The following is a 461,373-nucleotide window of genomic DNA, read 5'->3' as shown; positions in this document are numbered from 1 at the left end:
TACAGTTTGTTTACGTTTAAAATGCAATTATTACGTTTAAATGGCCGGCAATAACCGCAACAATAGATGACTCAGGCACCGCGCTTGCGGAACCCCTGAACCAAACCCAAGTCCTAGCTGAAACAAGTGCCGGTCATCATCATGATGCCGGCTTTTCTCGTCATATCAAAAAAGGGCTTGCATGAATGAAAACCATCTGTTAAAATTCGTTTCATAGCTAATGATTCTGAAAATAAAAAGGCAGGCGTCACGATTGGATAGATCCCCCCATCTTCGACAGGAAGAACACGACACACTCATCAAGCTGAAACGCATGCCGATCGAGTCCTTGAATCTTGAAGCCATTTCGGTCGCCACCAACCTTTACCGGTCAGCGCAAAAGCTCCGTGTCAAAATGGAGACCGAGATTCTTTCCTCATATCAATTGTCATGGACGGCTTTTTCGATTCTTTACGATCTATGGGTATGGGGCAGGCTTGAAACGAGAAAACTCGCTGAACTGTCAGGCATTTCAACAGCCACTGCGAGCAATGTCATTAAAACGCTTGAAAAAAAGAACTTTTGCGGAAAAAGCGCGGATCCGAGAGACCGCAGACACGTATACGCCGAGATCACCCCTGAAGGAAAAGCCGCTATTGAAGAGCTCTATCCGGCGTTCCACAAAGGGGAAACCATGCTGATCAAGGGCATGACAAAAGAGGAGCAGAATACATTGATCGAGCTCCTTCGAAAAGTGAACGACAATCTTCATAAACCATAAGCAACGACGGGAACAAGTAGCGGGCTGTCTCCCTGTTCCAGAGAGCCGGCGGCTGGTGCGAGCCGGTGCAAAGGCAGACGTGAATTACCTCCCTGAGCTTTCTTTGTGAACCTTTAAGTAGCAAAGAACGGGAAACCGTTATCTGAAATAAAGCGGAAGATGAAAGTCTTCAACCAGGGTGGTACCGCGTGCATTTGAGCCACGTCCCTTATCGGGATGAGGCTCTTTTTTTATACAAAAAAAGGAGGAGTTATCATGCAGCAACAATTTGATCAACTGACAACTGCCGAGAAGCGGGAAGTCGAAAGGCAGCTTCACTTATATATGGACGGAGCGGAGGAGGTCATTCCCCCGGAAGAACTGCGGGCAAAGCTGGCCAAATCGATTTTGACCGGCGAACCGCTGAAAATTAAGCTTGGCCTCGATCCGTCGGCACCTGATGTTCATTTGGGCCACACCGTCGTCTTGAATAAGCTGCGCCAATTTCAGGAAAATGGTCATATCGTCCAGCTCCTGATCGGGGATTTCACAGGAAAAATCGGCGATCCGACAGGAAAATCCGCCGCCAGAAAACAGCTGACGGACGAAGAAGTCCGCCGCAATGCCGAAACATACTTTCACCAGTTTGGAAAAGTGCTTGATCAGAACAAGGTCGAGCTTCACTACAACTCAAAATGGCTTAAACGATTAACCTTGGAAGACGTCATTGAACTCGCCGGCAAAATTACCGTCGCCCGTTTAATGGAACGCGATGATTTTGAAGAAAGAATTGCCATGCAAAAGCCGATTTCGCTTCATGAGTTCTTTTACCCGTTGATGCAGGGATATGATTCAGTCGTTCTGGACAGCGATATTGAACTGGGCGGAACGGATCAGCATTTTAACGTGCTCATGGGCAGACACTTTCAGGAAAAGTACGGAAAAGAAAAACAGGTCGTCATTCTTATGCCGCTGCTTGAAGGACTTGACGGCGTTGAAAAAATGTCTAAATCAAAGAACAATTACATCGGCATCGATGAAGACCCTCATGAAATGTTCGGGAAAACGATGTCGCTTCCGGACAGTTTGATGAAAAAATATATCCATCTTGCGACCGACTTGGAGGCGGAAGATAAAAAACGACTTGTCAAAGATTTGGAAACGGGGGCCGTACATCCGCGAGATGCGAAAATGCTTCTCGGGAAAACCATCGTCAACATGTATCATGGAAGCGAGGCGGCCGAAGCGGCCGAACAGCAGTTTAAAAAGGTTTTTCAGCAAAACAGCGCGCCGGACAATATAACGCCTGTACACTGGCAAGGTGACGGAACGGTACCTGTCACCGATTTATTGGTGACGCTCGGACTCCTCCCTTCCAAAAGCGAAGCCCGCCGAATGATCCAAAACGGCGGCGTTAAAATCAACGGCATCAAAGCAGAATCGATTCATGCGGATGTGGCGGTCGAACACGGTATGATGATCCAAGTCGGCAAACGGAAGTTTGTCAAATTGCAAATGCCTCAATAAACAATCAGCCTAATCATCCTTTTAAAAGGATCGTTAGGCTGTTTTTCATGAAAAGCGCAGGCGTTAGAATTTGCAACAGGACGGTATCCAATCATCTGATCGTTTCGATTCGAAGCCGAATTGCTAAGAACGTTGTATAAACAGCAAAAAGCATATCCGAACAGCCTTCCTCTCCGGCCGGCCGAATGCCTTGATTTTGATGTTGCAATTCTCCTCTCTGATTGCAAATAAGGCCGCCGGCGGCGGCCTGCCATTTTACGATTCATTTGTCTTCTCTTATGCAGCAACAGCGCCGCCATCCTTCATTCAGCAGCTCAAATGTCAGCTCGTTTGTGTTGGGGACGATCAAATCGGCCCCGCTCAGCGATGTCTCATCACCGACTCCCACGGCGAACATCCCTGCGGATTTGATCGCGGCGATCCCGGCTTCAGCGTCTTCGATTGCTGCACATTCAGACGGAGGCACACCGAGCAGCGCGGCGGCTGTCAAAAAGATTTCGGGGTCGGGCTTTCCGTGAGCAAGTCCTGCCGGATCAACGACAGCCTGAAATTCGTCCATGACCCCGAGCCGTTCCAAAATAGCGGGCGCGTTTCGGCTTGACGAAGCTAACGCGATGCTTACATTTTCCCTTTTCAATTCGGAAAATAGCCCGGCGATTCCCGGCAACAGGTCATGCGGGGTCAAGCTTTGGATCAGCTGTTGGTAGTATTGATTTTTCCGGCGCATGATCTCTTGTTTCTCCGCCTCACGATATGTTCCGGCCGCACCGCCGTGAATCAAAATCGTGTCAAGCGACCGCTCTCTGTCGATGCCTTTCAGTCGTTCATTAAAGCTCCGGTCAATCTCAATGCCGATTTGTTCGGCAGTATGTTTCCAAGCGAGATAATGATGTTCGGCCGTATCCGTGATCACGCCGTCCAAGTCAAAAATGACCGCTTTCATAATGTCGAACCCTTTGCCCGGCTGATCATCATAAAAGCTTCATAGGGTTCCATGTCGATACTGCCGCTTATATCAAGCCGCTCGCGGGCGTAATTGGATAACAGCACATCCCACTTGTCTTCAAGCAATTCCGGCGGAGCATGAAACAGCGCCTTTTCTTCTGACAAATTCACGGCAACTAACAGCTTTTCGCCCCGGTATTCGCGGATATACGCAAAGATTTGCGGATCATCCTCGAGCAGCAGCCGGTAGTCTCCGTAGACGATGACTTTATGTTGTTTGCGCAGCCCGATGAGCTTCTGATAATAATAGAAAATCGAATCTTCATCTGAGAGCGATTCTTTCACATTGATTTCTTGATAGCGGGGATTTACCGCCAGCCAAGGCTCTCCATCTGTGAAGCCCGCATGTTTTCCGTCATCCCATTGCATCGGCGTTCTCGCATGATCCCGCCCTTTTTTCGCCACGGCTTTTCGAAAGTCTTCCTCTGTCATCGTTTTATTTTCGAGGACAAGTTCGCGGTATGCGTTTTTGATTTCGAGATCATCATACATCTCGAGCGGCATCTCGCTGTTTGTCATGCCGATTTCTTCTCCCTGATAAATGAACGGGGTTCCCTTCATGCCGTGGAGGACCGTTGCAAATGCTTTGGCGCATTGTTTGCGCAGTTCGCGGTCATTGCCCCAGCGGGATATGACCCTCGGCTGATCATGATTTTCGAAATAAAGCGTGTTCCAGCCGACATTCATTAAAGCGGCCTGCCACATCGTCATCGTCTTTTTTAAAGCGATCGGATCAAACGGCTTCATCTGCCATTTCCCATTCGGCGAATGTTGTTTTGTATCGATGTCCATATGTTCAAATGTAAAAATCATGTTCAGCTCATGTCTGCTTGGATCCGTGTATTTTATCGCTTCTTCAACATCTGAGCCGTTTGCTTCGCCGACCGTCATGCAGTCGTAACGGGACAGTACTTCCCGGTTCATCTCTTGTATAAATTCGTGCAGACGGGGGCCGTTTGAATGATAGCGGCCGACGACATAAGGACGGTTGTCATCTGTTTCATAATCGGGAAAGTCGACATATTTGGAAATGGAACCGATCACATCCATCCGCCAGCCGTCCACGCCTCTGTCCATCCAAAACGTCATCAAATCGTATACTTCCCGGCGAACCGCTTCATTCTCCCAGTTTAAGTCAGGCTGCTTATTCGAAAAGTAGTGAAGATAATACTGCCCTGTCCGCTCATCGAATGTCCACGCCGGCCCTGAAAAGATCGATCCCCAATTGTTCGGTTCTGAACCGTCCGCCTTTGGATCCTTCCAAAAATAATAATCACGGTAAGGATTGTCCTTTGACTTGCGGCTTTCGGCAAACCAGGCATGTTCATCAGACGTGTGGTTCACGACAAGATCCATGATGATTTTCATTCCGCGTTTATGCACTTCATCAATCAATTGAAACATATCATCGTTCGTCCCGAACTTTTCGTATATGCTTCTGTAGTCGCTGATGTCGTAGCCGTTGTCATCCTGCGGAGAGTCAAACACAGGACACAGCCAGATAACATCGGCTCCGAGGCTTTTGATGTAATCGAGCTTTTGAATCACGCCCTGCAAATCACCGAATCCGTCTCCGTTGGAATCATAAAAACTCCGCGGGTAAATTTGATACACGACTGCCTCTTTCCACCATTGGCTCATCAGGCATCCTCCTTTCATACCGTCCGTTCAGTGCGATCTGCTCTCCATAAACTGTCATAGAAAGCGGTTCTCCTTTTACAAGGTTGAAGGCGACGCTGTTTTCCTCTACCTGCACATTGATTAGCCGGTTCCGATAATTGATGTTAAACGAATAACCGTCCCATTCCTTCGGCAAAAACGGAGCAAACGACAGCGTCTCCTCCTGGGTCCGCATGCCGGCAAATCCTTGCACGATCGCGAGCCAGCTTCCGGTCATTGATGTAATATGAAGCCCTTCCTCTGTGTCATGATTGTAATTATCCAGATCAAGCCTCGCTGTACGCTTATACAGTTCAAGCGCCTTCTTTTCCATTTTGAGTTCAGCCGCCAGCACCGCATGGACAGACGGCGAAAGGCTCGATTCATGAACGGTCATCGGTTCATAAAATTCAAAGTTGCGCCGTTTTTCTTCCTTCGTAAATCGGTGATTAAAGAAATAAATGCCTTGCAGAACATCAGCCTGCTTAATAAAACTGGAGCGGAGAATTTTGTCCCATGACCAATTCTGATAGAGCGGGCGGTCATCCGCTTCAAGCTCATCCGTTGCCTGAAGCTCTTTATCCAGGAATGTATCATGCTGAATAAAAATATTTAATTCCTCACTGTATGGATAGTACATTTTCGCAATGATATCCTTCCACTTCTCGATTTCGGCTTCCCGTATATCAAGCCGGCGGCGGTTTTCCTCCGGGAGGACAGCGAGGTTTTCGAGCGTGTACTCAAGCGTCCACGACGCAATCAAATTCGTATACCAATTGTTGTTGACATTGTTTTCATATTCATTCGGCCCTGTAACTCCGTGGATCATATATTTGTTGTTACGTTTTGAGAAGTGGACGCGGTCCGCCCAAAATCTGCTGATTTCGACGAGAACGTCTATCCCGTATTCTTTCATATAGTCCCGGTCGCCTGTATAATTGACATAATTGTAGATCGCATAACAGATTGCGCCGTTGCGGTGAATTTCTTCGAAGGTGATCTCCCATTCATTGTGGCATTCATCGCCTGTGAAGGTCACCATCGGATAAAGGGCCCCCTTCAGCCCCAGTTTGGCCGCATTCCGTTTAGCTGCCTCCAAATGATGATATCGGTATAAAAGCAGATTCTTCGTCACCTCCGGCTCGGCCGTCGCCAAATACACAGGAACGGCGTACGCCTCAGTATCCCAATAGGCGGCTCCGCCGTATTTCTCGCCGGTGAATCCTTTCGGCCCGATGTTTAAGCGCGAATCGGCTCCGTAGTATGTCGAGAAAAGCTGAAAGAGGTTGTACCGAATGCCCTGCTGAAGCTCATCATCCCCTTTAATTTCAATGTCCGCTTTTGCCCACCTTTCCATCCAATGTTCGGTATGCCTCCGCTTCGCTTCTTCATATCCCTGCTGAAGAACATCAGCCAAAAGCTCCCTGCCCTTGACTAAAAGCTCTGCTTCTTCAAAGTCCCGGGACGTTGTGACAATGATCAATTTTTTTAAAGAAGCCTTTGTTCCCGGCTTCACTTCGTAACAGAAGCGGTTTTCCGCGTACATCGCATCCGTTTGAAAATGCTCGCTGAAATATCCTTCTGTCACATTGCACATTGAAGCAGCCACCGTAAAACGCGGCGTTCCAAATGGATTCTCAATCGTTTTCGTCACGAGATGACCGCGATGAGATTCGGCGCCTTTCGCTTCTTCCTGCCAAAACTGCTCTTCGAAATTGGCATCCTCATTTGCGACATTTCCATCAAGATAAGGGACAAGTGTAATAACAGCCTCATCGGTCAGGCATTCCGCTTCATAATGGATCGCGCACAGCTGCTGGACATCAAGGCTAAGAAAGCGCTCCGACGAAATTTTGACAGCCTTTTGATTCACGCGAACGACAGCGCTTCTCCGCAAGATGCCTTCCTTCATATTGAGCTCCAATTCAAACGATTCGATGCCGTTTTGATTGAAGTCGACTTTTTCGTCATCTACATATACATCAATTCCGATGAAATTCATCGCATTGATCACTTTCCCGAAATATTCGGGATAGCCGTTTTTCCACCAGCCGACACGCGTTTTGTCCGGGAACCAAACCCCTGCGATATATGTGCCTTTGAGACTTTCGCCTGAATAGCTTTCTTCAAAATTCCCCCTGATCCCCATATAGCCGTTCGCCAGGGATGTCAGACTTTCCTGAAGCCGCTTATGTTCTTTTTCAAATTGGTTTGTTTTGATTTTCCACTGGTCGATCTCAAATAGCCGCTGATTTACCATGATTTCCTCCTGACTGAAGATTTTCGTTGTGATGGCGGGTTTTGAATATATGCCTGAAAATGAAAGAGACCATCAAAGCGCTTCCGCACGAATGGATGAGCAGCATCATGATGAAGTCAAAGCGGATCATACCGAAAGCCATTGCAGCCGCTGCCGGAAGCGCTGATCCGCACACCGCCGCTGCGGCCGCTTCCTTAAACGACCTTATCCCGGTCATGTTGGATTTTTTGGAGATCCAGATGCCTCCCGCCAAAACAGCTGTTACAAAAAGCGAGATGATGAAAACCGCCGAACAGGCCAGCATGATGATAAGCGGCTTATATTGGGCAAACCACATGGCACCGATAAAATCCCCTATATGATCGGCATCCAGATCATTCAGCCCGGCCTTTGCCGGATAGCGGACAGAAAACCCCGCTCCGCTTTGATCGCTGATGATCAGATGATCTGACTGAAAGATGAGCGCGTTTTGATAGCCGCCTTCCGCCTTTATCCGTCCGTTCTCACCGCTTGTTTTCAATTCATGCTTCAAATCGACCGCCAGCAAGGTTTTCTCTTTCTCCACACGGTACAGCTCGTCTGCGCCTGTCAATCTCCCGTTTGTCAATTGGTAGCCTTTTAATTGTTTGATGAATGCCGCGTCAGCCTTTTGAACAACGTTTGGCAGCAAATCCCCGGCGTTGAAGCGGTCCATTTTCATCAACGCAATCGTCACGGGCGCCGTTAAACAAGCTGTCAAAAACATAAACAGAAAAGAAATTTCGAGCCAGCTGAATGCATGTTTGCAGCGCATGACGCCCGCCGGTGATGCCGCTGCTTTAAGAAAGCGGACGATCAGCTTTTCGTTTCGCATGTCGTTCATCGGTTTATCCCTTCGTTCCGCCAGATGTCAAACCGGACACAAAGTTCTTTTGGAGAAAGAAAAACAAGATGCAAATCGGCAGAGCTGCAAGAATCGCTCCGGCTGCAAACAGCGCGACTTTTTGCTGCTGCGGATTGGAGATGAATGTCTGCAAACCGACGGCGATAGTCAGGCTTTCCGGCGAGCGAAGCAGAAATTTCGCCAGCAGATAGTCGCCGAACGGCCCCATAAACGCCCACAGCGCCTGGACTGCAAGCATCGGTTTCACAAGCGGCAGAACGACCGAAGCAAAGATCCGCAGGTGCCCCGCGCCGTCAATCCGCGCCGCTTCATCGATTTCTCTCGGCACTGTATCAAAGTAGCCCTTCATCAGCCATGTGTTCATCGGAATTCCGCCGCCGATATAGATGGCAGTTAAAAACCAATATTGGTCCAAAGCTCCGATCAGCATGGCCAGGACGTAAAAAGCGGTCAGCGCCGCCATCGTCGGCACCATTTGAATGATCAAAAAGAAAATGAGGCTCTTTTTTCGGCCCGCAAACCGGTAGCGGCTGTACGTATAGCCGGCAAGCGTCACAATCGTCACCTGGAACACCATGACAGACAGCGCGATTACAAGCGTATTCCCGTACCAGTTGAGATAAAGCGTCTCTTCAAACAGCCGCTTAAAGTGGTCCAATGTCCATGCGCCCGAAAAATCGAGTGTAAAAGCCGCTACATTCCCGACCCGAAATGCAGATGATGCCGTGATCAAAAGCGGATAAATAATCACGATGCTTAAAAACGTTAAAAATATATAGGTCGAAACTTTGTTCAACATCCCGGTGAACCGCGTATTTTTGAAAATCCCTCTCATCTACATGACCTCCTCATTGCCGAAGGCATTCGATTTCTTAAAAGCAATCAGGGAAACCCCGATGACAATGAAAGAAATGAGCAGTGTGACAGCAGCCGCCACGGAATACTGCGGCGACGTTCCCGTCGTCAGCTTATAGATCCAGGATATTAAGATGTCGGTTGACCCGGCTCCGGCCCCCGCACTCCCCGGACCGCCCTCATTAAATAAATAGATGATCGAGAAGTTATTGAAATTAAACGTATACTGAGTAATCATCACCGGTGCGGTCGCAAATAAAATCATCGGCAGCGTAATGTGTTTAAAGCGCTGAATAAATGTCGCGCCGTCAATCTTTGCCGCTTCATAAAGCTCTCCGGGAATCGCCTGAAGCACCCCTGTCACCATGACATAAATGTATGGAAAACCGAGCCACGTCTGAATCATAATCAAAGCCGTCTTCGTCCAGAACGGATCGGTCTTCCATGCGACAGCCGGGATATCGACGAACGGAAGCTGGTTCAAAAGCGGGATCACTTGGACGTTCATCGCGCCCGCCGAGTCATTGAAAATGTTGGCAAAGCTCATAATCGTAATAAATGCCGGAACGGCCCACGGAAGCAGGAAGATGATCCGGAACATCCGCTTGCCTTTAATAAAGTTCTGATTGACGATCAGCGCTGTCACGATGCCGAGAACAATTTGCAGCGTCGTCGCACAGATCGTCCAGATGATCGTCCAGCCCAGTACATCGGCGAATGTTTGCCGATACGAGCCAAGGAAAAAGATGTTCATGAAATTTTTAAAGCCGACCCAGTCGATGAGACTGTTAGGCGGAATATGATAAAAATCGTAGTTTGTAAACGCGATAAACAGAGTCACCAGCACCGGAAAAATAATCACAAACACCATCATGAGGTATGCCGGCAGCGTAAATAAATACGGGAACCCTTTGTCACCTGCATTTCTGATCATATCCCCGGCCGTCTCGCTGATTTTCAAACCCGCCGCTTTCATCGCGGCGGTCTTCCGGGCATCATACAGATTAAAGATGTAAAACATCAGAAAAACGAGCGTCAATATCAATTGCAGCGTGCCCTCTATCAACAGAAACAGCGAGTGATCTTCTCCCGGGACAGTCCCCAGTGTCGCGAGGCCGATCAGCGCCTGATAACCGAAAACCGCTAACTCACAAATAAACAAGCCTGTGATGACAAGAAAAAGGATCCCCTTTGAAAACTGCCGGTTTGCAATCTGGCCAGCACCGGGAATAATCGATAACAGCGCTGCCTTCCGGCTCCGTTTTGCAAGTGTTTGGTCTTTGTTCATTTTTTTCGCCCTCTATTCTTCCGGACGCTAAAACCGCCGTTTTATTTCACATACTTTTCTTTAATGTTTTCTTTGATTACGCCGACGGCATCATCCGCTGATTGCTGAGCCGATTTTTTCCCTGCTGCTGCGTCAAATATCAGGCTTTCTGCACCTGTCCACACCTCGGCCATCTCCGGAATGTTTGGAGTCGGCGTCGCCGTTTCGTATTGTGTGATGACCGCCGACGTCAGCTCGCTTTTTTGTTCCCCTGCTTTTTTTCGTGCGGCGAGGTTGGCCGGAACTTCGTTCGTATCTTCATAAAAACGGTAAGCGTTTTCGTCATTTGCGGCATATTGCAGCCACTTTTCAGCAAGCTCCGCCTCTTTCGTATATTTTGAGGCGACCCAGCCTTTTCCGCCTGCAAACGGGGCATATTCTTTTCCGTTTGGCAATGTCGGGATTTTCGCGGCGCCGTAGTTCAAACCGGCTTCTTTATAATTGGAAGCCGACCAGGGGCCTCCGATAACAGCCGCTGCTTTTCCGTCCATAAAGGTCTGCTGAATAAAATCGTCAGCGCTCGTATTGTCCTGCATGCCTTTCGGCCAATATTCACTGAACCATTTCTCGGCGTATTCCACCGCTTCCACGGCTCCCTTGTTGTTCAGACCGATGTCTCCTGAATCCGTGCCTTCAGCTCCGAATACATATCCGCCGTATCCCGCCATTAAACCGTATGACATGTAAAAGTCCGTCCACTTTGCGAGAAAAGCGGTCGATTTTCCTTTTTCCGAAGAAAAAGCGAACCTCTTGTCTTTTGTTAAATCCTCAAGCTCGTTAAAGGTTTTTGGCGGCGCTTTTAACAGGTCTTTGTTGTAATAGAGTACGAGAGTTTCAATAACAAGCGGGATTCCGTAGACTTTTCCGTCAACTGTTACTTGCTGCATTTCTTTGTCTCCGAAGCTTTTAGTATCAGACGGTTTGACTTCCAACAAATGCCCTTGCTGCCCTAAGCCGCCGATACGGTCGTATGCCCCAAGCATGACATCGGGCGCATTGCCTGCCGGGCCGTCAAGAGGAAGCGCTTCAAGCTGATCGAACATTGGCTTTTCAACAATTTTGACTGTCACATCATTCTCTTTTTCAAAACCTTCCTTTATGCTTTCAACGTAAGGTTTATAGACCTCTTCTACAGACACGGTGAGCACTTTTTTCCCGCTGCTGCCCCCCGTTTCCTTTGAACTTGAACAGGCGGCAAGACCGAACAGCAGAACTGACGCCAGCATCGCTATAAATCCTTTTTTTAAATGTTGCATCTTTTTTCCCCCTTCTATCTTAGAATCTGAGACAATTGTAATCCTCGATAGAAAGCGGTTACAATAGTTTAAATTCTGTTAACGGTAACAGAATTTAAACCGCCCCCAAAATGAAAAACCCGCCTGGCTGTATGTCGACCGCATCATCATGATGAAGCGTATCTTCCGACCACGCATCATATATTCTTTTATCGCTTGCAATCTTCAAATCCCGCAATCTGACACGACGCACTTCGCTGCCCTGGTGGAAGAAGTAGATCAGCTCTTTTCCTTCATGCGTTCGGGAAAAACTGACAAAATCGTTTTCGTCGTCAACCAGCCTCCACTCGAGCGCTCCATAAGTCAATACATCATTTTCTTGTTTTCGCAAAGCGATCAGCCGTTTCATAAATGTGAGCATCTCTTGATTCTGTTTCTCCTCTTCCCAAACCATGCACTTCCGGCACAATGGGTCATCCCCGCCGTCCAGCCCGATTTCGGTTCCGTAATAAATGCACGGCGAGCCTGTCTGAGCAAACATAAATGCCAAAAGAGAGCGCACCTTTTTCTCATCGCCTCCGCACCTTGTCAAAATCCGCTTTGTGTCATGGCTGTCCAGCAAATTAAACATCACCTCATTGACCTGCTTCATCCCGCTCATGAGATGCGAATTGATGCGGCTGGCCATTTGCGAAGCTGAAATCGATCCGTCTGCAAAATAGTCAATCATCGGTTCTGTGAACGGGTAGTTCATGACCGAATGAAATTCGTCTCCTCTAAGCCACGGATCAGCCTGATGCCAGATTTCACCCAATATAAAAATGTCGGGCTTTTCTGCCGTAACGTCTTGCCGAAACTTCTTCCAAAACGCATGATCGACTTCATTCGCCACATCCAAACGCCAGCCGTCGATATCAAATTCGCGGATCCAGTACAGCGCGATATCAAGCAAATAAGCCTGAACTTCCGGGTTGGCCGTATTGAGCTTCGGCATCTCGGGAGTAAACGCAAATGTATCGTAACCGCCTTCTTTAACAGGGAAAGAATGAACATGAAACCAGTCTTTATAACGGGACTTTTCACCGTTTTTGACGACATCCTGCCACTCTCGCGAAGCGCTGCCGATGTGGTTAAAAACAGCGTCAAGCATGATCTTCATTCCCCGCTCGTGAAGCCGGCTGACCAGCGTGCGAAAGAGTTCCTCATCGCCAAAATGCGGATCGATCGAGCAATAGTCCAATGTGTCGTATTTATGGTTGGAAGGCGCGGCAAAGATCGGCGTCAAATAGATTCCGCCTACCCCCAAGTCTTCCAAATAGTCCAGCTTGTCCATGATCCCCTGCAAATCCCCTCCGAAAAAATCGTGCGCCTCAGGATCTTTGCTTCCCCATGGCAAAGCGTTTTCCGGAGACAAATCTTCCCGCCCGCTGGCAAAGCGCTCCGGAAAAATTTGATACCAGACGGTTGATTTGACCCAGTCAGGTGCATCAAACGTGTCTGCCTCATGAACAAACGGAAATTTAAAACAGTGTTTGCCTATATCCGCCGCTTTCCCGGCAAACGGACATGCACCATTGCTTCCGTAAAAAGTGTCTCGATCATCAGCGCCTGTCAGGATAAATCCGTATTGCAGACGCCTGAATGGAGGCGCCACTTCGGCAAACCAGTAATCATGGGTGCTTGTTGCGGCAATTTTCGCCATCGCAAGCTCGTTCGCTTTCCATGTGCCGCCGGTGTATTCGTAAGGATCGCCCCAAACCAAGCGGACGTGTTCGGCATCATCCTTTTTTGTACGGATCTTGATGTGCAATGTCCGTCCATTGTAAGAATAGGCATCAGAGCTGAAAGGCTGATGATGTATCGCTGCATATTCCATCATGTTTCCCCCTTTTGGTTGTCCGGCTGTGATAAACCGGCTTTTATTCTGAAATTATCATGACGGCGGTAACAGGAACAATCATTTTCAGCTTGTTAACGGTAACAGAATGAGACACCCTACAAAGTCGATTCGCGGACAATAAGCTCCGGCTCAAAAAATTGATTGCCTTGCGGCGCTCCGTCTTCATTGATTTTTTTCAGCAGGATTCTCGCGCAAGCCTCTCCCATTTCAACAACAGGCTGTCTGACGGTTGTCAGGCGAGGCGAAGCGATCCGGTCGAGAAACACCCCGTCATAGCCGGTGACCGCGACATCTTCCGGAATTCTTTTACCAAGCGATTGCACCGCGCGGATAACCCCGAGCGCGATTCGGTCCGAAGCGCAAACAACCGCTGCAGGTGCGTCAAAGGATGCAAGCACTTCCCGCGCGCGTGCTTCACTTTTTTTTGAACTGTTTTCCATCCGGAAAATCGCTGCTTTTTTCAGACTGCCTTCCATCGCCTGAAGATAGCCTTTTTCCCTTGAGCGTTCAAAGGGCTCATCCAAATCGATCCCAAAAAAGACGACATTGCGGACGCCCAGACCAATGACGTGACGTGTTGCCATATAGGTTCCTTTTTCATTGTTAACATCAATAAAATCGTAGCCCATTTCATTTTGCCCGAATACAACGACAGGCTTTTCAAAAACCTTGATGAGCCCTTCAAAATCGGCTTTTCTCAACCCCGTCGCAATAATGCCGTCGCACTGGCCGATATTGAGAGATTTCCTTGTGACAAGCTGCAAAGCATAATGATGACGGTCCAGCTCGCGGCTGATTCCCGTTAACAGATTCATATAATAAGGTTCTGTTGTATCCATTTCTTCCAGTATGAGCAGCTTGACGACCTGTGTTCTGTTTTGAACGAGCGCTCTTGCTGCATAGTTCGGTATATAATTGAGCTCCTTCATTGCGGAATGAACAAGCTTTTTCAATTCATCCGTCACAGTCTCAGGATGATTGATCACCCGCGATACCGTCATTTTCGACACATTTGCTTTCTTTGCTACATCAGATAACGTTGCCATTTCATCCCCGCCTTACCTATGCGATTCAAACTGTCAGCAAGTCCTTCCTGAGGGCTGATGACACTTTGTTAAAATTAATTATAAAATGTAATCAAAGAAATTTATAAGACGGGCAAAATAAAAAAACGGATTTCCTTCAGGAAATCCGTCCTCTCTGCTCTTCTATCTTTGAACATAAATTGAAACCGACCCGCCGTTTACGTGAAACTCTCCCCAGCCTTCAGAATTGATGACAACCGGATCGGAACGGTTTCCGGTGATGTCATGCCATGTCTCACCGGCGTTTTGCCGGCCGACATACATTCGCTTTGCCCCGCCGGGTCCGTCTGTTATTAACGCCGCCAAACCGGAATTTGCAGCCGAGCTGTCGCCTTCCCTCGTCCAGCCGACAATGTCATGATGATCGAAATAATCATGCTGTGCTCCGTACGCATATTGTTTTCTCGCTTTTAAAATCGGTTCGATTTTGTGTTTCAGGGCAGGAATTTCGCGCTGCGAGGCTCCTTTCGTCCCGTACATATCCCCGTAGAAAACCTGCGGGTAGCCTGCTTCTCTTGTCAAAATAAAAGCGTAAGCGAGCGGCTTAAACCATGTTTGAACAGTCGACTCAAGCGATTGCCCCGGCTGTGTATCATGGTTATCGACGAACGTAACCGCTTTCAAAGGATGCTTGGAAACGACCGTTCCGTTCAGCAATTTCCTCATATCATAGCCGCCTCCCTGTGTCGATGCAGCATGGAACTGATAATGAAGCGGCACGTCAAACACTGAATGATTAAAATTTGTTTTGTTCAAATAGTTTTCCAGCGCGCCTAAGTCATTCTGCCAATATTCGGCTACCGTAAACATTTCCTTCCCTGTTTTTTCCCTGACATGATTGACCCAATCCCGCAAAAAAGAAAATTTAATGTGTTTGACGGCATCAAGGCGGAATCCGTCCAATTGCAGCTCATTGGCATACCACGTTCCCCATCTCTTTATTTCTGCCGCGACATCAGGATGATCATAATCGATGTCGGCATACATCAAGTAATCATAATTGCCATTTTCATTGGAAACTTCCCAATCCCATGCCTTTCCTTGAAACTTATAGATGCGGTTCAGCTTTCGGGACTCGTCCCAATCGGTTCCGTCAAAATGGTACCAATGCCATTTGAAATCGCTGTATGTGCTGCCGCGCCCCGGGAAATGAAAATGTGTCCACGCTTTGATTCGCTGTTCTCCTGATGTTACACGGTTGCGGTCGGCGGGATCGACTTCAACAGCCGTTACATCTTCGGTCGCATCAGCACCGCCTTTGTGGTTGATGACTACATCGCCGTAAACGTTGATGTCCCGGGAATGAAGACTGTTGATCGCAGATTGCAGTTCTCCCTTTGTGCCGTACTTTGTCCGAACCGTCCCTTTTTGATGAAACTCCCCTAAATCATACAGATCGTAAGCGCCGTAGCCCACATCGTCTTGACTCGTTCCCTTATATGCCGGGGGAATCCAGACGGCAGTAATACCGTGTTCAGCCAAATATGCCGAGTCGTTTTGTAAGCGTTTCCAATGTTGTCCGTCATTTGGCATGTACCACTCAAAATACTGCATCAGCGTCCCATTAAGATTTGCCACCGCTGCTGCAGAGTGAGGCAGCAAGAAGATGAGCGCAAATAACAGCGGCAGCAATCGGGCATAAAGACGTTTGTGCTGTTTCATGATTCTCCTCTCCCCTTTCAAAGTGAAACACATGCTATTGTATAAATATTTGGAATTTTTAACAAATATCGTTTTCCCTATATTTTCTTGCAAAAGAAAAGCGCCGATATGGCGCTTTCTTCTCATTTATTCAATATCCTCTCTGCTTCTTCACTTCTTCAAGCTGAGATACAGTTACCAATTGATAGCCTTTTGCTTTCAGCTTTTTAATAATCTCTTCAGCCGCTTCTGCGGACGTTGCATAAATATCGTGCATTAAGACGATTTTTCCGTCTCCCGCATGACTCATGACATGATTGACAATCTTTTGTTTATTTCTGTACTTCCAATCTTCCGGATCAACATCCCACAATGAGACCTTCAGATTGGAAAGCGAGCGGACGGAATCATTGATCCCGCCGTATGGAGGACGCAAGTGTGCCGGCTGGTGTCCGCTGATTTTTTCGATCATTTCTTGCGTATCGTTAATTTCCTGATACGCTTTTTCGTTTGACAGCCTTGTCAATAACGAATGGTCCCAGGAATGGTTGCCGACTTCGTTTCCTTCCTTCAGCATCCGTTTTATCGTTTCGGGATAATATTGGGCTCTGCTCCCAAGCACGAAAAAGGTCGCATGCCCTTCATGCTTCTGTAAAGCGTTCAATATTTTATTCGTTGTAGCGGGATTCGGGCCGTCATCAAATGTGAGAGCAATCACTTTTTCATCAGGATTTATTTTCGCTTGTTTCGGAAGGGGGACAGGCTCCTGTTCACGTTTTGCCTGAAGACGATTCTTTTTCATATCTTGATATTGGTCTTTTAAAATATCTTTTACCCATTCTTTTTTTATTTTTACAGACTGCTCAAGACCGGTTTGTTTTTTCTCAAAATAAAATTCGACTTCGTTTTCCAGGAGCGCGAAGCGGCTGAAATGCTCTTCCTGAGGGCTTGTCCCTTCTTTTAATAAAGCCATGTCGGCAGACGGATTCCGATTTTTCAATTCCTGATAGGCAATGCTTGAAATCCTGTTCAGAAAATCTGAATTTTCTTTGAACAGGTCTTGAAGGGACAGCAGCTTTTTCTGTTTTAAATCGGCGTTAAACGTCTTGACAGACGTTGTACCCGAAACGCCCCCGGCCTCTATGTATTGATTCAGCACCACACTGGCCGTATCCTTTGTATAATAGACAACCTTATATTTGATGTTCAGTTCAAAAGGCCCGTCTTCATCCTGAGCCTGGGCCTTTGCATTATCCTCTTTAAAACCGGCCAATTCTTGATTCACATAAGCTTTTATTTGTTCATCGATTTCTTTTATGTGAAACACCGGATAGTGGATGGCATACCGCTCTTGTTTGCTGTCGCTGACCATGGATTCGACGCCGAGGCCGGATTGTCCGCGGTCTTTTTTTGGTTGAGGGGGCTCTTGGCTGTTGCTTGACACCTTATTGTAAGAGTACCCCGCCAAACCTATTAATATCGTTAAAAAAATCAACATTTTAACCCATCGAAATGATGGTTTGCCAGACATCGCTGCTCACTCTCCTGTTTCATGACTTGCTTTCTCTGTTTCTATTACAAATATTGTTTCTAATACCGGGACTAATATAAAAGCGTCGACGGAAGCTTTATTTCCTGGTTTCCGGCCGCATACGGGGCGATATCATACTGCTGAAATATGATTGAAATTCCGCTGCTTGTATAATAGAATGCCGTCTGTTCATCCAAGCGGATATCGCTCTTTTTCAAATCAGAATAAAATTGTTCCGGATGTTCGTTAATATAGCTGAAAATATAGTTTTTTGCCTTTTCGATTTTCGCCTGATTGTTTAATACGTCAGTCAGCACGACTTGTTTGTGCTTGTCAAAGTCAAAATTGTAGGATGTAACGGTGTACATGCCGTGCGCACCGCCGGAGAACTGATAGTCATAGATTAAAAAGCTCAGTTTGCCTTCCTCGTTGTATTTGACTTTGTAGGACGTTTCATAGACGTTTTCCTCGTCCTTATCCTTCTTTTCGGCATCATTAACGATTTTTTGAAATTCTTTATAGGAGTTTTTTAAATGAAGTTTTACCGCATCGTTGGCCAGCTGGGCATCTTCTTCCTTCAAATCGCTGAATACCGGAAAAGAAAGCGAACTGATGTCTTTGTAATATTCCGTGTGAATCGCGGCTTTTCTATTTTGTGAAGCGTTTATTTGAGATGTTCCTTTATTGATGATGAATAGCAGCGATGCTGTGAGTACAAGGAATCCTAAAATAGCCATCGCTTTTTTCATAAGCATGCTCCTTTGTCAATCTTCTTTTAAACTCGTAACATATCATTTTCTTTTGTAACACAAATGTAATATTTATTTCATATTTGTAATGATACTAACTTTTAAATCCGCCGTCAACTTTTTTGGGTAAAAATTTCTTCTGACGGCAAATATAAGACACTCTCAGGAATCGAGAGTGTCGTTAACGGGATGATGAATGAGACTTGCGTCTTCACGCTTTTTTGAGGGGCTATAAATGCAGGAAAAACGCAGGCTGCGGTCTTCGTGATCAGTCTGACCGGAGTCTTCCTTTCAGCCGTATTGTTTCAGCATGTCGGATAATGTCCGCTTCATCCTTTCGATTAATTCGGAAGGCTTCTGAATAATTGCTTCCCGGCCGAATGAAATGAAATAATCCGCAAAAAAATCAATATCCTTCGGCGCGATCTCTCCTTTCAGCACGCCGGACCCGTCTTCTTTTACATGCAGCTCAAGGTGCGGCCATTTGAGTGAACCGTGCCGTTCTATTCCTTTTTTTGTCAGATTCACGGATAATTCCAATGTCTCCCTTGGCCGGGACACAGCTGAAAAACGGTTCTTTAAATTAAGACCGGTCAAATCAATCGGGGCCGTATGTTCATCAAGCTCGGCCCGCTTGATCCGGTCACACCTGAAGATGCGGTAGTCCTTTCTTAAAAAGCAGTAAGCCGGGCAATACCACTTCCCTTGATTGGCATAGATTCCGATCGGCTGAATGTTTCTCTTGCTTGCTGCGCCATTTGCTTCATATTCGATGATCAACACCTTTTGCTGAACTGCCGCCTCAAGCAGCACCTTTAAGATCGGAATGTCGTCTTTTTGCTCATAAGGCGTATAAAAAGCAACGCGATCCTGCATACTGTCAATCGCATCCCGGATGTCTCCTGTAAGGTTCAAATAAAATTTCTTTTTGATGGACTCGTACTGGGCGTCAAACGGCAGGGATATATAATGCTTCAGCGCATCGATCGCAAAGAAGATGGCGATCGCTTCGTTCTCGCTGAAGGCGATGGGAGGAAGAATCCTTTCATTTAACACCTGATATCCTCCGTGGGGGCCGGTTTCAGAATAGAGGGGCACCCCCATTTCGCTGAGCTCTTGCAAATCCCTTAAAACCGTTCTCTTGGAAACCCCGAATTCCTGCGCCAGCTCTCCGACCGTAAATCGTTTTTTCCGGTTTACCATCATGATCATTTCATTCAATCGTTTCGCTTTAGACATGAAAACCTCCAATCATTTTTTAACCATGACATAAGTTGTCACCATTATAATATACAATCTTCTTAGATCAACAAAAAAAGGAGATGTTCCCTCTATGAAAACGCAATTTACACCTTACATCCTAATGAATGGAAGAGCAAAGGAAGCGATTGATTATTATCGTCATGTACTCGATGCTGAAGTAAAGTTCAGTCAGACGATTGGCGAAGGCCCTGCAGATGAGGCGGCGAATTTTAAGGAAGACGAATTGGATTTCATCGCACACGCCGTTTTGACAATCGGCGACGCCGTCCTGATGATCGCCGACATCATTCCTGAACTGCCTTTCCAAAGCGGAAAACAATTGTCCATTTGCGTAACGGCAGCTGACGTTTCTTCGGCCAAGCGGCTGTTCGGCAAGCTGAGCGAGCGGGGCGAGGTCAAGCTTGAGCTGAAGGAGACTTATTTCAGTCCCGCCTACGGCATTGTCACCGATCCGTTCGGCGTTACCTTTCAAATTTTTGCCGCGCGTCCCGCATAAATGAACAAATGAGACATATCAAAAAAGGCCGGGTTTCATGAACCGGCCTTTTTTGCACTGGATCAGCTCTGAAGATTTTACAGGATTTTTGGCTAAAAAGCGGTATTTGACCGCACGTTTTGTCAAATTCACCTTGACAAAGGGCATTTATGGAAACGCCTCTTCTTTTTGGTATAATAAGGGTCAGCAACAGTTCGGTTCTATATAAGGGCGGTCGGCTCACCCTCCATCTCTTGGAGAGAAAGGGGGTGAGCATGTGACAGTATCAGAGGCGTTGCAACTCATGGTCTCTTTCGGCATTCTCGTCGTGGCCATTTTGTCATCTAACGACAAAAAAAAAGTAAGATCGCCCTTGATTCCCACACCAAGACGATCTTACTTTTTAATTGGGATCTAAAAATAGAGCCGACTCCTTTTTACGGAGCCTCTCTGTTGCTTCCGGGAGATGTTGCCGCATCTTCCGGTCTTTTTTCAGTTTACGCATTCATATAAAGATTATTCTGTTTCACACCTTGAATATATCACGATTTCCTTTATTTATCAATATGAATGCGTTTATATAAAACCGGAGTTACGGTCACATACGATATGAGAAGATCAATTCCTGATGACAGGAACATCCGGTCAATCGTAACTTCAAAATCGGGAAAATGCGTTTCTACATCAGAAAAGCCTCTCTTTTTTAACTCCCCGCTTAACATGTGAGGAGAGGTTGACCAATATCCCGGCTGACGTCAGCATGAACATTAACGAAGAACCTCCGTAGCTGACAAACGGAAGAGGAATTCCGGTAATGGGAAGAAGGCCGAAAACAGCGCCCATGTTAAATAACGCCTGAATCATGATCTGGAAAGTAATGCCGACTGCCAGCAGCTTTCCAAACGGATCATCGATTTGCGCAGCGATCCGAACGCCTCTGAACATGATCAACAGGTAGGCCCCGATGATCATCAACAGCCCGACACCGCCGAGTTCTTCGCTGATGACCGCCATGATAAAGTCCGTATGGGCTTCAGGAAGAAATCCCAGCTTTTGAACGCTGTTCCCTAATCCATTCCCCCATAACCCGCCCGAATCAATGGCAAGGTAGGAATTGATCAACTGGTAGCCGTCTCCGTATTCATTTTGAAAAGGATCGCTGAACGATGTCAGCCTTTTTAACCGGTACGGCGCTGTCATAGCAAAATAGGCGATGCCCGCCCCTGCCATTGTTCCGAGAAGCAGCAAGTGCCGTATTCTGAGGCCGGCGCACAACAGAACCGCTCCGCAGCTTAACAGGATCGAAACAGCGGTGCCCAAGTCGGGCTGTTTTAAAATCAAAAAAAACACAGCGGCCAAAATGATCAGCGGCGGCATGACGCCCTTTCCAAAATCGGCGATGTATCTCTGCTTTTTTGCATACACATAGGCGAAATAAATAACCATCACAAGCTTCACAGCCTCAGACGGCTGGATCATGAGCGAACCAAATTGAATCCACCTTTGGGAATTGTTTTTCTCCAGCCCGATTCCCGGCAGCAGCACGAGAATCAGCAGCAAAAAAGAAAGCTTCACCAAAAACCGGATGAGTTTGCTGTAAGCTTTGTAAGGGAAAAAGACGGCAGCCGAAAAAAAGGTCAAACCGATGAGCAGCCACTGCAGCTGCTTCATAAAAAAATAGCTGCCATCATGATACTTCATATATCCGAGGGGGTAACCGGCACTGTATACCATCAGCAAGCCAAACGAGGATAAAAACAGAACCGAAGCAATCAATACATAATCCAGTTTCTTTATATGGGAAAGAATTATTTTGCGCACCTTCATCCCCAATCATTCCCAAACATGTAATGTTTAGATCTGATATTCACACTGAAAACGAGACCTAAAGCGATCATGTTGGTCAGCAGCGCGCTGCCGCCATAGCTGATAAACGGAAGAGCGAGCCCCGTGATCGGCATTAACCCGATCGTCATCCCGATATTTTGGAACACTTGGAATACAATCAACCCCGCAACCCCCGCACATATATAAAGACCGAACAGACTGTTGGACGAGATCGCGATCCTGATGATTCTGTAGATCATCAGAAAATACAAACAGACTAATGTGACGGCACCCAAAAAACCGAATTCTTCACCAATCACGGCGAAAATAAAATCGGTATGAGCCTCCGGAATCTTCCCTCCCTGCACTTGGGTTCCGTGAGTAAAGCCGCTTCCTGACATCTGGCCCGATCCGATCCCCAATAACGCTTGCGTCAGCTGGTATCCATATGTAGAAGCATGTTCATGAGGACTGAGCCAGCCGTATATCCGGTCAAGCTGGTGAGGCTTAATTATCTTTGAAAAAATCTCAAAGTAATGATTGTGCAAATACGTCAAAAAGGCGACCAATCCCATGAATCCAAGTGACAGGGACATGATCATTCTCCCCGAAATCCCCGAGACAAGCATCAACGTGAATGCGATCGACAAAATCACCAATGCGGACCCTAAATCAGGCTGAACCAATATGAAGAAAAACGGAATCACCGTGTACATCATGATTTTCCCCGTCGGAATGATGCTCTCGGTGAAGGAGAAACTTTTATGCTGATATTGATTGAGTACCGAAGCCAACAGAAGAATCAAAATGATCTTCATAAATTCTGAAGGCTGGATTTCGATTACCCCGAAGCTGATCCATCTTTGCGAACCGTTTTTATAAGTTCCAAAAAAATGAACGAGAATCAGAAGAAAAACGGCTCCCGCAAATAAACGAAGCGCCAATCGTTCTAGCAGCTCATAGTCGATGTAGGCCGTTCCCGCCATGACGCCAAACCCGACAAGATACCAAAAAACCTGCCGTTTGGCAAAATAAAAAGGGTCCTGTGTTTCATACTGGCCGGACCCGCTGTAAACGGCCAGCAGACTGATGATAAACAAACAAAATAGAATGAGCAGCAGGCTGATGTCAATGTTGATAGGCTTTCTTTTCATCTGTAACATACTCCATCATGATTTATGTGACAGCTGGTTGAAAACGAATTGAACCGCTGCGGCATCATCAATATAGCCGATTGGAAAAATATAATCCGGTATGACATCAACAGAAACGATGAAATACAGCAAAGCGCCGCCCATCAGCAGCAATTCACGCGGCGTTCCGCGCCCTGAGGTAAATCTGCTGTACATGTCGTGCAAACGGGTCAGAAAAGGACCAATGCCGGCGACTTTCTCGACTTTGGATTCAAACTCAGCCAGAATGGTACGCTTTCCTTCCTCCGTCTGGGAATATTGTTCGTACTCATTCAATTTGTTTTTCAGTTCTTCCGTGGTAAAGGACCGATCATAGACATTTGAGGTTTGCAAAACATCTTCAATTTCGGCAACTGACGAGTGAATATCCGGACGTTCGCTTTCCCGCGCCTTCTCCATCGCATAGCCGGCCGCTGTCATCAGCTCATCAAAAGAAACGCCGAGACTTTCAGAAAACCTTTGCAAATGGTTCAAGTTTGCTTTTCTTTTGCCATTGATGATTCTTGAGATGGTCGCTTTATCGATTTGAGTGCGTTCGCTCAATTCTCTTAAAGATAATGATCTTTTTCGCAAATGCTCTTTCAGCAGCGCCCCCAGCTGATTTTTCTTTTGTTCATCCACGAGCTTTTCTCCTCTCACACTAAAAATGTATCAATCTATCAGCCAAAAGACCAAGTCGGTATCAATATATAGAATCGTTGTCAAAATGTCAACGAATAACCATAGACCTCTGTTTTATCTGGCTTATTCCACCCCATAATCGTTGACAAATAAACAAAAAAAAGAGCGAGTCAAAACTCACTCCTTCTACGATATCAATCCAAACCCGTTTTAACGCCAAACCCGACAAGCACCAGCCCCGCGGCTTTTTGAAAGATCTTCTGGAATTTCACGCTTCTCAGCCATTTTTTTGCGAAATCGATCAAATATACGAGGATGAGGAACCAAAACACAGCAAGAAAGGTAAGGATTAAAGCGAGGATGATCAACTGCTGGTTGACGCTTTCTCTTAAATTAATAAATTGAGGCATAATCGTGATATAAACCAAAACAGTTTTCGGATTGAGAACGTTGCTGAACAATCCTTGCATAAACGAATCCTTATAATGCCGGCTTGATGCGTTTTCGGTTTTGTTTTTCTCGGCTTGTATGTCCTCCAAAGAAAACATTTTTTTCGCGAAAAAGCTTTTAATGCCTAAATATATTAAATAGGCCGCCCCCAAGTATTTGATCGTATTGAACAGAATCACCGACTTCGCAATCACCACCGCTAAGCCGAGAACGGCAATCAGCGTCCAGAAAGAAAGCCCCGTCGCCAAACCGAGAACATTGCAGCGCCCGGCGTTCGGCCCGTATCGAAGCGTGTTTTTCACCACAAGCATCGTATCGGCTCCCGGTATCACCACCATCATGGCGGCAATCGATATGTATGACAGCAGGCTATCCATCAGATGTCTCCCCCCATACTGGTTTTTATATAGTGACTACTTTAGTAACCACTTATTAAAAATTGTATCAGCGGACTTGAAATAAATCAATACATCCAGCAAAATATGAGTGACAAAGGTAGCGACTCTTGTTGAAGCTGGAGGGCTTATGAAGGAAAACATATTAGACGTACTGAAAAACCTGAATTTCACCGAGTATGAGTCGAAAGCATACTTAGCGCTTTTGGAAGAATCGCCGCTGACAGGCTATGCGGTGGCAAAAAAATCGGGTGTTCCCCGGTCGAAAATATACGAAGTGCTGGAGAGCCTCGTGATCCGCGGCGATATCTTTGTCAGCTACGGCGGCACACCGCAGTACATTCCCGTTCCCGCCAATGAACTGATTAAAAACCGGCGGCTGAAAGCGGAAGAGACTTTTGAACAGGCAGAAAAATATTTCGAGAAGTTTGAACGCACTGCAAATGACCGGGAAAATATTTGGAACATCACCGGACGAAGCGAGATTATCGATAAAGTAAAGGCTTGTATATCATCAGCCGGAAAAAGGATTCTCCTCGAAATTTGGAAAGAAGATTTTCCTGAATTGGAGCCGGAACTCAAGCAGGCCGCAAAAAAAGGCGTCATCGTCACCATCATTGCGTACGGCGACATTGAAGCTGATTTCGCCAATGTCTATCTTCATGACAGCAGCACGCAAATTACAGAAGAGTACGACGGACGCTGGCTTGTATTCAGTGTCGACGATTCGGAAGTCGTGGCCGGCATTGTCTCGCACGGGAAAGACAGCCGCGCAGCCTGGACGATGCATGTAGGCTTGGTGATGCCGATTACCGAAGTGATGATTCATGATCTGTACCTGATGGAAATCATGAAGAAGCACAGAGAGGTATTGGAGGAAAGTTTCGGCGAAAACCTGATCCATTTGCGCCGAAAATTTTCGATTCATCCGGATTTCAAAAAGCATTATATGAAATAAAAGGCCCGCGCAAAGCGCGGGCCTCAGAATTGTTGACAAAATTCCAAAACTGCTCTTAGTTTTGGGATTTTGTCATCCTTTCAGCGTGATTGAAAACCATTGCAGTCTAGGAAGGCCGAGCATCGGAGCGGAGCGAATGTTGGAATTCGTGAGCACCGACGCGCAGGCCTGACAACGAATGCGAGGGTTTGTCGGCACGCTGAGGCCCGCGCAAAGAAAGCGCGGGCCTTTTCTCATTATGATCTTTCGGTTGCCTCCCAGCGGGATACTTCTTCCCTGACGAGCGGCGCCGTTTTTGTTCCAAAAAGTTCAATCGCCTTCATAACATCTTCGTGCGGCATCGAACCGACCGGAACGTGAAGCAAAAAGCGGGTGACCCCGACATTCTTGCGCAGATGAATAATTTTTTCCGCCACCGTTTCAGGATCGCCTACATAGAGCGCCCCTTCAAAGCTTCGGGCTGCATCGAAGCTCGACCGGCTGTACGGGCCCCAGCCCCGCTCTCTTGCGAGCGTATTCATAGCCTGCTGTGTGGACGGGAAAAACCGATCGGCGGCCGTCTCGGTATCCTCCGCAATAAAGCCGTGGGAATGGGAAGCGACCGTCAGCTTTGAGGCATCATGCCCTGCATGTTCCGCCGCTTTATAATAAAGATCAACAAGCGGGGCGAAATGCTGCGGACTCCCGCCGATGATGGCGAGAACCAGCGGCAGGCCGAGCAGGCCGGCGCGAACGACGGATTCCTGATTTCCGCCGCTTCCGATCCATACAGGCAGCGGATTCTGCACAGGGCGCGGGTACACGCCTGTATTCTGAATAGCCGGACGATGCTTGCCGCTCCATGTGATCCTTTCCGACTTTTGCAGCTCGAGCAGCAAATCAAGCTTTTCTTCAAAGAGCTCATTATAATCGTCTAAATCATATCCAAACAGCGGAAAGGATTCGATGAAAGACCCCCGGCCCGCCATGATTTCCGCCCTGCCGTTTGAGATCCCGTCGAGCGTCGCAAAATCCTGAAAAACACGGACGGGATCAGCCGACGACAGCACGGTGACCGCGCTCGTTAATCTGATGCGCTTCGTCTGTGCAGCCGCTGCGGCCAGGACGACGGCAGGAGAAGAAGCGGCGTAATCTTGACGATGATGCTCTCCAACTCCGAATACATCCAAGCCCACCTGGTCGGCAAGGACAATCTCCTCCACTACTTCGCGCAGCCGCTCCGCATGGCTGATGACTTTTCCGGTTTTGATATCAGGGGTCGTTTCTACAAAGGTGCTGATGCCTAATTCCATGTCGCTTTTCCTCCAGATTGTTTCCTTTAATTATTCTGTACATCCTTGATTGATGTATGCCGTATTCTTTTCACCCGGCACTCACATTGTTATATATAGAATACGGCGGGCGTTCTGATCATGCAATTGATCCGACTTATGAATCAGGATCAGCTTCTGCTCCATTTGTTTTCCAGCATGGTCTGCCGGTGATCATGCCGGTCTGTTATTGATAAATTCACAAAGAAGATACCAGCTTTGCCGGTATCTTCTATATCGATCCCCCCGCTTACACAAGTTTCTGCCCGCAGTTCGGACAGAAGTTGGCTTCACCCGTTTTCGTTCCGCAGTTTGGACAGAAGTTCGGCTTTGCCCCTGCCTGCGGCGTGCTTTGAGGCGTCTGTGTCTGCGCCTGCTGACTTTGGTTCATCTGATTCATCATTTGGTTCGCGACATTCATTCCCATCATCATGCCGGCCATATCGGATGCGGCACCGCCGCCTGCCATCTTTCCTGACGCCATGCCGTCCGTCATGGAGATCTGCTGATATCTGTTCAGATCGCCGACCATCCCTTGGGAAGCGTTCTTTGTGATCATGTCCTGGATTTCTTTCGGATAATTGAAACTCATGATGTTAAATCCTGTTATCGTCATGCCGTCGCTGACAATTTCCATATCAAGGTCTTCCTTGATCCCTTTTGCGATATCAAAGGCGTTGGCTTGAAGGTTGAACATATCTTTTCCTTCTTTTGTAATCCACTTCATCAGAAGCTGATCAAGGATAGATGTGATCCGTATTTTGATATCTTCCACAACATACTGATCTTTCACACCGGCAATTTTATCGATTAATGCGACATAATCATTCACCTTAAAATTAAATGTGCCGTTCGCTCTGATCGGCATGCCGCCCGGAAGTCCTGCAGCCGGGATATTGATGGCATTCTTCGTCCCCCATTTGACGGTAAACTCCTTCGTATTGACAAACAGGACTTCGGCGCGCATCCCGCTGTTAAAGCCAAATTTAAAACCTTTTAAAGTAGATAAAAAAGGAATGATTTCAGATTCGATATCATAGTCGCCTTCATCTTGGAATATGCCTTCGATTTTTCCATTGTTTAAAAAGACGGCATCCTGACCGGGACGAATGATCAGCCGGCTCCCCTTTTTGATTTCGCGGTTGTTCCATTTGTAGAAAATCATATCATCGCGAAATTCGTCCCACTCTACTACATTTGCAAATTGATTTTTAAAAAATACCATTTGAGCTCTTCCTTTCCCTTTCTAAAAGCTGCCCCGGCTGCCGCTGTGCGAATGTCCTCCGCTCGTCGTTCCGCCGCCTGAGCTTTTATTATTGGACGGTTTTCTTTGTTTTGTGACGGTCGTTCTGATGTACTCGTCATTCTTTCTGATCACTCCGGATGTATCACCGTTCATATATGTGTTTGCACTTACGGTCACTCTGCCGCCTGAATTGTATTTCATAATGGCGACGGCAATTCCCGCGATGACTGCTGACACAAGCAATTGAAACCATGTCTTAAAAAAGATGCTGTCCGCCCACGGTTTCTTCTCCATATCATCATACGCCGCCTTCATAAACATTTCGAATGCGGCTTCATAATGATTGTCTGATATATCAGGCGTGATTTTTTCTCTCATTTTGTCCAGTCTGGCGTCATTCAAATATTCTTCAGCCTTTTTAAAGCCGGCAAGATAGACTTCTCTATGCTCCATATCAACCGTTAACACGGCTGCATTTCCGTGCTTCTTCTGATAGCCGGGCGCTTTTTCGTCACGCTGCCGGCTTCCAAAGCCTTCATGGCATAGCGCTCAAGCTTGTCGATTTCCGCCCGGCAATCCGCCAGTTCTCTTTTTGCCCTTTGCTCGGCCGCCATGACGGACGCGGTTTCCGCCTTTACTTTGTTTAAGTCGCTGTTTAAGTTCCTGACGTACTGATCCACCATTTTTTCCGGGTCCTCTGCTTTATCAAGCAAAGCGTTAATATTGCTGGCCATAATGTCTTTGAACCTGCTTAATATACTCATATAAAAAACTCCTTCTCATAGTAAAATATACTTAGTTTAAATATACTATTTTTCCAGAGGAAAAGTTTCGGTTTTTTAATAAAAAATTGATATAATGGCAGTTTTTCGAGAAAAAATTCCAAACAAAAACAAAAATATTCAGACGCAATATCCTGATTTATATGTTGATTTATTTTTGGTTTCCGAATAAAGTAATACTATATGAAAAAACATTCGGAACAGCGTGCAAGCTGGAACGGGTGCAGGGTCGGTATCACCAGAAAATGACAACGCTTACATATTCGCATGACTCACTAAAGAAAAATCCAGCATTCAACGCATCAATCCGGCTTCTGTCAGAAAAGAATTCTGATTTGAAAGGGGAACGAATCATGCCAGGGAGAAAAAAAGGCAGTTTGAAGTCGACGATCACGGTTGCCATGTCCAACTATTTGGAGGCGGGATCAATCGTCGCAGGGGCCGGCGGGCTTTCGTTATGGGTTGAATATTTAGGGTTGGACGACGCCCGGGTCGGGCTTCTCGGCGCCTTAAGCGCAAATGGTTTCGGCGCGGCGATCGGCGCTTTTCTCGGCGGTTTTTTAGTCGACCGTTACGGGAGAAAATTCATATACAAATACGATCTATTCGTCTATATGCTTGGCGTTTTGCTGATCGCCGTGTCGTTTAATTTTCCAATGCTTTTAACCGGTTACATCGTGACGGGAATTGCGGTGGGCGCAGCGATTCCGGCTGCTTGGACTTACATTGCCGAGGAGGCGCCTGATCATGAACGTGCCGGACGCGTCGGCTGGGGACAGCTGGCATGGTCGGTCGGACCGGCGCTTACGCTGCTGTTATCGGTTGCCTTGGCGCCGCTCGGTTTGCTGGGAAGCCGGTTGATTTTTGCCCAATTATTCGTTGTCGCGGTCGTCACCTGGATTTTGCAGCAGCAGATTCACGAATCGTCCATCTGGGAGGAGCAAAAGCGAAAAGAAGCTGAAGACAAAGCAAAAGGAGTTGAAGAAAAGGCGTCGATCAAAGAGCTGTTGACCAACAAAGCGAACCTCCGCGCCATGATTCTCCTCATCGGAATTTACGCGTTTTGGAACCTTGTTGCCGGAACAATGGGATATTTCATGCCGTATATTTATGAGACGGTCGGCGGTTTAACAGCGGCGCAAGCCAACCTGCTGCAGGCATTTTTATGGATTTTGACAGTGGCGTCCACATACTTCGTCTTTATCCGTCTCGGCGATAAAGTCAATCGAAAAACGCTTTTTGGCATAGGAGCAGCCATGGCAACCGCCGCATGGGTCATCCTCACCTTCGGCACGATGAACATCACAGAGCTTTTATTATTTGTATGCCTGTGGGGCATTTCTGCGGGATTTGGAGCGCAGGCGTTTTACGGGCTGTGGGCGGCAGAGCTTTTTCATACGAAATACAGGGCGCTCGCCCAAGGCTTCATGTTCTTCATCGTCCGCATCGGCGTCGGACTCATCTCATTGGTCGTTCCTGCGATGATTACGGGATTGGGCTTTAAAACAGCCGGCGCCGTCATGATTGCGTTTCTCGTCATTCATATGATCATCGGGCTCCGTATGGCGCCGGAAACGCGCGGCAAATCGCTTGAAGCCATTCAAAGCGAACGCTACCACCAAAGCGGCTGACCTGTGGTCAGCCGTTTGTTCTAAACCTTGAGGTTCGGGGCTGTCAACAGCTTCCTCTTCTCTGAATACGGGTCGCTTTCAATCGCGATCTCTTGATCAAAAATGAGCGTTTTCCGTGAATCTTCATTATAATCAGGCCAGCTGACATGATCGGTGCTCGGCTTTCCGGAGCGGGCAAAAGACACCCAGGCAGCCTGGATCTGTTTAGCAAGCAGCTGCGCTTCTTCACCAGCCTTCATACCTGTCAGCTGTTCCAAACTGTCCATATTGCCAAATACAAACGGAATCTCTAAGCCGTGTGCCGCTTTGTTGAACGGCGGATGCTCTGAATCGGTATGCCAGTCAAACCGGTACATAAAGACAGATGCATGTCGTGATTGAGCCGAAGCGAACACAACGGAAGGATGCCAAAAGATCAGATCTGTCATCATATCAACATGGCCTTCCAATGATCTCGGATACAGAGACGCCGCGGCTTCAGCGGCCTCTTTTCCCATGTATTCTTCTAAAATCTCATTAATCTTGCTCTCAGGCAAAAGTTCCGAATCAGAGGCAAAAAACAAAGCGCCTTCATCGCGGTTTGTTCCGATTAAAAGATCGATCCCTTTTGCCGCGCCCTTCGCGACGGCGGCCTCCGGCTTCAGCGGCAAGGTTTTTTCGTCAAGTGCAGGCTGAAAGATCAATTCAAAAATATTTTCTCCCATTATAGCACGCAGCTGATCGGCAGCTTTAAGAAGTTCTTGATCAGATACATCGCAAAGACGCTCCAGGTGATGATGATCAATATCGAGAATCGTTAAGAATCTTTCTGCTGCGGCTTTCGCAAGCTTTTCAGACATTGTTGCGGAGGCCCCGCTTTCCATAATGGCCTGTTGAAAAAGCCCCTTTGCTTTCGGCATCGCCATAAGCGATGCGATGCTCATCGAGCCCGCCGATTCTCCAAATACCGTAATATGATGACGGTCTCCGCCAAAGAAAGCGATATTTTCTTTCACCCACTCGAGCGCCGCGATTTGATCCAGCAGACCAAGGTTGCTTGGGTAGGAATCATCAATTGAAGAAAGATGCAAAAAACCGAACGGACCGAGGCGATAATTGATGGTGACCACGATCACCTTTCCCTGCTTTGCGAGCTGAGTCCCGTCATAGAACGGTTCACTGCCGGCGCCGAGATAAAAAGCGCCCCCATGAATCCACACCATAACAGGCAGATCCCCATCCGCCTCTTCAGGTGCGTACACATTTAAATACAGGCAATCCTCAGATTTTTGAACCCCCTCTGATTGGGGCAATACCCCGTCGGGCTGCGGACAAACCGGACCAAATTGAAAAGCCTCCCGCTCACCTTCCCAGGCCTCCATTCGCTGCGGTTCCCGAAACCTTAACTCGCCGACGGGAGGTTTTGCGAAAGGAACGCCTTTAAAGATACGGACACCGTCTTCCGCTCTGCCTTTCAGCTTTCCGAAGCATGTTTTGACAGTCGTTTCATACATTTTATTCCACCCCTTTCACTTTTCAATGATAATGGAATCGGAACATACCGTCTAATCGGAATACTTGCATTTTGGAAAATGAAGGGTCTAGTATAGGATCAGAAGAGATGTTCAACTTATTGTTTAAAAACTTGACGGAAAAGAGGGATTTCAATGAAACTGTCGGGACACACAGTGCTGATCACAGGCGGTGCATCAGGAATCGGCTTTGCTTTTGCCGAACGATTTATGAAATCGGGAAATACGGTCATCGTCTGCGGGAGAAGGGAAAGCAAGCTGAAAGAAGCAAAAGAAAAATATCCGGAGCTGATCACGCGTGTATGCGATGTAACCGATGAAACGGAACGACTGGCATTATTTGAATGGGTCAAAGAACGTCACCCTGGCGTAAACGTACTTGTGAATAATGCGGGCATACAGCAGCGCTACCACATTTTAAAAGCAGATGTCATAGACAATTGGGCTGACTACAAAAAAGAAATCACCGTCAACATGGAGGCGCCGATCCACCTGGCCATGCTCTTTAGCCAATACTTCGCCGAAAAACCGGGGAAAACAGCGATCATCAATGTGACATCAGGCCTGGCGTTTACACCGATGGCGATCGCACCGATCTACTCATCGACAAAAGCCGCTCTCCATTCTTTTACGATGAGTTTAAGACATCAGCTTTCCGAGACCGGCGTTGAGGTCATAGAGGTCGCTCCTCCCGCGGTCAATACAGATCTGGGCGGTGTCGGACTGCATGATTCCGGAGCTCCTTTGGATGAATTTGCCGATGCGATCTTTAAAGGGCTGGAAGAAGGCCGATTAGAAATCGGTTATGCCAGATCGGAAAAAGCCTTGCGGATGTCAAGAGATGAAATCGATGAAAGCGTCAGCCAAATGTACAGTTCTTTAAAACATTCCATCGAATAAAAGGGATTTTGACATTGGATTTTCAATAGAGGTTGTTCCTTCCAGCCGGCCGGTTTATCATAAAATGAGAAGGAGTGATCCAAATGCCGATTATTCTCCAGCGCATTTATCACGAAAACCAACAGGCAGAAGGACGCCGCATTTTAATCGACCGTGTGTGGCCGCGCGGCATATCAAAAGAAAAAGCGAACCTTGACTGCTGGATGAAAGAAATCGCTCCAAGTCCTGATTTAAGAAAATGGTTCGGTCATGACCCGAAAAAATTCGAATCGTTTAAAGAAGCCTATCAAAACGAAATCAAACAACACCCTGAAAAACAGAGAAGCTTCAAGGAATTAAAAGAAATGGCTGCGGACGAAACCGTTATTCTGCTTTACGGTGCAAAGGATGAGCGCCATAACCATGCCGTCGTTCTTTATGAGATGCTGAACCGGCAAAGCCTTTGACCTTGAAACTTTTTTCAATCCTTTTCGTATGACAGATAAAGCAATATGCGAAAAGGATGGTAAACATGGAGATGAACCTGTTTTGGATCGGGCTTGGTTTAGCGGCTTTAGGCTATTTTATCGGTGACGGCTTGAAAAACTTTAAAAACCCAAAAGGGAGTTATTCAGGCTATCCCTATTTAATCAAAGAAGGCGATTTACATTATTATTTAGGCTTAAGCAAAGTAGAAACGAAAGAAATGCTGCGTAAGTATCCTGACATACCTAAAATTGAATTAAACGGAACAACCTATTATCCGTATCAGCATTTGATGGATTGGATGTTGTCCGCCGACCTTTATTAACAGTAAAGCGCAAGCTTCATTATAGAAACGTTATTTCAAGTCGAATTGGTCTTTAATCTTGTCCGGAAGCTCATCTGCTTTCATCACTGCAGGCTTTCCCGTGTATCCGTCATAGCTTCTTGGAACGCGGACAAGGGTCCCTTTTGAATAGGGTTTATCAACAAAAAATGAGACCACTTTTTTCTTCCCGTCCTTGTTGTACCCTTCAAGATTATAAACATATTGGCTATTCGGCGCTTTTTCCGCCTGATCATGAATCTGAACATAATAGTCGCTTTCAAGCTTCGCATTTTTCTGATTGCAAGCAGTAAGGAGAAAAACGGGCATGCAGCTTAATATCAAAACAAAGAAAACCATTTTTTTCATTATCATTCACTCCTTTCAAACTCATTTTAAAATATGGCACCACCCCGAATAAATCGGATCCCCTTACATACGGCTTACACTTTTGTAATATTGGCTTGGAAAAAAGCGCAGCTTCATGGCTGCGCTTTTTATCATTCAAGTATTTCAACATAGCCTTCCGATCCGTTAATCCTGATCTTCTGTCCGTCTTTAATTTCTTTCGTCGCATGCTCTACCCCCACCACCGCCGGAAGCCCGTATTCCCGCGCAATAACGGCGCCATGTGTCATGAGGCCGCCCACTTCAGTCACCAAACCTTTGATTGAGACAAACAGCGGTGTCCAGCTCGGATCTGTAAAAGGCGTGACAAGGATATCCCCCTCTTCGATATCAGCTTCTTCCAATTTCAGAATCACTCTTGCCCTACCTTCGATGACTCCCGATGAAACAGGAACGCCCGCCAATGCTCCCGCCGGAATGTGGTCTCCCAGAACTTCTCCCGTGATGACCTCGCCTTCTGAAGTCATCATTCGCGGAGGTGTTAATTTTTCATAATGCTGATATTCTGCTTTTCTTTCCTCGATCTTCTTCACATCGAGACGATTAGCGCAAACGGCCTCTCTCAATTCATCAAAAGACAGATAATAAATATCCTCCTTCGCTTGAATCAGCTTCTTTCGCTGCAAAACAGCGGCTTCTTTCATCAACGCTTCCTTATATATAAAATAGCGTTTGATCAGAGCATATTTGGGATATTCCCGATAACCGATAAAATTCCGCAAAACGCTGATCATCTTCTTTGTCTTTTTTGCCTTCTGTCTGCCTCCCTTTAGATGTTGCAGACGGCTTAACAGATCCCTCTCCTTTTGCTCCGCTTCCAATCGCCCCTGTTCAAACTTGACCGTTCGCGCACCGGGATCAAAGTTCTTGATGTTGCTCAAAATGACTGGAGCAAGAATGGAAGGACGTTCGCTCCAGCGCGTCTTGGTCATATCGATCTCACCGGTACAGCGCATGCCGTATTTCTCAAGGAATGCCCGCAATGCGCTGATAAAGGCGAGACCGCCGTCAAGCTGTTTGAGATCTTCGAAAAAGGTTTCATCATTGGCATGCGCTAAATACTTCTGAACCTCGGGGTATCCTCTGGCAGCATCGGAAACATCCAAAAGCGCCAATCCCATTTCAGATGTGACATTGTGCAATACCGATTGAGAAAGGGTATCGGCGACATTTTTTTCACCAAGCCATTTCTCCATTTTTCGATTGAGCCAGTATACCGCATATAAACCAACCATAATCACAGCCATGCTCTCTGAATCATAGAGAACTTTTTTCAAGCTTTTTTGATCCTCTTCTATCTGTGCAAATAACGTTTCACCCGATGCATTTTTCAATCGCTGTTCAGCCTCATGAATGGATGCTTCCGCTTTGGACATGAGCCGTTTGACTACACCTGTGTCGTTTTTCCGGTAAATCTTCAGCGCATTACCCGGCAGCGACCATGACAGCCCTTCAGCCCCTAATCTAAACATCCGCTTCCCTTTCGGCAGGGTTTTGACAAGCTCCTTTCTTTTCAAAAAATTCACAAGAGCGCTATGCATGAAAGGATCATTTTTCCCCGCCGTGCTGAGGACGACTTTCCGACCAGCAAAAGATGCCAAATCGTGTGATAAATCAATAAAAAGCCTTCCGCCGGCACAAGTCAGCTCATAATCCGAGATCAACCCGAAAAACGATATCCCAAGCGGATTGATCGGCTCTGTCATCATTTGCTGGTGCCCGACAGACATATAGACGCGCAGCTTGTCATCGCTCTGTTTCGGAAGAGGAAACAATGTCGTTACAGGCCGGGTCTGGACAAAGAAAAATTCGCCACCAGCCAGACACCATTCAATATCCTGCGGAAAACCGAAATGAGCTTCGATTCTCCTTCCCAGTTTTTCGAGCTGTATGATCTGTTCATCTGTTAATGTTTGCTTTTTCCGGCGTCCCGCTTCGACTTCGCGCGCCTCAGTGCCGCCGCTTTCCAAAGAATAGACTGCCGTCTTTTTCTCGGAAATCGTTTTTTGAATGATCTCGCCTTCACGAACCTTATAGTTGTCTGCCGAAACCATACCAGATACAAGCGCCTCTCCCAAAGCAAAGCTCGCATCAATCGAGGTGACCTTCCGGTTGGATGTAACGGGATCTGCCGTAAACAAAATACCGGACGCATCCGGAAACACCATCTGCTGGATGACGACCGATAATTGAACTTTACGGTGGTCAAAACCGTTTTGAATCCGGTAGATCACGGCCCGCTCTGTAAACAGTGAAGCCCAGCATTTGCTGATATGCTTCAAGATCGCCTCTATTCCTTTTATATTTAAATACGTATCTTGCTGACCGGCGAAAGAGGCATGAGGCAAATCTTCCGCCGTAGCGCTTGATCGGACGGCATATGCACCGCCGCCAGCATTTGAGTGAGCGCTTTTAACCGCTTCTTTGATCTCTTCGGCGATTTCGGCTCTTTCAATACCATTGCGGATCTGGAGGGCGAGTTCGTTAATCTCCTCTCTATTGTTCACTTTTAAAAGTGACAGCTGATCAATCAGTTCACTGACTCTGCTGTTTTCGCCAATCATCCTTTCATATGCCTTTGTGGTTACACAAAAGCCGTGAGGCACTTGAATGCCGTCCATTTTGGACAATTCGCCCAAGTTCATCCCTTTTCCCCCGACAAGCGGCAAATCGGCTCGATCGACCTCATGAAAGCCCATTACATAGTATCCCATCAGAAATCCCCCTTTTTATTCGCCTTCAATACCGAAACGAATCATATCCAAAAACCGTTTTCGTTCTTCAAGAAGACGTCTGCTCCAGGCTGGATCATAATCGTTCTCAGCCGTTACTTTCGCTAGAAACTTTTGTTCAAAATGCCCCATCATGACCATGATGAGTTCGAACGCCTCTTCACGATCGACTCCTTTCCTCAACGGAACTTTCGCAAAAAGCTGTTTTAGAATACGATTTCTAACGGCAAATTGCTCCCCATACTTTGCGGCGATTTCTTCTTTTAATTCGGAAGGCGGTGAAAAAAAGGCTTCTTTCGTGAGCTTATATACGTTTGGATAATCCGCGAAAAACTCAAGCTTAGCCAGGCTTATTTTTTCTTTCGCTTCAAAAAAATCATGATAAGACGACAGGTCATCAAGGGAAAGGCGCGACTTTACCTTTTCAATACAATAATCGAGCACAGTTAAGTACAGAATTTTTTTGCTTTTAAAGTGATGAAAAATCAGCGCCTTTGAAATGCCGGCCGCTTCCGCCAGCATTCCGGTCGAAGTCTTAGCATAGCCGTGCCTTGCAAAAACCTCCAAACAGGCATCGAGTATTTGTTCTTTTTCATAAAGCTGTAAAGGCATTGATCATCATTCCTTTTCGTTATTGACCAATCGGTTAGTATAAATTGTAGCGTTTGCTGACCATTCGGTCAATATAATAAAACAAGAATGAGGTTTTAACATATGAATTTATTGGTAAAATGAAGGTGGAGCTTACAAAATATGTCGGGGTGAAAAAGCAATGCTGGCGTTGGTGGTAAAGTTTATTTTGCTCTTTATTTTATGTTCCATTTCGTTTTCTTTATTTAAAGCATGTGTTTACACAGCGGGTAAAAAGCTGATTGACCGGACCGCGGAAGGATCGGCGCTCAACTGGACCTGCAGTGTATTCATCAAAAACGGCGTGGCCATGACGGGCGATGACTGCTTTGTCATGGCTGTTTCAGCGGCCTTGTTGGCCATTTATATATAAAAAATCTATTTGCCTCAAACTTTCAATAAACAAAAAAAGGTGATCTAAGATGTGCGGCAGGTTTACGCTCTTTTCTGAATTTGATGAGATTATTGACCGTTTCGAGATTGATCAAATGACGATTGAAGATTACAGCCCCAGTTATAACATCGCACCTTCCCAGTCTATTCTCGCCGTCATCAGCGACGGTTCCCATAACCGGCTAGGACGGCTGCGGTGGGGATTGATTCCGCCATGGTCAAAGGATGAGAAAATCGGTTATAAAATGATCAATGCGCGCGCCGAGACTTTGGCTGAGAAGCCGAGTTTTCGAAAGCCGCTGATCAGACAAAGATGCCTCATTCCGGCAGACAGTTTTTATGAGTGGAAGCGCACCGATGCCAAGACAAAGCGGCCGATGAGGATCAAGCTCAAAACAAATGGACTGTTTTCGTTTGCGGGGCTTTGGGAGAAGTGGCAGCCTGCAGGCGGCAAGCCCGTCTATACATGCACAATCATTACGACAATGCCCAACGATTTAATGAAAGATATTCATGACCGCATGCCCGTCATTCTTGATCGTCAGGCTGAAAAAGAATGGCTGAATCCGAAAAATCAAGACCTTGCGTATTTAGAAAGCCTTTTAAAACCATATGCATCAAAAGAGATGGAAGCTTATGAAGTCCCGCCTCTCGTCAATTCACCGCATCATAATTCTCCTGAGCTCATTAAAAAAGCCCCTTTGCAATGAAAAAGGGGCTTTTCAGCGAGGCGGCCGGGTCATAATGGTGAGGGCATCGCCTCCATTATTCAAAAAATTAATGTGTCAGAAGGTAAAATTCACTGCTGAAGCCGATGCCTTCCCAAAAACGCAGCGCCGATTGATTATCGATATCAACCGATACTTGAACGTGAGACACTTGATGCCGTTCAAACCAATCCATCATACGATCCGCAACAAGCTTCCCCAGCTTGTTTCTTCGATAGACCGGGGCTATGTACACTTCATCGATGTGCCCGCACAGACAATCGCTGACCAAATCTTTCTTAATAGAGGCCAGCCCGTATCCGACCGCTTCTTGCTTCTCATTCACGACGGCCAAAACCGTTCCGTATGCGGATTGAACATATTGTTTCAGCTGCTGCTGTATCATTTCTCTATCTTGATCATCCAATGAGCAATCAGCTGTTTCCACTGTATTATCATTCCACAAATTGATCAGTTCATCAACAAACTCAGGCTTCAGAGGGGCATCAAGCTGTTGAATATGTATGGTCATGGCGTTTCTCCCTTTGCAAGACTTTTCATCAACCACATTTTAAATTAGAATAATATGCAATACAAGGATTTTATTGCTAATGAAAGGTGATGGTGAAATGGACAGCCGTACAGCGGGGGAAAAAGAACCGACGCTTGTCAAAGCGTTCCATTATATCACGCTTGCCGGCATAATTCTCCTCATCATTCCATCCGGGTTAAATCCTGTTTATTTGAATGTGGGTTTCATCCTGTTTGGACTGAACATCGGTGTGCGTTCATTCGTTCTTTTGAAGAAGAATAAAAAAGGAGAATGTATCTTTACGATCGCTGCTTGTTTATTTTTGATCGGTTACAGCGCTGTCAGGCTCTATTTTTTATCACAATAAAAAAGCAGGTTTTTTCCTGCTTTTTAAACCAAATCCGCCGTTTTGAGCCCCCTAAATGTTTGCAGACTGTCAGAACGCAGACAATAAGCGGCCGTTTTTTTCTTATATTGTTTAACGACGTCTATATGATCATCGTATCTGTAAACCAACAGCTTCACAGCGTTTTTTCCTCTTTTTGTTTCGATAACAAACGGTGTCCCGGCGTTTTTCGGATTTACAAAAAGCGGCTCGTCTCCCGGGTAGATGTAATACCGCTCCATAAATACGGCTTCATTAAAGTGTTGAATAAATTGACTCTTGTCAGATCCCTCTAAACGCTCTCCGCCGAACGTCACTTGAACATTCGCTTCTTCAAGCTTCACATGAACTTGAAATTTGCCGGTCAGCCACTCTACGACACCGCTCGGAAGGCAAGTGACCAGTATTTTAAAAAGACTGAAGATCACCAAAAAGGTTACAAAAAGCCATGTCACTCGATCATCTCCTCTTGTCTTAAAGATGTGTCCTTGATTCATCCTATCATACAGGCAAAAGGATTTTATTGTACATTGTGTGAACAAGTGCAGCGCCAGCTGAACATTCGCTTTCAGTGATCCCCGCTCTGATGCTCTTCTTTCGGAATTTGGGCCGGAGCCTTCGGGACTTTTCGCAGCTGATGATTGACCACATCAGAAGAATAAAGCGTCACAACCATCGTCCCCCCGTGCTGTTTCGCCCGGATCAAGACCGGCTGGTTATATTTGTTTTGAAAGCGCAAATCAGGTCCGCCCCAGCTGACCGTCGCGTCGCGCCCCGGCGGAACATAAGGGACACGCCGGCTGTGGGAATAACGCTGGACGATTTCGAGTCCTGCCCGGTCAACCGCATTAAACAATGTCGACGAAACCTGGCAAATGCCTCCGCCAACCCCTTCAGACAATTCGCCTCTCACGATCACGGGAGCCTTCATATACCCCTTGTCCGGCGTCCTCATTCCGACAACTTTATTAAATGAAAACGTCTCATTAGGAAACACAACATGATTGTCGATCGCTTTTGCCGCAAGTGAAATGTTGTGCGTCCTGCTTTTATTCCCGGAATTAAAATACGTCACATACTGGCCGATCCGCTGTGTCCGGATATGGGAAAGCAGTTCGCTGTCCACTTTCGGGTAAACATTCAATTCAGGCACTTCTATCGTGGACGGGCCATCCCCATAAAAATACGCGTAAAACTGCTCTCTAAACCCCTCCCGTGAAAGGCTGTAGCCAACCTTGCCGGGAACGATCCTTCCCTGATCATTGATCACGGCGTTGACGGGATCCTTGTGTACTTTCCGCTCAAGCCTGTCAACGAACTCGCCGTATTTTTTATCATCAATCATCGGTGTCCCGGGAAGCGGCATTGTAAAATCTTCGCGGTTCACAACGGCCACTTTCTTCCCTTGCTGGGTGATCGTTAAGCTGTCAGAATGCCCCGCGGGCTGCGCTAATAGTAAAAGTCCAGTCATCCAAATTTTCAGCATAAGTCGATGTACCTCCCGATATTAGTATGAACAGGAGATGACATTTGATGTACTGGACATGTGATGCTTTAAAGATGATCTATATTATGGATTGGAAAAGGTTACACTAGCGGAGGGAAGCAAAATAAGTATAAAGCATGCACTAAGCCTGTTTATCTTCATTGATTCCTTTTCTTTTTAGCCTGATGAACATTACGGTGGTTGTGATCAGAGCTAGCAAAAAAATAATACCTAAGTACAGGAACCCGACCAGCTCTACGCCATTAAATTTGTACGTAAAATAACTGCCGATAAAAAAGATTGTCCCCAGCAGGGAAAATGAATTGAATCGATTTACAATTTTTTTGACCATATTTTTAAAACCCCCCATTTCTCACAAAGGATCAAATTTAGGTCTTGCGGTTTTAATGCCATTTGCTGACGCACTGACCGTTGAAAGAGATTACGGGCAATATAAGGCTCCGATATCAGATGCAGAATTAGAGTGACATTTATTAAGGCTACTCTTACCGATGTTCATAATATAAAATATATGCCCTTCTCTTTGAGAAGGGCATGCCACTTTTTGTTGATTTTCTTTTATAGTGAGATTTAAAAATAGAAGAGCCAATAAAATGATTGCAATGTTCACCAGCCAAGATTTCCAGCTAGCCGCAGGGTCCACTATTGTACCGAGCAGATGAATAATAGATGAAAATGATAAAAGCAAAAACATTAGTTTGTTGTGCGACATCAATTGTTTAACCTTTCTGTAAAAAATTCAGAATCTAATTATACTATAATCTCCAAAAAGGAAATTATTCAATAGATAAAAACGAAGTATATGTCATCGCAAGTTAAAATAAAAAGAGGCTCTTTTGAGAGCCTCTTTTCCTTGATATATCAGCGTTTTGGACGCTGGGCTTACATCATGCCGCCCATGCCGCCCATGCCGCCCATGTCAGGCATTCCTGCGCCGCCTTTGTTTTCTTCAGGCTTGTCGGCAACAACTGCTTCAGTTGTCAGGAACATAGCCGCTACAGATGCTGCGTTTTGCAGAGCTGAGCGTGTTACTTTTGTAGGGTCAACGATACCTTTGTCGATCATGTTCACCCATTCGCCTGTTGCAGCGTTGTAGCCTACACCAATAGCTTCGCCTTTCAGGCGCTCAACGATGACAGATCCTTCAAGACCCGCATTGTGCGCGATTTGACGGATTGGTTCTTCAAGAGCGCGAAGAACGATGTTGATACCAGTCAGTTCGTCGCCTTCAGCTTCAAGGGCAGCTACTTTATTGTAAACATTGACAAGAGCTGTACCACCGCCGGATACGATTCCTTCTTCTACCGCAGCGCGGGTAGAGTTCAGGGCGTCTTCGATGCGAAGCTTGCGTTCTTTCAATTCTGTTTCAGTCGCAGCGCCGACTTTGATGACAGCTACGCCGCCTGCAAGCTTAGCTAGGCGCTCTTGTAATTTTTCTTTATCGAACTCAGAAGTTGTTTCTTCAACTTGAGCGCGGATTTGGTTGACGCGTGCCGCGATTTGCTCTGTATCTCCCGCACCTTCAACGATTGTTGTGTTTTCTTTTGTTACAACAACTTTAGAAGCGCGTCCCAATTGGTTGATTTGAGTTGATTTAAGGTCAAGACCTAAATCTTCTGTGATCACTTCGGCACCTGTCAGGATAGAGATGTCTTCGAGCATCGCTTTGCGGCGGTCTCCGAATCCAGGCGCTTTAACAGCCACTGCGTTGAATGTTCCGCGAAGCTTGTTGACAACCAGTGTTGCAAGAGCTTCACCTTCAACGTCTTCAGCAATCAAAAGCAACGGCTTGCCTTGCTGAACGACTTGCTCAAGCACCGGCAGGATTTCTTGAATGTTTGTGATTTTTTTGTCTGTTACTAAGATGTACGGATTCTCAAGAACCGCTTCCATCTTATCCGAATCTGTCACCATGTAAGGAGACGCATATCCGCGGTCGAACTGCATACCTTCAACCACTTCAAGCTCTGTTGTGAATCCTTTGGATTCTTCGATCGTGATGACACCGTCGTTGCCGACGCGCTCCATCGCTTCAGCGATCAGGCTTCCGACTTCTTCGTCAGCAGCGGAGATTGAAGCAACTTGTGCGATTGATTCTTTGCCTTCGATTGGTTTGGAGATCTCTTTCAGGCTTTCAACCGCTACAGCCACAGCCTGCTCGATACCTTTGCGCACGCCTACAGGATTAGCGCCGGCAGTTACGTTTTTAAGACCTTCGCGAATCATCGCCTGAGCTAGAACTGTCGCTGTTGTTGTACCGTCACCGGCAACATCGTTTGTTTTGCTCGCAACTTCAGCAACAAGCTTTGCGCCCATGTTTTCGAACGCGTCTTCAAGCTCGATTTCTTTCGCGATGGTAACACCGTCGTTTGTGATTAATGGAGAACCGAATTTTTTCTCAAGAACGACGTTGCGTCCTTTAGGTCCCAAAGTTACCTTTACAGCATCCGCCAATGCATCTACACCGCGCAGCATTGAACGGCGGGCTTCTTCGCTAAACTTAATATCTTTTGCCATGTTATTCGAACCTCCTATATAATTGTCTCGTTTTTATTTATGACTTAGCCGATAACAGCTAAAATGTCGCTTTCACGCAAGATTAAGTAGTCAGTACCTTCATATTTCACTTCGGTACCTGCATATTTTGAGAAGATGATGCGGTCGCCTGTTTTAACTTCTAATGCAACGCGCTCTCCGCTCTCTAACACACGGCCTGAACCGGCTGCAACCACTTTACCCTCTTGTGGTTTTTCTTTTGCGGAGTCAGGAAGTACGATTCCGCTGGCAGTTTTTTCTTCAGACTCAACGAGCTCAATGACAACGCGATCACCTAATGGCTTTAACAATGAAACAACCTCCTCAATATTTTCATATGTAATTTTAGCACTCGCACTCGGTGAGTGCTAACACAATTCTTATAATAAAGAATCTCCCAGGCAATTTCAAGTGAAAAGGTCAAATTTTTTTTACGCTTACATTTCTCCGCATATCCTTATCATCCTATAATTTAAAAAGAGTGTGTTACAATAAACATAGTCTGATTTAGATTTTTAGAAAAGGAGTACATAAAGCTTGAGAAAACAATACTGGTTTATTATATTGGCATACGTTCTCATGCAATTGTCGGCCTATGTCGGCTTGCCTCTTCTCTACTTCTTGGGAGTGGGCAAAGGACAGCCAAAGGCAGAAGCCCAGCTTACATTGACAGGCGTCTGGTCTGTCATCGCGTTTACCCTCTGTCTCGTTATCGTGCTGCTGATTTTGCGGACGGTGCCGAAGACGACGCTTCGCAACCGTCCGAAAGCATCGGTTGGAGCGTCAATCGGATGGGCGGTAGCCGGCGTCTTTCTCGCTTTGTTTGCGCAGACAATTGCCGCTTCGATCGAAATGAACTTGTTCGGGGTCAACCCGGAATCCGAAAATACGCAGCGGATCATGGAAATCATCACCGCATTGCCGCTGATGGTGTTTGTCTCTTCTGTATTCGGTCCAATTCTTGAAGAAATCATTTTCAGAAAGATCATTTTCGGTGCGATCTATGAGAAAACGAATTTTTTCGTTGCCGCTCTGTTCAGTTCGGTGCTCTTCTCGGTCGTCCATTTGGATTTCAGCCATCTGCTCATTTATACGGCAATGGGATTCACATTCGCCTTTTTATATGTCAGGACCAACCGGATTATCGTGCCCATTTTCGCCCATGTCGCCATGAATACTTTCGTCGTCTTGCTGCAGACATTTCGGGAGCCTATTGAAGAATATTTGAAACACGTCGAGAAAATGCAAATGATTATTGGAGGATTTCTATGATGAGAAGCCCTAAATTCTGGGGAGCGATTTATTTGTTAACGGGTGTGCTGTTTACGTATCTGGCGGCAACCTCGCCCGGAAGCATGTGGTCTTTTTATACGATCCTGCTGATGCTTTTCGCAGCCTATAATATCAGCATTTCCTTTAAAATGTTCGCCCTGGCCGGCAGGATGAAGCGAAAAGATCAATAGCCTTTTATGTGAAGGAAAAGAGCCATTCTGAAAAAGAATGGCTCTTATTTTGTATGGTCGTGCAAAAACGCTTGATTTTCCTCTTGAATCTTTGTTTTTTGCGCCTGCCTGTAAGATATTCTTGAAATCACGATACTGATTTCATAAAGAATGAGCAATGGCACTGAGACCATCAAATGCGACAAAAGCTCAGGCGGTGTAATGAGCGCCGCAATGACGAACAACACAAAATATGCGTATTTTCTGATTTTCGCCAAAAACATCGGCGTCACGAGGCCGAGCCTTGTGATAAACATGATGACCACAGGCATCTGAAACAATAAGCCAAAAGGAAGCGTCAACTGAAGCAGAAACTGAAAATATTCGTAAATTCCGATGACCTGGTTGACATTCAGATCATCTGAGACTCTTGTCATAAAGTCCACGACAAACGGAAATAAAATAAAGTAAGAAAAGGCAATGCCGCCTAAAAAAAGAATAATCGATACCGGAATATAGCTGAGCGTCACTTTTCGTTCTTTTTCATACAGCCCCGGGCTGATGAAAGCCCACAGCTGGTATAAAACAAGCGGCGAAGTCAAGACGGCGCCGATGATGAACGCGAACTGGACGTAAACAAATAAAGGATCGGTCAGCTTGAACGCGTTAAGCGTCAGCAGCTTCGCTTCATCCGTCTGCTGCAAATAGATAATCAGCGGCTTTGCCAATAAAAAGCCTGCCGCAACAAACAAAACAAAAAAGAAAAAAGTGATCACAAGCCGTCTGCGTAGTTCTGTGATATGTTCTATCAGCGACATTTCTCTTTCCTTCATAAATGTCATCCTATCCTACTGATCTTCTTTCTTTTTATCGGAATCGTCGTCAGCCAAACCTTTTGTTGCATTTTTAAACTCCCTCAGCGTGTTTCCCGCCGCTCTTCCCAGCTCGGGAAGTTTTTTCGGGCCGAATATCAAAAGCGCCACCACGACAATTAAAATAAAGCTTCCAGGACCGATTGGCATAAAGCCTGCCCCCTTTCCTTTATTTATTTTTCGCTTTCCGTTTTACTTTTCCTGCATTGAATAATGTTTCATGAAATACACCAGTGACTGAAGTTCAACCGCCAAATCTATATGATGAATGCGAATGTGTTCCGGCACATTCAAGCGGGCCGGCGTGAAATTAAGAATGCCTTTAATGCCAAGCTCCACCAGCCTGTCTGTAATCGACTGTGCGGCTTGAGCCGGAACCGTCAAAATGGCGACGGGGATATCATCCGTCATATGCTCTTCAAGCCTATTTAGATCATAGACGGGAACGCCGCCGACCTCGGTTCCGATTTTTTCCTTATTGATGTCAAACGCCATGGCGATTTTTGTATTATTATTTTTGATAAAATTGTAATGGAGAAAGGCTGTCCCCAAATTCCCCACGCCAATGAGCGTTACGTTCGTCATTTCATCCTGATCAAGCGTCTTTCTGAAAAAGGACAGCAAATAATTGACATTGTAGCCGTATCCTTTTTTTCCGAGCGCGCCGAAGTACGAGAAGTCCCTGCGGATGGTCGCGGAATCGACTTTGACGGCATCGCTCAGCTCAGCGGAAGATACACGCTGTTTTCCGGATGCATGAAGGTTTTTTAAAAAACGATAATATAATGGCAACCGTTTCGCTGTCGCTTGCGGAATTTTTGAATGATCCATGTTCATAAACTAATCCTCCATGTCTACATCAGCTTTTTCCCTTTTATAGTCACCGTTTTTCCCGCCTGTCTTTTCAAGAAGAAAGGTCGGTCCTATCACCATTCCCTTATCCGCCGCTTTGCACATGTCATATACGGTCAGCGCACATACGGAGGCGGAAGTTAACGCTTCCATTTCCACACCTGTGCTCCCTTTGGTCTTCACTTTAGATTGAATATGAAGGATGCTCTTCTGTTCTTTCTCCTCCCAGCGAAAGGCGATGTCGATTCCTTTCAGAGCGATCGGATGGCACATCGGGATGATGGCGGATGTCTGTTTTGCAGCCATGATTCCGGCCACTTGCGCAACCGCCAATACATCGCCTTTTCCGATTTCCCGGTTTTTGATTTTTTCATGTACTGTTCGATTCATTGTCACGCTTGAAACAGCCGCAGCTGTGCGCACTGAAGCTTCCTTTTCGCTTATATCAACCATCTTGGCTCTGCCTTGTTCATTAAAATGTGTAAACTCATTCATGTTCTGAACTCTCCTTATAACGATCATACACTATTTTTTTCATTCTGTCTTTTTCTTTGGCTAAAATCTTCCAGACTTCACTTAATTGTTTGCTGACTGCGCAGTGATAGGCTACACTTAAAATAGCAGACAAGAGGTGAAAGATCATGATGATTTTACAAGTGAACCAGCTTTCAAAATCGTTTGGAGCCGATACGATTTTAACGAATATAAAACTCGAAGTCAGATCTCGGGACCGGATTGCGATCGTCGGACGCAACGGCGCCGGAAAATCGACTCTTCTAAAGATTATCGCAGGAAAACTTTCATATGAAAAGGGGGACATCATCAAGCCGAAAGATTTGACGATGGGCTACCTTGACCAGCATTCCGGCCTCGATTCCAAGCTGACGCTCAAAGAGGAATTGCTGTCGGTATTTGATTTTCTAAAAAAAATGGAAAAAGAAATGCGCGCGATCGAGGAAAAGATGGCGCAGGCCGGACCGGACATGCTTGAATCATTGATGAAGACGTATGACAGGCTTCAGCAGGAGTTCAAGGACAAAGGCGGCTACCAATATGAGGCAGAGGTCAGATCCGTCATGCACGGGCTCGGCTTTGCGGGATTTGACGACTCCGTCCGCGTTCAGGATTTAAGCGGAGGCCAAAAAACAAGACTTGCCCTCGGAAAAATGCTTTTGACAAAACCCGACCTCCTCATTTTGGACGAACCGACAAACCACTTGGATATCGACACCCTGACATGGCTCGAACAATATTTGCAAAGCTACAGCGGAGCGATTTTAATCGTTTCCCATGACAGGTACTTTCTTGACAAAGTGGTTACCCAAGTTTACGAGATTACCAGGTCCCAAAGCAAAAAATATATCGGGAACTACAGCTCTTATCTCCAATTAAAAGCCGAGCAGCTGGAAAGGGAAACAAAGCTTTACGAAAAGCAGCAGGACGAAATCGCCAAGCTGCAGGATTTCGTCGATCGGAACTTGGCAAGGGCTTCGACGACGAAACGGGCGCAGAGCAGACGAAAGCAGCTTGAACGGATGGAGATCATGGACAAACCGCTTGGAGATGAAAAGTCGGCGTCATTCCGCTTTGAAATTACAAGGCAAAGCGGAAACGATGTACTGCGAGTGGAAGACCTGACGGTAAGCTATCAGGACCAGCCCCCGCTTCTCCGTTCACTGGATTTTCGCATTACCCGCGGGGAAAGCGTTGCACTAGTCGGGCCGAACGGAATCGGCAAGTCGACCCTTTTGAAAGCATTGATCCAAAAGCTGCAGCCGGTGTCGGGAACAATCGCGACGGGCTCTCACGTCTCAATCGGATACTACGACCAGGAACAGGCTGAATTGACGTCGTCAAAACGCGTGCTTGACGAGCTTTGGGACGATTATCCGGAGATGAATGAAAAGGATATCAGGACCTGCCTCGGCAACTTCTTGTTCTCGGGAGAAGATGTATTAAAGCCTGTACATGCATTAAGCGGTGGCGAAAAAGCCAGGCTTGCCCTCGCCAAGCTGATGTTGCAAAAAGCGAACTTCCTTATTCTTGATGAGCCGACAAACCATCTCGACCTGGACAGCAAGGAAGTCTTGGAGAACGCTTTAATCGATTACCCGGGAACGATATTATTTGTGTCCCATGACCGCTATTTTATCAACCGGATTGCGACAAAAGTACTGGAGCTTTCTCGCGACAAAGCCGAAGAATATTTAGGCGACTACGATTATTACACGGAAAAAAAAGCGCAGCAGCTTGAACTGAAAGAACTAGAAAAACAGACGGAAGAGCGTCAGAAAGCCGCTTCCGAAAAACCGGGCGCAAAAAAGAGCTATGAAGAAGAAAAAGAGCTGAAAAGAAAAGAACGCCAGCGGCAGCGCAGGATTGAAGACATCGAAACAAGAATTACGGCCATTGAAGAACAAATTGAAAAGAATGAAGAGCTCCTATGCAATCCCGACGTCTTCCAAGACCACGAGAAGGTTCAGGAAATCCACTCTGAAAATGAACAGCTGAATGAGGAGCTTGAACAGCTGTTATCAGAATGGGAAACACTATCTACAAATGAATAAAGGATGAGCCGCTCCAAGCCGGAGCGGTTTTTTTGTCCACAATTGAAATCCTTTATTTAAAAGAAAGAAAGCGATTTACCCACAATATCCACAAATAACATAATATTTATACACATTACTAACAGGTAAAAAAGGTCTGTAAATTAAGGTTTTTAACATTATACACAAGACTGTGGATATGTGTTGATAACTTGTTAATAACTTTTTCCGGGTAAAAAAACCTCACAAAGCGTGAGGTTTCAATAAGACGTCAGATCTAAGCCAGGCTGACCATTCATATCATATTTTCCTCTGATTCCTTTTTCAAAAGCAACCGTACCTGCGGCGGCAATCATGGCGGCATTGTCCGTACACAGCGAGAGCGGCGGGATCAAAAGCTCGATCTCCGGACGGCTGCTGAACGTTTTTTCGAGCGCGGCTCTCAGCCCTTTGTTTGCAGCAACTCCTCCGGCAAGCAGCACCTGTTTGACGCCATAAGCTTCCGCAGCGCGTTCCGTTTTTGTCACGAGGACATCTATGACGCTTTCCTGAAAGCTGGCTGACAAATCTTCCGGAGCTATCGTTTCGCCTTTTTGTGAAGCGTTGTGAAGCGTGTTGATGACTGCAGACTTCAATCCGCTGAAGCTGAAATGATAAGAGCCTTCTTCAAGCCATGCGCGCGGCAGCGGCACATTTGCCTCGCCTTTTTGCGCAAGTTTGTCAATGTGAGGTCCACCCGGATAAGGAAGCCCCATCGTTCTCGCCACTTTGTCATAGGCTTCGCCTGCAGCATCGTCGAGCGTCTCTCCGATTACTTCAAATGAGCCGTGCTCTTTCATATATACGAGTTCGGTGTGGCCGCCTGAGACGACAAGGGCAATCGCCGGAAATTGAATGTCCTGAACAAGCCTGTTGGCATAGATGTGACCGGCAATATGATGCACGCCTACGAGCGGTATGCCCCGGGCAAAACTGAGCGCTTTCGCAGCATTCACGCCGATCAATAGAGCGCCTACAAGCCCCGGTCCTTCCGTTACTGCAATGGCATCAATGTCATCAAACGTCATGTCCGCTTGTGCAAAGGCTTCCTCAAGCACGATCGTGATCTGTTCCACGTGATGCCTTGATGCGATCTCGGGAACGACGCCCCCAAACCGTTTATGACTCTCGATTTGCGACGCTACGACATTTGAGATGATGTCCGTCCCGTTTTTGACAATCGCAGCGGCAGTCTCATCACAGCTTGTTTCGATTCCTAATACATACAGATCTTTTTTATGATTCATTTAGTCTCACCCACATTAATAATGCATCTTCCCCATTATCGGTATAATAATTTTTGCGAATTCCTCCCGGCTCAAAGCCGAGCTTTTTGTATAAGCTCTGTGCAATATGATTCGATACCCTCACCTCTAAAGAAAGCTGAACCGCCCTTTTCATCCGGCAAAGCTTCATGGCCGCCTTCAAAAGAGCTTCACCGAAGCGGCGGCCCCGGTATGCAGGTGAAACGGCAATATTGGTGATCTGGGCGTCATCCATTACGATCCAAATCCCGCAGTAGCCGACGACTTGCTCCTCAACTTCGAGAACGAGATAATGAGCATACATATTGTGAAAAAGCTCATGATGAAAAGATTCTTTTTTCCACGGAGAAGAAAAAGAGCTTTTTTCAATTTCAAAAACCTGGTCCAAATCCTTTGGATTCATATCGCGTATGACCATTTGCGTGTTCATGGCTTCACCCGTTTACTTTTGTTTTTCAAGCCAGACGGCCTCGGCTTCGGCCAGACGAATATAGTTTGGAACAATGCTGTGCACTGGCTCGTCCTCTTTAAGTTCTCCGATTAAAGCCAATTCTGAAGGTCTTGGAAGCTGCAGGGCAGGGTCTGCAATAACCGCTTGTTCATCGAGAATCCGTTCGATCATTTCCCTGTGAATCCCGGTGTCGCTTCCTATGAAAAGGACTTGCTGATCCATGGCTTTCAGCTTTTTTAGCCAATCTTCAAGCAGAATGTTCTGGTCCTCTTCCAATCCATGGAGTTTGCCGTCCCTATACTGGTACAGTCCCGTATAAACCTGACCGCGCCTAGCATCAAACAACGGACAAATCAAGCCTTGGAAAAAACGGCCGTTTGCCGCAAGCACTTCAAGGCTTGAAACGGTTTTAATCGGAATATTTAATGACCATGCAAGCGTTTTGGCAATCGTAACGCCGATCCGCACGCCTGTATATGAACCCGGACCTTTGGCAACTGCAATTTGGGTCAGGTCATTCGGCTCTAAGCCGCACTCTTTTAGGAGTTCATCGATCGCCGGCATAGCTCTGACCGAATGGTTTTTCTTTAAGTGGGATATATGCTCGGCTATCACTTTTCCGTCTTTAATTAATGCCACGCCGAGCGTTAAATTGGATGTATCAATCGCAAGTATCGTCATGTTTGCTGATCTCCTCGCAAAGATTTTCGTAGCGGCTGCCTTGAGGGGTAAAGGTCAGCTTTCGTTCATCATCGCCAAGCCGTTTAATGTTAACCTCAAGGCGTTCTTTGGGAAGTTGCTCCTCAATCAAATGCGCCCATTCCACAAGGCAGACGCCGTCTCCCTCAAAATATTCATCTAATCCGAGATCTTCCGTTTCATCTTCCATTCTGTAAACATCCATATGAAACAGCGGAAGAGAGCCGTCCCGGTATTCTTTGATGATGGTAAAAGTCGGGCTGCTGACAACCCGCTTGATTCCGAGCCCTTCGGCAAATCCTTTCGTAAAAGTCGTTTTGCCTGCTCCAAGGTCGCCTTCCAATGTGATGACATCACCGGGCAGAACATACTTTGCTGCCAGTCTGGCAATGTTTTTTGTCTCTTCAGGCTCTGTCGTTTTCCACTCTAACGTTTTCACTTTACTTGTCACCTGTCTTGTTTAAAATGGTTATATCCTTTTTTTTCGAGAAGAACGCGGTCCTGTCCATTATGATAATACACGTCCGCCTGCCCTTGTTGTGTGACGCGGCCGATTTGATAAACCGGCACATGTCGCTCAGAGCATTCCTGACTAAAACGTTCCCATTGATCACTAGAAATCGTGCCGACGAGTTCAAAATCCTCGCCGCCGAAAAGGACCCATTCTTCCCATTTTGTGTGCAATGTATGTATATCCGAATGGATTGGAATCAACTCTTTATATATGTCAATGGAAACACGGCTCGCTTCGGCAATTTCATTTAATTCGCTGGCAAGCCCGTCGCTGATATCATTAAGTGCCACATGATGATAGCGCGAACAGATCAAACCTGCCTCAATCCTCGGCATAGGCCTCTTGTGCCGCTCTATAAAATATTGAGACTGCTTCTCGTCTTTCATCTCTGCTTGGCCCAATATAAAAGCCAGACCGGCAGCAGATGAGCCAAGTTCTCCCGTCACAAAAACGACATCCCCGGGTTCGGCATGGCTTCTTAGACAAGATCTGCCCTTTTCAATCTCGCCGATTACTGTTACGGTCAAAACGAGCGGCCCGTTGGCAGATACGGTGTCACCGCCGATTAAGTCCATTTGATATAGTGTCGCCAGTTTATTCATTTCTTCATACATGGCTTCAATATCCGCCGCGCGCCAGCCGGAAGGAACAGCGATGGACACAAGATAATACTTGGGTCTGCCTCCCATCGCGGCAATATCACTAATATTCACAGCCAATGCTTTATATCCGATATCGGCAGGCGATGAATGGGATGATAAAAAATGAATACCGTCGACCATCGTATCAACCGCAACAATCTCCTGATAACCGTTCTTTGTATGATAAACAGCGGCATCGTCTCCAATACCGATTTCTATTTCCCGGTGAAAAAGCGAACGGGGCGTAATCCTTTGAATCAATTCAAATTCGTCCATAAGATCATTTGCTCCTTTGCTGTTGCAACCAATCAAAACACTATCATTAGTTTATCGAATTCTCACCAATTATCCAAGAAATAAAGAAACACGGCTAACATTGTGAGGAACGCCTAGTACCTTCCTGTATGCAAAGAAAGCTTGGCTGAAGCCAAGCTTTCAGCATAGACCTGAAAGAAGACATAAAAAAAAAACGAAAACCTCAAAGATTTCGTTTGTGTACAACATGGCGGTCCGGACGGGACTCGAACCCGCGACCTCCTGCGTGACAGGCAGGCATTCTAACCAACTGAACTACCGGACCACTTTTTATTTATTTTCTTTGTATGGAAATTATATTTGGTTGCGGGGGCAGGATTTGAACCTGCGACCTTCGGGTTATGAGCCCGACGAGCTACCGAACTGCTCCACCCCGCGATAATATAAACAGCTTGGCGGCGTCCTACTCTCACAGGGGGAAGCCCCCAACTACCATCGGCGCTGAAGAGCTTAACTTCCGTGTTCGGCATGGGAACGGGTGTGACCTCTTCGCTATCGCCACCAAACTAATTTGAGAGGTGTTCTCTCAAAACTAGATAACGGTCAGACGATTCACAAAAGTATTTAGGTTAAGTCCTCGATCGATTAGTATCTGTCAGCTCCATGTGTCGCCACACTTCCACCTCAGACCTATCAACCTGATCATCTTTCAGGGATCTTACTTCCTTGCGGAATGGGAAATCTCATCTTGAGGGGGGCTTCATGCTTAGATGCTTTCAGCACTTATCCCGTCCGCACATAGCTACCCAGCGATGCCCTTGGCAGAACAACTGGTACACCAGCGGTGCGTCCATCCCGGTCCTCTCGTACTAAGGACAGCTCCTCTCAAATTTCCTGCGCCCGCGACGGATAGGGACCGAACTGTCTCACGACGTTCTGAACCCAGCTCGCGTACCGCTTTAATGGGCGAACAGCCCAACCCTTGGGACCGACTACAGCCCCAGGATGCGATGAGCCGACATCGAGGTGCCAAACCTCCCCGTCGATGTGGACTCTTGGGGGAGATAAGCCTGTTATCCCCGGGGTAGCTTTTATCCGTTGAGCGATGGCCCTTCCATGCGGAACCACCGGATCACTAAGCCCGACTTTCGTCCCTGCTCGACTTGTAGGTCTCGCAGTCAAGCTCCCTTGTGCCTTTACACTCTGCGAATGATTTCCAACCATTCTGAGGGAACCTTTGGGCGCCTCCGTTACCTTTTAGGAGGCGACCGCCCCAGTCAAACTGCCCACCTGACACTGTCTCCCTGCCCGATAAGGGCAGCGGGTTAGAAGGTCAATACAGCCAGGGTAGTATCCCACCGATGCCTCCACCGAAGCTGGCGCTCCGGTTTCCAAGGCTCCTACCTATCCTGTACAAGCTGTACCAACATTCAATATCAGGCTGCAGTAAAGCTCCACGGGGTCTTTCCGTCCTGTCGCGGGTAACCTGCATCTTCACAGGTACTATAATTTCACCGAGTCTCTCGTTGAGACAGTGCCCAGATCGTTGCGCCTTTCGTGCGGGTCGGAACTTACCCGACAAGGAATTTCGCTACCTTAGGACCGTTATAGTTACGGCCGCCGTTTACTGGGGCTTCAATTCGCACCTTCGCTTACGCTAAGCGCTCCTCTTAACCTTCCAGCACCGGGCAGGCGTCAGCCCCTATACTTCGCCTTACGGCTTCGCAGAGACCTGTGTTTTTGCTAAACAGTCGCCTGGGCCTATTCACTGCGGCTCTCTCGGGCTTGCACCCTAACAGAGCACCCCTTCTCCCGAAGTTACGGGGTCATTTTGCCGAGTTCCTTAACGAGAGTTCTCTCGATCACCTTAGGATTCTCTCCTCGCCTACCTGTGTCGGTTTGCGGTACGGGCACCTCTCACCTCGCTAGAGGCTTTTCTTGGCAGTGTGGAATCAGGAACTTCGCTACTATATTTCGCTCGCCATCACAGCTCAGCCTTATGGGAAACGGATTTGCCTATTTCCCAGCCTAACTGCTTGGACGCGGATATCCAATACCGCGCTTACCCTATCCTCCTGCGTCCCCCCATTGCTCAAATGGTGAGGAGGTGGTACAGGAATATCAACCTGTTGTCCATCGCCTACGCCTTTCGGCCTCGGCTTAGGTCCCGACTAACCCTGAGCGGACGAGCCTTCCTCAGGAAACCTTAGGCATTCGGTGGAGGGGATTCTCACCCCTCTTTCGCTACTCATACCGGCATTCTCACTTCTAAGCGCTCCACGAGTCCTTCCGGTCTCGCTTCACAGCCCTTAGAACGCTCTCCTACCACTGTTCGTAAGAACAGTCCGCAGCTTCGGTGATACGTTTAGCCCCGGTACATTTTCGGCGCAGAGTCACTCGACCAGTGAGCTATTACGCACTCTTTAAATGGTGGCTGCTTCTAAGCCAACATCCTGGTTGTCTAAGCAACTCCACATCCTTTTCCACTTAACGTATACTTTGGGACCTTAGCTGGCGGTCTGGGCTGTTTCCCTTTCGACTACGGATCTTATCACTCGCAGTCTGACTCCCAAGGATAAGTCTTTGGCATTCGGAGTTTGACTGAATTCGGTAACCCGGTAGGGGCCCCTAGTCCAATCAGTGCTCTACCTCCAAGACTCTTACCTTGAGGCTAGCCCTAAAGCTATTTCGGAGAGAACCAGCTATCTCCAGGTTCGATTGGCATTTCACCCCTACCCACACCTCATCCCCGCACTTTTCAACGTGCGTGGGTTCGGGCCTCCATTCAGTGTTACCTGAACTTCACCCTGGACATGGGTAGATCACCTGGTTTCGGGTCTACGACCACGTACTCATGCGCCCTATTCAGACTCGCTTTCGCTGCGGCTCCGTCTTTTCAAACTTAACCTTGCACGGGATCGTAACTCGCCGGTTCATTCTACAAAAGGCACGCCATCACCCGTTAACGGGCTCTGACTACTTGTAGGCACACGGTTTCAGGATCTCTTTCACTCCCCTTCCGGGGTGCTTTTCACCTTTCCCTCACGGTACTGGTTCACTATCGGTCACTAGGGAGTATTTAGCCTTGGGAGATGGTCCTCCCGGATTCCGACGGAATTTCACGTGTTCCGCCGTACTCAGGATCCACTCAGGAGAGAACGAAGTTTTGACTACAGGGCTGTTACCTCCTATGGCGGGCCTTTCCAGACCTCTTCATCTACCTCGTTCTTTTGTAACTCCGTACAGAGTGTCCTACAACCCCAAGAGGCAAGCCTCTTGGTTTGGGCTGTTCCCGTTTCGCTCGCCGCTACTCAGGGAATCGCATTTGCTTTCTCTTCCTCCGGGTACTTAGATGTTTCAGTTCCCCGGGTCTGCCTTCTCATATCCTATGAATTCAGATATGGATACTGCTCCATTACGAGCAGTGGGTTTCCCCATTCGGAAATCTCCGGATCAAAGCTTGCTTACAGCTCCCCGAAGCATATCGGTGTTCGTCCCGTCCTTCATCGGCTCCTAGTGCCAAGGCATCCACCGTGCGCCCTTTCTAACTTAACCGTTAAAAAGAATCACTACGTGATATCTTGCATTACTAATTGAATGTGATGTCTACTGTTATCTAGTTTTCAAAGAACACGTTTTGAAGGAATGATCCTTCAAAACTAAACAAGATCTAAACGCACCTGTCTATAAGACCGCAAGGTCTTATATTCCGTATAATATCCTTAGAAAGGAGGTGATCCAGCCGCACCTTCCGATACGGCTACCTTGTTACGACTTCACCCCAATCATCTGTCCCACCTTCGGCGGCTGGCTCCAAAAGGTTACCTCACCGACTTCGGGTGTTACAAACTCTCGTGGTGTGACGGGCGGTGTGTACAAGGCCCGGGAACGTATTCACCGCGGCATGCTGATCCGCGATTACTAGCGATTCCAGCTTCACGCAGTCGAGTTGCAGACTGCGATCCGAACTGAGAACAGATTTGTGGGATTGGCTTAGCCTCGCGGCTTCGCTGCCCTTTGTTCTGCCCATTGTAGCACGTGTGTAGCCCAGGTCATAAGGGGCATGATGATTTGACGTCATCCCCACCTTCCTCCGGTTTGTCACCGGCAGTCACCTTAGAGTGCCCAACTGAATGCTGGCAACTAAGATCAAGGGTTGCGCTCGTTGCGGGACTTAACCCAACATCTCACGACACGAGCTGACGACAACCATGCACCACCTGTCACTCTGCCCCCGAAGGGGAAGCCCTATCTCTAGGGTTGTCAGAGGATGTCAAGACCTGGTAAGGTTCTTCGCGTTGCTTCGAATTAAACCACATGCTCCACCGCTTGTGCGGGCCCCCGTCAATTCCTTTGAGTTTCAGTCTTGCGACCGTACTCCCCAGGCGGAGTGCTTAATGCGTTTGCTGCAGCACTAAAGGGCGGAAACCCTCTAACACTTAGCACTCATCGTTTACGGCGTGGACTACCAGGGTATCTAATCCTGTTCGCTCCCCACGCTTTCGCGCCTCAGCGTCAGTTACAGACCAGAGAGTCGCCTTCGCCACTGGTGTTCCTCCACATCTCTACGCATTTCACCGCTACACGTGGAATTCCACTCTCCTCTTCTGCACTCAAGTTCCCCAGTTTCCAATGACCCTCCCCGGTTGAGCCGGGGGCTTTCACATCAGACTTAAGAAACCGCCTGCGCGCGCTTTACGCCCAATAATTCCGGACAACGCTTGCCACCTACGTATTACCGCGGCTGCTGGCACGTAGTTAGCCGTGGCTTTCTGGTTAGGTACCGTCAAGGTACCGCCCTATTCGAACGGTACTTGTTCTTCCCTAACAACAGAGTTTTACGATCCGAAAACCTTCATCACTCACGCGGCGTTGCTCCGTCAGACTTTCGTCCATTGCGGAAGATTCCCTACTGCTGCCTCCCGTAGGAGTCTGGGCCGTGTCTCAGTCCCAGTGTGGCCGATCACCCTCTCAGGTCGGCTACGCATCGTTGCCTTGGTGAGCCGTTACCTCACCAACTAGCTAATGCGCCGCGGGTCCATCTGTAAGTGGTAGCTAAAAGCCACCTTTTATAATTGAACCATGCGGTTCAATCAAGCATCCGGTATTAGCCCCGGTTTCCCGGAGTTATCCCAGTCTTACAGGCAGGTTACCCACGTGTTACTCACCCGTCCGCCGCTGACCTAAGGGAGCAAGCTCCCGTCGGTCCGCTCGACTTGCATGTATTAGGCACGCCGCCAGCGTTCGTCCTGAGCCAGGATCAAACTCTCCATGAAGTTTGATAATGACTACGCACAATAAATGTGCGATTTATTTAATGAATTAACAGGTACGTTTTGTCTTGTTTAGTTTTCAAAGATCATTTTAAAAATTGGAGCGGGTGATGAGAATCGAACTCACGACATCAGCTTGGAAGGCTGAGGTTTTACCACTAAACTACACCCGCGTTGCGAATATATGGCGCGCCCGAGAGGAGTCGAACCCCTAACCTTTTGATCCGTAGTCAAACGCTCTATCCAATTGAGCTACGGGCGCTTCATCAGGCGACTTAACTATAATACTATGAATATCAGTTAAAGTCAAGAAGTTTTTTTGAAGTTTTTCTGCCGAAAGGATGAAGCTTTTTTGTTTCGACTTTATCCATTATACACATTTTAAGGTTTTTGTACACCCCTTAAATGATGAATATTATATCGGCATTTCGAAGTTTTAACTTCGTTGTCTCAGCGACGAATAATAATATATCATGCTTTCAATTCATCCGTCAACACTTTTTTCGTTTTTTTATACCTCTAAAAAAATTAGGCTTACAGCCATTCATAATAGATGACGTTTACCGGACCTTTTCATCTTATGTGATGTTTTATTGAATGTTCCCCGCTTCATCAAGTTATAATACGGAACCAAAGCTGTAAATCGTTAACTTCGACATCACTCTTGCATGATCATTTAATGAAGCTTTTATTTTATGAACGGCTTTTAAGATATCCTAAAGGTGCCTCAAATAGGCTGCTTTTCCGCATCGTATACAAAAATACAGGCAGAAATCTTGTTATAGGAAGATTTCTGCCTGCAAACTTCAAAATCCTTCATCTATATTCTCCGCCGATGGGACTCCACCTGTATGTCCCTTAACAAAATTGTCATCCGCTGATTTTAGCGCTCGCGTCGCTTGGTGCTTTTTCCGATTTGTAGTTGCGGAAACTATGCTCAAGCTGTTCAAGTGTGAGACCTTTTGTTTCAGGAAGGAATTTTTTCACGAATGCAATGGAAAGAAGTCCAAGTCCGACAAAAATGTAGAATGTCGATGACAGTCCAATCGCATCAAGCAATATCGGGAACGAAAATCCGACAAAGAAATTGACGATCCACAAACAAAACACGGTGACGCCCATCCCGAGGCCGCGAACGCGAAGCGGGAATATTTCAGAAAGCATGAGCCATGTTACAGGAGAAATAGCGCCTTGCTGGAATGCAAGAAAGGTTACAGTCAGCGTAAGTACGACATACGGAAGAGCAACTGAACCTTGAAGGGCGTTTGAGAAGATGCCGATTAGCAGCAAAGCTGATGTCGTCCCTATTAAACCGGTCAACAGCATTGGTCTGCGCCCTACCTTCCCTAAAAGCCAAATCCCCACGAATGTTGCCAAAACTGAAATGACACCGTTTGCAATATTTCCGATAAGTGCAGCTTTTGTTTCAAATCCGGCATTTTTGAGTATTTCTGTACCGTAATACATGATAGAGTTTACGCCGGTAATCTGCTGAACGACAGCGATCCCGATTCCGAGAAATACGATTCGGCGCACCCATGGAACAGCCAGATCCTTATAATTCGCTTTTTTCATTTCAGATTCTTTCATGACCGCAGCTTCGATTTCAGCAACTTCCGAATGCGCCCTTTTTTCCTCGCGGATTCTTTTCAGAACGCCCAGCGCCGCTTCATTTTTCCCTTTAGAGACAAGCCAGCGCGGACTTTCGGGCATTCTCAGCATACCAAAGAACAAGAATACAGCCGGTACTGCGGCAATCGCCAGCATGTAACGCCAAACATGGGAACTATCCCCCATTGTGGTTCCGAGGATGGCATTGAAAGTAAATGCCAAGAGCTGTCCGGAGACAATCATTAATTCATTTTGAGTAACCATTCGTCCCCTTTTCTCTGAAGGAGACATTTCAGCCAAGTAAGTCGGTACCGTAACAGATGCTCCCCCTACAGCAACTCCAAGCAGGAAGCGAGAGATGACCATAATCGTCACATCAGGCGCAAGCGTACATCCGAGCGTCGAGAAAAAGAAAAGCACAGCTAGAAAAATGATGTTTTTGCGGCGCCCGATATAATCGGAGAGCCTTCCGCCGAATACCGCCCCCAACGCCGCTCCCAAGAGAAGCGAACTTGCGACCAGCCCTTCTGTAAATGCAGTCAGGTTCAGCTGATCTCCTTCAGACATATAAGGCAAGGCTCCGTTGATCACTCCGGTGTCATATCCGAATAGAAGTCCGCCGAACGTCGAGACTAAAATAATAGTACGCAAAAATGATTTCTGATTTCCCTGTTCATTCATATTGATTTCCCCCGCCTTTGTTTTAAAAAAATGATTTATTTCCAAAGGTTTTCGAAAACATCCTTAATAGGAGCTCATTTCTTTTCCTAAAAGACTCATTTCTAACTTTCGAAAGTCTCGCCAGCCACCCCCCTTAACAGAAAATTGAAAATTTTATTTTGATGGAAGCCGGAGCTTCCGCACAACCAATTACCTACCACGGCATATTTTGGTATCGCTTTCATTTGTATGCCGTTTAAATGCATTGTTAGATTATAGTTATGTTTTTGGTACATCTTTGTTAGGTCTGATATTATCATAATTTTAAAAGCGCTTTCAGTCAACATAAATTTCAGAAAATTTATCTTTTTTTATTTTATAAAGCGCTGTATTATAGGAATCCTATCCAACTCACATGATTTCATTTCTTTTTTTATTATTTATCAGTATTTTTTCACTCTTGTCATTTCATAGTGATCTTTTTGTCACTTTTTTGTGATGTGTGGAATAACAGCAACATGAATCAGCTTTCCTTTAACCACAAGGCGCCCTTCGGTTCTCACGGCTTTGTCACATGTCATCAGCGTAATTTCTTTTTGTTTCGTCTCTTGAATCACATCTGTGTCCATTTCAGAAATGAATTGTTTGGATGTCACAGTGTATATATAGTCTTTTTTAAAGTCTGTGATTTTAACGGTGTCCCCTTTTTTAATGTTGATAAGAGGACCGAATAAGAGGTTCTCCCGCTTCATATGATGTCCGGCCAGCGGGTAGTTGCCCTCGCCCATTTTCTGATCGGGACGCATTGTTGTCGCTCCGTAAAGAAGATTTTGATTGGTTGTGCCTTTCAATATCGGCAGCTTGATATTGACGCTGCTTATGGTGATCCCGCCGATGACCGCTTTCGATTCACGATCGAGACCGGCTTTTACTGTTTCCATAAAAGAAGGCGGCTGAATCGCTTCAAAATCAAATGACGCCTTTTGCGCATTGTTTTGTTCCGCCTGTTCAGCAGTCAATTCAAAACTTTTATTCTTGCTGAGATTGATGATGATGCTTTCTTTCATAAAAGGAGACAAGACGAAGAGTATACCTGATATGACAAGTACGGCAACGATCATTTTTTTATACATGTCTCACAGTCCTTTCTAACCTTAATGTCAAATGAACGAATGCCGTTTTTCAAAAAAGCACCTGACCGGTTTCATGATCAGGTGCATAAATGATTCGTTTACGCCTTTCTTTGTTTCTTTCTTGTGAAGAAAGAGAAGACTCCTCCAGACAAAATCAGCAGGATGCCGATCATGATCGGCATGATGTTGTCTGTGTCACCGGTTTTCGGAAGCGCATCACCTTTAGGATCTCCGTTCGAATTTCGGTCCGGTGTGCCTTTGTTATCTGTTTTAGGGTCTCCTGGGTTGCGATCTGGTGTACCATTGTCAACAGCCGGCGTTTTCAGCTTTTCATTGGACGCTGTGATCTCGACCGGTTTTGACTGTCCTTTTTTTATTTCAAAAGGAATCGGCGTCTCATCCAGCTTATAACCGTCAGGCGCCTTCGTTTCGACAAATTGATAGCGCCCAGGTGCCAATCCTTCCGCAATAAATTGACCGTTTTGATCTGTCGTCCAGACTGCCGGCAGCTTTTTCCCGTTGCCTGCGGCTTTAACAGGCTTTCCATCGGCATTGAGCAGCTTGAATTCCGCTCCTTTCAACACAGCTTAAATGCCGTCCACCACGGCATCAGCAAGAAAAGAGGCGGAGGCTGGATCAAGCTGACGGCAAAAAAAGAAAGCGAAAACCGCTATTATATCAAGGTTGAAGACAATGGAATCGGCATGCCGCCGGAAAAACAACATGATGTCTTTTTCTCTCATTTCACTCATAGCGTCGGTATGAAAAATATCAACCGCAGACTGAAACATTTCTGCGGGAGCGAACTGAATATCGAAAGTGGTCCTGATGGCGGGACCGCTGTCTCAATGGTCATTTCTATCAATGAATCGGCGGACGTTTCAGTATAGTCGTAACCTGAAGATATTCAGAGCGGCCTCATCAGCTTGCCGGCAAAGCCGGCGAGCTTTTTTGTGCAGTAAATCAGGTGTGTGCTTCCTCTCCTCTGTACAATTTGACCCTGTCCTTCGTGAGAACACGGCCTCTTTTTCTATACGATTCAATATGTTATAGTAGAAAACTGTTTTTACATATACCATAGGAGGTTTGTTCATCAATGGAAAATTTCAGCTATTACAATCCAACGAAATTGATCTTCGGAAAAGGCCAGCTTGAACAGTTAAGAAAAGAATTAAAGGTATACGGAAAAAATGTATTGCTTGTTTATGGAGGCGGCAGTATTAAAAAGAACGGCCTTTATGACGAAGTTACGCGCGTATTGAAAGAAGAAGGCGCTGACACGCACGAGCTTTCCGGAGTAGAACCAAATCCGCGTCTTGCTACGGTTAAAAAAGGAATCGAATTGTGCGCCCGGCATGATATCGATTTTCTCCTCGCTGTCGGCGGAGGAAGCGTCATCGACTGCACGAAAGCGATCGCTGCCGGAGCAAAATACGATAGCGACCCTTGGGATATCTTCAGCAAAAAAACGACAGCAAAAGACGCCCTGCCGTTCGGTACGATTTTAACCTTAGCTGCAACCGGATCTGAAATGAACCCCGATTCCGTCATTACAAACTGGGAAACGAATGAAAAATACGTATGGGGAAGCGATGTCACGCATCCGAAGTTCTCCATTTTAGACCCTGAAAATACGTTCAGCGTCCCGGAAAACCAAACGGTTTACGGCATCGTTGACATGATGAGCCATGTGTTTGAACAATATTTCCACAATGTCAAAAACACGCCGCTACAGGACAGAATGTGTTTTTCCGTTTTGCAGACGGTCATCGAAACGGCGCCGAAGCTGTTGGAAGACCTGCAAAACTATGAGCACCGGGAAACCATTTTATACGCAGGCACAATCGCTTTGAACGGCACGCTGCAAATGGGCTATTTCGGCGATTGGGCTTCCCATACGATGGAGCACGCGGTTTCGGCCGTTTACGACATTCCGCACGCGGGCGGCCTTGCGATCTTGTTCCCAAACTGGATGAGATATACGCTTGATACGAATGTCAGCCGCTTCAAAGCCCTTATGCTGAACATGTTTGACATTGACACAGAAGGCAAAACCGATAAAGACATCGCGCTTGAAGGAATCGATAAGCTGTCCGCGTTCTGGACAAGCCTTGGCGCTCCTTCCCGCCTTGCCGACTACGGCATCGGCGAAGAAAAGCTCGATCTGATCGCAGACATCGCCGCTAAAGAAATCGAGCACGGCGGATTCGCCAATTTCCAAAAACTAAACAAAGATGACGTACTCGCCATTCTTCGAGCTTCTCTATAACAACAAAAGGACGGAATCACTAGATTCCGTCCTTTTATGTTTACAGCTCCCGCTGACTTTCCCGTGTTAAGGCAAAAAAGGCGAAAGATCCGATCACAGCTGTGATAAACATGATTGCGCCCATTGGAACGGCCGTTGTTTCATTCATGCCAACGAGAGGCGAAACGATCGAGCCGAGCAGCAGCGGAAGCATGCCGAGCATCGCGCTTGCACTGCCCGCACGGTGTCCCTGGTTTTCCATCGCCAGCGTAAATGTGCTTGTCAACGTCATTCCGATGGTTATCATGTAGATAAAGATGGAAATGACAATCGCTGCAAGCGGCCCTTTCAAAATCGTCATCGTCAGGAGAACGGATGTCGCGATGACAGCTGTAATGACCGCGATCCGCAAGAGCTTCCTCTCATGAATGATTCCCCCAAAACGCCCGATGATAAAGCTTCCCGAAATAATGGCGAGGCCGTTAATGCCGAACAGCACGCTGAACACTTGAGGAGAAACCCCATAGATGTCCTGGTATACAAAAGGCGTTCCGGACACGTATGCAAAGCTGCCTCCGTGAATGAAACCGACAGTCAGCGCATAGCCGATGAAAGACCGATCCTTCAACAAGCTCCCCATCGTTTTGAGAGACGAACCGATCGAGCTTGGAATCCGTTTTTCAGGCGGCAATGTTTCAGTCAATTTCATCGAGATAACGAGCACCAGGAACAATCCGATCAATGCCAGAGTATAAAAAATCGTATGCCAAGTAGCGAACGGCAAAAGCAGGATGGCTCCCCCCGTCATCGGTGCGACCATTGGCGCAACCGCGGTGATCACCATTAAAAGCGAGAAAAATTTAGAAAGCTCTCTGCCTGTGAACACGTCCCGTACAATGGCGCGCGACAGCACAATTCCCGCCGAAGCGGTAAAACCCTGTAAAAAACGGGCTAGCACTAATGTCACGATATTCGGCGACAGCGCGCAAAACAGTGAAGACAGCGCAAACAGCGAAATCGAAATTAATAACGGTTTTCGCCTTCCCTTCGCATCGCTCACAGGCCCGATCACGAGCTGGCCGATGGTAAGGCCGATCAGGCAAGCCGTTAAGCTGAGCTGAACAAGCGACGCGCCGGCCCCCAGGTCCTCCGCTATTTCAGGGAAGCTCGGCAAATACATATCGATATTAAGAGGTCCAAGTATGGCAAGCATTCCGAGCAGAAAAGCCAATGCCAACCTCTCTTTTCCAACTGGATTATGAAGCATAAAAACATCAAAACCTTTCTATCAACCTAGTTAACATCTCTGTTTCTATTGTTACAGGCTGCAAAACATTTGTATATTGTACCATATTTTTTGAACAGTGAAAGGCGGTTGGCATGAAAAATAAATGTTATCCCAATTGACTTAATTGTCATACAAAAAAGGCCTCCTGAAGGAGCGCCTCTTTTAAGATGATTTCATCGCTTTGACGATAAGCGATGCCAAAGCTTCGGTCCCTTTCGGCATCAGGTGGACGCCGTCAGCGGTGAAATATTCGGGATGTTTCAGAGCTTCAGTATGCCAATCGACCAATGTCACATTTTGACGGTTGTCCGCTTGCTTCCGAAGCGATTCATTCACCTTGCTCTCCCACTGGCGGGGGACGCGCGTGTTCACGAGATAGACATCTGCGTTTGAGAAAGCATCAAGCAAAGCGTCCATCTGACTGTCCGTAAAATAGCCGTTTGTTCCCAGTTCAATCACGACGGCTTTGTCCGGATGATTAAAGGAAGCGTAGGTTGATGTCAATTGAAGCGCTTCCCTCACTTGCCTTCCAACCTTTCCGTCGATTGTGATTCCCGGAATTTTTTTACGCAGGCTGGAAGCAATGTCAAGCATGACCGAATCCCCGACAGCCAATACTTCTTTCTCGATACGATCCGGCTCTTTTTCCGCAGACTGCTCACCTTTCGTATCTGACGATTCATCCCCGCCGGCTTTCGGCTGGCTTTCAGTTTCATCCTCATTACCGCTTTCAGCTTGCGCTTTCTTATCGTCCTGCCGTTCTTCACTTTTATCAGCCGGCTGATCCGCCGAGGCGCTTGCCTCGTAGGATTTGGAATAGGCCTGATGCGGCTGTTTCTTTTCGTCGGCCAATCCCGACAGGCCTCCTGCAAAAATGAGGAGTGCGGCAAACATCAGTCCGATTGATATTTTGCTGGGAACGGAAGCGGTTTTCCATTCCGTGATCTTATCCAGAAAAACCCGGCTGACAAACGGTTTAAAACCGTCTTTTCGGATTGGCTTCTCGATAAAGCGATACGAAAGTTCCGCCAGAATAAACGTAACTGCGACTTTAATCGCAACATGCCAGTACACCGGATTTCCAATCTCTTGAACAGGCGTGCTCAGCACGATGACGGGATAGTGCCAAAGATAAATGCCGTACGACCTTTTCCCGATCCAGCGCAGCGGCTTCACGGAAAGGACAAAGCCCAGGAAGCTGCTCGGATGACTGACGCATGCAATCAAAATCGCTGCGATTATACTGATCAGAAGCATTCCGCCGTGATAAAGAAACGGGCTGAATTCATCGACAAAATAAATGCTCATCATAAGCAACGCGAAAGCGGCAAGCTCAGTTCCGTGCAACGCGTGCTTCAGGCTGCTTGGGAGCCTGTTCCCAGACAGTCTTTTCATCGGCCACACAAGGGCTAATGCACATCCGATCAACAGCTCGAAGGCGCGTGTATCTGTCCCGTAATATACGCGGCTCGGATCGCCGCCAGGGACATACAGGATGCTCATCCATACGGCTGAACAAAGCGCACACAGCACAACCGCCGCAGCCAGCCTCTCCCGCTTTTTAAATATGTAGATGCCCAACAGCAAAATGATCGGCCAAATGAAATAAAACTGTTCTTCAATCGCCAGTGACCACAAGTTTTTTAAAGGAGACGGCGATCCGAAACTATCAAAATATGAGAGGTCGTGAAAGATAAACCACCAATTGCTGACATACAAAAGAGAGGAGATCGCATCTCCCCGCACGGTATGCATCAGCTCTCTGTTAAACAAAGCGACCCATATGACGGTTGCGAAAATCATGAGCGTCGCCGCCGGAAGCAGCCGCCGTATCCGGCGCACCCAAAAATCTCTGAATGTGAGGGAAATGTCATTTCCATACGCCGGCAGGATAATCGATGTAATCAAATATCCTGATAAAACAAAAAAGATATCAACCCCAATAAAGCCTCCGTCGGCCCAGCTCATGTTGAGGTGGTAAGCGATAACCGCCAAAACGGCAAAAGCCCGAAGCCCGTCTAACCCCGGTATGTAACGGTGTTGTTGTGTCTGATCTCGCATGGTATTCCTCCAATGATATGTACGTACGGTTCTTCTGTTATGTTTCGCGCCTTTTACGGCTCCGATATTATAGACGAAGTCAGGACGGTTTTTTGTTTCAAAAAATCGTCATTTTTATCTACCCTGAATGATGCCGTCTCTCTAGTATAAGAGTTTCCAGCTGAATATGGTGTTACAAAGTTGTAAAAAGTAAGAAATCCATGATTTCAGCGAATCATGGATTTTTTGACTAGCGGATGTAGCGGTCGCCGATCAGCAGGCTCGAAATCGCTTTAGTCGGAATTTCAAACTCTACCGCGCCCATATATCCGGGTGCGACTTCATAATCGTCAAACGAAATCACCAGTTTATGATTCTCTGTAATATAAAAATTTTGGTCGGCCTTGATTCGTTTGAATGGCTCGACTTCCTCGTCATTGATCCAATATATTTTATCAGGATCATCTTTCATTTGCTGTTTCATTTGTTCTTTAATGTTTTCGCTGATGGCCGTAATATACCGGTCGTCTTTAAACAAGCTCTTCAAGGTAAGCAGGATTTCATTCTTTTTGTCAATGGTGATATAGCGCCGTTCGGTATAGCTGGACGCTTCCGTTCTTTCGACGCTTCGCCGAATCGAAATCAAATCCTTCGTATCCGTGACTGTCTCATAATCGCTGTAGATGCTGAGATGCCCTTTTTTATTCCGGGACGTCTCCTTCATGAATTCCCGGTAAAGCTGATGGCTTTCCTTTACATATTTCTCGTTAATGCCATTTTCAAGCTCCCGGTTATTTAAGCCGGACAGAGCCGGTGTTTTTACGTCAATACTCGATTCTCCATCTTTCTGTTTGATCTCGGTGAATGTGATGGCCTTAACGACCTTGCCGATGACGGGTAAGCGCGACATGGCCTGGGCTGCTCCGGGATTAATATTCACGACGGCAGCCAATAGAACAGCCGCCGCGACAAGCGTTGATGCGGGCCATACCACCAGCCTTCTCTTCTTCTTCGGTTTATGCTGAAGCGCGGTTTCGACAACCTGATCTAGTTCCTTCGGAATGGGGACGTTTTGATATGCTTTTCTCAGCTGTTCCAATTTCTTTTCCATTAAGAAAGATCCTCCTTCGTCAATTGGATGCGCATAAGCTTCAATCCTCTGTAAAGGCGCGTTTTGACCGTATTCAAGTTTTCGCCTGTGATTTCCGCAATCTCTTCCAGTTTGAGATCCTCAAAAAATCGCAGAACAATAATGGTATGGTAGGGATGCGGCAACTCGTCAAGCGCCTCATGAAGATCTGTATCCCGGTAGGTATCTTCCTTGCCCTTGCTTAAAAATTCGATCGTTTGATCATCCATAACCTTTAGTTTTTTCCGTTTGCGCAAAAAATCGATTGCCGTCCGCACCAAAATTTTGTAAAACCAGCTTTTGATCGTATCCGGATTGCGAACAGAATCGACGGAATCGAGCGCTTTTTTAATTGATTCCTGGACAATATCTAAGGCGTCTTCTTGATTTTTCACATAGCTGTACGCCAGCCGGTAAAAGTCTTCTTTCCGGTCTGTTATGCAAGCGACAAGAGACGCTCTGGCTGCTTGTTTCTTCATTGCAATAAAGAACTCCTTTTTCGAATATACGTATATACGGCTGTTACATTAGGATAGACGCGGGAGTAGGAAAAATAGTTTGCGGACTGGTCATCTTTTTTAAAAATATTTTATCATCAAGTGCCGGCAATCTGGATTTCATTTATAATGAATAGCAAATTCGAAGGGGGTGATCACATGGCAAGCATCAGAATGCCGGATCATGCAGCGTCTCATGCAAAGCCTGTTATCAGAAAAGGCGATACTTTGCATGGGGTGGACAAATAAAATCGCCTGAGAGTAAGCTTTTCTGGCAATCGGCTTTGCCCCTTATTTTGCAATCAAAGGAATAAGGAGCTGGCAAACATGGCATACGTAAAGGCTGCCGCTGTACTACCTGAAAAGCTGATATCGGAAATTCAAAAGTATGTTCAAGGGGAAACGATCTATATTCCCAAGACTGAATCCGCCTACAAAAAATGGGGTGCACGTTCAGGAGCAAGAAAGCTGATCGATGATCGCAACACTGCGATAAAAAAGGCCTTTAAAAATGGCGAAACGATTGAGCACTTAGCAGCGGAACATCATCTTTCCATCGAAACGATGAAAAAAATCGTTTACACAAAATAAACTGGAGCACTGATCCTTGTGATCGGTGCTTTTTAATATGGCGAGTTTGTTTATTAGCTATTTTCTGCATTTTCTATGCTTTCTCCGTCATGTAATGTAAAAGTGATCATGCAACGAGAGGAGAATATTGTCATGAAACACGGTGTATTGGAAGTACTCGGAGCAAAGCTCTACTACGAAGTGCGCGGCTCGGGGCCTGTCTTGCTTATGATTCACGGGGGCAATGGCGATGCAGAATCATACCCGATTACAGACCGCCTATCCGACCGTTACACGGTCGTCACATACGACCGCCGCGGGCATTCCCGCAGCAGGCTGGAAGATCCGAACGAAAAGTACCAGGTTTCCGTACACGGCGATGATGCGAGCCGGCTGCTGGCCGCTCTGACGGATGAACCGGCCTATGTATTCGGCTGCAGCTCCGGCGCGGTCATCGGCCTTGATCTTGCCATCCGCCATCCTGAACAAATTCGCATGTTGGTCGCACACGAGCCTCCGATTCCGCAATTGTTGGCCGGCAGTGACCGCACCAAAGGGTTCGAAAGCTTGGAGAACCTTGAAAAACAATACAAACGAAGCGGATTACAGGCTTTAGAAGCATTCGCGAAAGCGATGGGCATTACGTCCACAGCCCAGCCGGAGCGTCCAAAATCCCGGACGGAGCAGCTCAGGGCCAACATTGACTATTTTATCCTGTCCGAGGTGCCGGGTTTAAGAGAATATTCACCTGACATCGGCAGGCTTAAAGCTTCATCAGTTACAGTCGTACCTGCCGGCGGCATTGATTCAAAAGGCTGTCTCCCGTACAAGTATGCAGAAGCATTGGCTGGTCATTTGAAAACGAAAGTGGTCGATTTTCCAGGCAATCATGTGGGATGCGTTTTATACCCGGAGGAATTTGCCGAAAGGCTGGACATGGTTTTTAGAAGATTTAACAACAAAAATACCAAGGGATGAAACCCTCGGTATTTTTAATCAATCCGCCGTTCGCAGGAAGCGTATGGCCTGTAATCGGCATTCGATTTTCAAATCAATTGCATTCGTTCATTGATACTCTAAACAGCACCCTAAATAAACATTTCCAAAAGGCCTAGCATTTTAAGAGCTGCAAAATTTGTTCATACGCATTCATATAAAGGACAGGGTCGGGATCTGCTCCTTTTTTCTTCGGCACGTTAAAATCCGATAATACAAAATGATGTTTTGGCTGAACATCATGCTTAGCTAAACAGCTCTTGACGCAGCATAAAGGGCAGCCGTCAATCGCAATGATATCCCGCCCGGATTTTGCTGTATTGACAAGCGGTTTCACATCGCCGCCGACTCCGGCAATGCACGACATTTCGGCCGTTTTCTCCCGATCCATTTTAATGGCAATCATGTTGGCCGTTTGCGCGGCCGAGGAACACCCGGAGCACGAATACACTAAAGGCAAATCTGTTCTTTTCATCGGTTGACTCATCCCCTGTTTTTCTTTATTTTCGCCGGCAAAAAAACTATCATTTACTTTACATGAGGTGCGTGATGAAAACTGTGAGCCAGATCACTTTTTCTGTTACTCTATGAGCTGAATCAAACAGCTCAAGCAAAAACAAAACGGCTTCACGATCCTTTCCCGTATTCAATGAGAATACTCGCCTCCTTGATCCCTTCAGTCAATATATGGAGGCCTCAGGAAAAAGATCAGGGGCTTAAAAGCCCCTGTGATTTGCATGAAAAATTTGCGCTGGCTTTTTAAAGGCGAACCGAATGATCCATTCGGCCAACGCGATGCAGAGCACAATCGCTCCGAAAACGCCTATCGTGTAGCTGATGTCATATATCAGGCCGAGTCCTTTATGGCACACGAAAGTAATCAAATGAATGAACATATTGGTAAAACAGAATAGATAGCTGCGAATCATCCAATTCCGGTGCTTGCTAAACTGATTTCGCCGGGCTTTGATGACGGAAATAACCGTGGCGGCAGGCCAATACATATTCACCATGTTAAAGGCTATGCTGACGGCCTTCCCTCCGGTAGAATGCGGTGCCATATAGCCTGACGACAGCGTTACAATCATCACGCAAACGATGTAGACCCAGCCGTTAAAACGGTGGATGTTGCGGCTTTTGGTCAACAAGGCGCTGGAGAAGTTGACAGCGCCCGAAGCCATCGCTAAACAAGCGGCAACAACGTGAACATACATCACCTTCAGCCAGACCGGGAGATGAAAGGAGTCCCGCAGGTGAGATTTATGGCTGAGAAAAGCTGTTGATTGCGGATCAAGAATTAAATTTTCAAACAAGGTATACAGAACATACACCGCGATGACGATCAGCATTGTCGAAAAAACCGATTGACTGCGTTGAAATTTCCTTTTGTTCAGCTTTTGTTCCTCCTAAAACATCATGCTCTCTCAATGCCTATATTGTATCACGAAAGCGAACGAGCGCAGCAGCTTGGCATTTTAAGCCCTCAATGACAAAACCTTTCCCATTAAAAACAGGCCGGGTACGATTTCTGCGTTTTTCCGGAAAGCCGGAATAATTCTGTCATCTTTTGCGGCATACTTTTGAATGATGTCTCTGCTGAAATCGCGAGAACCGTCATCGATGACAATGGCTTCAACAATTTCAAGGGTTTGCCTCAGCACGCTGTCCAAACAGACGGATATGTATTTTGCAGCATTGTACACAGGTATGACAATACTTACGGACGGATTCATTCCCGCTTCTTAATCCGAACCAAATATGATGAATTAACAACGACCATTGTATAAAAATCTGGTTACAAAAAGAAGGATCAGTCTACTTCCACGCAAACTACCTCGAACTTGTGGGACTGACAGCGGGGGAAACGAAAGATCCGGAAAAAGTCATTCCTAAAGCGATCAACAATATCCCCGTCCGTGTTTTGCTTTTTTATATCGGTGCGCTCCTTGTGATCATGAGCATCTATCCGTGGAATGTCATCAATCCTAATGAGAGTCCGTTCGTCCAAGTCTTTGCAGCGGTCGGCATCATTGCGGCTGCAAGCATCATCAATTTTGTGGTGCTGACATCGGCAGCTTCGGCAAGCAACAGCGCGGTTTTCAGCACGAGCCGGATGATATACTCGCTTGCGAAAGAACATAATGCACCCGGCGCTATGACCAAACTGACCTCCCGCAAAGTGCCGAGCAATGCGTTGTTTTTCTCAGCGGTCGTGATTCTGATTGGCATCATGCTGAACTATATCATGCCTGAACAAGTGTTTACGCTGATTACGAGCATCTCGACGATCTGCTTCATCTTTATTTGGGGAATCACCGTCATCTGCCATTTGAAATACCGCAAAACAAGACCGGATTTAGCGAAAACAAACAAATTCAAGATGCCGCTTTACCCGTTTTCAAATTATGTGGTTCTCGGTTTTCTTGCGTTTATCCTCATTGTACTTGCACTGGCCCACGACACCCGGGTTGCCTTATTTGTCACGCCGGTTTGGTTTATCATACTGATCGCGATTTACAAGCTGAGGAAACCTAAGTCGCAGCAAGTATAGAAAAATGCGAATCGCCTGCAGAATGTTCTGCAGGCTTTTTGTATGGCTCATCATGTAAAATAAAAAAGATAACAGCTTGATCGCCTACAATTTCAATGGTCAGCCGCTTAGGCAGAAAGGGGAAAACAGATGAAAATCAATCAAATTGTAGATTTGTCGGTATCGTTAAGAGGTGATATTCCTTCTGACCCGCCGGGGTTTGTCCCTGAAATCGAATATGCGGATCATAAGCAAGGAGCCAAACAGATGGTCCTGAGCTTTCCCGGCCTTTCTTCGCAAGATCTTCCCGGGGGAGAAGGCTGGTCGCTGGAAAAAGTGAAGATGTCCACGCATGCCGGAACGCATATAGACGCTCCATACCATTACCGTTCTGTTACAGACGACGGCAAGCGGATGATGACGATTGATGAAGTGCCGCTTGACTGGTTTCATGGCCCTGGCGTTAAGCTGGATTTCAGACATTTGAAAGACGGGCATATCGTGACCCCTGAAGAAATCGAACAAGAGCTTCACCGCATCAATCATAACCTTGCGCCCGGCGATATTGTTCTTGTGAATACGTCGGCTGGCGCTAAATACGGACAAAACGATTACCTGCACAGCGGCTGCGGGATGGGGCGTGAAGCAACTCTATTTTTAACGGAACGCGGCGTGCGCCTTGTCGGAACTGACGCTTGGAGCTGGGACGCTCCATTCAGCATAACCGCCAAGCGCTTTGAACAGGAAAAAGACCCGTCGATTATTTGGGAAGGTCATTATTCAGGAAGCACCATCCCTTACTGCCAAATTGAAAAGCTCGCCAACCTCGATCAATTGCCTTCCACCGGATTTTATGTCATGGCTTTTCCGGTAAAAGTTGAAAAAGCGTCTGCCGGCTGGGCGCGCCCGGTTGCGATTCTTAGCGGTGAAAACGCATAAGAGCGTCAGCCGCTTTTCGTTTGTGGGGATGCCGGTTAGACAGATATACAAAATAAAAGCAGACATCAGCCTGCTTTTATTTTTGTTTTATATTCAGTCATAACACTTGCGTAAACAAACAATGAAATGAATACAAGAAACACGCGGCTCTAGCCATCACGTTGAAGGTTCCCGATTTTTCATTGTTTGATTTCAACATCATGAAGAACAAACCGGAAAAGAAAAATCCGATAAACCAGCCGATTGGGATCTGGACAAAAGCTAAAATAAAACCAATAATCCCTGTCGTTTGAAAAACTTGAGGTGCAAATTCGCGCAAAAGTATTCCCGCCCTTTTTCAGAAGAAATCCGCTTCCTTTTTTGTATCATATCACATCTCATCAACAAAATAAGGAAAACAAGTGAATCTTTTGCTATTCATGTATAAGCCAGGCTCAATATTTATTTTTGTTATGATCTTAAAAAAGGAGGTTTGATTCCCATGAATACCTTATGCCGCAGCAAACAAGCTCCGTTTGAATACACCTTATCTCTTATAGGAGGTAAATGGAAAATGAGAATCCTCTATGAGCTGGCATGTGAAAAAACGATGAGATACGGGGAGCTTAAACGGGCTATTCCGTTAATCACCCATAAAATGTTAAGCTCCCAGCTGAAGGAGTTGAAAGCTGACGGTCTGATTAACCGGGTGGAGATTTCTCAAAATCCCCTCAGAGTGGAGTATTCGTTATCAGACAGAGGACTGTCTTTGTACCCTCTCATAGATGAAATGTGCAGATGGGGACAAAGAGAAGGCTTGCCTTATGAGTGAAAAATACTTACAAAAAAGTGCGTACTTGTTTCCCGACGGGAGGAATTTTATACTGAATAAAAATCATTGATAAGGAGAACAGGATGACAAAACAAATTTATATCATTCATGGCTACAGAGCTTCCTCAACCAACCACTGGTTTCCTTGGCTGAAAAAACGTCTGCTTGCAGACGGAATACACGCAGACGTTTTAGACATGCCTGATCCTCACCAGCCAAGGCTTAAAGATTGGGTTGATACGCTCTCTTTAAATAAGCACACATTAAATGAACATACTTATCTGGTTGCCCACAGCCTGGGGTGCGCCGCCGTTTTGAGGTTTTTGGAACAAACGCAATTGCAGCAACCACTTGGCGGAATCCTGCTCGTTTCCGGCTTTGCCAAGTCACTGCCCGATTTAAAGATGTTAGATGAATTTACCGAGGAATCGTTTGATTTTCAAAACATCATTCAGTCAGCTAAGCATCGTGCTGTCATTGCCTCTAGAGACGATCAAATTGTGCCATTTGCATGGAGCAACGATCTGGCGCAACAAATTGACGCTAAGCTTTACGAAGTTCAACACGGGGGTCACTTTTTAGAAACTGACGGATTTACTTCTTTGCCGATTGTTTATGATGTTTTAAACTCTTATTTCTCAAAAGAAACTTGCTAAAAACAGTAAAGGATATTCGGATTTTGTGGCGGCAAAAAGCTTAGAAGCCGCCCTTCTCCAATTTCTTAATAAGTCTTGAAAAAATCAGCTCCAAAGTTCCCTATCTTGAAGTGGTCTGTCATTTAACGGGTTATATTCAAATTTTTAACCAACCAGGGTTTTATCAATGACAGAACCGTTACAGGCTGCATAGCTTTTGTGTGATCCATATCATTTCCGCTTAAGATTTTTATATCCCATCCAAGGTGTTCTAATTCTTGTTTGTTTTTTTGAAGTATACCGATAATATCAACTGTTACATTGCCGAAGTTTTCTCCATAAACAATTGTGTCTTTTTCCCCAGCAAACGCCAATCTCGGAATCTCTAATTTATGTTGAATGCTCCGATCATCAAATTCCATCAAATTTTCGTACATTGTAACAAACTGTTTTGTTTGATTCGTGCCGATTCTTACTTGTATGTTATCCCAATCAACCTTTTCTGGACTGATAAGGTTTTGTTCATCAATAACAGAAGAATGTTGTTTACTTAATGTTTGTTCGTATGTTTGATTTGTCACTACCATCATTTCTTTATATGGACCATCTATTGGCGGAAACCCACCCATGATCAAGCTTTCTAACCTGTCTGTCCGAATGGCTAATTGTAAACCAACTAAAGCCAACCAAGAGTATCCATAATAGCTAAACTTTTTAACGTTCATTTCATTAGCAATTGTGAGTAGATCTTTCACTATGCTTTCAGGTGTGAGGCTCTCTGGATTCGGCTGTTGCAGACGATGTCCTTCGTAGTCGAAATATAAAACCTGAAACTTGTCCATGAGTTCCTCGACAAAATGTTTTCCTGATTCAGGGTCTACTCCCCATAACTTTAAGTTTTCAGCTTCTTGTCCATATACAGATTCTTTAGCAACGGGAAGCATGATTGCTGGAGAGTCGGGGTTCCCGGCTAAGCCAACGTTTATCTCTGATTGATCGGTCAGTTTTATGTTTTTTTCCATTTTCACCACTCCTGAACTGTTTATACAATCATCATATAACATTCATGCAATCTTTCGGATTTCTGCTTCCCGCCCTTTATATATAGGGGATTCGTTTGAAGTATGTTATTGTAGCACTTGAAGGTTTTACTTTAAAAAGGAGCTAACAGTAAATGAAGACATACACCCCTAAACAAATGGCAAATATCTTAAAGGTTAGCACCACCACTTTGAGAAGATATGAAGAACAAGGTCTTATTCCTGTTGTCCCAAGAACGAAAAGTAATCACCGTTTCTATACACCGATACACTTCCAAGCTTTTACCACCATTAGAGCTTTATTAAAAGGATATGACATACCCATTGTTTACGAAGTTATGAGAATGAGTAAAAATGCAAAAGTTGAAGAAGCCCTTTGGCTGGTTAATGAACAGCAATTTCATATTCAAGCGGAGAAACAGAGGGTCGAAGAAATACTAACGATGATACAAAATGCCGATTTTGCTAAATATAAAAATGTTAAATTAAAAGAATATATGAATATTGGAGAGGCTGCAAAAATAGCGGGCGTGAATACTTCAGCGATCCGTCATTGGGAACATGAAGGTTTAGTCCATTCAGAAAGAAATAAAGAAAACGGCTATAGAATGTTTTCAATATCTGAACTGCGTAAAATACTGGTTATCAGCAGCTTGAGAAAAACCGTTTATTATATAGAAAATATGAAGAGTTTATTATATGAATTGGACACACAAAACTATGGCAAAATCGAACATTCCTTTCAGTTGGCTTTACAAAATTTGAATAACCAACTATTAAATCAATTGAAAGGCATCGCAGAACTGATAAAATATATACAATTTTACCAAGAAACCAATACCTGAAAATGTGATAAGCAAATAAGCCGATTCCTTAGTGCAAGGAAAATCGGCTTTGAAGAGAGCGTAACTTTTTTATCAACCTTACATTCCTTCAATAATGTCGCTAAACGAGTTATTTAATTCAATAAACTGTTTTTCTATAGGTGTAAATTTATGATTTAGTCGTGTAATGAAATATAAATCGACGTATCTATAAGGTGATGGAACTTCTAAATAATGATGGATATTGTAGCGACTTGCTATGCGCTTTGATACTAAGGAAATCCCCATACCCATCATTGCAAATTGCACTAAGGATTCCGGGTCGCCCACTTCAATGATTTCCCCCTGTTGAATGTTCAAATCTTTAAAAATATTACGTAATAATGAGAGATACAAGCACTTATCTGATAATACAAGTACGTTTTTTCCGCTTATATAATCATCAAATCTCGTATATTGATCTATACCTTGGCCTATGATAACCAATTCTTCATATCCCACTTTTTTATAACTTATTTTTTTATTGTTTAGCGATCCAATCGTATAAGCAACATCAATTTTTCCAAGAAGAACTTGATTTTCAATATATTCTGTTGAACCTGTTTTTAATGTTACCGATAAATCAGGATATGTATGATAAAGTTTATTTAACGCACTTGAGAATTGAGTTCCACCGACAGATATCATCGTGCCAATACGGAGTTTTTCATCGTGTTTTTTCATGATGTTTTCGGTTTCTTCCCAAACGAACAATATTTTCTTGTATTGATGATATAATTTTTCTCCCTCTTTCGTTAGTTTTACTCCTTTTGAATTTCTGACAAACAGTTGTTGATGATAATGAGTTTCGATTTTTTTTATTTTTGCAGTCATATTGGATTGAAGGTGATTCAGTTTAATTGCAGCAGCAGATATGCTTTTTAATTCCGCCACTGAAACAAAAGCTTTCATGTTTTCAATATCCATTCATATTTCAACTCCCATCAAAAAAAGTGATATAACCATCATAACTTAACATTTAAAATGATCTCTAATTTTAATTATACTCGGTTTAAAGAGTTTTGGAGGGATAGCTAATGAAGAACGACGTGATAAAAGTAGGGATTATAGGCGGATCTTTGAATAATCAATGGGCTAGTCAAACACATATTCCGGTATTGAAGGAAAATCCTTTTTATCAAATAACGGCGATTGGAACATCAAAAATGGAAACCGCAAAAAAAAGTGCTATGATGCTTAAGGCTTCCTCTGCTTTTACAGATTATAAGGAATTAGCGCAATCAAAAGATGTTGATTTGGTAGTCGTTAGTATAAAGGTTCCTTTCCATTATGAAGCTTCGCTTGCAGCCATAGAAGAAAATAAACATATATATTGTGAATGGCCTTTAGGCATAGATACTGTGCAGGCTGAAAAACTGGCAAAATTGGCAGATGACGCAAACATTCATCATGCGATTGGATTACAGGGAAGGCAATCTCCAGAAGTCAATTATTTAAAGCGGGCAATCAAAGAGGGGGAGATCGGCAAAGTCATCTCCTGCACGATGCAGGTAGCAACACAAGGAAAGGGAGGAATAACAGATGAAAAAAGCAGTTACCTTTTAAAAAGAGAAAATGGGGCGAACCTTCTTACAATCAACGGTGGTCACTCGCTTGATGTTCTTTGTTATATCCTGGGTGATTTTAAAGAACTATCAGCTGCAATGAACAGCCATTATACAGAAGCCGTCATACAAGAAACAGGGATAAAGATACCAAAAAACACAGCTGACCAAATTTTAATCCAGGGGACGCTCGTTAATGGCGCTTCGGCCTCTGTCCATATTCAGGGCGGAGTTTATCCAGCTTTTCAATTAGAGATTAGAGGGGAAAAAGGTGTTTTGCGTTTAACACAGCATCATTCCTCAGGACACGTACAATTTGGCAATCTCAAAGTCAAAAAGATTACGCATCCTCATGATTTGTTAAATGCTGAAGATGTTTATTCTGAAGAAGTGAAAATATCCCCAGTGAAGGATAATGGTGCAAAAGGCTATGTTGAAACTGCCTATACTATTTTGGCGGAAGATATATTTGAACATAAAAGCCAAACCCCAAACTTTCATGACGCTGTCAAACTGCACCGGTTGTTAGACGCCGTTCGGAAATCGGCAAAGATCGGCAAAAAAGTACTCTTAATAAATTGAGTAAGAACCGTATATCTTTGCCCTGGCACATGCCTGTCCAGCATTAGCAAATTGTCCGGAAACCCACATGATATAAAAAAACATACCAACAAGATTTGGTATGTTTTTTCTTAGGAAATCCCTAATTAATGAATATTAGGCTTTCTAAAATTACTGCCCTTAACTTCAGCTACGTCATATACAGTGACAAAAGCATTTTTATCAACTTCATTAATGATTTCCTTTAATTTGGTGTCTTCTAAGCGATTGATGACACATGTAATTTCTTTAAACTTTTCGTGGGAAAAACCACCGTAAGCTTCTTTATATGTAGCACTTCGGCCCAATTGATCACGAATTGTCTCCACCATCAACTCAGGTTCTGTTGTAATAATTTGAAAGGTTTTAGAACCGCTTAACCCCTCCTCGACAACATGAATGACTTTGGACGCAATGTAGTAGGCGATGACTGATAGCAATGCCCCTTGCAAGCCAAATACAGCGGAAACAAAAATAAACACAAAAAGGTTAAAGAATAGAATGAGATCGCTCGTTCCAAATGGCAATTTGCGCGATAACAGCACAGCAAGCATATCAATTCCGTCCAATGCTCCGCCATTACGCAGCGCCAGCCCCATTCCAAAACCAAGGATGATCCCTCCGACAACAGTGACTAACAAGGTGTCCCCTTCGATTATAGCCGGAGTGTGGTGCATAAAACTTGTACCTGCTGCAAGTGATGCGATTCCGATAATCGATAATAACGCAAAGCTTTTCCCGATTTGCTTATATCCCAGCCAGACAAACGGGATGTTTAAAGCCGCGATAAGTATCCCAAGCGGCAAGTCAAACAGTTGTGAACCAACAATGCTGAGTCCTGTCACTCCGCCATCAGATACATTGTTTGGAATCAGCACTGTTTCCAATCCATATGCCGCTATGATTCCTCCGATCATGACCATTATAACTTTGAAAATCATTTTCGCTTTAAATTTCTTATGTTTTTCGATTTTATTCATGCCATTCCTCATTTCAAATTTTACGTTATATTTAAATATACCATAATAAATTTTTAAGTTAAAAAGTTCAGTCATGTCATTTTGGTAAGACGGCTGCTGCAAAACCGCTCTTTGCCTTGAATTAAGGTAACCCTTTTAGACTTGGAACATTCGGTTATATTGCAAGCACCCCGTTTTAGCAACTGGTGAATAACAAATAAAGGCCCTAATGTTTATGGACATTTCCGGCCAGACAAAAGGATTGTCGGCAATCGAACGAAGTTTTTGGATTCTTCCCTCTCCAAGATGAATAAAACCTTAACTTTATTGGTTTTTTAAACCCCATTCACATAACCCTTCTAAAACCGGCAATAGTGATTCCGCTTTACCAGTGAGACTGTACTCGACCTTTGGGGGAACTTGAGGGTACTCTTTCCGTTTCACCAGACCATCCGCTTCCAATTCTTTAAGTTGTGAGCTCAATGTTTTATAAGTAATAGCCCCTATTTGTCTTTTCAGCTCATTAAAGCGCACCGGTTGATTTTCCGCGAGGAGGTAAATAATAACCATTTTCCATTTGCCGCCGATCACGGACAATGTGTAGCCAAAAGGTGTATCTTGAATATTTTTAACTTTGCCTTTATATTCAGCCATACTCATATTTACGCTCTCCTTTTGGATAGTACCTGTCATTAAAGTGCGTACTATTTTTTTGTTTGCGCTCATTTTATACTAACCTTACTTTGAAGTAAAGGAGACGATAACATGGCTAAAAAAACGATACGTCTGTTGATGCCGCAATGGCAAGGGGGAAACAATCCCAACTATTCTTTTGGAGCGGAACTGCTTGCTTGGCTGGCTCCTGAAAATGATCAGCCCCTTATTCATGTTCCGGTTCAAGCTTATGATGGGACTCCGCTTGAAAACGAAAACGGGATAAACGGGAGAAAACAACTGCTGGAACAATTGGAGGCTGCTCAGCATCTCATTCATGCTCATAAGCCGGATCGCATTGTCATGTTTGGCGGTGACTGCTTAGTCGAACAAGCACCATTTGCTTATTTAAACGAAAGATACGGCGGGGACTTGGGGTTAATTTGGATTGACGCTCACAGCGATTTAGTCAGATATGTCGGATATGATAACGGACATACATTACCGCTCGGAAATCTTTTGGGGGAAGGAGATGAGGAGTTCGCAAAACATGTGAAAATTCCTCTTAAACCTGAAAATGTCTTTATTGCGGGATTAGCAGCTCCTACAGAAGAAGAAACAAACGTGATATCAAAAGAACTTCAAAGACAGGGTATAGTTTTCACAGAACCAGACATTGAAGTGATTCAAAGACTTGGAATTAGAACTGCCGGAACTAAAGAGTTAATGACCAGTACCGAATCTATAAAAGAATGGATAAACGAAAGCAACATCAAGTATCTGGCAATACACCTTGATTTAGACGTGCTTGATCCGAAGGCGTTTCGTTCTTTATTATTCGCCAATCCTGAAGCACCTGTATATTTTTCTCCTGAGGGAACAATGCAAATGCCTCACCTGCTTTATCTTCTGAAAGAACTCTCTTCCGAAACGGATGTAGTTGGATTAGGTATAACCGAGCATTTGCCGTGGGATTCTATTCATTTGAAGAAATTGCTTAGTGAAATCCCCATTTTAAATCAATAATTTCATAAACTGGACAACAACAAAATAATGGAGTCGAAACTCTCCATATCGCCTGTAATGTTACATTCACATGTTGCTCACTAGAATCAAGAGGAAGAAATAAATACCAAGGGCTCATAAACCCTTGGTATTCTGATAGTGCGGCCGAAAGAACTCGAACTTCCGCGGGGTTATCCCCCCTTAGGTTGATTCGACCTTTTCACAATAGACAACTCTGCACAACATCAAAAAAGCAAACCATTCGGCCTGCCTTTTCATTTCCCGCTCGATCTTTAAGATGCTGCATAAATGACGGCGACCTTTAATTCCTGCATGGGGTTGAAGGTGGATTTATATTTAATTTTCAAGCCTCTTTTTCATGACTGCCGCCAATTGCTCCGCATTGGGATCTCCTTCATTTTGCAATTGATCAATGATGTTCATATAGTCTGTATCACTTCGGTTCTGACTTAATTTATATGCAGCCTGAATGTTTCCCACCCGAATCTTAAACCCGACAATCGCTTTCAGTTGATTTTCTAATAGTTGAGGAGAAAGGTTATCCCATAAAATTGGATGTTCTCGATGCTTCTCGTATTTTTCCATCATGACTGTTAATTCTTCTATTAATTCATCTCTCTCTAAAATGCTTGCTTGACCGTATATATGGACGGCTTGATAATTCCATGTTGGCACTTCTTCTTGCGCATACCAGGAAGAAGAAATGTATGAGTGCGGACCCTGAAACATAACAAGCACATCTTGACAGGTTTCAAAAGTTCTCCATTGCGGATTTCCATAAGCGACATGGCCGGTGATATAGTAATCATCACCTTTTTTATTGAACCCCAAGGGCAAATGAGTGGCAATTGGCTTCCCCTGTTCTGTCGTAACGATCGTGCCAAAAGAGTTTTTTTGAACAAAATCCAAAATTTCATTAACATTATCGACTTTAAAATATTTTGGAATATACATCGTCATCCTCCTTTTAGAAAAGTTATAGGAGTGTTTTGGTCATGATAAAGTCCGTTTGCTCTTCATCACCCATATAAAAAGAGTGGGCACCGGTTTGCACAAACCCCATTTTCTTATAAAAAGCAATCGCATTTTCGTTTTTTTCCCATACGCCCAGCCAGATTTTCTTTTTATTCAGTTCCTTTGCAATTTCCAAAGCTTTATTGAACAGATATTTGCCAAGCCCATGTTTTTGAAACTCGTTCTTGATATAAATTCTCTCAATTTCAAGTGATTCATCACCCATTTTTTCAGTTTGGGCCTCATCAGTATTGACCTTTAAATATCCAGCGGCTTCATTGTTACAATAAACAAAAAAGAATTGCGAAGCGCTGTTGGCCAGTTCTTTTTCTAATTGTTTTAAGTGAAATGCCTTTTCCAAATAGGCTTTCATATTTTCTGGAGAATTCTGATCTTTAAATGTCTCATTAAACGTTTCATAACTCATTTCTTGAAGTTTGATTAAGTCTTCAAGGGTGCACTTTTTTATCTTTACTGTCATTTCAATCTGCCGCTCCTTTATGCCGTCAATAATTTCTCTTGTTCCCTTTTTTCACGAACTCCCAGTCTTTTTCTACATTTTTTCTTACTCTTTGAAGAAGATTGAAGATGGTCTCCGCTTCCCCCTCGGAAAACCCCTCTAATGCCACACGATTCGAATGATCATTTTCTCTTTTTATAAAAGGAAATACCTCATTCCCCTTTTCCGTCGGAAAGAGTTTTTTAATTTTTTTGTTATGTTCATCATCTCTCCGTTCAATAAAGCCCTTCATTTCAAGTTTTTTTATGGCACGGGCTGCGGTTGTCCGATCTACTTTAATCATTTCAGCTAACTTCTCCTGAATGATTCCCGGGTTTTCGCATATTCGGACAAGGTACAAATATTGCCCTTTTGTCAGGTCATGTTCTTTAAATTCGATATTGCTTATAGAATCCAATGCCCGGGCAATCATTCCAATTTCACGAAGAATATCCTTCATCATAAACTCCTTTCAAACTTATTTTTTGTTGCAAATGCAATATAAATGCCGTACATTAAATATATCGAAATTTTGTTGTATTTGCAATAAAAATAAAGAGGTCGATTAAAGTGAAATATGTTTTTTATGTATTCGGAATTTTAATCTTAACCCTTGGGATTGCTTTCACGATTCAATCAGATCTTGGCGTTTCACCTTTTGACGCACTTTTGGTGGGACTGTCCATACATGCGGGGCTTACTGTGGGAAGTTGGGAAGTCATCATTGCTTTGCTATTCATAGGCTGCAATTCTTTTTTAAAAAGACAAAGACCGGAAGTTTCGGGGATGCTAACAGCGTTTATAACGGGTATCGGCATTGATATGTGGCTTTTTATGCTGCACTTTTTTGTAACACCAGAACAATGGTGGAGCAAAATGATTTGTTTTGGAATCGGCTTGGTTGTTACAGGATTAGGAACCGCGACATACTTATACACAAATTTTGCTCCGATGCCAATTGATCGATTCACATTCATCATAAAAGAATTAACGAGAACCAATATATTTGTTTCGAGAACCATCATTTACCTCGTCTTCTTGACAGCGGCCGTCATGTTAAAAGGACCGATTGGCATCGGAACTTTATTAACCGTTTGTTTAGGAGGGCTGGTCCTTCATTTGTTTATGCCGTTTGCTGGAAAAGTACTAGGCCGCTTTACAGACGCTCGTACATGACGATAAAGAATGTTTTTAATGCCAGTCCCTACTTTTTCACAGAACTTTTATTGAAAATCATCAATATGATTCCGGATGCTATTAGACTTACAATCAAGGAAGAGAGAGATAATCTAAATATATTTTTCACTCCTTTAATGAACAATGACCATAAAACATATATGGAGATTGCACTTAAAGTAAACTTCTGAACCATCTAGGTATTGCGAGCCAAACTTTCAATAAATAAGTTGAGAATTTCCCCATTTTGCGCCTCCTTGTTATTCGACCTTTTACAAAGCAGTTAAAAACAAAGAAAACGAAAGAAAATAAAAAATACCAAGGGCTCATAAACCCTTGGTATTCCGATGATGCGGCCGAGAGACTTGAACCTTCACGGGGGTATCCCCATTAGGACTTCAATAAAAGTGAAAGTATTTTGTCAGTTACAAAAGCTTGTTATTTCAGGTATTTGAAATTTGCATTTTGGGCATAAAATGGTACTGTTCAAGCAATATGAATGTCGTCTTATCGGAAACGAATGAGGGATTTATACTAAGTTAAACTCTTCGGATCGACCTTTTGGTGTACATCTCATACCAAATGAATTTGTCTTGAACTCCCGAATTGAATGCATCCGGCTTAACTTTTGCCGCCACGAGACCATGCCACCACAGGAATGAGTAATAAGGATAAAATCCCTCCAGTAAGTGATAATGTTAGATAACTTGAGCCTGCCACAATCATTCCGGACAATGCTCCGCCGGCAGCTCCTGACAACGCAATCAGAACATCCACCGTACCTTGTGTTTTCGCCCGTGTGGCCGTTTCAGTTGAATCAACAATCAGTGCAGTCCCGCTTATCAAACCAAAATTCCACCCTAGTCCAAGTAAAGAAAGAGCGATTACGATAAGAACCATAGAATCTCCCGGTGCAAATGCTGCAATTAAGCCTGCCAGAAGCAGCGTAGTTCCAGATGCAATCGCCATTGCAGTACGTCCCAACTTATCAACAAGAACACCTGTAACAAGTGAAGGGAGATACATGGCGCCTATATGAAAGCCAATAACAAGACCGACAGCACCCAAGTTATGTCCATGATGTCTCATATGAACCGGTGTCATTGTCATAATAGCGACCATTACAATTTGGGTAAGAACCATAACGGCTGCACCAACGATTACGCCTCTTTTGTTTTCTGTGTGTTCAGTTTTTGTCAAATGGCCTTTATCACTTGGCTCTTGCCTGCTCGATTCGATTGTTCTTGCTATAACTAGTGGATCTGGACGAAGCATGATGAAAAGGACAACACCTGCTAAGATATATGCCGCCGCGGCTAAAATGAAAGGGCCCGCTAGTGACGGAACACCGATAGAACGGGCGAAATCCCCCATCACATTCACTAAATTCGGACCTGCCACCGCGCCAAATGTTGTCATAACCATCGTCACACTGACAGCAGTCGCCCGCTGCTTACGATTTGCCAAGTCTGTACCTGCATAACGAGCTTGTAAATTTGTCGCTGTCCCGGCACCGTAAATAAGCAATGAAGCAAATAACAAGAAAATACTATTTATGATTGCTGCAATGATGACTCCTACTGCTCCAAGTCCGCCAATCATAAAACCGGCTGAAAGACCTGTTCGACGACCATAGCGCTGAGAAAGTCTGCCTACAAATAAGGCTGCCCCCGCTGATCCTAAAGTAAATAAAGCTGTCGGAACCCCTGCGTAAGCATCCGTTCCGAGCATTTGCTGAGCAATAAGTGCACCGACAGTAACTCCTGCCGCCAGCCCTGCACCGCCAAAAACTTGTGAAACACTTACAACGAATAATGTACGCTTGTATAACGTTTTTTGTTTTTCCGGGGAACCAATGTAGCTTTGTAATGAAGCTGATTGAACGTCTGACGGTTTTACACTTTCTTTGTGCAGCATGATCTAACCTGCCTTTCTTGATAAACCTCCAACTAGATTTGAATCATCATAACACGCGCAAAAAAACCATACAATATGGCAATTGTATGGCGAACAATATTAGGCAAGATCGTTTAACAAGCGTTTAAGGATTATTAATCCTTTTTCCAGCTCTTCGAGCGTTTCTGGTGCACATACAGAAACCCTTACCGCCCTTTCCGGCCAACTATTTCCAACTACGAAGCGTTCAGCCGCATACACTTGGACTCCATGTTCAGCAGCTAATTTTTCAAATTCAGCACCTGTAATCCCACCCGGTAACAACAGCCACCGAAAGATGCCTGTTTCAACACCTAAACAAGTATAGTCCGCAAAATATCGATTTACGATTTGGTTTCTGCGAATCGTTTGTTCACGATGCCCCTCAATTAAGACTTCAAATTGATTTGATACAATCGTGCGCGCAGCGAGTTCTGCTAATAGCGGGGAAACCGTTATATTTAAATTATAAAGCGCCCTCGAAACCGGCTCCTTAAATTGACAAGGCACTGCAACATACGCCAGTCGCAGCCCCGGTGCCAATGATTTAGATAAACTTGCGATATGGATAACCTGTTCCGGCGCGAATGATGCAAGTGCTGGAAGTGGATTCTTGCCAAGAAGATGGTACGATGCATCTTCAATAACAAACAGATTATACTTCTTTGCAATTTCTGCAATGATCTTTCGATTCTCTACAGACATAAAGGACGCTGTCGGATTATGATAATCCGGGATCAAATAAAGGCCTGCAATGTTTTCATTTTTATAAGCATATTCAAGTGACTCCGGCTTCATTTCACCGTTCTCGGATTTTATCGGTACGATTTGCACACTTAGCATTGATGCAACAGTTTTTAATCCGGGGTACGTATGATGATCAACACCAATGCGGTCTCCAGGCTTACAAAGACCCGCCAATGCGGCAGCGATCGCATTTTGTCCCCCATTTGCAAATAAAATGTTATCAACGGTTGTTTCAAAACCGCCTCTTCGGATTAGCTTTACAGCTGCATCCTTTTGCCAAAGGCTTTCGCCCGCCCGGCCATAACCAAACCATTTTTCATAATCTGTCTCTTGCAGCATGCTGCTCAAATGGAGCATGAGCGGCTCGTAAGAAGCATGATCCGGCAGTGTTGCGCCCATTTCAATGAGCTTTGGCTTTGTATCCTCAAGTAAATACGCATTCGATAATGCATCATACGATACAAATGTGCCGCTCCCAACAGTTGCACTTAACAAGCCCTTTAACTCACACACTTTAAACGCCTTTGAAATGGTACTCAAATTTAAATCCAAATAATCAGCCAGTTCCCGCTGAGGAGGAAGTTTTGTTCCAGGCAATAAAACTCCGTTTACTATATCCTGCTCCAATTGCCTTGCAAGTGCTTTGTAAATGGGCTTTTCAGTTTTATCAATCGATGGCTTCCAGCTCATCGGATAGTTTTCAAAAGAATTGATCGGCATGATACGCCATCCTTTTTTCACTCTATTATATGGTTGTAGTGTTTATAAAACAATCATCATCATATTCTGATATCGGAAAGAAATGGCGGACTAGTTAGACGACGACTTGAAGTAACGGAGTAAAACATTATGGGGCATAGGCGATTAATGGCATTTCAAATTTGTTATCATAGGTACTAAATCGAATTCAACCCCTCGATCTCCCAGATTATAACATACTTGATTTGTTGCACATTTTATTCCATCAGGTAATCTTATTATTTTTTCTAAGTCTTCAACATCCAAATTAAAAACACCTATGACTTCATTTTCCCCTGACTTTTTATTTTTTCCAAGGCATCAATTGTTTCTTCAATAGCTGAGTATGGAAACTCTTTGATGATTTAGGCTTATAATGAGCGCCATTATTTAAAAACATATGAATTTCTTTTTGAGATAGTTGTCCTACAGATGGATAGCTAACAGTCTGGGTGATATTTCTTTGTTGTGTCTGCGCTGTAGTAGAAGCTGCACTTACACTAGGAGCTAAAAACAAAGACAATATTGACATAATCTCAAAAGAATGCAAGTTTATTTATAGAAGATTAACCTAAGGAGCCAATAACAAATCATGAATAATGTTTCATTAATATATAAGGAATTTGGAGATCCGCTTCAAAAATTACAGCTATATACTGGAGAAAAGCTTCCTATTCAGCCAAATGAAATTCTTGTCAAAATGATTGCCAGTCCAATTAATCCTTCAGATTTGCTTCCAATTAGAGGAGCCTATTCTCATAGAATTAAGCTGCCAGCTGTTGCAGGATATGATGGTGTGGGAATTGTTATCGATCAGGGCAAAGATGTATCACCATCACTGATTGGAAAAAGGGTCCTCCCTATAAGAGGAGAGGGAACTTGGCAACAATATGTAACCACAAAAGCTGATTATGCAATAGAGCTGCCTCCATCAATAAGTGATCACGACGCCAGTCAACTGTATATCAATCCATTAACAGCCTGGCTAATTTGTACGGAATCATTGCGTGTTCAGCCGAATGAAATTGTGTTAATGAATGGCGGAGGTACATCTATTGCAGGGTTGTTTGCGCAAATTTCTACTATACTGGGATTCCGTTTAATTGTCATTACAAGAAACAGCCGCAAGATAGAGAAACTTCAAAAACTTGGGGCATGGAGAGTCATCGACGCTTCCAAAGGTTCTATATATGAACAGATTTCTGATGCTTGCGACATCGGTGTTGACCATGCAATTGACTCTGTGGGAGGAGAAAGCGGCGAACTGCTGGCGAGGGCGTTAAAACCTGAAGGGACGTTTGTCAGTTATGGTCTGTTGTCAGGTATACCAAACGATTGGAGAAAGCTTCACGATGTATACCATGTGTCACCGCAATTATTCGCCTTAAGACTTTGGAATGAGAGACATTCCGTTTCTGAATATCGCAATCGCTTCTCGGAGGTAATTAAGCTTGTTGAGAGCGGAAGAATGGTCATCAATGCCCCAGAAAAAATATATGATTTTGAAGATTTTTATGATGCCTTGAAGCATTATGAACAGCCGGGTTTGAATGGAAAAATACTGTTGAACTTTGCATGAAGGAGATGTAACCAAAAAGAAAGAATAGGAAGTAGTTGTATTCGAAAAGAAAAATAAATAATTGATATACATTCCGCATATTGTCAATTCAGTATGTTATACTGTAAACAACCTTTTAAGCGTTAAATCTTTTTCTATTACCTTTTACCACCTCCCTACTCGAACGTTGAGTAGGGTTTTTTATTAAGCATTATACAAAGAACATAAAAAAACAGGCCCTATATAAAGAGCCTGTTTGTATAAACGATTGAAGATTAAGCAGTTTTTTGAACGTTAGCAGCTTGAGCTCCGCGAGGACCTTGCTCAACGTCAAATGTTACTTTTTGACCTTCGTCTAATGATTTGAATCCGTCACTTTGGATTGCAGAAAAGTGTACGAATACATCGTCTCCATCTTCACGTTCGATAAATCCAAAACCTTTTTCTGCATTAAACCATTTCACTGTACCTTGTTCCATTTTTGTTGCCTCCTAGTGCGTTACCGCACATTGTATTACTATCCTTGCCCAAAGTATCATCAAGACGAAAAGTCAATCTTCATACTATCCTTTACACCGAACAAAAATAATTCTTCTTTATCATAACAGGAAACGGAAATAATTGCAAATCATATTTTTGTTTTATTCATGGCATTATTCACTAAATGTGGATATCAGTGCAGAAGCGGAGTCTCAATCATTCTGCATTGAATTTATAACAGGTCTAATAACCATCGTTAAAAAACACCGTGAATGAATCAGAGTGTCTTCAAACCTTACTTGTAATGTTTGTCCTCAAACAATCAATGCTCACGGACTAAATAAACCGATTCCCTAGGGGAGCAGGGAGAGCGTTTGGCCCGATAAAGAGCCGGGTATAATTTTCATACGCCTTTGTATCCCGGCTGGCTCTGCTAATAAAGATTTAATTGAGCTGGAAATCAACTTATCATTTATGGTGGATGACGCAGGGACTTCAAAGGCAATAAAACGTTTTCTAGATCATCATAGGAGGGGAAACATTAAAAAATGAATGAGCAAAACCTAAGGACTTTGAGAAAACTGGTTACACCTTATGAAAAGTCCGATTTACAAAAAAGTGTTTATCAAATCATTAACACATTGGTACCATTTTTCCTGTTATGGTGTTTGGCATATAAAAGCTTGTCGATTTCTTATTTCCTTACATTAGCGATTTCTTTCGTTGCGGCAGGTTTTTTAGTGAGAACCTTCATCATCTTTCATGATTGCTGCCACTATTCCTTTTTTAAGAACAGAAAGGCGAATCGAATCCTTGGAACAATCACAGGAATTCTGACTTTGCATCCTTTTGATCATTGGGGACGCGACCATTCTATCCACCATGCGACAAGCAGCAACCTGGACAAACGCGGTACAGGCGATATCTGGGTACTGACCGTTGAAGAATATAAGGAAGCCTCGACTAAGACAAAAATCATGTACCGTTTGTACAGAAATCCGTTTGTTATGTTTATGATTGGGCCGATTTACGTCTTCGGGATTACCAATCGTTTTAATCGTAAAGGGGCAAAACGCAAAGAACGGATGAATACGTATGTAACGAACCTGGGAATCGTCGCGTTGACAGCACTTTTATGCTGGGCTATCGGCTGGCAAAACTTCCTGCTGGTTCAGGCGCCAATTTTTATGATATCGGGATCTCTCGGAATTTGGATGTTTTATATTCAGCATACGTTTGAGGATTCTTATTTTGAAGAAGATGAGCATTGGGAATATGTAAAAGCAGCAGTTGAAGGAAGCTCTTTTTATAAGCTTCCAAAAGTCATCCAATGGCTAACAGGCAATATCGGTTTCCATCATGTTCATCATTTAAGCCCGAGAGTCCCAAACTATAAGCTTGAAGAAGTGCATAACAACATTAAACCATTGCAAAACGTACCGACCATTACACTGGCAACAAGTCTAAAGTCGTTAAAGTTCCGTCTATGGGATGAAGAAAGCAAAAAATTTGTTGGTTTTAGCCACTTAAAAAAAGCTTCTAAAAGCCAAGTATCAGCACGGCTAAGAACGGATTAAATAAACTCCGCATAATCGATGATAACAGGTAGTGTATCTTGAGAATAAAAGTGCAGACTCGCGCAACAGTTTTGTGCAGAGGTCAGCACTTTTTTAGTGCTAAATATACTTGCATACTCATTTGTTTCCGTATTTTCCGCATCCCAATAATACCAAAGGTGATTAAACCCTTGGTATTTTTGGGATGCGGCCGAGAGGACTTGAACCTCCACGGGTTATTCATCCACTAAACCCTCAATAAAGTGGAAGCTTATCACGATTTGTGAAAGCTTGTTTTCACTGTATATTTTTACACAAATTTCATTGTTTTTAAGAATGATAGAAGGTATTTTAGGAAAACGGGCAAGAAAATCTCTTGAACTAAGATTTGATAAGTATGTAAAACCTGCTTTAAATGATCTTCTGAAATATGAAAAATTGGCTTGGGGAACTTTAGAAGAGCAAATTGCCAGCGCGCTTAATACCGGAATAAAAAACAGTACCGCGCGTAATCTTGCCTATTTCATTACACAATGTGCAAGATGGATATTGGAGAATGAATAACGAATGAAATTGCTTAATGTTAATGAGAAATGCTATTACTTCTTTACACGAACACCTAGCACCTGACTTCAAAACAAGAGATTTAGTTCTCTTAACACATGGTTTTCCGGAAGAACAAATTTCAAAATTCGACAAGCTTTTACTTGAGTTCCTATGAAAAAATTAAACCCATCTAAAGAAGATTTCAGATAATAATTAGCCGAAATAAAAGGAATACTTCACTTTACGAAAGAAGCAACTGAGGAAATTTTAGGGTGCAAATCAGATGATAATATACGCAAAAATCATTAATCACCCATTAAAATAAAGCAGGCCTATGCCTGCTTTAAAATTTATATCCGTTCAAATTCTATGACTTTGTTTCTTTCCCTTTATCCTCTTCATCATCCGGTGTTTTCCTATCAAGGCCTAAACGATCGTTCCCCTCACTCTGAGGAATATATTGGAATTCCAACTAAAAGACCGTCGCCTCTTAGTAACTCACAATAACAATGATTATAAAATGTCTCAAGGAAACGATCAGCAGCCGCTCCCGCTGATTAAAGATGATCTGTTACCACACCGTTACGTTAGAACTTCCACTACTTTGATAACCCTCTGTCGCTAAGACTTGGTAAGACCAATTACTACCCAGATTCATTCCATGACTCTTCCATGCTTTAACATGATTGCTGAAAGTGATTTTAGCATTGCTTCCAGTTGGTCTCTTCGACTGGCGAACACTCCAGTACTGCGTGAAAGTAGTTTTTTCGCCATCAATGGAAGGTGCGTTATAACGTGTAGTTGTATATATGTCATATGTACCCCCATCACTTTTTACAGTACCTTTATACGTTCCAGTAGGTCTATAAGTACCCCATGAATCCACTACATAATATTCTATGAGAGGTGATCTCGTCCAACCATATAAAGCCAAATATCCATTGCCATTCGGCGCCCAAACTCCGGCATTATAGTTTATTGTCCTAGATGGCGAACCTGTAGTCCAACCTTTACCAACAACGAAATTTCCGGTATTAGACCAATTAACACTGTAATTCCCTCCAGGCCCATTGACAGCGTTTACTGTTCCGCCGCCATCAGTCCAATTTTGCCAGTAGTCTGGGCCAGCTGCAGAGGCGGTTGCCGAAAACAAGCTAATACTCATTAAAGCTGCCGTTACTCCAACTAAGAAATTCTTTTTAAACTTAAACATATGTTACCTCCCATAATATTTTTTCTGACTTTGACATGAGGTAGCACTCGTATATATTTAAAACATTATTAATTACTAACGCCAAAGCCTTTGATCGTCCCCTTCAATATAATATCACGAATTCATGAGTGAATATTAATAACATCTGTAAATTAATTACAAAGACCTAAAGAATTACATTATAAGTGTTCTTGTAACACCATAGCCTTATCCTCTTTTCGCAGAATCACAATTCTTGTTTCTAAATCTGATGGAGTAAATTAATCCCCATTCGAACCATTTCGTATGAAGGAGATATACATTAGAGATTGTGAAGTTACGGACACCTTTTCCCCAACAAACAAAAGGAAATGGCTGATAAATTATATGACTTACTTTAAGTTAGTGGACACTTTTGGACACAAAAACACATTTTCATTGAAGAAACAAAAAATACCAAGGGCGCTTAAACCCTTGGTATTCCTATGATGCGGCCGAGAGGACTTGAACCTCCACGGGGTTGCCCCCACTAGGCCCTCAACCTAGCGCGTCTGCCATTCCGCCACGACCGCATGATATGTTGTTTTTAAAGTGCGGGTGAAGGGACTCGAACCCCCACGCCGTAAAGACACTAGATCCTAAGTCTAGCGCGTCTGCCAATTCCGCCACACCCGCGTAAAAAAACAATGGTGAGCCATGAAGGACTCGAACCTTCGACCCTCTGATTAAAAGTCAGATGCTCTACCAACTGAGCTAATGGCTCAAATATAATGGCTGGGCTAGCTGGATTCGAACCAACGCATGACGGAGTCAAAGTCCGTTGCCTTACCGCTTGGCTATAGCCCAACATATGAGAAATGACCCGTACGGGATTCGAACCCGTGTTACCGCCGTGAAAGGGCGGTGTCTTAACCACTTGACCAACGGGCCATATGAAGTCAGCATCATATTTTCCTAATGGCGGAGAAGGAGGGATTTGAACCCTCGCGCCGCTTACGCGACCTACACCCTTAGCAGGGGCGCCTCTTCAGCCACTTGAGTACTTCTCCATTGGCTCCACAGGCAGGATTCGAACCTGCGACCGATCGGTTAACAGCCGATAGCTCTACCACTGAGCTACTGTGGAATGATCAGACTCATTTTATTATAAATATGTCGACAAAATGTGTCAAGAAGAACAATTTGTCTTTGTGGCTCGTCTTGCGACGGCTTTTATAATTTATCATAGACAAGCCTGATCAGTCAACCCTTTTTTATGATTTCTTTTATTTTCCCTCCGCATTTGCCGCAGACGTAACGGCTTGTATCCATTTTCCGCTTTCGGAGAAACGTTTGTCCGCATGCGTCGCACTTGTATGTGCGTACTTTTCTTTGCGGCTTTTTCTCTCCTGCGAGCGGCGTGCAGAATCGCGGCGCACCTACTTCCTTTAATAGCGTTCTAAAATCTTTGTCGCGGTGCTTGTAGCCTTTTCCTTCAAGATGGAGGTGGTAATGGCACAATTCATGCTTGATGATGCCTTCAAGCTCATTTTGCCCGTGCTCTGTCAGGTATTTTTTATTCAGTTCGATATTGTGGGAATTCAGCAAATACCTGCCTCCGGTCGTTTTCAGGCGACTGTTGAAATAAGCGCGGTGCCGGAACGGTTTTTTAAAGTATGTGAGCGAAAGCTGTTCTGTCAGATGCTGCAGTTGTTGTTCGTCCATTGCTTCGGTCCACCTCATTTTTAAAAACATTGAACAGGACAAATTCCGGGCGGCATAAACTAATACACAACACCCATACTCTTATGATAAGAGCCTGAGGAGGGATGAGCAATGCCGAATTGGCTCAAAAGCCAGATGCAGAGAGCTTTTTATGAAAAAGATCATTACCAGATTAAATTGCTGAATCAGTGCTGGTATTTTTACAGAAAAAAACACTGCTGATAGACAGTGTTCATCGGAGCCCGAATGGTCATTCTTCTGTTTCCTCATCATCTTCACCGGTCCTTTTATCATCTCACACAATGGCGCCCGTTACTCCCCAAATGGAGCTGACCGCCCGATTTCGGGGAGCATGGGCGAATGATTCTTCCGCGGATGGACGAGCCGTTTATTCTTTTCTTTTAAACGGAAACCAGTTGGCTGAGCCGAAGATCCGAACCATCACAGGGACGAACAGCGGCAGCATGACGAATGCGTACAGCAAGAGACCCGTCAATATTAGGGTGGCGATTTGCAGAAGCGATAAAACGCCGGACGGCAGCATCGCCGCGAAGGTTCCCGCCAAGATCACAGCAGCTGATATAATAACGGAACCCATATTTTTCATCGATTCCGTCATCGCCGTTTTAATATCCGTTCCGCGATATTCGTTAAAGCGTTCCATCAGGAAGATCGAATAGTCCACACCAAGCGCCATTAAAATCACGAATCCAAAGAAAGGCACCGCCCAGTTGAGGCCGGGATAGCCGAAAAACGCCGTGAAAATAAACTCGGTTACACCGATGGACGCAAAGTAAGTCAAGATCAACGATCCGACCAAATACACCGGCATGACAATAGAACGGAACAGCAGGACGAGGATCAGGAAGATACCGATCATCATATAGATCACCGTGTTGCTGAAATCCTGGTCTGATAGCTGCTTCAGATCGGCGTTGATACTGGAAACGCCGCCGACGCCAAACGATGCATCTTTCAAATGCGTGTCGGGAAGAGCCCGTTTTACGGACGCTTCAATGTCTTTGACATTGGCAATCGCTCCGTTTCCGTACGGATTGCCTTCCAATATCACATCGATCGTCGTGATATGCCGGTCGTCTGACATATAGGAATTAAACACCTGCTGAAATTGCTTGTTTTTCAGGACTTCTTTAGGGACAAACCAGCCGGACATTTCTTGATCTGATGCGTTTTTCAGCTGATCCAGGTAGTCGCCTGCCCCCATCAGACCGCTTGAAATTTTTTCGAGGCCGTCCACGCTTGAATTCAAACCTTTTGTTAATTGATCGAGCTGGCCGGCGAATTCTCCGACTTTTTCCTTCATCTGCTTTTGGCCTTCAGCGACATCACCTGCGCCTGATTCGAGCTTAGGCAGCGAATCGGCGAGCTGTCCCTGCCCCTTTGATGTCTCTTCAAGTCCTTTTTCGATTTGGCCGAGGCCGTTGATCAGAGCATCGATTTTGCTTGTGTATACTTTTTGCTCTTCCTGTGCTTTTGCGATAAATGCATCTGCTGCTTCAAGCTGCTTTTTCGCGTTTGCCGCCTGCTTCGTGTAAACGGCCGCTTTCTGTGATCCCTGCTTGATTGCCGATGCAAGCTCCGTGTAAGAGCCTTTGATCGCTAAATAAGAAGGATTCTCCTTCACTTCGGGAATTTCGCTTTCAAGATTTTTGAAATGTTGATTTGTCTGCTCGATCATCTTTTGCACGTCAGCCGTTATACCTTGGGCACTTTCTGCTTGTGACAATGCCGCTTTCAAGACTTTCGATATTTCTTTGTAGCTTTCGATTTGTCCATTTAATTGATCGACCTGCGCCGTCAGCTGTTTTTTCGCAGCTTGAATTTCTTTTTTCGCCCGGGCGACGCCTTCTTTGCTTTGGTCTGTACCGTCCTTCAGCTTTCTCATATTGGCTTCAACGTCGCTGATGCCGGCTTTAATCGATTCGGTTCCTTTGATCAGCTGGTTGATTCCTTTTCCGGACGCTTCGATTTGCGGCTTTTGATCTGCGATCGACTTGCTCGCCTCGGCGAGCCCGTCTTTGATCTTTTTCAGGCCTTTATTACCGCTCTCAAGCCCTTTATTCAGCTCATTCGCCTGTGTTTTGACGTACAGGTCGCTCAGCCCTTTTCCGACCGGACGGGTCGCACTGCGTACTTTGCTGACGCCGTTTGTCTGTTCAATGGCGCGGCTGATTTTTTCAATCGCGATCAGCCCGTCATTGGTATCGAGCGCATCCGATGTTTTGAGCACGACCGTGACCGGCAAAGATTCCCCGGGCCCGAACTTGTCGGAGATGGTGTTAAAAGCGCTGACGGATTCGTATTGATCTCCGATTTCGTCAAGGCTGTTGTAGGAAAGTGTTCCTTTATACATCAAGATCGGCGGAACGGCCACGGCCGCTACGATCAACAGGCTGATCAGCGGCTTACTGAAAGCGAAACGGCCGGCGGTTTCCCATAGCTTTGACTGCGGATGCCCGATATTTCCTCTGACGGGCCAAAACAGCACTTTTCCCAAAACAGCCATGAAAAACGGCACGATCGTCAAAAGCGCCAAAATCAAGACCGCAACACCAACCGCTACTGCGACCGCAGACTTGTAAAGCTGGAATTCGGCAAAGCCGATGCAAGTAAAACCGATCAAAACGGCGAATCCGCTGAATAGAACGGTTTTTCCCGCCGTTTTATACGTTGTCAGGATAGCTTCAATCTTGTCTTTCCCGCGGGCAAGCTCTTCCTTAAAACGGCTCAAAAGAAGAATGCAGTAATCCGTCCCGATTCCGAACATGATCGCCACCATGAAGATTTGCGTAAACGTGGACAGCGGAAAATCAGCGTATTCGACAAGATAGGCGACGACGGACTGGCTCACAAGGTAGGAAAGCGCAACCGCCAAAAGTGGAACAAAAGGCGCAACCGCAGAACGGAAGACGAGAATCAATACGATTAAAATAAAACCGACCGTAATATATTCGGTCTTCTTCAGGCCTTCCTGTGAGCTTGTTATAACATCATCATCGATGAGCGGCTGCCCGGTCATCTCGTAGTCAAGCTTTAAAGTTTTAAGCTTTTCATTTACTTTTGCTTTAAAATCGGCCGCACTGATTTTGTTCGCATCAAATGTGACAGGTACAAGCAGCGTCGTTCGATCCTTTGACAACAGCTGCTTTTGAATATCCTCATCCGCGTCAAAGTAAGATGTGATATCTGAGACGTGAAGGGAGGAATCCTTTTCTAAAATGGTGATCGCTTTTTTTAAAGCCGCCTCCCGATTCGGCAGGAGCTGTTTGTCCTGAAATACGACGACAACCGATTTGTCCGTATCACCGTCTTTTGACATTTGTTCGAGAAGCTTGTTCGCGTAAGAAGACGGATAGCCTTCAGGGACCGCTATCTGGCCCTTCTCCTTTGTTAATTGCCCCATATCGGGCGCCGTGATGAATAAGACGGCGGCCATTACAATCCAGAGCGCCGCAATGATCCATCTCGCCTTTATAATCGTTCTCATTGACGTTTTATTCCTCCTCTATGAGCTGTGCGGGTTTTTCATAAAAAAAAGACGGCTGATTGCTGCCGTCAACAAAACATTCGTGTTTTGCTGATCAACAAGAAAGCCGTCGTACTTTTTATATCGGCTTTCTAATACATTAGTAAATCGTTCTTTTAAAACTCCAATTTCCTATTTCACGGCCGAATCGCTTAAGGGGAAATGCACTAAATTCATCGAATCCGTTCTTTTTGTAAAACGATCGATTTAAATTCGTGTTGGTGATTAAAGCCAGGATTCCGCCTCCGTTTCTTCGTATGAAAGGGATCAGGCAGTCATTGATCATCTTGCTGCCGAAACTTTTGCCCTGATGGGAGCGGGAGACCCCCAACACCTCCAAATACCATTTCTGCTGTTTGATGGCCTTGTACGATCTTTTGGCCTCTTCCGCCACATTCACCATATTCCATACCGAGGAAAGGCCCCTTTTTATGAATAACTTTATTCCTCCGGCTGATATATAATCCATCACCCCAACGTCTGGATCATCCCGATGTTTTAAGAGGGCCGCGGTGACGATTTCACCATTCACAAGACCGATAAAGCACCCCTGCCTATTTATATATGCCTGAGTGATGACTTTATGCAGTTCATAAAAGAATTCGGGGTTTTTCTTTTCGGGTCTTACAAGCAAATCCATAAACGGATAGTTGTCAAAAGACTCATGAAACAGTTGTGCCACCTCGTCCAAATGATCAGCTGAAGCCAGACGATATTGAATCATTGAAAACCTCCTCGATAATATGAACAGCTATTGATTAATAAACACATGTTCATTATAATTTGAAGCAAAAGCGATGTTCAATCGGCAATCGTGATTGAGCTGTTCATTAATGAACAACACATAAAAATTTGTCTATAAACGGAGGGCAAAACGATGGAGGACAGAAGATCAATCAAGACGAAAAGAGCGATAAAAGAGGCTTTTTTAAAGCTGCTCCATGAGAAAGAAATCAATAAAATCACCGTTTCCGATTTATCTAGGCGCGCGGATTTAGGACGCGGAACCTTTTATCTTCATTATAAAGATATTTTTGACTTGTATGAACAAATAGAAAATGAATTGTTTGATCAGCTGGGGAGATTTTACGATGATTATTTTCCGAGCGAAGATCCGCACAATTTGCTCACCTTCATCGAAAAAACGACCGAATATATTTATCAAAACGCTGCGATTTTCACTTTATTGACGAAACCGAAAGGAAACATTTTGACAATCAATAAATTTAAAGACTTTTTCCAGAGGAAAATTTTCGAAGAATTGAGCATGATAGAGCAATCGGAAAACGAGGTTACATGCGATGAAATGGAAATATCATTTGTCGTCTCGGGAGTGGTCGGCGTTTTGGAGGAATGGATCAATGAAGGGATGGTTCAGACGCCGGCTCATGTGGCTGGCGTCATCCACCGCATTCTGTTAAAAATCGGAGTATAAAAGATCAGTCCGCCGGAGAAACAAAGCTCCGGCAAGCTGAACTATCGATCCCTCACCATTGATAAGGATACCCTTCCTTTTGCAGCATCGACATCTTCCACCCATACGGTAACGATGTCCCCGACCGACACCACGTCAAGCGGATGCTTGACGAAGGAATGGCTGAGCTTGGAAATGTGGACGAGCCCGTCCTGTTTCACGCCGATGTCGACAAATGCCCCGAAGTCAACGACGTTCCGCACTGTCCCCTGCAGTTCCATCCCTTCTTTTAAGTCCTCCAATTGAAGCACATCGGTTTTTAAGAGCGGCTTAGGGACTTCATCCCTCGGATCGCGCTCAGGCCTTGTCAGCTGGGCGCAAATGTCTTTCAGGGTGATTTCCCCGATTCCAAGCTGTTCAGCTGCTTCGGAAATATTCAGTTCGTTGATTTTGTCCTGAAGCTCTCTTGCCCCGATTTCGGCTGTTGACAGGCCGAGCTTTTTCAGAAGCTCTCTCGTCTCTTTATAGCTCTCAGGGTGGATGCCTGTGCGGTCGAGCGGTTCACCGCCGTCAGGCACCCTTAAAAAGCCGATGCATTGCTCATACGTTTTCGCGCCCAGGCGCGGAATGTCTTTCAGCTCTTTCCGGCTCGTGAATTTTCCGATTTCATCCCGCTTTTTGACGATGTTGGCCGCGACTGTTTTCGATAGTCCGGCTACATATTGCAAGAGCGCGGCTGACGCCGTATTCATGTTGACGCCGACTTGGTTGACGACGGTTTCCACCACGAAGCGGAGCGAGTCGTTTAGTTTTTTCTGGCTGACATCGTGCTGGTACTGGCCGACACCGACCGACTTGGGATCGATTTTGACGAGTTCGGCGAGCGGGTCCTGGAGTCTGCGTGCGATCGACACGGCGCTCCGTTCTTCAACCTGCAGATCCGGGAATTCTTCCCTTGCAAGCTCTGATGCCGAGTAGACGCTGGCTCCCGCTTCATTGACGATCAGATAGTACACCTTTCTGTCGATGTCCTTCAAAAGATCGGCGATAAATTGTTCCGTCTCTCTTGATGCCGTTCCGTTCCCGATGGCGATGACCTCAATTTGAAAGTCTTCGATGATGCGTTTCACTTTTTCAATGGCCGCGCTTTTTTTATTGACCGGAGGGTGCGGGTATATGACATCGATCTTGAGCATCTTACCCGTCTCATCGACAACTGCAAGCTTGCAGCCCGTGCGGAATGCCGGGTCGACGCCGAGAACGAGCTTTCCTTTCATCGGCGGCTGCAGCAGCAGCTTGCGCAGATTCTCGGCAAAAATGTGAATCGCTTGATCTTCCGCCTTTTCCGTCAATTCTTTTCTGATTTCTCTTTCGATGGACGGCTGAATGAGGCGCTTATAGCCGTCTTCGATTGCGCTTTTCAGCACATCTTCAGCACTTGTTTGCTTGTGTTGTAAAATTCGTTTTTCCAAGTACGCTTGAATGCGGTCTGCCGGCGGCTCGACCGACACTCTCAAAATCTCTTCTTTTTCGCCGCGGTTAACCGCAAGCACGCGGTGAGGAACGATTTTTTGAATCGGCTCTTCATATTCATAATACATTTCATAGATTTTCTTCTCATCCGCTTCGGCGTCTTTCGCCGCGGATTTCAGCGTTCCTCTTTTAAAAGTCTCCTGCCGGATCCACTTTCTGTATTCCGGTTCGTCTGAGATCCGTTCCGCCAGAATGTTTTTTGCTCCTTCAAGCGCTTCTTCGGCGCTCATGACTTCTTTTTCTTCATTTATGTATTTGCGTGCTTCGGCCGCTATGTCTTCGTTACGCGGGAGCGAGATGATGAAATCAGCCAAAGGTTCAAGGCCTTTGCTTTTGGCGATCGTCGCCTTTGTTTTTCGTTTTTGTTTAAATGGTCTGTACAAGTCTTCAACTTCCTGGAGCTTGTCCGCTTTTTCTATATCGAGCTTCAGCTGTCCTGTCAGTTTACCCTGTTCGTCGATCAGCCGGATGACTTCGTCTTTCCGCTGATTTAAATGCTGGATGTATCCCCAGCGTTCGGAGATTGTTTGAATTTGGACTTCATCCATGGAGCCCGTTTGTTCTTTGCGGTATCTCGCGATAAAGGGAACGGTGTTGCCGTCCTCTAACAATTGAATGACACTTTCGACATGCTTTGGCGCAAGCCCTGTTTCTTTTGCGATTTGTTTGACGATTAACGCTAAAGTATCCATTGTAGCCTCCAAAAGAATGTTGTCTTCTTAGTGTACCAAAAGAAACAGAAAAACACCTATATCAAAGGGCAGCTTCTTTAAAAAAGCTGTCCGATGATATAGGTGAGATCGTCTTTTCCCATTAGTGTGTATGATTCAAGCTGATTCGATATATCTCCAGGTGTATGGTGCTGTTTTAAATAAGTCCGGAGGGCGGGTACTTCCAATCCGTCTGAATAAATGATGAATCTTGACCCTTTTTCATACGTGTAGGTGAATGTTTTGTATGTTTGCGGTTTTCCCGACATGTATCCCGTCACAGGGAGAGGGTGGATATATTTGTCCGAAGGAGCGTACAAGATAAAGCGGATATTGCCTACAGAGCTGTAAGCAATCGTTCTTGTTCGAAAATCGGCTTTTAAAATCGCCACAGTTGCGCCGCGTTTATGTTTCAGCTCTTGATTGCACCGTTCCATCAAGCTTGCAACTTCTTCATGACCGTGCGCTTCGACAACTTCGCTGATGACCGCGGAAGATTCTTGTGCCATCGCACCGCTGCCAAGCCCGTCGGCCAGCGCGCACACCATGGTTTCGTCAGTCGCATGGAAATAAAAACTGTCTCCGCAGACGGCTTTTCCTTCTTTAGGAAGCTGATAAACAAGCGCTTGCATATGTTCATTCGACTCAGTCCAAATCATGGTTTAAGCTCCATAAACGGATCTTCAGCCAAAGCTTCCCGCAACTTTTTGACAGCTTTGCGCTGCAGCCGTGAGACGTGCATTTGCGATATGCCCAGCATGTCACCGGTTTCTTTTTGGCTTTTGTTTTGAATGTATGTCAGCTCAATGATTTGCTTTTCGCGGTCGGACAGTACGTGCAATACACTTTCAAGCATCAGCTTTTGGTTCACCTTTTCATAGCCTTCCTCCTGCGAGCCGACGATGTCGAGGATCGTCACCGTGCTGCCGTCTGCATCCGCTTCAATGCTGTGGTCGACGGAAAGCGCCTGATAGCTTTTGCCCATCTCCATCGTTTCCAGCACTTCTTCTTCTGTGACGTCAAGAAACTCGGCAATCTCATCGACTTTTGGGGACCTTTGCGTTTCATTCGTTAAATGATCCACCGCCATTTTAATTCTCGGCCCGAGCTCCTTGATCCTTCTAGGGACGTGGACGCTCCAGGTTTTATCACGGAGAAACCGTTTGATTTCTCCGATAATGGTCGGAATCGCAAACGCTTCAAACGATTTTCCCACATCGGGATCATAGCGTTTGATGGCTCCAAGCAATCCGAGCATCCCAACCTGGCATAAGTCTTCATGAAAGCTTTTTCCTTTTGAATATTTTTTGGCGAGGGTTTCCACCAGATTTTTATAAGTCTGAACAAGGGTCAGCTGAGCGTCTTCATCCTGGCTATCCTGATATTTTTTGATCAGCGTGTCGACTTCGGTTTTAGTTAGTTTCGTAGTTTTGGACGGTTGTGCCATCATCAACTCGCTCCCTGTTTAAGAACTTTGTCATCGAGACGGTTACGCCTGAGTCAATCTGGACATGCACTTCATCCATGAGCGTCTCCATTAAATATAAACCGAGCCCTCCTTCTGACAATTGATCTACTGTATGCTCAGGGGAATATGGCCCCCGCCCTTTCTGTTTATCCTGAATATCAAAACTGTCTCCCTGATCTGCGACGATGATTTCGAGGCGGTCTTCAAACACGCCGAATCTGACGGAGACCTCTCCTGTTTTGTCTGCTTTATAAGCATGCTGCACAGCGTTTGTGCACGCTTCGCTGACCGCAATTTTCAAATCTTCGATGTCATCATAAGAATACCCCATCTTGCTTGCAATCCCCGACAGGGTTAAACGAATGATTCCTACGTATTCAGGTTTGGCAGGTGACTTCATTTCAATGTAATCAGCTGCTCTCTTCATTATAATCCACCCTCTGACTTTCCAGAAATATCAATGATGTCCTTTAAGCCTGTAATATCAAACAAACGGATCAAACGCTCTGACAGATTTTCAAGCACTAAAGAACCCCCAGTTCTGTTAACCGCTTTGTAAATGCCGACAAATACCCCCAGCCCTGTACTGTCCATATATGAAACGTCTTTCAGACAAACCTTGAGATCTTTTCCTTCTTCCGCGAGCGGCATCAGCTCATCCCGCAATACCGGAGCCGTATGCACATCAATTTCGCCCGCCACTTTCACTTCTATCACATGATCATTTTTTTTCGTATCAACTGCCAAATTCACAATATCACCTCTGGTTCTCTTATGAGCTACTGGTTTATTACCCAGCGAAGAGAAACTTTAAACCTTTCTTTTGAAAACAATGAGAGTAAAATCGTCATGAAGCTGAAAATCCTGAAGCTTGAGCAGATGTTCGTATATACAGTCAACCATTTGCTGAGCCGGTTTCTCCATATGTAAAGTGATCAGGTTCTGCAAGTCAGACCGCTCCAAAAATCCGCTGTCTGTCCGGCATTCGGTTACACCATCTGAAAAAAGAACGATCATATCGCCACTATCCAGGTTTTGCTCGTACTGCTCATAGTCGTATTGTGATGAAATGCCAAGAACGAGGCCTTTTGCGTTTAAATCGTAAAATTTATTTTCCCTGCAAGAATAATAAAAGCCAGGTTCATGACCGGCAGATGAAAACGTAAATAGGTGTTTTTGAAGATGGTAATTGCCATAAAACATTGTAATAAACATGCTTGGGTCCACATTTTGTTCGACGACCCTGTTCAGGTTTTTCAGCACCTGTGAAGGAGACGTGCCCGAATCCGGCAGAGAGTCCATCGCATATTTGATCATCGACATGCATAACGCGGCCGGTATTCCTTTTCCGATCACATCTGCAATGGCGATGTTAATCGATTCCTTGTCCCGCACAAAATGATAATAATCACCGCTCATTTGCTTAGCCGGAACACTGACCGCCCCGATTTCGAGCGCTTCAACTTTCGGAATCTTCGTTTCGAGCAGCGTTTGCTGGACATTCGCGGCAATTTCGATTTCCGATTTAATTTCCTGCTGAATTCCCCTTAACGTCTGATGTTCTTGATAGGCCAAACCGTATCCAATCATCACTTCAATTAAAAAATCGAGAGAATGGAACACATGGTCCGGAAGATCCGGATATAATTCAGACAGAACTTTTCGGTGTATACTGATAATCTCTTCCGGCGGCACTTGATGTTCAATCGTTTTTCTGCTGAATTTCTGCCCCTGATAAAGGGATGTCTCTGTTAATTCAGATATATAACGGCTAAGCAGCTGTCGATAGCGCTGCTCAATCACTTCCCTGAAATCCATTCCTTCCCTCCTACCGCAGCCACTTTATGGCTTGTATATCCGTTCCATTTTCCGCGTCCGAATTCAATTCAAATTGGTCCATCAGACGCTTTACTCCCGGCAGGCCCGCTCCGAGACCGCCTGAGGTTGAAAAACCGTCTTCCATCACTTTTTTGATGTCAGCGATTCCCGGCCCCTCATCCTCCGCTACGATTTTCAACCCCTTTTTTCCTTCTTCCTGAACCTGTTCGATGCAGATTCGGCCTTTTCCGGCATACAAATAAATATTACGAGCCAGCTCTGAGATGGCTGTTGTGATTCTGGCCTGGTCCACTGTGCCGAACCCCAGTTCTTTTGCGACATTTCGCCCAAGCTGTCTGGCGGCCACTATGTCCCATTCAGTCAAAATCTTCACACAGGATTGGTCTGCCATATTTATTCCCCCAATTCCCGCTGCAATGTCTCGAGCCCCTTTTCGAGATCGAGCGCCGTCTCGATCTCGTCCAAAGAAATGCCGAGTTCAATCAATGTCACCGCAACAGCCGGCTGGATGCCAGTCAGAACGACTTTGGCGCCCATCAGTTTTGACATTGTAATGACATCGCCAAGGACTTTGGCGATGAATGAATCGATGATGTCCACTGAAGTCAGATCGATCACCACTCCGTTCGAACCGGTTTCATATATTTTGTTCAGCAGGTCCTCTTGGAATTTCAGAGCGGTTTGGTCATCGAGCTCTACTTGAATGGATACCAATAAACAGTTATACAGCTTCAAAATTGGAATGTTAGGTACCCTCAAAGATTATTCCTCCAATGAAACAATTTTTCTGTCTGTCATTTCTAATGCGGTTTTAATTCCTTTTTGCAGGGTATTTTTTGTAATAACCTGAGTTAAATCGATTCCCAAATTCACAATCGTCTGCGCGATTTCCGGGCGGATTCCGACGAGCAGGCATTTAGCTCCGACAAGTCTGACGGCTTCGGAAGCCTGCATGATGTGGTGTGCGACCATCGTATCGACGACAGGCACGCCCGTAATGTCAATGAGCACGACTTCAGACCGGTGTTTGACGACGCCGCTCAACAGGTTTTCCATAATCTTTTTGGCCCGCTCCGTATCGATCGTGCCGACAAGCGGCATCACCGTAATATTTTCAAAAACCGGGATCAGCGGCGCCGAGAGCTCCTGTAATGCGACCTTTTGCAGAGCAACGGTTTTCTCCCAGGAGATCGCATACTGATTCAAGATTTCGCTGTTGATCGGTTCGATAAATTTATCGATTTCCCAAATCAAATCATAGCACTGCTGATCTTCCGGCACATCCTTGTTCATTTCATAGTAAAGGTGCTTCCAAAAAGCTGATAATCCCGACGACAGCAGCTTCAGCGGAACGCCGAGCTGTACGGCTTTTGAAGAGAACTGGTAGATGGTGTCGATCGATTTTTCATTCCCGTCCCCGGACTCATTCATGAGGATATGAATATATTCATTGCTGATCGTCTCATACATGTGTTCAGTCAGCTTCACGTTTGTCATGTTGCTGTTTAAGTCTTTCAGAATATCCGCCAAATTCCCGGCGAGTACATTTTGGTGTTCCGAGATAAATTTTAACACCGCTTGATTCGACATGTTCATCCCCCTGACTACATCTGATAACATTTTTTGGACTAACAGTTCCATTATATCGTTTGTTATTTTTGAACACAAAAAAAGTTGCTCTTTCGCCTCGAGCAACTTTCATCAATATTAAAAATCAATGAGTGCCAAACTGATTTGTAAGGCTTCGTTGACCTTTTCCATCATTTCATCATCGAGATGGGTGATTTTGTCCGTTAATCTTTGCTTGTCAATCGTCCGAATTTGTTCGAGCAATATAACGGAGTCTCTTTCAAAACCGTAGCGTTTCGCATCAATTTCGACGTGGGTAGGTAATTTTGCTTTCTGTATTTGGGCTGTTATGGCTGCAACAATAGCAGTTGGGCTGAAGCGATTGCCGATGTTGTTTTGAATCACTAAAACCGGGCGCACCCCGCCTTGTTCTGAGCCAACAACAGGAGATAGGTCAGCAAAATAAACATCGCCGCGTTTAACAATCAAATGATTATCCTCCGCTTACTAAGCGCTCTACTGTGTTTTCAGCCTCATACTCTGCAAATTGAGCCTCAGAAGAGATGTTCAAATTGATCTTGGCCATCTCCATATAACCGCGTCTCATCGATTCCCGAATTTGTCGATTTTTGCGTTCGCGTAAATACATTTTTGTGGCTTGGTAAATCAGTTCATTTCTGCTCCCGTTATCTTGCATGACGACACCATCCAGTTCTGATACTAAAGCTTCTGGCAAGCGAATCAATATTTCAGTTGTTGCGCTGGATTCAGACAAAAACATACACCTCCACCAAACTTACGGATACAACACTCTATCCATTCCATTCATAATCATATCATTATTCTTTTCGCAAGCAAAGTTGTTTTTCCGCTAATTCATCAATTTTCAGGATTGATCAGGCAAGATCGGATTCCTTATTTCCATTATACTCCCATTTTCCAAAAACATACGGGGCACCCTTGAACTTATCATACAGGTAATTTCATAATTGATCGTCTGCAAATTTTGGGCGATTTCGTCGACTGAGATCCATTCGTCTTTTTGCTTTCCGATCAAGGTAACCTTTGTGCCGACAGGGTATTCTTCGGCAAGGGAAATCATGAACTGGTCCATGCAGATTCTCCCTGCTATTTTTTGGCGTTTTCCGTCGATCAGCACTTCCGTTCCGGCCAGGCGCCTCAGCCATCCGTCGGCATACCCGACGGGGACTGTCCCGATCCATTCGTCGCGCTGAGCTGTATATGTCGCCCCGTAGCTGACGCTCTCGCCTTTTTTAATTTTTTTCACATGGGTGAGTTCGGTATGAAGCGAAAACACTTCCCGCAGACGAAACGGCAGCTCGTCTTTTATTTCGGTTGACGGCGCCAAACCGTACATGCCGATGCCGAAGCGGACGGCATTAAATAGCTGTTCCCTGAAGCGCAGACCCGCGGCGCTGTTTGACGAATGCACCATCAAACGGTCAAGCGGGAGGGGGCTGATCAGCTCTTTAAAGCGGTCAAGCTGCATGTTGAAATAATCGGTGTCCTTTTCGTCCGCCGTGGCGAAATGAGTGAACACGCCCGTACAATTGAGCTTATCGCTCGATTCGGTCATCTCCATCATTTCTTTGATCTCTTCTTCCGTTTTGCAGCCAAGGCGGCCCATGCCCGTGTCGATCTTCAAATGATATTCAAGAGGAGCTTCGGCCTCATTCAGAAAACCGAGCACGTCTTTCAGCCAGCCGACGGAGTAGCCAGTCACGATAATGCGCTTTTCCGCGGCAATGCTTGCATATTCGGGCGGCACTGCACCGAGGACAAGAATCGGTTCTTCAATCCCCTGCGCCCTCAGCGAAAGCGCTTCATCCAGTAAAGCCACAGCAAGAATGGACGCCCCTTCTGCAAGAGCCGCCTTCGCTACCTGTGCATCCCCGTGTCCGTAGGCATTCGCTTTAACGACGGCCATCAGGTGGACATGCTCGCCGATGTGCCGCTTCATATTGCGGACGTTTTCTTTTAAAGCCGTTAAATCGATTTCGGCCCATGTCTTTCTATAGAATGGTTTTAAGCTCATCATGACACTTCCTGTTCCTTGTTTCACTCGTCCTTCCCATCATACTAAAAAGTTCGGAGAAAGGGAAATTTTGCACGGGATCATCAGCCCTGAACAAAAGAAAAATTGCTGGCACGGTATACATTTTACGGAAAAGCTGTCGAAATCATACGCTTGCGACGCAAATATAAAAAAGCCTGCTTTCCGCTTCCGGGCGGAAAACAGGCTGCCGGATACGGCACAGTCTATTTCGAAGACTGTCCCTGCATGCTTTTTGCAACCATCAGAAGTTCATCTTGAGAAAGATCTTCTGATGAGATAAAGTAATCGACTCCGTCATATGTCCATGACAACGATTTATCCGTCAGTGCGCCGACCGTGAAGCCGAGGTCAACGGGCTCTCCGTTCATGGATACGGAAGTGGATGTTTTGGCGACGCGGGCTTTTTCCTGAATCAATGTAAAGGATTTTTCACCGCCATATGTGATGACGATCCGTTTGCCGTCTTCAGTCGCCATCTCTTTCTCCTCAAGTTTTTTCACGCCCTGAGGCACATCGAGCGGCGTTTTGACAGCGAAAGAGCCTGACACGTCAGCACTTGTCGCTACGTCAATTTGAGACAGCGTCATATTTTTCTTTTCATCAAAAGAGTCTTTATCGAGCGGCTTATCGAATTCAAAGCTTGTAAACTCAACCTTTACCATCGGTTTGCGGTCGGTATCCATCACTTTAACCGATGAAGGAGCCATGGTCTTTTTATGGAAAACGATTTCCTGAGTCGGCAGCATCTGATTATGCTGATAATTCGTTTTCGTTTCAAAAATGTATTTTGAATCCTTTGCGGAAAAAGAAGCTTCCCCATCATTTTTGACATCTTTTACGAGCGATTCGAATAAGTATACTTGGCTGCTGTTATTGGGCCAGTCGCTGTGAAAGCGGAAGCTTTTATTCAGCGACGGAGTCAAAACAAACACGCCGTTTTCATTGCGCAAGATCACCTGGCTCTGGTCTTTTTTCGGGTTTTCCAAATAGACCCGGTAAAGAGAAGGTTTTTTATGCCAGATTTCCACATTGTACTCCTGCGGTTCATTTCCCGTTTCAATCGTCATTTTCGCTTTTGCCTTATAGGACGTGTATTCTTTTGCCTTCTTGTCGAGCCCCGTCACAACATCTTCTTGCGATTTTTGGCCGCAGGCAGAAAGCATAAGGATTACAAGCAGCCCCGTTAAAAGCAAAACAAAGCTTTTTCTCACCTTTTTTCAACCCCTTTTTAATCATTGATGTAAAAAGGAAGAAACCGCTTGTTCGACTTTAACGGTACGCCATAAGAACAGGGCCGGCTGTATCGGCGTGCGTACCATAAAAGCCTGCAACGACTCGTCTCCCTTATTGCACTACCCAATATATGAGCGTGTCTCAGACAATATGCAGACTAGCATGACAACCTTTCAAAATCATTTTTCTCCTCCGTACTAATCGCCGCTGCCTGTTCATAAACGTGTTACTATATATGTACGAGATCATTGTAAAGGGGCTTAAATCATAAGCATGTTTATCAGAACAGAAAATTTTCAGACGTTTATCAGGCTCTACCCGGTCACATCCGCCATACTGGCCCTGCAGCTTGCCATCTGGATTCTTTTTTTACTTCCGTTGACGGCCGTACAGATGTGGTCTGATTTATTGATTGGATTTAACTGGGGGATAGCGAATGGAGAATGGTGGAGGTTTGTGACGCCGATCTTTATTCACGCCGGGTTCAGCCACCTGCTCTTTAATTCGATGTCGATCTTTTTATTTGCTCCCGGGCTGGAACGAATGCTCGGGAAACTCAAGTTTCTCATCGTTTATATCGGGGCAGGAGTGATCGGCAATATCGGCACATATTTCATCGAACCGCTGGAGTATATGCATGTCGGCGCTTCGGGAGCGATATTCGGCCTGTTCGGCGTGTACCTGTACATCGTGCTGTTTCGAAAAGAGCTGATGGGAAGCGCCAATTCCCAAATCATCGTCACCATCCTCGCCATTTCGGTTTTGATGACGTTTGTCAACCAAAATATCAATATCATGGCGCACATCTTCGGACTGCTGGGCGGACTCGCTCTGGCTCCTCCGTTGTTAAATAAAAGAGTGAACGGCTTTTAACCGTTCACTCTTTTTTCATAAGAATACCATGCAAAAATATCGTCCGAATCTTTCTCCTCGACATCAGCCACCGAAAACTTCTCCATTAAAGCAGACGATTTTGTTGATGTATGAATCGAAACAAGCTGTCTTCTGCGCTGGAAATACGAGCGGCTGACTTCGAACACCTGCATGCGCCTGCGCTGAATGACAGCGGTTGTTCTGCCGATGAAGCGCGATGACATGATGATTTTGCTGCCGCTGATCTTCCATCCGGCATCGCGGTATGATAGATAGCCGATGATCCAGTAAAAAGGAATCAATACAGCGGACAAATAGCCCCACGGCGGAAATAGAATGGAAAGCGGAACGACGGCGAGAACCGGCCAGGATGCGCGCAGGATATAGCGGCGCAGTGCGCGTTTCGGCAAGCGGTTCAAATCGTCTTCCGGCGCATAATCCGGAATGAATTCGCCGAGGCGCTGTTTGATCATTTTTTTGCTGATAATCGGAAATAAGACGGCTGATTTATCTTCTTCCAAAACGTTTCCGCCTGCGCTGACGATCGTGACGGCTGCAAGTCCAAAAGGCTGCCTGATCAGACTCTCCTTGATTTTAATCGCTTGAATCCGCTGCAGCGGAATCGTGATTTGATGCTTTTCAATCAGCCCTCTGGAAATGACGATTTCTTTCTCTTTACGGACGACTGTAAAATTCGCGTATTTCAAAAGCATCCCGACAATGCTGAGAAGCCATGCGATGAAAAGGGCAACAAAAGCGGCCAAGGCGATGACAGCCGCTCCAGCGCTGTTCAAAAAAGCAAAACGGTCATACAGCCAATCCAAATCAAAGAAGTCGTCGACTTGAGTGAAAAAAGCGAATACCCCTGAAATAATGACGCCGATCCCGCTTGATGTTGACGCTGCGGTTAAAAGCTCCTGTCCGGTCATTTTGTACATCTTTGCCGGCTCTTCCGCAGTTTCCTCCGCCTCTTCAGCAGTCTCTGCCAGCGGATTCGGGACATCGGCTCCAGTGTCTTCCGCCGCCTTTTTCCTTTCGAAAAGCGCTTGCTGAATACGTTCGGCTTCTGCCTGGGTAATGGCGACCAAGGAAACTTCCGCTTCTGTCCCTCCGCTTGCCGTTTCGACTTGCAGCTTCACCAGTTTGAATATTTGCTGAATGAGGCCTGCGCTCGTGTTGATCGTTTGAATCCGTTCGATCGGAATATACCTTCTTTTCTTATTGATCAGGCCTTCCTCTATTCGCAATTCATCCTCTTCGATACGGTATGTAAATTTGCTCCACTTGATGATGCTCGTCACGACCAAAGCAATGAAAAACAGCACAGCCGCGGCGATCGCCAGCATTTTGACTGTGTGAGACTGATTTAAAAAAAGCACTACGCCAAATGGAATGATAAAGTTTTTAACGGTCTCAACAAGGCCTTTGATAAAGTTGAGAATGACGGCGGCGGGGTGCATGCGTCTCGGTTCAGACATCATCTTCAGTCACCCTTGCCAGCCTGGAAATGGAGTCCCTGAGCTGATCCGCCTCTTCAACATCCAGAGCGGGAATGGAATGGGTCGTCGCGGCTGTTGAAATTTGCACGGAGGCGAGATTATATTTTCTGAGGATGGGGCCCTGCGATGTATCAACATGCTGGACTCTGACCATCGGAACGATCACGCGGGTCACCACAAAGATGCCGTGCTGAATATCGATTTCGTTCTCATGGACTTCGTAGCGCCAGATTCTGTGGCGGATATTCGGAATAATCATAATGATGACAAATGAAATCACCAGCCAAACGGCTGCTGACAAAACGCCGATCCATACCGGCCACTTAAATATCACCCCTGCGGCAACCAGGCCTGCTGCAGCCAGCATTAAAACAAATGATGTGATACAAGCTGTGATTCTCCAGACTTTTACGCCATCGCGGCTGATTTGATTTTTCGGCTCGCTTCTCAAAACTCGATTCCCCCAATCTAGTTCTATTTACGGTCTTAGGCTGAAAATGTTTCGGATAAAGGCTTTAGTTTTTAAAAAAAGGCGAATCCGTAAAAAAGGATCCGCCTTTTGCTTATGAATTATATGATTTTTTTTGGCGTCTGTCATTCGAAGAACGCTTTTTATCATAGGATGAACGATTGTTCTTTCCTCTGTAGCCGCCGCCGTCTCTGCGTTTTGAGGAACGGTGGTGGTGATTTTTGTTTCGCTTCGTTCTGAGCGGAGCCTCTTCCGTCAAACGGACAGGCGTGTTGTCCGGCTCTTTGGTCATCATTTTAATGGCAGCCGCAACAACTGTCACAGAATCATGGTCTTCCAATAATTCCGCTGCAGCCGTCATATAGAAGTTCAGGTTATTTTCCTCGATGATCGTCCGGAGGCGGTCAACCGTCACCTGCTGCTGTCCTTCAATCGCCTCATCTAGAGTCGGTGCTTTCATGCGGTCCATTTTTCGTTTTGTTGTCTGCTCGATGGCGCGCAGCATGTCTTTTTCGCGCGGTGTAATGAAGGTCATCGCCATTCCTGTTTTACCTGCGCGTCCCGTTCTTCCGATGCGGTGAACATAGCTTTCAGGATCCTGCGGCACATCGAAGTTGTAGACGTGCGTTACCCCTGAAATATCAAGGCCTCGCGCCGCAACGTCTGTCGCAACGAGCACTTCAATTGCGCCTTGCTTAAATTTCCGGAGTGCCACCATCCGCTTCGCCTGAGTCAAATCGCCGTGGATTCCTTCAGCTGTATAACCGCGCAGATTAAGCGCTTCTGTCAGTTCATCGACGCGGCGCTTTGTCCGGCCGAATACAATCGCCAGTTCCGGAGACTGGATGTCAAGAAGACGTGTCAGCGTATCAAACTTTTTGCGTTCATGTACTTCGAGGTAGAACTGCTGAATGTTTGATACTGTCATTTCCTTCGCTTTCACTTTTACGTGCTCCGGGTTGGTCATGAAACGTTCTGCAATCCGTTTAATCGGAGCAGGCATTGTTGCAGAAAACAGCAATGTTTGATGCTCAGCAGGCACATTGGAAAGGATGGATTCGATATCTTCGATGAATCCCATGTTCAGCATTTCATCCGCTTCATCAAGCACAACGGTGTTCACTGTTTGAAGACGCATTGTGCGGCGGTTGATATGGTCAAGCAAACGGCCAGGTGTTCCGACGATAATATGGGGATTTTTCTTCAGCGCGCGAATCTGGCGTCCGATATCCTGTCCACCGTAAATCGGCAGCACGCGAGCGCGTTTATCCTGTCCAATTTTATATAGCTCTTCAGAAACTTGAATGGCTAATTCACGAGTAGGTGCGATAACAATGGCTTGAATGTTAGGAGACTCGGGGTTGATTTTCTCAACAAGGGGGATGCCAAATGCAGCCGTTTTTCCTGTTCCCGTTTGCGCTTGTCCGATCACATCTTTATTTGCAAGGCCGAGCGGAATCGTTTGTGCCTGAATCGGTGTTGCCTCTTCAAATCCCATACGCTTGATCGCTTTTGTGAGATCAGAACTTAATTGAAAATCTTGAAACGTTATTGTCAATGTATTCAAACTCCTTCTGCTTACTGTTTCAGTAATCGTGTTTTATCAATAAAAACTGCCCTTTGTGCAAAGGACAGGTCCATACTTATGCAAAGCCCGAATTACTTTACATGTTATATTACCATTCCGTTATACGTTTTTCAACAAGATGAAAATGAGCGGTGTGCTCTCTCGCCGGTTCGGCAGCCTTCTATGGACCTCTGGGACAACCGTCCGCGAAACGTCAAGCCCGCCTGGTGACGTCTTTTACACATTGTAACACAGGCTTGTGCGGCTTTCGACAGCATACACTCATTTTTCTCTGCCAGCATCCCCGATTATTTTTTGCAGATTGCCGTTCAATTATTTATTTTTTTATGGATTCAATCGGCGTTTTTTTGAGAAACGCCTCAACGGTTTGAAATAGGGTAACGGAGTTTTCTTCAAGGCAGACATGGTGCTTGGATTCCGGCAAGAGGCACAGCTCTTTCTCTTCGGAAGGTATGGTTTCATACAAGTAATACGCGCTTGACAGCGGCACGATTGAATCACACTCCCCCTGAACAATGAGCACAGGGATCTGGAGGTTTTTCAAAGCAGGCTTTGTCATCTTGACGAGCTTGCGAAACTGAAATGCTGAAGATACCGGGGTGCTTGTCAGCTTTTGTTTATACCTTTTGTAAAGCAGATTATCTTCAAGTTTGCCTTGCAGAGAATCTTTGATCACATTCTTCAAATCCTGGATCAGCTGTCCCGGGCTGATGTACTGGGCGGCCGCGCTCAACAGGACAAGGCGGCTGACCGGATATTTTCCGGCTAAATAGGCGGCAATCATCCCACCCATTGAAAATCCGATTAAAAATACCGTATCACACGTTTTCAACAAGCGGACGAGCTCCACTTCCGCGCAAGCGATCCATTCCTGAAAACAGACGCCTTTTAAAACCGGCATCTCCCCGTGCCCGGGCAGCGTGATCATTTCAACTTGCCAATCGGCCGTTTGTTTTAAATGAGAAGCCAGCGGTTCCAATTCATACGGTGCTCCGGTAAATCCGTGAATGCATAAACATCCTATCATGACCATTCACCCGTTTTCTTTTACTGATGATCACATAAAAAACGACTTTATGATTCAATGTTCCCTTACAAATCTTTTATAACATCCTCAAGACGCATGCCTCTGGACGCTTTGACAAGGATCAGATCCCCTGTATTCGCTTTTTCTTTCAATGTCTTTTTCAAACCGTCTTTGTTTTCCGGGTTGAAATGAAGGACGCGGTGTTCCGGAAAATGTTTAAGCGCCCCTTTTGCAATATATGCACCGAGATCTCCGTACGTAAATAAAAAGTCGATCGAGTCCGGATTGACTGCCTGCCCGATTTCTTCATGAAACACTTTTTCTCCTTCGCCGAGCTCCAGCATATCGCCGAGGACGAGCATTTTCTTACCGTATCCCTTCATCTGTTCGACAAGCTCGATCGCCGCTTTCATCGATGTCGGACTTGCATTATAGGCGTCATTAATGATCGCAACGCCGGCCGGTGTCTTCACAAGCTCAAGGCGCATACCGGTCACTTTCAGTTTAGTCAGCCCTTCTGCAATATGAGCCCTGCTGACATTCAGAAGGTCTCCGGCCGCAATCGCAGCTAAAGCGTTTTTCACATTATGCTTTCCGAGCACCGGGATGAAGAACCGGTTTTCGATTCCTCTAACGCGGAATGCCGTGCCCTCTTCCGTCTGCGTCATATCCTCAAGCTGATAGTCGAAAGCCGGATCCTCTCCAAACGTCTTTGTCTCGTAAAGCGGCTGGTTCAGCCTTTCGGCGAGCAGCGGTTCATCTCCGACATAAATGAGTGTGCCTTCTTTTGAAAGCCCATTGACAATTTCGAGCTTTGCCTCTGCAATTCCTTCTCTTGATCCGAGTTCAAGGAGGTGCGATTCGCCGATGTTTGTGATGACTGCGATATCAGGACGCGCCAGACGAGTCAGAAAATCGATTTCCCCTTTGGCGCTCATCCCCATCTCCAAAATGGCGATTTCCGTATCTTCTGGCATCGCCAGAATCGTCAGAGGCAGGCCGATGTGGTTATTATAGTTTCCTTCTGTCTTATGCACTTTATACTCGGTGCCCAACACAGCATGAATCATGTCTTTTGTCGTCGTTTTCCCATTTGAACCGGTCACGCCGACAACTTTTACGTCGAGCTGATGCCTGTATGCCTTCGCAAGCTTCTGCAGCGCTTCCAGCGTATCGTCAACTAAAATGACCGGCTTCCCTTCCGGAGGATTCGGTTCGCTCCGGTTCCATAGCACGGCTGCGACGCCTTCTTGAAAAGCCTGCTCTGCAAAAACGTGTCCATTGAACCGCTCGCCTGCAAGCGGAATAAACAGTTGGTCTTTCGCCAGTTTTCTCGAATCGGTTGAGACGCCTTTGACGAGACGCCCTTCAAAAGCTTCATTCGTCAAAACGCCTTCCGACATTTCAGCAATTTCTTTTACCGTTCTCGTTATCATGTATGTCCCTCTCTTTCTCCAGCAAGGAAAAGAGACACTACCACAAATAAGGATAGTGTCTGCAGCTGTATATAAGGGCGAACCGCCTTCCGCGCCTTTCTCCATGAAAGCTCCCCGGATTCGGTCCGCTCCGTCCCGTTAAAATGTATGTTTGATCTGCTGTTTTTCTTCATGCCGCTCGATTGCCAAAGCGACAAGCTTTTCAATCAGTTCAGCATACTCAACCCCAGATTGCTTCCAGAGAAGCGGGAACATGCTGAACGGTGTGAATCCCGGCATCGTATTGACTTCATTAATCAGAACCCTGCCTTCGTTTGTAAGGAAAAAGTCCGCTCTCACAAGGCCTGAGCCGTCAATCGCCTGAAACGCTTTGACAGCCATGCTACGCATTGTTTCGTATTCGTCCTCTGTCAGGGAAGCAGGAATAATCAAATCAGTGTCGCCGTCTTCATATTTTGCTTTATAGTCATAAAAATCTTTCTTCGGAGCGATTTCCCCCGCGACTGAGCAGACAGGTTCATCATTCCCAAGAACGCCGAGTTCTATTTCCCGTCCGATGACGCCTTCTTCAACGACAATTTTCCGGTCATATTGGAATGCAAGTTCAAAGGCTTGGTCAAGCTCTTCACGGTTTCTGCATTTGCTGATCCCGACGCTTGATCCAAGGTTAGCCGGTTTCACGAAGCACGGATAACCAAGCTCCGATTCCACTTGATCATAGCTTTCTTCTTTGGAGTGACTCCAGGTTTTTTTCACAAATGAAACGTATTTCGCCTGGTCAAGGCCTGCCTGTGCAAACAGATGCTTCATGACCACTTTATCCATGCCCGCGGAGGAAGCCAGGACTCCGTTGCCCACATATGGCACATTCAATAGTTCAAGCATGCCTTGAATGGTGCCGTCTTCCCCATTTGGTCCGTGCAAAAGCGGGAAAACAACATCAATCGAGTCTTCTTTCACATCAGCTTCGCCCGGAAACATATCGCGGTTCAGCAATGCCGGAGAAAATGTCTGGCCCGTCTGTTCAAACTGAAGCATTTTCACATTTGAAACCGGTTCTGTCAGTTGCGGCCCTCTCACCCACTCGCCTTTTTCTGTTATATAAATCGGGTGTATATCAAATTTTTCAGTATCTAATGCTTTCGTGACGGCCAGCGCGGTTTGCAGAGAAACGTTATGCTCCGCTGATTTTCCGCCGTATACCAATCCTAATCTTGTCTTCAATTCGTACTCCCCCCACTGGATTCATCTTTACTATCTTATCACTTTCCCGGGAAAATGATCTAATTATTTTAATACGGTCTAAAAACAGCATATAAAAAGCATTTGTATGTAAATCCTTTTCATTTTATATTAAAATGGCATTGAAAAGGAGAGGTTGCAATTGAAAAAAATCATAACAGAAGCACAATTTAATGAACTGATCCAATCCGATAAAGAAATCATCGTCAAATTTTACGCTGACTGGTGCCCGGACTGCACACGCATGAACATGTTCATCGGAGACATTCTTGAGGCTTATCAGGAAAATGACTGGTATGAGCTGAATAAAGACGATCTTCCTGAACTTGCCGATAAGTATCAGGTCATGGGTATTCCAAGCCTGTTGATTTTCAAAAACGGCGAAAAAACGGGTCACCTTCACAGCGCAAATGCCAAAACGCCTGAAGAAGTGAACGAGTTCCTGGCTGAACATATTAGCTAATTCGTTTTAAGTCCTGATTTTTTGTCTGAACCGCCGGACATGGGAGCACCCATGTCCTTTTTATACAAGACGGGACAGCAGCAATATTTGTTTCATAAAAGAATGAGCTTTCATTAATAATTCGACACGAGTATTTCCCGGGAAACGAAAATGTCGAAATTCCGCAAAAAGTTCTTGATTCGTTTTTTATATTCAGGTAGAATGTTTTTTGTTCCTATTTTGCAATTATTTTTTCTAGTTGTGAAGCCCTTGTCGGCTTCTTTTTTTATATGCATTTTTGGATAATAATTCATATTTTTCAATTTTGTTCAATATGATTTTAAGGATGTCTCTTTACATTCTGTGATAGTATTTAGTATAATATCCTTAATTGATAATGATTATCAATATCACTAAAGGGTTGACGAGGTGATCACATGGCCCCTCAATTAAAGAAAGCGGTGGAAATGAGAAAGAAACAACTCATTCAGCGGCTTATCCAGCTTGGCATATATAAAAAAGAAGAGCGCCACCTTTACGAATTGTCTTTAAGCGAACTTGAAAGCGAATACCAATCCAACAAGAAAGGCGGATAATCATGTCAAAACGGAAGATTAAAACCTTTCATCAGCTTGTCGAAGAATATAAGAAAGAAATCGCCAAGAACCCGAAAGAAATGGACGTCATTTATGACAAGATCGACCGCAGACACGAGAACCGCCTTTTGGCAATGTCTAAAGCAAAACAAACTTAAAAAAGAAGCCGCTCATTTTGAACGGCTTCTTTTTTACTATTCACTGAATGCAATTCCCGCAAGCTTGCCGATTGTCGCATCATCCATCGGCGGATTGTGGAGACCCGCCCGGACATCACGATAAAATCTTTGGAGCGGGTTCGTTCTCGCCAGGCTCTTCGCTCCGACGACTCTCATCGCCCTGTCTACGACAGCAATAGCCGTATTCGTTACTGTATGCTTAACCGCTCCAAGCTCACCAGTCAAAAAGACGCGGCGCTCCGGGTCATCATAAAGCTCTGCGACATGATACATAAAGTGGCGGGCTTTCATGAGTTCCAAATCGATTTCGCCGATATGGCGCTGAACAGCAGGCACTTCTTTAATCGGACCTTTCAAGCTGTTCGGCTGATAGTCTTTTGCAAATTGGACGGCATAATCTCTCGCTGCTTGCGCGATACCTAGATAAACAGCCGGTATATGAAGCAGCCAGCCGTTGACTTTATCCGTTCTTTTACTTGCCAACAGCTCGACAAGCATGGATTCGTCGAGACGGACATCGGTCAGTACCAAATCGTGGCTTCCCGTCCCCCTCATCGCCGCCATATCCCACGTTTCTTCTATCGCCAAGCCTTCCGCATCTTTATGGATCAAGAAAACGCCAATCGTTTGCTTCTCTTCAATCCAAGCGGTGACAAGAAAGTAGTCGAGAACCGGAGACATCGTTGTAAATGTTTTACGTCCGTTTACGATCCAGCCGCCATTCTTTTTGACTGCATGGGTTCCGGGGCGTCCTCCTCTTGTCGGGCTTCCCGTCTGCGCTTCACTTGCAGCTCTGTTAATCAGCGCGCCCTTTAATGCTTCATGTGAAATCGATGAAAACACATGCCGGTCCCAGCTGTTTCCTTCCGCCAGTTCTCCCATCACGCTTAAGTGCCAGCCGATGCTGAGAGCCGTCGGTCCGTCTCCTTTGGCAAGCCGTTCCTGAAACAAAAGCATATCGTAGAGCGAAATGCCTTCTCCCCCGTAATCTTTTCCGACCGTCAGCGCTGTGTAGCCTGAATCCCGCAGCTTTTGAATATGTTCTGCGGGAAATTCGGCATGTTCGTCATAGTACGCTGCTGTTTTCTCAAATTCATCCGCCAGTTTCCCGATTTTACCGAGCCATTCCTGCTGCCTTTCCGTTTTCACAAATATTGAACACACACCGGCATCCTCCTGACCAAATTCCGATAGATTTAATAAGTATTATAGTTCGTTCCCGGCTTGTTGTGCAAATGATAGCCTTGGCAAAACAAAAAAGCGCACCTTCAGCGAGGTGCGCTTTGGATTAAACGGCTTGACCGCCGCGACGGTCAACCTTCATACCGAGATAAATCAGCATGTAGGTTAAGTAGCCCATCGTGATCGTGAGGCCGCCGAAGAAGAAATCGGAAAAAAGCGGTTCTTCATATGCGGCGATTCCGGCCAGCACGACCCAGCTTCCATAAAGATACGCCATAAAGAAGCGGACGCCGTTTTTCAATTTATATAACAGAAACAAACCTGCGAGCGAAAAGAGTCCGAGCGCAAGTCTAAAATAGACAAGATGATCGAAATTAAAGGCAAAAGAAACAAATGAAAATGACAACAGCAATACAATTGGCAATGCCGTAATAACTTTTTTCATGGATGTCTCATCCCCCATTCCCTTATCCTAAAATTATAATTGAGAATAGGAAATTCACACGGTAATTACGACACATTTCACAAAAATGTCATTCCTTTTGTCACACTTTAGACAAATTATTTTATACTTTCATATCGCGTTTACAAAAGGCCCACCACGCCGCTCCGAGAAAAAACACGAGATGGAGAAAGACGATGAAGAGCGAAAACAAAGGCGTCATCCCGGCAAAAAGCGGCTTGGCCTCTCCGGCGTATTGCGTTAAATCGGTATTGGCGAACAATAAAAATTTACCAAGCGGTTTTTCCAAATACGACATAATCGTCACAAGCATTTTGGCGCCGTACAGCACGACAATCGACACCATGATGCTGAGCGCGCTGCTTTTAAACAATGCAGAGCATAAAAACGCAAAGGAAACCATCATCCATACTTCAAACCACTGCGTCCCGATCATTGTCACCGTATTGATAAAGAGCGGCTCCGCTTTTTCGTCGAGCTTCACGCCGAAAAAGAGCAGACCGAATAATAAAGAAAATCCGTAGTAAATGATAAAAAGCCAAATGCTTGCGAGCACGCTCGTCACGTATTTTGAAACAAGAATTTTTTCTCTTCTGACAGGGCGGATCAGCAAAAATTTGATCGTCTTTTTATCATATTCAAAGGATATAATTGAAGCCGCCACCACAATCGAAAGCCCCTGCAAGAGGATATTCAGGTTTGGGGTGAATGAAAAATAGCCGATAAAATGATCCTCTGTCCCGGCGCTCATCAGGATTCTTTTCGTTATGAGCGCGAGGAGAAATTGAAAGACTGCGATCAGCGCCAGCGATACAAATGTTACTTTCCGCTTCAGCAATTTAACATGCTCGTTTTGAATCAGTTTAAACATCAGCATACCTCTCTTCCGTTCCATTCGTACGCGCCATATATTCATCCTCAAGAGACTGCTTAAACGGAGCAATCGAATAGACGTCAATATGATTGGCGACAAGCTGTTGATTTAAAGCGGGAATTTGCGCTTTCGCCACCTTTACGGTAAGCAGGCCTTTTTCGGCGTGAACTTCGTATCCCTGGTCTTTCAGCCACTGAAGCGCTTTGTCATGGGGCTGTACCTCCAGCATCGCCTTTTCCTGCTTTTCATCTGCATCATTGAGGTCGACGGTTGATTTGATTTTTCCTTGTTGAAGGATGACGACCCGATCGCACAAATCTTCCACTTCCTTCAGCAAGTGGGTCGCAAACAGGATCGCCGTTCCTTCTTCTTCGGCAAGCTCACGCAAGTGTTCGCGGAAATCTTTCATTCCCGCCGGGTCCAATCCGTTCGTCGGCTCATCCAAAATCAGCAGCTTCGGCCGGTGAAGAATCGCCTGGGCAATACCGAGGCGCTGTTTCATCCCGAGCGAGTATGTTTTGACCTTGTCTTCTGCGGCATCTTCTAGCCCGACCCTGCTGATCACTTCCGCCAGTCTATCCCGACCGATTCCAGCGTGCATATTTGCGTAGTGTTTCAGATTTTCATAGCCTGTCAGATACGGATAAAATTCAGGATTTTCAACGATGGCTCCGACGGACCGGATCGCTTTTTCAAATTGGCTGTCAATCGGAAAGCCGTTTATGACAATTGATCCGCTCTTCATTTTAATTAACCCGGTGATCAATTTAATGAGGGTCGTTTTTCCTGATCCGTTCGGACCAAGCAGGCCGATGATCTCCCCTTCATCCGCCGTTAAGCGGATATCCTTCAATATCGTTTTGCCGTCTATGATTTTATCAACATTTTCTATATGTAAAACAGGCTGCTTTGTCATAGCCCCCTCCTCTTTCCCAAAAAAATAAACAGTGCCGAAAAGGCACTGTTTGATTATATCATTTTTGAGTTACACGGACACTTCACTATGAGGGGCTTCGATTTTGCCGTGTTTCTTTTCCGTCTCGGTGACGATGACAGCGCATGCTGCATCGCCTGTTGTATTGACAGCCGTACGAATCATGTCCAGAAGTCTGTCAATTCCCAATATTAGCGCAATTCCCTCAACTGGAAGGCCAACTGTTTGAAGAACCATGGCGAGCATAATCAGTCCGACACCCGGTACACCCGCTGTTCCAATGCTGGCAAGCACTGCGGTGAGAACAACCATCAACAGCTGTGTGAGTGACAGGTCATTGCCGTACACCTGAGCGATAAAGACCGTCGCTACCCCTTGCATAATCGCCGTGCCATCCATGTTGATCGTAGCTCCAAGCGGCTGAACAAAGCTTGAGATCGGCTCTGGCACTTTCAGCTTTCTTTGAGCGACATCCATCGAAACCGGAAGCGTCGCGTTGCTGCTTGACGTACTGAAGGCAACAAGCATAACCTCTGAAAAATCTTTAAAGAATGTGAGCGGGTTCCGCTTTGCCAGAAACGCAATCGCTGCGCCGTATGTGACGATGGTGTGTATGAACAGCGCCAGAATGACGACGATCATATAAAGCCCCATTGCTTTAATGGCGTCCCAGCCTTGGCTTCCGATCGCCCCGGCAATCAAGCCGAATGTACCGTACGGTGCGAACTTCATGACGAGATTGACGAGATACATCATTAAATCGTTACCTTGTTCAACCACTTTGAGAAGAGCGTCCGCTTTTTTGCCGAGCATCGTAATGCCGAGACCGACCAAAATGGAGAAAGCAATGATTTGCAGCATATTTCCTTCAGCCATTGCCTGAACCGGGTTTGTCGGAATGATATTCAAAAGCGTTTCGGCAATGCTCGGCGCCTTCTCAGCTGAATATTCCGCTGCGCTTGTATCATACGTTCCGATGGTTCCCGGTTTGATGACCAACGCTAAAATAAGTCCGATAATAATGGCAATTGCAGTTGTAACTAAAAAGAAAGAAATCGTTTTGGCACCGATTCTGCCCAGTTTCTTTGGATCTCCAAGTCCTGCCACCCCTAAAGTGAGAGAAAAGAAAACAATCGGTACAACGAGCATTTTAATTAAGTTGAGGAAGATCGTGCCGAGCGGCCCGAATAAAAATGTATTAAGCTTGCTAAATAAATCCGGCGAAGTGACGTTCAGTATAATACCGACGACTGCACCGAGTAATAGAGCGATAATAATTTTTGTTGCTAACTTCATATAACATATCTCCCCTTTCCAAAAAAAGCCCATGAGAGATCTCCCATGGGCTTTTACCATTAAAATTGGTTCCACATGACTCTCTTCACGTTGATGAGGTTAGCTGACGGGTTCGGACGAAGAGATGTCCGTCTTTCAGTTCGCACGGGAACAGAAAAATTCACCCCAAATGATCGGGTCCCCCACTCCTACTAAAGGATTAAACGTGTGGCGCTATTTCGTTATATAACAGTTATACCTGAAAATTCGAAATATGTAAACCAAATTTTCTGATTTACAAATATATGCTATTTCCGGGTGCCAGCTGTTCGGTTTTTCTCCTGATTTGTAACATCAAGTATATCAAGCAGGAAAACAAATATTGGAATACCGATAATTAAACCCCAAATTCCAATAAAATGTTCAGAAAAAATCAGCACGATAAACGTGAAGAAAATCGGCAGTTCCGTCTTGGCGGACATCAATTTCGGATTGAGGAAATAGGCCTCTATCGCATGGACGATCATGATGACCAATACTAGTGATACGATATAAGCGATTCCGCCGATGCTGTAGGCGATAATACTTAACGGAATAAGGGAGAGCACAACGCCTGCGACCGGAACCAGCCCGAGGAAAAACACCATGACGGCAAGGCCGAAAAGCTGAGGAAAACCCATAATCGCAAGGGCAATAGTCGTCAGTGTGCAATTGATGGTGGCGATAATAAACTGAGCCTCAAGCACCTTTCCGAACGTTCTCGTGAATTTTTTCCCAAAGTAAGCAATTTCCTCGTAGAAAATAGCTATTTTGCTCGTCTTAAATTTATCCATTAAGCTCAAGACCTTGTCTTTTTCGATCAATAAGAACATGCTGAGAACCAATGACATAACCACCTGCAGGCCAAACGCGCTAATATCCGTGATATATGTATAGATAAAGTTAAGACCTTTTTCCAAATAGGATGTCAAATTGATATCGCCGAACATACCGGTGATCATATCGAGAAAAGGAATGCTGTCAGGGTGAGAAGCGATGTACTTTCCTTGTTTGATCAGCTGCTGAATCTGGGTGACGATCATGGGGTAATAGACCACACCGCCGATCGAAAGCGCGATGGCAAGAGCCGCATACAAACAGGAAATAATCAGTCTCTGGCTGACTTTAATAAAGCGGTTTAAAAAACCGCGGATCACATTTTCCAGACGGTTCATCAAAAACGTAAAGATAAATGTGAGCAATATGAGATTCATCATGCTGCGGAACAGATATAAAACTCCCGCCAATACAACAAAAACTGAAAAACGCCTGACCCCAGGGTGCTGAAAAAATTTAATCAACGCTGCCATTCGGTACACTCCCACCAGTACTTTAGTCCTTAACTTTTAGCAGTCAAACTTTTATAATTACAATTTGATGCATCATCTGTAAATTATATAACAAAACAGACCGGAAATCTCTTCAGAAGATCAATAATTAATAATATTTTAATATGGGCGCTCGCGCGGCAGCGGTAGCGGTAGCATCTTCCATAAAAAGAGAGGGGCTGATGTTCAGCCCCTCTCTTCACCGCTCATTAACCGCTTCTTCTTTGGCGTCCGCCTTTTTCACCGTTTTCTTGATAGAATTCCTTGTCATGGTTACGGCTTGTCGCTTCTCCGCCTTTTTGACCGATCTCCTTGTAGAATTCTTTGTCATGGTTTTTGCTTGTGGCTTCTCCGCCCTTTTCACCGATTTCCTGGTAGAATTCTTTGTCATGATTACGGCTTGTGGCTTCCCCGCCTTTTTCGCCGATTTCCTGGTAGAATTCTTTGTCATGATTTCGGCTTGTGGCTTCCCCGCCTTTTTCGCCGATTTCCTGGTAGAATTCTTTGTCATGGTTTTTGCTTGTGGCTTCTCCGCCTTTTTGACCGATCTCTTGGTAGAATTCTTTATCATGGTTTTGGCTTGTTTTTTCTCCGCCTTTTCTGCCTGCTTCTTCCCTGCTCATTTTGTTGTTGTCATTATTGTTTGCCATTTTCGATTCCTCCTTTTGAAGTGTTATGGTTTTTACATTCCACATATCAAAAAGAGTAAACACAAATAGCACATTCACGAAAGAGTCCGGGCATCATGCAATCATCCGCTGCCTTTTACCGTCCATTCCGGTACCGGAGCCGGCGTATTGTTCTGCAGCGTATTAGATATCTCGGCAGGCTCTTCAAACAGGGTAATGTTGATGGATTCGAACGTGCCTTTCTGATTTGTTCTTTCATATATTGCATCATGATGTTCCGCCATAAAGTTCAAATAATCGCGCTTCGATTTCCAAAGCACGAGGACGACGGCTTCCGGCCCGTCTTCTGTTTCCGCCCATCCGCCCCACTGCCTGATAAATCCGCTGACGTATTGCAGCGGAGCCCATTTGGCCTGCGCCTCGCTGAATGCTTGAAGCTGCTGTTCGGCTGATTTGCACCGTATCAGCTTCAGCACATTCCCTTCCGCGAAAGTGACGGTTTCCGCATTCGTTTTTTCTATACAAAGGTTAACCGACCTTATATGAGCGCGCGTCCGGTGAATGACGCCTTTCGGAATCAGCAGGGAATCGTTCGCTTTCAGAACTTCTGTAGGACGGTCCTGAAAATCGATCAACAGCTCTCCTTCCAAAACAATAAACAGCTCATCTGAGCCGGGATGGAAATGCCATACGTATTCGCCCTCCAAAACAGCAATTCGCATACAATGGTCGTTCACTTCCGCAACGGAAAAATTGGCGTGCTTTTCTGTGACTTCCTTTGTCAATTCAAGAAGGTTCGTTTTGCGATCCATCAGCTTCACTCCTCTTTTATTTGATTTTCTCCCGAACTTATTTTACCATTTGACTTTTGAGCGTTCGCCTTTTAAAGTGTTGGATATTGGTGAAAAAACGGTATGAACCTATAGAAGAGGTGTACATCATGCAAAATCAAAACGGAAAAGCTTCAGGGCTTTTGCCGCTGTTTTTATTTGTTTGTTTATTCGTTGGATCAGGCTTGATCACAGGCGATTTTTACAGCCTGCCAATCGTGGCCGCGGCACTCGCGGCATCGGTTGTCTCACTGGCGATGAACCGCAAGGAGAAGCTCAGCCAAAAGACGGAGTGGTTTGCGAAAGGCGCCGGACACCCCGATATTATGATCATGGTGATGATCTTTATTTTGGCCGGCGCCTTTTCATCAGCCGCAAAGGCGATGGGGGCTGTCGAATCAACCGTTAATCTCGCGCTTTCGTTTGTACCGGGGCAGTTTATGGTTGCCGGTTTATTTATCATCGCTGCGTTTATCTCTATGTCGATGGGCACGTCAACCGGAACGATTGCTGCGCTCGCTCCGATTGCAGCAGGGATCAGTGCCGAAATCGGCGTTCCGGCGGCCTATTCGGTTGCTGCGGTTGTGGGGGGCGCGATGTTCGGTGATAACTTATCATTTATTTCCGATACGACCATTGCCGCTGTCCGCACACAAAAGACGAAAATGTCGGACAAGTTTAAAACGAATTTCCTGATCGTTCTGCCTGCCGCGGTTGCGACAGTCATCCTGCTGATGGTGTTTTCAGCCGGAGGGCATCCCGCCGCACAAGCCGGGACTTACAGCTGGGTGAAGGTGCTGCCGTATCTCGGTGTTCTGATATTCGCCCTTCTCGGGTTTAATGTTATGGCCGTTATTTTCGGCGGCATCGTGTTGGCCGGAGTGATCGGAATTTCCGACGGAAGCCTGACGCTTCATACGTATTTGACGGCGATCACCGAAGGCATCGGCGGGATGTCCGAACTGATCATTTTATCGCTTCTGATTGGCGGAATGGCTGAAATGATGAAGCGAAACGGCGGGATCGCATTTCTCCTTCAATTTGTATCGCGGAGAATCCGTTCAAAAAAAGGAGCGGAAGCGGGCATTGCCGGCCTTGTCAGCGCGGCAAACCTGGCGACGGCCAACAATACGATTGCCATCATTACAGCGGGGCCGCTGGCAAAAGATTTATCCGACCGGTACGGAATCGACAACAGGAAATCGGCGAGCATCCTCGATATCTTTTCCTGTGTGGTTCAAGGATTGATTCCTTACGGCGCGCAAATGCTGTCAGCTGCACAAATCGCGAAAATATCGCCTGTCAGCATTCTTCCTTATTCTTTTTATCCGATTTTGATCGGCGTCTGCGGTATATGCGCGATTATCTTCAGACTGCCTCGCTTTACGGAAAAAGCGTAACGCCATGAGAAAGGCTGCCGTTATCAGACGGCAGCCTTTTTATCACTCTGTTTCTGCGGCGTCCAGCTCCGCAAGCCTTTCCATGATCCTCCGCTTTTTATACATCATCATCCCTGTTTCGGCAACACCGTTCACCATTGAACGGTTTGAGATTGCGCCAAAGAGGATGCCTGCGACGGGCACCATTTGAAACAGCTTTTTCCATCCGAAAGAATCGCGGTATGTATAAACAACCTCCCGCCAGCCTTGAATTTGCGAAATCATATTTTCCCGGGAGCCTGACTGTAGATGGTATCGGCTGAGTTCCTGAATGATCGCTCTTTTCCCGACAATATCAGCAGCGCTGAGCTGCAGGCATTTAATAATGAACATCCGCTCCGTTTTTTCTTTAGGATCGTAGCCGTAAGACACCGCGATGTCCTGCAATGTCTTCAATGAAAGGCCGAGGATTGCGGGAATATCGACGGCAAGCGTGAACAAGCCGCCCACACCGGTTGTCGCTCCTTGGACAGCCGCGGTATTCGCCCTGTTTTTCCCGAGGTTTTCACACATTTGATCCATCACTTCCAAAGGAGCCCTTTGAATATCTTCGACCGTTTCGATCGTTTCATCCGGCAGCTTTTTTTGAAACTGGCGGATCAGATGTTTTTCGGACGTCAAATATTGGCCTCCGTTTTGAATAAATCCGCCGATTTCGTCTAGCAGCAGGCCGATTTTATCTTGAATAAATGCCGGTGTAAGCTTGTCCAGAACCTTGAACGGCAGCCGGCCGATCCTTTCCCAAAACCACGCTTTCTGCTGTTCTTTTTCCCATTTTTCAATTTTTTTCAGTTCGTTTTCCAAATCTGTTTTATCGTAGCGCACAGAAGGTTCGCCCTCTCAATCGTGTTTTTTTATAGTATACAATGATTCACTTTATGAATCCGTGTTTTTTGATCGGCAGCCGGCGGGTAAACCTTTATGTAAAAGGAGGAATGATCAAATGCCATGGTCAATGGAAGACTATCCCGCTTCATTGAAACATTTGGACAAACCGGTGAAAAAGAAAGCCATTGAAATTGCGAATGCGATGGTAGACGAAGGATACGATGAAAGCCGGGCGATTCCGATTGCGACGAGTCAGGCGAAGGAATGGGCGGATAACAGGAGCAAAAGCGAACTCAAATCCTATGCGGAGGAAGCTGATGAAACGGAACGCGGTGACAGCGGTTCGAGCAGCCGGCCGGAGCTTGCGGAAAAGTGCGAGCATGTCATTAAACACGAAAAAGGCTGGGCAGTCAAAGCCGAAGACGCCAAGCGGGCCAGCGAAGTAAAGGATACAAAAGCAGAAGCCGTCGAACGGGCGAAAGAAATCGCCGAAAACAAAGGCACTGCCGTCATCGTCCATAAAAAAGACGGCAGTGTGGAGCGGAAGATCAGGATGAATTAGCGGGGCGCTCCGTTTTTGGAGCGTCTTACTTTTTTCCCCGCCAACTCCAATACAGCATCAGCTGCTTTTTGATAGCCGCCGGCATCGCGGAGCGAGCGGCCAATATTGGCGGCGCCGTCTTTATAGGAGCGGTTTTCAAGCATCTCTTCAATCGTTTTTTGTAAAACAGCCGGAGAAAGTTCATTTTTATCCAGCTTGATCCCGGCGCCTGTCCGTTCCACCTGACCTGCGACGAAAAACTGGTCTGCACCCATCGGGATGACGATGAGCGGCGTATCAAAGTACAGGCCTTCATTTGTACTGTTCATGCCACCGTGGGTGACAAATACATCGGCTTTTTTCAACACCTCCAATTGCGGGATATACTGCCTCACGATAAAATGATCCGGTATGGTGCCGAGATCCGCGGGGTCCGTTGATTTCCCGACAGCCATAACCACCTTGCCGTCAAAGTCTTTCAGCGCTTCGATACACATATGATACAGCTCTTTTTGCTGATTAAAGATCGTGCCCATCGAGATCACGATGACGGTTTCCCCCTCCAGCTCAGCGAATGGAAAGCTGCCTGGGTCCTGCCTGCTCGTAATCGACGGCCCGACAAACAAATAGTCATTTCCAAATCGCTCAGCATGAGGCTGAAACTCCCTGGAGGTAAAGACAATCGTAATATCCCCCGGACAGGAGAACACGTCAAACGGCTTGTCGAGACTGACGTGATACCGCTCACTTAATTCGCCAAGGGATTGCTTCAATTTTTCAAAATACGGCGAGCTTTCAAGGTCGCCTTGCAGGGTAAACGTTTTTGCAAACGACTCGTCCATTGCAAATGTCGTACATAACGAAACGCTCGGCAGCTCAAGCATTTCAGCAATGATTTTCCCCGCCAAAAAGTGATGGTCATATATTACATAATCATAAGACTCGCTCCTGACTTCCCGGCAGATGAGCTGAACGATCTCATCGACTTTACCTGACATATTGTAAACCAACTCGGCAAAGTCCCTCTTTTCTTTTTCCTTCCCTGGTGATAAAGCCTCTCTGAAATCCGGGTATAAACGGACTTCCGCCCCTGTTTTTTTAATTTTTTCAGCGTATTCCTCAACTGCATAATATACGATGCTTTCTCCTCGTCTTTGCAGCTCCTTTGTGACGCCAAGAGAAGGATTGATGTGCCCCTCCCCCGGGAAATTGATCATCAGTACATGTCCCATCACCGATCTTCCTTTCTTATACGAAAATTTATATAAGGAAATTTACTACAAAAAGATAAATGAAGTAAAGAAATTTAATTAAGTTAATAATACACAAGCATAACTATATGACCATTTGTCTGTTTCTGCATATCTTTCCTTTAAATTTTTTTGCCATGCAAATGAGCGTATATCATTAGAGAAAACAGGCTCTTTATTACTTGACAGCCCAAATCGGAAGACGATTTTCCTTTTTTTAAAAGCAAATTAAAACACGGCTGATCGAGGCACAATACATCATAAGAAACAACCTACGGAGGTTTTGCCATGGATACGAAAGCAACCAGGATCGAAAAGGATTTTCTAGGCGAAAAGGAAGTTCCGGCTGACGCCTATTACGGCGTACAAACCATGAGGGCCGTGGAGAACTTTCCGATTACAGGCTACCGGATTGATGAAGAGCTGATTAAAGCTTTGGCAATGGTCAAAAAAGCGGCGGCTCTCGCCAATATGGATATTAAACGTTTATATAAAGAGCTCGGCGAAGTCATTGTAAAAGCGGCCGGCGAAATAGCGGAAGGGCTCTGGCACGATCATTTTATTGTCGACCCCATTCAAGGCGGCGCCGGCACTTCAATGAATATGAATACAAATGAAGTGATCGCAAACAGAGGTTTGGAGCTTTTAGGAAAAGAAAAAGGTGATTACTTCCATTTAAGTCCGAACACGCATGTCAATATGGCTCAATCAACGAATGATGTGTTTCCGACAGCCATTCATCTGGCCACATTGAATCACTTAAGACAGCTCATATCGACGATGGAGCATATGCTGGATGCCTTCCGCAAAAAAGCGGCGGAGTTCGATTCCGTTATTAAAATGGGCCGCACCCATCTTCAGGATGCCGTTCCGATCAGGCTCGGCCAGGAATTCGAAGCCTACTCCCGGGTGATCGAACGCGATATTCAGCGGATCAGGCAGTCGCAGCATCATCTCTATGAAGTCAATATGGGAGCCACCGCAGTCGGCACAGGTTTAAACGCCGATCCGAGATATATTCAAAGCGTTGTCGCACACCTGTCAGATATCAGCGGCTATCAGCTGACAGGCGCAGACCATCTTGTCGATGCCACACAAAATACGGATGCCTACACAGAAGTATCGGCTGCTTTGAAAGTCGGCATGATGAACATGTCCAAGATCGCCAACGATTTACGTTTAATGGCGTCAGGCCCGAGGGCAGGGCTTGCCGAGATCCGGCTGCCGCCCCGCCAGCCAGGCTCCTCCATCATGCCCGGCAAAGTAAATCCGGTGATGCCTGAACTGATGAACCAGATCGCATTTCAGGTGATCGGCAACGATCATACCATCTGCCTTGCATCAGAGGCGGGGCAGCTTGAGTTAAACGTGATGGAGCCCGTACTCGTCTTTAATTTGCTGCAGTCGATTAAAATCATGAACAACGGATTTCGCGTATTTACCGATTACTGCATCACCGGGATTGAAGCGAATGAGATCAGGCTGAAAGAATTCGTTGAAAAAAGCGTAGGAACGATTACAGCCGTCAATCCGCACCTCGGCTATGAAGCCGCCGCACGAATTGCGAAAGAAGCGATCGCCACAGGACGATCAGTGCGCGAGCTGTGTTTGCTTCATGATGTTTTGACAGAGGAAGAATTGGATCTCATTCTGGATCCGTATGAAATGACACACCCTGGCATCGCAGGCGCTTCGCTTCTCGAGGATTAGCCATCCGTCTTTCTCAATATGCTTTCAAGCGTTTATAGACGCCCGAGACGGGCTAAACATTTAATATAAATCAATTGAAAGAGGTGGAAAGACAATGTTAGGATTTCTCGTTTCTTTAATTGTTGCGATTGTCATTGGTTTGATCGGAGGTGCAATCGGAGGCAGCGGCGCTCCCGGCGGATGGATCGGCTCCATGGTTGTCGGCTTTGTCGGAGCTTGGATCGGCCATGGACTGTTCGGAACGTGGGGGCCTGATATTGCGGGATTCGCCATCTTTCCGGCGATTATCGGAGCCGCAATTCTCGTCTTCATTTTAAACCTGATCTTCCGCGGAAGAATGGGTTCTCAGGCCTAATATCCGGCCAGCATCGCCTGAAAGCGGTGCTGGTTTTTTGTTTGGGAGAAACCTTTCTCGCATATACTATAGCATCTTATGGTTGACAATTGATCATCGCGGGCATATGATGATGATATAAATTTGCACATAGGAAACTTTTATGCACAAGGAAAAACAACTGAGAATCTAGGTGAATCAAATGGTCAGTCACGATTTGTCCAAACACTCGCAAATATCAAAAGAAGCTCAAGATGCACTGGACGGAAAAAGCAAAGGCTTCAAAAGGCTGCTCCCTTTTTTGGGTCCGGCGTTTATCGCGGCTATAGCTTATATTGATCCCGGCAATTTCGCCACCAATATCGCGGCTGGTTCGAAATACGGCTACTTGCTTTTATGGGTGATTCTTTTTTCAAATATGATGGCTTTGCTGATTCAGTCGCTGTCTGCCAAGCTCGGAATTGCAACGGGTAAAAATCTGCCCGAAGTCGCCCGGGAAGAATTCCCTAAACCGGTCTCCATCGGCTTGTGGATTCAGGGAGAGCTTGTCGTGATCGCGACCGACTTGGCCGAATTTATCGGAGCTGCTCTCGGTCTCTACTTGCTGTTCGGTATACCGATGCTTGAAGCATCGATTATTGCAGCCGCCGGATCTTTCGCGATTTTGGAACTGCAAAGGCGCGGCGTCAGGCCGCTTGAAGCGGCGATAACAGGAATGCTGTTCATCGTCGTGATCGCTTTTGCCTTTCAAACCTTTTTTGCAAAACCTGATATCGGTTCGGTTTTGGAGGGCATGTTTGTTCCCCGTTTCGATGGTGCAGACAGCATCCTGCTGGCGGCGGGAATCTTGGGAGCGACCGTGATGCCGCATGCCATCTATCTTCATTCCGCTCTCACACAGCGGAGAGTGGTCGGAAAAACGGAAGCGGAAAAGAAGAAGATATTCCGGTTTGAGTTCATCGACATTTTAATCGCCATGCTGATTGCCGGAGCTATCAATGCGAGCATGCTGATCGTCGCCGCCGCACTGTTTTATAAGAACGGCATTTTTGTCGAAGACCTTGATGTGGCCTTCAGCCACTTCAGCAGCATGGTCAGTCCGCTTTCCGCCGTACTGTTCGGCGTCGGCCTGTTAATAGCCGGTTTATCGAGTTCGTCTGTCGGAACGCTTTCAGGAGATATTATCATGCAGGGCTTCATTAATTTCAGAATTCCGCTTTATTTAAGACGGTTCATTACGATTTTGCCGCCTATCGCTATTATTGCTTCAGGGGTGAATCCGACAACCGCTCTTGTCTTGAGTCAGGTCGTCCTGTCATTCGGCATCGCCTTTGCTCTTATTCCGCTTATCTTATTTACGAGCAATAAACGCATTATGGGGAGCCTGAAAAATGCGAAGTGGATAACAGCCGTCTCCTGGCTGATCGCCGCCTTAATCGTCGCCCTTAATATTTTCTTGATTTACGATACATTTTCTGGTTAAAGCCGGCCTTGGTCGGCTTTTTTTATATTATACTGAAGAAAAGGGGGATTCTGGATGTTTAAATTAATGGTGCGTGATGATCTTTATTTAAAAATGCTCGAACCAAAAGATGCCAAAGCCGTTTATATGCAGATCCAGCAGTCTAAAGATGTGTTGCGTAAATGGCTGTTTTGGGTTGACGGCACAAAGCAGCTGGAGGATACCGAAGCTTTTATCGAAGAATGCATGAAACAGGCCGCTGCGAACAACGGGTTTCAAGCGGGAATATGGCATCAAGGTCATTTTGCCGGAATCATCGGACTCCACTATATCAATTGGATTAACCGTACGACTTCGATCGGCTATTGGCTCGGCGAGCCTTTTCACGGAAAAGGCATCATGACAGATGTCTGCCGGGCGCTGATCGACACGTTGTTCAACGAATACGATTTAAACCGTGTTGAAATCAGAGCCGCTGTTCAAAACGTAAAAAGCCAGGCGATTCCGGAAAGGCTCGGCTTCACGAAAGAAGGCTGCCTCAGACAATGCGAGTGGCTCCACGATCACTTCGCCGACCATTTCGTATACGGGCTCCTGAAGGAGGAATACCTCGCCCGCAGCAAATAAGTCCGGGATTTGTCACACGCATTTTACACTGCAATCTGGTATGATAAATAAAAAAATATGGAGTTTTGATCATGAAAGTATTTATACTGTTTTACCTATGGATTGTCCCGCTCGTCGTCGGGCTGATATTTTTTCGGGTGACCCAGCGGACAAGCTTTAAAAAAAGGTTTTATCCAGGCTATATCATGATCGGTCTTGCTGCGGCTGTATTTGCCGTCTGCTACCTGATCGGACAGCCTTATCTCGGAAATTTCTTCGGCGGCACAATGCTGTTCGGCACCCTGCTGCCGTTCATGGCTGCCGCAATGAAGAAAAAGAAATAACAAATATCAAAAACCCCGGCATGTTTTGGGAAAGCCGGGGTTTTTGATTACTTATTTTCTCTGTTTGCACCAAAACCCGCTGATTCACAAACCGATTTTCAGACGACTGGGCTTTATTTGTTCACTAGATCAACGTCGATCACCTGATAGAAAGCGTTTTCAGTATCAGCTACATCCCAAACGGCCAATATGACATGATACCCGGAGCGGTCTTCTGGAATGTAAATTTGGTGAGATAAATGGCTGGATGCAGGGGAACCATCATGCGGAACGGTTCCAATCCGTTCGAAATCTGCACGCTTTAGCGGTTTGTCAGGATCCCAGCCTTTTTTGGTGATATAGTAGTGCCATTGGCTGGTGTTGTGGGGGGCGGTATATGTCCAGGTAAAGGTGTGTTCCCCGCCGGTCATGATATGTTTAAACCAGCGATTTTCCGACTGTTGATCAAGAATCCCGCCGAACAGTCCGCCCGCGGATGCTATTTGTCCGTCTGCCGGGCCGTCATGCGGAAAACCCTTTTTCGCTTCCAGGCTTTGCGGCTCATACATCACGCTTCCGCAGTTCAGATTGAGAAGTCCGTAAGCCTCACTGCACAGAGCCGCTCTGCTCCCCGGTTTTTCGACAAAACCATGAGCGAAGGCGTGCTGAGGAACGATTGACATCAACAGCAATCCGGCTGCTAGTATGAAAGCTTTACTGAAGGTACTTTTCATAAAATAATCCACGTTTCAATCCCCTCTCTTTTTATTGTGTTGAGACGGGTTTTGATGCAAAAAGAAAAAACGCGGACATTCCAATACTATCCATCAAATTTTAACATCTGAACATGATAAAGCCAAGGGACGATCTCCCTTGGCATCATACTAAAAAATCCTTTTCAAACTTTTTTTCAGCGGCGGCAAGTCGAGCTCTTTTTTCTCAACCAGTTTTTTGATCATATATTTGCTGTAGTTTACAGCTTGTGTATAGGATATTTTCCCCGGAAGCGGCGGTTCATCTGCTATTGCCACATCGATAATCGACGGTCTTTGTGATTGAAAGGCATTTTTCAAAGCCGGTATGAGCTCTTCGTGCTTTGTCACGCTGAAGCCCTTCCCGCCGCAGGCCTCGGCAAACTTGGCATAATCGACGTTTTCGAGCGCTGTCGCATAATTAACATGCCCTTTTTCCTGCTGTTCATATTGAATCATTCCCAAGTTCTGATTATTTAAGATCACGACAACAATGGGCAGTTCATATTTGACAGCAGTCGGAAAATCGTGCATGGACATGCTGAAGCCGCCGTCTCCACACACGGCTACAGCTTGGCGCTCCGGATTGGAAAGCTTTGCCGAAATCGCGCCTGGAAGACCGCATCCCATCGTGCCAAGCCAGCTTGAAATCAGAAAATCTTGATTGGTCATATTAAAATGGCGCGCCGTCCAAACCGTCACATTTCCGACGTCAACGGACAGGACCGCATCATCGGCGACTGCATCCTCAAGCCTTGCAATCACCTGCTGAGGCTTAAGCGGTGCTGTCGCCACCTGTTCGTCTTTTTCAATTTCATAGCGCCACTTCCTCATATGTTGTATACAGCTTTCCAAAAATGCGCGGTTCGATTTCCGTTCAATGGTTTTCGTCAGTTCCAAAAGCCCTTTTTTCGCATCGCAGACAAGGCCGGCGGTGACAGGATACCGTTTGCCGATTTTCGCCGGGTTGTTATCAAGCTGAATAGCCGGCGCATCTTCCGGCAGATAATCGCGGTACGGAAAAGAAGTCCCCAGCATGATCAACAGATCGCTTTCCTCCATCGCTTCATATGCGGGTTTTGTGCCGATGTGTCCGAGGTTCCCGAGCATGTGCGGGTGCCGATCGGGTACGACTCCTTTCCCGGGGAGCGTAACGATGATCGGGGCGGCCGCTTTATCTGCAAACTCGAGCAGCTCATCTCTTGCCGATTTCATTCCTTTTCCCGCTAAAATCACCGGCTTTTTCGCATGATTAATCAATTGTGCACACTGCATCAGCTGGCTTTGCTTCGGTTGAAGATCGCCCTCGATATAAAGCGCAGACGTATAAACCGGCTTCCGCTTAATCTTTTCCGCAAACAGATCATCGGATACGCTCAGTACGGCGACCCCTTTTTGGCTGTATGCGGTACGGATCGCCTGATTTAAAAGGTCAGGCAGGGCTTCGGCCGAATGAACCTGCTGATTAAAGACAGCCACATCCTCAAACATTCGTTCAAGACCGATCTCCTGAAAGTAATCTCTTCCGATTTCATTCGAAGACACCTGCCCTGTAATCGCCAGCACAGGCGCCCCGTCAGCTTTCGCGTCATACAAGCCGTTCAGCAGATGAACGGCGCCCGGGCCCGCTATCGAAAGGCAGACGCCGATTTTGCCTGTCAGCTTCGCATCAGCTGCGGCAGCGAGAGCAGCGGTTTCTTCATGGCGCACTTGAATGAAGCGGAGGCTGCTTTCTTCATGCCGCAATTCATCGATAAATTCGTTGACGCTGTCCCCCGGCATGCCGTAAACATGATCAATATTCCATTCCTTCAGCAGTTCTGCAGCTATTTTTCCTGCGGTTTTGTTTGCCATATCACGTCCTCCTTTTTCTGTCTGGTTACCACCTCCCTTTTCTGTTCAAACGTTCCGCGGCATACTGCAGGCAAAAAAAGCTTGCAGAGACTCATGCTCTGCAAGCTTTTTACTTTTTAAAATGGTATGGGAGCGTGGCGATGACGATGTCTTTTTTCCACAGCAGCCTCAAGCGCAGCAAAAATGCTGACTGATTGTGAAGAATATTGTGCCAGCTTTTTTTCGGAATGAACTGCGGAACGAGAACCATGACAGAATAGTTGTAGCTCGCCGCTTTCGCTTCCACCGTTTCCAGGAATTTTTCCAAAGGATGAATTAAGCTTCGGTATGAGGAGTGCAGGGTAACGAGTCTGACGCCGTTTTGCAGCTCCTCCCATTTTTTTTCGATCTTTTTCTCTTCTTCTTTGTCAAACGATACGTGAACCGCGATGACCTGGTCTGACAACGTTTTGGCGTATTGGATCGACTTTTCGACGACGTGCGTCACACCGGCGACAGGGACAATGACGACGTTCCCTTCGATCGGCTCCAAAGGCTTACCTGTCATTCTAAGCTGTTCGCCGACGGCATCATAGTGCCTTTTGACCACATAGAAGATCCAGATGACGATCGGCATGAAAACAACGATCGGCCATACAACATGAAACTTCGTGATAAACAGAATGAGCAAAACAACTGCAGAGATCGCCGTGCCTGTTGCATTAATGATCATTTTCAATACCCAGCCTTCCGGCTTTTGTCTGATCCATTTCAGGCACATACCCGTTTGAGAAAGCGTAAACGGGATGAACACGCCGACCGCGTATAAAGGAATTAAATGTTCTGTCTGTCCGTTAAACAAAAGAATCAGCAAAATCGAAGCAAAGCCGAGAAAGATGATTCCGTTTGAATAGCCTAAGCGGTCTCCTCTGACCGTAAACATTCTCGGCATGTATTTATCACGGGCCAGGTTAAACGCAAGCTGCGGGAAGGCTGAAAATCCGGTGTTGGCGGCCAATACTAAAATCATCGACGTCGTTCCCTGTATGAAAAAGTAAAGGAATGAGCGCCCGAACGTTTCCGATGCGATCTGGGACACGACCGTTTCTTCGCCTTTCGGCATGATGCCGTAGCCGAAGGCGAGCACCGTAATTCCCGAAAACAGAACGGCAAGCAGGATTCCCATCATCAAAAGCGTGTTTGCGGCGTTTTTCGGCGCCGGATCCCTGAAAGCCGGGATCGCGTTTGAGATCGCCTCAACCCCGGTCAAAGCTGAACAGCCTGATGAAAAAGCTTTGAGCAGCAAAAACAGGGACAATCCGGCGACAGGCGTCCCGATTGCCGCATGCTCAGCGGGTTCAACTTGTCCGGTCATCAATTTAAAAATCCCTACCCCGATGAGAATCAAGAGAGCCGCGACAAACAAGTAAACCGGATAGGCCAAGATCGAAGCCGATTCCGTTAACCCGCGCAAATTTAATATCATGATGAATAGAACAAGGACGACCGCGATGATCAGGTGGTACGGATGCAGAGACGGAAGCGCCGATGTGATGGCATCTGTTCCCGCCGACACGCTGACCGCTACCGTCAGAATGTAATCGACGAGCAGGGACCCGCCTGCGACAAGCCCCGGATTTACCCCAAGGTTTTCCCTTGAAACGACATACGCCCCTCCACCATGCGGATAAGAAAATATAATCTGCCGGTAGGAAAGGATCAAAGCCGTCAAAAGAATCAAAACGCCCACCGCTATCGGCAGCGAATACCATAGAGCAGCCGTGCTGACGGCAGCCAACACGATCAAAATTTGCTCTGTACCGTAAGCGACAGAAGACAAGGCATCAGAAGACAATAAAGCAAGGGCCTTCGTCTTTGTGATCTTTTGTTCTCCCAGCTCTTTTGATTTCAATGGTTTACCGATTAAAAACCGCTTTATTGTACTGTACATGATTTTAACTTCTCCTTTTTACTGTCAATTTCCATATTTTCCCGTACAAAAAAGCACAGAGGCAAAAGCCCCTGCGGAATCGGATTTTATTCCCAGGTTATCTCCCTCTCTCTTAACGCTTACGAGGTTAGCTGACGGATTCGGGCTCACGAGAGTTTGCCCTACCTTTAAAAGGATTCACCCCTAGAGGCAATGTTATGCCCCAAAATGGTTCCCCCGCTCTGATACAGACTAAGCGAATTTGAAATATACGTTTTATAGAGAGATCATACTCCCGTTTACGAGCATTGTAAATACTTTTTTAATATAAAAAAAACCGTCAGAAGATAGGCTTTCTGACCTATTGATTGTACATCATTCCCTTTCTTAAACCCGGCAGAGCTAAAGAGAAAATCGAGATATCATGCTTCGTGTTCCCAGCCGTGCTCGTCTCGCTTAATATCTCCCCACCACACTGCTGAACTTGAAGCAGCGCCCGGAAAATCCGAATCGAAACATGAGGATATTCCGGATGATGATCAATGATGAAATCTTCGTCAGCCGTTCTTGTATAAAGGCCGACTCCGCCTTTTGAAAATCGTCCCACACCTTATGGCAAGTAGGTCTGAATGGATTGTTGAATATCTTATTCGGCAGACGGATATGCCCCAAAGCTCCGATTGATCATATCCGGATCTGTCGTTAGGCCTCCGTCTTGGCAGCGATTTTGATTCCGCTCCCTCCGAGGCTCGTATTCCATAGTAAAATGGCCCTCCAAGTTCGAAAAAGAATGCCGGTTTTCATAAAGTAATTCTTCTGCTTCAAACCATCCGATCCTAAACACCACTCATGTAAACTGCCGCTCATTTTGATATAACCCCAAAAATCAGACAATAAAACGTCATGAAGCAGTTTGCCTGGCATGAATCCGGTATTGTACTGGATTCATGCCTTTTCATTTGATCTTAATCCGTTTGTGATTGAGGTAATCCAAATACTCTGCGAGTTCTTTTTTAAAATATTCGGTCCCCAGTAATAATACGTACTGCACGGTATTCGAGCCGGTTGAAGCAGCGCTGTTAGATGGTGTCCTGGGGTGCAGTTCATTCACACAAGTGTTGAAACTTTTTTAATATTTTAATTGTTATTATTTAGGTTCGGAGTTATAATTTAACAGAAAAACAAACCGAATTTTCATAACTTCAATCCAAGTTAAGGTTGTTAAATCCTTCGTCAAACACAGGGGTGTTCGTGGCGACACTTTTTTATAATCTTCTTTTATAAAATCGAGCATCACAGGTGCAATCTCGCGGCTGTTGCTCCATATCACTGGATTATTCATCCAATGAGCCTGCACTGATTGGATAGCAGTGCTCGTGCGGAGGTGATTTAACACCTGATGTTCACGAGGATGTTGTCATTGTAGAAATAGTTGATTTGGATATTGCGGTTACACCATTGAACGACTCTGGCATGGCGTTATTCCGTTTGTTTGCATACTTCAACCTGTCATGTGGCAGTGTATCAAGGTTGCTCCATTTTAGAAGGACAAGCTGGTCTATCTATTAATGTAGATACCATGACAATCTTAACCCACTTGTTGAGTCTCCTCACACACTAGGAATTCATAATGCTGTAAATTGTCAAGTGCTACGGAAGCCATCTACCTTCGAGATTCGGTTGTTGCTATCTGCTGGTATTTTCACTGAAACTATAGTCGATACACTAAGAATCTTCTTATCTTATGAGTCTTATCCTTAATAACCCTTAATTGTCTAAGTTTTCGGCGGAAAGAGGATACACGGATCGTCAATAGGTAAAGTCCCTCTCTTTTATCAAAAGAATTTAGAATTGGAGGAAATTTACATGTTATCAGAAATTGAAAAGGGGCTTGAGGGCCTGCGTGTAAAACTTGATCGTATTGATGAACAACTGTTGGATACATTGAAAGAACGTTTAGAATGCTGCATTAGGATTGGATTGTACAAACGCGAGTATAATATTCCGATGATGCAGCCGCACCGAATTAACTTTGTCCAGGAACGGGCAGCTCGATACGCTGACGAGAATGGTTTAAGTCAAGAGTTTTTGCGTAACCTTTATGAGCTCATTATTTCTGAAACGTGCAGGGTTGAGGATATCGTAATTGACAATTCAGAAAATCGCAGACAGGACATTTCTTCAAGCCTGGCCGGCCAAAAAGGAAAAAGGGAGGAATTGTTTAATGGGGGCAGGGATACAAACACTTCTAATTGACAACTATGATTCATTTACTTACAACCTCTATCAATTGATCGGCGAAGTAAATGGCCGACCGCCAATAGTTGTCCGTAATGATGTAGACTGGTCACAAGTGCCGATTGATGAGATTGACAACATCGTGATCTCCCCAGGCCCCGGTCGACCGGAACGGGTTGAGGACTTTGGTATTAATGCAACTGTTATTCAAGAAGCTAAGCTGCCAGTTCTCGGAGTCTGTCTTGGACATCAAGGCATAGCTCATTTATTTGGCGGGAAGGTGAACCACGCTTCTGAGCCCATGCATGGACGAACATCAGTCATTCACCATTCAGGGGTTGATATCTTTGACGGGCTTCCTCCTGAGTTCTCTGTCGTACGCTATCACTCCCTTGTCGTTACTGATCTGGGTGATGGTGTGGAAGCGATAGCGTGGACTAAAGATGGTTTGATTATGGGGCTTCGACACCGCAATCTGCCGATTTGGGGTGTGCAATTCCACCCCGAGTCAATCTGCAGTCATTATGGTCATGAGTTGCTTGCCAACTTTCGAGACCTGACTCCGAAGCGCACTGGACGATCAAGACCGTCTCCCAAATTAAAGGAGCCTTCTCATTCTAAAAGCGATTTCTACCGGATCCATTTTCGAAAATTATCGGGATTTCCTGACGCTCAGTCAAGTTACCAGGCACTATTTGCTGATGCACCTCATGGATTCTGGCTTGACAGCAGCAGTGTCATCGAAGGCTTGTCGCGATTTTCATATCTCGGCGATGGTACCGGGGAGAATGCTGAATATATTACGTATAGCGTAGCAGAGGGTGTTGTAAAAGTACAACGTTCGGGTCAAGAGACTCAGTTCATTCAACAGTCATTTTATGATTATCTTGATGAGCAAATCCGCCGTCGGGCAACATCTGCTCCGGAAGGCCTTCCCTTTGACTTCAATCTCGGCTATGTGGGTTACATTGGCTATGAGCTAAAAGCTGAAACTTGCGGGAGCAGCCGGTATCAATCTGAGATCCCTGATGCGGCCTTGCTTTTCGCAGACCGCATGCTTGTTTTTGATCATCTTGAACAGGAAGCCTATCTGTTGTGTCTTTCGACTGGGGATGAGAATAAGCAAGCACTCAACTGGCTAAATGCTGCAGAGCGAATCTTGGATGACATTCCTGCTGCAGCAAACGATTCGGACAAGGATTCAGTACTTACATCCGTGCCAGACCACAATATCCCAATCGAGTTTCGGCATAACCGGCCTTCTTATCTTCAACTGATCAACAATTGCTTAGAAGAAATCCGCAATGGTGAATCCTATGAGATATGCTTGACTAATTCCGCAACTGTTTATACCCCTATAGATCCTTGGATTACGTATACGCACCTGCGAAGAATCAGTCCGGTTCCCTATGGGGCATTTTTAAACTTTGCGGATGCGGCAGTACTAAGTGCCTCTCCGGAACGGTTCCTCTCAATCAGTGCTGATCGTATCGTTGAGTCCAAACCGATCAAGGGTACTCGTATGAGAGGCAGGACTTCTGCTGAAGATCTTCAATTACGAAATGAGTTACTAAATGATGAAAAAGATCTCGCAGAGAACTTAATGATCGTTGACTTAGTCAGAAATGACCTTAACACTGTTTGTGAAATAGGATCTGTTCATGTCCCTAAGCTGTTCGATGTAGAAACATATGCACCAGTCCACCAGTTGATCTCGACGATTCGCGGCACTATACGTCCGGACAAATCAACGGTTGATTGCGTCCGTGCTGCTTTTCCAGGCGGTTCTATGACCGGTGCTCCGAAAATTCGGACGATGGAAATTATAGACCGCCTCGAGGATGGCCCCCGCGGTGTCTACTCGGGCAGCCTCGGCTGGTTCGGACTGAGTGGCGCTGCGGATCTTAGTATTGTTATTCGTACAGTTGTTGTGACCGATGACAAGGCGACTTTTGGTGTCGGAGGAGCGATCGTAGCATTGTCAGATCCAGAAGAAGAGTTCGAAGAAACTCAGGTTAAAGCGCGAGCTATGGTCTCAGCTATCGCAGCAGCGGAAGTCTCTGCAGTGGGAGGTTCAAGATGAGTCAGGAAATAAGGCAGTGTGTGATTGCGGGGGGAGCCGGCGGCGTTGGCGGGATGTTTGCAGACCTCCTTGAAAGATCTGGTGTTGAAGTATGTATTATCGATATAAATCCTCCTTCCGTTCGTCGACAATTCAAGAAGTGTGACATCACTGTTCCGACTCCACAGGCCAAAGATATGATCCAAAAGGCGGACATGGTGATGCTCGCTTTACCAGAGACCGCGGCTCTTCATGCAGTAAAAGTTGTCGGGTCGTTAATGAAGCCTGATTCTCTCTTGGCGCACACTCTTTCTGTCCAGTCACCCATATTTAAAAAAATACACGCTTTGGGTTTGCCTTTCGAAAGCATAGGTCTTAACCCTATGTTTGCTCCCAGTCTTAGTATCGCGGGTAGACCGGTAGCTGTCATCGTTCAAAACGATGGGCCTAAAGGAAATCGTTTGATTCAGATGATTTTAGATTGGAAAGGTCGTCCTGTGCTATTAGAAGCTGAGGAGCATGATCAATTGGCCGCGGCTATGCAGGCACTCACTCATTCAGCGGTACTCACCTTTGGATTGGCGCTCGCAGAATTAGATGTTGACATTGCAAAACTTAGTTCTCTTGCACCCCCTCCGCATGCAACTATGCTTGCGCTACTGGCACGGATTAGTTCTGGAACACCGGATGTGTATTGGGACGTCCAATCCGTGAACCACCAAGCAATGGCGGCGCGTGCTGCACTGGCTGAAGCAGTTGGATCGTTGAATGAATCGGTGAGTGATAAGTCCTTATTCATCGAACTGCTGCGTAAATCCCGAGAGGTATTTGGATCTGAAATAGCCCATTATCAAGATCTCTGTACTAGTATCTTTGAAGGTCCAATCGCACCAAAGGAGGGAAAGCACAGCCAAACCAACCACCCGGTTAATTGAGTAGAATCAAGGATTTTAAAAACAACTGATTCCTTTGAACAGGGAACAGCTTTCCGGGACAAATAGAAGTATGAAAATGTCGTGTAGATTCGCGACTTTTCACTGACAAGTTCTTCTTCATAACAGCTAGTTTTGGTGATATTTGGTCACATTAAAACAGCCTGCCGTTTCCGGCAGGCTGTCTGATGATTATTGATCAAGCTTCAGCTTCTTCAGCTGTTCGGCGAGCGCGTTGTTGATCGGCTCATCCTTGTTTTGCTTTTTCATGTAGGAGTGTACATCGCGTTTTGATGCTTTTGAATTTTTGTCTTTTGCCCTGCGCTTTTCGAATACGGAGAGCTTTTCTCTGTGGCCGCAGACGCAGGCGAATGTCTGGCCTTCTCCGTGTCCGCGCAGTTCCATTCGCTTATGGCAGTTCGGGCAGCGGGCGTTCGTCTGTTTGGCGACTGTTTTGCGGTGGCCGCACTCCCTGTCCTGGCAGACGAGCATTGTGCCGCGTTTGCCGTTTACTTTCAGCATCAGTTTTCCGCAATCAGGGCAATGGGTTCCTGTGATATTGTCGTGCTTAAACGTTTGATTGCTGCTTTTGATTTCTCTGATCGTCTGCTTTGCGTACTCCTTCATTTCTTTGATGAAGGCGGAGGATTTCAGTTTTCCTTTCGCAATGCCTGACAGCTTCTGCTCCCATTCGGCGGTGAGGGCAGGAGATTTTAAATCTGACGGAACAAGCTCAAGGAGCTGTTTTCCTTTTGAGGTGATATAGATATCTTTTCCTTTTTTCTCGATCAGGAACGTGTTGAACAGCTTTTCGATAATGTCGGCGCGTGTTGCCACCGTCCCGAGTCCACCCGTCTCTCCGAGAGTTTTCACAAGGTTTTTTTCTTCTCCCTGCATAAATGCGGCCGGATTCTCCATCGCAGACAGCAATGTTCCTTCATTAAACCGCGCCGGCGGTTTTGTTTCACCCTTCGTCTCTGTCAAAGACCGGACGGACAGCGTGTCGCCTTTTGCGAGTTTTGGCAGGGTTTGATCCTTTTCTTCCTCGTCATCATCTTCATCTGCGAAATCGTACACCGCTTTCCAGCCTTGCGACTGAACGGTTTTCCCTTTTGCCGTAAAGGTTTCTCCGCCGATTTCGGCAAACACTTTAGTTTCTTCATATTCAAACGGCGGCATTAAAACGGCGAGGAAGCGCTTCGCGATCAAATCGTAAAGCTTTCTTTCCTTTTCGCTTAACGCGCCGAGCGCAAGCGGCTCTTCCGTCGGAATAATCGCGTGGTGATCAGACACTTTCGCATCGTTGACAAAGCTTTTATTGGCTTTAACGCCACGCTTTAAGATCCGGGTCACATGCTGAGCATAAGGCTTCACCTGCATGCCTTCCAAACGGTCTTTCAGCGTAGGGACGATATCATTGGAAAGAAATCTTGAGTCCGTCCGCGGATAGGTGACGAGCTTGTGCTGCTCATAGAGCTTCTGTAAAACGGACAGCGTTTCTTTTGCGGAAAATCCGAAGCGTTTATGGGCGTCCCTCTGCAGCTCGGTCAGATCATAAAGACCGGGGGCAAAGCTTTTTTTCGCCGTTTTTTTCAAGTCGACAATGGCGGCCGGTTTGCCTTGCAGCGCTCCTGCAAGCTGTGACGTCACAGACGCGTTGAAAGTGCGGGTCTGCTTTGTCTTCTTGTCCTGCCATGTCAGCGTCATACCGTCAACCGCTGCACGCAAGCCGAAATAAGGGACGGGTTGAAAGTTCTTGATATCTTCCTCTCTTTTCGCGATCATCGCCAATGTCGGCGTCTGTACGCGTCCGCAGGAAAGCTGGGCGTTGAATTTCGTTGTCAGCGCCCTCGTCGCGTTGATGCCGACGATCCAATCGGCTTCAGCTCGAGCTACGGCTGAATGGTAAAGGTTTTCAAAGTCTTTGCCGTTCTTTAAGTTTTTAAATCCGTCTTTGATCGCTTTGTCTGTGACCGATGAAATCCACAGTCGCTTCAATGGCTTCGTGACCTTTGCTTTTTCGATGATCCAGCGGGCGACAAGCTCGCCTTCCCGGCCGGCATCGGTTGCAATAACGATGTCTTTGACGTCTTTTCTGATCAGCTGCGATTTAACCGCCTGAAACTGCTTTCCGGTCTTTTTAATGACGACGAGCTTTAAAGGCTCGGGGATGATCGGCAGATCTTCAAGCCGCCAAGACTGGAATTCCTTTCCGTATCCTTCAGGGTCCGCCAATGTGACCAGATGGCCGAGCGCCCATGTCACGATATAGCGGTCGCCTTCAAGATATCCGTTTCCTTTTTTATGACACTTCAGCACGCGGGCCAAGTCACGGCCGACTGAAGGTTTTTCTGCTAAAACGACTGTTTTAGACAAGTCCATCACATCACTTTCTTGTTCATGCATCCTTTTATTATAACAGATGATACAGAGGCATCTCTAATGTTCACGATTCCTTTATTTCAATTTCAGAAAAAATGACGTGTGTCACGGTTTGGGCATATGGTGATGTTTCATTGATAAACGCTTCGATCTGCGCCAGGCTCTCTGCATTGATCTTCAGCATGTAGCAGGCGGCTCCCGCGATCCGGTAGCAGAATTCAATGTTCGGGAGGCGTTCGATATACGCTTTAAACCTTTCGTATTCCCCGTTTTTCACCGTTGCTTCAATGATGCAGGATACGGGAAGACCGACCTTTTGGTAATCGATGTCCAGCGTATATTTTTTAATGACGCCGAACGATTCGAGCCGCCTGACTCTTTCGGTCACAGACGGCGCGGAAAGGCTGATCTTCCTGCCCAGCTCCCGCATCGATAAACGGCTGTCTTTCTTTAATTCGGCTATGATTTTAAAATCGAGGTCATCAATTTTCATATGTAACTTTATTCCCTTCATTCTATTTCATCATTTTAATATTATCATGAAAATTCTTTCGTTCGAAATTCATTTTTCACTTCTGCTTATATATGATTATGAAGAGGTGATCATCATATGACAAGAATCAATTTTTCAGACAGAGGAGAGACGCCGTTTCAGCGGCTGCTCGGACACTCCGAAAGCCTGATGTCAAACTGGACGGCTTTAGCTGAGGAGCTGTCAGGAGACGGCTTTTTATCAAAGGAACTAAAGGAGCAGGTGCGCCGCGTGCTGGCTCAGGGAAACGGATGCGAATATTGCAAGGCAAAGGGGAAACCCGAGATCCCGAATCAGCAGAAAACGAGCTTTGCAATGGGGTTTGCAGAGGTCTTTTTGGCGCAGAGGGAGCGCGTGTCAGACAGGCAGTTTGATGTTTTAAAAGAAGTGTTTTCAGAAGAAGAAATAACGGAATTGACCGCATTTATTTGTTTTACGACTGCCCAGCAATACTTCGGCGCTTTAATGAAGCTTCCGGCAGACGCATAAATCCAACGGAGAAAAAACCTGTCATATTTGTCCCCTTTTGGTTTATAGTATAAAGGTAGACTATCACTCCACAGGAGGTATACTATGCTGCAAACGCCGATTGGCCGCCTTCGGTTGATGGGTTTTATTGAAGGCATGTCGCTTTTAGTCCTGCTGTTTATCGCCATGCCGCTTAAATATTGGGCGGATTATCCGATGGCCGTTACGATTGTCGGATCGCTTCACGGCGGATTGTTTATTTTGTATTTGTTTGTTCTGTTGTATGCGACTTTTGTGCTGAGGTGGTCTGTGAAATGGCCGGCTGCCGGTCTTGTGGCCGCATTTGTTCCGTTCGGCAATTTCCTTTATGACCGGGGACTAAAAAAATATGATCAGTAAAATCCGCCGGGTTTTCCGGCGGATTTTTTGATCACTCATTTAAAAAGCGTTTCAGCTCTTCCTTGTTTTGTTCAAGGTCTAAATCGAGGACCGCCCCGTATTTTGGATCGTCTTTGTTCGTGAATGATCCGTCAACCGGGAGCCTGAAGCTTTTGGTTTCTTTTACGCTTCCGAGTAAAAAGTCTTTGCCGACGGACAATATGACGCCGTTCGGTATGTTTGTTTCAATATACGGATCGACGAGCCCCCAAAGCTTCGGAAGCTGGGCGATATTCCCGATGCTCACCGCTTCTTTTTGAAGTTTTGAAAAGACTTCCTGCTGTCTTCTGACCCGTCCAAAATCGCTTTCTCTGTCATGCCTGAACCGGACATAGCCCAGCAGTCTTTCACCGTGAAGAACTTGTTTTCCCGGCTGCAGTGTCATGCCGATTCCGTACGACATTTTTTTCGGAACGTCGACTTCGATCCCGTCAGGCGCCACCGCATCCACGATTTTGGCAAAACCTTTAAAATCGATGACGGCGTAATAGTTAATGTCCAAATCAAAGGATTCTTTTAATGTTTTTCTGACGAGTTCCGGGCCTCCGTATGCATAAGCCGCGTTGACTTTTTGCTTGTCATATCCCGGTATGTCGACATAGCTGTCCCGCATAATCGATATCAATTTAGGCTGTTTCTGCTTTTTATTATAATGGATCACCATCATCGAGTCAGACCTTGAATGGTCTTCCCCTCTTGAATCGATCCCCAGTACGAGGATGTTCACTTCATCAAGATCAGAGCCTTCCCCGTTAAATTCAAACTGACCGTCTTCTTTAAAATCTCCGTCAGATTCGGATAAGCCTTTTTTGTATTCAAAGTAGGTATAACCCGCTGCTGCTATGATAACCAGCAACGTTAATGTAAACAGGCGCTTTATGATTTTTCGCCTTTTTCTTTTCGGTTTTCTTACTCTTACTCTAACCCTCTCCACTTTTATCACCGCCACACATAAGACTATCACAGGATCAAACAGCGGGCAATTAATAAAAGAAAGATCAAGCCGTCTAATCGTGTCGAAAAAGATAACCTTTTGTTTTCATTTGTTTCATTATGAAAGAAAAATGATCGAATTTTGTTCTTTTCGTCAAAAAACGACTACATCCACTTCGTCATCCATGCGATATAGTAAGAAGCCGGGATAAACAGAACTTGGGCAAAAATCGTCCCGGCCACCCTCGATGTTGCCATCGTGATCGAAGCCCATTTCAAATAAGTATAGCTCCGCTTCCCTTTTGCTACATCATCTGCAAGTACCGACACCTTCGGATCGACAAACAGCGCCAGCAGCATCGTTGCAACCCCGTTGACAAGGCCTGAAGCCATCACCGCGGTCGTATGCCTTTCGGGCACGAGGACACCCGCATAAAGAGCGGCAAGAACACCGATTGTATAAATCGCCGTGATGGCCATGTTCAAGACAAACAGCCGCTTCGGTATATAGCGGAACCGAAAGTCTTTCACATATTCCAGGCTCGGTCTTCTCGAATAATGCTTGGCATGCTTGAAGATATTTTTTGAGAACGCCTTGCGAAACACTTGCAAAACGGAGCCGTTTTCCCCTGCCAAATGAACAATCGCTCTCGAAAATACGGCGACGAACGTCGGCAGAAGCAGCATTCCGAAAATGGTGCCGACAGTTGAACCAAAGATTAAAAACCGAAATTGGCTGCCGACGAGGGAAAGTGCGTCCGCACCCGCAACATCGACAAGCTTCCCCGTCACAGGCTGCTGAACCATGTTTGACATTCTTGAGACGATGACCATCACATTAAATAATGACAGCGCTGATGCGATAAATCCGACTCTCGCGCCTGACAGACGGGCGGCATATGCGAGCGTTTCGATGGAATGGATCAGCAACAGAAAACAAAAAATCAATAGTACCTTAGATGTTAAAAAGTCCATTTCTCTTCCTCCAGTCTATAGGTAAGACTGTTTTCAAAACGCAAACGTTTCGGCAAATCAAAAACCGCCCCGGCAAAAGCCGAAGCGGTCTCAATTATCATATTTATTCGAGCAAATAAATCTATCCGCTGCCAAAGGCGGTCATTTGAATTTCGTAAAAGATCAGCATCTATCGTTCCGAGTTGAAAGTAAACACCATGGAATTTCTGATACAAGACAACGAAAGCCCTACCTCTCATTCGTCCTTGCGGCTCCGAAGCCGCGCCAGTGTGAATTGTGAAACAAAAAGTCTTTTTTCCCTCTATCCTGTTAGGGGCGGGTCAGAGGAAGAAATCAGTATCTTCTAAGAAAGAAAAAAGAAGTCTACTTTCCATTTATTTGCTCTTTTGCGTGTTCCTATTTTTTATTATACTACAGTTCGTCCTTCATGACAAACTGATTGAGCACAGCGCTACAGGTCAAGCGTGACCGGGGTGCTTTCGCCTTCATTCATCAGTCTGATTTCCGAAGGCTCGATCTCAAGCACGGTTAAGTTCGGATCGTCCTTTCCGTCAAACCATCGCTCAAGCCTTTCATCCCAGATTTTGTCCTTTAAATCTTGAGAATGGTTGAGCTTTGCCGTACCTGTGATTTCAAGGTATGCATCGCCTAATCCTTCACCGTTATAACCCAACAGCACATGGACGTTCGGATTGTTATCAATTTCTTCCGCCTTGTGCGTCTCATCGCTTGTCGGTGTATAAAGCGTCAGCCCGTCGTGGAAAAAGGTCATGTAGCGGGAATGAGGCTTGCCGCTTTCGACCGTTGCAAGCGAACCGATTTTATGATGATCGAGAATGTCGAGCACCTTGTTCTTCAATTGCTGCTGATCCATTTTGAGTTCCCTCCTTTGTATCGTCTCCACTGTTACTTTTCCACAATGTTTTGTATATTAAACAATTGAAAGGAGGTTTTTGACGTGAATATTTTCATATCGTTTGATGCGGAGGCTGATATGGGCTACATTGCTTTGACGGAAAACCGTGCCGGATCTGCCGCAGCAACAGATGATATCGGCAATACGGCTTTGGCTGCAGACTTTGACCGCCATCAGCGGATTATCGGTGTCGAATTTCCGGGGAAAGCGGCTCCGGAAATAGCGCGGCTTGGAACGCTCACCGGCAGAAAACACAAACTTGAACCGGCTTTCCTAAACGGCGCCCGCGTTCAGCGATTTCGACCGACGGCACAGGAAGCGGTCAAAACACTTTGTGTGAACGGTGTTCAATTTTATTTTGCCGATTATGACGGACAGCGCTTTATCGGCTTTGATGTGCTTGATCGAACGGAAAAAAGCGAATGAGATCGGCTCCCATTCGCTAAATTCTCGGGTCTGTGAACACATCGTGATCATCGGTGCTTGTTGAAGAAAACTCCGTAACCACAGCACCCTCACTCCCCGCTTTGAACCAATGTTTCGTATCCGGCGGAATCGTGTACTGTTCGCCGGGTGTGAGCTGAATTTCGTGCCAAACGGTGAAATGCTCGATATCCTCGTGCGGCGGCAGAACGGCCGGGACTTCCGTTTTTTCTCCTTCTACATACAAATACACTTTTCCGTATCTGCACCTGAATGTCTCTTCCTTCCCTTCCTGCCCGTCTACGGGAGGATGCCGGTGTTCGGGGCATGTTTGTTCAGGGAATAATACAAGCTCTTTGGCGCAGTAGCGGTTTGTGTTGACATAGACGAACAGCTGGAGCCCCAGCTTATTCAGCTTATTTAATCCGTAGTCCATGATTTGGATGTTTTCTTTATCATCGTCGCTCAGCGCGATGCCCGCTTTTTCGTAGTATTCGATTACATCCTCCTTTGTCACCTTCACACGAGCTCCCCCCTTTTATGTCGTGATAAAGTCTCCGCCGTTGACGTGGAGGGTCTGCCCTGTCATATACGAAGAATCGTCAGATGCTAAAAGCACATAGCAGCCCACATGGTCCACCGGCTGACCCGGACGGCCCATCGGGGTATCTGTACCGAACTTCGCCACTTCCTCCCCTGAAAATGTGGATGGGATCAGCGGCGTCCAAATCGGTCCGGGTGCAACGGCATTGACGCGGATGCCGTCTTTGACGAGCGCCTGTGACATCGACCTTGTAAACGCATTGATCGCACCTTTTGTTGCCGTGTAGTCAATCAGCTGCGGATTGCCCCGGTAAGGGTTGATCGATGTTGTATTGATGATCGCACTGCCCGGCTCCAAATAATCGATCGCTTTTTTTGTAAAGTAGAAATAAGAGAAGAAATTTGTTTTAAATGTTTTCTCAAGCTGTTCACTGGAAATCTCTTTAATGCTGTCTTTAGGATGCTGTTCGGCCGCATTATTGACAAGAATATCAAGACGGCCCAGCTCCTTTACAGTTTGTTCAACCGCGTCATTGCAAAATGCTTCGTCTCTGACGTCTCCGGGAAGCAGCAGGCATTTGACGCCTTCTTTTTCAACCCGCGCTTTCGTCTCCTGAGCGTCCTCGTGTTCATTTAAGTAGACAATCGAGATATCCGCGCCTTCTTTAGCATAGGCAACGGCAACTGCCCTGCCGATTCCGCTGTCGCCTCCTGTAATCAGCGCGACCTTTCCTTTCAGTTTATCCGTCCCTTTGTCATTTTCATCTTCATAGATCGGACGCGGGTTCATGACGCTTTCGATGCCGGGCTGACGGTCTTGCGTCTGTGCCGGCTGTCCGTTTGTCTGCTGATTGCGCAAATCCATTTGTGATTCCTCCCTTTAGCTGATGTTACTAGACTTTTAACCGGAGAAATTTTTGTTTAAACATGACCGTGTGCGCGAAAAATGAAGAAAGCCCCGGGGTGACCGGGGCTTGGCTTTTACCACTCTTTATCCTGTATAAACCGGTGAAACAACACGTTCAGCCTGCCGTACAGCTGCTCGCGGTCTCCGGTCTGGTACGCTTTTATACTTTCGTCACTTTCAATCATCGAAGAGCTGATCAAGCTCAAAATCTCAGAACCTTCCGGAGACAGATCGGCCGGCGCCAGCATGATGAGCATCCGCGTCATCTTCATGGCGCTTCCGTCCATCCCTTTGATCTCGAACGGTTTGGACAGATCATAAGCTTTAAAGAGGGGAATCGTGGCCGCTTCGCTTTTTAAATGGAACAGTGCGAAGGTGGTTCCGGGAATGCCGAGGCCCCCCTGTGCTTCTCTTGTCATCAGCCCGCCGGCCATCTGCCCTGCATCTGTAACCAGACCTTGATCTTCAAGGGTGCTGCAAATGCGTTTGACCGTATGTTCCAGGCTTGATTCAGCTTCCAGCGTTTCAACTGTAAAATGGCTCAGTAAATGTTGAATGCCGGCTGCGTAATGGCCGATTTTCCGCGCAATTTGAAGCATATCGGGAAACGGCTCCGGTTTTTTGGGAGCCATCCGCTTTTTCCGAAGGATGAGCGGGATTTTCCGGGTGAGCTGGTGTTTGATCTGTTTCACATCTTCTGTGTCAAGGAGCGGACTGACGGTGACGCAGTCAATGTTTTCATATGGGATCGGCACGGTTGAAACGATGATGTCATAGGCGCCGGTATTTTTCGATTTCAGCTCCATCAGAGAGGATATCTCAAAGGAAGCGATTTCAGGAAGCTCTTTTTTCAGCCGCGAGGCCAGCATCTTTGATGAACCGATTCCGCTCGAACAAATCACGAGCGCGCTGATGTCTACTTTTTGTTTGCTCATCTCAAGCGCCGATCCAAAGTGAAGGACGATAAAAGCAATTTCTTCATCTGGAAACCGGATTTCCGGAAAAAATGTTTCGACGCCCTCCTCTATGGCCATATATAAGAGAAAATAATCTTTTTTGACCTGTTCTGTTAACGGATTATGCACCGACATCTTTTCTTTGATCCGGATGATCGCCGGTTCAAGGTGGGCGATTAATCCTTCATAAAGCGAATGGTTGCCTGTTAAATTCGTGCCCGTTTTTTGCGAGATGAAATCGATCAGCTTTTTCGTCCTGAGCGCGGTATCCAGCTCGATATCTTCCGCTCTGTAGTCGATTTTGAAGCTTTTGTTGGCACTTCTTAAATGCATCGTAATATACCCCGCCTCAGCTTCGGGAATCTTCACGTGAAACGCATCTTCAAGCGCCTTTGCAAGCGCAATCGCAAGTTCAAACTCTTTCGTACGCTTCAGGTCCGTCAATTCTTCTTCATTCATATTGATCATTTCACCGAGCTGTATCCGCTCGATCGCAAACGTCAAGTGGACGACGAGAGCGATGTATGCACTGTCGGAAAGGGAAAGTTCATACTTTTCTTTCATCTGAAACAGCACTTTTTCCGCTTTCAGCAATTTCCCCCTGCTGACGACACCGAATATTTTCTCCGGCGCTTCGTTCTTGCCTTTAATATTCATTTCGATCGTTTCCAGAAACTGCTGAACATCGAGTTTGTCGGCCATCAAGTTTCCGACGATTTTTCGCTTGGCATCCTCCGGCCCCCTCAGCTCTATGCCGTAGCCTCTTTTTCTGATCAGCGACAGGCCGAACGGAGCGATCCACTTCTCCAGCTCGTCAAGATCGTTGCTGATCGTTGCCGTCGTCACCTGCAAGTCATTGGCGATTGTATAAAGCTTGATCGGCTCTCCCGCTTCAATCATCGCGCATAAAATCAAAAGCTTTCGTTCATCGGCACTGTATTCGACATGGCTGTCCCGGGACAGATCTTCAAGAAGCCGCTGTTTGTCTCTGTAGACACCGACCAGTTTCAAGCCCTTTCCCGGCTGCTTATCAAGCTGAAGACTGTACTTGTCCAGAACGGATTTAACCGCTTTGAGCTCACGGTGGACCGTTCTTGTGCTGACTTCAATATAGTCGGCAATTTCATTGACCTTGACATAACGGTTTTGATGCAAAAGGTATTTCATCAATTTTTGTTCCCTTGCTGTCATATACATAAAACGCCGCCTCCGGTGTTGTCGTTTTTGCGGGAGTGAAAGGGGGTCCGGCGGTTGAAACGGTATCCCTATCATAAAACGCTGTTAAGAAATCTTCAATTCGAACTAATTAATTTTTTATTAAAATCTTCAAGAAGTGAAAAAACACCAGCCCTAGCTGATGTTTCAAGGTTAGGTTGCATCTGCGCCGCCCTGTTCATACATTCTGTTTCGGCAGCCCCCGCCCAGCTGCCGAACTTTTCCCGATTCTATCTGAAACTATGCTTTCAAATGGCTGATCACCAGTTTGAATAAAGAATGATCCTCTTTTAGTCCGCATACGTCCCGAAGCACGCCTTCATAGCCTTTTTCAGCGATCATGCTTTGAAGCTGAACGGCTTCCGGATCATCGGCACAATCAAACTGCAGCGCCAAGGCAATACCTTCTGCAAGGCGGACAGGTTCAAAGCCGAGGTCGCAAAGCTTCCTGGCCGGGCCGACAAGACGGTCATCCCTGCCAAGCTTGCGAAGCGGCGACCTGGCCACACGGGTGACATCGTCTGATAGGCATTCATTTTCAAAGCGCCCGATAATTTTTGTCATATATGCCCGGTGCTCTTCCTGTGTAAAATCGTATGTTTGAACAAGGTACTGGCCTGTTTCTTCAAGCGCTCCTGCCACCGTTTGGCGGACCTCCGGGTGATGAATGGCGTCTTTTATCGTCTTCAAACCTTTCTTATAGCCGGCATACGCCGCCATGGCATGTCCGGTATTGACCGTAAACAGCTTTCTTTCGATGAATGGCGCGAGATCCGGTACATATGTCACACCTTCAATATCCGGCACTTTTCCGGCGAATTCCGTTTGATCGACGGCCCATTCGAAAAAAGGCTCCACCGTTACTTTCAACAGATCATCATGATGCTGGATCGGCACAATTCTGTCGACTGCCGAGTTCGGAAAGCCGACTGAATCGCTGATTGCGGCGCGCTCTGTTTCAGTTAAGCGGGCAAAAATTTCCTCGCGAAGATGAGCGCTGCCTCCGATCATATTCTCGCAAGCTATGATATTTAAAGGCTGGGTATTTATTTTCATCCGGCGCTTCAAACCTTCTGCAATCGGCTCTGCGATCAGCTTAAGCACCGCAGGGCCCACCGCTGTGGTGACAAGGTCGGCTTTCGCTATCAAATCATACAATTCGTCAAGCTGGGTCGCACTGTTGATCGCCCGAACCGGGCCAATCGTTTCCTGCTTCCTTCCGGCATCGGCCAATTCGACGATATAGCGGCCCTTGTCGTTCAGTTCCTTGATCATGGCATCGTTTACATCGGCGAACACAACATCATACCCCGATTTGCAGAGCAAGGCTCCGATAAATCCGCGGCCGATGTTCCCCGCACCGAAATGCAGTGCAATCATATTTGGTCACCTTCTTCAAAAACCGCCATTAACTCGTCTTCATTTTTCGCATTGATGATTCGTTCGACATTGTCCGCTTCTGAGCAAACGATCGCAATCTTTGACAAAATCTCCAAATGCTCATCATTTTTCCCGGCAATGCCAAAAATCACTTTAGCGATATTGCCATCGCCGTATTCAACACCTTCCGGAAGCTGGATCACGGATATTCCGGAATGAAGAACATCGCGCTTGCTGTCTTCCGTACCATGCGGAATAGCAATTGCGTTCCCCATGTAAGTGGAAGTGAGGCCTTCCCTCTCCAACATTTTCTCGATATAATCCGCGGTCACATAGCCGGCGTCAACCAGCGCCTTTCCGGCCAGCCTGATCGCTTCTTCCTGCGTTGCGGCAGATTGATTGAGATGAATGTTTTCTTTTGCAAGTACTGGTTTCATTGGGAAATCACTCTCTTTCATACATGTTGTGTGAGCCTGAATAACAGGCTCACGGGTTCTCAAACTTTACTTTTTTAGCTGATTGATCAGTTCATCGTATTTTGGACTGTTAAGGAAATTTTCCACCGATATGTGTCTGGCGTTTGGAAGCTTCGCTTTTGCCCGTTCCGTTAAGTCTTTATGCGTGATGACGATGTCGGCATCTCCCGGCAGATTATTGATCGATGTATTGGATACGTCGATATCGAGTTCTGCTTTTTTGACTTTGTTTTTCAAAATGGATGCCCCCATCGCACTTGAGCCCATTCCGGCATCACACGCGAAAATGATCTTGCCGACATTTTCGTAAGGAGCCGCTGATTCTTCCGCTTCATCAGCCGAAGTCAATGCAGAAACGGCTTGGCTCTTCTTCCCTTTCATTTGCTGCATTTTTTCTGCTGCGGCTGTTAAATCTTCTTCGCCGGCTTTAGACGTTTTCAAAATCAAAGAAGCTACAATGAATGAAACGGCTGCCGCGACGAGAACACCAAGGATCACACCGATGTGGTTGCCTTTCGGCGTCATCGCCAGCACCGCAATAATGCTTCCCGGTGAAGGAACAGCCGCCAGCCCCGCATTAAAGATGGAGAATGTCAGCACACCGCTCGCTCCGCCCGCTATTGCAGCCAGGATTAACAGCGGTTTCATCAGAATGTAAGGGAAATAAATTTCGTGAATCCCGCCAAGGAAGTGAATCACTGCAGCGCCCGGTGCGGTCTGCTTTGATGTGCCTTTTCCGAAAATCATGTAAGCTAAAAGAATCCCGAGACCCGGACCTGGGTTCGCCTCCAAAAGGAATAAAATCGATTTTCCTGTCTGGGCGGCCTGTTCAATACCAATCGGGCTCAAAATACCGTGGTTAATCGCATTGTTAAGGAAAAGAACTTTCGCAGGCTCTACAAAAATACTTGCCAATGGAAGCAGATTCGCATTGACGATCACTTCCACGCCGGCCGCCAATGTTTTGTTCAAGCCGAGCACCACCGGACCGATCGCAAGAAAGCCGAGCACTGCCAAAATGAAACCGAGAATTCCAGCTGTAAAGTTGTTGATCAGCATTTCAAATCCGGAACGGACCTTATCTTTGAAAAGCCTGTCCGTCAATTTCATCAGGTAGCCGCCCAGCGGCCCCATGATCATCGCGCCGAGGAACATCGGAATGTCCGCGCCGACAATAACGCCTATCGCTGCAGTCGCACCGACGACGCCTCCGCGGTGGTCGTACACCATCTTACCGCCCGTGTATCCGATCAAGAGCGGCAGCAAAAATTTGATCATCGGATCAACCAATGAAGCTAGCGCCTCATTCGGCCTCCATCCCGTCGGAATAAACAGGGCGGTAATGATCCCCCATGCGATAAATGCACCGATATTCGGCATGATCATTCCGCTCAAATAGCTTCCGAAACGTTGAATCTTTACTTTGAAATCTGGATTTTGTCTTTCTTCCATTTTTCATAACCCTCCTTTGTTGTCCTTTCAAGCCTCTGATAAAAAAATGATGTCGAATAATGTCGGCTCCTTATCTTTATATTAAAACGCTTACAGATGACTGCTCAATTGAAAGAAAACGGCACTTTGGCAGGAGCCGTGTGACAAAATTTAATAGTTTCATTTTTTAGTCTGGTTTCGGCTGCTGCGGCCGACTCGAGGAAAATAAAGGCTCGCTGAAGCATTGCATAAAAAAAGACCATTCCTGATTGGAATGGTCTTTCTTCATCATATTCAGCTTTTCAGCGGCCCGTAGCCCGCCGCTCTCAAATTTTCCGCCATCGCTTCATACCCTCTGCTGTTTGGATGTACGCGGTCAATTGACAAATATTCTTTTTCGCGTCCTTTAAAGACAGCATAAGTATCGATCACCTTGATTTGCGGAGCGGACTCGAGCTGCTTTAAATGCCTGTTAAAGCCGGAAATCCATCTGTCCGCTAATTCGATCGACGGAAAAGGGTTGTATAAATTGAGAAGACGGACGAGGTAACGCGTATCTTTGTCTCCCTTTATGTCTCCGATTTTCTCAAGCATGCCTGAGTAGTTTTTCTGACAGTGTGAGGAAGCTTCCAAAAAGACGTGTTCATCCTTTTCTTTTTCATATATCTCCAGCGATTGCAGAAGGTCATTGCCGCAGCCCGTTATCGTGATGACGTCCGCTTTTTTGACCTGTTCCATGATGAACGGCTCGTTCAGCATCGCCAGAATGTCCGACGTTTCAAGACCCGATTTCGCAAATACAAGCAAAGAAACGTCTTCGTTCAAATCCTCTTCCATTTTCCTTTTATAGCGCTGGACAAACCCCGGCTCAAACAAACCTGCACCGACCCCGACGGTTAGAGAATCGCCGAGAGCCGTATATTGAAGCGTCATATCCTTTCCCCCTCCGGTATGCCGTTTTTTCGCGGCAGCTACCATATATGTACTCGGGAGAGGCTCGAAAGGATACTTTTCTTTTTTCCTAAAAACCTAACTTTCTCGAAATATCAAGCGCCGCCTTTTTCACTCTTTCGGTCAAGTAAGGAAGACGGTCTTTCTGAAAGCGGGCTTCAAACCCGGCGATGCTGATCCCCGCCACGACTTCGCGCTTATGATTGAAAATCGGCGCGGCGATCGCGGAGGTGTAGTCTTCGAGCTCCGAATGACTGACCGTGCATCCGCTCCGGTACGACTCATTCAAAATGCGGAGCAGCTCGGTCTTATCCCGGATCGTACCGGAAGCGATCGGCACCAGCTCTGTTTTCTTGATATAGGCATCCCGCTCCTCTTCAGGCAAAAACGTCAGAATGCTTCTCGCGCAGGCTCCGGCATATAAAGGGGACCGCCTCCCGATCGCTGTATAGAGGCGAACAGTCTGCGTGCCCTCAATTTTTTCGATATACATCGCTTCATTTCCCTGCCTCACGATCAAATGGACGGCTTCATCCACGTCATCGCGGAGTTTTTCCATGATAGGCAGAGCGATTTTTCGAATATCAAGCCTTTCTGAAACAAGGTGGCCGTATTGCAAAAACAGCAGTCCTAAAGCATACATCCCGTTCTCGTCACGGTCGAGAAAACCCATTTCTTCGAGAGAACAAACCATGCGGTAGACAGATGTTTTCGGCATGCCTGTCAACTCAATCATGTCGCCCAGTGAGAGCCTTTCTCTCGTCAGGAACAGATTGAGCAGGGTCATAGCTTTGACAACTGTTTTGTTTTTATGTTCCATGCCTTCCCCTCCTGATACACATCACACCTATCATAACATGTATTCAAGCTTCAACCGGGCGGAAAGTTCGCTGATTTTTGTCTCCCGTTCGATGTACATGCGCTCTGCTTCCTGAAGGCTGACAAGCTGAAACTGCACCTGCTCGCCCGGCATCATCTGCGTCACCTGCGAAAAATCGGCGGATACGATATGGGCGATTCTCGGATATCCGCCCGCTGTCTGTCTGTCTGCGAGAAGAACGATCGGATTGCCGTCAGGCGGCACCTGAATCGTTCCGAACGATACAGCTTCAGAGATCATTTCCAGCGGCTGAGTGAGTTCGAGCGCTTCTCCTTGAAGTCGGTACCCCATCCGGTCGGATTTGGCCGTCACCCGGAATGTGTCCGCGAAAAAGCGTTCTTGCGATGATGAGGTGAAGCAAGCGAACTGATCGCCTTTAATGACACGAATGACCGGGTTCTTTTTTAACGGGAGAAAATATTTGCGGTCGACAGCCCACTTCGGAGCCGCAAAGCCCAAGCCATTGCCATGGTCTGCAAGCTTTTTGCACATCGCTTCCGACAACGGCGCCGGGCTGCCTGGCGATAACACGTCTCCCTTTTGAAGCGCCCTTCCTTGAAAGCCGCCGAGCCCTGCTCTGACATATGTGCTTTTGCTTTCCATCACAGGCGGCACATCAATCCCCCCGGCTACCGCCATATATGCACGGCTGCCGCGCTTGCACATGCCGAATGTCAACACGCTGCCTTCTTTGATGAAAACCGGACGCCAAAGCGGGACTTCTTCATCATTTACCATCAGTGAAAAGTCAGCGCCCGTCACCGCTATAAGAGCCGGTTTTTGAAAGCGGAGAGACGGCCCCGGTCCCATTAGCGTCACTTCAAGCGCAGCTTCGTTCTGGCTGTTTCCCGCGAGGAGATTGGCAATCCGCAAAGAATCGGCATCCATGGCACCGCTGACAAGCACGCCGTATTTTTGAAAACCTGTGCGGCCCAAGTCTTGAACCGTTGTCATCAGACCCGGCTTTAACACTTCTATGCTCAAGATTTCCCCTCCTTCAGCGCGTGATACTCCTCTTCTGTCACGCTGACAAATTTCACGATATCCCCTGCTCTCAGAAGGCTCGGAGGCTGTTCATAAGGCTTGAATAATTCAAGCGGCGTATTGCCGATCAGCTGCCAGCCGCCCGGCGTTGAAAGGGGATAGACGCCTGTTTGCATGCCGGCTATTCCGACTGAACCGGCGGGAATCGAAGTCCGAGGAGATGACCGCCGCGGTGCGGCTATCTTTTCAGACATTCCGCCTAGGTAAGGGAAGCCCGGCGCAAAGCCGATCATATAAACGAGGTACTCACCCGAGGTGTGAATATCGATGACTTCCTGTGCAGTCAGGCCGTTGATGTCGGCCACTTCCTCCAAATCAGGGCCGAAACGGCCGCCGTAACAAACCGGAATTTCCACCGTGCGCTGATCTGTCTCTTCTTCCATTGTGAGCTCTTGGAGATGATGGTCGAGGAGGGCTTTTACCTTTTCATACGGAGAATCAACAGCCTTGCCGCTCTCCATCTTGCGGTATACTTCAAATGGCTGATAGAAAACGGTCACACTCGTGAAAGCCGGCACACACTCAATAAAACCGGGAAACGGATCGTTTTCAATCCGCTTTGTCAGCGCGCTGACGACACGGTGCGTCTTTTCGCTTATCCCCTCTCCAAGCTGGATGATAACCGCGGAGTCGCCGAGCGGAGACATTGTCGCATTCGAAAGATTTTTCAATTCTGTTTCACCTTGCCTTTCATCCCCTTAAATCAAAAATCAATACAGATAAACCGCTCTGTATTGATTTTGAAATCCTATAACACACCAAATTGTTCATCCCGAACATCGGTAACCAGCATATGGCCGGGCGAATGCGTAATCATCAGCTCCGGCCTTGCGTGCATTGCGACTGCCTGAGGGGTGACGCCGCAAGCCCAGAATACCGGAACTTCCCCTTTTTTTATCGTTACCGCATCGCCGAAATCGGGTTTTGCGATGTCTGTTATACCGATGGCTTCTGGACTGCCGATATGGACAGGCCCTCCGTGAACGGCGGGAAGCCTTGATGTAACCTGAACGGCTCGCACCGCCTGCTCTTCCGGAACCGGCCTCATGCTGACGACCATAGGCCCTTGAAAACGGCCTGCCGGGACACAAGGAATATTCGTTTGATACATCGGGACATTTCGCTTTTCTTCAATGTGTCTGACAGGGATTCCGTTATTCATTAACGCTTGTTCGAACGTAAAGCTGCAGCCGATTAAAAAACCGACCATGTCGTCTTCCCATAAAGAAGAGATATCTGTCACTTCATCCGCCAATTCGCCACGCTTGTATACGCGGTATTTTGGAAAATCGGTGCGGATATCAGCGTCCGGCGCCGTGATGGACGGAACCGGAGATCCGGGGTCCGTGACATCAAGAATCGGACACGGCTTTTGATTGCGCTGGCAAAACAGCAAGAACTCAAAAGCGAGCTCTTTTTTCAAAATCACCAGGTTTGCCTGGGTAAAACCCCCGGCCATGCCGGCTGTCGGACCCGTTATTTCCCCTTTTCGAATCAGAGCCCTGACTTCGTCAGGACGCATTTCATTTACATGCAACGAGATCATCCCCATAACTTAGGAATTTCATTGATTAACGTATAGCCTCCCATGATGGCCATGACAATAACGACCAGAATGCCCGGAATTGTAAGCCAGATCGGATGCCTGTAGTCGCCGATGACATTCTTCTTATGCGCGCCGATTAAAAGGGAGCCTAGTGCGATCGGCAAGATTAAGCCGTTTAATGCGCCGGCAAGAACGAGAAGGTTGACCGGCTTTCCAATTGTTACAAAGCAAAGCGTTGATACAATAATAAAGACAATTATAATGCCGCGTGAATTCTTTTCGATTTTCGGAGAAAACGTTTTAAAGAATGATACCGACGTATAAGCAGCACCGATCACGGATGTAATAGCAGCGCTCCACATGACGAGGCCGAAGATTTTGTATCCGACATTTCCTGCGGCATGCTGGAATACTGATGCCGGCGGATTATCCGGATTAATCTGCATACCTTTTGATACGACGCCAAGTACGGCAAGGAAAAGCGCAATCCTCATGACAGACGTGATCAAAATGCCGGAAACAGAGCTTTTCGTTACTTCAGGGATCGCATCCTTCCCTTTAACACCCGCATCAAGCAATCGGTGTCCGCCGGCAAATGTAATGTATCCGCCGACCGTACCGCCGACAAGCGTTATAATCGCAAGATAATCAATGTTATCAGGCATGACCGTCTTCGTTATCGCTTCCCCTACCGGAGGTCCGGTGGTGACAGCGACGTACACCGTCAGTAAAATCATGACAAAGCCTGCGATCAGCGTAAACCGGTCCATCGCTTTTCCCGCTTCTTTAATGACAAAGATCAAAATCGCGATGACGGCGCTGATGATGGCTCCCATCTGCGGCGAAATGCCGAATAAAACCTGCATGCCGAGACCGGCGCCTCCGATATTGCCGATGTTGAAGGCAAGCCCGCCCAGAACGACAAGAAAGGCGATAAAATAGCCGAGTCCCGGTAAGACGAGGTTGGCGATTTCCTGCCCTCTTTTTTCAGAAACCGCAATAATTCTCCACACATTGGTTTGGGCGAAAATATCTAAAATGATGGAAACGAGGATGACAAAGCCGAAGCTTGCGGCCAAAGATTGTGTAAATACTGTGGTTTGTGTTAAAAATCCCGGCCCGATTGCAGATGTGGCCATTAAAAAAGCGGCGCCCAAAAGCAACGTCCAGTTGCCTGCCGGCGCTTTTGTTTTTTTATTTTGTTTCAAATGGTATTCCTCCTTTTGTCAACATCATGTAGAAAAAGCTTGTACTTTAATATCTGCTGCTCTGAGTTCGCGGCGGATTTTTTTCGCAAAATGAAGCGCGTGTGCACCATCACCGTGAATGCACACCGTATCTGCTTTAAGGCTGACATCCGTTCCCTGCAGGCTGCGGACCTTGCCTTCTTTCACCATGCGGATCACCTGGCCGACGGCTTCATCGTCATCTTGAATCAGCGCATCATTCTGGCGGCGGGAAGTCAGCGTTCCGTCTTCTTGATATGTACGGTCGGCGAAAACTTCGTGAGCCGTTTTTAAACCGGCTCTTTCACCGGCAAGCACAAGTTCGCTTCCCGCCAAACCGAATAAAATCAGTTCCGGGTCTGTTTGATAAACTGCGCGCGCGATCGCATCCGACAGTTCCCGGCTTTGCGCGGCCATATTATATAGTGCGCCATGGGGTTTCACATGCTGCATGGTCACGCCTTCAGCCTTTAGAAATCCTGAAAGCGCACCGATTTGATACACGACAAGATCGTATGCTTCTTCAGGCGTGATCGCCATATTGCGGCGCCCGAATCCCGCTAAATCGGGAAGTCCCGGATGCGCGCCGATTTTCACGCCTTTTTCCGCCGCCATTTTGACGGTTTTGCGCATGACGCCAGGGTCTCCCGCATGAAATCCGCAAGCGATGTTGGCTGATGTAACAAACTCGAGAATCTCCTCATCCAGCCCGATTTTATAAGCGCCGAAGCTTTCTCCAAGATCGCAGTTTAAATCAACTTGATTCATCAAATCCCCCCTATATATTGATGCACATTCGGTCGAATTTTAGTATATCCCTCGTTTTGTTCCGATTTTCGGAACATTAATTCCGAATAATCAAACTTGAATTGATTATATCAAGGATTTGCCCGCTTGGCATCATATTGTTAGGAAACCTCACACAAAATAAATCGTTATACCTAAAAACTTTAGCTGAAAAACCTGATTTCACAAGGTTTTTCAGCTTGCTTCAGTCTATGAATATTTTTTATTTTGCACAAAAAAAAGAGCCGCAAATCGGCTCTTTTTTCGGCTAGGACAATACCCAATGCCTGATCGCCTTTGCGACTCCGTGTTCGATATTGGAATCTGTAATCCAGTCCGCGGTTTCTTTGACGATTTCCTGGGCGTTCCCCATGGCAACGCCTAAACCGGCTTCTTTGATCATGGCGATATCATTTAAACTGTCTCCGACCGCCATCACATGTTCCATCGTAAAGCCGAGGCGCTCGCACACTTTTGCCAAAGCGGCCGCTTTATTGATCCCGATGGCATTGACTTCAATATTGGTCGGGCTTGAATTGGTGACTTCCAATTCTTTGTTCTTTTTCAGCTCTTCCAGGACCCGGTTTCTGACGTCGTCATCCGGAATATCAAAGCCGAATTTCAGCCATTCATACGCTTGTATATCCTCAGGAAACTCGCCTCTCCACACTTTATCGACACTGGCGGCCCAGAAATCGGTGTTGTGCAGATTGCTCAAATCCCACATCATTTGGACATGATCGGGATGAAGCAGCTGGCGCTCGACCAGGTTGAAAGACGAATCCCAGATTTCACTGCCGTTTGCCGTGATCAAAAAAGAAGACAGTTCGAGCGACTCCGCCAACTCCCGGCACGTCATCAGCGTCCGCCCGGTGCTAAGCACGACATAAACCCCTTTTTCCTCAGCTTCTTTAATCGCTTTTCTGTTTTCATCAGAAATGGTTTGTTCGTCATTTAACAGTGTTCCATCCATATCCAGAGCTACTAGCTTCACATCGATTCGATTTCTTTGACTGACTGACACGATATTTAAGATACCTCCACTTTTTTTAGGCTTTTATCTATTCTAATATAAAAATCGGCCAGGACAAAGAAATCTTAAACGAGCTGTTCCGCCGCCAGTGCAATGTGTTCTGCGGTCAAACGGTAAGATTTTTTCAAATAATCGATTGTCCCGACCTGCCCGAAGGCTTCATGAACCCCGATTCTTTTAAGCGGCGCGGGATAATGTTCACTCAGCACTTCCGCAACTGCGCTTCCCAATCCGCCTATGACATTATGGTTTTCAGCCGTGACAATCGCATTCGTTTTTTGTGCATATCGAACCACCGTTTCTTGATCAATCGGCTTGATGCAATACATATCGATCACTGCTGCATCGATTCCTTTTTCTTTTAGCAGTTCAGCCGCCTGCAAAGCTTCGGCGACCATGATGCCGCTGGCAAACAGCGCCGCATCGCTGCCATCTTTGAGAACTTTTGCTTTTCCGTCTGCGAATGTTTCGTGTTCATCATAAAGCCTGACAGCCTTTTTTCTGATCGTCCTGATATAGTGAATGCCGTACTCTGCCGCAGCCTTTTTGATCAAAAATTTGAGCATTGCCGCATCGCTTGCTTCATAAACAAAGGCGTTTGGGATCAGCCGGGCGAGTCCCAAATCTTCAAAGGCCATATGGGTTCCGCCGTTATGTTCAGCCGTAATTCCCGAATCTGATCCGAGAATCTTAATGTTTGTTTTGGCATATGCACCTGAAACAAACAGCTGGTCAAAACAGCGTCTTGTCGCAAACTGAGCGAACGTGTGAACAAACGGGATTCTTCCGGTTAACGAAAGCCCGGCCGCAATCCCTATCATATTGGCTTCCATGACACCGCAATTGATCACTTGCTCGGGAATGCGCCGTTTGACTTTGTCCATGGAGATCGAGCTCATCAAATCCGCTTCCAAGGCCACGATGTCCGTGTTTTCTTGAGCCAGTTCATAAACGGCTGAGCTGTATGCCTGCCTCATTTCAACAGCGTCCAGCTCTACATTTGCCGCCTCATTCATGCCCTCACTTCCTTTTCTTCAAGCGTCAAAATGATCCTTTCGATCATGCGGTTTTGCTCTTCATTTGCTCTAATGTGGTGGCTGTTCTCCATTTTTTCAAAATAAGGGATGCCCTTTCCCTTCACCGTATCAAGGATGACGGCAACCGGCCTTTCCCGCTGGGCTTCGCCTCTTTTGACCGCACGATAAATCGCTTCCGGTTCGTGTCCGTTTACCCTTTCGGAATAAAACCCGAAGGCTCTAAATTTGCTGACAAAATCCAGCGGATCGATAATCTCTTTCGTCGGGCCGTCCAGCTGTTGTTTATTATCATCCACAAACACATAAAGATTGCGGAGCTTATGGTGCGCCGCAAATTGGATCGCTTCCCAGCATTGGCCTTCGTTCAGCTCCCCGTCGCCGACAATGACAAAGGTGCGGTTAGCGCGTCCTGAAAGCTTGTGCGACAGCGCGACTCCTGCTGCAGCCGAGATCCCCTGGCCCAGCGACCCGGTCGTCATATCGACTCCCGGTGTTAAATTTCGGTCAGGGTGCGACGGAAGAGCTGTGCCGTTTTGGTTTAGCGTATAGAGCACATCTTCTTCAAAATAGCCGGAAAGATGAAGCGCTGCATATAAGGCGGGGCCGCCGTGCCCTTTTGAAAGGATAAAGAAGTCCCGATCTTCCCACGACGGATTGGCAGGATCTATTTTCATCACCTTTCCATACAAAACGGCCAACACATCGGCGATTGACAAGCTGCCACCATAATGTCCAAAGCCGAGGTGATGAAGCTGTTTCAATGTCAGCAGCCTGATTTGATCACGAAAACGCTCCATATCGATTTCCCTTACTGACATCATTGCCCACTCCTTTATGCTTCGACTTTCTGATCTGGCTTTTCCGCCTTTCCGCGTTTAAAGCCGAACAAGACTGCGCCAACCACTACCGCTGCGATTCCAATTACAACGCCTCCAGATCCCAGCAGTTTCACCGCATGCCCAAGCACGATTCCTGTTGCGGCAAAATCGGTATCGGAAAATGTCGTATTGGCAAAGCCTAAATCACCCATGACCGGCAGCAGGAACACAGGGAAAAACGTGATAATCAGACCGTTGACAAAAGACCCCAAGACCGCTCCCCGTATCCCCCCTGCAGCGTTTCCGAAGACGCCGGCCGAAGCTCCTGTGAAAAAGTGGGGAACCACTCCGGGAAGAACGATGACGGCTCCGGCCGCTCCGAGAATCAGCATGCCGGTGATGCCGCCAATGAAGCTGCAAAAAAAGCCGATTAATACGGCGTTTGGCGCGTACGGAAAAATGATCGGACAATCCAGTGCCGGCTTGGAATCCGGTACGAGTTTGTCAGATATGCCTTTAAAAGCCGGAACGATCTCCGCGAGCACGAGTCTGACTCCCGAAAGAATAATAAACACCCCTGCCGCAAATGTGACCGCTTGAATAACGGAGAAGACAAGATAATGCGTACCGCCGCTCAACTCGCGCTCCACATAGCCCGCCCCTGCAAATAAGGCAATCAAAACGTACAAGATGGTCATAGTGAGCGCAATGCTGACAGAGCTGTCCCTTAAAAATCCGAGGCCGTTTGGAAACCGGATTTTTTCAGTTGAGCGCGAGCCCTTGCCTGCCGCTTTGCCGATTAACCCGGACACAGCGTAACCGATTGAAGAAAAATGGCCGAACGCGACCTTATCATTGCCGGTTATCTTTTTCATAAAAGGCTGAACCATCGCCGGAAACAAACTCATTGTCAAGCCGAGCGAAACAGCTCCGACGCCGATCAAAAACGGGCCCTTCAAACCCGCCACCGCCAGTATAACGGCGATTAAACATGCCATATACAATGTGTGATGCCCGGTCAAAAAAATGTATTTTAATCTGGTAAAACGGGCAATTAAGATGTTGGACAGCATCCCGAAAAACATGATCAGCGCTGTTGCCGTCCCGTATTCATTGAGCGCCATCGCGACAATCGCTTCATTGTTCGGAACGACGCCGTTCACATGAAAGGCTGCTTGAAACATCTTTCCGAACGGCTCAAGCGAGCCAACAAGGATGCCCGCCCCGGCTGAAATCACGATAAAGCCTAAAAACGATTTGGTCGTCCCTTTCACAATTTCATTGGCAGGCTTTTTTTGAAGCAGAAGACCGATAAGAGAAATGGCTGCAATTAATACAGCCGGCTGGCTTAACACATCCATCATCAGCTTTAGCGCTCTTTCACCCATTTGCAGTTCCTCCTTTTCTGTGATTAAAGCACTCCTTTTTCCTGCAATGTTTTAACCAGTTTTGTTTTCAGTTCATCCATGTCTATAATGCTTTCAAGCACGACGATATCGCGCAGGTGGGCCGCTCCTTCTGCGATATCTTTGGCAACGATAAACAAATCCGCTTGATCAGGAGACGCTGAACTCAAATCCGAATGATCCACCTCGATCTCCATTAACCCCATTTCCTGCAAAATATCCTTAATATTCATTTCCAGCATAAAACTGCTTCCGAGTCCTGATCCGCAAACTGCCAATATCTTCATATTATCCCTCCTGTTTTTAATTGGATGAATAGGCTTCGATTAAACGTTTGATATGCTCCAACGACTCGGTTTCCTTTAAGGAATCCTGATTTTCTTTATTGCTGAGAAGCCGGGTCAGTTGGGAAAGTGCTTTCAGATGTGTCGTATGGTCAACCGCCGCAATGCAAAACAAAAGCCTTACCGGATACTGCTCATCATCCAAAAAATAGACCGGCTCCTTCAGTTTCAGGAGACTCATTCCCACCTTTTGGACGCCCTTTTCAGGTCTTGCATGAGGGATGGCAATCTCGGGGCCGATAATCATATAAGGTCCCATCGTTTTGACATTGTCGATCATGGCATCCGTGTATTCCTTCAAGATCACCTCCTTATCAAGCAAAGGCTTTGCCGCTGTTTGAATCGCTTCTTCCCAGCCTTTGATTTGGTCGGCCATTTGAATGGTTTCATCTGTCAGCAGATCTTTCAGCACTGGTCGTTTCCCCCTTGTTTCCGTCACTTTTTGAACAAATGCAATATTTTTCAATGATTCTCTTAGTCCTTTTTCGTCTATGATACTGGCATGCTTCTTGAGGATGTGAAGAAATTCGTCTGTCAAAAGCTCCCTTTGCTTCACACCGAACATTTCCTGATACACTTCATTGACAAGCCTGCTTTTTTCAGCGGGCGTCATCAGCGGCCTGACCATGTAGTATCGCTTTTTGGTTTTCAGCTCAACGGTGGAAAACACGGCATCATAATGATCAAAGACGTCAGGTGTGAATTCCTGCAAAGACATCGCTTTCTCAACGACAATCTCTGAAAATAACGATTCAAGCTGGCGCCTGACCATTAAGGATGAGCTGACACCGCTCGGACAGACGACGACTGCCGTCTTTTTGGATGACCCGGACTGCACCGGCTGCTCAAGCAATGCACCAAAATGAATTGTGATAAAGCCGATTTCTTCCTCTGGAACCGGTTTGTTCAACAGCGCTTCAAGGTGCCGCATCAGCTTTTGAACGATGGTAAACAGTTCTTTATGCTCTTTCTTAATTTTGCTGAGCAAGGGATTGTGAATCGGAATCCGGTATTTCATTCTGAAATATGCCGGCTTCAAGTGCCGATAAAGAGATTCCGCCACCTCGCGTCTCCTCGGAAATGTGATGCATGCTCTTGATTCAAATTCAAGCACAAGCTTTTCACACAGCTGATAAAGCGGATCATGCGCCGGCTGTTGTCCAAATGAAAGCCCGAGCAGCTGGATCAAAATGTAGCAAAGTTCCGTTTCATGAACGGGAATCCGAAGCTCATTCACAAGCCTTACGGCTGCGTTTTTCAGCGGACTTTGCTTTAAAAGCTCACCCTCCTCCTGGTGAAAACGGACAATTTTTCCTTCGGCCACTCTGATCGAATACATCATCAGAAAGTAGATAAATTCATTAAGCCTTTCTTCGACGAGTTGAAGCCCGTATTCTTTTGAGACAAGTTCAACCGCTCTTTTAAATTCTTGTTGTTTGTGATCGCGCGAGCCGGAAATTTTTAAAATATAATGAAGGATTTCTTTGCCGTAAGGCTTTTGCAGGAAAGAAGAAAGGTGGTGCATGACGGGAACTCTTTTATCAAACTCGCTTCCTATTAAATGATAGCCGCGCTGTCTTGTATATTTGATCGCCACTAAAAACGGAGTCAGCGCCTCATTCGCTTTTTTCACATCATTCATGACCGTATTTTTGCTGACCTGCAATAGCTGTGTCAGATGAGCGGATGAAATCGGCTCCCTGCGGACAAACAGAAACATGTACAAGGCCTTGATCCGCTCTTCCTGCGTAAAAATAAACGAGCGGCCGATGTCTGAACAGGCTTCGGAGAACCGCAATTCAAGCAATGTTTCCGGAACGGCCAGCCTGTTCTTTCTTTTATATTCGATTTCAGGCAGCTGCTTGCCGGTCAGCCAATGATTGATTTTGTCCAGGTCATAGCAGATTTGCCGTTTCGATAATTGAAAATGATCAATCAGCTGATGCATTGTCGCCTCTCTGACACGCAGCAAATATTGGAGCAATTGAGCCGGACGTTTCTCGTTGATCATTTTTGCGACCCCCTTATTGACATCATATAATAAAGCGCTTTCATTTTGTTTGCCGATTGGGCACAATTCATGGGACTTCCGATCTTCAAGATTGGTCTGATATCCTTCTTTTTTATCGTATAAGCATGAAAAAACCTCTCAGAAGGTGTTGAGAGGTTTTTTCTATCAATCAGCTGCATGCCAATATACTTTCATCAAATCTTCCGACCATTTCGGCTGTATGATTTGTCCTTTCGGGAGAAACTCTTTCATCACCGGTTTGATATCGATTACAGGTGTTCCGTCAATCGCATCCAACCCTTTCACTACAAGCTTGCTCCCGGATTTTTCAAGGAGGGTGACAACGGTCGCGCCGAGCCTGTTCGGCCTGTTTTTTCCCCGTTGGGCGAAAATGCCTGTCTCAGGATAGTTTTTATTGTTTCTCGGGCGCCTCGCCTTATATTGAATGTGTTCCTCTTTTACTTGATGAAAGTAAAAGATAATGTCCAAATGGGAAAATTCTTCGATCCCTTTTAAAGCGTCCGGATGGATGCCTTCAGCCAACTTAATTTCAGAAATCACATCGCCCCAATGATCATCCTTCGGGAAAGTCCGCAAGTTTTCCACAAACGCGACAGGCTTTATTTCTATCAATCTTCTCCCCCGCTTTCACTTTGCTCCATAAAAATTCCGATCTCTGCTTTCACTGCAGGTTTTCCGTTTACTGAGGCGGTTCCTTTGCCGAATAAAAACCCCCGTTTATAGCGGGAAACTTCAAAGTATAGATCAAGTTTGTCTCCCACAACGGCCTTGCCGGTGCATTCGGCTTTTTTCACCGAAGACAGAAAGCCGATTTCAGCCGGTTCTTTCAACGCAGTAAATGCTGCGGTCTGAGCCAGCGCTTCTATTAAGATGAAAATGGCATTTCCTTTTGATTTTCGGTGATGAACCAGTCGTTTTCCGTTATGAATTTATAGCCTTTCACCCATTTTCCCGGCTCACTCTCTACAACACAATCTATGAATAGAAATGGATATCGATGCGGCAGTACAGGGTTGTTCATGCTGATCATCCTTTTTTCAGCAGTTTCTTTTTTTCTCTTTTTAAATGGCTGCTGAACGATCAATTGCAAGCTTCACCATGACCAAAAGCCGGGGCTTAAGCTCCGGCTTCGCTTCATCAATTCGATTTCAGATTGTCGGGGAAGACGGTCAGATCTACTCCCCATAAATGCGGAAGAATGTAGAACACAGCTCCGACGATTAAAATTAGCGTGAAAATATTAATGACAAAGCCGGTTCGAACCATTTCGCTGATCTTCAATTTGCCCGATGCGAAAATAATTGCATTCGGCGGCGTGCCGACCGGCAGCATGAAGGCGCAGTTTGCCGCCATTGCAGCAGGCACCATTAATGCGTACGGATGAACATTCAGCGCTAAAGCGAGCGAGGCCAGTACAGGCAGAATCATGGTCGCCGTAGCCGTATTCGACGTAATCTCCGTCAAAAACAGCACCAATGCCGTTGAGATGATGACAATAACCACAAAGTTAAATCCATCCAATACCGTCAGCCTTCCGCCGATCCACTCCGCCAGACCCGTTTCTTTAAAACCTGTTGCGAGCGCCAAGCCTCCTCCGAATAAAAGGAGAATCCCCCACGGCAAGTCCTTCGATACCGACCAGTCCAATACCCTGCCCCCTTTATTGAGCGAAGGGATCAAGAAGAGCAATGAAGCGGCGAATATCGCAATCATTGTATCGTCAATACCCGGTATTTTGTCATCCCATAAAAACGTTCTCGTCACCCACATAAACGCGGCAAACCCGAAGACGAGCAGAACCATTGTTTCTTCAAAACTCATCTTTCCAAGCTTTCTTTTTTCTTCGAGAATCAATTCTTTTCCGCCCGGAAGCTCCTTCATCTTGATCGGATGCGCCACTTTCGTCAAGTACAGCCATACCGCTACAAGCAAAATGACGACGACCGGAACGGCAAAAGCCATCCATCCGCCGAAAGACACTTCAACTCCGTACAGCTTCTTAATATTGGCCGCCAAAATAATGTTCGGCGGCGTGCCGATCAGCGTACCGAGTCCGCCGATTGTCCCCGCATACCCGATGCTGAAGATCAGCGCTTTTGAAAATTTCGCCTCTTCTGCGGCTAAATCTTTTCTTTCAGACTTTATGACAGCTGATACCTGATGAATGATAGCGGTTCCAATTGGAAGCATCATCATCACCGCGGCCGTATTTGAGACCCACATAGACAAAAATCCTGTGGCCGCCATAAAACCGAGGACGATCCTCGAGGTGCTCGTGCCCACTACAGAAATAATATTGAGCGCAATCCGTTTATGGAGATTCCAACGTTCCATCGCAAGTGCAATCAAGAAGCCCCCTAAGAATAAAAAGACGATCGGATCGCCGTAGCTCGACGTGACAGCTGCCCCTTCCAGCGCCCCCGTCAGCGGAAGCAGCACGATCGGCAGCAATGATGCAGCCGGAATCGGAACAGCCTCCGTAATCCACCAAACCGCAACCCACAAAGTAGTCGCCAATACCATTCTACCTTCATAGCTCAGACCCTCGGGAAAAAAGAACAAAAGGACAGCGAAAAACAATGCAGGACCAAGCAGCAGCCCGATTTTTTGAGGCGTTTTATAGCTCGGCGGCTTCTCTTCCTTCATGGTTTGTTCCGAATTTATCTTTAAACCGGCATCTTTTCCCGCCCTGACAGGCATGGCGAACAAAAGCAGCCTCTTTGCTTCCCGGTGTGATCTCCAAAGCATATCCCATGCTGACACAACGCTTGATTTCATAAAAAACTCCCCCTTCCCCTCTATCTATAAAGCGCTTACAATAATAATCAAAAAGTAATCTGCCGACTGTCGACAGTTATAACTTAATTATAACGGACAGCTAATGGCAGTCAACACTTTTTTGTCACAAAATACTCAATATTATGGTAATTTTAGATTGATGGTATTTCTCTCTTTTTGCTAGACTATTAGTGATTTCCGCAGTGAAAAATAAACGAGGTGAACAGCGTGAAGTTTTCGATCCAACGTGCAGTCTCTTATCATGATCAAGTCCATCATTATTTAAAAGATATGATTATTAAAGGAGGATATCAGCCCGGCGAACGGATCTATGAATCCAAAATCGCCAAGGAGCTGCAAGTGAGCCGCAGCCCCGTCAGAGAGGCGATTCGGACACTTGAACAAGAAGGCCTGTTATTGATAGATGATAAATCAAAAATTACAGTTTATGAACCGACAATCAAAGATCTTGAAGAAATATACCAATGCCGTCAGGCGCTCGAATCCCTGGCCGTTTCTTTGGCGACTCGCCTTGCCTCTAATGAAACACTGGAGCTCATTTCCGAAACGCTCTCTGAGGCGCATAAGCACCAGAAAAGCCAAGGTCCGGAGTCGGCTAATGCTCTGCTTCGCCTAAATACGCAATTTCATGATGCCATCATCGAAGCGAGCGAAAACGAACGCCTGCAAAAACAGCTGCTTGATTTACGGTCGCTGACCTTTTTCTACCGGAGCAAAAACCTTGAAAAACCGGAGCGCACTCTTGAAATCATCAATCAGCACGAGGAGATTCTGCGTCACATGCAGGACAGAAATGACGCAAAAGCAGCCGAATCAATGAGGAAGCATATAGAGGCAGACCTTTGCTACTTAAAAGAGGTGTTGTTCAGAAGCAGTGCCGCACGCTAAAAAAGCAGGGTTCCCCCTGCTTTTTTCAGCTCTGACAGACAAATTCGGCTGTTCGGTTGATCTCTTTGATGACATCCGGCAGGCGATCGCGATCATTCACTGCATGAACGCGCTGAAACCCTACGGCTGCAGCTCTCTCCCCCGCTTCTTCAGTGAGGCAGAACGCCTGAAGACGGGCAGCCGTTTTTTCCGGATGGAGGCCGACTGTCTCCGCCTCGTTTACGAACAGCTCGACGCATGTTCGATTTGAAAACAACACTATATCAATAGGAAACTCATCAATTTCCCGTTTGATGATCGAGGTAAAGCGGCTGTCGATCACCCTGTCATGTGTAATCAATACCTCGCACCCGGAGTGCGGGTAATTTTGCACGGCTTCCCGGCTGCCGATCAGCAAACAGCTGCCCGAGACCGGCATTTCCGTTTGCAGAAAGGCTTCAAATCCCCGTTCTTCAAGAGCTGCTTTTACATGCTGATCTGAAGCGTAAAGCCTTCCGCGCATTTCCCTGACATCGATCTTCAAAGCAGCAAGCCGGCTGAAAAATCTGCGCAGTGACGCACTTGAGGTGAACAGCAGGCTGTCAAAACAAGCGATTCGACCTAAAAGTGCATCGTCAGGCACCGTTTCGGCCGATTTCCATTTCGGCCATTCCACAACTTCAGCGCCTTGTTCACGAAGCGCCTCCACTGGAATTTGTTCTTCTTCACAGCTTTTGACTGCCATGATGTTCAGCCCGATCAAAGGCTTTTCTTCAAACCAGCTGTTCTGCCTGAATGATACGATGTCGCCGATGACGATAATCGCGGGATTTTTGATCTGATGCTCGGTTATTTTCTCCCTGATATTCTGCAATGTCCCTTTAACACTCCGCTGCCGGCCCCATGTGCCCCATTGGATGGCCATTGCGGGAACAAGGGGGGACTTGCCGTGTTTCATCAGCTGCTCGCATATATAACCAAGGTTTTTGATCCCCATGTAAAAGACGAGGGTTTGGACGCCCTTGGCCAGCCCTTCCCAATTCATCTCCGGTTTGCCCGATTTATCATGGGCGGTGACAACGGCAAAGGATGAAGCGAAATCGCGGTGGGTCACAGGCAGTCCGGCATAAAGAGGAGCGGCGATTCCCGATGTAATGCCTGGCACCATCTCGTACGGGATGCCGTGTTCGCTGACGGCAGCCGCTTCTTCCCCGACTCTGCCAAACACGCTCGGGTCTCCTCCTTTCAGCCGGACCACTTTGAGGCCTTTCAGCCCCTTTTCAATGAGCAGTGCATTGATTTCACTTTGCCTCATATAATGGCGGTCCGGGAGCTTGCCGCAGTAGACAAATTCGCATGATGCTTTTGCATGCTCAAGCAGCCGGGAATTGACGAGCCTGTCATACAATATGACATCCGCCGCCTCGATCAGCGTTCTTCCTTTTAATGTGATCAATCCTGAATCGCCCGGTCCGGCCCCGACAAAATAAACTTTCCCATTCCCCATCAACTGTCATCCTTCCATCTGCCGATTATGTGAACGCGTTTGTTTTTTTAATAAAGAGGGGTCACGTTCTGCGACCCTTAAGGCTTTTGAAATATTGCGTTTCGCTTGTTGCGCCGTTTAATAAACGATATACAAATCTTCGCCTTCAACGACCGTTTCGTATGTCTGCACACACCCCGTGTCAGGCTCTTGGACTTTGCCGTCTTCAAGGCTGATCTTCCAGTCGTGCATCGGACAGAAGACGAATTCGCCGCTTACCATTCCTTCGGCAAGCACGCCCCCTTTGTGGGGGCAGCGGTTTTCAATCGCGCGGACGCTGCCGTTTGAAAGCTTGAATACCGCGATTTCCTTGTCCTTGATGAGCACTGTCTTCCCAAGCTGATTCGGCAAATCCCCGACCTTCGAAACAAACACCTTTGTTAAGTTCTTGTTCACCATGTGAATTCCTCCTCAAGTTGGTTTTTCATTTTAGGAAGTGACAACATTTTCGAATAGCTGTCTTGTTGTCTTTCCGTCTTCCAAAAAGTCTTTCCACGGGTCTTTATGGACAGACAGCGCTTGATTGATGCGGTCATTCAGCTCTTTGCGTTTTTCTTTATCATTCAATACGGATTGGACGTGGGACAAGCCGACACGTTCGATCCATGCAGATGTCCGCTCTAAATAGTTGGCTGTTTCACGATAGTATTGGAGATATGCGCCTGTGATTTCGATGACTTCTTCAGCCGTTTTGACTTTCATTAACAGATCGCCTGCACGCAGATGTGTGCCTCCGTTTCCGCCGACGTAAATTTCCCAGCCGCCGTCGATGCCGACAACGCCGATATCTTTAATGCCGGATTCAGCACAGTTTCTCGGACAAGCGGAAACCGCCATTTTAATTTTGTGAGGCGTGTAGAGCCCTTCAAATTTTTTCTCAAGGTCAATTCCGAGAGCCATTGAATCTTGCGTTCCGAAGCGGCAGAACTGTTCGCCTACACACGTTTTTACGGTTCTGAGCGTTTTTCCGTAAGCAAATCCAGAAGGCATGTCAAGATCAGCCCATACTTTCGGAAGATCCTCTTTTTTGACGCCGATCAGATCGATCCGCTGGCCGCCGGTCATTTTCACTAGAGGAATTTCATATTTGTCGACGACATCGGCGATGCGCCGCAAATCATTCGAATTGGTGACCCCGCCGTACATCCGCGGTACGACTGAATATGTGCCGTCTTTTTGAATGTTGGCGTGCATCCGTTCATTGACGAAGCGGGATTCTCTTTCATCTTCATATTCCTTCGGATTGATCATGCCGAGGTAGTAGTTAAGCGCAGGGCGGCATTTGGAACAGCCTTCCGCCGTTTTCCAGCCGAGCACGTTCATGACTTCTTTTGTATGGGTCAGCCCTTTTTCTCTGATTTCGGCCACGAGTTCGTCTCTTGAAAGATCCGTACATCCGCAAATCGCTTCTTTTTGTGCTGAAGCATCAAATTCTGAGCCGAGCGTATGCTGGAGAATCTCTGCGACAAGCGGCTTACATCCTCCGCAAGAGCGCGATGCGCCTGTGCATGCTTTAATTTCATCCGTCGATGTGCATCCCTGCTCTTTGATCGCCTGAATGATCATTCCTTTCGAAACGCCGTTGCAGCCGCACACGATCTCATCGTCGCTCATCGCAGCGGTCAAGCTCATGCCTTCTTCCTGATTCAAAGGCTGCAAGATTGAAATTTTTGAAGTATCAGAAATATCCGCTCCTTTTTGAATCATGGAAAACAGCCTGTTTCCTTCGCTGCTGTCTCCGAACAGTACGGCGCCGATCACCTGATTGCCGCGCAGAACGATTTTTTTGTAGATTCCGTCCTGTTCGTCAAACACTTTGAGCGCTTTTTTGTCTTCTCCGTCATCCTCATTAAAGTCACCGGCAGAAAAGACCTCAACACCGGAAACCTTCAGCTGGGTAGATAAAACAGATCCTTCATACGGAGCCGTTTCAACGCCGCAGATTTTTTTGGCAAGCACTTTTGCCTGTTCATAAAGAGGCGCGACAAGTCCGTAGGCAATGCCCCTATGCTCCGCGCATTCTCCGACAGCGTAAATGTTGGGAACTTCGGTCTCCATGTAATCATTGACGACGATTCCTCTGTTTACCGGAAGGCCGCAGTCTTTGCCGAGCTGAACGTTCGGCTTGATTCCGACCGCCATGACGACCAAATCGGCCTCAAGCGTTGAGCCGTCTTTGAATTTTAAGCCTTCGACACGTGTTTCTCCGTAAATTTCTTCGGTCTGCTTTTCCAGTAAAAATTTCATGCCCTGCTTTTCCAGCTCTTTTTGCAAAAGCCGTCCTGCGGTTGCATCAAGCTGACGCTCCATCAAATATGGCGCGAGGTGGACAACGGTAACATCCATGCCAAGGTTGAGAAGTCCGCGCGCTGCTTCCAGTCCCAGCAGCCCGCCGCCGATAACTGCTGCTTTTTTGTACGTTTTGGAAGCTTCGAGCATGATATCCGTATCCTTGATATCACGGAAAGCTGTTACACCTTCTTTATCCGCTCCGGGCAATGGCAGAATAAAAGGGAGAGAACCTGTCGCCAAAATCAGTTCATCATACGGCTGGACTCTTCCCGTATCCGTGATGACGGTTTTGGACTCCGGATCAACTTTAACGACTTCTTCACCTGTATACAGCTGAATGCCGTTTTCTTCATACCAATCCCAATCATTCAGTGTAATGTCCTTAACATCCGTATCTCCTTGAAGCACTTTGGAAAGAAGAATCCGGTTATAGTTTGGGTGCGGTTCGCTGCCGAAAATCGTGATCTGAAACTCTTCGTTTGAAATTTTAAGAATTTCTTCAATGGCCCTGACCCCGGCCATACCGTTCCCTACAAGGACAAGCTGCTTTTTTTTCACTATGATCCTCCCCTTTTTCAAAACAATTCACTATACGCCCTAAACAAGTATTCTATTTACATCTTTAAAACTATCACAAATTATAGTTAATTTTGTAAACTTTTTATGACTTTTTATGACAATTTATTCACAAAATTGTCAACTGACGGACGAATTTTCACGGAGCAAACCTTAAATCCCGGCATGCTGCAGGACGGATCGAGCGTTTCCGCTATCAAATCGTTCACATTTTGCGAATCCGCCCAATGTATCGGTACAAAAACGGTATCCGGCCTGATGGCTTCCGACCATTTGCTCCTGACGATGATGCTGCCTCTTTTTGATTCCACCCTGACCAGCACCCGGTCGCCAATATTGTACTTTTCCGCCGTTTTCGGATGGATTTCCATAAATGATTCAAAGTGTCTCGCCTTGAGCGCGGCGCTCCTTCTCGTCTGTACCCCGGTTAAATAGTGAGACATCACCCTTCCGGTCGTCAGAATAAGGGGATACTCCTCAGTCGGTACATCTTTTTTGACCTTTGGTTCGTTCGGGACGACGCACATTCTTGCTTTTTTGTCCGGGTGGGAGAAGGATGATTCAAACAGGCGCTGTGTTCCAGGGTGCCCCTCTTCTGGACAGGGCCATAAAATGCCGCCTTCCTTTCTCAGACGTTCATAGGTGATGCCCGAATAGTCGGCAATTCCGCCGCGGCTCGCTTTTCTCAATTCATTAAAAACATCCTCTGCCGATCGATATGAAAAATAGCGGCCTTTTCCAAGCGCTTTAGCGATATCGCAAATAATTTGCCAGTCATGCCTCGCTTCACCGGGACACGGCTTTGAGGCTTCCCTTAATGTCACTCTGCCTTCCAGATTGGTCATCGTTCCTTCGTCCTCGAGATAGGATGATGCTGGGAGAACGACATCCGCGAGTATTGCCGTTTCAGAAAGAAACAAATCAACGGCGGCAAAAAACTTTAATTTACCCAAAGCGGATTTGACAAAGCCGGCGTTCGGGCTGGATACAACAGGGTTTGAACACATTAAAAACATTCCTGTAATTTCGCCTTCATGAACTTTCTTCATCATTTCATAAGCGGATACGCCTTTTCCCGGAAGATCTTCAGCTTTTATGCCCCAAACATCCGCAATATAGGCGCGGTCGGCTTCATTTTCAATCGAACGGTAACCTGGCAGCTGGTCTGCTTTCTGCCCGTGCTCCCGCGCCCCCTGCCCATTTCCTTGCCCGGTGACGGCGCCGTAGCCGCAAGCAAATTTGCCGATTTTCCCCGTTGATATTAGAATATTCAGTAAATTTCTTACAGCAGCCGTTCCGTCAGTCTGCTGTTCAACCCCTCTTGCCGTGAACAGCATTCCCGTCTCCTCGCGGGCGAATTTTACCGCGGCTTTTTTGATCTGCTCGATTTGTATCCCGGTTTTGGCCGAAATGTCTTCAAGCGATAAAGATGCTACATGGCGCTTGACCTCTTCAAACCCTTCAGCTCTATCTCTGATAAACGCTCCGTCTGTCAGCTGTTCTTCAATGATGATTTTCAGCATTCCGTTTGCGAGCGCGGCGTCTGTTCCCGGCTTGATTTTCAAATGCAGGTCGGCGATCTTGGCCGTTGCCGTTTCGCGGGGATCAATGACGATGATGTACGCCCCGTTTTGCTTCGCTTCTTCAAAATACGGCATGATCGTCGGCTGGCACTCGGCGATATTCGTACCTGCGAGGATGATGACCCTTGCATGGGGGATCTCGGAAAGGGCATTTGTCAGTCCCCGGTCCATTCCGAAGGTTTGATTTGCAGCTGTTGCGGCCGCCGACATGCAAAGCCTGCCGTTGTAGTCAATATGCTTCGTCTTCAAGGCGACGCGGGCGAACTTCCCGAGCAGGTACGCTTCCTCGTTTGTAATGGACGCGCTGCCGTATACACTCAAAGCATCGCGGCCGTCTTCATGCTGGATCGCTGTTACTTGTTCTTTGATGTACTGAAACGCTTCTTCCCATGACACACGGACGAATTCACTGTTTTTTTTGATCAGCGGATGGGTGATCCTCTCTGAATGAAACGCGTGCTGATGGGCGTTCATCCCCTTCATGCACAGCCGCCCCTTTGTCGTCGGATTGTCTTTTCCGACCGCCGTGTACTTTTTTCTTGTCACAATCGTCTGTTCAATGAGCTGCATTTTGCACTGCATGCTGCAAAATGGACATTGGGTGTCATACGTTTTTTCGGATTGCACTTCTTTTTGCTTTGTGCGAAAGTACTTTAGCAATCGTTCTGTCAATTCACATCAGCCCTTTTATCGTTTCTTGCTGAGCCAGCCGCTTTTCTTTTTCAAGCCGTTCGATCAGCTGGCCGCGAAGTCCGTTGTCAAATAAAACTTCCCGGATATGAATGATGCCGGCGCGTTCAATCCAATGCCCGATCTTCTCAAGATAGTTTGCTGTTTCGCGGTAATATTGAAGCAGGCCTTTCATGAGTTCACCCGCTTCCTCCGCCGAGTCGGCTACTGAAAGCAGCTCTCCCGGGGAAGCATGCTGTCCTCCTTGGCCGCCCGCATAAAACTCCCATCCTCCGTTTACTTTGAGAAGTCCGATGTCATGAACTGAAGCGTACACGCAATCGTCCAAACAGCCCGACACCCCAATGGAGACCTTGGCCGGAATGAGGAGGGATTCTGCTGCTTTTTCCAAGTCTGCTGCCAATGTTTGAATCTGCGGTGATCCGCATGGGCACGTTTTAACCGCGGCGATCCGCTGCTGTTGCGGCGGGCAATACGGCATGCCGAGTTCTTCTTTTACACGCTCTATAAGCTCCGGCTTAATGCCGGCAAGCTTTAATCTCTGATGGTGTGTCATGTACACCTCTTGAATTTGATATTTTTCAATCACTCCTGCAATGCGCTTCAGCTCTTCGGCATTCGTCCGGCCTCCGTACATTTGCGGGATGATGGCATCCGTCTCCTCTTCGTGCTCCTCATAGGCGATGTCCGGACGGATCATTTTTAAATAGTAGTGAAGCGCGGGCACGCAAATCCGGCATCCGCTGCTATTTTTCCAGCCGAGCGCCGAGATGACTTCGTGAACGGAAGAAAGATTTCTCATCTGTATTTCGTTCACGACTTCATCTTCCGTGAATGAAGTGCAGGCGCACATCGGTTGTTCCGCCGCAGATATGTGACCATCATGTTCGGCGGTATGGAGGAGCAGTTCCTCGACCAACGGCCTGCAGCCGCCACATGACCCGGAAGCTTTTGTACAGCGTTTGACCTCCTCGGCCGTCTTTAAACCGTGCGTCTGTATCGCTTCCATGATCATGCCTTTTGAAACCGCGTTGCATTGGCAGATCGTTTCACGAACCGCCATAGAAGCGACTGAACTGTCTTCCTCCGATTGAAACAGCTCTTTTTTGACAACGGTAATATCCCTTTGTTTGATGATGCTTTCCAACAGCCTTTGACTGCCGCTGGTGTCTCCGTATAAAATGACGCCGGCCATTTTATCCCCTTGAAAGACCGCTTTTTTATAGACTCCGGCCGCTTCGTCTAAAAGTTTAATAGCCGTCGTCGAGTCGTCCTCTGTGATTTTCCCTGCCGAAAAGACGTCGATTCCGGACATTTTTAAAGCCGCGGACTGAACGGAGCCCTGATAACCGGAACATTCGAGGCCGCAAATATGTTTGGCCAGCACTTTCCCCTGCTCATACAGTGGCATGACTAAGCCGTAGACCGTTCCGTTATGCTCCGCGCATTCACCGACGGCGTAGACATTTGGAACATTTGTCTCCATATAGTCGCTGACGATGATCGCCCTGTTGGTTGAAATACCGCTCGCCTTGGCCAGTTCGATATTCGGTCTGACACCGGCAGCCATGACGACGAGATCGGCGCTGATCTTCGTCCCGTCTTTAAACCGCACACCCTCGGCGCGCGATGTTCCTAAAATCGCCTCTGTATCTTTCTCCAAAAGAAAATGGATCCCTTGACGCTCCAGCTCTTTCTGGAGCATGGCAGAAGCCGGCGGATCAAGCTGAGTCTGCATGATTGAGGAAGAGTGGTGAACCACATCAACCTTCATCCCGAGGTTTGCCAATCCCCGCGCCGCCTCAAGGCCCAATATTCCCCCGCCGATGACGGCCGCTTTTTTAAATCGCTTTGATGCGTTTATGAATGCCCGGCAATCGTCTATTGTTCTAAAACCATATACCCCTTCTTTGTCTGCACCATGAACCGGGAGGATAAACGGGGAAGAGCCCGTCGCAATGATCAGTTTGTCATAAGCGATTTCGCGGTTTTGATCTGTCGCCACCGTTTGATTAACCGTATCGATTGCGACAGCCGTTTCCCCTGTATAAAGGGTAATCCCGTTTTCTTCATACCAGCTCCGGCTTTTTGTCATCACATCGTTCCAATCCGTTTCTCCCTGAAGGACAGAAGACAGCAGAATCCGGTTATAGCCCGGGTGTGGTTCGCTGCCGATGATGACGATCTCAAACCGGCTCCCGCCGTGTAGTGAAATCTCTTCGGCCGTGCGAACCCCTGCCATGCCGTTTCCTATTAAAACAAGCCTTTGTTTCCCCATTTTCTCCCCTCCCCTCTGCAGCTTTGCTCCGGATTATTATTTCACATTGCATCGCTAAAGCGTGCAAACCTGTTACATTTCCTGACAAAAAATTTTAGAAACAGGACGGTTTGACCAGTACCCATTGACGACGATTCAACGGCTTTGGCCGCGATGTTAAAGTTCAACATTTCATCACATTTTTTATCACGTTCCGCTTGTTTCTTTTCCTTCAATCTACTAGGCTTATAAGTACAGAACATAAAGAACGGGGGAGGAGAATGCTACCGATTAAAAGAAGGGAGCAGATTTTGGCTTGGATCAAAGAAGAAGAATCTCTGCGCATTTCGGAAATTTCGAAAAGGCTGAACGTCTCTGAAATGACCGTTTACCGCGACATTAAACCGCTCGTTGAAAACGGGCAGGTCATCAAGACCGCAGGCGGAATTACGCTAAACAAGCCGAAGCAGCAGCTTGGGCAGCTTTGCGTCGTTTGCGGAAAAGGGGCAGGTTCGAGGCTTGCCGTGCAAATTGTCAAAAACGACAGCCAAATTGAACAGTTTTGCTGCGCGCATTGCGCAATGCTCCGCTATGAGAAAGTGAAAGATGATGTATCACAGATTATCTGCAGGGATTTTTTGCTGGATACGACGATCAGCGCCAAAGCTGCCGTCTTTTTGCTGGATACAGATCTTCATTTGAACTGCTGCGAGCCGCATGCGCTCCCTTTCGCTTCTGAAGCAGAAGCGCGGAAATTCAAAAAAGGCTTTGGCGGACAGCTGTTATCGTTTGACGATGCCGCGCTTCTGGTCCAGAAAACGATGAAGAACAGCTGCTGCAGCCTGAAGACATGAAATTTTGTTAAGAGATTGGATGAATGTGATGAAAAGAGCAACACTCTGGGCAGTTCTGGCTGTTCTTTGTACCATTCTGCTGCCAAAAGCCGCTTTTGCTCACGCTTATATCGTACAATCAACTCCTGCTGAAAATCAGGAGCTGAAAAAAGCGCCTGAAGAAATTAAGATCGAATTCAATGAAGCGATTCAGAACGGGTTTCATTCGATAACGGTCAGAAATTCGTCGGGTGAACGGGTAGATTCCGGCAAAACGGAAATCGACCCCCAAAACGCAAAGATCATGACCGTCAAGCTGAAACCGAAGTTAAAGGATGATATCTACTCGGCCGAATGGAGAGCCGTATCCGCAGACGGTCATCCTGTATCAGGCACGATCCCTTTTAGTATCGGAAACATTCAAGGCGGGCTGCCGAAAGATCAGCAAAATCAAGCATCAGGCCTGCCGGCAGCCGATATCGTCATTGAACGCGTCCTTTTGTATACCGGTTTCTCCCTGTTCATGGGAGCCGCTCTTTTTCAGCTCGTCTGGCACCGACCTGAAAACGGCTGGCCGGGTGACAAAAAGCGCCGTCTGAAGCGGATCACGAATGTGGCGCTCTTATTGACAGGGGCTGCCATCATCATTCAGCTGCCACTGCAAACAAAAACAAACGCAGGCGTTTCCTGGATCGGGGCTTTTCAGCCTTCGCTTTTACAAGAAACGCTTTTGAATACGACGGGCGGAATGCTGTGGCTGATCAACATCGCCATCATCGCATTGCTTGTTTTCTCTTCGAATAGAAAAGGCCTGAAGAGCGCGATCTTGAGCCTGTTCCTTTTTGCCGGACTTTTGTTCGTCAAATCGCTCGACGGCCATGCCGCTTCGACGAGCGCAGGCTATATGACAATCGCGATGAACTTCATCCATCTGAATGCCGCTTCCATTTGGACTGGCGGACTCGCGATGTTTGTGCTGTTTTTCGGAAAAGACTGGCTGAAGCCTGACAAAAGTTTGATATGGGAAACCATTCGGCGCTTCTCGCCATGGGCGCTCGCTTCAGCAGGGCTACTCATATTCTCGGGCCTTTTCAACAGCTTTTTCATTGTTCATACACTGGATAACCTGTTCGGGACGGCTTACGGAAAAGCGCTCCTTGTGAAATCGGCGCTCGTCCTTCTCATGATCGGACTCGGAGCATTTCACTATTTTCGTTTTAGAAAAGCGCCGAAACAGCAGGGCGGCCGTTCGATGAAAGCTGAATGGGCGGTCGGGCTTCTCATTCTGCTGACCACGGCGGTTTTCACCAATATTCCAAGTCCGCCCGCGCCGCTGCCGCAGCCTTTCAGTGAGACGAAGCAGCTGACGGAAGGAAATACGCTGTCACTCCGAATCAGCCCAAACATGCCGGGCTCAAATACGTTTGAAGTCACCGTCAGAAACAGAAAAGGAGACGTCGTCAAAGATATCCAAAAAATTGAATTAACCGTTGAGAAAACCGGGCTTTTCGGGGATGACAAGGAAAGCACGTTCAGCCTCAGCAAAAATAAAGACGGTGTTTTCCAAACGAAAAATTTAAATTTAAGCGAAGACGGCATCTGGAAGATCCGCGTTCACGGATTAACGGCGTCATTTGAGGAAATCAGAACAGTTTTCAATGCAAAAATTAATAAAAAGGAGTTTTGATTATGTTGAAAAAGACATTATGGATGGGTGCAATCCTAGCATCATTTTTGCTTTTCTCCGTGCCGGTCAGCGCACATGTCACGGTAAAACCGACCGAATCAGCAGCAGGCTCATGGGAAACATACACTGTCAAAGTACCGGTTGAAAAAGACAACGCCACGATCAAGGTCGTTCTCAGCATGCCGGACGGTGTTGAATTTCAGCAGTATGAACCGGTGCCGGGGTGGAAAACAAGCACTGAAACCGGCAAAAACGAAAAAGTAACAAGGGTGACGTGGGAAGCCGAAAACGGCGGCATTCAGCCTGGTGAATTCCAGCAGTTTACCTTCACCGCCAAAAACCCTGACAAAGAACAAAAGGCCGCCTGGAACGCATACCAATATTATAAGGACGGCACAATTGTCGAGTGGACCGGTGATGATGACGCCGATACCCCGCATGCAATCACAAGCATTGTCGACGCTGCAAAACTCGGACACGAAACGGTTGATGCACACGGCGCTTCAACGAAACAAAACGCTGCCGCAGAAAATGAAGACAGTCAAGGAGGACAAGGGATTCAAACCGCTTCCCTGATCCTGTCGATCCTCGCCGTGCTTCTTGGAGGTGCTGCGCTGCTCTTGACAGTGCGGAAAAAGAAATCGTAAAAAATGAAATGCTGTCGGGAACAACCCGACAGCATTTTTGTTTCATTTCAGTCCGAATCCTGCACGATCTGATAATACATGCCCGTTTTTTGATCGACCACCGGCTCCAAATGAAGCCCGTCATCAGTCTCAAATGTACCATTCAGGCGATCTGCATCCCCTGTATATAACGTGTACTTTCTTCCCTTAGGGGTTGTGAACGGCGCGGAAGCTTCCGCATTCTCCGTTTTCGGGTGGTCCGATTTTACAATTGCGTAATTTAAGTCGCGGTACCATTGATAGTTGCCGTTTTCCCTTTTGATGTGTGCGAGGCCAATCCCCTCTCCCTCCGAATCGCCGAATCGAAAAACGACGACTTGTTCACCGTTTAAATCGATTTTGTCTATAATATCGTCTTTTGTAATGCTTTCATAACGAATGCCGTTCTCAATCGCTTTCTGTTCGCTGTTCACCCATTTGGTTTGTTCCTCAGCCTCTTGGGCGCTCGCACATCCGGCGAGCCAGATCAACAAGAAGAATAAAACTGTTCGTTTTTTCATCCGCTTCCTCCGACTTTAATTGTTTTTTGGCCATTATATGAATTCGGCCAGCGTTGAATATTTCCTCTTTTCAGGGAAATTTCCGAAGCGGCGATTCAAAAATCCGCAAACTTATCTTACAATAGAAAAAGTTCTGAATGATCGAGTAGGGAGAGATCGTTAGTATGAAAGTATCGGTTCTGTTTGTCTTGCTTGCGGCAATTTTATGGGGAACGACGGGAACAACCCAGGCATTTGCGCCGAAAGAGGCGGCACCTCTTGTGTTCGGCGCTGTCAGAATGGCGGTCGGCGGCATCACCCTGCTCTTGTTCGCGGCTTTCCGCGGTCAATTGAAACGAAGCGGCTGGCCCGTTAAAACGCTGATCATCGCAGCATTGAGCATGGCATTTTACCAGCCTTTCTTTTTTTCAGCCGTCAGCCTGTCAGGAATCGCCGTCGGAACGGTCGTCGCCATCGGCAGCGCTCCGATTATTGCCGGCTGCCTCGAATGGCTGGTGTTCAAAAAGGTTCCGCAGACGAAATGGTGGATCGCAACTGCTGCAGCGATAGCAGGCGTAGCCTTATTATTCATTCCCTCCGCCTCATCGGGGGGGAGCTTTCTCGGCATACTGCTCGCACTTGGCGCCGGTCTTTCCTTTGCCGTCTACACGCTGACAAGCAAGAAACTCCTGCAAAAGCAAAAGCCGGAGGCTGTCACAGGCACCGTATTCTTTTTAAGCGCTGTATTGCTTGCCCCGTTGTTGTTTCTGTACGATCTCGGCTGGATCTCATCGGTTCAGGGAATGGCTGTCAGCCTCTATATCGGGGTCATTGCAACCGGAGCCGCGTACCTGTTATTTACGACAGGATTGGCAAAAGTGCCCGCCTCAACGGCGGTGACGCTGTCGCTTGCTGAACCGCTTACAGCGTCGCTGTTGGGAACCGTGCTTGTCAGGGAATCGCTGCCTCTTGTTTCCTGGGCCGGGATCGCCCTGCTTCTTTTAGGCATTTTTTATATTTCCTATCAGCCCAAAAAAGATAAAATAAACGCTGAACAGATGAAAGCGTAAAAAAAACCCGCCCGGGGATATACGGGCGGGTTTTCATGTTGTCTTGTTATTCATCCAAACCGATGGACAAATATTTTGTTTCCAAATACGGCTCGATGCCTTCCAGTCCGCCTTCGCGTCCGATACCGCTTTCCTTCATGCCGCCGAAAGGCGCCTGAACGGTTGACGGTCCGCCGTCATTCCAGCCGAGAATGCCGTAATCAAGGTTTTCGGATAAATAGATGCCGCGGCGGTAGTTTTCCGTAAAGAAGTATGCCGCTAAACCGTAAGGCGTATCATTGGCGAGCTTGACCGCTTCGTCCAGCGTTTTAAAAGACGTAATCGGCGCAACGGGGCCGAATGTTTCCTCATGCATGATCGTCATTGAAGGATCAACATCCGTCAGCACTGTCGGATGGACAAAGTAGCATGATTTCTCATCATCGCTTTCGTATTCGGCGCCGATGAGAACTTTCGCCCCTTTATTCACCGCGTCATTGATTTGATCGACGATTTTTTGGAAGCCGTTTTTATTGATGATCGGCCCGATTGATACACCTTCTTCGAGTCCGTTCCCGACTTTCAGCTTGGCGACTTCCGCGCGGAGTTTTTCTGCAAATTCATCCTTAACCGATTCATGAACGATCAGACGGTTTGCACAGACGCACGTTTGTCCGGCATTCCTGTATTTCGAAAGCATCGTCTGCTTAACGGCGAGGTCAATGTTGGCATCTTCATCAACGATCAGCGGGGCATGGCCGCCGAGCTCCATTGACACATGCTTCACCGTCTCGGCGCTGTTTTTCATTAAATGTTTGCCGACAGGTGTTGACCCGGTGAACGTAATCTTGCGGATCAGCGGATGGCTTGTAAAAATAGAGCCGATCTCTTGTCCGTCGCCGATCACACATTGAAGGACGTCTTTCGGAATGCCCGCTTCGTGCCCGAGACGGACGAGCTCAAGCGCCGTTAAAGGCGTATCAGGCGCCGGCTTGATGATAAAGGTACAGCCCGCCGCCAAAGCCGGCGCCGCTTTTCTCGTGATCATCGCCGCCGGAAAATTCCACGGGGTAATCGCCGCAACAGGTCCGACTCCCTGGCGTGTGACGATGATGCGCTTGTTCGTCACAGAGGCGGGAACCGTTCTTCCGTAGATGCGCTTCGCTTCCTCCGCATACCATTCGATATAGCCTGCGCTATATAAGACTTCGCCCTGCGCTTCAGCGTACGGCTTGCCGTTTTCAAGCGTAATCAATTTTGCCAGCTCGTCCTTCTGCTCCACAATTAAATCAAACCATTTTTTCAGCAAGCCCGCTCGTTCTGCAGCCGATGTTTTCGACCATTTTTGAAATGCCTCATGCGAGCGTACGACAGCTTCTTCGACTTCCTTTGCGGATTGCTGGGGAACCGATTTGATTTTTTCTCCAGTCGCAGGATTATATACTTCTAGCATGCTGGTCATGTTGAATCTCCTCCCCTTTACGTTTTGAACTGCTGTTGTATAAAAGAAAACCGATCAATGTCCATCCCGCCAAGATCAGCCACTCATACGGCCATGTGAGCGCGGCCGGCATGCCTGGCAAATAAAAGGCAAGGAAGATAACACTTAAGAGGATAGCAGATATACCCGTTGTTTTCCACTTATTGATTTTATACGGCCTGTGTAAATCCGGCTCTGTTTTTCTCAGCTTCATGAATGCAATCGAGACGATCAAATATCCGACTATAATACCTGTTCCCCCTGCATTGACGATCCAAACAAGGGCAGGGCGTCCGAGCAGCGGGGCAAAAAACGCCAGCGCACCCAGAAATAAAATTGCATTAGTCGGCGTTTTATACTTCGGATGGATGAAGCCGAACCATTTCGGCACCATGCCCTTTTCCGACATTGCAAACAGAATCCGGCTCGCGCCGATGATAAATGCGTTCCAGCTCGTAATGATTCCGGCGACGCCGCCGAGGACAAGCACCGTGCCGAACAGCTGGTTCCCGAGCAGATTGACCATTGCATCCGCGGTTGCCAAAGAAGTCGTCGCAAGCTCGCTTTCTGACAGACCCATCGTTACGCCGAATACAATCAGCAAATAAAACACGACCGCACTGATAATCGAAATAATCAAAATTTTGCCGATGATTTTTTTCGGGGCATTAATTTCAGCCGCAACCTGAGGGATGACGTCAAATCCGACAAATAGAAACGGAATCATGACAAGGACGGACATCATACCGGAAAACCCGTCTTTAAAAAGGGGCTGTACATGTTCGAAATCACCGTTTACCAAGGCGCCGCCCAAAAGGAGAAAGCCCGTGGCGATAATCGCAATCGTAAAGACCGACTGAAAAATCGCGGCCGGCTTGACGCCGAAGTAATTGAGCGCTGTCAGGACGACCGCACCTCCCGAACCGATCAACACCCAAGTGACATACACGTCCCAGCCGCTTAGCGACCAGAGAAACCCCTGATGTTCGACAGGCAGGACGTAATCGATGACGGTCGGCAATGCGACCGCCTCAAATGTAATCACCGAAACATAGCCGAACAGCACACCCCAAGCGGCGACAAAAGCCGTTTTTCGTCCGAACGCCCTGTAGACGAAAATCAAGCCGCCACCCGTTTCAGGGATGGCAGAAGACAGCTCCGCGTACGTTAACCCGATTAAGATGACGAGTATGCCGCCGATGATAAACGCGATCGTGCTGCCCAAAAAGCCGGCTGTCGAAATCCAGTCGCCGGAAAGGACGACCCAGCCCCAGCCGAGCATAGCTCCGATCGCTAAAAATAGCACATCCGTCTGCGACATCGTTTTTTTCATTTGCTGTTTACCCATCAAAATCCGCTCCTTCTTTTAGAAGATGTCAAACTAGAGCTGTTCCAGCGCTTCTTCAATGATGCCGAACCCTTCCTCAAGTAATTCATCAGTAATGACGAGCGGAGACAGAAAACGGATAATGTTGCCGTTGATCCCTGCCGTCAACAAGAGCAGACCGTGTTCATTGGCGTACTTGGCAATCTTGGCCGCAGCTGCTTTGTCCGGCTCCCGCGTCTTTTCGTCCCGGACAATTTCAATCGCAGCCATTGCGCCAAGTCGGCGGACTTCCCCAATCTGCGGATATTTCATCTTCCATTCAAGCGCCCGCTCTTCGATGGCTTTGCCGATTTCTTCAGAGCGCTTGTTGAGCTGTTCCGATTCGATAATATCGAGCACTGCCAAAGCGGCTACGCATCCAAGCGGACTTCCGGCGTAGGTGCCCCCGAGTTCACCCGGATCCGCCGCATCGAGCATTTCCGCCCGGCCGATGACGCCGCTGAGCGGAACGCCGGCAGCCAGCGATTTTGACACTGTCACAAGATCAGGAACGACATCAAAATGCTCAATCGCAAAATATTTGCCCGTTCTGGCAAAGCCTGTTTGAATCTCATCAGCGACAAAAACGATGCCGTGTTTTTGGCAGAAGGCTGCGACATGCTGCACAAACCGTTTTGAAGGAATGATAAAACCGCCTTCTCCCTGTACCGGCTCCATGACGACGCAAGCAACCGTCTCCGGAGCAACAGACGAGACGAAGAAATCGTCAAACGCCTGAATAACCATGTCATCATAGCTTTCATCAGTCATCCCTTCAGGCTTTCTATAGTAGTAAGGAAACGGCGCCTGATATACCTCGGGTGCAAAAGGACCGAATCCGAATTTGTACGGTTTCACCTTGCTCGTCATGCTCATCGTCATGTTTGTGCGTCCGTGGAATCCGCGGGTAAAAGAAACGACGGCTTGACGCTTCGTATATTTTCTGGCGATTTTCACGGCGTTTTCTACGGCTTCCGCACCCGAGTTCAGGAAAATCGCTTTTTTCTCATGGGCGCCCGGCGCAAGCCGGCAAAGCTTTTCCGCCAATTCCAAATAGGCCGGATACATCATGACGTTAAAACCGGGATGGATGAGCTGTTCGGCCTGCCGCTTGACAGCTTCTACAACTTTCGGATGTGAATGCCCGACATTTAATGTGCCGATCGCCCCGGCAAAATCGATAAAACGGCGTCCGTCAATATCATATAAAACGGCACCTTCCCCTTTAGCGGCCAGATGACGATTTCCGTTGGAGACACCCCTTGCCACGAATTGATCCCGTTTGGCCTGCCAATCTTCCGTTGTGAATGCTTTTGTGTTCCGACTCATAAAAAATCTCTCCCCCACTTTTATTTCTTATAATTCTGAATATTTTTTGGTATGATGAAAAGTACCAATCATTAATTTTTGATGGTACCAGAGGGAGGCGCTATGATCACAATACCGATTGACCGCTCCAAGGGCGCGGAATATATTTATCACCAAATCTATCAACGGATTAAAGAAGAAATTTTCAGCCGCAACCTTTTGCCGGGGAAAAAGCTCCCATCCAAGCGAGAGCTCGCCGAAACATTGAACGTCAGCATCAATTCGGTCAACGCCGCCTACCAGCAGCTTCTGGCAGAAGGTTATCTTTATTCGCGTGAAAGAAAAGGCTTTTTTGTAGAGCAGATCGAAACGTTCCACGCCAGCCGTCACCCCGGTCCCCTTCAATTGGAAAAAGAACTGGTTGAAGAGCCTGAAAGCAAAGACGGCTGGATCTCGTTTTCCCATATGAGCGTCGATACGGCGCATTTTCCGTTTAAAACATGGCTTCGCTGCGAACAGAAAGCGGTTTCTTCACATGTTGACGAACTCGGAGAAATGACGCACCCGCAAGGCGTCTACGAAGTGCGCCAAACGATCGCACGCTTTATCGCTTTAACGAGAGGCGTCAAATGTCTCCCCGAACAAATCGTGATCAGCGCAGGGACGCAGTCCTTAATTCACACGCTCCAGGACCTTCTCCCCGCCTCAGCCGTCTATGCGATGGAGGAGCCGGGATACAGCCGCATTTATCGACTGCTGAAAAATGAAGGAAAAGAAGTCGCCACGATTCAGCTCGACCATAAAGGAATGCGGATCAGCGAGATTCACCGTCTGAATCCGGACGTTTTATTTGTCACGCCTTCACACCAGTTTCCAACAGGAATCATTATGCCGGTATCGAGGAGGATTCAGCTTTTAAACTGGGTTTCCGACGGGGCAAACCGCTATATTGTGGAAGATGATTATGACAGCGAATTTAAATACGGGAGCGATACGATCCCCGCCCTGCAAAGCCTTGACCGCTCTGAAAAAGTCATCTACATCGGCACTTTTTCAAAATCGCTTCTTCCGGGCCTGAGAATCAGCTATATGGTACTGCCGCAAAAGCTGCTGAAGCGATACAGAAAAAGGCACCATTTCTCGATTCAATCGAGCAGCGTCTTAACGCAGCTCGCCCTGCAGGAACTGATCGAATCGGGGGAGTACCAAAAGCACATTAAGAAAATGAACCAGATTTACGAAAAAAAGCGGACAAGGCTGATCGGAAGCCTTGTCAAACACTTTAACGGCCGGGTCAAAATTAAAGGCGAGAGCGCAGGCCTTCACTTTGTGGCCGATTTTGAAACGGATAGAAGTGAAGAAGAGGTTTTATTAAGAGCAAAGGAAAGGCGGGTCGAGGTTTACGGCATGAGTCGGTTTACGTTAAAGAAAGAGCAGACAAAACATGAAGGAACGGTATCGCTCGTGCTCGGATTCGCCAAAATCGCTGCCGATCAGATCGACGAAGGGACTGCCAAGCTTTATGAAGCGGTATGCGGTGATGAGAAGCTTTAAAAATACCGGCAGGTTCTTTCCTGCCGGTATCAGCCTGGCTTTAAAAAGCCGACATCTGGTCCGTTTACCACCGTTCCTTTTCTACCTTGAGAACCGCCTCGATCAGTCCCGGAAACTGCTCCTCCAATTCCCGTTTGCAGAGGGAGTAATAATGATGCTTCCCTTCGATGCGGACTTTGAGCAGACCCGCTTCCCTCAGCACCTTGAAGTGGTGGGACAGCGTAGACTTTGCAATATTGAGATTTGTGCACGTACCGCACGTTTTCTCGGCTGTGTCAGCCAATGCTTTGACAATCTCAAGCCTGTAAGGATCACTCAAGGCTTGGAGAACGGCTGTTAACTTCATTTCATTTGTTTTCATGGGTTAAATGTATCATAATCCTAACTTCAAGACAATTCATCAAGGAGGCAAATGGGTTGCCGGCAATGCAAGGACATGTTACGATTCAATTGTTCGAAGATTTTCGAACAATCAATTCCCTGTGTATACAACGCACACGAAAAGGAATTCTAAATGACATAATGGAGGTTTGATCCAATGATCGTATTGCAAGCCTATATGAAAGTAAAACCAGAAAAACGAGACGCCTTTCTCGAAAGCGTACAACCGCTTCTTAAACATTCAAGAGCTGAAGCCGGCAATGCCCAGTACCAGCTGTTTGAAGATACCGAACATGCCAATACATTTGTCATGCTTGAGCAATGGAAGGATCAAGACGCGCTTGACGCCCATAATCAGACAGAGCATTTTCAAGCTTTCGTTCAAGCCGCGGGCGACCTTTTATCAGAACCCCTGAATGTGGTTAAAACGCACACAACGGATTAAAGAAAGGATGAGTTTCTAATGAATGAAGTATTGAAAACATTGAAAGACCATAGATCAATCCGCAGCTATACAGATGAACCCGTGAGCCCTGAACAGCTGGACGACATTATTCAAGCCGTTCAAGCCGCGCCGAATTCCATTAACGGCCAGCAGGTCACCGTGATTACGGTTCAGGATGAGGAACGGAAAAAGAAAATTGCCGAACTGGCCGGCGGACAGGTCTGGATCGAGCAGGCCCCTGTTTTCCTTTTGTTCTGCGCGGACTTCAACCGTGCGAAAATCGCCCTTGAGAAAAACGGCGAAACGCTTGCGATCACAGACGGAATGGAATCCGTGCTTGTCGGAGCTGTCGACGCAGGCATCGCCCTCGGGACGGCCACAGCAGCCGCTGAATCGATGGGACTTGGCACTGTGCCGATCGGCGCGGTCCGCGGCCGTGCAGAAGAGTTGATCAAACTGCTCAATATTCCTGAATACGTCTTCCCTGTCGCAGGACTTGTCGTCGGCCATCCGGCGGACCGCTCCGCCAAAAAGCCGCGCCTCCCGGAACAAGCGGTAAGGCACAGCGAAACGTATCAACCGGATTTAAAACCGCTGATCGACGCGTACGATGAAGAAATATCCGAATACATGACAAAACGGACTAACGGACAGGAAACAAGAAACTGGTCTCAGGGCATATCCGCTTATTACAATAAAGTGTACTATCCTCACATCCGTGAAATGCTTGAGAAACAAGGATTTAAACTCGAATAGATGCTTTAGGCTATCGGTGATCGATAGCCTTTTTCCATGCGTTCCATTCCACATTTCGATGAGCATCGAAGGTCTTTACATTTACACTATGTAAAAAAGGAGTGGAATACATGAAATCATTTGCAAAGTATCAAACATTTCTGGATCTCCATCATCAGTCAGACCCATTCGTTCTGCCAAATGCATGGGATGCAGCCAGCGCCAAAGCATTTCAAAACTGCGGTTTTAAAGCAGTCGGGACAACCAGCGCCGGAATTGCCATGTCCCTCGGCTATCCCGACGGCGAACATCTCCCCTTTGAAACATTGCTTTCCGTACTGAAAACCATCACGGATGCCGTCGATATTCCCGTCAGTGCAGATCTTGAAGCGGGTTACGGCCAAACACCGGAAACAGTCGCTGAAAACGCAAAAAAAGCCGCAGCTGCCGGGGTTGTCGGTATTAATATTGAAGACGGAACGAAAGAACCCTGTCGGCCGCTGTGTGATGAAACATTAATGGAAGAAAAAATAACGGCTGTTAAAAAACTGAACCTTCCTGTTTTAATCAATGCCCGTACGGATGTGTACTGGCTCAATGCTGACGCCCCCGGCTCCCGTCTTCAAGCAGCAGTCCGGCGGGCAAATCGGTACAGTCAAGCAGGCGCGGACTGCATTTTTATCCCCGGAGCCGATGATGCAGGCACCATTGCCGGGCTGAGAAAAGGTATATCCGGGCCGATCAACGTGCTGGCCGGCTCACACACCCCCTCTTTACAGATTCTTTCCGAACTGGGGATTGAAAGGATCAGCTGCGGATCCGCCCCTTTCAGAGCTGCACTGTCACTGGTGAAAAAGATCGGTGAAGACATCATCCGCCGCGGCGCCTTCAATCGTATGACGGACGGCGTGCTTTCATACGGAGAAGCGGCTGATTGGATCAGCCTTCATCGTGACCCAAAACAAAATCGTTGACCGAAACTGTTCGGTCTGTTAATATTTCATTTATGAAAACTCATGGGTTTTTTAGTGACCCATGAGTTTTATCATTGCGAAAGAAGGAGCCGGAATGAACGAAAAAAAAGCAGCAGTCTTAAGGGCCGCCAAAAAGCTGTTTGCCCAAAAAGGCTATCACAATGTTGCAATGCAAGCGATCGCTGAAGAATGCAAAATGTCAAAAGCATCTATTTATAAACTGTTTCAATCTAAAGAAGATCTTCTGCTGGCATTGATCAAGTTCAGAAAGCATGAAATGCTGAACAAAAGCGCCGTCATCAATACGGAAACCTCGCTGACGCCGAAAGAAAGATTCGCTAAAAAAATCGCTTTGGAGATTACGGAATTCAGGGAAAACCGCCAATTTATCAATTTCATCTCCAATGAGGGATCATCTCCGGATACCGCAGTATTTAAAAAGCATCTGAAAGAAACAAAATCAATGATTATCAGCTGGCATAAAGACTCTATCATTCAAGCGTACGGCGAAGAGGTCGAGCCGTTTATATGGGATATCGTCATCATTTTCCACGGGCTGATGAGGGAATTCCTGTTTTTAGTCGGCACTGGAAAAGCGCAGCCTGACGTTAAAACGATTCCGCCATTCATTATGTCAGTTCTGGACCTCTTCATAGAGAAAAAGCTGAACGAAGATCAGAAAAGTTCATTAAATGAAGACATTATTGCCTCCTATACGAATTTCTCATCATGCTGGGCACCGCCCAAAAAAGAGGAATTGCTTGAAGACCTTTTGCAAAAACTGAAAACCAAGATTTCTTCGCTGCCACAAGACGATGTTTCCGTGACAGAATTGCTGTCTGCCGCAGATTTGCTGAGCGAGGAGCTTTTCGCCAATGAGCCACGCACGTATTTAATTAAGGCTCTCCTTGATTACCTTGGAAAAATCGAGGCCATCCAATACGATGTTTCACAAATACAAACGATTAGTATAAAAGAATAAGAGGGATTGATATGAGTACAGGAACTGAACAACAGACATACAACAGAAATATCATCGTAGGTTTGCTTATTGCCGGGGCGTTTATCGCGATCTTGAACCAAACGCTCCTGGTTACCGCACTGCCGCATATTATGGCAGACTTGAACATAGACGCTACAAAAGCTCAATGGCTGACAACGGCGTTCATGCTGACAAACGGGATTCTCATTCCGATTACCGCCTTTTTGATCGAAAAATTCTCGAGCCGCGCGCTCGTCATCGCGGCGATGAGCATCTTTGCGGCGGGAACAGTCGTCGGTGCGGTGGCGCCTAACTTTCCGGTTCTTCTGGCGGCGCGGATCATTCAGGCCGCAGGCGCCGGAATTATGATGCCGCTCATGCAGACGATCTTTTTAACGATTTTCCCGGTTGAAAAACGCGGGGCTGCAATGGGCATGGTCGGCTTGGTGATCGCATTTGCACCGGCCATCGGACCGACATTGTCAGGCTGGATCGTCGACAGCTTTACATGGAGATACTTATTTTATATTATTCTGCCAATTGCACTGATTGATCTTGTGCTTGTCATCTTGCTGATGAAAAACGTCACGAAATTGAGAGAAACATCAGTGGACATCATATCTATTATCCTGTCCAGCCTGGGTTTCGGCGGTTTATTGTACGGCTTCAGCAACGCCGGATCAGAAGGCTGGGGGAGCAATACTGTTTTAATTTCCTTTGCAGTCGGTGCGGTCGCCCTGTTCTTCTTTATCTCTAGACAATTGAAAATCAAAAGGCCGATACTCGAGTTTCGCGTTTTCCAATCGTGGACTTTTACGATAACAACGCTACTTGGTATGATCGTTTTTGCATTAATGATCGGTACTGAGACCATTTTGCCGCTGTACACGCAAAACGTCAGAGACGTGACAGCTTTCGATTCGGGTTTGATGCTTCTGCCGGGCGCGATAGCAATGGGCATCATGTCGCCGATCATCGGCCGGATTTTTGACAAGATCGGCGGAAAAGGCCTTGCGATTATCGGGTTTGCCGTCTTGCTGCTGACGTCCATCCCGTTTGCGGACCTGCAAATGGATACTTCGCTGACATTTATTATCGTCATTTATACGCTGCGGATGATGGGAACTTCCATGATTATGATGCCTCTCACAACGGCGGGCATCAATGCCCTTCCGGCGCATCTCATTCCGCACGGAACAGCGATGAACAATACGATGCGCCAGATCGGCGGTTCGATCGGCACGGCTGTTCTGATTTCCGTCATGAGTAATTCAGCCAAAAACGCCGCGACATCTCATCCGTTAAATGCGCTCATTCACGGCATGAATTCCGCCTTTATCGTGGCCGCTGTCTTGGCGCTGATCGGATTTATCCTTTCGTTTACATTGAAAAAGAAGCCGCAGGCCGACAAACAAGGCCAGCCGGCCCGCTGATCATGTCACGCCAGTTCAATCGAACTGGCGTGTTTTTTTATATTCGCTTAACTGAGTCTGGGGCCCTTGCGGCGTTATGAGCATGAAAACCCGCTTTGCATCTCTCTGCCCTCTTCTCCTTGAACAGACAAAAAAGGCTGCCGGATAAGAACCGGCAGCCTCGCTCTTTTATTTCAATCCATTTTCGACTTCTTTCACCATTTCAGATACGGATTCAAGGCCTCCGCCTGACAGGTACCAGTAGCCTGGATCAAGGTATGTGATATGGCCGTTTTTATAGGCCTTTGTTGATTTTACAATTTCATTTTCGATGACTTCTTTTGCTGTTCCTTTTTCGCCGATGGCAGCGCTTCGGTCGATGACAAACAGGTAATCAGGATTCTTTTCAGAGATATATTCTGAAGAGACGCTTTGGCCGTGAAGGGAAACCTCGATGTTTTTATCGACAGGTTCAACGCCGAGCACATCGTGGATCAAGCCGAATCTTGAGCCGCTTCCATACGCGCTGATTTGCTTATCGCTCGTTAAGACGACCAATCCTTTGCCGCCTTTTTCTTTCGCCAGCTTGTTGGCTTTCTCTACTTTTTCATCGATTTTCGCAAGGGCTTCTTTGACAGCATCTTCTTTGCCGAAGATTTTTCCAATGTTTTCGGTATTTTCTTTAAAACTGTTCATGTAGTTCTTCTGGTCAAGCTCAATGTCGATCGTTGGAGCGATCTTTTTAAACTCGTCATACTGTTCAGACTGTCTGCCTTCGATGATGATCAAATCAGGCTCAAGCTCTGCAATTTTTTCAAAATCTGGCTCTTTTAGTCCGCCGACGCTTTCAAATTTGCTGTCTTTATATTTTTTCAAGTAAGACGGAAGGGTTTGTTTCGGAAGGCCGACAACGCGGTCGCTTAAACCAAGCTCATCAAGCGTGTCAAGCATTCCAAAGTTGAAGACAACGACTTTTTTCGGATTTTTCGGTACATCTGTTGTGTCGCTGTTGTGTTTAATTGTGACGGTTTCTTTTTTAGAGGAAGATTTTGCATCTGTATCAGCAGCTTTATTTCCGCAGGCGGCTACGACAAGAACGGTTATCAATGCCATAATCAATAAAGATAGTTTTTTCAATTCAGGTCACCTCATCATTTAAAATATACACAGATTTTTTGATCTCCGATTTGTTGGATCGGAATGTCCATATCATAGATGTCTTTCAGCACCGGCGTTTGGATAATGTCTTCCGCCGGCCCCTCTTTTACAATCCGCCCGTTTTTCAGGGCTGCGATTCTGTCGGAATAAACCGAGGCGAAATTAATGTCATGAATGACAATAACGATCGTTTTTCCGCGATTTTCGACAAGGTCTTTCAAGAGCTTCATAATCTCTACTGAGTGTTTCATATCGAGATTATTCAATGGTTCATCAAGCAATATATAGTCGGTATCCTGAGCAATGACCATCGCGATGAAAGCGCGCTGGCACTGGCCGCCGCTTAACTGATCAAGGTGTTTATGCTCAATGTCTCTCAGCTTCATATAATCAATCGCTTCATCGACATATGCCCAGTCCTCTTTCGAGAGCCTTCCCTGTGAATAAGGAAACCTGCCGAAGCTGACGAGCTCCCTGACAGTCAGCCTGATGTTGATCTGGTTGGACTGCTTTAAAATGCTGATTTTTTTTGCTAAATCATTGCTTTTGTAAGCTCCGATTTCTTTGCCGTCAATCAGCACTTTTCCGGCGTCCATGCCGATCAGCCTGCTGATGATGGACAAAAGCGTGCTTTTCCCCGCTCCGTTCGGTCCGATGAAGGACGTGATCATTCCTTTTTGTATCGTTAAAGTCGTGGGATGAACAACGGTCTGCTCTCCGAATTGTTTCATGATATCTCGTACTTCTATCATCATTTACGCTCCTTCAGCAACAGGTAAATAAAATAAATCCCGCCGATAAAATCAATGATCACCACGAGCGTTACCGTTAAACCAAACAGCTTTTCAACAATGAACTGGCCCCCGACAAGCGCAATGATGCTGAACAAAACCGCTCCGGGAATCAGGACGCTGTGCTTATACGTTTTAAATACCTCCCGCGCCACATTGACGACGAGAAGCCCCAAAAATGTGATCGGACCCACGAGGGCAGTAGACACGGAAACGAGAACGGCGACGACGATCAGCATTTTCTTTACCGTCCGGTCGTAATCGATTCCGAGGTTGACGGCTTGATCCCTGCCGAGCGAAATCACGTCAAAGTACGGATTAAACCGCCAAGCGTAAACGAGAATCGCCAGAATGACGAGCGAAGCAAGCACTAAAATGTCCGTATTCAAATTGTTGAAGCTGGCAAACATCTTGTTTTGAACGACTTGGAACTCGTTCGGATCGATCAGCATCTGCATAAAGGATGACAGGCTTCTGAACAATGTGCCGAACACAATTCCAACGAGCAGCAGCAGGAAGATGTGCCTTCCCCCCCGGCGGAACATCAGGAAAAACAGCACAAATGAAAAGCAGACCATCAAACCGGTAGACAATAGAAAATTGCCGTTTTTGCCGAGGTCAGCGAGTTTGGCTGCACCGAAAAAGAAAATAATCCCGGTTTGCAGCAGAACATAGAGAGAATCGAGTCCGAGGATGCTCGGCGTCAAAATTCTGTTGTTTGTGATCGTTTGGAAAATCATCGACGAATACGCAATCGCTGTACCGACAATGATGATCGCAAAAACCTTGGCAAACCTCCGCGGAAGCGCATATTCCCATACAGACGGCAAACCGTAGAACAGAAACAGCCCGATGCAGACTGCTGCTATCACGATGAGTACAAGCATTTTCTGTTTATGACGCATAGGCTTTTCTCCTTAAAAGCAAGTAAAGAAAAACGCCGCTCCCGATGATGCCGACCATCAAACCAACCGAAATTTCGTACGGGTAAATGACGAGACGTCCCGCTATATCGCAAAACAAGACGAAAACGGCTCCGAGAACCGCCGTGTGAGGCAGGCTGTTTTTCAAATGATCTCCCCTGTAAATGGACACGATGTTCGGGATGATCAATCCCAAAAAGGGAAGCGTGCCGATCGTCAGGATGACGACGGACGAAATAATAGATACGATGATCAGCCCGATATTGACCACCCGCTTGTATTTCAAACCAAGATTGATGGAAAATGACTCCCCCATCCCGGCCAACGTGAATTTATTGGCGAACAGATAGGCAATGATAACGAGCGGTATACTCAGAAATAAGAGCTCATACCTCCCCTTCATGACCAGCGAAAAATTCCCTTCAAACCATGCATTGACGTTTTGAATAATATTGTACTGATAAGCCATGAAAGTAGAGATGGCGCTGACAACGCTCCCGAGCATCATTCCGACGAGAGGGATGAAAATCGCATCTTTGAACTTGATTCTGTCCAAAATTTTGACGAACAAAAAGCTGCCAAACAGTGCAAAAACAAAGGCAAACAGTATTTTGACTACAATTCCTGCAGACGAAAAAAGCACGATCGCAATGATCACGCCGAGCCGAGCCCAATCCATCGTTCCAGCGGTGGTTGGTGAAACAAATTTATTGCGCGTCAGCTGCTGCATGATCAGCCCGCAGATGCTCAAGCTCATTCCCGCAAGCACGATGCTGATCAAGCGCGGGATTCTGCTTATGTAAAGCGTTTGAATTTCGTCCTCATTAAAGCGGAAAAGGTCAAGAGGCGAAAGCTCCTTAACGCCGATGAATATCGAGCTGAATGAAAGAATGATGAGCATTAGCAATAAGTATCGTAATTTCATGCTGCAGTAGCCTCCTTGCACAACAAAGCAACCCCTCCGCCGACGTTAATGATTATCATTATCAATAAGGGCCTTTATATATCTTACCATTTTTTCTGACAGAGTCAATAAGATTAATAGATACAAAGGTTGAAGTCATGCGATTTCCCTATGATGAGTCCTTCTCAAAAACACATTTGTTCTTTCCTGAAAGAAAAACCTTGATTCTTCTTGTAAAAAGCGCAATAATTAAAATTAAATTTATTTCGAAAATTTAAACTTTAGGAGATGTAACAAATGAAAGTCGTTAAATTTGGAGGCAGCTCGCTCGCATCAGGAGCCCAGCTAGAGAAAGTATTTCAAATCGTCACTTCCGATCCGGAAAGGAGGGCCGTCGTCGTATCGGCACCCGGAAAACGGCATCCCGAGGATACGAAAGTAACTGACCTGTTAATCGAATGCGCCCAACAGTACTTATTATCGAAAGAAGCAACCGGCCTGGTTGAGGCGATTGTCGGACGGTATGCCGATATCGCGCTAGAGCTCGGGCTTGCCGATGACGTGATCAACCGGATCCGGGCAGACCTGCTTCAGCTGCTCGAAGGTGATAAAACAAATCCGGAACGGTTTATTGATGCGATCAAAGCAAGCGGCGAAGATAACAATGCCAAACTGGTAGCGGCCTACTTCAGGCACCGGGGAGTTGAAGCACATTATGTCAGTCCAAAAGACGCCGGGCTGTTCGTGACGAGCGAACCCGGCAACGCACAAGTGCTGCCCGAGTCCTACGACAATCTGTTTCAGCTGAGACAGCAAAAGGGCATCATTATCTTTCCCGGCTTCTTCGGATTCAGCCAGGAAGGAGAAGTGATGACGTTTTCGCGCAGCGGCTCTGACATTACGGGCTCCATTTTAGCGAATGGATTGAAAGCCGAGTTGTATGAAAACTTCACTGACGTTGACGCCGTTTATTCTGTCAACCCGGCGATCGTATCCAACCCGAAAGAAATCCGCGAGCTGACATACCGGGAAATGAGAGAGCTGTCGTATGCCGGCTTTTCCGTCTTTCATGATGAAGCATTGATTCCTGCTTTCCGGGCGCGCATACCGGTTCAGATCAAAAATACAAACAACCCGGACGCGGAAGGGACAAGAGTTGTCGCCACACGCGACAACACGAACGGACCTGTCGTCGGGATCGCCGGCGACAGCGGATTTTGCAGCATTTACATCAGCAAATATTTGATGAACCGAGAAATCGGCTTCGGCCGCCGCGTCCTGCAAATCCTTGAAGATGAAGAGCTGACGTATGAACACATTCCGTCCGGCATTGACGATATTACGATCATTTTAAGGCAGAATCAAATGGATCAAGCAGCAGAAAAACGGATGATCAAACGGATCAAGGAAGAGTTGGATGCTGATGAAGTAGCGATTGAACACAATATTGCCCTGATCATGGTCGTCGGCGAAGCCATGCGCCATAACGTCGGAACGACGGCAAGAGCGTCAAAAGCATTGTCTGAAGCCGGCGTCAACATCGAAATGATCAACCAGGGCTCCTCGGAAGTCAGCATGATGTTCGGCGTTAAGGAAGCTCAGGAAAAACAAGCGGTCCGCGCATTATACCAGGAATTTTTCGCAAAAGTTCTCGTTTAAAAAAACCCCTTTTTTATGGGGTTTTTTTGTTGTCAGAAAATATCCCCTTCCCTTAAAATACCTGCCATAAATTGATTCACAAAACCGTTTTGAAAGCCGATATGTAAAGTAAATAAATTGATGGGAGAACACCATATGAATCTGTTGAGAAATATAAAAATCAGAAGCAAACTGTTTGTCATCATTATCATTTCGGCGCTGGCTTTGTCAATTGTCGGCATCCAGGGGGTAGGCGGACTGAGCAAGCTTTCCAAAGGTTCCGAGATGATCTATCAAGATCAATTGATTCCCAACCAGTTGTTTGCAAGATTAAAAGCGAACAACCTCGATCTTGATACGTACAAATTCGAGTTAATGGTGACGAAAGACAACGATCGAAATGATACTTTGCAAAAAAACATCAAGGAAAAAAACGAAGAAAACAACACCTTAATGGAAAAGATCGATCAGCTAAAATTAATGGACAACGTCTCTGAAAAATACGAGAGCTTCAAAAGCGAATACAAGAAATTGCAAGATATCAGCAGCGAGATGCTCAGCTTGGCGGTGAAGAACGAAAATGACAAAGCATATGATGTCTATCTAAAAGAGATGGATCCTCAAAGAGAAACGGTCAACCAGCTGATTGAAGACATTCAAACGCTAAATGCTGATAACGCCAAAACGATCTATCAGCGGGATTCTAAAGAAGCCGGTTCCATCATCACGCTTCTCATCATTGTGATCGCAGCATCGCTTGTTTTATCCATCTCGATTGGACTCTTAATGACAAGGTTGATCACAAAGCCGATCAAAGACATTCAGGCGCTGTTCGCAGAAACAGAGCAAGGAGATTTTACTGTCAAAGGAACATATCAATCGAAGGATGAATTGGGATTGCTGACCGCATCGTTTAACAAAATGGTAGCAGGCGTCCGTTCGATCATTGAAACGGTCGGCGAAACGTCCCACCAAGTTGCTTCATCATCACAAGAATTGAGCGCCAGCGCTGATGAAAGCACAAAGGCTCAACGACGATCCAGGAGCTTGCGGTAGGCTCTGATCAGCAGGTGGAAAGCGTTGAAAACAGCAGAACCGTTATTAAGGGAATGACCGAGTTTGCCGGAAGAATTTCTTCTAGCGCCGAAAAGGCAGCCGCCACCGCAGACCAGACGGCGCTGATGTCGCTTGAAGGCACGAAAGCCATTGATAAAGTGAGCGCACAAATGCAGTCTATTAATGAAACGGTCGTTTCTCTTTCAGAAGCATTTAAACATTTAACAGAACGTTCAAATGAGATCGGGAATATTACCGAAGTGATTACGAGCATCGCTGAACAAACGAACCTGCTAGCTTTAAACGCGGCCATTGAAGCGGCCAGGGCTGGAGAACAAGGAAAAGGCTTTGCCGTCGTCGCGGATGAAGTCAGAAAATTAGCCGAGCAATCGGCCCAGTCAGCAGAACAGATTACAAGGTTGATTACGATCATTCAAAACGATACAAAGCAGACGATGAACTCGGTCATTTCGGCAACCGGCGAAGTCAAAGAAGGACTTGTCGTCGTTCATGAAGCCGGAGGCGCTTTCCAAAAAATCGAAAACTCGATAACTGAGGTTGTCACACAGATCAATGATGTGACAAACTTGGTGAAAAACCTGACAGCCGGCACAAGCGAAATCGAAACCGCGATTTCCGGCGTCAAAGAAGTAGCCGAGACTGCAGCGGGAAGCACGCAAACGGTTAGTGCGGCAACCCAGGAGCAGCTTGCTTCAATGGAAGAAATCGCCGCCGCATCACAGATCCTCGCGCAAAACGCCGAAGAGCTGCAGCACCTGATTCAGAAATTCAAAATTAAAGATTAACAAAAACCCGCCAGACGCTGTCTGGCGGGTTTCTATTCATCATCATCTCTCGCCGTCAGCGGCAGGCGGATGATAAATTTTGTTCCTTTGTTTTTCTCGCTTTCAATCTCTACCGTGCCGTTGTGAAGGGAGACGAGCTGTCTGACGATCGACAGCCCCAGCCCGTATTCTCCGTAAGGTGTGTTTGTCCGTGATAAATCCGCTTTATAAAAACGATCCCAAATGTTTTCGATATCATTTTCATCAATGCCGATTCCGGTATCCTCTACTTCGATCACCGTCTCCTTGTAGTCTTCCCGGCCTCTCAGCCAAACGGTTCCGTTCGTTGTGAATTGAATGCTGTTCTTCGTAATATTGACGAGAATCTGGATGAGCCGGTCGTAATCGGCATTGACCATTACATGATCTTCCACATCGAGGATCAGCTGATTCTGTCTCTCCTCCGCCTGAAGCGCCAGCTGCTCTTTAATGATTTCAAACACTTCGATCAGCGGATAATGCAGCTTTTGCAATGTAATCTGGTTGGAGCGGATTTTTTCATAATCAAGGTTTTCGTTGACGAGGCGAATCAGCCTTTTTGTCTCCTCCGTGATCAGCTTCATACATTTATCCTGCTGGTCTTCGGGTATCGTCTGGCTGTTCATCCCTTCCACTAAACCGCTGATCGTCGTCAGCGGCGTCTTCAGCTCATGTGAAACGTCAGTGATAAACTGCCTTCTCCGCTTTTCGAGCCGGTCGATTTCCTCGCTTGAGCTTTTTAGCTTGCAGGCCATAATGTTAAAGTCGTCGCCCAAATCACCGATTTCATCCTTATTGCGGTTTTCGATATGGATGTCATAATCCCCGGCCGCGACTTTTTTCGTGGCGTCGCGGAGCTTCTGAATGCGGGCGACATGGAATTTCGACGTCAGCCAGCTTAAGAGAATAGCGACTAAGATGACACCCGCCGCCGTAAAGAGCATAAAGCGGTTCATGTCGCTGATCATTTCTTCGGTCCCGCTGATCGGAGCGGTCAGCAGAATGCCTCCCTGAAATTCATTGTTGACGATGTTGGGCAGAGCGACGACCGATACTTCCTCATTAAAACGGTTAAAGTCGGTTTTGACGACAACGGCCTTTCCATCTTTAAGCTCTTTCCATTCTTCATCACTGAGCAGCAGTTTTCGCGGCCGCAAATCGGCCGGCGTCATCAAGATCTCTTTCTTTTCATTAAACAGAAAAAAGCTGATCTTCCTGCTTCGCAAAATTTCCTCAAACGGCTTCATAATGGCCGGCGCTCCTTTCGGCCGCATCTCCATTTCGCCCATGATGCGGTAGCCGTAGGAAGACAGCTCATCGACTTTGCTCTCGTATGCAAAGTCTTTGGCAAAGTGTGAAAACAGCGCCCCCGTGATGAGAAAAGCCAAGACTAATATACTGATGTGACTGGCCAGCAGCTGATAGAGATACTTAATCTTCATCGAACTTGTACCCTACTCCCCATACGGTGTAAAGAAACGGCCGCGAGTCGCTGCCAAGCTTTTTTCTCAGCCGTTTAATATGAACATCCACAGTCCGCTCGTCTCCGTAGAATTGGTATCCCCAAACCTGCTCAAGCAGCTGCTCCCTTGAAAAAACCTGTTTCGGGCTTTGCACCAAGTAATACAATAAATCGAACTCCTTAGGCGTCAAATTTTGAATTTGAACGCCGTCCAAAAACACTTCTCTCGTTTTTTTATTGATTTTAAAATGTTCCGTTTCAAGCGTGTCGCTGTCAGCGGAATCCTGCCGGCCGGCGTTTTGATATCTCCGGCTCACCGCTTTGATTCTCGCCACAAGCGCCAAAGGGCTGAACGGCTTGGTCACATAATCATCAGCCCCGAGCTCAAAACCGAGCACCTGGTCTGATTCCGTATCCTTTGCCGTCAGCATAATAATCGGAACCGTGCTCTCTTCTCTGACCTTTTTGCAGATCGTGACCCCATCCATCGACGGCAGCATGATATCGATGATCAGCAAATCCCAATCACCTGATTTAAAACGGTTATATCCTTCGAGTCCGTCATGGACGAACTCTGTTTCAAATCCTTCTTTTGCAAAAAACATCTCTGTCATAGTACATACGCTTAAATTATCTTCAATCATTAATATTTTCATCGTAAAAGTGCCTCCGCTAGACAAACGTTAGATTCATTTTACATAGGGCCCAGCCATTTCTCAATTCCATTCTGAACATTTAAAGGTCTGGCAACAGTTTGGTCATAATTTATTCATAAGTAGCGGCTAAGATGAAATCAAGCATAAGGCAAAAGTCCTGCTGCCGTTAGATTTGGCAGCAATAATAAATGAAATAGATACGGAGGAATCACGCGTTATGAATTTTTTCAAACGAGCCTTTTGGAGCATGAAAGCGAAAAAAGGAAAAACACTTTTACAATTGTTTGTTTTCACGATGATTTGCGTGCTCGTGCTGACAGGAATTACGATCCAGTCGGCAGCCGTGAAATCGAGCGAACTGGCGAGGGAACAGCTCGGAGGCAGCGTCACGCTCAAAGTTGACAGGGAAAAAATGATGAAAGAACAGCAGGACTCAGGAGACCGGAAAAGGTTTGAATCGACCCCCGTTTCTCTCAAATCAGCCGAGAAACTTGCGAGCCTTTACCATGTCAAAAGCTATAACTTCATCTCCTCAACATCTGCTTTAGCGGACAACTTCGATCCGATCGAAAGCGGTGACGAGGATTCAACGGACTCAAACAGCGATCAGCCGGCCGGATCGGGCGGCAATGAACAGGGCGGCCGGCAAATGATGCAGGCTGACGTATCAATCGAAGGTGTGACAAGCACAGCCCTCGTCGACGAATTTGCCGACGGGACGTCCAAGATCACGGAAGGCCGTGCTTTAACAAAGGATGATGTGAATGAAAAAGTCGCCGTGATTGAAGAAACGCTTGCCGAAGAAAACGAGCTGAAGGTCGGCGATACGATCAAAGTCAAAGCGAGCAGCGATGAAGATGCAACGATCAATTTAAAAATCGTCGGAATCTATAAAACGACTTCATCCGGAGACAATCAAGCGCAAAACTTCGCCTTTTTAAACCCTTATAACAAAATCTATACACCATATACGGCGGCATCGGCCTTAAAAGGCGACGATTATCAAAACGCGATAGATGAAGCGGTCTACAATATGGACGACGCCTCCAACATCGACGCTTTCATTGCGGCTGCCAAGAAAACAGGCATTGATTTGGATACATTCACATTGGACGCCAATGACCAGTTGTACCAGCAGATGGTCGGCCCGATTGAAAATGTCGCCTCCTTCTCGAAAAATGTCGTCTATCTTGTCACGGTCGCCGGGGCGGTGATTCTCGGACTGATCGTCATGATGTCAATCAGGGAGAGAAAATACGAAATGGGTGTTCTGATGGCGATCGGCGAAAAACGCCGGAAACTCACCGGACAGTTTTTAACCGAAATCTTAATGATCGCAGTGCTTGCCATCGGGATCTCAGCATTAACCGGCAGCCTGATTGCAAAGCAAATCGGGAACCAGCTCTTGAGCCAGCAAATCGAACAAACGTCAGCTAGCCAGTCTGCAGGCGGAATGATGGGCCCAGGCGGCGGAGGCTTCTTCGGACAAAGTACTGCTCAAGTCTCAGCCATTGATCAGCTCGACATTCAAGTATCCTTCGGGAACTTAATGGCACTTGGCGGAATCGGCCTTTTAATTGCGATGTTCGCGACACTCCTTCCGTCCATATCTGTTTTAAGGCTCCATCCGAAAACGATTTTAACAAAACAAGAATAGAAAGAAGTGAAGATTATGGGCAGTATTTTAGAATTTCAGAATGTCGGCTATTGGTATAAAAATCAGGATCAGCCTCTATTCGAGGATATCAGCATTCAATTCAGCCAAGGACTCTTATATACGATTGTCGGGACTTCCGGTTCCGGCAAAACCACCTTTTTATCGTTGGCGGGCGGACTTGACGCGCCAAAAGAGGGGAACATCCTCTACAAAGGAGAAAACATTTCAAAAATCGGACTGACCAGCTTCCGCAATCAATATGTATCGATCGTTTTTCAGTCCTATAACCTGCTGCCGTATATGACGGCTCTCCAAAATATCACGTCGGCCATGGAAATCACCGGATCTCAGGTCAAAAACAAGGAACAATACGCTTTGGAGATGCTCGAAAAGGTCGGCATCGGCGAAAAGCAGGCCAGACAGAAAGTATTGACATTAAGCGGCGGCCAGCAGCAGCGTGTCTCCATCATCAGAGCGTTCTGCTGTGACACGGATTTAATCGTCGCCGATGAACCGACAGGCAACTTGGATGAAGATACATCAAAAGACATCGTCCGGCTCTTTCAAAACCTTGCCCACCAAGAAAACAAATGCGTCATCATGGTCACCCATGATGAACAGATCGCAAAGGTATCCGATGTCAACATCACGCTTTCAAGGGGCGGCTTTACCGTCAAAAAACGCATATCAGCAGGATAAGGGGAGCGGCATGAGCCGTTCCCCTTCTTTTATTATGAAGCAAATGCTTCTGCAGCAGCAGCCAAATAATACGAGAGGCCTGTTTGCTGATTTTCAAGCATTCCGCGATGAAAATCGTCTTCGATAAAGAAGCGTGTCTGGGACTGAAAATCGTCGGGCGTAATTCCCAAAAACTTGAGGTGCCGTTTAATTGCAGTCTTCACTTGTTCATGGTCGTGTTTGACTCCGTCTCTGAGCGCTTCGGCCATTCCATTCATAAAACGGGCCGCCTCTTCAGCTTTTTCATTCATTTCTTCCGCTATGACTGGTTCTCCTTTCAGCAAATCGACATCATACGCCTCCTTCAAATAGCGGTTTTGTTCAGCGAGCGCATCCTCCCATTCCCTGCTGCTTGAAAACCCTTTGAACATGCTTGATTGATCCATTGCTTCTCCTTTCCCGGCCTGCTGAATCGAAAGATCGATCGTAGAAATAAGCTGTTTAATTCTGTCCAAACGGGCAGTGAAAAGACGTTTCTGCTCAGACAAAATCGTCAGTCGATCAGCTTTGCCGTCCAGTATTTGCTTAATTGCCTTGAGCGGAAATTCGAGCTCCCGATAAAACAAGATGTGCTGCAGCCGTTCCAGCTCTTTTACCCCGTAAAGGCGATAGCCGGCATCCGTCACTTCTGCGGGGCATAGAAGGCAGATTTTATGATAGTGGTACAGCGTTTTGATCGTGATATTCGCCAAGCGAGCCACTTCTTTTACCGTATAGAGCATCAAACCTCACCTCGTCTGTCATGTTAAAGGGTGCCCTAAGGGCGGGGTCAATCCATTACATGGCCTTTTTTTTATTTTTTTTCATTTTCACATAAGTGACTATGCAAATAAAAGCGGGAAGGATCACCTGCATCGGCAAATGGACATATAATGGAACAAACTCGATTCCTTCTTTAACATGCTCTGAAATATTGCTGGCAATGGAGACGGACAAAATCAAAATAATAATGCCGATGACATGAACAACTTTGGAGGGGTTTTTAAGCTTGAATAAAACGGTCACGCCTTCGGTTACGGCATACATGAAAATGCTCATCTTAAAAAAAACGCCAATCACCAGCACGAGCATGAAAAATACATCAAGCCTGACCAAGAATTCGGCGACTTGAATCGTCTGGATCGTACTCAGCAATGGGAAGCGCGACCGCATATTGAGATCGACGCCAAGCACGCTGATGTTCAATGCGACATTAAAAGCCAGGATGAGGCCGCTGATGGCAATTCCCAACAACCCGGCTTTTTTCGCTAGTTTCTTTTCCTTTAAATACGGCAGGATCAATGTAAAGGCGATAATTTCTCCAAACGGAAAATACAGCGTTTGCGTGAACACGGCATGAAACATCGGACCGGGTCCGTTTCCAAGAATGGGCAAAAGCTCTTTCGGTTTGATCATTCCTGACGAAACTATCAGGATAAGGCCTGTGACAGCAAACCAAAACATGATGCCAAACAACAGCTCGCCTGAACGGGCAAGGACCTCGATTCCCTTCCTCACAGTAAAAATACAAACTGCAATCAACAATCCATTAGCGAAGATAATCGGCGTGTTCGGATAAGCCGATGTCAGCAGCATTTCTCCAAAATCGCGCAAAACCCTTGCCGCAATGTAACAATAATAAACAATGTAGATAAATGTCATGCTCCAGCCAACCGGTTTTCCAAAAATATTCATCAGCGTTTTATAGGGAGAGGCGTCGGGATTCACCTGGTAGAAAAAGTGGTGCATCATAAACAAAGCCAGCCCTCCGACTGTTCCGAACAAGATCGCGATCCAGGCGTCCTGTTCTGCAGATTGCCCTGGAAAAATCAGCAGAGAGCTGCTGAGTTCAAACAGAACAATCAGCACGAACAGCTGTGCAGCACTGATTTTTGCTTTCTCCATTTAAAGCCCTCCTCTCTCTTTCATTCAAGAACGCCCTTCACGATGATTCAAAATGTTCGGGTTGTTCCTTAAACCTGTTCTTCGTACATATGCATTAACCGTAATGTCGACATCTGTGTCAGGAAAATACCGATTGCTCCACTCGCCCTCCATCTTTTTCCACGCTTCGGGGTGGGTGCGATACACAACATCACCGAATTGCAGAACATCCGTCTTGTTCCGCTTAACAATGTCAATCGTATTCTGCAATTCATTTTTCAGTTCCTTTGCCACCTTCCTTTCGATGTCGCTCAGCACTTTTGGATCATCCAGGTGAATCGGTAAAGTTGTTTCGCCGATGTCCCCTTCCATGTCGACGTCAACCGAAATCGCCGGTTTGCCGTTTTTCAGGTGAGATCCGATTTTTGTTTTTTGGCGGATGACGTCAAATGTGACGGCATCTCTCTCATGATTCATTGGAATTGTCAAATACGTTCTGCTGATTTTATTGCGCAGCCATAAAACGCCTCTCGCCGTTTTGCCTTCAAGCCAATTGACGAGCTTTCCCTCTTTAATGACCGCCAAGCCGTCCGCTTCGACTATTGCCTCAGGAGATGTAGACTGCACGTTTTCAATTTTTTCACCCTTTTCCTTATTTCCGGTTACTTTAAAAGAAGAAATAATCGGGTGCTTTGCCTTCGAAGTCAAGCATTTGATGACATCCTGGACGCTCGTTTTCATATTTTCTCCTAAATACTTTTCAGTAAATTGCAGCGTTTTGTTTACTTTATTTGACGGGATCTTATCGATCGCAGTCAGCGTCCGGATAAATGTTTTCGCTTTTTGGCCGCGGGAAATAATAATCGTCGCCGTTGTACGAAAATCGGCTTCCCGGTCAAGAGCATCAAGAATTTTAATCAAGCCTTCTTCCTTGGCGAGTTTTTCGTCAACAACCAACAAGTTGGTGTTGGAGTAATAAATCTCGCGCGACATTTTTTTTGACGCATGTCTGCTCATTTCCGTCAGATTGTTTCCCGTCACAGAATAGCTCGAAATCGGCGGCCTGTCTCCTCCCTGTCCGCCTTGAAGGCCTCCTGTCACATTGATCGGGTTGACGATTTGAAAGCTTAATTCGTATTCAGTATCTTTTCCTTTATCAATACCAACAGCAGTGATCAGCAGCAGATCCGTCAGTTCTCTTTTATCCCAGCACCCTTGAAGAAGGACAGTGGCGGCAAGCAGGAGTACAATCTTAACGCTTCGTCTCATTTTGATCACCATCTTCTTGTTTTGTCTTCATATCGCCTGACTCCGGCGGTTCGGGTTTCTGGTACTCTCCTTGACGCACCTTATTGTCGTTGCCGATCAGTTCAGGCCGCTTCTCATGTGTCCACAAAGGCAAGCGAACGATGGCGTCGCCCCAATTTTTCAAAATAAACGGCGCAAAAGGAGTCATATACGGAACACCGAAGGAACGCAGGCTGCATAAATGGACAAACATGATGATCAGTCCAAGAATAATGCCGTAAAAACCCGTCGTCGCCGCGGCAAATATGAAGAAAAACCGGACGAGCCTGGCGGAAATCGCCATGGGGAAAGAAGGTGTAGCAAAACTTGAAATCGCTGTGATCGCTACAATGATGACCATCGCCGGCGACACAATCCCGGCCTGAACGGCCGCCTGCCCAATGACGATCGCTCCCACAATCGAAACGGCTGAACCTATCGCTCTCGGAAGGCGGATTCCAGCCTCCCGCAAAATTTCAAACGAAATTTCCATGATCAGGGCTTCCACCACAGCCGGGAACGGAACGATTTCACGCTGCGCGGCAATTACGATCAAAAGCTCCGTCGGGATCATTTCCTGGTGAAACGTCGTCGCACCGACATAGAAGGCAGGCGCAATCAGCGAAATAAAAAAGATCAATACGCGTAAAAAGCGGATAAACGTCGCAATGTCAAAGCGTGAATAGTAATCTTCAACAGATTGAAAAAATTGAATAAAAACGGCAGGGACAAGCAGAACAAACGGTGTACCGTCAACAAAAATGGCGATTCTTCCTTCAAGCAGGTTTCCTGCGACCATATCCGGCCTTTCAGTTTGATATACCGTCGGAAAAGTCGTAAATACGGCGTCTTCAATAAACTGTTCAATATAACCCGATTCAAGGATGCTGTCGATCTCAATGCTTTCCATCCTTTTTTTGACTTCTTTCACCGTTTTCGGGTCGCATACCCCATTGATATACATGATCGCTACATCGGTTTTTGTGACGCTTCCCATCGTCGTTTTTTCAACCCATAGATTCGGGTTTTTAATAATTCTGCGCACCAAAGAAATATTCGTGTCGAGCGATTCGATAAATCCTTCACGTGAACCGCGGAATGCCTGCTGATTCTCAGGCTCCTTGATCGAGCGTTTTTCACCGCCTTTCGTGGTCGTAATAACCGCTTTTGCCGTCCCCTCGGCCAAAATGATCGTATTTCCTGCCATCAAAGATTCGAGCACTTTGTCCAATCGCTTTTCTTTTTCGACACCGCCCAGGGCAACGGCATCACTTGCAATCGTCTCAAGAACCTCCCTGCCGTACTCCTTTTTCGCCAATTCTTCGGAGTTCATGATCGATTCCAGCAAAAAATCGTGAATCGCTTTATCATCTGTAATGCCGCCGACATAAACGACGGCTATTTCAATTTTTTCGCCAGCGCCCGTTTTTAACTTACGGATGACAATATCGGAGCTGTTTCCGGTCATTTCTTTAATCAGGCTCAGGTTTTCGGCAAGCAAGGGACGCACAAACCCAGACAACTTTACGGTTTCCGGGTTCTTATCTCCGCTCATTAGAGATTCTTGTTTGTTATCTTTTTGATGACGACCTTTAAAAAAGAATGGCATGGCTGTCAGAATCCCCTTTTCGTTTTTCATATTTTTCCTTGCGCAAGCACATTTATACTATTCCCGGGTGAATAGTGCTTTATGAAAGGAGAAAAAATAACGGGGAACGGAGAGTGGTGCAAAGTTGAAATTAATCGGAATCGGGCTTTTATTATTAGCTTCCTTAGAGGCTTTTGCCGTCATGCTGGATGTATTTCAAGGCATGACCTTGCAAAGAGCCATTGTAAACTCCCTGACGTTTGCGGAAGTGGGCGAGTGGATCATCATCCTTTTATTTTTGTTTATCATTTTTCTCGAAGCCTCGGAAAGCTTTCGCAAAAAGAGAAAAAGGACATAAAAGGCTCCCTGTCCAAAGGGAGCTTAAACTTCGATATTTCCATTGACTGTATCTGTTTGGTGGGAATGGATCATTCCTTTGACAATCGTATTGCCGATGATGAGCGTTTGCCTTGACGTATTGGTTTGAATGGCCGTTACTCTTGCTTCCGTATTGCTTCGAAGCGTGTTGTTGAGGATCGCCGAGTCCGACGATTGGTCAAGATAAATGAGGACAGCCGGCAAGGACGGCCTGCTGAGCGTTATCGTATTGCCGATAACCTCGTGTGTTCCGCGGGTGAGAAACACCGTGACGATCAGCGGTGAATCTTCAATATAGTTTCCGATAATTTTTGTATGCTGATTTGTCGAGCAGTATATTGGAAAGTTTCTGAAGCGTGTGATGGTGTTTTGTTGAATAACTGCCGAAGCTGTGTTTGTGACGGATACAGCATATGACTCCGGCACCGTTTGAAAGCCGTTCGGCGAAATAAAGTTTCCTTCTATTACAGCATTTCCTTGAGATATCCATATGCCTCTGGAAAATTGCTTAATGACGTTATGCTTGATTTGGACGTCGTTCCCTGTGCTCCTGACAGCAAGAACGACATTTGCAATATGATTGCCGGAACATGTTACATTGTCTGATTGCGTGATGCTGAAAGCGGTGCCGGACCTTTGTTCAGGTACGTCGTTTTCAATATAATTTCCTTCAATGAAGACTTGCGACGCTTGATAAGCAAGAATTCCGGCATTTACAAAATCACGGATTTTATTCCCCGCAGCAAAAACGCTTTTTCCGCGGATATCTATGCCTGTCGTAAAACCGGAAATCAAATTTCCCTTTATTACGGCATCGCTTCTTTCTTCCAAAGCCCCTACACCGAGGCCGTTAATTCCAGTGCTCTGCCCGGTGAATTCGGGATTTTTCTTGATGATATTGTTTGCAATCGTCGTCCCCGTTCCATAGCCGTATGAAATGGTACCGTCTGCAACATTGCCTTCGATGATGACAGAAGTACCGTTGAAGTTGGAAACGGCATGATTGACATTGCCTTTTAACACGTTGTTTCTGATGATGACATTGACGGGTTCTTCATAGACGATGCTTCCTTCACTATAGCCTTCTATATCAATGCCAAAGCAAGGAGCGGTTCCGTTTCCTGTTCCCGCATCTGCAATTTCGCATCCTTCTACAAGAACATTGTCGCACCCTGTGATGGACAAGTTATTTCTTCTGGAGCGCCTGATATCGCAATTGGTTACCTGAATACGCTCTGACGGTCTATACCCTTCTCCTCCGTTGCTGATAATGATTCCGTCTCCTGTAAAATCGGCTATTCTCACGTTTTCAATGACGACATTTGACGCCCCTTCGATGCAAATTCCGAATCCCCATTCATGGGTCGGCCTCGGGGCCGGTGTATATGTGTGTTTATCTCTTTCACCAATGATGCTGCCTCCGGATATTTTTATATCGGATGTTCCGCCTATATAAAAAGCAGCGTATCCCCATGAACTGTTCGGCTTTACCTTGATGACAGCCTCCGCGTCCATCAAAATTTCAATATTGCCGGGAACATTGATGCCGGCGCCGCGAAACGGAGCCCGCGGGTCGCCGTTTTTCGTCCCGTCAATCATGTACGTGCCGTTCGGTATCCACACCGTGTTGTATCCCATCGACTTTGTCCATGCCAAACATTCGTTGATCGCATTTGTGGAGTCTGTTTTGCCGTCGCCGACAGCGCCGAACTTTGTCGCGTCAACCACTGTCATTCTCATTTCATCAGGTTGCTGCTGCACGCTGTTTTCAGCCTCCTTTTGTAAAACGGTTTGCTTTATATATATGCCAATCTAGTAAAATCCGCTTGTACATAAATAGATAAAATTTTATTAAAAAATCTTTCAATCCAAATTTTCTCCCAAAATTTTTTTCTATCCGCTTGTAAAGCGCTTCACAACTTGTGGCATCATCGATCAAAAATTCAAATCGATTGAAGGTGTATTGACACGAACATTATATAAGAATATGATTTTTATAATAGACATAGAAAGAGAAGGAGTATTGCGAATGTCAAACCATCAAAAAGAAACTTTTCAAAACATTCCGCAAAAGGGGTTTTTTGGACATCCCCGCGGACTCTTCACCTTATTCTTCACTGAATTTTGGGAGCGCTTTTCATACTACGGCATGAGAGCCATCCTTATCTATTATTTGTATACAGAGGTGACAAAAGGCGGCCTCGGGTTTGATCAAACGACAGCGAACTCGATTATGGCCGTATATGGTTCCCTCGTCTATATGTCCGGCATTATCGGGGGCTGGATAGCGGACAGGCTCCTCGGAACTGCAAACACCGTGTTTTACGGCGGCGTGCTCATTATGTTCGGACACATTCTTTTGTCATTCCCGGGAAGCGTCCCCGCTTTCTTCATCAGCATGTTCTTGATCATCATTGGGACAGGCCTTTTAAAACCTAACGTATCAAGCGTTGTCGGCGATTTGTACAGCCCTGAAGACACCCGCCGCGATTCTGGTTTCAGCATCTTCTATATGGGAATCAACCTTGGCGGATTTCTCGCGCCGATTATCGTCGGCACAGTCGGTCAGACATACAACTACCATCTCGGCTTCAGCCTTGCTGCCATCGGCATGTTGTTCGGACTGCTGACCTATTTAGCGACGCGGAAGAAAAACCTCGGATCTGCCGGAAGAACGGTGCCGAATCCGCTGACACCCGCTGAAAGAAAAATGGTGTTCGGACGGATTGGAATCGGTGTTTTGGTGATTGCTGCCATCTTTGGCTATTCCGCCTTTATGGGCTGGATGACAATCGAGCTGTTTACGATGATCGTCAGCTGTCTCGGTATTTTGATCCCGCTGATTTATTTCATCGTCATGTTTAAAAGCTCCAAAACGACGAGTGATGAACGTTCCCGTCTCACAGCTTACATTCCGCTGTTTGTCGCATCGATGATGTTTTGGGCGATTCAGGAACAAGGCGCCAATATTTTAGCCACCTATGCAGATAAACGCACTCATTTGGAATTTTTAGGTGTCCAATTGCACTCTTCTTGGTTCCAGTCGCTGAATCCGTTGTTCATCGTTGTGCTTGCACCGGTTTTCGCATGGATTTGGATGAGGCTCGGAAACCGTCAGCCGTCAACGCCGACGAAGTTTTCACTCGGGTTGATTTTAGCCGGACTGTCATTTGTCGTCATGATTTTCCCTGCTTACATCAACGGCACTGAATCGCTTGCCAATCCAATGTGGCTTGTGCTCAGCTTCCTGATCGTCGTTCTCGGGGAATTGTGCTTGTCTCCAGTCGGGTTATCCGCAACGTCAAAGCTGGCTCCTGCTGCTTTCTCAGCGCAGACGATGAGTCTATGGTTCCTGTCAAACGCTTCTGCACAGGCCATCAACGCACAGATCGTCAGATTTTACAGCGTTGATACCGAGATCGCCTACTTCGGCATCATCGGCGGTGTATCCATCCTGCTCGGGATCATTTTGATGCTGCTGTCACCGAAAATTCAGAAATTTATGAAGGGTGTTAATTAAAAAGCAATAGGCTGATACTCCTTTTCTTCTGTTTTTTCGCAGGATATATACATTTCGATTTAATGAGAGATAGGGAATACCTGTTAAAGCAAAACCCCCGGAAAGAATTCCGGGGGTTTTCTCTGCGGCTTCGTATGCTAAATCTCACAGCCCCTTTAAACCACCGCTTTTTTAACAAAAGTTTACATTTCCTCAAATGATAGTTTTCATTGATTTGCTAGTATAAGTGTTATCAAAAGGAGGTTAATATATGAACTTTTACAAAACGCTCGCCTTATCAACTCTTGCGGCATCCTTATTGTCTCCCTCATGGAGCATTCTCCCCCGTGCCGAAGCTTCAGCTTATAAGGACTTCTCGGTGACTGCCGATGCAGAGACAGAGCCGGTGGATACCCCTGACGACGCGGCAGATGACCCGGCGATTTGGGTTCATCCGAAGCAGCCTGAAAAAAGCCGGCTGATCACAACAAATAAAAAATCTGGCTTGATCGTTTACGATTTAAACGGAAAACAGCTGGCAGCCTATCCGTTTGGCAAATTAAACAACGTCGATCTCCGCTACAATTTTCCGCTCGATGGCAAAAAAATTGATATTGCCGGGGCCTCAAACCGGTCAGACGGCAAAAACACGGTTGAAATATACGCCTTTGACGGCGAAAAAAACAAGCTGAAAAACATCGTCAATCCTCAAAAACCTATTCAAACCGATATTGAGGAGGTGTATGGTTTCAGCCTGTATCACAGCCAGAAAACCGGCAAGTTCTACGCCATGGTGACCGGAAAGAACGGAGAATTCGAGCAATACGAACTGTTTGACAACGGAAAAGGACAAGTCGAAGGCAAAAAGGTCCGCTCATTCAAAATGAGCTCTCAAACAGAAGGGCTTGCAGCAGATGATGAATACGGCAAAATGTACATCGCTGAAGAAGACGCTGCGATTTGGTCTTTCAGCGCCGAGCCAAACGGCGGAGATAAAGGAAAAATTGTCGATCGCGCAGGCGGACCGCATTTAACCGCTGATATTGAAGGGCTGACGATTTACTACGGAGAAGACGGCGAAGGATATTTGATCGCGTCCAGTCAGGGCGATAACCGTTATGCCATCTATGACCGGCGCGGGAAAAACGACTATGTCGCCGATTTTTCAATTGATGACGGTAAAGAAATCGACGGGACAAGCGATACCGATGGAATCGACGTCATCGGCTTCGGCCTCGGCAAAAAATATCCATACGGCATCTTTGTCGCCCAAGACGGCGAAAATACGGAAAATGGACAGCCAGCCAATCAGAACTTCAAAATTGTCTCCTGGGAAAAAATTGCTGACGCGCTGGACGACAAGCCTGATATCGATGATCAGGTCAATCCCCGAAAACTGAAAAAACGAGCCAAATAACGACGGATCCGCGGGAAATGCCCGCGGATTTTTCACATTCCTTTATGTTAAGATAACTATTAATGGAGGGATGGTATTGCGTTTAAATCTCTATGCCGTAGTGTTTATCATGTTGGCGGTTTTATCATGTTTCTCTGCGTTTTTAATCAAGGTGTATTGGCGTACACTTCTGCTGTCATCTTCCTGCTTGCAGCTGCATTTTGCACGAAGCGTCGGCCTGAAAAGTAAGGCTTCCTAGGCCTTATGGTTTCTCCGTAAAATGCTCGTTCCGTAAGGCGGCAGTTTGAGCGCGCCTTTTTTCTGGGTTCCCTTTAAAACGTCCGTGTATGTTTCCTCCGGAAGCGAGACACTTCTGCTTTCCGCTGTAAAATTCATCACGAAAATATAATCGTGGCGGCCGTCTGTGCGGAGCTGGGCGGTGACGCCTTTCGGGAGCTCTGTATCGAGCACTTTGGCAATCCCGCACTCTTCAATGAGCCTGGATATAAACGCCTCTTGGAACGCCGCCTCATTCCTTGAAGCGATATAGTAGGCCTTCCCGTCTCCGAACAAATTGACCGTCAGCGCCGGCCGGCCCGCGTAAAAATCATCCTCGTACGCAGCGAGCGCTTCGGCCCCTTCTAAATGAATCAGATCGCAAAGCTCGCTGGCTTCATAGCTTCCGCTTAATCCGAGCCTGTTTTCTTCATCCATCACAATGGTATTTTTCTGTCCGTCATGAAGAGCATCGATCTCCTCAGACCAAATGCCGAGCGTTTTTCTTAAGCCCCCAGGAAACCCTCCCAGGAACGTAAGATCATTCTCATCAACAATGCCCGACCAATAAGTGGCGACAAATGTACCCCCGTTTTGAACAAACTGTTCAATCCTTTCGGCGGTGCCTTCTTTCAGCATGTAGAGCATCGGGGCGACCAAAAGCTTATAGCGGGAGAAATCAGCCTCCATGTGAATCACATCAACCGGTACGCCTTCCCGCCAAAACGGTTCATAAAACGATTTGGCGGTCCGTTCATAATGCTTTCCGATATTGCGCGGACCTTGGGCATCTTCCAAAGCCCAGCGATTCTCCCAGTCAAATATAATCGCGGCCTCGGGTTCCACTGTCGTCCCTGCGACGTCCTCCAGCTTTTCGAGCTTTTCCCCGAGCTTTTTCACTTCCTGAAAAACGCGCGTATGCTCTGATCCCGCATGATCAACGACTGCCCCGTGAAATTTTTCGCTTGAGCCGCGGCTTTTCCGCCATTGAAAATACTGAACAGTGTCCGATCCGTGAGCGACTGCCTGTAATGATGACAATTCATGCATACCGGGGCGCTTCAGCTTGCTGACATCCTGCCAGTTCGTCATGCTCGGCGTGCTTTCCATCAGCATGAACGGCCGGCCGCCTTTAAGAGAGCGATTGATGTCATGAACAAAAGCAATATCGGCTCCAAGCCGGCTGTCTTCCTGCCGGCTGTTGTGCCATGCCGGATAAGAATCCCACGAGATGACATCAAGCAAATCGGCAAACTTCCAATAATTCAATCCGGCATACGTTCCCATAAAATTCGTCGTCACAGGCAGATCAGGGTTAAACGAACGGACGTGGGCGATTTCATGCCGGCAAAAATCAACCGTTTGATCCGTGACAAAACGCTTCCAGTCCAAATTCAGACCGTGAACGGCATCCTCGCCGTGCGGAGCCGGCGACTCGATCTCGTCCCAATCTATATAGGTATGGCTCCAAAACGATGTCCACCATGCATCATTAAGGCGGTCCAGCGTTTTGTATTTCGCGAGCAGCCACTCTCTGAACTTGTCTTGGCAAAGTTCACAATGGCATTCTCCGCCGTATTCATTAGAAATGTGCCAGCCGATGACGGCCGGGTGATGCGCATAGCGCTCCGCGAGCTTTCCGTTTATGATCGCCGTTTTCCGGCGGTAGACAGGCGACGTATAGCAGTGATTGTGCCGCTTTCCGTGAAGGTTTCTGACCCTGTTGCGCTCCGTTCTCAGCACCTCTGGATACTTTTTGGACATCCAAGCCGGTCTGGCACCGCTCGGTGTAGCCAAAAACGCATAAATTCCGTTTTCCTTGAAAGTATCAAGAACCTGATCGAACCAGTCAAATGTAAATCTTCCTTCTTCAGGCTCGAGCGAAACCCAGGAGAAAATGCCGACAGACATCACATTGCAGCGGGACAGTTTCATCAGGCGGATATCTTCTTTTAATACGTCCGGATATTTAAGCCATTGATCCGGGTTGTAATCGGCTCCATGCAATAGTCGGGGAACTTTCCGGCTGATCGGGGGATACGGTTTAACCATCCTACAGTTTCATCCTTTCTTCCTCGTTTTCATATGACGCGGAGACGGACATGACACTAAAAACGCTTTCAAAAACAGGTTGTTAGATTATATACTCTGTTTTCTTCCCTCTTTCCTGCCAAGGTGGATGAATTTTCCTGTACGATTGAATTTCTCTTTCTTTATTTGTAAAATATATTCTATCATTAACATTTTTAACTTTATTTCCATACACTTGACTAAATCAACTAATTTATTATAATTGATTAAAGCAACGATTTACAGGGAGAGAGGTTTTGAGATGGCGGAAATCAATCATTCTACAACATTAAAATTCAGAGAGTTCAATCGATTCTATACAAATGTGCTCGGTTTTCTGAATGAACATATTTATGACAGCCCTTTTTCATTGACGGAAACCCGGATATTATTTGAAATTCACAATACGGCCGATTGTACAGCCAAACTGATTCAAGATACGCTCGGCCTGGACCGGGGCTATGTCAGCCGGATCCTGAAGCGGTTTGAAAAAGAAAATATGGTCTATAAAAAGAGAAGCGAGGAGGACAGCCGCAACCACTATATCTACTTAACCAGCTTCGGTGAATCCATTTATAAAAAGCTGGAGGCAAAAGCCAATCAGCAAATCGAATACATGCTGAAGCATATCGACGGCCGCCATCAGGAAAAGCTGACGGAGGCAATGAATACAATTGAATGCATATTGTCGGAACACCTGCCTCCCGAAAAATCGGCCGTTTCTATAAGAGATTACTATATATCGGACGATATCAAACTGATGATCGAAAAACAGCGTGCCTTCTACGCGGAGACACACGGCTGGGACGATTCATTTTTGGATTACCTTCACGAAACATTCGACGCCGAGATCGAAAAAATCTGGATCGCAGAGAGCGCCGGAAGATTCGCGGGATGTGTCGGGCTCGTCAAACACCCCGGCAGGACCGTGCAGCTCAGATGGTTTCTGGTCGACGCCGCTTTTCGGCACCAGGGAGTCGGCACACGCCTCTTGGAGCATCTCATCGATTATTGCAAAGAAAATCAGTATGAGCGGATTTTTTTATGGACGGTAAGCACGATGGCCGAAGCACGGCCTTTGTATGAAAAATTCGGATTCAGACTGACGGAAGTGAAAGACGAGACTTTATTATGGGGGCAGCGGCTCCGGGAAGAACGCTGGGATGCCGAGTTAGGCTGACGAAATGGAGGATCTATGAAACGGAAAATACACTACGCCTGGATTATCGTTTTTGTGACGTTTTTGACGCTTTTGGCCGTTCAAGGAGTGCGCCTTTCTTTCGGAGCCTTTATTCAGCCTTGGGAAGAGGAATTTTCAATGGACAGGGGCACGATTTCGCTTATTTCCATGCTGAGCTTCATTGTATATGGCGTGTCCCAGCCGGTGATCGGCAGGCTTGTCGACCGCTTCGGACCGCGGATCATTTTATCCCTCAGCACGCTTCTGGTCGGCTTGAGCATCTTTTTTACATATCTCGTGACTTCTCCGTGGCAGCTGTTTATTTTGTATGGCATCATCGTTTCTCTCGGCGTCGGCGGTGCGTCGAATGTCGCGTCGACCGTGATCGTGACCAATTGGTTCAATGAGAAGCGCGGGCTTGCATTCGGCATCATGGAAGCGGGATTCGGTGCGGGACAGATGCTGCTTGTCCCTGGATCGCTCATGATGATCCACTGGTTTAACTGGAAAGTGACCGTCATTGTTCTGGGATTGTTTTTAGCCGTTATTGTATTTCCGATCGTCATCTTGTTATTGCGGAACCATCCTTCGGAAAAGAATGTACAGCCGATCGGCGGCGCTCAGGGCGGCGAGATAAAAGAAGAGCCGGACGCCCAGCCGAAAAAGATTCCATACAAAGCCGTTTTTCTCAAAAGAACGTTTTGGTTCCTCGTCTTGCCGTTTTTCATTTGCGGATTTACAACAACGGGGTTAATGGATACCCATCTTATCCCTTTTTCGCATGACCACGGGTTTTCGACCGAAGTAACAAGCGCCGCTGTCAGCCTGCTGGCCGGGTTTAACATCATCGGCATTTTGATTTCCGGCGTCGTCGCTGACCGCTGGAGCAGCCGGAAAATTTTGTGCTTTTTATATGCCGTAAGGGCGCTGTCGCTTGTCATTCTGTTGTCGAGCCACAACTCGATGCTCCTGCTTTGCTTCGCGGTTTTGTTCGGTTTGGTCGACTTTGCGACCGTCGCCCCGACGCAAATGCTGGCAACCCAGTATTTCAGGCAGTATTCCGTCGGGTTCATTCTCGGCTGGCTATTCCTCAGCCACCAGATCGGTTCGGCGCTCGGGGCTTATTTGCCGGGCGTCTGGTACAGCCAAACAGGCAACTATAACCTGTCTTTCTACCTTTCAATCGTTATTTTGGCGGTAGCAAGCATTTTGAACATCCTGCTGCCGGAACCTAAAAAAATAAATCCAACACTGAATCAGGAAGGGCGTTCCGTCCAGCAATAATGAAAAAACCTGTTTTTGAAGTTCAAAAACAGGTTTTTCTTATGAATTAAGAAGTTTTATTCTTATTGTAAATATCAAATGCAACGGCAATCAGAAGGACGAGGCCTTTTATCGCCTGCTGCCAGTCGATGCCCAGGCCGAGCAGCGACATACCGTTGTTCATGACTCCCATGACAAGACCGCCGATGATGGCCCCGCCGATCGTGCCGATACCGCCGTAAGCCGAAGCCCCGCCGATGAAGCAGGCCGCAATGGCGTCAAGTTCAAACAGGTTTCCTGCTTTCGGAGTGGCCGCGTTTAGACGGGCGGCAAAAATCAAGCCTGAAAGGGCTGCTAAGACGCCCATATTGACGAAGACCATAAAGGTGAGCCGTTTTGTTTTGATTCCTGAAAGCTCGGCTGCTTTTTCATTGCCGCCGATCGCGTAGATTCTCCGCCCGATGACGGTTTTTTTCATAACGAATGTATACCCGGCGATTAAGACGAACAATGTGATCAAAATGAGAGGTATACCTTCATAAGTCGCGAGAATGTAGGTAAAAAGGTTGATAATGGCGATGATAAAAAACACCTTAACTGTAAACAGACCTTTTCCCTGCAAGTCAAATTGGAATTTCTTCTGCATGTTTCTCTGCTGAAGCTGATATACGAGATAAAGAATCGACACACCCGCTCCGACGACAATCGTCGTCAAATGGAACGTGCCTCCGTTCAGCCAGTCCGGAATAAAACCGGACGCCATTTTTTGGAAGGACACAGGAAACGGAGCGATCGATTTCCCCTCCAGCACGATCATCGTGAGCCCTCTGAACAAAAGCATTCCCGCCAGCGTCACGATGAAGGCCGGAATCTTGACATAAGCGATCCAAAAACCCTGCCAGGCGCCGATTGCCGCTCCCAGAAGCAACGACAGGACGACCGCCGCAAACAGCGGCATATCGTTTTCAATGATCATCATCGCGGAGACGGCGCCGACAAAAGCGGCGACTGAACCGACTGATAGATCAATGTGTCCCGTGATGATGACGAGCATCATCCCAATCGCTAAAATGAGAATGTAGCTGTTTTGCAAAATCAGGTTCGTAATGTTCAGCGGTCTCAGCAAAATTCCGTCTGTCAATATTTGAAACAGCAGCATAATAAACACGAGCGCAATGACCATGCTGTATTTCCGGATATTCTGCTTATACATATCGCGAAACAGCTGAAAGTAGCCGGGCTGAGCGCGGTCTTTATCCGTTTGCACCGGTGTCTGCATACGCTTCTCCCCCTCTCTTCATGCGGATGGTCATATATTTCATCAGCTTCTCCTGATCGGCTTCTTCTTTGGAAAATTCGGCGGTGATTTCCCCCTCACACATCGTATAGATTCTGTCGCACATCCCCAGCAGCTCGGGAAGCTCCGAAGAGATCATGATAACCGCTTTACCCGCTTCGGCAAGCTGATTGATGACGCCGTAGATTTCGTATTTGGCGCCGACATCGATGCCGCGCGTCGGTTCATCCAGGATTAAAACGTCAGGCTCCGCGAAAATCCACTTGCTCAGCATGACCTTCTGCTGGTTGCCTCCGCTTAAATTTCCGGTCCGCTGGCTGATATCGGGCGTCTTGATGTTTAATTTCCGGCGAAAATCCTCCGCTTCATGTTGTTCGCGCCGCTCGTCCATCACCAATCGGCTCGACACCTTATCCAGTTTCGACAGCGTAATGTTTTCTTTAATGCTGTCCTTCAGAATCAAACCGTTTCCTTTCCTGTCCTCCGTCACATAGACGATGCCGTTTTTAATGGCATCTTCAGGGTGGTTGATGTAAAGCTCCCGCCCGTCTTTTTCGATTGTGCCGGAAATGTTTTTCCCATATGATCTTCCAAAAATGCTCATCGCCAGCTCCGTCCTTCCGGAGCCCATCAGTCCGGCAATTCCTGCGATCTCGCCTCTTTTCACGGAAAACGCCGCCATGTTTACCACTTTGCGGTCCTGTTGAAGAGGATGGTGAACTGTCCAATCCTTCACTTCAAAGATGACGTCGCCGATCTCGGCGCTTCTGTCAGGGTAGCGGTTTTGCAGCTCCCTGCCGACCATGCCTCTGATGATCCGGTTTTCAGTCAATTGCCCGCTTTGAACATCAAGCGTTTCGATCGTCTGTCCGTCCCGGAGCACGGTAATCGAATCTGCGACTTTCGTAACTTCATTTAATTTATGGGAAATCATAATCGAAGAGATTCCCTGTTTTTTCAGTTCGAGCAAGAGCTGCAGCAGATTCTCGCTGTCAGCTTCATTTAAAGCCGCCGTCGGTTCATCCAAAATCAAGAGCTGCACTTTTTTTGCCAAAGCTTTGGCGATTTCAACAAGCTGCTGCTTTCCGACGCCGATTTGGGAAACAAGCGTATCCGGAGATTCTTGAAGCCCGACTTTTTTCATTAATTCGAGCGTTTCCAGCTTTGTCTTTCGCCAATTGATGACGCCGCGGCTGGCCTGTTCATTGCCCAAAAAAAGATTTTCCGCAATGGAAAGCTGGGGGACGAGCGCCAGCTCCTGGTGGATGATGACGATCCCCGCTTCCTCGCTTTGCTTAATATTTTTGAATTGGCATACTTCCCCTTTATATAAAATGTCGCCCGTATACGCACCGTACGGATAGACGCCGCTCAGCACCTTCATCAAAGTCGACTTGCCCGCCCCGTTTTCCCCGCAGAGGGCATGGATTTCGCCCGCTTTAACGCGAAGGTGGACATTGTCGAGCGCTTTGACGCCGGGAAACTCCTTCGTGATGCCTCTCATCTCTAAAATGCAATCGGACATCGGATCACTTCCCTAATTCCGATTCTTTATAGTAACCGCCGTCAACGAGCACTTTTTTGTAGTTCTCTTTGTCGACGACGACCGGTTCAAGCAGGTATGATGGAACGACCTTCTCTCCGTTGTCATACGTCTTTGTGTCATTGACTTCCGCTTTTTCGCCTTTTAAGACGGATGACGCCATCTCAACGGCTTTTTTCGCCAGCTCTCTCGTATCTTTGAAAATGGTTGAGGTCTGCTCCCCTTTAATGATCGAATTCACGGAAGCAAGCTCTGCATCCTGTCCCGTAATAACCGGCAGCGGCTTCTTGTCCGAGCCGTAGCCCGCACCTTTTAAGGATGAAATGATTCCGATGCTGATTCCGTCATACGGTGAAAGCACCGCATCAAGCTTCGCCTTTGTATAATGCGCACTCAGCAAATTGTCCATCCGGGATTGTGCGGTTGCGCCGTCCCACCTGAGCGTCGCCCCTTGCTCAAATGAAGTCTGGCCGCTCAACACCTTTAATTTGCCCGAATCGATATAAGGCTTCAAAACAGACATGGCGCCGTCAAAAAAGAAATGCGCGTTGTTGTCGTCGGGCGATCCCGCGAACAATTCGATGTTGAACGGCCCTTTTTTGTCTTTTAAGCCAAGCTTTTCTTCAATATATTTCCCTTGAAGTTCCCCGACTTTATGATTGTCAAATGTCGCATAATAGTCGACATGTTTGCTGTTCATGAGCAGCCGGTCATAAGAAATGACTTTAATATCCTGCTTGTTTGCTTTCTCTAGGACGTCGGTCAGCGCTTCTCCGTCAATCGAAGCAATGACAAGCACATTGACGCCCTTTGTAATCATATTTTCGATTTGTGAAACTTGGTTTTCAACGACATCTTCCGCATACTGCAGATCCGTTTTATAACCGAGCTTTTCAAACTCTTTCACCATGTATTTCCCGTCATACACCCAGCGTTCCGATGACTTTGTCGGCATTGAGATTCCGACGTAGCCTTTGTCTCCCCCTCCGCTTGCCTGATTCCCCGAACAAGCGGTAACGATGAGACAGAAAAGCATTGCAGTGATCAACAGCCAGCATTTTTTCATGCTTGGTATCCCCCTTTTTGATTTCTCCCATCATGAATCATGCCAACTGTACCATGTCTTTCGAATGTCCGTCTTTTGAATTAATTAACTATTTTTATAAAAATCAGACTTTTTTGAAGCGCTTACATTACAATTTTCCTCCTGTTCTTTCAATTCCCGACATGCGGCGGTACTGATTGGGGGATACACCCATCGTCTTTTTAAATACAGTGCTGAAATAGTGCTGTGTATCATAGCCCGTTTGTTCGGCAATGTCATGAATTGAAAGAGGGGTTGTCTCTAACAGGTGAACCGCTTGATCCATGCGCATCTCCGTCAAAAGCTGAACAAATGTCATGCCGAGCTCCTTCTTCATGATCCTGCTCAAATAGACGGGCGAGACTTGAAGCGCATCCGCCGTCTGTTTTAAAGAAAACTCCCTTTCAGTGAAATGCTTTTTCATATATTCTTTGGCCCTCGTGACAACCGGCGAGATATAAAATGCTTTCGAAACTTGCTGTCTGCAATGCTGATAGCATTGCGCAGCTGAGCGGCCGTTTTCGGCAAGCTTCGCGAAGCAGACGGCGGCGCTTGCCTGCATTTCAGCTTCGATCATCTCTGCAAGCGCCCGCTGTTCAGCTTCTGTAACAGAACGCCACAGGCAGGCGGCGATCAGACGGTCTCCGTCGAAAAAAACAGCCTTATCCCGCTCATCGATAAAGAAGCGTTCTACTTTTTCTTTCAGACTGTCGGCTTCAGACGGCTTGTTCCATACATGTCCGGCCGCGATGACGCCGAGCGTCTCAGGATAGCGGGCCGGCAGACGGAGGCATTCGAACTGCCGGTAAACGTCTTCTTCCACTGCCCGGCCTTCGATCCAGCTTCTGAAAACATGCTCTTTCAAAAGGCCGAGGTTTTGTTGAATATGCTGCTCGGCAAGCTTTTGCTCGCTGAGCTTCTTTTTTTCAGCTGCCAGCGACACGCTGATGTTTTCGAGCACTAGTTCCAGATGAGCGGGATCGACCGGCTTTAACAAATAATCATCGACATTCAGCCGGATCGCTTCTTGCGCGTATGCAAACTGATCGTAGCCCGTCACGATGACAAAGCGGCACTGCGGCAGGGCGCCGCGGAGCTTTTTCATCAGCGTGATTCCGTTGACGATCGGCATATTCAAGTCGACAATCAATAAGTCGATGCCGTGTTTGAGAGCGAGCTCAAATGCCTCCTCGCCATTCTCCGCTTCAGCCGACACCGACATTTGATAGCGCTCCCAAGAGACGGCATCCCGTATTCCTTCCCGAATCCACGGTTCATCATCGGCAATCAGTACGCGCCAACATTCACTCAAGGCTTGTTCCCCCTTTTGTTAAGATTGGAAGCCGTATTGTGACGGCGGTTCCGGCTCCTTTTCGGCTTTCAACCGTTAAACCGTACGGCTCGCCAAATGTAAGGGCGATCCGTTCATGTACGTTGATCATGCCGTAGCCCGCTGTATCGTCCCTGTGTTTGAATTGATCGGTTATTTGCTTTAGCGTCTCTTCATCCATTCCGGCTCCGTCATCCTCGATTTTGATGATCAGCGAGCCGTCTTCCTCTATGCCTTTGATCGTAATATGCCCCGGCCCCTTTTTTTCTTTAATTCCGTGATAAATCGCATTTTCGACAATCGGCTGAAGCACGAGCTTTAATATCAGGCGATCGTCACAAAGCCCGGTCATTTCGATTGAGTAGTTTAATTTATCGCGGTATCGCGCTTTTTGGATTTTTAAATAGTTTTCAACATGTGCAAATTCATCAGACAGCGAAATGATATCTTTCCCTTTGCTCAAGGAGATGCGGAACAGCTTGGATAAAGCCTGCACAAGACCGCTGACCTCTTCCGCTCCTTTCTTCCTCGCCATCCAATTGATTGTATCCAGCGTGTTGTAGAGAAAATGAGGGTTGATCTGCGCCTGCAGCGCCCTTAATTCGGCTTCCCTTTTTTGGCGCTCTTGTCTTTCTGTGACCGACATCAGCTCCCTGATTCTCAACATCAGGCGATTGAAGCTTTTTCCCAATAGCCCGATTTCATCTTCCCTTTCCTCCTGATAAAATGTTGAAAAATTCCCGCTTTCCGCCGTTTTCATGACAGCATTCAGCTTCAAAATCGGCCGCGACATGGAATGGGACAAATAATAGGAAGCGGACATTCCGAGAAACGCCGCCGTCAGTAAAAACAAAAGCACATACAAGTGGATTTCCTTCACTTCGAATACCGGTTCACCCGCTTTAAAAACGCCGACCGTTGTCCAGTTCGTAAAGGAAGACGTCTCATAAATGAACTGATACTCCTCTCCCTTGATCCGCTTCGAAAAATATCCGGACCGGTCTTGACTGAACCACTTTTTCGGCAGAAACAGCTTTGAGGTCTCCGGTGCATAAATATTGCCGCCATTCTCATCCATGATCATCAAATAACCCGTTTTCCCCAAGCGGATATTTTTTGTCGCTTCTGCGAGGACGCGCAGCTTCAAATCGATGAGCACAACGCCTTTCACATGCTGTGTCTCAGGATCGATAACAGCTCTGACGGCAGAAACGACCTCGTCTTCCCTGTAATGCACATGGCTTCTGATATTCCGATTGACAGGCTTTCCGATCATCTTGAAAATCCCTTCATTAGCGACAGCCGCCAGATACCACGGTTCTTTTGTCAAATCTGTCGGCGTGCGTTCATACATCTCATTGCTGATCATCTCACCCTTATCATTGACGACGAGAATGCCCGCGGCTTCGGAATATAAAGAAGTCAGGCCCTGCAAAAACGTCCTTCGCTTATAATCCGCCTCTCCGTCCTCCTTTTCATGATTAAAAAACGCTTCCATTTCTTCATTCATTGATATTAAATATGTCAGGTTCTGCATGTGGCTGACATATACTTCAGCCGTCTTGTTCACTTCGCCGATCAGCTGCAGCGTTTGGTCGATCACCTGTTTTTCAATAATATTTTCAACGGCCCATCCCGATAAAATGCCGAGGCCGATCGTCGGCAGCATGCTGATTAATAAGAGAAGGCTGATCAGCTTATGACGGATCGGCGCATTGTTAATCAAACGTTTAATCATTCGCATAATAGGCTGCCACATTTTCTTTCGTTATGATCGTAATGCCTGTATCGATCGCTGCCGGAAGCGGGCGTTCATGCTTCAGATGGTGATTTGAGAAAAACAGCATGTGCAGCGACCAATAGCCCATTTGCCATGTGTCCTGACCTATTGTCGCGGAAATCGATCCGCTTTTGATGCCGTCCAGCGTTTTCTTGTCCTTATCAAAGCCGATGATGCATACTTCCCCTTCAAGTCCCGCCGCCTTCACAGCACGGGCCACACCGCTCGCCCCATTGGCTTCTGTCGTGAAAATTCCTTTGATGGACGGATTTTTTTCCAGAATCTTTGCCGCTTCTTTTTTCGACGTCAGCTCATCCCCTTTTCCGTCCAAAACCGCGGCGACCTTCATGTTCGGGTATTTTTGCTTGATCGTTTGTTCAAAGCCCTTCGTCCTTTCCTGGTGATTGTACTGCCGCGGCTGAGTAATGATTGCGGTCTCTCCCTTTCCATCTAAAAACTCGGCCATTCGCCTTGCTGCCTCAGCACCCGCTTCCATATTATTTGTGCCGACATATGTAGAGGCTTTGCTGAGCGGGGCGTCTGAATCGAATAAAACGATCGGAATGCCCTGCTCGTGCGCCTTGTCGATGACAGGGTTTAAAGCTTTGGGATCTATTGCCGAAAGCGCGATCCCCGCCGGCTTTTTTGCAATGACCTGCTCGAGGACGGTCGTCTGCTCATGGACATCATAATGGGCCGCCCCCCGATACTCGACAGAGACGTTGAACAGCTGCGCGGCATCCTCAAAGCCTTTCAGGCCGCTTTTCCAATATTCGATTCCCGATTGAAACGTGACCATCACATATTTTTCGGACAGACTTCCGGCCGCCGGCCTTCTGCTTGCTTCTGTAGATCCGGTTTTATCGCCCCGGGAGTAGTCGTAGACATAGAGAAAAAACAAACAGAGCATCACGGCATAAACAACTAACAGCTTCTTCATCTTCATCCCCCTGTTGGTCAGAGGACAAGACAGCGTTTACAATCTATCATAAAGTATATATTTAGCCGCATATTTTTCTTAGAATCCAGCTGAGGCATCCTGACAGAAATTCCGCCCGTCCCCTTTTTTCATCACAAACAGACAATTTCCCCCCTTGTTTATTTGAAATATCTAATCTATTTGACATTTTGTTCGAAAAACCCTGTTTAGTGTTCGACAAGATCGCCTCTTTCTTAAAATTACCTTAAAGTTTGTGAAACAAAGAATAAATATCATAAAAAACACAGCCCTAAGAACCATGTCTTTTATCCTTGAAGGAAAATGGAGAAAAGTGCAAAATCGCAGTCATAATAAGGAATTCCCTGCTTAGCCGCTCGACTCGATTCTTTAATCGCGGTACATTTTTCCTATTCAACTCATTTATACCATGTTGTAACATTAATAAGGTCCTTTAACGAACGGATCCCAACAGGTCATTTGAATCAAATTTTCCGGGAGGTGGCAGTAACATGATCTGGGAAAAAACAGTTTTATACGGGCTGCAAGGTACACTTCTCATCAAAAAACAACAGCTCGAACAACTGAAAAATTGCCAAACTGAATTAGAAGCAGATAAAAAGGAATTTGACGATTCAAAAGACAGCATCAAAAAGCCCGAACTGTCGCCGACAACATGGCAGGGCAGCCTTGCTGATTCTTTTAAAAACGTCAGAAGCGATATGAAAACGGCCTACAATGATATTTGCGGAAAACAATTAAATGAAGTGTTTAAACAATTAAAAGAGAAAATCTCTTCCTTAAATGATGACATTGATTCACTAGGTAAGGATATCAGCTCATTAAAAACGAAAATTGAAAAGCTGGAAAAAGAAGAAAGAGAAGCCCGCCGCTAAAGGAGTGATTACGATGGGTCAAGAAATCAAAGTCAAAACAGGCGAAGTCAAACAGGCGCTCTCGAAGCTGAAGCATTCTGCCCAAGCTGTAAAGCCGAATGTGCCGACAGATATCAGCGGCAAAAACAACCTTGACGTCGTCAAAAAAATCGAAAGCATGAACAAAGATTTGAAAAGCCTGACAAAAGCATACGCATCAGCTCTCGCTAAACAAATTGCGCAAACCGAACAGGCTGTCAACGCCATAAAAGACGCCGACAAAAAGCTGTCGTCATCGATCAAAGCCAAGTAGAAGGAAGGGACTACGCATTGAAAACTCTAGATGTTCAGGCTTTTCAAACCGGCCTAGACAAAACGCTGACCGAATTAAAAAACCAGACTGACGAGATTTCAAAAGTCAAACAAAGCGTCAAAGGACTCACCTCCCTTGACGACGCCTTAAAAGGCGCGGGCGGTGAAGCGATCCGCTCGTTCTATGAAGAGTGCCACACCACTTTTCTTCTTTTTTATGAATCTTTTATTTCCGACTATAAAGGACTTTTAGAAAAGACGAAAAGTGCGCTTCATTCCCTTGAACCGAACCAAAACGGCTTTATCTCGCAAAGCTTTCTTGAAAACGAACTCCATGACGGCGTCAGTCAAGCCGAATCGCTGACAGGCAGATTGACGTCAAAAGCCAATATGACTATTCTAACGGTCAAAAACATTGTCGACCTGCCCGACCTAGACGATTCAGCCGTCAACGAAAACGCCAAAAAAGCCCAAAGACAAATCAGCGAGACGCTCGAAAAGCTCCACACCTTCGACCGCGAACAGACAAATGCACTGAAAGCGGCGAAGGAAGACCTTGATACGATGAAGCAGTACATCCAGCAGCTGGAGAGGATGTATACGGGGCCGAAGATTGAAATATCGGAATATAAAAGCGGTTCAATTTTAAAACCGCAAAATGACTCAACAATCAGTCAAGTTCCCGGCGGCCTGCAAAACCCCGGCGAAACACCGATGGAGAAGATGCTTGGGCGATTAGAAGAAAAAGCGGCAGAATCGTTAACGAATCCTGATACACAGGATAAAGAAAAAACAAATATAGCACACGAAATTCTTAGTTACTTCGAAACAGTCGGAGAACCATTAGATGTCGGTGATAAAGCCTTATTAGGGTATCACGCAGCCAACGCAACAGCATCAATCGCGTGGACACGAAAATTAAAAATTTATTATCAAGGAGGAAAACCGACGAAGTGGCAGCGATTTAAAGGGGAATATAAATTTCAGGTCATGTCACATCGTTCTTGGACTTCTCAAGGGGATCACAGTTCGAAAGTTGCGAGAACCATTAAAAACATCTCTGACTCGAATCCAAGCAACCCATTACTTAAAAAAGCGCAAAAATTTGCCGCTTCTTATGATAGTCCATCCATGATGTTTAAACATGCTGTGGGGTTTCCTAAAAATCAGCACAGTTTTATTGATGGAAAGGAGTTTCGCAGTAGAATTGCATCACGGACAGCAGCAGGTACAACTGATATAATGGAATCTGCAGCTAAAGCAAAAGGACTTGCAAAATTAGGAGAAAGAATCCCAGTGGTAGGTAATGCGATTGCTGTGGGATCTAATTTAACAGAGTTCACAGATCCTGATAATTCCGACAAAACTGCTGTAGAAAAAACAGGGCGTTTTGTAACAGGCACAATGGTAGACATTGGTTCTGTAACTGTTGGTGCTGAAGTTGGGGCAACAATCGGAAGTGTCGGTGGCCCTGTAGGAGTAATAGTAGGGGGAGCAATAGGTGGGGTAGTCGGCGCCGTAGCGAGTTCCCAGTATGGAGATGCTCTAAAAGATGTCGGTGAGAAAGTTGCTGGATCGATTGAAAATGGAGTAAAGAATGGTCTTGAATCTATAAAAAAATGGTTTAGTTAAACAGGAGGGACTATGACACCCGAAATTTTCGTCGAATATTCAGAGTACCTATTATGCGCTATTTTAGGTGCTCAATTTGGTTACGGGTTGCTATTGTTAATTCTCGGAAATCTAATAGTAAATAATTACGAACGTGGAACATTTGAAACACCTTCAAATTTGTTCAAAAAAATTGTTAATTTTTATACAGGACTCTTTTTCGGTGCTAGTTATTTTGTATATAAACGACTTTACAAATATAAGTGGTTCCTGAGGAAACTATATTTTGCCCTTTATCTTTTAGGAAGCGGAATTCTAAGTATCATCATTTTTTATCTTTTATCCTTTATCCTTCACTTCATTTTCAGAGTTTAAGTCTATAATCAAGGATGTGAAAACAATGAAACACCTCATCACATGCACATCAGAAGAACTAGCGCTTTTAGTAGGGTTATGTGACTATCCTGGTGTTGCAAAAGGAATTCTTGAATCATCGTCAGGAAAAAAGTCAAAAAAAGAATGGGATGCAATCTTAGAGGCAACTGTCAATCAGCTCATTTTAAAACAATACTGGAACGAAGAAAAAAGTTCAAAAGACGAAAATCCTTTAAGCGAAGAAATGCAGAAATTCATCGTTTCCTATGTGAATTCAGAACAAATGATCCGCTGTTCCAACCTTGACAATAAAAACACTTTAATGCTTCACCATTTTGAAAATGAAACATGGCTTTTCCATATGATTGACCGCGATATCATCCATGAATTTGCGTATGTCAACGAGCAGGAAATTGCCCAGCTGATGAAAGACTATTACCACTTTTCAACTGATGAGGAACATATTCCTTTAAAATTTCGTCTTTCAGATAAATGCTTTGACTGGCTGAGTAATAAAGACATGACAGAAAAGGTTCGGAAGAAAAGTTCTTTTTCACCTGAGGAAGAACATAGCTTTAATCAATTGATAGCCGATCTTGAAGCAAACCAATGGTCGCTAAACAATATCTCACATTTTTACATCCCTAGCTTAAACGATGGACCTTTCTTGCAAAATATCGTCTTTTTTATTCCATCTGCCCGTGGCGTTTGGGTTGCTCAGTATGATGAACACAATGAAAAACCTGTACATATTTCATTAAGGACACTTGAGCAATGGAACGAATTATTAAAAGGGCTTGAGTATACAGTATCTTTTCAAAATACATAATGCCGCAATGCGAGAATAAATACATTTCAAAGCATCTCACAACGGGATGCTTTCTCTTATCCCAGTTTCCCGAATTATTGGTTCAAAAAGATAGACGAGATATAAAAAAAACACAAAGCCACACAGAGCCAAACGTTGCCGATGCAGAAAACACCCATCAAGAAAAAGGGGCTCACTATGAGAAACGAAAAAAATTTTCTATATAAAAAAATAAACGAAGCAATGATCATTTTCACGATTTTATTCCCTGTAGTTGGTATCTTTTTTGTCATCATGACAATATGGGCGTTAGGAGAACAAGCCCCTTCAGAAATTCCCTTGGTTGTTTCCGTTATCAGCTTATTTTTTTTCGTTCTTCCACTCCTATTGCATATCTACAGAAAAAAGGTCTGGCTGTAAAAATACATGCAGAATTATAAAAATTCAGAGGGATAAGCGGAGGAATACAAGCTTTGCTGAGATTAAAAGAAACGGTTACATACAAAGATTTACCTTACAATATTCAATCTCATTTAACAGTCCCCGTCAGCCGGGAAACGAAATGGGGAATGGCGTGTTTTATCGTGTTGATGCTGGATATTTTATGCATATTACCTGTGCTGGCGAACAAAGTAGATTTTTTTACATTCGCCGCTGTTCCTGTTGCTATCCTGATCAATATATGGATGATCATCATGAATACCAAAAGCATGACCGGATATCATCATCACCTTCAATATGTTCGGTTTATGGGCGTATCTTTCAGCGGTATGTCATATTGCCAGTTGATCACAGCGCAAAAAATGATGGTTTCTGCCATCGGTTTTCATGTACCGCTGATCAGTCTGTCACTATTCATTTTTGCCGCCTTTATCCTCCTCGTCATTCGGTATTACTTGATTGTATTCCCGTATTCTAGCAGAGACAAAAGGGAGACAGCAGCTCCGACAGGGATGTTCCTCGCGGCTGTTCCGGCAACCTGTTTTATGATAAGTCATGCCGTTTTGCGAGTTTCCGAGTCTGCCGTTTATTTGTTGATGAGTACCGTCTATCTGCTTATGGCTTGTTTATTTTCTATGATGGGGGTCAAATTCATCCACAAATACTTCTTCATCAAAGCGAATCAAGATATCGTCAGACATAGGATTTAAGGCACAAGGAGAGGTCATGTTTGAAAGGCAGAAATAAAATCATTCTCTCAGTTTATTCCCTACTTGCAACAATCATTATTTTGACCGGTCTTGCCAAACCTTCAATGAAATGGAAGGAAAAGCTTGCCGTCATTGGCTTTATGTTCGTTTTAATTTCTTTATTCGCATTCATCATTTATGTGTTCATAAATAAACCGAAGAAAGATCAAAGCGCGCCCAGATGCAACATCGTCGCGAAAATCTTTTGGAAGAAATACAGAAAACCGTTCACGCTCTCTTTCTACTTCGTCGGCATCCTGATTGTGGGAACTTCCGTGTTTTCAATGACCGAACTCACTTTCTTATGGAAATCCGCTGTGTTCACGGTATTGTGTGCTGCGATATCGTGCGGCTTTTTTGCGGTTTATCAAGCGGCGAATCAAATGCTGAACCGGTCTTGTTTGGAAAGAGTGTCTGACGAAGAATGAGAAGCTTTTTATCAGAAAAAAAGTCTTGTTAAAAAACGCTGGAGTCCGCAATTCATAAAGGAGTTATGATGTCACCAGAAACTTTTGTTGAATATACCGAATATTTAATCGCCGGTATGTTGGCCGCTCATTTCGCTTACAGTTTGTGTTTTTTAATCATATCGCGTCACATGATCATTGAATATGAAAAAATGATCTTTTTAAAACCTGAAAAATGGTCCCATAAAATCACGAATACATTCGTTTTTCTTCTTGTCGGCACCGGTTACTTCGTTTACAAACGGCTATTAAGATACAACTGGTTCCTGAGAAAACTGTATTTCGCCCTTTATCTTGTGGGCAGAGGCATTTTAAGCATCATCATCTTTTATATTTTTTCTTTTCTGATCCATCTCATTTTCAGCGTTTAAATCATTTACGATTGGAGAGATCCGAATGTCTAAATTTCTGCAAAAACCAAGAAACAAAGCCATCTTATCCGTCTACCTATTTTTCGTATGCGGTTCCGTTCTCAGCTCTGTTCTGAATCCGGAGATGAGCCTGGGCGAAAAGCTGTTTATCCTCTGTTTTAATATTTTCTCGGCAACTTTATTCGCATTTCTCATTTATGTGCTGCTAAATAAACTGATGAAAGATGAAGACCGCAAACATCCGGCAGACCCCGAAAAAAACGGGATTAATCAAGTGATTTGGAAAAAATACAAAAAACCGCTGATCCTGTTTGTTTATTTTGGCGGCGTGTTTTCCGTCTGCGCTGTTATTATTCCCATGCCGATATATACCGTTGCTGAAAAGCTCGTGATCCTTTCGATCGCCATTATTTTCATTACAATTGGCTGTATCCTGGCTTACAAAGTGACGAATAAAATGCTGCAGAAATAATTGAAAGGACCATGGTTCGCCATGGTCCTTTTCTTCATTTCCTCAGTTCCTCCAGCGTCTCTTCCCACCGCCGCAAAACCGCCGCTTCATCCTTCAGCTCAATCTGAACGCCGGAGATGATATCGGCGTATTTTGCGATATCTTCCCGTGCCGCTTCGACGGTGCCTGCGAAGCGCGCCCTCGGGTGTTTGGCGTCTTTTAATTCGGGCAGTTTCTTTAAAGACAGCCGCACATAATGTGCTTTGCCTTTCCAGCAAGTGACGAAGAGCGCCCGGCCTGTTCTCGTGATGTTCGCGGTTGTCGTTGTGCCTTGCCAGAGAGCCAGGCGGATGTCGGTTTTGTTCAGGGCAAGGATTTCGCCGGCGCTGATCATCGCCGTGTGCGGCCAGCCGTCTTCTGTGACGGTCTGGAGCATCATCGCTTCGTGCCGCTTACCGGCGAGCTTCTCTCCGTTTAAAAGCTGAAATAGTTCGTTTGATAGCTGAGCCATGCCGGATGCCTCCCTTTAGATTTTCCGGTCTGGAATCGCCGGCACTTGTACAGCTGTTTCAACTTCAGCGGGATCGATTTTAAAGGCCGGATTGTATTTTTCAGGATTTGTGATCGTCTCCGGCTCTGATGACCTCCAAGTGAAAAAGCAGTGCTGGCATTGATAGACTTCCCAGGCTCCTTCAACGGGTGATTTGCTGACGGTTTCCGCTTTTTTTAATTCGCAGCGCGGACATGTATGCATGATGAAACACTCTCCTCTTTTATTGATTTAGCAGATTCATTAATTTTGCTTCCCACTCTTTCGTTCCTATAGGGGAATCGAGCGGCTGTGAATAGTGTCCCCTTGTTTCCGGTGCAGCCGGCGTTGTCGCGTCCAATATCATTTTGTGGGTGATTCCCGCCGGTTCAGAACCTGGATCTAGCGCCAAAACGGATAAATCCGGGATGATGACTGCATCGTGTTTCGGATGCATTTTCGTTGAGATTGCCCACATCACTTGCGGGAGGTTAAACGGATCGACGTCTTCGTCAACGAGGATCACCATTTTGCAGTAGCCGAGGCCGTGCGGAGTTGTCAGCGCGCGCATGCCGACGGCTTTGGCGAATCCGCCGTAGCGGCTTTTCGTTGATACAATGGCGATCAAGCCGTGCGTATACATCGCGTTTACCGCGACAATTTCATTCGGATACGCCTCTTTAAGCTGCTGGTAAAGCGGCACACATGTATTAATGCCGACCATATAGTCAACCTCAGTCCAAGGCATGCCTAAATACAGGTGTTCAAAAATCGGATTGTTGCGGTGGCAGACGCGCTTGATTTTGATGATCGGCATGCTTCGTCCGCCTGAATAGTGGCCGGTAAACTCGCCGAACGGACCTTCATACTCGCGTTCGCCCGCAAGGATCTCACCTTCGAGAACCACTTCTGCGCCCCATGGGATATCTAAGTTAGACAGTTTTGATTTGACGATTTTATATGGTTCGCCTTGCAGGGCCCCTGCCATCTCGTATTCTGATTGATCGTATAAGAGCGGTGTGGATGCCGCCGTTGCAATAACCGGTTCGCAGCCGAGCGCAATCGTGACAGGCAGGTTTTCGCCGCGCTCTTCAGCCTGACGCAGGTGGATCGCAATGTCATGCTGCGGGACGGGCTGAATGCCGAGGCGGTCTTTGCCTTTTACCTGCAATCTGTACATGCCGACGTTTTGCTTGCCGAAGTGGTCCGGATCCTCGACATCTCTCGAAATGACGCATGCCTTGTCTAAATAAAAGCCGCCGTCGCCCTGATTGATGCGGAAGAGCGGCAGAATGTCAAACAGGTTGATGTCTTCTGTGATTTCGTTTTCGTGAAACGGCGCTGTCTCCTCTCTTTGCACTTTTACTGGAAACTGATTATAACGGCGCGCGAACTCAAAGAATTGTTCTTTAACCGGCGTGTCTTTTGGAAGGCCGAGCATTAATGCGTGGTTCGGCCAGGAGCCGATTACATTCAGCGCGATTTGGGCATTGTTATAGCCGTAAATGTTGTTGAATAAAAGAGCGGGTGATTTGTCTCCGAGGTTGTTGGCGGCGCGTGCAGCTGCTCCCAAATCGGGTTCCGGCTTCACCTCTTCCTGGACTTCAAGAAGCTGTCCTTCTTTTTTCAGCGTATTTAAAAAATCTCTAAAATCTTGATAAGCCATTCTGTTATCCTCCTTATTTCTCCTGTTTCATACCTTCCCAGCGCTTCGCTTCAGACAGATGGATGCCAAATTGGTCCAGCGTCCGAAATACGATATGATCGACCATTTCGGTCAGATTTTGGGGATGATTATAAAAAGCCGGCATCGGCGGCAGGATCACCGCCCCCATTTTTGTCAGCTCAAGCATGTTTTCAAGATGAATCTGGTTCAGCGGCGTCTCCCTTGTTAACAGAACGAGCTTTTTCCGTTCCTTCAGCATGACGTCCGCCGAACGGGTCAAGAGGTTATCCGCCATACCGGTGCGGATGCCCGCCAACGTCTTCATACTGCACGGTGCGACAATCATTCCGTCCGTTTGAAAGGAACCGCTTGAAATGCGGGCCGCCTGGTCTTTGTGGGAATACGTAAAAGATGCGAGCTTTTCCACGTCTTTCATCGTATATCCCGTTTCGTGCAGGATCGTTGCCGCTGCCCACGGAGAGATGACAAGGTGTGTCTCTGCGTCGGTTTTCTTCAGCCACTCCAGCATCCGCACGCCAAATACCGCGCCGGTCGCGCCCGTGATTCCGACGATGATGTTCATATGCGCCCCCCCTTTCCTTCCTGGTGCTTCAGTTAAAATGATACGCCTCTATTTACCATATTGAAAATATCTGTTAAATCTATATATAATACTCTAAAGGTATAAAAAGGAGTGCCGTGAAAATGGATATTCGCCAGTTAAAATACTTCGTTACAATCGCCCGGGAAGGAAAAATTACAACGGCGGCGAAGCGGCTCCATATTGCACAGCCGCCGCTCTCCAGGCAGTTGAAGCAGATGGAAGAGGAGCTCGGAGTCGTTTTATTTGACCGGAACAAAAAGAAAAACCTGACGTTGACCTACGAAGGAGAAGTTTTTTTGAAAAGAGCAAAAGAAATCCTGCACAAGCTTGAGGATTCCATCTTGGAGGTGCGGGAGCTGCGTGAAGAAGTCAACGGAACCCTTGCCGTCGGCTCGACGATTTACTGCGCGGCCCTGCTGCTCTCAAAAGTCTCGAAGATCAGAGATATGTATCCGAATTTAATGTTTAACATTTGGGAAGGTGAGCCTTCACGGCTAAGCGAGCTCCTGGAAAGCCGGCAGATCGATGCAGCCGTCACGACAACGCCTATCCACAGCAAAAACACCGAATCAAAAAGCCTGCCGGAGGTTCCATGCAAGCTTGTTCTTCCAGGGAATCAGTCGTATGGCTTAAAAGGAGAAGCCGGAATGAAAGAAATTGCCGGCCTGCCGCTGATTCTGCTCAGGCCGTCGCACGGAAAAGGGATTTACGACGAGGTCGTCCATCACTTTCAATCATCTGGCCTCGAACCGAGGGTCGTTTGTGAGTGCCATGATTCTACAACGCTTCTCAGCCTCGTCACTTCGGGATTCGGAGCGACGATTCTGCCGCTGTCCATGCTGCCGGCGCATTTTGCACGGCATGTTCAGACATTGGAAATTCAAAACAATCCGTTCATTCTGCAGCCGTCTGTCGTTTGGAGGGCCGGCAGTTTTCTGCCGAAGCCTGTGAGAGAATTTTTGGCTTTATTTTGATAAGCGCCCGGGAATGCGCCAATAAAAAAAGAGAAGGCATCATGCCGATGCCCTCTCCTTCGCATTGGTTACAGCAGTTTCTTCCCTAACAATGATTCGATCAGTTCGACGGCCGCCTCACCGGTTTTATTTTTATGATCCAGTATCGGGTTGACTTCAACAAACTCGGCGGATGTAATGATATCTGCGTCATAGAGCATTTCCATCGCCAAATGGCTTTCCCTGTAGCTGATGCCTCCGACGACAGGGGTGCCGACTCCCGGAGCGTCACTCGGATCAAGACCGTCCAGATCAAGGCTCAGATGGATGCCGTCGCAATTTGCTGACAAATACTCGATCGTTTCCTCCATTACCTTCGTCATGCCGAGCCTGTCAATTTCATGCATGGTATAGACTTTCATGCCGGTTTCACGGATATATTTGCGCTCTCCTTCATCAAGCGAGCGCGCACCGATGATGACGACGTGCTCCGGTTTGATTTTCGGCGCATAGCCGTGGAGGTTGACCAGCTTTTCGTGGCCGACACCGAGACTTACCGCCAGCGGCATGCCGTGGATGTTGCCTGACGGCGATGTCTCAAGCGTATTTAGGTCTCCGTGTGCGTCATACCAAATCACGCCGAGCTGTTGATAATGCTTGGCTACACCCGCCAATGTCCCGATGGCAATGCTGTGGTCTCCGCCCAGCACGAGCGGGAAGCGGCGCTGCTCGACGACATTGTCGACGATATCGGCCAGCTTGCGGTTTCCTTCCAGTACGGAAACTAAATTTTTCAGCCCTTCGTCTCCTTTTGGCTGATCGCGGTTGATCGGCACATCGCCCAGATCATCGATATCATAGCCCAGCTCGTTTAAGCGCTCCACGATATGAGCGTAGCGAATCGCGCTCGGTCCCATATCCACACCGCGCCGCGCCTGCCCCAAGTCCATCGGCATTCCAATCAAAGAAACTTGTTTATTCATCAATAACCACCTCATCGTTTGTTTTGTTTTGATAGATCATTGCTTCTTGTCGATCAAGAGCCTGGCGTTTTTTCACAAACACGTGATAAACAAAGTAGCAGGCCGACATGAATAAAATCCCGCAGTACAATGCCATCCTCTGCTCTGAATCAAAAGCGAGGCTCACAAGGACGGCGCTGTTTAAAATAAATCCCGTCAGCGGCAAATAAGGATAAAGAGGCGTTTTAAATTTTAAGTCTTCAACCTTTCCGCCTTCTTTGACATATCGTCTGCGAAATAGCAGCTGTGATACCGTAATCGTGATCCAGCCGACTTGCGCGCTTAAACCGGCTAGAGACAAAAGCCAAATGTAGAGCGTTTCTGCTGCGACTACGCTTGAGATGAGGGACAAACCCGCAAAACCGAGCGTGATCCAAAGCGCATTCATCGGAATACCTCTTTTATTGACCCGGCTTAAAGCCTGAGCGGCCATTCCCTCTTTCGCCAGGGAATAAAGCATCCTCGTCGATGCGTACAAGCCCGAATTCGCCACCGATAACAAAGCAATTAAAATAACAAAGTTCATCAGATCGGCGGCATACGGAATGCCGATTTGTTCAAATACCACAACGAACGGACTTTCAACAACCCCCGCTTTTTCCCATGGAATCAATCCCGCCAGTACAAATACGGACAGGCCGAAAAACACCAGTGTCCGCCAGACCGTCTGTTTGATGGAGCGGGGCACCGTTTTTTCCGGATTTTCGCTTTCCCCCGCCGCGATCCCGATCAGCTCCGTCCCCTGAAAGGCAAAGTTGACGGTGATCATCGTGATAAAGATCGCGCCGAATCCGTTTGGAAAAATTCCGTCTCCAATCAGATTGGAAAAGAACGGTGCAGCCTGTCCGTCTTTCAAGTCGATGAGTCCGAACATCGCGCCTCCGCCGAGAATAATAAACAGAAGAATGACGATAATTTTGATGCCGGACAGCCAAAATTCCGATTCCCCGAAAGCCTTTGCCGATAAAGCATTGAGTGAAAAAAGCAGCAGCCCGAAAATCAAGCACCATATCCAGACGCCGACATCGGGAAACCATCTTTTCATCAGCTGCCCCGCTGACAAAAATTCCAAAGCAACAGTAACCGACCAGCCGAGCCAATAGATCCAGCCGACGGCAAACCCTGTAGCAGGCCCGATAAATTTTGTCGCGTACGTCTGAAAAGAGCCTGAAACCGGCATTGCCACAGCGAGCTCCCCAAGGCAGAGCATCGTAAAATACATGATCATTCCGCCCGCTAAATAGGAAAGAATCGCGCCGATCGGTCCGGCTTCATTAATCGTATAACCTGTTCCGAGAAAAAAGCCGGTTCCGATGACGCCGCCAAGCGAGATCATAAACAAATGGCGGGATTTCATCGTTCGTTTCAGTGTATATTGTTCACGGTTTTCATGATTCAAACCGCCTTCACCCCTTCCGTTTCAATTCTCCCTAATGTCAGCTCCCCCTATGACATATAGACTATTTTTTAAATCTTCTGAACATTTTCCTGATATTTCAATTTTTGACAAACTTCGCACATGCGGCGAAAAAACGGGCTGAACAATCCCCTTATTGTTCAGCCGTCCGCTTTACTTCGACAAAACACGGGTAATCTTTTCAATCGCCCAATCCAGATCCTCATTTGAAATAACAAGAGGAGGCGCAAAGCGAATCACCGTTTCATGCGTTTCTTTGCAGAGCAGGCCTTCTTCTTTCAAACGCTCGCAATACGGACGCGCTGCCTCTGACAGCTCAACCCCGATGAACAGCCCTCTGCCGCGCACTTCTTTGATTTTCGGATTATCGATTTGCGAGAGCTTCTCTTTAAAATATTCCCCAAGCTCCAGAGACCGTTCAGCGAGCCGCTCATCTTCCAGCACTTCAAGGGCGGCGATCGATACGGCGCATGCAAGCGGGTTCCCTCCGAAAGTCGACCCGTGCGAGCCCGGATTAAACACGCCAAGCACATCCCGGTTTGCAGCAATACACGATATCGGGAACACGCCGCCTCCGAGCGCTTTTCCCAAAATGTACATGTCCGGTGTGACATCCTCCCAATCAGAGGCGAACATTTTGCCTGTTCGTGCAAGCCCTGACTGTATTTCGTCAGCGATAAACAAGACATTGCGTTCTTTGCAGACTTCTGCAGCCTGCTTCAAAAACCCTTCCGGCGGAATGACAATACCCGCTTCACCCTGAATCGGCTCAATTAAGAAAGCGGCTGTATTCGGTGTGATCGCCTGTTTCAGCGCCTCAAGATCCCCGTATGGAATCAGCTTGATGCCGGGAAGCATCGGCCCGAAACCGCGTTTATATTCTTCTTCTGATGAAAGCGACACAGCCAGCATCGTCCGGCCGTGAAAATTGCCTACACATGCGATAATTTCCGCCTGATTGTCCGGAACGCCTTTTACATCATAAGCCCAGCGCCGGGCTGCTTTAATCGCGGACTCAACCGCTTCCGCTCCGGTGTTCATCGGCAGAACCATATCTTTCCCCGTTAATGAAGCGACCTTTTCATAGAAAGGACCAAGCTGGTCATTGTGAAAAGCTCTCGACGTCAGGGTGATTTTGTCGGCCTGATCTTTTAACGCCTGGATGATCTTCGGATGCCTGTGCCCTTGATTCACTGCGGAATAAGCGCTCAGCATATCCATGTATCGGTTGCCTTCCGGATCTTTCACCCACGCACCTTCCGCTTCAGAAATCACGATCGGCAGAGGATGATAGTTATTCGCGCCAAAATGTGCGGTTTGCTTCATAATTTTCTCGGACTTTGATAGAACCGTCATTCTGATTCCTCCTTCTTATTTTTGGACATACATGCCAGATGTCGTATTTTGTTTCACACTATTTTATATGCAAGTATCGTGCCAATCCTTAAAACCGCAAATTTTCAGAACATTGCATGTATAATTCGCAAAAAAATTTTGCGGTTTTTATTCAAAGGTGCAAAAATAAATGCATATTTTTTTGCACCCTTATCAAGTCTTCACTTACAATGGAGACAGTTACGAACAAAGGGGGATGTCACTTGCTGAAGGATTATGATTTACTGAAGCTTATTTTTCAAAGAATTATAGATGAAATCGATATCGGCTTGCATGTCGTCGACGAAAACGGCACATCTGTTGTCTATAACAAAAAAATGAGCCAGATTGAAGGGATGGATGTCGGCGATGTGCTCGGCAAAAACGTGCTGGACGTGTTTACGTTTGCCAGCCAGTATGACAGCACCCTCCTGCAGGCGCTGCATCACGGGAAAACGAACAAAAACGTCAAACAGACCTACTTCAATAACAAAGGCCAGGAAATTACGACCGTCAATCATACATTTCCGATTATGGAAAACGGGAATACGAAAGGTGCGGTTGAGATTGCCAAAGATGTCACAAAGCTTGAACGCCTGATCAGAGAAAATATGAACAAAACAGAAAACACAAAGTATACATTTGACAGCCTGATCGGCGTCAGCCCGGCGTTCAAGGAAGTGATTGAACATGCAAAGCGGGCGACCCGGACCTCTTCCTCCATTCTGATCGTTGGCGACACCGGAACCGGAAAAGAACTGTTCGCCCAAAGTATACATAACGGAAGCCAGCGGTCGACGGGCCCATTCATCTCGCAAAACTGCGCAGCCCTCCCGGAAAGCCTCGTCGAAGGCCTTTTATTCGGCACGGCCAAAGGCGCATTCACAGGAGCCGTCGATCGCCCGGGTCTTTTCGAACAAGCAGACGGCGGCACATTGCTCCTTGACGAGATCAATTCTTTGGACTTCAGCTTGCAGGCAAAGCTTTTGCGCGCGATTCAAGAAAAAACGATCAGGCGGATCGGCGCTTCGAAGGATACTCCGATCGATGTCAGGATCATCGCGACGATGAACGAAGATCCAGTCGACGCGGTCAGCGGACAAAGACTGCGAAAAGATTTGTATTACAGACTGAGCGTCGTCACCTTGTTCATTCCTCCATTAAAAGATCGGAAGGAAGATATCATGCCGCTCACGCAGCATTTTATCGACAAATACAACGCATTGTTCCAAATGGAAGTCAAAGGTTTTGAAGAAGAGGTGCGGCGGTTTCTGCTTTCATATGATTGGCCGGGAAACGTCAGGGAACTTGAACATTTAATTGAAGGCGCCATGAATTTAATGTCCTACGAAGACATACTCGAGCTGACACACCTTCCATTGCAATACAGGACGAAACCAGCGGCAAAAAAGCAGCTGCCGCAGCAGGGCTATGATCTGTTCGCCCCGCTTCCTTCCGCCTCGGCCGCTCCTTTGAAGGAACAAATTGAGAATGCCGAAAAGTATTATATTCAAAAAACCGTTAAAAAATGCAATTACAATGTGTCACAAGCGGCGCGAGTTCTGGGGATCAGCAGGCAGAGCCTGCAATACAGGCTTAAAAAATGGAAGATCCGCTTTGATCAGGATTCAGAATGATCATCACTAAAAACGTATTTCTTGACTCATACTAAAAAAGGTTTATGCTTTACTTTTGTAAGAGCCTTAAGTAAAATCATATCAACTAAATCCAATCAGAAAAGTGGGGAATAAAATGAAGAAAGCAATATTCGCTGTATTATTGACGCTGTTGATCACCGTGATGGCCGCATGCGGCGCGTCAGGGGACAATTCCAAGGATAAAAACGCAGCTGGCGACAGCCTCTGGTCTTCAATTAAAGATAAAGGCGTTTTGACCGTCGGTACTGAAGGAACGTACGAGCCATTTACATTCCACGATAAAAAAACAGATCAATTAACAGGTTATGATGTCGAAGTGATGCAGGAAGTCGCCAAGCGCCTCAACCTGAAAGTTGAATTTAAAGAAACGCAGTGGGACAGCATGTTTGCCGGCCTCAACTCCAAGCGTTTTGACGTCGTTGCCAACCAAGTCGGGAAAAAAGACCGTGAAGATCAGTACGATTTTTCTGATTCATATACAACTTCCCAAGCCGTCGTTGTCACAAAAGCGGACAACAACGATATAAAATCTGAAGGGGACGTTAAAGGGAAAAAAGCTGCACAGTCTTTGACAAGCAACTATAATGACCTTGCGAAAAACGCCGGCGCTGAAATCGAAGGCGTGGAAGGAATGGCTCAAGCGTTTCAGCTGATTCAGCAGGGCCGTGTCGACCTCACCTTTAACGATAAACTGGCGGTGCTGAACTATTTGAAGACATCAGGAAACAAAAACCTGAAAGTCGCTTTTGAAACAGGCGAGCCGCAAACTACGCATTTTGCTTTCCGCAAAGGAAGCGGCGAGCTGGTTGACAAGGTCAACTCCGCGCTGAAAGACATGAAAGAGGATGGCACACTCGCGAAAATAGCGAAGAAATGGTTTGGCGAAGATGTTTCTAAGTAATATACAAGCGGCGGCCATCGGCGCGGCGATCCCCTGGGATCTTGTGCGTGAGTCATTTTGGCCGATCTTTTTAAGGGGAATCTATTACTCGATTCCCCTTGCCATTCTCTCTTTTATATTCGGTATGATCATCGCCTTGATCACGGCGCTGGCGAGAATGTCCAAATCCCGCATTTTAAGAGCGGTTTTTGGCATTTATGTCTCAGCGATCCGCGGAACGCCGCTGCTCGTTCAGCTGTTCATTATTTTTTACTTGTTTCCAGCGTTTCAAATCACGATTGACCCGTTTCCGAGCGCAATCATTGCCTTTTCATTAAATGTCGGCGCATATGCATCGGAAATCATCAGGGCTTCCATCCTTTCCGTTCCGAAAGGGCAGTGGGAAGCGGCTTATTCGATTGGAATGACTCAAAAAACGGCCCTTACCAGGGTCATCCTGCCGCAGGCTGTGCGCGTGTCGATTCCGCCATTATCCAATACATTCATCAGCTTGGTTAAAGACACATCGCTTGCGTCACAAATTCTTGTTGCTGAATTATTCCGGAAAGCCCAGGAAATCGGTGCCAGCAACCTAGACCAAATTTTAATCATTTATATGGAAGCCGCATTCATCTATTGGATCATCTGCTTTGTTCTCGCGCTTGTTCAGCAGCAGATTGAACGGCGGTTGGACCGGTATGTGGCCAAGTAAGGAGGGAAATAGACATGCTTGCGATCAAAGGGCTGAATAAATCCTTCGGCGAAAACGAGATCTTAAAAAAAATCGACCTGAACATCGAAAAAGGAAAAGTGATCGCCATTTTAGGGCCTTCCGGTTCCGGCAAGACGACGCTGCTTCGCTGCCTGAACGCTTTGGAAATTCCAAACCGCGGCATTCTTTCTTTTGACGATTTCACCATCGATTTTTCCAAGAAAAATAAACCGGCTGACCTCCTCCGCCTGCGGAGAAAGTCGGGAATGGTATTCCAGGCCTATCACCTGTTCCCGCACCGCACCGTGCTTGAAAATGTGATGGAAGGGCCGGTAAAAGTGCAAAAGCGCAATAAAGAAGAAGTCAAAAAGGAAGCCGTTCAGCTTCTGCAAAAGGTCGGCCTTGAAGACAAAATGGACCTCTATCCATTCCAGCTTTCCGGGGGACAGCAGCAGCGCGTCGGGATCGCCCGCGCTCTGGCCATCAAGCCAGAACTGATGCTTTTTGACGAGCCCACATCGGCTCTTGATCCCGAGCTGGTCGGTGAAGTGCTGAAAGTCATGAAAGACCTTGCGAATGAGGGCTGGACGATGGTTGTCGTCACCCACGAAATCAAATTCGCGCAGGATGTCGCAGACGAAGTCGTCTTTATCGACGGCGGCGTCATCGTCGAACAGGGCCCGCCTGAACAAATTTTCTCAGCCCCTAAGGAAGAACGAACAAAACAGTTTTTAAACCGGATTTTGAATCCTGTATAAACAAAACAGCCTGATCTCTCTGGATCAGGCTGTTCTTTTTATTCTGCGGCCAGTTTAAACTTGGATGCCGCTTGATTCAATTCTTCCGACAAAGCGGAGAGCTGCTGAATGGCCGATGCGATTTCCTGCATGCCGGCGCTTTGCTGCTCCGCTGCTGCCGCGACTTCCTCAGAACCTGCCGCCTGCTCTTCGGTAACGGCGGAAATCTGCTCCATCGCTGATGAAATGGTTTGATACGATTTTTCGACTTTTAACAAGGACTGAAGCAATTGATCGGTCCGTTCGGCAAATTGAGAGATCCCTTTAAAAATTCCTGAAAAATTCTCGTAAGTGCCATTGATTAATATTTGCCCTTTGTCAACTGCTTCGTTTCCTTCCTGAATGCGTTCCATGACAAGCCGGCTGCTCTCCTGCGTGCCCGCCACAAGCTGGGAAACGGATAAAGCGGCATCTGCCGAGCGTTCGGAAAGCTTTCTGACTTCTCCCGCAACAACAGCAAAGCCCTGTCCTTCTTCACCGACCCGGGCGGCTTCAATTGAAGCATTGAGCGCCAGCAAATTCGTCTGTTCGGCAATAGAGGAAATCATTCCGATGACTTTTTCGATTTCTTCGGTATGGTTTTGCATATCTGCTGCCGCTTGTTTTGACTCTTCCATCACGTTTTTAATCGTCTGGGTCTGCCGCAATGTTTCTTCGACAAGCTCCTGTCCGGTCTTGGAATCCTTGCTGACGCCTTCGGCAACGTTCTTCATCTCGTTCACTTCTTCTGTGACGTGTGTAAGCTGATGATCGATTTCGGCAGCCGATGTGTGGCAATCCGAAACGGACGAGACAACTTCGTTGATCCCCTCGCTCATACTGTTCATCGATTCAGCCACCTGGGCCGCGCTTTCGCTCGATTCAGCCGATACATTTTTCAACTGGAGGCTCGTCTTGGATACCTCTTCAGAGGAAGCTGAAATTTGTCCAATCAATTGTTTTAAATTTTCGCTCATCCGCTTGAACGATTCGGCAAGCTTTCCGGCTTCATCACGGCTCTTCACAGAAATGTCGGCCGACAGATCGCCGTCGGCAATTTTTTCTGAAGCCTTCATCAGCTGCCTGATCGGCTTCGCGATATAAGAACCGAGAAAATAAGCCATGACCATTCCGAGCAGCAAGACAAATGCTGAGATCGCAATTGTATACCACTTCGCTTTTGCAGCTGTCGCCGGAATCACGGAAGCATCAAGATCGATCCCCAAAATTCCCACCTTTTCGCCGGAGCTGTTCTCAAGCGGCAGAAAAATCGACTGGTGAATGCCGTATTCGTCCTCATACACGTCGCTTACCGTCTCTTTGTTTGTCGTTAAGGCTTCTTTCATTTCAGGAGAAAAACTGTAATCCGTGCCGAAATCATCGGACGTATCCGACAGCACGAGAATCCGCTCCTTCCCGCCCTCATTGGAAAGGATATAGATATTTTCAAGATTGTTTTTCTTTTTCAGGCTGTCCACAGCCATTTTTGTCTGCTTGTAAAGCGGGTTGTCCGCAGAATCGATTTCAAGCGGATTCCCGTCCAGACGTTTGATTTGGTTTTCAGCAAGATGAATATCGGTATAAAGCCGGTTTTGGAACTGCTGTTTCAGCTGCTCTGACAAGTCTTTGCTGATATAAGTAAACACAGCTGAAAATGATGCGATCGTGATCAAAAGCACTAAGGCGACGCCAATCATAATTTTGACTGAAATGTGTTCTGTTAGCTTTTTCTTCAACGTTTTCATCGTCTATATCCCCTTTAATTTGTCATGAGAGATCCATGCTCCCGGCAGACTTCCTCAATATTTTCTTTTAAATAATCGATAATTCCCGGGACATGTTCAGGCATGGTATACGGAGAAATGACGAAAAATTTGCTGACGCAAAGCGGTATCTCAGTCCCTTCACAGGACTTCACAAGCAAGTGCTTTTTCGTATCGCCAAAAAACATCTTGTCCCTTTTTGTTCCGAGCTTTTCAAATAGTTTTTCAGTGAGTGCATTGTTTTTTTCCAGCTCTTGAATGGTGCATGCTCCCGAAATTTCGTCTTCAAATCTAGGCGCACCTTCAGGATAAATGCGAAACAGCGTAGACATGCCGAAGTTGTCCGGGTTCACAATATCGGCCTCCGGAATCTGCTGAGAAAGCTGTTCCCTAAAATGCAGGTTGACTTCAAGAAACTGGCCGAGCAGCTTTTGATAGCCTTCATAGCCAAATGCCATCAACGCGCTGTACATACTGATCGAACTGGCCATGCGCGAACATTCCAGCGTGTAGCCCGTATGGTAGTCCCCATAGCCGCGGTGGCCGACATACGGCGTCTCATCAGGATCCAGATCGATCCGTTTTAAGTCATTGCGATCCTTCACAAGAAACAGGCTTGTCACATAAGGCGTCTGTCCGAGCTTCTGAAAATCAAAACAAAGCGAATCGGCTGCGTGCAGATGCCTCATTTTTTCCTGAATCGGCTTGATCATGCTAAGGACACCGGGACTGAAGGATAAAGCGTTCTCATTCAGATCGTACTCATTAAAAAAGGCAAAAAATCCTCCCAGGGCGGAATCGGCGTGGATATGCGGTACCGGAAGCCCGAAGCTTTTCGCCGTTTCTTCAGCCGCACGGCGGACAGCGCTCACATCATCGATACCGATCGCATCTGTCGTTCCTGTCGTAGCTACGATATAAACGGGAATCCCCCCGGCTTCGCAGACTTGTCTAAGCTTCGCCCGCAAATCTTCCGTATCCATCGAATGGTCGAGATTTGTTTTGACTTTAATTAAATGATCGCTCCCGAGTCCTGCGGCTTCCATTGACTTATACAAGCTGTAATGAGCCGCTTCAGAACAAAACGCGTAGAAATTGCCGGGAACTCCTTCCTTCAGCGATGACGGCGCCATTTTGGCAATCGCGATTCTGAGGCCGCTGTATACCGCACCTTGTCCTCCCCATGTCGTGTAGCCTCCGCTTGTTTCGGCATCATACCCCGCAAGCTTTGACATCATCGCCGTAACTTTCACTTCCGCCTCCGCTCCGGCCGGACCGTACACATCCCACAGGTTGTTGCCATTGACCATGAACGCCGTAAGCATGCCTAATATCCCCGGGATGCTCGCCATCGGCAGAATGTTAGTGAAAAAGTATTTGGTATGATACGGATGGCCGTGCAACAGCTTCAACAGCTCTTCGTTGACCTCTTTCATCGGCGCACCTTCATGCGGAATCCGGCTCTCTGCGACCAGCTTTTCATAAAAGAAGCCCTCACGGTTCTTCTCGCCGCCAAGGTTGACCTGATCCGGATTTTTCAGCTCGTCCACTCCCTCGATCAGCTGTTCGATCAATGATAGAAACTCGTTTCGTTTTGCTTCATTTCCGTCCTCGCTCGGAAACCATCTCTGTACATCCGGTGTATTGCGTTGCTGCATGATTTTCTCTCCTGCCTTGTCTTTAATATTTCAGAAAAAGTTTTCACTTGCCATATCGGTATAATATTCCTATATTTTTAGGCCTTCGCTCAAAAAGTTCATGAAATTGTTTTATCTTTTACATTTTCTTTTAAATAAAAAAAACTTCTTAACGATAGATTAAGAAGTTTTCGAAACATTTGAGCGATATTTCCGTACAATAGAATGATAAATTCATATTGGAAAGAATTTCTTTGAAATGAAACACGGAACAGAGAAAAAATCATTCAGTATGAGAATGCTGCTCAATATGGTCGGTCTATTCGTTTTTACCGGCATGATAGTCAGCGCATATACCCAGGCTTTTTACTTGGATGAACATCTCGAAATCCGCCGCTTTGCATACATGACGGCAGTAGAGCGGAAAGAATTTTTATTGTTTGTGTCCGGGACGGCCGTCATCTATTTCGTTTTGGCAAATGTTCTTTCATACAAGAAAAAACGCTGAAGAAAAGATTAGTGCTTTCGTCTTCTCGATTCCTTCATTTCCTCTCTAAACGCAAGATACAGACAGACGATTAAGGCAATGATCAAAGCAATCCAAACGGGCATCGCCAGAAAAGGTGCATAGTCCAATATAAACAACAGCGCGAGACAGGCTAAAAAGGAAAGACAGATCAGCCTTACTAAAAAAATCAACGCCATTTCCTCCTTTTTTCATAACATCTGCTGTTTTTTCGCTGCAAACTGCTGAACCGCAATGACAGCAAAGAGCCAGCATACAAGAACGGCCTAAGCGCTCGGTTCGCCCATCGGCTCTGTCAAATAGGGCTGGCCGATGATGCTTCCGTCGAAAGAAACAAAAGGGTCAGGACCCGCTGTCAAACTCTGAATTTCTCCCCTCCATAATGGAAAATGTATCTCCACAGCTATCATACATCATTTTCATCAATTGGAATATAATCATAATTATGTAAATTGAAGAGCCGCATGCCGAAATCCGCATTTATCCGTCCTGAAGAATGTGATACAATGACAATCGATTGTTTTTTTGAAAAGAGGGGAATCCATTGAAGCGGGAACTTGTTTTGCGCTGGCTTTTTTATTTTGTCGGATTGATTGTTTTGTCTTTTGGGGTTTCTCTTACGATTGAAGGGAAAGTGCTCGGCATCGGTCCTTGGGATGCGTTTCACTACGGGCTGTATATGCTTTTGGGCCTTACGGTCGGCCAATGGGCGATTATTGTCGGGGCGGTTATCGTAGGTTTAACGTCCTTATTTACAAAAGCATGGCCGAAAATCGGCGCCGTGCTTAATATGCTGTTAATCGGTATTTTTATAGATTTCTTTACTTATATTCTTCCAGACCCGGAAACGTATATTTCAAGCACTGTCGTATTCGTGATCGGCGTCATTTTTATCGGTTACGGAGTCGGCATTTATGTGTCGGCCGATCTTGGTGCGGGTCCGCGCGACTCCTTGATGCTTTTGATTTCCGAGAAAACGGGATGGAACGTTCAGTGGGTCCGCAACGGAATGGAGCTGACGATTTTACTGATCGGCTGGCTGCTCGGCGGGCCGATCGGCATCGGCACTGTTTTAACCGCCATTTTAACAGGCCTGATTTTGCGGTTTTCTTTGCCGCAGTCCAAACAGCTTTTAAAAGCAGCAATGACAGGAAGGCGCATCAGAGCTGCCAAGCCTGTACATATGTCGCTGAAAAAAAACGGATGAGCGTTTCATCCGTTTTTTCATTCAGTTTATTTCTTTTTTACGACCGGTATGCCATCATGTCCCCGTCTTTCGGATAGGCTTCAAATTGCGGGGCGTTTGCCAGTTCATAGCCCGTCGCCGGAAACCATTGTTCCCATGTGGCTTGGACAGCCGGGTTGACGGGACCTGCGGCCTCAAATACGGCCCAAGTTGCGGCGGGAATCGATTTTTCGATACAGCCGGCAGGCGTGTCAGCGGTTGTTTTTTCGCCCCCGATGACATAATGGAACGTATCGGCTTGATCGTTAAAATCCATGCAGACGCCAAGGAAACCGAGCGGGCCGATGTGCAGTTTTAAAGAATCGGTAAAGCCGTTGTGATTTAATTCGTCCCAAAAAGCGGGAATATCCTTTTTGTTTTGACCATCCTTCACCGTAACCTCAAGCGCATTGCCGATCACCTGAAACGGTTCTTTTTCAACAATCTTGTCATTCATATCCTCCACTCCCTTTATTTGAATATGAAAGGTAGACGCGGAAATGCCCTGAGCGTCCGGCCTTTTTCACGGGCATGTGAAGGAGAAAATGATTCCGGTGTGTTGTAGCCGTACTTCAAAGCAGCATCAACCACTTTTATGTGTGAAGCAGCCAGCTCCTGCGCGGTGACTGTCATACAACGATACTTCATGCCGATCAGAAATTCCGGTCATTCCGTGCGTTGTTGTGACAGGAGCCGAACAGCCATTTGACGGCTTCCGGAAAACGCTTCGCAAATCTCTCAAGCCGATGTGAGCCTCCTTCATCAATGACAAATTTCAGTTCTTTTTCGAAGGCGGTGCTTTCGGTTAACAGGCTGAAGGCTTCCTTCGTCCTCGGTATCATCTCCTTCTGCAGATTATCCCTGTCTGCTCCTTCCGTGCTTCCGACATCCATATAAATGCGCAGATGCTCATTTTCAAAGCGGTTATTCTTCATAAACTCGGTCATTCCTTCAAACCAGAAAGACCCTGACAAAGATCCGATTTTCCCAAAAGTCTCAGATGCTAAATACGCCGTGTAAACCGAGATCAATCCGCCGAACGACTTTCCGATGATTCCTGTATGTTCACGGCTTGGATTCGTTCGGTAGCGCCCGTCGATATAAGGCTTGAGCCGATTGGCCAAAAAAGCGGCATATTCGTTGCCCTTCCCGCCGTACTCCCGTTTATTCGGCAGCAAATGCGGCTTGGGAAAAGGCGTGTATTCGCTTTCCCTGTCTTTCGGAGCCACTCCGACCAGCAGTAATTCCGGCACTTCCTGATTCGAAAACAGCTTTTCGATTGAGGGCAAACTGCCGCTGTGTGCCGGATCGAACAAATCCCCTAGGTCGTGTACGTATAGGACGGGATAGCGGTTATTACCGCTTCCGTATGAAGGAGGAAGATAAATCAAAAGCTCCCTCCCGAAGTATGTATCTTTTATCAATGTTCCGTCTATCATGTTCATCACTCCATTCTGCACAGGTATCATGCCTATCTTTCCTGCTGCCTGTTTGCTAAAATGAAAGCAGAAAAAATATCATGTGAAGAGGTTGCATTTGATGAAGATTTACGCCGTTTATATGGATCAGCTGCCGGAAGCCGGCCAATTTAACCGAATGATGTCCATGGTGTCTGAAGAAAAGCGCAAAAAAGTGGGCAGATACAGATATCCCGAAGATGCCAGCCGGACGCTGATCGGGGAAGTGCTGGCGAGGCACATCATCAGTGAAACGTTTCATTTGCCGAATGACCAGATCCGTTTTACGGAAGGAAGGTACGGCAAACCGGCTGCTGAAGGTCTGAACGACTTTCATTTCAACATTTCCCACTCCGGAAACTGGATCGTGTGCGGAGCCGGCACGCAGCCGATCGGAGTGGATGTCGAAAAAATCAAGCCGATCAATTTCGACATTGCCGAGCGGTTTTTTTCACCTTCTGAGCACCATGATCTCATGGAAAAAGACGACTCAGAGCGCCTGTCGTATTTCTATCATTTGTGGACGATGAAAGAAAGCTTTATCAAACAGGCGGGAAAAGGCCTGTCTCTGCCGCTTGATTCCTTCTCCGTCAAACTGAACGAACAAGGACGCGCTTCGGTGGAAACTCCCCCGGGCTATCCGCCTTGCTATATCCAGGCCTATGAAATTGATCCAGGCTATAAAATGGCGGTGTGTTCCGCCGCACCTGAATTTCCAGACCGCATTGTGATGAAAAGCTGCGCTGAACTGTCAACGCTTTAAAAAGTTCCGCTCTAAAAATAAGCGGTTTCCACCGCTTGCCGCAAGCGGTCGATGCCGCGGCGGATGTCGTCTTCCTTTACATTGGACGTATTGATTTTTAATAGATTTCTTTTTGGAAAGGCCGACATATAATGAGCGTTTACCGGTTCGAGCAGGACGTTCCGTTTTTGTAAGCTTTTGATCAGACGGGACGCCGGGATCGTCCGGTCCAATTCGATGTGGGTGTGGATGGCCGGATGGCCGTGTGGATGGAATTCAAGCACATCCCCCAGTGACGCGGCACATTCTTTTAGCAGATCATGCAGAAGGCATGATCTTTTTTGATAGGAAGAACGGATCTTTTGCTTATGCTTTTCAAACATCCCGCTCTTCAAATAGATCTCCAAAGCGGCCTGAGACAGCATGGAACTGTCAATGTCGAGCAGCTGTTTGTACCGGTTGAACACATCTGTCAGAGAATCGGGCAGCACAGCGGCTCCGACCCGCAGACCCGGAAAAATAATCTTGGAGAAACTTTTCAAATAAATGACGTGTGAAGAAACGTCATAATAATGTAACGGGTCCGCCTTTTTATGATTCTCCAAATCTCCTAAAAAATCATCCTCGGCGATATAGACGTCATACTTTTCCACCAGCTTGACGATGGCCATTTTTTCCCGTTCCGTATAGGAAGTCCCGAGCGGATTGTGGAATCTCGGCATCGTATAAAAGAATTTGATGTCTTCGGTTTGGAAAATGCGCTCCAGCTCGTCCATATCGATGCCCTCAGCGGTTCTCTCGATGCCGATTGCGGGTATGCCGTGAACTTCAAGGTATTGAATCAGTAAATGATAGCTCGGCTGTTCGATCAGAATTTTCCGCTTTCCGTTGGGGAAAGGCATTGAAGCGAGCAGAGCGAGGGCCTGCTGCACGCCTGATGTAATAAAAATGTGTTCCTCTTTCGCAAACACCTGGCCGTTGGCAAGCTCTTTTTGTATGGCTTCGATTAATGACGGAAGACCTTTCGGCGTCCCGTAGATAAACAGATCGTTTTTGTATGTGTCAATGGCTTTATTGATGCAATGCTGAAAATCGATGTATGGAAAGACATCAGGATCAGGAGCAGATGCTGAGAAATCGATCACAGCCTTTCCGGGATTTGGCCGCTGATTCGTTTTTTTCACGACGTAATAGCCGCTTTTCGGCACTGAGTAGATGAGGTGCTGTCTCTCCAGCTCGCTAAACGCCCTGATGACCGTGCTTTTGCTTACTTTAAAGCGTACGGACAGCTCGCGGATGGACGGCAGCCTGTCCCCTTCCTGAAAGGATTTGTCTTCGATCATTTCCTCCAATTCGTTCATCAGCGCTACATATTTGTGCATGTTCGTCTCCTTCGCCAATCTGTAACGGTACAGATTCCGTTTTTTTGTATTGTATCAGATTTCGCTTCCGTATAAGATGACAGAAGCCGGTAAAATATCTGTATTGCATGCATACTTTAACGGAGATGATCGACTTTGAACAAAACTGCTTATGCGGCAGCTTTGCTCTATGCTTTTATCATTGGTTTTTCCTTTTTCTTTGTCAAATTGGCTCTCACTGCAGCGAATCCGGTCGACATTCTGGCCCATCGCTTTACGGTCGCTTTTTTGGCTGCGCTCTTTCCCCTTCTGCTCGGATGGGTAAAGATCGGCATCAGCATGAAAGACGCGCTGAAGGTACTGCCTTTAGCTTTATTTTATCCTGTCATGTTTTTTGCTTTTCAAGTGTTCGGGCTCGTCTACACGTCTTCGTCTGAAGCCGGCATCATTCAAGCGGCGATCCCGATCTTTACGATGATATTCGCCGCTTATTTTTTAAATGAACGGTTTACGAAGCGGCAATTCTTTTTCACCGTCTTGTCAGCGGCGGGGGTGGCCTGCATCTTTATGATGAAAAGCGCAGGCACCGGAAGCTCCGATTTGAGAGGGGCGGCGCTGATTTTGCTTTCGGCGCTTTCATCGGCGGGCTACAGTGTGCTCGCCAGAAAGATGACGCGCACCTTCAATTCGCTTGAATTAACATATGTGACCACCGGTGCGGGATTTCTCTTTTTCAACGGCATCGCCGGGATCAGTCACATGGCAGACGGGACGCTGAGCGGATTTTTTGCCCCCTTTACTGATCCGGTGTTTATTTTTTCGGTTTTGTATTTGGGCGTGTTGTCATCGTTTGCGACATCATTTTTATCAAATTATGCTCTCTCAAAAATAGAAGCTGCGAAAATCAGCATGTTTAATCACCTGGCGACACTGGTGACGATTTTGGCTGGGATCATATGGCTGGGAGAATCACTTGAATGGTTTCACTTCGCAGGAACGGGGATGATTATTGCCGGACTGATCGGAGCGACGATGGTCAGGCCGGAAAATCGGCTGAAAAAAAGCTAAAAAACGGAAAATCGGCTGTTTCAACACACCGATTTTCCGTTTTTCTTTATATTGCCGGACCAGCCTCCTTGCGGCTGGCCGCGGCAATCGCTTTGATCTTGGCGGCTACTTGTTCCGTTTTTGCTAAAAGATACATATGGCCGCCTTTGAAATAGTGGAAATCGATCGTACGCGCCCACTTTTTCCAGCCATGCGCATCCTTCATGCATTTCTCATCGCAATCTCCGTTCAGGATATGAACAGGCGACATGAGCGGCGTATGGTCCGTATGGCAGAACGTCTCAAGCGCTCTGTAGTCCGCTCTGAATGACGGCAGGAAAAAGTTCATGACTTCCCTGTTCCCTTCCAGTTGTTGGGGTATTCCGCCAAGCTGAATGAGATGGTCGAGAAATGCGTCATCATTTTTGTGGGACACTTTTTGCCGCTGAATATGAGGCGGCTGAATCGCTGAAATCACCGCGGCTTCCGGAAAGATTCCTTCTTGTTCCAGCTTTTGCGTCAACCTGTAAACAACCATTCCGCCCATGCTGTGGCCGAACAGCACGAATTGAGCGGAGAGCCTCGGCTTGAGCGCTGCTATATACAGATCGACGAGTTCTTCCAAATTGTCGACAAACGCCATTCGATTTGTTCCGTGTCCAGGCGGTTCGATCGCCAGTACTTCAAAATCTGCTTTCAAATGTTCATAAAGCGGTCTGAATGATGCCGAATATCCCCCGGCAAACGGGAAACAGATCAACTGCGTGCCGCCTGCCGGCGCTCCAAACTGCTTAATGATCTCGTTCATTCATCATGCACCCCCGATTACAGCGGCACGTTCGCCCAAAATCTGTCTGATCAGATCTGCATTGGTTTTGACAAAGCCGTCCGCGAGCATTTCATCATGTCTTCCAGCACCTTGATATTCATCATAAGAAGACGCCGTTCCTTCTTTCCACGACGAAAGCCATTCCGGGAGCGGTTTCGCCTGCTCTGATTTGATCAAGTGAATCTCGGAGCTGACCGTTCCTTGATGGACAAGATTGACAAAGTAAGAATAATAGGCTGTCATCTTTTTGGCGATGCCATCGGCAACCGCCTTGATTTTCATATATTCATTGTCCTTGTTGGCTTCCATCAGAGCAGCCGTATCGGCTTCAATTGACCGCCCTTCTAAATCGCTGACACCGTTCTTCATATATGAATCGATCATCAGCAGCTTTTCGACTTTCCGCCCGTTCTTTTCGAGCGTTTGCGCCACTTCAAAGGCGAGTCCGCAGCCGGCTGAATAGCCGATCAATGTCAGCGGCCCTTCAGGCTGAAGGCCGGAGATGGCTTCTGCGTAGCGCACGGCGCGGTCGTCACTTTCTATAAAGTCAAACGCATGAATCTTATATTCCGGCATTTGTTCGGCCAGTTTGCCGTACACGATGCCATAGCCGAGGACAGGCGGGAAGGCGAACAAATGGCGGGTGCTTTCCTGATTGAAGACGGTTTTTTTCACGTCATCCATATGTCCGCCCTGGTCAATATAAGCCGCGAGGCCCTCGATTGTGGGTTTTTCAAACAACACATTCACCGGAACATCGATGGCGAGATCTTTCAGCATCCGGGAGGTGACAGCCATGGCTTTCAATGAATGTCCGCCGATTTCAAAAAAGTTCTCATCTATTCCAATCCGCTGTCTGCCGAGAACCTCAGACCAAATGACCGCAAGCTTTTCTTCCGTCATATTGCGAGGTGCACGGTGCTCTGTTGGATTCGGCCGGCCATCTGCTTCAGGAAGAAGGCGGCGGTTGACTTTTCCGTTTGCGGTGAGCGGCAGCTCTTCAAGCATCATATATGCATCCGGCACCATGTAAGCCGGGAGATTCCGAGCCAATTGGCGGCGAACCTCCTCGTTCGAAACCGCAGCTCCCTGCGCCGGGACGACATAAGCGGTGAGCGCCGCATCCCCGTGCCCGCTTTTCTTGGCAATTACAACGGCTTCCTTTACGCCTTGACAGCGCATCAGCTCCTCTTCGATTTCACCGAGCTCAATTCGGTGGCCGCGGATTTTCATTTGATCATCGATCCGCCCGACGAAGTCGATATTGCCGTTCGGCAGCCAGCGGGCCAGATCCCCCGTCCTGTACATCGTTTCACCGCTGTTGAACGGATGCGGTGCGAATTTTTCCGCAGTCAGTTCCGGCCTGTTCAAATAGCCGCGCGATACCCCTGTACCGCTTAGACACAATTCACCCACCGCTCCAATCGGTTGAAGCCGGTTATTTTCCGTCAGAATGTATGCATTGGTTTCGTTTATCGGCTTGCCGATCGGAATGGAAACCGCGCTGTCCTCGATGCGGTTGACCGGATAGAACGTCGCGAAGACGGTCGTTTCCGTCGGCCCGTATACATGGATGATCCTGTCCGGTCCCATGGCGGCAAATGCTTTCTTGACATGGCTGACAGATGAACGCTCCCCGCCGAACAGAACTTTGCGAATCCCTTTCATCCACTCTGTTCCCGCATCTACCAGAAGGTTGAACAGCGCCGTTGTCACAAACATGACCGTGATGTTTTCCTTCTGAATCGTTTCTGTCAGCTTGCCGATATGGAGAATCGTCGCCTGATCGGCCACTACCAGCTTTGCTCCGTTTAAAAGCGCGCCGTACACATCAAATGTGAAGCCGTCAAACGCATAGTTTGAAAGGGACAGCAAAGTGTCTTTCTCGGAAAGGCTGATGTAGTTTGTCTCTTTTACAACTCTTGTAATATTGGCATGTGTCGTCAGATTGCCTTTCGGTTTTCCAGTTGTGCCTGATGTATACATGATATAAGCAAGGTCGTCCGGCCCGGCGGCAATTTCAAGGTTTCGCCCGCTTTCTGCAGACACCGCCGGATCGTCGATCAAGATCGTATTCTGATGAAAAGAAAGCGACGCCGCCTGTTCGGCAAGCTCTTCTTGTGTCAGCATGCAAACAGCCCCGCTGTCCTCCAGCATATACTGAATGCGCGCTTCAGGATATTCCGGGTCAATCGGCAGATAGGCGCCCCCTGCTTTTAAGACGGCGAATATCGCGATGACCATTTCCGGCGAACGGCGGAACAAAAGAGCGACAGGTTCGCCGCGGCCGACGTTCTTTTTGCGCAAAAGATGCGCGACTTTGTTCGCCTGTTCGTTCAATTCCCGATATGTCAGCGTCCGCCCGGCCGCTGATACCGCGGGCTGTTCCGGGAGCGCTTCAGCACATTGCTCAAACCATTGCGGGATCGTCAGCCCGGTTTGCTTCCGTTGGACTTGACCGTTAAATTCACGGAGAAGGCGCTCTTTTTCCTTTTTGGTTACGACACAAATGTCGTCAAGCGCCTGCTCCGGATTTCTGATGATCTCGCGAATAGCTGTCAATAGCTGTTCTTTTAGCTGCAAGATGAAAGATGGTTCGAAGACATTCCGGTTGTATGCGAGTTTCAGCAGCATTTCTTCACCCGGTGAAGCAAGCAAATTCAGATCATAATTCGATTTTTCGAAAACGGTGATATCCTCCATTGTGAAGCCGAGATTTTTTTCTTCCTGCTGTTTGTTGGCTTCTTGCAGCGGATAATTTTCAAAAACGATAATGTGGTCGATCAAGTTCGGCGCTGCTATATGACTTTGAATATCATAGAGCGGCATATATTGATGCGGCTCAGCCTCGAGCGCCTGCTTCTGCAATTCAGCGACCAGCTCCGTAAAGGTCGTTTGCGCGCCAAAGGTCACCCGTTTCGGGACGACATTGATAAACAAACCGACCATGTGCTCGACACCTTGAATGTCAGCGGGGCGGCCTGACACAACTGTACCGAAGATCAGATCGCGGGATCGCTGATAGCGGCTGAGCAGCACCGACCAGACCGCCTGAAGAGCCGTGCTCAACGTGGTATGATGCGCCTTTGCAAGCTGTGTGAACGCTTCTGTATCTTCTTTTGGAAGTGTAAACAGCAGTTCTTCGGGCTGATTGCCGGCTTGCTCCGGTTTTTTCCGCTGTTCGCTGAACGTCGTCTGCCCTTCGAATCCGTCTAAATGATGTTCCCAGTAAGCCAGCGATCTTTGTTTGTCCTGACTTTCAAGCCATTTAATATAGTCTTTGTAAGGTTTGACGGGCCCGAGGCTGTATGGCTTGTTTTCGCGGAGCGCGTTGTACACTTCAAACAGTTCCTGTACGACAATGCCGAAGCACCATCCGTCCAGAAGAATATGATGATAGCTCCACACCCATTCGTAACGGTCCTGTCCCTTTTTAAAAACCGCGGTTCTCATCGGAATGTCTTTTGAGAGGTTAAACCCTTTTTCTTTATCTTTTCGTTTATAATCTTCGATTCTCTCATTTTGTTCTGCTTCAGAAAGTCCTGATAGATCAATTTCTTCTGCCTGAAATGACCTTTCCTTTAAAACGACTTGAACCGGACGTTTCATTTTTTCATGAACGAAAACGGTTCGGAATATATCATACCTGCCGATGATGACATTCATGCTTTTTTCCAATATATCTTTTTGAAAAGAGCCTTTCACCTGCATGCTGATTTGTTCAATATAAAAGCCTTGCCCCGGATGCAGCAGCGTATGAAACAGCATCCCTTCCTGCATCGGCGACAAATAGTATATGTCCTGGACATGTTCTTTTTTGAACTGGCTCAAGATCGTATCCCCCTTTCATAGGCTCGCCCGCTTAACAAGCGGGCAAGTCCTCGGTGTTTATTTCAAGTTTTCTTCAAGGACGTCAAACAGGTCGCCCATTTCTTCCATCTCAAGATCGCCGGCAGAAAAATCACTCGGTGTAAATTCGCGCTCCTCTTTAGCTGTACAATGGTCGATCAATGCCGTTAGGGAAGCTTTGAATCTGTCCATCAGCCCTTGTACGGTCTGTCTGTCATATTCCTCTGTATTGAATGAACATGACAGGATGAATTTTTCCTTGCTGATGATGCCGCTGAAGCTCAGCGCATAGAGTGCTTCAGACCTTTCAGAAACCTGTCTGCCCATATCATAAGAAGAAGGTCCGAAGAAATCGGTCTGCACCTCCCTGTCGATCTGCCCCAGGTAGTTAAAGCTGATGTCAGGCTTGATCGAGAAATCGGCACCGGATTTTTTCCGGTCTGTTAAGTAGCGAAGAATGCCGTAGCCGATTCCTTTGTCAGGAATGCGCCGAATGGTTTCTTTGACGTTTTTAATGGTCTCAGGCAATCCTGCCGCTGCTTCGCTTTTTAAAATAACCGGATATTGTGCGGTAAACCATCCCGCCGTTCTCGAAATATTCATCCCCGGAATGATTTCCTCCCTGCCGTGTCCTTCCATATTGATGCAAATATTGGAGCCGTTCGTCCATTCTCTGATCGTCAGGCTGAGGGCGGAAAGCAGGATGTCGTTGATATCCGTTCCATACGGCTCATGCACTTTCGTCAGCAGCAGACGCGTCTCCGCTTCGCTTAATTCAAACGTAACAGCAGAAGTGTTTTCCGCTTTTCTTTCTGCGGCAGCCCGATCTTTCGGCAGCTCGCAAATGCGCTCTTGTTCAAGGCTGCGCCAATAATCGGCCGTTTTAAGAAAGCGTTCAGTTTGCGCATATGCCTCAAGCTCTTTTGCCCAATCTTTAAACGAATTGGTTTTGTCAGGGAAGACAATGTCATGCTGCTGTGCGGCTTGCGAGTAGCCTGATTCAAAGTCTTCCAGCAGGATCCGCCATGACACGCCGTCGATCACCAAATGGTGAATGACGATCAGCAAATGGTCGCCTTCCGCAGTTTGATACTGTTCAGCTTTTACAAGCGGCCCGTTTTCGAGATCAAGGCTTGCCTGAAGACGGTTTGCCTGGGCGGTGATTTCCGTTTTAATGTCGGTGACATATCGAAGGTCAACCACTCGAAAGGCGAACGAACGGTCGCCCGGCCCGCGGTTATATTGAATGAGGCGGCCGTTTTTCTTTTGATACACCATGCGCAAGGCATCATGATGCTCTGTCAATGCCGCCAATGTCTGTTCGACGAGCTCCGGGTCAAATCCTGAAGGCGCGTGAAGCATAACCGACTGATTCCAGTGATGCTCGTTCGTAAATTTGCGTTCAAAGAACCAGCGCTGAATCGGCGTCAATGTGACTTCCCCTTCGACAGGTCCTTGATCGATCGGTTTAGCATCGGCCCATTCAATATACGAACTGATCTCTCTGATCGTCGGATGCTGAAACAAGTCCTTCATCTCCAGCTTCCACCCGTGCTGCTGAAGCCGGCTTGCCATTTGAATTCCTTTGATCGAGTCTCCGCCGAGCGCGAAGAAATTATCTGTGATTCCGATTCGGTCCAGACCGAGAACATCCTGCCAAATGTCCGCCAACAGCTGTTCCGTTTCGGTGCGCGGCGCTTTGTATTCGGCTGTCTGCGCTTCGACGTCAGGCTGAGGCAGCGCCCTTCGGTCGACTTTTCCGTTCGCCGTAACCGGAAGCTCTTCAAGCTGCACCCAATACGCCGGTACCATATAGTCCGGGAGCGTCTGTGCCAGCTTCCGGGCGAGGCTTTCTGTATCAAGCTGTTGATTCGCAACGACATAGCCGCACAGCGCTTTGTTGCCGCAGGCATCTTCGATGTCGGTGACGACAGCTTCCTGCACTTCAGAGAGGCGCGCGAGCTGGACTTCGATTTCAGAAAGTTCGATCCGGAAGCCGCGGATTTTCACCTGCTGGTCGATTCGGCCGATGTACTCAAGCCGTCCGTCTTCCAGCCATTTGACCGCATCCCCCGTCCGGTACATGCGCTCGCCCGGCATAAACGGGTCTTCCGTAAAACGGTTCGCCGTTTCCTCCGGTTTGTTCAAGTAGCCGCGCGCAAGCCCGCGGCCGGCGATGCACAGCTCACCCGCAACGCCGACAGGCCGGACTTCGTTGTTTTGTCCGAGCACATACGCCCGCGTATTGGCGATCGGCTTTCCGATTGAAAGCATTCCTTCATCAGGGTCAATCACCGCGCTCGTCGCGACGACCGTGTTTTCCGTCGGCCCGTAGTTGTTGACGAGCGTGTAGGAGCGTTTTGCGATCCGCTTCAGCTTGTCTCCGCCCGTAAGCAGCACGCGCAGCGACTGGTTGTCCAGCTCCATGAACTGTTCGCACAGCTGTGTCGGCAGGAACGTGATCGTTATTTTGTTCTCTTCAAAGTATTGATTTAAGCGCGTAATATCCATCCGGATCGCTTCATCGATGATGTGAAGCTCCGCTCCGGCGATCCAGTACGGGAACATCTCCCAGACGGAAGCATCAAAGCCAAAGCCGGCATATTTCGCGCTTTTGTCCTCTTCAGTGACCGCAAATGCATCATTATGCCAATAACACAAATTCACAAGCGACTGGTGTTCGACCATGACGCCTTTCGGCTGGCCGGTCGTGCCCGATGTGTAGATCAAGTAGGCCAGGTTGTTTGGGTGTGTACCTGCCTGCGGGTTCACCTCATCGTCTTTTGTGATTTCTTCGCTCAGCATCGAATCAAGAAGAAGTGTTTCACCGCTGAATTCTTCAGGTGCGGCTAAGTTTGTTTGCATCAAAAGCAGCTCTGCGCCGCTGTCTTTCAGCACGTATCCGATCCGCTCAGCCGGATAGCTAGGATCGATCGGCACATAGGCCGCTCCCGCTTTCAAAATTGCGAGCACGCCAGCGGCCATTTCAAGCGAAGGCTTGACCATGATCCCGATCCGCTGTTCAGGGCGGGCCCCTTTTTCGATCAGCAGCCGGGCCAGACGGTTCGCCCGCGCGTTCAGCTCTTTGTACGTCCACTTCACGCCGTTGTAAACCGCTGCCCCGCGGTCAGGCGTACGGAGGACTTGTGCTTCGAACAGCTCATGGACCGTTTTGTCCTGCGGCACAGCGAGCTTCGTCTCATTCCAATTTTGGACGATCCGCCGTTTTTCCGCTTCATCCAGAAGCGAAATATCTGAAAGGCGGGCATCCGGATTTTCGGCAACCGCTTCGAGCAGATTAAGCAAATATCCGCTCCAGCGCTCGATCGTTTGTTTCTTAAACAAATCTGTTGCATATTCGAACTGAAGACCAATTTCATGATCTTTTTCAAAAGCCCCAAGTGTCAGGTCGAACTTGGCAGCGGCATGTGAAATCTCATACGGCTTGATTGTCAGACCGTCTAAATCGAGCGTCTCTTTATCAGGATCTTCCGTTGTCAGCATGACATTGAACAGCGGATTCCGGCTCATATCGCGCGGTAAATCAAGCTTGGCGATTAGCTCTTCAAACGGATAGTCCTGATGGTCGAGGGCTGCGAGGCTGTTGTTTTTGACCTCTTCCAAAAACTCGCTGAATGATGCTTGATCAGGCACATGGTTTTTCAGCGCCAACGAATTGACGAACATTCCCGGCATGTCTTTCAGATCAGCATTCGTTCTGCCCGCTGCCGCTGTACCGACGACAATATCGTTTTGGCCGGATAGACGGCTTAAAAACAGGTTAAAAACGGCGAGCATCACAATATTCAGCGTCGTGTTCGTTTCCGCCGTCAAGCGGCGGATTTTAAGGGCAACGTCTTTTGATGCTTTAAAGTGAACACGGTCCCCGGCAAAGCTTTGGACAGGAGGACGCGGGAAGTCGAGCGGAAGGCTGAGTTCCGGAACGCTTTCCTTAAACTGACGCAGCCAGAAATCTTCCTGTTTCCGAATGTTTTCTTGCTGGTCAGGTTCTTGCTGCCACACCGCATAATCCTTGTAGTGCAGCTTCGGCTCAGGGAGCGAAGCGCCTTTATAAAGCTGTGCGATTTCTTTGACGAAAAGGCTTCTGGAAACGCCGTCCGCAATAATATGATGTGTATCAATCAAAAGCAGATGGCGCGTAGAGCTGATAGAAAGCAGCTCGGCTCTGATCAGCGGAGCGGTGCTAAGATCAAACGGTCTGATAAAGCGGTTGATTTCCGCTTCTGCATCCTCTTCACGAATATGAATAACCTTTAAGTCAATGTCCGCTTTTTCATGGACAATTTGAACGGTACGGCCATCGATTTCAATAAATGCGGTTCGCAATGATTCATGGCGGTTCACCAAGTCGGCGAACACCCGTTTTAAACGATCCGTATCAAGTACACCTTCCATCATGAGGACAGACGGCATGTTGTAGCCCGTTCCGTTCTTTTCAAAATGATGGAGGGCATACATCCGTTGCTGAGCGGATGAAACCGGATACCAGTCGCGTTTTTCGGCAGGCTGAATCGAGCTTTGTTGTGACTGTCCTTCGGATGCTTCAATACTGCGGGCGAGCAAGCCGGCGGTCGAACAATCGAACAACGTTTTTAACGGTACTTTTTTTCCGAGCCTGGATTGGATTTCCGCTGTCAGCATCATTCCTTTTAATGAATGTCCGCCAAGATCGAAGAAATTGTCGTCAAGTCCGACCTTCCGAACGCCAAGCACCTCTTCCCAAATGCCGCAGAGGGCTTTTTCAATTTCGGTTGACGGCGCTCTATACGAATCGCTTCGTCCGTTTAGACTTTGCGGCTCCGGGAGCGCGCTGCGGTCCACTTTTCCGTTTGCCGAAAGCGGCATTTTATCCACTGTTACGAAGTATGACGGGATCATATACGACGGCAGCCGCTCGGAAAGACGCTCTCTCAGTTCGGAAACCGGCAGCTGTCGTTTCGCTTGAATATAAGCGCACAGTTCGTCTAACCCCGAGTCAGTCGTAAAGGAAAGAACGACCGCTCGCTCTATATCATCAAGTCCGATAAAGGCTTCTTCGATTTCTTTCAATTCGATTCTGTAGCCGCGGATTTTCACCTGATCATCCGTCCGCCCCAAAAATTCAATCTCTCCATTCGGAAGACGGCGGACGAGATCCCCTGTCCGGTACATGAATGTGCCCGGTGTGTAAGGATTTTCGATAAACTTCGCAGCCGTGAGTTCCCGGTTGTTCACATATCCTCTCGCAAGCCCGCTTCCCGTTATATACAGCTCGCCTGCTGCTCCGGCGGGAACAAGCCGGCGGGAGGCGTCCAATACCAGTGCCCCGGCGCCCGAAATCGGCCGTCCAATCGTCGGACGCTCGGCGAATTGTCCGATCATGTCCGGCTCGACCGGTTTAGCGATGGCTCCGATCGTCGTTTCCGTCGGACCGTAATGATTGATGAATCTGGTGTTCGGATAGCGGGAATGGAACCGCGCCACATCTTTCGGATTGATTTTTTCTCCCCCTAGTACAATCAATCTCAATGACTGAAGCCCCTTTGCCAAAGCGAAGCTTTGCGGCTGAACGACCGTATGGAAAAGCGACGGCGTCAGCTTAATATATGTGATCCCTTGTTCACCGATATAATGAGTAAATGCCTCCGGTTCTGTATACGTTTCTTTCGGGACGATATGCAGCTCTCCTCCGGCAAGCAGCACCGGGAAAAGGCTCGTGTATCCGAGATCGAACGCATAGGAAGACAAAAGCATCGTTTTATCCGAAGCTGACAGGCGCGCCTCACTGATAAACCAGGAAACGTAGTTTGCCAGATTCCGGTGTTCGAGCTGGACGCCTTTCGGCCGGCCCGTCGTTCCGGATGTGTAGATGATGTACGCCAGACTCGCTCCGTCCGTGGTTGGATGCGGTCGTTTTTTGCTCGCCATCAGCGTGTCTTTTCTGACATCTATCAATCTCCCGGTATACCAATCCGCGAGATCCTCTTGATGGGAAGGTTCTGTTAAGAGCCAGCGGGCTCCGCTGTCTTCCAGCATATATTGCACCCTGCTCGTCGGCATTTCCGGATCAATCGGCAAAAAAGCGCCTCCTGATTTCATCACGCCGAGAATCGCTGCGGCGACCTCTGCAGAGCGCTCCAGCATAATGCCGATAACATCGTCTTTTCCGACGCCTTCACTGCGCAGCACATTTGCGATCTGATTTGCTTTTTCGTCGAGCCCGCGGTATGTGAGGATCGTTTCCCCGCAGACAACGGCCGGCTGATCAGGCATTTCGTCCGCCTTTTCTTCAAACCGTACATGAAACGGCCGCTCCTCAAGGTTTTCCGCCTGGCTGCGCCTCCCTTCTTCGAGCAGAAGTGCGCGCTCTTTGACTGAAAGCAGTTCGATGTCCCGGAGCTTAATGCCGGGATTTTCGCAGATTTTTTTAATCACATTTAAGAAGTGGCCGCTCCAGCGTCGGATCGTTTCTTCTTTAAATAAGGATACGGCATAGTCAAAGCTCAAACCGATTTCGCCATCATGCTCCACAGCCTCAAGCGACAGATCGAACTTCGCCGTGCGGTGGCGCACCGAGTAAGACGAAATCTGCAAATCTCCGAGTTTCAGCGTCGGAACCTCCATGTTCTGCATGTTGAAAAAGACGCTGAACAGCGGATTTCTGCTTGTATCCCGCGGCAATGAAAGTTTTTCAATCAGTTCTTCAAGCGGATAGTCCTGCTTGGCAAAGCTTTGAAGACTTGTCTCTTTGACTTCCTGCAAAAACTGCTTAAACGTTTTTTCCCCTTCGGGACGATTGCGGAGCGCCAGCGTATTGACAAACATGCCCGGAATGTTGTGCAAATCCGGATGTGTTCTGCCTGCCACAGGCGATCCGACGATCAAATCATCCTGTGACGCATACTTGGAAAGCAGGATATTAAATGCAGCCAACAGGAACATATAAAGTGTCGCATCAGCTTCAGAAAGCAGCTTTTGAATGTCTGCCGTCAGTTTTTGATCGATTCCGAAGACGACACGGTCACCTTCAAAGCTGCGTTTTGACGGCCGCGGAAAATCGCACGGCAGATCGAGAACAGGCAGCTCGCCTTTAAAAACGTCGAGCCAATACTGTTCTTGTTCTTTCAATTTCTCTTGATGCTCCGGCCCGTTTTGCCACACAGCGAAATCTTTATAGTGGAGCTTAGGGGCAGGCGCCTCTTCTCCGTGGTAGAATCCGGCCAGGTCGCGAATCAATATGCCGGTGGAGCTTCCGTCCGTAATAATATGGTGCATGTCGATCATCAGCAGATGGCGCTTTTCTTCAAGCTTAACAAGCTCCGCCCGGACGAGCGGCGCCTTATTCAGCTGAAACGGCCGGATAAATTCTCTGATCGCCGCTTCGGCTTCCGCTTCTTCAGCCACTGATTCCGTCAGGTGAAAAACCGCGTCTTGATGGATGATTTGAACGATTTCTCCATCGATTAATTCGAACGATGTCCGCAATGTTTCATGGCGGCCGATCAAGGCCCGAAACGCGGCTTCCAGACGCTCCTTATCCAATTCGCCTTCCAAAAGCAGAACCGCCGGCACATTGTAGCTCGTGCTTGCTTCTTCGAGCTGATTGAGGATGTACATGCGCCGTTGGGCCGACGACACCGGATAATTCGGACGGGACGGTGCCGGTGTAATCGAAGCGGTCTCCTCTTTTGTTTCCCCTTGAAGAAATTCGGCCAGTTCTCTGATCGTCGGTTTTTCAAACAATACTTTGATCGGCACCTCTTTTTGGAGCTGCTCTTGTATTTTGGCTGTCAGCATCATCGCCTTCAGCGAGTGTCCGCCGATGGAAAAGAAGTTGTCATCGATTCCCGGTTGCTTGATGCCGAGAATCTCTTCCCAGATTGCCGCCAGAATTTCCTCCGTTTCATTTTTTGGCGCTTCGAATCTAGCAGTCTCTTCAGCGATAGGAGCCGGAAGCTGACGTTTGTCAACCTTTCCGTTGGCTGTCAGCGGCATGCTGTCGAGTTCGATCAAATGGGCCGGAATCATATACTCCGGAAGCGATCGGGACAACTCTGTCCGCAGCTGTGCGGCCGGCCTCGTGCCAACTGCAGTGTAATAGGCGCAAATCTCGTTTTCTCCGGCGTTGTTTTCCCGAATGACAGCGGCTGCTTCTGAAATCCCCTCAAGGCGGGCTAAAGCCGCTTCAACCTCGCCTAATTCGATCCGGAAGCCGCGAACCTTCACTTGATGATCGATCCGGCCGAGGAATTCGATATTCCCGTCGGGAAGCCATTTTGCCAAGTCGCCCGTGCGGTACATCCGCTTCCCTTCGGCAAAAGGATCGCCGACAAACTTTTCATCTGTCAGCTCAGGCTGGTTCAAGTATCCGCGCGCCACCCCGTCTCCGCCGACACACAGCTCACCAGGCACGCCGATCGGCTGAAGCGAGCCGTATTCATCAACGATATAGGCGGTTGAATTTCCGATCGGCTTTCCAATCGGGATCGTTCTCTCATATGCTTGATCGATGAAAAAACAGGTCGAAAATGTGGTATTTTCGGTAGGCCCGTATCCGTTCCAAAGCGAGAGTTCCGGTGATTCGCGTTTGACTCTGTTGACGATTCCAGGAACAAGGGCATCTCCGCCGATAATCAGGTCGTTCAAGGTTGCAAACATTCCTGGATCCTGCTGAGCAAGCTGATTGAAAAGAGGCGAAGTCAGCCACATTGTTGTGATTCCGGTTTCCTTCAGGAACATTTTGAACCTTTTTCCATCAAGGAGTGTCTCTTTCGGGACGGGATAAAGGGTTCCTCCGTTTAGCAGCGTACCGAATACTTCAAATGTACTGGCATCAAAGCTGACGGCCCCCGTCTGCGCCATCTTCACGCCGCTCTTCAGCGGGATGTAGCCCGCATTTTTGACAAGGCGGACGATATTGCGGTGTTCGACCATAACGCCCTTCGGCTTGCCCGTCGATCCGGATGTATAAATGTAATAGGCAAGATCTTCGGGCTTGTTGACATGTTCAAGGTTGGCGGCATCTTCTTTTTCTGCATCCTTCGCATTTGCGGCAATCACCTCATACCCTTCCAGCGAAATCTGCGTACTGTCTTTTGTAAGGACGATCTTTGCCCCGCTGTCTTCGAGCAAAAAGCGAATCCGCTCTTCAGGATATCCGGGATCGATCGGCACGTACACGCCGCCTGCTTTCAGTACCGCCAGTATGCTGACTGCTGCTTCAAGCGACCGCTCCATCATAATGGCGGCGGCATTTCCGTGCATCAAGCCTTTAGCTTTCAGCCTTCTCGCGAGCTGATTGGCTTTCTCATTCAGCCTGCGGTAAGTCAGGCTTCTTCCGTCAGCGGCAACAGCCGTTTTGTCAGGAGACGCTTCAACCTGTTCTTCAAACAGCACCGGGATCGCCTTTTCTCTTGGATAATCGGATTTTGTTTGATTAAAAGCGAGAAGCGTTTGTTGCTCCTGTTTTGATAACATGGCGGCGCCGGCTGCTTTTGATTCGGGATTTGCAATCGCCTCTTCTGCGAGTCTCGTTAAATGCCCGGCGGCCTGCTCAATGAAAGCCGCGTCAAAAGCCGCGCCGTTGTATTTCAATTTGATCGTCCACTCCGCTCCCGGATAAACGATCAAATTAAAGTCATAATTCGTTTGTTCAAAAGCTCCGGCAGCCTTGATGGAAAAGCCGAGCCGCTCATGGATCGTTCCGTTTTCAAGCTCCTTATCAAGCGGATAGTTCTCAAACGCGACAAGGTGGCTGATCAAGCGGCCGTCCAATGCCGATTGCTTTTGAATCTCATAGAGCGGGAGATAGTCGTACCCCTCCGCGTCAATCGCATGCTGCTGTGCTTGTTTGAACAGCTCGGCAAACGATGCGTTTTGATCGACCTTTAAACGGACAGGGATCGTGTTGATGAACAGCCCTGCAATATGCTCGATTCCGTCAATTTCCGATGGGCGCCCGGACACAACCGTGCCGAACACCACATCATCGGTTCTGTTATATTTGGCAAGAACCGCTCCCCAAATCGCCTGAAAAAGGTTGGGAGCTGTGACATGACAGCGGTTTGCCGCCTGTTGAAGGGCATCCACCATATTCTTGTCCCAAACAAACGTAAACTCCTCATTCCGGTACGGTTCTGAATCCGGCCGCGGTTTGCCGCCGGGAATGACGCTCGGACTTTCTAAACCCGAAAGGCGGTGTTCCCAGTAGGATGCCGCTTCATCCTTATCCTGCCGGCCGAGCCATTTAATATAGTCCGCATACGGTTTTCCCTGATCAAGCGGAACCGTCCGGTTTGCTCGAAACGCTTCATAGTTTTGAAAAAGGCGTTTCATTAATATCCCCATGCTCCAGCCGTCCATCACGATATGATGGTTGCTCCAGACGAGACGGTACTTGTTCCGGTCAAGTCGAAAGACCGCCGTTTTAAACAGCATGTCTTTCGCCAAATTAAACCCGGCCGCCTGCACCTCTTGTTTATACCGGTCAATCCGGTTGATTTGCCTTTCCTCATCCAAGTCGGCAAGATCCTCAAATTCCACGATTGCCTGCCGTTCAGCCAGGACAACCTGGCGCGGTTTTTGCAATTGCTGGTGAACAAAAACCGTTCTGAGAATATCGTATGAACGCACGAGCTGATTCACGCTTTTTTCAAAGATCCCCAAATCAAATTCCCCGTCTATGAATAGCTCCAGCTGTGTGAAGTAAGAGGAAGATTCCGGATCAAGCATTGCGTGGTACAGCATTCCTTCCTGCATCGGTGTCAAAGGATACACCTTTTGAATCTTTTGTTTCCCCATAAGGCACCTCGTTTTTTTGTTAGAAAATTTCCATCAATTTATCTAATTCATCAAGCGTTAGTTCGTCATCTCCAAGATCGCTCGGGGTCAGTTCGCCTCCATCCCGCTCTAAGCAATGATCGATCAATTGCAGCAAATAAGTTTTAAAGCTTGCGGCGACAGCGGCGACGGTGCTTTCTTTATATTCGAGTGAATGATAGGCGATGGACATTGTCAAAATGCCGTTTTCGATATAGCCGACGATGTCTAGCGCATTCGGTTTTTCCGTTTCCGGGCTGAGCGGGTCGCCGGACGGCAAGATGGATCTCGTGAACAGACCCGAATCCGCCATCTCTGTAAACTGGCCCAAATAGTTGAAGCTGATATCATGCTTGATCGGCTGCGCCTTTTTGCCTTCTTCGGTCAAATAACGATAAATGCCATAGCCGATTCCTTTATTCGGAATGTGGCGCAATTCTTCTTTGGTCTGTTTAATTTGATAGCCGATATCCCCGGAATGGCGCATTTGAATCAGCGCCGGGAACTGGCTTGTAAACCAGCCGACCGTCCGGGAAATATTCAAACCGTCTATGATGTCCTCCCGGCCGTGTCCCTCTAAGCAGATGATAAAGTCTTCCTGCCCCGTCCACTCTTTCAGTGCCAAGCCCAACGCCGTAAGCAAAATGTCGTTCATTTCCGTGTTATATGCTTCATGAACTTTTGTCATCAACTGTTCCGTTTCTTCTTTTGAAAGAGAAAACTCAGCCGTTTTTGTATGGCGCATCCGCTTGTCCTCTGCTTCATCGTCTTTCGGGAGCGCTGCCGTCTCCGCCTGCTCGATTTCCTGCCAATAGCCGATTTCTTTTGCGAAAGCTTTTGACCCTGCGTATTCTTTCAGGCAAGCCGCATATTCAGCAAAAGAGTGCGTCTTGTCTTGAAGAATGATCGGCTCCCCTTTTTCAGCCTGGGCGTACCCGGCGGCGAAATCCTCAAGGAGGATTCTCCACGAGATTCCGTCCACAACGAGATGATGAACGACGATGAGAAGATGATCGCCTTGATCCGTTTTAAAGATCGCCGCTTTCAAAAGCGGGCCTTCGGTTAAATCGATACTGCTTTGAATCCGGTTTGATGTCTTCAACACGGCAGCTTCAAGCTCAAGGCCCGATTCATTGAAGCGGATGACTTCAGGGCGAACCGCTGTTTCTTCCAGCCCTCTGTTGTACTGAACAATCCCGTCTCCATTTCGCTGATAAACCATGCGAAGTGCGTCATGATGTTCGATCAGCTTGCTTAAAGCCTTGCCTGCCGTTTCCGGGTCGAATCCCGTTAAAGCGTGAAGCATGACCGACTGATTCCAGTGATGCTCGTTCGTAAATCGGCGCTCAAAGAACCAGCGCTGGATCGGCGTCAGTATGACTTCGCCTTCGACAGGGTTCTGATCGATCGGCTGATCGTCGGCCGCTTGAACATAAACACTGAGCTCTCCGATCGTCGGATGCTGAAACAAGTCCTTCATCTCCAGCTTCCACCCGTGCTGCTGAAGCCGGCTTGCCATCTGAATTCCTTTGATCGAGTCCCCTCCGAGCGCGAAGAAATTATCTGTGATTCCGATTCGGTCCAGACCGAGAACCTCCTGCCAAATGTCCGCCAACAGCTGTTCCGTTTCGGTGCGCGGCGCTTTGTATTCGGCTGTCTGTGCTTCGACGTCAGGCTGAGGCAGCGCCCTTCGGTCGACTTTTCCGTTCGCCGTAACCGGAAGCTCATCAAGCTGCACCCAGAATGCCGGTACCATATAGTCCGGGAGCGTCTGCGCCAGCTTCCGGGCGAGGCTTTCTGTATCAAGCTGTTCGTCCGCAACGACATAGCCGCACAGCGCTTTGTTGCCGCAGGCATCTTCGATGTCGGTGACGACGGCTTCCTGCACTTCAGAGAGGCGCGCGAGCTGGACTTCGATTTCAGAAAGTTCGATCCGGAAGCCGCGGATTTTCACCTGCTGGTCGATTCGGCCGATGTACTCAAGCCGCCCGTCTTCCAGCCATTTGACCGCGTCCCCCGTCCGGTACATGCGCTCGCCCGGGACAAACGGGTCTTCCGTAAAACGTTTCGCCGTTTCCTCCGGTTTGTTCAAGTAGCCGCGCGCAAGCCCGCGGCCGGCGATGCACAGCTCACCCGCAACGCCGACAGGCCGGACTTCGTTGTTTTGTCCGAGCACATACGCCCGCGTATTGGCGATCGGCTTTCCGATTGAAAGCATTCCTTCATCAGGGTCAATCACCGCGCTCGTCGCAACGACTGTGTTTTCCGTCGGCCCGTAGTTGTTGACGAGCGTGTAGGAGCGTTTTGCGATCCGCTTCAGCTTGTCTCCGCCCGTAAGCAGTACGCGCAGCGACTGGTTGTCCAGCTCCATGAACTGTTCGCACAGCTGTGTCGGCAGGAACGTGATCGTTATTCCATTCTTTTCGAAGTATTCGTTCAAGCGCGTCATGTCCATCCGGATCGCTTCATCGATGATGTGAAGCTCCGCTCCGGCGATCCAGTACGGGAACATCTCCCAGACGGAAGCGTCAAAGCCGAAGCCGGCGTATTTCGCGCTTTTGTCCTCTTCGGTGACCGTGAATGCATCGTTATGCCAATAGCACAAGTTCACGAGCGACTGATGTTCGACCATGACGCCTTTTGGCTGGCCGGTCGTACCGGATGTGTAGATCAAGTATGCCAGGTTGTTTGGCTGTGTACCTGCCTGCGGGTTCACCTCATCGTCTTTTGTGATTTCTTCGCTCAGCATCGAATCGAGAAGAAGTGTTTCACCGCTGAATTCTTCAGGTGCGGCTAAGTTTGTTTGCGTCAAAAGCAGCTCTGCGCCGCTGTCTTTCAGCACGTATCCGATCCGCTCGGCCGGATAACTAGGATCGATCGGCACATAGGCCGCTCCCGCTTTTAAAATTGCGAGCACGCCAGCGGCCATTTCAAGCGAAGGCTTGACTATGATCCCGATCCGCTGTTCAGGATGGGCCCCTTTTTCGATCAGCAGCCGGGCCAGGCGGTTCGCCCGCGCGTTCAGCTCTTTGTACGTCCACTTCACACCGTTGTAAACCGCTGCCCCGCGGTCAGGCGTACGGAGGACTTGCGCTTCGAACAGCTCATGGACCGTTTTGTCCTGCGGCACAGCAAGCTTCGTCTCATTCCATTTTTGGACGATCCGCCGTTTTTCCGCTTCATCCAAAAGTGAAAGCTCTGACAGGCAGGCATCGGGATTTTCGGCAACCGCTTCGAGCAGATTAACCCAGTACCCGCTCCAGCGCTCGATCGATTCGTGCTTAAAGAGAGCTGTATTGTATTCCATTTCAAAAACGAGAAGTCCGTCCTCTTCCGCCGCTGTCAGCGTCAGATCAAACTTCGCGGTCTGATGGGCAAAATCATACGGCTTGAGTGTGATCCCTTCCATTGACAAGTCTTTCAAATCGGCATTTCGCATCGAAAAGACGGCATCAAACAATGGGTTTCGGCTCATGTCGCGCTGGATTTTCAGCTTCTCGATGAGTTCTTCAAACGGGTAATCTTGATGCTCAAACGCGCCGAGCGTCGTTTCTTTCACTTCCTCAAGGAATGCAGAAAACGGCTTGTCTCCTTCAGGACGCGTTCTTATTGCAAGCGTATTGACAAACATGCCGATGATACGGCTCAAATCAGCATGCGGCCGCCCGGCAGCCGGAGAGCCGACAATGACCTCGCTCTGTCCGCTCAGTTTCGATAAAAGCGCACTGTATGAGGCAGCAAGCACCATGTATAAAGTGCTGTCCGTTTCCTTGGCCAGTCTTCTCAACTGCTGGACAAGCTCCGGTTTCAGCGCAAAGCTGAGACGGCTTCCTTCAAACGTTTGAACAGAAGGACGCGGATAATCTGTCGGAAGCGTCAAAACAGGCAGTTCGCCGTCCAGCTCTTTGAGCCAGTATTCCTCCTGCATTTTGTGCCGTTCTGTCAGCAGGTGCCGCTGCCATACAGAAAAGTCTTTATACTGAATCCTCAGCGGTTCAAGCGCCTCTCCCGCATAAAGCCTTGTCATCTCATCGATCAGGACGCTGACGGAAGCGCCGTCTGAAATGATATGATGCATATCCACAAGCAAAAGATGTTTTTCTCCCGTGACACGTATGATGCTCATTCTAAATAACGGGGCCTTTGTTAAATCAAACGGCCTAATGAACTCTTCAATCAGCTTTTCCGCTTCTTGCTCATCTGCATCGATGACATCAATGGTCAATTCCGCAGCATCCGAAATCCGCTGAACAGGTTCGCCGTCCCTGATTTCAAACGTCGTGCGGAATGCTTCATGGCGCTTGATCAGCATTTGCGCGGCAGACTCAAGGCGCTTCAGGTCAAGCTTCCCTTCAAGCTGGAGAACGGCCGGCATGTGATAGCTTTTCTCTGCGCCTTCAATCTGCTGAAGGACGTACAGCCGTTTTTGCGCCGAAGATACCGGGTACGTTTCCCGGTCCGGCACCGCTTCAATATAAACGGCTGATTTTTTCTCAGCTTTTGCCGCAGCCTGTGCCAGGGTTTCGATTGTCGGCGCCTGGAACAAATCTTTCAGCTGCAGGTCAACATTCATCTCTTGCTGGATGCGGGCAATGAGCGTCATTCCGATTAAAGAGTGGCCGCCAAGTTCAAAGAAATTGTCATGCACACCGATTTTCGGTACATTGAGCACTTCCTGCCAAAGATCGGCAAGCTGCGCTTCTGTTCGGCTCCTTGGCGCCGTATATTCCTTTTGCGCGACCTGCGCGACATCCGGCTCAGGCAGCGCCCTTCTGTCAACCTTTCCATTGCCTGTGAGCGGAAGCTCCTGCAGCTGCATAAACACGGACGGAATCATGTAGCCCGGCAGACCTTCTGCCGCATGTCGGCGAAGCTCTTCACTCGAAAGCTCCTGATCGGCCGTAAAGTAAGCACAGATCATTTGATCTCCCGCCCCGGTGTCAACAGCAAGAACAGCGGCTTCCTGAACCATGTCATGTGTGAGGAGATGGTGCTCGATTTCGCCGAGCTCGATCCTCTGTCCGCGAATTTTGACCTGATGATCAATCCGTCCGATAAATTCGAGACATCCGTCGGGAAGCCATCTCGCCATATCGCCCGTCCGGTAAATCTTCTCACCGGTTTTGAACGGATGGGCCGTAAACTTTTCTGCCGTCAGTTCCGGGCGTTTAAAATAACCGCGGACAAGGCCGTCTCCGCCGACGCATAATTCTCCCGCAACCCCCGCCGGCTGTACATTTCCGAATGAATCAAGAATCAGAACCGCCGTATTGCTGACTGGCTTCCCGATTGGTATAGCCTGCGCATCGTCCGGCACTTCGTTGACTGGATGATAGGTTGTAAAAACAGTGCTCTCAGACGGGCCGTACATATGAAGCAGCCGTCCTTTGCCAACTGTGTTCAGAGCTCTTCTGACATGATCGACAGATGCACGTTCGCCGCCGAACAGTACCCTGCGGAGTCCCTTCAAACTGTCCGGCTCCAAGTCTGTCAGCAGATTAAATAATGCGGTCGTGATCATTAAGACGGTAACCTTTTCTTTTTCAAGTACATGTGCGAGCCGGCTCATATCAAGAATCGTGTCTTTTGGAGCTATCACCAGCTTGGCGCCGTTCAGCAATGAACCGAACACATCAAACATAAAGGCGTCAAACACATAATTTGAAATCGAAAGAACGATATCGGATGTCATCACATCCAAGTAATTCGTGTTTTTTACCGTACGCAATATATTCCGGTGAGAAACCATATTGCCTTTCGGCGTCCCTGTCGTTCCAGATGTATACGTTAGATTTGCCATTGCTTCCGGAGAAATTGGAAGCCGCAAATCAGACGCATCTCCCATATAAAGGTGTTCATCCTCAAGAAATAGGATGTCGCCGCCAAATCCGGCCGCCTCAGCAAGCGGCGTCATCGCCTTTTGCGTTAAAAGAACCGCCGCTCCGCTGTCCTCGAAGAAATGTTGCACACGTTTTTCCGGATGATCCGGATCGATCGGCACATAAGCCCCGCCGGCTTTCAGCACAGCGAGAATACCGATGACCATTTCAGCCGACCTGGCGGTAAGAATGGCTGCTGTCGTGCCGGCCCGCACACCTTTTTCGCGGAGGCGCCTCGCCAATTGGTTCGCTTTCCGATTGAGCTCACCGTAGGACCATACTTTGTCTTCAAATTGCAGGGCGGGATGTCCGCCTCTTTCTGCCGCCTGTTCCTCAAATAGCTGAACGATCGTTTTCTCCCGCGGATAATCGCTTGCCGCGGGGTTGAACGCGACGAGCTGACGATTCGTTTCCTCTTCTGTCAAAAGGCTGTACTCGCCGATCCTGCGGAGCGGATCAGCCGTCATGCCCTCGAGAAGGTGCAAATACGCTTTCAGCATCCTTTCAGCCGTATCTTTTTTAAACAGCTTCGTACTGTAATCCAAATCAAGAATCAATTGTCCCTGCTCTTCTTTTGCCTGCAGCGTCAGGTCGAACTTTGCAATATTGAAGTTCGTTTCATAAATCGAGAGGTGCAAATCGCCGAGCATCGGAATGTCTTCCCATGCATTTTGCAAAATAAACATCGTGTCAAAGACAGGATGACGGCTTAAATCGCGCGATGCACCAACCTTTTCCGCAAGCCGCTCAAACGGATAATCCTGATGCTCAAAAGCGTCGATTACCGTTTTCTTTACATCATGCAGGAAGTCTCTTAACGTTCTGCCCGGCTCCACTTTTGAACGGATCGCCAGCGTATTGACAAACATGCCGATGATCCCTTCCAGATCGGCATGTCTGCGGCCGGCCGCCGGCGTCCCGACAATCACATCTTCCTGCCCGGAGTACTTTGCTAGCAGCATGTTGTATGCGGCCAGCATGACCATGTACAATGTCGCGCCGTTTTGCTCTGCCAGCACGGCTAATTTTTCTTTCATGTCTTTTGGCAGAACTGCGGATACCCTGTCTCCTTCAAAGCTTTGAACAGACGGCCTCGGCTCATCCGTTATCAGCTGCAGTACGGGAATCTCGACGGCAAACACGCTTTGCCAATAAGCCTCTTCTTTTTGAAAACCTTCTTGTGCCTGCGTCCTTTGCCAGAAGGCATAATCTTTGTAATGCAAATTCGGCTCCGGCAGTTCTTCCCCTTTATATAGTGCGGCCAGCTCATTCAATATGATCGAAATCGACACGCCGTCAGACACAAGATGATGCATATCGAACAACAGCAAATGTCTGCCGTTTGCGAGACGGGCGAGACCCGCTCTCATCAGCGGAGCTTTGGCGAGATCAAAGCGGCGGACAAAAGATTTTGCCATTTGTTCGATCGGCTTCCCATCTGCTTCAACCTTTTCAATCTTGAACTGAACCCTTTGATGAATGTTCTGTCTCGGCTCGCCATCGACAACTGTAAACGAAGTCCGCAGCGCCTCATGCCTATCAATCAGTTTTTGAAAAGCAGCTTCAAGGCGCTGAACATCGAGGGCGCCCTCAAGCATCGCCGCAGCCGGCATATTGTAGCCGACTCCGGCATCCTCCAGCTGGCTGACGATATAGATTCGCTGTTGCGCCAATGAGAGAGGATAATCGTCACTTTCCGGCGCCGGTTCAATTACCGTGTATCCGTCTTTCTCCGCTTCAGAAACAAAGCCGCTTAACGCCGCCACTGTCGGTTTTTCGAACAGGATTTGCAACGGAACCTCGACTCCGAAAGCTTTATGAATTTTTGCCAGCATGGCCATCGCTTTGAGAGAATGGCCGCCCAGTTCAAAAAACTGGTCGTGGATTCCGACTTGTTCAGCTCCGAGCACTTCCTGCCATATCCCCACCATTTTTTCTTCATATTCATTTCTCGGCGCCGCATACTCTGCAGTCCCGCTGACAGAGACTTCATGGCGAAGCAGCGCTTTCCGGTCGACTTTGCCGCTTCCCGTCAACGGTATTTCATCAAGCTCGACAAAGCGGGAAGGTATCATATAGTCAGGCAGATGCTTGGATAAATGCTCCCTCAGCCCCTGAAGATGAATTTTTCCGCTTTGTTTTGGCACGACATAAGCGCAAACCTCAAGGCTGCCGCCGGTTTCAGGCCGCGCGAGGACAACTGCTTTTCCGACAGCAGGGGCTCCTTGCAGCACCGACTCTATCTCGCCAAGCTCGATCCGGTAGCCGCGGATTTTCACTTGATCGTCTTTTCGGCCGATGAAATCAACCGTACCGTCAGGAAGCCAACGTACAGCATCTCCTGTTCGATACATGAAACCTCCGGGGACAAACGGGTCTTCCAAGAACTTGTCTGCGGTCATGTCAGGCAAGTTCAAGTAGCCTCGGCCGACCCCGTCTCCTGCAATATACAATTCCCCTTCGACACCATCAGGAAGGAGTGCACCGTTTTCATCCAAAATATAAAAACGGTTGTTTCCAATCGGCCTGCCGATCGGGACATAGGCCGTATCGCCTTGAAGATCTGCGCGGTTTGTAATCGTAAAAGAAGAAGCATCCACACAAGTTTCAGTCGGGCCGTAAACATTCGTAACAGCAGGCACGGACTCAGCTGTTTCTGCAAATAATTGAAGCAGCCTTTCCGTTGCGACCCTTGATAAAGCCTCTCCTCCAACAAGCATATGCCTCAGTTTGACACCTGAAAGATCATCGGCCGCAGACAAAAGCTGCAAATGAGCCGGTGTACCGTCTGTCACATCGATTTGATGACGGCGGTAATAATCCGATAAAGCGCGTCCGTCGGAAACCGTCTTTTTCGGTACGATGTACAACGTTTGGCCGAGCAATAGAGACGTAAAAATCTGCTGAACGGAAGCATCAAAATGAAACGGAGCCAGAAGTGCCAGTTTCAAATCATCCTGATCATATGCACCAACGGCCTGCTGAAGCCCTCTTACAAGGTGGTGGACCTGCCTGTGTTCAATCATGACGCCTTTTGGACGGCCCGTTGTACCGGAAGTATAAATGATATATGCCAGATGTCCGGCGTGCGCCGCTGAAGACGGATGACCGTTTTCCCACGATTCAGAAAGCGCTTCGCTGAACCGCACCGTTTCGGCCGTTTCAAAAGTCAGCCCGCTGTCTGTGATAACCGCTTTGACCTTTGAATCCTCCAGCATAAAACGAATTCTTTCTTCCGGAAATCCGGGATCGATCGGTACATAAGCTCCGCCGGCTTTCAAAACGCCCAGCATCGCCGTGATAACCCGCTCTGACCGCTCCATCACTATCGCAGCCGGAGCGTCAGGCCCGATGCCTCTTCTCCGAAGCGCCCTTGCCAGACGATTTGATTGTTCATTCAACTCGCGGTACGAAAGTTTTTGTCCTTCATATACAACCGCTGTTTTTTCGGGATGATCGGCTGCTTTTTGTTCGAATAAATCGTGCAGGGTCATGTCCTTGTCATATGCGATAGTTTGGCTTGATGCACGCTTTAACAGCCGCTCTTTTTCAAAAGCGGGAACAATCTCCAGTTCAGCGATTGTTTTTTGCGGAAACAACAGGGCATCTTCAAGCAGCGCCATCAGCCGTTCATATAAAACGGCCATTTCTTCACAAGTGAAAAGCTCCTCCCTGTAATCAAAATCAATCGCAAGCGTCCCGGTGTCCCATCTCTCTTTCACGTGAATGGAAATATCGTTTACTTCACTGCCGCTGAAAATCGGCTCGGTAAGAAATGACAACGTTTCTTTCCGCTGCCATTGCATAACTTGATATTCCAGTGAGACGGCGAACAATTTGCTGATATGCGGCTGTCTTTCCCGCAAATCATTAATCAGCAGATTGTACGGATACTTTTGATGCCGAATGATCTTCAGCTGATCTTTCATTCTTTCCTGCACAAATGCACTAAAGTCCTGGTGTACATCAATGGAGGCTTTCATCGGAATCGTCGACACGAACATCCCGAGCATCTGTTTTTCTTTTGCATTTGTCCGGTTACCCATAAATGTGCCGAGAACGACGTCTTTTTGTCCGGTTACCCGGTGCATATAGATGTGCAAAATGGATAAGAACAGGGAGAGTACACTTATGTTGTGTTCCTTACAATACGTTTGAATTTTTTTATACAGGGCAGGGGAAATCTCTTTTGAAAAGCGGGCTGCATCCAATTGTATCTGATACGTATCGCTCGCCTTTAACGATACGGGCTCCGGAATCACTTCATATTGTGCGTTCCAATATGCTTTATCCTTCTGGAACCGCTTCGAATTTTCATACTCCAACTCACTCTGAATATGTTCCGTAAATGATGACTGAACAGGTTCGAGGCCGGTTTCCCCTTTGGCAAGCTTCAAATAAATGCCTGTAATGCGGTTGCCCAAGATCGTCATCGAAATACCGTCGGAAATGATATGATGAACTTTTGCAAAAAACCAGCTTTCTTCCTCACTGATGCGAACGACGGCAAATTTAAACAGCGGACTTTCATACAAAGGCAGGGGCCGGCGCGCCTCAGCTTGTCCCCATTTAAGAACGCCGTCCGCTCCTCCGATTTCTGAAGCGTCAAAATATTCAATCTGGAAAGGTTCGTCTTCCGCTATATATTGCTTCGGCTCATCCCCGCCTTCAAGCATCAGCCTGAATCGCATGGTTTCATTCGTACGAACAAACTGGCGAATGGCTTCAGTCAATAACCCGGAATCGATTCCGGAGACAGATTTTAATTTTCCAAAGCCGCTCAAATTTGAAACACTTGTGCCGGGATAGAACTTTTCCGTGTACCAAATTCTCCTTTGAGCATGTGTCAGCGGGTAAAATGTGTTTCCCATTCTTTATTCCTCCTTTATCTCTTGCTATGTATGACGATGCGAACAGCCAAGCCGCAATGCAATGTTGCGGTATTGCGATGAGCGAAAAACGCTGTCACAGATTTGTCATTTCCAATAAAACATTATATTGGAAATAAAAAGAAAAGAGCCCACCCGAATAAAAACGGGCGAACTCCCTGTTTATTCGGCAACCTGTCAACCGTAGCACCGTCAGTACCTTAGGCCATGGCTTTGCGTCCCTGCGTTTCCGCAGGTTTGCCTTTATCTGCTTTTCTTGATATAAATTCATTTTCTGCTCACAGTTCACTTTAAATGAAAATTTTGTTTTTTTCACCGAAAAATAGGTGAAAAGTTTCATGCGGGATGCCGAATGTTATCCATGAATGTTAATGCGCGATCCCGAAATCAATAAAAAAATATGCGGGAAAACGAAAAAAATCGCTTAATTCCGCAAAAAATTCCAAATCCTAGATAAAGAGTATATTAAAATATTAAAAAAACAGTCTTAACTTCATGAATAAACCATGAAAATCCGTTAAGGCTTAGGCGTTTCCTTTTACAATGTTCATTCAAATAAAACGTTTCTTTTACGCGGCCGTTTAAACTGACGAGAAAAGACAAACAGCTTGCGAAAACATTGAAGCAGAACGGAAAATCGCTGAACTGTCACATTCTAAACGGTATCTTGAAATACTTCCGATGTTCCATACAAAAAAGCAGGCTGAGTTTCGCCTGCTACACGGTTTTTGAAAGCCCGCTCGTCCGCTCGATGATGATCAGCGCGATCACTGAAACTGTGATAAAAATAACCGAAATCGCATTAACGCTCGGATCAAACGTCTGGTCAATATAGCTGAACGTGCGCACCGGTACAGGCGTGACAGCAGGTGAAGAAACAAACAGACTGATTGATACTTCCCCGAATGACGTCACAGCGGCAAAGACGGCTCCCGCAATGATTCCCGGTTTAATGAGCGGCAAGGTAACATGAAAAAAGGTATACCATGGACCTGCGCCGAGATTCATGGATGCCAGTTCAAGCTTCGGATCCACGTTCGCCATGCTGACGCCGACCGTCCGTAAGACATACGGAAGGCTGATCAACATATGCCCGGCGGCCAACCCGACAAATGTGCCGTTTATCCCAAGCATTGTCAATAAATAGAGAAATGACACACCTAATGCGATTTGGGGAATCATCAACGGCGATAAAATAAAAGCCTGAATCCCCTGTTTTCCAGGAAAGTTCAGTCGCGCCAATGCATAGGCTGCAACTGTTCCGAGGATCACCGCAAGAGGCGTTACAACGAGGAGCAGCATACCGCTGACCCAAATCGATTCCATCCAGCCGCTGCTGCTGAAAACTCCGGCAAACCAGCGCAGCGAGACGCCTGATGGCGGGAACTTCGGATATTCGTCCGGGCTGAAAGCCGACAGTATAATCACAAAAACAGGCAGCGCCAAAAAAAGGTATACCAATATACCCGCCGCCCAAACACACGCATCAATCCACTTTCCCCCAGACAAACGGCGCAAACGTCTACCCATTTATTCTCGCCTCCCAACGCTTTTGGAAAAAGCCAAGGATTCCAATAACCACGCTGACAACGGCTAATAAAGTAATCGACATGGCTGCTGCAAGAGGAAGATGAAAGACTTGCATGACCTGCTGATAGATTGATAACGGCAGCAGCGGCTGCATCCTTCCGCCGACGAGTAGAGGCGTAATATAGCTTCCGGCCGAAAGCGAAAACACGATCATTGCTCCTGTCAGCAATCCTGGAACCGTCATCGGCAAGGTCACGAAAAAAAATGTCCGCAGCCTCCCCGCTCCAAGGCTCATCGAAGCAAATTTAAGATCCGGTTTCATTTCGCTTAAAGAACCGGCGAGCGGCAGCACAGCAAACGGCAGCATAACCTGGACATATGCGATGATGACGGCGTTCATATTCCATAAAAGCGGCAGGGGCTTTTCAATCAGCTTCAAGCTGATTAGCGCCTCATTGACGATCCCGTTTTGCGAAAGCAGCACAATCCAGGAAAACGTCCGAATGACAACACTGGTCAATAAAGGGGAAACAAGCAATATATAAAACAAAGCCCGCAGCCTGCCGGTTGGCGCCTTAACGAGTAAATATGCCGCCGGATACGCCATCACAAGGCATAATACAGTGGTCTTCAACGCCGTCCAAAGCGTTATGCCGATTGTTTTCAAATAAATGTCTGAAGAGAACACTTCGACATATTGAGAAAAACTGTACGTATCGAGCGTATTCATCATAGCGTCTACGTCTCTGAAACTTAATAACAGCAGCAGAACAAGCGGCAATACGAGAAAAACGCCGAGAAATAAAAGGACGGGAACAAGCAAAACCCAATAAAACCGTTTTTGTTCAAGAGCACCCATCTGCATCCTCCTTTACATCCAGCGGAACAAAATCGTCCGGCTCCAAAGAAAGATACACTTGATCTCCCGCCTTCGGCAATCTTGGAAATTGAGGATCGGGTGCCTGAATGATCCATTCTCCTTTGAAAACAGCGGCTTTCAGCCTGAGAGCATGCCCGGCATAACTGACTTCCGTTATCGTTGCAGGCATTTCAATCAGCCTGTTCTTCTGCTTCTCGAAAGAGACTGAGATTCTCTCGGGCCGCACCATGAACAATACAGAGGATTTTTTCATGAGATTCCGACTGATTTCAAAAGTCAGCGGAACACCTTCATATATTTCGAAATCGGCCGCTTCATAGCCATAACCGCCTGATGAAGGCTGTATCTCCGACGCACGCGCTTTCAGCAAATTGACCTGTCCGATAAATTCGGCGACAAATTGATTAGCAGGCGTGCGGTACACGTCCAACGGAGTGCCGAGCTGCTGAAGCCTGCCGCGGCCGAGGATTCCAATTCTGTCCGATAAGCTTAAAGCCTCCTCCTGATCGTGCGTCACTAAAATCGTTGTAATGCCGACGCGCTTTTGGATGCTGCGCAGCTCCGTCTGCATTTCTTTTCGAAGTTTCGCATCCAAGTTGCTCAGCGGCTCGTCTAGCAATAGCACAGACGGCTGAATCGCCAATGCCCGGGCAATCGCCACCCGCTGCTGCTGGCCCCCGCTCAGCTGACGGGGCATGCGATTAGCAAACGCTTCAAGCCTGACAAGAGCGAGACTTTCCATCACCCGTTCTTCAATCTTGCGGCGGGGCCATTTTCGAACTTTCAATCCGTATGCAACATTGTCAAATACGCTGAGATGCGGGAATAAAGCATAATCCTGAAAAACCATTCCGATATGTCGGTCGTATGGCGGCAAATCAGTTACATCTCGTCCTCCTATATATACAAACCCTGACGTCGGTTCAAGGAACCCGGCAATGATATGAAGGAGCGTTGACTTTCCGCAGCCGCTCGGACCGAGGAGAGAGAAAAATTCCCCTTCTTTGACTTCAAGCTGTACGTCTTCCAATGCGATGGTGTTTCCGAAATGCCGGCTGACATGCTGAATCTGAATTGCGCTCATGTTTGTCACCTATTTTCCGCCAAGTACTTGATTCCAGCGATTTGTCCAATCGCCCAGATCTTTTGCCGCGACTTCATAGTCAACCCATTTTAAATTCCTGTAATAGTCCTCCCCCACTTTAATCTTTCCTTTTAATTTATCGCTGTATTTCACTTTTTTATTGGCCATGCCGTAAAATGTTCTATCGGCAAAATCTCCTTGCACTTTTGGACTGAGCAGGTGATTTAACAGCTTGTATGCGTTATCCTGATTAGGGCTTCCTTTCATCAAAGCCCAGCTTGCAACGGCTGCGACGGCACCTTCCTCGGGGTATGCAAATCCCAGGTCAAGACCGGCATCCTGCAAAGAAAAAGCGCGTCCGTCCCAAAACGGGACAACCCATGCATCTCCGCGTTCCAAAAGCGTTTGTATCGAGCCCGGATTATCGGGATAGGCCGTTATGTTGTTCTTTAAATCCGCCAAACTGTTAAACGCTTTATCCACGTCTTTCCCATTTGACTCCAGGCCGCCCTGGGCATTGATTAATCCTACAAAAAACTGAAGTCCCGCCGAATAAGCCGGCGATGATATGGCCACATGACCTTTATAGCTGCTGTTCCAAAGATCCGTCCAGCGTTTAGGCTCCTGCGGTACAAGGTCCTTTCGGTAGACAATTCCGAGCTGCCCCATACTGAAACCGGCCGCATACTGCTTTCCATCATCAGTGAAGCGTTTCTGAACGGAATGATACAGATCGCGGACATTTGGAACCTTTTCCTGATCGATCGGCGCCAGCAATCCCGCCGACTGTGCCCTGTGAATTGTATCCGGCTGCAGGATTAAGAGATCATACGGAGCATTTCTGCCATTTGCAGCTTTGAGCTTTGTAAACCACTCAGAGTCTGTCCCTGCGACGACTTTGACCTTCAGCCCTGTTTCTTTTTCAAAAGATTCAAGGCTAGGCTTAATATGTTTTTCCCAATCGCCTCCATAGACGCCGATCACGACTGTATCTGATTGTTTGCTTTCCTGACTTCCGTTTCCGCCGCAGCCCGAAAGAAGGAGCACCGCTACAAGAGACAGAATAAATAAAGCAGAAATTTTACTTTTCATTGTCATCTCACCATTCCCGTGTTATTTTTGCCAGCCAGTTTTTCCACAGCGTCCGCAACGTCGCTTTTGCTGATCGGACCGTTATGTTCTTTTGAAAAATAACGGTGGACTAAATGTTTAACATGTGATCTTTGATGAGCCGGAAGCTGTCGCAGAAGCCGGGCTAATGTGCTGCTGGCTTCCTCTGTCCAGCACCGTTCGTATTCTTCTCTGGCAAGCCCGAAATCCCATTGTTTCCCAGGTTCGCCTGCTTTCTTTTTTCTGATTTCAGCCGTTTCTTGCAGATCTATAATAAAGGAGCCTGCATCGTTTTCTTTTACAGCCGCGCCGTATTGATGGTATGCCGCTTCCGGGCTCAGCAAGCCCGATTCAACTTCTCTCAAAATCGATTCAGCTTCCCGGCTGTATGGATCTCCCCAGCCTCCGCCGCCAGGCGAATGAATGCTGATAACATCCCCTTTGTTGAGCTTTAGAACGTCGATCTTCGAAATCGATTTCTCCTGAGGCTGCTCCGGATAAAGACGCACCCGTCCGAGCGCTCCTGCCGTTCCCCCGGCGAGCCCCCACGGATGAAATCGCATTCTCTCCATCCCTCTTGCGGTCACAATTGATTCTGGCGCCGCTGCTTCAAACTCCAGCCCGATTGCATGGCCGCCCCTGTGAAAACCGGCTCCGGCGGTATCTTTAATCAGCTCATAGCGGCGGACATGGATGTCAATGTGCTGTTCAAGGCTTTCAATCGGCGTATTTTTCAAAAATCCGGATGCATGGTCAATACCGTCTGCTCCGTCCATGTCATGCTGGCCGCCGCCCCCGCCTCCCATCGGTTCGACCACCGACATCTTCCGGCCGCCCGTTGATTCGTCGGGAACCGACAGTACGACAATCGCTGACTGACCGGCACCTGCTGCAGGCACAGCTTTCGGGTGCGACTTGGCCAAAGCGCCCAGTACGGCATTATAAAGTCTCATCGTAATCGAATGGCGAATGCCGACGGCCGCTGGATATTCCGGATGAACGAGCGTACCTTTCGGAGCGATAACTTTGATCGGCCTTGTCAGTCCCCCGTTAACCGGAATATACGGGTCTTCACTTATGATAAAGTTGATCAGGCCCTGAAATAGAAATGAATGTTTGCTTCCATTAGTGACAAGGTTAAATGCGGTTTTCACCTGGGGATCACAGTCTGAAAAGTCCAATGTGATTTCCCCTCCCGAGACGTTTGCCGTAACAGCCAAGCGGATCGGAACGTCAGAAATCATATCGTCATCAAGATAATCTGAAAAACTGTATGTGCCTTCCGGAATCCCGCTGATAACCCTGCCGGCTCTCATCGCTGCTTGTTCGAGCAAATCATCCATTCCTTGTTGGACCGCTTCTTTTCCAAACTTGCCGACCATCTCTGTCAATCGGTTCTCCGCCGTATTGACCGCGGCCACCATCGCATGAATATCCCCTTCATTTAAGTCGGGAACCCTGCTGTTTGCCCGCAGCACATTCAATATATCGCGATTTTCTCTTCCCGCTTTGTAAATTCTTACCGGCGGTATTCTCAGGCCTTCCTGATGGATGTCTGTCGCTGTCGGCGAAATGCTTGCCGGAACAAGGCCGCCGACATCGCTGCAATGGACAAAACACCACGCATAACTGATGACCTCGCCCTCCATGAAAATCGGCTTCACCACATGTATATCAGGCAAGTGGGTCGCCAATCCGTCCGTTGTATAGGGATCGTTTGTGAGGATAATGTCTCCCGGTTCAAACGGGTCGCTTTCTTCGATGATCCGTTTTAATGAAAGCCCTAAAAAAATCGTGACGCCGACCGTTTTCGGATAAACAAAAAACTCCCCTTCCGGCGTCGCAAGCGCAGTAGCGAAATCGGCCGATTCTTTTACAAATGTGGTAAAGGACGTCCGTTCAATAACGTGTCCCATTCCCGCGGCTATCGCGTTAAAGTAGCTTCTCATCATTTCCAGCCGGGCAGGATCTGTGCGCATGGTCAGTTCTCCTTCCGTTCAATGATCAAATTTCCGGCATGATCGGTTTTTCCGTTCCAATTTGGCAAAATCAGCGTCGTTGTATCACCCTGCTCAACAATGGCCGGTCCATTTATTTTCTGTCCGCATCTTAAATCTGAACGTCGGTATACAGCGGTTTGATATGTACCGCCTTTTATGATGATCTTTCTTTGGCTGACCGGTTCAGCCTCGGGCAGATTACTTCGGCCTCCTTTTCCGCCTGGCGGCTTCGGTGTCTTGCCTATGATGCGGACGCGCATATTCATCAACTCAATGCTTGCTTTCTCATCGCTGTGTCCATATTGCTTTTCATGTAAAAGGTGAAAGGAGTCCGCGATTTCACTCGTGCTTTTGCCTTCCAGGTATTCCGGTGAAACAAGGAGCTCAATTTCGTATGCCTGACCTTTATAACGGGCATCAAGCAAGTAAAGAAGAGAGGTTTCCGTCAGCAACTCCGCCTGTTGTTTCCTCAGCCATGTTTCCACTTGCTCTTGCAGCCTCACAAACTCTGCTTTTAACTCGGCCGTTTTTATTTGTTCAAGCAGCACCTGTCTTGAACATACAGCATCATAAATAAAATCCGCCGTCAGTGCGCCTAAAGCGGACAAGGTTCCCGGATGCGGCGGGATCAGCACATTTTTGGCCTGAATTTCCTCAGCCAAAAAATTAGCCGTGACCGGTCCTGCGCCTCCAAAGGCCATGAGGCTGAATTCACGCGGGTCAAACCCGTTTTGCTCCATAACATTGCTTAGTTCCGTATACATGCTGGCAAGCGCAACCTGAATCATCTGATCCGCGGCCTGCTCCACATCTGTGCCTAAATACTCGGCAACCGGGAGGAGCGCTTCTTCGGATCTTTCCCGGTACAGTTTCATATTTCCTGATGCAAACCGGTTTGGATTTAAATAATGACATATAAGAAACGCATCTGTAAGTGCGGCCTTTGTTCCTTTTCCGTAACAAGCCGGCCCCGGATCAGATCCAACTGATTCCGGTCCTACTTTCAAGAGACCGCCGCTGTCAATCCATGCCACCGATCCTCCGCCGGCACCGATCGAATACATCGCTACAGACGGAATCGTAATCGGAAATCCAGAGATTTGATTTAACTGTGTAAAAGTCGGTTCTCCTTCTTCAACAATCGAAATATCCGCGCTAGTTCCTCCGACATCAAATGTGATGATATTCGCCTCTCCGGCGGCTTCCGCCGTTCTGATGGCTCCGATGACCCCTGCTGCCGGTCCGGAAAAAAGCGTTTTGACAGGTGCCTCGGCAGCCGACTCAATGTCCATCAGTCCTCCGTTAGACTGGGTGATAAACGGCTGCGCTGAAATTCCTTCCAGGGCAAGCCTCTCTTTCAGCGTTCGAAAGTAGTGATGGACATTCGGTTTGATGTATAGGTTCGCGACGGTCATAACCGTCCGTTCGTATTCCCTCATTTGCGGCCAAAGCTCCGCAGACGTTGCCACCTCAAGCTCAGGTGCTATTTGTCTGATCCGTTCTGCAGCCTGGCGTTCATGAAGCGGATTCCGATAGCTGTGCAAAAAAGAAACAACGATTCCTTTTAAGCCTTTTCTTACAACTTGTCCAACCGCCTCATCGATCTGTTCCATATGGAGCGGCAGCTTTTCAGAGCCGTCATAAAGCATTCTTTCTTGAATGGGAAACACGTTTTTCCGGGGAATAAGGGGCTCCGGCATTCTCGATCTAAAATCGTACGGTATCGGAAGCCGGAGGCGTTGAAACGAAAGAATATCACGGAAACCTTCGGTTACGAATAAAGCAATATCAGCCCCTTTGCGTTGTAATAATGTGTTCAAACCGATTGTCATGCCGTGTACGAAGTGATGAATTTCTGAAGGGTGAACACCCTGGGTCTTCAAGAGAGCCAAGCCGTTGATGATCCCTTGGGCCGGATCTTCGGGAACGGTCGGCGTTTTAACTGCGGTCATGCTCCCGTCCGCCTGGTTTAACAATGTAAGATCGGTAAAAGTTCCTCCAATATCAATTCCAAGCCGGTAACCTTCTTCATTCAATCCCGATCTCCCCTTTTAAAAATATCCCTTTTTTTAAAATATTTTACTATCATACTAATCAAGCATGAGAAAGTAGTCAATTATGTTTAATTACAATATTCCAAGTCTTTTTTATTTAATATTTTATTTTAAGATACCATAAAATCACATTTTTAATTGTGTTGTTCACAGTATTTCATATTTTTGGTGTTCTGCTTTTCTTCGGTCCGACGACACAACCCCGCCATAAAGAGGACTAATTAACTACTAAAATAAAGGTCATCCATCAAGACAAAAAGCCTAAACGGCTTGCAAATTTGATCACAAAGATTCATTTTCATGGATATTCAGGATTTATTGCCCAATCCTCTGTGACAAAGTGGTACACTCTGTACTAAATAAGTCGCAGGAAGGGCAGATTTCCAATGAAAGTCTACGAAGCGGAAACCCTATTATCAGCTATGAAGCAAAGATCTGATGAATATAAAAACTTGAGAGAACAGCTCGTCAGCTTAAAAAAATCGTTAAACAGCGTCGCAGAACTTGATGAGTTCCAAGGAAAAGGCGCCGATGCCATTAAAGCGTTTTACAGAGACCAATCAGGGATCGTAGACGGCTGGCTGGATTTAGCTGATATGCAGATTCAGTTTCTGAATGGTGTATCTGCTGCCGCCGAAAATGCCGGACTTTCAGAGGACACATTCGTTGATGTTCAATTTCTTGAACAGGAGCTTGCAAATGTCCACATTCACTCTCAAAACATGGTCTCCGCACAGCAACAAGAACTGTCGAATATTTTAGGACAGATTGATGATTTAATATCGTTACAGCCGTTCTCATCCGATGAAATCAAACAGCAGCTCGATGCTGCAAACCAAAACAGAAAAGACACAATTAAAGCTGTCGAGGATCTTGACGGGCTGCTCCAAAGAGAATACTCGGCCTCTGAGCAAATTCAGCAAATGATCCAGACCGACTACTCCGCCTTGATCGACGCAACAGGAAAAGGGAAAAATGCATCTCCGCTTAACTACAATTCACATATCTATCAAAACAGCGAAGTCTACAAACTGAAACATCGGATGCATCAAGAGGCCAGAAGCTACATCGCAAATAAACAAAAACAGTATGAAACAGGAAAAGCCGAAAAAGCAGAGGAACTTTAGGCATTCAAATTGTTTAAAACCCCGTTTTCACAACGGGGTTTTTTGTTCATCTTGTCAAAACGCCTCCGTCTTAACCGATATGGTATATACAGGTGAAACAAAAGGGGGAAAAGCAGTGAAGGAAAAGCGATTTAAGCTGAAATTGGGAACGGAAAAAATCCCAAAACGACTTTAGTTTTGGGATTTTGTCATCCTTTCAGCGTGACCCGCAACCCTTGCAGTCTAGGAATGCCGGGCATCAGAGAAGACTTTCACAGGATATGATGACGGCGGTGTTCAGGCAGGACGCCTCAGAACGTCAGCCACCCGATCCTCCTCCTATTCGTGAGACCGATTTAGCAGGCCTGACAACGACTGCGAGGGTTTGTCGATACGCTGGGCTGTCGTTAAAACGGCAGCTTCATCTTTTTCGCCGTACAGGAAGTCAAGTCGCCGATAATGTCTTCTGCACACTCATACGGCTGATCAATTTGCAGCATCTTCCTCAGAACGGATTTAAACCCGGACGATAGGCTGAGCTCTTCTTCCCAGCATTTTTCTTCCTCGCCGGACGGAGTAAACCCGGAGTACAGGAGAAACAATGCGAAATGTCCCAGCGCATAAAAGTCACTTTTGACTGAAACAGCACGCATCAGCCTTTTCTCCGGGTGCCGGTCATCAACTCGTTCTCTTTCAGTCAGACGGCATGCCAGTCCGAAATCTATGATGCGGATCGTTCCTCCACTCACAATCAAATTGGGAATCCTCAAGTCGCGGTGAATAACCCCTCTCCTGTGAAGAAGTGAAACGCTGTGAAGCACTTCCATCAATATGCTGATCGTTTGCTGTTCATCAAAGACACGCCCATCATAAAAGAGCAAATCTTCAAACGTTTTTCCTTCGATATACTCCATTATGATAAACCGCTCGCCGTCCGCTTGAAGCACCTCATATATACGGGGCGCGGCAGGCAGATCCAATTCCCGCAAAATTTCAGCCTCGCGTTTGAAAGACCGCCGTCCGGCTGATGTCCATGCTTTTGTTTTTCTCTGCTGCTTGATGACGCGGAAACCGGCTCTTCCAAGTTCTTCGGCAAGATATGTGATGCCGTAGCTGCCCATCCCGAGCACACGGTTGATTCGATATCTCCCCTCCAAGACGGTTCCTTTTTTGAGCGGGCGGTCAAACAGCCATCTCATCAATGTTTTCACGCGATTTAGCTGCTGCCGAAAAATTTCTTATGCTTTCTTTTGTAATGGTGATGACCGTACCCTTTTCTTTTATAATCGCTGCTGCTGTATTTTTTGTATGATTTCCGTCCGTAATCACTGCTGCTGTATCGTCGGTTTTTACCGTTTTGAAGTGCCTTCAATAGCTTGCGAAGCAACTCGATCAGCTCCTTTTCTGTCTTGTATTTCATATCATTCGCGCAGGAAGGCTTGATAAAGGGGGCTCGAAAGTTTTTCTTTCATATAAGAAAATTAGATTTTGAACCTTTAAAACCTTCTAAACTGCCGTCAAAATTGATAAAAAATCGATATGATAGACGGAAGCTCAGCTTTTCAAGAGGAAAAACCTATTAATCTCCCCTTTATTTCTCAAATCATTTTTACGATAATAAAGTTGTATTTACTTCCGGCCCGCTGCGGCCGAGTGAGTCAACTTATAAGAAAGCAGGACAACACGAATGGACAAAATTAAATCTTTGCTGATCACCTTGCTCGCCGTCGCCGTCGTGATCATCGGCATTATATCCGGCGATTTTTTCACTTCAGAACACCAGCCTTCAGGCCGGCAAAACGGCTCAGACTATGATGAAGTGCTGATTTTTCCGTCGGACCGCTATCCTGAAACAGGCGCGCACATTCGAAAGGCCATCAAGAAAGGGCATTCCAAAATCTGTACGATCGACAGGGACGGAGCCGACGAACGCCGAAAGGAATCGTTAAAAGATGTTCCTTCCAAATCGGGCTATGACCGCGACGAGTGGCCGATGGCCATGTGCGAAGAAGGCGGAAAAGGTGCTTCCGTCGAGTATATCAGTCCTTCTGATAACCGCGGAGCAGGATCGTGGGTGGGCAATCAGGTAAGCGATTATCCGGACGGCACGAAAATACTTTTCAAGATTAAATAACACTGGAGGTACGTTCTTTGATCAAAAAGTGGGAAGCACAAGAAATGACGATGTCATACCATCAGTTTACCGTTTATCAAAAAGGCGGAAAACCGCCCGTTATGGATTGGACAGACGAGGATATGAAAAGAGGCTACACAACAGGAGAACACGCGGTCTCGTTTGAAGCTCTCGATAATACAGCATCTTTAGTAGAAGTTCGTTTGAATGTCCAGGAACAGGTTCCCTCCTTTAACAGGCGCGTCACCGTTTCTTTCGAGGTGCTTCATGACGGGGTCGAAATTGCAAGCGTCCTATCCAAGAAATTGTCATGCGACATCCCGCAAGGCGTCTATCAGCTGACATGCTATACGATTATGCCTGATCAAAACAGCACTGCAAAGATCACCTATATTCTCGATTTTAAACAGGCCTGAACAAAGAATAAAGGCGCCGATTTCATCCGGCGCCCTTCTCCTACAGCTCTTCCCCGTTTGTCTGAATGACATTTTGGTACCAGTAAAAGCTGTCTTTTTTAATCCTCTTCAAGTCCTTTACATTCTCTTCATCACGATTAATATAAACGAAACCGTATCTTTTCTGGTAGCCATTTAGCCAGCTCAATAAATCTGTAAATGACCAGCTGCAGTAGCCGATTAAATCGACTCCGTCGTTTAAAGCTTGTCTGCACTGTTCAAGATGCGCACGCAAGTAGGCAATTCTGTAATCATCATGAATCGTGCCGTCATTTTCAACCTTATCGAATTCCCCCAGCCCGTTTTCCGTTATGAAAAGCGGAAGCCCGTAGCGGCTGGAAATCCTGCGAAGCCCGATTCTTAGACCGATCGGGTCAATGGCCCAATCCCAATTCGATGTCTCAAGATGAGGATTCCTCTTTGTTTTGTATAAACCGGGCATACCTGTTTCCTGGTTGCTGCCCTTTTGGCCGGTCGTATTCATTTTTCCTTCCGCTACTCCGTCTAGAGGATTCATTTCATATGTGATGGTTTGATAATAATTTACACCGACGAAATCGGGTTTTCCTTTTGCTAAAAGCTCCATATCGCCATCCTCAATTGTCGGCGCCCAGCCTTTTTCCTTCAGATATTTCAAAGGAATGCCCGGATATGTTCCCCGGCAATACACATCAAGCCACCAATAATTTGTAAATTCCTCGGCATTTTCGAAAGCGAGGATATCATCCGGACGGCTGGAGAGCGGATATGCAGGCGAATAAGCAAAACTCGGTCCGATTTTACCATCAGGAACAAACCGGCGAAAAGAATCGATTGCCTTTGCATTCGCCAAAAATGCAATATGGTTAGCCTCATAGAAGCGTTTCCTATCCTTCACACCCGGAGGATGCATCGCTGTGATAAAGCCATGATTAAAATTGTAGTTTTGCTCGTTAAGGGACACCCAATATTTGACCCTGTCCCCATACCGCTTATAGAGCGTAACGCAATACGTATTGAAATCCTCTATAATCCTTCTGGATTCAAAGCCGCCGTATTCATCCATTAAAGCCTGGGGAAGATCCCAATGATAAAGCGTCAAAACAGGTTCAATATCATGAGCAAGGAGCTCATTAATCAAGTCATCGTAAAATCTCAAGCCCGCTTCATTGACTTTTCCCCTGCCCTGCGGAAAAATCCTCGGCCAGCTGACTGAAAAACGGTATGCTTTTAACCCCATCTCGGCCATTAAAGCAACATCTTCTTTAAAACGGTGGTAATGGTCGACCGCAATGTCTCCATTGCTTCCTTTAAACGTTTTGCCGGGAATCTTTGTGAACATATCCCAAACCGAGAGGCCTTTGCCGTCTTCCTTCCAGGCTCCTTCGATCTGATAGGCTGCTGAAGCTGATCCCCATAGGAAATGGTTTGGAAATGGTCGTAATCGCTGATGAATCATTTGGCTCAACTCCTGTTTCGTATTTTGATCCGGATGCTCCTTATCATATCCTATGAAACGCGTTTCAGATCAAACATCATCTAAAAACAGCTCCGCCAGAAGCTTTTCCCGGTGCTGAAGAAAATACTTGGTTAAGGTGTAATGATCCGTATCCTCATAGTTCACTTCAGTGATTTGTTCACCATCAAAACTGAAGATGTCGGCTTCCGGATACCCTAATAAAATGGGGGAGTGAGAGGCGATAATAAACTGAGCTTGGTTTGATTTCGTCAAATCATGAAGGATTTTCAAAAATGCCAGCTGTCTTGCCGGGGATAAAGCAGCTTCAGGCTCATCGAGAAGATAGATCCCCTTCTCTTTAAAACGATGTTTAAAAAGCGATAAAAAAGATTCTCCGTGTGATTGCTCATGAAGAGATCTGCCTCCGTAGCTTCGAAAACCGGTGATATCCACTTCATCAATATGAGTGGCAAAATGATAAAAAGATTCGGCGCGCAGAAAAAAGCCGTTTGTTACTTTAGGAAGCCATGACAATCTGATATAGTCTCCCAGATCCGAACCGGAACCGTACACTTCATATGTATTATTTCTTCCCCCGCCAGCCATGTTAAATTCGCATTTATCTGCGATTGCTTCAAGCAGCGTCGATTTGCCTGATCCGTTTTCCCCCACAAAAAATGTTACGTTTTTTTGAAACGTCAGTTCTTTTAAATGTTGAATAGCAGGAATTGAAAATGGATATTTTGCATAAGAAGAAACTTCTTCCCGAAGTAAAGTCAGCTTTTTTAAAAACATGCGAACACCCCCTGCTTTGCTTTTACTCAACTGTATCACGTTTTCTTAGAGGATAACGAAAATAGAGGTTTGCGCCTGAGCACAAACCTCTTGACTTAAATCGAAAATACTTCTTTTAAATGGGCGTCCAAATCAGCTAAATATTGATCTATTTGCGGATTGCTGATGACATCATGGACAGAGAATGTTTTTAAAGGCTTCATGCCGACGAATTCCTGCATTTTGTGCAAATGAAAGAGCGCTTCATCAAGGCTTTTACCTTCAAAGAATGTCCCCTCTTTGGAGAATACATCCTTCGGCGCGTTCCATGTGGTTGAAAACATATACTTTTTGTCGGTAAACAGCCCGCCTCTGCCGTAGTCTTCAGACCCTTGATAAAAAAGCCCGTACTCATAAATTTCATCAATATATTTTTTAAATAAAGCAGGAACACTGAACCAGTAAACAGGCGTCTGATAAATAACAGCATCAGCCCACTTGAATTTCTCGTGCTCCTCCGGGATTTGATATCCGTCCGCCACCACTGTTTTTTTCACTTCATATTTTTCACCGAGCTTGTCCGCCATCGCTGTAAAAATAGTGTGATTAAGCTGTCCTCTTGCATGGGGATAGGCTTCATGTCCATTGATGATTAAAATATTTTTCATCTTTTCTTATCCTCCTTGTGTTTCAATTTACCAATACCTTTATAATTCCATCTTTCACCTTAAAAAGTAAAGCAGGTTGCACAATCAATTATTTTATTTTTCCCCAATACTAATTATCTTATTGCCTAATCCCTACTTCAGTGCTATGGTTTACTTGACTAAAGGAATAGGAGGATTGTTTAAGTGAATAAATTGCATTCGTATAAGCGCATTACATTGTGGATAACGGTGTTAGCGCTTGCTCTTATAACAGCTGCATGCAGCACCGCTCAAAATAAGGCTGAAAATCAAAAAACAGCCTGGGATGAGATAAAGGAAAAAGGGAAGATCGTTGTGGCGACTTCGGGAACCCTTTACCCCACTTCATATCATGACACTGATTCCGGCAAAGACAAGCTGACCGGCTACGAAGTTGAAGTCATCCGTGAAGCGGCTAAACGGCTCGACCTGAATGTTGAATTTAAAGAAATGGGCTTTGACGGCATGCTGACGGCGGTGGGGAGCGGACAAGTGGACGCTGCTGCCAACGATATTACAATGACAGACGACCGCAAAGAAAAGTTTTTGTTCTCTACGCCTTATAAATATTCATTCGGAACGGCTATCGTCCGCAAGAAAGACCTATCAGGCATCCACACGCTTGAGGACTTAAAGGGAAAGAAAGCCGCTGGCGCAGCTACGACAGTTTACATGGATATCGCACGCCAATACGGAGCCGAGGAAGTCATTTACGACAACGCAACAAATGACCAATTTTTAAAGGATGTAGCGAATGGAAGAACCGATGTCATCTTAAACGACTACTACCTTCAAAAGCTCGCGCTCGCCGCAATGCCTGATCTGGATCTGACGATTCATCCCGATCTTAAATACTATCCGCATCAGCAAGGCATGATCATGAAAAAAGGAAACGCAGAACTAAAAAAACAATTCGACAAAACGATTGACGAAATGCTGAAGGACGGCACAATCAAAAAGATTTCGAAAAAGTTTTTCGGCGGTGCCGATGTTTCGAAAAAGCAGGATATCGACTTTGTCGATGTCGATTTGAATAAATAGAGGGATGTCAATTGGGCTCTATTCAATGGGAGTATATTTTTAATGCAGAATTGGCCGCGAAATCCTTTCCTTATGTGATGCAAGGCATATGGAATACGCTTTTTATTTCATTCGCGAGCATGTTTGCCGGTTTAATTCTCGGTTTCTTCATCGCGCTTGGGCGCATGTCCGGGATCGCTTTGCTTCGTTGGCCGGCAAGAATCTATATCTCGTTTATGAGAGGCGTTCCGATTCTTGTCATTCTATTTATTCTTTATTTTGGTTTTCCTTATATCGGAATCCAATTTACAGCTTTGACTGCTGCCTTAATCGGCTTCAGCATTAACAGCGCCGCATACATTGCCGAGATTATCCGCTCGGCCCTGTCTTCCGTTGACAGAGGACAGTGGGACGCTGCAAAATCGATCGGCTTTTCCTACTGGCAGGCGATGCGCCACGTGATTGTCCCTCAATCGGTTAGAATTGCGCTCCCGCCTCTTGCAAACGTAATGCTTGATCTCGTTAAAGCGTCTTCCCTGGCCGCCATGATCACCGTGCCTGAATTGTTTCAACAGGCAAAAATCGTCGGCGGACGGGAGTTCGACTATATGACGATGTATATTTTAGTTGCCTTGATTTACTGGGCCGTTTGCTCGGCGATCGCTTTGCTCCAGGATTTCCTGGAAAAGCGGACAGAGGTTTATATCAAAAAATAGCAAGAAGCTGCCGGGTGCTCCGGCGGCTTTCCATACTGTGAAACGGAGGCGGTATTATCCATATCCTCAGATCGACTCATTTTCACACAGATAACCTTTATACGATCGACAGAAACAAAGTAAGCTATCAAACCGATCAATCAGGCGATTTCCAAGCATCATACGTCTGCTGCAACCATACGAATGCCGAAGACCGCATCCATATATCCGTTTTCTTTGAAGGAAATGACCGGCCCTCGCAAACCTTTCCATCCATCGTTCCCGCTCATTCGTCCAAGCAAATCAAAATCAAGCTCCAGCATGTTCCTGCGGGCAGACACATCGTTTATATCATCACCCAGTCCTTCATGTTCGACCCGAAGGCTGAGCGCGATTGCAAATGGAATCGGGATGCCGACGATGTAGCGCCCTACTATTTTGAATTGATTTCACATGCCCCGCATTCTGACCGGCTCTCGGCGCATCCTGCTTGCATTGAACCTGTTAACTGTCAAACGAACAGCGGAAGCGCATCACAAACGGGATTGATTTACCTGTCTGACAAAGCAGGAAACCCGGTTGAAAAAACCGGCCGAGAAGACCTGTATATTTCTTTGGTCAACCAGGAAGCGCATCGTTTAAAAGGCTATTTATATTACTTTCAAAACGGAGAATATCAAAAGTTCATGATCAGTCAATCTAAAGCTCAAGCATTCTCCTACGAACTCGCTCCTGAAACCGTCCAGACTTATCCGATAAACTTAAAAATATTCGGGAGCCATTATTTCCGATTTCTGTCGACATCCATCCCGCCCGAGGGGCCTTACCGGGACGCTCCTTTTCCGGCGAGGATGATTTATTACTCCAGGCTTTATACGTGGTAGTCTCACACAGGGGTGGTTATGCCGCTCCCTGATCGTTTCAGCCGCTTGTGCGGCAGCACAAGCGGCTTCTTATTCCATTCGAAAGGACATTCCGCCCTTCACCCGAATATCGCATGGATGAGAGCCTTTTGCAGCATTAAACACCCGCCCCATCCGCATATTCCAAATACAACAGAAATGATAACCGGAAATGATGCTTTTAAACTCAAAACCACGATCAAAAGGAGAACCGCCGTGGCGGGAAACCCCCATAGCACGCCTTTCGCGAATTGGCTTAAATGCTTTAAAGATTCCCCTTGTACACTGAGCCAAAATAAACTGAGCAGACTGACAAGCGGCAAAGCCGCAATCATTCCGCCCATTTCAGGCGATTTTCGTGCAATTTCGGTTATAATGGCGATCAATATTGCAGAAACCCCGATTTTCACTATTAAAAACATGATTTTGCCTCCCGGCTCAACAAGGAAAATGCCGTTTTAATCATTTCGACTTCTTCCTCATTTAATTGCTCCAGCACCTTGTGCAGTTTTTTCGGATGAAGTCTCGTATGCCGTTTCACTGCTTCTTCACCTTCAGGCGTTAATGTGACGTAGACTTTGCGTTCATCGTTGCTGTCCCTGTTTTTCTGTACAAGGCCTTTTTGTATAAGTCTTTTCACGTGTTCTGATGCCGTATTATGAGAGACTTCCAATAATTTTGCTAAATGGCCAATGGTCACAAAGCGGTTTTTTTCGATATGCTGAAGCATTCGAACCGCTTGGTGAGACAAATGATCATCATGTTTTGTGTGCAGATGGTAGTAAATATCCGTCCAGTCCTGATTCATCACTTCTATGATTTGTTCCGTATTCACTTTCATCACCCTCTCTAATTATATCTTATAATACGATATATTCTTAAATTAAGACATAAAAAAACCCGGCTTCACCGGGTGTTCGCTTTTATTCATTTCAGGTGCTTTCTCAAAAACGCCAGCTTTTCGGTTTGGAACGGCGGGATGTATTCGTGTCCAAAATAGCGGTACACTTTTATTTCTTTATCCGTTTCCAAGTGATTGTAAGCCGCAAAGACGGTGGATGGCGGTGTGATGGTGTCAACCAGTCCGATCGACATGAGAACGGGCGCTTTGACCGCTTGGGCAAGGTTCATGATATCGAAATAAGACAGGGTCCGCATGGCCGCCTGTTCAATATCCGGGCTGGTGTTTCTTCTGAAAAAGGAGTTGATTTCGAGATAAGGCTGGTCGATCGCTGTATCGATCGCTCGTTGAAAATGGCTTAAATAAGGGTATTCGGACACGGCTGCTTTTGGAATATCGGACAGCGCCGAAACCGCGACGGCCAGCCCGCCTCCTTGGCTTGCCCCGATCACTCCGATCCGCTTTTCATCGACTTCAGCAAAACCGCTGACCACTTCGACTGCTCGTACGGCATCTAAATAGACACCTCTGTAGTAATATGTTTTCGGATCGAGGATTCCTTTTGTCATCCAGCCTGGTACATGTCCGTGTTGAGAGGTCTCTGTATCTTCACTGCTGTTCTGCCCGCGGACCAGCATACCGAATGCCGCATAGCCGTGAAGAGCCCAATTGACAATATCATGAATGTCTCCGTCATAGCTGGCATTATAGCCGTGATATTTGACGAGCGCAGGATGCGGCCCTTTGCGGTCGGGTACTGCGTACCAGCCTTTGATTCGCGCTCCCCCGGTGCTTTTGTATGTAAGCCAGTAGACTTTTACCCCGTCAGCCGGGTATTCATGCAGTTCAAGCTCAGGCTCCGCTTTTTCATTTGCCAATTCATCCAATGAATCCTTCCAGAACTCTTTAAAATCGGCCGGTGCCGTCCGTTCCGGTTTATACTGATAAAGTTGTTCTAGCGGCATATCATAAGGCTGCTGCATCTTGTCTTTCCCCTCTTCTTTTCATTTTTTGAATATTCTTATCATAACATTCCCCTTCAAGGCTGTGTATTGATTCTGTCACATCTGCACCTCCCATTATCTGACCCCGCCGCACAAAACCGCTTTTTTAATTTATGTTATAATGCTAGATTGAAACTAAAAATATGTATTTGCGCGGAGGTTTTTTTGTGGCTTCACAATCCTTTCTGCAGCTGAACTCAATATTTATCAGTATATTAATAGAAGCGATTCCGTTCGTTTTGATCGGGGTTTTGATATCAGGTTTGATTCAAATGTTTGTGACGGAGGAGATGATGGCGAAAATTATCCCGAAAAACCGATTTCTCGCCGTTTTGTCAGGGACATTTGCCGGGGTATTGTTTCCGGCTTGTGAGTGCGGCATCGTTCCGATTGCCCGCAGGCTGCTTTTAAAGGGCGTGCCGCTTCACGCGGCGGTCGCCTTCATGCTGACGGCCCCGATCATCAATCCGATTGTTTTATTCTCGACATTCATCGCTTTCGGGAACAAATGGGATGTTGTGTTCTACCGCGGCGGGTTGGCGATTGCGGTGTCTCTTATTGCCGGGCTGATCATCTCTTATCAATTTAAAGGGAATCAGCTGATCGAAAACGGGACGCACGGCCATCACCACCATGGCCATGCGAGCCAGTCTTTCCTGCAAAAACTCGGCGGGACGCTTCGCCATGCAGTTGACGAGTTTTTCTCGGTCGGAAAATATTTGATCATCGGCGCATTTGTCGCAGCGGCGATGCAAACGTATATTAAAACATCGACCCTTTTGGCGATCGGCCAGAATGATGTATCTTCCTCCCTCGTTATGATGGGGCTGTCATTTGTGCTCTCCCTTTGTTCAGAGGTCGATGCTTTTATTGCTTCTTCTTTCAGCAGCACGTTTTCACTCGGCTCCCTCATCGCCTTTTTCGTATTCGGAGCGATGGTGGACATTAAAAATCTGCTGATGATGCTCGGCATCTTCAAAAAGCGCTTTGTGTTTGTCTTAATCGCCTACATCGCCGTTATTGTCTTAGCTGGATCACTGTTGGTAAAGGGGTGAGAACATGTTTCGCACATTCATTTTAATGCTGTTTACGTTTTTCTTTTTTCATCTTCATGCATCCGGCAATCTGACAAAATATATTAATATGAAATATGCTTACCTTTCATACATCGCTATTTTTCTTCTCGCCATTTTGACAGCGGTGCAATTCTACATTTATATGAAAGGCTCGGATGAAAAAGGGTGTGACCACGACTGCGGATGCGGTCATGATCACGATCATGAAAAAGACAAGCCTTTTCTGAAAAGAATGTTCATTTATTTCGTGTTCATCTTCCCTTTATGCACCGGACTATTTCTGCCGGCAGCGACGCTTGATTCCAATATTGTCAAGTCGAAGGGCTTCTCGTTCAAAGCGATCGAACAGCCGGAGCATTATGCCCAAACCCAGTACCTGCGCCCTGATACAAGCATCTACTACGGCGAGGAAGGGTACGATGAATTGATGAATAAAGCGCTGAAAAATTATAAAGGCAAACAGCATATTACATTAAAAGACGATGATTTTTTGAAAGGCATGGAAACGATCTATCAATATCCGGGAGAATTCCTTGACCGAACGATCGAATTCGACGGTTTTGCTTTTAAAGGGGAAGCGATCAGTGATAAACAGCTGTTTGTCCTCCGCTTCGGAATCATTCATTGCATCGCCGACTCGGGAGTCTACGGCATGCTGGTCGAGTTCCCTGAACATACGAATATTAAAGACGATCAGTGGCTCCATGTAAAAGGAACGCTGTCTTCCGAATACTATCAGCCTTTCAAATCTACGATTCCCGTGGTGAAAGTGAAGGATTGGTCTACAATAAAAGAGCCGAAAGATCCTTACGTTTATCGGACATATTAAAAGCCGGCACTTTGAACTGCACCGGCTTTGCTTTTCCTGTTTACGATTTGTAACCTGCTTTCTTCATCAGCATTAAATCGATAAACAATTGACATCTCGTATTAAAATCATTGAGATCGATTGATGTCATTTCCAGTATTTGTTTAATGCGGTAGTTGAGCGTGTTTTGGTGGATAAACAGCTGTTCTGCGGATGGCTTGACCTTGCAGTTGTTGACGAGATAAATTTCAAGCGTTCTCAAAAATTCGGTGTGGCTTTCTTTATCTTTTTCTTTCAGCAGCTGAAGGTCCGGGTTTACATATTGCAGATGATCGTTTTTTGCGGCGATTTGGTCAAGATATTTGAAAAGCCCGAGCTTTTGATATTCATAGGGAATGTGTTCCTGGCTTCCCGTGATTTCCGCTGCTTTCGTCACTTGGAGCGCCTCTCTGTAGCTTCTGCCAAGGGACAGCGGGCTGCTGTACTCATTGCCGACCCCGATCAAAATAAGAGGCAGCATTTGTGAGCGCAAATGGGTCAACAGACGGTTGATCAGTTCTGAGGCTGCGGCCAGCGCGGAACGCTTGCGCGACACACTGCCGACAATGATGGCGATATTCGAATGATCCTCCAATACGTGACTGATATTGTCTTTCAGGTTTAAATAAGACCGGATCGTTTCCTTCAGATCTTCCAGCAGTTCATCCTCCCCGTCAACGACTTGAAGCACCATGACGGTAAACACGGCCGGCAGGACAACGCTCGCCTTATCGGCGGCGGCTTTCAGCTCTTTTTCCGTTTGAAACTGATCGTTAATTGCCTTTTTGTAAAGCTCTTCCGCCTGTTCTTCTTTTTCTTGTTTGAGGCGTTTTTTCTTATAAATGATCTTCCCGACATGAAAAGAAGCTTTGTATAAGAAATCAAGCTCTTCATCAGACAGGTTGTCTTCAATCTCCTGCACCCAGATATAGCCCATAATTTCGTCTTTATACTTGGCGCTGACGACAACCCGCTGGTTTAACCCGATTTCTTCAATCTGTTTTACCCTAAAAGGAGTCGGAATCGTTTTCAATTGATCAATAATGCCTTCTTCGACGAATTTTTCAAAGATCGGCAGCGGACATTTTTTGGAGAAAATCGTTTGCTGGTTTGCTGCATCAAAATGGTTAATATAATAGGAGTTGTAAGCTAATAAGAAAAAATCTGCGCTTTCCAGTATGACCGGCTTTTTCAGCTCGCCGCTGATAAAGTCAATGATCTCATTAATGTTTGAAAGAGAAACAACTTGTTCTAATAGCTCTTCCATATCCTTTCTCCTACTCGTTTTTAACTTAATCATACTTCTCCTTTACACTCTTGTATAGACTTATATGCGACTTTTAAAGAAATGGGATCATCCCCCTGTTAGAAAGGGGGGAGAAGGCCTATAAAAAGAGAGACGGAGAATGGTTCCCCATCTCCATCATCGTTACAGCGTTTGTTTGTATTGCTCGAATTCATCAAGCACCTGCTGCTCAGGTTTTGATGTCAACAGACTGACGACAAACACAAACAGCAAGCTGGCGGCAAAGCCCGGAATCATTTCATAAAGAACATCGGAAAGTCCGGCTTCCGCCCAAATGATAACGGTAGCCGCTCCGGCAACCATTCCGGCAAGCGCCCCCCATTTTGTCATCCTCTTCCAAAACAAACTTAAGATGATCACTGGGCCGAACGACGCGCCGAAACCCGCCCAAGCATAGCTGACAAGACCGAGAATCGTATTGTTTTTTGTCCAGGCGAGACAGAGTCCGACAATGGAAACCGCCAAAACCGAAAGCCGTCCGAAAAAGACGAGTTCTTTGTCAGATGCAGAGCGTTTAAATAGCGTTTTGTATAAATCTTCAGTTAGAGAACTTGATGTAACAAGCAGCTGGGAGGAAATTGTACTCATAACCGCTGCTAAAATCGCCGAGATTAAAAATCCTGTGATCAGAGGGTGAAACAGGATGTTCCCCAATTGAATGAAGATGGTTTCCGGATCATCCAAGTGAAGCCCGTTCTTCGAGTAATACGCAATACCGAGCAATCCGGTCAGCAGTGCGCCCGCACTTGAAAAGATCATCCAACCCATGCCGATCCGGCGCGCTTTCTTCGTTTCCTTGACAGAGGATATCGCCATAAAGCGCACGATAATGTGAGGCTGTCCAAAGTAGCCGAGGCCCCATGCAAACAAGGAGATGATGCCGAGGACGCTCGTTCCTTTAAAAATATTGAGGAGGTTAGGATCGATCGACTGGATTTCGCTGAAGGCTTCTCCAGGTCCTCCCGTCTGAATGACCGTCACAATCGGAACAAGAACTAACGCGACAAACATAATGATACCCTGGACAAAGTCCGTCCAGCTGACTGCCAAAAACCCGCCGAAAAGCGTGTAGGCCACGACGACGCCTGAAATGATCCACAGCCCTGTATGGTAATCCAAATTAAACATGCTGTTAAATAAAACGCCGCCGGAAACCATTCCTGATGATACATAAAACGTAAAAAAGATAATAATGACGACTCCGGAAAATATTCGCAGGATTTTTGATTTGTCATGAAAGCGGTTTTCTAAAAATGCAGGGATGGTGATCGAATTGCCTGCTACCTCGGTGTATGTCCTTAAGCGCGGCGCCACAAAAATCCAGTTCGCCCATGCGCCGAGCACAAGACCGATGACAATCCATGAACCGCTCAGGCCTGTTGCGAACATGGCGCCCGGCAGCCCCATCAAAAGCCAGCCGCTCATGTCTGATGCGCCGGCGCTGAGCGCCGTGACAGCAGGCCCGAGCGTCCGTCCGCCAAGCATATAGTCTGAGAGGTTTGCTGTCCGTTTGTAAGCGTAATACCCAATATAAAGCATCCCTACCATGTAAATCACGATGGAAATGATCAATTGTACGTTCTGAATAAGAATCTCCCCCCAAGATGCCGTTTATCTAAATTTTTAGACTAATTTCTCTTTTTTTGAAGGCAGCCTATGAAAGGCTGCCTTCGTCCCCCTGTTTAACCCCTTTTCTTACACCTTAAAACGTTTCGCTGATCGTCTTCGCCTGCATGTGAAGTGCAAGATAATCAGGTCCGCCCGCTTTAGAATCGGTTCCCGACATTTTGAAACCGCCAAACGGATGGTAGCCGACGATCGCCCCTGTACAGTTGCGGTTGAAATACAGATTTCCGACATGGAATTCTTGTTTTGCTCTGTTGATATGGTCGCGGTTTTTAGTAATGACCGCGCCTGTCAGGCCGTATTCGGTGTTGTTGGCAACCTCCAGCGCCTCATCAAAGCTGCTGACTTTCGAGAAAGCAACAACAGGTCCGAAAATTTCTTCCTGCATTAACCGGGCTTTCGGATCCAGATCGGCAAAGATCGTCGGATCGATGAAGTACCCTTTTGAATCATCGCCTTTTCCTCCGCTGACTAAACGGCCTTCTTCTTTTCCGATTTCGATATAGTCCATGATTTTATTAAACGATGCCTGGTCAATGACAGGTCCCATGTAAACGTCCGCGCTGTCAGGCTCTCCGACTTTCTTGGACTCCGTAATTTCGATCACACGCTTCAATACTTCGTCATATACCTTTTCATGCACGACAGCACGTGAACCTGCTGAACATTTTTGGCCTGCAAAGCCGAAGGCAGATGTGAAAATTGATTGTGCAGCCAATTCAATGTCACAGTCCTCATCAACGACGACCGTATCTTTTCCGCCCATCTCAGCAATCACTTGTTTTAAGTGTGTCTGACCAGGCTGAACCTTCGCTGCGCGCTCAAAAATGCGCGTTCCGACTTCCCTTGAACCTGTAAACGTAATGATGCTTGTTTTCGGATGATCCACCAGGTAATCCCCGACTTCAGCTCCGCTTCCAGGGACAAAGTTGACTACTCCTTTTGGAAGTCCGCTTTCTTCGAGCACTTCAACGAACTTGGCAGCAATGACTGGCGCTGCGCTTGCGGGCTTCAGAACAACCGTGTTTCCTGTCACGATCGGCGCAACCGTCGTTCCGGCCATGATCGCGAAGAGGAAGTTCCAAGGCGGAATAACAACCGTAACACCAGTCGGTGTGTACACATATTGATTGCGTTCGCCTTCACGGCTGTTAACCGGCTTTCCTTTCGCAAGCTCAATCATTTGCCGCGCATAGTATTCCATAAAATCGATCGCTTCTGCCGTATCCGCATCCGCTTCATTCCAAGGTTTCCCTGCTTCTTTGACTAAAAGCGCAGAAAACTCATGCTTTTTGCGGCGCACATTGGCAGCCGCGCGGAATAAAACAGCCGCTCTTTCTTCAGGATCTGTGTACCTCCAAGTTTCAAACGCTTTCGCAGCCGCCTGAATGGCCTTTTCCGCATGATCCTGAGTAGCCTTGGATACAGTGCCTACAACTTCTTCTTTGTTTGCAGGATTGATCGATACGATCTTGTCTTCCGTTTCATACCTTTCTCCATCGATAACAAGAGGATAGGACTGACCCAGCCATTCGTTATTTACCGTTTCCAGAGCTTTTTCGAATGCCTTCCGGTTTTCTTCGATCCCGAAATTTGTAAATGGTTCGTGTTTGTAAGGTGTTGTCATGCTAATCTCCCCTTTTTATCGTTTTATTTCTTCGTCATGCCTTTAAACGCAAAAGCGATGTTGGCAGGCCGTTCGGCAAGCCGTCTCATAAAGTAACCGTACCAGTCGTCTCCGTAAGGAAGATACACGCGCATATTGTAGCCTTCCTTCACCAGTTCCAGCTGAGTTTTGCTGCGCATCCCGTACAGCATTTGAAATTCGAAGCGGTCTTTGCCGATTTGATGCTCTTTCGCAATTTCTTTGGTGTAATCAATCATCTTGTCGTCATGAGTTGCGATGGCTGTGTAATGGCCGCTCAGCAGCTGCTTTTTAATGAGCTTTTTGTAATTCTCATCCACATCTTTTTTGTCAGGAAACGCCACTTGCGGCGATTCTTTATAAGCTCCCTTCACAAGACGGAAAAACGGATTATACGGATTAAGCTCCTCCAAATCCTGTTCGGTCCGGTACAAGTAAGCCTGCAGGACCGTGCTGACATACTCGTATTTCTGCCTGAACTCCTTAAAGAGGTCAAGCGTCTTTTGGCAGCGCACTTCATCTTCCATATCGATTGTGACCATCACTTTGTGCTGTTCGGCACATTCCAGAATGCTGGTCATATTATCCCTGACAAGGTCAAGGTCAATATCGAGCCCCAGTGACGTCATCTTTAATGAAACATGTGAATTAAGCTGTTCCTGAGCAATCAGCTGAATGGTCCGAATGCATTCCTGCGTGCGTTCCCTTGCGACTTCCCTGCTGTCTACAAATTCGCCCAAGTGATCAACTGTGACAGTCAACCCTTGTTCGTTCAGCTCCTTAATAATCGGAATTGAAGCTTCAAAATCTTTTCCTCCGATAATTTTTCCGGTCGCGACGGAACTCCCCCAATTTCTCGCCAGGCGATTCAGGATGCTGCTTTTAGATAAGAATAGGAAAAAGTCTCTTGTTATCACTTCCATTACTCACACCCCGCCATCTCATGAAATATTTCTTTATATTCTTAATTTTATAAGAGCTAAGGGTCGATTCACAATATTTCGAAAAAACAAAAAAGCTGACGATTTTTGTGGTTTTTCCACAATGTTTTACATCTGCTGGGATTTTTTCAGAAACTTTCTGCCTAAAACTTGTATGGTATACGACAATAGAATTAGGAAGAAACTTCGGTAAAGAACAGGATGCGTTTTCGGCGAACCCCTTTTTGCGAATGCCCTTTCTGCCGTTCCGCGCCACTTTGTTTGAAAACGCTTTCTGTTATACTCAACCATTTCCCTATGAATGCAAAGAAAAAACCCTTTAAGAATACTTAAAGGGAATACTATGTTATGCCCACACCTCGTCTAGCGTTTCTCTAAACACCCGGTCAAGCTCCTGCGTCAGATCTTCATGATCCGTTTTATAGGCTTTGGCTACCGTCTGAAGCCGCTCCAATTCACGATCAATAAATGCGTGGAGAATGGGGTTTTGAGGTTCAAGATTGAACTCCTCCCCTTTCTTTTTCCTTTCAAGCAGCTGATGGATTTCCGTTTTCAGCGGTCCATCTTCCGTAAGTTCGTCAAGCAAAACCTGAAATTCAATCGGAGGAACCGTCCGGCGGCTTTCAATCCACTGGCAAGCCAGAATTGGGCGGAGCACATAAAAATATTTTTTGATTTTCACTTCTTCCCGCTGCAGATAGTGGCGGAAATTCCCTGATGCCATATTGAGATAATGATACATGCAGGAGACTGGAGAAAAGGCGCGGCTTTTCAGCTGCCTCATTTTTTCCGCCAGCGAATAGGCTTCATAATAAACCGTTCCCGAGGAAAGCCATTCGAGAAGCGGAGGGTTTGATTTCCTAAACAGTCTTAACGCTTTTGTCAACTCCCAGCCGCTGATATCGAGAGAATCGTCAATCGGCAGTTCAATCACATCGCGCTTTGCATCAATTGACAGATACCAGTCTTTTTGATGGACATAAATAAATCTAACGTCGTAATCACTGTCCTGTGAGGGAAAGCCCCAGGCCCTGCTGCCCGATTCAACCGCATAGAGGATTTTAACACCATATGTCGCTTCAATGTTTTTCAGTTCTTCTTGAATTCGCTCTTTCATGATAAGTGCACCGCCAGTCTATCGTTTTATTATTTACATTATAGTGCTCGATCCGGCAATAAGCGACTTTTTTGCGGTCGCAGAGCCAGAAAATATCTTATCCAGAGAAGTGGCTGCCGTGCATTCTTTGGCCTGCCCGTTTTTATGGCGGAGGGGCGGATAGCATGAGCCAAACGGTCAAACAAGACCGAAAGAGCCAATGATCAGACAAATCATTGGCTCTTTGCTTATTCCAGTATATTTACACAGCGATAGAAACAGCTTAATTAAACGTTTGTTTAAGACTGACCAAGCCCAAGTATCTCCACAATGTAGTCGGCCGTTTCCTCGGCAGACCGGTTATCTGTTTCCACTTTCAAGTTGTGGAATGCATAGATGCTCTTTCTCTCATTGAACAGCTGTTTCATTTCTTCGATTGAGCGGTTATGAAGAACCGGCCTGTTCTCAATCAAGAGATCCATCCGCTGCTTCCAACTCTCCCATGTTAAATCAAGAAAGATGACAAAGCAGTGTTCGAGGCACTTCTTTCTGATGTCCTCCTGTTGGAAAGCGCCTCCCCCTAAAGATACGATGCTGCCCATTGTATGTTCGCACATCTGAAAAATATATTCTTTTTCAGTCTGTCTGAAAAACGCTTCCCCTTTTTGTTTAAACATCTCCGGAATAGTCATTTGAAAGTCTTTTTCGATCTGCTGGTCGATATCGATAAAGTCGCGGTCTAATTTCTTTGACAGAAGCTGACCGATGGTTGTTTTCCCGACGCCCATAAACCCGATCAGCACGATATTCTTATCTCTCATTGCGGCATTCATTTCCAGCTTATACTCCTCCTTGCATAAAGGAATCAAATATCTTAATTATATGACAAATCCAGCTGGAATGATATAGGGTGCCTGTTAATAAAAAAGAGGCTGAAGTCAGCCTCTTTTTTGCTATTTCCACCAGTCGTCAAACATTGAAGCAGGGACTTGGCGTTTGTGCTCGGATGCCTTATAGCGTTTTTCGATAGCCTCTGCCACCTCGCTGGAGACAGCTTTTCCTTCAAGGTAGTCGTCGATGTTATCATACGTCAGGCCGAGCTCTGTTTCATCGGATTGCTGAGGTTTTTCATCAAGCAAATCGGCGGTCGGAGACTTCGTATAAAGCCGCTCAGGCGCTCCCAGTTCTTCCAGCAGGCGTCTGCCCTGGCGCTTTGTCAATCCTGTCAGCGGCAAAAGGTCTGCGCCTCCGTCTCCGTATTTTGTGAAGAATCCGGTAACAGCTTCTGCAGCATGGTCTGTTCCGATCACCAGCAGCTGATTTTGACCCCCGATCGCATATTGGGCAATCATCCGGACTCTTGCTTTTACATTGCCTTTATGAAAATCGGCAAGCGCCTCTCCCGTGACTGACTGATATTGAGCAGCAAATGAGCCTACAGTTGAAGCAATGTCAAAAGCAAAAGATTTGTCCGGCTGGATAAATTTCAGCGCCAGCTGGGCGTCATCTTCATCCTGCTGAACGCCGTAAGGCAAGCGGACCGCAATAAATTCCGCCTGAACGCCTTCTTCTCTCAATTCTTCAACAGCCAGCTGGGCAAGCCTGCCCGCCAATGTCGAGTCCTGTCCTCCGCTAATGCCTAAAACAAAACCTTTGGCACCCGTTTTTTTCAAATAGCTTTTTAAAAAACCGACCCTTTTTTCAATTTCCTGTTTCGGTTCGATAGAAGGCTTTACATTCAGTTCCTGCATGATTTTTTCTTGTAAAGTCATCCGTCATTCCTCCTTTTGACTGAATGAACCGTAATGATTATGTCTTTAACTATAGCATATGTTTTATTTCAAAGTGAATATTGAGGTGCGCAGAGAGCCTTTCCTCCCTCTTTTCTTCGTGAATAAAAAAGGCGTCCCCTGGCAAAATAACAAGAAGATTTAGAGGGGTTGAAACGATGAAACGACAAGCGAAAAAAGGAGATTTAAAATGGTGGCAGCTCTCCATGATCGGAGTCGGCTGCACAATTGGAACGGGGTTTTTTCTCGGTTCAAGCATCGCCATTAAGAAAAGCGGCTTTTCCGTATTAGCCGCCTTTCTTCTTGCTGCCCTCGGCACTTTTCTCGTCTTTCAGCAGCTGGCGAAATTAACGGCGGATCATCCTGTTGAAGGGTCTTTTTGTTCTTATGCCAGGGAGGCCTTCGGCAATTGGGCGGGGTTTAGCAATGGCTGGGTCTACTGGTCATCGGAAATGCTGATTATCGGGAGTCAGCTGACGGCGATCTCCCTGTTTACACGCCATTGGTTTAACCAGGTTCCGTTGTGGGTGTTCGCCTCCATTTATGCGATTCTCGGACTGATCGTCATTTTCACAGGGCGCAGCAGTTTTGAAAAAACGGAAAACATACTGGCCGTGTTGAAAACGGCGGCCATCTTAATGTTTATCATCATCGCTGTCTTGGCATTGTGCGGGCTGCTGCCCGGGAAAACGCCTGAAGTACAGTTTCCTGACCGGGTTCACGAATTGTTTCCTTTCGGCTTCATGGGATTGTGGACGGGGTTGATTTACACATTTTACGCCTATGGTGGAATCGAAGTCATGGGTCTGATGGCAATTCACTTAAAAGACCCGAAAGATTCATCAAAGTCAGGCAGCCTGATGCTCATAATCCTTGCTGTGATCTACGTCGCATCGATCGGGCTGGCCATGCTCCTTGTACCCCGCGGGACATTTACCGAACAGAACAGCCCGTTTATTACGTCATTAAAAGACTTTCATCTCGATTTGATCATGGATATTTTCAACGGCATTTTTATTATCGCCGGTTTTTCAACGCTGACTGCTTCCTTGTTTGCTGTCACCACACTGATGGGAACAATGGCGAAAAATGGTGATGCTCCCGCCTGCTTTGCGAAAAAAGAAAAGGCGAAAGTATCGTGGCCGGCACTCGGCTTGACGGTGTTCGTTCTCGCTGCTTCCATCGTCCTGTCGCTGCTTTTGCCGAAGCAGCTTTATGAACATATGACGACGGCCGCCAGCTTAATGCTGCTCTATAACTGGATGTTCATCCTGCTTTCCAGCAAAAAGCTCACAAAACCGAAAATGAAAGGGAATGTCCAGATTGTCACAGCACTCGTCCTGATTTTATTTGCCGTTTCGGGTACGTTATTTGAAAAAAACAGCAGGCCCGGCTTTTTTGTGAGCCTTCTGTTTCTTGCCGTTATTGCTGTTGTGACGATGCTGATGAAAAAAAGGTGGGCCCATCAGGAACAGAAAAACGGGCAGACATAATCAGCCTCCCGCCTTCAGCAGTTCGAGCATCCCCTGGTAGCCGAAGTAACATCCGAAAACAATCAGACTGATGCCCGCGAGCCAAGTCGTTGCCTGGATCATCCGCGGGCTTAAAAATGTTCTGAATGTCCCTGCAAGAAAAGACATGGCCAAGTCCCACAGAAAAAGCCCGATTAAAATGCCTGAACTGCAGATCAGCAGCTGGTATGATTCGTACGTCTCTACCGTTTTCGCCAAAATGCTTCCGTAAATGCCGAGCCAGAACATGATGCTCAGCGGGTTTGAAAGGGAGATCACCAGCCCAGACAAGAAAGATTTGTGGTATGACCCTTTCTCTCCCGCACCTCTCATCAGCGATACATCCTTCGCCTTGACCAGACTCTCGATCCCTGTATAGGTTAAAACAAAAAAACCAAACAGCCATAAAAACGTTTTTAAAAATGGCGCTGTCAAAAATTGAGCGACTCCAAAGTAGATTAAAGCCATATATAAGACATCCGCCGTCACAGCGCCAAGTCCAAACAGCCAGGCATGAAAGAAGCCGCCTTTCATACCCCTGTCGATCTGCGCCGCATTCACAGGGCCGACAGGTGCGGCCAAAGACAAGCCCAACAACACATAACTCAGGAAGATGTTTAACATATCGCGTCCTCCTTCCGCGGATAACTTGTACAATGTATTCAAAAAGAGGACATGATAGAACAAACAGCTTAAAAAGCCTTTTCCCGTTATGGGAAAAGGTTTCAGATTGTAGACAAAATCTCAAAACGACTTTTAGTTTTGTGATTTTGTCTACCTTTCAGCGTGATTGAAAACCCTTGCAGTCTAGGAAGGCCGAGCATCGGAGCGGAGCGAATGTTGGAATTCGTGAGCACCGACGCGCAGGCCTGACAACGAATGCGAGGGTTTCTCGACACGCTGAAGCCTTTTCCCGGTTATGGGAAAAGGCTCTTCTTTATATGCCAAGCTTTGAAAGTGCAAACGTCCAAATGCAAATGATGAAAAGCAGGACCAAGCTGTATTTAACGGTTCGGCTGAAAAGCTTTGATTCCTGCCCTGTCTCTTGAACCGCGGCTGTTGCAATCGCAATCGACTGCGGTGAGATCAGCTTAGCCATCACGCCTCCCGCGGTATTGGCGGCAAGCAGCAACGCTGAACTTGTCCCGATTTGCGCTCCGGTGACAGCTTGCAGGTGGCCGAATAATGCATTGTTGCTGACGACTGAACCTGTGATAAACACGCCAATCCAGCCCAATACGGGACTGACGAACGGAAAAATATCCCCTGCTTTGGCGAGCGCCAGTCCGATGGTTGAACTCAATCCGGCATAATTGGCCAGGTTTGCGAAACCCATCACAAAGCAAATGGTCAGAATGGGAAGCCACAGTTCCTTGACCGTCTCTTTCAAACTGGAAAGTCCTCCGCGGAAACTGAGGTTTCGGCTCAGCACAATCGTGATGATCACGGCGATCAGTATCGCCGTACCCGTCGCTGAAATGAAGTCAAGCTTCATCACGGCATCAAGCGGTGCCGGGGCCGGGGCTATCGGCGGCGTTTTCAGCACTTCCCGGTGAAGAAAAGGCATATTGAATAAAATCGTCGATTGTTTCAGCCATCCGCCTTCCTGAAAAAGCCCTTTGAAACCAGGCAGGCTCCACACCGCAATGACAGCGGTCAAGATATAAAACGGAGACCAGGCTTTCATAATGTCTGCTGCATGATATTTTTCAGCGGGTTCATGTTCATTCCCGGTTTCTCTGTATATGTGACGCGGCTGCCATTTTTTCAAAAACAGCGCCAGCGCTCCCATGCTGATTAAAGCGGCCAAAATGTCTGCAAGCTCCGGCCCCAATGCAATCATCGTTAAAGTCTGCACCGCCGTATAGCTTCCGCTTAATACAAGGAGAGCCGGCAGCGTTTCCCTTATTCCTTTAAACCCGTCCAGTATGAAAACGAGCAGGAACGGGACAAAGAAAGTGATGAACGGCAGCATCAAAGCGAGCGTTCTGGAAAGCTCAACCGGTGTCAAGCCTCCCATCTGCGCTCCTGTGATGACCGGAATTCCGATCGCTCCAAAGGCGCCGGATGCCGCATTCGCAATTAAACATAGGGATGCTGCTTTCAAAGGTTTAAAACCAAGCTCGACAAGAAGAACGGCGCTGATCGCAATCGGCACGCCGAAGCCTGCCGCGCCTTCCAAAAAGGCGTTAAAACTGAACCCGATCAGCAATAGCTGAAGCCGCTGGTCAGACGAAATCCCGGCAATGCTCGCTCTGATCACTTTAAACTTTCCGGTTTTGACAGAAATTTTGTAAAGCCATACAGCCATCAGGACAATATATCCGATCGGCCAAAGGCCGTTTGCAATTCCAAGTAAAACGGCGGAGACAGCTTTCGCAGCCGGCATGTGAAAAAAGAACACCGCTACAATAAAGCTGACCGCCAGCGTCAAAAATGACGCGATGATTCCTTTCATCTTCAGCACGGTCAATGCAAGGAGAAAGAAAAGAATCGGCAGAATGGCGGCAAAAGCGCTGATAAACAGATTCCCAAACGGATCGTATATCTGTTGCCACATTTTCATCATCTCGCAATCTTCATGATGTTAGTATCTTCATGATGTTCAGTTACGCCTGCAGTTCAAAATGCGGTTTTAAAATTGCTTTTAACACACCTGCGCTATGCTTGAATTGCTGTTTTTCCTTTTCATTCAGGTCGAGCTCAATAATTTCCCTCGCTCCGCATCGGCCGACAACCGCCGGAACTCCGATATAAACATCATTTTCCCCAAATTCGCCTTCAAGATGTGCGCTCACGGTCAAAATCGCTTCTTCATTGCGGTAAATCGCTTTCGTGATACGCGCGAGGCTCATAGCAACTCCGTAGTATGTCGCACCTTTTTTCTCGATAATGTGGTAAGCGGCGTTTTTGACATTGTCAAACAGTTCATCAAGATCTTCCGCTTTGTATTTCTCATTTCTTTTCAGCAAGTCGCTGACGGGAACTCCGCCGATATTCGCGTGGCTCCACACAGGCAGCTCTGTATCTCCATGTTCACCAATGATGTAGCCGTGCGCATTGTGGGCAGCGACACCGAAATACTCGCTGAGCAAGTAACGGAAGCGGGCTGTATCAAGTGTTGTACCGCTTCCGATAACGCGTTCTTTCGGAAGTCCGCTGAATTTCCAAGTTGCGTAAGTCAAGATGTCGACCGGGTTTGTAGCGACAAGGAAGATGCCGTCAAAACCGCTGGCCATGACTTCTCCGATAATTCCTTTGAAAATTCTCAAGTTTTTTTCGACAAGATCCAGACGGGTTTCACCCGGCTTTTGGTTTGCTCCGGCGCATACGCAGACAATGTCGGCGTCTTTGCAGTCCTCATATGTGCCGTACCATGTTTTCACAGGATGCGGGGCAAATGCTTTACCGTGGTTTAAATCCATGACATCGCCCATTGCTTTGTCTTTATTTAAATCAATGATCACAAGTTCGTCTGTGATACCTTGGTTAATTAACGTAAATGCATAACTGCTTCCAACAAAACCCGCACCGATCAAAACTGTACGGTTGACTTTTTGGTTTCTCATGACTCATCATTCCTTTGCCGTTTGTTTTAAACTAAGTTGTTTGTGAAATTCTTCACATTAATATTGTGCAATACTTCACATACTTTTTCAAGTGATATACATTTTTATTTATGTCTATTTTGTGTCTCCACATATTTCTTCCTTAAATTTGTACATTTTCTGGTAAAAATATTCCTTACAGCTAAAGAAAAATTGGTAAACGTGCTGCAAAAGACTGTTTTATCTGCAAGTGCATCAGGCCCATTCCAATATATCTTTCCCCTTTTCAACAGTCATAACACCTCTAATCTTCAGCAACATTCAATCATCGCCGGGTATAATGCCATCCAAATTAACATTTTAAATATTCAATCTTTTAGTTTGTTAGTAAAGCTGACAAAAATACTGCCAACCCTATTCTATTTTGTCATGATAAATTCTAGAATCTATCGGATGGGGAGTGTTGCAATTGAAATTGGCGGATTTGAGGAAGAGCGGACACGCGCCTTCCTTGTTGTCATCTTTTTTATATTTTGATGTCAGCTTTATGATTTGGGTGTTGCTGGGGGCGCTTGGTGTTTATATTACGGCTGATTTTGATTTATCGCCTTCACAGGTCGGATTGATTGTCGCCATACCTACTTTGGCCGGATCGTTTTTCCGGATTGTGCTCGGCATTTTAACCGACCGTTTCGGACCGAAAAAAACGGCTATTGGCGGAATGCTGGTGACGATGATTCCGCTGATATGGGGGTGGCAGTTCGGTTCATCGGTCGCCGAGCTGTATATCATCGGAATTTTACTCGGTGTGGCAGGCGCAAGCTTTTCCGCATCCCTTCCTATGGCGAGCCGCTGGTATCCGCCGCACTTGCAAGGCCTTGCCATGGGGATCGCCGGAGCGGGAAACAGCGGAACACTGCTCGCTACGCTATTCGGTCCTCGCCTGGCGGAGCAAGTGGGGTGGAACGGCGTCATGGGATTGGCGCTGATTCCTCTGACACTCGTGTTATTCAGCTATTTCCTTATGGCAAAAGAACCTCCGAATCAGCCGGCGCCTAAACCGCTCAAAGACTATTTTGCTGTTTTCAAAGAAAGGGACACTTGGTATTTTTGCCTTCTCTACAGCGTGACATTCGGGGGTTTTGTCGGCTTGTCCAACTTTTTAAGCTACTTTTTTGCATCCCAGTATGCCGTTCCGGCGGTAAGAGCCGGCGAATTTGTCACAATCGTCGTTGCATCGGGAAGCTGCCTCCGCCCTGTCGGCGGTTTGATTGCCGATAAAGTCGGCGGCGTGCGTCTGCTGCAATTCCTCTTTATCGGGGTGGCTCTGTGCATGTTCTCAGTCAGTATGCTCCCGTCTCTTGGCGTTGTCACAGCCGCATTATTTATCGGCATGGGCTGCCTCGGGATGGGGAACGGCGCGATATTCCAGCTTGTACCGCAGCGATTTCAGCAAGAGATCGGGATGGTAACGGGGGTCGTGGGCGCTGCGGGGGGAATTGGCGGATTCTTCCTCCCGAATATTCTCGGAACGCTGAAGCAAATCACGGGTACGTATTCAAGCGGATTCCTCACCTTTACCGTTATCGCATTTTTGGCACTCGGACTGCTTTTGCTTGCTCAGGCCGGATGGAAAAAACAGTGGAAAACCGAGGAGAAATCAATTCGAATATAAAGGAAGCCGCTCGATTCTTTTCGGGCGGTTTTCTATTCGGCAAAGTTTGTTTGATCCTTTGGTTATCCTGCCCGGACCGTGACTCATGTGAAAAGTCACCCTGATCCTCCTGAATGATGAGATGGAGATTCAAGCGCTTTTTCCGCGAATTCCAGTATCCCGCTATCGAGCGGATAAAGCCCGTTTGGCTCTTCAGATTTGCGAACCTCCCAAAATCGATCGGCTAAGTCCTCATGTCCCTTAAATGAATGATCAAACAGGCACATGATATCCTCCGCAATTTGCTTTCCCCATTCAGACTCAGGCGGCACCTCTTTTTTTAAGCACAGCTTAATCCGCTTGATGATGGAGAGCCATTGCTTTGTGATAAAATCGTCATTTTCCGCCTTCGGAAGCCTCTCTGCTAAAATCTCAGCCTCCTCTTCAGAGAACGATTCCTTCCATGGTTTATGCCGGGGCTGCCTGACGAGCTAGAGAAGGTCTTCTCAGCTCAAGCTTCCTTCGATTTGATACATGTTCAGCAAAGTATTTGTATGCTGCAGGCTCTTCGTCAGCTGTTCAATCTCCGAGTTCAGGCGCCTTTTATGCATTTCAATGATATTGATGGTATCCAATTGATACCTTAACGTCTTGATATGCTCCAATGAAAATTGAGCAGATTTCAAGATCATAATTTTTTCGAGCTCTAACATATCTTCCTTCGAATATTGCCTTCGCCCATTTGACAGTGTAGTGCTCGGTTTTAATAAACCGATTTGATCGTAGTAGCGGAGCGTCCTTACGGATATCCCCATCATCTTCGCCACCCGCCCGGTTGTCAGTTCTTCTTTCACCATATCTCCCTCCCAAAATTTCGCTTGAAGATTACGTTACGTCACTATTTAAAATGATTTTATCTAAAAAATAGGAGGGTTTTGTGATGGAATGGAAAAATCCTTGGGACAAAAAGCAGCTGGTCTGCTTGCTTTTAATCGCATTTGCAGCTGTTCCGATTTTCATTGAGTATTTATTAAAAAACGCTTTGGATTTGCTTTTAGGCGAAGGCATGCCTTCAGCCATGTTGATGGGTATTGCAATGGCGGCCGCTTTTATTTTAAGCCTGTACTATATCGCCTTAAAGCCTGACCGCCTGTCCTGGCGGGAAATCGGGATCTCCCGGTTCGCCCCTGCATACTGGATTCAAATAGCGGGATGGACGGTTTTTTTAATCGTGATGACGTCTGCCATAATGGAAATCCTGACTTGGTTCGGGGTAGGCTACGAAAATACAAAAACAAAAACGATCACTGCCGATCTTTCATGGTTGAACATTGCCATGTCTTTCGCTTCTGCCTGCATCGTTTCTCCCATCTATGAAGAAATGTTTTACCGCGGCTTTCTTTACCGCTGGTTCCGGGCTGAATTCGGGGTTGTATGGGCACTTGTTGCAAGCAGCGCTCTCTTTATGATCGCTCACATCCCCACATATAACACCCTGGCCGTTAACTTTGCAACAGGGCTTGTGTTTGCCTGGACATACGAAAAAACACAATCGATTATACCTGCGATGCTCATCCATAGTTTATTTAACGCGCTTTTGCTGTTTTTCACAATCTTACTCACATAATGCGGCGCGGGAAGCTGTTCAAAAGAGATTCGTCAAATTCGAATACCAGATATTCATCCATATCATGTTGTCCGTATAAAGCAGGATGCCGATGACGATCATCAGCGCGCCGCCGATTTTCATGAGCATATTCGAATATTTCATAAGCGGCCTGATGTTTCCGATAAAAAATGCCATGAGTAAAAAAGGAATGGCAAAACCTAGAGAATATGCGGTGATCATCATGAATGCGCTCCCAAAATCAGGGTTCTGAAAATTTGCATATGCGATCGTTCCGAATATAGGCCCGATGCACGGCGTCCAGCCCGCCGCAAAAATCATTCCGACAAGCATTGAATTCAACAAGCCTATTTTTCCTCTTCTAAACGAAAGGCGCCGCTCCTTCATCATGAAAGCCGGCCGGAAAACGCCGAGGAGGAACAGGCCCATGACGACGACAAATATTCCGCCCAGCATGCGGATCAAGTTATGGTATTGCAAAAACAGCAGGCCAAACGAGCTGGCGGAGAAACCTAATATGTAAAAAATCACAGAAAAACCGGCCAAAAAAGCCGCCGCGTGAATCATCACCGATTGTTTGATGCGCTTTGCATTTCGGCCTTTCAAATCGCTGACCGAAATCCCGGTGATGTAGGAAATAAATGATGGATACAAAGGCAGACAGCACGGAGAAATAAACGACAGGAAACCGCCGCCGAATGCCAGCCATAAAGCGGTCATACACTTCCATCCCCTTCATGTTTATATATTTTTTACCATGCGGTTCTCTTTCTCTAGCATAACATAAAAAACCGCCTATCATGGCGGTGATTTTTGTATATTTGAAGCCGTCGCCAGCTCATCCGGCGGACGGCTTCTTCACTATCCTTTTTAACCGTTTAAAGCGGCTTTTTTCATATTGTCCTGAAGTTCCAATATGCGTTTTGCCCCTTCTTCGCGCAGGCGTTTGTTCTCATCTTCAATCTGCTTCGTCTCCTGCATGCCTTTGACAATCGTATTCCAAGACTGTTCGATCGTTTCAATATCGATGCTCGGCCTTCCGGACATTCTCGCGATTTCAACGGACTGGCTCGAAATATTTTCCGCGTTCCGCTTCAGCATTTCGTTGGTGCGGCGGTCGAGTTCGCTCATTGAATCGGCGACAAGCTTTTGGCGCTTGGCGGTAACAGCCTGGATGATGCCATTTTTGAAAATCGGAATCGTAATGATGAATGCCGAGTTGATTTTTCCGATCAGCTTTGTGTTTCCGCGCTGGAGCAGGCGGATTTGCGGCGCGGTCTGAATCGCGACCATCCGGGCCATATCGAGATCATACACCCGTTCTTCCAGCGCTTGAATGCCGTTTCGAAGCGTATCAAGCTCCATCTGTGCCATTTGGTTACCGCTGGCCGCTTTCGCTTCATATTCAGGGATGAGCTGCTGCAATTCTTCTATTTTCATCTGGCCGGCTACGACGTATTTCTCCAGCTCCACATAGTAATTGAGGTTGCTTTCATACATTTCATCAAGCGTCACGGTCGATTTTGTCATTTCATCTTTATATTTCGAAATTTCGACGTTGATTTTTTCGATTTCACCGCCGAGTGTTTGATATTTTTTAAATATTTTCTCGATCATGCTGTTGCCGCGCTTAAATAACTTGGAAAGCAGGCCTTTCTGTTCTTCAAAGTCATTCTTGTCAAAGCGGTCCATAATTTTTCCGAGCTGCGTCAACATCGCACCTGAATCTGTCACACTGTTCGTTCTCATCATAGAGAGAATGCGGTCTGAGAACTTGGATATTTCAAGAGCGGGCTCTTTTCCGAATTCTAAAAGCTCCACTTGGTTTTTTACGTCAATTTGCCGAGTCAGAGCTTGCACATCGGGCTCCCGGCGGAGTTTGGCACGGATGTCTTCCGCTTTTTCAATCGTGATCTCTTCCTCTTTGCTGATATTGACGATGCTTGTTTCATTTGGATTTGCCATCAGAGTGGCCCCCTCCTTAAAAGATTTTATTGATGAACTTCCGGACGATTGACGGCTCTTTAAACTCCTGGTTGAAGGACATGTCATCAAGCCAATGGGTATCGAAATGCTGTCCATCGATATAGCGGTCAATACACTTATAGCCCGGCGGATTATAGATGATGATGTCGATGCCGATTTCATTTAACAAAAGCAAGGCGGCCGCGTCTGAACGGGTGAGTGTTCCCGTCTGTTCAGTGTGATACAAGATCAGCTTCGGCACTGTCTGTGAATAGTCAAATGTCTGAATCATATTCAAAAGCGCTGCCGGAAGCTGTACCGCCTGGGTAAACAAATACAGCTGCACATCGGCTGATTTTTCATTGTTCAAGGCCAGCATCTTCGGGCTTTTGCACAGCCTGGAAACCGCTTGGGCAATGCCGCGCTGCACTCCCTCAGGCAAATGCTTGTAGCGCCATATATTGCTCTCCATCAAACGGTCCGGATCGATCATCCCCGTTTGATCAAGCGCATGGCTGTAATGGAATTGATAATTGGACGTCTCTTCCTTTGTAAATGGGAAGCTCCGGATCGTATGCGACTCCTTATACTCCGTCAGCGTCTGCAGACGGTCCCAGTACTCTTTTTCATTGCTGGAGACGCCCATGACCATCGCGAATAAGTTCGGAATGTTGACCGTTGATTGAGACGCTTGAAAATCGGGTCTGATAAAGGCGCGTTCCTTCGCAATTAAAAACAGTTCATCATACGTGGTCTTCAAAGTCACGGAGACCGGCGTATGCTCCCTGAACTGCCAAGGTTTGTACATGAGCGAATCCTCATTGTGCAGAACTGTATCCAGCTCCTTCGCAGAACGGTACGCCACCGTTGATTTTCGCTGAGGCTTTTCCGTCGGGAACGGCTCTAATGCAGACGTGCCCGGGTATGTGAAGACAAAAGAAAGCTTTTGCTCGGGATCAAGCTGGCGAAATTCGTCTTTTCCCTCCGGATGAAACAGCAGCACATCACATCCAACAAGCATCAAATAGTATAAAAAATACCGTTGGCTTTTTGTGGTGTCCCCATACCAAACCACTTTTGGCATCACATTTTCGCAGTCGGCTTCTTTCAGCCACTTCTCCAAATGATTGCCCATCCATTTGACAAGGTCGAGGAGGACCCGGCGAAAATCCGGATCGTTCAATCCTTTTTCATGAAAGGACTGAAACATCTGCAGCACTTCGATAAGTGCCTTCCTTAAATGGCGGTGCATAGCGGCGTCAGGGTGCTTAGGAATGAGCTGCTCCCCGTCGAGAAAAGCGGCAAACCGATTGACGGAAAGCCCATTTTCTTTCTGATTGACCATATGGATGCGCTGTATGGCCTGAAACCTTTCCGGAGAAATGGTCTTATCAAGCGTCTCGCTTAACACATGCACATCACCGGACTCATACAGCTCATGGAGATATATGTAGTAATCCGTTTCATCGTGCGGCGTTCCGAGAATCCGTCCCGCCAGACGGCTTATCGTCAGATGTCCGTTTTTTTCATACGGGGTTCTCTCCGGCAGCGGCTTCTTGATGATCTGCTTCCATTCATCATCATTGACCAGGGCGTTTTGAATATTAATCTCTTGATTCATAGCGCTCAGCCGTCTCCCCTTTCTTCTGAGTCAGTGTCACTTTTCCGTCCAAATACGGCACACATGCCCGCTCTTGTTACGGCATAGGTTGTCCCGAACTTTCGGATTGTTCCTGCAGGAAAATCATGCGCTCTCTTTCGGAGCGTAGACGAATCAATCCCCCACTCTTCACAAGCCTGCTGGGAACTAAGAATCTCGCTGCTCGTGAGATCGACTATTTTCATCATGGCTGTTCATCCTAAACATTCATTTGTTTTCTCCTGAGAATATTCACAATATATAATGCCGTCTGCGGCTCTTATTTTTGAGACCGGAGTGATGCAAAGGCGCTTTGCCCATTTCTCATCACCCGGCCCGGCCTAACTTCCGAACGATCCAAGATTTGAAAGCGGTTTGGACGCTCTAAGTATGTCTGTATAGCTGCGGTTTTCATGATATACACCGTAGATTTCAGCCTTTAATAATATTTTTTTGGCCCAGCTGAGGTATGGCTTGATTTCGATCATTTTATTTGAAAAAGAGCTTTTCACAACGCCTCGGGTGCCGTCGGCACTTTCGACGATGCTCAGGGCATCCAGATAATCTTCCATTGATATAACGTGCAGGCTTTGGACCGCTTTTATTTGTGACGGATGAATCACGCTCTTGCCGTGAATGCCGTTGGCCAGATCAAGAAGCGTTTCATTGATCAATCCGTCTATATACCGATTGATCTCAAGCGAAGATTCTCCCGCATCAGCCCAATTCGGCCCAAAAGTCTGAACCGTTCGCGAAGCATCTTCAAAATACTCCCAGACAGGCCCCGAAATCACGAATTGCAAGCCGAAATAATTGACGATATCTTTGATGAAATCAGAGATGACCAAAACGTCATAAATCGGCGTTTCCGGTTTTCTTCTTATCCCGTACAGACCGCACAAATCAGTCGCGCCGATCCTGATATTCAGAACGATATCTTGGTAAAAGCCCAGCGTTGATTTTAATTCCTGCAGCGCCTTCGCCCTCGTTTCCATTGCCAGCAGATCGGGTGTCTCAAAGATCGGCATTCCATACAGCACAATGCCGGATTCTTGCGACAGTTTCGTTAAAGTATCAAGATAGTGCTCCGCATTCAGCATCGAAAACTTCGGAAATACGAATCCGGTAAACAAGTGAAGCGCGCGGCCGAGCTTGTTGCCCAATTCGAGCATTTGCTCCGGTTCCCGCACCCGGATAAACATCAGCGGCAGCACATCGCCGCTGATGTTCTGCAGTTTTTGCGCCTGGTAAATCCTGTCGGCCTGACTGACAAGATTGTTTTCAGCCTGGAGAACCTCACAATCGCCGATCGAATCTTCAAGGCAAAAAACGACCGAGCACAGCTCAGGATACTTGTTATTGATCATGACATCTGCTATATCTTTTCGGTTCCCCGGAACATAAAGCGCAGCTCCAAGCGCATGCTCCAGAATGTGCTTCGGAGAGTCTTTTGTAACCGAACCCGGCAGTTTGAAAAAGACATCTTCTTTTTGAGAGGCGGATAAAAAATCAAAGTATTGCATATGGGTCACCTTCTTTGAATAAGAATCATACACCCCTTTGATGTAAAAAAGGGCGGAGCAGATATACTCCCCCCTTTATGTTTTGCAGTTTGTTATTCTTCCTTTGACGCCGCCGTTTGCTCTTTCACAGCTTTTTGCTTGTTCATATAGTGAATGATGAATGTCACGGCAAAAGCGATAATCAGAATGATAAAGAAGACGCTGTGCGGCATTTCAATATGCCATACACTCGCAGCCATTTTCAGTGCGATGATCCCGATTAAAACGAATGCCGTCGCTTCCAGTTCAGGCACTTTGTCAATCAGCGTCAGGAAGAATTTCGCAACGGTTCTCATCATTAAGATGCCGAGCATGCCGCCGATCAGAAGCACCCATACCTTTTCAGATACGGCAAATGCCGCCAGGATGCTGTCCACCGAAAATGCGAGGTCCATGAGTTCTACAGAAATGACAGTCGCCCAAAATACCCCGAAAACGCGTACCATCCAGCTGTCTTTTTTGATGGCGTTTGCTTCATCATCGCCCTCACCGATGAAGAAGTGCTTGATGACGAGCCATGCCAGATATGCGGCTCCGAGCAGTTTGATCCACCAGAATTTAATCAGGATCATACCAAGTCCAATGAATAGAAACCTAAAGAAGTAGGCTCCGATTAAACCGTACGTCAACGCTTTTTTGCGCTGTTTTTCCGGTAGGTGCTTTACCATGACGGCGAGAACGAGAGCGTTATCCGCCGATAAAAGCCCTTCCAGCACGACCAGCGAGCCGATCAGCCCCCAGGAAACGGGGTCCGTTAATACTTCCACCCACATTTCCCAATCGAAAAATGAGGCGTAAACTGACATAATATGATGAAATAAATCCACTTTGGTTACCTCCTAATGATGAAAAAGCAAGACTGAACCACGCAAACGTGATTCAGCCGGCAAAACTAGACTTGCAGGCCGTAGTTGCGGCAAAGCGATGCCAATCCGCCGGAAAATCCGCTGCCGATGGCATTGAATTTCCAATCGGCTCCGTGACGGTACAATTCGCAAACAACAACCGCTGTCTCAATCGAAAAATCCTCTCCCAAGTCAAAGCGAAGCAGCTCCTCATTTGTTGATTCATCAACGAGCCGGACAAACGCATTTGAGACTTGTCCAAAGTTTTGGCTGCGGCTTTCCGCCTCGTGAATCGTCACCGTGATGCCGATCTTTTCAATATGGGCGGGTATTTTTGAGAAATCGACGATGATTTGCTCGTCATCGCCTTCACCTTCCCCTGTCCGGTTATCACCCGTATGAATCACGGCGCCGCTCGGATGCTCGAGGTTGTTGTAAAAGACGAAGTCGCGTTCATTGATGCAACGATCGTTCTGATCGACAAGAAAAGCCGACGCATCCAAATCAAAATCGGCGCCGCCGGTATATTTGTTTGTATCCCAGCCTAAACCGATCAGCGCTTTCGTCAAACCGGGGTTCGTTTTCGTTAAATCGATCCGTTGTCCTTTAGATAATTGAATCGCCATCGATAGGACCTCCTTTAAGAAATGTCAGGCACCGGACAAACGGACGCCAGGGCGGCGACTGCTGTCCGGATCGTCAAAATCAGCCGACCTGCAGGCCGAAATCGGTGGCGATCCTCGCCAGCCCGCCTTGATAGCCTGAGCCGATCGCTGAGAATTTCCATTCTTCTCCGTGACGGTACAGCTCTCCCGTAATCAGCGCTGTTTCAATCGAGAAATCTTCACCCAGATCATAGCGGATTAACTCTTCATTCGAGTCTTCATTGATCACGCGAACGTAAGCATTTGACACCTGTCCAAAGTTTTGGCGGCGCGCTTCCGCTTCATGAATCGTAATCACAAAAGAAATCTTTTGAATGTCGGCAGGCACTGCATTCAAATTGATTTTTACCTGCTCATCGTCTCCTTCGCCTTCCCCTGTCCGGTTATCGCCTGTATGTATGACAGCTCCGCCTGCGCCTTCGGTCTGATTATAGAAAATAAAGTCCTTTTCAGAAGCGCATTTGCCTTCTGCATTGAGCAGAAACACGCTCGCATCCAGGTCAAAATCAGCGCCGCCGTCATATTGATTGACGTCCCAGCCAAGGCCGACGACGACTTTCGACAATCCGGGATTTGTTTTTGTTAAATCGATCTTTTGTCCTTTCGCTAATGAAATTGCCATGTTATCTCCCCATTTCTTTTATAAATGTCAGGCGTAGCGTTTGACGATTTCCGTAATGCTCGTATCGTTTGTGCCTTCTCCGACTGCGGTGAATTTCCACTCGGCGCCGTCACGGTAAATCTCCCCCGCGATCAGGCTTGTCCGTCCAGAATAATCGTCCCGCAGATTGTATTTGACCATCTCCACGCGATCGTTCATATTGACGATGCGTATGAATGCATTTTCGATCATTCCGAAATGCTGGCTTCGTTTCACGCAATCGTATATATTCACGACAAAGACAAGCTTATGAATATGCGAAGGAACTTTTTGCAAATCTACGATGATTTGTTCATCATCTCCGCTGCCTTCCCCTGTCAGATTATCTCCGGTATGTTCGATGCTGCCGCATCTGCTCTTCAAGTTTCCGAAATAAATGACGTTCTTGTTCTCCGTGACTCTTCCGTTTTCCAGCATCAGCACGGATGCGTCACAGTCAATATTCGGGGTTCCTCCTCCAAACAGCTTTCCAAAAAAACCGCCGCTTCCGGACGCAACCGGGTCCCAGCCGAGACCGACCAAAATCTTCGAAAGCCCCGCTTTCCCTTTTGTTAAATCAATCCGCTGACCTTTCTCTAAAGAAATAGCCAAACTGTTCACTCCTCCGTTGAATCATGACTTTCAAGATCACAGTGCTGGATGAGAATAAGAGTTTGATAGATCCAATTATCACGCCAGCGTGATTCATATCTTCACAACTACAAGACCAATGAATCATTATTTAACCTGCTTAACTATATATACGGAAAGATTCAGGGGAAAGTTTCGCGGTTTTTCGATATTTTTTTATCATCTTTTCATCCTCGTCAAAATATAGACGACAATAGTAGCGATGATAAGGCTTTTTACCATAACATGCCGTTGTTCGGCTTTGCAAAAGCGTACAGACATCAACCTGTCACCGCAGAACCAAAACCGCTGAGCAGCGAATGCGGGATCAGATAGAGCGGGGAAACAAGCAGAAAGGGGCCTTATCGGTTGCGACAAGCCCCTTTTCTGCTTAAAAAGCTCCTGCCCCGTCGCCCCCGCCCGCTCCGGAACCGCCCGCATCATATGCCCCGGCGTGCTCCTGCGAAGACGGCAGCTGCCAGCTGTAAAACGGATAATGCAAACAGCCTGCTGCGGCCATACCAAGGACAGGGGAAGCGTAATCAAGCCTGTTTGCTGATTGATTGAACCATCCTGCAGATTCATCCTCAACTTCAAGCACAATTGCATAGATCATCGTCTTTTCGTTTTGAGACAGGCTTCTCCCTGAAAACAAATCTTCTTTTCTCAGATGGTTTCTCCAAGAAAGAATCGATCTTCGGCAGATGGAAGCGTACCCGTTTTCTTTTACGGCCGGAATGAAGGCAATCAATAAGATAGACAGCCCGACGCATATGCCGTAATACAAAATAGTATGAATGCTGTCGATAAACACAGATGCTAAAAACAAGCCGGCCAAAAACAAAATCGTATACAGCTTTGATTTCGCAAGAACAATGCCCGCCGACAGTGCAAAGCCAAATATGACGCAAGCCGCCATGAATCCGGCCTGATGCACCACGTCTGCATACAGGATAAAGAGCAGGAGTCCGGTATGGACAGAAAGCAGTGAAAGCGACAGCATTCTCAGCCAGCGGTTTTCTTGAAACAGCTCCCTGAATTCAGGCGCTTGCCTGACACTTTCCGTCCATTTTTGAACCACGTTTTGAAGAATGATTCTCTTTCGTTCATATTTGCCCAGCTGTTCCTTATGCTTGCATTCCTCCTCAGTCGGCCCGCTGATGGAATCCAGCCTGAACATATAGGTATCGCTGCCCGTTTGCTCAAAGAGTTTTTCAATTAAGAGCTGATCAGGCTTTGGCAAATCCGCCTTGCTCCCGGAAAATTCGAATTGGTATGTGTCATCAGGCGCCTCAGGATCGTCAAGAAACCTTTCTTCCGCCTGCACCTTCCGCATAGTGACCAATCCCCGCTGATAAAGCGAAAGCATGCCGGCCAGGAGATCACGGTCTGTGAAACGGCCTTTTTTGTAAAGAAAAGCGACAAGTACAGGATCAAAGGACTCGAGTTCTTCAAACGAAAGCATGGCACGGCGTCTCTTCTTCAAAAACGAAAGCATGACAGCCATGATGACCATGAACCCGACAATCCCCGAAAATATCCAAATCATCCTGTCTGCGCCGGCAATCCGTTCATCCCGATCGGCGTAGCGTTTCGCCTCGTCTCTCTCCTCCTTCAGCAGCTCATCCTTTGTCTGATAAGAAGGGTGCCGGACCGCCTCTTTCAAGGCGCTTTGCGGAAAATATATCCTCAGTTCCGAGCCCGTGCCTGCGCGATAGAGTCCTGTCTCATAGATGACTGATGAATCGTTCACCTTCGTAATCTTTCCGTTTCCTTTTTCACGCAAAAACGCATGAATATCCCGTGCCTTTACCGAATCAGGCAGATGCACTTCAATCTTTACCCGGCCGAAATCCGTATTTGCCTTTTGGTAAAATGAATGAATCAAAATCGACGTGTCTTCAAACTTTTGGGCGGCATCTTCGATCACATAGCGAAACATCACATGTTTTGTTTCATCCTTTGATGCCGAATAAGCATAATAAGTCCCGTCTTCTTTCTTTGTCTTCAACGGGATGGCTTGATCGCCTTTTTTCTGGTGATCGGGAAGGAGATAGGCTTTAAAATTCTTCAAGCGGCTCGCGGTTTCTTCGCTGAACGATCTTGTCGCCCCTTCAAAAGAGCCTTTAAAATCGTATGTGTAAACTTCCTCTACGCTTAAATCACCGTTTTCTTTTACTGTCGCGCGTATATCAGCCCGCTCGATCGAAAAGGATTTGCCTGCTTCAGAAAAACCTGTGACGAGAAAAAAGGCAATGAACATAAAAAAGAAAAAGGAGTGCTTCATCGTTTAGTAAATCCTTTCGTTTTTTGTATCTGCCTTATATACGGAAAAGCAAGGAAATTGTTTCAGCGGTTCACAGAAATGACAGAGATGACAATTTTATTCTAAAAGCACATCTACGGTCTGCCGCACAAGCCATAAAAGAAAATATGCATCATTTCCTCTGTAAACTGTCTGTTTTTTTCAAAGGCTTCACCCAGAGTTTTTGAATGTTCAATGATCATATTCATAAAGATGAGAAAGCTTTCCGCGGTGATCTTGGGAGAGATTTCGCCTGTCCGATGACCTTCTTCAATCATTTGGAGCATAAGGGGAATGATTTTTTCATCGTATTGCCGCTTTACATAATCCATGATTTCACTGTCTTCGATCATCACCTCTTTGACGACCGTTAAAGCAAATTTTTGATTATTGGCTTCCCTTTTCTGCAAAATCATCAATTCAATCTTTTCTTTAACAGAAATATCTTTGTTCATATATTCTTCAAAATCGCTGATGGACTGATCGATATAGTCTTTGAAAACCTCTTTCAGGAGCGCTTCTTTGCTTCCAAAGTAATTATAGATCGTCACCTGCGAAACATTTGCCTCTTTTGCGATATCGGTTATCCGGATGCGCTTTGGCTCCCATGTTTTGAGCATATCCAAAGCCGTCTTTTTGATCTTCTCTTTAATCAGCAAAGCCCTTTTTTCAAATCCGTTCATATAACCATCCTTACGTATCTTTCTTAATGAAATTATAACATAAAAATATTTCACTAATTTCCGTTGACGAAAAAGTTCATAAGAACTTAAAATAAATTATGTAATTTTCAATCACTATTATTTCATAATTTTTATTTTTGGAGGTGTCACATGCTGACAGTTGAACGGCTTACGAAAAAGTTTTCCAATGGCAAAGGTATATTTGATGTTTCATTTCATGTTCAAAAAGGTGAAGTTTTTGGGTTTTTAGGGCCGAACGGAGCCGGAAAATCGACGACCATTCGACATATCATGGGGTTTATGAAGCCTGATCAAGGCGATATCAAAGTAAACGGAATGAACGTCCGAAATCATCAAGGCGACATTCAGCGGCATATCGGCTATCTTCCCGGAGAGATTGCATTTATCGAAGGAATGACGGGAAAACAATTTCTCAATTTCATGGCAGACATGCACAGTTTAAAAGATACAGCTAAGCGCAATGAACTCATCGAACGGCTCCAATTCGATGTTCATACGCCGATCAGAAAAATGTCGAAAGGAATGAAGCAAAAAGTCGGGATTGTTGCTGCCTTTATGCACAGCCCTGAAGTCATCATTCTTGATGAACCGACATCAGGCCTCGATCCGCTGATGCAAAAAGTGTTTATTGAAATCGTGCTCGAAGAAAAAGCGAAAGGAACGACGTTTTTAATGTCTTCCCACAGCTTTCCTGAAATCGAACGAACTTGTGACAGAGCCGCCATTATAAAAGACGGCATCATCATTGCCGTCAAAGATATACATGAACTGCAGTCGATGCAGCGAAAGGTATTTGAAGTTACATTTGAAAACACGGGCGATATTCCCGCCTTCATGAATTCAGGTCTGCAAATCGAATCCCGGACGGACAATCGTGTCAAAGTGGCCGTTTTAGGGAACCATGATCATTTTATTAAAGAAACCGCCAAATATCACATTCGGCACATTGATGCTTCTTCACAAAGCCTTGAAGAGATTTTCATGAACTACTATGACAGAAAGGGGACAGTGAAATGAACTTCTCCCTGTACAAACAAATGATGAGAACAAACATAAAAGGAATCATGAGCTACGGGGCAGGCTCCGCTTTCTATATCCTTTTGATACTGGGCATTTATCCAAGCATCGCGGGCAATGCGGAGGATATTGAGAAAATGATCAAATCGATGCCGGAAGGCTTTCTCAATGCTTTTGGGTTTGAAAACGGACTGGGGAATCTTGAAGATTTTATGTCTGGAGAGTATTACGGTTTAATCTTTATCGTGATTTTGTCGATCTTCTCTGTCATGCTGTCGACTAAGCTTTTGGCAAAGCTCGTGGATCAAGGGTCAATGGCCTATATTCTGTCCGCGCCGACAACGCGCGGCAAAGTGGCTTTCACCCAAGCAGCCGTTTTAACGACGGGTCTTTTGATCATTATGGCCGTGACGACAGCGGCCGGGCTGGCGGGCTACCATTTGATGCTGGACGGTGATTACGATTTTAATGTGTCAAGGTTTCTCATTCTGAACATGCTCGGTTTTCTGCTCTTCTTTGCCGTCGGCGGCATTTCGTTCCTCTTTTCGGCCATATCAAATGACGAAAAAAGAGCCCTCGGACTTTCCGGAGGCATCACGTTTTTATTCTTCAGCTTCGACTTGCTCGGCAAACTAAGCGAAACGACGGAATGGCTGAGGAGCCTGTCGGTTTTTTCTTTATTCAGGCCAAGCGATATTGTGAACGGGAGCGCTGATATCGCTCAAGTGTCTCTTGTTCTCGCCGCCATCGGTTTTGCCGCCTTCGCACTCAGCATTCTCATTTTTAAAAAGCGCGACTTGCCGCTGTAATGTAAAAACGCCGCTCCGGTAAGGAACGGCGTTTGTTTCTGTATGATATTTTATTCAACGACCCGTCTTACAACTCCGCTGAAATGCGCTTTCCAGTACGGGTTGCTCATAGAATCGACGGATACCCCGCGTGAGCTGTTATCGTTCAAGAATGTTCCATTTCCAAGATAGATACCCACGTGGCCGTTCGTTTTGTATGTGTCAAAGAAGACCAAGTCTCCGCGCTTCATTTCAGACGCGCTTACAGCTCGTCCTTTGCCGACAAGCGTGCTTGTTGTCGCACCGAATCCAAGCTCTACGCCTGCTGATGCGTAAGCCCAGCGCACGAATGATGAGCAGTCGAAACGACGGTTGTCGATATCAGCTTGTGTGCGTCCGCCTCCCCAATGGTACGGAGATCTGCCGACGATGCTTGAACCTGTGCTGATGGCAACTTCAATCGCATTTCCATTGCTGCTTACAACAGAACCGGAAGAGTAGTTTCTTGACGGGCTGCTGCTTTTCTTGCTGCTTGAAGAACCGCTGTTGGACGATCCGTCAGATTTGCTGACTGAACCTGAGGTTGAGCTTGATGAAGATCCTGAGTCAGACTTTTCAGCCGTAGCAGATTCTTCTTTCGCTTTTGCTGCTGCAGCTGCTGCAGCTCTTTCTTCTTTAAGTTTTTGTTCAAGAGCGGCTTCTTCTTTTGTCAGTGAGCCCGCTTCTTTTTTCAGATCGCTCAGCTCTGATTCTGCTGCCGCCTGTTTCGTTTGCAGCTGCTTAGAAAGGTTCGCCTGTTCTTTCAGCTGTTTATCAAGATCCGATTTAAGCGTTTTTAAATCAGCTAGTGTTTTCTGGATTTCGTCCAGTTTTGTATTTAAATCAGACATTGCTTTTTCAAGCTTGTTTTTATCTTTCTCCTGCTCGTCAAGCAGGTCTTTATCCGCGTCAACAATTGTTGAAACAGCAGTTGCACGAGTGATAAAATCTCCGAAGCTTTGTGCGCCCAGAAGGACATTCAGATAGTTTTGGGATCCGCCGTTTTCCTGCAGGCTGCGCACGCGATTTTTAATCACTTTTGAACGCTCTTCAATCCGCTTTTCGGTTTCTTTGATTTCTTTTTTCAGAGCTTCCACTTCTTTTTTGGTTTTTTTGTTTTCTTTTTCTTTGTCTTCGATTTTGTTGCTTGTTTCAAGTGCTTTTTTATCAAGCTCTTGGATTTTGGCTTCAAGCTTTTTCTGCTCGTCTTGCAGCTTGGCGATTTCTTTCCGTTTGCCCTCGATGCCTGAATTCACTTCAGAACGCTTTTGCTGAATTTCTTGTTTTTGCTGAGAGGTTTCTGCCGATGCCGTGTTGTTCATAAAGGGGGTAAATAGACTAGCTGTTCCGAGAATCGACGCTAAACCAAAAGTATAAACCTTTTTTTTCACTTTCTACTCCTCTTTCCTTTATGTATTCTTGTTTTTTCATTATGTAAATTCGCTTGAACATTATTAAAAAATGAATCTTATGACCTATGATTTATATATCCGTTACTGATGTACAGACGTTATTATACCATCTATTTTCGACAATAGGCGCCAATTTATATTACATTTATATTTCGTTTTTGTTTCAACAGTGTCATGTTTTGACTCATCTTGTTTTAACTCTCGTATTCTCTTCGATTTGACCCTTTCTGCTGTTTTTCATATGCTTGTCTTACTGAAAAGGAAGGCCGGTGACAAATGATGCAGCTCAGTGTTCTTGACCAGGTTCCAATATCAAAAGGCTCAGATGCGTATTCAGCTTTGAAGCATTCTGCAGAGCTGGCGGAGCTCGCGGATCAATGGGGGTACAAAAGGTATTGGTTTGCCGAGCATCACAGCACACGCGGACTTGCCAGCACCGCTCCCGAAATCATGATCGCACACATTGCGGCAAAAACTGCAAACATTCGCGTCGGTTCGGGCGGTGTTCTGCTGCCTCAATACAGTCCCTTTAAAGTGGCTGAAAGCTTTCGGCAGCTTGAAGCCCTTTATCCCGGGAGGATTGACCTAGGGATCGGCCGCTCTCCGGGAGGCACAGCCAAAACGAGGCTGGCGCTGACAGACGGGGTTCATAAAAGTCTGCACGAATTCCCGAGACAGCTTCAAGACTTGTTTGGCTTTTTGACTGATTCCGTCCCTTCCGGACACGATTATTTCGGAATCAAAGCCGCCCCTTTGACGGATTCGCCGCCGGAGGTGTGGCTTTTAGGGCTGGGGGAAAACAGCGCGAAATTGGCCGGTGACATGGGAGCGGGATACGTATTCGGGCATTTCATCAATTCCGCAAGAGGGAGGAACGCCTTTCAATCATACCGTGAAAGCTTTCGGCCTTCTCCTTTCTTTAAGCGCCCCCAATCTTTGGCCGCCGTTTTCGTCGTTTGTGCGGAATCCGATGAAAAAGCTGAGGAGCTTTGCTTGAGCCTGGATTTATGGCTTCTAAGAGTTGAAAAAGGACTGGACAGTCTTGTTCCAAGCATTGAGGAGGCGAAATCTGCCGCTTACACCGCTGCCGATAAAAAGAAGCTTGCCCACAACCGCAGCCGTATGGTGATCGGGTCTCCTCAAACAGTCAAAAGAAAACTGCTCGAACTCTCTGAACGGTATCAAACAGATGAGTTTATGGTTTTGACTAACGTTTACCGGTTTGAAGATAAAAAGCAGTCTTACGAACGACTGGCAGAGTTATTTTGATCAAAAAAACATCCCTTTTCAAAATCCGTTGAAAAGGGATGTTTTTATTAAAATGTATTATAGACATTCTCACACTCTTCCGCTGTCGGCTCATAAAAACAATGCGCTTTAAAGCGGCCGACATGCGGCTGATTATACCACTGTGCGGGACACGCCCCCGCCGGTCTGAAATACCACAAACTGAACTTTGCCGGCCAGAGCCGCTCTCCGTTGATCGCCCTGCGCGCCAAGCGCCTTTCGCTTTCCCGCGCCCTTTGATAGAAATAACCGTGCGTCACGGCTTCAAACGCATGCGGCTGATGGATCATCTGCGGAATGGTGCGAAGTCCCACAAAGTCGGAACAGTTTGCCCTGATGCGGTTGATTCCGACATTTCCGACCATCAGCATTCCTTGCACGCCTTCGCCTTCAGCCTCCGCTCTCAAAAGTCTGGCCAAAAGATTGATATCTTTAGAAGAAGCCTTAACCACTGCCATTTTAGTCACCCCCATGATATCGTCACCTTTATCATATTCTGTTTCATTTAGGTGATGACGATTTCGGGATTTATCTTTGACATTCCCAATAAAAGAAAGCTATTCTTCTATTATCAGAACCCGAGAAAAAACAAATGGGAACGGAGGGATCGCGAAATGTCAGCAGTGAAGAGCCCTGAATGGATATACAAACGATTAATGGAAAAACCGGATCAAACGGTTATTGTCGATGTAAGGTTTGATTTGACAAAACCTGACGAAGGCCGGAAAGCGTATACGAAAGGCCATGTGCCTGGAGCCGTTTACATGGATTTAAAAGAGGATCTGTCGCGTAATACGGAAATACACGGCGGCAGACATCCGCTTCAAGACCCTGACCTTCTTGCCGCAAAGCTTGGGAAAATCGGCATTGACCGGGAAACAGATGTCATTGTCTATGATGACAGCGGCGGCATGTTTGCAGCGCGCTTTTGGTGGCAGCTTCACTATCTCGGGCATGACAGCGTCTATATTATGGATGGGGGGCTGTCCAACTGGATCAAAGCGGGCTATGAGATGACCGCCGAGGTTCCCCGTCCTATCCAGCGCGAATTTAAGCCGGCGCTCAGAGAAAACGAACTGCTTGATGCCGGAGACGTGCTGAAGCGAATCGGCAGAAAAGGCTCCATCCTGATCGATGCGCGCGCTCCTTCCCGATACACGGGGGAAACCGAGCCTCTCGATCACCGGGCCGGCCATATTCCCGGGGCTAAAAACTTTTTTTGGAAAGGCAATCTGACCGAAAGCGGATTATGGAAAAGCAAAGAACAGCTCAGACAGCACTATGCTGTTTTAGACCCGGACAGTGAAATTGTCGTCTATTGCGGATCGGGCGTATCAGCCTGCCCAAATGTGCTCGGCCTGAAAGAAGCCGGATTTGAAAATGTGAAGCTGTATGCCGGCAGCTGGAGCGATTGGATCAGCTACCCCGACCATCCGATCTCCACTGGAACAGAGGACGACATTTGATTTTACAAGAGACGGCGGCCGGGGGCTTTTGCGCCTCAGCCAGCCGCCGTTTATTACATGTTTTTGCTCATAAACGCTTTTCCGTCATGGGCATCGATAAAGTACGGGTAGACCGGCCGGTAGACAAGCCTGTAGAAGTCATCCTTTTCCCGACTGTAATCCCTTTCCCATTGCAGCTTCACACCAAATGCCGCTGCAAAAACGGCTTTCGCTTCTTCCTCTGAAATGGATGGCGAAGGACTCAGATCGGCGAGCGCTTCCGGCTCGATTTCAGGACCGTGATAACCGACGACCCTGCCGGTTGTCCGACTGATACTGATATTGGCAGAGCCAAGCCTTAACGGCACCTCTTTGTATTGAAGATCAAATTGAAAAAAAGCGTTTTGCCTGTCCCCGTCATTTTCCGCCGGATGCATTCGAAAAAGCTGATCTGCGCCGGGATAAAGCTTGTACAAAAATTGCAGCGCCCGTCTCAAGCAGTCTTCCTCGCTCAAGGAAAGGTGTCCTTCTGATTTGATGAAAGAAGCTACCCCTTTGAGCTTCCCTGACTTTTTATCTTTCATAATTTTCAACGTATTTTTGTTCCATGTTTCGAAGTAGCCCGCTATACTCCGGTCTCTTGGTTCAGGATCGTTTCCCAGGCGCCATACCGTTCCAATTGACTCTCCCATATCGGTTTCACGGATTTTCCGCATCGAGGGAGCAAAGCCGATCATGTCATCGATATCAGCATGACGTTCAGCCTCTGGCAGCACAGGAAGCAGCAATGTTTCCTCCTCATCCTCGTCTTCCGCCGCAGGCTTCATATGGCGTTTTTCCGTGATATCAGCGGGGTAGCTGAAAAACGGCAAGTCTGCTTCGTAAATGAGATGCGGGCGATCATCTCCACCTTCATAAAGATCACTGCGGATTTTTTCGACCGCCAATTCGAATTGAATATGTTTAAGATAATCGGCTGTCACCGATTCCTTATCAGCGATCTGCTTTGGAATAGAGAAAGAGCTTGTTCCGCCGTTATAGCGAAACTCCATCACCTCTCCGTTCTTGGCGACCTTGACGTAAAAGCCTGTTTGCGGCAGCGGAAGATCAAGGACAGTCTGAACATACGTAAAACGGACGAATTGTTCTGTTTCCTTCTTTTCATGGAAAACAAATTCATGAGACGCACTCGGGTAATGCTGTTCTGTAAACTGAAGGGCGATTTGCAGCAGCCTTTCCTCCGGAAGAGATTCCTCGACCGTCGGTTCATACTCTTTTGTCAAACTGATTAAGCGGCCGTGATGATCTAACTCTACCGATATGTCCTGATCCGGATCTTCAATATCCTGCCAAGCGAAAAAAACCGGCCTCTCTTTTTCGTCCTTTTCTCCGTAATCTTCGATCATGAGCTGATAATGTGAGGGAACCTTACTGATGGACTGCGCTTTTTGTTTTAACTGTTCACGAACCAAATCCTGTCTACCTCTCTTTCATTTTCATCTCCTTATGTATACGAAATATACCATTAATCGTTTCATGAAAATTGAGATAATTGGATTTAAATGGTGAACTTACATGGCGATCTTAACCTGATGCTAAAATATCTCATTCCTTTTGGTAAGCCTTCCATCTCAAAAATACCTTTGCGGATCAACTCTAAAATGCGGTACTCGATGAATTCATCTCCGATGTTCTCCTCCAGATGGCCAATGACTTCGCCGATCAGGCGGGGACAGTTGATAAAGGTGTTAGTTGAACGATTTTTTTGAAGCTGTGCGAGCTTGCCGATGATGAACGAATCATAAAAGTCTTCTTTCACGCTTTTGATTCTGCCGTCTTCCCATACTCGCAACACGCTTGTCTGCTGAGACAGCGCTGTCCATTCCTCCGCAAGGTCCCGTCTTTCAGCGGCTGTCAAAGCCGACTGATCCCCTTGTTCATAAATGAATCTCAATTCTGCATCATTCAACTCACCAGAACTTCGGGTATGAGGAAAGAACTGCGACGTATTCAGATGGAAAACAGCCAGGTTCATTTGCCGAAGGATATGATGTACAAATCTCAGGCCCGTTTGTTCATGTGCATGATCGCCCGTCCACATAAAGACGGCGGCTTGCTCCTGAATACGGCTTAATGCAGAAACCGCATCTTCAAAACGGCTGTATATCTCTCCAAGCTCGTGAAATCGGTCATTGAGATATGTTTTCAACCATTCATAACGATTGACCCTGCCTTCTTTGATTTCCAGGTTTTGAAGCGGCCCGATGGAAAATAATTCAGGAAGGACGATCAGACGTTTTTTCTGAGTTCCTCCCGTCTGTTTGAGCATCATGTTGATACTGCCGCCGGCAGATTCGCCAAAGGCAATGTGAACGACATGGTTTTGCATCTTAATCTCCTTTTATTTAATGTTGTAATAGCATTAAAGCTATTAAACTCGTCTTTTTAACTATTATATACAAAAACAGGATTTAAAAGGTAGCGCAAAAAAGCCCCCATTCCGCGAAAAAGGGCAGAACGGGAGCTGAAAAAACGGGCTTTGCTATTCCAGCTGTGACGGATACAACGTCATGCCGCCGTCAACGAACAAAGTCGCGCCCGTTACATAAGCGGCTTCTTTCGACACAAGCCATGCCGCTGCGGAAGCCACTTGTTCAGGCTCACCAAATTCGTTCATCGGTATCTTTTTCAGCTGTGCCGACTTGCGGCTTCCCTCCAAGTCTTCATTGCTTTCGGTCGCGATCGTTCCCGGCGCGATCGAATTGACGCGGATTCCTTTGTCCGCATAATCAAGGGCAAGCGTTTCTGTCAAAAGCTTCATTCCGCCTTTTGAAGCGGAGTAATGAACATTTTTCGGCCTCGGAATTTGCTGATGAACGCTTGATATATTGAGTATGCTTCCTTTCATGCGGCGGTCCGCCATATATCTTAAGGCTTCGCGTGCGCCGAGAAACGCACCGGTTAAATTAACGTCGATCACTTTCTGCCATTCATCAAGCTCAAGTTCGTGCGGGAAGGCGCCTGCGCCGTTAAATCCTGAATTATTGACCATGACATCAAGTGAGCCGAAGTGTTCAACTGCTGATTTAATCAGCTTTTTTATATCCTCTTCAGAAGATACGTCAGCTTCTACCGCAAGGGCGTTTCCGCCCGCTGCTTGAATGTTGTCGACGGCTTCCCGTGCGCCTTCGCGATCACTGTGATAATTGACAACCACATTCATTTTTTCTTTTCCAAATCGTTCCGCAACCGCCTTGCCTATACCTTTTGAAGAACCGGTCACAATTGCTGTTTTTCCTTTTAAATCACTATACAACCTAAATCCCCCTCAATTTCTTTTCTTCATGTACATTACCCGGTATCAATATGATCAAACAAAATGCTAATTCACACCTTTAGTATGATCTTTTTTAATTATATGGAAAATTCAGAATTATTTTGTTAATATCTAACTTGTACTTACAACAAAATAAGGAAGTGATACAATTTGGTCAGTAAAAAGAGTGTTAAACGAGGTTTGATCACAGGTCTCATTGGTATTTCTATTTATTCTTTAGGTATCCACCCGGCCCAAGCCGCACCATCGCCTCATACTCCTATTTCAAGCGATCCTTCATACAAAGCGGAAACATCGGTTACCTATGATCCAAACATGAAAAGCGATCAATACGGCTCGTATTCAAAGGCATTTACAGGCACCGGCAAAGTGAATGAAACAAAGGAAAAAACGGCAAAAGAGTCCTCCGCAAAAGCTCCTTACAGCATTAAATCAGTGATTGGTCCTGATGATCGGACAAGGGTCACCAACACAACCGCATATCCGTACAGAGCGATCGTTCATATTTCAAGCAGCATCGGTTCGTGCACCGGATGGATGATCGGTCCGAAAACCGTCGCAACAGCCGGACATTGCATCTATGACACATCAAGCGGTACATTTGCCGGGACAGCTACTGTTTCGCCGGGACGGAACGGGACAAGCTATCCTTACGGCTCTGTTAAATCAACGCGCTACTTTATTCCGTCAGGATGGAGAAGCGGGAACACCAACTACGATTACGGCGCAATTGAACTAAGCGAACCGATCGGCAATACTGTCGGATACTTCGGATACTCGTACACCACTTCATCACTTGTCGGGACAACTGTTACCATCAGCGGTTATCCAGGCGATAAAACAACAGGCACACAATGGCAGCATTCAGGACCGATTGCCATCTCCGAAACGTATAAATTGCAGTATGCAATGGACACGTACGGAGGACAAAGCGGTTCACCGGTATTCGAACAAAGCAGTTCAAGAACGAACTGCAGCGGTCCATGCTCGCTTGCCGTCCACACAAATGGCGTGTACGGCGGCTCTTCGTACAACAGGGGCACCCGGATTACAAAAGAGGTGTTCGACAATTTGACCAACTGGAAAAACAGCGCCCAATAACACACGAAGACAGCCCGCTTCCTTTTGGAAGGGGCTGTTATATCTTACGGCTGAAAACTTAATTCCCTTTAAGCGTGTACTTTTTGCCATCTATTGATATCGTGAAATTTGAAGGACCGCTGATCGGCAAATAATAGACAAGCTGAAACTCCGCTGCCTCACCAGGTTTAATCGTTTTCCAGCTTGATAGAGTCACTCTGATGCGGTGGAAATCTCCCGTCAGTCCGCCAATGTTCGGTCCCGTATGCCCTTTAGCAATCACTTCAACTTGATCGCCGCTCCAGCTTCCAAACCGAGGGGAAGTGGATGTCGGCACATCAAATTCGATAACAGAACCTCCCGTAATCGTGACATCGCTGTTATTGATCAGCTTCATGACCGGGTGGATCGGGTAATTTTGATCTCCTAATGGAAAGTTCGTCAACTCTATGTCTGCATCCAGTGATTCATCAGGCAAAGGCGATGTGCTGAGCCGGTTATCGTATGGTGTTGTATCCGAGAATTTGTGATACAGCGTGCTCGTTAAAGTATTGCCGATATCGTATTCTCCTTTATTGCCGTTTCGTTCGGGATACCAGTCATAATCACCGCTCAAATCCCAAAACATAACACCCCCGATTCCTTTATCAACGACATAATCCGCCTTCGTTTTGATCGATTCCTCATCCTCTGTCGATAGAAACACTTTCTTTTCTGGATTCCAAAGCCAAGGCGCTGCCAGCCACGCGTCATAATGCCTTTGATAAGCGCCTGTCAAATCAGCTTTGCTCAATCCATACCTTTCCAGATAAGAACCGGCAATGCCCTTTTCAAGATTTTTGGCGTGCCACATCGGGTTTGTCCCTGCTCCAATTTCATTCCCCTGCTCATCTTTATCATGCCAAATATTATCGATTCCGGTTGCTCCGTCACCGCATTGCCTGAGTCCTTGAGGACAATCTGCGCTTTTGGATGTTCCCCACAGCCCGTTTACTCCGCCGTTCACATTCTTCCAGCCTCTCGTATAATAAGGAACACCGATATTGATTCGCCCCGATTCCATAGCTCCTCTAAAATAATGGTAAGCCCAGTCAGTATTTAAATATCCGATCCCTTCGTATTCCGGCGTAGTATATATGTTGGAATGCTTGAGTTCGGCATCTTCACCGTTATCGAATAAAGAAGCGTTCGGTCCGACAAACTCATTCCAGGCTCCATGAAGATCGTAAGACATGATATTGACATAATCGACATATCGAAGCGGCTTAAACGTTTCCATCCCTCTCAGTAAATATGCCGATGATGGCGCTGCAATGGTCAGCATGTAGTACTTTCCATCTTCAGCAGACGCTTGATCAAGCTTTTCTCTTAATATTTTCATCAATACCTCAAAGCTTTTATTTAACCCGTTGCGCCTCGGATTGGCAATGTTCCAATCTGCCGGATTCCCTGCATCCTGCATCGATGAAGGGTACTCATAGTCAATATCGATTCCATCGATCTCGTATTTTCTGAGAAACGCAACGACCGATTCCGCAAAGGTGTGAATACCCTTGTGGTTTACAGATCCGTCTCCATTCGTTGTCATCGAATAAAAGCCGCCGCTTGGAATCCGCTTCCCGTCCTTGTCGACATAACCGCCGGTTTCGGCCCAACCGCCGACAGCCGCCAACACTTTTACATTCGGATATTTCTCTTTATATTGATGGATAAGGTTAAAATGCCCCTTATACGGCAAGGTTTGATCCATTTTTACATCGGGATGCTCCGGCCAGGTCATCCCGATGGACGGGTTTTTCTCATCTGTCTCATCTCCGACTGAAATCCGATGATCTTCCCCGATGTGGGCAAACGCATAATTAATGTGGCTCAAGTAATTCCATGGGATATCATTTACTAAATAACGATCTTGATTGCCTTTTCCAGTCCGCCAGCTTGTAAAGTACCCGATGATTCTCCGGTCTAACTGATTGGCAAGCTTTTCACGGCCGTCCCGGTCGTATACATCGCAATACGGCACATGTTCAACGCCTGAGTCCCAAAGCCCTTCAGGACGGCAGTCCGGTTGTTCGTTTGAAGTCTCTGCGGAAATATGCCGGTTCGGGATAAAAAGCGCAAGGAGCAGCACACAGGATAAAATAGATGAAGCGGCTATCTTCATGTTTATTCAGACTCCTTTGTCCATAAAGAGAGACGTGAGAAGCTGTTTCCCAAATCTCTCTTTATCGTTTTCTATCCATTTGACTTTCTCTTATTCGCAGCCTCCGACCAGCCGCCATACGCCCCATTCACCGGATTGATCCGGCCGGTCGCCTTTCGTCCACCATTTCGCTTCATACACTTTTCCGTTAAATGCAACCCGCTCTCCGCCCGTGTATGCGTTCGTCTCTTTCCATTCGTCATATGAACATGCCTGGTCAGAATTCGTCGTGACCTCTACTGTTGGTCCGGTATGGAGCACTCCATCCGAGTCCTTTGCTGAAACTGTAAATGAGTAGGCCGTACCCGGCTTCAAGTTGCCGATTTCCGCTGATGTTTCTTTTACAGATATCGACCGGCTTGCAAATGACACGACATATTCCGTAATGTTTGCTCCGCTGCTCGGCGCATCCCACGCCAGGCTGACACTTGTAGCCGTTTTTCCGGTTACACGCACATTCACAGGTGCCGATGAAGGCGGCTCCGGATTACCTCCGTCCGGCGCAAAATCTAAATCGGCTGCCAATTTATTGAGAAGCGTCCGATTGGAATCGCCGCTGAAATCCCAGAACATCGCTCCGCTTAATCCGTTTGCTTTAATAAAATCCGTTTTGTGGCCGAATGATTGTTCATCATCATAAGTGATGAAATTGCCATTTTCCGCGTTATACAAAAACGGCACTTTCGCTTGATCGTTCCAATACCTTTTATAGCCGTTTTGATTCACATAGTTCTTTTCAAGATCTGAAAAGTCGAATACTCCATTTTCCCATGTCCCTTCTTTCGCCGGTCCGCACTTCTGATATTCTCCGTGGCCGCCGGATTCACAACCGCTCCAGCCCCTTCCGTAGAACGGTGTTCCAAGCACTAATTTGTCCCCTTTGACACCGGCTTCCTTATAGCGTTTCACAGTGTTTTCAATGTTGTAGGTCTCAGCATTTGGAACGCCTGCTTCTTTCGCTTTTGGATCATAGAACAGCGGCGCATTATGGGCGCTTATGCTTTGCCATCCGCCATTAAAGTCATAGGTCATGATGTTAATCCAATCCACGGTTTGAGCGATTTTATCGAGCTCAGTGTTGCTCACATACTCCGGACTTGCGCCGGATGCGATCGTCAGCAAGTATTCCTTGCCGTCCTTTGCTTCTGCAGCGTCAAGTTTTTTACGCACCTCTTGCAGGAGCAGCGTGTAATTTCTTTTATCTTCCGGCCGTGTGCTGTTCCCCGGTAATCCTCCGCTGACCGGATATTCCCAGTCAAGATCGACCCCGTCAAACCCGTATTTCCTTAAAAATTCAACGGCCGAAGCGGCGAAATTTCCCCTTGCCACAGGATCTGCCGCGACATCTGAAAAGCGGTTAGACCAAGTCCATCCGCCGACCGAGATGAACGTTTTCAAATGAGGGTGGCTCTTTTTCAGCTTCAGCAATTGTTTAAAGTTGCCGCGGATCGGTTCATCCCAGACATCCCCGGGATTTGACTTTTGCGCGTCAATCCAGGGATCGCCCATTACGATTGTTCCATTTGGCGCGTCGATCACTCCGTTTTCATCCTGACATGACCATGTTTGGGGATTGGGACCTGTCGGATCGGGGTTCCCATGCCTTCCCTCCCAGCAAATATCAGCAAAAGCATAATTAATGTGGCTGACTTTCGAAACGTCCATATCCCAAACTTGAAAATTCCTTCCGTAAGCCCCCCATGATGGATAGTAACCGATGATTTTATAGTTTTTTCCGGAATCGGCTTTTGCAACTTCCCCATTTACAAATGACAAGCTCAGCAACATGACAAAAATGAAAGAAAAAACGAAAAACTTTTTGCTTTTGTTGACCAACACGATGTTCATCTCCTTTTCATCCAATTTTTTTGATAAACCATAAAACTAGAAATCTCCTATTCCTCACCGCCTTTTTTGCTTGTTTTATATTTTTCCTTGTCATCTGATAGCTGCAGCTGCACAGAAGTCAACAAGGGAAAACGCTTACAAAATCGGGTTTGACATCATTCGGCGTGTTCGTTTGGGAGAGCTGGTTGTGCAGGTGAAACACGTATAGATGTCTATACATTCACATATAAAAGAAGACTTATTCATGGTGAAAGGCTCGCTAAATTTGTCATAACAAATTTATATTAATCAGAATTTTCTGAACTGTCAACCTGAAGAATTGACTACACAACCGCCGCTTTCTACCCCATTTAAGGAATAGAAGCGGCGCCTCAAGCCTCTTCATAGACTAGCGTAAGACGTAAGGCGAATATCCGGACACTGTTGCAAAACCGATTTAAGAGAAGGTTCCGTCAGCAGTGAAAGTTCATATACCCGAGGATAATGGAAAGACGATTTTTCAAGCAGACATTTATCGACGTAAGCCGGATGGCACATCACTTCAATCACTGCTGCGTCTTGATAATCACGAAAGAAGCTCGAAAGATCCTTCAATCGGTCGACTTTCAGCTCAAAAGCATCGTTCGACCTTACACCCTTCCACAGTGAAGGATGATCATGATTGACCTTTCTGCATGGCAGGTCATACTCTTTCGCAAGCTTTACAAACACCTCTGGGAGATTTCCGTATGTATGAATATGATGATGGCTGTCGATATGTGTCGGATTTAAACCGAAAGACAAAGCTTTCTCTATTTGCGCTTTCCACTCTCGGTATACTTCATCAAGGTCAATGTCGAAGAAACCCTGGTAGTACAAAAGCTTGCGAAAATTCCCTTCTTCATCCGTTATCGTATGCAGTCCGCCGAGAATCGGGCGCCCGGCCGTCAATGTCAAGTGGACGCCGACTCCGAGTTTACGATTTTGCCGTGCGAGTTCGACGGCATGCTCCGCTTCTTGCATATTGACCATGAGCGTAGTCGATGTGAGCACCCCGTGCTGGAAAGCTTCAATGATTCCAAGGTTGACTCCCCTTGAAAATCCAAAATCATCCGCATTTATGATTAGAGATTTCATTTTTCATTTCCCCCTTTGTCCATAATCACGTTCAATGAAGAACTCAACACGGTCACCGCGAAAATAGGCCATAGAGTACTCAACGACTTCTTCAGACGCCAAAAATGTTTGCGTCGATATCTGGAAGCAAGGTGTGCCTTGTGTAATATTTAAATGTTGTGCAATCTCCTCATCAGAAATCACAATTTTGATTTGTTCCTCTGTTCTTTTTATGTTGTTTCCTTGCCTGCTGATGCACTGGTAAAGTGAAATATTCGCCATTTCTTCCGTTACTTCTGGGACGAGATCCGTTCTGATATAGGCTGTTTCAAACTGGATTTCTTCATCGTCAGCATAGCGGATTCTTTTGATTTGATAGACCATTTGTTCAGCGTCGATTCCGAGGCGGGTTTGGATTTTTTCAGCCGGCTTTATTTTTTGCAAATCAACAACTTTGATTTTCGGTTTAAAGCCTTGAGCCTTCAATTGCTCTGCATAGCGGAGGCTGCTGGAGCTCAAGATCTGCTTTACTTTTCCTTTGGCGACAAATGTCCCTTTTCCCTGCTTTCTGTAAATGGCCCCTTCCATAAGCAAATGATTCAGCGCGGTCCGCAGCGTCGTCCGGCTGACATCATACAGTTTGCAAAACTCGGACTCCGTCGGCAGCAGGCTGCCAGGCGGATAGTAACCGCTTTCAATCTTATCTACAATATCTTGTTTAATTTGACTGTGGAGCTGTGGTTGTTTCGCCATACATGTTCTCCTTTGGGGTGAGTTCGTAATTATAGAATAACACAAAAGGTTCCCAAAAAAAACAATTTGTCATAACAAATATGTATGGACAAATTTGTTATGACATGTTAAGTTTCAATTGTGTGAAGCGCTTTCATAAAAAGAGAATTAAGGAGGGGGATTATGGCGCTGAAAGTAGTTGTTATAGGCGGAGGATCCAGCTACACACCGGAAATCATTGAAGGCATCATCAAACGGCAACATCAATTTCCGGTGAATGAGATTGTACTTGTTGATATCGAGGAGGGCAAAGAAAAGCTTCGCATCGTCTCAGAACTCGCGAAGCGAATGATCAGGCATGCGGGGGTTCCCATCGAACTGAGCCATACAATAGATCGGGCAGAAGCGTTGAAAGGTGCCGATTTCGTCACGGTTCAAATCAGAGTCGGCGGACTGAAGGCGAGAGCTTTAGACGAAAAAATTCCGCTCAGCCACGGTCAGATCGGGCAGGAAACAAACGGAGCCGGCGGCATGTTTAAAGCTTTCCGCACAATCCCCGTCATGCTGGATATCGCTCGCGATATCCAAGAGATTTGTCCCGAAGCATGGCTGATCAACTTTACCAATCCGGCCGGCATCGTGACGGAAGCTTTGCTGAAGCACGGACCTCATCAAAAGGTCGTCGGGGTATGCAATATTCCTTACAACATGAAAAATAGCATCGCAGAAATATTCGGCGTGGATGTGAACCGCGTCATGATTGAATTCGCGGGCCTCAACCATTTTGTTTTCGGAAAAAGGGTATGGATCGACGGCATCGACCGGACGGAAGAGACGATTGAGCATCTGTTGAATGATCACTTCAGCTATTCGCCCTCCAATATTGCGGCGCTGCCGTGGAATCGCCAATTTCTGCGGTCTTTACGTATGCTTCCGAGCCCGTACCATCAGTACTATTATCAACATGAAGAGGCGCTCGCAAAAGATATCGAAGCGTACAATAACAACGGAACGCGAGCGGAAACCGTCATGGAAGTGGAACGGCAGCTGTTTGAGAAATACAAAGACGCCGAGATCCATGAGAAGCCTAAAGAACTGGAAGGCCGCGGCGGGGCTTACTATAGTGAATCAGCCTGCTCATTAATGAACTCGCTTTATCATCATTCAATGGATATTCAGACCGTGAACACACTAAATAAAGGAAGTATACCAGACCTTCCCGATGATGCGGTGATCGAAGTCAACAGTGTCATTACAAAAAGCGGACCGATTCCTCTGACCGTCGGAAAACTGCCTGCTGCCATCAGCGGGCCGATCTGCCTGATGAAAAAATTTGAACAATTAGTGATTAAAGCTGCGGTCACCGGCGACTACAATACGGCATATTCAGCCATGATCACCAATCCGTTGGTCTCCTCTGATCACAAAGCTCAAAAGGTACTGGATGAAATGCTCGAGGCGCATAAACGTTATCTCCCGCAATTTTTTGAGGAGGTCCGTGCACATGAAACAAAATAAAATGATGGCATTCATCGAAGCAAACATCATGCCGATCGCCGGAAGGATCGGTTCCCAAAGGCACCTGATTGCAATACGCGACGGATTCATCGCCATTATGCCTCTTATCATCATCGGTTCCCTCGCCATCCTGGTCAATAATTTTCCAATACCGGCGTTTCAAAACTTTATGACCGGTCTTTTCGGCGAGGGATGGACGGCTGTCGGCGGAGCGATATGGAATGGCTCTTTTGCTCTGTTGAGCCTTTTAGCCGTTGCGGCTGTCAGCTTCAAGCTGGCCGAGTCCTATCACACAGATGGTCTGTCTGCCGCATTAATCGGGGTTGGCGCATTCGCCTTGCTTACACCGACCACTGAAGACTTTGGCTTCTCAATGACTTGGCTGGGAGCCCAAGGTCTGTTCGTCGGCTTAATCGTGGCTTTGCTGTCGACAGAAGTCTTCCGGCTGTTTTCCAAAAATGAGAAATTGAAAATCAAAATGCCTGAAGGAGTGCCTGACGGCGTCACAAAATCCTTGAATGCTCTATTGCCGGCTGCCGTCATCTTATCCACTGCCGGGCTATGTAACGCTCTGATCGTTCACTTTTCGGGGCAAAGCATCCATGAGCTTGTTTTCAGCACGATTCAAGAGCCGCTTCAAGGCCTTTCCAACACGGTTGGGTCAGCCTTGATTTTTACTTTCTTGAATCATTTGCTCTGGTTCTTTGGATTGCATGGAACAAACATCCTGGGGCCGATCATGGAATCCGTCTACCTCCCGCTCATTCAGGAAAATCAACACTTATTCTCGCAAGGAATGAGCGCTTTTGAAGTGCCGTATATTGTGACAAAGCCTTTCTTCGATTCTTACGTATTTATGGGGGGATCGGGAACGACATTGGCTCTGCTTGCCAGCATTTTAATTGCCGTGAAATCGAAGCACTACAAAACGATCGGAAAGGTGTCTCTCGCACCCGGCCTTTTTAACATCAATGAGCCCGTTCTGTTCGGCCTTCCTATTGTATTAAACCCGATCATGTTCATTCCGTTTATCTTGATTCCATTGATTTTAACGATTACGTCATATGTCGCTTTGGCTTCCGGTCTCGTCCCGAAAACTGTCGCGATCCTTCCGTGGACGACGCCGCCGATAGTCAGCGGGTATCTCGTCACCGGAGGATCAGTCCGGGGAGTCTTTTTGCAAATCTTCAACCTGGTGCTGGCCACCCTGCTCTACCTCCCGTTTATAAAAGCGGCAGAACGTTCCGCCTTGCACCAGACAGAAAACGAATAAGTAAGGAGTGAATGTTATGGCAGATACACTTCAATTGGAACAGGTCTCATTTGAAATCATCCTTCACGCCGGAAATGCGCGTTCTTCTGCAATGGAAGCATTGCAGCTTGTGAAACAACACGAATGGGAAACCGGATATCAAAAAATACAAGAAGCAGAATCGGAGCTGAGCCAAGCTCATCAGGCGCAAACCCGCCTTCTGCAAAAAGAAGCACAAGGCGAAGGCCTTTCACCCAATCTATTATTAATCCATGCGCAGGACCATTTAATGACAGCCATGACTGTAAAAGATTTGGCAAAAGAATTGATTCATTTATATCAAGAGCTTCGGAAAGGAAGAGAAAAATGAAGATCGCACTTGTATGTTCAGCCGGAATGTCTACGAGTATACTGGTCAAAAAAATGAGGGAAGAAGCGAAAAACCGTTCATTGAAAGCCGAAATTAATGCGTATGCGGAGGCAGATTTGCCAAGCCATCTGGATGAAATTGATGTGATACTGATTGGTCCGCAGGTCCGGTATTTAAAAGGGCAAATGACAGAGCGTGCCGAGCCTTATCATACGCCCGTGGCCGTCATTGATCAAATGGCTTATGGAATGATGGACGGAGCAAAAGTGCTGAATCAGGCAATCAGCCTTGCAACCTGATGCCTCCTGCAAAGAACCGCGTTTTCTTTGAAAACGGGTTCTTTTTTTTGAAGTTTAAAAGAATGATTTTTTGAAAGCGTTTGTTTTTGTATAATAATTGGTAAAGGATGTGATCATACATGATTTCCTCACAAGTGAAATCCCAGTTGATTGAAATTGTCGGCTCTGCCAATTATGACGATTCGAACGCCGGACGGCTCGTCTATTCTTACGATGCGACACCCCAGTTTCAATCGATGCCTGACGCGGTCATAGCCCCGCGCAGCACAGAAGAAGTATCGCAAATCGTGAAAATCTGCAACACGCACCGCATTCCGATTGTGCCGAGAGGTTCGGGTACAAACCTTTGCGCCGGCACATGCCCGACTGAAGGAGGAATTGTCCTCCTGTTTAAGCATATGAATCGAATTTTAGAAATCGATGAAGAAAATTTAACGATAACCGTTCAGCCCGGCGTGATCACGCTTGATTTAATTCACGCCGCTGAAGAAAAGGGATTATTTTATCCGCCCGATCCGAGCTCGATGAAGATCTCGACAATCGGCGGCAACATCAATGAAAACTCGGGCGGCCTCCGCGGACTGAAATACGGAGTGACCCGCGATTATGTCATGGCGCTTGAAATCGTTCTCGCAAACGGGGATATCATCCGCACCGGCGGCAAACTTGCCAAAGACGTTGCCGGCTATGATTTGACGCGTCTTTTCGTCGGTTCTGAAGGAACGCTCGGCATCATTACTGAAGCAACATTAAAACTGATCCCGGCACCCGAAACAAAAAAAACGGTCCTCGCCCTCTATCAAGATATCGACTCTGCAGCCCAAACGGTTTCAAATATCATCGCACACAAAATCATTCCGACGACGCTCGAATTTCTCGATCAGCCCACGATTCAGGTGATCGAAGACTTCGCGAAAATCGGCCTTCCCGTCCATGCCAAAGCGGTTCTCCTGATCGAACAGGACGGCACCGAGGAAGCAGTCCGCCGTGACATTGCCGTAATTGAAGAGATTTGCAAAAAAGGAAATGCTGTGTCCGTTCAAACCGCGCAAACAGAATCTGAAGCGGAAAATCTTCGGGAGGCCCGCCGCACCGCACTTTCCGCTTTAGCCCGTTTAAAGCCGACGACCATTCTAGAGGATGCCACGGTACCGCGCTCTGAAATTGCCGAAATGGTAAAAGCAATTAATACGATCGCCGAAAAGCACAAAATATCAATTTGTACATTCGGGCACGCAGGCGACGGCAACCTTCATCCGACCTGTACGACAGATGTCAGAAACAGCGAGGAAATGAAACGGGTCGAACAGGCTTTTGAAGACATCTTTAAAAAAGCGGTTGAACTGGGAGGAACAATCACCGGAGAACATGGGGTCGGCGAAATGAAAGCCCCCTATTTGGAACTGAAGCTGGGCAAAGCGGGAATCGCCGCCATGAAGGCGGTAAAACAGGCGCTGGATCCTAACAGCATCATGAATCCCGGGAAGATATTTGCGAAAGACTCCCGCAAGCGGGTGGTGGTGACAAAATGACGACAGCTAACGAAAGAAAGGTCATTGAACAGCAGTTTAAACAAAGAATGGACGAGGAGGAGCTGCTGAATTGCATGCGTTGCGGCTTTTGTCTGCCGTCATGCCCCACCTATATCGAATCCGGTTTTCAGGAAAGCCATTCACCGCGCGGACGGATCGCGCTCATGAAAGCGGTCGTCGACGGGACGATCGAGCCTGATGAGGATGTCGAACGGTCACTGGAGCTTTGCCTCGGCTGCCGGGCGTGTGAACCTGTTTGTCCTTCAGGCGTAAACTACGGGCGCTTGCTTGAAGAAGCGAGGGATATTATTCAGCAGAACAAAAAACACACCCTTCCGGTTAAAGTGCTTCGCCGCGCGGTATTCAAAGGGCTTTTCCCCCACCAAAACAGAATCAGGGCGCTGACCGGAATACTCGGCGTGTATCAGCGTTCCGGCATGCAAAACGTGATTCGCAAATCGGGCTTGCTTCGGCTTTTGCCGGACCATCTCGCAAAAATGGAGGCTGTTTTGCCGAAAGTTCCCGATATGAAACAGCTGAAAAAACGGCCGCACCTGCTCCCTGCGATCGGAGAGAGAAAAAAACGGGCTGCCTTTTTCTCGGGCTGCCTCATGGATACGCTGTTTTTAGATACGAATATGGCAACCATCGAGCTGCTGCGGCTGGCCGGCTGCGAGATCATCATTCCCGAACAGCAGACCTGCTGCGGCGCCCTCCACGGACACAGCGGCGAAAAGTCTGAGGCCGCCCTGCTCGCAAAACGAAATATTCAGGCATTCGAGGATTCAAACGCGGACTTTATCGTGACAAATGCAGGGGGATGCGGAGCATTTTTAAAGGAATATGATCATCTCCTGAAAGATGACTCTGAATGGCGGAAACGGGCAGCGGCTTTCACAGGAAAATTGAAAGACTTTTCTTCCGTCCTGTTGGAGCTGAACTTTGATCAGCGATCCCTTGAACTGCCGCAGCAAATCGTCACCTACCAAGATTCATGCCATTTGCGAAATGTCATGAACACCTCCGCCGAGCCGAGACGCCTTATTCGCAGCATCAACGGCATTGAATTCAAGGAAATGAAAAATGCCGAAAGCTGCTGTGGATCAGCCGGTATTTATAACATTGTCGAATCCGAAATGTCGATGAAAATTCTCGATACAAAAATGGAAGCAGCAGCAGCGACCCGGGCCGCTACGGTCGTTACAGCCAATCCCGGATGTCTGCTGCAAATGAAGCTCGGCATTGAACGAGCGGGGCTTACAAACCGAGTGAGAGCCGTTCATCTGGCGGATTTATTGCTGGAAGCCGTCCTGGAGTGACTAGGCGGCTCACACTTGTATATTTCTCGGGAAATAAATCGAAATATGTCTTTTGCTGCTATTTCCGGACAGCAGGAAATTCTCCATTCGGCTGGATGAAGCGCAAACCTGTTACCTGTCCGGAATCACCGGCTTCGAATCGGACGCTGAAACCCGGCAGGTTTTTGATTTGAAATGTCAACTCACGGTAAGGCTCAAGTTCATAATCAGGCTGACCGGGCAATGAGACCCAGAGCGTCCGGTTGTTTCTGAAAGACACAACGACATCTGTTCCGTCTTCCAATGCATATTCCCCCGTTAAAGAAGCAAGAAATTCAGGATCGTACAACTGCTGATCCGGCTTCCTGACAAATTCGATTCCTCCAGCGCCTTCCGCCATTTCAAACGGTACGGAAAGGCGGCTGATATGTCCGCTTATATCAGCGCTGAAAGATGAGAGCATCGCCATCTCCGTGAGCGGCATTTTCATCTCGAATATATTGTAATGATAATGCTTCAAAGGCATCACAAACGAATTGAAGAGCGCCTGTAACATGCCGTCTTTAAGCTCTATTTTGATTTCACCGTAGCCGGGGTGCTCGTATTCACCTGTGTAGTCCTTCAGGGCATGAGAAGGCTTCGTTCCTTCAATTTTGGTAAGATCCGCGGTCCGATCCACCCCTAAAGCCGCTTTCATTATTTTTTCCGCCTCGCCTTTCAGCCGGCCGTTCCAATCGATCTCTTCCAATCCAAGCAAGCGGTCAAAAATATTGTACGCCAGAACATTTGGGAGAAAGCTGCCGTTCATATTTGTCAAAATGGCAATCCCGATTTTTTCATAAGGCATGAAAGCGACAAGCGATGAAAAACCGTCAATATTTCCGCCATGATGAATCATATGACGGCCCCGGTACGGTTCAACAAACCAGCCGAGCCCATAGCTGCAGACAGGGAGTTCCTTCGCTTTAAGAATGGAGTCGCAGGAAATGCAAGGCGTATGCAGTTCATGAAGGCTTCCCTCTGATAGAACACCGCTGAATTTGTCGCTGCCAAGCTGAAGCAGCACCCAATTTGCCATATCCAAAGCATTGGAATTGATCGATCCAGCCGGCCCGATCACATCGATATTGCGAAAAGGAATTTTTTCAACTGTTCCGTTTTTCTCTTGATACGGAAAGGCAAAATCGGAAAGCTTTTGCATATCTTCGACCGAAAAGCTGCTCGATGTCATATGCAAAGGTTTGAAAATCCGCTCATGAACAAAATCCTCCCATGTCGTTCCCGCTATTCTTCCTGCAAGATAACCGGCCGTCATGTACATCAGGTTTTGATACTGCCATTTTGATCGAAAATCCAGATTTGGCTCAAGGTAACGGATCCGTCTGAAAAGCTCTTCCCTTGAAAAGGAGGAATTGTACCACATCATTTCGTGTCTTGGGAGGCCCGAACGATGGCACGCCAGATCACGGGGAGTCATTCGTTCGGTTGCCACCGGATCATACATCTTAAACTCCGGGAGATATTCCCTTACCGGCTTGTCCCATTCCATTTTCCCTTCATCAGCCAAAACCGCCATCGCCGCCGTTGTAAATGCCTTGGAAGCGGAGCCGATCGCAAATACCGTTTCCGGGTTTACTTTTAATTTCTGTTCTTTATCCCTGAATCCAAACCCTTCCGCCATGATGATCTCGTCTTCCTTAATGACTGCAACAGCGGCTCCGGGAACGTTCCACTCATTCATCTTTTCCAGGGCAAATGCCCGAAAGCCTTTTAATTCCTTTATAGGCTGTCTCATTTTACTCTCCTCTCTTGATTTAAGCGTCTTATGCCTGTTCCAGGTGTCCGTATTCCATACGTTTGTTCGCCCGAATGGTTTCATTTAGAAAAAATTTGTATATTTATTCACGAATTCCAAAAGATAGGTATAAGGCTGAAAATGTCTAAAAAACAAGGAGGTATTGTTCAATGTTTGGATTTATTTGGTCATTGATCATCGGCGGAATTTTAGGCTGGCTGGCCGGCCTCATTATCAGACGTGATGTACCAGGAGGAATCATTGGAAATATTATCGCGGGATTTATCGGTTCATGGCTCGGCTCCATGATTTTGGGACGCTGGGGTCCGATGATCGGCGGATTTAATATCATTCCGGCCCTGATCGGTGCGATCATTTTGATTTTCATCGTCAGTCTTGTCATGAGAAGCATGGGCGGACGAAACCGCAATGCTCAATAAGCGGACGATTTACGACGGTTTCATTAGAAACCGTCGTTTTTTATTTCATTCTGCTGCCGTCTTTTATATAATTAATTAGAAACACGAAATATTTTCAAGGGGAGGCTGTACATTGGAAAAAGTGGCAGAAAAAAGACCGAAGCGCTCTGAGGTGCCGCAGGAACTGACTTGGAATCTTACTGATTTATTTTCTTCTTATGAAGATTGGGAAGACGCACTTGTGAGAATCGAGGAAGATCTCGTATCCATCGGCTCATTTAAAGGAAGGCTTCACGAAGGAGCTGACGTGTTGCTCGATTGTTTAATGCTGCAGGAGAAACTGCTAGAGCGCCTAGTCCGGGCCGCCGCCTATACTCACCTCAGAAAATCCGAAGATTTGACAAACCCCGTCAACCAAGCCGACGCTTCAAGGATGGCCGCCCTTCAAGCAAAACTAAACGCCGGGCTTTCATTTATCCAATCGGAAATTCTCGAATTCCCCGAAAATCAAGTGAAGACGTACATAAAAAGTGAGAAAGGACTGGAGCCTTTCAGCAAAATGCTGACCGAGATCATGGAGCGCAAGCCGTATAAGCTTGCTCCGGAAACAGAAGAAGCGTTAGCCGTTTTAGGCGAAGTGCATGATGCACCGTACAAAATTTTCGGGATGGCTAAGCTTGCGGATATGCAATTTTCACCGATTCAGGACCGGAACGGCAATGAGCTGGCCAATTCGTTCGCGTTATATGAAGGAAAATACATGTTCTCTCCTGATACGCATATTCGCAGAACCGCATTTGACTCCTTTACAAATACCCTGCAAACATACAAAAATACCATCGCCGCCGTCTATGAAACAGAAGTCAAAAAACAGGTCGGCATGTCAAGGCTGCGCGGATATCACTCCGCCACCGATATGCTTCTTCAGCCGCAAAGCGTCACGCTCGAAATGTACCACAACCAGCTTGATGTGATTAAAAACGAACTTGCGCCTCATATGCGCAAATATGCCGCCTTGAAAAAACGCATATTAGACCTTGACGAAATGCGCTTCTGCGATTTGCAGGCTCCGCTCGATCACGACTTCAGTCCAAAGACGACTTACGAACAGGCTAGCCGCATGATCTTGGACGCTTTACAAGTGATGGGGCCGGAGTACGCGGAAGTCATGGAAACCGCCTTGACTGAGCGGTGGGTTGATCTCGCTGACAATATCGGCAAATCCACGGGTGCGTTTTGTTCAAGTCCGTACGGAGTGCATCCCTTCATTTTGATGACATGGACGGATACGATGCGGGACGCCTTTACCCTTGCCCATGAACTCGGTCACGCCGGGCATTTCTACTTGGCAAACCGCAAGCAGCGCATCATGAACGTCAGACCGTCTTTATATTTCATTGAAGCGCCTTCTACAATGAACGAAATGCTTCTCGCCCAGCATTTGTTTTCCAAAACAAATGACCCGAAAATGAAGCGCTGGGTCATCAACCAGCTGATGGGCACGTATTACCACAATTTCGTCACCCATCTGCTTGAGGGGGAATATCAGCGAAGAGTCTACGAACTCGCCGAACAGGGATGCGCACTTACCGCCTCCGTACTGTCTGAACAAACCAGTGCTGTGCTGTCCGAATTCTGGGGCAGCGGAGTGAAGCTTGATGAAGGAGCAGGTTTAACATGGATGCGTCAGCCGCACTATTACATGGGGTTATACCCTTATACCTATTCAGCCGGGCTGACAGCATCGACGATCGTCTCGCAGCAGATCAAAGAAGAAGGCCGTCCTGCCGTCGAGAGATGGCTGAACGTTTTAAAAGCAGGCGGTACAATGAAGCCGCTGGACCTGTTGAAACACGCCGGTGTTGACATGTCGACGGATCAACCGATCCGCCAGGCAGTTGTGTATGTCGGAACATTGGTTGACGAGCTTGAAAAATTGTATAATACAAAAGAAGACCGGCCTGATTAACGGCCGGTCTTCTTTTATGCGGTTACAGACTGCCGAACATCGGATTGCCTTTCATTCCGATCCATAAGTCTGATTGCTCTAATAAATGTGCGGTGCGAAGCAGCCAATGTTCCTTTCCTTTCGGAGCCGTCACTTGAACGCCGAGCGGTAAACCTTCATTTGTCAGGTGGACCGGGACGCTCATTGCAGGCTGTCCGGTTAAGTTGGCAAGCTGTGTGAATGGTGTATATGTCAAGCTTTTCAAAAACATTTGATAAATCAGCGACTGCTGCTCGTTTTTTTCCAGCTCACTCACTTTCAGGAGCGCTTCGGCTTCTTTTTCGGTATGCGTAAGCTCGCCGACCTTTGGAGCAGAGTAAGCCGTTGCCGGGGTCACATACAGATCATAGGTCTCATGAAACGCCGCCATTTGTGCGGCTGCTTGATCCCAGGAAGCAAGGCTTGCCGTAAATTCGGCTGCCGACACTTTTTTGCCTGCTTCATTCAGCACCCATGTGACAATTTCCACGTCCTGAACAGTGATCGCTCTTCCAAGCGTTTTTTCCATTCCCAGAATCATCGCGGAAATTTCGCCGCTGTTCATTAAATAATAGTTCTCCATTAACCGGAGTCCATCAACGCCGTTCATCTGCTCTTCAATGTGGTGTCCCTGTGCTTCCAGCCATCGAACGGTGCGGCGGACGGCTTGTTTGGCTTCATCACTGACAGGCGTTCCGACGGGTGATTCTACAGAAAATGCGATTTTCAACGGGCGCTCCAGCCCTTTTTTCATATCCTCTTCATAATGCCCCGGAAATAAAGGCGTTTGAAAAGCGGCTTCAGGCTGAACGGTTTGCAGAATATCAAGGAGCGCAGCGCTGTCCCTGACTGTACGTGACAATACAAAATCGATCGATGCCCCCTGCCATTGCCGCCCGACGCCCGGTCCGACAGGCGTTCTGCCCCGGGTCGGCTTCAGACCGAATAGCCCGGTAAAGGAAGCGGGAATTCTGATGGAGCCTCCCCCGTCGCTAGCCCCTGCAAGGGGAACGATTCCGGCCGCCACCGCAGCAGCAGAACCGCCGCTTGAACCGCCGGGTGAATAATCGGTGTTCCAGGGATTTCGCGACGGCCCGTATAATTCAGGCTCAGAAATATTTTTCAATCCGTATTCGGGCGTATTCGTTTGGCCGAGAAATAAAAAACCGGCGCCGCGCAATTTAGCGACGAAATTCGAATCGCGCTTTGGTTGATAAGATGAAAGCAGCTTGGCACCGGCTGTAAGAGGTTCCCCTTTCAACGCTTGGGAGATGTCCTTTAAAAGGATCGGCACCCCGGCAAACGGCTGCTGTCTGATATCGAGCTGTTTGCATTCATTTTTGACTTGCTCTTTTCTCGTCCGAACGACCGCATTCAGTTCTGGATTGACTTCTTCAAGGCGGGAAAAAGCAGCGTCGATTAATTCGTTCACCGTTACTTCCCCATGTTTGATAAGCTTAGATAAAGCAACTGCGTCATGCTTCATATAGTCAGATATATTCATATCAGTACCTCACTTTACTGTTCGCTTGTGTTTACTATTGTGCATGAGCCTTTTAGGGATTTCAATGTTTTCAGTTTAGATCAAAAAGGAGATGAGTGAAATGAATATTCGGAGGTTGCATCCAGAACATGAGCCGCCGCTTGATTTACTGTTGACGGCAGACCCTTCCGAAAAACTGGTTATCGATTATCTCAAACGGGGACAATGCTATACAGCAGAGATCGACCGCCGGATTGCCGGTGTCTATGTGCTGCTGCCGACGAGACCCGAAACAGCCGAGCTCGTCAATATCGCCGTCAAAGAAGATCTGCAGGGAAAAGGAATCGGCAGACAATTGGTTATGCATGCGATTGAAACGGCAAAATCACAAGGATTTAAGACGATTGAAATCGGAACCGGGAATTCAAGCATCGGCCAGCTGGCGCTCTATCAAAAATGCGGATTTAGAATCACCGGCATCGACCGCGACTTTTTCCTGAGACATTACGAGAAACCGATATACGAAAACGGCATGCGCTGCATCGATATGATCCGTTTAGCGCTCGATCTTTAAAAAAGCCGCCGGTCTCCCCGGCGGCTTCTCGTCAATATTCATCAAAACAGGACTTGATCGTTTTCGGATCATCCGTTTAGGCCAGCGCCTTTAAAAGGTTGAATTCTTCCTTTATTTTTCTCAACAGCTCTTCATTTGTGAGCACATCATAGGCGGTGAATGCCATAGATTTTGCGCCGAGCATTAAGCCTTCGAACCCTTGGCTGCTCATGGCTGCCTCCCGAAACTCGGGTGTGTGGCACGCGTACGGCTCATCGCAAATTTGTACATAAGGATGAATGGAAGGTGCGACCTGGCTGACATTCCCCATATCAACCGAACCTCCTCCATCCGCTTTTTCATGAATCGAATCGGGATCGACGCCCAACTCGATCATGTTTTGTGTAAAAGCGTCTGACAGCGTTTCATTTGTTTTCAAATCATCGTAAGACAGCTCATAAAAAGAGCTCTCAAGCCGCGCTCCAGTCGCAAGTGCGGCTGCTTTTGCACAATTTTTTACTTTATCGAGCAGTTCATTGACATAAGCACGTTCCATTCCTCTGACATAAAACTGGGCAACCGCATAATCCGGCACAACATTTGCCGCTTTCCCTCCCTCCGGAATAATCCCGTGAATCCGGGCATCAGGGAGAATGTGCTGTCTGAGCGCATTAATGCCGTTGAATGTCTGAATGACGGCATCGAGCGCATTGATTCCTTCGTGAGGTGCTCCCGCCGCATGCGAGGCCTTTCCGAAGAATTCGAATTGGATCGCATCCATCGCCAGCGATGTCCCGCTTTTTTCATGCCTGCAATACGGATGAACCATCATAGCGGCGTCCAAGTGATCAAAAACCCCTTGTTCGGCCATGGTTACTTTTCCGCCTTTCGTCTCCTCCGCAGGAGTTCCGTAAACATACACTTTTCCTCCGCACGATGCAATCACTTTGCTGACGCCGATTGCGGCGCCGACCGCCATCGTGCCGATCAAATTGTGCCCGCAGGCATGGCCAAGGTCAGGCAATGCATCATATTCAGCCATAAATCCAATGGAAGGACCGGGACGGCCGCTATCAAACTCGGCCGTAAACGCCGTCGCAAGGCCGCATGTACCTAATTCCACCTGAAAACCGTGTTTTTTCAGCTCCTCGGACAGAATCTTTGAAGCTTTGAATTCTTCGTGCCCCAGTTCAGGATGATTGCCTATATACTGGCTGATATGCAGCAGCTCTTCACGAATATGTTCGATCTCTTTCTCAATTTGTTTTTTCATAACGGTTCTCCCTTCTCGATTACCGAAAGTTTTTTCCAGGGTTGACAAAGTAAAGCTCATATCCTCAAAATGTTTAAATATATAATTATCTGAATATTAATACATTATAAAGGAGACGAACGGAATGAGCAATGGCACCCCACAGAAAACAAAACTGCACTTCCCACATACTTATGCTTTGATTTTTTTCATTATCATTTTAGCTGCACTGGCTTCATACTTCATTCCATCAGGAGAATTTAAGCGGGTTGAAGAAGACGGCCAAACGGTTATCGTACAAGGGAGCTACAAGCAGACTGACGCAGGTCCGGTCGGTTTTTTCGAGATGTTTAAAGCCATACCGGAGGGCATGATTCAATCGGCGGATATTATTTTTTATATCTTTTTAATAGGCGGAGCTTTTGGCATCATCCATCAGACCGGTATGATTCGTGCAGGAGTCCATGTGCTGGTGCAGCGCTTGAAGAAACGCGGCTTCCTCCTGATTCCCGTCACCATGTTCGTCTTTTCCATCGGAGGCGCAACGATCGGTTTGTCTGAAGAGACGATTATTTTTATTCCGATCGGCATCGCTGTTGCAAGAGCGCTTGGCTATGATTCAATGACCGGGCTGGCGATGATTTCCCTAGGCGCGGCTGCAGGATTCACCGGCGGCATGCTGAACCCGTTCACAGTCGGAATCGCACAGACAATTGCGGAAGTCCCTGTGTTTAGCGCCCTCGGTTATAGATTGGCCGTTTATGCCGCCATGCTCGGTTTCTCCATTTTTTATGTCATGCGGTACGCCGAAAAAGTCAAAGCGCACCCAAATACCGGTTTGATGTATGGAAGCGAAACAGAGATGAATGAAGAGACTGCCGCAGGACACGCTGACCTTTCTTTCACCGGAAGACACGGCCTCGTCCTGCTGATTACAGCATTGGGCTTCGCCATCAATATGTTCGGTGTATTTCAATGGGGGTGGTTTCTAAGCGAGCTGTCGGCCGGGTTTCTCATCATCGGCTTTGCCGCCGGCCTTGCGGGAGGACTCGGCATCAACAACACCTTCCATTCATTTGTCGACGGCATGAAACAGGTTGTATACGGAGCTTTGATCGTCGGCTTCCCCCGTGCCATCGTCATCGTATTGGAAAACGGACATATTATCGATACGATCATCAACAGCCTTGCTTCAGCCATCAGCTCACTTCCTAACGAAATCAGCGCCATCGGCATGTTCGCCGTGCAAATCGTGATTAACACATTTATTCCATCCGGAAGCGGACAGGCAGCCACAACGATGCCGCTTATGGCGCCGCTGGCCGATTTATTGGGATTCGAACGCCAGATTGCCGTATTCGCGTATCAATACGGAGACGGAATCACCAACTCAATCATCCCGACCTCCGGTGTATTGATGGCTTCGCTGTCAATCGCAGGCGTCCCTTATGAACGCTGGGTCAAGTTTGTCTGGAAGCTGATCGCAGGCTGGATCATCATCGGCGCTGCCGCGATTGTTATCGCCATGATAATCGGAATTAAGTAAAAATCCGGGTCTTCAATATGCAGCCGGAGCTCCCGGCTGTATTCCCCATATATGCCTCCATCTCCCTGACCATAGAGAAGCCTTAAACCATCAAAACCGGCGTCCCTGCGACGATTGATCTACTAAATTTTAAGCTCAGGTTAAGGAAACCCGAAAACGGGACTTTTTATCCACCGTAGTCCAATTTCAAGATTCATCAACAAAATGGCGGATTCCAAACAAAGCACTTATCTTTTTCACCTGCTCTGCCTTGTCTTGGCCAAGGTGAAAAATGGGTAAACCTCAATTAAATGCACCGTTTTGTAAGTCATTAGTTTTAGTCTATTCATACTACCCAAAGTTTGAAAACATGCCTAATCTTGCAAAACATTGACCAAATTAGTATTTAACACCTATTTATTATTGATTCTTCAAACCTTAAAATGAGTGATGTTGTTTCTGTTTTTTTAAAGAAACTAAGGAAAAAGGAAGAATTATAATCAAATTTTCACTGTTAGATAAATGAAATGACCGGGACTTGAGTAAGATTCGTCCCGATGAAGGGCCTTTTTACCCTAACCACCCCATTCTTTTCATTTACATAACATTGAAAAAATAATAATAAAAAAGGAGACAGACCATGCGAAGTAAAAAGTTTTTTCTAATGATGCTTTTGATGATTGTAGCAGTCGTGTCAACAGCCTGCGGAGGCAGCAAAAGTGCGAGCGGAGAGAAAGAAGATACGAAAAAAGCAGATAATGCAGAAGTTAAAATACTAAGCTCCGAATATACGCTTCCGGATGATTCATCAACAAACCTGCACGAAAATGAACTTATACTAAAGATCAATGTTTCCGTTAAAAATACAGGAAAAGAACCATTGATGGTTGATAAAAGCCAATTCAGCCTTTACGAAGGCGACTCAAAAATGTCGGACGTCAGCGTATATGATGAAAGAAACAAAAGGCTTCGCTCTTCCACGCTGAATTCCGACAAGGAAGTCGACGGAAATATCTATTACATCGTTGAAAAGGGCAAAAAGTTTCAGCTTGAATACACACCTGACATGTACGGTGAAAACAAAGCCGATCCTGTCAAATTCGAGATCGACGGCGGCAGCGACGATTTGCTGAAAACGGCCAAAAAACTTGAAGATCCGGCTAAAGCATTGCTAGCTTACACAGACGTAACGATTTTCGGCAAAGACAATGATAACTTTGATAAACTAATCGACGAAAATAAACGTGAAGTCGTTACCGATTACCTTGAAGGCGCTCAAAAATCAATCGTTCGCTCTTTAGGATATTATGATGAAGAAGATGTCGATAAAAAGAAATTGAATAAACTGATCAGCGCCATCCAAAACGCTTATCAAGAAAAATCTCAAGTCAAAGCAGTTACAAAATCAATCTCAGGCGATGAAGCAACTGTTGAGGCAACCGTTACACCAATCGATAATACAGATGTCCAAAAGAAAGTGAAGAAAAGACTGGAAGACTATGTGAAAGACAGCGGCAAAAACTTCATGTCCAGAGATGAATTAATCAATCCTGCGATTGACATCATGAGTGAAGAAATCAAAAAAGCAGAGTCGACTTCAAGTGAGAAAACCGTTGAAGTTAAGCTTGAAAAATCAAAAAACGACAAATGGAAAATTGATGCTGAAGATTACAAGACCGAACAATATTTCTCAAGCTTCCTTAAAAGCAACAACTAAAAAAAGCACCCTAGTGGTGCTTTTTTTCAATTACGATAAAACAAGTGCTGTCCGGCAGCGGCACGCGCTGGCCGAGCCGGTCTGTCAGCTCGATTTTAGGGTTAAGGTGTTCTTCATACCCTTCCTGTACATAGTGTTCGAACACAAGAATGTTCGCACGTTCCCCCAACTCTTTCTCAATACAGCGCCGGAATTCAGACGGCGTAAAATAGCCGAATTGCTACTGCACTTCGTGCGGATAGGCTTCTTCTCCCCAAGTATATGTATAGAGGAATTCCATCGCGTCATTCACAAACAGTACGGCCGCATCCTTCTCAGCCTCAAGAATTTGCACCTTTCTCCCTTTAAAATCATGGACATACCGTTTCAAGAAATCCATTCCATCCGGGTCTTTAAAACGAATCCGCCGCGTTTCCTCTTTGTTTTCGGTCATGATTCCGTCCCTGATGATGATTCTGCCTCCCCGCTTCAGAATATCAAAGGAGCTTTTTAACGCTTGTGCAATGACGAGATGATTAAATTGTTTTCCTTCATACGGAATGTATGAAAACAATTCGTGCAATATCGATGAAAATACAATCGTGTCGACGCTTTCCTGTTCGAAGTACTCAGGAAGATCCAACGCATCAGCCTGTTTCACATGCCACGGCTTATGTTCGCGCACTTTTCTTTTTTGGAGCTCCTCAATGACATTAACGGAAAGGTCGATGCCGATCACCTCTGCTTCAGGATGCTGGTCCGTCAGCAAATCAAGCATCACGCCGCCTCCGGCTCCGATGTCGAGCATTCTTTCTCCAACAGCATAATCGGCAATCTTCTTTTTATAATCTTCGGCACCGTTCATATCAGACAGATAAGCCGCTTCATTTTGCAGCCGGTCAAACGAATCCTTGCGAAACTCAAAAAAATCATAAAGCAGCACGATCGCCCGTTCATATAAAGGCGATTTCTCCGCTTCCTGGCAAAATTCAATCAGCTTCAGTCCGGCCTGCGAAAACGAAAACGTGACGCCCACAATCTCGGAAGCCTGATCAAACGGCTGAACAGCAAGCGAAACGTGTTCATTTACAGGCACCCCGCCGTAAAGCAAATCGCTGATCGACATCTCTTTTAAGCACGCTTCGATAATCCGTTTTTTATAAACATTCGTATGCCGCACACCCTGGTAATCGCGGTACATGTCCTTCATCAGCGGCTCAAAGCTGATGTGCTTGACTGATAAAGGATTGACAGAACGAAGCACGAGCAGAAAGATTTTGACAAACTCTTCAAAACTGAACGATGACAAGGCGGATTCCACATACCATAAATCGACCCGCTGAAAGAAGCGTCTCAGCGCATCTTCCGCCGCATGTTCCCTCAAAAACCGCTCGTACCGGCTGCTGTCTTCGCCGGAATCGAGCGCCTGTCCCCGCAGTTTTCTGATCCTTTCCGCAAACGGCCAGTCTTTGTTTCTTTCTCCTGTGCAGATTTGGCCGATTATCCGGTTCACTTCTTGTTCAATCGATTCCCAAAGCGACGGCGAAACTCCTTCAATGATACATTTGTTCAAAAAGTACAGAACCCGCCTGATATCGATGTGCTGAAGTTCGGATGCTTCAATCCAATCGATAAGAGGAGTGAATTGGCGATACCTTGATTCCCCGCGGATATACTGCCCGACGAGTCCATGCGTCAAAATCAAAATATAGATGAGTTCCTCAATATCCTGCCGCTCCGGCATATACGCCTTTCTTCGATCAGCATAAATCTGCGCCGACCCGATATTATGGATCGCAAGCTGAAACCTTTCTCACGCCATTCCTTTCTTTTATGAGGCTGGCCGCACTTAGCCGTTTCACTCCATATGAGAACCTCTTCAATGATTTCTTTTTCCCGCTCTGGAATGTCCGCTTTCTCCAAGATGGAGAGCGTCTGTTCCACATAAAGAAACACGGGATTCTGAGGCATTTGCTCCAGCGAAGATATCCGCTCCAGATTGACATTTTGTTCTTCAGTTAAAACAAGATACTTGAGCCATTCGGCATCACGCAAAACATGATAATCCCCGCTTTTCACTTTTTCAATGGCTTCTAACGATTGTAAACGCCTCATACGTTCTTCCCTCTTTTTTCTATTTCGATATGGCTAATCATAAGGTAAATGGTTTCATATAGAAATAGGATAATAGGCTTATAATCGCTATAATGTTTGGCCGCAGTCCGCCGTTAAGATTTGACCTGTAACCGTTTCTTGTTCGAGCAGCGCGCAAATGAGCAAGGCGATATCTTCCGGCTCTGCGATCCGTTCAAGCGGGAGCTTTTGGCTGAGCCGCTTCATTTTCTCTTCGTTCCCCTCCCACCATCTCGTCGATACAGCGCCAGGTGCCACACAGCTGACCCTGATATCCGGAGCGAGCGCATGCGCCAATGATTTCGTCAGACCGTGGACCGCCGCTTTTGATACGGCATAGGGGAGCGAAGAACCTGAGCCCGTCAGTCCGGCGATGCTGCCGACATTTACGATGGCGCCTTGTTTATTTTGCTTCGCCGCTCTCGCACAATAAAACATCCCTTTGACATTTACCGCATACAGTTCATCCCAGACTTCTTCAGAAGCCCCATCCAAGTCATCAAGCTCGATATGCCTGGTGATGCTTGCATTGTTGACGAGCATATCGACGGTGCCGAACTCACGGACCGCCCGATCAAACATGCCTTGAACTTCATTGGCCTTAGAAACATCGGCTTTAATCGCGAGCGCGCGGCCGCCTTGATTTTCAATCATCCCAACCGTCTCTTCAGCCTCCGCTTCGGAACGCGAATAGTTGACAATAACCGCTGCGCCGCGGTTTGCCAAAGCGAGCGATACCGCTCTGCCGATCCCAGTGCCGCCTCCTGTGACAAGGGCTGTTTTATTTTTCATTTCCATTTTTTATCACTCCCTTTTCAACTGATGCAAGCTGTGCTGTTCCATTCCCAAACGACCAGTTCTCTTTCACGTTTTCAGCCGCAATGATCATGACGTCCTCTTGGCGGATGCCGGCGTTTTTTTGTAAACATTCTGCAATGCGTTGATACAGAGCCAGCTTTTTTTCGACCGGTCTCTCTTTCATTGTGATGTGAATATAGATCAAGTCTTTCGTCCGTTTGATATTCATATAGCCGGGATCGAAAAAGAACTCTTCCTCATCGTGCTGGGTGATAACCTGAAAATAATCGTCTTCCGGAACATCGATCGTCTCCGTCATCGCCTGGTGAACCGATCTGCTGATCCGGCGAAGCTCTTCTTTTGATCTTCCTTTTAAAAGATCCATCCTGACAAATGGCATATATTTATTCCTCCTTTGTATTGTTTAATAGTGTATAACGGTTATATCATTTTGTATAATTGAATCATTTGAAGGATTCATTCAATTTTATTGAACTCGAGGTGACGGGATGGATTTTAAAACATTAAAAACGTTTCATAAAATCGTGGCTTGCGGAAGCTTTAACCGCGCGGCTGAAGAACTGAATTATGCGCAGTCCACAGTCACAATGCAAATCAAAAAGCTCGAAGAAGACCTCGGCATCCGATTGCTCGAACGGGGAAAAACATTCCGACTGACTGAAGCCGGCAGGCTTTTTTTTGAAGAAAGCAGCCATATTGTCAAGAATATGGATCACCTTCAACATCATATGGCCGACTTATTGCTTGGCGAAGCGGGAAATATTCGCCTGGGAGCGGTCGAACCGATCGCGAGCGGTGAATTGCCGCGGATTTTGGGGAGATTTTTAGCGGATTATCCGAAGATCCGGGTTTCCGTAGATATCGCCAACTCGTCGGCATTGGGGGAACGGCTGGTTCAAGGCAGCCTGGATCTTGCCGTCTGTTCGACTCCGGCAATGGGAACTGATCTTTATTTTGAACCGCTATATGCTGAAGAGCTCGTAGTGCTGCTCCCTGAAGGACACCCCGCCGGAAACAATGAACGCATCCATCTGAAGGATCTCAGGGAGCACCGTCTGCTGATCACGGCCAACAATTGCACCTACCGGAAGAAAGTCGAAATCGCGTTTCAGGAGCTGCCGGGGAGCCAAATGAACACGATGGAAATCGGAAGCATGACCGCTTTGAAAAACTATGTTGCCGCTGGACTCGGCGTTGCCCTGATTCCGAAAAGTATCGTCTCCCCTCCTCCTCCCGGAACGATTGTCCGGTTCATCGGCGATGACCCGATCAGCGTAACCTTCGGCATCCTTTGCAAAACCGCGTCTTTCCCGCTGAAACAAGCGGATGCAAAGCTGTACCAATATTTGAAACAGGAACTGGGAGAACCGAAAAAACCTTCCGGCTAAAGTCGGAAGGTTTGGGATGATGACATGATGGGACATTGAAAGATGATGATCTGGTCTCAGAGGGGGATGGTTACTTGCACCTGTCCGCCCCCCGCTTCACCGTTTTGAATCGATAAATCGCCTTGATGAAGCTTGACAACACGAAGCGCAAAGGTAAGTCCCATTCCGTAATGACCATTCGATGTCCGGGCTTTATCTTCCATATAGAAAAGCTCGGCAGCTTTCTGCAGGCCGTCTTGAGAAAACCCTTTTCCGCTGTCAGTGATTGTGAAAATCAATTGATCAGCCGTACACACAGCTTCAAAATCGATTCTCCCGCCTTCTGGTGTGTGATCTGCGGCGTTCGTCATGATGTTCATCAACGCTCGGTGAAGCAGCTGTTTGTCAAACACTGCTTTTTTTCCTTCAAGGTTCTGCTCCTTCAACACAATGTCAATCGATTTGTTCCCTATATATGCTTCAGTCTCATGGAGAACACTTTCGACTAGCGTTTTCACAGCGCCTTCTCTGTACTCGGTATGTAATGCTTCCTCAGTTTTTGAGAGATGGATTAATTGGTCAATGTACTGATCGATTTTTTGCCCCGCGTCAAGGATGTATCTGATATATTCCGACTGCTCTTGATTTTGCGGAGATAAGCTCAGCAACTCCGCATTTCCTTTGATGATGGTCATTGGAATTTTAATATCATGAGCCAATGCGCCGATCTGTTCTTTTTTCGTTTTCTCTAAATGCCACTGCGCCCGTAGGGAGGCTTGGAGGGCATTCCTCATGTCCATCAGGGAACTGATTACATGATCAAATTCCTTAATATTCGAGAACTCCGGAGTGAAATTTAAATTCTGTTTTTTAATTTGCTCAGCGATGGTGTTCAATGTTTGAAAATGACCTTTTAACCTGTTTGCAAATCGGGTTGTCACCGCAAAAACGACCGTAATTAGAAGCAGAATGATGATGCATAAGCTTGTCAGCTCATAGTTCGGGAGAAGCCGTCTCAGCAAGGGAGACCTAAACTCAGCGCGCAAAGGATACTCCAACACACAATACTCGCCTTTGCGCTCGATGATCATATAGCCTTTTTGACTTAAGGTGACATACGGCCTGCTCTCTATTTTTTTCCGTACAATTGAAAGATTCGTTTCTTTCATGTTTCCCGCTGTCTTTTGTTTCGACTTTTTATCCAGTATGGCGTACAGCATCGTATCAGGTATCATGTCTTCCGTTATCCGTTCAGCCGATTGAAGCCTGGGCTTAAGCTTTTCAGCTTCGATTTCATTGTAGTTGGCAGGATAAAACAGCCCTGCATTCATTCCGATCATATTGATCAAAACATATACAGCCGTGATCGCGATCAGGCTGAAACTCAAAGTGAGCATATATTTGATCAGTTCTCTGCGCAGCGTCTTTTTTTTACGGATTATTCCCATCTGTACCCTACGCCCCAAACCGTTTTGATCGGATCTCTATCGTGTTCTTTGCATTTTTTCCGAATCGTGCGGATAAATTCGGTTATCGTGGAGTATAAAGCATTGCCTTCCAGCCCGTATACATGATCATAAATTTCTTCTCGTGTAAAAGTTCGTCCTTTATGCTGAGCCAACAGCTCACATATTTTAAATTCATTTTTTGTTAAATTCAGGTTTTGATCATGAATAAATACTTCTTTGCTGTCAAAGTGAAATAAAAAACCGGAAATCACACGTTTAGTTTCGTGTTTCTCTCTCTTTTCCCTTCTCAAGTGTGCATTTACTCTCGCACTGAGCTCAAGAACGCCGAAGGGTTTTGAAATATAGTCGTCTCCTCCAGTCAGGAGGCCCTTAACGATGGCCTCTTCCTCCGTCTTAGCGGTGAGAAACAGAATCGGACAATCTACCAGCGGCCGGATTTTCTCGCACAATTCAAATCCGTCCATCCCCGGCATCATCACATCAAGCAAAATTAAATCATACCCTGAAAACACGTCGAGAGATTCGGCGTTAACTTGACTCAATGTATGAACTTGATGCTGATCGCGGCGCAAAATATTTTGTATGAGTACAAGAATATCTTTCTCATCATCTACTGCCAAAATGTTCGCCACTTGCTGACCACCCTTTTTCATTATTCATAAGCTTTTCTTCCTTCCCAGCGGATAAACCAAACGATGCTTAGAGCGAATACAGCTATTATAGCAAACACCATGATGAAAGCCCCCTGCTTGATTTCCCCGTCTAGAACAGAACGCAGAGACGGATCAATTTGGACAAATCGGTCAATCCCCTTATACCCTGTCAGCCTGATTCCCCATGCCCAGGGATTATATTTCCAAATGACATCGCCCAATCCCGTATTCATCAGTGCTGTCATCAAAAGACCGGCCCCGCCTATTAAAATCGAAGCCCCCATTCCAAATATGCAGCTGATCAAAAAATAAATGAAATAAAGTGTGATACTTCCGGCTGCCAGCCATGCCCCAGCCTCTAAAAAAAGGGCGATTGTCAGGTTCGGCACATGAAATAGAACTTTGAGCCCCAATACATAGAGTCCAATAGCCAAGAATACCGCACACAAGTTCATGAACAGAAGCAGTGTGACTTTGCTTAAATAAGCCGTTAATTTGGGCGCCGTGCCGCCCAACAGCACTTGAAAGCGGCCTGCCTGCTCCTCTAATGAAGCAGTCATTCCGGACACCATTCCAATCAGAAGCGGCAGGGCAATCGCAATTGCCTCACAATACGTGCGGTATAATTGATATGGATCATGTTCTCTGTTATAGAAATAAAGCAGAAAAACACCCGCACAGATAACCGGAACGGTCAAGTGAAGCCAAATAAAAGATGTGCGCTTTGTTTTTTGAAAATCAGCCGCCAGGCATCTGAAAAATAGCAACAAATCAAACCGCCTCCCGTTTTATCGATTTGCGATCAACGGCAGGGGAAAAAGACCGCCTGGTCAGATGCGCCAAAATAGCAAATAACAGAACAGATAGAACAACAGCCGGAGGAACGACTGCCCAACTTGTTAAAGGATCGCCATTTTCAAGAGGCACACCGTTTGGATGGATGCCAATTGTCGGGCACATGACCCTGATCGGCCAGCTCCACGGATTCAGCCACCAAAAAGGGCTTGATGCCGACATGATGCCCAACACGATACTGCCCAGCATATTGAACAAAACGGCAGATATAAACCCGTACTTTCGCGCTATCCATAAACAGATAGGGATCTCCCACAGTGTCGTGAGCCAAAGCAGCAGATTCGCGGCAATGACTGTCAAATGAATGCTCGAAAATTGAGGAATGACAAACTGCATCACAACCATAAACCCTAAAAACACAGCTTGAGAGGCTAAAGAATAGAGCGCAATGACGCTTATTTTTGCAGACCAGATCATATGTAAATGTACGGGAGAAGAAAAAATGCCGTTATAATTCGACGCTTTCTGTTCTTTCTGATGTGATAATGCACAAAGCAATGCGATCATAACCGGCATCAAGATGACAGACCACCAATTATACGTACCTGCTACAAAGAATCCCGGATTCATTAAAAAGGCGAAGCAAATATTAATCAAAGGCACAATGAAGATCATCTTTCTCGAAAATGTTCTTTTAAACTTCAGGTTTTCCGCTTTTGCATAATATCCGATCATTGTTCTCCGCCTTCTTTCCCCCGCGTTGATTTGACAACATCCATAAAAAGCCGCTCGAGATCGTCCCCCTTATTGATTTCCCCCTGATATCCGAGGTACCCTCCGCTGATAATCCCGATATGGTCTGCGATCTGCTCGACTTCCGACAAAATGTGGCTTGATAAGATGACCGTCATCCCTTGCTTGGGAAATGACCTGATAAGTTCCCTCAAATCTTGTATACCGATCGGGTCAAGACCGTTCGTAGGCTCATCAAGTATAAGTAATTTAGGGCGATTTAAAAGAGCGATGGCGATTCCCAGCCTCTGCCTCATCCCCATAGAAAACTGCCCCGCCTTTTTCTTTCCGGCATGATCCATATCAACGGTTTTAAGCACCTCTGTTATTCTCGCATCCGGAAGACCCAATAATGTGGCATGAACCTTGGCATTTTCGTAGGCTGTTAAATTATCATACAGAGGCGGAGATTCTATTAAAGAACCGATGTCTTTTAATACAGACCTTTTCCATTTCCGCCCCTCAAACAAAATGTCCCCGGCCGTCGGGTTTAAGATTCCGGTTAAAAGTTTTAAAGTCGTTGATTTTCCTGCTCCATTCGGTCCAAGCAGGCCGTAAATACTGTTCTTTTTAACTGACAGTGAGACGTCTGAGACCGCTTGCGACCTTCCAAACTTTTTTTGAAGATGCCTTGTTTCCAATAGAATTGTACTCATCTTAATCTCTCCTTGTTTGATCTGATCGGTACCGCTATCTTAAAATACCTTTCTCAAGATTTAATCAGAATCAAACGCAAAAAACCTTCCGGTTCCCCGGAAGGTTTAGCAGCTGTATGAGCTTTTTTAAGAAGGCATAAGCTCAAGATGACGGTCAAGTTCGTCCTGCAGGACGGCTTCAATATCTTTAAAACGATTCGATACAGTCGACGCGCTGACACCGTATTTTTTTGCAAGCTTCGCCTGGGATATCGATTTTTCCGATTTGGAGATCGAATTGATAAAATACTCCAAAGCAGCTGCAAAGGCTTCTGTTTTTTTGATGACCGGCGCTTTTTTGGCACAATACGATTTCCAAAGGCCGACCGCCCAGGAGACAAATGGTTCAGAATGTCCTTCGTCAAGCATACCTTTCTCAAAGACAAGCGCTGTTTCTTTTTCCATCTCATTGGCCCATTCGATGTCTTCCGACCCTTGTTCAGACGGTACACTCTCTTCCTGCCGGCAAAGCTGCATTAACACATGATGAAAATCCTCTCTCATCAGCTGTTCTTTTGTCCCGCCTTCTTCTGTGAAACGGCTTAAAGCCTCGTTTAACCTGTCTTTGAGAGCATCGGCCATTTTTGCAGGATAGATGGTGAATTGTAAGAAGAACTCGGTATGGCTTCCGATCTTGATCGGAAAGCCGAGCACGTACTCGCCTACAAAAGGCCCTTCCCGCTTCACATTCATCCTTATGGTGAGCTCTTCATTTGTTACAGCATCCTCAAAGCGAATACCGCCATCTGTTATATGTTTCACACGCAGCAGCGCAGGAGACAGGTCCTTCCACGATTGAACAGCTTCCTTAGTCTGCGATCTGAGAATCGAAGAACCCTTTTTCTGTAAAAAATCTTCAAAAATCGTCAATCCTCCGGCTGCCAACGGCCGGGAAAATACTCCCCACACGCCTAGATTAAAAACACATATCTTTTGTGCAGACTGATCCAAGTCTGACAGAAAAGAATACTGATTAAGAAATTGATCGATTGTGTCTTTATGTTCCGTAAAAGCGAATTCCATGACGTCTTTCTGGATTTGTTTCAATTCCTGCACCGCGACAGCCGGAAACGCTCCCTCCGCTTTGCCGCAGCATTTTTTATATTTCAGCCCGCTGCCGCAGGGGCAAGGCATATTTCTCTTTACTTTTCCCACGTTTAAACCTCCGTATCTTATACTACAACTTATTTATTTTATCAAAACTTTCCGGAGGGGGAAATCCGATAATGAAAATCAGTATGATTTAGCTGAAGAGTAAAATTTTATAAGATTGATTTAAAAGTAGAAAAAAAGACTATAAAATGGTCGGATTACACTTTTCATCCGCGTTGATATTCGGAGACCGATCTCCTGAGGTCGCTGCAGCAGCACTGCTGGTATCCGCTCTTTTGATGCCGCTGACAAAGCTCCGGGGCACAATTGGAAAAAGACTTTTTAGAATTCGGATTGTTTCTGATGATACAGGCCGACGGATGAAGCTTTGGCAGGCTTTCGTGCGTTGCATCGTCTCATGGGTGCATATCGCTTTCGGTCTGCTGTATTTAACCGTTGTTTTTTCAGGAACAAGTCGTCCACGATTTTGCGGCTAAAACATATGTCATGAAAACGGCCGACACGAAAGGTCGTGAAAAAGGGATATGAACCCCTTTTTCTATTTCCGGTATTCCAACAGACTGATGGTCAGGAGCACAAGGAAGCACCCCAGCCACTGAATGGATGTTAAACGTTCGTTTAAAAACAAAACACCTCCGAAGATGGTGAGAACGGGGCCGATCATAGAAATGACGGCTCCCCGCTCCGCTCCTATCCGCTTCATGCCTTCCAGCATGAATAAAAAAGGAATGACCGTCGTCACCGCCGCAATGATCGAAAAAAAAACATACATTGCGGGAGGATAAGAAAGCAGGATTCCCGGCTGTTTTCCCGTTGCGCAAAACAGCGAATAACCGGCCATCGCAAGACTTGCCGCCGACATTCCATAGGCATTCATCCGGATCCCGCCGATTTGACGGACAAGGCTTCCCGCCACAACAAGATAAACCGCATAGGCGGCAGCGGACAATAAGATCAAAAAAGCTCCTGACAGGTTCGCTTCAAATGCTTGCACATCCCATCCGCCGACAGCCAAGAACAGCCCGGCATTCACAAGCAAGATGGCGGCAAACGTTTTACCCGAGATCATTTTTTTATTTACAAAGGCCGTTAGCATCAATACGAACATGGGATAGCTCATCACAATCATCCGTTCAACGATTGCCGAAACATCATGAAGGCCGATAAAATCAAGCAATGGCGACAGAAAAAAACAAAGCAATCCGGCCGCATAAGCTTTAAAAATCTCCGCTTTTTCTGGTTTAGCCGGAAGCTTTGAACGATACACAATAAAAATCAGCCAAAACAGCGGCGCCGCAAATAATTGCCGGTACAACAGCACCGCTTCCGGCCATGCACCTTGTTCATAAGCCCATTTGACAAAAATTGATTTTGAAGCAAAACACATCGTTCCAAAGACCATAAAAACAACCCCGACCGCTTTTCCAACGCCGCCTTGAAGATGGCCGCTCTGCTCAGCTGAACTCTTCTCTGCTCGACTCAACTCTAAACACCTGTCCTTTTTATTCGTTGATATGTTTTTTTATAAAATGGAGCAATGTGCTGCCCTGCGCCGTCAAAATCACACCTTTTCCCGAACATTTTGGACAAGGTTCCGGCTCTTCTCTTCCGCTTCCATTGCAGTTTGGACATGTCGTTTCCAAATCGTCCGTTGCAATCACCATTTACCATCACACCTCCGTTTCCGTTTAACATGATGCGGCCAATCCGGCCAGCCTTCCTCCATGGCCATCACCTCCTTAAAAATAGAAAAAACCCCCGTCACAAAAAGGACGAGGGTCTCGCGGTACCACCTTTATTAATCGCATCAACGATTCGCTTGGAACATACGGAAAGGGAACAGTCAGCCCTTTCGATACGCTTCTCTTGATAACGGAGAGAACATCCCGGCTCCGCCTACTGTCGTTTCAGCGAAGCGATTCAGAAGCCCATTCGGCATCAGAAGGGCATCGGTTCACACCAGCCACCGACTCTCTTAAACCCATGCTCTGACACGTACTTGCTCTTCCTCAATATCGTTTAACCGTACATGATTTGTAAAAAATATATTACTCTGAAAATTAACGGGTGTCAATCAGCGTCAAATTCTTGTTTTTTTACGAACCTTTAATATACACAAGATCAACAGGCACAAAACAAAGAGATTAAATGCTGCTATCCAATAAAAATATCCTGGAACGCCTATGATGAGAAGTGGAAGTCCCGAGAGAAATACACCTGCAAATGCAGCATACAATACTTTTAGTAAGCCATTATATTTTTCTGCTTCAGATTCGCGGTCTGTATAAATCGCATTTGTTTGAACTTGACTGGGGTCAGCCGCAAAGTAATGCCAATTTAAAAACTGTGTCACATGCTTCCAGCCTGCATCCTCGTATATATGAATATATTCTTCCTGATCCAGGTTTGATGTTGTCTTATAGTCGAGCCGATATACTGTATTGCTCGGTTTTGTCTTTTCAAATATATAGATAAATAAAAAGAATGACTTTAACATCCATCCTTGTTTTGCCATTTCATTCAGCCAGTTCTCTTCCTTCCGGTCTTGCCAAGCAAGAAAAAAACGAAATTTACGCTTTCTTTTTTTACTCATGACTTGTATCTCCCTCTTTTTCAAAAATAGATTGACTGATCGTCACTAATTTGGACAGACGTTTAAATTCGAGTTCAATAACCTGCCATCCTTCATTCGTTAAAATATACTGCTTTCTCCGATTATCGCCAGTTTCGCCTTCCTTTCTAATCACCCCCTGCTTTTCGAGTTTGCTTAATGCACCATAAAGAGTGCCAGGCCCTAGTTTGACCTCTCCCTCGCTCATGCTCTCAACCCTTTGCATTATGCCGTAGCCATGTAATGGTTGAGTTAATGACAATAATATGTAATATGTCGCCTGCGTAAGCGGTAGATAGCTTTCCGCCGTTTTTTTCTTCACTTTTCGCACCTCATTATTAAGTATGGCGTTTTTCATTTATATATCTCATGAGCAGTACAACACCTATTAGATTGAATATGATGCTGCCGCCAAGAACTAGCCCCCACAATATACCGTTTATCCCTGATAAAATCGCTAGATTTAATAAAAGAATTCCGCTCAAAACAAATAAAATCCCGGTAAGGTATGTATTCAAACCATTCGCCTCCTTATTTTATATCGTATGGCGATATATCGACTAACGATATAATAGCATATTAGACGATTCGACACAAATCAATCACAGCAATTAGCCTGCAAATCAAATGATCTATTCTAAAAAATTGCAGATGATAACTGAACATCTTTGACACAGATCCGAAGCAATCAGGAACGAGGTTGTTTCGAATGTTGTCAAGATGCACCACCCCCTTTCCAATGGGGATAAGCAAGAACTCCCTCAAGTGAGCGCGGGCTATTGTGCAAAAGAGGGGAAACCTAAAAAAACCGCCTAAAAGGTCATTTCACAACCTTATCAGGCGGTTTCCAGCGATTATTCCTTATTCCTGTCAGCAAACACCGTCATGGCGTCGCACATGAACTTCGCCAAGCCGGCGCCGTATTGATCGATGTTTTTCGTAAAGCGCTCGTCAGCGACATACATTTGTCCCAGACCTTTGAAAGCTTCAAGCGAATAGCTGTGGCCGGTGTTATTGTTCAGAAAGTCGTACCAATCCTTTATAGCCGCCTGCGCTTCTTCTGAGTCAGGGGCGCCTTCTCTGAGGGCGGCGATTTTTCTGTAAATGGCATCATATTGCTGTTCCATTTTTTTTCGTTCATCTTCGGACATTGATTCGATAAAGGTCTTCGATTTATCGACGGCTTCATCGCCCCAGCGTTCCCGTGCTTCTTCCTCATACGGGTTTTGACTGAAATCAAATCCCGCGAACTTTTCCTCGTTTGTCATGTTGATTTCTCCTTTCGCGAATTGGATCGTTTTATCGATTGTCGCAATCATTTGGTCAAGCCGGCTTCTTTTCTCCAGCAGCGCTTTGCGATGGAGCTGAAGCGCCTCATTCCTGTCAAATGAAGGGTTCTCAAGAATGCTTTTAATCTTTTTTAAAGGGAAGTCAAGCTCTCTGAAAAACAGGATTTGCTGCAGCTTTTCCAGATCGTCATCTGAATACAGCCGATATCCGGCTTCGGTTGTCTCCGATGGAGCTAATAATCCGATTTCATCATAATGATGCAGTGTGCGCACACTGATGCCGACTAAGTCGGCCACTTCCTTTACTTTCATTTTCATTAATCTGACCTCCCTTCGATATTGACTATAAAGTATCCCGCAACGTAAGGGTCAATGCGAAATTCTAAATTTTTTTGCGCAATTTTTTATACAAACAAAAAACCCGGCAAAATCGCTTTGCCAGGTCTTTTAAGAATTGTTCAGCAAGACTTCTTTTAGAAACGGATCATCCAGCCACTCGTTCAGCTGGCCCGCGGAGAATCCTTTTGATACATTGAGATCGATGAGCGTTCCGCCGGCATAGCCGAAAGAAGCCGATCTGTCCGCAATGGTGTCCGGCCCTTTCGCCAGAACATTCTTCAGCTTCTTCAGCATGTTTTGAAAGCTCTTCTCCAAGTCGCTTTTCGGGTCTTTGGCAGATTCAATCACTCTGATGAGCCTCTCATTTCCGCCTTCAAGCTCTCCTTTTTCATCCAAACTGACATCAGCCAAAGACAGACCGGCAATCGTTTTCAAAAACTCATTCACATGCCATTTTTCATAAGCTTCTTTATCCAACGGCGTTCCATTTTGTTCACCGATCAGTTCCGCATGGCTCAACAGACGCGCGCCAAACCGTTTATCACTGTCATTTAAAACGGTTTCGATCCGGGTTCTTTTTTGTTCGTCTTCGATGCCTTCAACTGTAATCCGGTTATGTCCGTCAACATGCAATGTCAGATGCTCACTCTCGGAAAGAGAAATTCCGCTCTCGCGCAGCGTCTCATCGATCTGGCTGTTCAAACGCTGCCTGTCCACATAAAGATTATAGATCTCAAATTGAACGCCGTTCATTTGTGATCGTAATGACGGTGCATTTTTTTGAGCCGCTTCAGCCTGTTTGCTGATGGAGAGGGTGTCTGTTTGACTGGCGGCCATCCTCTTGGAGCCTTTGGTCTTGGCCGGCATCTCTGCGGCGGCAGGCTTCATCAGCTGCTCGGAATAAAGCGAAAGTTTTACCCTGTCTCTAATATTCATGGGAGCTCCTTTCATGCCAATTACATTCTATTACTTTTTATATCGGCCGGAATTTGGATCTGTTTACCAGCCGTGTGTTGAATCGTATTGATAATTGATCTTCAACTGCGGCGATCTCCATGTTGAACTGCTCCAAGCGAGCGAATAGTATCTCACATTCCATGTCGTTTTGACCGGAAGCGCAAGTTCAGGCTTTAGATCCGGAAACAGTGTGCCGCCGGAAACTGATGTGTGCCAAACGCCTTCATCCTTGTTCAGAACTTCCCTGTAAGTGTGTCCAAGGCTCGGAGAAATGGTTCCCTCGGCGGAAACGCTTTTCACAGTCGCTCCTTCGGGAATGGCCGAGACATTGGCAAGATTGACGGCGGCAACCGGAGAAACGACTCCCTGTCCCGGGCTTGAGATGGCTGATGGAGACAAATTCGCCGTATAAGCACCGCTCTTCATTCTGTCGATAAATTCAAGTCTGTAAAATCCCCAACCGTCATATGAACCGTCTTTAGACATAACGACCGCAATGTATCGGCCTGTCTCCGGAACATCCAAGCGGATGATTTCATTTTGGTTTCCCGTTCTTTCAGAAGATCCTACTGCAGGATAGCCGTAAGCATCTTTAAATAAGTAAAGGTCATAATCTGTATTTGCCGGGATGTTCTTTAGGTGAATGGCAAGCTGTTCTCCCTTTGTCGCGTAAAATTTATAATAATCTTTATCGCTTTCGCTGTGAATCGTCGCCGAAATCGTCTTGTATTTCCACAACCCTAAATCATAAGCCTCAGCGAAAGAATTGTTGGGTTCATACTCATCTTCGTAAACATTTGCCGAAGCCGAAAATGCTGGAACCGCCATCAAAAACACACTGAACACGAACAGAAACAAACTTTTTTTCATTTGTCCTTGCCTCCCGTTTATTCATCACCATAAAGGAACTCCCTTCCTAATATCGGTAATAAAACTGGAAGTTTAATGATATTTAATCAAATTATAGAATTTTTAACAGGTTTAATCATCCGCCGGCTCTGCCACACTGCCCACAAAAAGGATCATTCCGGATGTTTCATCAACAATCGCAAAATAAAACGGGCGGTCTGCAGTCATCGTCACTTCAGGGACGGGAGCTGATTCGATGATTTCAACCGCTGTTGCCGCGGATGCTTCGGTACCCGCTTCATCCACTTTGATAAATGTTTTATGTCTGACTTTATCAATTTGAGCGGCACCATGTCCGGAAAACATATTTGAAAAATCCGCGCTGCTAAACACGGTTTTCATTCCAAGCCGTTTAAGCGGTTCATTTAACATATAGTCTGTTTGAAATGAAAAGCGCGGCAGCTTGAGCTCAACCTGTTTCACCGTCCAGTCCTTTTGCAGGGTGCGCCATTGATCATACGTCATGCCAGCCATAAGCTGTTCAAGATTTGCCGCTTTTTTCGGCAGAAAAACAGCTAATGACAGACCTTCGTCTTGAAAGGGAAGCTTGACGGCTTGAAAATGTTTGTTTTCCAGATAAGGAAAGCGGTTTGTCTGCGTCATCATGGGGTGTTTTTTTGCGGAGCCGTCCGCTGAATAAAATGGCTGTTCCGCTGTCATGTGAGGATCAAATGGATGCTTCCAGCTTTCTTTAAAATAGACGGCATTGATGATGTAGGCAATCGTATTCGACGAGACTTTGTCAACGATCTGATCGATGCGGTCTTTCGTTTTCTTTTTGACCCAGCCGTTGATTTCTTCTGCTGCCCGATTTGGATCATCATGAAGCTGATAGGCGTCGCCAAGGCCTTTGATCGCGTCTTGAAAGCTTTCTTTCAGCTCCCTTTTGGACCATATCGAATTGGCCGACGAAAATTCGCCGTGAGGCAGCGTTTCTAGCGAACGGTTCACAGATTGTGACATCCTGTTGATCGATGCCATATCTGTCTGGTTGAGGTTTAAAGTGCCGAGCAGCTCCTTTCTGCTGTCTCCCGCGGCACCGTTTGCCGTCATTACAAGCGCCTGGTGAATACTGTAAGGCGAGAGGAAGATGTTTTTCCGGCTCCCTTCCTCTTTTATCATGTCTTGAAACAATGCAAGCGCAAACCGCTGTTCAGCTTCAGATAACGAGGCGTCCGTTTTTTGCGCGGATCTGACGGGCGGGGGATCGGCCTCCTTGTGCACTCCGCATCCGGTCAGCAATAAAAGACCGGTCCATATCACCATCGCACTCCATTTCGATTTCAATTGTCAACACCTCCTACTGTTGTAGTGGGTTTAGCATTGGAAAACGTTACAAAAAACGGCAGCCGGTGCAAGAAATCCGCAAAAAAAAGCTTATCCACTGCTGAATAAGCTTTCTGTTACTGCGCTCACTGTCCTTTGACAGCCAGTTCGCGCAGATCCTTTTTGACGATTTTGCCGAGCCTGTTTTTCGGAAGGCTGTCGGTAAAGACGATCTCAGGAATTTTATAGTCGGACAGGCGCTCTTTGCAATACGCGATAATGTCCTCCTTCTTGAGGCCGGAGCTTTCGTTTTTCACTACATACGCCCTCGGAACTTCCCCGTACATTTCATCCGGGACGCCGATGACGGCCGATTCAACGACTCCGGGCACTTGATCGATGATTTCCTCCACCTGGTCAGGATAAATGTTGTCGCCTCCGTAGACAATGACGTCTTTATACCGGCCGGTAATATATAAAAATCCGTCTTCATCAAGTTTGCCGGAGTCCCCCATATAAAACCAGCCGTCTTTCAGCACCTTTTGCGTGGCGGAAGGATTTTGGTAATACCCTTCAAAAACATACGGGCTTTTGACGACGACTTCTCCGACTTCGCCTCTTGGCAGCTCTTCATGTGTATCAGGGTCTTCGATTTTTATGCTGACTTGCGGAATCGGCTTGCCGGCTGAATTGACTTTATCCCAGCCCATGTCAGGCCGCCATACGCTGACCGTCCATGCTTCTGTGCTGCCATACCCCTGCACCATCAGGATTCCCATGTCATTGTACTCCTTAATCAGCCGCGCCGGCACCTTGGTGCCGCCGGAGACAAGCATTTTCACTGATGACAGGTCGAATGGATGTCTTTTCATTTCCTCCAGCATGTAAGTGTAGACGGAAGGAAACGCCATCATCATATGAATGCGTTTCTTCTCGATCTCCTGCAGGATTTCAAACGGTTCGGGATCCCATAAGAAATGAAGGCCAATTCCTTCAAAAGCCGCCTGAAAAACATGGTTGAGCGAGCTCATATGATAAAGCGGATGGCTCGCTAAAAAGCGCGTGCCTTTCAGCTGTTTCGATTTCACGTTCACCTCTGTCAAGTATGCGGCCAGACTGCCGTGGTTGACCATGCAGCCTTTCGGATTTCCGGTCGTGCCCGAGGTGAACAGCATTAAAGCCAAATCATGCTCAGTCACCTGGTCGGCCTCCACCTCCAGCGGCCTGTTTTTAAATAAGCTCTCAAACTGTTCAGTCGTGTTCATTCCCGCACCCGCTTCAATCATCAGGCAGAACTGAAGCTGTTCGCGGAGCGGCGTTAGTATATCGGCAAATTCCAAGTCATAAAACATCACCTTCGGCCGGCAGTTGTTCAAGATTCCTTTTAATTCATACGATGTCAGCTGCCAGCTTAACGGCACGACTGTCGCCCCGATTTTAAGAGACGCCAGCAAAATGACGGGAAAATGATGATTATTTTTACATAAAACCGCGATGTGGTCTCCTTTTTGAACACCCTCCTCCAGCAGATAATGAGCCAGCTGGTTCACCCGTTGATGATACGCTTTGAACGTAAACGTTCGATCTCCTCCGGACAATGCTTCCAACCCATCTGACGTTTCCATATGATGATTGATTAATTGCTGAAGTGTACTCAAAATTTTCATCTCCAAATTTTCATTGTTTCTCACAAAACCTGGTGAGATTATGTGACGCACAAATTCATTCTAAAACAAAATATATCCATTGTAAAACTATTTCATAATAGAATTATTATCTTTATGAATTGATAATAAAAGAAATTAAATGGCTCATGTTAAAATTCATAAAATCGTTTTTTGCGGAGCATTCGCTTATGATAAAATAGACCTATGTTTGTTTGGTCAGCATGAAATGGCTGATCTACTACACGATGTCGGAAATGAGGAAACCTTCATGAATCACCATCGGATTGAAGCGAATCTATTGGATCATGCTTTCACGAAATATTTGCGGTCTTCAAAGAAATTGGACGAAGAAACGATTCCGAAAAGTATCACGAGCGGCAAAGGGTTTATTTTGCGTATCATTTACAGACACGGAACATGTACGATAAAGGAAATTTTACAGGAGGTCGCCCTGTCTCCATCAGCAACGACAACAGCTCTGAACCATTTGGAGAAAGAGGGCCTTGTGATCAGATCGAGAAATAACGATGACCGGCGCACCGTCTGGATCGAACTGTCGCAAGAAGGAACGAGGATCGCCGCACAAATGGTGGAAAACCGCCAGGCTTTGATCGACAAGCTCTTCGGCAAGTTGTCAGAAGAAGAAAAAAAGGTTTTTTTTGCTATGATTGAAAAAATTATGATGTGAAAACGGGCCGTCGATCGAAATCGACAGCCCTTTTTTTATTGTCTGACCCCAAGCGCGTCCAGCGCCATCTTCAAGTGCTCTTCTTGCTTTGTCTGCAGGGCGAACATGCCGATTTCAATGCCATAGGCGGCCTGCAATTCTGTAATATGCTCTTTCATCCGCGGCCAGACCCGGCCCCCTTCTTTTTCATAATAAGAGATGAGCCGGGCGGTTTCGGCTTCTCCTAAAATCGTCTCGTATAAAAGAAAGTCTTTTGCCGGGTCGGCGATTTTTGCTTCCGTCCAATCCAACAGCCCAGTTATGCTCTGATGCTGGTCAATCAAAATATGCGGGGGATGCAAGTCGCCGTGGATAAACGCAGTATGTGCAGGCCAATACGAGTCGTCGGACAGCCACTTTTGCCATCTTTCCCAGAGCTCGCCGCTGACCCCGAGCTCTCTTTTGATCTGTTCCATCTGCTCTGCTTTTGACCGCCTGACGCCATCCGGATTCATCACATGCATGCCCGCTTCTTCTGCGGCTTTATGATCGATGCTATGCAATAGCGCGAGCGTTTTCGCCAATGACTTGACAAAGGCTTCAGCCGGGGGCTCATGATCCATGTTCCATACGTAATTCTTCATCTCCATGTCAATGACTGCGGCAGGAACCCCCGGAAGCTCCGGATATGCGATCAGTTCGGGAGTATGAATGCGCCAATCCGGCACAGCGGCGGGAAGATGGTTTTGCAGCAGCTTCAGCACTTTCCCTTCATACACTGCTCTTTCAATCACATCGTCGCGCCGCGGTTTTCTCAACACCCATCTCTTACCTGCTTCATCTTCGGCAAAGACGACTTGAAAATCCATGCCGGACTCGTTGATTTCCGCATGCTTTCGTTTCAGCCGAAGGCCGTGTTTTTCCGCAAGTTTTAATGTATGTTCAATTTGCTCATTTACTGTTGTCATATACGATTTTCCCCTTTACTGAAGGTTTTTAATAAAAAAAAGCACAGGTCGTCTGCCTGCGCTGGAAAGTAAACGGAAAAAAGATATGACAAATAAACTGAAGGCAAGCTTCAGATCAGCTATTTTTAAAGGCAAAAAAAGAGGCGCTGGAATCCGCGCCTCTCCCTCTGTTATTGCATAAGGGTCCCCTAAAAACAGGCAGACTGATCCCGATTACCCTGCACACAGGCAGAGACTTTGTTCACGATTTAGTTAGCGAGGACAAAGTTCAATCGGAATCTGATGTATGCCATTTGGGAAATCCCTCCGTTCATCAAAGTTAGCCTAATTTTAACAGGTTTTGGAATGAACTGCAACGCAAACTTCAATATTTCAGAAAATGATCCTGATAAAGGAAATTTGCTTATCGAAGCAGAAAAAAGGGGCGCGTTCCTGCCTTTTAAATTAATGATTCACACCCGTTCGGCGCTTTAATTCTCTTAGCCATGCCGTATCCCCGGTTCCATAGCTTTTCTTTTGCCCTGTATCCCGCAAAGATCCGTTGCTGTAGTCAATAGATAAGATAAAATCCGGAATAGAATCATAGCCGGCTTCTGCAAGTCTGTTCAGCTCTGCTCCATAATGAGCGATTGCGAAATGAGCCGTTTTCTTTTGGACAGGGTCCTTCTCCAGTTCTTCTTTATACACATCTAACAAATCACGGCCGTCAGGTGTTACATAGCGGCCATCAACCACTTCCAAGTCCTTCAGGTGATAGCCTGTCACCTCATATATCTCGCGAACCGTCTGATATTTTTGCTGTGCTTCTTTGGAATATTGGACTGAATCGCTGCTCAAGCTTTTCATGATATGCAGAAATAACTGTTTGCTGTTTTCTCCTGATTGCAATATATGTTCAAGTTGATGGATGAGCTGCTCATCATCTGTTCCGCTCACCTTTACTTGATAATCAACCGGTGTAATCGTAAAGGTGAGCGCCGTATCCGCAGGAATGGCAATATGATATTGATCCAGCAGCGCTTGAAGCTGTTTGTTGACTTGGCTGCGCTGATATATTTTCTCATTCTCCGCCTCTACTTCCCCATTAAAAGTAACATTTCGAAACGCGGCATCCTGCATATTATAGTTTTGCGCTTTTCCTTTGAACAGCCACTCAGTTTCATTGTCATATGCAGCTTGTCTTTCTGCTGCCGACAGGTCATTTCTGAAATAAGGGGAATTGGAATTTTTGTATTTATCCTTAATATAGCCTAAAGGGTCAGGTTTCGTTTTGTTCATTGCATTTATTTTGCTGTATTTTTCATCTAAGATTTTTTTCCTGATATCACTTTCTGACTCATAGGGGTTTTGGGCATTGATCTTCGTTTCTGCCACAGTTCGATCATTTGCTGCTTCGTATGCCCGCCTGAAAGCTTCGGCATGATTCACAATACTGTCCTTTGAGTAGTTCAGCTTACTCAAACTTTCCTTCGATGGTCTTCCTGCTTGACTGCCGGCCTTCTTCGCAAGGGCAGTGATATCAGAAGAGACATTTTTTACAGTTGTATCAGCCGCATTCCTTTTCAACATATTCTGAATCATCAGCTGTGTACGGATGTATTGACTATTGAGACGCATTGGGCACCTCTCCTCAATTCTTTCTATAATCCCTATATCGGCTTAATTATGTTTATATTGACCTTATTAAACAGTAATTTACATAGCAGCCTCATAATTTGGATGAAAAATCAAAAGGCATCCGAAAAAACGGATGCCATTCCTTATTTCTAATCTTCCCTGTCACTTTTATTCCGTATCCGCTCAATCACCTCATGCAGTCCCTCAGGTTTATAAAATTCCACCGGAGAACTGCCCTTTTCAAAGGAAATCGTCTCGGCTTCAATGAGCGCTACATAGCGGCCGTTTACTTTGGCAAGATGAATTGAATCTCCAAATTCGGCCAGCAGTCCTTTAATCTCGGTTTCTCCCAGCTTCATTTTCAGCTCTGCCTCAGGCATGTGCTCAACGATCTGGGCGGATGCTTCGATGACTTGATGGGTGTCGAGGCGTTCCTGAATCTCCCGCTTTTCGCTCGCTTCCCAGATTTCGAGGTCGTGTTCAAACTGCTGGAGTTCTTCGCTTTTGTCTTCAAATGCTTCGTATACATGCTCCTGAACCATGTTCATCACTTGGGACTTCATGATTTCCGGCATCGACTCGCCGTACTCGACGAATTTTAAGAAGTCTTCAAAGTAGCGGGCGTGCGAGGCCTGGTGGATTTTCACTTCACTTTCCTCTGTCATGCCCTCTTCAGGCATGTACGGATACTGAATCGATTTCATGTTTTTCGTCGTGATCGCCATTTCGACCTTGCGGATCAACGATGATTCATCGGCGATCGAAGCGACCTTCGGTTCAAAGTCGCACTTCATGACAAAGACAAATGTATCATCGAAGTATTTGCGCGGTACGGCTGTCGCCACTAAAAAAACGCCTCCCCTGACGGCGCTCGTGTCGAGGTATGTGCGGACGAACTGTTCGCTCAGTTCATTGAATTCTTCCTTTGTCTCCGCAAGTTTTGTTTTGTGAAACAGATTGTAGTTCGGATTAGAATCAAGCTCATGCCCCGGCTCTGTGATGAAGCGGCCGATTTTCGTCGGCACCTGCTCTGATTTCGGATGGCGTTCGGCTTTCCGCTTGACGATTTTTTTCAATTCCCCGTCTAAGAAATCCTTCAGTTCGCTGGTTTCAAATTCCTCTGTATCCAGCGTCTGAAAATGTTTATATTGCTTGTTGGCCTGCTCATCCTTGCCGTCGACCTGAATGACATAAAAAGAAATATAGCGAATTTCAAATTCCATGACATGTTCACCCGTTTTCCTTGTTGTTTCAGTTCTTCAAGTATAGGTAAATGCCTGGAATCCGTCAATTTGCACCTTTACGATATACTTAGTCAATTATAATACATCTTCCCGGTCAATTTTTCGGATCGACCAAAACGCAATAACAATCCCGATTACAGCCAATGAAACAGGAATATAAATAATAGAAGCAATTGAAAATCCAGGACTTTGCTGACCGATCAGCGCAATCAAAATGCAGGATGTCACAATAGTGGCAGGAACTGATTGTTTGCGCATCCCAAAGTATAGTGGAATAAAACTCAACCCTGTCGAAGAAGCAGCGTAAATGAGCATACTGCCAATCTCATTTCCAATGGCTTGCAGCGTCAGTTTTTCCGGGCTGAATTGATAGATATCATTGAGCTGCGAGAAAATAAACGCAAGAATCAGTTCGGACACGATCATTGTCAAAAAGGTCAATCCGCCGGTGAGCAGCAGTTTTGCGGCAATCAGTTTTTTTCGGCTGACCGGATATGTAAACATGACCGTGATGGTTCTGTTTTTATACTCCCCGATGATCAGTTTGGCAATCAGCACGCCTGCAAAGACAATAAACACAGACCTCACAAAAGTTCCGAGAAGCTGCAGCGTGGATCCCGCGTCAGCCATCGCCATTTGGCCTTGAGTAAGATTTTTTTCCTCCGACCCGATCAGGCATAAAAAACCGAGTATACATAGATTTGCAATTACTGCACCTTTGTAATACCACCCTAGTTTTGTTTTTTTAAACTCCAATTTAATTAAATTCAGCATTGAACTTCAACTCCGTTAAAATACATCTATTTTTTCGATCCGCCTTACTGCCAAAAAGGAAAAAAACAGACCGACAGCGGCCAGAGATAAAGGAATATAAACAATTGAAGAAATAGAAAAGCCCGGGCTTGTGGAACTGATCAGCATGCTGATCACGACAGACGAAATGATCGTTGCCGCAGCTGAGTGCTTCCGCATTCCGAAAAAGATGGGCACTAAACTCGTTCCTGCGGCGCCAAAAGCAAAAACGATCATTTTCAGAGCCTGCTGAGAAACCATAGAAGCTGTTAATTCGCCGGGGATGACCCCATAGATTGAATTCAGCAGAAAAAAACCAGCTGCAACGCATGCATTTGATAACAATATCGTGATGAAAGTCAGCCCGCCTGCGATCAGCAGTTTAGCAGCCAGCAGTTTTTTTCGGTTGATCGGGTACGTAAACATCACAAGTATTGTCTTGTTTTTAAACTCTGAAATCACTAATTTTGAAATCAGCACGGCTCCGAAAATGATAAAAACCGCTCTGACGAAAGTGCCGATCACAAGAAATGTTTCATCAATCGTTTGGAACGTATCCTTGCCTTCTGTGAAGGTCACCATCCACAGAAAACCGAGAATAATGAAGTTGGCAAAGACGGCTCCGCGTACATACCAGCCAAGCTTCATCTTTCTCATTTCGATTCTCATTAAATTCAGCAAGTTTCTCCGCCTCCTTATGCGCTGGCCGCATTGCCGTTGATTAAGCTGAGGAAGTAGTCCTCAAGCGAAGTATGCTTTTTATTCATGGACTCAATTTCTATATCATTCAAAATCAAAGCTTTAGAAATGGCTGTTTGAGAAGGTTCGGCATCATAAATTCGGATCGTTTTATCATTTAGTATTTTAAAATTAGCAATCTGAAGCTCATGTTCAAGCACAAAGCAAGCCCGCAATTGATTCGGAGTCACGAGTTCAATGTACTCTGTGTTCCGGCCTCTTACGCTTTCCATCGATACTTCTTCAACAAGCCTGCCGTCCCGAATCACTCCGATTGTATCTGTAATCTGCTCTACTTCGTTCAGGATATGGCTTGAGATGAGCAATGTCATTCCATACTCTTTGCTCAATACTTGAAATAAGTTTCTGATTTCTTTAATTCCGATAGGATCAAGGCCATTAATCGGTTCATCTAAGATGAGCAAGTCAGGTTTGGTGAGAATGGCACGCGCGATTCCAAGACGCTGCTTCATACCAAGCGAGAATGTTTTGACAGGTTTGCTGTCGATATTTTTTAAATTCACCATGTCCAGCACTTCCTGAATCTTGGCTTTATTGTGATATCCCATATACTCACAGTGCAGATTTAAATTTTCATTGGCTGTCAGATTTTCATAAAAAATCGGGTATTCGATCATGCTGCCTATTTTGCCGAGAATCTCGTATGATTGATTTGTCAGCTTATGCCCGAGAATATTGATTTCCCCGCTTGTCGGTTTTACGAGGCTCGTCAGCATCTTCATGACGGTCGTTTTCCCGGCTCCATTCGGGCCGAGAAAACCGTATATTTCTCCCTTTCGTATATGCATGCTTACATTTGACACAACTTCTTGACCTTTGAATGTCTTGGTAAGCCCGCTTGTTTGTACGATGTAAGTCAATTCTGTTTTCCCCTTTCCTTTCTCTGCTATGTGTCTATTGTAGCGATGGACGCTGTCTTTTTTATTTCTTGTTTCTTAAGAAATCCTTACGTTTACTAATAGGTCATTCGTTTTAACGTGATGGAAAACGCCGTCCGTTCATACGGCTTGCTTTGGAGAGAGATGTCCCCTCCCATTTTCTCAATGAGCCTTTTTGTAATTGTTAAGCCGAGCCCGCTTCCCTGGAACGCTTTATTTCTCGATTCCTCAAGGGTATACAGCCTTTCGAACACCCGCTGCTGATCATACTCGCCAATCCCTTTCCCACGGTCCCATACCGTAATGACAATCCGCGTGTCATCATATGTAAGGGACAATCCGATCAGCTTTCCATCTGCACCATATTGAATCGCGTTTGATAAAAGGTTTTGCAGAACCCGGTCAAGCGCTTCTTCATTTCCATGTGCATAAACCGGGGTATCCGGGATGTCGATGACAGCTTTAAAACCTTTTGCCTGAACAGCATCATAGTGTTGGAGAATATTTCTTCTGCATATTTCGTTGATATGTATTTTAGTGAGCAGTATTTGCTTATCTTCTGACTCAAGTTTGGCCAAGTCGAAGAAAGAATTCATCAGCTGAATGATTTCGCCTGTTTTTTGATAAAGCTTTTCCAGCAGCCTTTCACGCTCTTCTTCCGCCATGTCCGAGTCATTTTGAATCGCCTCGATATATCCGAGCACAACAGTCAGCGGGGTTTTCAGATCATGAGACATATTGGTCAGCATTCGTTTCATTGACTGCTCCGTTTTTGCAAAACGGGCTGTTATGCGCTGACGCTCCTCAACAAACAGGTTCATTTGCACGAGCAGATCCCGCAGTACTTTATCATCCGTTCCTAATAAAATTTGATCAGCCGCCTGCTCATTTAGCATCACACTGAGCTTTTCCGTAATGTACTTCAAGTTTTGGTCCCGCTGTTTTTTCATTTTATATTGAACGATATTGAGAGACGCCAAAATCATCAGCATGCCAATCCATAACATTGTCATCCTAAAACTCTCCTAATTTATAGCCGATGCCCCAAAGCGTTTTAATATATTGCGGAGAGGAAGGATCATCCTCTATCTTTTCCCTCAAGCGCCTCATATGGACATTAATAATATTTTGATCGCCGAAATAATCCTCATTCCAAACCGAACGATAGATTTGTTCTTTTGTAAATACTTTTTTAGGGTTTGTCACAAACAAGGTCAGCATCTTCCATTCCGTCGATGTCAGCTGAAGCGGTTCACCATTTTTTTGTACGGATACATTTTCTATATCAATCGTAAGCTCGTGAACACGTACTATTTTTTGATTTGCCGGCTCACTGGCGGAATACTGCGTTGCGCGCCGAATGGCGGCTTTTATTCTTGCGGTCAGTTCGATCATCGAAAACGGCTTGGCAATATAATCATCCGCACCAAAGCCCAGCCCCAGCGCTTTATCGACATCCCCGTCTTTTGCAGAAATCATTAAAACCGGAACCTTGCTCTGTTCACGGATCAATTTCAGAAAATCCATCCCGTTCAGTTTAGGAAGCATGATGTCGAGCAGAATCACATCGTAATTGCCCTGCTGAAACAAGCGAACGCCCTCTTCTCCGTCAAAAGCAAGCGCGACCTCAAATCCTTCTTTTGTTAAATAATGATCGACCATTTCACTGATCGAATGATCATCTTCAATAAGCAATATGCGCTGCATCTTGTTCACCTATCCTTTTCAACATAAAAACACACGTGCAATTACACTCATTGTAATTGAAAAACGTGTGTTTTTTACAAAAATTATTTATATTTCTAGTTGAATTCTCTTGTATCTTCGGATCTATTGACCGATACCAATCTACCCTCCCCGCTAACTCCGATCAAGTCAAAGGCGCGGGGTTGAACAAACACAAGTCATTGGAACAAAAAGATGACCTCTGATGTCAGGGGTCATCTTTTATTGATCAAGGGGCTTATTCTTTTTATAGTGAAGTGTTACGTTTTGCTTCCGCAAAGTTTCAATAATGTCATGATAACTGTTTGCAAACTGCTCGTTGTCTGATTTCATCCGGGTGATGACGGTTTTTCGGTTTTCACTTTTGTGATCCAATTCTTCTTTAATTTTCGTGATCATCATGCCTTTTTGCCCTTCGATTTCGCTTTTTAGCACTTTATCAAATTCTTTCAGTTCTTTTAAAACGCTTTTCAGCGGCGCGTTCAGTCGGGCCGCTTTATTCTTTGCTGAAATACTGCTTAAAAACATATATGTCGCTGAAACTGTTTCAGTTTCCTCTAATAACGGTTTTACCATCTTAATACCCCTCCCCTATGCCTTAAAATCAAACAGCGCCGAAATTTGCTCATCTTCATCGAACAATTTTTCAATGCTGGCGCGAATGCTTTTTACAAATTTCTTTTTGCTGGAGGTTTGTTTTTTTAATTCGCTGACGACGCCGTCGCACTGAGGAAGCGGGGCCGTGTGATACGAGTCGTGGACGACGATTTTATTCAGCTTTCCGTTTGATCCGGCGAAGCCTGAGGCAAGCTTGAACTGAATGTCGAATTGGTAGCGGGAAGGATTGGCTTCCATGTCATGAATGGCTTTTGTCAACTCAGATTTTTTAGTTGCGAAATGATCGTGGATTTCATGGTGGAAAACTCGTTGGAAGTGTTCAATTTCAGCCTCAATCTTTGAAATGGCAGCCATCCCCGCCTGGTAAATCCTGATGGCAGATGACAGGTTGACCTTTATCTCTTTTCCGTCCTTGCCTTTCTTAGAAAAATAGATGTCTCCTCCTTTGTAGCTGATGCCTTTCTTTTTGGATAGGGCGTTTAGAAGCGGGGTGATGCTGTGGCCTTCGCCAATAAGATTGAGAAGGTCTTTTGTGTCTTGATCCAGTTTGCCCAAGGCTTCTTCCAATGCTTTATAAGTTGAATAAAATTCGATTAAATTTTTCAATAGTGATTGAGAGAGTTGTCTATTATTTAGAGTAAATATGACGGTCTTCCAGTCGACAAGAAATTTGATCTTTTCATATAAAACGTCCAGCCTTCCAGTCAGTCGCTCTACTTCGGCAATGTCTTTTTGAATGGTCTTCTTTTTCGCTCCATCAATATAACCGTTTGCTTCAAGCTGATTGAGAACAGGGCCGCTGTAGGCCTTGACTTTTGCAAAAAATTCTTTGAACTCTGGCAGCTTTTTATCAAGTGCACCCACCATATTCAAGAGGCGGGCCGGATGTTTCAGGCAATATGCTATTTGCTGAGCTGTACCCTCTTCATTCATGATTCCGTTTAAAAAATCCATATCTACGCCGATTGCTTCCATAGCAAAACCCTGAATGCCGCCCTTTCGATAATCAGCAGCATATTTTTGAAAGTACCCTTTCAGTTTGCTCACATCTTCATCAGGAATATGATCAATGACACTTCGGAATCCTTTTATATCCGGGTGTGTGTTCGTCATCTTCACATCGCCGAACGTAATAAAATCAGCCTTCCCGCTGACACCGTAGAGCGGATCGTCACTGGAAATGCGCTGGGTGATGTTAGCTGTGACGCCTTTGTCGTTGTAGTATTTGATGATGGCTTTTTTGAGTTTGTCTTTTGGGATTGTTGATAAATCGTTTACTTGATACTTCTTTCTTAGTTCCCTTGCCATTTTCTTATCAATCAACAATAAATGATCTACACTTATTTGGGCCCCATTTACACCATAAACCTCATCAAATTCACCATTTACTAACTGCACTAAAACTTGGTTATTGTTTGCAAGAGAATGGCCCATAGCATAAGTTTTTAACTCTTTAGAGTTACCGACTTTTCTCTTGGAGGCCCTTGAAAATTCCCTTGTAGCCTTATATTGTCTGTTATCCATTCCCAAAAACAATCCAAAGAAATTATATTTCCAATCTTCATTATCGGCGCTGCCCTCGGAAATAATGTGGAGCTGATCGATATGTTTTGTCTTATCCTTTATATGAATAGCTGTTCCATCATAGCCTGATTGACTGATTGTTTTATCCTTACTATGTTCTAGAATTTCTTTTGACGTAAAAATCTCAATATTTTCTGGAAGTTCATGATTTGTTTCCTCTTTATAAATTCTGCGAACATCTGCCTCGAAATTGTCTTTAGCTTTTTTCATTTCATTTGGATTATTTGAAGCAAACCTATTTTTATAGCTGTATTCCAGGTTTATTATACGAAGTTTCACATTTTCATTTTCAAATATATTTTTAGTTGCCATCCTATTTCTCCTTATCAGTTAAAAATACGATGGATTTGACTAACTTCTTAGCTTTCTTTTCAGCAGAATCAACATCAAGTGAACAAGGTTTAGAACTCTTTAGGCAAGTAAAGTCATATGTAAATTGTATACCAACATAATTCTGTTTATTTACATAACCAATATAGGAATGAGTCTCATTATTTTTTTGATTTGTATCGTCGTGAACAGTTTTCATATACGCAAAATAAATATCCTTATCTTTTTCCTCAAACTTTTCAAATTGTCCTTTATATCCATTTTCCTCCCTCACTTGTTCTAACATTTCATTTGGATTATTGATGAAAGATTGATTTAGGTAATATTCTACAGAAGCATTAAGAGAAACATTCGTTTTTTCATCGTAGCTATAAAAAGAGATTATCTCTTCATCTTTTCCGAGAGAGGATAAATTGTCATCATATTTCCCATCCTCCGGAAACAACATCGTAAACCCTTTCAGTTTAGACTCAAGCAAATAATAGCCGGGCTCGACTTCCTTTGTTGATGCCATGTATTCTCTTGTTTTCTCATCCTGGAACGCCGGAACCTGCGGGAGGTCTTTCGGGTCCATGTCTTTCGGCTTGACCGCTTCTTCTTGATTGCCGTTTTGGCTGTCGTTCATACTGCATCCTCCTGTAAAAACTAGTATTATAGAAAAACACAATATCATCATCTTTTTCATTTTATTAAACCTCCAAGGGCTTTTAAGTTAAGCTGCAAGTACTTCATTTTAATGCGAATGACATGCTTGAAAATGATACTTTTTTATGTTACAACTTGGAATAAATTAGATAAATAGGAAATAAGAATCACCACCCTGCAAATCGTATGCCAGCCCTCTGAAAAAACAGGCAGTAAGGTTGATGCGCCAAGATTCCGAAAGGTACTGCGGTTTAGTTTACCAAAGAGGAAATATGAAAAAAGAACCACTTCATACTTCTTGTTAAAAACGAGTTCGCAATTAAAAAAGCACCTATATCAAGGTGCTTTTCGATCAAGTCACAGGCGCGGGGTTAAACAAACACAAGTCATTGGAGAGCCCCCAATGTTCCGCCCATGTTTTCCTCCCGCTTGCGACGGCAAGGATCGTCTTGAAAATTTCCCAGCCGACTTCTTCTATTGAAGCTTCACCTGTTGCGATCCTTCCGGCGTTAACGTCGATTAAATCGCGCCAATCTTCTGATAACGACTGCCGGGTTGCCACTTTCAAAACCGGAGCCATTTCAAGGCCGTACGGCGTTCCCCTTCCGGTTGTAAATACTTGCAAATGCATACCCGAGGCCAATTGCAGGGTGCCGCATACGAAATCGCTTGCAGGTGTCGCTGCAAAAGTGAGTCCCTTCTGTACAGCCCTTTCACCAGGTGCGAGTACGGCATTGATCGGGCTGCTTCCCGATTTCGCGATCGATCCGAGCGATTTCTCAACCACGTTAGCCAGCCCGCCCTTTTTGTTTCCTGGCGACGGATTGGCGCTTCGGTCTGATTCGCCTCTTTCCAGATAGCGGTCATACCAAGCCATTTCCCGAATCAGAGCGCGGCCGACTTCTTCATTGACAGCGCGCGGTGTTAGGAGATGAACGGCATCGCGGACTTCGGTGACTTCCGAAAATAAAACCGTCGCCCCTGCCCGGACGAGTAAGTCGGCCGCATATCCCGCCGCGGGGTTTGCGGTCACCCCTGAGAAAGCGTCGCTGCCACCGCACTGAAGGCCGATCACCAGGTCTGAAGCGGGACATGTTGTCCGCTTCCGTGCATTCAGCCTTTTTAAGCGCTCTTCGGCCATTTCCATAATCGATTGTATCATTTGCTGAAACCCTTTCCGTTCCTGCAATGAAAGAATGTTTTCAGCGTCTCCTTCCGGCTCTATCCTCATCGGAAGGAGCTTCTCGCAGCCGAGTCCGATCACCATCGCTTCCCCGCCGAAATTAGGGTGCCTGGCGATATTTTGAATCGTTCGGATCGGGATTTTGGCTTCCGGCGCATTAATCGCCACACCGCAGCCGTACTGATGATTTAATGCAGCGACACCGTCAACGTTCGGATATTTTGGGAGCAGTTCCTCTTTAATTCGTTTAACTGCGTAATCGAGAACACCTGCGACGCATTGCACGCTTGTCATAATGCCAAGCACGTTTCTCGTGCCGACGCTCCCGTCTTCATTCCGGTATCCTTCAAATGTGTACCCTTCAAGAGGGGGAGCGGGTTTTGGAACTTTGTTGGCGATGGACAGTTCATCGAGCGGCGGAGCTTCCGGAAGCATGATATGCGACTCGGAAATCCATCCGCCTTTTTCAATTGGTTTGACGGCGTAGCCGATGACTTCACCGTAGCGAATAACGGGCCCGCCCTGTGTAATGTTCGTTAAAGCCACTTTATGCCCTTGGGGAATACGCTCTTGCAGATTAAGCCCGCAAGGAAACACCGTCCCTTTCGGGAGTCCGCCGGCATTGGCGATGATGGCGGCATTGTCTTTTTCGTTCACCTTAATGTACAACGGGGTTTCAGTTTGATTGACAAGCATAAGGATTGATCAACTCCCCTTTTCGATCAGCGCCTTTCCGCAGCCCTTCTCCCGCCGCGGTACATGTTAGAAAGCGCTGTCAAACAATTTAATGATTGTTTTTTTCATCACGAAGGCCATTCAGTATTTTGTCACGTACAAATTTTAAATGCTCATACATATGGTGATAGGCTTGGTATGGGTCCCTTTGTTGAAGGGCTTTCAAAATATTCGTATGATATTCGACAGTCCGGTCCCTTTCCCTGTATGGAATCTGGCTGTCGATTTTGGCATGTGTGATCAAGAGTGATTGAATCATGCCTTCAAGCACCGGGTTGTTCGCGCTCAAAGCGATGATCCGGTGAAATTCTTTATCCGCTTCTCCATAATGATTATCCGTGCTGTTTGCAATAATATCGATCGTTTCCTGCAGCCTTTCGAGCTGACTGTCATTGATCTTTTCTGCGGCGATCGTGACAAGCCCGAGTTCCAGCGCCATCCTCGCTTCAATAATGGCCGGCAAATTATCGACCGCCAAAGCCAGCATGACAGAAAACGGCTGGATGCCGATTTTATCATTAAAATACGTGCCGTCCCGGGTTTTTCTTTTAATAATTCCGAGCGTTTCGAGTGATATTAAAGCTTCGCGGAGAACGGGTCTGCTGACATTCAGCTTTTCCATGAGCTCGATCTCCGTCGGCAGTTTGTCCCCCGGTTTCAATTGGCCGCTTGATAATAAATGGACGATTCGTTCTACAACCTGTTTTGCCAATGTCTTGCGATTGACTGATTCGACCTGCAATGTTTCCATATCTTCTTCCACGACTGTGGGCCCCCTTTCAGTTGTTCATATTGTAAGACAAAATATCGCGTATGACAATGTCGGCTAGGGGCCTCTCAAACCGCTGTTTCCGCAATTATCGAACAAGACAAGGGCGTTTAGGGTCGAAACGCCAATTTTCAATCAAAAACTGCATGGCAACGGCATCATTCCGCTCGCCTGCTTTCATTTTCTCATACAGTTCATTTGCTTTTTCCACCTGTTCCATGTCGATTTCAATGCCGAGCCCAGGCTGATCAGGAACTTGGACATATCCGTCAGCAATTGAAAATGGCTGTTTTGTGAGGCGCTGTCCATCCTGCCAAATCCAATGCGTATCAATCGCCGTAATGTCGCCGGGAGCTGCTGCGGCAACGTGGGTGAACATGGCCAGTGAGACGTCAAAATGGTTATTGGAGTGAGAACCCCACGTCAGCCCCCATTCATGGCACATTTGAGCAACGCGGACAGATCCCTGCATCGTCCAGAAATGCGGATCTGCCAGCGGTATATCAACAGCGTGCAGTTGTATCGCGTGCCCCATTTGCCGCCAGTCTGTCGCAATCATATTCGTCGCTGTCGGAATACCTGTCGCACGGCGGAATTCGGCCATGATTTCCCGACCCGAGTATCCGGCTTCCGCTCCGCAAGGGTCTTCCGCGTAGGCGAGCACATCCCGTTTTCCCTTACAAAGCGCAATCGCTTCTTCCAATGACCACGCGCCATTCGGGTCAAGGGTGATTCTCGCCTCGGGAAACCGCTTTGCCAAAGCGGATGCCGCCTCGATTTCATCTTCTCCCGAAAGGACGCCGCCTTTTAATTTAAAATCATGAAAACCGTATCGTTCTTGAGCTGCTTCAGCAAGACGGACGATCGCTTCGGGTGTCAACGCTTCTTCGCGGCGGAGGCGGAACCAGTCGTCACTTGCCTCTTGCTCACTCATATAGGGAAGCGTTGTGCGCTTTCGGTCGCCAATGTAAAACAAATAGCCGAGCATCTTCACTTTTTCCCGCTGCTGGCCTTCCCCCAACAGCGCCGCTACAGGGACGCCGAGAAATTTTCCGAGCAAATCGAGCAAAGCCGCTTCCAATGCGGTCACTGCGTGTATCGTCGTCCGCTGGTCAAAGGTCTGCACCCCGCGCCCTCCGGCATCCCGGTCTTTAAAACGACGCCTGAAAGACTGCAAAATCGATTGGACAGCGCCAAGCGGCTGACCGATGACAAGCGGCTTTGCCTGCTCCAGCGTCTGGCGGATCCGTTCGCCGCCCGGGACTTCGCCGACACCGAGAGCGCCTGATGAATCTTTTATAATCACGATATTCCGTGTGAAAAAGGGGCCGTGAGCTCCGCTCAAATTCAAAAGCATGCTGTCGCGCCCTGCCACGGGTATAACCCGCATGTCGGCAATGGAAGGGGTTTGCGATGCTTTCTCCTCTTTTACATGCTGATGGATGTTTGTATTCATATCGATTTAGCCTCCCTCTTATTAAAGCGCTTACATTTTATATGGATAAAGTGGTGTCCGCAGGGTCTTTCTCTTTCTGCAGTTCGATGCGCTTGATCGGCCCGACGAGAAACAGATAGCTTAATACCGCGGCAATCGCGTTGGCCCCGACAAACACAAGCGCTCCGTTAAATGAGCCTGTCGCATTCACGATATATCCGATGATGATCGGCGTCGTGATGGACGCAATATTTCCAAAGGTGTTGAAGATGCCGCCGCTCAAGCCGGCACACTCCTTTGGCGAGGTATCTGACACAACCGCCCAGCCCAGCGCGCCAAATCCTTTTCCGAAAAAGGCAAGCGACATGATGGAAACGACCAGCCAGGATGAATCTGCATAGTTGCATACGATCATTGAGCAGGACATCAGCATGCCGAGGATGATCGGCGTTTTTCTGGCAACCGTTATCGAGCAGCCCTTTTTCAAAAGGAAGTCTGACACGAACCCGCCCAGCAATCCTCCTAAAAATCCGCAGATTGCAGGAAGCGATGCGACAAAACCCGCTTCAAGAATCGACATGCCGCGTGCCTGAACGAGATAGACCGGAAACCAGGTCAGAAAGAAATAGGTCAACGTTGTGATGCAGTATTGGGCGATATACACCCCGAGCAGCATCCGGCTTCTTAAAAGCTGCTTAATGTAAGGCCATTGCGACTCCTTTTCTTTCTTTTCCGCGTTTTTTCCCTCATCCATCGAGACAAGCGCGCCGCCTTCTTCGATGTACGCCAGTTCGGCGGCATTGATTCTCGGGTGTTTTTTTGGTTCGTAAATCGTTTTCAGCCAAATAATCGACATCGCAATCCCCAGAGCACCCATAATGACAAAAACCGTATGCCAGCTGAATGAATGGGCGAGCCACCCCATCAGCGGTGAAAAAATGACAAGTGCAAAGTACTGCGCCGAGTTGAAGATCGCCGACGCTGTTCCGCGTTCAGAGCTTGGAAACCAGGAAGCCACCACCCGGCCGTTGCCCGGAAAGGACGGCGCTTCTGACAGACCGACGAGAAACCGGAGCGCAAATAAAAGGATAACGTCCGTTCCCGCGGCGAAAAAGCCAAGCGTACCCTGCAAAAGGGTAAACAATGACCAAAAGAAGATGCTGGCGGCGATGATGATTTTCGACCCAAAGCGGTCGAGCAGCCAGCCTCCGGGAATTTGGCCGACAACATACGCCCAGCCAAATGCGGAAAAGACATACCCCATCGCCACCGAACTCAGCCCAAGCTCATGCTGCACAGAATCGCCGACAATCGAGAGTGTCGCACGGTCGGCATAATTAATGGATGTGACGAGAAACAGCATAGACACGACAAACCAGCGGACAGAACTTCTTTTCCCCGCGGTATGGGGGGAGGCTGCACGATTTTTTTTCATAGCATCTTCTCCTTTATTCATTTGTACCGAAACGATTGATTTACGGTTTGACAAATACGGTTTTCACGGCTGTAAAAAATTCTTTTGCTGCCTCCCCCTGTTCCCGTGAATGCGAGCTCGATTGTTTAACACCTCCGAATGGCGCCTGCAGTTCGACACCGGCGCTTTCGGCGTTGACGCGAATGAGCCCCGCTTCGATTTCATCTATGAATGACAGCATCCGGCCGATGTTTTGCGTAAAAATGGAAGCGCTCAGGCCAAATTTGACGTCATTGGCCGTCTCCAAAGCTTCCTCAAGTGTATCCGCCTTGATTAAAGCGATGACCGGGCCGAAAATTTCTTCTTGGGCAATCGTCATGCCGGAAGTGACGTTGTCAAAAATGGCCGGCCTGATATAATAGCCGTTTTCGTATTTTCCATCTGCCAGCCTCTCGCCGCCGAAAATGAGGTCCGCGCCTTCTTTCTTTCCTTTTTCAATATAGGACAGGCAGTTGTCAAGCTGCTGTTTGTTCGCAATCGGTCCCATCCAGACATCTTCTTTTAAGCTGTCGCCGATTGTAATTTCTTTCGTTTGTTGAAGCAGCTTTTCTTTAAACCGGTTATAAACACCGTTTAAGACGATGACGCGGCTTGTCGCCGTACACTTTTGACCCGTCGACCGGAACGCTCCGCTGATGACCGCTTCAACCGCACTATCAAGGTCGGCGTCATCTGCTATGATCACCGGGTTTTTGCCGCCCATCTCAAGCTGGTACTTCGCCCCTCTTTCAAACGCCGTCCGGCCGATGATTTTTCCGGTTTGGTTCGACCCTGTAAACGTAATTCCGTTCACATCCGGGTGTTCAGCAAGCCTTTGGCCGGCCGATGATCCCGGTCCTGTCACCGCATTGACCACGCCTGACGGAATCCCTGCTTCCTCAAAGCACGAGATAATTTTAAGGCAGGTGACTGCGGTTTCTGTAGCCGGCTTGATGACGACCGTGTTTCCATAGATGAGGGCAGGCGCCATTTTCCAAATCGGGATGGCAACGGGAAAATTCCACGGCGAGATGACGCCGACGACGCCGAGCGGCACTCTGTCGGTGTACATGAAAGCGGATGTGTCGGTCGAGGGAATCACATCGCCTGTTTTCCGCATCCCCTCTCCGGCATAGTATCTGAGAATCGCGATTCCCCGCGCTGTTTCCCCTTTTGCTTCAGGCAGTGTTTTCCCCATTTCACGCGTCGCACACTCGGCAATTTCATCGAGGCGCTGTTCCATGATATCAGCAGCCTTGTAAAGAAATTGACCGCGCTCCGCTCCCGACAGCTTTCTCCAAGCCTTTTTGGCCTGCTTGGCCGCTTCAACCGCCCAGTCTACATCCGCAATCGAAGACTTTTGCACAAGCCCGACGATATCCCGTGTATCTGCCGGGTTCAAGCACTGTTCCATCCCGCCCGATTCAGCCTTCACCCAGCGGCCGTTGATAAAGTTAAAATACGTTTTATTTTCAGCTGCAACAGACATCTTCAAATTCCTCCTTTTGTTTATAGGGCAGCGGTCGTTTTCGGATAACGCGCCATCGCGTTTTTCAGAATGTTTTCGAGCTGCCGGCAATGTTCTTTTTCCACCGGAACGATCGGCGGTCTCGCCGTGTTTTTCACATGAAGGCCCATGATTTCCATACCGGCTTTGATCAAAGACACGGCATAGCCCTTCCGAAGTTTGCGGATCTCGTTAATCGGCATGATGACATGCTCATAAATCTCTTTGACAAGCTGGTCGTTGCCGTTTAATAATGCCTCATAAAACATCCTTGAAATATGAGGAATATAATTGGATATCGCCGAAGAATACGACGTAAAGCCAATTGGAGCATAAGCCGGCATCGTGACTTCAGCCATCGGCATTCCGTTGAGCCAGCCCAGCCTGTCTCCTATCGTATACGACAAACTGATATTCAACGCCATATCCCCTATGCCGTCTTTGAGTCCGACAAGCTGCTCGAGATCGGTCAGCCGCTGAATCTGTTCAAGCGTCAAAACCGCATTGTCTCGCTGATAAATGATGGCGTTTAAATCCGTGCTTTCAATGATTGTTTTCGTATACTGATAGAGGCCTTCCTGCTCTCCGTGTATCAAGTATGGCGGGAGAATCAGATAGCCGTCGGCCCCTTTTTCCTCGGAAATCCGCGCCCATTCCAAAGCGGTGCTCAAGTTGCCGCCCACTCCTGTGTAAACAGGCACCTTCCCGCCCGCCGCCGAGACGGCAATTTCGACCATTTGCTCATATTCCTTTGCGCTGAGAGACTGAAATTCTCCTGAGCCGCAAGCGATAAAAACCGCCTCAAGCCCTTCATCCAATAAAAAGCGGATGTTTTCGTAAAGTGCTTCTTCCTCCAGTTTTCCTTCCCTGTTGAAGGGTGCCACCGGGAAACCTAATATGCCTTCCGGCGCCTTCCGTAATTGACTCATCTCCGTCATCCCCCTGTCGTTCATTTCCTGAGAAAGCGTTGTCATTCAGTTGAAATGCGATGTTTCTGTTTTTAGAAAATCCCTCCATTCATCTTTTTGTTTAATTGTAAGACAAATAAACAAATTGTCAATATCATTATTTTCTGATTTTTTTATTTCAAGCAAAAAAAAGAGACTGAAGACACGGTCCGTCTTCAGCCTTAGGCCTCAGCCCCTGGTTGCGCAGCAGTTTTTTTCCGGTAAATAAACGCCGATAAAGAGATGCTTAATTCGTATAATACAAGCAGCGGGACGATCACCAACACATCCGAGATAAAATCGGGCGGCGTGATCACAACTGATACGACAATCAGCGCAAAATAAGAAATTTTTCTCATTTTACTGAGCTTGGCCGGATTTAAAATCCCGAGGCTCGTTAAAAACATCACGATGAGGGGCATTTCGAACAAAAACCCGAATGGCAGTGTCAGGTTCATCATAAAGCGAAAATAATGCTCTGCCGTAAACATCGTTTGAAAATGGCCGGCGGATAATCCGATCAAAAACTGAAGAACGAGCGGAAAGAGCACAACATAACCGAATACAATCCCCAAAATAAAAAAAGTGAAAAGACCCGGAATATAAAATAATGCCATCCTCCGTTCGCGGTCGGTCAGCGCAGGCGCCACAAACCGCCATGTCTGAAAAGCTGCCACCGGTATGGTGGCAGCGACCGCCAGCACCCCCGCAATCATCATATAAACCCAAAGAATATCCCCCGGCCCCAGTACAGCAAGCTTTTCATCGAGGTCTTTAATCAGCCAGTCGTAGATATCCTGAACAAACAAAAAGCCGGTGATGAGAAACAGAATAAACGTAAGAAGCGTTTTAATGATTCGCTGGCGCAGCTCTTCAAGATGGGCAATCAAATGTGTTTCCCTTTTTTTCACCTTCGCCTTCCTCCCCTTCACATGCTAAACAGAAAAAAGAACAGACGGGTTCACCCGCCCGCTCTATTGATCATCGTGCCGATGGATCGTTTTGCTTCTTCGCATCAGACCCCTGTCCGATCTCATTGTCATCGGCAGATACTAAAGACTTTGTCGCGCTTTTGAATTCGGTCAGCGTTTTTCCAAAAGCCCGGCCGATTTCCGGAAGCTTTGAAGGCCCGAAAATGATCAGCGCAATTACCAGAACCAGGATGAGACCCGGAATACCGATATTTGAAAGCATTTTGCTGTCATCCTTTCATTGATTACTGGGTTACTTTTTTCTCCTTTTGCTTCACTTGCTTCTGATGGGCTCTTGTATGTGCGAGGAAGCGGTCTTCTTCGACTTCGTTTGACTTCTTCACGCCTCCAGGCACAATGTTGGAAGCGGTCCGTTTCAGCCCTGTGTAGTCTTTATGATAAACATAGGAAGCTCTTGTCGAAATCGCGGCACCCGGTTCTGTCACATATGGGACCACGCGGTAATCTGTCCGCCATTCTTCCGGTGTGACCGTACAGCGCACATAGCCGCGGTAATCATTGAAAAACTTTATATGAGGATTGTTCGATAAAATCTTATCTGTATCCGCTCTTTTATCAGCGCCGTTTCCTCCAGATGTAATCGACGTCCCGACGAATTCCACGCCGAAGATGTCCGATTTTGGATTGTCAAAGTCAACGAGCAGATTATTTGCCCAGCTGGCATGCACATCACCGGTGAGGACGACGATGTTGTTCAGTTTTTGAGATTTGATGAAGTCGATCACCCGCTTTCGCTGAGCGGGATATCCGTCCCACGAATCCATGCTGTAAATCGGCGCCGCGCTTGTCCCAAAGTTCCATTGCGCAAAGAAAATCTGCTGTGCGATGATGTTCCAGTGTGCTCCGGAACGACTCAGGTTGTCAAACAGCCAAGCCTCCTGTTCGGCTCCAAGCAGCGTCCGCTTCGGATCATTCGACTCATCAGAAGGAGGCTTATTGCCATCTCCGTTGGCTTGGTCATCGCGATACTGACGGGTATCAAGCACGCTAATGTCCGCCAGATTGCCGTAGGAAAAATTCCGGTACAATTGCATATCAGGACCGTTCGGCAGGGATTTGCGGCGGAGCGGCATATGCTCGTAATAAGCTTGGTATGCGGCGGCGCGCCGTTTAATAAACGCTTCTACTGACTGGCCTTTTTCAGGGATGACATTCGCGTAGTTGTTCTCCACTTCATGGTCGTCCCATGTGACAACCCACGGGAAGGCGGCATGTGCGGCTTTCAAGTTTGCATCTGAACGATATTGGGCATGGCGGTTTCGGTAATCAAGCAGCGACATGATTTCAGGACCGCTGTGTGTTCTGACATTGCCTGTTTTTGAAACATATTCATTCGGACCGTACTCATAAATATAGTCGCCGAGATGAAAAACAAGATCGAGCTTTTCCTTCGCCATATGCTGATAGGCGGTATAATAGCCGTGTTCGTACTGCTGACATGAAGCAAAAGCGAATGTGAATTTAGCCACATCTGCCCCTGCCGCCGGAAGCGTTTTTGTCTTGCCGACGGGGCTCAGCTGGTTGCCGCATTTAAAGCGGTAATAGTACACATGATTCGGTTTCAGTCCGGATACCTCGGCATGTACCGAATGTGCAAGGTGAGGTGTCGCTTTTTCGGTTCCCCGTTTGACGATACGGCGGAAGCGTTCGTCTTCCGCGATCTCCCATTTCACGGATACAGCTTCATTCGGCATCCCGCCCCCGTTTAGCGGATCGGGAGCCAACCTCGTCCACAATACGACGCTGTCAGAAAGCGGATCTCCCGATGCAACGCCAAGTGTAAACGGATATTCGGAGAATGTCGGTGCTGCATTGACTTCCATTGCCCCCATCGATTGCGCGATTGCAAGTCCGAGCGAAAGCCCGGCTATTTTGCCGGCCCCTTGAATAAAACGGCGGCGGTCAAACGTATTGTCCTTGAGGCTTTCCTCGCTCAGCTTTTTCATCCATTCCTCCAGCGGTCCTTCATGTGTCATTCGTATTACCCCTCTCTATACAAATGATTGATCGGGTTCTATTATAGGCAGAGTTTATTAACGAACTGTAAAGTATTGTAAACAAGAGGAGAGGCGCGGTTGATGGTCCATCAAGTCGCACCGCCTGTAGATGTGTCGAATTTTGTCACAATCCAACCCATTCGCCTATGATTTCGACAAAAACCCGGTCCTTTCCCGCAGACCGATTTTCCCGTTTTTCTTCACATGATCTTTAAAGAGAGAAAACAAAAAAAGCCCACACCATTGCCGGACAATGATATGAGCTTGTTCACCAAGTGACTTTATGTAAGATGATGTTTTGACGGAATTCATCGCAATTGTTTTTATTTGCCGTTCATGTTTAAGGCTTTCATGACCACCTTTGTTGCTTCTGCAATAAGCTTATCATCATACTTGGCATCCTTTTTATCCCTGCTGGATAATACTGCAAGAACGACAGGATCTCCTTTTGGCGGCCAAATGATGGCAATGTCATTCCGGGTTCCATATGATGCCGCTCCAGTTTTATCAGCCACTTCCCAACCGTCCGGCACACCGGCACGGATTAAGGCATCTCCAGTGGTATTTCGTTTCATCCAATCGATTAAAAGCTCGCGTTTTTCACTTGGAAGTTTATCTTCAAGAGCAAAAGCTCGAAGGCTTGTGACAAGTGCTCTTGCTGTACTGGTATCCTGAGTTTCACCCGGATTCACTTCATTTAACTCTGGTTCGAATCGTTCGGGATTTGTAACCTCATCACCAATCTTCCTCAGTTCCTTTTTCAAACTTTCAGGTCCGCCAATTTGTTTTAGAATCAGATTCTGTGCGGTATTGTCACTGTATCGAAGCGAAGCATCCGCAAGCTCTTTAAGCGTCATTCCCGTATCAACGTGCTTTTCGGTAATCGGGTTGTAGTTTACAAGATCATCACGTGTATATGTTATTCTCTGGTTCAGATCTTCTATTGATTTCTGTTGTAAAAGCACCCCTACAGTTAAAGCCTTAATCGTCGAAGCAAAAGCAAAACGCTCATCCGGCCGATACGCTACCGTCTGGTTGGTACCTGTATCTAATGCAAAGATCCCGAGTTTTGCATCAAATTGCTCCTCAAGTTTTGCAAAATCATCTTTCATCTCCGTCTTTTCATTCTTCTCGGCAGGTTGCGAGGCATTCGATTGATTGTTAGCGCATCCTGCAAGCGCGACGCAAGAGAAAATCAACACTGCTGCAGCCTTTTTCAGTTTTAAAGTACTGAACGATAATTTCATCAAAATCGTCTCCCTTCGATTGAATATTTGATTGATCGTAACCAGCTGTGCCCATTACACCTAAAACATAGACAAATGAAGCAGTCTTTCCGCCATGCCTGCTGTGTTATGACTTGAATGAACACGAAAGAATAATTGGTACGTACGATCTTTCAGCCGACTCAAACATCAAATCTTACAAATGTAGTCTTTGAAAGTATTACACATGTAAGATTTAAATGCAACCGTTTTTTCGGAACGAATAAAAATCGAAAAGGACATAAATACCGGCGGAATGATGACCTCGTTTCCACCAGGGACAAATGAACGGACGGGAAGTGATGGAATTAAAAATGCAGAAACAGCATGTTCACTCCAGTTAAATTGACTTCTTAAAATGGCAAACCTATAATGAGAGTATTACATTTGTAAGTATAGGATGATTAAAATGAAAAAAATACCTCAAATCTCTGATGCGGAATTAGAAGTGATGAAAGTCATCTGGAAGCATTCTTCGATCAATACCAATGAGGTGATTAAAGAGTTATCCAAAACCAGTGAATGGAGCCCTAAAACCATCCAAACTATGCTGCTGCGCCTCATTAAAAAAGGAGCATTAAACCACCATAAAGAAGGACGGGTTTTCGTTTACACACCAAATATAGACGAAAGTGATTATATAGAGGTGAAGAGTCACAGTTTTTTAAACCGGTTTTACAATGGCACTCTTAATTCGATGGTATTAAACTTTTTGGAGAATGATCAGCTGTCAGGTGAAGAAATTAATGAGTTGTATCAAATATTAGAAGAACATAAGAACAGAAAGAAGGAATGAAATGAGCAGTTCTTTCTTTATTCCCTTTTTAGTTAGTCAAATTCTATTGTCTCTGTTTTTTTCTATCATCATACTCATTAAAAAACTGCTCAAGGCTCAAATCACTGTAGGCACCCACTATCATCTTAGCGTGATTTCTCTTTTAGCTTTGATCGCTCCTTTTATCCCCTTTCATTTTCTAAAAAGCCATCATTTTGACTGGATTCTGAATTTAGGAGGAGCTCAATCGGCATTATCCCAAACCCACTCCACAGACAAGACGACAGAAGCAATCGGCCAACATGTAAACTGGGTGCAGGACTTTTCGATGTCGATTGAACAATCGTCTTTCAAAATGATAGATTCAGCCTTTTTCGCAGTTTGGATATTGGGTATTGCTGTTATGCTTATAGCTACTCTTTATAGCAATCTAAAAATCGGCAAAATAAAAAAGAGCCTGCAAATTGTTAACAGCAAAGAGCTATTAACCCTTTTTCGTACATGTAAAGAGGAAATACGCTTTCATCAAAAAGTCATTTTGGGCAGTTCCCCATTGATAAAATCCCCCATTACATTTGGGGTCATTCGTCCATATATTATCTTGCCAAAAGATATTTCAATGTTTTCTGCCGACGAAATGAAATGTGTTTTGCTTCATGAACTGTACCATTGCAAACGAAAAGATATGCTCATCAACTATTTTCTTTGCCTGTTGAAAATCGTCTATTGGTTTAATCCTCTCGTGTGGTATTTATCAAAGGAAGCGAAAACGGAGATGGAGATTTCTTGCGACTTTGCCGTATTAAAAACGCTTGATAAAAAATTGCACATCAAATATGGCGAGGTGATTTTAAAATTCACTTCACTTAAGCAAAGAACATCGTCTTTGTTAGCCGCTTCTGAATTCAGCAGTTCATACAAACATATCAAAAGACGGATTGTTACAGTTGTCAACTTCCAGACGGCATCACCTTTGCTAAAGGCGAAAAGCGCCTTAGTGTTCACCCTTGTTCTTGGAGCCATATTAGCCGGTACTCCTTCTGTGTCTATATTGGCCATGCAAAAAGAAACACGCTTTTTACCCGGCACCAATGTAGAATACGAAGATTACAGCACCTTTTTTGATAAATTCTCAGCCTCAGGGGGCTTTGTCCTGTTTGATTCTAATAGGAAAAAGTATACAATATACAATAGGAAAGAAAGCACCTCCAGATTCGCACCTGCTTCCACCTACAAGGTGTTTAGCGCATTGCTCGCACTGGAATCCGGGATCATCACGAAGAACGACTCTCACATGACTTGGGACGGGACTCAATATCCGTATAAAGAATGGAATCAAGACCAGGATTTATTCTCTGCGATGAGCAGCTCCGCAACATGGTATTTTCAAAAACTGGACCGGCAAATTGGGGAGGATCATTTACGTCATTATCTCAAATCTATACATTATGGAAATGAGGATTTTTCAGACCCGGCCGATTATTGGCTGGATGGCTCTCTTCAAATTTCCCCACTTGAACAGGTCAATATATTAAAAAAGTTTTATGATAACGAATTTGATTTTAAACAGTCTAATATTCAAACTGTGAAAGATTCGATACGTTTAGAAGAATCAAATGGCAGGGTTTTATCTGGTAAAACCGGAACCTCGGTTATCAACGGGGAACTCCATGCCGGTTGGTTTATCGGGTATGTAGAAGCTGCCGATAATACTTTTTTCTTTGCTGTTCATATTCAAGGTGAAAAACGGGCCGCCGGAAGCTCTGCTGCCGAAATTGCACTTTCCATTTTAGATAAAAAAGGGATTTATCCCTCCGTTTCCCGATAACAGTTTACATTTTATTCTATGAACATGAATGATGCGCAGATCGATGAATGGTTCTTTCACCTTCCTAAATAAAACGGAACTTGGAGGCAAGATCATGGAAACCCTTTATACAGAAAGATTGACTTTGAGAAAAATGGAATTTGAGGATGCAGATGTCCTCTGTCAATACTGGTCAGACCCGGAAGTCACAAAGCATATGAATATCACGCCTTTTACAGACGTCTCACAAGCGCGGGACATGATCCAAATGATCAATGATTTAAGCCTTGAAGGGCAGGCAAACCGCTTTTCGATCGTTGTAAAAGAAACGGATGAAGTCATCGGGACGTGCGGCTTTAATATGATCGACCAGGAAAACGGGAGAGCTGAAATCGGCTATGACTTAGGGAGAAATCATTGGGGAAAAGGCTTTGCTTCCGAAGCTGTTCAAAAGCTGATCGATTACGGCTTTACAAGCTTGAACCTCAACCGAATCGAAGCGAAGGTAGAGCCCGAAAACACGCCTTCAATCAAACTCCTCAACTCGTTATCCTTTCAAAAGGAAGGACTGTTAAGAGATTACGAGAAAGCGAAAGGAAGACTGATTGACGTATACATGTTTTCGCTGCTGAAAAGAGAATACGCTGGGTAACCGGCATGCAGAAGAGCTTCCTCTTAGGTGAGGAAGCTCTTTTTAACCCCTTTTTCCGGCGCTTTCGCTCAACCGCTTGGCTTCCAAAAAGAAAACCTGAATGAATTTCTTCGTGTTGACGCGGGCGGACGGCAAGGCGGCGGCAGAGTCTTTCTGCAGCTCTTTCATTTTTTTGCTGATGACGGTAAAGTCAAAAAAACGGGACGCATAGCTTTCAAATCGCGGATTTGAAAAGTCTGTTAAACCGAGTGATGCGAAATGGTTTAGCGAATGGCTGACCGCCCGCCGTATCCGCTGCTCGGACGCTTTAATCTCCCTGTTGACCTCTACGGGTGAAGCAGCCGGCCCGAGCTTTTGCTCGGCAATCTGATGAAAAATCTGTTTGAGCGGCGGAAAGTCCTTTTCATATAGTGAGGTCTGTTCATCATCAAACAAATACTGAAGGATGGCCAGTAAATCCTGGGATCCGCTCTCCCCGACGATTCCGAGTTCAGAAAGGAGAAATTCACCCGTTTCCTGAATGCTTTTTTCCCTAAAGCCGTTTTTTCGTCCGCCGCCGAGACTCACAAGCCGGTTCAGCGAAGATTGTATATCATGGATCGACCTTTCCAGTTCGATGCGTTCCTTGACTTTTTGAATGACGTTCAAGATTTCAATGCGGTTAATCGGTTTATGTATATAATATTCAATCCCCAAAGAATAGGCTTCACCGATCATTTCCTTCGATTCCACCTGGGAAATCATGATGATCTTCCCTGAGAAAGCGCCATGCAGATGACGAACCGTCTCAATTCCGTCGCGGAGCGGCATTAAAAGATCGACAAATAAAATATCAATTTGCTGCAAATTCAGGACGTGGCCTTCCAAATCGCAGCCGTCTTCCACTTCTCCGGCCACTTCTCCCAAATCTTCGTCTTCAATGATTTGTTTTAAAATCGATCGCACAGCACGGTCATCATCTGCAATAAAAAAACGCACAGGCCTTCACCCTTTCTGAATCAATTGTTGAACCGGAAGTCTGATCGTAAACACAACACCGCTTGCATCACTCCGAAATCGAATGCTCCCCCCGAGCTCCTCGACAGTTTCCTTCACATAAGACAAACCGATTCCGGTTGAAGGGGTTCCGAATTCATCATATTTTGACGTGTATCCCGGCTCAAACACCACATCCCCGACTTTCTCGGGAATGCCAGGTCCGTCATCTTCCACGCGGCATTCCAGCATGTCATCGGCGCGCCTATAGAGGCTGAGGCGGATGGAGCCCTGTTTTTGAATCGCTTCCACCGCATTCGCCATAATATTATTAATCACGGATAATACGGTATACACGTGGTATTTCGGATGTTCTCCGCCTATCGAATAGTGAAAGTCAATGTCTTTTTCGAGCGATTCGGCATACTTTCGATTAATGCCGGTCACAAGCTGGACCAGGTCTTCTGCCGCCATGTAGTCTCTGAAGCTTTCTTTCGAAATTAGTTTTGAAAGTCCGGCGAAAATGCGCTGGTTGTCTTTTTTGACCTCGTGGATTTCACCGGCGAGGCGCAGCACCTTCTGGCTGATCTGCCGGACAGAGGAATTGTTATCGCTCTGTCTATTTAAGAGCCTGTACAGCTGATAGGATTCGTTCGTAATCTCTTCAGTATTCTTCAGCGTCTTTTTCAAATGAACGGTTTCTTCATATAAATTTGAAACGATCATCAGCATGTGCTCATTTTGTTCGCGGATCTGCTTTTCCCGCGATTGCGTTTCATACAGCTTCATGACATTAAAAAAGCTCAGCACAATAAAGCTGTGGGAAAAAGCAATCGCCATCATGTCGCGGATCTTTCCCGGGGTGACGGTAGATTCGAACATCATATATTGAACGGCCAGTTCGGCTCCATCGGCGATCAGTTCGATTCCGAAGCCCAGAAACCCGATGTAGAGCGGGCGAAATTGAAATCGCTTCACTTTTGCCAAGTAGAATAGAAACGCATATGTGAAATAAAAGAAAAAAGTCGGATAATGGTGATAAAAGGATGACAACCAATCGATCTGCCCCGGGCCGAATGCATCAAGCAGCACCCGAAACCCGACGACGGCCGCTCCCGTTAAAAAGCCGGACAGCACAGTCGGGACATTCCGCAGCAGCAGCAAAAAAAAGAAAAAAGTCGGAACGCCGAAGCTGACCCGGAAGGTCTCGTTCAACGGATAAAACTTCAGCTCTCCTGCGAGCGGAACCGTTAACATCATCACTGTTAAGATATAGCCGTCTTTCTTTACAAGCCGGGCCGCCTTTTTCATCACGCTTCCCCAATTTCCACCTATCATGCTGATCCTCCATTAAAAGCGTGTTGCTTTATTTTGACTTTAACCGCACGTTTTCCGCAACTCCCATTTTACCCACAGTCGATTTGATTTTTAAATCAATTGGCTTATTTTTTAATTATTTTTGTCGCTTTTTGTAGGTTTATGTAGGTTCTATTATAAATTGAATGTATATTTTCTCTATTTGAAAACGCTTATATTTTCCCGCAACTCACTCCCTTGTGCAACCCAAACCCCTTTTTCCCAGGAAAGAAAAGGCTTTAAAACAACTTGTGCGGCAAAGGCTTATACCCCTTTGCCTTCTGCCGCCATGCCCAAATCACCGCTTTTTAGAGCCTCGTATTTTTTCAGCAAACCTGCAAGCTTTAACAGGTCAGATTGGAGGAAATTCGATGAATGAAGTATTGGAAGAACGCTATGACGCCCGCTTCTGGCAATCCCGCCTTGAAGATTTGGTCGAACATTACCGTCCTTTTTCCGCAAGCGGACGCAACGCCGAATACATTCCCGCTTTAGGAAAAATCGACTCTAACCAGCTCGGCATCTGTGTGATCGGTTCTGATCAAACGGTGATCAAAGCAGGAACTTGGGACGTATCATTCACACTCCAGAGCATCTCAAAGGTGATCAGCTTTATCGCAGCGTGTTTGACGAAAGGGATTTCTTACGTATTAGACCGTGTTGATGTAGAACCGACGGGAGACGCGTTCAATTCAATCATCCGCCTTGAAATGCACAAGCCGGGAAAGCCGTTTAACCCGATGATCAACGCCGGAGCGCTGACCGTTGCGTCGATCCTACCCGGTGAATCGGCACTGGAAAAAATGGAGTCGCTTCATGAAGTCATTGAAAAAATGATTGGAAAACGGCTTGAAATCAATGAGGAAGTATTTCGGTCAGAGTGGCAAACCGCCCATCGGAACAGAGCATTGGCCCATTATTTAAAGGAAACCGGCTTTCTCGAAGCAAACGTGGAAGAAACGCTTGAAGTCTATCTGAAGCAATGCTCCATGGAAGGAAGCACTGAAGACATCGCCTTGATCGGCATGATTCTCGCAAATGACGGATATCACCCTCTCCGCCAGGAGCAGGTGATCCCGAAGGATGTTGCCAGGCTGACAAAAGCTTTAATGCTGACATGCGGAATGTACAATGCTTCAGGAAAATTCGCGGCCTTTGTCGGCATTCCGGCAAAAAGCGGCGTCTCCGGCGGAATCATGTGCGCGGTGCCCGCCAGCATGAAAAGGGAACAGCCTTTTCAGCATGGATGCGGCATCGGCATCTACGGTCCGGCGATTGACGATTACGGCAACAGCATGACGGGCGGAATGCTTTTGAAACAATTGGCACAGGAGTGGGATCTGAGTATTTTTTGAAGATAATGAATTAAGAGGTGAGAACATGCAGGAAGTTCTTCAGTATGTCATTGGAATTATAAACGATTTTCTTTGGTCAAAACTATTAATCGTGCTGCTTCTGTCGGTCGGAGTATACTTTACGTTCAGATTGAAATTTTTGCAGGTTCGGATGCTGAAAGAGATGGTCCGCGTTTTAAAGGAAGGCGCGGCAAACCGTTCCAAAAACGATATATCGCCATTCCAGGCGTTTTGCATCAGCATGGCGGCCCGGGTCGGCACCGGAAATATTACGGGAATCGCGATTGCGATTGCACTCGGCGGCCCCGGAGCGATCTTCTGGATGTGGATCATTGCTATTATCGGCTCAGCTTCAAGCTTTGTCGAAAGCACGCTGGCGCAAATTTATAAAGTGAAAGATGTAAACGGATTCCGCGGCGGCCCCGCCTACTACATGGAAAAAGGGCTGAAAAAACGCTGGATGGGCGCCCTGTTTGCGGTTTTAATCACCCTGTCATTCGGGATCGTGTTCAACTCCGTTCAATCGAATACGATCAGCGTCGCGTTCAATAATGCATTTGGAACGGACCGTTTCATGCTCGGCGTCATTTTGATCACTGTTTTTGGAACGATCATTTTCGGCGGCGTGAAGCGGATTGCGAAGCTGTCCGAATATATCGTCATGTTTTTAGCTGTTCTCTATATCGGCGTCGCTTTTTTCGTCATTTTGACAAACATTTCGCAGCTGCCCGACGTTTTTGCACTGATCGTGAAAAATGCGTTCGGATTTGAGCAGGCAGCGGGCGGAGCATTAGGCGCGGCACTGATGCACGGGATCAAACGCGGAATTTTCTCAAACGAAGCGGGTATGGGAAGCGCGCCAAATGCTGCTGCAACGGCAACGACAAGCCATCCCGTCAAGCAGGGGCTGATCCAGGCGTTCGGCGTATTAACGGACACATTAATCATTTGTACGAGCACCGCCCTGATCATTTTGTTCTCTGATGCTTATAAGCAGCCGGGACTGAGCGGAATTCCGCTGACGCAAGCCGCTCTGAGCGAACACGTCGGACCGTGGGCGTCGGGATTTCTTGCAATTTTAATCCTGTTATTCGGTTTCTGCGCGCTGATCGGAAACTATTACTACGGAGAGACAAACATCGGTTTCTTAAACAAAAGCAAAGCAGTCTTATTACTATACAGAATCGGTGTGCTCGGAATGGTGATCTTCGGCTGTGTTGCAAAAGTACAGCTTGTCTGGGATATGGCCGACCTGTTCATGGGCTTGATGGTCATCGTCAATTTAATCGCGATCTTCCTGCTGTCAAAAGTGGCATTTGCCGCCTTGAAAGACTATGTGAAACAGCGAAAAGCGGGCAAAGATCCGGTCTTTTATAAAGATGTTCTTGAAAACCATGAAGGCGTCGAATGCTGGGAACGCTCCGGCACCGAACAAAAAGCCGAAAGCAAAAATGCGATATAACACAAGCCGCCGGGTACGGCGGCTTTTTTCGTTCATTTTAAACCGCCCAAAATAATAAAACGTTTAACCTCTTGTATCCGTCATGTCTCCGAAGTTTACTTAAATCTGCTTTGGCAGAAACGGGGTTCAGTCATGAATATGAAAAGAAGCCGTATCCGCCGGCTTGCGCTGATATTCGCAGCGATGGCGGCGGGGCTTGCTTCAAGAAAGACGGCCGATATGCTGCCGGACATCGTGAATGCCTATTTAGGGGATGCGCTGTGGGCGCTGATGATTTTCTTCGGCGCAGGCTTTCTGTTCAAAAACACGAAGACAGCTTCAGTGGCGCTGATTGCGCTGGCGTTTTGTATTTTAATCGAATGCAGCCAGCTGTATCACGCTCCATGGATTGACGATATCAGAGCCGTTCCGCTCGGCGGACTCATTCTCGGTTATGGATTTTTGTGGAGCGATTTATTGGCTTATATGCTCGGCGTTTCCGCAGGCGCCGCGGGCGAAATGCTGTTCTGCAAACGAAAAAGACAGCCGTAACGCTGTCTGTTGAGGAATATTTACGCACTTTGATTTTGAGTCTTTTTGCGGTTTAAAACAAACATAGCAAGTCCGATAATAAGAAGGATGGGTCCAATGAGTAAAGCACGGTACAGGCCGTTATTTCCTGTATTCGGCAGCGGGTTGCCTCCTGTTTTTTGACATGTCCAATGTCTCTATCCTTTTTGGCAGGAGGAGCTGCGGTATTTGTCTCTTCCTTATGATTTTCTACCGCATGCTTTACGATTTGCCCATCTTTTTTGAGTTTCAAATTCGAACGTCTCTTCATTTAAAATAGATCCCTTCGGGGCAATCGTTTCCTTGTGTGCCAAAGCGAGCGATCCCGTTTTCATCGGTTTTTCTCCTTGCAATTTCTGCGCATTTTTCGTTATGACTGTGGCAATAATAAAAAGCCGGCAGCAGAAGAGAAGCATTCAGATGCGCCGCTAATATTATTCGTTAAGCTGTATGATAACGGTTACTAATGCAGCCAACATCAAAAGAATGATAATGGCGAAATAAGTCCAAAGGATGGCAGTAAAGGGGTTGAGCGGCCTTTTTGTACTCTCATTCCAATTTACGTTTTTACGGTTGTTGAATTTGAGCTGTGCCAGCTGAAATATATTTAAAAACACAGATATAACTAATGCAACTGCCAAAGATAGGTTCAAAGTTTCAACCTCCCTTAAAATAGAGCTCTGGCGAGGAGTCAGCCAGGGCAAGCTGACCGCGAATTTCCTTTGTTTTTTCAGAGATGAAAATGGTAATCGTCTTGAACGCTTCCTAAAACCTATTCCATTGCTTTATTAGCCGTTATCTCCCCATATCCTCTTTTTTAGTTTCAGACCGCCGCCCATAAATATTATCCCGTTTTTTAGACAGACTACCTGAATAAAGGAGGCAGGTCATATGAAATTAAGCAACAAACTCATCCTCGGGTTAACGGTTTCGTCACTCGCCGGGAAGTTTCTTGAAAAGCTGCTGATCCAAGACAATGTCAGCCCCAATATTACCGCGTCATTTAATCAAGAAGCAGATATTCCGGATATTGATGCGTCCTCATACATCCATCATTTCGCCTCGGTCATCGGCAGTGTGGTCATCGGACGCAACGTTTTCATCGGGCCCTTCTCTTCGATCAGAGGAGACACGGGATTAAAAATCTTCATCAGCCATGATTGCAATATCCAGGACGGTGTTGTTTTGCACGGTATGAAAAACTATGAATACAACAACCCTGTTACTGAACATTCCGTTTTTAAGGATCGTGAATCGTATTCCATTTACATAGGCGAGAAAGTATCACTCGCCCCGCAATGTCAAATTCACGGCCCCGTACGAATAGACAACAATGTTTTTGTCGGAATGCAAAGCCTTGTTTTTGATGCCTATATCCAAGAGAATACGGTGATCGAACCGGGAGCAAAAGTAATCGGTGTTACAATTCCCCCAAAACGGTTTGTTTCGGCGGGTCGTGTGATTTCAAACCAGGAGGATGCCAACCGGCTTCCTGAAATAAGCGATTCTTATCCATATCATGACCTCAACTCGAAAATGACGGCCGTCAACCTTGAATTGGCAAAAGGCTACAAAAAGGAAGAAAGAAAATGGAAACTGTGAAAGAAATTTTGGTTGTCTACGGGCGAATCTTCACCATCCTCCCGCTTTTATTAATTGTCACACTGTTTATGGGAAAACGCTCAATCGGGGAAATGCCTGTGTTTGATTTTTTAATTATTATTACATTGGGAGCCGTCGTCGGAGCGGACATAGCCGATCCGAGGATTGAACATTTGCATACCGCCGCTGCGGTGGCTGCGATTGCACTATTGCAGAGGATCGCTTCAAAAATCATGATCAAAAACAGAAAGCTGGGACGTCTGATTACATTTGAACCGACCATCGTCATCAAAAATGGAACGTTTATTGTTGGCAATTTGAAACGAATCAAATATTCGGTGGATAATATTCTGCAGATGCTTCGTGAAAAAGATGTTTTCAATGTCAGCGACGTAGAAATGGCGTTTGTAGAGGCGAACGGAAATTTAACGGTATACAAAAAGCCAAATAAAATGGAAGTCACGGCTGAAGATATGGGAATTCAAAAAAGCAGCGGCAAATTTTCATATCCGGTCATCGTTGAAGGGAAAGTGTACACATCTGTCCTTCACCAATTGAATGTAACGGAAAGCTGGCTCAAAAACCAGCTGAAAAAGAAAGGGCTTGAACGAATGGATGAAATCTTTTTCGCTTCGGTTAATCAAAACCATGAACTGCATGTTTCGCTTGATAATGAAACGGCGAAAATTGAGCCGGAGCTTTTGCATTAAAAGCTCCGACGGATTTTTTTCATCGGCCGTTTTCGGGACAGAAATCGTTGTGAATCATGTAATATTCGAACACCTGCTGCAGCCACTCTTCCTCTTCTTTTGTAAAAGGTGAAGAAAACTTCTCTGCCAGCTGCTGCGATTCGATTGTCTCCATCTGTCCTAAAGCCGACAGCACGTCCTCTCCGACAAATTCCAAACTCGTCTTCATATATCGGTCCGCCATTTTCTGCACTTCGGGGTCATCAACCGGTTTTCCCATGAGCCGCTTGGCTTCTTTAGATAAACGAACATACTCTTGATCCAATTTGGCCATCTCATCTTCTGATTTGCCGAATACATCATCGGCAAAACGTTTGGACACCTGCTGTTCAAGCCATATGCGCTGCTCCTTCTCAGTCTGGATGCTGTTCAGCAGGCTCATGAAAACAGAACTGTCGATTTCCTCTTCCTCCTCCAGAAGACCGATTGTCCTGTTGATCGCTTTCAGCCCTGTTTCAATATGCTCCTTTTTCTCCTCCAGCACCTTTTTCTGCTCCTGCAGCGCCTCAATCAGACCGGCATCGAAGCATGCATCCTTCATGAAAGCGCGAATTTGTTCAAGACTGTACCCCAGAAACTTAAAACATGTGATTTTCTGCAAATCTCTCGCATCTCTGTCTGTGTAGAAACGGCGGCCTGTTTCCGGCTGTTTTTCAGGCTTCAACAGGCCGATTTCATCGTAATAATGGAGCGTCCGAATGGATGTCCCTGTCATTTCTGAAAAAACACCGATTGAATAATACCCATCTTTTCCCATGAATTTCCCCTCCAACTGACGATTTATACACATCATAAAGCCTCACGCTGCTGGAGGTGCAAGCTTATTTTTCGCAGATTCGAGATTTTCCCCAAAAGGTACGGAACAATCAACTCCAGTTTTTAATCCGGCGGAGTCTCCCCGATCAAGTTCTGCAAGTCTTTTTTTACATCCCCAGCAGCCGTTCCGATCACAATCTGGATATGATGCCGGTCAATTTTGACCACACCGTGCGCTCCTAATTGCTTTAATTGCGCTTCATCCGCCAAGGATGTGTCTTTTAATTTCATTCGCAAACGGGTTATACAGTTTTCGCAAGTCACGACATTCTCACGGCCGCCGATATGCTTAAGTATGCCTGCAGCCATAGACTGATGCAGCCGGTTTCCTTCAGGCGTTTCCTGTTCCCTTCCGATCACCGGAACGTTTCGCTTTATAATCACAAAGTAAAATGTAACATAATAGAGAGCAAAAAAGGCAAGGCCGACCGGTATGATCCATAATCCGCCGTCTGATAAATTAAGATTCAGCAAATAATCGATGGCGCCCGCTCCCCATGAGAAGCCGTGACGAATCCCCAGCAAACAGAGCACCGCTCCGGCAAGTCCCGTATAGACCGAGTGAAGAAAGTACAATAAAGGCGAAGTAAATAAAAACGTGAATTCAACCGGTTCCGTAATCCCGGTGATCAGCGATGTGGCTGCTCCGGAAGACATGAGCGCTTTCGTTTCTTTTTTTCTCGTTCTGGCTGCATGCGCGATTGCCAAAGCGATCGCCGGAATGCCAAACATCATCGTGATAAAAAAGCCGCCGAGAAAGTAGCCGGCTGTCGGGTCTCCATTCAAAAACCGCGTAATTTCCCCTGTCACCGCTTCTCCGGATGCCGCCTCATAGCGCCCAAGCCCAAAATAAATATACGTATTCATGACATGGTGAAGGCCGAACGGCAGCAAAAACCGATTCAGAAATCCGAACACAAACACCCCGAAAGCGCCAAGATCTACAAGCGACTGGCTAAAAGTGTCGATCGCCGCTTCTGCATAAGGCCAGACGACCGAAAAAAAGCCGGCCACCGGAATCGTCACCAATACGATCATCGTAATCGGAAACTTCTCTCCGCCAAAAAATGAAAACATGCTTGGCAGTTTCGTATGTTGAAACCGGTTATAAATGAAAGCCGCCATCAGGCCGGCGAGCACCCCGCCGAAGACGCTCATATCAAGGTCGGGATTCAGGATGCCGAGCCCCTCTTTTAATACGGTAATCGCCAAATATCCTGTCAGCGCAGGAATCCCTTTATCTTTTGAACGGGCAAAGCCCATGGCGATGCCGATCGCGATCAGGACATCCATATTGTTCAATATCACACCTGACGCTTGAAAAAGCGGTATATTCAGCATATCTTCCGCAGAAAGCCGCAGCAGCAGGCCGGCGATCGGAAGAACGGTAATCGGAATCAGCAAAGACTTTCCCAGCAGCTGAAGAATATGTTTCATTCCGGCATTCTCCTTATGTCAAATTCCTAAATGATACGAGCTGGACATCAGTAAGCTTATTCAAACGGATGACAACGTCCGGATCGGTTAAAAATTCAAGTTCATCCACTCTCGGATAAGTATAAGAAGAATTCGTCAAAAGCTCCTTATCGAGGTATGCCGGGTGGGTCATGACCTCCACGGTATCATGCTCTTCAAACAGTTCAGAGACGGCTTCTTCGTCCTTTAAAGCCGCTTCGAGGACAGGTGAAAAAGAGTCTGTTGTTTTCACTCCTTTTTCCGTGATCATGGCACTCTCCATATTGCGTCTGACAGGCAGGCTATACTCTTTGGCGAGCGTCAAAAATGCGTCTGAGATGTCTGGATAAGCGTTGATGTGATGGTGGCTGTCCACATGATCGGGTTCCAAGCCCATGTTGATGCATGTTTCAATCTGCGCTTTCCACTCGCGGTATACTTCATCAGTATCAATTGTAAAAGCACCTTGGTAAAATGCGAGATTGCGAAAATTCCCCTTTGCATCGACGATCGTCCGGTGGTCAGACAAAAGCGGCCTTCCGCAGGTCAGCACCAAATGTACGCCGATCCCAAGTCCGGGCGATTCGCGAGCCAGCCGGGCCGCGTGACCTGTGCCCGGCATATTTGTCATGAACGTCGCTGATGTTAAAATCCCCAGCTTATAGGCATCAATAATTCCGTAGTTCACGCCTCTTGAATATCCAAAATCATCAGCATTGATAATCAGTTTTTTCATCCATCTGATACCCCTTATCTGTTTTTTTAAAAAAAATATGCGGCGGCGGACGGTTTTACCCTAAATAGAAAACGACAAAAGCTACTAGTAAAAATTGATTTTTGGTAGATTGACAAAAGCTACTGAAGTCTTTTAAACTATTTTTCATATATTTTTAAAAACTCTAAAAAAGGAGGCCGGGGTCTCAAACGACAGATCCTCAACAATGAGATGACAAATCCGATCCAATCGATTTTAGAACAATTTCCTATCATCACACTTGACGGCGCGATGGCCACCGAGCTTGAACGGTACGGCTGTGATTTGAACGACAGCCTGTGGTCTGCGAAAATGCTCATCGAAAACCCCGAGCTTATCAAACAAGTGCATCTGGATTATTTCCATGCGGGCGCCGATTGCGCGATTACAGCCAGCTATCAGTCGACGGTTGAGGGTTTCACAAAACGCGGCCTCAGTGAACAAGAAGCGCTCCACCTCATCCGGGAGTCTGTACGTCTTGCTGTAGTAGCACGCGATGAATTTTGGGCAGTGCCGGAAAACCGCGAAGGCCGGCCTAAACCGTTTGTAGCCGCTTCAGTAGGCCCTTACGGCGCTTTTTTAGCGGATGGTTCCGAATATCGGGGGGATTATGACGTCACAGAAGACGAATTGGCCGATTTTCACAGGCGGCGAATGGGCGCTTTAATCGAAGCGGGCGCCGATATTTTGGCCTGTGAAACAATACCGTGCCTTTCAGAAGCAAAAGCAATCGTTCATTTATTGAAAGAATTCCCTGACACACATGCGTGGATCAGTTTCAGCGCTAAAGACGGACGCCATATCAGCGACGGCACGAAAGCCGGCGAATGCGCGAAATGGCTCGATCAGCATGACCAGGTTGCGGCAGTTGGCGTAAACTGTACGCGGCTGGAGTATGTCTCTTCGCTCATCGGCGGCATCAAAAAGCATACAGCTAAACCGATTATCGTCTATCCGAATTCCGGTGAACAGTATGATCCGGAGACAAAAACATGGCATGGTGCGGCATGCAAAGCTTCCTTCGGAGAAAGCGCCCGCAGCTGGTACAACCAAGGGGCGAAGCTGATCGGCGGCTGCTGCAGAACAACACCTGAAGACATAAAAGCCGTCGCCGACTGGGCGAGAAAGCTGGAGGTATGATGGAACAGTCAAACAGCAATCGTCAGAACTTTCAAAGAAAAATGCAAACGAGACACCTGATCATGCTCTCCTTGGGAGGCGTTATCGGCACGGGTCTTTTCTTAAGTTCCGGTTATACGATCTCACAGGCGGGTCCTGCCGGAACGATTTTAGCCTACTTAGTCGGGGCTCTGATCGTTTACCTTGTCATGCTCTGCCTCGGCGAATTAGCGGTCGCCATGCCTGTCACCGGATCGTTTCATATGTACGCCTCCAAATTCATCGGGCCGGGGACCGGATTCACCGTCGCCTGGCTTTACTGGCTGACCTGGGCTGTCGCGCTGGGTTCGGAATTTACCGCTGCCGGGTTATTAATGCAGCGCTGGTTCCCCGATACTTCGGTGTGGATGTGGAGCGCGGTTTTCGCTGCACTGATTTTCGTGTTCAATGCTGTCTCAGTGAGATTTTTTGCCGAATCTGAATTTTGGTTTTCGAGCATTAAAGTGCTTGCCATTATATTGTTTATTATTTTAGGGGGAGCGGCGATATTCGGCATTATCCCGATACAAAATACAGACTCCGCACCGCTTCTTTCAAACTTTGCAGGAGAAGGCGGGCTCTTTCCGAACGGTTTCCTTCCAATTTTTATGGCGATGCTCTCCGTGAATTTTGCGTTTTCGGGTACGGAGCTGATCGGGATTGCCGCCGGAGAAAGCGCCGAACCGGAAAAGAACATTCCAAAAGCGATCAAGACAACACTCTGGAGACTGGTGCTTTTCTTCATCGGAACGATTTTCGTGCTCTCATGCCTCATTCCGGTCAAAGAAGCCGGTGTGATCAAAAGCCCGTTCGTCGTCGTTTTTGACCGTATCGGTGTTCCATACGCGGCCGATATTATGAATTTTGTAATTCTGACGGCTCTGCTTTCCGCGGCCAACTCAGGCTTATATGCTTGCTCCCGGATGCTCTGGTCACTGTCAAAAGAAAAAACATTACACCCCGTTTTTCAAAAGCTGACTTCACGGGGAATCCCGTTGAACGCGCTGATTTTCAGCATGATCGGCGGCATTCTGTCGCTGCTCTCCAGCGTTTTTGCGCCTGATTCCGTCTATATTGTTCTTGTATCGATTTCAGGCTTTGCCGTTGTTGCCGTCTGGATGAGCATTGCAGCCTCGCAGTTCATGTTCCGCAGACGCTTTTTGGCTGAAGGAAACACCGCAGACGGCTTAAAATACCGGACACCGTTTTATCCGGCAGTACCGATTGCCGCTTTTTTATTATGTCTGGCATCATGCATCGGCATTGCCTTTGATCCGAACCAAAGAATAGCCCTTTTTTGCGGCGTTCCATTTATGGCGTTATGCTATATCATCTACTATGCAAGAAACAGAAAGAATAGCGGAAAAACGTCTGAGCCCGTTAAAAAAGCAAGTTTGCATGTTTCATTTTCTGAATACGAGGAAAAGAAAAACTAAAATCCCGTATAAAGGAGCGAATTGTTATGGAACATGTGAAAGCCCTTGCCATTAAAGGCATCATGACAATTGTGATTCTGTACCTTGTTCTCGGGCTCGGGTTTAGTTTCAGTTTTGAAAACACCCTCTTCATCACGATTGTTCTTGGCGCGGTATCCTATTTGCTGGGTGATTTGTTTATTTTGCCGAAGACCAATAACATCACGGCCACTTTAGCCGATTTAGGCGTCGCTTTTCTTATCGTTTGGCTGATGGCTCTTGCGATGGGAACGGCTGCAAGCAGCGCTGCATTGGCCGCGTTTTTTTCAGCAGTCGCTATGGCAATCGGTGAATACATTTTCCATTTTTACTTGATGAATAAAGGCCTTGGCTCGCCCAACCGCAGAATGGAAACGAGAACGGAATAATTTATAAAAAAAACGTCCAGCAAACTGGACGTTTTTTAATCAAGAATAGAGATTTTCCCAATACGGCCGCACTCTTCTGCAAACCAGATCGATTGGGCTGGTCCGGCCGCTATCCCGTGCGGTTCAGAATCGGCCGTCGGGATTGGATATTCCGTAATATCTCCGTTGACTGTAATGCGGCCGATTTGACCCGCACCCCATTCCGTAAACCACAGGGCACCATCGCCGCCGGGGGTAATCGCGTGCGGGCGGGCATTGGCTGTCGGAAGCGGGTATTCGCTGATCTTACCTGAGACCGTTATTCGCCCAATTTGATTTTCGTTTATTTCTGTAAACCACAAAGCTCCGTCCGGGCCAGCAGTGATTCCGACCGGTCCGGATTGTTCTCCAGGAAGCGGATACTCGCTGATGTCTCCATCTGCCGTTATTCGTCCGATGAAGCCGCTTTGATTTTGTGTAAACCAGAGGGCATCGTCTGCTCCCCTTGTAATAAATGACGGGAAGGCTCCCGGTTTGGGCAGTTTATATTCCGTTATTTTGCCTGAAGATGACAGCCTGCCGATTTGATGTCCGGCCATATCGGTATACCACATGGCATCGTCACAGCCTACGGCGATCCCAAACGGGGCAGTACCTGGAGGAAGGGCATACTCGGTTATTTCCCCTTGAGGCGTCATTTTTCCGATTTTCCCCGCTTTATACTCCGTAAACCATAGCTCGCCGCCAATCCCGGAAGTGATAATCGAGGCGCCCGCGCTCTCCGTCGGGATCGTATATTCGGTGAAATCTCCGGACTCTGTGAGCATACCGATCCGGTTTCCCTTTTGTTCAGTAAACCAAATGCGCCCGTTTGTACATACGGCGATCCCGTACGGACCCGATTCGGGGTCGGGAACGTGATATTCAGACATGCGAATCTGCATGAGCGACCCTCCCTTTATTCTATTTTCCTTGAGCATCTGATCTTTCAGAACGCTCCCAGGCATTTCTCATTTTCATGTTACCTCAGGCGGAGCATGCAGTGAAACAGAAAGTTCCATTAAATATAACTGTACAGGCATGCTCTAGTATCATAAGATTGTTTTAAATCATAAACTTATTTTTCTATATATGGGTCAATAAGGAACCATCTGTCGGATCTTATCATTTTGAAATATATTCATATTATCGCCCTATCAATTCATTGGTGACGGCATACTTTGTGTATAAAGGCAACCGCTGTCTCAGGCGGACCAAAACAAAGAAAGAAGTGGATGTGTTCTGCATGTTTGAAGATGAGAGACTGAATCGCTTGATTTACCTTTATACCCCTCTTTTTGCGAAAGATTTTCCGATCATTCTGTTCTGGATTCCAAAAAGCGGCTGCACGACGCTGAATCGTTGGTTCTTTTTCCAAAACGGATTGCTTGAAGATGTTGGCCAAAGATGCGCGGGGGAGGTTCATCACTACAGAAATACGATCTATACGCAGCAGCCGGATTATGTGAAGGATCTTCTGGCAGAATTAAGAGAGGGAAAAAAGGACACTTACAAGCTTGTGCGCAATCCTTTCCGGAGAGCAGTCAGTTCCTTTCTGGCGGCGATTTGCTCCCCGAATTTTATCTGTCTGTTCAACAGTGACATGAATACAGGGCTGTCTTTCACCCAATTCTTGCATCATTTAAAAGATTTGGGGCCGGATATCAGCGCCATTGACCGGCACCTTGGTCCTCAGTATCTCGAAGGAGAAGAAGAGTTTGTCACCAATTATATTTACCTCGAGCAATTCAGCGCGCACATCAGAGAGATTGAAAACAAATACAAATTATTGAAATCTCCGATAACCCAGCTGTCGAAATCACCGCACCATCTTTCCGATACTATGCTTAAAAAAGGAAAGTTCGCGGACACCGTTTTGACCATATCAACCTTCGACTGGGTGTTACCGACTTTTGATAGCTTTTACAATGACGAAACAAAAGAGTTGGTGCAGGAGATTTTTGCGAAGGACTTCGAAGTCTACGGCTTTGATCCGAAGCATATCAAGTAAACCGGAACTCGGCCATTACATTACGATCTCCTTTCAATTCGATTACATTTTGGAAAATTGATTCCAAATGGTTTCTTTTTCAGAGACGATCGTTTAGAATGCCCACTAAAGGTCATTTTAAGAATCACTTCTGTTTGAAGAAAGGAGATATATTATGAAAAAAGGCATATCATCTCTCATGATTGGATTATTGGCTGTCGTATTGGGCGCCTGCGCTTCAAATCATGATGATCAACAATCCCAGACAAAAGATCAAGCAAAAACAGCTCAAAGCGGGCAGCAGGATCAAGAAAAGCAAATGAAAGCCATGCAGAAAAAGCTTGATCAGCAAAAGGTCGATGAAACAAAAACAGTGGCTGTCGTTAACGATGAAAAGATCACAGGCAAGGACTATAACAGTGTATTATCAACCGCACAAATGCAGTATCAGCAAACAGGACAGGATCCGACTTCAAAAGATGCGGCACAGCAAATCAAAAAGCAGGCGATCGACAGCCTCGTCGGACAGGCTTTAATTACTCAAGAAGCGGACAAAAAAGGCTACAAAGCATCTGAGAAAGAAATTGAAAAACAGCTGGACGAAAGCAAAAAGCAGTATAAAAACGATCAAGATTTTGAGGAAGCGGTCAAAAAAGCCGGCTTAAACATGAACACGCTGAAAAGCGACATTGCCGACAGCATCAAAACAGAAAAATATATTGACAAAGAACTGCCGGCAGATCAGGTCACAGACAAAGAAATCAAAGATTACTATGATCAATTTGCCGCACAGCAAAAAGACAGCGGACAGAAAAACACACCTGCGTTTGACGACGTCAAGAAGCAAATCCAAGACATGCTCAAACAGCAAAAACGACAGGAAAAACTCGGACAGCAGGTTGAAAAACTGAAGAAAAACGCCGATGTGAAAGTTGAAATTTAACAAAATCAGCCATCCTGTAACGGATGGCTGATTTTGTTTTATTTATCAGGTTTATTCAAGCGACTCTATCGCCGCCATCACATCAGCTTCATGAAAAGAACCCATCAAACATAAAGATTCATCCGGACGCACGGCATGGGCGGCGATGGTCCGTTTTGCCTCTTCAACGTTTTCTAAAATGCCTAAATCGCTAAGTCTTTTCGGAAAACCGAGCCCTTCATAAAAGGGAACGAGTTCGGCGATTTCATCTGTCCGCCCTTCTAAAGCAAGCTGCACAAGTATCCCGTAGGCTACCTTTTGGCCGTGCAGTACACGATGGGTTTCAGGGATGAACGTTAAGCCGTTGTGAATGGCATGGGCTCCGGCCATTCTTCCGTAGCGGCCCGCATATCCGCCTACTGTGCCAGCCAGCGCGATGACCGCTTCGAGGACATTTGCGAAAGATGAGGAGGATTCGCCTTTTTCAAGACTTTCTATGGCTTTCAGGCTTTCTGTCAACAAAATATCCCGAATATAGACAGACTGCCTCAGCCCTGTCTGAACCATGATGGAAAGCGAATCGGCCGTATTTCTGATGATCGCTTCGGCCTCATACCATTTCGCAAGCGTATCACCGATTCCGCTTTTCACATAAGCGACCGGCGAAGAGAGGAGAAGAAGCGGATCGACCAGCGTCAAATAGCTGGAGCGCTTATGATATTGGACGCCCGAAAAGTTGCCGTCATCATCATAGATGACGCTTAACGGCGTGCTTGCCGCGCATGTTCCCGGGATCGTCGGAATCGTCATGACTTCAATGTCCAACAAATCGGCGGCTGCCTTCGCCGTATCTAAGACGGTTCCCCCGCCTATCCCAATGATGACATCTGCCGATTCTGCTTCTTCTGCTGCTTTTTTAATCTTATTTAGGGAACTGCAGCCCGTATGCTGAACGACTTTCCAATTGTTTGGAGGCGTCGTATAACTCGTAAAAGCTTTAAACGATTTGACCCCAGTAATGATGACGGGACGTTCGAATGTATTCGCAAATGACGGCAGTTCTTTCGCGATCCCCTCTCTGCAAACGTATTGGTTCGGACCGCTTCTGACAATATCTTCAGGCTGCATATTTCCCCACTCCTTCTATTATTTTCTAATATTTATCATCTCACTTTCTAACAAGATGTCAAACGATATCACAAATCGCTCACCGGTTTCTTTCTCCTTTAAGCAAGACTCTCTTCCTTCCCATTCAAGCTCAAACACCTTACCCTGTTGAGGAAAAGAGGACAGCCGCTGTTTACAGAAAAGGATAAGAGCTTGCTTGCTTCACTCGCACCGCTTATCGGCCGGTACCTTCAGCAATTCAGACACCATCTGTCAAAAAAAGACATGTTTCACATGAAACATGTCGGAGGCATTCTGATTTTGTCGGAAGACCTGCAGCCCTTGCCATGCAACCGAGCAGCCCTCCATTGGCTGAACATCTTGCGCGGCTGGGTAAGCATCGGCAGCGATGCCGTGCCGAGACCTGTCCGGGCCGTCTGCACGCGGGCAGCGGCCGAAACTGCCGATCCGGCAAAAACAGTCATCTCGATTCCGGGTCATTCCTGCCTATCCATTAAAGCGAGCCGTTTAGACGGCTTTGGCCCGTCAGGCCAGATCGCCGTTTCATTCGAGCCTGCTTCACCGGCAGAAACCATACCGCTGATAGCAGAAGCCTACAGCCTGTCCGACCGGGAAAAAGACATCGTTTACCGGGTCATCCGCGGACTTTCAACAAAAGCCATCGGAGACGAATTGCATATATCGGCTTACACCGTTCAAGACCACTTGAAATCGATTTTTTTGAAGACGGGCGCAGGAAACCGGAGGGAGCTGATGTGGAAGCTGCTTGATGATGTGCTGGAGTGAGAATAAGGCGGATGGAAAACTGTTCTCACGTCCGATTCCGCAGACAAGACACGCAGTGTTTTTCACTATGTCTTGTCTTGGAGGAATGAAGACCGGCAAATTCAGAGGACTTAACTTTTTCTTCATTCCACCCCGTCCTGTTCATTTAACAGCTCGTCCAAACGCGCAACAGCATCCTGTTTTTCAAACGTGCTGAACCATAGGTCGTCATACGAATCCAAAATGCGGTAATGGTGAGAAATCAAGTTTTGCTGAAGGCGAAACTCGCCTTTTTTCTCAATGTCCCGCCACCACACTTTTCCGCCAAGCGTCTTCCCTTTTGGTCTGTCGATGCTTCGATGAGCGACAGTCTCCACCACCTCAAGGGGCTCATCCCCGAGCACGGCCTGCAGCACTTCACTGTTCCGAAAAAGCGCGCATACCGCGACAACATGCGCCCACCCCGCTGCCGACCTGCCCTTTTCAATTTGCACGAGCGTTTTCTTCGACATCCCGAGCACGTTCGCCATTTTCTCCTGCGTATAGCCGCTTTCCGCACGGATTAATCTTAACTTGGAAGAAATGAGTTCGGTTATGTATTCTTTATCCATGGAGGAACCTCCGACGTTCTTTTTGGTGTAATATTACACTAAAAGTTACAATGGTTCAATTTTTATGCCCCTGTAGTTGCTGTCAGTTTCACCCTCTCCTTATGATCTTCACCATTCTGATTCCATTCCACGACAGCTTCAAATTGCTCATTCTTTTCACAAAAAATACGATTTTTTCATTAAGCAACATCATACAAGAAATCTCCCAAAAACATGATAAACTTAAACATCATCACACCAAGGAGGCCCGACATGCGAAATGAAACCCGCACGCTTTTTCTGGACCCTGATCTGAATGTTGAAGCCTACCGCTTTAAAGGCATTATGCAGAAGTTTCCGAATCACTTTCACGAGTATTTTGTGATTGGTTTTATCGAGAAGGGGCAGCGCTATTTGCTTTGCAAGGGAGAAGAATACATCATTAATCAGGGCGATCTCGTGCTTTTCAATCCTTATGACACGCACAGTTGCGAGCAGATTGACGGAAAGGCGCTCGATTATCGCTGCATAAATGTGATGCCTGATGTTATGAGAAGATTTGTGAAGGAGATCACCGGGACCGACAGCCTCCCATATTTCACGGAGAATGTCTTGTTCCGTCATGAGCTGAACGCCAGCTTGAAGGAGCTTCACATTCAAATATTGCAGAAAGTAAAAGCCTTGAAAAAAGAGGAGCTTTTTCTCAACCTTCTCGAGGAGTTGATTCGGACGTATTCTGATGTCGCGTTTCTCGAAAATACGCCTGAACCGTCCGACGAAGTCAAAGCGGTGTGCGGTTATTTGGAATCCCATTACCAGGAAAACATTACGCTTGAACATTTAAGCAAGCTGGCAGGCTGGAGCAAGTACCACCTCCTGCGGTCGTTTACGAAGCAGAAAGGAATTTCCCCCTACAGCTACTTGGAAACCGTCCGTATCAATCATGCGAAAAAGCTGTTGGAAGAAGGCGTCAAACCAATCGATGCCGCTTTCCAAACAGGCTTCAGCGATCAGAGCCATATGACGAAATTTTTCAAGCGGCAGGTCGGGCTGACGCCGAAACAATATATGAAAATCTTTGAATATGACAGGCAGGAGATCAAAGGATGAAGACAAGACGCGAAACCGCCGGACACCTCGCAGCTGTCATCACAATCATCATCTGGGGTACCACTTTTGTCTCGACAAAGGTGCTGCTCGAGGATTTTGCGCCCATAGATATATTGTTTTACCGGTTTCTCATCGGATTGATCGTGCTGATTATGGTGCATCCGCATGTGCTCACATTCCGGAGCTGGAGGCAGGAAGCGCTGTTTGCGGGAGCAGGCTTATGCGGGGTGACGCTTTATTTTCTGTTGGAAAACATCGCGCTTACCCTTACCTACGCCTCAAACGCCGGCATAATCGTCGCGGTTATTCCGATGATCACCGCGGTTTTGGCGCATTTTTTCCTTTCGGGCGAAAAGCTGGAACCCCGCTTCTTCATTGGATCCGCCGCCGCTTTTACAGGACTTGCGCTCATTTTCTTTAACGGACAAATCATGCTCAAGCTGAATCCGCTCGGCGACATTCTTGCTGCTGCCTCCGCATTCGTCTGGGCGGCATATGCCATTTTAATGAAAAAAATCAGCACATTCGGTTACCATACAATCCAATGCACACAGCGGATCTTTCTGTACGGCTTGCTATTCATGGTTCCCGCTCTGTTTCTATTTGATTTCCGCTTCGACGCAAGCCCTTTCGCCTCCCCCGCCAATTGGCTGAATATCCTGTTCTTAGGCGCAGGCGCATCTGCGCTTTGCTTTGTGACATGGAACTGGTCGGTCGGTGTGCTTGGGGCGGTAAAAACGAGCGCTTATATCTATATGGTACCCGTCATCACCATTGCCGCATCCGTCGTCATTCTGCAAGAAAAACTGACATGGGTTGCTTTTTGCGGAGGAGCGCTCACATTGGCCGGTCTTTATATTTCTGAAACAAAACCAAAACCGCAGCTGAAGGAGGAACAAATTTGATAGAAGAAACAAAATGCGCACTGATTATCGATGAAAATCTGCCGCTCGGGCTAATTGCCAATACAGCTGCAATCCTGGGGGCTGCACTCGGCAAAAACAAACCCGGCCTGCTCGGAGAAAATGTAACGGACGGCTCGGGAATCGACCATTTGGGTATCGTCAAACTTCCAATCCCCATTTTAAAAGGCAACGCCGAGCTGCTTCATCAATTAAGACAAAAGCTGTTGACCGACGAATTCAACGATATTCTGACGGTCGATTTCACCGATGTAGCGCAAGGCATTCATACATATGAAGCATATATTGAAACATTTCAAAGCACCGCAGCTTCCGATTACCACTATTTTGGAATCGGCGTTTGCGGCGATAAGAAAAAAGTTGCGCGGCTGACAGGAAGCTTGGGGCTGTTGAGATAAACAAGATACGGAAATTGACTTCGCTATGAAGGAGTCAATTTCCGTATTTTTTTATGTCAATAGTAAAAAGAGGAACAATTGGGGTTACAGTTGGAAGAAATATCATAACAACAGCTGGTGTAATTAGCTGGAACTCAGCATCTGAAATCGCTATTGGCGCGGCAGTGTCTGCTGTGATATTTAGATAACTAATATCTCATTAATTTCCTTATTTAATGAAAGCTGAATAAATACATAATATAATGTATTTATTCAGTTTTTCAAAATTAAAGTATCGTGGAGGTATCAACATTGAACACAGACAAACAAGTATTCATTGAAACGCAAAAAACAGCCAAAACCCTTAAAACTTACCGCGATAAGAGCGACGAAGAGTTATTATTCTTTCTCGCTAAACAAGATTCATTAACCTTAAATCAACTGAAAGTCTATTACTCAGATCCTTCATTTGCACTTCATTATTTCATCAGTGCAGCATTTTTCAGTATAATATTGGCTACCTTCATAACTGCAATTCTTTCTGGTCAAGCAGCTTCGATATTCCCTTTCGTTTCCGGCATCTCCATTCTAATATTAGCTGTCATATTTGCGGGGTGTATATTTTGGGTGCTTAAACAGCTTGTCACCTTGAAAAAAAAGCCGATTCAATTTATTACACACTTTTCCAAGAAAGCCGAGTTTGCACGTAACGTAAAAATGATTGATTATGTTTTACAACAAAAATACAAAAAGGCATTGAAAAATATACCGCACCAATAAAATTCTCATGTTTTTTTATGAAGTAGGAGTGACACTCCAATGATAAAAGAAAAACAATTATTTGAAAAAGCTGAACAAACAGCCAAACTCCTTGAGTCTCACAAAAGTGACGAAGAACTGATTACATACCTTGCAAATCAAGATTCTGTTACATTAAATCAGCTAAAAATCTATTTTTCAAATCCAAGTTTTACATTAACGTATTTTATTAAGGGCATTTTTTTTAGCAGTATGACTGCTGTAATTATGGCGGCCTTTTTATCTGGTCAAGTCTCCACCTTCACCCATGATCTTTCAAGGTTTTTTTCATTCTGCTTCATGTTCTATCTGATGTTCTCTTTGGTTTGGATCGTCAAGATGCTGATCTCCTCGCGAAAAGGACCAGTGCAAACAATTCTGCACTTTCAAAAAAGAGCGGAATATTCCAGAATCACGGGTATGATTGATTTTATTTTAGATGAACGTTTTAAAAAAGAATTTAATTAGAAAGCAGAGGAACATTCACCTCTGCCTGGATTCTCTATCAATCTAATAAAAAAGAAGGGCAAAAGACATGCAAACAGACAAACAATTATTCGAAGAAACAAAACAAACGGCTGAAACTCTATTGTTATCGAAATCTGAAAACGATGAAGAGCTGATGGCATACCTCGAAAAACAAGATTTATCCACGTTAAACCGGTTGAAAGTTTATTTTTCGGGTCCTACGCTAAAAATCAGCCATGTGATCAAAGCTTCGCTTTACAGCTCCTTCACCGCCAGCATTATAACTGCTATATTTTCTGGTCAAGTCGTTTCCATTTCATATGACATCGAGCATAATTTTTTTCCTTTGATATTAACAATATTACTTTTAGCCAGCTCCATCTGGGTGTTCGGCACGATCACTAAATCGCAAAGAAACAAAGATCAAAACTTCTTACACTTTAGAAAAAAATCGAACCATACAAAAATTATTGGAATGATTGACTTCGTTTTGGAAAACAAATATAAAAATATTTCAAATTAAAAAAGGTATCCCTAAAGATGCCTTTTTTTTATACTTACTCACCACTAGACAAATTCTGTCTTCTCTCCTGCTCCGCAATGATTTCATTGTCCTCGGCGTTGTCTCTCGTCACTTTCTGCGTCAAAATCGCGCCGACCGCCACTAAAATCATCACAGCTAAGTAATAGCCTTTTTCATTGAGCTGCAGGTTGTCCGCATTATAAAGGCCGATACCGAACAAAAAGACCCCCGCAAAAAATGTGAAATATGACATAACCGTAAAGGCCGTTGTGTTTCTTCTTCTGTATTTCTGCATCTTAATACCTCCTAAAGAATAAAACTATTATACTTGATTTGCGTCTCCAGAAGAAGAATGTTCTTCCTTTTTGCTCACAATTTAGTAAATATGTCATACCGTAATAAAAAAGGCCTACAAAATAAAAAACCGGGAATGACTCCCGGTTTTTAATGTTTTTCTTCGCCTAAAACAGCTTCTGCAATATTGACGGCATGGTCGCCGATCCTTTCCAGATTGCTGGTGATATCGACGAAGATCACGCCGGCTTGTCCGCTGCATAATCCGTCGTTTAAGCGAAGAATGTGCTTTTTGCGAAGCTTGCGTTCCATTTTATCGATTTGATTTTCTTTTTCGACTACACGTCTTGCGGCATCTTCGTTATTTTCCCCAAGAGCTGTGATGGACTCCTTAACGGTGGAAATGGTCAGATCAAGCATTTCTGTTAAGTCCGCCATTGCCGCTTCGGAAATTTTCACCCTGTTGGATTGCTGGTACTCGCCAAGCTCAACCAAGTTTTCAAAGTGATCGCCGATTCTTTCAATGTCTCTGACTGTGTCCATTAACATATGATGTTCTTCAGATTCTTGTTCAGAAAGAGTGGTCGCTGACAGTTCGATCAAGTAATCGGTAATCTTTCTGTCCAAATTGTTGATCGCATCTTCTATTTGAAAAGCGCTTTGCGCATGTTTTGCCTGTTTTGTATTAAAAAACTCTTTTGTTTCCTCAAGTCCCTTTACCGCAAATTCACCCATACGCAGTACTTCTTCTTTGGCCTGTCCCAGGGCAATTGAAGGCGACTGCTGAATGAACAGCGGGTCCAAATGTGTTGCTTTATAGTCCACAACCGAATCTTTGCCCGGAATCAGTTTCGTAACGATCAAAGCCAATATGCCGACAAACGGAAGCTGAATCAGCGTATTCGACGTATTAAAGATCCCGTGGGCAAACGCAATCACCATCTTAGGGTCCAGCCCTAAAGAGGATTGAAGCGTTAAAATCAAAGCTGTGAACGGCTTCAGCAAGATCAGGAAGATAACTGTCCCAATCAGGTTGAACAATACGTGAACGGCCGCGGCCCGTTTGGCTGCCACGGAGGCGCCAAGAGATGCCAGTACGGCGGTAATCGTCGTACCGATATTGTCTCCAAATAATACAGGCAGAGCGCCGTTGAGATCTATTAATGAATCGGCAAAAAGCCCTTGCAGGATCCCGATCGTTGCACTTGAGCTTTGGACGAGAACGGTGAAAAGGGTGCCGACAATCACACCGAGAACTGGATTCGCACTCATGCTGACTGTTAAATCATGAAAAGCTTCAACCGTCCGAAGCGGCTTCATCCCGCTGCTCATTAACTCCAAGCCATAGAAAAGTGCACCAAATCCAAACAGAATTTGTCCGATGTTCTGGAGCTTTTTGTTTTTAAAGAAAAACAGCAAAAATGAACCAATGGCGAGGATCGGAAGCGCATATGCCCCAACGTCAAAGCCGATAATAAAGGCTGTGGCCGTCGTTCCGATGTTCGCACCCATAATGACGCCGATCGCCTGGCGGAGGGTCATAAAGCCGGCGCTGACAAGACCGACAGTGATAACGGTGGTGCCGGAACTGCTTTGAATTAAAACCGTGACAATCATACCTGCCAAAACACCCATCAGAGGATTGCTTGTAAAACGATCTAAAATGTCTCTCAGCTTATCTCCGGCTGATTTTTGGAGTCCTTCTCCCATAAACTTAATACCGAGAAGAAAGATCCCGAGACCTCCAATGAATTCAAAAAGCAATTTCTGCACATCTATTTCCAACGTCTTGCCCCCCTAATTCGACATAAATCTACAAACCAAACACTATGATTATGATGGAGATTAAAGCCTATGTAAACGATTCAAATCGAAAATTTACAATAACTTAACATTGGCGGCTGATGATTTACATTCCCTTAACATTGCCTGGACTCATCGCAAATATACCCTATTCCAACAGGCAAAAATCCCGAACTTTTTCATGGGTTAAACCGTATTTAAAACTAAAGGAGAGATCACATATGCCAAACAGAGCTAACGGTACTCACATTAAAATTAAAAAGACAAAAGGGGAACGGGTTTGGAACGCATTTGGCTATTTCTTTTACCTGGGATCAATTATCTTTTTGGCCGCTGTCTGGGGATCGCTCCCCGAAAAGGTGCCTGCACATTACAACGCACTCGGTGAAGTCGATCGCTGGGGGGCAAAATGGGAGCTTTTCATTTTGCCGGGAATCGGATTACTTATCCTTCTGTTCATGCAATTTTTAGAAAAGCATCCTGAGATTCACAACCATCCAAAGCGCCTGAATGAAACAAACGCTGAACATTTCTACCTGCTCAGCCGAAAGTTGATCAACCGCTTAAAAAATGCATGCTTAATCATTTTTTCTCTCATATTAATTGAATCTGTGTCAATCGCTTTAGACTGGGGAAGCGGATTTGGCGGATGGTTTCTTCCGGTTGCCTTACTCGGTACTGTCATGCTTGTGGCCGTAAGTTTAATACAGCAAAAAAAGATCCGATAACGGGTCAGGTGCATATTTGTGAAGATTCAAAATGGTCGTCCCCGACGGATTTTTATTGATAGTCGAAACAGAGGTATTCGATGTTCGAAGCAATTATTCTATTTATTTTAGGGGTCTCGGTTCTCGCAGCCGGCTTTTTATCTTTAAAAAGGGAGCTGTCGACTGAATCTGTTTCTATATCTTCCACTGATGAACTATATCCGAATTAAAAAAAATGTTAGATGATCATGGCTGGTTTTAACTGACCGGCATCGCCCTTTTCATGCAATTTATATTTCGCGGATTTCACTTTACATTTGAACACTTTTTTTATGCCTTCATCATTAGCTCTGGAATCCAGTCGATATTTTACTTATTTAATAAAAGGAATTTGGGCTATAAAGTATGTGCGGTGATTGTGGTGAGTTTTTTCTTTAAAAAAAGAGTGATGAACACTGTAATCTTGTTCATCACTCTTTCAAATATTATTGATTATTATTCCGCTTCTGAGATTTTTGCAACGATTTGAGCCAATCCTTCTTTAATCGGAGTGAGCGGACGGCCGAGCACTTTTTCAAAATCATCGCTTTCGACTTCAAGTGTGCCTTCACGAATGCCTTTTTGGATATCGACAACCATCGGAATCAGAAAATCCGGTACACCCGCATTTTTCATGATCTCGCGATAGGCAGCATCGTCAACATGCTGGACGGGTACTTCTTTGCCCAATACTTCTCCAAGGGCTGAAGCGATTTCTTCCTGAGTTAATAGTTTGCCTGAAAGTTCGTAGACGGTGTTTTCATGGCCTTCACCGGACAGAACCGCTGCCGCTGCATCCGCGTAATCCTGCTGCAGCGCCCAGCCTACCTTGCCGTTCTCTGCTGATGTCACCCAAGGGGCTCCTGCCAAAACACCTTGAATACTCGACATTTCATTTTCCAAGTACCAGTTATTGCGCAAGAAGGAGTATGGAATCCCCGTTTTCAAAATCGCTTCTTCAGTTGCTTTGTGAGTCGGCGCAAGGAAGTTTTTGCTTTCGCGGGCATTCGCAATACTCGTATAAGCGATAAACCGAACTCCCGCGCGTTCTGCGGCGGCTACCGCATTGCCGTGCTGACGGATTCTCGTCTCATTGTCTCCATCGGCAGAGATGATCAGCAGACGGTCAATGCCTTGAAATGCGGATGCCAATGTTTCCGGGCGGTCAAAATCCCCTTGACGCACATCGACTCCGCGCGCCCGCAGCGCTTCCGCTTTTTCCGGATTGCGCACGCTGACCGCCAGCTGATCCGCCGGTACAGTTTCCAGCAGTTTTTTCACAACTTTCGATCCTAATTTTCCAGTTGCTCCTGTTACTAACATTTTCATACTCAAATTCCTCCTGATGTTTTAATGTCGAACTGTAACAAAAAACGTTACACTTGATGTAACTATCATAATTACAAATAGACTGATTTGTCAACAGGAATGTCTTTCACTTGGCTAAAAAAATAAAAGTAGACGACATACGCCCTCCTGGCCGTCTTGTCAATATGGAATTAATAGAGTAAGATGTTATCATTGATTTCGGTCGACCAGATACCGTCGACCCTGAGATGATACGAAATCAGTTATTCATAAAGGAGAAGAAGCAACATGTTGATTGTGTTGGTTATGTTTTTATTAGGTCTTGTGCTTGGCTTTGTCGGGGCCGGCGGAGCCGGATTCGTCATCGCACTGTTAACGATGATGTTTCACATTCCGATTCATACAGCATTGGGAACGTCTCTGGCCGGTATGGCTTTTACGAGCTTATCAGGAACGTACAGTCACTTTCGCGAAGGAAATATCAAGCTGAAAATCGGCTTAACCGTCGGCTGTTTTGCTGCTATAGGATCCTTTGCAGGAGCTAAGCTGACTTCTCTGATACCTTCAAGTTCATTGCATTATATGACCGCAGGAATGTTATTCTTATCGGCCATTCTGATTTTAATCAGATTATTCTTTTTGCAAGAAAAAGAAGCTGACCAGGAAACGAACCTTGCCTTTTGGATCAAGGCCAGTTTATTGGGAATCGTGGCCGGCATCTTGTCCGGAACGTTCGGAATCGGCTCGGCGCCTTTTATTCAAATCGGGTTGATGATGCTGCTGAACCTGTCAATTCGCCATTCCGTAGGAACGACGATGCTCGTCATTATTCCGCTCTCGTTAGGCGGTGGGGCGGGCTATATTTCAGAAGGATTCGTCGATTATGTTCTGTTGGTCAAAATCTTGATCGGTACGATGTGCGGCGCATATGTCGGGGCTAAATTCACCAATGTCCTGCCGAAAGTCGTCTTGAAATCGGGTTTATTTTTAACTCCCGCCGTTTCAGGGTTTATTCTCTTATTTTAATTCAGTGCCCGGCTTGCGGCCGGGCATTTTGATTAACTTGGAGTGGTTATAGCGGGAGATCACGAAGGAACCTGTGGTAAAATACGAAATGAGAACGAATACGAGGATGAGAAGCGTGATTGAAAAACCAAAACCGTTTTATGAACAATCCTACCATGCGATTAAGCGAATGATATTTGAAGGCAAATTAAAGCCCGGTGAACGAATCGCCGAAGCGAAGTTAGCCAAGGAGCTCGGCGTCAGCAAAAGCCCTTTGAGAGAAGCGATCAGAGTTCTGGAAAAAGAGGGGCTCATCGTCATCGACTCAAGAGTGAAGGTCTATCAGCCGACAATAAAGGACGTTGAAGAAATCTATTTTTGCAGGACGGCGCTTGAATCATTCGCTGCGGGATTGACGGCAAGAATTGCAACGGCAGAGGAACTGAAAACGATTGAAGACGTTTTGCAAAAAACGGAGGAAGCCATCCTTCAATCCAAGGATCAAAACACAATTATCGAATTAAATGATACATTTCACGACTTAATTATCCAATATACACGAAACAGTCTATTGCGGAAGCAGCTCAACGATTTGGAAGGATTAATTTATTATTTCCGCATTTTGAATTTTGAAGGAGAAAAACGGGCTGAAGCCATTTTGGAGCAGCATCGGGAAATTTTCCGCCATATGAAACAAAGAGACGACGAGCAGGCATCAAAAGCAATGATTCGCCACCTTAAGCTTGATCTTGACCACTTAGTCGAAGTACTGTCTCACCGCGTGGAAAAGTAATAAAGAGGGCTGCCTGTCTTAAGCCGCCCTCTCCTTTTTTTAATAGAAAGAAACAAATTCATTAACCGGCTTGCGATATCCTCTCAAGCGACGGCTGCTTTCTTTTTCTTTGCCGATCGTAATCATGAGGACGATTTCATGTGTATCCGGGATCTCTAGCAACTCGCGGATCTGATCGCTGTCAAATCCGATCATCGGGCATGTGTCCCACCCACGGTTCTTGGCGGCGAGCATAAACATCATCGCAGAAAGAGAAGCATTGCGAATCGCCTCTTCCTTCATGAATTGCTCCCCGCGCGACTCGTAAAATTGGGTATTGTTTTCAACCATTTCCTGCAGCTCAAAGTCCTTAATAATTCCTAAATCCCTCATGCCTTCGTTGATTTTTTCCGTTTGCCGGTAGGCGTAGCGGTCTCCCGTCACTAAAATCACGGCAGAGGCTGAATGCACTTTATATTGGCCGCTCGCAGCTTCCCTGATTTTTTCTTTTAAATCCTTCTCCAATACCACTTTATACTCTGCGTGCTGCAAATTGAACGCCGAAGGTGCAAGCTTGATATCCTCAAAGATAGGCTCCAAATCTTTCACCGTAATTTGAACATCTTCCAGAAAATTATTTGCAGAGTGACGCGTTTCGATAAGCTCGTTAAATTCCATTCAAAAAACTCCATTCATCTATCCTTTTGCCTAAATATCCTTATTTATATGATCGGCGGTAAGCTACCTATTGTTTAGCGACGCTCACATGAATCAAAGAGAACGCGTTACAATCATCTGTTTGGGAGAGACCGCCGGGGTGGTGTCGGGCTTCAGTTGATAGACATGCACAAATGCCTTGTGACCGGCGTCATAACAGCTTCTGTCACCACATTATTTTTCCTTCGACCCTTGTATTATTCAGCAATCAACCATGATACGCCCAAAATCAAAATGCTATAATTGAGAAAAAATGTGAAAGAAAGCAGCGTGTGAACTATGAAACTATCCTTTTTGACCAGTAACACTTTTATCGATCCGAACGGTCAGAATATTAAGGAAATATCGATTCTTGTTGATCAAATCGTCAAATTTGTCATAGAGCACGCAAGCAACGCCGGGAATCACCGCACTTTGCCTTCTCCGGAATCATCACATTACGGCGATATACCCGAGACCGGAATCGAATTAGAAGAGCTCTTAAAAAAGTTGCAGGCGATTGTAAAAGACTCCATGAATCCTCTAAGCCCGAATTATATAGGGCATATGGATTCCATACCGACTCTAATGTCTTGTCTGGGCGAATTCGTCAGCACTTCAATAAATAACAATATGCTGAGCCTTGAAATGTCGCCTGTCTTTTCGAAGATGGAAGTACAGCTTTTGGGCACCATTGCCCGTATGTTCGGATATGATGACAACTCAGGGGGTGTGATGACAAGCGGCGGAAGCCTCGCGAATCTTCAAGCGCTTGCAACAGCGCGAAACTATCAATTGAAGGTAAAGGAATCGGGGGTATTCGGTCTTTCCGGACAGCCGGTCATCTTTGCTTCGGACGTCAGCCATACTTCCTTGCATAAAGCAGCGATGCTGTTGGGCCTGGGTACCTCCAGCATAATCCCGGTGAAAAGCAGCAGCGATTCGAAAATGGATCTTGACGATTTAAGAAAGAAAATCAGGCAGGCAAAAAATGAAGGCAAGATTCCTTTTGCAATTGCAGCCACGGCCGGTACGACGGTAACAGGAAGCATCGATCCCATTCGATCGATCGCTGATATCGCAAAGGTAAACGGATTGTGGCTGCATGTCGATGCGGCATACGGAGGAGCACTCATTTTTTCAGATGCTTACCGCGATAAGCTGAACGGAATTGAAATGGCAGATTCCATCACATTCAATCCGCAAAAATGGATGTACATTGCGAAGACTTGTGCAATGGTTTTATTCAAAAATCACGGCGTTTTGGAAACCGATTTTCGCATTTCCGCCCCTTATATGAATGAAACAGACTTTACTAACTTGGGCGAAATCAGTGTTCAGGGCACGCGGCATGCGGATATCCTAAAGTTATATTTATCGCTTCAGCACATTGGATTAAAAGGCTATAGGGAGCTGTTGCATGAAAGCCTCGCATTAAAAAACGAGTTTATCAAGCAGGTGAAACAGCGCCATTATCTCGAACTGTCCAGCGAGCCGGATACAAACGTTGTCTGCTTTAGAGGCATCCCGCATAACCTTGATGAAGCTCAATGGGATAACTGGAATCTTGAATTGCAGCAGTTTTTGTTGAATGAAGAAAACGTCTTCTTTTCATTGCCTGCATATAGGGGAAACCGCTGGCTCCGTGCCGTTTTGTTAAATCCTTTTCTCTCAAATATCCTTATTCAAAGGGTTTTTGAAAAAATTGATCAGTTTTATGATCAGGAGATACCGCGTTAAATGAATAAACAGACTTTGAAAAGGAGGAGAAATATGACAAGGAAAGTTGGCACAGAAGAAGCCATTCAAAGATGGAACCGATTTGCCGATGCATATGCCGCCAATCATACCGAACTTGGAGACATTCACAAAGAAGTGTTTTTAAATCCTGCTATTTTTTCTCTCATTGATACGGTAAAGAATCAACGTGTGCTCGATGCCGGGTGCGGTGAAGGGTATTTCAGCAGGCTGCTGGCCAAGGCCGGAGCGAGTGTAACGGCTGTCGATTACTCACCGAGAATGATCGACATTGCCAAGGAAAGGACGCCGGATGATTTGCCGATTAAGTATCGGCACGGGAACTGTGAAGACCTGAATATGTTAGAAGACAAAAGCTTTGATTTGATTATATCGAATATGGTCATGCAAGACCTTGCGGATTATGAAAAAGCGTTTCAGGAAATGCATCGGCTGCTGACAGACCGCGGATTTTTTATTTTTTCGATTTTGCATCCCTGCTTCATTACCCCGGAAAGCGGCTGGGAGAAAACAAAAGACGGAAAAAAACTGCATTGGAATGTAGACCGGTATTTTTATGAAGGTACATACGAACAAAAGCTTGGCGATCGGGAGAATATGCTGTTCTTCCATAGAACCTTGACGAGCTATATTAACACTTTGATGAAAACGGGCTTCATGCTGGAAGGCATAGTAGAACCAAAGCCATCAGAAGAAATGCTGAAAAAATATCCGTCATTTGAAGAAGATTTCAGATGTCCTGATTTTATCGTTTTTAAATTAAAAAAGCGTTAAAAGCAAGCATTTGAAACAAGAACGATTAAAAGTAAAAAGTATTCATTTTTCTTTTGCAAACTTCAAAAACAAGAAAAATATAACGATTACGATACAATAATTCAACGGATTTATAAAAATATTCATATTTAACGATATTTGCAATAAAATCCACAATATAAAAATTACGATTATAGAAGGTAATATTAACTTATTCATATGGAATCACCTTTTTATATATCAGATTAAAGTAACGAGGGATTTCTCTTTCCCTCGTTATTTTTTTAAACAGTTAATCAAAGCAAGATGCTGCAGCACCAGTCAATCCTCCACCGACGCCGCCAACAATAGTTCCTACAAGGCCAGCACTAACCGTTCCAACAATCGGTATCGTTACAGTACCAACAGCTGCTCCTGCTAATCCCCCTGTACCTTCGCCTGTAACAGCTCCTCCAGATGTTCCAAGTACACATTTTGCAACTGATTGTGTTCTGAACATATTGCTGCTATTCCTTTTTATCACCTTTACTAATAGTCCATTATCGTTTTTTCATATTCTAAATCTACCGGATTATCATTTTTGTCTACAGTACGACTTGGCAATGTCTCTTTTTTGCCAGTGATACTATCAATCACTGTTACATCACCATTTGAATTCATAACCACTTCAGAATGATAAAATGTTAATTCAAGTTCACTGTCATTTATTTTTCTAATTGTTCCCAAACTTTTAGATTCTTCAGCATTAGCCACAGAAACTGAATTCATAGATAAAGTAAATAATAGAGTGAAAGCTTTCTAAAAATGTTACAAATTTTTTCATAAAGAAGCTCCTTCCCAATGTCCAAAGCATAAATTAACATAAAAATTAAATAGCTTCCATGGGATTTCAAAAGAAAACTACAAAACCTTTTTTATTGCTATTTGGTTTTAAATACCTCTAACGAAGTCTTTATTTCTATTTTTATAGAAGAGCCTATTCTCCCTTTGTTATACCAAAATCCCCCTCTATTAAAAATCGCAAAAAAATTCTCCAACTCCTCATATCCCATACATTTAAGGGAAGAACGGAATTCCGTAGACCAAGTCTGGAGCTTCTGTAACAGCTGTCGATGAGTTACAAATGATTTGCCGATTGAGTATGATGAGAAGGAATTCTAATTAAGGATGGCCGGCCGCGGTTTCATTAAATGTCTTTCCTAAGTGGATTCATTTTCTACAAAACAAAGAATCGCCCTTAGACATTAAGGGCGAGCTTCGATAATTAATGATTTTGCGGAATTTACAAACTCCAATTTATCCTGTGCTTTATGCTTTCTAAGAATATGTTCGACAGCATCTGTGGCCGCCTGTAAAGCTTCTATGTTGGAGCCGTACCATATTTGTCCGAACCCCAGGTCTTCCAATTCACGGACACCTGCGGACAATCGTTTTGAAAAATCGAATGGAAGGTCAGGCCAAAATCTCTCATTTCTTTCAATTTGAAAAGTAAAGGATGCATTTTCTCCTGGAACATCCATGATTTGAATTTCAGCAGCAGGGACTCCCCGAAAGCAAAAGCTGTATTTTTCTAATTTGTAAACGACACTCCCTATATGGTCATGCTTTAACGGATAATCTGACATTTCCCGGACCGCCTTTCCGCATTGATTTGGGAAGCTTGATAATGGGTTACTTTAGATTTCTTTTTGTAATCGGAGAGACAATAGATCTTGCAGCAGAATTCTCGCTCCTTCAGGGCTTAACACAATCCCGCCTGATAAAATTTTATTATCATCCGACACCGTACCGGTAACAAAGCACGCTTTGCCTTCTAAATATTTGCGCAATATGACTTTTTCATCTTCAACAAATATCTCTATTGAATCTTGTTCGTTAATTTTTAATACTTTTCTTATCCTTTTAGGTAAAACAATTCTTCCTAGTTCATCCATTTTCCTAATAAATGCTGCTTTTTCCAAAAAAACATCCTCCCTATCTTTTTTGAATTTTTCCTGTATACTCAGGCAGAATGATTTTTCAGATAAATTCCGAAGGCATTAACACCTTAGCTGCATATAAATCAATTTTTCCGCAGCCGGCACATACGACAGCGACGGAAGGAATCGCTTCAGGCCTAACATTCAAAACAGAAGAATAATCTTGCAGATCCAGCCTTACATATGGGTCTATTATGATCGCTTCATCATGATTGCAATTTGTGCAGGGTTTTATAAGGCCTTTCTTTATCATTGCTTTTTTTATTCTGCTTTTTAATTGTTCCATATATTTCACCTCTTACCTGAAAGGCTGATTAATACGAGCAGCGAAAACGAGCATAACTACATCAAATCATAATTCTTCATCTACAGCCAACAGGTTTTACATATTTCACTGTAACCCATCAAAAACCTCATCGAAAGAAAATCGAATTTTTAGATTTAAATAAGTCGCAGGGAGTCCTGCGACTTATTATCAAACTCTTTTTCCATAAATGATGTACCGTTTCGGGGCATTGCCGATATACGAAAAGGGATAGCAAGTCGTAAGAATGAGCTCCTCTTTGTCATGCTGCAGCGTAATGATGGATGTATCATTTTTATCTACGATTTTTGTCTTTTCAATTTCATATGAAAAGCTTCCATAAGGCAGCAAAATCTTCAATTGATCCCCTCTTTTTAGTTCACCCGTTCGCCGAAAGACTGTATCCCGATGGCCTGACAAAACAATTTGTCCATTATCATTTGGATAGTAGCTGCCTTTATAGTGCCCGACTCCTTTTTCCAAATCATCCGCATCCGTTCCCTCCACAATCGGAAGCTCTGCGTTGATTTTTGGAATCTCCAGAATACCGGCTGCTTCGCCGAACTTGGGTTTGAATCGGCCTCGATCTGCTTTTTGAGGCTGCTCGATTGCGAGTTTAGCTGCTTCTAATGTTTGTTCCGTCTTTTTGCTTGTATCCATCACTTTCCAGACGCCATAGCCAATAAGGACGAGTCCGGCTGCAATGATGAGGATGGGAAGATTCTTTTTCACGACGGAGATTAGACACTTCTCTTTCTTCTCAAGTACCAAAGGGCCGATCCAACTAACAGCAATCCTAAGCCGACAAGAATCAGATTAAATGTATTTGTAGCAGTATCCGGAAGCTCATATACTCCGCCTGTCTTCTTAGCTTTATCTTTCGGTTCAGATGGACTTGGCTTTTCTGGTTTTTCAGGCTCTCCTTGGTTATTAGGCTCGGGATCCTTCGATTCAACCGTAATGTCTGTTCCCGGTTTATCCGGTGTATCGATATTTCCCCCGTCCACAGATGCAACGTTTTTAATCGTTTTGCCCGCATAGCCGGTCTCGATTTTCGCTTGGAATGTCACCGTTCTCCATTCCGTATCGCTTACATCTCCAAAGTTCGCTGTAACCTTGCCGTCTGCAAATGTACCTTTACCGCCATGGCTCACTTTTAGGCTGCCTTTTACATATGAAAGGCCGGCTGGAAGCTTGTCTGAGATGACCAGGTTTTCAACTTTGCTGTCCGTGACCGTATTGCGGGTTTTAATCGTGTAGACCACCGTATCGCCCGCTTCATACTTTTCCTTATCAGAATCTAGGTTTTTCGCTGTTTTCTCAGATTCTAAAATTGGATCACGCGGATACACTTTCACTTCATGGCTCGGCTTGTCAGGTTTGTCAACATTGCCGCCGCCGATCGTCGCTGTATTGACAATGTCTTTGCCCGTTTGACCCGCTTTGACTTTCACTTCGAAGGTCACCGTATGCCATTTCGTGTCGGCGACATCGCCAAATTGGCCCGCAACCGTTCCTTCTTCATAATAGCCATGATCATCGTCTTGGTCGTCGCTTACCGCAGTGCCGTCTACTTTCAATGTTCCTGGAATATATTCAAGGCCTTCTGGTAACGCATCCGAAATCGTAAGGTTTTTCACCAGGCTGTCTTCAATTGTGTTTCGGGTCTGGATTGTGTAAAGAAGCGTGTCACCGACTTCAGGGTGATCCGCATCGGTGTTCCCTTCAGCTTTTTCTTGAAGGCTTGCCGTTTTCTTTGATTCAAGCTTAGGATCTTTTGGATCAACTTTGATGTCCGTTCCCGGTTTATCAGGATCATCGATGTTTCCGCCGTCAACGGCTGCCACGTTTTTAATCGTTTTACCAATATAGCCGGACTCGATTTTCGCCTGGAACGTCACAGTCCGCCACTCTGTGTCAGTGACATCGCCGAAGTTTGCTGTGATCTTTCCGTTTTCAAATGTCGCTTCGCCGCCGTTGCTCGCTTTTATGCTGCCTTCGACATATGTCAGGCCGGCTGGAAGTTCGTCGGAAATGACGAGATTTTCTATCGTACTTTCAGTTATCTTATTGCGTGTCTTAATCGTGTAGAGGACCGTGTCTCCTACTTCAAATGTATCCTTGTCCGAATCAAGGTTCTTTGCCGTTTTCTCAGATTCTAAAACTGGATCACGCGGATAGACTTTAACTTCGTGATTCGGCTTATTAGGCTTGTCAACATTATCGCCGCCGGCGGTTGCCGTGTTGACAATATCTTTCCCTGCTTGGCCAGGCTGCACCTTCACTTCAAATGTCACATGATGCCATTCCATATCGGTGATATCACCGAATTGGCCGTTTACTTTGCCGTCTGTATAATCGCCCTGATCATCGCCCTGTGCGTCAGTTACCGCTTTACCGTCCACTTTCAATGTTCCCGGAACATATTCAAGGCCTTCCGGAATCGCGTCTGAGATCGTAAGATTTTTTACGAGACTGTCTTCCGAAATATTTCGGGTCTGAATCGTATACAGAAGCGTGTCCCCGACTTCAGGATGGTCTGTGTCTGTATTTCCTTCAGCTTTTTCCTGAATGGACGCGGTTTTCTGCGATTCGAGCTCCGGATTACGCGGATAAACTTTCACTTCGTTGTTCGGCTTATCCGGATCATTGATATTGTCTCCGTCTACGTTTGCCGTGTTGACAATATCCTTACCGGATTGGCCGGACTTTACCTTCGCCTGGAATGTCACGGTATGCCATTCGGTGTCCGTTACATTGCCGAACTGGCCTGTCGCTTTGCCTTCGGCGTAATGGCCTTGATCACCGTCTTGGGCATCGCTTACCGCTTTACCGTCCACTTTTAAAGTACCCGGGACATATTCCAAACCTTCCGGAATCGCGTCTGAAATGGTGAGATTTTTTACAATACTGTCTTCAGAGGTATTTCGGGTCTGAATCGTGTACAGAAGCGTATCTCCCACTTCCGGATGGTCGGCATCTGTGTTGCCGTCCCCTTTTTGTTGAATGGATGAGGTTTTCTTTGATTCAAGCTTGGGTTCATTAAAGATGATCGGCGTCGTTACTTCATTTGATTCCGTTTGTTCATCTTTATTCGTTAATAAATTGTCGTAGTTAATTTGCGCCTTGTTATTAACTTTTGTAACGTCGTAGTCCGTTAGCGTTTTCACTTTAAATTGAACAGTGACCCCATTAGGCAAATCCGTCGCATTAGGCAAATTCCCCAGTTTGACGTTTACCTTACTGCCGTCAAAATGGCCTTCGTCACTGTCAGATGCATCAGTTAGATTTTTAGCGGTCGAACCGTTGATCAATTTTAATGATCCAGGGACATATTTCGTACCCTCTGGGATGAGATCTGTGAAGCTCGCATCTGATGCGATGTCTCCGCCTTCGTTCTTGATTTGAACCGCATATGTAAGCTCATCCCCGGCGTGAACTTCTCCCTGTGGAGAAACCGTTTTATGCGCTGTGACACATGGTTCTGTACCCAGGAAAATATCATCTAAAAAGTTTCCGATTCCTACGCTTCCACTGGCTGAACTCACCGCTTCAAAACCGAACCGGGTTGTAGTCTGTCCTGTTGGTACAGTATAAGAACCTGTATGAGTTCCCCATCCTGTTCTCCCATCAGACATTTGTTTTTGGACGACGGTATCGTACGGGTTCTTAGTCGCTGCTCCAATTCGAACCTGCATGGTGTCAACCCCTGCCCGCCCCATGTGGGATAGGCGCCAATAAATGGTTTGTCCAGGCGTTGTCTTCACATCTTGATACAACATCCCGTTTTCAAAGGCGTTTAATTCCGCCCACCGCTTTCCATCAGGCGGTGCAGAATAATACTTTGCACCAGAAGGAAGATTCTGAGCATGGTTCCATATTTCAATTACTTTATAGCCAGCTGCATCATCAGTCGTCTTCCAGCCAGGAACCTCGGATTCGTAATAATAGATACCCGAACCATTGACTGCCGATCCTCTGGCAGCTCCTTGTTCAAAGCTTCCGTTAATCAACGCGACCGGAGCCGGGCAAGCATTTTCTGCCGCTGCCGCTTGAATTGCACCTGTATTTTCCTCAGCATGCACTTGAGTTGGGAAAACAGTAGCCGACATGTTACTTGCAACTAATAAAAAGATCGCAAATAGCATAAAGTATTTTCTAAGATGTAGTTTGTAAGATCTAGACAGAAAATCTTTTCGCATCAATTCCTCACTCCAATAGTCATTTTTTCACAGATGATATTTGCCGTAACGGTTGCTGAAATATCATATTTCGACCTGATATTTTCAAATCTGTTCTCTATATGCCCCCTTCCAATAAAAACTTACCAAAATAGTTTTATATTTCACAATATTACAAAATATTTATATTTAAATTCAAAAAAACGGCAAATTTGGTTATTAATTTACTTGTCAGTTATTAATAAATGGAAATTCTCAAGATGATTTAAGATCATTTTTATGACAGTTTTTGAAACCGACTTGTTTTGAGAGTCTTGATTCCAAACTAAAACTTATGACTAAACCGAAGTATGAACATTTAAGCCAACAAAGAGCTGTATCCTTCTCTCGCATATTCCTATTTAAAATCTTCCTTCTCTGTAAACCAATAGTACCAAGAAGAATGAAAACACTGAATGTGACGATACACTCAAATTTCGCGAACCGAATTAAAGCCAAAGGGCATCCAATATATAGTTTTTTACCAGTCGTAGTTCTGTCTATCCTTATCTTTTTTTTCATTCTTCAAGTCGGGTTCTCAACTCAGATGCTTTACATCTCATCAAAGATATTTGCTAATAACCGGTTTCGTGAATTTCCAATTTTCCGGTTCATCATTTGTATTTTTATGAAAATATTTGGTTCGTTTTATAAAAAAATGTTAAGGGGTGTTTTTCAAAAAAATTTTTTTGAAAGCTGTTAATGCAAAAAAAACAGTGTTTAAGGGGAAAAATATAGTGATTGATGCTGAACATAGGAACCAATCCATGAACGAATGTCGTGCATCCAATTAATCTTGCCGTAATGCTCTACAAAGGAGGTGCTGGCAAATCGTTTTTTACAACCAATCGATTTCTTGAAAAACTTTTGCCAATTCATCGCATTGCTCAAGTGGTAACTGACCGCCAGTGAGTAAGCAGCTATGTAGAAAATTCAAGAAGCAGTGATATCTGGTATATTAAATGTAGTAAAGACAATACTTATAAAAAAATTGGATAGAAAGCAGGTGATCCCATGCCAACGAACAGATTAATCAATGAGAAGTCACCATACTTACTCCAACACGCCCACAACCCCGTCGACTGGTACCCCTGGGGCGAAGAAGCCTTCGAAAAAGCAAAACGCGAAAACAAGCCGGTACTTGTCAGCATCGGCTATTCGACTTGTCATTGGTGCCATGTCATGGCTCATGAAAGCTTCGAAGATGAAGAAGTTGCGAAGCTCCTGAATGAAAAATTCGTCTCTATTAAAGTGGACCGCGAGGAGCGTCCTGATGTGGATTCAATTTATATGACGATCTGCCAGATGATGACGGGGCAGGGCGGCTGGCCGCTGAACGTGTTTTTAACGCCTGATCAGAAGCCGTTTTATGCGGGTACATATTTTCCGAAGACGAGCCGGTTTAACCGGCCGGGGTTTGTTGAGGTGGTGAAGCAGCTTTCCGATACCTTCGCGAAAAACCGGGAACATGTTGAGGATATTGCCGAAAAAGCCGCCAACAACCTGAGAATCAAAGCGAAAAGCGATGCCGGCGATGCGCTCGGCGAAGACATGTTGAGGCGGACGTATCAACAGCTGATCAACAGCTTCGATGCGGCATACGGCGGTTTCGGAAGCGCACCGAAATTTCCGATCCCCCATATGCTGGCATTTCTGCTTCGCTATCATCAATACAGCGGCGAGGAAAACGCGCTGTACAGCGTGACGAAAACGTTGGACAGCATGGCGAACGGCGGCATTTACGACCATGTCAGCTACGGGTTCGCCCGCTATTCGACAGATGACGAATGGCTCGTTCCCCACTTTGAAAAAATGCTTTACGATAATGCTTTATTGCTGATCGCATATACTGAAGCCTATCAAATCACGAAAAACGAACGGTATAAACAGATTTCCGAGCAGATCATCACATTTGTCCGCCGCGAAATGACCGATGACAAAGGCGCTTTTTATTCAGCGCTTGATGCCGACACGGAAGGCGTAGAAGGCAAATATTATGTGTGGTCAAAAGACGAAGTCCTTGAAACGCTTGGAGATGAACTCGGCGAATTGTATTGCGCTGTCTACAACATCACGCAAGAAGGGAATTTTGAAGGCCGCAATATTCCAAACTTGATCTACACCAGGCTGGAAGACATTAAAGATGAATTCGCGCTGACAGATGAAGAGCTTCAGAACAAGCTTGAAGAAGCGAGAACAAAACTTTTTGAAAAACGGCAGGAAAGAACGTATCCCCATGTCGACGACAAAGTGCTGACATCTTGGAACGCTCTGATGATCGCGGGTCTTGCCAAAGCGGCGAAAGTCTACAATGCGCCCGAATACCTGGAGATGGCACGGGCGGCAGTCGAGTTCATCGAGAATAAATTGATTCAAGACGGACGCGTCATGGTCCGCTACCGTGACGGCGAGGTGAAACATAAAGGGTTTATCGATGACTACGCCTTCCTGCTGTGGGCCTACATCGAATTGTATGAAGCATCCCTTGATTTAACCGATTTGCGAAAAGCCAAAAAGCTCGCCGCGGATATGACCGGGCTGTTCTGGGATGAAGAGCACGGCGGTTTTTATTTTACGGGAAGCGATGCCGAGGCTTTGATCGTGCGGGATAAAGAAGTATACGACGGCGCCCTCCCGTCCGGAAACGGCGTCCTGGCCGTGCAGCTGTCCCGGCTGGGTCGGCTGACCGGCGATTTATCGCTCCATGATCAAGCGGCAAAAATGTTTTCGGCATTCCATGGAGATGTTTCCGCTTATCCAAGCGGCCATACAAACTTTCTCCAAGGCCTGCTGAGCCATGTCATGCCGCAAAAAGAAATCGTTGTGCTCGGAAAGCGCCATGACCCGGACAGACAGAAGATCGTAAGCGCTTTGCAGCAGGCCTTCCAGCCAAACTATGCCGTCCTCGCCGCAGAATCGCCTGACGATTTCAAAGGGATTGCCGACTTTGCGGCCGAATACAAAGCAGCCGATAACAAAACGACTGTCTATATTTGTGAAAACTTCGCCTGCAGACAGCCGACGACGAATATAGACGAAGCGCTCGATCAGTTGGTTTAAACGGATGCCATCATGGGAATAACATCTGAAAACACCTAATCGAAAGGGGTTATGACCATGAAGCAAAAGAATCTGATCTCAGGTCTCGCCGTTGTCGCCGGAGTCACCGCATATATGCTCAAAGACGAAACAAACAGACAAAAACTGAAATCGTACTTGCAAAGCGTCAAAGAAAAGATCCCTTACTTTTCGGAAAAACACAACGTAGATTCATTCCCGGTTGAAAAAGCAGGCCATCCGTCTCCGCATGATATCGAAGATAACAAAATGGTATCGGAAGGATCCATGTACCCTGTTCAATACTACGACGAAAAGAAAAAATAACAATGTATGAGCTGTCATATTTATGGCAGCTTTTCTACTGCCGTTCTAAAAACTGCAAGCGGATTATAGATATAAAAATCCAAAAATAAAAGCCGCCCGGTCGGCAGCCTCTTCAAACCTTATATTTTATTTTCATAGCAATAATGATTGACAAGCTCTTCAATTAAATCATGTTCTGGAAACTCT

Annotated in this window: 423 protein-coding genes, 11 tRNA genes, 3 rRNA genes, 6 pseudogenes, 3 riboswitches and 2 other annotated features (1 of these 448 cut by a window edge); of the genes and pseudogenes, 145 read left to right on the top strand and 298 right to left on the bottom strand. The window is 46.5% G+C overall.

The features are described from left to right. Window positions 1-313: 313 nt before the first annotated feature. The gene (locus tag MHI30_RS03440; RefSeq protein WP_240931700.1) at window positions 314-760 is read left to right on the top strand and encodes a MarR family transcriptional regulator; all 447 of its coding nucleotides are present in this window, start codon (window positions 314-316) and stop codon (window positions 758-760) included. Next, window positions 755-972: a binding site (T-box leader), on the top strand. (Overlaps the previous gene by 6 nt.) A 43-nt stretch (window positions 973-1,015) precedes the next feature. Next, entirely contained in the window at window positions 1,016-2,266 is a 1,251-nt protein-coding gene (gene tyrS / locus MHI30_RS03435; protein ID WP_075755263.1) for a tyrosine--tRNA ligase, read from the top strand. A gap of 262 nt (window positions 2,267-2,528) precedes the next feature. Here the strand turns inward: tyrS and pgmB are convergent, their stop codons facing one another. The 13 genes from pgmB to MHI30_RS03370 form a co-directional block, all read right to left on the bottom strand. Continuing rightward, on the bottom strand, window positions 2,529-3,209 hold the full coding sequence (pgmB, locus tag MHI30_RS03430) for a beta-phosphoglucomutase (RefSeq protein WP_075755261.1): 681 nt from the start codon (window positions 3,207-3,209) through the stop codon (window positions 2,529-2,531). After that, window positions 3,206-4,912 (bottom strand): alpha-glucosidase, encoded by a 1,707-nt coding sequence (locus MHI30_RS03425; protein ID WP_075755260.1) that lies wholly within the window; start codon window positions 4,910-4,912, stop codon window positions 3,206-3,208. The genes pgmB and MHI30_RS03425 overlap by 4 nt, the downstream gene beginning before the upstream one ends. Continuing rightward, a complete protein-coding gene (locus MHI30_RS03420) occupies window positions 4,854-7,190 on the bottom strand; it encodes a glycoside hydrolase family 65 protein (RefSeq protein WP_075755259.1) in 2,337 nt (778 codons plus the stop codon). Before MHI30_RS03420 ends, MHI30_RS03425 begins: the two co-directional genes overlap by 59 nt. Then, window positions 7,168-8,052 carry a DUF1189 family protein gene (locus MHI30_RS03415; RefSeq protein ID WP_075755368.1) on the bottom strand — a complete coding sequence of 295 codons (885 nt, stop codon included), beginning with the start codon at window positions 8,050-8,052 and terminating at the stop codon, window positions 7,168-7,170. Before MHI30_RS03415 ends, MHI30_RS03420 begins: the two co-directional genes overlap by 23 nt. 4 nt (window positions 8,053-8,056) lie before the next feature. Further along, window positions 8,057-8,908 carry a sugar ABC transporter permease gene (locus tag MHI30_RS03410; protein ID WP_075755258.1) on the bottom strand — a complete coding sequence of 284 codons (852 nt, stop codon included), beginning with the start codon at window positions 8,906-8,908 and terminating at the stop codon, window positions 8,057-8,059. Further along, complete coding sequence (locus MHI30_RS03405; RefSeq protein WP_075755257.1) at window positions 8,909-10,216, bottom strand: sugar ABC transporter permease; 1,308 nt, start codon at window positions 10,214-10,216, stop codon at window positions 8,909-8,911. It lies immediately after the preceding gene. A 41-nt stretch (window positions 10,217-10,257) separates the two neighbouring features. Beyond that, window positions 10,258-11,511 (bottom strand): extracellular solute-binding protein, encoded by a 1,254-nt coding sequence (locus tag MHI30_RS03400; protein ID WP_075755255.1) that lies wholly within the window; start codon window positions 11,509-11,511, stop codon window positions 10,258-10,260. A gap of 94 nt (window positions 11,512-11,605) precedes the next feature. After that, complete coding sequence (locus MHI30_RS03395) at window positions 11,606-13,369, bottom strand: glycoside hydrolase family 13 protein (RefSeq protein ID WP_075755253.1); 1,764 nt, start codon at window positions 13,367-13,369, stop codon at window positions 11,606-11,608. 116 nt (window positions 13,370-13,485) lie between these two features. Next, the gene (locus MHI30_RS03390; RefSeq protein ID WP_009329171.1) at window positions 13,486-14,436 is read right to left on the bottom strand and encodes a LacI family DNA-binding transcriptional regulator; all 951 of its coding nucleotides are present in this window, start codon (window positions 14,434-14,436) and stop codon (window positions 13,486-13,488) included. Between the two features lie 162 nt (window positions 14,437-14,598). Further along, a complete protein-coding gene (amyS, locus tag MHI30_RS03385; protein WP_075755366.1) occupies window positions 14,599-16,137 on the bottom strand; it encodes an alpha-amylase in 1,539 nt (512 codons plus the stop codon). 130 nt (window positions 16,138-16,267) lie between these two features. Next, window positions 16,268-17,647: a polysaccharide deacetylase family protein gene (locus MHI30_RS03380; RefSeq protein WP_075755251.1), complete on the bottom strand. Its 1,380-nt coding sequence runs from the start codon at window positions 17,645-17,647 to the stop codon at window positions 16,268-16,270. Window positions 17,648-17,718: 71 nt separating this feature from the next. Next, on the bottom strand, window positions 17,719-18,396 hold the full coding sequence (locus MHI30_RS03375; protein WP_075755249.1) for a DUF3298 and DUF4163 domain-containing protein: 678 nt from the start codon (window positions 18,394-18,396) through the stop codon (window positions 17,719-17,721). A 291-nt stretch (window positions 18,397-18,687) separates the two neighbouring features. Further along, window positions 18,688-19,635, bottom strand: coding sequence for a YafY family protein (locus tag MHI30_RS03370; RefSeq protein ID WP_075755247.1), 948 nt, complete (start codon window positions 19,633-19,635; stop codon window positions 18,688-18,690). 94 nt (window positions 19,636-19,729) lie between these two features. Between MHI30_RS03370 and MHI30_RS03365 the strand changes: the two genes are divergently transcribed. After that, window positions 19,730-20,155 carry a VOC family protein gene (locus tag MHI30_RS03365; protein ID WP_075755245.1) on the top strand — a complete coding sequence of 142 codons (426 nt, stop codon included), beginning with the start codon at window positions 19,730-19,732 and terminating at the stop codon, window positions 20,153-20,155. A 663-nt stretch (window positions 20,156-20,818) separates the two neighbouring features. On the opposite strand, the gene ftsW is transcribed toward MHI30_RS03365, so the two are convergent. From ftsW to MHI30_RS03345, 4 genes are all read right to left on the bottom strand, one after another. After that, window positions 20,819-21,961: a putative lipid II flippase FtsW gene (ftsW, locus tag MHI30_RS03360; RefSeq protein ID WP_075755243.1), complete on the bottom strand. Its 1,143-nt coding sequence runs from the start codon at window positions 21,959-21,961 to the stop codon at window positions 20,819-20,821. Beyond that, a complete protein-coding gene (rodA, locus tag MHI30_RS03355) occupies window positions 21,958-23,115 on the bottom strand; it encodes a rod shape-determining protein RodA (RefSeq protein ID WP_075755241.1) in 1,158 nt (385 codons plus the stop codon). Before rodA ends, ftsW begins: the two co-directional genes overlap by 4 nt. Before the next feature lie 15 nt (window positions 23,116-23,130). Continuing rightward, window positions 23,131-23,775, bottom strand: coding sequence for a helix-turn-helix domain-containing protein (locus MHI30_RS03350; RefSeq protein ID WP_075755239.1), 645 nt, complete (start codon window positions 23,773-23,775; stop codon window positions 23,131-23,133). A 194-nt stretch (window positions 23,776-23,969) separates the two neighbouring features. Next, window positions 23,970-24,602: a homoserine/threonine efflux transporter gene (locus MHI30_RS03345; RefSeq protein WP_075755237.1), complete on the bottom strand. Its 633-nt coding sequence runs from the start codon at window positions 24,600-24,602 to the stop codon at window positions 23,970-23,972. A 148-nt stretch (window positions 24,603-24,750) separates the two neighbouring features. On the opposite strand from MHI30_RS03345, the gene MHI30_RS03340 reads away from it, so the two are divergent. Beyond that, on the top strand, window positions 24,751-25,578 hold the full coding sequence (locus MHI30_RS03340; protein ID WP_075755235.1) for a TrmB family transcriptional regulator: 828 nt from the start codon (window positions 24,751-24,753) through the stop codon (window positions 25,576-25,578). Window positions 25,579-25,814: 236 nt separating this feature from the next. On the opposite strand, the gene MHI30_RS03335 is transcribed toward MHI30_RS03340, so the two are convergent. The 4 genes and pseudogenes from MHI30_RS03335 to MHI30_RS03320 all read right to left on the bottom strand — a co-directional run. Next, window positions 25,815-26,870, bottom strand: coding sequence for an LLM class flavin-dependent oxidoreductase (locus tag MHI30_RS03335; protein ID WP_075755233.1), 1,056 nt, complete (start codon window positions 26,868-26,870; stop codon window positions 25,815-25,817). A 268-nt stretch (window positions 26,871-27,138) separates the two neighbouring features. After that, complete coding sequence (locus MHI30_RS03330) at window positions 27,139-28,113, bottom strand: SPFH domain-containing protein (RefSeq protein ID WP_154495839.1); 975 nt, start codon at window positions 28,111-28,113, stop codon at window positions 27,139-27,141. A 21-nt stretch (window positions 28,114-28,134) separates the two neighbouring features. After that, on the bottom strand, window positions 28,135-28,602 hold the full coding sequence (locus MHI30_RS03325) for a TPM domain-containing protein (RefSeq protein WP_256700779.1): 468 nt from the start codon (window positions 28,600-28,602) through the stop codon (window positions 28,135-28,137). Window positions 28,603-28,649: 47 nt separating this feature from the next. Next, window positions 28,650-28,898, bottom strand: a pseudogene (locus MHI30_RS03320) (PspA/IM30 family protein); the annotation flags it as partial. A gap of 371 nt (window positions 28,899-29,269) precedes the next feature. Between MHI30_RS03320 and MHI30_RS03315 the strand changes: the two are divergent. After that, window positions 29,270-30,547, top strand: coding sequence for an MFS transporter (locus MHI30_RS03315; RefSeq protein WP_075755229.1), 1,278 nt, complete (start codon window positions 29,270-29,272; stop codon window positions 30,545-30,547). A gap of 20 nt (window positions 30,548-30,567) precedes the next feature. Here the strand turns inward: MHI30_RS03315 and MHI30_RS03310 are convergent, their stop codons facing one another. Continuing rightward, window positions 30,568-32,040, bottom strand: a complete 1,473-nt coding sequence (locus tag MHI30_RS03310) for a carboxylesterase/lipase family protein (protein ID WP_075755227.1) — start codon at window positions 32,038-32,040, stop codon at window positions 30,568-30,570. Between the two features lie 153 nt (window positions 32,041-32,193). Here MHI30_RS03310 and MHI30_RS03305 point away from each other — a divergent pair, with 153 nt between their 5' ends. From MHI30_RS03305 to MHI30_RS03295, 3 genes are all read left to right on the top strand, one after another. Beyond that, on the top strand, window positions 32,194-32,958 hold the full coding sequence (locus MHI30_RS03305) for an SDR family NAD(P)-dependent oxidoreductase (protein ID WP_075755225.1): 765 nt from the start codon (window positions 32,194-32,196) through the stop codon (window positions 32,956-32,958). 83 nt (window positions 32,959-33,041) lie between these two features. Further along, complete coding sequence (locus MHI30_RS03300) at window positions 33,042-33,404, top strand: DUF488 family protein (RefSeq protein ID WP_075755223.1); 363 nt, start codon at window positions 33,042-33,044, stop codon at window positions 33,402-33,404. Between the two features lie 65 nt (window positions 33,405-33,469). Continuing rightward, window positions 33,470-33,748, top strand: a complete 279-nt coding sequence (locus MHI30_RS03295) for a DNA-binding protein (protein ID WP_075755221.1) — start codon at window positions 33,470-33,472, stop codon at window positions 33,746-33,748. Window positions 33,749-33,778: 30 nt separating this feature from the next. Here MHI30_RS03295 and MHI30_RS03290 read toward each other — a convergent pair whose 3' ends face one another. From MHI30_RS03290 to MHI30_RS03280, 3 genes are all read right to left on the bottom strand, one after another. Then, window positions 33,779-34,114, bottom strand: coding sequence for a YxeA family protein (locus tag MHI30_RS03290; protein ID WP_075755219.1), 336 nt, complete (start codon window positions 34,112-34,114; stop codon window positions 33,779-33,781). Window positions 34,115-34,245: 131 nt separating this feature from the next. Beyond that, the gene (ppsA, locus tag MHI30_RS03285; protein WP_075755217.1) at window positions 34,246-36,867 is read right to left on the bottom strand and encodes a phosphoenolpyruvate synthase; all 2,622 of its coding nucleotides are present in this window, start codon (window positions 36,865-36,867) and stop codon (window positions 34,246-34,248) included. 15 nt (window positions 36,868-36,882) lie between these two features. Next, window positions 36,883-37,497, bottom strand: coding sequence for a TetR/AcrR family transcriptional regulator (locus MHI30_RS03280; RefSeq protein ID WP_026578969.1), 615 nt, complete (start codon window positions 37,495-37,497; stop codon window positions 36,883-36,885). Window positions 37,498-37,657: 160 nt separating this feature from the next. Here MHI30_RS03280 and MHI30_RS03275 point away from each other — a divergent pair, with 160 nt between their 5' ends. Both MHI30_RS03275 and MHI30_RS03270 read left to right on the top strand, forming a co-directional pair. Next, window positions 37,658-37,888, top strand: coding sequence for a hypothetical protein (locus MHI30_RS03275; RefSeq protein WP_075755215.1), 231 nt, complete (start codon window positions 37,658-37,660; stop codon window positions 37,886-37,888). 49 nt (window positions 37,889-37,937) lie between these two features. Further along, the gene (locus tag MHI30_RS03270) at window positions 37,938-38,618 is read left to right on the top strand and encodes an SOS response-associated peptidase (RefSeq protein ID WP_075755213.1); all 681 of its coding nucleotides are present in this window, start codon (window positions 37,938-37,940) and stop codon (window positions 38,616-38,618) included. Window positions 38,619-38,685: 67 nt separating this feature from the next. On the opposite strand, the gene MHI30_RS03265 is transcribed toward MHI30_RS03270, so the two are convergent. Continuing rightward, window positions 38,686-39,147, bottom strand: coding sequence for a GNAT family N-acetyltransferase (locus MHI30_RS03265; RefSeq protein ID WP_075755211.1), 462 nt, complete (start codon window positions 39,145-39,147; stop codon window positions 38,686-38,688). 79 nt (window positions 39,148-39,226) lie between these two features. Between MHI30_RS03265 and MHI30_RS03260 the strand changes: the two genes are divergently transcribed. Then, entirely contained in the window at window positions 39,227-39,514 is a 288-nt protein-coding gene (locus MHI30_RS03260) for a hypothetical protein (protein ID WP_142238647.1), read from the top strand. Window positions 39,515-39,537: 23 nt separating this feature from the next. Here the strand turns inward: MHI30_RS03260 and MHI30_RS03255 are convergent, their stop codons facing one another. Together MHI30_RS03255 and MHI30_RS03250 are read right to left on the bottom strand one after the other, a co-directional pair. Beyond that, window positions 39,538-39,987 carry a YfmQ family protein gene (locus MHI30_RS03255; RefSeq protein WP_075755208.1) on the bottom strand — a complete coding sequence of 150 codons (450 nt, stop codon included), beginning with the start codon at window positions 39,985-39,987 and terminating at the stop codon, window positions 39,538-39,540. A 113-nt stretch (window positions 39,988-40,100) separates the two neighbouring features. Then, window positions 40,101-41,018 carry a VanW family protein gene (locus MHI30_RS03250; RefSeq protein WP_075755206.1) on the bottom strand — a complete coding sequence of 306 codons (918 nt, stop codon included), beginning with the start codon at window positions 41,016-41,018 and terminating at the stop codon, window positions 40,101-40,103. Window positions 41,019-41,341: 323 nt separating this feature from the next. Here MHI30_RS03250 and MHI30_RS03245 point away from each other — a divergent pair, with 323 nt between their 5' ends. After that, entirely contained in the window at window positions 41,342-41,506 is a 165-nt protein-coding gene (locus MHI30_RS03245) for a hypothetical protein (RefSeq protein ID WP_167564586.1), read from the top strand. Window positions 41,507-41,921: 415 nt separating this feature from the next. On the opposite strand, the gene groL is transcribed toward MHI30_RS03245, so the two are convergent. Together groL and groES are read right to left on the bottom strand one after the other, a co-directional pair. Continuing rightward, window positions 41,922-43,556 (bottom strand): chaperonin GroEL, encoded by a 1,635-nt coding sequence (groL, locus tag MHI30_RS03240; protein WP_020450334.1) that lies wholly within the window; start codon window positions 43,554-43,556, stop codon window positions 41,922-41,924. A 44-nt stretch (window positions 43,557-43,600) separates the two neighbouring features. After that, window positions 43,601-43,885, bottom strand: coding sequence for a co-chaperone GroES (gene groES / locus MHI30_RS03235; protein WP_003179248.1), 285 nt, complete (start codon window positions 43,883-43,885; stop codon window positions 43,601-43,603). Window positions 43,886-44,111: 226 nt separating this feature from the next. On the opposite strand from groES, the gene MHI30_RS03230 reads away from it, so the two are divergent. Beyond that, window positions 44,112-44,846: a CPBP family intramembrane glutamic endopeptidase gene (locus MHI30_RS03230; protein WP_065643942.1), complete on the top strand. Its 735-nt coding sequence runs from the start codon at window positions 44,112-44,114 to the stop codon at window positions 44,844-44,846. Continuing rightward, entirely contained in the window at window positions 44,846-45,037 is a 192-nt protein-coding gene (locus MHI30_RS03225) for a YdiK family protein (protein ID WP_065643975.1), read from the top strand. Before MHI30_RS03230 ends, MHI30_RS03225 begins: the two co-directional genes overlap by 1 nt. Before the next feature lie 44 nt (window positions 45,038-45,081). Here MHI30_RS03225 and tatC (MHI30_RS03220) read toward each other — a convergent pair whose 3' ends face one another. Genes tatC (MHI30_RS03220) through moaC form a run of 4 tightly spaced genes read right to left on the bottom strand, consistent with a single transcriptional unit; the run spans window position 45,082 to window position 47,235 of the window. After that, window positions 45,082-45,858 carry a twin-arginine translocase subunit TatC gene (gene tatC, locus MHI30_RS03220; RefSeq protein ID WP_130627163.1) on the bottom strand — a complete coding sequence of 259 codons (777 nt, stop codon included), beginning with the start codon at window positions 45,856-45,858 and terminating at the stop codon, window positions 45,082-45,084. A gap of 6 nt (window positions 45,859-45,864) precedes the next feature. Beyond that, window positions 45,865-46,038, bottom strand: coding sequence for a twin-arginine translocase TatA/TatE family subunit (locus MHI30_RS03215; protein ID WP_020450330.1), 174 nt, complete (start codon window positions 46,036-46,038; stop codon window positions 45,865-45,867). 42 nt (window positions 46,039-46,080) lie between these two features. Next, entirely contained in the window at window positions 46,081-46,725 is a 645-nt protein-coding gene (locus tag MHI30_RS03210; protein WP_065643940.1) for a redox-sensing transcriptional repressor Rex, read from the bottom strand. Window positions 46,726-46,728: 3 nt separating this feature from the next. Beyond that, window positions 46,729-47,235: a cyclic pyranopterin monophosphate synthase MoaC gene (moaC, locus tag MHI30_RS03205; protein WP_065643939.1), complete on the bottom strand. Its 507-nt coding sequence runs from the start codon at window positions 47,233-47,235 to the stop codon at window positions 46,729-46,731. A gap of 146 nt (window positions 47,236-47,381) precedes the next feature. On the opposite strand from moaC, the gene MHI30_RS03200 reads away from it, so the two are divergent. Then, window positions 47,382-49,307 (top strand): ABC-F family ATP-binding cassette domain-containing protein, encoded by a 1,926-nt coding sequence (locus tag MHI30_RS03200; RefSeq protein WP_075752721.1) that lies wholly within the window; start codon window positions 47,382-47,384, stop codon window positions 49,305-49,307. Between the two features lie 239 nt (window positions 49,308-49,546). Here the strand turns inward: MHI30_RS03200 and tsaD are convergent, their stop codons facing one another. The 15 genes from tsaD to MHI30_RS03125 all read right to left on the bottom strand — a co-directional run bounded on the left by tsaD (window position 49,547) and on the right by MHI30_RS03125 (window position 62,411). Next, entirely contained in the window at window positions 49,547-50,572 is a 1,026-nt protein-coding gene (gene tsaD / locus MHI30_RS03195; protein WP_003179232.1) for a tRNA (adenosine(37)-N6)-threonylcarbamoyltransferase complex transferase subunit TsaD, read from the bottom strand. Further along, complete coding sequence (gene rimI, locus MHI30_RS03190; RefSeq protein WP_003179229.1) at window positions 50,562-51,020, bottom strand: ribosomal protein S18-alanine N-acetyltransferase; 459 nt, start codon at window positions 51,018-51,020, stop codon at window positions 50,562-50,564. The genes tsaD and rimI overlap by 11 nt, the downstream gene beginning before the upstream one ends. Before the next feature lie 12 nt (window positions 51,021-51,032). Further along, entirely contained in the window at window positions 51,033-51,722 is a 690-nt protein-coding gene (gene tsaB, locus MHI30_RS03185) for a tRNA (adenosine(37)-N6)-threonylcarbamoyltransferase complex dimerization subunit type 1 TsaB (protein ID WP_075752723.1), read from the bottom strand. Further along, window positions 51,703-52,179, bottom strand: coding sequence for a tRNA (adenosine(37)-N6)-threonylcarbamoyltransferase complex ATPase subunit type 1 TsaE (gene tsaE, locus MHI30_RS03180; RefSeq protein WP_065643935.1), 477 nt, complete (start codon window positions 52,177-52,179; stop codon window positions 51,703-51,705). The genes tsaB and tsaE overlap by 20 nt, the downstream gene beginning before the upstream one ends. Window positions 52,180-52,187: 8 nt before the next feature. Next, window positions 52,188-53,171, bottom strand: a complete 984-nt coding sequence (thiL, locus tag MHI30_RS03175; protein WP_075752725.1) for a thiamine-phosphate kinase — start codon at window positions 53,169-53,171, stop codon at window positions 52,188-52,190. A 227-nt stretch (window positions 53,172-53,398) separates the two neighbouring features. Next, a tRNA-Asp gene (locus MHI30_RS03170) sits at window positions 53,399-53,475 on the bottom strand. 36 nt (window positions 53,476-53,511) lie between these two features. Then, window positions 53,512-53,588 (bottom strand) — tRNA-Met (locus MHI30_RS03165). Window positions 53,589-53,600: 12 nt separating this feature from the next. Beyond that, window positions 53,601-53,716, bottom strand: a 5S ribosomal RNA gene (gene rrf / locus MHI30_RS03160). Window positions 53,717-53,775: 59 nt separating this feature from the next. Further along, a 23S ribosomal RNA gene (locus tag MHI30_RS03155) occupies window positions 53,776-56,705 on the bottom strand. Between the two features lie 171 nt (window positions 56,706-56,876). After that, window positions 56,877-58,426, bottom strand: a 16S ribosomal RNA gene (locus tag MHI30_RS03150). Together the 16S, 23S and 5S rRNA genes with 4 tRNA genes alongside form the textbook arrangement of a ribosomal RNA operon. A 96-nt stretch (window positions 58,427-58,522) precedes the next feature. Further along, window positions 58,523-58,596, bottom strand: a tRNA-Gly gene (locus MHI30_RS03145). Between the two features lie 12 nt (window positions 58,597-58,608). Beyond that, window positions 58,609-58,685: transfer RNA gene (locus MHI30_RS03140), tRNA-Arg, on the bottom strand. Window positions 58,686-59,293: 608 nt separating this feature from the next. Beyond that, window positions 59,294-60,715: a sugar porter family MFS transporter gene (locus tag MHI30_RS03135; RefSeq protein WP_075754047.1), complete on the bottom strand. Its 1,422-nt coding sequence runs from the start codon at window positions 60,713-60,715 to the stop codon at window positions 59,294-59,296. A gap of 464 nt (window positions 60,716-61,179) precedes the next feature. Then, a complete protein-coding gene (locus MHI30_RS03130; RefSeq protein ID WP_075754023.1) occupies window positions 61,180-61,827 on the bottom strand; it encodes a class A sortase in 648 nt (215 codons plus the stop codon). A 98-nt stretch (window positions 61,828-61,925) separates the two neighbouring features. Beyond that, entirely contained in the window at window positions 61,926-62,411 is a 486-nt protein-coding gene (locus tag MHI30_RS03125; protein WP_256700721.1) for a SpaA isopeptide-forming pilin-related protein, read from the bottom strand. 6 nt (window positions 62,412-62,417) lie between these two features. On the opposite strand from MHI30_RS03125, the pseudogene MHI30_RS03120 reads away from it, so the two are divergent. Further along, window positions 62,418-62,717, top strand: a pseudogene (locus MHI30_RS03120) (ATP-binding protein); the annotation flags it as partial. 206 nt (window positions 62,718-62,923) lie between these two features. Beyond that, window positions 62,924-64,096: an iron-containing alcohol dehydrogenase gene (locus MHI30_RS03115; RefSeq protein WP_075754021.1), complete on the top strand. Its 1,173-nt coding sequence runs from the start codon at window positions 62,924-62,926 to the stop codon at window positions 64,094-64,096. Between the two features lie 40 nt (window positions 64,097-64,136). Here the strand turns inward: MHI30_RS03115 and MHI30_RS03110 are convergent, their stop codons facing one another. The 4 genes from MHI30_RS03110 to MHI30_RS03095 form a co-directional block, all read right to left on the bottom strand. Then, window positions 64,137-65,342 carry a Bcr/CflA family efflux MFS transporter gene (locus MHI30_RS03110; protein ID WP_075754019.1) on the bottom strand — a complete coding sequence of 402 codons (1,206 nt, stop codon included), beginning with the start codon at window positions 65,340-65,342 and terminating at the stop codon, window positions 64,137-64,139. A 183-nt stretch (window positions 65,343-65,525) separates the two neighbouring features. Beyond that, window positions 65,526-67,424 carry an acyltransferase family protein gene (locus tag MHI30_RS03105; protein WP_065643210.1) on the bottom strand — a complete coding sequence of 633 codons (1,899 nt, stop codon included), beginning with the start codon at window positions 67,422-67,424 and terminating at the stop codon, window positions 65,526-65,528. A 229-nt stretch (window positions 67,425-67,653) separates the two neighbouring features. Next, window positions 67,654-68,514, bottom strand: coding sequence for a DUF3298 and DUF4163 domain-containing protein (locus tag MHI30_RS03100; protein WP_075754017.1), 861 nt, complete (start codon window positions 68,512-68,514; stop codon window positions 67,654-67,656). Beyond that, the gene (locus tag MHI30_RS03095) at window positions 68,514-69,011 is read right to left on the bottom strand and encodes an RNA polymerase sigma factor (RefSeq protein ID WP_075754015.1); all 498 of its coding nucleotides are present in this window, start codon (window positions 69,009-69,011) and stop codon (window positions 68,514-68,516) included. The genes MHI30_RS03100 and MHI30_RS03095 overlap by 1 nt, the downstream gene beginning before the upstream one ends. A 345-nt stretch (window positions 69,012-69,356) precedes the next feature. Here MHI30_RS03095 and MHI30_RS03090 point away from each other — a divergent pair, with 345 nt between their 5' ends. Then, window positions 69,357-69,620, top strand: coding sequence for a CD3324 family protein (locus MHI30_RS03090; protein ID WP_065643213.1), 264 nt, complete (start codon window positions 69,357-69,359; stop codon window positions 69,618-69,620). Between the two features lie 132 nt (window positions 69,621-69,752). Next, window positions 69,753-70,577, top strand: coding sequence for an alpha/beta hydrolase (locus MHI30_RS03085; protein WP_237562701.1), 825 nt, complete (start codon window positions 69,753-69,755; stop codon window positions 70,575-70,577). A 133-nt stretch (window positions 70,578-70,710) separates the two neighbouring features. On the opposite strand, the gene MHI30_RS03080 is transcribed toward MHI30_RS03085, so the two are convergent. From MHI30_RS03080 to MHI30_RS03070, 3 genes are all read right to left on the bottom strand, one after another. Further along, window positions 70,711-71,070 carry a putative zinc-binding protein gene (locus tag MHI30_RS03080; protein ID WP_065643214.1) on the bottom strand — a complete coding sequence of 120 codons (360 nt, stop codon included), beginning with the start codon at window positions 71,068-71,070 and terminating at the stop codon, window positions 70,711-70,713. 241 nt (window positions 71,071-71,311) lie between these two features. Continuing rightward, complete coding sequence (locus MHI30_RS03075; protein WP_075754011.1) at window positions 71,312-71,944, bottom strand: DUF2306 domain-containing protein; 633 nt, start codon at window positions 71,942-71,944, stop codon at window positions 71,312-71,314. 126 nt (window positions 71,945-72,070) lie between these two features. Then, a complete protein-coding gene (locus MHI30_RS03070; RefSeq protein WP_075754009.1) occupies window positions 72,071-72,328 on the bottom strand; it encodes a glycosyltransferase family 2 protein in 258 nt (85 codons plus the stop codon). A gap of 32 nt (window positions 72,329-72,360) precedes the next feature. Here MHI30_RS03070 and MHI30_RS03065 point away from each other — a divergent pair, with 32 nt between their 5' ends. The 4 genes from MHI30_RS03065 (at window position 72,361) to MHI30_RS03050 (ending at window position 75,531) form a co-directional block, all read left to right on the top strand. Further along, on the top strand, window positions 72,361-73,146 hold the full coding sequence (locus tag MHI30_RS03065) for an amino acid permease (RefSeq protein WP_256700725.1): 786 nt from the start codon (window positions 72,361-72,363) through the stop codon (window positions 73,144-73,146). 129 nt (window positions 73,147-73,275) lie between these two features. Beyond that, a complete protein-coding gene (locus MHI30_RS03060) occupies window positions 73,276-74,064 on the top strand; it encodes a cyclase family protein (RefSeq protein WP_075754008.1) in 789 nt (262 codons plus the stop codon). 481 nt (window positions 74,065-74,545) lie between these two features. Continuing rightward, a complete protein-coding gene (locus MHI30_RS03055) occupies window positions 74,546-74,875 on the top strand; it encodes a winged helix-turn-helix transcriptional regulator (protein WP_075754004.1) in 330 nt (109 codons plus the stop codon). An 83-nt stretch (window positions 74,876-74,958) separates the two neighbouring features. Then, window positions 74,959-75,531, top strand: a complete 573-nt coding sequence (locus tag MHI30_RS03050) for an alpha/beta hydrolase (protein WP_075754002.1) — start codon at window positions 74,959-74,961, stop codon at window positions 75,529-75,531. A gap of 122 nt (window positions 75,532-75,653) precedes the next feature. On the opposite strand, the gene MHI30_RS03045 is transcribed toward MHI30_RS03050, so the two are convergent. Continuing rightward, window positions 75,654-76,532, bottom strand: a complete 879-nt coding sequence (locus tag MHI30_RS03045; RefSeq protein WP_075754000.1) for an alpha/beta hydrolase — start codon at window positions 76,530-76,532, stop codon at window positions 75,654-75,656. A gap of 152 nt (window positions 76,533-76,684) precedes the next feature. Between MHI30_RS03045 and MHI30_RS03040 the strand changes: the two genes are divergently transcribed. Then, on the top strand, window positions 76,685-77,395 hold the full coding sequence (locus MHI30_RS03040) for a MerR family transcriptional regulator (protein ID WP_065643221.1): 711 nt from the start codon (window positions 76,685-76,687) through the stop codon (window positions 77,393-77,395). Between the two features lie 78 nt (window positions 77,396-77,473). On the opposite strand, the gene MHI30_RS03035 is transcribed toward MHI30_RS03040, so the two are convergent. Next, window positions 77,474-78,340, bottom strand: coding sequence for a LysR family transcriptional regulator (locus MHI30_RS03035; RefSeq protein WP_065643222.1), 867 nt, complete (start codon window positions 78,338-78,340; stop codon window positions 77,474-77,476). A gap of 110 nt (window positions 78,341-78,450) precedes the next feature. Between MHI30_RS03035 and MHI30_RS03030 the strand changes: the two genes are divergently transcribed. Then, window positions 78,451-79,560, top strand: a complete 1,110-nt coding sequence (locus MHI30_RS03030; RefSeq protein WP_075753998.1) for a Gfo/Idh/MocA family oxidoreductase — start codon at window positions 78,451-78,453, stop codon at window positions 79,558-79,560. 125 nt (window positions 79,561-79,685) lie between these two features. On the opposite strand, the gene MHI30_RS03025 is transcribed toward MHI30_RS03030, so the two are convergent. Both MHI30_RS03025 and MHI30_RS03020 read right to left on the bottom strand, forming a co-directional pair. Next, complete coding sequence (locus MHI30_RS03025; protein WP_025810048.1) at window positions 79,686-80,558, bottom strand: YitT family protein; 873 nt, start codon at window positions 80,556-80,558, stop codon at window positions 79,686-79,688. A gap of 303 nt (window positions 80,559-80,861) precedes the next feature. Next, the gene (locus MHI30_RS03020) at window positions 80,862-81,197 is read right to left on the bottom strand and encodes a helix-turn-helix domain-containing protein (protein ID WP_065643224.1); all 336 of its coding nucleotides are present in this window, start codon (window positions 81,195-81,197) and stop codon (window positions 80,862-80,864) included. 105 nt (window positions 81,198-81,302) lie between these two features. Here MHI30_RS03020 and MHI30_RS03015 point away from each other — a divergent pair, with 105 nt between their 5' ends. Beyond that, window positions 81,303-82,217: an arginase family protein gene (locus MHI30_RS03015; RefSeq protein WP_075753996.1), complete on the top strand. Its 915-nt coding sequence runs from the start codon at window positions 81,303-81,305 to the stop codon at window positions 82,215-82,217. A gap of 336 nt (window positions 82,218-82,553) precedes the next feature. Here the strand turns inward: MHI30_RS03015 and MHI30_RS03010 are convergent, their stop codons facing one another. From MHI30_RS03010 to MHI30_RS03000, 3 genes are read right to left on the bottom strand one after another with little or no spacing between them, the layout of a single operon-like run. Continuing rightward, a complete protein-coding gene (locus MHI30_RS03010) occupies window positions 82,554-83,171 on the bottom strand; it encodes an FMN-binding negative transcriptional regulator (RefSeq protein WP_065643226.1) in 618 nt (205 codons plus the stop codon). Between the two features lie 22 nt (window positions 83,172-83,193). Then, window positions 83,194-83,712, bottom strand: coding sequence for a GNAT family N-acetyltransferase (locus MHI30_RS03005; protein ID WP_075753994.1), 519 nt, complete (start codon window positions 83,710-83,712; stop codon window positions 83,194-83,196). 25 nt (window positions 83,713-83,737) lie between these two features. Beyond that, window positions 83,738-84,190: a MarR family transcriptional regulator gene (locus tag MHI30_RS03000; RefSeq protein ID WP_065643228.1), complete on the bottom strand. Its 453-nt coding sequence runs from the start codon at window positions 84,188-84,190 to the stop codon at window positions 83,738-83,740. 110 nt (window positions 84,191-84,300) lie between these two features. On the opposite strand from MHI30_RS03000, the gene MHI30_RS02995 reads away from it, so the two are divergent. Beyond that, complete coding sequence (locus MHI30_RS02995; RefSeq protein ID WP_075753992.1) at window positions 84,301-84,906, top strand: YitT family protein; 606 nt, start codon at window positions 84,301-84,303, stop codon at window positions 84,904-84,906. Between the two features lie 621 nt (window positions 84,907-85,527). On the opposite strand, the gene MHI30_RS02990 is transcribed toward MHI30_RS02995, so the two are convergent. Next, the gene (locus MHI30_RS02990; protein ID WP_130627115.1) at window positions 85,528-86,826 is read right to left on the bottom strand and encodes an MFS transporter; all 1,299 of its coding nucleotides are present in this window, start codon (window positions 86,824-86,826) and stop codon (window positions 85,528-85,530) included. Window positions 86,827-86,922: 96 nt separating this feature from the next. Continuing rightward, the gene (locus MHI30_RS02985) at window positions 86,923-88,308 is read right to left on the bottom strand and encodes a PLP-dependent aminotransferase family protein (RefSeq protein WP_065643232.1); all 1,386 of its coding nucleotides are present in this window, start codon (window positions 88,306-88,308) and stop codon (window positions 86,923-86,925) included. A 610-nt stretch (window positions 88,309-88,918) separates the two neighbouring features. On the opposite strand from MHI30_RS02985, the gene MHI30_RS02980 reads away from it, so the two are divergent. Beyond that, window positions 88,919-89,905: a zinc-dependent alcohol dehydrogenase family protein gene (locus MHI30_RS02980; protein WP_075753990.1), complete on the top strand. Its 987-nt coding sequence runs from the start codon at window positions 88,919-88,921 to the stop codon at window positions 89,903-89,905. A gap of 254 nt (window positions 89,906-90,159) precedes the next feature. Here MHI30_RS02980 and cspC read toward each other — a convergent pair whose 3' ends face one another. Further along, window positions 90,160-90,363 (bottom strand): cold shock protein CspC, encoded by a 204-nt coding sequence (gene cspC, locus MHI30_RS02975; protein WP_065643234.1) that lies wholly within the window; start codon window positions 90,361-90,363, stop codon window positions 90,160-90,162. Between the two features lie 549 nt (window positions 90,364-90,912). Between cspC and MHI30_RS02970 the strand changes: the two genes are divergently transcribed. After that, on the top strand, window positions 90,913-91,941 hold the full coding sequence (locus MHI30_RS02970; RefSeq protein WP_075753988.1) for a fatty acid desaturase: 1,029 nt from the start codon (window positions 90,913-90,915) through the stop codon (window positions 91,939-91,941). A 270-nt stretch (window positions 91,942-92,211) separates the two neighbouring features. Continuing rightward, window positions 92,212-92,484 (top strand): hypothetical protein, encoded by a 273-nt coding sequence (locus tag MHI30_RS02965; protein WP_081379921.1) that lies wholly within the window; start codon window positions 92,212-92,214, stop codon window positions 92,482-92,484. A gap of 553 nt (window positions 92,485-93,037) precedes the next feature. Here the strand turns inward: MHI30_RS02965 and MHI30_RS02960 are convergent. The 9 genes from MHI30_RS02960 to MHI30_RS02920 all read right to left on the bottom strand — a co-directional run bounded on the left by MHI30_RS02960 (window position 93,038) and on the right by MHI30_RS02920 (window position 95,362). After that, window positions 93,038-93,679, bottom strand: a complete 642-nt coding sequence (locus MHI30_RS02960; protein ID WP_065643236.1) for a glycoside hydrolase family 11 protein — start codon at window positions 93,677-93,679, stop codon at window positions 93,038-93,040. 468 nt (window positions 93,680-94,147) lie between these two features. Beyond that, a tRNA-Leu gene (locus tag MHI30_RS02955) sits at window positions 94,148-94,230 on the bottom strand. A 20-nt stretch (window positions 94,231-94,250) separates the two neighbouring features. Then, window positions 94,251-94,333 (bottom strand) — tRNA-Leu (locus MHI30_RS02950). A gap of 12 nt (window positions 94,334-94,345) precedes the next feature. Next, a tRNA-Lys gene (locus MHI30_RS02945) sits at window positions 94,346-94,421 on the bottom strand. A gap of 8 nt (window positions 94,422-94,429) precedes the next feature. Continuing rightward, a tRNA-Gln gene (locus MHI30_RS02940) sits at window positions 94,430-94,504 on the bottom strand. A 12-nt stretch (window positions 94,505-94,516) separates the two neighbouring features. Further along, a tRNA-Glu gene (locus MHI30_RS02935) sits at window positions 94,517-94,588 on the bottom strand. 28 nt (window positions 94,589-94,616) lie between these two features. Continuing rightward, a tRNA-Ser gene (locus MHI30_RS02930) sits at window positions 94,617-94,707 on the bottom strand. A gap of 2 nt (window positions 94,708-94,709) precedes the next feature. Next, window positions 94,710-94,784: transfer RNA gene (locus tag MHI30_RS02925), tRNA-Asn, on the bottom strand. Window positions 94,785-94,900: 116 nt separating this feature from the next. Then, window positions 94,901-95,362 carry a SprT family protein gene (locus MHI30_RS02920; protein ID WP_075753984.1) on the bottom strand — a complete coding sequence of 154 codons (462 nt, stop codon included), beginning with the start codon at window positions 95,360-95,362 and terminating at the stop codon, window positions 94,901-94,903. 111 nt (window positions 95,363-95,473) lie between these two features. On the opposite strand from MHI30_RS02920, the gene cmpA reads away from it, so the two are divergent. Then, the gene (gene cmpA, locus MHI30_RS02915; RefSeq protein WP_023857852.1) at window positions 95,474-95,584 is read left to right on the top strand and encodes a cortex morphogenetic protein CmpA; all 111 of its coding nucleotides are present in this window, start codon (window positions 95,474-95,476) and stop codon (window positions 95,582-95,584) included. A gap of 166 nt (window positions 95,585-95,750) precedes the next feature. Here cmpA and MHI30_RS02910 read toward each other — a convergent pair whose 3' ends face one another. Together MHI30_RS02910 and MHI30_RS02905 are read right to left on the bottom strand one after the other, a co-directional pair. Continuing rightward, the gene (locus tag MHI30_RS02910; protein ID WP_075753982.1) at window positions 95,751-98,870 is read right to left on the bottom strand and encodes an MMPL family transporter; all 3,120 of its coding nucleotides are present in this window, start codon (window positions 98,868-98,870) and stop codon (window positions 95,751-95,753) included. A gap of 139 nt (window positions 98,871-99,009) precedes the next feature. Next, complete coding sequence (locus tag MHI30_RS02905) at window positions 99,010-99,633, bottom strand: GNAT family N-acetyltransferase (protein ID WP_075753980.1); 624 nt, start codon at window positions 99,631-99,633, stop codon at window positions 99,010-99,012. A gap of 153 nt (window positions 99,634-99,786) precedes the next feature. Between MHI30_RS02905 and MHI30_RS02900 the strand changes: the two genes are divergently transcribed. After that, a complete protein-coding gene (locus MHI30_RS02900; protein ID WP_020450267.1) occupies window positions 99,787-100,344 on the top strand; it encodes a TetR/AcrR family transcriptional regulator in 558 nt (185 codons plus the stop codon). A gap of 41 nt (window positions 100,345-100,385) precedes the next feature. On the opposite strand, the gene MHI30_RS02895 is transcribed toward MHI30_RS02900, so the two are convergent. The 13 genes from MHI30_RS02895 to MHI30_RS02835 all read right to left on the bottom strand — a co-directional run bounded on the left by MHI30_RS02895 (window position 100,386) and on the right by MHI30_RS02835 (window position 110,682). Next, entirely contained in the window at window positions 100,386-102,548 is a 2,163-nt protein-coding gene (locus MHI30_RS02895; RefSeq protein ID WP_075753978.1) for a Tex family protein, read from the bottom strand. A 77-nt stretch (window positions 102,549-102,625) separates the two neighbouring features. Further along, the gene (locus tag MHI30_RS02890) at window positions 102,626-103,225 is read right to left on the bottom strand and encodes a PP2C family serine/threonine-protein phosphatase (RefSeq protein ID WP_065643246.1); all 600 of its coding nucleotides are present in this window, start codon (window positions 103,223-103,225) and stop codon (window positions 102,626-102,628) included. Next, the gene (gene sigB, locus MHI30_RS02885; protein ID WP_023857858.1) at window positions 103,222-104,013 is read right to left on the bottom strand and encodes an RNA polymerase sigma factor SigB; all 792 of its coding nucleotides are present in this window, start codon (window positions 104,011-104,013) and stop codon (window positions 103,222-103,224) included. Before sigB ends, MHI30_RS02890 begins: the two co-directional genes overlap by 4 nt. After that, window positions 103,979-104,461 (bottom strand): anti-sigma B factor RsbW, encoded by a 483-nt coding sequence (gene rsbW / locus MHI30_RS02880; RefSeq protein WP_065643247.1) that lies wholly within the window; start codon window positions 104,459-104,461, stop codon window positions 103,979-103,981. Before rsbW ends, sigB begins: the two co-directional genes overlap by 35 nt. Then, entirely contained in the window at window positions 104,461-104,787 is a 327-nt protein-coding gene (locus tag MHI30_RS02875; RefSeq protein ID WP_065643248.1) for an anti-sigma factor antagonist, read from the bottom strand. Before MHI30_RS02875 ends, rsbW begins: the two co-directional genes overlap by 1 nt. Before the next feature lie 57 nt (window positions 104,788-104,844). Then, window positions 104,845-105,852 (bottom strand): PP2C family protein-serine/threonine phosphatase, encoded by a 1,008-nt coding sequence (locus MHI30_RS02870; protein WP_075753976.1) that lies wholly within the window; start codon window positions 105,850-105,852, stop codon window positions 104,845-104,847. Window positions 105,853-105,862: 10 nt separating this feature from the next. Continuing rightward, window positions 105,863-106,264: an anti-sigma regulatory factor gene (locus tag MHI30_RS02865; RefSeq protein ID WP_065643250.1), complete on the bottom strand. Its 402-nt coding sequence runs from the start codon at window positions 106,262-106,264 to the stop codon at window positions 105,863-105,865. Between the two features lie 2 nt (window positions 106,265-106,266). Beyond that, window positions 106,267-106,632, bottom strand: a complete 366-nt coding sequence (locus MHI30_RS02860) for an STAS domain-containing protein (RefSeq protein WP_003179132.1) — start codon at window positions 106,630-106,632, stop codon at window positions 106,267-106,269. 3 nt (window positions 106,633-106,635) lie between these two features. Further along, window positions 106,636-107,463 carry an RsbT co-antagonist protein RsbRA gene (locus MHI30_RS02855; RefSeq protein ID WP_061578564.1) on the bottom strand — a complete coding sequence of 276 codons (828 nt, stop codon included), beginning with the start codon at window positions 107,461-107,463 and terminating at the stop codon, window positions 106,636-106,638. Between the two features lie 117 nt (window positions 107,464-107,580). Then, window positions 107,581-107,931 carry a type II toxin-antitoxin system endoribonuclease NdoA gene (gene ndoA, locus MHI30_RS02850; protein WP_003179128.1) on the bottom strand — a complete coding sequence of 117 codons (351 nt, stop codon included), beginning with the start codon at window positions 107,929-107,931 and terminating at the stop codon, window positions 107,581-107,583. A 4-nt stretch (window positions 107,932-107,935) separates the two neighbouring features. Next, complete coding sequence (locus MHI30_RS02845; protein WP_006638778.1) at window positions 107,936-108,217, bottom strand: hypothetical protein; 282 nt, start codon at window positions 108,215-108,217, stop codon at window positions 107,936-107,938. A 111-nt stretch (window positions 108,218-108,328) separates the two neighbouring features. Next, window positions 108,329-109,498: an alanine racemase gene (alr, locus tag MHI30_RS02840; protein WP_026080763.1), complete on the bottom strand. Its 1,170-nt coding sequence runs from the start codon at window positions 109,496-109,498 to the stop codon at window positions 108,329-108,331. Between the two features lie 224 nt (window positions 109,499-109,722). Beyond that, entirely contained in the window at window positions 109,723-110,682 is a 960-nt protein-coding gene (locus MHI30_RS02835) for an outer membrane lipoprotein carrier protein LolA (protein WP_154495823.1), read from the bottom strand. A 343-nt stretch (window positions 110,683-111,025) separates the two neighbouring features. On the opposite strand from MHI30_RS02835, the gene MHI30_RS02830 reads away from it, so the two are divergent. Continuing rightward, window positions 111,026-111,625, top strand: coding sequence for a rhomboid family intramembrane serine protease (locus tag MHI30_RS02830; RefSeq protein WP_075753972.1), 600 nt, complete (start codon window positions 111,026-111,028; stop codon window positions 111,623-111,625). Here MHI30_RS02830 and MHI30_RS02825 read toward each other — a convergent pair. From MHI30_RS02825 to MHI30_RS02800, 6 genes are all read right to left on the bottom strand, one after another. Continuing rightward, window positions 111,622-113,106, bottom strand: a complete 1,485-nt coding sequence (locus MHI30_RS02825) for a PH domain-containing protein (RefSeq protein WP_075753970.1) — start codon at window positions 113,104-113,106, stop codon at window positions 111,622-111,624. The two genes, MHI30_RS02830 and MHI30_RS02825, sit on opposite strands and share 4 nt — an antisense overlap. Further along, entirely contained in the window at window positions 113,096-113,575 is a 480-nt protein-coding gene (locus tag MHI30_RS02820) for a PH domain-containing protein (protein ID WP_020450253.1), read from the bottom strand. Before MHI30_RS02820 ends, MHI30_RS02825 begins: the two co-directional genes overlap by 11 nt. Before the next feature lie 112 nt (window positions 113,576-113,687). Further along, window positions 113,688-115,151: a DEAD/DEAH box helicase gene (locus MHI30_RS02815; RefSeq protein WP_020450252.1), complete on the bottom strand. Its 1,464-nt coding sequence runs from the start codon at window positions 115,149-115,151 to the stop codon at window positions 113,688-113,690. 346 nt (window positions 115,152-115,497) lie between these two features. After that, window positions 115,498-116,208: an alpha/beta fold hydrolase gene (locus tag MHI30_RS02810; RefSeq protein ID WP_020450251.1), complete on the bottom strand. Its 711-nt coding sequence runs from the start codon at window positions 116,206-116,208 to the stop codon at window positions 115,498-115,500. Window positions 116,209-116,273: 65 nt separating this feature from the next. Then, a complete protein-coding gene (gene murF / locus MHI30_RS02805) occupies window positions 116,274-117,644 on the bottom strand; it encodes a UDP-N-acetylmuramoyl-tripeptide--D-alanyl-D-alanine ligase (protein ID WP_075753968.1) in 1,371 nt (456 codons plus the stop codon). Window positions 117,645-117,782: 138 nt separating this feature from the next. Next, window positions 117,783-118,868, bottom strand: coding sequence for a D-alanine--D-alanine ligase (locus MHI30_RS02800; protein ID WP_075753966.1), 1,086 nt, complete (start codon window positions 118,866-118,868; stop codon window positions 117,783-117,785). A gap of 160 nt (window positions 118,869-119,028) precedes the next feature. On the opposite strand from MHI30_RS02800, the gene MHI30_RS02795 reads away from it, so the two are divergent. From MHI30_RS02795 to fbpB, 3 genes are all read left to right on the top strand, one after another. Beyond that, window positions 119,029-119,349 carry a thioredoxin family protein gene (locus MHI30_RS02795; protein ID WP_075753964.1) on the top strand — a complete coding sequence of 107 codons (321 nt, stop codon included), beginning with the start codon at window positions 119,029-119,031 and terminating at the stop codon, window positions 119,347-119,349. 416 nt (window positions 119,350-119,765) lie between these two features. Beyond that, window positions 119,766-119,924 (top strand): Fur-regulated basic protein FbpA, encoded by a 159-nt coding sequence (gene fbpA / locus MHI30_RS02790; protein WP_023857875.1) that lies wholly within the window; start codon window positions 119,766-119,768, stop codon window positions 119,922-119,924. 2 nt (window positions 119,925-119,926) lie between these two features. Beyond that, window positions 119,927-120,082: a Fur-regulated basic protein FbpB gene (gene fbpB, locus MHI30_RS02785; protein WP_041817153.1), complete on the top strand. Its 156-nt coding sequence runs from the start codon at window positions 119,927-119,929 to the stop codon at window positions 120,080-120,082. Between the two features lie 36 nt (window positions 120,083-120,118). On the opposite strand, the gene MHI30_RS02780 is transcribed toward fbpB, so the two are convergent. The 9 genes and pseudogenes from MHI30_RS02780 to MHI30_RS02740 form a co-directional block, all read right to left on the bottom strand. Then, on the bottom strand, window positions 120,119-121,267 hold the full coding sequence (locus tag MHI30_RS02780; RefSeq protein WP_020450248.1) for an acyl-CoA dehydrogenase family protein: 1,149 nt from the start codon (window positions 121,265-121,267) through the stop codon (window positions 120,119-120,121). A gap of 124 nt (window positions 121,268-121,391) precedes the next feature. Further along, on the bottom strand, window positions 121,392-121,730 hold the full coding sequence (locus MHI30_RS02775; protein WP_075753962.1) for a hypothetical protein: 339 nt from the start codon (window positions 121,728-121,730) through the stop codon (window positions 121,392-121,394). A gap of 121 nt (window positions 121,731-121,851) precedes the next feature. Beyond that, complete coding sequence (locus tag MHI30_RS02770) at window positions 121,852-122,619, bottom strand: ABC transporter permease (protein WP_075753960.1); 768 nt, start codon at window positions 122,617-122,619, stop codon at window positions 121,852-121,854. Beyond that, complete coding sequence (locus tag MHI30_RS02765; protein ID WP_020450245.1) at window positions 122,612-123,538, bottom strand: ABC transporter ATP-binding protein; 927 nt, start codon at window positions 123,536-123,538, stop codon at window positions 122,612-122,614. Before MHI30_RS02765 ends, MHI30_RS02770 begins: the two co-directional genes overlap by 8 nt. Window positions 123,539-123,607: 69 nt before the next feature. Next, entirely contained in the window at window positions 123,608-124,852 is a 1,245-nt protein-coding gene (locus MHI30_RS02760; protein WP_043054076.1) for a dicarboxylate/amino acid:cation symporter, read from the bottom strand. A gap of 74 nt (window positions 124,853-124,926) precedes the next feature. Then, a riboswitch (cyclic di-AMP (ydaO/yuaA leader) is annotated at window positions 124,927-125,068 on the bottom strand. A gap of 71 nt (window positions 125,069-125,139) precedes the next feature. Further along, complete coding sequence (locus tag MHI30_RS02755) at window positions 125,140-126,180, bottom strand: AI-2E family transporter (RefSeq protein WP_075753958.1); 1,041 nt, start codon at window positions 126,178-126,180, stop codon at window positions 125,140-125,142. 227 nt (window positions 126,181-126,407) lie between these two features. Next, window positions 126,408-126,848, bottom strand: a complete 441-nt coding sequence (gene gsiB / locus MHI30_RS02750; protein ID WP_075753956.1) for a glucose starvation-inducible protein GsiB — start codon at window positions 126,846-126,848, stop codon at window positions 126,408-126,410. A gap of 101 nt (window positions 126,849-126,949) precedes the next feature. Then, a pseudogene (locus MHI30_RS02745) lies at window positions 126,950-127,288 on the bottom strand (YdbC family protein); the annotation flags it as partial. Between the two features lie 33 nt (window positions 127,289-127,321). Then, a pseudogene (locus tag MHI30_RS02740) lies at window positions 127,322-127,639 on the bottom strand (cupin domain-containing protein); the annotation flags it as partial. A 128-nt stretch (window positions 127,640-127,767) separates the two neighbouring features. Here MHI30_RS02740 and MHI30_RS02735 point away from each other — a divergent pair. Then, window positions 127,768-129,057, top strand: a complete 1,290-nt coding sequence (locus tag MHI30_RS02735; RefSeq protein ID WP_020450240.1) for a Na+/H+ antiporter NhaC family protein — start codon at window positions 127,768-127,770, stop codon at window positions 129,055-129,057. Window positions 129,058-129,099: 42 nt separating this feature from the next. On the opposite strand, the gene MHI30_RS02730 is transcribed toward MHI30_RS02735, so the two are convergent. After that, entirely contained in the window at window positions 129,100-129,921 is an 822-nt protein-coding gene (locus tag MHI30_RS02730; protein ID WP_075753952.1) for an EcsC family protein, read from the bottom strand. 118 nt (window positions 129,922-130,039) lie between these two features. Here MHI30_RS02730 and MHI30_RS02725 point away from each other — a divergent pair, with 118 nt between their 5' ends. Next, on the top strand, window positions 130,040-130,486 hold the full coding sequence (locus MHI30_RS02725) for a DUF2188 domain-containing protein (protein ID WP_075753950.1): 447 nt from the start codon (window positions 130,040-130,042) through the stop codon (window positions 130,484-130,486). Here the strand turns inward: MHI30_RS02725 and MHI30_RS02720 are convergent. After that, window positions 130,483-131,697 carry a macrolide family glycosyltransferase gene (locus MHI30_RS02720; protein WP_075753948.1) on the bottom strand — a complete coding sequence of 405 codons (1,215 nt, stop codon included), beginning with the start codon at window positions 131,695-131,697 and terminating at the stop codon, window positions 130,483-130,485. The two genes, MHI30_RS02725 and MHI30_RS02720, sit on opposite strands and share 4 nt — an antisense overlap. Window positions 131,698-132,003: 306 nt before the next feature. Between MHI30_RS02720 and aspA the strand changes: the two genes are divergently transcribed. From aspA to MHI30_RS02695, 5 genes are all read left to right on the top strand, one after another. Next, complete coding sequence (gene aspA, locus MHI30_RS02715) at window positions 132,004-133,425, top strand: aspartate ammonia-lyase (RefSeq protein WP_075753946.1); 1,422 nt, start codon at window positions 132,004-132,006, stop codon at window positions 133,423-133,425. Window positions 133,426-133,519: 94 nt separating this feature from the next. Next, entirely contained in the window at window positions 133,520-133,780 is a 261-nt protein-coding gene (locus MHI30_RS02710) for a GlsB/YeaQ/YmgE family stress response membrane protein (RefSeq protein ID WP_075753944.1), read from the top strand. Between the two features lie 181 nt (window positions 133,781-133,961). Next, on the top strand, window positions 133,962-135,242 hold the full coding sequence (locus tag MHI30_RS02705) for an Nramp family divalent metal transporter (protein ID WP_075753942.1): 1,281 nt from the start codon (window positions 133,962-133,964) through the stop codon (window positions 135,240-135,242). Window positions 135,243-135,296: 54 nt separating this feature from the next. Continuing rightward, complete coding sequence (locus MHI30_RS02700) at window positions 135,297-135,848, top strand: GNAT family protein (RefSeq protein WP_075753940.1); 552 nt, start codon at window positions 135,297-135,299, stop codon at window positions 135,846-135,848. A 71-nt stretch (window positions 135,849-135,919) separates the two neighbouring features. Next, window positions 135,920-136,171, top strand: coding sequence for a hypothetical protein (locus MHI30_RS02695; protein WP_075753938.1), 252 nt, complete (start codon window positions 135,920-135,922; stop codon window positions 136,169-136,171). A 119-nt stretch (window positions 136,172-136,290) separates the two neighbouring features. Here the strand turns inward: MHI30_RS02695 and MHI30_RS02690 are convergent. The 5 genes and pseudogenes from MHI30_RS02690 to MHI30_RS02670 all read right to left on the bottom strand — a co-directional run. Then, window positions 136,291-136,854: pseudogene (locus tag MHI30_RS02690) on the bottom strand (lytic polysaccharide monooxygenase); the annotation flags it as partial. Between the two features lie 180 nt (window positions 136,855-137,034). After that, window positions 137,035-138,756: a pyruvate oxidase gene (locus MHI30_RS02685; protein WP_075753936.1), complete on the bottom strand. Its 1,722-nt coding sequence runs from the start codon at window positions 138,754-138,756 to the stop codon at window positions 137,035-137,037. A 109-nt stretch (window positions 138,757-138,865) separates the two neighbouring features. Beyond that, window positions 138,866-140,686 carry an APC family permease gene (locus MHI30_RS02680; protein WP_075753934.1) on the bottom strand — a complete coding sequence of 607 codons (1,821 nt, stop codon included), beginning with the start codon at window positions 140,684-140,686 and terminating at the stop codon, window positions 138,866-138,868. 100 nt (window positions 140,687-140,786) lie between these two features. Next, window positions 140,787-140,934, bottom strand: a riboswitch (cyclic di-AMP (ydaO/yuaA leader). 92 nt (window positions 140,935-141,026) lie between these two features. Next, window positions 141,027-141,272: a hypothetical protein gene (locus tag MHI30_RS02675; protein ID WP_075753932.1), complete on the bottom strand. Its 246-nt coding sequence runs from the start codon at window positions 141,270-141,272 to the stop codon at window positions 141,027-141,029. A 95-nt stretch (window positions 141,273-141,367) separates the two neighbouring features. Continuing rightward, a complete protein-coding gene (locus tag MHI30_RS02670) occupies window positions 141,368-141,532 on the bottom strand; it encodes a hypothetical protein (protein WP_154495786.1) in 165 nt (54 codons plus the stop codon). A 999-nt stretch (window positions 141,533-142,531) separates the two neighbouring features. On the opposite strand from MHI30_RS02670, the gene MHI30_RS02665 reads away from it, so the two are divergent. The 3 genes from MHI30_RS02665 to MHI30_RS02655 are packed head-to-tail and all read left to right on the top strand — an operon-like array spanning window position 142,532 to window position 145,900. Next, window positions 142,532-142,921 (top strand): chorismate mutase family protein, encoded by a 390-nt coding sequence (locus MHI30_RS02665; RefSeq protein ID WP_075753930.1) that lies wholly within the window; start codon window positions 142,532-142,534, stop codon window positions 142,919-142,921. Next, window positions 142,890-144,986, top strand: coding sequence for an aminodeoxychorismate synthase component I (gene pabB, locus MHI30_RS02660; RefSeq protein ID WP_075753928.1), 2,097 nt, complete (start codon window positions 142,890-142,892; stop codon window positions 144,984-144,986). The genes MHI30_RS02665 and pabB overlap by 32 nt, the downstream gene beginning before the upstream one ends. Continuing rightward, on the top strand, window positions 144,983-145,900 hold the full coding sequence (locus MHI30_RS02655) for a prephenate dehydrogenase dimerization domain-containing protein (RefSeq protein ID WP_075753926.1): 918 nt from the start codon (window positions 144,983-144,985) through the stop codon (window positions 145,898-145,900). The genes pabB and MHI30_RS02655 overlap by 4 nt, the downstream gene beginning before the upstream one ends. Window positions 145,901-146,089: 189 nt before the next feature. Here MHI30_RS02655 and MHI30_RS02650 read toward each other — a convergent pair whose 3' ends face one another. Continuing rightward, window positions 146,090-148,273 carry a DNA topoisomerase III gene (locus MHI30_RS02650; RefSeq protein WP_142238628.1) on the bottom strand — a complete coding sequence of 728 codons (2,184 nt, stop codon included), beginning with the start codon at window positions 148,271-148,273 and terminating at the stop codon, window positions 146,090-146,092. Between the two features lie 70 nt (window positions 148,274-148,343). Beyond that, the gene (locus tag MHI30_RS02645) at window positions 148,344-148,772 is read right to left on the bottom strand and encodes an Lrp/AsnC family transcriptional regulator (RefSeq protein ID WP_023857895.1); all 429 of its coding nucleotides are present in this window, start codon (window positions 148,770-148,772) and stop codon (window positions 148,344-148,346) included. A 117-nt stretch (window positions 148,773-148,889) separates the two neighbouring features. Here MHI30_RS02645 and MHI30_RS02640 point away from each other — a divergent pair, with 117 nt between their 5' ends. After that, window positions 148,890-149,300 carry a carboxymuconolactone decarboxylase family protein gene (locus tag MHI30_RS02640; RefSeq protein WP_020450223.1) on the top strand — a complete coding sequence of 137 codons (411 nt, stop codon included), beginning with the start codon at window positions 148,890-148,892 and terminating at the stop codon, window positions 149,298-149,300. Window positions 149,301-149,384: 84 nt separating this feature from the next. Then, window positions 149,385-149,678: a DUF3817 domain-containing protein gene (locus tag MHI30_RS02635; RefSeq protein WP_075753922.1), complete on the top strand. Its 294-nt coding sequence runs from the start codon at window positions 149,385-149,387 to the stop codon at window positions 149,676-149,678. Between the two features lie 31 nt (window positions 149,679-149,709). On the opposite strand, the gene MHI30_RS02630 is transcribed toward MHI30_RS02635, so the two are convergent. The 3 genes from MHI30_RS02630 to MHI30_RS02620 all read right to left on the bottom strand — a co-directional run bounded on the left by MHI30_RS02630 (window position 149,710) and on the right by MHI30_RS02620 (window position 152,499). Next, entirely contained in the window at window positions 149,710-150,651 is a 942-nt protein-coding gene (locus tag MHI30_RS02630) for an LCP family protein (RefSeq protein WP_003179044.1), read from the bottom strand. A gap of 164 nt (window positions 150,652-150,815) precedes the next feature. Further along, the gene (locus MHI30_RS02625; protein ID WP_075753920.1) at window positions 150,816-151,625 is read right to left on the bottom strand and encodes a lipid II flippase Amj family protein; all 810 of its coding nucleotides are present in this window, start codon (window positions 151,623-151,625) and stop codon (window positions 150,816-150,818) included. 451 nt (window positions 151,626-152,076) lie between these two features. Then, window positions 152,077-152,499, bottom strand: a complete 423-nt coding sequence (locus tag MHI30_RS02620) for a pyridoxamine 5'-phosphate oxidase family protein (RefSeq protein WP_075753916.1) — start codon at window positions 152,497-152,499, stop codon at window positions 152,077-152,079. Between the two features lie 84 nt (window positions 152,500-152,583). Between MHI30_RS02620 and MHI30_RS02615 the strand changes: the two genes are divergently transcribed. After that, the gene (locus MHI30_RS02615) at window positions 152,584-152,967 is read left to right on the top strand and encodes a DUF2283 domain-containing protein (protein WP_075753914.1); all 384 of its coding nucleotides are present in this window, start codon (window positions 152,584-152,586) and stop codon (window positions 152,965-152,967) included. A gap of 16 nt (window positions 152,968-152,983) precedes the next feature. Here MHI30_RS02615 and MHI30_RS02610 read toward each other — a convergent pair whose 3' ends face one another. From MHI30_RS02610 to MHI30_RS02505, 22 genes and pseudogenes are all read right to left on the bottom strand, one after another. Beyond that, window positions 152,984-153,487, bottom strand: coding sequence for a D-lyxose/D-mannose family sugar isomerase (locus MHI30_RS02610; RefSeq protein ID WP_075753912.1), 504 nt, complete (start codon window positions 153,485-153,487; stop codon window positions 152,984-152,986). Window positions 153,488-153,502: 15 nt separating this feature from the next. Then, window positions 153,503-154,372, bottom strand: coding sequence for an SDR family oxidoreductase (locus MHI30_RS02605; RefSeq protein WP_075753910.1), 870 nt, complete (start codon window positions 154,370-154,372; stop codon window positions 153,503-153,505). A gap of 116 nt (window positions 154,373-154,488) precedes the next feature. Then, window positions 154,489-156,567: a BglG family transcription antiterminator gene (locus MHI30_RS02600; protein WP_075753908.1), complete on the bottom strand. Its 2,079-nt coding sequence runs from the start codon at window positions 156,565-156,567 to the stop codon at window positions 154,489-154,491. A gap of 258 nt (window positions 156,568-156,825) precedes the next feature. Further along, a complete protein-coding gene (locus tag MHI30_RS02595) occupies window positions 156,826-157,965 on the bottom strand; it encodes a mannitol-1-phosphate 5-dehydrogenase (RefSeq protein ID WP_075753906.1) in 1,140 nt (379 codons plus the stop codon). Then, window positions 157,962-158,402, bottom strand: a complete 441-nt coding sequence (locus MHI30_RS02590; protein WP_020450212.1) for a PTS sugar transporter subunit IIA — start codon at window positions 158,400-158,402, stop codon at window positions 157,962-157,964. Before MHI30_RS02590 ends, MHI30_RS02595 begins: the two co-directional genes overlap by 4 nt. Before the next feature lie 66 nt (window positions 158,403-158,468). Beyond that, on the bottom strand, window positions 158,469-159,893 hold the full coding sequence (locus MHI30_RS02585; protein ID WP_075753904.1) for a PTS mannitol transporter subunit IICB: 1,425 nt from the start codon (window positions 159,891-159,893) through the stop codon (window positions 158,469-158,471). A gap of 273 nt (window positions 159,894-160,166) precedes the next feature. Continuing rightward, a complete protein-coding gene (locus MHI30_RS02580; protein WP_075753902.1) occupies window positions 160,167-160,805 on the bottom strand; it encodes a GDSL-type esterase/lipase family protein in 639 nt (212 codons plus the stop codon). Window positions 160,806-160,893: 88 nt separating this feature from the next. Beyond that, complete coding sequence (locus MHI30_RS02575; RefSeq protein WP_075753900.1) at window positions 160,894-161,643, bottom strand: IclR family transcriptional regulator; 750 nt, start codon at window positions 161,641-161,643, stop codon at window positions 160,894-160,896. A 30-nt stretch (window positions 161,644-161,673) separates the two neighbouring features. Continuing rightward, window positions 161,674-162,687, bottom strand: a complete 1,014-nt coding sequence (locus tag MHI30_RS02570; RefSeq protein WP_075753898.1) for a biotin-dependent carboxyltransferase family protein — start codon at window positions 162,685-162,687, stop codon at window positions 161,674-161,676. Continuing rightward, window positions 162,684-163,394 (bottom strand): 5-oxoprolinase subunit PxpB, encoded by a 711-nt coding sequence (gene pxpB, locus MHI30_RS02565; RefSeq protein ID WP_009330160.1) that lies wholly within the window; start codon window positions 163,392-163,394, stop codon window positions 162,684-162,686. Before pxpB ends, MHI30_RS02570 begins: the two co-directional genes overlap by 4 nt. A 101-nt stretch (window positions 163,395-163,495) precedes the next feature. Further along, complete coding sequence (locus MHI30_RS02560; protein WP_085959542.1) at window positions 163,496-164,269, bottom strand: putative hydro-lyase; 774 nt, start codon at window positions 164,267-164,269, stop codon at window positions 163,496-163,498. Between the two features lie 20 nt (window positions 164,270-164,289). Further along, a complete protein-coding gene (locus tag MHI30_RS02555; protein WP_003179015.1) occupies window positions 164,290-165,501 on the bottom strand; it encodes an NRAMP family divalent metal transporter in 1,212 nt (403 codons plus the stop codon). Window positions 165,502-165,525: 24 nt separating this feature from the next. Continuing rightward, window positions 165,526-166,287, bottom strand: coding sequence for a 5-oxoprolinase subunit PxpA (gene pxpA, locus MHI30_RS02550; protein ID WP_009330162.1), 762 nt, complete (start codon window positions 166,285-166,287; stop codon window positions 165,526-165,528). 286 nt (window positions 166,288-166,573) lie between these two features. Further along, window positions 166,574-167,329, bottom strand: a complete 756-nt coding sequence (locus MHI30_RS02545) for a Cof-type HAD-IIB family hydrolase (RefSeq protein WP_009330163.1) — start codon at window positions 167,327-167,329, stop codon at window positions 166,574-166,576. 74 nt (window positions 167,330-167,403) lie between these two features. Continuing rightward, complete coding sequence (locus MHI30_RS02540) at window positions 167,404-168,354, bottom strand: transketolase C-terminal domain-containing protein (RefSeq protein ID WP_003179009.1); 951 nt, start codon at window positions 168,352-168,354, stop codon at window positions 167,404-167,406. Next, a complete protein-coding gene (locus MHI30_RS02535) occupies window positions 168,351-169,193 on the bottom strand; it encodes a transketolase (RefSeq protein ID WP_011197555.1) in 843 nt (280 codons plus the stop codon). Before MHI30_RS02535 ends, MHI30_RS02540 begins: the two co-directional genes overlap by 4 nt. A gap of 14 nt (window positions 169,194-169,207) precedes the next feature. Then, complete coding sequence (locus MHI30_RS02530) at window positions 169,208-170,581, bottom strand: PTS ascorbate transporter subunit IIC (RefSeq protein ID WP_003179004.1); 1,374 nt, start codon at window positions 170,579-170,581, stop codon at window positions 169,208-169,210. Between the two features lie 23 nt (window positions 170,582-170,604). Continuing rightward, window positions 170,605-170,886 (bottom strand): PTS sugar transporter subunit IIB, encoded by a 282-nt coding sequence (locus MHI30_RS02525; protein WP_011197554.1) that lies wholly within the window; start codon window positions 170,884-170,886, stop codon window positions 170,605-170,607. Between the two features lie 16 nt (window positions 170,887-170,902). Continuing rightward, a complete protein-coding gene (locus MHI30_RS02520; RefSeq protein ID WP_016885146.1) occupies window positions 170,903-172,954 on the bottom strand; it encodes a BglG family transcription antiterminator in 2,052 nt (683 codons plus the stop codon). 165 nt (window positions 172,955-173,119) lie between these two features. Further along, a complete protein-coding gene (tsaA, locus tag MHI30_RS02515) occupies window positions 173,120-173,587 on the bottom strand; it encodes a tRNA (N6-threonylcarbamoyladenosine(37)-N6)-methyltransferase TrmO (protein ID WP_003178998.1) in 468 nt (155 codons plus the stop codon). Then, a pseudogene (locus MHI30_RS02510) lies at window positions 173,584-173,996 on the bottom strand (3-hydroxyacyl-ACP dehydratase FabZ family protein). The gene tsaA and the pseudogene MHI30_RS02510 overlap by 4 nt, the downstream one beginning before the upstream one ends. 116 nt (window positions 173,997-174,112) lie before the next feature. After that, window positions 174,113-175,753, bottom strand: coding sequence for a DASS family sodium-coupled anion symporter (locus MHI30_RS02505; RefSeq protein WP_009330168.1), 1,641 nt, complete (start codon window positions 175,751-175,753; stop codon window positions 174,113-174,115). A gap of 228 nt (window positions 175,754-175,981) precedes the next feature. On the opposite strand from MHI30_RS02505, the gene MHI30_RS02500 reads away from it, so the two are divergent. After that, a complete protein-coding gene (locus tag MHI30_RS02500; protein ID WP_003178989.1) occupies window positions 175,982-176,662 on the top strand; it encodes a GntR family transcriptional regulator in 681 nt (226 codons plus the stop codon). A 25-nt stretch (window positions 176,663-176,687) separates the two neighbouring features. Here the strand turns inward: MHI30_RS02500 and cobA are convergent, their stop codons facing one another. The 5 genes from cobA to nirB (MHI30_RS02475) form a co-directional block, all read right to left on the bottom strand. After that, a complete protein-coding gene (gene cobA / locus MHI30_RS02495) occupies window positions 176,688-178,148 on the bottom strand; it encodes a uroporphyrinogen-III C-methyltransferase (RefSeq protein ID WP_003178986.1) in 1,461 nt (486 codons plus the stop codon). Between the two features lie 117 nt (window positions 178,149-178,265). Then, window positions 178,266-178,586 carry a nitrite reductase small subunit NirD gene (gene nirD / locus MHI30_RS02490; RefSeq protein ID WP_061565960.1) on the bottom strand — a complete coding sequence of 107 codons (321 nt, stop codon included), beginning with the start codon at window positions 178,584-178,586 and terminating at the stop codon, window positions 178,266-178,268. A 30-nt stretch (window positions 178,587-178,616) separates the two neighbouring features. Further along, the gene (gene nirB / locus MHI30_RS02485) at window positions 178,617-181,037 is read right to left on the bottom strand and encodes a nitrite reductase large subunit NirB (RefSeq protein ID WP_061876323.1); all 2,421 of its coding nucleotides are present in this window, start codon (window positions 181,035-181,037) and stop codon (window positions 178,617-178,619) included. A 113-nt stretch (window positions 181,038-181,150) separates the two neighbouring features. After that, a complete protein-coding gene (locus MHI30_RS02480) occupies window positions 181,151-183,310 on the bottom strand; it encodes a nitrate reductase (protein ID WP_061876322.1) in 2,160 nt (719 codons plus the stop codon). A 1-nt stretch (window position 183,311) separates the two neighbouring features. Beyond that, a complete protein-coding gene (nirB, locus tag MHI30_RS02475; protein WP_061565961.1) occupies window positions 183,312-185,606 on the bottom strand; it encodes a nitrite reductase large subunit NirB in 2,295 nt (764 codons plus the stop codon). A gap of 260 nt (window positions 185,607-185,866) precedes the next feature. Between nirB (MHI30_RS02475) and MHI30_RS02470 the strand changes: the two genes are divergently transcribed. The 3 genes from MHI30_RS02470 to MHI30_RS02460 are packed head-to-tail and all read left to right on the top strand — an operon-like array spanning window position 185,867 to window position 188,752. Continuing rightward, window positions 185,867-186,439: a DeoR family transcriptional regulator gene (locus tag MHI30_RS02470; protein WP_016886382.1), complete on the top strand. Its 573-nt coding sequence runs from the start codon at window positions 185,867-185,869 to the stop codon at window positions 186,437-186,439. 19 nt (window positions 186,440-186,458) lie between these two features. Then, window positions 186,459-188,105: a copper resistance protein CopC gene (locus MHI30_RS02465; protein WP_075753896.1), complete on the top strand. Its 1,647-nt coding sequence runs from the start codon at window positions 186,459-186,461 to the stop codon at window positions 188,103-188,105. A gap of 2 nt (window positions 188,106-188,107) precedes the next feature. After that, window positions 188,108-188,752, top strand: coding sequence for a DUF1775 domain-containing protein (locus MHI30_RS02460; RefSeq protein ID WP_003178971.1), 645 nt, complete (start codon window positions 188,108-188,110; stop codon window positions 188,750-188,752). 47 nt (window positions 188,753-188,799) lie between these two features. Here the strand turns inward: MHI30_RS02460 and MHI30_RS02455 are convergent, their stop codons facing one another. After that, on the bottom strand, window positions 188,800-189,291 hold the full coding sequence (locus MHI30_RS02455) for a hypothetical protein (RefSeq protein ID WP_003178968.1): 492 nt from the start codon (window positions 189,289-189,291) through the stop codon (window positions 188,800-188,802). Window positions 189,292-189,455: 164 nt separating this feature from the next. On the opposite strand from MHI30_RS02455, the gene MHI30_RS02450 reads away from it, so the two are divergent. Continuing rightward, window positions 189,456-190,340 (top strand): EamA family transporter, encoded by an 885-nt coding sequence (locus MHI30_RS02450; RefSeq protein ID WP_003178966.1) that lies wholly within the window; start codon window positions 189,456-189,458, stop codon window positions 190,338-190,340. Between the two features lie 46 nt (window positions 190,341-190,386). On the opposite strand, the gene gabD is transcribed toward MHI30_RS02450, so the two are convergent. From gabD to gabT, 3 genes are read right to left on the bottom strand one after another with little or no spacing between them, the layout of a single operon-like run. Continuing rightward, window positions 190,387-191,781 (bottom strand): succinate-semialdehyde dehydrogenase, encoded by a 1,395-nt coding sequence (gabD, locus tag MHI30_RS02445; protein ID WP_009330176.1) that lies wholly within the window; start codon window positions 191,779-191,781, stop codon window positions 190,387-190,389. Continuing rightward, window positions 191,756-193,147 (bottom strand): APC family permease, encoded by a 1,392-nt coding sequence (locus tag MHI30_RS02440; protein WP_003178960.1) that lies wholly within the window; start codon window positions 193,145-193,147, stop codon window positions 191,756-191,758. The genes gabD and MHI30_RS02440 overlap by 26 nt, the downstream gene beginning before the upstream one ends. Window positions 193,148-193,180: 33 nt before the next feature. Next, window positions 193,181-194,494, bottom strand: a complete 1,314-nt coding sequence (gene gabT, locus MHI30_RS02435) for a 4-aminobutyrate--2-oxoglutarate transaminase (protein ID WP_011197548.1) — start codon at window positions 194,492-194,494, stop codon at window positions 193,181-193,183. A gap of 102 nt (window positions 194,495-194,596) precedes the next feature. Between gabT and MHI30_RS02430 the strand changes: the two genes are divergently transcribed. Continuing rightward, complete coding sequence (locus tag MHI30_RS02430; protein ID WP_009330178.1) at window positions 194,597-196,027, top strand: PLP-dependent aminotransferase family protein; 1,431 nt, start codon at window positions 194,597-194,599, stop codon at window positions 196,025-196,027. Between the two features lie 64 nt (window positions 196,028-196,091). On the opposite strand, the gene MHI30_RS02425 is transcribed toward MHI30_RS02430, so the two are convergent. Continuing rightward, window positions 196,092-196,388 carry a metalloregulator ArsR/SmtB family transcription factor gene (locus MHI30_RS02425; RefSeq protein ID WP_003178955.1) on the bottom strand — a complete coding sequence of 99 codons (297 nt, stop codon included), beginning with the start codon at window positions 196,386-196,388 and terminating at the stop codon, window positions 196,092-196,094. 177 nt (window positions 196,389-196,565) lie between these two features. On the opposite strand from MHI30_RS02425, the gene MHI30_RS02420 reads away from it, so the two are divergent. The 5 genes from MHI30_RS02420 to MHI30_RS02400 all read left to right on the top strand — a co-directional run bounded on the left by MHI30_RS02420 (window position 196,566) and on the right by MHI30_RS02400 (window position 200,977). Continuing rightward, the gene (locus MHI30_RS02420; protein WP_003178953.1) at window positions 196,566-196,853 is read left to right on the top strand and encodes a putative quinol monooxygenase; all 288 of its coding nucleotides are present in this window, start codon (window positions 196,566-196,568) and stop codon (window positions 196,851-196,853) included. Window positions 196,854-196,871: 18 nt separating this feature from the next. Continuing rightward, window positions 196,872-197,609, top strand: coding sequence for an NADPH-dependent oxidoreductase (locus MHI30_RS02415; protein ID WP_003178951.1), 738 nt, complete (start codon window positions 196,872-196,874; stop codon window positions 197,607-197,609). Window positions 197,610-197,719: 110 nt separating this feature from the next. Then, a complete protein-coding gene (locus MHI30_RS02410) occupies window positions 197,720-198,562 on the top strand; it encodes an isocitrate lyase/phosphoenolpyruvate mutase family protein (RefSeq protein WP_009330179.1) in 843 nt (280 codons plus the stop codon). Between the two features lie 94 nt (window positions 198,563-198,656). After that, window positions 198,657-199,544 (top strand): TetR/AcrR family transcriptional regulator, encoded by an 888-nt coding sequence (locus MHI30_RS02405; RefSeq protein ID WP_227592764.1) that lies wholly within the window; start codon window positions 198,657-198,659, stop codon window positions 199,542-199,544. Window positions 199,545-199,555: 11 nt separating this feature from the next. Beyond that, complete coding sequence (locus tag MHI30_RS02400) at window positions 199,556-200,977, top strand: MDR family MFS transporter (RefSeq protein ID WP_003178944.1); 1,422 nt, start codon at window positions 199,556-199,558, stop codon at window positions 200,975-200,977. A gap of 168 nt (window positions 200,978-201,145) precedes the next feature. Here MHI30_RS02400 and MHI30_RS02395 read toward each other — a convergent pair whose 3' ends face one another. The 4 genes from MHI30_RS02395 to MHI30_RS02380 are packed head-to-tail and all read right to left on the bottom strand — an operon-like array spanning window position 201,146 to window position 204,753. Beyond that, window positions 201,146-202,093, bottom strand: coding sequence for a siderophore ABC transporter substrate-binding protein (locus MHI30_RS02395; RefSeq protein WP_003178942.1), 948 nt, complete (start codon window positions 202,091-202,093; stop codon window positions 201,146-201,148). A gap of 14 nt (window positions 202,094-202,107) precedes the next feature. After that, the gene (locus MHI30_RS02390; RefSeq protein ID WP_003178940.1) at window positions 202,108-202,866 is read right to left on the bottom strand and encodes an ABC transporter ATP-binding protein; all 759 of its coding nucleotides are present in this window, start codon (window positions 202,864-202,866) and stop codon (window positions 202,108-202,110) included. Continuing rightward, on the bottom strand, window positions 202,866-203,810 hold the full coding sequence (locus tag MHI30_RS02385; RefSeq protein WP_003178939.1) for an iron chelate uptake ABC transporter family permease subunit: 945 nt from the start codon (window positions 203,808-203,810) through the stop codon (window positions 202,866-202,868). The genes MHI30_RS02390 and MHI30_RS02385 overlap by 1 nt, the downstream gene beginning before the upstream one ends. Next, window positions 203,800-204,753, bottom strand: a complete 954-nt coding sequence (locus MHI30_RS02380; RefSeq protein ID WP_003178937.1) for an ABC transporter permease — start codon at window positions 204,751-204,753, stop codon at window positions 203,800-203,802. Before MHI30_RS02380 ends, MHI30_RS02385 begins: the two co-directional genes overlap by 11 nt. A 276-nt stretch (window positions 204,754-205,029) precedes the next feature. Between MHI30_RS02380 and MHI30_RS02375 the strand changes: the two genes are divergently transcribed. From MHI30_RS02375 to MHI30_RS02365, 3 genes are all read left to right on the top strand, one after another. Further along, window positions 205,030-206,391 (top strand): aspartate kinase, encoded by a 1,362-nt coding sequence (locus MHI30_RS02375; protein ID WP_009330182.1) that lies wholly within the window; start codon window positions 205,030-205,032, stop codon window positions 206,389-206,391. Window positions 206,392-206,526: 135 nt separating this feature from the next. Next, complete coding sequence (locus MHI30_RS02370; RefSeq protein ID WP_009330183.1) at window positions 206,527-207,426, top strand: methyl-accepting chemotaxis protein; 900 nt, start codon at window positions 206,527-206,529, stop codon at window positions 207,424-207,426. Between the two features lie 14 nt (window positions 207,427-207,440). Then, complete coding sequence (locus tag MHI30_RS02365; protein ID WP_009330184.1) at window positions 207,441-208,232, top strand: methyl-accepting chemotaxis protein; 792 nt, start codon at window positions 207,441-207,443, stop codon at window positions 208,230-208,232. 32 nt (window positions 208,233-208,264) lie between these two features. Here MHI30_RS02365 and MHI30_RS02360 read toward each other — a convergent pair whose 3' ends face one another. Together MHI30_RS02360 and MHI30_RS02355 are read right to left on the bottom strand one after the other, a co-directional pair. After that, on the bottom strand, window positions 208,265-209,692 hold the full coding sequence (locus MHI30_RS02360; RefSeq protein ID WP_075753894.1) for a HAMP domain-containing sensor histidine kinase: 1,428 nt from the start codon (window positions 209,690-209,692) through the stop codon (window positions 208,265-208,267). Beyond that, the gene (locus tag MHI30_RS02355; RefSeq protein WP_003178929.1) at window positions 209,682-210,368 is read right to left on the bottom strand and encodes a response regulator transcription factor; all 687 of its coding nucleotides are present in this window, start codon (window positions 210,366-210,368) and stop codon (window positions 209,682-209,684) included. Before MHI30_RS02355 ends, MHI30_RS02360 begins: the two co-directional genes overlap by 11 nt. 217 nt (window positions 210,369-210,585) lie before the next feature. On the opposite strand from MHI30_RS02355, the gene MHI30_RS02350 reads away from it, so the two are divergent. Together MHI30_RS02350 and MHI30_RS02345 are read left to right on the top strand one after the other, a co-directional pair. After that, on the top strand, window positions 210,586-212,025 hold the full coding sequence (locus MHI30_RS02350; protein WP_017473981.1) for an ABC transporter permease: 1,440 nt from the start codon (window positions 210,586-210,588) through the stop codon (window positions 212,023-212,025). Window positions 212,026-212,040: 15 nt separating this feature from the next. Next, on the top strand, window positions 212,041-212,724 hold the full coding sequence (locus MHI30_RS02345; RefSeq protein ID WP_003178925.1) for an ABC transporter ATP-binding protein: 684 nt from the start codon (window positions 212,041-212,043) through the stop codon (window positions 212,722-212,724). A gap of 32 nt (window positions 212,725-212,756) precedes the next feature. Here MHI30_RS02345 and MHI30_RS02340 read toward each other — a convergent pair whose 3' ends face one another. The 4 genes from MHI30_RS02340 to MHI30_RS02325 are packed head-to-tail and all read right to left on the bottom strand — an operon-like array spanning window position 212,757 to window position 217,522. Beyond that, window positions 212,757-213,485, bottom strand: a complete 729-nt coding sequence (locus tag MHI30_RS02340) for a MerR family transcriptional regulator (protein WP_075223388.1) — start codon at window positions 213,483-213,485, stop codon at window positions 212,757-212,759. A 55-nt stretch (window positions 213,486-213,540) separates the two neighbouring features. Beyond that, window positions 213,541-214,647 carry a GerAB/ArcD/ProY family transporter gene (locus tag MHI30_RS02335; RefSeq protein ID WP_016886095.1) on the bottom strand — a complete coding sequence of 369 codons (1,107 nt, stop codon included), beginning with the start codon at window positions 214,645-214,647 and terminating at the stop codon, window positions 213,541-213,543. Window positions 214,648-214,671: 24 nt separating this feature from the next. Continuing rightward, window positions 214,672-215,895, bottom strand: coding sequence for a Ger(x)C family spore germination protein (locus MHI30_RS02330; RefSeq protein ID WP_016886094.1), 1,224 nt, complete (start codon window positions 215,893-215,895; stop codon window positions 214,672-214,674). Continuing rightward, window positions 215,879-217,522 carry a spore germination protein gene (locus tag MHI30_RS02325; protein WP_029327036.1) on the bottom strand — a complete coding sequence of 548 codons (1,644 nt, stop codon included), beginning with the start codon at window positions 217,520-217,522 and terminating at the stop codon, window positions 215,879-215,881. Before MHI30_RS02325 ends, MHI30_RS02330 begins: the two co-directional genes overlap by 17 nt. 124 nt (window positions 217,523-217,646) lie before the next feature. On the opposite strand from MHI30_RS02325, the gene MHI30_RS02320 reads away from it, so the two are divergent. Then, the gene (locus MHI30_RS02320; protein ID WP_016886092.1) at window positions 217,647-217,859 is read left to right on the top strand and encodes a hypothetical protein; all 213 of its coding nucleotides are present in this window, start codon (window positions 217,647-217,649) and stop codon (window positions 217,857-217,859) included. A 23-nt stretch (window positions 217,860-217,882) separates the two neighbouring features. Here the strand turns inward: MHI30_RS02320 and MHI30_RS02315 are convergent, their stop codons facing one another. After that, a complete protein-coding gene (locus MHI30_RS02315; RefSeq protein ID WP_029327035.1) occupies window positions 217,883-219,619 on the bottom strand; it encodes a right-handed parallel beta-helix repeat-containing protein in 1,737 nt (578 codons plus the stop codon). A 289-nt stretch (window positions 219,620-219,908) separates the two neighbouring features. On the opposite strand from MHI30_RS02315, the gene MHI30_RS02310 reads away from it, so the two are divergent. Together MHI30_RS02310 and MHI30_RS02305 are read left to right on the top strand one after the other, a co-directional pair. Next, window positions 219,909-221,399, top strand: coding sequence for a peptide MFS transporter (locus tag MHI30_RS02310; RefSeq protein ID WP_016886090.1), 1,491 nt, complete (start codon window positions 219,909-219,911; stop codon window positions 221,397-221,399). Between the two features lie 250 nt (window positions 221,400-221,649). After that, window positions 221,650-222,795: a phytase gene (locus MHI30_RS02305; protein WP_011197542.1), complete on the top strand. Its 1,146-nt coding sequence runs from the start codon at window positions 221,650-221,652 to the stop codon at window positions 222,793-222,795. 234 nt (window positions 222,796-223,029) lie between these two features. Here MHI30_RS02305 and MHI30_RS02300 read toward each other — a convergent pair whose 3' ends face one another. Then, window positions 223,030-225,102, bottom strand: coding sequence for a beta-galactosidase (locus tag MHI30_RS02300; RefSeq protein WP_075753892.1), 2,073 nt, complete (start codon window positions 225,100-225,102; stop codon window positions 223,030-223,032). 280 nt (window positions 225,103-225,382) lie between these two features. On the opposite strand from MHI30_RS02300, the gene MHI30_RS02295 reads away from it, so the two are divergent. Both MHI30_RS02295 and MHI30_RS02290 read left to right on the top strand, forming a co-directional pair. Next, window positions 225,383-226,300 (top strand): helix-turn-helix domain-containing GNAT family N-acetyltransferase, encoded by a 918-nt coding sequence (locus tag MHI30_RS02295; protein ID WP_075753890.1) that lies wholly within the window; start codon window positions 225,383-225,385, stop codon window positions 226,298-226,300. Between the two features lie 15 nt (window positions 226,301-226,315). Continuing rightward, entirely contained in the window at window positions 226,316-227,584 is a 1,269-nt protein-coding gene (locus MHI30_RS02290; protein ID WP_011197540.1) for an MFS transporter, read from the top strand. Between the two features lie 46 nt (window positions 227,585-227,630). Here the strand turns inward: MHI30_RS02290 and mmsB are convergent, their stop codons facing one another. The 6 genes from mmsB to MHI30_RS02260 form a co-directional block, all read right to left on the bottom strand. Further along, window positions 227,631-228,842 carry a multiple monosaccharide ABC transporter permease gene (mmsB, locus tag MHI30_RS02285; RefSeq protein ID WP_009330197.1) on the bottom strand — a complete coding sequence of 404 codons (1,212 nt, stop codon included), beginning with the start codon at window positions 228,840-228,842 and terminating at the stop codon, window positions 227,631-227,633. Further along, window positions 228,817-230,385 (bottom strand): multiple monosaccharide ABC transporter ATP-binding protein, encoded by a 1,569-nt coding sequence (gene mmsA / locus MHI30_RS02280; protein ID WP_003178898.1) that lies wholly within the window; start codon window positions 230,383-230,385, stop codon window positions 228,817-228,819. Before mmsA ends, mmsB begins: the two co-directional genes overlap by 26 nt. Window positions 230,386-230,389: 4 nt before the next feature. Further along, window positions 230,390-231,469, bottom strand: a complete 1,080-nt coding sequence (gene chvE / locus MHI30_RS02275) for a multiple monosaccharide ABC transporter substrate-binding protein (RefSeq protein ID WP_003178897.1) — start codon at window positions 231,467-231,469, stop codon at window positions 230,390-230,392. 127 nt (window positions 231,470-231,596) lie between these two features. Continuing rightward, complete coding sequence (locus tag MHI30_RS02270) at window positions 231,597-232,799, bottom strand: response regulator (protein ID WP_075753888.1); 1,203 nt, start codon at window positions 232,797-232,799, stop codon at window positions 231,597-231,599. Continuing rightward, window positions 232,792-234,555: a sensor histidine kinase gene (locus MHI30_RS02265; protein ID WP_305954534.1), complete on the bottom strand. Its 1,764-nt coding sequence runs from the start codon at window positions 234,553-234,555 to the stop codon at window positions 232,792-232,794. The genes MHI30_RS02270 and MHI30_RS02265 overlap by 8 nt, the downstream gene beginning before the upstream one ends. Next, entirely contained in the window at window positions 234,548-235,537 is a 990-nt protein-coding gene (locus tag MHI30_RS02260) for a substrate-binding domain-containing protein (protein WP_075753884.1), read from the bottom strand. Before MHI30_RS02260 ends, MHI30_RS02265 begins: the two co-directional genes overlap by 8 nt. 509 nt (window positions 235,538-236,046) lie before the next feature. Here MHI30_RS02260 and MHI30_RS02255 point away from each other — a divergent pair. From MHI30_RS02255 to MHI30_RS02215, 9 genes are all read left to right on the top strand, one after another. After that, window positions 236,047-236,430 carry a DUF5082 family protein gene (locus MHI30_RS02255; protein ID WP_003178893.1) on the top strand — a complete coding sequence of 128 codons (384 nt, stop codon included), beginning with the start codon at window positions 236,047-236,049 and terminating at the stop codon, window positions 236,428-236,430. Between the two features lie 13 nt (window positions 236,431-236,443). Further along, entirely contained in the window at window positions 236,444-236,722 is a 279-nt protein-coding gene (locus tag MHI30_RS02250; RefSeq protein WP_020450144.1) for a YwqI/YxiC family protein, read from the top strand. 17 nt (window positions 236,723-236,739) lie between these two features. After that, window positions 236,740-238,353: an LXG domain-containing protein gene (locus tag MHI30_RS02245; protein ID WP_075753882.1), complete on the top strand. Its 1,614-nt coding sequence runs from the start codon at window positions 236,740-236,742 to the stop codon at window positions 238,351-238,353. A gap of 379 nt (window positions 238,354-238,732) precedes the next feature. Then, the gene (locus tag MHI30_RS02240) at window positions 238,733-239,536 is read left to right on the top strand and encodes a hypothetical protein (RefSeq protein WP_075753878.1); all 804 of its coding nucleotides are present in this window, start codon (window positions 238,733-238,735) and stop codon (window positions 239,534-239,536) included. Between the two features lie 177 nt (window positions 239,537-239,713). After that, entirely contained in the window at window positions 239,714-239,935 is a 222-nt protein-coding gene (locus MHI30_RS02235; RefSeq protein ID WP_075753876.1) for a hypothetical protein, read from the top strand. Window positions 239,936-239,988: 53 nt separating this feature from the next. Beyond that, window positions 239,989-240,666, top strand: a complete 678-nt coding sequence (locus MHI30_RS02230) for a hypothetical protein (protein WP_075753874.1) — start codon at window positions 239,989-239,991, stop codon at window positions 240,664-240,666. A 20-nt stretch (window positions 240,667-240,686) separates the two neighbouring features. Continuing rightward, the gene (locus tag MHI30_RS02225; protein ID WP_075753872.1) at window positions 240,687-241,133 is read left to right on the top strand and encodes a hypothetical protein; all 447 of its coding nucleotides are present in this window, start codon (window positions 240,687-240,689) and stop codon (window positions 241,131-241,133) included. Between the two features lie 65 nt (window positions 241,134-241,198). Then, window positions 241,199-241,543: a hypothetical protein gene (locus MHI30_RS02220; protein ID WP_342409881.1), complete on the top strand. Its 345-nt coding sequence runs from the start codon at window positions 241,199-241,201 to the stop codon at window positions 241,541-241,543. A 25-nt stretch (window positions 241,544-241,568) separates the two neighbouring features. Next, window positions 241,569-242,015 carry a hypothetical protein gene (locus MHI30_RS02215; protein ID WP_075753868.1) on the top strand — a complete coding sequence of 149 codons (447 nt, stop codon included), beginning with the start codon at window positions 241,569-241,571 and terminating at the stop codon, window positions 242,013-242,015. 34 nt (window positions 242,016-242,049) lie between these two features. Here MHI30_RS02215 and MHI30_RS02210 read toward each other — a convergent pair whose 3' ends face one another. From MHI30_RS02210 to MHI30_RS02195, 4 genes are read right to left on the bottom strand one after another with little or no spacing between them, the layout of a single operon-like run. Further along, window positions 242,050-242,505 (bottom strand): pyridoxamine 5'-phosphate oxidase family protein, encoded by a 456-nt coding sequence (locus tag MHI30_RS02210; protein WP_075753867.1) that lies wholly within the window; start codon window positions 242,503-242,505, stop codon window positions 242,050-242,052. Between the two features lie 15 nt (window positions 242,506-242,520). Further along, entirely contained in the window at window positions 242,521-242,748 is a 228-nt protein-coding gene (locus MHI30_RS02205) for a non-oxidative hydroxyarylic acid decarboxylases subunit D (protein ID WP_003178882.1), read from the bottom strand. A gap of 19 nt (window positions 242,749-242,767) precedes the next feature. Continuing rightward, complete coding sequence (locus MHI30_RS02200; protein WP_009330203.1) at window positions 242,768-244,189, bottom strand: non-oxidative hydroxyarylic acid decarboxylases subunit C; 1,422 nt, start codon at window positions 244,187-244,189, stop codon at window positions 242,768-242,770. 13 nt (window positions 244,190-244,202) lie between these two features. Further along, window positions 244,203-244,772, bottom strand: a complete 570-nt coding sequence (locus MHI30_RS02195) for a non-oxidative hydroxyarylic acid decarboxylases subunit B (protein ID WP_003178880.1) — start codon at window positions 244,770-244,772, stop codon at window positions 244,203-244,205. 122 nt (window positions 244,773-244,894) lie between these two features. Here MHI30_RS02195 and MHI30_RS02190 point away from each other — a divergent pair, with 122 nt between their 5' ends. After that, a complete protein-coding gene (locus MHI30_RS02190) occupies window positions 244,895-245,767 on the top strand; it encodes a LysR family transcriptional regulator (protein WP_003178879.1) in 873 nt (290 codons plus the stop codon). A 68-nt stretch (window positions 245,768-245,835) separates the two neighbouring features. On the opposite strand, the gene rocF is transcribed toward MHI30_RS02190, so the two are convergent. The 3 genes from rocF to MHI30_RS02175 all read right to left on the bottom strand — a co-directional run bounded on the left by rocF (window position 245,836) and on the right by MHI30_RS02175 (window position 249,541). Beyond that, window positions 245,836-246,729, bottom strand: a complete 894-nt coding sequence (rocF, locus tag MHI30_RS02185; RefSeq protein WP_003178878.1) for an arginase — start codon at window positions 246,727-246,729, stop codon at window positions 245,836-245,838. After that, on the bottom strand, window positions 246,722-248,125 hold the full coding sequence (locus MHI30_RS02180; RefSeq protein ID WP_009330205.1) for an amino acid permease: 1,404 nt from the start codon (window positions 248,123-248,125) through the stop codon (window positions 246,722-246,724). The genes rocF and MHI30_RS02180 overlap by 8 nt, the downstream gene beginning before the upstream one ends. 213 nt (window positions 248,126-248,338) lie before the next feature. Beyond that, complete coding sequence (locus tag MHI30_RS02175; protein WP_075753865.1) at window positions 248,339-249,541, bottom strand: ornithine--oxo-acid transaminase; 1,203 nt, start codon at window positions 249,539-249,541, stop codon at window positions 248,339-248,341. A gap of 242 nt (window positions 249,542-249,783) precedes the next feature. On the opposite strand from MHI30_RS02175, the gene MHI30_RS02170 reads away from it, so the two are divergent. The 4 genes from MHI30_RS02170 (at window position 249,784) to MHI30_RS02155 (ending at window position 253,567) form a co-directional block, all read left to right on the top strand. Next, window positions 249,784-251,196, top strand: coding sequence for a sigma-54-dependent Fis family transcriptional regulator (locus MHI30_RS02170; protein ID WP_075753863.1), 1,413 nt, complete (start codon window positions 249,784-249,786; stop codon window positions 251,194-251,196). A 115-nt stretch (window positions 251,197-251,311) separates the two neighbouring features. Next, window positions 251,312-252,118: a cystine ABC transporter substrate-binding lipoprotein TcyA gene (tcyA, locus tag MHI30_RS02165; protein ID WP_075753861.1), complete on the top strand. Its 807-nt coding sequence runs from the start codon at window positions 251,312-251,314 to the stop codon at window positions 252,116-252,118. Beyond that, window positions 252,105-252,809: an amino acid ABC transporter permease gene (locus MHI30_RS02160; protein ID WP_043926244.1), complete on the top strand. Its 705-nt coding sequence runs from the start codon at window positions 252,105-252,107 to the stop codon at window positions 252,807-252,809. Before tcyA ends, MHI30_RS02160 begins: the two co-directional genes overlap by 14 nt. A gap of 14 nt (window positions 252,810-252,823) precedes the next feature. Next, complete coding sequence (locus MHI30_RS02155; RefSeq protein WP_003178866.1) at window positions 252,824-253,567, top strand: amino acid ABC transporter ATP-binding protein; 744 nt, start codon at window positions 252,824-252,826, stop codon at window positions 253,565-253,567. Window positions 253,568-253,605: 38 nt separating this feature from the next. Here the strand turns inward: MHI30_RS02155 and MHI30_RS02150 are convergent, their stop codons facing one another. Next, window positions 253,606-255,330: a methyl-accepting chemotaxis protein gene (locus MHI30_RS02150; RefSeq protein WP_075753859.1), complete on the bottom strand. Its 1,725-nt coding sequence runs from the start codon at window positions 255,328-255,330 to the stop codon at window positions 253,606-253,608. 14 nt (window positions 255,331-255,344) lie between these two features. Then, window positions 255,345-257,006, bottom strand: coding sequence for a pyridoxal-dependent decarboxylase (locus MHI30_RS02145; RefSeq protein WP_075753857.1), 1,662 nt, complete (start codon window positions 257,004-257,006; stop codon window positions 255,345-255,347). A gap of 238 nt (window positions 257,007-257,244) precedes the next feature. Here MHI30_RS02145 and MHI30_RS02140 point away from each other — a divergent pair, with 238 nt between their 5' ends. Then, window positions 257,245-257,493, top strand: a complete 249-nt coding sequence (locus MHI30_RS02140) for a hypothetical protein (RefSeq protein WP_237562700.1) — start codon at window positions 257,245-257,247, stop codon at window positions 257,491-257,493. A gap of 8 nt (window positions 257,494-257,501) precedes the next feature. Here the strand turns inward: MHI30_RS02140 and MHI30_RS02135 are convergent, their stop codons facing one another. After that, on the bottom strand, window positions 257,502-257,690 hold the full coding sequence (locus tag MHI30_RS02135) for a hypothetical protein (protein ID WP_237562699.1): 189 nt from the start codon (window positions 257,688-257,690) through the stop codon (window positions 257,502-257,504). 365 nt (window positions 257,691-258,055) lie between these two features. On the opposite strand from MHI30_RS02135, the gene MHI30_RS02130 reads away from it, so the two are divergent. Beyond that, the gene (locus MHI30_RS02130) at window positions 258,056-258,718 is read left to right on the top strand and encodes a YitT family protein (RefSeq protein ID WP_075753853.1); all 663 of its coding nucleotides are present in this window, start codon (window positions 258,056-258,058) and stop codon (window positions 258,716-258,718) included. Window positions 258,719-258,755: 37 nt separating this feature from the next. On the opposite strand, the gene MHI30_RS02125 is transcribed toward MHI30_RS02130, so the two are convergent. Together MHI30_RS02125 and MHI30_RS02120 are read right to left on the bottom strand one after the other, a co-directional pair. Beyond that, window positions 258,756-259,193: a GyrI-like domain-containing protein gene (locus MHI30_RS02125; RefSeq protein ID WP_145651129.1), complete on the bottom strand. Its 438-nt coding sequence runs from the start codon at window positions 259,191-259,193 to the stop codon at window positions 258,756-258,758. Window positions 259,194-259,389: 196 nt separating this feature from the next. Continuing rightward, window positions 259,390-260,175: an alpha/beta hydrolase-fold protein gene (locus MHI30_RS02120; protein WP_237562698.1), complete on the bottom strand. Its 786-nt coding sequence runs from the start codon at window positions 260,173-260,175 to the stop codon at window positions 259,390-259,392. A 100-nt stretch (window positions 260,176-260,275) separates the two neighbouring features. On the opposite strand from MHI30_RS02120, the gene MHI30_RS02115 reads away from it, so the two are divergent. After that, window positions 260,276-260,956 carry a 4'-phosphopantetheinyl transferase superfamily protein gene (locus MHI30_RS02115; RefSeq protein ID WP_075753849.1) on the top strand — a complete coding sequence of 227 codons (681 nt, stop codon included), beginning with the start codon at window positions 260,276-260,278 and terminating at the stop codon, window positions 260,954-260,956. A gap of 11 nt (window positions 260,957-260,967) precedes the next feature. Here MHI30_RS02115 and MHI30_RS02110 read toward each other — a convergent pair whose 3' ends face one another. Next, window positions 260,968-262,317, bottom strand: a complete 1,350-nt coding sequence (locus MHI30_RS02110; protein ID WP_075753847.1) for a PLP-dependent aminotransferase family protein — start codon at window positions 262,315-262,317, stop codon at window positions 260,968-260,970. Between the two features lie 135 nt (window positions 262,318-262,452). On the opposite strand from MHI30_RS02110, the gene MHI30_RS02105 reads away from it, so the two are divergent. Beyond that, window positions 262,453-263,364 carry a DMT family transporter gene (locus MHI30_RS02105; protein ID WP_075753845.1) on the top strand — a complete coding sequence of 304 codons (912 nt, stop codon included), beginning with the start codon at window positions 262,453-262,455 and terminating at the stop codon, window positions 263,362-263,364. 46 nt (window positions 263,365-263,410) lie between these two features. Here the strand turns inward: MHI30_RS02105 and licTE are convergent, their stop codons facing one another. From licTE to MHI30_RS02055, 10 genes are all read right to left on the bottom strand, one after another. Then, a complete protein-coding gene (licTE, locus tag MHI30_RS02100; protein ID WP_075753843.1) occupies window positions 263,411-264,151 on the bottom strand; it encodes a lichenysin biosynthesis thioesterase LicTE in 741 nt (246 codons plus the stop codon). Window positions 264,152-264,154: 3 nt separating this feature from the next. After that, window positions 264,155-268,003, bottom strand: coding sequence for a lichenysin non-ribosomal peptide synthetase LicC (gene licC / locus MHI30_RS02095; protein ID WP_075753841.1), 3,849 nt, complete (start codon window positions 268,001-268,003; stop codon window positions 264,155-264,157). Window positions 268,004-268,060: 57 nt separating this feature from the next. Next, on the bottom strand, window positions 268,061-278,821 hold the full coding sequence (gene licB / locus MHI30_RS02090; protein ID WP_145699671.1) for a lichenysin non-ribosomal peptide synthetase LicB: 10,761 nt from the start codon (window positions 278,819-278,821) through the stop codon (window positions 268,061-268,063). A gap of 19 nt (window positions 278,822-278,840) precedes the next feature. Next, the gene (licA, locus tag MHI30_RS02085) at window positions 278,841-289,589 is read right to left on the bottom strand and encodes a lichenysin non-ribosomal peptide synthetase LicA (protein ID WP_145699670.1); all 10,749 of its coding nucleotides are present in this window, start codon (window positions 289,587-289,589) and stop codon (window positions 278,841-278,843) included. A gap of 183 nt (window positions 289,590-289,772) precedes the next feature. Further along, window positions 289,773-289,859, bottom strand: a riboswitch (cyclic di-GMP riboswitch). 465 nt (window positions 289,860-290,324) lie between these two features. After that, window positions 290,325-291,137, bottom strand: coding sequence for an ABC transporter permease (locus tag MHI30_RS02080; RefSeq protein ID WP_075753837.1), 813 nt, complete (start codon window positions 291,135-291,137; stop codon window positions 290,325-290,327). After that, window positions 291,130-291,996, bottom strand: coding sequence for an ABC transporter permease (locus tag MHI30_RS02075; RefSeq protein WP_025810784.1), 867 nt, complete (start codon window positions 291,994-291,996; stop codon window positions 291,130-291,132). The genes MHI30_RS02080 and MHI30_RS02075 overlap by 8 nt, the downstream gene beginning before the upstream one ends. Then, a complete protein-coding gene (locus MHI30_RS02070; protein WP_075753835.1) occupies window positions 291,983-293,101 on the bottom strand; it encodes an ABC transporter ATP-binding protein in 1,119 nt (372 codons plus the stop codon). Before MHI30_RS02070 ends, MHI30_RS02075 begins: the two co-directional genes overlap by 14 nt. A gap of 9 nt (window positions 293,102-293,110) precedes the next feature. Continuing rightward, a complete protein-coding gene (locus tag MHI30_RS02065) occupies window positions 293,111-294,193 on the bottom strand; it encodes an ABC transporter substrate-binding protein (protein ID WP_075753833.1) in 1,083 nt (360 codons plus the stop codon). 2 nt (window positions 294,194-294,195) lie between these two features. Continuing rightward, window positions 294,196-296,190 carry a hydantoinase B/oxoprolinase family protein gene (locus MHI30_RS02060; protein WP_075753831.1) on the bottom strand — a complete coding sequence of 665 codons (1,995 nt, stop codon included), beginning with the start codon at window positions 296,188-296,190 and terminating at the stop codon, window positions 294,196-294,198. Between the two features lie 2 nt (window positions 296,191-296,192). Further along, a complete protein-coding gene (locus MHI30_RS02055) occupies window positions 296,193-298,247 on the bottom strand; it encodes a hydantoinase/oxoprolinase family protein (RefSeq protein ID WP_075753829.1) in 2,055 nt (684 codons plus the stop codon). A gap of 404 nt (window positions 298,248-298,651) precedes the next feature. On the opposite strand from MHI30_RS02055, the gene MHI30_RS02050 reads away from it, so the two are divergent. After that, window positions 298,652-299,392, top strand: coding sequence for an LXG domain-containing protein (locus MHI30_RS02050; RefSeq protein WP_075753827.1), 741 nt, complete (start codon window positions 298,652-298,654; stop codon window positions 299,390-299,392). 386 nt (window positions 299,393-299,778) lie between these two features. Here the strand turns inward: MHI30_RS02050 and MHI30_RS02045 are convergent, their stop codons facing one another. Further along, window positions 299,779-300,582 carry a protein kinase gene (locus MHI30_RS02045; protein WP_075753825.1) on the bottom strand — a complete coding sequence of 268 codons (804 nt, stop codon included), beginning with the start codon at window positions 300,580-300,582 and terminating at the stop codon, window positions 299,779-299,781. 5 nt (window positions 300,583-300,587) lie between these two features. Continuing rightward, the gene (locus MHI30_RS02040) at window positions 300,588-300,791 is read right to left on the bottom strand and encodes a hypothetical protein (RefSeq protein WP_128814219.1); all 204 of its coding nucleotides are present in this window, start codon (window positions 300,789-300,791) and stop codon (window positions 300,588-300,590) included. Between the two features lie 267 nt (window positions 300,792-301,058). On the opposite strand from MHI30_RS02040, the gene MHI30_RS02035 reads away from it, so the two are divergent. After that, window positions 301,059-301,505: a NucA/NucB deoxyribonuclease domain-containing protein gene (locus MHI30_RS02035; protein ID WP_075753823.1), complete on the top strand. Its 447-nt coding sequence runs from the start codon at window positions 301,059-301,061 to the stop codon at window positions 301,503-301,505. Between the two features lie 17 nt (window positions 301,506-301,522). Then, entirely contained in the window at window positions 301,523-301,921 is a 399-nt protein-coding gene (locus MHI30_RS02030; protein WP_075753821.1) for a competence protein ComJ, read from the top strand. Window positions 301,922-301,961: 40 nt separating this feature from the next. Here MHI30_RS02030 and MHI30_RS02025 read toward each other — a convergent pair whose 3' ends face one another. The 3 genes from MHI30_RS02025 to MHI30_RS02015 all read right to left on the bottom strand — a co-directional run bounded on the left by MHI30_RS02025 (window position 301,962) and on the right by MHI30_RS02015 (window position 304,840). Further along, on the bottom strand, window positions 301,962-303,398 hold the full coding sequence (locus MHI30_RS02025; RefSeq protein ID WP_075753819.1) for a family 1 glycosylhydrolase: 1,437 nt from the start codon (window positions 303,396-303,398) through the stop codon (window positions 301,962-301,964). 69 nt (window positions 303,399-303,467) lie between these two features. Beyond that, window positions 303,468-304,193, bottom strand: a complete 726-nt coding sequence (locus tag MHI30_RS02020) for an AAA family ATPase (protein ID WP_075753817.1) — start codon at window positions 304,191-304,193, stop codon at window positions 303,468-303,470. A gap of 95 nt (window positions 304,194-304,288) precedes the next feature. After that, on the bottom strand, window positions 304,289-304,840 hold the full coding sequence (locus MHI30_RS02015) for an NAD(P)H-dependent oxidoreductase (protein ID WP_075753815.1): 552 nt from the start codon (window positions 304,838-304,840) through the stop codon (window positions 304,289-304,291). 183 nt (window positions 304,841-305,023) lie between these two features. On the opposite strand from MHI30_RS02015, the gene MHI30_RS02010 reads away from it, so the two are divergent. Both MHI30_RS02010 and MHI30_RS02005 read left to right on the top strand, forming a co-directional pair. Then, the gene (locus MHI30_RS02010; RefSeq protein WP_075753813.1) at window positions 305,024-305,899 is read left to right on the top strand and encodes a transporter substrate-binding domain-containing protein; all 876 of its coding nucleotides are present in this window, start codon (window positions 305,024-305,026) and stop codon (window positions 305,897-305,899) included. An 11-nt stretch (window positions 305,900-305,910) separates the two neighbouring features. Further along, complete coding sequence (locus MHI30_RS02005; RefSeq protein WP_075753811.1) at window positions 305,911-306,594, top strand: amino acid ABC transporter permease; 684 nt, start codon at window positions 305,911-305,913, stop codon at window positions 306,592-306,594. Window positions 306,595-306,752: 158 nt separating this feature from the next. Here MHI30_RS02005 and MHI30_RS02000 read toward each other — a convergent pair whose 3' ends face one another. Beyond that, window positions 306,753-306,914, bottom strand: a complete 162-nt coding sequence (locus tag MHI30_RS02000; protein WP_154495780.1) for a hypothetical protein — start codon at window positions 306,912-306,914, stop codon at window positions 306,753-306,755. 27 nt (window positions 306,915-306,941) lie between these two features. Between MHI30_RS02000 and MHI30_RS01995 the strand changes: the two genes are divergently transcribed. Then, the gene (locus MHI30_RS01995) at window positions 306,942-307,457 is read left to right on the top strand and encodes a hypothetical protein (protein WP_075753809.1); all 516 of its coding nucleotides are present in this window, start codon (window positions 306,942-306,944) and stop codon (window positions 307,455-307,457) included. Window positions 307,458-307,555: 98 nt separating this feature from the next. Here MHI30_RS01995 and MHI30_RS01990 read toward each other — a convergent pair whose 3' ends face one another. From MHI30_RS01990 to MHI30_RS01980, 3 genes are all read right to left on the bottom strand, one after another. Continuing rightward, a complete protein-coding gene (locus MHI30_RS01990) occupies window positions 307,556-307,897 on the bottom strand; it encodes a DUF3147 family protein (RefSeq protein WP_003178792.1) in 342 nt (113 codons plus the stop codon). After that, complete coding sequence (locus tag MHI30_RS01985; protein WP_075753807.1) at window positions 307,888-308,316, bottom strand: MarR family transcriptional regulator; 429 nt, start codon at window positions 308,314-308,316, stop codon at window positions 307,888-307,890. Before MHI30_RS01985 ends, MHI30_RS01990 begins: the two co-directional genes overlap by 10 nt. Window positions 308,317-308,402: 86 nt before the next feature. Then, window positions 308,403-309,359 carry an acetylxylan esterase gene (locus MHI30_RS01980; protein ID WP_075753805.1) on the bottom strand — a complete coding sequence of 319 codons (957 nt, stop codon included), beginning with the start codon at window positions 309,357-309,359 and terminating at the stop codon, window positions 308,403-308,405. 164 nt (window positions 309,360-309,523) lie between these two features. Here MHI30_RS01980 and MHI30_RS01975 point away from each other — a divergent pair, with 164 nt between their 5' ends. Further along, a complete protein-coding gene (locus MHI30_RS01975; RefSeq protein WP_075753803.1) occupies window positions 309,524-310,435 on the top strand; it encodes a permease in 912 nt (303 codons plus the stop codon). 4 nt (window positions 310,436-310,439) lie between these two features. Continuing rightward, entirely contained in the window at window positions 310,440-311,285 is an 846-nt protein-coding gene (locus MHI30_RS01970) for a TIGR03943 family protein (RefSeq protein ID WP_075753801.1), read from the top strand. Window positions 311,286-311,325: 40 nt separating this feature from the next. Here MHI30_RS01970 and MHI30_RS01965 read toward each other — a convergent pair whose 3' ends face one another. The 7 genes from MHI30_RS01965 to nadE all read right to left on the bottom strand — a co-directional run bounded on the left by MHI30_RS01965 (window position 311,326) and on the right by nadE (window position 319,689). After that, window positions 311,326-312,570: a PucR family transcriptional regulator gene (locus MHI30_RS01965; protein ID WP_075753799.1), complete on the bottom strand. Its 1,245-nt coding sequence runs from the start codon at window positions 312,568-312,570 to the stop codon at window positions 311,326-311,328. A 162-nt stretch (window positions 312,571-312,732) separates the two neighbouring features. Then, window positions 312,733-314,181: a sodium/proline symporter PutP gene (gene putP / locus MHI30_RS01960; RefSeq protein ID WP_075753797.1), complete on the bottom strand. Its 1,449-nt coding sequence runs from the start codon at window positions 314,179-314,181 to the stop codon at window positions 312,733-312,735. A gap of 130 nt (window positions 314,182-314,311) precedes the next feature. Continuing rightward, entirely contained in the window at window positions 314,312-315,862 is a 1,551-nt protein-coding gene (gene pruA / locus MHI30_RS01955; protein WP_075753795.1) for an L-glutamate gamma-semialdehyde dehydrogenase, read from the bottom strand. A 23-nt stretch (window positions 315,863-315,885) separates the two neighbouring features. Continuing rightward, window positions 315,886-316,797 (bottom strand): proline dehydrogenase, encoded by a 912-nt coding sequence (locus MHI30_RS01950; RefSeq protein WP_178388318.1) that lies wholly within the window; start codon window positions 316,795-316,797, stop codon window positions 315,886-315,888. 370 nt (window positions 316,798-317,167) lie between these two features. Further along, the gene (locus tag MHI30_RS01945) at window positions 317,168-317,938 is read right to left on the bottom strand and encodes a nucleotidyltransferase domain-containing protein (RefSeq protein ID WP_075753791.1); all 771 of its coding nucleotides are present in this window, start codon (window positions 317,936-317,938) and stop codon (window positions 317,168-317,170) included. A gap of 278 nt (window positions 317,939-318,216) precedes the next feature. Next, on the bottom strand, window positions 318,217-318,750 hold the full coding sequence (locus MHI30_RS01940) for a shikimate kinase (RefSeq protein ID WP_075753789.1): 534 nt from the start codon (window positions 318,748-318,750) through the stop codon (window positions 318,217-318,219). Between the two features lie 120 nt (window positions 318,751-318,870). Next, a complete protein-coding gene (gene nadE, locus MHI30_RS01935; RefSeq protein ID WP_075753787.1) occupies window positions 318,871-319,689 on the bottom strand; it encodes an ammonia-dependent NAD(+) synthetase in 819 nt (272 codons plus the stop codon). A 176-nt stretch (window positions 319,690-319,865) separates the two neighbouring features. Here nadE and MHI30_RS01930 point away from each other — a divergent pair, with 176 nt between their 5' ends. Then, the gene (locus MHI30_RS01930; protein WP_075753785.1) at window positions 319,866-321,200 is read left to right on the top strand and encodes an amino acid permease; all 1,335 of its coding nucleotides are present in this window, start codon (window positions 319,866-319,868) and stop codon (window positions 321,198-321,200) included. Here MHI30_RS01930 and MHI30_RS01925 read toward each other — a convergent pair whose 3' ends face one another. The 3 genes from MHI30_RS01925 to MHI30_RS01915 form a co-directional block, all read right to left on the bottom strand. Next, complete coding sequence (locus MHI30_RS01925) at window positions 321,201-321,842, bottom strand: LysE family translocator (RefSeq protein WP_075753783.1); 642 nt, start codon at window positions 321,840-321,842, stop codon at window positions 321,201-321,203. Between the two features lie 313 nt (window positions 321,843-322,155). After that, window positions 322,156-323,778, bottom strand: a complete 1,623-nt coding sequence (locus tag MHI30_RS01920) for an L-lactate permease (protein ID WP_075754042.1) — start codon at window positions 323,776-323,778, stop codon at window positions 322,156-322,158. Window positions 323,779-323,827: 49 nt separating this feature from the next. After that, window positions 323,828-324,787 carry an L-lactate dehydrogenase gene (locus MHI30_RS01915; RefSeq protein ID WP_048350469.1) on the bottom strand — a complete coding sequence of 320 codons (960 nt, stop codon included), beginning with the start codon at window positions 324,785-324,787 and terminating at the stop codon, window positions 323,828-323,830. A 448-nt stretch (window positions 324,788-325,235) separates the two neighbouring features. Here MHI30_RS01915 and MHI30_RS01910 point away from each other — a divergent pair, with 448 nt between their 5' ends. Beyond that, window positions 325,236-326,441, top strand: coding sequence for a nitrate/nitrite transporter (locus MHI30_RS01910; RefSeq protein WP_048350468.1), 1,206 nt, complete (start codon window positions 325,236-325,238; stop codon window positions 326,439-326,441). A 95-nt stretch (window positions 326,442-326,536) separates the two neighbouring features. Here MHI30_RS01910 and MHI30_RS01905 read toward each other — a convergent pair whose 3' ends face one another. Further along, window positions 326,537-326,707: a hypothetical protein gene (locus MHI30_RS01905; RefSeq protein WP_237562697.1), complete on the bottom strand. Its 171-nt coding sequence runs from the start codon at window positions 326,705-326,707 to the stop codon at window positions 326,537-326,539. Between the two features lie 219 nt (window positions 326,708-326,926). Next, window positions 326,927-327,277 carry a MerR family transcriptional regulator gene (locus tag MHI30_RS01900; protein ID WP_272914549.1) on the bottom strand — a complete coding sequence of 117 codons (351 nt, stop codon included), beginning with the start codon at window positions 327,275-327,277 and terminating at the stop codon, window positions 326,927-326,929. An 83-nt stretch (window positions 327,278-327,360) separates the two neighbouring features. Between MHI30_RS01900 and MHI30_RS01895 the strand changes: the two genes are divergently transcribed. Then, window positions 327,361-328,047: a type II CAAX endopeptidase family protein gene (locus MHI30_RS01895; RefSeq protein ID WP_075753781.1), complete on the top strand. Its 687-nt coding sequence runs from the start codon at window positions 327,361-327,363 to the stop codon at window positions 328,045-328,047. 18 nt (window positions 328,048-328,065) lie between these two features. Here the strand turns inward: MHI30_RS01895 and MHI30_RS01890 are convergent, their stop codons facing one another. The 11 genes from MHI30_RS01890 to MHI30_RS01840 form a co-directional block, all read right to left on the bottom strand. Continuing rightward, the gene (locus MHI30_RS01890; protein WP_075753779.1) at window positions 328,066-328,767 is read right to left on the bottom strand and encodes a cytochrome c biogenesis protein CcdA; all 702 of its coding nucleotides are present in this window, start codon (window positions 328,765-328,767) and stop codon (window positions 328,066-328,068) included. Between the two features lie 150 nt (window positions 328,768-328,917). Next, window positions 328,918-330,012 carry a toxic anion resistance protein gene (locus tag MHI30_RS01885; RefSeq protein ID WP_020450069.1) on the bottom strand — a complete coding sequence of 365 codons (1,095 nt, stop codon included), beginning with the start codon at window positions 330,010-330,012 and terminating at the stop codon, window positions 328,918-328,920. A 16-nt stretch (window positions 330,013-330,028) separates the two neighbouring features. After that, the gene (locus MHI30_RS01880; RefSeq protein WP_057957822.1) at window positions 330,029-331,633 is read right to left on the bottom strand and encodes a YceG family protein; all 1,605 of its coding nucleotides are present in this window, start codon (window positions 331,631-331,633) and stop codon (window positions 330,029-330,031) included. Between the two features lie 5 nt (window positions 331,634-331,638). After that, window positions 331,639-331,860, bottom strand: coding sequence for a helix-turn-helix domain-containing protein (locus tag MHI30_RS01875; protein ID WP_003178729.1), 222 nt, complete (start codon window positions 331,858-331,860; stop codon window positions 331,639-331,641). Window positions 331,861-331,992: 132 nt separating this feature from the next. Then, a complete protein-coding gene (locus tag MHI30_RS01870; protein ID WP_075753777.1) occupies window positions 331,993-333,174 on the bottom strand; it encodes an HpcH/HpaI aldolase/citrate lyase family protein in 1,182 nt (393 codons plus the stop codon). 92 nt (window positions 333,175-333,266) lie between these two features. Further along, complete coding sequence (locus MHI30_RS01865; RefSeq protein ID WP_075753775.1) at window positions 333,267-334,040, bottom strand: TerC family protein; 774 nt, start codon at window positions 334,038-334,040, stop codon at window positions 333,267-333,269. Between the two features lie 65 nt (window positions 334,041-334,105). Then, window positions 334,106-334,684 carry a TerD family protein gene (locus tag MHI30_RS01860; RefSeq protein ID WP_075753773.1) on the bottom strand — a complete coding sequence of 193 codons (579 nt, stop codon included), beginning with the start codon at window positions 334,682-334,684 and terminating at the stop codon, window positions 334,106-334,108. 79 nt (window positions 334,685-334,763) lie between these two features. Beyond that, entirely contained in the window at window positions 334,764-335,345 is a 582-nt protein-coding gene (locus tag MHI30_RS01855) for a TerD family protein (protein ID WP_020450064.1), read from the bottom strand. A gap of 27 nt (window positions 335,346-335,372) precedes the next feature. Continuing rightward, window positions 335,373-335,975, bottom strand: coding sequence for a TerD family protein (locus MHI30_RS01850; protein WP_075753771.1), 603 nt, complete (start codon window positions 335,973-335,975; stop codon window positions 335,373-335,375). A gap of 409 nt (window positions 335,976-336,384) precedes the next feature. After that, window positions 336,385-338,280, bottom strand: coding sequence for a DUF2207 domain-containing protein (locus MHI30_RS01845; RefSeq protein ID WP_075753769.1), 1,896 nt, complete (start codon window positions 338,278-338,280; stop codon window positions 336,385-336,387). 113 nt (window positions 338,281-338,393) lie between these two features. Then, window positions 338,394-338,981: a TetR/AcrR family transcriptional regulator gene (locus MHI30_RS01840; protein ID WP_075753767.1), complete on the bottom strand. Its 588-nt coding sequence runs from the start codon at window positions 338,979-338,981 to the stop codon at window positions 338,394-338,396. 150 nt (window positions 338,982-339,131) lie between these two features. On the opposite strand from MHI30_RS01840, the gene MHI30_RS01835 reads away from it, so the two are divergent. Both MHI30_RS01835 and MHI30_RS01830 read left to right on the top strand, forming a co-directional pair. Continuing rightward, window positions 339,132-340,019: an ABC transporter ATP-binding protein gene (locus MHI30_RS01835; protein ID WP_075753765.1), complete on the top strand. Its 888-nt coding sequence runs from the start codon at window positions 339,132-339,134 to the stop codon at window positions 340,017-340,019. Then, window positions 340,016-340,828, top strand: coding sequence for an ABC transporter permease subunit (locus tag MHI30_RS01830; protein WP_075753763.1), 813 nt, complete (start codon window positions 340,016-340,018; stop codon window positions 340,826-340,828). Before MHI30_RS01835 ends, MHI30_RS01830 begins: the two co-directional genes overlap by 4 nt. Before the next feature lie 50 nt (window positions 340,829-340,878). Here the strand turns inward: MHI30_RS01830 and MHI30_RS01825 are convergent, their stop codons facing one another. Next, the gene (locus MHI30_RS01825) at window positions 340,879-342,237 is read right to left on the bottom strand and encodes a C40 family peptidase (RefSeq protein ID WP_075753761.1); all 1,359 of its coding nucleotides are present in this window, start codon (window positions 342,235-342,237) and stop codon (window positions 340,879-340,881) included. A gap of 297 nt (window positions 342,238-342,534) precedes the next feature. Here MHI30_RS01825 and MHI30_RS01820 point away from each other — a divergent pair, with 297 nt between their 5' ends. Then, window positions 342,535-343,527, top strand: coding sequence for an LLM class flavin-dependent oxidoreductase (locus MHI30_RS01820; protein ID WP_237562696.1), 993 nt, complete (start codon window positions 342,535-342,537; stop codon window positions 343,525-343,527). Window positions 343,528-343,574: 47 nt separating this feature from the next. Here MHI30_RS01820 and MHI30_RS01815 read toward each other — a convergent pair whose 3' ends face one another. Continuing rightward, window positions 343,575-344,003 carry a cell wall hydrolase gene (locus tag MHI30_RS01815; protein WP_023857795.1) on the bottom strand — a complete coding sequence of 143 codons (429 nt, stop codon included), beginning with the start codon at window positions 344,001-344,003 and terminating at the stop codon, window positions 343,575-343,577. A 54-nt stretch (window positions 344,004-344,057) separates the two neighbouring features. Here MHI30_RS01815 and MHI30_RS01810 point away from each other — a divergent pair, with 54 nt between their 5' ends. Beyond that, window positions 344,058-345,011: a sulfurtransferase gene (locus tag MHI30_RS01810; RefSeq protein WP_081379917.1), complete on the top strand. Its 954-nt coding sequence runs from the start codon at window positions 344,058-344,060 to the stop codon at window positions 345,009-345,011. Between the two features lie 53 nt (window positions 345,012-345,064). Here the strand turns inward: MHI30_RS01810 and MHI30_RS01805 are convergent, their stop codons facing one another. From MHI30_RS01805 to MHI30_RS01795, 3 genes are all read right to left on the bottom strand, one after another. Next, the gene (locus MHI30_RS01805) at window positions 345,065-346,462 is read right to left on the bottom strand and encodes a YcdB/YcdC domain-containing protein (protein WP_075753757.1); all 1,398 of its coding nucleotides are present in this window, start codon (window positions 346,460-346,462) and stop codon (window positions 345,065-345,067) included. A gap of 86 nt (window positions 346,463-346,548) precedes the next feature. Next, window positions 346,549-347,379, bottom strand: coding sequence for a DUF1835 domain-containing protein (locus MHI30_RS01800; protein WP_075753755.1), 831 nt, complete (start codon window positions 347,377-347,379; stop codon window positions 346,549-346,551). 153 nt (window positions 347,380-347,532) lie between these two features. Continuing rightward, entirely contained in the window at window positions 347,533-348,306 is a 774-nt protein-coding gene (locus tag MHI30_RS01795) for a glucose 1-dehydrogenase (RefSeq protein WP_075753753.1), read from the bottom strand. Between the two features lie 171 nt (window positions 348,307-348,477). On the opposite strand from MHI30_RS01795, the gene MHI30_RS01790 reads away from it, so the two are divergent. Continuing rightward, entirely contained in the window at window positions 348,478-349,428 is a 951-nt protein-coding gene (locus MHI30_RS01790) for a serine protease (RefSeq protein ID WP_075753751.1), read from the top strand. 58 nt (window positions 349,429-349,486) lie between these two features. Here MHI30_RS01790 and MHI30_RS01785 read toward each other — a convergent pair whose 3' ends face one another. From MHI30_RS01785 to MHI30_RS01770, 4 genes are all read right to left on the bottom strand, one after another. Continuing rightward, a complete protein-coding gene (locus MHI30_RS01785; protein ID WP_075753749.1) occupies window positions 349,487-351,568 on the bottom strand; it encodes a glycosyl hydrolase family 18 protein in 2,082 nt (693 codons plus the stop codon). Window positions 351,569-351,658: 90 nt separating this feature from the next. After that, window positions 351,659-353,446, bottom strand: coding sequence for a glycosyl hydrolase family 18 protein (locus MHI30_RS01780; RefSeq protein WP_075754039.1), 1,788 nt, complete (start codon window positions 353,444-353,446; stop codon window positions 351,659-351,661). Window positions 353,447-353,836: 390 nt separating this feature from the next. Beyond that, entirely contained in the window at window positions 353,837-354,571 is a 735-nt protein-coding gene (gene chbG, locus MHI30_RS01775; RefSeq protein WP_075753747.1) for a chitin disaccharide deacetylase, read from the bottom strand. Between the two features lie 3 nt (window positions 354,572-354,574). Then, window positions 354,575-355,303, bottom strand: a complete 729-nt coding sequence (locus MHI30_RS01770; RefSeq protein WP_075753745.1) for a GntR family transcriptional regulator — start codon at window positions 355,301-355,303, stop codon at window positions 354,575-354,577. A 162-nt stretch (window positions 355,304-355,465) separates the two neighbouring features. Between MHI30_RS01770 and MHI30_RS01765 the strand changes: the two genes are divergently transcribed. From MHI30_RS01765 to MHI30_RS01740, 6 genes are all read left to right on the top strand, one after another. Beyond that, entirely contained in the window at window positions 355,466-356,800 is a 1,335-nt protein-coding gene (locus tag MHI30_RS01765; protein WP_075753743.1) for a 6-phospho-beta-glucosidase, read from the top strand. Next, window positions 356,787-358,073 carry a PTS cellobiose transporter subunit IIC gene (gene celB, locus MHI30_RS01760; RefSeq protein ID WP_075753741.1) on the top strand — a complete coding sequence of 429 codons (1,287 nt, stop codon included), beginning with the start codon at window positions 356,787-356,789 and terminating at the stop codon, window positions 358,071-358,073. Before MHI30_RS01765 ends, celB begins: the two co-directional genes overlap by 14 nt. Window positions 358,074-358,089: 16 nt before the next feature. After that, on the top strand, window positions 358,090-358,422 hold the full coding sequence (locus MHI30_RS01755; RefSeq protein WP_075753739.1) for a PTS lactose/cellobiose transporter subunit IIA: 333 nt from the start codon (window positions 358,090-358,092) through the stop codon (window positions 358,420-358,422). Beyond that, the gene (locus tag MHI30_RS01750; protein ID WP_023857786.1) at window positions 358,419-358,721 is read left to right on the top strand and encodes a PTS sugar transporter subunit IIB; all 303 of its coding nucleotides are present in this window, start codon (window positions 358,419-358,421) and stop codon (window positions 358,719-358,721) included. Before MHI30_RS01755 ends, MHI30_RS01750 begins: the two co-directional genes overlap by 4 nt. A gap of 119 nt (window positions 358,722-358,840) precedes the next feature. Next, entirely contained in the window at window positions 358,841-360,253 is a 1,413-nt protein-coding gene (gene glcD, locus MHI30_RS01745; protein WP_075753737.1) for a glycolate oxidase subunit GlcD, read from the top strand. Beyond that, on the top strand, window positions 360,250-361,572 hold the full coding sequence (locus MHI30_RS01740; RefSeq protein ID WP_075753735.1) for a (Fe-S)-binding protein: 1,323 nt from the start codon (window positions 360,250-360,252) through the stop codon (window positions 361,570-361,572). The genes glcD and MHI30_RS01740 overlap by 4 nt, the downstream gene beginning before the upstream one ends. Before the next feature lie 58 nt (window positions 361,573-361,630). Here MHI30_RS01740 and MHI30_RS01735 read toward each other — a convergent pair whose 3' ends face one another. Further along, window positions 361,631-363,346, bottom strand: coding sequence for a serine hydrolase (locus MHI30_RS01735; protein ID WP_075753733.1), 1,716 nt, complete (start codon window positions 363,344-363,346; stop codon window positions 361,631-361,633). A gap of 170 nt (window positions 363,347-363,516) precedes the next feature. Here MHI30_RS01735 and MHI30_RS01730 point away from each other — a divergent pair, with 170 nt between their 5' ends. Both MHI30_RS01730 and pepF read left to right on the top strand, forming a co-directional pair. Then, window positions 363,517-363,786, top strand: coding sequence for a GlsB/YeaQ/YmgE family stress response membrane protein (locus tag MHI30_RS01730; RefSeq protein WP_017474015.1), 270 nt, complete (start codon window positions 363,517-363,519; stop codon window positions 363,784-363,786). A gap of 112 nt (window positions 363,787-363,898) precedes the next feature. Further along, window positions 363,899-365,734 (top strand): oligoendopeptidase F, encoded by a 1,836-nt coding sequence (gene pepF, locus MHI30_RS01725; RefSeq protein ID WP_075753731.1) that lies wholly within the window; start codon window positions 363,899-363,901, stop codon window positions 365,732-365,734. A 22-nt stretch (window positions 365,735-365,756) separates the two neighbouring features. Here the strand turns inward: pepF and MHI30_RS01720 are convergent, their stop codons facing one another. Further along, window positions 365,757-367,256: an amidase gene (locus MHI30_RS01720; RefSeq protein WP_075753729.1), complete on the bottom strand. Its 1,500-nt coding sequence runs from the start codon at window positions 367,254-367,256 to the stop codon at window positions 365,757-365,759. Window positions 367,257-367,356: 100 nt separating this feature from the next. Here MHI30_RS01720 and MHI30_RS01715 point away from each other — a divergent pair, with 100 nt between their 5' ends. Beyond that, the gene (locus MHI30_RS01715) at window positions 367,357-367,809 is read left to right on the top strand and encodes a GNAT family N-acetyltransferase (RefSeq protein ID WP_075753727.1); all 453 of its coding nucleotides are present in this window, start codon (window positions 367,357-367,359) and stop codon (window positions 367,807-367,809) included. A 76-nt stretch (window positions 367,810-367,885) separates the two neighbouring features. On the opposite strand, the gene MHI30_RS01710 is transcribed toward MHI30_RS01715, so the two are convergent. Continuing rightward, a complete protein-coding gene (locus MHI30_RS01710; RefSeq protein ID WP_075753725.1) occupies window positions 367,886-369,061 on the bottom strand; it encodes a M20 family metallopeptidase in 1,176 nt (391 codons plus the stop codon). A 124-nt stretch (window positions 369,062-369,185) separates the two neighbouring features. Here MHI30_RS01710 and MHI30_RS01705 point away from each other — a divergent pair, with 124 nt between their 5' ends. Continuing rightward, window positions 369,186-370,586: an AbgT family transporter gene (locus MHI30_RS01705; RefSeq protein WP_075753723.1), complete on the top strand. Its 1,401-nt coding sequence runs from the start codon at window positions 369,186-369,188 to the stop codon at window positions 370,584-370,586. Window positions 370,587-371,205: 619 nt separating this feature from the next. Then, entirely contained in the window at window positions 371,206-372,282 is a 1,077-nt protein-coding gene (locus tag MHI30_RS01700; RefSeq protein WP_075753721.1) for a DUF4352 domain-containing protein, read from the top strand. 10 nt (window positions 372,283-372,292) lie between these two features. Here the strand turns inward: MHI30_RS01700 and MHI30_RS01695 are convergent, their stop codons facing one another. The 5 genes from MHI30_RS01695 to MHI30_RS01675 all read right to left on the bottom strand — a co-directional run bounded on the left by MHI30_RS01695 (window position 372,293) and on the right by MHI30_RS01675 (window position 375,592). Further along, window positions 372,293-372,451, bottom strand: coding sequence for a hypothetical protein (locus MHI30_RS01695; RefSeq protein WP_237562695.1), 159 nt, complete (start codon window positions 372,449-372,451; stop codon window positions 372,293-372,295). A gap of 51 nt (window positions 372,452-372,502) precedes the next feature. Then, entirely contained in the window at window positions 372,503-374,032 is a 1,530-nt protein-coding gene (locus tag MHI30_RS01690) for a class I SAM-dependent methyltransferase (RefSeq protein WP_256700723.1), read from the bottom strand. Continuing rightward, window positions 373,963-374,376 carry a hypothetical protein gene (locus MHI30_RS01685; RefSeq protein ID WP_237562694.1) on the bottom strand — a complete coding sequence of 138 codons (414 nt, stop codon included), beginning with the start codon at window positions 374,374-374,376 and terminating at the stop codon, window positions 373,963-373,965. Before MHI30_RS01685 ends, MHI30_RS01690 begins: the two co-directional genes overlap by 70 nt. Window positions 374,377-374,463: 87 nt before the next feature. Then, complete coding sequence (locus MHI30_RS01680; protein ID WP_075753719.1) at window positions 374,464-375,192, bottom strand: SDR family NAD(P)-dependent oxidoreductase; 729 nt, start codon at window positions 375,190-375,192, stop codon at window positions 374,464-374,466. Next, a complete protein-coding gene (locus MHI30_RS01675) occupies window positions 375,176-375,592 on the bottom strand; it encodes a tautomerase family protein (RefSeq protein WP_075753717.1) in 417 nt (138 codons plus the stop codon). The genes MHI30_RS01680 and MHI30_RS01675 overlap by 17 nt, the downstream gene beginning before the upstream one ends. A gap of 109 nt (window positions 375,593-375,701) precedes the next feature. Between MHI30_RS01675 and MHI30_RS01670 the strand changes: the two genes are divergently transcribed. Further along, window positions 375,702-376,601, top strand: coding sequence for a LysR family transcriptional regulator (locus tag MHI30_RS01670; RefSeq protein WP_075753715.1), 900 nt, complete (start codon window positions 375,702-375,704; stop codon window positions 376,599-376,601). Between the two features lie 56 nt (window positions 376,602-376,657). Here the strand turns inward: MHI30_RS01670 and MHI30_RS01665 are convergent, their stop codons facing one another. From MHI30_RS01665 to MHI30_RS01640, 6 genes are all read right to left on the bottom strand, one after another. Further along, window positions 376,658-378,028: a sensor histidine kinase gene (locus MHI30_RS01665; protein WP_075753713.1), complete on the bottom strand. Its 1,371-nt coding sequence runs from the start codon at window positions 378,026-378,028 to the stop codon at window positions 376,658-376,660. Continuing rightward, window positions 378,019-378,681: a response regulator transcription factor gene (locus tag MHI30_RS01660; protein WP_075754037.1), complete on the bottom strand. Its 663-nt coding sequence runs from the start codon at window positions 378,679-378,681 to the stop codon at window positions 378,019-378,021. Before MHI30_RS01660 ends, MHI30_RS01665 begins: the two co-directional genes overlap by 10 nt. Window positions 378,682-378,701: 20 nt before the next feature. Continuing rightward, window positions 378,702-379,472 (bottom strand): lantibiotic immunity ABC transporter MutG family permease subunit, encoded by a 771-nt coding sequence (locus tag MHI30_RS01655; protein ID WP_075753711.1) that lies wholly within the window; start codon window positions 379,470-379,472, stop codon window positions 378,702-378,704. Between the two features lies 1 nt (window position 379,473). Next, window positions 379,474-380,232: a lantibiotic immunity ABC transporter MutE/EpiE family permease subunit gene (locus MHI30_RS01650; protein ID WP_075753709.1), complete on the bottom strand. Its 759-nt coding sequence runs from the start codon at window positions 380,230-380,232 to the stop codon at window positions 379,474-379,476. Then, the gene (locus tag MHI30_RS01645) at window positions 380,229-380,945 is read right to left on the bottom strand and encodes a lantibiotic protection ABC transporter ATP-binding protein (RefSeq protein WP_075753707.1); all 717 of its coding nucleotides are present in this window, start codon (window positions 380,943-380,945) and stop codon (window positions 380,229-380,231) included. Before MHI30_RS01645 ends, MHI30_RS01650 begins: the two co-directional genes overlap by 4 nt. Before the next feature lie 126 nt (window positions 380,946-381,071). Beyond that, on the bottom strand, window positions 381,072-382,139 hold the full coding sequence (locus tag MHI30_RS01640; protein WP_075753705.1) for an SEC-C metal-binding domain-containing protein: 1,068 nt from the start codon (window positions 382,137-382,139) through the stop codon (window positions 381,072-381,074). Window positions 382,140-382,285: 146 nt separating this feature from the next. Here MHI30_RS01640 and MHI30_RS01635 point away from each other — a divergent pair, with 146 nt between their 5' ends. Beyond that, window positions 382,286-382,573 carry an RDD family protein gene (locus MHI30_RS01635; RefSeq protein WP_305954533.1) on the top strand — a complete coding sequence of 96 codons (288 nt, stop codon included), beginning with the start codon at window positions 382,286-382,288 and terminating at the stop codon, window positions 382,571-382,573. A gap of 62 nt (window positions 382,574-382,635) precedes the next feature. On the opposite strand, the gene MHI30_RS01630 is transcribed toward MHI30_RS01635, so the two are convergent. The 10 genes from MHI30_RS01630 to MHI30_RS01585 all read right to left on the bottom strand — a co-directional run bounded on the left by MHI30_RS01630 (window position 382,636) and on the right by MHI30_RS01585 (window position 391,126). Further along, window positions 382,636-383,580 carry a DMT family transporter gene (locus tag MHI30_RS01630; RefSeq protein WP_075753703.1) on the bottom strand — a complete coding sequence of 315 codons (945 nt, stop codon included), beginning with the start codon at window positions 383,578-383,580 and terminating at the stop codon, window positions 382,636-382,638. 19 nt (window positions 383,581-383,599) lie between these two features. Next, entirely contained in the window at window positions 383,600-383,761 is a 162-nt protein-coding gene (locus tag MHI30_RS01625) for a tryptophan RNA-binding attenuator protein inhibitory protein (RefSeq protein WP_043926115.1), read from the bottom strand. 101 nt (window positions 383,762-383,862) lie between these two features. Next, window positions 383,863-384,119: a binding site (T-box leader), on the bottom strand. A gap of 58 nt (window positions 384,120-384,177) precedes the next feature. Further along, on the bottom strand, window positions 384,178-384,690 hold the full coding sequence (locus MHI30_RS01620) for a DUF2812 domain-containing protein (protein WP_075753701.1): 513 nt from the start codon (window positions 384,688-384,690) through the stop codon (window positions 384,178-384,180). After that, entirely contained in the window at window positions 384,683-385,066 is a 384-nt protein-coding gene (locus MHI30_RS01615) for a helix-turn-helix transcriptional regulator (protein ID WP_075753699.1), read from the bottom strand. The genes MHI30_RS01620 and MHI30_RS01615 overlap by 8 nt, the downstream gene beginning before the upstream one ends. Further along, the gene (locus tag MHI30_RS01610) at window positions 385,047-385,226 is read right to left on the bottom strand and encodes a hypothetical protein (RefSeq protein WP_075753697.1); all 180 of its coding nucleotides are present in this window, start codon (window positions 385,224-385,226) and stop codon (window positions 385,047-385,049) included. Before MHI30_RS01610 ends, MHI30_RS01615 begins: the two co-directional genes overlap by 20 nt. Before the next feature lie 336 nt (window positions 385,227-385,562). After that, window positions 385,563-386,315: a MerR family transcriptional regulator gene (locus tag MHI30_RS01605; protein ID WP_075753695.1), complete on the bottom strand. Its 753-nt coding sequence runs from the start codon at window positions 386,313-386,315 to the stop codon at window positions 385,563-385,565. A 129-nt stretch (window positions 386,316-386,444) separates the two neighbouring features. Continuing rightward, entirely contained in the window at window positions 386,445-387,272 is an 828-nt protein-coding gene (locus MHI30_RS01600) for a DUF4885 family protein (RefSeq protein WP_075753693.1), read from the bottom strand. A gap of 63 nt (window positions 387,273-387,335) precedes the next feature. Continuing rightward, on the bottom strand, window positions 387,336-388,163 hold the full coding sequence (locus tag MHI30_RS01595) for a PPC domain-containing protein (protein WP_075753691.1): 828 nt from the start codon (window positions 388,161-388,163) through the stop codon (window positions 387,336-387,338). A gap of 111 nt (window positions 388,164-388,274) precedes the next feature. Beyond that, entirely contained in the window at window positions 388,275-389,489 is a 1,215-nt protein-coding gene (locus MHI30_RS01590) for a serpin family protein (RefSeq protein WP_075753689.1), read from the bottom strand. Window positions 389,490-389,614: 125 nt separating this feature from the next. Continuing rightward, window positions 389,615-391,126, bottom strand: coding sequence for a class I adenylate-forming enzyme family protein (locus tag MHI30_RS01585; RefSeq protein WP_075753687.1), 1,512 nt, complete (start codon window positions 391,124-391,126; stop codon window positions 389,615-389,617). 277 nt (window positions 391,127-391,403) lie between these two features. Here MHI30_RS01585 and MHI30_RS01580 point away from each other — a divergent pair, with 277 nt between their 5' ends. Beyond that, window positions 391,404-391,823, top strand: coding sequence for a MarR family transcriptional regulator (locus tag MHI30_RS01580; RefSeq protein ID WP_075754035.1), 420 nt, complete (start codon window positions 391,404-391,406; stop codon window positions 391,821-391,823). Between the two features lie 35 nt (window positions 391,824-391,858). Here MHI30_RS01580 and MHI30_RS01575 read toward each other — a convergent pair whose 3' ends face one another. The 21 genes from MHI30_RS01575 to blaP form a co-directional block, all read right to left on the bottom strand. Continuing rightward, on the bottom strand, window positions 391,859-392,770 hold the full coding sequence (locus tag MHI30_RS01575; RefSeq protein WP_075753685.1) for a macrolide 2'-phosphotransferase: 912 nt from the start codon (window positions 392,768-392,770) through the stop codon (window positions 391,859-391,861). 444 nt (window positions 392,771-393,214) lie between these two features. Next, a complete protein-coding gene (locus MHI30_RS01570) occupies window positions 393,215-394,387 on the bottom strand; it encodes a DUF4885 domain-containing protein (RefSeq protein ID WP_075753683.1) in 1,173 nt (390 codons plus the stop codon). A gap of 149 nt (window positions 394,388-394,536) precedes the next feature. Beyond that, on the bottom strand, window positions 394,537-395,610 hold the full coding sequence (locus tag MHI30_RS01565) for a DUF3900 domain-containing protein (protein WP_075753681.1): 1,074 nt from the start codon (window positions 395,608-395,610) through the stop codon (window positions 394,537-394,539). Between the two features lie 96 nt (window positions 395,611-395,706). Next, window positions 395,707-396,405, bottom strand: coding sequence for an ABC transporter permease (locus MHI30_RS01560; RefSeq protein ID WP_075753679.1), 699 nt, complete (start codon window positions 396,403-396,405; stop codon window positions 395,707-395,709). 15 nt (window positions 396,406-396,420) lie between these two features. Continuing rightward, window positions 396,421-397,101, bottom strand: a complete 681-nt coding sequence (locus MHI30_RS01555) for an ABC transporter permease (protein WP_142238627.1) — start codon at window positions 397,099-397,101, stop codon at window positions 396,421-396,423. 17 nt (window positions 397,102-397,118) lie between these two features. Beyond that, window positions 397,119-398,042 (bottom strand): ABC transporter ATP-binding protein, encoded by a 924-nt coding sequence (locus MHI30_RS01550; protein WP_075753675.1) that lies wholly within the window; start codon window positions 398,040-398,042, stop codon window positions 397,119-397,121. A gap of 95 nt (window positions 398,043-398,137) precedes the next feature. Then, entirely contained in the window at window positions 398,138-399,073 is a 936-nt protein-coding gene (locus MHI30_RS01545) for a HAMP domain-containing histidine kinase (protein WP_075753673.1), read from the bottom strand. A gap of 1 nt (window position 399,074) precedes the next feature. Next, a complete protein-coding gene (locus MHI30_RS01540; protein ID WP_142238626.1) occupies window positions 399,075-399,755 on the bottom strand; it encodes a response regulator transcription factor in 681 nt (226 codons plus the stop codon). A 252-nt stretch (window positions 399,756-400,007) separates the two neighbouring features. Continuing rightward, a complete protein-coding gene (locus MHI30_RS01535) occupies window positions 400,008-400,361 on the bottom strand; it encodes a hypothetical protein (RefSeq protein ID WP_081379915.1) in 354 nt (117 codons plus the stop codon). A gap of 15 nt (window positions 400,362-400,376) precedes the next feature. Further along, window positions 400,377-402,299 carry a DUF6792 domain-containing protein gene (locus MHI30_RS01530; RefSeq protein ID WP_075753669.1) on the bottom strand — a complete coding sequence of 641 codons (1,923 nt, stop codon included), beginning with the start codon at window positions 402,297-402,299 and terminating at the stop codon, window positions 400,377-400,379. A gap of 1 nt (window position 402,300) precedes the next feature. Continuing rightward, window positions 402,301-403,002: a lipoprotein YvcA gene (locus MHI30_RS01525; RefSeq protein WP_075753667.1), complete on the bottom strand. Its 702-nt coding sequence runs from the start codon at window positions 403,000-403,002 to the stop codon at window positions 402,301-402,303. Window positions 403,003-403,314: 312 nt separating this feature from the next. After that, window positions 403,315-404,847 carry a galactarate dehydratase gene (gene garD, locus MHI30_RS01520; protein ID WP_142238622.1) on the bottom strand — a complete coding sequence of 511 codons (1,533 nt, stop codon included), beginning with the start codon at window positions 404,845-404,847 and terminating at the stop codon, window positions 403,315-403,317. Between the two features lie 82 nt (window positions 404,848-404,929). Next, a complete protein-coding gene (locus MHI30_RS01515; protein ID WP_003178602.1) occupies window positions 404,930-405,643 on the bottom strand; it encodes a FadR/GntR family transcriptional regulator in 714 nt (237 codons plus the stop codon). Between the two features lie 94 nt (window positions 405,644-405,737). After that, complete coding sequence (gene gudD / locus MHI30_RS01510; RefSeq protein WP_075753663.1) at window positions 405,738-407,105, bottom strand: glucarate dehydratase; 1,368 nt, start codon at window positions 407,103-407,105, stop codon at window positions 405,738-405,740. A gap of 37 nt (window positions 407,106-407,142) precedes the next feature. Next, window positions 407,143-408,519, bottom strand: coding sequence for an MFS transporter (locus tag MHI30_RS01505; RefSeq protein WP_075753661.1), 1,377 nt, complete (start codon window positions 408,517-408,519; stop codon window positions 407,143-407,145). A 40-nt stretch (window positions 408,520-408,559) separates the two neighbouring features. Next, window positions 408,560-410,026: an alpha-ketoglutaric semialdehyde dehydrogenase GucD gene (gucD, locus tag MHI30_RS01500; protein WP_075753659.1), complete on the bottom strand. Its 1,467-nt coding sequence runs from the start codon at window positions 410,024-410,026 to the stop codon at window positions 408,560-408,562. 20 nt (window positions 410,027-410,046) lie between these two features. Continuing rightward, window positions 410,047-410,973 carry a 5-dehydro-4-deoxyglucarate dehydratase gene (kdgD, locus tag MHI30_RS01495; protein ID WP_075753657.1) on the bottom strand — a complete coding sequence of 309 codons (927 nt, stop codon included), beginning with the start codon at window positions 410,971-410,973 and terminating at the stop codon, window positions 410,047-410,049. Window positions 410,974-411,173: 200 nt separating this feature from the next. Continuing rightward, window positions 411,174-411,902, bottom strand: coding sequence for a twin-arginine translocase subunit TatC (gene tatC / locus MHI30_RS01490; protein WP_075753655.1), 729 nt, complete (start codon window positions 411,900-411,902; stop codon window positions 411,174-411,176). Window positions 411,903-411,972: 70 nt separating this feature from the next. Continuing rightward, window positions 411,973-412,185, bottom strand: coding sequence for a twin-arginine translocase TatA/TatE family subunit (locus MHI30_RS01485; RefSeq protein ID WP_075753653.1), 213 nt, complete (start codon window positions 412,183-412,185; stop codon window positions 411,973-411,975). Between the two features lie 22 nt (window positions 412,186-412,207). Next, a complete protein-coding gene (locus MHI30_RS01480; protein WP_075753651.1) occupies window positions 412,208-413,959 on the bottom strand; it encodes an alkaline phosphatase in 1,752 nt (583 codons plus the stop codon). Window positions 413,960-414,303: 344 nt separating this feature from the next. After that, on the bottom strand, window positions 414,304-415,227 hold the full coding sequence (gene blaP, locus MHI30_RS01475) for a class A beta-lactamase BlaP (protein WP_075753649.1): 924 nt from the start codon (window positions 415,225-415,227) through the stop codon (window positions 414,304-414,306). 427 nt (window positions 415,228-415,654) lie between these two features. Between blaP and MHI30_RS01470 the strand changes: the two genes are divergently transcribed. The 3 genes from MHI30_RS01470 (at window position 415,655) to MHI30_RS01460 (ending at window position 418,479) form a co-directional block, all read left to right on the top strand. Continuing rightward, window positions 415,655-416,041, top strand: a complete 387-nt coding sequence (locus MHI30_RS01470; RefSeq protein ID WP_075753647.1) for a BlaI/MecI/CopY family transcriptional regulator — start codon at window positions 415,655-415,657, stop codon at window positions 416,039-416,041. A 1-nt stretch (window position 416,042) separates the two neighbouring features. After that, window positions 416,043-417,848, top strand: coding sequence for a BlaR1 family beta-lactam sensor/signal transducer (locus MHI30_RS01465; protein ID WP_075753645.1), 1,806 nt, complete (start codon window positions 416,043-416,045; stop codon window positions 417,846-417,848). A 94-nt stretch (window positions 417,849-417,942) separates the two neighbouring features. Further along, a complete protein-coding gene (locus MHI30_RS01460) occupies window positions 417,943-418,479 on the top strand; it encodes a GNAT family protein (protein ID WP_075753643.1) in 537 nt (178 codons plus the stop codon). A 42-nt stretch (window positions 418,480-418,521) separates the two neighbouring features. Here the strand turns inward: MHI30_RS01460 and MHI30_RS01455 are convergent, their stop codons facing one another. Both MHI30_RS01455 and MHI30_RS01450 read right to left on the bottom strand, forming a co-directional pair. Continuing rightward, complete coding sequence (locus MHI30_RS01455) at window positions 418,522-419,457, bottom strand: response regulator (protein WP_075753641.1); 936 nt, start codon at window positions 419,455-419,457, stop codon at window positions 418,522-418,524. A 6-nt stretch (window positions 419,458-419,463) separates the two neighbouring features. Next, on the bottom strand, window positions 419,464-420,792 hold the full coding sequence (locus MHI30_RS01450) for a sensor histidine kinase (protein ID WP_075753639.1): 1,329 nt from the start codon (window positions 420,790-420,792) through the stop codon (window positions 419,464-419,466). Between the two features lie 389 nt (window positions 420,793-421,181). Between MHI30_RS01450 and MHI30_RS01445 the strand changes: the two genes are divergently transcribed. From MHI30_RS01445 to MHI30_RS01435, 3 genes are all read left to right on the top strand, one after another. Beyond that, window positions 421,182-422,165: a glutaminase gene (locus MHI30_RS01445; RefSeq protein WP_075753637.1), complete on the top strand. Its 984-nt coding sequence runs from the start codon at window positions 421,182-421,184 to the stop codon at window positions 422,163-422,165. Between the two features lie 25 nt (window positions 422,166-422,190). After that, window positions 422,191-423,627 carry an alanine/glycine:cation symporter family protein gene (locus tag MHI30_RS01440; RefSeq protein ID WP_075753635.1) on the top strand — a complete coding sequence of 479 codons (1,437 nt, stop codon included), beginning with the start codon at window positions 422,191-422,193 and terminating at the stop codon, window positions 423,625-423,627. A 132-nt stretch (window positions 423,628-423,759) separates the two neighbouring features. Beyond that, complete coding sequence (locus tag MHI30_RS01435) at window positions 423,760-424,158, top strand: DUF2809 domain-containing protein (protein ID WP_075753633.1); 399 nt, start codon at window positions 423,760-423,762, stop codon at window positions 424,156-424,158. A gap of 452 nt (window positions 424,159-424,610) precedes the next feature. Here MHI30_RS01435 and MHI30_RS01430 read toward each other — a convergent pair whose 3' ends face one another. After that, window positions 424,611-424,829, bottom strand: coding sequence for a hypothetical protein (locus MHI30_RS01430; RefSeq protein WP_075753629.1), 219 nt, complete (start codon window positions 424,827-424,829; stop codon window positions 424,611-424,613). 238 nt (window positions 424,830-425,067) lie between these two features. On the opposite strand from MHI30_RS01430, the gene MHI30_RS01425 reads away from it, so the two are divergent. Then, window positions 425,068-425,778, top strand: a complete 711-nt coding sequence (locus tag MHI30_RS01425; RefSeq protein WP_075753627.1) for a carbonic anhydrase — start codon at window positions 425,068-425,070, stop codon at window positions 425,776-425,778. After that, on the top strand, window positions 425,766-426,488 hold the full coding sequence (locus MHI30_RS01420) for a DUF421 domain-containing protein (protein ID WP_075753625.1): 723 nt from the start codon (window positions 425,766-425,768) through the stop codon (window positions 426,486-426,488). Before MHI30_RS01425 ends, MHI30_RS01420 begins: the two co-directional genes overlap by 13 nt. 19 nt (window positions 426,489-426,507) lie before the next feature. On the opposite strand, the gene MHI30_RS01415 is transcribed toward MHI30_RS01420, so the two are convergent. The 3 genes from MHI30_RS01415 to chbG (MHI30_RS01405) all read right to left on the bottom strand — a co-directional run bounded on the left by MHI30_RS01415 (window position 426,508) and on the right by chbG (MHI30_RS01405) (window position 429,534). Further along, window positions 426,508-427,284 (bottom strand): MerR family transcriptional regulator, encoded by a 777-nt coding sequence (locus MHI30_RS01415; RefSeq protein ID WP_075753623.1) that lies wholly within the window; start codon window positions 427,282-427,284, stop codon window positions 426,508-426,510. A gap of 122 nt (window positions 427,285-427,406) precedes the next feature. After that, window positions 427,407-428,780, bottom strand: coding sequence for a PTS transporter subunit EIIC (locus tag MHI30_RS01410; RefSeq protein ID WP_075753621.1), 1,374 nt, complete (start codon window positions 428,778-428,780; stop codon window positions 427,407-427,409). A gap of 13 nt (window positions 428,781-428,793) precedes the next feature. After that, window positions 428,794-429,534, bottom strand: a complete 741-nt coding sequence (chbG, locus tag MHI30_RS01405) for a chitin disaccharide deacetylase (protein WP_075753619.1) — start codon at window positions 429,532-429,534, stop codon at window positions 428,794-428,796. Window positions 429,535-429,744: 210 nt separating this feature from the next. On the opposite strand from chbG (MHI30_RS01405), the gene mmuM reads away from it, so the two are divergent. Genes mmuM through MHI30_RS01390 form a run of 3 tightly spaced genes read left to right on the top strand, consistent with a single transcriptional unit; the run spans window position 429,745 to window position 432,553 of the window. Beyond that, window positions 429,745-430,692, top strand: a complete 948-nt coding sequence (gene mmuM / locus MHI30_RS01400; RefSeq protein ID WP_075753617.1) for a homocysteine S-methyltransferase — start codon at window positions 429,745-429,747, stop codon at window positions 430,690-430,692. Next, window positions 430,692-432,146 carry an S-methylmethionine permease gene (gene mmuP / locus MHI30_RS01395; protein ID WP_075753615.1) on the top strand — a complete coding sequence of 485 codons (1,455 nt, stop codon included), beginning with the start codon at window positions 430,692-430,694 and terminating at the stop codon, window positions 432,144-432,146. The genes mmuM and mmuP overlap by 1 nt, the downstream gene beginning before the upstream one ends. A 26-nt stretch (window positions 432,147-432,172) precedes the next feature. Further along, window positions 432,173-432,553 (top strand): DUF2512 family protein, encoded by a 381-nt coding sequence (locus MHI30_RS01390; protein WP_075753613.1) that lies wholly within the window; start codon window positions 432,173-432,175, stop codon window positions 432,551-432,553. 35 nt (window positions 432,554-432,588) lie between these two features. Here MHI30_RS01390 and MHI30_RS01385 read toward each other — a convergent pair whose 3' ends face one another. After that, window positions 432,589-433,476 (bottom strand): Virginiamycin B lyase, encoded by an 888-nt coding sequence (locus MHI30_RS01385; RefSeq protein ID WP_075753611.1) that lies wholly within the window; start codon window positions 433,474-433,476, stop codon window positions 432,589-432,591. Window positions 433,477-433,817: 341 nt separating this feature from the next. Here MHI30_RS01385 and MHI30_RS01380 point away from each other — a divergent pair, with 341 nt between their 5' ends. Together MHI30_RS01380 and MHI30_RS01375 are read left to right on the top strand one after the other, a co-directional pair. Then, a complete protein-coding gene (locus MHI30_RS01380; protein ID WP_075753609.1) occupies window positions 433,818-434,582 on the top strand; it encodes a sulfotransferase family 2 domain-containing protein in 765 nt (254 codons plus the stop codon). Window positions 434,583-434,736: 154 nt separating this feature from the next. Next, complete coding sequence (locus MHI30_RS01375) at window positions 434,737-435,504, top strand: SurA N-terminal domain-containing protein (protein ID WP_075753607.1); 768 nt, start codon at window positions 434,737-434,739, stop codon at window positions 435,502-435,504. Between the two features lie 51 nt (window positions 435,505-435,555). Here MHI30_RS01375 and MHI30_RS01370 read toward each other — a convergent pair whose 3' ends face one another. Next, window positions 435,556-436,611 carry an iron-containing alcohol dehydrogenase family protein gene (locus tag MHI30_RS01370; RefSeq protein WP_075753605.1) on the bottom strand — a complete coding sequence of 352 codons (1,056 nt, stop codon included), beginning with the start codon at window positions 436,609-436,611 and terminating at the stop codon, window positions 435,556-435,558. Between the two features lie 192 nt (window positions 436,612-436,803). Here MHI30_RS01370 and MHI30_RS01365 point away from each other — a divergent pair, with 192 nt between their 5' ends. Beyond that, on the top strand, window positions 436,804-437,397 hold the full coding sequence (locus MHI30_RS01365) for a helix-turn-helix transcriptional regulator (RefSeq protein ID WP_237562693.1): 594 nt from the start codon (window positions 436,804-436,806) through the stop codon (window positions 437,395-437,397). Between the two features lie 122 nt (window positions 437,398-437,519). Here the strand turns inward: MHI30_RS01365 and MHI30_RS01360 are convergent, their stop codons facing one another. After that, window positions 437,520-437,987 (bottom strand): helix-turn-helix domain-containing protein, encoded by a 468-nt coding sequence (locus MHI30_RS01360; protein ID WP_003178531.1) that lies wholly within the window; start codon window positions 437,985-437,987, stop codon window positions 437,520-437,522. 252 nt (window positions 437,988-438,239) lie between these two features. Between MHI30_RS01360 and MHI30_RS01355 the strand changes: the two genes are divergently transcribed. From MHI30_RS01355 to MHI30_RS01330, 6 genes are all read left to right on the top strand, one after another. After that, window positions 438,240-439,076, top strand: coding sequence for an AraC family transcriptional regulator (locus MHI30_RS01355; RefSeq protein ID WP_075753603.1), 837 nt, complete (start codon window positions 438,240-438,242; stop codon window positions 439,074-439,076). Further along, the gene (locus MHI30_RS01350) at window positions 439,073-439,981 is read left to right on the top strand and encodes a DMT family transporter (protein ID WP_075753601.1); all 909 of its coding nucleotides are present in this window, start codon (window positions 439,073-439,075) and stop codon (window positions 439,979-439,981) included. The genes MHI30_RS01355 and MHI30_RS01350 overlap by 4 nt, the downstream gene beginning before the upstream one ends. After that, window positions 439,978-440,397: a DUF2000 domain-containing protein gene (locus MHI30_RS01345; RefSeq protein WP_075753599.1), complete on the top strand. Its 420-nt coding sequence runs from the start codon at window positions 439,978-439,980 to the stop codon at window positions 440,395-440,397. The genes MHI30_RS01350 and MHI30_RS01345 overlap by 4 nt, the downstream gene beginning before the upstream one ends. A 291-nt stretch (window positions 440,398-440,688) precedes the next feature. After that, window positions 440,689-441,156, top strand: a complete 468-nt coding sequence (locus MHI30_RS01340; protein WP_075753597.1) for a hypothetical protein — start codon at window positions 440,689-440,691, stop codon at window positions 441,154-441,156. Window positions 441,157-441,195: 39 nt separating this feature from the next. Then, window positions 441,196-441,642 carry a hypothetical protein gene (locus tag MHI30_RS01335; protein ID WP_075753595.1) on the top strand — a complete coding sequence of 149 codons (447 nt, stop codon included), beginning with the start codon at window positions 441,196-441,198 and terminating at the stop codon, window positions 441,640-441,642. Between the two features lie 67 nt (window positions 441,643-441,709). Next, window positions 441,710-442,165 carry a hypothetical protein gene (locus MHI30_RS01330; protein WP_075753593.1) on the top strand — a complete coding sequence of 152 codons (456 nt, stop codon included), beginning with the start codon at window positions 441,710-441,712 and terminating at the stop codon, window positions 442,163-442,165. A gap of 34 nt (window positions 442,166-442,199) precedes the next feature. Here the strand turns inward: MHI30_RS01330 and MHI30_RS01325 are convergent, their stop codons facing one another. Both MHI30_RS01325 and MHI30_RS01320 read right to left on the bottom strand, forming a co-directional pair. Next, the gene (locus MHI30_RS01325) at window positions 442,200-442,460 is read right to left on the bottom strand and encodes a YiaA/YiaB family inner membrane protein (RefSeq protein ID WP_075753591.1); all 261 of its coding nucleotides are present in this window, start codon (window positions 442,458-442,460) and stop codon (window positions 442,200-442,202) included. A gap of 149 nt (window positions 442,461-442,609) precedes the next feature. Beyond that, window positions 442,610-444,244, bottom strand: coding sequence for a Na/Pi cotransporter family protein (locus MHI30_RS01320; protein ID WP_075753589.1), 1,635 nt, complete (start codon window positions 444,242-444,244; stop codon window positions 442,610-442,612). Window positions 444,245-444,483: 239 nt separating this feature from the next. Between MHI30_RS01320 and MHI30_RS01315 the strand changes: the two genes are divergently transcribed. Next, the gene (locus tag MHI30_RS01315) at window positions 444,484-444,990 is read left to right on the top strand and encodes a DUF1648 domain-containing protein (protein ID WP_075753587.1); all 507 of its coding nucleotides are present in this window, start codon (window positions 444,484-444,486) and stop codon (window positions 444,988-444,990) included. 474 nt (window positions 444,991-445,464) lie between these two features. Here the strand turns inward: MHI30_RS01315 and MHI30_RS01310 are convergent, their stop codons facing one another. Beyond that, the gene (locus tag MHI30_RS01310) at window positions 445,465-446,337 is read right to left on the bottom strand and encodes an SDR family oxidoreductase (protein ID WP_075753585.1); all 873 of its coding nucleotides are present in this window, start codon (window positions 446,335-446,337) and stop codon (window positions 445,465-445,467) included. A 267-nt stretch (window positions 446,338-446,604) separates the two neighbouring features. On the opposite strand from MHI30_RS01310, the gene MHI30_RS01305 reads away from it, so the two are divergent. Together MHI30_RS01305 and MHI30_RS01300 are read left to right on the top strand one after the other, a co-directional pair. Then, a complete protein-coding gene (locus tag MHI30_RS01305) occupies window positions 446,605-447,342 on the top strand; it encodes a sulfite exporter TauE/SafE family protein (protein WP_075753583.1) in 738 nt (245 codons plus the stop codon). A 106-nt stretch (window positions 447,343-447,448) separates the two neighbouring features. After that, window positions 447,449-448,114: a GntR family transcriptional regulator gene (locus tag MHI30_RS01300; RefSeq protein ID WP_075754029.1), complete on the top strand. Its 666-nt coding sequence runs from the start codon at window positions 447,449-447,451 to the stop codon at window positions 448,112-448,114. Window positions 448,115-448,153: 39 nt separating this feature from the next. Here the strand turns inward: MHI30_RS01300 and MHI30_RS01295 are convergent, their stop codons facing one another. Continuing rightward, complete coding sequence (locus MHI30_RS01295) at window positions 448,154-448,771, bottom strand: nitroreductase family protein (RefSeq protein ID WP_075753581.1); 618 nt, start codon at window positions 448,769-448,771, stop codon at window positions 448,154-448,156. A gap of 318 nt (window positions 448,772-449,089) precedes the next feature. Between MHI30_RS01295 and MHI30_RS01290 the strand changes: the two genes are divergently transcribed. Further along, window positions 449,090-450,529 carry an aminotransferase class I/II-fold pyridoxal phosphate-dependent enzyme gene (locus tag MHI30_RS01290; protein ID WP_075753579.1) on the top strand — a complete coding sequence of 480 codons (1,440 nt, stop codon included), beginning with the start codon at window positions 449,090-449,092 and terminating at the stop codon, window positions 450,527-450,529. Window positions 450,530-450,562: 33 nt separating this feature from the next. Continuing rightward, a complete protein-coding gene (locus tag MHI30_RS01285; RefSeq protein ID WP_075753577.1) occupies window positions 450,563-451,321 on the top strand; it encodes a methyltransferase domain-containing protein in 759 nt (252 codons plus the stop codon). Between the two features lie 42 nt (window positions 451,322-451,363). Here the strand turns inward: MHI30_RS01285 and MHI30_RS01280 are convergent, their stop codons facing one another. The 8 genes from MHI30_RS01280 to MHI30_RS01245 form a co-directional block, all read right to left on the bottom strand. Continuing rightward, the gene (locus MHI30_RS01280) at window positions 451,364-451,519 is read right to left on the bottom strand and encodes a hypothetical protein (protein WP_237562692.1); all 156 of its coding nucleotides are present in this window, start codon (window positions 451,517-451,519) and stop codon (window positions 451,364-451,366) included. Between the two features lie 73 nt (window positions 451,520-451,592). Next, window positions 451,593-451,799 carry a hypothetical protein gene (locus tag MHI30_RS01275; RefSeq protein ID WP_237562691.1) on the bottom strand — a complete coding sequence of 69 codons (207 nt, stop codon included), beginning with the start codon at window positions 451,797-451,799 and terminating at the stop codon, window positions 451,593-451,595. A 29-nt stretch (window positions 451,800-451,828) separates the two neighbouring features. After that, window positions 451,829-452,053, bottom strand: coding sequence for a hypothetical protein (locus MHI30_RS01270; RefSeq protein WP_237562690.1), 225 nt, complete (start codon window positions 452,051-452,053; stop codon window positions 451,829-451,831). A 491-nt stretch (window positions 452,054-452,544) separates the two neighbouring features. Beyond that, complete coding sequence (locus tag MHI30_RS01265) at window positions 452,545-452,925, bottom strand: hypothetical protein (RefSeq protein WP_075753575.1); 381 nt, start codon at window positions 452,923-452,925, stop codon at window positions 452,545-452,547. Window positions 452,926-452,976: 51 nt separating this feature from the next. Continuing rightward, the gene (locus tag MHI30_RS01260) at window positions 452,977-453,261 is read right to left on the bottom strand and encodes an AbrB/MazE/SpoVT family DNA-binding domain-containing protein (protein WP_305954532.1); all 285 of its coding nucleotides are present in this window, start codon (window positions 453,259-453,261) and stop codon (window positions 452,977-452,979) included. A gap of 58 nt (window positions 453,262-453,319) precedes the next feature. Next, the gene (locus tag MHI30_RS01255; protein WP_035337421.1) at window positions 453,320-453,565 is read right to left on the bottom strand and encodes a hypothetical protein; all 246 of its coding nucleotides are present in this window, start codon (window positions 453,563-453,565) and stop codon (window positions 453,320-453,322) included. A gap of 189 nt (window positions 453,566-453,754) precedes the next feature. Next, window positions 453,755-454,315, bottom strand: a complete 561-nt coding sequence (locus MHI30_RS01250) for a class D sortase (RefSeq protein WP_075753571.1) — start codon at window positions 454,313-454,315, stop codon at window positions 453,755-453,757. A gap of 8 nt (window positions 454,316-454,323) precedes the next feature. Continuing rightward, a complete protein-coding gene (locus MHI30_RS01245) occupies window positions 454,324-457,731 on the bottom strand; it encodes an isopeptide-forming domain-containing fimbrial protein (protein ID WP_075753569.1) in 3,408 nt (1,135 codons plus the stop codon). Window positions 457,732-458,817: 1,086 nt separating this feature from the next. Here MHI30_RS01245 and MHI30_RS01240 point away from each other — a divergent pair. Both MHI30_RS01240 and MHI30_RS01235 read left to right on the top strand, forming a co-directional pair. Then, window positions 458,818-460,863 (top strand): thioredoxin domain-containing protein, encoded by a 2,046-nt coding sequence (locus MHI30_RS01240; RefSeq protein ID WP_075753567.1) that lies wholly within the window; start codon window positions 458,818-458,820, stop codon window positions 460,861-460,863. 57 nt (window positions 460,864-460,920) lie between these two features. Next, the gene (locus MHI30_RS01235; protein ID WP_075753565.1) at window positions 460,921-461,187 is read left to right on the top strand and encodes a hypothetical protein; all 267 of its coding nucleotides are present in this window, start codon (window positions 460,921-460,923) and stop codon (window positions 461,185-461,187) included. A gap of 119 nt (window positions 461,188-461,306) precedes the next feature. Here the strand turns inward: MHI30_RS01235 and MHI30_RS01230 are convergent, their stop codons facing one another. Beyond that, window positions 461,307-461,373, bottom strand: partial view of a YbxH family protein gene (locus MHI30_RS01230; RefSeq protein WP_003178500.1) — the final stretch only. The gene runs 125 nt beyond the window's last position; the window shows 67 of its 192 coding nt (coding positions 126-192); its start codon lies beyond the right edge, outside the window; the stop codon is at window positions 461,307-461,309.

The sequence above is a fragment of the Bacillus sp. FSL L8-0528 genome (assembly GCF_038593085.1).
Taxonomy (GTDB): Bacteria; Bacillota; Bacilli; order Bacillales; family Bacillaceae; genus Bacillus; species Bacillus paralicheniformis.
Note: the sequence above shows the minus strand (reverse complement) of the source record. Positions and strands in the feature narration are given on the sequence as shown.

Coding starts and splice junctions, on each gene's coding strand:
- MHI30_RS03440 (WP_240931700.1), top strand. CDS start 314: ATGCCGATCGAGTCCTTGAATCTTGAAGCCATTTCGGTCGCCACCAAC.
- tyrS (WP_075755263.1), top strand. CDS start 1,016: ATGCAGCAACAATTTGATCAACTGACAACTGCCGAGAAGCGGGAAGTC.
- pgmB (WP_075755261.1), bottom strand. CDS start 3,209: ATGAAAGCGGTCATTTTTGACTTGGACGGCGTGATCACGGATACGGCC.
- MHI30_RS03425 (WP_075755260.1), bottom strand. CDS start 4,912: ATGAGCCAATGGTGGAAAGAGGCAGTCGTGTATCAAATTTACCCGCGG.
- MHI30_RS03420 (WP_075755259.1), bottom strand. CDS start 7,190: ATGGTAAATCAGCGGCTATTTGAGATCGACCAGTGGAAAATCAAAACA.
- MHI30_RS03415 (WP_075755368.1), bottom strand. CDS start 8,052: ATGAACGACATGCGAAACGAAAAGCTGATCGTCCGCTTTCTTAAAGCA.
- MHI30_RS03410 (WP_075755258.1), bottom strand. CDS start 8,908: ATGAGAGGGATTTTCAAAAATACGCGGTTCACCGGGATGTTGAACAAA.
- MHI30_RS03405 (WP_075755257.1), bottom strand. CDS start 10,216: ATGAACAAAGACCAAACACTTGCAAAACGGAGCCGGAAGGCAGCGCTG.
- MHI30_RS03400 (WP_075755255.1), bottom strand. CDS start 11,511: ATGCAACATTTAAAAAAAGGATTTATAGCGATGCTGGCGTCAGTTCTG.
- MHI30_RS03395 (WP_075755253.1), bottom strand. CDS start 13,369: ATGATGGAATATGCAGCGATACATCATCAGCCTTTCAGCTCTGATGCC.
- MHI30_RS03390 (WP_009329171.1), bottom strand. CDS start 14,436: ATGGCAACGTTATCTGATGTAGCAAAGAAAGCAAATGTGTCGAAAATG.
- amyS (WP_075755366.1), bottom strand. CDS start 16,137: ATGAAACAGCACAAACGTCTTTATGCCCGATTGCTGCCGCTGTTATTT.
- MHI30_RS03380 (WP_075755251.1), bottom strand. CDS start 17,647: ATGTCTGGCAAACCATCATTTCGATGGGTTAAAATGTTGATTTTTTTA.
- MHI30_RS03375 (WP_075755249.1), bottom strand. CDS start 18,396: ATGAAAAAAGCGATGGCTATTTTAGGATTCCTTGTACTCACAGCATCG.
- MHI30_RS03370 (WP_075755247.1), bottom strand. CDS start 19,635: ATGTCTAAAGCGAAACGATTGAATGAAATGATCATGATGGTAAACCGG.
- MHI30_RS03365 (WP_075755245.1), top strand. CDS start 19,730: ATGAAAACGCAATTTACACCTTACATCCTAATGAATGGAAGAGCAAAG.
- ftsW (WP_075755243.1), bottom strand. CDS start 21,961: ATGAAGGTGCGCAAAATAATTCTTTCCCATATAAAGAAACTGGATTAT.
- rodA (WP_075755241.1), bottom strand. CDS start 23,115: ATGAAAAGAAAGCCTATCAACATTGACATCAGCCTGCTGCTCATTCTA.
- MHI30_RS03345 (WP_075755237.1), bottom strand. CDS start 24,602: ATGGATAGCCTGCTGTCATACATATCGATTGCCGCCATGATGGTGGTG.
- MHI30_RS03340 (WP_075755235.1), top strand. CDS start 24,751: ATGAAGGAAAACATATTAGACGTACTGAAAAACCTGAATTTCACCGAG.
- MHI30_RS03335 (WP_075755233.1), bottom strand. CDS start 26,870: ATGGAATTAGGCATCAGCACCTTTGTAGAAACGACCCCTGATATCAAA.
- MHI30_RS03330 (WP_154495839.1), bottom strand. CDS start 28,113: ATGGTATTTTTTAAAAATCAATTTGCAAATGTAGTAGAGTGGGACGAA.
- MHI30_RS03315 (WP_075755229.1), top strand. CDS start 29,270: ATGCCAGGGAGAAAAAAAGGCAGTTTGAAGTCGACGATCACGGTTGCC.
- MHI30_RS03310 (WP_075755227.1), bottom strand. CDS start 32,040: ATGTATGAAACGACTGTCAAAACATGCTTCGGAAAGCTGAAAGGCAGA.
- MHI30_RS03305 (WP_075755225.1), top strand. CDS start 32,194: ATGAAACTGTCGGGACACACAGTGCTGATCACAGGCGGTGCATCAGGA.
- MHI30_RS03300 (WP_075755223.1), top strand. CDS start 33,042: ATGCCGATTATTCTCCAGCGCATTTATCACGAAAACCAACAGGCAGAA.
- MHI30_RS03295 (WP_075755221.1), top strand. CDS start 33,470: ATGGAGATGAACCTGTTTTGGATCGGGCTTGGTTTAGCGGCTTTAGGC.
- MHI30_RS03290 (WP_075755219.1), bottom strand. CDS start 34,114: ATGAAAAAAATGGTTTTCTTTGTTTTGATATTAAGCTGCATGCCCGTT.
- ppsA (WP_075755217.1), bottom strand. CDS start 36,867: ATGGGATACTATGTAATGGGCTTTCATGAGGTCGATCGAGCCGATTTG.
- MHI30_RS03280 (WP_026578969.1), bottom strand. CDS start 37,497: ATGCCTTTACAGCTTTATGAAAAAGAACAAATACTCGATGCCTGTTTG.
- MHI30_RS03275 (WP_075755215.1), top strand. CDS start 37,658: ATGCTGGCGTTGGTGGTAAAGTTTATTTTGCTCTTTATTTTATGTTCC.
- MHI30_RS03270 (WP_075755213.1), top strand. CDS start 37,938: ATGTGCGGCAGGTTTACGCTCTTTTCTGAATTTGATGAGATTATTGAC.
- MHI30_RS03265 (WP_075755211.1), bottom strand. CDS start 39,147: ATGACCATACATATTCAACAGCTTGATGCCCCTCTGAAGCCTGAGTTT.
- MHI30_RS03260 (WP_142238647.1), top strand. CDS start 39,227: ATGAAAGGTGATGGTGAAATGGACAGCCGTACAGCGGGGGAAAAAGAA.
- MHI30_RS03250 (WP_075755206.1), bottom strand. CDS start 41,018: ATGCTGAAAATTTGGATGACTGGACTTTTACTATTAGCGCAGCCCGCG.
- groL (WP_020450334.1), bottom strand. CDS start 43,556: ATGGCAAAAGATATTAAGTTTAGCGAAGAAGCCCGCCGTTCAATGCTG.
- MHI30_RS03225 (WP_065643975.1), top strand. CDS start 44,846: ATGAGAAGCCCTAAATTCTGGGGAGCGATTTATTTGTTAACGGGTGTG.
- tatC (WP_130627163.1), bottom strand. CDS start 45,858: ATGACATTTATGAAGGAAAGAGAAATGTCGCTGATAGAACATATCACA.
- MHI30_RS03215 (WP_020450330.1), bottom strand. CDS start 46,038: ATGCCAATCGGTCCTGGAAGCTTTATTTTAATTGTCGTGGTGGCGCTT.
- MHI30_RS03210 (WP_065643940.1), bottom strand. CDS start 46,725: ATGAACATGGATCATTCAAAAATTCCGCAAGCGACAGCGAAACGGTTG.
- moaC (WP_065643939.1), bottom strand. CDS start 47,235: ATGAATGAGTTTACACATTTTAATGAACAAGGCAGAGCCAAGATGGTT.
- MHI30_RS03200 (WP_075752721.1), top strand. CDS start 47,382: ATGATGATTTTACAAGTGAACCAGCTTTCAAAATCGTTTGGAGCCGAT.
- tsaD (WP_003179232.1), bottom strand. CDS start 50,572: ATGAATCATAAAAAAGATCTGTATGTATTAGGAATCGAAACAAGCTGT.
- rimI (WP_003179229.1), bottom strand. CDS start 51,020: ATGAACACGCAAATGGTCATACGCGATATGAATCCAAAGGATTTGGAC.
- tsaB (WP_075752723.1), bottom strand. CDS start 51,722: ATGACGATACTTGCGATTGATACATCCAATTTAACGCTCGGCGTGGCA.
- thiL (WP_075752725.1), bottom strand. CDS start 53,171: ATGGACGAATTTGAATTGATTCAAAGGATTACGCCCCGTTCGCTTTTT.
- MHI30_RS03135 (WP_075754047.1), bottom strand. CDS start 60,715: ATGAATGAACAGGGAAATCAGAAATCATTTTTGCGTACTATTATTTTA.
- MHI30_RS03130 (WP_075754023.1), bottom strand. CDS start 61,827: ATGTATAAAAAAATGATCGTTGCCGTACTTGTCATATCAGGTATACTC.
- MHI30_RS03115 (WP_075754021.1), top strand. CDS start 62,924: ATGGAAAATTTCAGCTATTACAATCCAACGAAATTGATCTTCGGAAAA.
- MHI30_RS03110 (WP_075754019.1), bottom strand. CDS start 65,342: ATGCTTCATAATCCAGTTGGAAAAGAGAGGTTGGCATTGGCTTTTCTG.
- MHI30_RS03105 (WP_065643210.1), bottom strand. CDS start 67,424: ATGCGAGATCAGACACAACAACACCGTTACATACCGGGGTTAGACGGG.
- MHI30_RS03100 (WP_075754017.1), bottom strand. CDS start 68,514: ATGGAAAAGAAATTGGAACAGCTGAGAAAAGCATATCAAAACGTCCCC.
- MHI30_RS03095 (WP_075754015.1), bottom strand. CDS start 69,011: ATGAAGAAACAAGCAGCCAGAGCGTCTCTTGTCGCTTGCATAACAGAC.
- MHI30_RS03090 (WP_065643213.1), top strand. CDS start 69,357: ATGGCATACGTAAAGGCTGCCGCTGTACTACCTGAAAAGCTGATATCG.
- MHI30_RS03085 (WP_237562701.1), top strand. CDS start 69,753: ATGAAACACGGTGTATTGGAAGTACTCGGAGCAAAGCTCTACTACGAA.
- MHI30_RS03080 (WP_065643214.1), bottom strand. CDS start 71,070: ATGAAAAGAACAGATTTGCCTTTAGTGTATTCGTGCTCCGGGTGTTCC.
- MHI30_RS03075 (WP_075754011.1), bottom strand. CDS start 71,944: ATGCTGATCGTCATCGCGGTGTATGTTCTGTATACCTTGTTTGAAAAT.
- MHI30_RS03070 (WP_075754009.1), bottom strand. CDS start 72,328: ATGAATCCGTCCGTAAGTATTGTCATACCTGTGTACAATGCTGCAAAA.
- MHI30_RS03060 (WP_075754008.1), top strand. CDS start 73,276: ATGAAAATCAATCAAATTGTAGATTTGTCGGTATCGTTAAGAGGTGAT.
- MHI30_RS03055 (WP_075754004.1), top strand. CDS start 74,546: ATGAATACCTTATGCCGCAGCAAACAAGCTCCGTTTGAATACACCTTA.
- MHI30_RS03050 (WP_075754002.1), top strand. CDS start 74,959: ATGACAAAACAAATTTATATCATTCATGGCTACAGAGCTTCCTCAACC.
- MHI30_RS03045 (WP_075754000.1), bottom strand. CDS start 76,532: ATGGAAAAAAACATAAAACTGACCGATCAATCAGAGATAAACGTTGGC.
- MHI30_RS03040 (WP_065643221.1), top strand. CDS start 76,685: ATGAAGACATACACCCCTAAACAAATGGCAAATATCTTAAAGGTTAGC.
- MHI30_RS03035 (WP_065643222.1), bottom strand. CDS start 78,340: ATGGATATTGAAAACATGAAAGCTTTTGTTTCAGTGGCGGAATTAAAA.
- MHI30_RS03030 (WP_075753998.1), top strand. CDS start 78,451: ATGAAGAACGACGTGATAAAAGTAGGGATTATAGGCGGATCTTTGAAT.
- MHI30_RS03025 (WP_025810048.1), bottom strand. CDS start 80,558: ATGAATAAAATCGAAAAACATAAGAAATTTAAAGCGAAAATGATTTTC.
- MHI30_RS03020 (WP_065643224.1), bottom strand. CDS start 81,197: ATGAGTATGGCTGAATATAAAGGCAAAGTTAAAAATATTCAAGATACA.
- MHI30_RS03015 (WP_075753996.1), top strand. CDS start 81,303: ATGGCTAAAAAAACGATACGTCTGTTGATGCCGCAATGGCAAGGGGGA.
- MHI30_RS03010 (WP_065643226.1), bottom strand. CDS start 83,171: ATGTATATTCCAAAATATTTTAAAGTCGATAATGTTAATGAAATTTTG.
- MHI30_RS03005 (WP_075753994.1), bottom strand. CDS start 83,712: ATGACAGTAAAGATAAAAAAGTGCACCCTTGAAGACTTAATCAAACTT.
- MHI30_RS03000 (WP_065643228.1), bottom strand. CDS start 84,190: ATGAAGGATATTCTTCGTGAAATTGGAATGATTGCCCGGGCATTGGAT.
- MHI30_RS02985 (WP_065643232.1), bottom strand. CDS start 88,308: ATGCCGATCAATTCTTTTGAAAACTATCCGATGAGCTGGAAGCCATCG.
- MHI30_RS02980 (WP_075753990.1), top strand. CDS start 88,919: ATGAATAATGTTTCATTAATATATAAGGAATTTGGAGATCCGCTTCAA.
- cspC (WP_065643234.1), bottom strand. CDS start 90,363: ATGGAACAAGGTACAGTGAAATGGTTTAATGCAGAAAAAGGTTTTGGA.
- MHI30_RS02970 (WP_075753988.1), top strand. CDS start 90,913: ATGAATGAGCAAAACCTAAGGACTTTGAGAAAACTGGTTACACCTTAT.
- MHI30_RS02960 (WP_065643236.1), bottom strand. CDS start 93,679: ATGTTTAAGTTTAAAAAGAATTTCTTAGTTGGAGTAACGGCAGCTTTA.
- MHI30_RS02920 (WP_075753984.1), bottom strand. CDS start 95,362: ATGGACGAACAACAACTGCAGCATCTGACAGAACAGCTTTCGCTCACA.
- cmpA (WP_023857852.1), top strand. CDS start 95,474: ATGCCGAATTGGCTCAAAAGCCAGATGCAGAGAGCTTTTTATGAAAAA.
- MHI30_RS02910 (WP_075753982.1), bottom strand. CDS start 98,870: ATGAGAACGATTATAAAGGCGAGATGGATCATTGCGGCGCTCTGGATT.
- MHI30_RS02905 (WP_075753980.1), bottom strand. CDS start 99,633: ATGATTCAATATCGTCTGGCTTCAGCTGATCATTTGGACGAGGTGGCA.
- MHI30_RS02900 (WP_020450267.1), top strand. CDS start 99,787: ATGGAGGACAGAAGATCAATCAAGACGAAAAGAGCGATAAAAGAGGCT.
- MHI30_RS02895 (WP_075753978.1), bottom strand. CDS start 102,548: ATGGATACTTTAGCGTTAATCGTCAAACAAATCGCAAAAGAAACAGGG.
- MHI30_RS02890 (WP_065643246.1), bottom strand. CDS start 103,225: ATGATTTGGACTGAGTCGAATGAACATATGCAAGCGCTTGTTTATCAG.
- sigB (WP_023857858.1), bottom strand. CDS start 104,013: ATGGCACAACCGTCCAAAACTACGAAACTAACTAAAACCGAAGTCGAC.
- rsbW (WP_065643247.1), bottom strand. CDS start 104,461: ATGAAGAGAGCAGCTGATTACATTGAAATGAAGTCACCTGCCAAACCT.
- MHI30_RS02870 (WP_075753976.1), bottom strand. CDS start 105,852: ATGGATTTCAGGGAAGTGATTGAGCAGCGCTATCGACAGCTGCTTAGC.
- MHI30_RS02865 (WP_065643250.1), bottom strand. CDS start 106,264: ATGGCAGACCAATCCTGTGTGAAGATTTTGACTGAATGGGACATAGTG.
- MHI30_RS02855 (WP_061578564.1), bottom strand. CDS start 107,463: ATGTCGAATCAAGCGGTGTTAAAATTTATCTCGGAACACCAAAATGTA.
- alr (WP_026080763.1), bottom strand. CDS start 109,498: ATGAGCTTAAAACCATTCTATAGAAAGACATGGGCCGAAATCGATTTA.
- MHI30_RS02835 (WP_154495823.1), bottom strand. CDS start 110,682: ATGCTTTCTGCCTGCGGCCAAAAATCGCAAGAAGATGTTGTGACGGGG.
- MHI30_RS02830 (WP_075753972.1), top strand. CDS start 111,026: ATGTTTATCAGAACAGAAAATTTTCAGACGTTTATCAGGCTCTACCCG.
- MHI30_RS02825 (WP_075753970.1), bottom strand. CDS start 113,106: ATGATGTCTGAACCGAGACGCATGCACCCCGCCGCCGTCATTCTCAAC.
- MHI30_RS02810 (WP_020450251.1), bottom strand. CDS start 116,208: ATGATAGGATGTTTATGCATTCACGGATTTACCGGAGCACCGTATGAA.
- murF (WP_075753968.1), bottom strand. CDS start 117,644: ATGATAACGAGAACGGTAAAAGAAATTGCTGAAATGTCGGAAGGCGTT.
- fbpA (WP_023857875.1), top strand. CDS start 119,766: ATGGCCCCTCAATTAAAGAAAGCGGTGGAAATGAGAAAGAAACAACTC.
- fbpB (WP_041817153.1), top strand. CDS start 119,927: ATGTCAAAACGGAAGATTAAAACCTTTCATCAGCTTGTCGAAGAATAT.
- MHI30_RS02775 (WP_075753962.1), bottom strand. CDS start 121,730: ATGAAAAAAGTTATTACGGCATTGCCAATTGTATTGCTGTTGTCATTT.
- MHI30_RS02770 (WP_075753960.1), bottom strand. CDS start 122,619: ATGTTTAAACTGATTCAAAACGAGCATGTTAAATTGCTGAAGCGGAAA.
- MHI30_RS02765 (WP_020450245.1), bottom strand. CDS start 123,538: ATGACAAAGCAGCCTGTTTTACATATAGAAAATGTTGATAAAATCATA.
- MHI30_RS02760 (WP_043054076.1), bottom strand. CDS start 124,852: ATGAAGTTAGCAACAAAAATTATTATCGCTCTATTACTCGGTGCAGTC.
- MHI30_RS02755 (WP_075753958.1), bottom strand. CDS start 126,180: ATGGCAGCGTTGATTAAATTTTTTCAGCACCCTGGGGTCAGGCGTTTT.
- gsiB (WP_075753956.1), bottom strand. CDS start 126,848: ATGGCAAACAATAATGACAACAACAAAATGAGCAGGGAAGAAGCAGGC.
- MHI30_RS02735 (WP_020450240.1), top strand. CDS start 127,768: ATGCAAAATCAAAACGGAAAAGCTTCAGGGCTTTTGCCGCTGTTTTTA.
- MHI30_RS02725 (WP_075753950.1), top strand. CDS start 130,040: ATGCCATGGTCAATGGAAGACTATCCCGCTTCATTGAAACATTTGGAC.
- MHI30_RS02720 (WP_075753948.1), bottom strand. CDS start 131,697: ATGGGACATGTACTGATGATCAATTTCCCGGGGGAGGGGCACATCAAT.
- aspA (WP_075753946.1), top strand. CDS start 132,004: ATGGATACGAAAGCAACCAGGATCGAAAAGGATTTTCTAGGCGAAAAG.
- MHI30_RS02710 (WP_075753944.1), top strand. CDS start 133,520: ATGTTAGGATTTCTCGTTTCTTTAATTGTTGCGATTGTCATTGGTTTG.
- MHI30_RS02705 (WP_075753942.1), top strand. CDS start 133,962: ATGGTCAGTCACGATTTGTCCAAACACTCGCAAATATCAAAAGAAGCT.
- MHI30_RS02700 (WP_075753940.1), top strand. CDS start 135,297: ATGTTTAAATTAATGGTGCGTGATGATCTTTATTTAAAAATGCTCGAA.
- MHI30_RS02695 (WP_075753938.1), top strand. CDS start 135,920: ATGAAAGTATTTATACTGTTTTACCTATGGATTGTCCCGCTCGTCGTC.
- MHI30_RS02685 (WP_075753936.1), bottom strand. CDS start 138,756: ATGGCAAACAAAACCGCAGGAAAAATAGCTGCAGAACTGCTGAAGGAA.
- MHI30_RS02680 (WP_075753934.1), bottom strand. CDS start 140,686: ATGTACAGTACAATAAAGCGGTTTTTAATCGGTAAACCATTGAAATCA.
- MHI30_RS02670 (WP_154495786.1), bottom strand. CDS start 141,532: ATGAGCGGCAGTTTACATGAGTGGTGTTTAGGATCGGATGGTTTGAAG.
- MHI30_RS02665 (WP_075753930.1), top strand. CDS start 142,532: ATGTTATCAGAAATTGAAAAGGGGCTTGAGGGCCTGCGTGTAAAACTT.
- pabB (WP_075753928.1), top strand. CDS start 142,890: ATGGGGGCAGGGATACAAACACTTCTAATTGACAACTATGATTCATTT.
- MHI30_RS02655 (WP_075753926.1), top strand. CDS start 144,983: ATGAGTCAGGAAATAAGGCAGTGTGTGATTGCGGGGGGAGCCGGCGGC.
- MHI30_RS02645 (WP_023857895.1), bottom strand. CDS start 148,772: ATGAAAATTGATGACCTCGATTTTAAAATCATAGCCGAATTAAAGAAA.
- MHI30_RS02640 (WP_020450223.1), top strand. CDS start 148,890: ATGACAAGAATCAATTTTTCAGACAGAGGAGAGACGCCGTTTCAGCGG.
- MHI30_RS02635 (WP_075753922.1), top strand. CDS start 149,385: ATGCTGCAAACGCCGATTGGCCGCCTTCGGTTGATGGGTTTTATTGAA.
- MHI30_RS02625 (WP_075753920.1), bottom strand. CDS start 151,625: ATGGACTTTTTAACATCTAAGGTACTATTGATTTTTTGTTTTCTGTTG.
- MHI30_RS02620 (WP_075753916.1), bottom strand. CDS start 152,499: ATGGATCAGCAGCAATTGAAGAACAAGGTGCTCGACATTCTCGATCAT.
- MHI30_RS02605 (WP_075753910.1), bottom strand. CDS start 154,372: ATGGATTTGCGCAATCAGCAGACAAACGGACAGCCGGCACAGACGCAA.
- MHI30_RS02600 (WP_075753908.1), bottom strand. CDS start 156,567: ATGTATATGACAGCAAGGGAACAAAAATTGATGAAATACCTTTTGCAT.
- MHI30_RS02595 (WP_075753906.1), bottom strand. CDS start 157,965: ATGATTGCACTGCATTTCGGTGCGGGGAACATCGGCCGCGGATTTATC.
- MHI30_RS02590 (WP_020450212.1), bottom strand. CDS start 158,402: ATGAAACCAGTACTTGCAAAAGAAAACATTCATCTCAATCAATCTGCC.
- MHI30_RS02585 (WP_075753904.1), bottom strand. CDS start 159,893: ATGGAAGAAAGACAAAATCCAGATTTCAAAGTAAAGATTCAACGTTTC.
- MHI30_RS02580 (WP_075753902.1), bottom strand. CDS start 160,805: ATGACGCTTCAATATACGGCTCTCGGCGATTCTCTAACCGTCGGGGTC.
- MHI30_RS02575 (WP_075753900.1), bottom strand. CDS start 161,643: ATGGAACATAAAAACAAAACAGTTGTCAAAGCTATGACCCTGCTCAAT.
- pxpB (WP_009330160.1), bottom strand. CDS start 163,394: ATGTCTCCGCTCGGCGACTCCGCGGTTATCATCCAGCTTGGAGAGGGG.
- MHI30_RS02560 (WP_085959542.1), bottom strand. CDS start 164,269: ATGCGTCCTGACGAAGTCAGGGCTCTGATTCGAAAAGGGGAAATAACG.
- pxpA (WP_009330162.1), bottom strand. CDS start 166,287: ATGAATCAAGTTGATTTAAACTGCGATCTTGGAGAAAGCTTCGGCGCT.
- MHI30_RS02540 (WP_003179009.1), bottom strand. CDS start 168,354: ATGAATGAGGCGGCAAATGTAGAGCTGGACGCTGTTGAAATGAGGCAG.
- MHI30_RS02535 (WP_011197555.1), bottom strand. CDS start 169,193: ATGTCAGTAAGGGAAATCGATATGGAGCGTTTTCGTGATCAAATCAGG.
- MHI30_RS02530 (WP_003179004.1), bottom strand. CDS start 170,581: ATGGGTGAAAGAGCGCTAAAGCTGATGATGGATGTGTTAAGCCAGCCG.
- MHI30_RS02525 (WP_011197554.1), bottom strand. CDS start 170,886: ATGAAGATATTGGCAGTTTGCGGATCAGGACTCGGAAGCAGTTTTATG.
- MHI30_RS02520 (WP_016885146.1), bottom strand. CDS start 172,954: ATGATCAACGAGAAACGTCCGGCTCAATTGCTCCAATATTTGCTGCGT.
- MHI30_RS02505 (WP_009330168.1), bottom strand. CDS start 175,753: ATGAAATCAAGCGTTGTGTCAGCATGGGATATGCTTTGGAGATCACAC.
- cobA (WP_003178986.1), bottom strand. CDS start 178,148: ATGGGGAATGGGAAAGTTTATTTTGTCGGGGCCGGACCGGGCGATTCA.
- nirD (WP_061565960.1), bottom strand. CDS start 178,586: ATGGTGAACAAGAACTTAACAAAGGTGTTTGTTTCGAAGGTCGGGGAT.
- nirB (WP_061565961.1), bottom strand. CDS start 185,606: ATGGGGAAACAAAGGCTTGTTTTAATAGGAAACGGCATGGCAGGGGTT.
- MHI30_RS02470 (WP_016886382.1), top strand. CDS start 185,867: ATGCTACCGATTAAAAGAAGGGAGCAGATTTTGGCTTGGATCAAAGAA.
- MHI30_RS02465 (WP_075753896.1), top strand. CDS start 186,459: ATGAATGTGATGAAAAGAGCAACACTCTGGGCAGTTCTGGCTGTTCTT.
- MHI30_RS02460 (WP_003178971.1), top strand. CDS start 188,108: ATGTTGAAAAAGACATTATGGATGGGTGCAATCCTAGCATCATTTTTG.
- MHI30_RS02455 (WP_003178968.1), bottom strand. CDS start 189,291: ATGAAAAAACGAACAGTTTTATTCTTCTTGTTGATCTGGCTCGCCGGA.
- MHI30_RS02450 (WP_003178966.1), top strand. CDS start 189,456: ATGAAAGTATCGGTTCTGTTTGTCTTGCTTGCGGCAATTTTATGGGGA.
- gabD (WP_009330176.1), bottom strand. CDS start 191,781: ATGACCAGCATGCTAGAAGTATATAATCCTGCGACTGGAGAAAAAATC.
- MHI30_RS02440 (WP_003178960.1), bottom strand. CDS start 193,147: ATGGGTAAACAGCAAATGAAAAAAACGATGTCGCAGACGGATGTGCTA.
- gabT (WP_011197548.1), bottom strand. CDS start 194,494: ATGAGTCGGAACACAAAAGCATTCACAACGGAAGATTGGCAGGCCAAA.
- MHI30_RS02430 (WP_009330178.1), top strand. CDS start 194,597: ATGATCACAATACCGATTGACCGCTCCAAGGGCGCGGAATATATTTAT.
- MHI30_RS02425 (WP_003178955.1), bottom strand. CDS start 196,388: ATGAAAACAAATGAAATGAAGTTAACAGCCGTTCTCCAAGCCTTGAGT.
- MHI30_RS02420 (WP_003178953.1), top strand. CDS start 196,566: ATGATCGTATTGCAAGCCTATATGAAAGTAAAACCAGAAAAACGAGAC.
- MHI30_RS02415 (WP_003178951.1), top strand. CDS start 196,872: ATGAATGAAGTATTGAAAACATTGAAAGACCATAGATCAATCCGCAGC.
- MHI30_RS02410 (WP_009330179.1), top strand. CDS start 197,720: ATGAAATCATTTGCAAAGTATCAAACATTTCTGGATCTCCATCATCAG.
- MHI30_RS02405 (WP_227592764.1), top strand. CDS start 198,657: ATGAACGAAAAAAAAGCAGCAGTCTTAAGGGCCGCCAAAAAGCTGTTT.
- MHI30_RS02400 (WP_003178944.1), top strand. CDS start 199,556: ATGAGTACAGGAACTGAACAACAGACATACAACAGAAATATCATCGTA.
- MHI30_RS02390 (WP_003178940.1), bottom strand. CDS start 202,866: ATGATAGAAGTACGAGATATCATGAAACAATTCGGAGAGCAGACCGTT.
- MHI30_RS02385 (WP_003178939.1), bottom strand. CDS start 203,810: ATGCGTCATAAACAGAAAATGCTTGTACTCATCGTGATAGCAGCAGTC.
- MHI30_RS02380 (WP_003178937.1), bottom strand. CDS start 204,753: ATGAAATTACGATACTTATTGCTAATGCTCATCATTCTTTCATTCAGC.
- MHI30_RS02375 (WP_009330182.1), top strand. CDS start 205,030: ATGAAAGTCGTTAAATTTGGAGGCAGCTCGCTCGCATCAGGAGCCCAG.
- MHI30_RS02370 (WP_009330183.1), top strand. CDS start 206,527: ATGAATCTGTTGAGAAATATAAAAATCAGAAGCAAACTGTTTGTCATC.
- MHI30_RS02360 (WP_075753894.1), bottom strand. CDS start 209,692: ATGAAGATTAAGTATCTCTATCAGCTGCTGGCCAGTCACATCAGTATA.
- MHI30_RS02355 (WP_003178929.1), bottom strand. CDS start 210,368: ATGAAAATATTAATGATTGAAGATAATTTAAGCGTATGTACTATGACA.
- MHI30_RS02350 (WP_017473981.1), top strand. CDS start 210,586: ATGAATTTTTTCAAACGAGCCTTTTGGAGCATGAAAGCGAAAAAAGGA.
- MHI30_RS02345 (WP_003178925.1), top strand. CDS start 212,041: ATGGGCAGTATTTTAGAATTTCAGAATGTCGGCTATTGGTATAAAAAT.
- MHI30_RS02340 (WP_075223388.1), bottom strand. CDS start 213,485: ATGCTCTATACGGTAAAAGAAGTGGCTCGCTTGGCGAATATCACGATC.
- MHI30_RS02335 (WP_016886095.1), bottom strand. CDS start 214,647: ATGGAGAAAGCAAAAATCAGTGCTGCACAGCTGTTCGTGCTGATTGTT.
- MHI30_RS02330 (WP_016886094.1), bottom strand. CDS start 215,895: ATGAGACGAAGCGTTAAGATTGTACTCCTGCTTGCCGCCACTGTCCTT.
- MHI30_RS02325 (WP_029327036.1), bottom strand. CDS start 217,522: ATGCCATTCTTTTTTAAAGGTCGTCATCAAAAAGATAACAAACAAGAA.
- MHI30_RS02315 (WP_029327035.1), bottom strand. CDS start 219,619: ATGAGAATGACAGTGGTTGACGCGACAAAGTTCGGCGCTGTCGGCGAC.
- MHI30_RS02310 (WP_016886090.1), top strand. CDS start 219,909: ATGTCAAACCATCAAAAAGAAACTTTTCAAAACATTCCGCAAAAGGGG.
- MHI30_RS02305 (WP_011197542.1), top strand. CDS start 221,650: ATGAACTTTTACAAAACGCTCGCCTTATCAACTCTTGCGGCATCCTTA.
- MHI30_RS02300 (WP_075753892.1), bottom strand. CDS start 225,102: ATGGTTAAACCGTATCCCCCGATCAGCCGGAAAGTTCCCCGACTATTG.
- MHI30_RS02295 (WP_075753890.1), top strand. CDS start 225,383: ATGGCGGAAATCAATCATTCTACAACATTAAAATTCAGAGAGTTCAAT.
- MHI30_RS02290 (WP_011197540.1), top strand. CDS start 226,316: ATGAAACGGAAAATACACTACGCCTGGATTATCGTTTTTGTGACGTTT.
- mmsB (WP_009330197.1), bottom strand. CDS start 228,842: ATGCAGACACCGGTGCAAACGGATAAAGACCGCGCTCAGCCCGGCTAC.
- mmsA (WP_003178898.1), bottom strand. CDS start 230,385: ATGTCCGATTGCATTTTAGAGATGAGAGGCATCACGAAGGAGTTTCCC.
- chvE (WP_003178897.1), bottom strand. CDS start 231,469: ATGAAAAAATGCTGGCTGTTGATCACTGCAATGCTTTTCTGTCTCATC.
- MHI30_RS02265 (WP_305954534.1), bottom strand. CDS start 234,555: ATGATTAAACGTTTGATTAACAATGCGCCGATCCGTCATAAGCTGATC.
- MHI30_RS02260 (WP_075753884.1), bottom strand. CDS start 235,537: ATGAAGAAGCTGTTAGTTGTTTATGCCGTGATGCTCTGTTTGTTTTTT.
- MHI30_RS02255 (WP_003178893.1), top strand. CDS start 236,047: ATGATCTGGGAAAAAACAGTTTTATACGGGCTGCAAGGTACACTTCTC.
- MHI30_RS02250 (WP_020450144.1), top strand. CDS start 236,444: ATGGGTCAAGAAATCAAAGTCAAAACAGGCGAAGTCAAACAGGCGCTC.
- MHI30_RS02240 (WP_075753878.1), top strand. CDS start 238,733: ATGAAACACCTCATCACATGCACATCAGAAGAACTAGCGCTTTTAGTA.
- MHI30_RS02235 (WP_075753876.1), top strand. CDS start 239,714: ATGAGAAACGAAAAAAATTTTCTATATAAAAAAATAAACGAAGCAATG.
- MHI30_RS02220 (WP_342409881.1), top strand. CDS start 241,199: ATGATGTCACCAGAAACTTTTGTTGAATATACCGAATATTTAATCGCC.
- MHI30_RS02215 (WP_075753868.1), top strand. CDS start 241,569: ATGTCTAAATTTCTGCAAAAACCAAGAAACAAAGCCATCTTATCCGTC.
- MHI30_RS02210 (WP_075753867.1), bottom strand. CDS start 242,505: ATGGCTCAGCTATCAAACGAACTATTTCAGCTTTTAAACGGAGAGAAG.
- MHI30_RS02205 (WP_003178882.1), bottom strand. CDS start 242,748: ATGCATACATGTCCGCGCTGCGAATTAAAAAAAGCGGAAACCGTCAGC.
- MHI30_RS02200 (WP_009330203.1), bottom strand. CDS start 244,189: ATGGCTTATCAAGATTTTAGAGATTTTTTAAATACGCTGAAAAAAGAA.
- MHI30_RS02195 (WP_003178880.1), bottom strand. CDS start 244,772: ATGAACATCATCGTCGGAATCACGGGCGCGACCGGCGCGGTATTTGGC.
- MHI30_RS02190 (WP_003178879.1), top strand. CDS start 244,895: ATGGATATTCGCCAGTTAAAATACTTCGTTACAATCGCCCGGGAAGGA.
- rocF (WP_003178878.1), bottom strand. CDS start 246,729: ATGAATAAACAAGTTTCTTTGATTGGAATGCCGATGGACTTGGGGCAG.
- MHI30_RS02180 (WP_009330205.1), bottom strand. CDS start 248,125: ATGAAATCCCGCCATTTGTTTATGATCTCGCTTGGCGGCGTCATCGGA.
- MHI30_RS02175 (WP_075753865.1), bottom strand. CDS start 249,541: ATGACGGTTCTATCAAAGTCCGAGAAAATTATGAAGCAAACCGCACAT.
- tcyA (WP_075753861.1), top strand. CDS start 251,312: ATGAAGAAAGCAATATTCGCTGTATTATTGACGCTGTTGATCACCGTG.
- MHI30_RS02160 (WP_043926244.1), top strand. CDS start 252,105: ATGTTTCTAAGTAATATACAAGCGGCGGCCATCGGCGCGGCGATCCCC.
- MHI30_RS02155 (WP_003178866.1), top strand. CDS start 252,824: ATGCTTGCGATCAAAGGGCTGAATAAATCCTTCGGCGAAAACGAGATC.
- MHI30_RS02150 (WP_075753859.1), bottom strand. CDS start 255,330: ATGAAAACGTTGAAGAAAAAGCTAACAGAACACATTTCAGTCAAAATT.
- MHI30_RS02145 (WP_075753857.1), bottom strand. CDS start 257,006: ATGCAGCAACGCAATACACCGGATGTACAGAGATGGTTTCCGAGCGAG.
- MHI30_RS02140 (WP_237562700.1), top strand. CDS start 257,245: ATGAAACACGGAACAGAGAAAAAATCATTCAGTATGAGAATGCTGCTC.
- MHI30_RS02135 (WP_237562699.1), bottom strand. CDS start 257,690: ATGGCGTTGATTTTTTTAGTAAGGCTGATCTGTCTTTCCTTTTTAGCC.
- MHI30_RS02125 (WP_145651129.1), bottom strand. CDS start 259,193: ATGAATGACAAGATTGTTGAAAAAGAACCGTTTCAGGTGATCGGCAAT.
- MHI30_RS02120 (WP_237562698.1), bottom strand. CDS start 260,175: ATGATAGACGGAACATTGATAAAAGATACATACTTCGGGAGGGAGCTT.
- MHI30_RS02115 (WP_075753849.1), top strand. CDS start 260,276: ATGAAGATTTACGCCGTTTATATGGATCAGCTGCCGGAAGCCGGCCAA.
- MHI30_RS02110 (WP_075753847.1), bottom strand. CDS start 262,317: ATGCACAAATATGTAGCGCTGATGAACGAATTGGAGGAAATGATCGAA.
- licTE (WP_075753843.1), bottom strand. CDS start 264,151: ATGAACGAGATCATTAAGCAGTTTGGAGCGCCGGCAGGCGGCACGCAG.
- licB (WP_145699671.1), bottom strand. CDS start 278,821: ATGGGGAAACAAAAGATTCAAAAGGTGTATCCTTTGACACCGATGCAG.
- licA (WP_145699670.1), bottom strand. CDS start 289,589: ATGGGAAACACATTTTACCCGCTGACACATGCTCAAAGGAGAATTTGG.
- MHI30_RS02080 (WP_075753837.1), bottom strand. CDS start 291,137: ATGGGTAGACGTTTGCGCCGTTTGTCTGGGGGAAAGTGGATTGATGCG.
- MHI30_RS02075 (WP_025810784.1), bottom strand. CDS start 291,996: ATGGGTGCTCTTGAACAAAAACGGTTTTATTGGGTTTTGCTTGTTCCC.
- MHI30_RS02070 (WP_075753835.1), bottom strand. CDS start 293,101: ATGAGCGCAATTCAGATTCAGCATGTCAGCCGGCATTTCGGAAACACC.
- MHI30_RS02065 (WP_075753833.1), bottom strand. CDS start 294,193: ATGAAAAGTAAAATTTCTGCTTTATTTATTCTGTCTCTTGTAGCGGTG.
- MHI30_RS02060 (WP_075753831.1), bottom strand. CDS start 296,190: ATGCGCACAGATCCTGCCCGGCTGGAAATGATGAGAAGCTACTTTAAC.
- MHI30_RS02050 (WP_075753827.1), top strand. CDS start 298,652: ATGAAAGTCTACGAAGCGGAAACCCTATTATCAGCTATGAAGCAAAGA.
- MHI30_RS02040 (WP_128814219.1), bottom strand. CDS start 300,791: ATGAAATACAAGACAGAAAAGGAGCTGATCGAGTTGCTTCGCAAGCTA.
- MHI30_RS02035 (WP_075753823.1), top strand. CDS start 301,059: ATGGACAAAATTAAATCTTTGCTGATCACCTTGCTCGCCGTCGCCGTC.
- MHI30_RS02025 (WP_075753819.1), bottom strand. CDS start 303,398: ATGATTCATCAGCGATTACGACCATTTCCAAACCATTTCCTATGGGGA.
- MHI30_RS02020 (WP_075753817.1), bottom strand. CDS start 304,193: ATGTTTTTAAAAAAGCTGACTTTACTTCGGGAAGAAGTTTCTTCTTAT.
- MHI30_RS02015 (WP_075753815.1), bottom strand. CDS start 304,840: ATGAAAAATATTTTAATCATCAATGGACATGAAGCCTATCCCCATGCA.
- MHI30_RS01995 (WP_075753809.1), top strand. CDS start 306,942: ATGTTCGACCCGAAGGCTGAGCGCGATTGCAAATGGAATCGGGATGCC.
- MHI30_RS01990 (WP_003178792.1), bottom strand. CDS start 307,897: ATGTTTTTAATAGTGAAAATCGGGGTTTCTGCAATATTGATCGCCATT.
- MHI30_RS01985 (WP_075753807.1), bottom strand. CDS start 308,316: ATGAAAGTGAATACGGAACAAATCATAGAAGTGATGAATCAGGACTGG.
- MHI30_RS01980 (WP_075753805.1), bottom strand. CDS start 309,359: ATGCAGCAGCCTTATGATATGCCGCTAGAACAACTTTATCAGTATAAA.
- MHI30_RS01975 (WP_075753803.1), top strand. CDS start 309,524: ATGTATTTGCGCGGAGGTTTTTTTGTGGCTTCACAATCCTTTCTGCAG.
- MHI30_RS01970 (WP_075753801.1), top strand. CDS start 310,440: ATGTTTCGCACATTCATTTTAATGCTGTTTACGTTTTTCTTTTTTCAT.
- MHI30_RS01965 (WP_075753799.1), bottom strand. CDS start 312,570: ATGGAAGAGCTATTAGAACAAGTTGTTTCTCTTTCAAACATTAATGAG.
- pruA (WP_075753795.1), bottom strand. CDS start 315,862: ATGACAACACCTTACAAACACGAACCATTTACAAATTTCGGGATCGAA.
- MHI30_RS01945 (WP_075753791.1), bottom strand. CDS start 317,938: ATGAAAGAGCGAATTCAAGAAGAACTGAAAAACATTGAAGCGACATAT.
- MHI30_RS01940 (WP_075753789.1), bottom strand. CDS start 318,750: ATGAATGCCGCAATGAGAGATAAGAATATCGTGCTGATCGGGTTTATG.
- nadE (WP_075753787.1), bottom strand. CDS start 319,689: ATGACTTTACAAGAAAAAATCATGCAGGAACTGAATGTAAAGCCTTCT.
- MHI30_RS01930 (WP_075753785.1), top strand. CDS start 319,866: ATGAAACGACAAGCGAAAAAAGGAGATTTAAAATGGTGGCAGCTCTCC.
- MHI30_RS01925 (WP_075753783.1), bottom strand. CDS start 321,842: ATGTTAAACATCTTCCTGAGTTATGTGTTGTTGGGCTTGTCTTTGGCC.
- MHI30_RS01920 (WP_075754042.1), bottom strand. CDS start 323,778: ATGTGGCAACAGATATACGATCCGTTTGGGAATCTGTTTATCAGCGCT.
- MHI30_RS01915 (WP_048350469.1), bottom strand. CDS start 324,787: ATGAGAAACCAAAAAGTCAACCGTACAGTTTTGATCGGTGCGGGTTTT.
- MHI30_RS01905 (WP_237562697.1), bottom strand. CDS start 326,707: ATGTGCCTGTTTGATCATTCATTTAAGGGACATGAGGACTTAGCCGAT.
- MHI30_RS01900 (WP_272914549.1), bottom strand. CDS start 327,277: ATGGTGAAAGAAGAACTGACAACCGGGCGGGTGGCGAAGATGATGGGG.
- MHI30_RS01895 (WP_075753781.1), top strand. CDS start 327,361: ATGGAATGGAAAAATCCTTGGGACAAAAAGCAGCTGGTCTGCTTGCTT.
- MHI30_RS01890 (WP_075753779.1), bottom strand. CDS start 328,767: ATGACCGCTTTATGGCTGGCATTCGGCGGCGGTTTCCTGTCGTTTATT.
- MHI30_RS01885 (WP_020450069.1), bottom strand. CDS start 330,012: ATGGCAAATCCAAATGAAACAAGCATCGTCAATATCAGCAAAGAGGAA.
- MHI30_RS01880 (WP_057957822.1), bottom strand. CDS start 331,633: ATGAATCAAGAGATTAATATTCAAAACGCCCTGGTCAATGATGATGAA.
- MHI30_RS01875 (WP_003178729.1), bottom strand. CDS start 331,860: ATGATGAAAATAGTCGATCTCACGAGCAGCGAGATTCTTAGTTCCCAG.
- MHI30_RS01870 (WP_075753777.1), bottom strand. CDS start 333,174: ATGCAATACTTTGATTTTTTATCCGCCTCTCAAAAAGAAGATGTCTTT.
- MHI30_RS01860 (WP_075753773.1), bottom strand. CDS start 334,684: ATGGCGATTCAATTATCTAAAGGACAACGGATCGATTTAACGAAAACG.
- MHI30_RS01855 (WP_020450064.1), bottom strand. CDS start 335,345: ATGGCAATTTCATTAGCGAAAGGACAAAAGATCGATTTAACAAAAACA.
- MHI30_RS01845 (WP_075753769.1), bottom strand. CDS start 338,280: ATGAAGCACTCCTTTTTCTTTTTTATGTTCATTGCCTTTTTTCTCGTC.
- MHI30_RS01840 (WP_075753767.1), bottom strand. CDS start 338,981: ATGAACGGATTTGAAAAAAGGGCTTTGCTGATTAAAGAGAAGATCAAA.
- MHI30_RS01835 (WP_075753765.1), top strand. CDS start 339,132: ATGCTGACAGTTGAACGGCTTACGAAAAAGTTTTCCAATGGCAAAGGT.
- MHI30_RS01830 (WP_075753763.1), top strand. CDS start 340,016: ATGAACTTCTCCCTGTACAAACAAATGATGAGAACAAACATAAAAGGA.
- MHI30_RS01820 (WP_237562696.1), top strand. CDS start 342,535: ATGATGCAGCTCAGTGTTCTTGACCAGGTTCCAATATCAAAAGGCTCA.
- MHI30_RS01815 (WP_023857795.1), bottom strand. CDS start 344,003: ATGGCAGTGGTTAAGGCTTCTTCTAAAGATATCAATCTTTTGGCCAGA.
- MHI30_RS01810 (WP_081379917.1), top strand. CDS start 344,058: ATGACGATTTCGGGATTTATCTTTGACATTCCCAATAAAAGAAAGCTA.
- MHI30_RS01800 (WP_075753755.1), bottom strand. CDS start 347,379: ATGCAAAACCATGTCGTTCACATTGCCTTTGGCGAATCTGCCGGCGGC.
- MHI30_RS01785 (WP_075753749.1), bottom strand. CDS start 351,568: ATGAAGATAGCCGCTTCATCTATTTTATCCTGTGTGCTGCTCCTTGCG.
- chbG (WP_075753747.1), bottom strand. CDS start 354,571: ATGAAATCTCTAATCATAAATGCGGATGATTTTGGATTTTCAAGGGGA.
- MHI30_RS01770 (WP_075753745.1), bottom strand. CDS start 355,303: ATGGCGAAACAACCACAGCTCCACAGTCAAATTAAACAAGATATTGTA.
- MHI30_RS01765 (WP_075753743.1), top strand. CDS start 355,466: ATGGCGCTGAAAGTAGTTGTTATAGGCGGAGGATCCAGCTACACACCG.
- celB (WP_075753741.1), top strand. CDS start 356,787: ATGAAACAAAATAAAATGATGGCATTCATCGAAGCAAACATCATGCCG.
- MHI30_RS01755 (WP_075753739.1), top strand. CDS start 358,090: ATGGCAGATACACTTCAATTGGAACAGGTCTCATTTGAAATCATCCTT.
- MHI30_RS01750 (WP_023857786.1), top strand. CDS start 358,419: ATGAAGATCGCACTTGTATGTTCAGCCGGAATGTCTACGAGTATACTG.
- glcD (WP_075753737.1), top strand. CDS start 358,841: ATGATTTCCTCACAAGTGAAATCCCAGTTGATTGAAATTGTCGGCTCT.
- MHI30_RS01740 (WP_075753735.1), top strand. CDS start 360,250: ATGACGACAGCTAACGAAAGAAAGGTCATTGAACAGCAGTTTAAACAA.
- MHI30_RS01735 (WP_075753733.1), bottom strand. CDS start 363,346: ATGAGACAGCCTATAAAGGAATTAAAAGGCTTTCGGGCATTTGCCCTG.
- MHI30_RS01730 (WP_017474015.1), top strand. CDS start 363,517: ATGTTTGGATTTATTTGGTCATTGATCATCGGCGGAATTTTAGGCTGG.
- MHI30_RS01720 (WP_075753729.1), bottom strand. CDS start 367,256: ATGAATATATCTGACTATATGAAGCATGACGCAGTTGCTTTATCTAAG.
- MHI30_RS01715 (WP_075753727.1), top strand. CDS start 367,357: ATGAATATTCGGAGGTTGCATCCAGAACATGAGCCGCCGCTTGATTTA.
- MHI30_RS01710 (WP_075753725.1), bottom strand. CDS start 369,061: ATGAAAAAACAAATTGAGAAAGAGATCGAACATATTCGTGAAGAGCTG.
- MHI30_RS01705 (WP_075753723.1), top strand. CDS start 369,186: ATGAGCAATGGCACCCCACAGAAAACAAAACTGCACTTCCCACATACT.
- MHI30_RS01700 (WP_075753721.1), top strand. CDS start 371,206: ATGCGAAGTAAAAAGTTTTTTCTAATGATGCTTTTGATGATTGTAGCA.
- MHI30_RS01685 (WP_237562694.1), bottom strand. CDS start 374,376: ATGAGGCGTTTACAATCGTTAGAAGCCATTGAAAAAGTGAAAAGCGGG.
- MHI30_RS01680 (WP_075753719.1), bottom strand. CDS start 375,192: ATGGAAATGAAAAATAAAACAGCCCTTGTCACAGGAGGCGGCACTGGG.
- MHI30_RS01675 (WP_075753717.1), bottom strand. CDS start 375,592: ATGCCATTTGTCAGGATGGATCTTTTAAAAGGAAGATCAAAAGAAGAG.
- MHI30_RS01670 (WP_075753715.1), top strand. CDS start 375,702: ATGGATTTTAAAACATTAAAAACGTTTCATAAAATCGTGGCTTGCGGA.
- MHI30_RS01665 (WP_075753713.1), bottom strand. CDS start 378,028: ATGGGAATAATCCGTAAAAAAAAGACGCTGCGCAGAGAACTGATCAAA.
- MHI30_RS01650 (WP_075753709.1), bottom strand. CDS start 380,232: ATGATCGGATATTATGCAAAAGCGGAAAACCTGAAGTTTAAAAGAACA.
- MHI30_RS01645 (WP_075753707.1), bottom strand. CDS start 380,945: ATGAGTACAATTCTATTGGAAACAAGGCATCTTCAAAAAAAGTTTGGA.
- MHI30_RS01635 (WP_305954533.1), top strand. CDS start 382,286: ATGGTCGGATTACACTTTTCATCCGCGTTGATATTCGGAGACCGATCT.
- MHI30_RS01625 (WP_043926115.1), bottom strand. CDS start 383,761: ATGGTGATTGCAACGGACGATTTGGAAACGACATGTCCAAACTGCAAT.
- MHI30_RS01620 (WP_075753701.1), bottom strand. CDS start 384,690: ATGAGTAAAAAAAGAAAGCGTAAATTTCGTTTTTTTCTTGCTTGGCAA.
- MHI30_RS01615 (WP_075753699.1), bottom strand. CDS start 385,066: ATGAAAAACGCCATACTTAATAATGAGGTGCGAAAAGTGAAGAAAAAA.
- MHI30_RS01605 (WP_075753695.1), bottom strand. CDS start 386,315: ATGAAAATGAAAGTAAAGGAAGTGGCCGACTTAGTCGGCATCAGTGTG.
- MHI30_RS01600 (WP_075753693.1), bottom strand. CDS start 387,272: ATGAATATTAGAGACAGGGTAAAACTTTCGCTTTATTCCGAGCAGCTG.
- MHI30_RS01595 (WP_075753691.1), bottom strand. CDS start 388,163: ATGAAAAAAAGTTTGTTTCTGTTCGTGTTCAGTGTGTTTTTGATGGCG.
- MHI30_RS01580 (WP_075754035.1), top strand. CDS start 391,404: ATGAATCACCATCGGATTGAAGCGAATCTATTGGATCATGCTTTCACG.
- MHI30_RS01575 (WP_075753685.1), bottom strand. CDS start 392,770: ATGACAACAGTAAATGAGCAAATTGAACATACATTAAAACTTGCGGAA.
- MHI30_RS01570 (WP_075753683.1), bottom strand. CDS start 394,387: ATGCGTCTCAATAGTCAATACATCCGTACACAGCTGATGATTCAGAAT.
- MHI30_RS01565 (WP_075753681.1), bottom strand. CDS start 395,610: ATGGAATTTGAAATTCGCTATATTTCTTTTTATGTCATTCAGGTCGAC.
- MHI30_RS01560 (WP_075753679.1), bottom strand. CDS start 396,405: ATGCTGAATTTAATTAAATTGGAGTTTAAAAAAACAAAACTAGGGTGG.
- MHI30_RS01545 (WP_075753673.1), bottom strand. CDS start 399,073: ATGACAATGTTATGGATTGGCATGCTGATGATTTTGGCGTCTCTCAAT.
- MHI30_RS01535 (WP_081379915.1), bottom strand. CDS start 400,361: ATGGTAAAACCGTTATTAGAGGAAACTGAAACAGTTTCAGCGACATAT.
- MHI30_RS01530 (WP_075753669.1), bottom strand. CDS start 402,299: ATGGCAACTAAAAATATATTTGAAAATGAAAATGTGAAACTTCGTATA.
- MHI30_RS01525 (WP_075753667.1), bottom strand. CDS start 403,002: ATGAAAAAGATGATGATATTGTGTTTTTCTATAATACTAGTTTTTACA.
- gudD (WP_075753663.1), bottom strand. CDS start 407,105: ATGAATACAAACATCCATCAGCATGTAAAAGAGGAGAAAGCATCGCAA.
- MHI30_RS01505 (WP_075753661.1), bottom strand. CDS start 408,519: ATGAAAAAAAATCGTGCAGCCTCCCCCCATACCGCGGGGAAAAGAAGT.
- gucD (WP_075753659.1), bottom strand. CDS start 410,026: ATGTCTGTTGCAGCTGAAAATAAAACGTATTTTAACTTTATCAACGGC.
- kdgD (WP_075753657.1), bottom strand. CDS start 410,973: ATGAGTCAATTACGGAAGGCGCCGGAAGGCATATTAGGTTTCCCGGTG.
- MHI30_RS01485 (WP_075753653.1), bottom strand. CDS start 412,185: ATGCTTTCAAATATCGGTATTCCGGGTCTCATCCTGGTTCTGGTAATT.
- MHI30_RS01480 (WP_075753651.1), bottom strand. CDS start 413,959: ATGACACATGAAGGACCGCTGGAGGAATGGATGAAAAAGCTGAGCGAG.
- blaP (WP_075753649.1), bottom strand. CDS start 415,227: ATGAAATTATCGTTCAGTACTTTAAAACTGAAAAAGGCTGCAGCAGTG.
- MHI30_RS01470 (WP_075753647.1), top strand. CDS start 415,655: ATGAAAAAAATACCTCAAATCTCTGATGCGGAATTAGAAGTGATGAAA.
- MHI30_RS01465 (WP_075753645.1), top strand. CDS start 416,043: ATGAGCAGTTCTTTCTTTATTCCCTTTTTAGTTAGTCAAATTCTATTG.
- MHI30_RS01460 (WP_075753643.1), top strand. CDS start 417,943: ATGGAAACCCTTTATACAGAAAGATTGACTTTGAGAAAAATGGAATTT.
- MHI30_RS01450 (WP_075753639.1), bottom strand. CDS start 420,792: ATGATAGGTGGAAATTGGGGAAGCGTGATGAAAAAGGCGGCCCGGCTT.
- MHI30_RS01445 (WP_075753637.1), top strand. CDS start 421,182: ATGAATGAAGTATTGGAAGAACGCTATGACGCCCGCTTCTGGCAATCC.
- MHI30_RS01440 (WP_075753635.1), top strand. CDS start 422,191: ATGCAGGAAGTTCTTCAGTATGTCATTGGAATTATAAACGATTTTCTT.
- MHI30_RS01435 (WP_075753633.1), top strand. CDS start 423,760: ATGAATATGAAAAGAAGCCGTATCCGCCGGCTTGCGCTGATATTCGCA.
- MHI30_RS01425 (WP_075753627.1), top strand. CDS start 425,068: ATGAAATTAAGCAACAAACTCATCCTCGGGTTAACGGTTTCGTCACTC.
- MHI30_RS01420 (WP_075753625.1), top strand. CDS start 425,766: ATGGAAACTGTGAAAGAAATTTTGGTTGTCTACGGGCGAATCTTCACC.
- MHI30_RS01415 (WP_075753623.1), bottom strand. CDS start 427,284: ATGGGAAAAGATGGGTATTATTCAATCGGTGTTTTTTCAGAAATGACA.
- MHI30_RS01410 (WP_075753621.1), bottom strand. CDS start 428,780: ATGAAACATATTCTTCAGCTGCTGGGAAAGTCTTTGCTGATTCCGATT.
- chbG (WP_075753619.1), bottom strand. CDS start 429,534: ATGAAAAAACTGATTATCAATGCTGATGATTTTGGATATTCAAGAGGC.
- mmuM (WP_075753617.1), top strand. CDS start 429,745: ATGACAAATCCGATCCAATCGATTTTAGAACAATTTCCTATCATCACA.
- mmuP (WP_075753615.1), top strand. CDS start 430,692: ATGGAACAGTCAAACAGCAATCGTCAGAACTTTCAAAGAAAAATGCAA.
- MHI30_RS01390 (WP_075753613.1), top strand. CDS start 432,173: ATGGAACATGTGAAAGCCCTTGCCATTAAAGGCATCATGACAATTGTG.
- MHI30_RS01385 (WP_075753611.1), bottom strand. CDS start 433,476: ATGCAGATTCGCATGTCTGAATATCACGTTCCCGACCCCGAATCGGGT.
- MHI30_RS01380 (WP_075753609.1), top strand. CDS start 433,818: ATGTTTGAAGATGAGAGACTGAATCGCTTGATTTACCTTTATACCCCT.
- MHI30_RS01375 (WP_075753607.1), top strand. CDS start 434,737: ATGAAAAAAGGCATATCATCTCTCATGATTGGATTATTGGCTGTCGTA.
- MHI30_RS01370 (WP_075753605.1), bottom strand. CDS start 436,611: ATGCAGCCTGAAGATATTGTCAGAAGCGGTCCGAACCAATACGTTTGC.
- MHI30_RS01360 (WP_003178531.1), bottom strand. CDS start 437,987: ATGGATAAAGAATACATAACCGAACTCATTTCTTCCAAGTTAAGATTA.
- MHI30_RS01355 (WP_075753603.1), top strand. CDS start 438,240: ATGCGAAATGAAACCCGCACGCTTTTTCTGGACCCTGATCTGAATGTT.
- MHI30_RS01350 (WP_075753601.1), top strand. CDS start 439,073: ATGAAGACAAGACGCGAAACCGCCGGACACCTCGCAGCTGTCATCACA.
- MHI30_RS01335 (WP_075753595.1), top strand. CDS start 441,196: ATGATAAAAGAAAAACAATTATTTGAAAAAGCTGAACAAACAGCCAAA.
- MHI30_RS01330 (WP_075753593.1), top strand. CDS start 441,710: ATGCAAACAGACAAACAATTATTCGAAGAAACAAAACAAACGGCTGAA.
- MHI30_RS01325 (WP_075753591.1), bottom strand. CDS start 442,460: ATGCAGAAATACAGAAGAAGAAACACAACGGCCTTTACGGTTATGTCA.
- MHI30_RS01315 (WP_075753587.1), top strand. CDS start 444,484: ATGCCAAACAGAGCTAACGGTACTCACATTAAAATTAAAAAGACAAAA.
- MHI30_RS01310 (WP_075753585.1), bottom strand. CDS start 446,337: ATGAAAATGTTAGTAACAGGAGCAACTGGAAAATTAGGATCGAAAGTT.
- MHI30_RS01305 (WP_075753583.1), top strand. CDS start 446,605: ATGTTGATTGTGTTGGTTATGTTTTTATTAGGTCTTGTGCTTGGCTTT.
- MHI30_RS01300 (WP_075754029.1), top strand. CDS start 447,449: ATGAGAAGCGTGATTGAAAAACCAAAACCGTTTTATGAACAATCCTAC.
- MHI30_RS01295 (WP_075753581.1), bottom strand. CDS start 448,771: ATGGAATTTAACGAGCTTATCGAAACGCGTCACTCTGCAAATAATTTT.
- MHI30_RS01290 (WP_075753579.1), top strand. CDS start 449,090: ATGAAACTATCCTTTTTGACCAGTAACACTTTTATCGATCCGAACGGT.
- MHI30_RS01285 (WP_075753577.1), top strand. CDS start 450,563: ATGACAAGGAAAGTTGGCACAGAAGAAGCCATTCAAAGATGGAACCGA.
- MHI30_RS01280 (WP_237562692.1), bottom strand. CDS start 451,519: ATGAATAAGTTAATATTACCTTCTATAATCGTAATTTTTATATTGTGG.
- MHI30_RS01275 (WP_237562691.1), bottom strand. CDS start 451,799: ATGTTCAGAACACAATCAGTTGCAAAATGTGTACTTGGAACATCTGGA.
- MHI30_RS01265 (WP_075753575.1), bottom strand. CDS start 452,925: ATGTCAGATTATCCGTTAAAGCATGACCATATAGGGAGTGTCGTTTAC.
- MHI30_RS01255 (WP_035337421.1), bottom strand. CDS start 453,565: ATGGAACAATTAAAAAGCAGAATAAAAAAAGCAATGATAAAGAAAGGC.
- MHI30_RS01245 (WP_075753569.1), bottom strand. CDS start 457,731: ATGCTATTTGCGATCTTTTTATTAGTTGCAAGTAACATGTCGGCTACT.
- MHI30_RS01240 (WP_075753567.1), top strand. CDS start 458,818: ATGCCAACGAACAGATTAATCAATGAGAAGTCACCATACTTACTCCAA.
- MHI30_RS01235 (WP_075753565.1), top strand. CDS start 460,921: ATGAAGCAAAAGAATCTGATCTCAGGTCTCGCCGTTGTCGCCGGAGTC.